This window comes from Serinicoccus sp. CUA-874 (genome assembly GCF_001942225.1).
Classification (GTDB): domain Bacteria; phylum Actinomycetota; class Actinomycetes; order Actinomycetales; family Dermatophilaceae; genus Ornithinicoccus; species Ornithinicoccus marinus.
In genome coordinates this window covers 113,736-464,901 of the sequence record NZ_MKJZ01000011.1, presented here as the reverse complement: position 1 = coordinate 464,901, position 351,166 = coordinate 113,736, and the positions used below count along the sequence as shown (strand labels likewise).

Here is a 351,166-nt window from a genome sequence, read left to right as displayed (position 1 = left end):
CTCCCGCAGCACACCACAACGCGGGAGCCAGCGGTGTGCCCAACCACAACCGTCACGAGATCGGATCCAGGCACAGCCAGGTTGACAGCGGGAGTCTGCGTGGTGCACCTGATCCGCGCCTCGATGCGGTTCGTCTCCTACGCCGACCGCAAGGCCGTCGCGGCGATGCTCAAGCCGATCTACACCGCTGCCGACGAGGACGCAGCCCTCATGGCCCTGGCCACGTTCGCCGACTCCAACCTGGGCAAGAAGTACCCCGCGGCCGTGGCGACCTGGGAGAACGCCTGGGACCGCTTCATCCCGTTCCTGGCCTTCGGGCCAGCGCTGCGCAAGGTCATCTACACCACCAACTCCATCGAGTCCCTGAACTACCAGCTGCGCAAGATCATCAAGAACCGCGGCCACTTCCCCAGCGACGACGCCGTCATCAAGCTCCTCTGGCTGTCCATCATGAACATCGAGGACAAACGCGCCCGAGAACGCGCCAAGCAGGCCACCAAGGGCTGAGGTGTGGGGGTCTCGACGGACAGTGGCCCGACAGGGAGAATGTCTCCCGGAAGGAAAGGGTCATCAATGGCAAAGTATCGGAAGTTCACCCCTGAGTACCGTGAGGAAGCGGTGAAGCAGGTCGTGGAGACGTCGACCCCGATCGCTGAGGCGTACTTCGTCTGCACGGCGTCGAGGGCGGCGACGGTGGAGGCGTCCCAGATGTGGCTGTCGGAGACGTCGATGACCACCCGGGCCGGGTCGCCCGCGTAGTCGAACTGGTAGACGAGATCGTTGCTCGTGGCGAAGAACAACTCACCGGAGACCGCGTAGGTGCGCACGTCGGGGGTCCCGTCGCCGTCGACATCGGCCTCGACGACGCGGTCGACCGAGGCGAAGTGGGCGACCCGGCGGGCGAAGAGGATGATCGCCGCGTTGACCCCGACGATGACGCCGTACGCGAGGTTGTGCGTGACGACCGTCACGACGACGGTGAGGATCATGACGAGGTTCTCGCTGTGCGGCATCCGGCGCAGCGTGGCGGGCCGGACGCTGTGCCAGTCGAAGGTCGCGACCGAGACCATGACCATCACCGCGACGAGGGCGGCCATGGGGATCATGCCCACGGCCGGGCCGGCACCGACGACGAGCGCGAGCAGGAAGACGCCGGCGAGGAAGGTCGAGATCCTGGTCCGCGCCCCGGCGACCTTGACGTTGATCATCGTCTGACCGATCATCGCGCAGCCGCCCATGCCGCCGAAGAACCCCGAGGCGAGGTTGGCGACGCCCAGACCCCAGCTCTCGCGGGTCTGTCGGAGTGGGTGTCGGTGACCCCGTCGACCAGCTTGGCGGTCATGAGGGACTCCAGGAGGCCGACGAGCGCCATGGCGAGGGCGTAGGGGGCGATGATCCGCAGGGTCTCCAGCGTCAGCGGCACGTCCGGGACGAGGAGCTCGGGCAGGGAGGTGGGCAGCTCCCCCTGGTCGGAGACGTCCGGCAGCTCCCACCCGGCCGCCCACGCCAGCGCGGTGATGGCGACGATCGCGACGAGCGGGGCGGGGACGACGGTGGTCAGTCGCGGGAGCCCGACCATGATGAGCAGGCCGAGCCCGACCATCGGGTAGACGAGCCACGGCACGTCGATGAGGTAGGGGATCTGCGCCATGAAGATGAGGATCGCCAGGGCGTTGACGAAGCCCACCATGACCATCCGGGGGATGAAGCGCATGAGCTTGGCGACCCCGAGGACCGCCAGCACGATCTGCAGCACCCCGGCCAGCAGCACAGTCGCGAGGAAGTAGTCGAGACCGTACTCCCTGGCCACCGGTGCGATGACCAGGGCCACCGCACCGGTCGCGGCGGTGATCATCGCGGGCCGGCCGCCGACGAAGGCCATCGTCACGGCCATGACGAAGCTGGAGAAGAGACCCACCCGCGGGTCGACCCCGGCGATGATGGAGAAGGAGATCGCCTCGGGGATGAGGGCGAGCGCGACGACGAGGCCGGCGAGGACCTCGGTGCGCAGGCGGCGCGGGTGGCGCAGTGCGGCGCGCGTCGAGGTCTCGCGCTCACCGGCCTCGGGCACGGCGGGGGTCTGGCGTCCCCCGGACGCCGGGGCGGTGGTCGGCTCGGTCATGGGGCTCCTCGGGCAGGCGGGGATCAGGTCAGGGATCGGGGGCGACGGCGGCGTCGGAGGCGTCCGTCAGGGCAGGGGCCGGGACGCGGGAGGGCGACGGGTGGTCACCGTCGCAGCACGGCCAACTCTACCGCAGCGTTAGACTCGGGCGTATGTCGTCCCCCCTCGCCTCGAGCGATGTCCCGGCGCTGGCCTCCCGCCGCCGCACCTTCGCCGTCATCTCCCACCCCGACGCCGGGAAGTCGACGCTCACCGAGGCGCTGGCGCTGCACGCGCAGGCCATCGCCCAGGCCGGAGCCGTGCACGGCAAGGGCGCACGCCGCGGCACGGTCTCCGACTGGCTGGAGATGGAGCAGGCGCGCGGCATCTCCATCACCTCCGCGGTGCTGCAGCTCACCGTCGACGACGTGGTCCTCAACCTGCTCGACACCCCCGGTCACGCCGACTTCTCCGAGGACACCTATCGGGTGCTCTCGGCGGTCGACTGCGCCGTCATGCTGCTGGATGCCGCCAAGGGGCTGGAGCCGCAGACGCTCAAGCTCTTCGAGGCGTGCCGGGTGCGCCGCACCCCGGTCATCACCGTCATCAACAAGTGGGACCGCCCCGGCCAGGAGCCGCTCGCGCTGCTCGACGAGATCCAGCAGCGCCTCGGCGTCACCCCGACCCCGCTGAACTGGCCCGTCGGCATCGCCGGCGACTTCCGCGGCGTGGTCGACGCCGCCACCGGTGGCATGACGCAGTTCACCCGCACCCCCGGTGGAGCGACGGTCGCCGGGCGCGAGGAGCTGGATGCAGGCGAGGCCGCGCGCCGCCACGGCCAGGACTGGCACGCGGCCACCGAGGAGCTGGAGCTGCTCACCGCCTCCGGTCAGGTCCACGACCAGGAGGAGTTCCTCGCCGCCCGGACCACCCCGGTCCTGTTCACCGCCGCCGTCATCAACTTCGGCGTGGCCGAGCTGCTGGAGGCGGTCACCCGCCTGGCGCCCCCGCCCGGGCCGTGGTCCGACGTGCAGGGCGTCGCCCAGCCGGTCGACGGGCCGTTGTCCGGTTTCGTCTTCAAGGTCCAGACCGGCATGGACCGCTCCCACCGGGACCGGATCGCCTTCATGCGCGTGTGCTCCGGCCGTTTCGAGCGAGGGATGGTGCTCACGCACGCCGGCACCGGGCGACCGTTCCAGACGAAGTATGCCCAGTCCGTCTTCGGCCGCGAGCGCGAGACGATCGACGAGGCCTACCCCGGCGACGTCGTCGGCCTGGTCAACGCCCATGCGCTGCACGTCGGTGACACCCTGCACGAGGGCAGGGCCGTGCACTACCCGCCGCTGCCGCGGTTCGCGCCCGAGCACTTCGCCGTCGTGCGGGCCCGGGAGACCGGGCGCTCCAAGCAGTTCCGGCGCGGGATCGACATGCTCGACCAGGAGGGCGTGGTGCAGGTGCTCGTCAGTGACCGCCGGGGCGCCCAGGCTCCCGTGCTCGCGGCCGTGGGACCCATGCAGTTCGAGGTCGCCACCCACCGGCTCGAGCACGAGTTCGGGGCCGAGGCGGTGCTCGAGCCGCTCGGCTACGGCATCGCCCGCCGGACCACCCCGAGCGCCATGCCCGTGGTGGACGGCAAGCACGGGGCTGAGGTGCTGCGCCGCACGGACGGCACCCTGGTCGCGCTCTTCACCGACCGGTGGCGCATGGGAACGGTGGAGTCAGAGCTGCCCAGGGGTAGCCTGCTGCCCATGTTCGGAGCCGACGGCATGGATGCCTCGTGACCGACGTGAGGGGGCCTCTCGTGCACATCGGCGACGTCGCCGAGCGCACCGGCCTCTCGCACCGGACCATCCGCTACTACGAGGAGATGGGGCTGGTCGAGCCGACCGACCGGACCGAGGGCGGCTTCCGGCTCTACGACGACGCCGCAGTCGAGCGGCTCCTGCTCATCAAGCCCATGAAGCCGCTGGGCTTCTCCATCGAGCAGATCCGCGACCTGCTCGGCGCCTTCGACACCCTCGCCGACCCCGCCAGCGGCGACCGGGACCGTGCCGCAGCGCATACCCTGGTGCACCAGACCCACGCCATCGCCGAGGGACGCATCGCTGAGCTCAAGGCCTCGACGGCCCGAGCGGAGGCGTTCACCCGTAGGCTCGGGCAGGTATGGCACGCTCCGGCGCCGCCCGCCCCAGCCACACCCCACCGAACCAAGGAGACCCGTTGAGCCACCCGCACCCCGAGCTGAAGGCACCGCCCTCGCTGCCCCGCAACGCCCTGAGGGTGGTGGCGCTCGGTGGCCTCGGCGAGGTCGGCCGCAACATGGCCGTGCTCGAGCACCGCGGCAAGCTGCTCATCATCGACTGCGGCGTCCTCTTCCCCGAGGAGCACCAGCCCGGGGTGGACGTCATCCTGCCCGACTTCTCCTTCCTGGCCGACCGGTGGCAGGACGTCGTCGGCGTCGTGCTCACCCACGGTCACGAGGACCACATCGGCGGCGTGCCCTACCTCCTGCGCGAGCGTGCGGACATCCCCGTCATCGGCTCCCGCCTGACGCTCGCCTTCATCAGCGCCAAGCTCAAGGAGCACCGGATCAAGCCGAAGACGACCCAGGTCGCCGAGGGCGACCGGCTCTCGCTGGGTCCCTTCGACTGCGAGTTCGTCGCCGTCAACCACTCGATCCCCGACGGCCTGGCCGTCATGGTGCGGACCTCCGCCGGGTCGGTGCTGCACACCGGCGACTTCAAGATGGACCAGTTCCCGCTCGATGACCGGATCACCGACCTGCGCGCCTTCGCCCGGCTGGGCGAGGAGGGGGTCGACCTCTTCATGGTGGACTCCACCAACGCCGAGGTCCCCGGCTTCACCACCGCCGAGAAGGACCTCGGCCCCGCGATCGACACCGTCTTCCGGACCGCCCCGGGGCGCATCGTGGTGTCGAGCTTCGCCAGCCACGTCCACCGCATCCAGCAGGTCCTCGACGCGGCCGCCACCCACAAGCGCAAGGTCGCCTTCGTCGGCCGCTCGATGGTGCGCAACATGAAGATCGCCCAGGACCTGGGCTACCTCAAGGTGCCGCGCGGTCTCGTCGTCGACGTCAAGGAGCTCGACAACCTGCCCCCCACCAAGGTCACGCTGGTCTGCACCGGCTCCCAGGGAGAGCCCATGGCGGCGCTGTCGCGGATGGCCAACCGCGACCACCAGATCCACGTGGGCGAGGGTGACACCGTGCTGCTCGCCAGCTCGCTCATCCCCGGCAACGAGAACGCCGTCTCCCGGATCATCAACGGCCTCACCCGGTGGGGCGCCAAGATCGTCCACCAGGGCAACGCCAAGGTCCACGTCTCCGGCCACGCCAGCGCCGGCGAGCTCGTCTACTGCTACAACATCATCAAGCCGCGCAACGTCATGCCGGTCCACGGCGAATGGCGCCACCTGCGGGCCAACGCCGACCTGGCCATCTCCACCGGGATGCACCCCGACAACGTCGTGGTCGTCGACGACGGCATGGTCGTCGACCTCGTCGACGGCCGGGTCAAGGTCACCGGCAAGGTCCGCGCCGGCTACGTCTACGTCTCGGCGGGCGCCGTCGGCGACGTCACCGAGGACGAGCTGCGCGACCGGCTCACCCTCAGCCAGCAGGGCACCGTCACCGTCGTCGCCCTCGTCGACGCCGAGACGGGAGCGCTGACCGAGCCCCCGGACTTCGTGGCCCGCGGCCTGGGCACCGACGAGAAGATGTTCGACGCCGCCATCCCGGCGATCGAGAAGGCCCTCGCCGAAGCCGCCAGCCAGGGCATCGGCGACCCCCACGAGCTCGAGCAGCGCATCGCCCGCGCGGTCTCGCGGTGGGCCTTCCGCAAGCACCGCCGCAACCCGCTGGTCGTGCCGGTCGTCATCGAGGCCTGATCGACGTCGCCGCCGGTGGTGCGCGGGCCCGATGGAGGGCACGCGCACCGCGGCGGGGTTGGTAGCCTGAGGCGCATGTCCCGCCCGACCGACCGCTGCCCCACCGTCAGCGGCCTGTCCAGGGCGGGTCTGCCATGAGCCTCCTGTGGACCCTGGTCATCTCCGCGGTGACGGTCCTCGCGACCTTTCCCCTGACGCGCTTCCTCGGCCGACACGCCGGGTGGCCGATCGCCGCGCTCTACCTCGCCGCGGCGGCCGCGTACTGGCCGGCCGCGACGCAGGTCATGGCGGGAGGCACCCCGACCTGGTCCATCCCCTGGGTGCCGACCCTCGGCCTGGAGCTGTCGCTGCGGGCCGACGGCCTCGGCACGATCTTCACCTTCATCGCCCTGGTCATCGGCGCGATCGTGCTCGCCTACTCCACGGCATACCTCAAGCCGGGGCGCAACCTCACCTTCTACTTCTACATGGCGATGTTCACCGTCTCCATGGTCGGGCTGGTGCTGGCGGACGACCTCATCCTGCTCTTCCTGTGCTGGGAGCTCACCAGCTCGCCAGCTTCTTCCTCATCGCCCGCTCGGGGTATGCCGGTGAGGCCGCCTCGCTGCGCACCCTGCTCATCACCTTCCTCGGGGGGCTCGGGCTGCTCGCCGCGGTCACGGCGATCGCCGTCCGCACCGGCACCACGACGCTGTCCGAGGCGCTCGCTCACGAGGTGTGGGACACCAGCCCGGGGTTCACCGCCACCATCGCCCTGCTGGTCATCCTCGCGGCCTTCACCAAGTCGGCGCAGTTCCCCTTCCACGTGTGGCTGCCCGACGCGATGGCGGCGGCGACGCCGGTCAGCGCCTACCTCCACGCCGCAGCCGTGGTCAAGGCCGGGATCTTCCTGCTCATGCGCTTCTCCCCGGCCTTCCACGACGTGCCGGTGTGGAACATCCTGCTCATCACCACCGGGCTGGTCACCTGTGGGATCGGCGGCTGGTTCGCCCTGCAGAAGACCGACCTCAAGAAGCTCATGGCCTACTCCACGGTCAGCCAGCTCGGGCTCATCGTCGCCACCATCGGCGTCGGCACGGAGTATGCCCTCGCCGCGGCGATGCTGCACGTCATCGCGCACGCGCTCTTCAAGTCCGGGCTCTTCATGATGGTCGGCGTCGTCGACCACGCGGCCGGCACCCGCGACGTGCGCCGCCTGCCCGTCCTCTCCAGCGCGATGCCGATCGCCTTCTGGGTCACCGTGCTCGGCTGCGCCTCGATGGCCGGGGTGCCCCCCATGCTGGGCTTCGTCTCCAAGGAGAGCATCCTCACCTCGATGCTCGAGTCGCCCTTCGGCGCGCTCGCCGCGTGGGCGGCCTTCCTCGGCGTGGCCCTCACCGCGGTGCTGACCTTCGCCTACTGCGCCAAGATCGTCTTCAACGGCTTCTACGACGGACGGGGCCAGGCCAAGTGGCCCGAGGACCGCCCGCTGCACACGACGCCGTGGGCGCTGGGCACCTTCGCCGCCCTGCCCATCGTGGCCGGCCTGCCGCTCGCGATCCTCGTCGGCATCTTCGACACCCCGGTCGGTCGGGCCACGGCGGCGATGCTCCCCGCCGGCGTCGAGGAGCCCCACCCGCACTTCGCGCTCTGGCACGGCGTCAACCTCGAGCTGGTCACCTCGCTGGCCATCATCGGCGTGGGCGTCTTCGTCATCCTGCGCCGCCGGTTCTTCTTCCCCGCCCGCGAGCACGACACCTTCTCCTTCGACGGTGCCGACGTCATCCGGGTCATCAACGACACCGCCGCCGACGTCGGCAAGGCCCTGGCCGCCCTGGTCCGCGCCGACAACCCCACGCGGCACGTGGCCGTGCAGTTCGTGGCCTTCGCCGCCCTCGTGCTCGGGGGCGTGGCCGCCCTCATCTCCGGCGACCACCTCCTTCCCGTCCAGGAGGGCCTGGTCAGCCCGATCGACGTCGTCGTGCTCGTCATCATCGCGGTGGCGGTCGGGGTGCTCGTGCGGGCCAACTCCCGGCTCGCCGCGGTTGTCGCCCTGTCGACGGTGGGCGCCGCGGTCACCGTCCAGATCTTCGCCCTCGGCGCGCCCGACGTCGGCATGACGCAGCTGCTCGTCGAGGCGCTCACCGTGCTCATGATCATGCTCGTCCTGCAGCGGCTGCCGCAGACCTTCGGCCGGGGCCCGCGCTGGGGCAACAAGGCGGCGCTCTCGCTCGCCCTCATCGGCGGCCTCTCGGCCGGCGTGGCCACCTGGGCGCTCACCGGTCGTCGCGACCGCAGCGAGATCGCGCTGTGGTACCTCACCGAGGGTCCGGTCGAGACCAGTGGCGACAACGTCGTCAACACCATCCTCGTGGAGTTCCGGGCCCTCGACACCTTCGGCGAGCTCACCGTGCTCGGCATGGCCGCGGTCGCCATGGTCGCGATCCTCTCAACGGTCCGCGACACCTACCTCGATCCGCCGCCGGAGCACGACCGCAACTACGTCGCCCCGCCCGAGGTGCCGCTGCGCGAGCGCGGCTCCACGGCATACCGCGCCGTGACCGAGTCCTGGGGCAACGCCGTCCCGATGCAGCTCATGGTGCGCGTCACCGCCCCGCTGCTCGCGGCGATCTCCGCGATCCTCTTCTTCCGCGGCCACAACTCCCCCGGCGGCGGCTTCATCGCCGCGCTCGTCGGCTCCGCGATCGTCGCCCTCATCTACCTCGCGACCTCCCGGGACCGCGCCGTCGGCCCGCCGCGGCTCCCGCTGCGCCTCGTCGCGCTGGGCGTGCTCATCGCCGTCGGCACCGGCATCTGGGGGATGCTCGGCCACGCCTCGTTCCTCGAGCCGCTGCACACCTACGTCTTCGACATCCGCCTGACCACCTCGATGGTCTTCGACCTCGGCGTCTACCTCGCGGTCCTCGGGCTGGTCATGGAGGCCTTCAACCTGCTCGGCGCCACCGGTGGCCGCGAGGGCACCCGCGAGCGCGCGGACGAGTCCGTCGAGGGCGAGATCAGCGGCCCCATGGACACCTCCCGCGGCGAGCGGTATGCCGAGGAGCGCCGCGGCATACCGGGTCGTGGCTCGACCTACCTCCAGCAGGACCTCCCGCCCCGACCCGGAGGTGGCACGCCGTGATCATCCCGCTGACCGTCGGCGTCCTCACCGCCGGAGCCATCTACCTCATGCTGCAGCGCGGCATGGTCCGGATCATCTTCGGCCTGTCGCTGCTGGCGCACGCCGCCAACCTGCTCATCCTGTCCGCCGGTGTCACCGCCTGGCGGGGGGAGCCGCTGCCCGGCCGCGCCGGCGTCGAGGACGCCGGTGACCCGTTGCCGCAGGCTTCGTGCTGACCGCCATCGTCATCGCGCTCGCCGTCACCGTGCTCATGCTCGCCATGGCCGTCATCGGGCACAACGACGACACCAAGCGGATGCCGGAGACCGGGGAGGCGCGCCGCCGATGATCATGACCGCCGCCCTCCTGCCGCTGCTCGCCGCGATCCCGATCGCGGCGGCCGCGGCCACCGTGCTCTGGCGCAACCCGGTCTGGCAGCGTGCCTGGCTGCTGGGCATACCCGTGCTCACCGGGCTGGCCGGGCTCGACCTGCTCGGCCAGCACCGGGACACCCCGGTGCTGGCCGAGAACGTCGGCGCCTTCGTGCCCGGGGTGGCGATCCCCTTCGTCTCGGACACCTTCAGCGCGCTCATGATCCTGGTGACCTCGTTCACCGTGCTCATGTGCCTGGTCTTCATGGTCATCACCCGCGAGGACCGCTACCGGCTGCTCACGCCGCTGGTACTGATGCTGATCGGTGGCGTCAACGGCGCCTTCCTCACCGGCGACCTGTTCAACCTCTTCGTCTTCGTCGAGGTCATGCTGCTGCCGAGCTACGCGCTCATCGCGATCACCGGCACGTGGCGGCGGCTCGGGGTGGGCCGGACCTTCGTCGTCGTCAACCTGCTGACCAGCACGATCCTGCTCATCGGGGTCGGCCTGGTCTACGCCACCGCCGAGACCGTCAACCTCGCGCTGCTCGTGGGCGCCGGCACCGACCCGCGCACCGCGCTGAGCTCGGGGGTGGTGCTGCTCGCGCTGGCGATCAAGGCCGCGCTCGTGCCGATGCACACCTGGTTGCCGCGCAGCTACCCCGCCACCTCGGCCGCGGTCATGGGGCTCTTCTCGGCGCTGCACACCAAGGTCGCGCTCTACGCGCTGTTCCGGATCACCTCCACGCTCTACGAGGGACGGCCGCCGTGGGCGCTGGTCCTGGCCGTCCTCGTCGGTCTCTCGATCGTCATCGCGTCCTACAGCACCTTGGGCGAGCGGGTCATGCGCCGGGCGCTGTCCTGGCAGCTGGTGGCCAGCACCGGTCACGCACTGCTGGGCCTGCTCCTCTTCACGCAGTTCTCACTCGGCGCCGGCATCTTCTACACGGTCCACAGCATCGTGACCATGGGGGCGCTGATCCTCGGTGCCGGGGCGATCGAGCAGGTCTACGGCTCGGGGCGCTACGAGCGGCTGTCCGGGATCATCCGGCGAGACCGCATGCTCACGATCGGGTATGCCCTCGCGCTCATGTCGATCGTCGGGCTGCCGCCCAGCGCGGGCTTCTTCGCCAAGGTCGTCCTGGTGCAGGCGTCGGCGCAGGCCGGCGGCGCCTGGCAGGCGGTCTTCGTCACGCTGATCTGCATCGGGGCGCTGGGATCCCTCGTGGCGATGCAGCGGTTGTGGGTCGGCGTCTTCTGGGGCCCGGACATGGAGGACTACCTCCCCGACTCCCCCGAGACGGGGCGCGGCCCGAAGACGAAGCTCACCGACGACGTGCGGGTCACTCCCCGGCTCATGGCACCGATGGCCGTGCTCGTGGTAACCCAGCTGGCGATGTTCGTCCTCGCCGGGCCGCTGATGGAGATCACGACGCGGGCCGCGACCGGCCTGGTGGACCTCGCCCCCTACGTCGAGGCGGTGCTCGGATGATCGTCAACCCGCTACGGGTCGTCGTCTACGGCGGCTGGCTCGCGTCCGAGGTGATCCGCGGCGCGCTGCGGATCGGCGTCGACGTGGTGACGCCGGGGCTGCGCATGTCCCCGGCCATCGTCGCGCTGCCGCTGCACTGCGAGACCGACCTGGAGATCAGCACCATGGCCTCCTCCATCACCATCACGCCGGGGACCATCACCGTCGGCATCGCCCCCCGGACGGGAGACTCCCCGCCGACGCTCTACGTGCACGCGCTCTACGGCACCGACCGCGAGGAGGTCGTCACCGAGCTGCGCGGCATGGAGCGTCGGCTGCTGACCGTGACTCGCGGGCCCCGCCGCAGCGAGCGCACGATGGAGGTGGAGCCTCGTGAGCCTCATCGTCTGGACGACTGTCGGCATCCTGCTGCTCGCGGCGGTGCTGGGGCTGGTCCGGGTCATGACCGCCCGCGACGACGCCTCGGTCGCGGCGGTCAGCGACCTGGTCTACTTCTGCGCGGTCGGGATCTTCCTCATGATCGGCATGGCCTCGGGGTCGGTCGTCCTGCTCGACGTCGCCTCGTTGGCGGCACTGGTCGGCATCCTCGCGACCGTCTCCCTGGCCCGCATCCTCACCAGGGGGCAGCGATGAACGTCGTCCTGCTCGTGGTCGTCGGCGTGCTGTGCATCGGCGGCGCGCTCTTCGTGCTGACCAGCGCGCTGGCGATGCTGCGGGCCCGCGACGGGCTGTCCCGGATCAACGTGCTCTCCGGCGCGACCGGCATGGGCATCCCGTGGATGGTGACCGGCGTCTACGTCCACCACGTCTGGACCCACGGCTTCGACGTCGTCGACCTGATCAAGCTCCTGGTGGCGATCGCCGGCTTCATCATCATGAGCTCGGTGGCCTCCAACGCGCTCGGCCGCGCCGCCTACCGCTCGGGCGCCCCGCTCGACCCGGCGACCGAGCCCAACGACCTCGCCTGAGGGTGCGCACCGCTGGCTCGGCCCACGTCCCGGCCGAGCGTCGTCCGTGGTTGCTCAGACGCCGCCGTGCAGCGCCGCGAGCTCGGCCTCCATGACCTGCTCGTCGTCCGCGTCCAGGCGCACGTGCGCGAGCAGCGTGTGCAGGACCCGCAGCGCGGACGCCGCCCGCTCCCCCCAGGAGGACAGGTAGCTGAACTGCCACCACCACATCGCCTCGGTGGGTCGGCCCGCCACGAAGTGCTCACGCCCGTGCGCGAGGTCCGCCGCTACGGCGACCAGGTCGTCGGTCAGCGACCCACGGGTGACCTCGCCGGTGAGCACCGGGTCCTCCAGGTCGCAGTAGTCGTCCAGCCCGCCGAGCAGGTCGTGCAGCTGCTCCCGGATGCGCTCCAGGTCGGCGTCCGGGCCCGCGTCCGGCTCGAAGCGTTCCCGCGGCACCACGTCGACCAGGGCACCCAGTCGGGCGCCGGCGGAGCAGAGCTGTCCCACGCTGAGCAGCAGCAACGGCAGCACCGTCCCGGCCTCGTCGCCGGAGGCGACCGTCTCCAGGCTGGTGAAGTAGGCCTCCACCTCGGCGTGCATGTCCTGCGCCGGCTGCGTCCAGTCCTCGTCGACCATGCACCCACCCTAGGGGTAGATGACCGCGGACCTCAGGACCAGACTCCACTCGACCTGCGCCGCCCCGTGCGCAGGCCCGGCGGCAGTGCTGGCTCAGCCCGCGGTCGAGGTGGGCGCGGAGATCATCCGGCGGCCCTCGAAGGCGCGGCCGAGGGTGACCTCGTCGGCATACTCCAGGTCGCCGCCCACCGGCAGGCCGGAGGCGAGCCGGCTGACCCGCACTCCCTCGTAGGGCTTGAGCAGCCGGGCGATGTAGGTGGCCGTGGCCTCCCCCTCGAGGTTGGGGTCGGTGGCGATGATGACCTCGGCGACCTCGCCGTCGGCCAGGCGCGCGACCAGCTCACGGACGCGCAGGTCCTCCGGCCCGACCCCGCCGATCGGGTTGATGGCCCCGCCGAGCACGTGGTAGCGGCCCCGGAACTCGCGGGTCCGCTCGATCGCCGCGACGTCCTGGCTCTGCTCCACGACGCAGATCATGCTCGGGTCACGCCGGTCGTCCAGGCAGATGCGGCACCGCTGCGCTTCGGCGACGTTGCCGCAGATCTCGCAGAAGCGCACCTTCTCCCGGATCTGCAGCAGTGCCTCGGCGAGCCGGGTGATGTCCTCCGGGTCGGCCCCCAGCAGGTGGAAGGCGATGCGCTGAGCACCCTTGGGACCGACGCCGGGCAGCCGGCCGAGCTCGTCGATCAGGTCCTGGACCACGCCTTCATACACAGCACGCCACTGTATGCCGTGCCACCGACACCCGCGCCCACGGCACGCCCGCCGCCCTGGCCGCCGTCGGGACGCGCTCAGGCGGGCAGGTCGCCGGAGCGCTGGGCGTACTCCCCGGCCCACTCCTGCCCGGACATGGCCAGGATGCGCTGCATGACCTCGTCGGTCAGCTCGCGCCGGGCGCGTCCCTGCGGCACGCCGTCGAAGCGTCCGGTGACCTCGATCGGGGTGCCGAACTCGACGCGCACCTTCGCCCGACGGGGGAGCCGGGAGCCGACTGGCTGGATGTCCTGCGTGCCTTGGAGCGCCACCGGCACGATCGGGCAACCTGCCTCGAGCGCCAGCCAGGCCACCCCCGTCTTGCCGCGGTAGAGGCGGCCGTCGCGCGACCGGGTACCCTCCGGGTAGATGCCGAAGCGCCCCCCTCGCGCAGGTGCGTCAGGGCCAGGTCCAGCGACTTCTGGGCGGCGCGGGTGTCGTCGCGGTCCACGGGGATCGAGCCGACGCCGGTGAACCACTCGCGGCTGATCCAGCCGCGCACGCCGGTCCCCGTGAAGTACTCCGACTTGGCCAGGAAGGCCACCTGCCGCGGCGAGGTGAGCGGGATGACCACGCTGTCGATGAAGGAGCGGTGGTTGCTCGCGAGGATCACCGGGCCCTGCATCGGGACGTGCTCCCGGCCGACCACCTCGGGCCGCCAGATCGCGGTGGCCAACGGCGTCACCACGGGGTGCAGCAGCTCGTAGATCATGGCCGGCTCGTCCTCACGCCACGGGGTCGTCGTTGATGGCGATGACAGTACCGCCCAGCACGCTCTCCACCACCGGCTGGCCCACGGCCCCGGAGGTCGCCAGGTCCTCGTCGTCGTCGCTCGGCGCATCCCCACCGGGTGCCCGGTCGCGTGCGGACGTCGGTTGGTCACGAGCGCCGAGGGTCGAGCGATCGGGGCCCGAGGAGTCGGGCCCGGAGGGATCAGGCCCGGAGAGCTCGGGAGCCGTGTCGTCGTCCGCGCCCGCCCGCTCGCCCGGGCCCGGCGACCCGCCGGTGGCCCAGTCAGGTGCCCCCTGCGTCCCGCGGGCCTGCTGCGACCACTCGGGCTGGTCGGCGGCCTGCGGACGGCCCCCTCCGGCGCCCAGCTGCTCGGCCAGAGCGGCGTCACCGGTCGACGCCTCTCCCGGTGACGCGGGAGGTCGGCCACCACGACCCCGGACCGGCGCCGCCCCGCTGTCCGACCGCTGGGTCGGGGTGGAGGACCGGTCGGCACGGGTGCGGATCCGGCCGCGCATGGGGGTGTCGGGTATGCCCTGGGGCACCGCCTCGGCGCTCGGGGCACCGCCGAGGTGTCCGGGGGTGGGTGCAGCGCCGTGCTCCGCCTCGCCGGCCCCGACCTCGTCCTCCGGCCCGTGGGGCGGTTCCTCGGGCGGAGGTCCCTCGTCCCCGGCCACGGTCGGCGACGCGACCTCCGGTGCGGGCTCCGCGCCGCCCCCCTCGCCCCCCTCGCGCCCAGCAGCGGGGCCACGGTCACCAGCGGGCCCGCTGCCCGGGCCTCCGGGACCGCTCGGGGGTCCGTCGCCCCCACCGAGCACGGTCGCCTCGATCCTCGTGTCGAGCGCCAGCGCGTCGAGCACGCCCTGCCGCAGCGCCTCCTCGTGGGAGGTGCCCATGAAGTGCCGGATCCAGCGCTCGTCCGGCATCCCGACGAGCAGCCGCTGCCCGTCGTAGTCGACGACCTGCATGGAGTCCAGCGCGCCGGCGGTGCGCCGGCTGATCTGCCGGACCGCCGCGATGATCTCGGGCCACTGCCGGCGCAGGGCCGCGGTGTCGAGGTGCCCGGGCTGCTGGGTCTCCGCCGGTCGCGGGGCCTGCGCAGGCCGCTCGCCGCGGTGGGAGCCGCCGGCGCCCCCGGAACGGTCCGGGCCCGGGACAGCACCCTCGGGCCGGGCGGGACCCGGCGCATCGCCCCCGGCGCCGAGCCGCCGCTCGATCCGCTCCAGCCGGGTGCCGTAGCCGTCCTCGCCCTGGGCGGCCGGCAGCAGCAGCCGGGCGGCGAGCAGTTCCAGCATGAGGCGGTAGGACACCGCGCCGGTCATCTCCGACAGGCCGCGGCTCACCAGGTCTGCCGCGCGCGAGAGCGCGGCCGTGCCGTGGGCCTGCGCCTGTCGCCGCATCCGCTCGACCTGGTCCTCGGGCAGCCCCGGGAGCAGGCCGCCGGAGCGCTCGCCCACCGCCGCCAGCACGATGAGGTCGCGGTAGCGCTCCAGCAGGTCCTCGACGAAACGTCGCGGGTCGTGCCCCGACTCCATGACCCCGTCGATCTGCCCGAAGACGGTCGCGGCGTCACCGGCAGCCACCGCCTCGACCACCGCGTCGAGCAGCTCCACGTCGGTGAAACCCAGCAGCGCGGCGGTCCGCTCGTAGGTGAGACCGCCCTCGCCGGCCCCGGAGATCAGCTGGTCCAGCACCGAGAGCGAGTCGCGCACCGACCCGCCGCCGGCGCGGGTGACGAAGGACAGCACCCCCGGCTCCAGCTCGACGCCCTCGGCCCGGCACAGCTGCTCGAGGTAGGCCGTCAGCCGTTGCGGCGGGACGAGGTGGAAGGGGTAGTGGTGGGTCCGGGAGCGGATGGTCGCCAGGACCTTCTCCGGCTCGGTGGTCGCGAAGATGAACTTCACGTGCGGCGGTGGCTCCTCGACGATCTTGAGCAGCGAGTTGAAGCCCTCCCGGCTCACCATGTGCGCCTCGTCGATGATGTAGATCTTGTAGCGCGCCGTCGCCGGGCCGAAGGCGGCCCGCTCGCGCAGCTCCCGGGTGTCGTCGACCCTCCCGTGGCTGGCCGCGTCGATCTCGATGACGTCGACCGAGCCGGCGCCGTCGCGCGCCAGCGCCACGCAGGACTCGCACTGCCCGCACGGCTCCGGGGTCGGCCCCTGCTCGCAGTTGAGGCACCGGGCGAGGATGCGGGCGCTGGTGGTCTTGCCGCAGCCTCGCGGCCCGGAGAAGAGGTAGGCGTGGTTGACCCGCTCCGCGCGCAGCGCCTGCATCAACGGCTCGGTGACGTGCTCCTGCCCGATGACGTCGGAGAAGGTCTCGGGCCGGTAGCGGCGGTAGAGGGCGGTGCTCACGACACCTGACCCTAACGGCCCCCACCGACGCCGGGGGCGGCCTCGTCCACAGGACGCAGGATGGCGCTGCGGTGCGCGGCACGGGTGAGCACGACGTAGAGCGCGCGGACCCCACCGGGGGACTCGGCGACGATGCCGTCCGGGTCCACCACCACCGTGGCGTCGTACTCCAGCCCCTTGGTGGACAGCGGGTCGACGAGCACGACCTGCTCGCCCGTCACCACCGGCTCCAGCCCTCCGTGCCAGGACCACGGGGCGATGACGGCGATCTGGCCCGGCACCTCGTCGCGCAGCTCGCGGACCGCGTCAGCGACGGCCCCGGGGATCGCGGCCGTCGGCAGCGAGAGCTCCTGCGGCTCGTGCCCGGTCTCGCGGACGGCCCGCGGGATGTCTGCCTCGGGGACGTGCTCGGTGATGACCCGGGCGGCCAGGTCGAAGATCTCCCGCGCGTTGCGGTAGTTGGTGTCCATGTGGAAGGCCTGCCGCGGCGCGGTGCCGAAGGCCTCCTCCCGCGCCTGCCCGGCCTCGCGCAGGTCGTCCCAGGAGGCCTGGGCCAGGTCACCGACGACCGTCCACGACGCCCACCGGCCGCGCCGGCCGAGCATCCGCCACTGCATCGGGGAGAGGTCCTGCGCCTCGTCCACCAGGACGTGGGCATACTCCTCGGCCTCCGCGGGGCGCCCGGCGAGCAACCGCTCCCGAGGGTCGGCCGACACCCGCGACCCCGCCCCGCCGCCGGACACGGCAGCGACGGACTCGCCGTCCGCGCCCACGCGCAGTGCGGAGACGCCGTACTGCGAGGCGTCGTCGAGCTCCTCGATCTCGAAGAACCCGCGGTCCTCGCTCGGCAGCTCGACCGGAGGGCCCAGCCGCGCGGCCAGGTCGTCGACGAGCGCCACGTCCGCGACGCTCCAGGTGCCGAGCTGCAGCGCCTCGCGGTAGGACGCCGCCAGGCCCGCGGCCTGCTGCGGCGACACGCCCCCGAGCCGCCCGACCAGCTCGTCGTCGGCGAGCCACAAGAGCATCTCGCGGGGGTCCACCGGTGCCCACCACTGCCGCATGAAGGCCTCGACGTCGCCGGAGTCGGTGAACCGGTCGACGAAGTCCTCCCGCTCCCCCTGGTCGACCTGTGCCCATGCCAGCTGGGCCAGCGCCTCGACGGCGGCGTCGTGACCGGCGTTGCGGTGGTGGTGCCGCAGCACCTGCGCGCGGGCGCGGTCCAGCGCCGGGGCGTCGAGCCGGATCGCGTGCCCGCCGACGAAGGTCCGCAGCTGGGTGGGCGCACCGGGGATGGGCTCGCGCACGAGGCGCGCGAGCAGCCGACGGATCCGCAGGCTGCCCTTGGTCGCCGCGACGTCGGGCGGGTCGAGCCGGGTGGCCGTGATCCCCGCCAGCACATCGCCCAGCGAGCGGAGCACGACCGAGTCCTCGCCGAGCGAGGGCAGGACCCGCTCGATGTATGCCGTGTAGGCCGCGGACGGTCCGACGACCAGCACACCGCCTCCCTCGAAGCGGCGCCGGTCGGAGTAGAGCAGGTAGGCGGCCCGGTGCAGGGCGACCACCGTCTTGCCGGTGCCGGGCCCACCGGTGATCTCGGTGACGCCACGGGCCGGGGCCCGGATCGCCTCGTCCTGGTGCTGCTGGATGGTCGCGACGATGTCGCGCATCCGCGAGCCGCGGCTGCGGGTCAGGGCGGCCATCAGGGCACCGTCGCCGACCACGACGACGTCGTCCGGCGGGTCGGCGACCATGAGGTCGTCTTCCACCCCGACCACCTGCTCGCCGCGGCACCGGAGCACCCGGCGGCGGAGCACGCCCTGCGGGTCGACCGGCGTGGCGCGGTAGAAGGGTGCGGCGGCCGGCGCACGCCAGTCCACGACCAGCGGCTCGTAGTCGTCGTCGCGGACGCCGAGGCGCCCGACGTAGCGGACCTCCCGGGTCGAGCCGTGCTCGTCGGCGACCTCGTGCTCCAGGTCGAGCCGGCCGAAGACCAGCCCCTCGTGCTGGTGCTCCAGCGAGGCCCGGCGCTTGCTCGCGGAGTAGACCAGCGCGTCCCGCTCGAACAGCCCCGCCAGCTCCTCCTCCCTCGGGTCCCCCGTCCCCCGACGGTCGGTCTGCCCCCGCGACATCCCCTCGGCGTGCACGAGCTCGACCCGCGCGGCTGCCTTGCCCAGCTCGTCGTAAACCCGGTCCACGTGCGCCTGCTCCGCGGCGATCTGCGCCGCGACCTCGCGGTCGGTCGACACCACGTCCGTCATCCGCCCACCTCATATCCGGTGCGTAGGCCCCGGGGCGGTCACGTCCGCCCCCGCAAAGACCGCAGTCTATCCCGCGGGTCCCTCAGACCCAGCCACGCCGCACGGCCTGCGCCCCCGCGTGGAAGCGGGTCGCGGCCCCGAGGTGCTCCATGATGTAGCGGACCCGGCGCTCCACCGTCCGCACCGAGATCCCGCGGCGGCGGGCGATCACCTGGTCCGAGGCGCCGCTGGCCAGCAGCGCGAGGATGGCCTGGTCCCGCTCGTCCAGCGGCGCCGAGGAGCCCCCGACCTCCTTGCGCTCGGCGGCCTCCTGCATCGGCCGCATCGGGGCGGCCAGGGTCCAGGTCCGCTCGATGAGGTTGGCCACGGCGGCCACGGGCGCCGCCAGCCGCGCCTCGAAGGACCCCACGCCGTCCGGCTCGAACCGGCTGATGTCGATGAGCGTCGCGTCGCTGTCGCACACCACCGCGCTCACCGGCACCCCGTTGCCGGTCCGCACCGCGGCACCCTCGCGCAGCGCGGCCTCCATGACGGCGACCGCGCTCGGCAGCTCCAGCAGCGAGGTGTCGAGGATCAGCCGTCGGTCGACCCCGTGGCGGACCGACAGCAAGGAGGGGTCCTCGGCGGCCCGCGCGAGCAGGGTGCGGCTCGCGACCGACCCGTCCACGGCCCACCACAGCCGGTCCGTGGTCGCGATGTGCATGGCGGTGATGCGGCCGATGATGTCGTCGACCCCGCCCAGCAGGTCCATCCCCGGCAACCGTCCGGTCGTGGCGTCCAGCGTCGACCGACGCCACGCCCGCTCCAGCTCGCCGGCGGTCGCCCGGGCCAGCCGCAGCCGGTGCTCGGTGACCTCGGCGTGCCGGGCGACCGCCTCCCGGGGCGGGATGACCACCCAGGTGTCGGGGTCGTCACCGGCGCGCAGGAAGCCGCGCGCCTCCAGCTCCGCCGTGGCATCGTCGATCTCGGCGTCGGTCAGTCCCTCGCCGCGGAAGAGCTCGCGCGTCGGGATGCCGAAGCGGACCGCGCGACGGAACACCCCGATGACGAACTCCTCGTAGGCCGAGCCGTGCAGCCGGGCGGGTGCAGAGGCATCCATGGCACCCATCATGACGGATCTCCGTCAATGGCAGCCCCCGACACCTCTGGGCGTGACATCGCCCCCGCGATATGTCACTGTTGAGCATGTCGGCTTCGGTCGACAGCAGGGAAGTGCGAGTCGCACGGGCAGCCCCCCATCAGTCCGTGCAGACCCTGCCCTGCAGGTGGTCCCCTGGGAGATACCCCCCCCTGCCTCTCAGGGGACCACCCCTGTCACCCCGCCGTGCGGCCCGGTCCCGGTCGGTCACCGTCGGCGGTGTGCACACCCCGTCCGACCGGTGGCCCCGGCCCCCGGACCCGCCCACTAGGCTGACATGCCGTGGTGGTCCTCGTCCTCGGCTCCGGTGCGCGCGAGCACGCGCTGGTCCGCTCCCTGACCCTCGATCCCTCGGTCGACCGCGTCGTGGCGCTGCCCGGCAACCCGGGGATCGCCGACCTCACCGGCTGTCTCCCCGGCGATCCGGCGGACCCCACCGCCGTCGTCGACGCGGCACGCTCCGAGGGTGCAGACCTCGTGGTCGTCGGTCCCGAGCGCCGCTGGTCGCCGGTGTCGCGACGCGCTCCGGGAGGCGGGCATACCGTGCTTCGGACCGTCGGCGCAGGCTGCCGCGCTCGAGGGGAGCAAGGCCTTCGCCAAGGAGGTCATGGCTGCGGCCGGCGTGCCGACCGCGGCCGCCCACGTCTGCACCACCGTGGACGAGGTGGAGCGCGCGCTGGACGCGACCGGCTCGCCCTACGTCGTCAAGGAGGACGGCCTGGCCGCCGGCAAGGGCGTCGTCGTGACGACCGACCGGGCACGGGCGAGGGAGCACGCCACCGCCTGCCTGGAGCGCGCGGACGCCGTCGTCGTCGAGGACTTCCTCGACGGTCCGGAGGTGTCGCTCTTCTGCCTCAGCGACGGTCGGACCGTCGTCGCGCTGGAGCCGGCCCAGGACTTCAAGCGGGCCGGTGCGGGGGACACCGGGCCCAACACCGGGGGGATGGGGGCCTACTCACCGCTCACCTGGGCACCGGCCGACCTCGTGCCGCAGGTCCTGGACACCGTCGCCCGCCCCACGGTCGCGGAGATGGCGCGGCGGGGCACCCCCTTCGTCGGGGTGCTCTACGTCGGTCTCGCGCTCACCGCGGACGGGCCGCGCGTCGTCGAGTTCAACGCGCGCTTCGGGGACCCCGAGACGCAGGTGGTGCTCGCCCGGTTGCGGACCCCGCTCGGCGTGGTGCTCCGGTCGGCGGCGGAGGGTGAGCTGTCCGGGTTGCCCGAGCTGGAGTGGTCGCCGCGCACGAGCGTCAACGTCGTGGTCGCGGCCGAGCACTACCCCGGCACGCCTGCGACGGGCGACACGATCGGCGGGATCGAGCAGGCCGAGCAGGTCGAGGACGTGCACGTGCTGCACGCCGGAACCCGCCGGGAGACGTCGACGGGCGACGAGGCCGGCGGGCTCGTCTCGTCCGGGGGGCGGGTGCTCAGCGTCGTCAGCCTGGCCGACGACCTGCCCGGGGCCCGCTCGCGCGCCTACGAGGCCGCCGGCCGGATCACGTTGCGCGGCAGTCATACCCGACCTGACATCGGGCTCGCCGCCGAGCGGGGCGAGGTCGTCGTCCCCGGGCAGGAGGCCTGAGGTGACGCTGTCGCTCGAGGGGCACGAGTTGCTCTACTCCGGCAAGGTGCGCGAGCTGTATGCCCCGCTGCACGCCGACGGCACCGTCGACGAGTCCCGGCTGCTGCTGGTGGCCTCGGACCGGGTCAGCGCCTACGACCACGTCCTCGACACCCCGATCCCGGACAAGGGCGCGGTCCTGACCCAGCTCTCGCTCTGGTGGTTCGACCAGCTCGCCGACCTCGCCCCGCACCACGTGGTGTCGACCGAGGTGCCGGACGAGGTCGCCGGGCGCGCGGTCTACGTGCGGCGCCTGAGGATGCTGCCGGTCGAGTGCGTCGCCCGCGCCTTCCTCACCGGTGGGGGTCTGGCGGAGTATGCCGCGACCGGCACCGTGTCCGGTGTCGAGCTGCCCCCGGGCCTGGTCGACGGGTCACGCCTGCCGGAGCCGGTCTTCACCCCGAGCACCAAGGCGCCGGTCGGCGAGCACGACGAGCCGATCAGCGTGGAGCGGGTCGCCGCGCTGGTGGGCCCGCGGCTGGCCGCGCGGGTGCGTGACCTGACGGTGGAAATCCTCGACCGGGGCAACGCGATCGCCGCCGACCGGGGCATCCTCATCGCCGACACCAAGGTCGAGTTCGGCGTGGACCCGGCCGACGTCCCGCAGGGTGCCGGCGGTGCGTCGGCGTGGGACGAGGTGGACGCCGACGCCGTGCAGGTCGTCCTCGCCGACGAGGTGCTCACCCCGGACTCCTCACGCTTCTGGCGCGCCGACGACTGGACGCCGGGCCGGACCCAGACGTCCTACGACAAGCAGGTCCTGCGCGACTGGCTGACCTCGCCGGCCAGCGGGTGGGACCGCGGGGGCGACACCGCTCCCCCTGCGCTGCCCGAGTCCGTCGTGGAGCTCACCCGGGCCCGCTACGTCGAGGCCTACGAGGCCCTCACCGGGCACCCCTTCACCCCCACCCGCTGACCCCGCCGACCCTTCCGGAGCCGCACCGCCATGGCCGACCACGTCCTCACCGTCCTGCCGGGCGGGTCCGCCCTCTCCGACTTCCGCGCCGCCGCCCTGCTGGCCCGGCTGCGGCGGGTCGCCCCGCAGGTCACCTCGGTCGCCGCCCGCCACCTGCACGTCGTCGCCACCGACCAGGAACCGGGCACCGAGGAGCTCGCCGACCTGCGCGCGATCCTCACCTACGGCGACCCGTGGCCGGGCGAGGAGGACGACGAAGACCGCGGGGACGAGGCCGGCGCCGCGGGCGGGCATACCGCGCGGGTGGTCGTCTCCCCCCGGCTGGGCACCATCTCGCCGTGGTCGAGCAAGGCCACCGACATCCTGCTCAACTGCGGCCTCGACGTGCAGCGGGTGGAGCGGGTGACCGAGCTCCGGCTCGAGGTCGGCGGCGGACCGCTCGACGAGGCCACCTGGAGCGCGTGCGCCGACCTGCTGCACGACCGCATGACCGAGTCGGCGCTCCCCGGGCGGGACGCCCTGACGCTGCTCTTCGCCGACCGGGTCGCCGAGCCGATGGAGCGGGTGGACATCCTCGGGCGCGGACGAGGCGCGCTGGAGGAGGCCGACGCGCGCTACGGGCTGGCGCTCTCGCCGGACGAGATCGACTACCTCGTCGAGGCCTTCACCGCGCTGCGCCGCAACCCGACCGACGTCGAGCTGACGATGTTCGCCCAGGCCAACTCCGAGCACTGCCGGCACAAGATCTTCAACGCCGACTTCGTCATCGACGGCGAGGCACAGGGGCAGAGCCTCTTCGGGATGATCCGGCACACCGAGCAGGTGGCGGGCGCGGGCACGGTCGTGGCCTACAAGGACAATGCCTCGGTCATGGCGGGAGGCCGGACGCAGCGCTTCGCCCCCAGGGACGGGCGCACCGGCCCGAGCCGGTATGCCCTGCGCGAGGACGACGTGCACGTGCTCATGAAGGTGGAGACGCACAACCACCCCACCGCGATCTCGCCGTTCCCGGGGGCCGCGACCGGCGCGGGCGGAGAGATCCGTGACGAGGGCGCCACCGGCCGGGGCAGCGCACCCAAGGCCGGGCTCGTGGGCTTCGCGGTGTCGAACCTGCGGCTGCCGGGCACGGACGAGCCGTGGGAGAGCGGTGGCGGGGCGAGCGGGCCCGACCACCTCGCGAGCCCGCTGGAGATCATGGTCGAGGCACCGCTGGGAGCGGCGGCCTTCAACAACGAGTTCGGCCGCCCGGGCCTCGGCGGGTTCTTCCGCGTCTACGAGCAGACCGTCGACGGCGTGCGGCGCGGCTTCCACAAGCCGATCATGAGCGCGGGCGGGCTCGGGACGATCAGCGCCGACCAGACGGAGAAGGTCCGCTTCCCCGCCGGCACGCTGCTCGTGCAGCTCGGCGGGCCGGGGATGCGGATCGGCATGGGCGGTGGGGCCGCCAGCTCGATGGCTGCAGGCGCCAACGCCGCCGACCTGGACTTCGACTCGGTGCAGCGCGGCAACCCCGAGATGCAGCGCCGCGCCCAGGAGGTCGTCAACCACTGCTGGGCGCAGGGTGCTCGCAACCCGGTGCTGGCGATCCACGACGTCGGCGCGGGCGGGCTGTCCAACGCCTTCCCCGAGCTGGTCGACGACGCCGGGCTGGGCGCCCGCTTCGACCTGGCGATGGTGCCGGTGGCCGAGTCCGGCCTCTCCCCCAAGGAGATCTGGTCCAACGAGAGCCAGGAGCGCTACGTCCTGGCGATCGCGCCGGGGTCGCTGGAGGAGTTCGCCGCGCTCTGCGCGCGCGAGCGCTGCCCGTATGCCGTCGTCGGCGTCGCGCAGGACGACAGCGAGCTGGTCGTCACCCAGGGCGAGGCAGATCCTGGCCGCGGCCCGATGGCGCCGAGTGGCCCGGTTGCGCCGGCCGTCGAGGGGGATCCCGGTGCCGGAGTGGGCCACTCGGCGGAGTCCGAGGCTGATCACCCGGTCGACATGCCGATGGAGGTGCTGCTCGGCAAGCCGCCCCGGATGACCCGCGACGTGGCGCGGGTGGTGCGGCGCGGGGACGACGTCGACCTCTCCCTCGAGGGCGACGCGCTGCGGGACGCGGCGTATGCCGTGCTGCGGCACCCGAGCGTGGCCTCCAAGCGCTTCCTCGTGACCATCGGCGACCGCACCGTCGGCGGGCTGAGCCACCGGGATCAGATGGTGGGGCCGTGGCAGGTGCCGGTCGCGGACGTCGCCGTGACGCTGACCGACCTGGCGGGCCTGGCCGGGCAGGCGATGGCCACCGGAGAGCGGATGCCGCTGGCGGCGGTGGATGCCCCTGCCTCGGGACGGATGGCGGTCGGCGAGGCGATGACCAACCTGCTCGCGGCCCCGGTCACGCCGCTGGAGGCAGGCGCTCCTCTCTCCGGGGTCAAGCTCTCCTGCAACTGGATGGCCGCCTGCGGCGAGCCCGGTGAGGACGCCGCGCTCTACGACACCGTGCGCGCCGTCGCGCTGGAGCTGTGCCCGGCGCTGGGGGTCTCGGTGCCGGTCGGCAAGGACTCGCTGTCGATGCGCGCCCGGTGGACCGACGGGGACGGGCAGGAGCAGGCCGTCGTGTCGCCGGTGTCGCTCGTCGTCTCCGCCTTCGCCTCGCTGCCCGACGTCCGCGGCACCCTCACCCCGCAGCTGCACGAGGGCTCCGAGCTGCTGCTCGTCGATCTCGGTGGCGGCCGGGACCGGCTCGGCGGCTCGATCCTGGCGCAGGTGCGGGGCGGCTTCGGGGGCACCGTCCCGGACCTGGACGACCCGGCGCGGATCACCGGGCTGGCTGCGGCGCTGATCGAGCTGCGGGCGCAGGGGCTGGTGACGGCCTACCACGACCGCTCCGACGGCGGGCTCTGGGCGACGCTGGTCGAGATGGCGATGGCCGGGGGTGTCGGTCTCGACATCGAGGTGCCCCACTCGGCCGACCCGACCGGTGACGGCACGGAGGACAAGCTGACGCCGGCCCTGGCCGCGCTCTTCGCCGAGGAGCTCGGCGTCGTCCTCGAGGTGCCGCAGGGGCGCCTGGAGGAGGCCGTCGCGGTGCTGCAGCCTCACGGCTTCCCCTCGGTCGTCAGCCTGGGGCGGGTCACCGGGGACCGCCGGGTGCGGGTGCGCGCGGGCGGGGGCGGCAGGTATGCCCTGGACGAGCCGCTGCGGGACCTCGCGCAGGCCTGGGACGAGGTCTCCTGGCGGATCGCCGCGCTGCGCGACAACCCGGCCTGCGCCGACGAGGAGCACGCCGCGGTCGGCGGGGACGCACCCGGGCTCGTCGTGAGCCCCAGCTTCGACCCGGCGCAGGACGTCAGCGCGCCCTACGTCTCGCGCGGCGCGCGGCCGCGGGTCGCGATTCTGCGCGAGCAGGGTGTCAACAGCCACGTCGAGACGGCCTTCGCCTTCGACCGAGCCGGGTTCGACACCTACGACGTCCACATGACCGACCTTCAGTCAGGGCGATTCGACCTCGCCGACGTGGTCGGGCTCGTGGCCGCCGGCGGCTTCTCCTACGGCGACACCCTGGGTGCGGGCGAGGGCTGGGCGCGCTCGGTGCTCTTCGACCCGCGGCTCACCGACGCCTTCGACACCTTCGTCGGGCGGCCGGACACCTTCGGCCTCGGCATCTGCAACGGCTGCCAGATGTTCGCCGCGCTCGCCGGGCACATCCCCGGTGCGCAGGCCTGGCCGCGCTTCGTGCGCAACGCCAGCGAGCAGTACGAGGCCCGGCTGTCCCAGGTGGAGGTCCTCGACGGCCCGTCGATCTTCTTCAGCGGTATGGCGGGGTCACGGCTGCCGGTGGCGGTGGCGCACGGCGAGGGGCGCGCCGACTTCTCCCGGCAGGGTGACCTCGACGCGGTCCGGGCCGGGCTGGCGGCCGTGCGCTACGTCGACGGCCACGGGGAGGTGGCGCGGGCATACCCCGCGAACCCGAACGGCTCCCCCGACGGCCTCACCGCGGTGACCACCCCGGACGGGCGGTTCACCGCGATGATGCCGCACCCGGAGCGGGTGCAGCGCAACGCGCAGCTGTCGTGGACGACCGGGACGGTCGAGGAGCCGAGCCCGTGGCTGCGGATGTTCCGCAACGCCCGGGTCTGGGTGGGGTGAGGCGGCTGCCCGTCACGTGCGCGTGCCGATGAGTCCGGGGCCTGGGGATGGTCCGAGTGGCATGAGGTTCATCCTGGTCCCCGGGGCGGGCGGGCAGGCCTGGGACTGGCACCGGCTGGTGCCGCTGCTCGGCGACGCGGTGGCGGTCCAGCTCCCGGCCGGTGACGACACGGCCGGGCTGGGCGAGTATGCCGATGCGATCGTCGCCGCCGCCGGCACCGACCCGGGGCCGGTCGTCGTGGTGGGTCACTCGATGGGCGGGCTGTCGGCACCGCTGGTGTGCGACCGGCTCGACGTGCGGCGGCTCGTGCTGCTCAACGCGATGATCCCGGCCCCGGGCGAGAGCGGCGGGCAGTGGTGGGAAGGCTCGGGGCACTCCCGCGTGGACATCGGGAAGCTGGACGAGGCCGAGCGGTACTTCCACGACCTGCCGCCGACGCTGCGGGCCGAGGCGCTCGTCCGGCCGGAGCCGGAGCAGAGCGAGACGCCCTTCGCCGAGCCGTGGCCGCTCGCGTCGTGGCCGGAGGTCGAGACGCAGGTGCTCGCCGGCGCCGAGGACCGGCTGTTCCCGGTCGACTTCCAGCGGCGGCTGGCGCGCGAGCGGCTGGGCCTGGAGGTGCAGGTGGTGCCGGGCGGGCACATGGCCGCCCTGAGCAGGCCGGAGGAGCTCGCCGCCGCCCTGCTCAACTGACCGCGGTGGGTTGTGTTGCCCTGGCAGCACATCCCCACCGCGGTGGCTCAGGGTCGCTGGGGCCACACATATCCACCGCGGTGGCTCAGGGTCGCCGGGGCAACGCATACCGACCGCGGTGGCTCAGGACTGCCGCGCCCAATCGTCCAGGGCCGCCTGCACGTCGGCGTCGCTCATGCCGACCTCGGTGCCCACGATCCACTGGTGCCCGAACGGGTCGCGGAAGCGTCCCTGCCGCGACCCGTACGGCTGGTCGTCGACCTCGAAGACCTGCTCCGCACCTCGCTCGAGCGCCCGCGCCATGATGGCGTCAGGGTCGTCGGTGAGGACGTCGAGGATCACGCCGGTCCCCGTCACCGACGCCTCGGGGGCAGGAGCCGCATCGACGCCGTCCGGGTCCTTGACCTGCACCTGCCCGCCACCGGGGAGCTCCAGCGCGGCGAAGACGACGGACTCTCCCATCGTGTGGCGGGTGAGCAGGCGCGCACCGAGCACCTCGGCGTAGAACGTCAGAGCCGCATCGGCGTCGTGGACGACGAGCTTGGGGGATACACGGATCTCGGTCATGGGTCCGAGTCTGCCCCCACCGTCCCCTCCTCCGCGTGGACGTTTCGGCGCTCCTGCGCCAGCCAGGTCGTCGGGGAGCAGCCGATCAGGTCGCGCCACTCCGCGTTGAGGTGGGCGAGATCGGCATACCCCGTCGCGTGCGCCAGGTCGGTCAGGTTCCCGTCAGCCCCGCCTCGCACCCGGGCCGCGGCATGCTCGAAGCGGGCGAGGCGGGCCAGGCGCTTCGGCCCGACCACGAGCTCGGCGCGCACCACCGTCCGCAGCTGACGGGGGCTGAGGTGCACGTGGCGGGCGACCTCGCCGATGCGGACCCGACCGTGCCGGCACCGGATGAGACGGACGGCGGCGACCACCTCCTACCTCGGCGGCGGGGCCGGCCGGGCGCGCGCCCAGGCGGCGAGCGTCGCCGCCTGCTCCGCCGTCCCTGCCGAGGCCAGGCGGTCGGCGAGGGCGCGCACCCCTCGCGGGAGCACCGCGTCGGCCTCGACGGTGGTATGCCCGTCCGCGCCGGGCGCGAGCTCGGCCGCGGGAATCCCGAGCAGCCCGCGCGCCGCGAGCGGGTCGAGGGCGAGGTGCACCCCGGACCATCGGCCCTGCTGCCGGGTCCAGGCGCCCTGCGTCTGCAGCCCGCCCACCAGCGAGGGCAGCGCCCGCCCCCCGGTCGGTGGGCCCGACGTGCCGCCTCCGACGAGGAACGGCTCTCCCGTCCCGATGATGAGGGTCAGGGCGTTCCCGGGGATCCCGCGGTGCCACGGGTCGCCCGACGGCTGCGGATCGTCGAAGGCGACGGCGGACAGCACCCCGCCCAAGGCCATGCCGGGCCAGGTGAGCGGTCGCGGCGCGCCGCGCGCCTCCTCCTGCGCTCCCACCCGGCCAGCGTGCCACGACGCGGGTGACGACGCCGGGCAGCGGTCCGGCCGGCCCCGCCTGTCGGTGCTCGGCGCTACGGTCTCGTCATGAGCACCGCGCGGACCCCGCAGACCGACCGCCCGACCTTCCCGGAGGGCTACGGCATCCCGGAGACCGCCGAGGGTCAGCTCGGCTGGGACGAGGTGGAGGCGCGGCTGCGGGAGGCGCAGCACTACTGGCTGGCCAGCGTGCGGCCCGACGGCCGTCCGCACTCGGTGCCCCGCTGGGGAGTCTGGCTGGACGGGAGGTTCTGGTACGACGGCGCCCCGACGACGAGGCATACCCGCAACGTCGAGGCCAACCCGGCGGTCACGCTGACGCTGGAGAGCGGCACGGAGGTGGTCATCGTCGAGGGCGAGTCGCACGCCGCCCGCGCGGAGGCCGACGAGTTGGGCAAGCGGCTGGCGCAGGCCTTCGAGAAGTATGCCGACTCCGGCTACTCCCCCGGGCCGGACTCCTGGTCGGGCGAGGACGGCGGAGGGCTGCGCGTGATCACCCCGCACCGGGCGCTCGCGTGGTTCTCCTTCCCGACCGACTGCACCCGTTTCACCTTCGGCGGCGACTGAGGTGGGCTGGCGCGAGGGTGGCAGCCCGGACCGCCCGGCGGTCTTCTTCGACGGCCCGGAGGACTTCCGCGCCTGGCTGGAGGAGCACCACGAGAGCGCCGACGAGCTCTGGATGGGCCTGCACAAGAGGCACGTCGAGCCACGCGGCCTCACCTGGGCCGAGGCGGTGCCGCAGGCCCTGTGCTTCGGCTGGATCGACTCGGTCAGCCAGCGGATCGACGACGACGCGCGGCGCCAGCGGTGGACCCCGCGCCGTCGGTGCAGCATCTGGAGCGCGGTCAACGTCGCCCACGTGGAGCGGCTGACCGCCGAAGGGCTCATGCGTCCGGCCGGGATCGCCGCCTACGAGGCGCGGACGCCCGAGCGCACCGCGATCTACTCCTTCGAGCGGGACGACCGACACCTCACCCCGGAGCAGGAGCAGGTGCTGCGCGCGGACCCGGCCGCGCTGGCCTTCTGGGAGGCCGCCGCGCCCAGCTACCGCAAGCAGGTCGCCACCTGGGTGACGGGCGCCAAGCGGGAGGCCACCCGCACCTCCCGGCTGCAGCAGCTGGTCGCGGACAGCGCGGCCGGTCGGCTCGTGCCGCCGCAGCGCTACGGCGACCCACCGGCGTGGCTGGCGCGCGCGGCACAGGCGGCGGCCGAGGCCGCCGGGCAGGCCGGCTCCGGGGCTACAGGAGCCAGCGCGGACGACACATGGGACAGCCCCGACGACGGGCCCGTGGGCGGCGATGACGGGCAGCCGCCGGGCACGGGGTCATGAGGGCCGACCGCTGGTCCCTGGCCGACGTGGCCCGGATGCGGCTGCTCTCGCAGCGGCTGGTCGACCCGCTGGCCTCGCCCACCGAGGTGGTGCGGCACCTGACCTGCACCCAGGGCCAGGACTACCCCGGCTCGTCGGTGTCGATCGCCCTGCGCACCACGTCCCGCCGGCTCCAGGACGTCCGCGACGCCTACGACTCGGGCACGATCGTGCGCAGCTGGCCGATGCGCGGGACGCTCTTCGTCGTGCCGGCCGAGGATCTCGGCTGGATGCTCGGGCTCACCTCGGAGCGGGTCCGGCGCGAGACGACCCGCCGCCGCGAGCAGCTCGGGCTGGACGACGCCACGCTGGCGCGCGCCGAGACGGTGGCGCTCGAGGCGCTGGGCGGCGAGGGCCTGACCCGCAGCGAGCTGCTCGGCATCTGGGAGGAGGCGGGCCACGCGACGGGCGAGGGTCGCGGCTACCACTCGATCTTCCACCTGGCCCTGAGCGGCCTGGTATGCCAGGGCCCGACCGAGGGCAGGGAGCAGCGCTTCGTCCGCACCGAGGAGTGGATCTCCGACCCGCGCCCCCTCGAGGGGGAGGAGGCGGTGCTCGAGTGGTTCACCCGGTATGCCCGCAGCCACGGCCCGGTCCCCGTCGCGGACTTCCTGTGGTGGACCAAGCTCCTCAAGCGCGACGTCGCGCCCGTGCTGGACGACGCGCGGCAGCAGCTCGAGGTCATCACCGTCGACGACGTCGAGCACTGGGTCGACCCGGCCGTCGTCGGGCGCTACGCGTCGCAGCGGCGCAGCACCGCGGCCCCGCTGCTGCTGCCCGGCTTCGACGAGCTCGTGCTCGGTTACGGCGACCGCGGAGCGGTGCTCAGCAAGGTCGAGGAGGCCGAGGTCGTCCCGGGTGGCAACGGCATCTTCCGCGCGACGGTGGTGCGTGCCGGCCGGGCCGTCGGCACCTGGAAGCGGCCCCGCCGGGCCGGCGACGTCGTCGACGTCACGCCCTTCGGCGCGGGCCTGCCCGGCCCGGTCGAGCGCGCCCTCCCCCGCCTCACCGCCGCCCTGCCCACCTGAGCCCGGGGCATACCTCTCCGGTCAGCTCAACCGGTCCGCGAGGATCGACACGCCCGGTCCCGACAGGTCGGGCAGGTAGGCCGCTCGTCCCGCCATGACCATGACGAGCGCCAGGGTCGAGCCGCGCACGAGCGGACCGTCACCGGCGGCGAAGGTGGTGTCGGTGGCCTCGAGCCGCAGACCCGTGGCGAGGGTCCGGCTGGGCACCGTGAAGTCGCGGCCGGCGAAGAACTCCGCCACCTGCGCGGCACGCCCCGGGTCGGGCTCGCTCGTGAGACCGAGCGGCTCGCGGATGTCCTGGCCGTGGACGATCACCTCACCGAGCCAGGCGGGGGTGTGGCCGGAGGCGGCGGTGGTGCTGTCGACGACCCGCCGGAACCCTGCCAGGGTCTCCTCCGCGGACGCACCGAGGTGCTCGGCGAGACGGCGCTGGTTGTGCAGGTCGAAGTCGAAGCGCGCCCCCAAGACGCTGGTGAGCCACCGGACCCTGCCGACGCTGGCCGCCGCGGTGAGGTGGGCCACCACCTCGCGCACGCTCCAGTGGCCGCACAGGCTGGGCGTCTCCCACTGCTCCGGCGCCAGGGTGGCGAGGTCATCGGCGAGCGCCGCACGCTCGGCGTGCACCGCGGCCCACAGCTCCGTCGTCGTCCAGCTGGTCACAGGCATACCTCTTCTCGTCCCGGGGTCGTCGGTGGTCGGACCCGAGCGGTGCGCTGAACTCATCGGAGCAGACCGTGCGGTCGGTCGACGCAGACCGCGCGGCCGGTCGCGGTGTCAGGCGTGCTCGGCGTCCTGCTCCTCGCGCAGCACGAGCCGCAGCCGCTCCAGATCACGGCGCATGGCGCGCTTCATACCCAGCGTCACCGCACCGGAGGCCAGCGTGGTCATCGCCGTGGGTCGACCGGCGTTGCGCAGGCTCATCCCGGTGCGCGGACGTCCCTCGACCTCCTCCTCGTCCCACCAGGTGTAGGTGGTCTCCATCGGGAAGGGTCCGTCGTCGGTACGCATCACCAGGCGCTCGTCCGGCACGAGGTCGACGATCTCGTAGGTGTAGGCGAGCCGCCGGCCGAGGAAGCGGGCGACGAAGTCGACCCGAGCACCTTCCTGGAGCACCGGGTCGCCCTCCCACTGCACGGACCGGATGTTGGCGTACCAGCGCATCGCCTGGTCCGGGTCGCCGGCGACGGCCGCCACGAGGGTGCGCGGCGCGTCGAAGGTGGTGGCGACCGTCACATCCATGGCCACAGGGTATGCCGTCAGGCCCGAGAGCGTCGCCGGTGCGCCCGGCCGTCGAGAGCGGTGGCGTCACTCCCGCTCAGGCCACAGCGGCCTCGTCGCGCCCGAGCAGGTCGTGGCGGACGATGACCTCATCGCGCCCCGGGCCGATGCCGATGACCGAGATCCGTGCGCCGATGAGCTCCTCGAGCCGCTCGACGTAACGCTGCGCGGCGAGCGGGAGGTCGGTGAAGCGGCGGGCACCGGTGATGTCCTCGGACCAGCCGGGCAAATCCTCGTAGACGGGCCGGGCGTGGTGGAAGTCCGACTGGTTGACGGGCATCTCGTCGAAGCGCTGGCCCTGCACGTCGTAGCCCACGCAGATCGGCACGGTGTCCAGGCCGGTGAGCACGTCGAGCTTGGTGAGCACCACGTCCGTCAGCCCGTTGACCCGCTGGGCGTAGCGGCCGATCACGACGTCCGCCCACCCGCACCGCCGCGGCCGCCCGGTCGTCGTGCCGTACTCCGCACCCACGTCGCGCAGGTGCTGCCCGTGCTCGTCCTCCAGCTCGGTGGGGAACGGGCCCTCCCCGACCCGGGTCGAGTAGGCCTTGAACACGCCGATGACCCGGTCGATGCGGGTCGGGGGCACCCCCGAGCCGGTGCACGCGCCGCCCGCGGTGGCGTTGGAGGACGTGACGAAGGGGTAGGTGCCGTGGTCGACGTCGAGCAGGGTCGCCTGCCCGGCCTCGAAGAGCACCGTCTTGCCGGCGTCCAGCGCCTGCCCCAGCTCGAGGACGGTGTCGGTGACCATCGGCCGGATGCGCTCGGCGTGCCGGAGCAGCTCCTCCATCACCTCGTCGACCTCGACGGCACGTCGGTTGTAGATCTTGAGCAGCAGCTGGTTCTTGACGTCCAGCGCCGCCTCGACCTTCTGCCGCAGGATCGACTCGTCGTAGAGGTCCTGGACCCGGATGCCCACTCGGCTCATCTTGTCGGCATACGTCGGGCCGATCCCGCGCCCGGTGGTGCCGATGCGCCGCTTGCCCAGGAAGCGCTCGTTGACCTTGTCCAGGACGCGGTTGTAGGGCGGGATGACGTGGGCGCTGGCGCTGATCCGCAGCAGCGAGGTGTCGATCCCGCGCGCCTCCAGCCCGTCCAGCTCCTCGATGAGCACGGCGAGATCGACGACGACGCCGTTGCCGATGACCGGGGTGCACCCGGGGGACAGGATGCCGCTCGGGAGCAGGTGCAGGGCGTACTTCTGGTCGCCGATGACGACGGTGTGACCAGCGTTGTTGCCCCCGTTGAACTTCACGACGTAGTCGATGTCCGAGCCGAGCAGGTCGGTCGCCTTGCCCTTCCCCTCGTCGCCCCACTGGGCGCCCACCAGGACGATGGCTGGCATGGTGTGGTGCCTTTCTCTCGCGGCAGGTGACCCCTCACTCTATCGACGCCGGGCACGGGTATGCCGACCGCGTCGCCCCCGCGTCACTCCACGAGTCCCCGGCGGCTCACGGCCAGCCCGAGCTGGAAGCGGGTGTCGACCCCGTGCTCGTCCATGAGCGCCGCGACCCGTCGCCGGACGGTGCGCAGCCCGAGCCCCATCTGCCGGGCGATGGCCTCGTCCTTGAAGCCGAGCGAGAGCAGCTCGAGCAGCTTGACGTCCTGCGCGGAGGCGTCCCGGGACATCAGCGGCTCGGCCCGCCGCCAGAGCTCGTCGAAGAGCGTCACGAAGCGTCGATGATGGCCGGCGGTCGCAGCAGGAGGAAGTCGGCGTCCTCGCCTTTCTCCTCCAGCAGCACGCCGGAGCGGCCGAAGATCGCGAACTCGACCCGGATGTTGTCGTCGGCCAGGTAGCGCTGCTGCTCCCCCGCGCCCGCCCGCCACTGCGCGAAGGGGTGCCACTCCGGGTCGGTGAGCACCGACAGCGGGAAGATCCCGCGCACGTCCCGGCCCCCGGTCGAGAGCCCGTCCCACTGGCTGCGGACGGCGTCCTCGTGCGCCGGGCCGGTCGCCATCTTGGCCGTGACCTGGCGGATCGACCCGCGGGAGGTGCGGATGAGGTGCTCGACGACGCCTGCTGCCTCCGTCGGCGCCACCTGCTCCCACGGCGGGACGCGCGGGCCGGAGAGCTGCAGCCCACGGCGGTAGTCCGACTCGAAGCTGTCCAACGACTCGCGCAGCCCCAGCAGCCGGCGACGCCGCTCGTCCAGCTCGGACTCCTCGGAGTCGAGCAGCCGCCCCACGCTCGCCCGCGGGTCGTCGACCTTGACGGTCCCCTCCGAGGTGCGGCGGGCCAGCCGCATCCGCTCCAGGTCGCGCATGACCTGCTCGGTCTGCCGCAGCCGCCAGCCCAGGGCCTCGGCGTGCTCGGCCATCGGCGCGGGGGCCGAGCGCAGCACGTGCCGGTAGAGCTGCTCGGCCGCCTCGGTCAGCCCTACGGACCCTGGTTGAGCATTCATCTATGGCAGGATAGGGCCACTGACACACTTATGTCAGTAACAAGTTGTCGGGCGTGGTTGTATGGGCTCGTCGGACCGCACGTCAGGGGACGCGATCGATCCGATCATGGGGAGCGAGCGGCACCCGGGGCGGTCACGGACCCGGGCGCCGCTCGCACATCGGCGGGCCGGTCCGGTGGCGCGACACGACCCTCGCGCCACCGGGCGGGGAGCTCACCAGGACTCAGAACCCCAGTTCACGGGCCCCGGACGCCGAGGAGGCGCGGAGGAACTCGGTGCAGCGGTGCTGCTCCTCGGTCTCCCCGATCCGACCGGCGGCGGTCGCCAGCGCCGCGAGCGCCCGCAGGAAGCCACGGTTCGGCTCGTGCTCCCACGGCACCGGTCCCTGCCCGCGCCAGCCGGCCCGGCGCAGCTGGTCCAGACCGCGGTGGTAACCAGTACGGGCATACGCGTAGGCCGCCACGTCGTCGTCCTCGTGCAGCGCGTCCTCGGCGAGCGTCGCCCACGCGAGGCAGGACGTCGGGTAAGCCGCCGCGACCGTGCGCGGGTCGCCTTCCTCCAGTCCCCTGGCGGCCGGGTCCTCGGGCAGCTCGGTGGGCGGGATGCCCAGCAGGTCCGAGGTGCCGGCGCTCACCGGTGGGTCCCGGCGGAGCGCAGGTTCTCGCAGGCCTCCACCACCCGCTCGGTCATCGCCGCCTCGGCGACCTTGCCCCAGGCGCGGGGGTCGTACTGCTTCTTGTTGCCGACCTCGCCGTCGATCTTCAGCACGCCGTCGTAGTTGCTGAACATGAAGCCGGCGACGGGACGGGTGTAGGCGTACTGGGTGTCGGTGTCGATGTTCATCTTCACCACGCCGTAGTCGACCGCGTCCGAGATCTCCTGCCGGGTCGACCCCGAGCCGCCGTGGAAGACCAGGTCGAAGGGCCGGCTGTCGGCGTCGCCGCCCAACGCCTGCGCGGCGGCCTCCTGCGCGGTCTGCAGGATCTCCGGGCGCAGCTTGACGTTGCCGGGCTTGTAGACGCCGTGGACGTTGCCGAAGGTGAGCGCGGTGAGGTAGCGGCCCTTGTCGCCGCTGCCCAGCGCGCGCACCGTGGCCACGGCGTCCTCGGGGGTGGTGTAGAGTTGGTCGTTGATCTCGTTGGCGACCCCGTCCTCCTCGCCGCCGACGACGCCGATCTCGACCTCGAGGATGATCCGGGCCGCCGCGCACTGCTCGAGCAACTCCTCGGCGATCTCGAGGTTCTCTTCCAGCGGGACCGCCGAGCCGTCCCACATGTGCGACTGGAAGTAGGGCAGACCCCCACCCTGCACCCGCTCGACCGAGGCCGCCAGCAGCGGTCGGACGAAGTCGTCGAGCTTGTCCTTCGGGCAGTGGTCGGTGTGCAGCGCGATGTTGACGTCGTACTTCTTGGCGACCTCGTGCGCGAAGGCGCTGAAGGCCATGGCGCCGGTCACCATCTCCTTGACCCCCTGGCCGGACCAGTACTCCGCACCGCCGGTGGAGACCTGGATGATGCCGTCCGAGCCGGCGTCGGCGAAGCCCTTGATCGCGGCGTTCAGCGTCTGGCTGCTGCTGACGTTGATGGCCGGGTAGGCGTAGCTGCCGGCCTTGGCCCGGTCGATCATGTCGGCGTAGACCTCGGGGGTGGCGATGGGCATGGTGTCCTCCTGGGGACGCGGATGACGTCAGGTCACCGCCCATGCTTCCACAGCGTCCGGGCCACGGGGGCCTCACCCGCGGCCCTTCGCCGGCCACTAGGGTTGCGGCATGACTGGCGCGTTCACCGACTACCCGACCACGCCGTCGATCTTCGACGAGACGATGACCACCGACGGGCAGGTGCGTCCGGGATACGACCAGATCACCACCCAGTTCGACACCTTCGGGCTGGAGGACGTCCGCAACCGGGGTGAGTACGTCAGCAAGAGCTACCACGACCAGGGCGTCACCTTCGACTACGAGGGCGAGGAGCGACCCTTCCCGCTCGACATCGTGCCGCGGGTCATCGACGCCGACACCTGGTCGCACGTCGAGGCCGGCGTGGCCCAGCGGGTCACCGCGCTGGAGGCCTTCCTGGCCGACATCTACGGCCCGATGCAGATCATCACCGACCGGGTGCTGCCTCGGCACATCGTCACCACCTCCAGCCACTACCACCGGGTGGCCTTCGACATCCAGCCGCTCAACGGCGTGCGGGTGCACGTCTCCGGGATCGACCTCATCCGGGACGGTGACGGGACCTTCCGGGTCCTCGAGGACAACGTGCGGATCCCCAGCGGGGTCTCCTACGTCCTCACCAACCGCCGGGCGATGACCTCCACTTTGCCCGAGGTCGTGGGGACCCACCGGATCCGGCCGGTGGCGGCATACCCGAGCAGGTTGCTGCGGGCGCTGCGGGCCGCGGCCCCCTCGGGGATCACCGACCCCGAGGTCGTCGTGCTCACCCCCGGCCCCTACAACTCGGCCTACTTCGAGCACTCGCTGCTGGCCCGGCTCATGGGCTGCCGGCTCGTCGAGGGCCGCGACCTGGTGACGCAGGGCGGCCGGGTGATGATGCGCACGACGCACGGGCTGCAGCCGGTGCACGTGATCTACCGCCGCGTCGACGACGACTTCCTGGACCCGGTCGCCTTCCGCAACGACTCCGTGCTCGGCTGCCCGGGGATCCTCAACGCCGCGCGCGCGGGCAACGTCACCATCGCCAACGCCGTCGGTAACGGGGTCGCGGACGACAAGCTGATGTACTCCTACGTGCCGGACATCATCCGCTACTACCTGGGCGAGGAGCCGATCCTGCCCAACGTCGACACCTGGCGCCTGGAGGAGCCCGCCCACCGCGAGGAGGTCATGGACCGCCTCGACGAGCTGGTGCTCAAGCCGGTCGACGGCTCCGGCGGCAAGGGCATCGTCATCGGGCCGCAGGCCAGCAAGGAGGAGCTGGACCGACTCCGGGCCACGGTGACCGCCTCGCCGCGCGGCTGGATCGCCCAGCCGGTGGTGCAGCTGTCCACCGTGCCGACCATGGTCGACGACGGGCTGCGTCCCCGGCACGTCGACCTGCGGCCGTTCGCGATCAACGATGGCGAGAAGGTCTGGGTCCTGCCCGGCGGCCTGACCCGGGTCGCGCTCGGGGAGGGCGAGCTCATCGTCAACTCCAGCCGGGGTGGCGGCTCCAAGGACACCTGGGTGCTCTCCGGCGACGGCCGCCGGACCCGGGTCGAGCCGCGCGCCCAGCGGCAGGTGCAGATCGGCACCGCGCCGCAGGTCGCGCTGAAACGCTCCGAGGCCGAGCCCGCGGAGCAGGAGCAGCAGCAACAACAGGCCGGACCCGAGCGGCAGGAGGCGGCACCATGCTGAGCCGGATCGCCGAGTCGCTCTTCTGGATCGGTCGCTACCTCGAGCGGGCCGAGGACACCTCTCGGCTGCTGGAGGTGCACCTCACCCTCCTGCTGGAGGACCCCGTCGTCGACGAGGAGGCCACCAGCGAGGTGCTGCTCCGGGTCATGGGCATCGACGGCGCCGCCAGCACCGACCACCAGACGGTGCTCCAGCTCCTCGGCTGGGACGAGACCTCGCTCACCTCGATGGTCGCCGCCTTCTACGGCGCCCGCGAGAGCGCCCGGCGCTCCCGGGAGACGGTCTCGCTGGAGATGTGGGAGGCCGTCAACACGACGTGGAACATGATGCGGGGCAACCGGCTGCAGCACGTGCCGGCGCACCGCGCCTGCCAGCTCGTCCGGGAGCGCTGCGCGGTCGTCGGGGGCATCGCGGACACGACGATGACCCACGACGAGGGCTGGCAGTACATGATGCTCGGCCGGCAGCTGGAGCGGGTGGACATGACGTCGCGGATCATCGAGTCCGCGGCATACAACGCCGACAGCCCGTATGCCTGGACCCAGACCCTGCGCGCATGCGGCGCGCACCATGCCTTCATCCGCACCTACCGGGGCGCGGCGACCGACGCGCAGGCGGCGGAGTTCCTGCTGCTCGACCGGCTCTTCCCGCGGTCGGTGCTGGTCTCGCTGCAGGCCGCCGAGGAGGCGCTCGCCTCGCTCGAGTCGGCCACCGGCGGCCGGCGCACCGGGATCACCGGTGAGGCGGTCAAGGCGCTGGGCCGGGCCCGGGCCGAGCTGGAGTTCGGATCACTGGAGGAGACGATGGCCCACCTGCCCGAGCGCATGAGCAGGCTGCAGCGCACCTGCAGCGCGGTCAACGACACGGTCTCGGACCACTACTTCGACGGTGCCGGTGCGTCCGTCTGGCGGGCGGGGGTGCGCTGATGCTGCTGCGGATCGTGCACCGGACCGGCTACGAGTACGCCGGCATGGCCTCCCACTCCTTCAACGAGGCGCGGATGTCGCCGCGCTCGACCCTGCACCAGGCGGTGCTGCACACCAAGGTCGACATCGCGCCGACGGCGTGGACCAACACCTACACCGACTACTGGGGCACCACGGTGACGCAGTTCGAGGTGCACGAGCCGCACCCGCGGCTCGCGGTGACCGCCTCGGCCACCGTCGACGTGCAGCGCCCGGAGGTCACCGGCGAGGGCCTGAGCTGGGAGGCCGTGCGCAGCTCGGAGGTCTTCGACGACCTCAGCGAGTACCTCCTGCAGTCACCGATGGTCGAGCCGCCGGAGGAGCTCAGGTCACGCGTCGAAGAGATCGCCGGACGCAGCGCCACCCCGAGCGAGTGCGCGCGCGAGGTCGTCGAGCTCGTGCACGACGAGATGGAGTACGTCTCCGGGTCGACCGGGGTGCACACCCGCGCGTCCGAGGCGTGGGCCAACCGCTCCGGCGTCTGCCAGGACATGTCGAACCTCACCATCGGCTGCCTGCGGTCCGTGGGGATCCCGGCTTGCTACGTCAGCGGCTACCTGCTCCCGGCGCGCGAGCCCGAGATCGGGACGCCGTACACCGGGGAGTCGCACGCCTGGGTGCGCTGGTGGGACGGCGAGTGGGTCGGGATGGACCCGACCAACGCCATCCAGCCCGGCGGCCGCCACGTGGAGGTCGCCCGCGGCCGGGAGTACGGCGACGTGCCCCCGCTGCGAGGCATCTACACCGGCACCAAGAGCAGCTCGATGTTCGTCGAGGTCGAGCTGACCGCCCTGCGACCCTGAGGCGAGCCGGTCAGGCGATGGACACCGTGCCGCGGTGGTCGTCGCCGGGCAGGTCTCCCTCGGCGGTCGCCGTGACCTGCAGGCCCTTGAAGGTCATCCCGCCGGAGTGCACGGTGAGGAAGGACGTCTCGCTGGCGTCGGCGCCGGCGCTGATCCGCACCAGCGAGGTGCGCGGCGCCAGCCGGGTCGGGTCCACGACGACCCACCGGTCGTCGACCGCCGCCTCGACGACGGCGTGGAAGTCCATCGGCGACAGCCCCGGGGCGTAGCAGGCGACGAGCCGGGCGGGTATGCCGCGGGCGCGCAGCAGCGCGAGCGTCAGGTGGGCGAAGTCCCGGCACACCCCCGTCCTGGACAGGTAGGTGTCGCTCGCGCCGTCGGTCACGGTCGAGGAGCCGATGACGTAGCGGAGGTGCTCGTGCACCCAGTCGGCGACGTCGAGGACGCCCTGCTCGCCGGCGACGTCTCCCACCTCGGCGCGGGCCACGGCCTCCAGCCGGTCCAGGTCGACGTAGCGGCTGGGCCGGACGTAGTGGATGCGGTCCAGCGGGGTGACCGGCGCCGCGGCACCCCCGTCGGTGACGGTCGCGGCGTAGCTGACGGCGAGCTCCCCGGGCGGGACGTCGCGGACGACGTGCCACCGGGTGCCGCTGGCCTCGTCGAGGACGTCCTGGACGTCGACCGGGTCACCGTCGAGGGTGGCGGTGAAGCGCTCCTGCTCGGTGGCGACGCCGTCGGCCACGGTCACGCCGAGGGTGGCCTCGACCGGGCTCGTGATGGCAGCGGTCAGGTCCGCGGAGAGGTGTCGTCGCATGCCCTCATGGTGTCAGGCGCCCGGCGTGCCGCAGCGCCCAGTGGTACATCACGATCGCTGCGGCCGCCCCGGCGTTGAGCGAGCGGGTGGATCCGTACTGGCTGATGGCGAGCACGTCCGCGCACCCGTCGACGGCCTCGGCGCTCAGGCCCGGCCCCTCCTGGCCGAAGAGGAGCACGCAGTCCCGCGGGAGGGCATACCCCTCGATCGGGATCGAACCGGGCACGTTGTCGATCCCGAGCACGGGCAGCTCGTGCTCCCGTGACCAGGCGAGGAGGTGCGCGACGTCGGGGTGGTGCTGCTCGTGCAGGTAGCGGTCGGTGACCATCGCCCCGCGCCGGTTCCACCTGCGTCGGCCCACGATGTGCGCCGCGGCGGCGTTGAAGGCGTTGGCGGTGCGGACGACCGACCCGATGTTGAAGTCGTGGCCCCAGTTCTCGATCGCCACGTGGAAGCCGTGCCGGCGGGTGTCGAGGTCGGCGACGACGGCGTCGTGCCGCCAGTAGCGATAGCGATCCATGACGTTGCGCCGGTCACCGGCGCTCAGGAGCTCGGGATCCAGGTGCTCCGGCAGGGCACCGTGCGCGTCCCGCGGCCACGGCCCGGACCACGGGCCGGCTCCGATGCTCTCCTCCTGCTCGGCGCTCACGCGCACGAGTGTGGCAGCAGGCTCGCCCGTCGTGATGGCCGACCTGCATGTTTCGCACTACGGTAGGGACCGGTCGCGGGCACCAGCCCGCACGCATACCCGAATGCGGCCTGCGGGCCGCCGGAACGGAGGGACCACGATGGACCCCACCACCTGGATCATGCTGATCCTGCTGCTGCTGCTCATCGGCGTCGTCGTCTTCTGGTTGCTGCGTCGCCCGGGGGACGACTCCGGCGCCGCGTTGGACGCCCGGGACGAGGGCGGTGTGGTCGGCAGCGAGGGGCGCGACGGCGTGACGCCCGGCGCGGACCCGACCACCTCGGGGTATGCCGGTGCGGACCCCGCCGCGCCCGAGCGAGCGGCGTCGACCGACCCGGCCGAGGGGACGCGGGCCGAGGAGGCGCCGGTCGAGCCGGCGCCGGGTCAGACGGGCCAGGCGCCCGACGGTGCGCCGGTGGGCGGGACCGAGAGCCACCAGCCGCACGCCGGTGACGATGAGCTGTCCGGGGCCGACGGCGAGGCGGCGGGGGTCGCCCCGACCGAGTCGCGCTACGACACGGCACCTGCGGCCGAGCAGGACCCGGGCCCCATGGGTGCGGACGACGCCGAGCACGACAGCGGGCACGTGGACGAGGACGACCCGGGCCGCTGGCGCGAGGCCGCGGCCATCGGTGCGACCGGCGCAGCCGGGGGCGCTGCCGTGGCCGGGGCGACCCAGGGCGACGGCACGGCCGACGACGGACTGCGTGACGACGAGGGCATGGCCCGCGACGAGGGCGCGCACCACTCCACGGGCGGGGCATACGCCGCCCCGACCGAGGAGGACGGCGTGTCCGCCCTCTCCGATGACGAGGTGAGTGCGGGGGCGAGCGAGGAGCCGCTGCACGCGCAGGAGCAGGCGCCGGCCGGTGAGCCGCTGACCGCCGACGAGGTGCTGGACGCCCAGGGCGGCGGAGCCGGCGAGGAGTACCCCGTCGGCGACCCGGCCACGACCTACCGCAGCGACGAGGGCGGCCAGGCGGTCGTCGTCGAGGAGGCCGGGGGGACCGACGCCGCGGCGACGGACCCCGCGACCTCCGGCACCACGCACGATGCCGGCGTCGTGCCGCCCGCGTCGACGGCGGGCACCGACGGGGGCGAGGACCGGTGGACCGAGGAGACCTCCGCCGGGATGGACTCTCGTCAGGACCAGTCCTGGACCGACCAGGGCACGGCCACGGGCACCGACCCGGTCGCCGACGACCACCCGGAGCAGAGCTGGACCGAGCAGGGCACGGCTGCCGGCGGGGCGTCGGTCACCGAGGACCAGCCCGGGCAGTCGTGGACCGACCAGGGCACGGCGACCGGGGACGAGACGCAGCAGGCGCAGTCCTGGGACGAGGGCACCTCCTCGACCACGGACCTGGGCCGTGGCGACGACGCCGCCACCGGCGAGGAGTCCTGGACCGACAAGGGCACTGCGGCCGGGGTCGCCCCCGCGCAGGAGGGCCACGACGAGACGTGGGCCGGCGAGGGCACCACCGCCGGCGCGGCACCCGTCACCGAGGACCGCGGCGACCAGACCTGGGACGAGCAGGCCCCGGCTGAGGAGCGGATGGATCAGGGCGCCGACGCCGGTGCCCCGGTCTTCGCGGAGTCGATCTACGGCGCCGGCTCCGCGGAGCCGCTGGAGGACGGCTCCGGACCCGCCGGCTGGGCCATCAAGGGCAACTCCGGCTCGATGCTCTTCCACACCCCGGAGTCGCCGAGCTACGACGGGGTGCGTGCCGAGGTGTGGTTCGAGAGCGAGGAGGCGGCCCGCGCCGCCGGCTTCGCGCACTGGGACCGCCGCCAGCGCTGACGGCATTCACCGAGCGGCCCATCTCGCAGGTCTCGCCCCCGCGAGCGCCCGCCGGAGTGGGCCGCTCGGCATGTCCGATCGTGGTGTCCGGTCGGGCGTCCGGTCGGTGTGGGCGGACCGCTAGTCGCCCAGGCCGAGATCGCCCAGCCGGTAGGCCGCCCGGTAGGTCAGGCCCTCGGCCTCGACCCGCTCGCGCGCGCCGCTGTCCCGGTCGACGATGACCGCGACCGCGACCACCTCGGCTCCGGCCTCCCGCACCGCCTGCACCGCGGTCAGCGGGGAGTTGCCGGTCGTCGACGTGTCCTCGACGACCACCACCCGACGCCCGGCGATCGAAGGACCCTCGATGCGCTGCTGCAGTCCGTGGGCCTTCTCGCTCTTGCGGACGACGAAGGCGTCGAGCGGGTGGCCGTCGCGACGGCCGGCGGCGTGGAGCATCGCCACCGCCACCGGGTCCGCCCCCATCGTCAGTCCCCCGACGGCGTCCACGTCCATGTCGTCGACGAGGTCGAGCATCACCTCGCCGACCAGCGGGGCCGCCTCACCGTGCAGCGTGATCCGCCGCAGGTCGACGTAGTAGTCCGCCTCCGCCCCCGACGACAGCGTGACCCGGCCGTGGACGACGGCGAGGTCGGTGATGAGCTCGAGCAGGCGGTCGCGCGCGGTGGTCATGCCAGCAGCGTAGGCGAGGGTGTGGTCCACCCTCCCGCACGGCGGCCCCGGCTCAGGGTCGGGTCGCCAGGACGACGAGCGCCGCGGTCCAGGCCAGCGGCGCCACCGCCGCCGGGTCGCCGTCGTGCAGGACCTTCTCCGGCAGGGCTCCGGCGTCGGTCCGGTGCTCGTCCAGCCAGTCCAGCCACTCCCGCGCCTCCTCGTCCCGTCCGGTATGCGCGGCCGCCACCGCCTGCAGGGCCGTCTCCGGCGTCCAGGACACCCCGTCGTTGCGCCACCCGGCGCCCGGTGCCAGCCCTCCGGCCGGGCGTCGCTGCGGCGCCTGCGAGCGCCGTCGGGCCAGCTCTGCCCCCGGGACGGCCTCGTCGACGAAGGGTGGCAGGAGGAAGGTGACCGCGGCATCGGGACGGCCCCCGAGGTGTCTGGGGAAGGACGGACCGAACTCGTCCACGATCCGCTCGCGCACCGCCGCGGCGGTCGGCGTCAGGGTGGCAGGGTCCACGCCCGCCGCCTGCCACTCGCGCTCCGCTACCGCGCCGCGGGCGTGCAGGTCGGCGGCCGCCTCGAGCCCCATGAGCGAGGTGGCCGCGATGCCGAGGGTGAGCTCCTCCTCGGGCCGCTCCCAGTAGTCCGGCGAGGGTCGGGGCAGCCCGGTCTGCGGGTCCAGCCGGTCCAGCAGCCGAGCGGTGGAGCGCGTGACCAGGGGCGCGAGCGATCGTGCCGGGTCGTCCTCGGGCATGGCACCCGGCATACCGGTGTCGATGACCTCCCGGGCCGCCCAGAGCGCCCACCCGGGGCCGTCCTCCTGCGCCGGCCGCTCGTCGGGGACCGAGCCGTCGCCGAGCGGGACGTAACGGGCCTGCAGGGAGCCGTCCGTGGCCTGCAGGTCCTGGAGCAGCAGGAGCACCGCGAGCGCGTCCTCCTCGTGACCGGACCGGGCCAGGGCGACGGCGGCGAAGGAGGCGTCCCGCGGCCACACGAACCGCCACGCCGGGGAGGCGCCGGCGAGCACCGCGCCCGGGGCGGCGCCCGTGGGCGCGGTGAGCAGGTGCAGGTCCTCCAGCGCGCTGCGCACGAGGTCACGGTGCGGCGCGGAGACGGACGGCTGCCACCCCGACGCGAGCCACGCCTGCCGCCCCGCAGCCCGGGCCGAGAGCACGGACACCTCGATCGGGCGGGTCTGCCCGTCCGTCGACAACGGCAGCCAGCCGTCCGCGGCCCTGCCGGGCGCGACCGCGACCAGCTCTCCCCAGGCGTCGCGGGTCACTCCGTCCTGGTGCAACGGCACCTGCCGGTGGCTGCCCTGCCAGACCAGCGCCCCTCCGCTGACGAGGGCGAGCACCAGGAGCCCGGCGAGCCGCCCCCGCCGTCTCATCCCGCCCGGCGCGGCGCGCGGCGTCGACTCGCGAGCGATCCCGCCACGGTGCGGGTGAGCCGGCGCGGAGCCAGGCGCAGCACGCCCACCAGCGCCTTGTAGGTGAGCGAGGGCACCGACACCACCCGCCCGGCGGCGACGTCGTCGAGGCTCTCCCGCACCACGTCGGCGGCCTCGAGCCACAGCGCGTCCGGGAGGCGGGACATGTTCATCTCGGCCCGCGCGTGGAACTCGGTGTGCACGAAGCCCGGGCACACCGCCGTGACGGTGACCCCGTGCGGGGCGAGCTCGGTGGCCAGTGCTTCGGAGAAGACCGTGACGTAGGCCTTGATCGCGGAGTAGTGGCCCATGACGGCGTAGGAGGCGACCGAGGAGACGTTGAGGATCGCGCCGCGCCCCCGGCTGCGCATGGCCCCGCCGGCGGCGTGCGAGAGCACCATGACCGCCCGCACCATGAGGTCCAGGGCCGCTTCCTCCTCGGCGAGGTCGCCCCTGACGAAGCCCCGCCGCGAGCCGAACCCGGCGTTGTTGACGAGCAGGTCGACCGGCTGTGCCCCCGTGCTGCCGACCCGCTCGGCGACGCGGGTCAGGTCGTCCCGGTCCGAGAGGTCGGCCGGCAACACCTCGACCGCCACGCGGTGCCGGGTGGCGAGCTCGGTCGCCAGCTCCTCCAGCCGGGCCCGGTCACGGGCCACGAGGACCAGGTCGTGCCCGCGCGTGGCGAGCTGGACGGCATACTCCCGACCCAGGCCGGACGAGGCCCCGGTCACCAGCGCTGTTCCCATGGCGCCCAGCGTAGGCGGACCCTCCGCGCCCGCGCTCAGAGGTGCTCGCGGAGCCAGTCCAGGTCGGCGTTGTGCTCCTGCGCCCCGCCCGGGGTCTCGATCACGACCGGCGCCCCGGCGGCGCGCACGACGTCGGCCAGCTCGTCCGGCGGGAGCTGACCGGCGCCCAGGTTGGCGTGCCGGTCCGCGCCCGACCCGGCGGCGTCCCGGGAGTCGTTGGCGTGCACCAGGTCGATCCGACCGGTGATCGCGCGCACCTGGTCCACGACGTCGTCCAGTGCGATGCCGCCGGCCCACGCGTGGCAGGTGTCGAGGCAGAAGCCCACCCGGTCGGAGCCCTCGGCCGCGCTGATGGCCTCCCAGACGCGGGCGATGCGGTCGAGGTGGCGGGCCATGGCGTTGTCTCCGCCCGCGGTGTTCTCGATGAGCACCGGGGTGTCCCCGATCGTCAGGGACTCGATGGCCTTGCGCCAGTTGTCGAAACCCTTCTCCGGGTCGTCGTCGGCACCGACGTGGCCACCGTGGACGATGAGGCCCTTGGCGCCGATGTCGGTCGCGGCGTCGAGGTGCTGCTGGAGCAGCTTGCGCGAGGGGATGCGGATGCGGTTGTTGAGCGTCGCGACGTTGGCGATGTAGGGCGCGTGGACGTAGAGGTCGACGCCCGCGTCCTGCGCCGCCGCGCGCAACGCCGGTGCCCCACCCTCGAAGCGGACCTCGGGCCCCTTGTAGCCCTGCGGGTCCCCGAGGAATAACTGCACGAGCGGCGCCTGCCGCGCCTGCGCCTCGGCGATCGGGGCGGTCTGCTCGACGTGTGCTCCCAGGCTCGGCGTGCTCATGCGCTCCATCGTAGGCACCGGCTCCGACACGCCTAGACTGGCGCCGTGGCCTCCTTCTGGTTCGACGTCCTCGTCCCCGGCCTTCCGCCGCAGGTGTGGGAGCGGTTGTGGGACCTGGAGCGGCACACCGCTGCCATCCCGCTCACGACGACGCTCGGTGGGCCCCTCGGTCCAGGCGCGGAGTTCGTCGCCCGCACCCGCCTCGGCCCGGTGCAGATCGACGACGAGATGGTGGTCCGCGAGTGGACACCGCACACCCACGCCGTCGTGGACAAGGTCGGCCGACCGCTGAGCGGGCAGATCGAGGTGACCCTGCGCGCCGCCGGGCCGGACACCCGGATCCGCTGGGAGCAGCAGTATGCCGTGACCGGGCTGCCCGACCGCCTCGCTGCGCTGGGGTCACCGGTGGTGCGTGCGGGGTACCTCCGCGCGGTGCGTCAGATCACGGCCCCCTGATCAGGAGGTGCGCTCCTCCTCGTCGTGCTCGTGCCCGTGGTCGCTCTCGTGGTCCTCGTCCGAGTGCTCGGTCTCGACATCACCCGAGACCCCGGACAGCTCGTTGGGCACGTGCGGCAGGGTCGCGGAGTCGATGACCTGCATGCTGTCGAGGTCGACGATGTGCAGGGCGCTGGAGGCAGGCTCGGTGACGAAGCCGAACTGGCCGTGGACGAACAACGTCGGCCGCGGCTCCTGCCACTCCGCCGGCTCCTCCCACGCCTGCACCACCGCGAGCTCGTCGGTGACCTCGCCGCTCTCAGGATCGATCACGTGCAGCTCGCCGTCGGTCCCGAGGACCAGCGCCTCCCCTTGCGGACCCCGCCCCAGGGAGCGGAAGGAGTATGACGTGCCGAGGTCGACCAGCTGCAGCTCGCCGGTCCGGGTGTCCGTGAGGCTGATCAGCTCGGGACGCTCCAGCTCGGCGTCCTCGTCCACCTTGTAGTCCCCGAGCACGACGTGGGACGCCTCGGTGCCGGCCACGTTGCCGACCCTGCCGTAGTCGTCGGGTGAGGCGACCTTGGTGAAGGAACCGTCGGCATACACCACTGGGCCGTCCTCGCAACCGAGCACGACCGCCTCCCCCTCGGCGACGGTCTCGCCGTGGACATTGGGGCACTCGTCGGTCGCCGCGATCTCCTGGCCGGCGGCGTCGACGACCCTGGCCCCGGTGCGCTCCTCCTCCGTGCCGACCGTCTCGAGCAGCGAGCCGTCCTCCAGCCGCACCGCGACGCCATGGTGCGGGTCGGCGACCTCGATCGACTCGGTGACTGGCAGCTCGGCAGCCTCGGCGTCCAGCTCGGCGGGGTCGAGGAGGTCGATGCGGCCGGCGCCGTCGAAGTAGAGAGCGGTGGTGCCGGCGTGCCGGACCACGTGGCCCGGGTGGGACCCCTCGGCGGCCAGGTCGGTGAGGTTGGGCTCCGTGGTGTAGCTGTGGTCGTGGTTGCCGTGCGGCTCGCTCCAGGTGCCCGCGTCGAGCAGCCGAAAGGCATCACCCTCGGTGAGGAACAGGTGGCGCCCGTCACCGGCGGGGTTGAGCCGGGTGAAGCCCTCCGCCGGCAGGTCGGCCTCGACCTCCAGCGACAGGGCATCCAGCACCAGGACCCCGCCGTCGTGGGTCACGGCCAACCGGGGCGTCGGGCCGGGCGCCTCGACGGTGGCACCCGCCGCGTCAGAGGTGCTCGTGGCCGTCTCGCCCTCGGGCTCCTCGGACGAGCGCTCCGTGCCGGAGGCGTCGGTCGGGCTCTCGGAGGAGGCGCCCGACCCTGGGGTCGTCGAGGCACAGCCGGCGACCAGCAGCGAGATGGCAGCGGTGGAGCAGAAGGTGATCGCCCGCTTATTCATATTGCGAATCATTATCATTCGCGCATCCGATGTCAACCCGCAAGGACATACCTGGTCGGGTGGGTGCTCACCCACCCCAGACCGAGGTGGCGCCGGTGTGCCCGGCCAGCGTCACCGTGACGACCGCCCAAACCGCAGCGGCAGCGGCGAGCACGCCCAGCACGGTGCCGACCCAGGCGGTCCACCTGGCCCGTCAGGCGCGCACGGCCCCAGGCCGAGGTCACCGCGGAGTGCAGCAGGCTGAGGACCGCCAGGACGATCCCGGCCAGCCCGGCGCGGACCCCCCCCCCCCCCCCACGCCCCGTGCTCCTGCAGGATCTGGCTGCTCCCTCGGTCCTGGAGCAGGCTGTCGCCCGAGCTCTGCGTCACCCTGACGACCACTGCTGCCACGACGGCGAGCACCGGCATACCCCAGCCGAGCCAGCGACGGAAGCGAGGGAGCACCACGGCCAGGATCTGGGCCCCGGCGCATACGCTGGTCCGGTGCGTATCGCGACGTGGAACTGCAACAGCATCCGGACCCGGGTGGACCGGGCGGTCGCCCTTCTCGAGCGGCACGAGATCGACGTGCTGGCGCTGCAGGAGACCAAGTGCCGGGACGACCAGTTCCCGCTGCTGCCGTTCGAGCAGGCGGGCTACGAGGTGGCGCACGTCGGGCTGAACCAGTGGAACGGTGTCGCCGTGGTCAGCCGGGTCGGGCTGGAGGAGGTCGAGGTCGGCTTCCCCGGGCAGCCGAGCTGGGGCTCCGGCGAGGCCGAGGCGGTGGTCGAGGCGCGGGCGCTCGGCGCGACCTGCGGCGGGGTTCGGGTCTGGAGCCTCTACGTCCCCAACGGGAGGTCGCTGGAGGACCCGCACCTGGACTACAAGCTGGCGTGGCTGGAGGCGCTGCGCGCCGCCGGGTCCGACTGGCTGACCGCCGATCCGGACGCGCGGATCGCGCTCGTGGGCGACTGGAACATCGCCCCCACCGACGAGGACGTCTGGTCGGTCGACTACTACGCCGGACGCACGCATACCAGCGAGGGTGAGCGCGACGCCTTCCGAGGTGTGGTGGAGGCGGGTTATGCCGACGTCACCCGGGAGCACACGCCAGGCCCCGAGACCTACACCTATTGGGACTACACCCAGCTGGCCTTCGCGAAGCGGCGGGGCATGCGGATCGACTTCTGCCTCGGGTCACCGGCGCTGGCGGCCCAGGTGGAGGGTGCCTTCATCGACCGGGACGAGCGCAAGGGCAAGGGCGCCTCGGACCACGCGCCCGTGGTCGTCGACCTGACAGCCGACTGAGGACACGGAGCGCAGCGCAGCGAGCACCGGCCCGGAGGGCGGCGCGGAAGGTCGACAGAAGGCCCGACCTGACAGCCGACTGAGGACACGGAGCGCAGCGCCCACGGGCCTTGGGGACGAACATCGGGATAGCACGACCTTCATCGGCGAACGTCCCGATGGAGCCTGTGCTATGCCGTGGTCGGTCCCTCAGCGACGGGCGTGGATCACCGCGAGCGGCAGCGTGAGCAACGAGATCCCGGCGACCAGGGCCATACCCCACCCGAAGCCAGCCCCCACGGCGACCGCACCGACGAGCAGGGCGCCACTGGCGGTGCCGGTGTCGAAACCGGCGTTCCAGACGGTGCTGGCCGTGCCCACCCGGCGCGGACCGGCCGCCGCGAACGCCTGGAGCATCGTGAGGTTCTGCAGCGCGCCGTAGCAGAGGCCCACGACCGCGCAGGTCAGGATCCACGCTGCGGCCTGACCGGTCGTGACCGGCTCACGCACCAGCCAGGCCATCACCGCGAAGACCACCGCCGTCAGCACGATGAACGGTGCCACGAGACGGTCCACGCCGACGCGGTCGGTGACCTCGCCGATCCGCCAGCGCGTGATCGCCGAGACGAGGCCCATGGCGAACAGGCCCGCCGCGGACAGCCAGGGCAGCGCGACCAGCTGCGGGGCGAAGGTGATGACGGCCCCACCGGCCAGGGTCACGGCCAGCAGGACGAACGTGGGTCGCAGCAGTGCGAGGTAGGTGCGCAGGGTCGCCGGCGGCTCGTCCACGTCGGGGTGCCGGGTGTCGTGGGTGGCCCGGGTCGGCAGGTGACGCGCGACCACGACGCAGGCCGGTATGCCCAGCAGCGGGATCGCGCCGACGGCGAAGACCGGCCAGTAGCCGAGGGTCTGCGCGGCCCAGCCGCCGAGCGGCATGAAGATGACGTTGGGGATCGACAGCGCTGCGGAGTATGCCCCGACCGCCGCACCCCGGCGCGCGGGCTCGACGAGGAGCACGGCGGCGGCGTTGGCGGCGACGGTGAGGATGCCGAAGCCGACGCCCCGCACGGCGGAGAGGGCGAGGGTCGGTGCCAGCGCGTCGGTGAGCCCGTGCAGCAGCGAGGGGACCCCGAGGAAGACCATGCCGAGGGACAACACCCACGCCCAGCCGATGCGGCTGATCGACCAGGGCACGGCGAACTGCGTGGCCACCGTCATGCCGAGCAGGACGAAGTTGACCAGCCCGGCGCCGGCGCTGTCGGCCCCGCCCGCCACGGCCCACAGCGGCGCCACCGGGAGGAGCGCGGCATACCCGGAGAAGCCGGTGAGCGCGACGATCCCGATCGCGACCATCCCCGGCGTCGACCAGACGGAGGTCCGTGGCGGTCGACCGTCGGGCCCTGAGGGCCCGGGCTCGGGGACGTGCGCGGTCACGCGCGCGCAGCCTTGGCGGCCGCCTTCTTCTCCTTCTTGTAGGCACGGACCTGCTGCAGGGAGTCGGCGCTCGTGACGTCGGCGATGGACATGTGGACACCGTCCTTGCCGTAGTCTCCGGCCGCCTCGCGCCAGCCGTTCGCGGTCAGGCCGCGCTGCTTGCCGAGCAGGGCGAGGAAGATCTTGGCCTTCTGGTCGCCGAAGCCGGGCAGCGCCTTGAGCCGCTTGAGGACCTCCTTGCCGTCCGGCTCGCCCTGGGACCAGATGGCGGCCGTGTCACCGTCGTAGTCCTGGACGACGGCGGCGGCGAGGTCGTGCACCCGCTGCCCCATCGACTTCGGGAAGCGGTGGACCGACGGTGGGGTGGCGCAGAGGGCGATGAACTCCTCCGGATCGGTCCCGGCGATCGCCGCGGGGTCGACCGACCCGAGGCGCTCGAGGATCTTGCGGGGGCCGTCGAAGGCGACCTCCATCGGGATCTGCTGGTCCAGCAGCATGCCGGTCAGCAGCGCGAAGGGGTGCTCGGTGAGGATGCGGTCGGCCTCGGCCTCGCCGACGAGGTGCAGGGTCTCGCTCATGGTCCCCAGGGTAGGGCGTGAGCGCGGGGCTACGGTGGCCGCATGGAGCCTGACGACCCGGTCGTGCGCGAGGCTGACCCGGAGGTGCAGGTGCGGGCCTTCATCGACCAGCACCGGCAGATGCTGCGCGCCTCGCTCGACGGTCTCACCGAGCAGGAGGCGCGGGCCGCGCTGGTGCCCTCGCTGACGACGTTGCTCGGGCTGGTGAAGCACGCGGCCTTCGTCGAGCGCGTGTGGTTCGGCGAGGCGGTGACCGGGAGCCCGCGGTCGGCGCTGGGGATCCCGGAGACGGTCGAAGAGTCGTTCGAGCTGACCAGTGAGGACACCATCGCGTCCGTCCTGGCCGAGCACGCCGCGGCCGTGGCGCGGTCACGCGCAGCCGTCGCGGGGATGAGCGGGGACGCCGTGCTGCCCGGGAACCGTCGTGGTCCGCTGCCGCTGCGGTGGGTGCACCTGCACGTCCTGCGCGAGCTGGCTCAACACTGCGGGCACGCGGACATCCTGCGCGAGCAGGTGCTGGCAGCTCGGGACTGACACCGGGCTCGGGCAGCCAGACGCGGTATACCCCGGTGAGATGTCTGCGCGGGCCGATGGTCCTGCCGGTGCTCGTGCCCGCGCGACCTAGGCTGGGCTGCATGACGCTCGAAGCAGCCGCCGACGGATCCGCGCTCGGCAACCCCGGACGGCCGGGTGGGGGTGGTACGTCGACGCGGACCGGTGGGCCAGCGGCGGCTGGGAGCGCGGCACCAACAACATGGGTGAGCTGACCGCGGTGCTCGACCTGCTGCAGCAGACCGAGGACCTGGAGGAGGATCTGCTCGTCTACTGCGACTCGCAGTACGCCATCAAGTCGATCACCCAGTGGATGCCGGGGTGGAAGCGCAAGGGCTGGCGCAAGGGGGACGGCAAGCCGGTGGCCAACGTCGAGATCATGAAGGCGCTCGACGCGGCGATGCGCCCCAACGTGCGCTTCCAGTGGGTCAAGGGGCACGCCGGCCACGGGCTCAACGAGGAGGCCGACCGCCTCGCCAACGCCGCGGCGCAGGCGTATGCCGCGGGCCGTGAGCCGGAGGCGGGTCCCGGTTTCGCCGGGGCGTCTCCTGGCAGGTCCGAGCACGCCTTCGAAGTCACCACCCGGCAGCCGGAGGCCGACCTCTTCTCGCTGTCCGAGGAAGTCAGCGACGAGGACCAGGTCGTCGCCCGGGAGCGCTCGCTGCTCAGCGACGAGCTGCGCGCCGACCCGGCCGGCGTCGCCGGGCTGCTGCACCCGTCGTGGCAGGAGGTCGGCCGGTCCGGGCGGCTGCGGACCCGTGAGCACATGCTGGCCGAGATCGCGCCGCTGGCGGAGCCGGTCGAGCTCGAGGTCGTCGACACCCAGCGGCTTGGCCCGGACCTCGTCCTGGTGCTGTGGCGGGGCTCCGGCGACGGCGGGAGCACGCTGCGCAGCTCGCTGTGGCAGCGCACCGGCCAGCAGTGGCGTCAGCGCTTCCACCAGGCGACGCCCGAGGGCTGAGCCCGCGCGGTCACGTCGCGAGCGGCGTCGCGGCCGTCAGGTCGGGTGCCCGAGATTGCCCGCACCCCGAGGGCGAGCGCGACGACGGCGGCGAGGGCGGCGGCATACCCGGCACCCGTGAGGACCGTCTGCACCTGCACCACGGCAGCGTCGAGCAGGGCGTCGGTGTCGGTGGGGTCCGCTAGCGTCCCGACCTCGAGGTGGAACCGACGCAGGCCGAGGGAGGTGAGCAGCGCCAGACCCACGACCATCCCGACCATGCGCGCCACGACGACGAGCGAGCTGACGGTGCCGTGACCGTCCTCGCGGGCGTCGGCGAGCGCCGCGTCGTTGACCGGTGCGATCGCCAGACCGACACCGAGCCCGGCGCCGACCAGCGCCAGCGTGGTGCTGACGACCTCGTCCAGCGAGGCCCGTTCCCAGCGCGCCATCGCGAAGATCGAGACCGCCGCGACCGCCAGCCCCGGGGCGGCGACCAGCCCCGGGCCGACGCGGCGCAGCAGCCAGCCCCCGAGCAGCGCACCGACGGGCACGGCGACGAGGAAGCGCACCAGCACCAGCGCCGCATCGGTCTCGTCGGTGCCCTGGGTGAGCCGGGACAGCAGCGGGACGTCGACGACGATCGCGACGATCGCCGCGCCGACGAGGAGGCTGACGACCAGCGCGGGCCAGACCCGGCGGCGGACGACGCCTCGGGGATCAGCGGGTTCGCGGCGAGCCGTTGCCGGAGCAGGAAGGCCACGGTCGAGGCGGCACCCAGCGGCAGCAGCCATACCCCCCAGGGGCCGAGCACCTCCTCCTCCGGGTTGGCCGTCGAGAAGGTCAGGACGAGCGACCCGAGGGCGATGGCCACGAGGGTGGCGCCGAGCAGGTCGGCGCGCAGCAGCAGCGGCAGCCAGCGAGACGCGGTGACGAGCACCAGGAGCAGCGTCGCCACGGCCGCGGCTGCACCGATCGGCGTCGCGACCCGGGAGGCCGAGGCGGTGTCGAAGGGCACGAAGGGCACACCCAGATCGATCGAGGTGGTCAGGGCCTCGGGCGCCCACAGGGTCAGCGTCCAGAGCACGGTCGCGAGCGCCGCCAGCAGGTATGCCGTCGCCCGCGCCAACCATCCGCGACGCCCGGTGGGTCCGTGGGCAACCATCCCCGACGCTCGGTGGGGCGTGGGGGAACCATTCGCGACGCCCGGTGGGCGCGTGGGGGGCGAGGGCCGGATGACGGCGACGCCGACCAAGGCCAGCAGCCCGAGCGCCACGTTGAGCCAGAAGATCTCCCGCCACCCGGCGACGGCGAGGACGAGCGCGCCCAGCAGCGGCCCGACGACCGAGCCCATCTCCTGCACCGCGCCGACGACGCCCAGCGGCATACCGCGCCGGCCGGGCGGCCAGAGGTCGGCCACCAGCGCGAGGGTCGCGGGCACCAGACCGCCCCCGCCGAGACCCTGGAGGAAGCGGCCCCCCACCATGACCGGCAGCTCGACCGCGGCCGCGGTCACGGCCGAGCCGATGACGAAGACCACCAGGCACCACAGCAGGATCCGGCGCCGGTCGACCAGGTCGGACACGCGGCCGATGAGCGGCAGGACGGCGATGTAGCCGAGCAGGAAGCCCGAGATGATCGGGGTCCCCCGCTGCAGCGACTCGATGCCGACCCCGACGCCGGCCATCATGTCCGTGAGCGCCAGGACGACGACGTAGGTGTCGGCCGCGGCGAGGGCCACCGCGAGCGCGGCGACCGTCAGCAGCGCCGGCGCCCCCCGAGCCGGACGACCAGCCGCAGCGCCTGCTGCGACCCCCTGATCCCCCGCCGGCACTAGGGCTCGGTGACCGTGACCGGCTCGCCGTACTGGTCGAGGGTCACGGTGTAGGTCGAGGTCGTCGGGGGGTAGAACGGACCGGTGATCTCGACGCTGCGGACCTGCCAGGACTCCTCCACCAACCCGTAGGTGACGTCGAAGGAGGACTCGGCGTCCCCGGCGTAGAGCAGGTCGGTGACGATCTCGCCGGGCAGCGTGCCCACGACCTGCTGCACCACCTCGGCCCCGGCCCGGGAGCGCTCGCCGAACTGAGGGTCGTCGGTCTGGGTGAGCAGCGACACCAGGCCGCTCTCCCGGTCGAAGAGCGTGGCCGGGTCGGGCACCCCCAGCTCCTCCGGGTCGGTGTTGACGTGCGCGGGCACGTAGGGCAGCTTCACGAAGAGCTGGCCGTCGAGCGCGACGGTCGGGATGTCGGCCTGGACCCCGGCCACGACCGCGGTGATCGTGCCGTCGAAGGCGGGCGGGTCCATCGTGCCGCTGCCGTCGGCGCTGATGATGTAGGAGCTCTCCTCCTCGGGCAGGTCGGCGCCGGCCATGGTCAGGTGGACCGAGCCGGCGTCGGTGAGGACCCCGTGCGCCTGCTCCAGCCGGTCCTGCGCCGTCGGGGGCGGCGCCGAGCTGGTCGCGCTGTCCTCGCCGTCGTCGTCCGAGCACCCCGCGAGCGCGACGAGGACGGCGAGGCCCATCACCCCGAGCATCCTCGAGCCGGGGGTATGCCGTGCGCCGAGAGACCTCATACCTCCAGTATCACGCAGCCGATCTCACACGGCCCGGCGCGACCCTCTCCACCACCGGAGATACCGAGTCCGCTCCAGAGGCGGACACGCGGAAGGTCCTGTCGGGAGTCTCAGCCGAAGCGGCCGGAGATGTAGTCCTCGGTCGCCTGCTGGCTGGGGTTGTTGAAGATGTTCTGGGTGGAGTCGTACTCCACGAGCTCGCCCGGCTTGCCGGTGGCCTCGAGGTTGAAGAAGCCGGTCTTGTCCGAGACGCGCGCCGCCTGCTGCATGTTGTGCGTGACGATGACGACGGTGTAGTCGACCTTGAGCTCGTTGATGAGGTCCTCGATCGCCAGCGTCGAGATGGGGTCCAGCGCCGAGCACGGCTCGTCCATGAGGATGACCTCGGGCTGGATCGCGATGGCGCGGGCGATGCACAGCCGCTGCTGCTGGCCGCCGGACAGGCCCGAGCCGGGCTTGTCGAGCCGGTCCTTGACCTCGTTCCACAGGTTGGCGCCGCGCAGCGCCTTCTCGGTGAGCTCGTCGGCGACCTTGCCCGAGATCCGCTTGCTGTTGAGCCGGACGCCCGCGAGGACGTTCTCCTTGATCGACATCGTCGGGAACGGGTTGGGTCGCTGGAAGACCATGCCGACCTGGCGGCGCACGTCGACCGGGTCGACGTTGCGGGCGTAGAGGTTCTGGCCGTCGATCGCGACCTCGCCCTCGACCCGGGCGCCGGGGATCACCTCGTGCATGCGGTTCAGCGTCCGCAGGAAGGTGGACTTGCCGCAGCCGGAGGGGCCGATGAAGGCGGTCACCGAGCGGGGCTCGATGGACATGGAGACATCCTTCACGGCGTGGAAGTCGCCGTAGTAGATGTCGAGGTCGGTGACGTCGATGCGCTTGGACATGGGTATGCAGTGTCTCCTGGAGGTCAGCGGCCGGTCTTCGGCGCGAACATCGTGGCGATGAGCCGGGCGAGCAGGTTGAGGGCGATGACGATGAGCACCAGCAGCAGCGCGGCGGCCCAGGCGCGCTCCAGGCTCGGCTCCCGCACGGCGGGGCTGAGCGGCTTGGTGAACATGAAGTAGGCGTAGACCGCGAGCGTGTTCATCGGTCCGTCGAAGGCGTTCCAGTTGAGGCCGCGGGCATACCCGATCGCGACGAGCAACGGCGCGGTCTCGCCGATGACCCGGGCGATGGCCAGCGTGACCCCCGAGGCCAGGCCGGAGGCGGCGGTGGGCAGCACGACCTTGGCGATGACCCGCCACTTGGGCACCCCGAGCGCCAGTGCCGCCTCGCGCAGCTCGTTGGGCACGATCCGCAGCATCTCCTCGCTGTTGCGCACCACGGTCGGGATCATCAGCACCGACAGGGCGACCGCACCAGCGAGCCCCATCTTGGCGTCGCGGATCCCGAAGATCTGGGTGAACAGCGCGAAGGCGAAGAGCCCGGCGACGATGGAGGGTATGCCGGTCATCACGTCGACGAGGAAGCGGATCCCGCGGCTGAGCTGGTTGCGGCCGCCGTACTCCACCAGGTAGATCGCGGTGAACATCCCGATCGGGACCGAGATGAGCGTCGCCAGACCGGTGATGAGGAGCGTGCCCATGATCGCGTGGTAGGCGCCGCCGACGAAGTCCGCCGAGCCGTCGGCGTACTGCTGGTCGTTGAGCCCGGTGACGCCGTTCATCGTCTGGTTGAGGAAGGCGAAGTCGAAGGCCCGGCCGGCCCCCTGGGCGATGACCGTCCAGAGCACCGAGACCAGCGGCACGATGGCGCAGACGAAGGCGAAGTAGACCAGCGAGCGCACCAGGTGGTCGATGGCCACCCGGGTGCCGCCGAGCTGCCGGTAGGTGGCGTAGATCGCGCCGAGGTAGGCCAGGAACGACAGCAGCAGCGCCGCGGCCACGTGCAGGTCGAGCAGCTGCCACAGCACGAGGGCGAGGACGACCGCGCCGGCGGCGATGATCATCGCCGGGCGGCGGCCCGCCGGCCGCACCGGCGAGGGGACGATGCCGCTCACGGCCTCCCGCTGGGTGGGACGCTGGTCGTTGCGCTGCGGCGACGGGGTCTGGGTCTGCGTGCTCATCAGTTGGCTCCCGAGAACTCGGCGCGGCGATCCACGATCCAGCGGGCGAAGAGGTTGACGCCGAGGGTGATGACGAAGAGGACCAGGCCGGCGGCGATCAGCTCGGAGAGCCGCAGGCCGGCGGCCTCGGGGAAGTTCAGGGCGATCTCGGCGGGGATGGTGGAGTTGCCGTTGCCGATGAAGTTCCACGTGAAGATGCCCGGCGCCAGGATGATGGCGACCGCCATCGTCTCCCCCAGGGCGCGCCCGAGGCCGAGCATCGTGCCGCCGATGACCCCGGGCATACCGAACGGGATGACCGCGGTGCGGATCATCTCCCACTGGGTGGCGCCAAGGGCCAGCGCGGCCTCCTCGTGCAGGCGCGGCGTCTGCAGGAAGACCTCGCGCGAGACCGAGGTGATGATCGGCAGGATCATCACCGCCAGCACGATGGAGGCGGTCAGCAGGGTGCGGCCGGTCGTGGACGAGTCGGCGAAGATCGGGATGAAGCCGAGGTAGCGCTCCAGCCACTCGAACAGCGGCACCAGGCGGGGCGCGAAGACCGCCATGCCCCACATGCCGAAGACGACCGAGGGCACCGCCGCGAGCAGGTCGATGACGAAGCCGATGCTCTTGCCCAGCCGTCGCGGCGCGTAGTGCGAGACGAACAGCGCGATGCCGACGGCGACCGGCGTCGCCAGCACCATCGCGATGAGCGAGGCGACGACGGTCCCGAAGACGAGGGGGGCGACGTAGCGCCAGAACCCGCGGCCACCGCTGATCTCGTCGGCCGGGGCGGTGAGGGCCGGCATGGCCTCCACCGCGAGGAAGACGGCGACGCCGGCCAGGATGAGCAGGATGACGACGGCGGAGCCGACGGAGGCGCCGGAGAAGAAGATGTCGCCCGGGCGCCGCACCGCCTTCGCCGGGCCGCGCTCACGCCGCGTGGGAGGGGCAGGGGCGTTCATGAGGTTCCTTCACGGTCGGACAGGGGGCAGGCACGCCCCGACCGGCGGTCGACTCCTCGGTCGACCGCCGGTCCGGGGTGGCACGTGGGCGGGACAGGTGTCAGCCGCCCTGGATCGTGTCGATGAGCTCCAGCGCGCTGGTGCGGGTGTCCTCGGAGATCGGGGCGGACCCGGCGGCGTCGGAGGCGGCCTGCTGGCCCTCCTCGGAGACGACGTAGGACAGGAAGTCCTTGACGAGGTTGGCCCGCTCCGGGTCGTCGTAGGAGGTGCAGGCGATGTGGTAGCTCACGAGGACGATCGGGTAGGTGCCCGACTCGGTGGTGTCACGGGCCAGCTCCAGGGCCATGTCGCCCTCGACGCCGGTGTCGGCCGGCTCGGAGGCGTCGACGACGTTGGCCGCGGCCTCCGGGGAGAAGGTGACGAACTCCTCGCCCACGCCGATGGCGGCGGACTGGCCGGTGACGACCGAGGCGTCGGCATACCCGATCGTGCCCTCGTTGTCGTTGATGACCTGGATGACGCCGGTGTTCTGCGCGGCGGCCTCGGCCGGGACCGGCCAGGCGTCGCTGGGCTCGTGCGGCCAGGAGTCGGGGGCGGCGGCGGTGAGGTACTCCATGAAGTTCTCGGTGGTGCCCGAGTCGTCGGAGCGGTGGACCACGGTGATCTCGGTGTCCGGGAGCTCGGCGTCCGGGTTGTCCTCGGCGATGGCCGCGTCGTCCCAGGTCGTGATGTCCTGGTTCATGATCTGCGCCAGGGTGTCGGGCGAGAGCTGCAGGCCGTCGACGCCGGGCAGGTTGTAGGCGACCGCGACCGGGGAGATGTAGACCGGGACGTGCATGGCGCCGCCATCACCGCAGGTGTCGGTCACCGCCTCGCGCTCCTCCTCGTCCAGGTAGGCGTCCGAGCCGATGAAGTCGGAGGCACCGGCGATGAGGTTCTCCCGGCCGGCGCCGGAGCCCACGGAGTTGTACTGCACCGTCACCTCGGGCTGGGTGCCCTGGTAGCCGGCGATCCAGGCGGTCATGGCCGCTTCCTGGGAGGACGCGCCCGAGCCGAGCACGTCGCCGGAGAGGGTCTCGCCGCCCTCCTCGGAGCCCTCGTCGGACCCCTCGTTGCTGGAGGTGGTGGGCGCGTCGTCGCCGCAGGCGGCGAGGGTGAGCGAGGCCGCCATCGCGATCGCGACGGTCGGGCCAAAGCGGTGGAGCTTCACGGGTTGAACCTCTCTGCACGTCTTCCAGGACAGCCGGACGCGCCAGTGAGACGGCGCCCGGTTCGTGGTGGCGGCGTCGCCAACCGAGGTCGAACCTAGGGAGCACACGTGACGTGCTCGGGCGTGAGAGGTGAATGCCGCGTGAACGACGGTCGAAGTTCCGCGGGTGGTATGCCCGGGGCCGCGGCGACCTGCCGCGACCCCGGGTGAGGGTCGTCCGCCCGCGCGTCAGCGCAGGACGAGGTCGCCACCGTCCGGATCGACGTCGACCACCACCGTCGCGCCGTCGCGGACGTCCCCGGCGAGCAGCGCCCGCGCCAGGCGGTCACCGATCTGGGTCTGCACCAGGCGGCGCAGCGGCCGGGCCCCGTAGGCGGGGTCGAAGCCACGCTCGGCCAGCCACCGGGAGGCCGCGTCGGTCACCTCGAGGGAGATCCGGCGACTCTCCAGCCGGCGGCTCAGCTCGGCCACCTGGAGCCCGACGATGGTGGCCAGCTCGTCCTGGCTGAGCGGGTCGAAGATCACGACCTCGTCGAGCCGGTTGAGGAACTCGGGCTTGAAGCTGGCGCGGACCGCGCTCATGACCTGCTCCCGCTTGGTGGCCTCGTCGGTGGTGGGGTCGATGAGGAACTGGCTGCCCAGGTTGGAGGTCATCACGAGGATGACGTTGCGGAAGTCGACGGTGCGCCCCTGGCCGTCGGTCAGCCGGCCGTCGTCGAGCACCTGCAGCAGGATGTCGAAGGTCTCCGGATGGGCCTTCTCCACCTCGTCCAGCAGCACGACCGAGTAGGGCCGGCGCCGGACGGCCTCGGTGAGCTGCCCGCCCTCGTCGTACCCGACATACCCGGGGGGTGCGCCGATGAGGCGCGCGACCGCGTGCCGCTCGGCATACTCCGACATGTCGATGCGGATCATCGCCCGCTCGTCGTCGAAGAGGAAGTCCGCCAGGCTCTTGGCGAGCTCGGTCTTGCCGACCCCGGTGGGGCCGAGGAAGAGGAAGGAGCCGGTCGGCCGGTCCGGGTCGGAGATGCCGGCGCGGGCGCGGCGGACCGCGTCGCTCACGGCGCGCACGGCGCGCCGCTGCCCGATGAGCCGCTGCCCGATGACGTCCTCCATCCGCAGCAGCTTCTCGGTCTCGCCCTCGAGCAGCCGCCCGGCGGGGATGCCGGTCCAGGCCGAGATGACGTCGGCGATGTCGTCGGCACCGACCTCGTCCTTGACCATCGGCGCGACCTCGGTGTCGGTGCTCAGCGCGGACTCCTCCTCCTGCGCAGCCACCAGCTCGGTCTCGGCCGCGGGGATCTCGCCGTAGAGCAGCCGGGAGGCGCCTTCGTAGTCGCCCTGCCGCTGCAGCCGCTCGGCCTGGGTGCGCAGGTCGTCGAGCCGCGCCTTGAGCTCGCCGACCCGGTTGAGCCCGCCCTTCTCCGACTCCCAGCGCGCGGTGAGCGCGGCCAGCTCCTCGCGGCGGTCGGCGAGGTCGGCGCGCAGCTTGGCCAGCCGGGCCTGCGAGGCCTCGTCGTCCTCGCGGGCGAGGTGCATCTCCTCCATCGTCAGCCGGTCGACCTGCCGCTGCAGCTGGTCGATCTCGACCGGGGAGGAGTCGATCTCCATGCGCAGCCGGCTGGCGGCCTCGTCGACGAGGTCGATGGCCTTGTCCGGCAGCTGGCGGCCGCTGATGTAGCGGTCGGAGAGGTCGGCGGCGGCGACGAGCGCGGAGTCCTCGATCGCGACCTTGTGGTGCGCCTCGTAGCGCTCCTTGAGGCCGCGCAGGATCGCCACGGTGTCCTCGACGCTGGGCTCGCCGACGAAGACCTGCTGGAAGCGGCGCTCCAGCGCGGGGTCCTTCTCGATGTTCTCGCGGTACTCGTCCAGGGTCGTCGCGCCGACCATGCGCAGCTCGCCCCGGGCGAGCAGCGGCTTGAGCATGTTGCCGGCGTCCATCGAGGAGTCGCCGCTGGCTCCGGCGCCGACGACGGTGTGCAGCTCGTCGATGAAGGTGATGACCTGGCCGTCGCTGCCGGTGATCTCGGCGAGGACCGCCTTGAGCCGCTCCTCGAACTCGCCGCGGTACTTCGCGCCCGCGACCATCGACCCCAGGTCGAGCGAGATCAGGGTCTTGTCGCGCAGCGACTCCGGCACGTCGCCGGCGACGATGCGCTGGGCCAGGCCCTCGACGACGGCGGTCTTGCCGACGCCGGGGTCTCCGATCAGGACCGGGTTGTTCTTCGTGCGGCGGGACAGCACCTGGACGACCCGGCGGATCTCGGAGTCACGGCCGATGACCGGGTCCAGCCTGCCCTCGCGGGCCAGCGCGGTGAGGTCGGTGCCGTACTTGCCCAGCGCGTCGAAGGTCGCCTCCGGCTCGGCGGAGTCCACCGGCTTGCCGCCGCGCAGCGCCGGGATCCGCTCCGCGATGGCCTCGGCGTCCAGGGCCGGGAAGGCCCCGGAGCGGGCGAGCGCGAGGAGCAGGTGGTCGGTGGAGACGAAGGAGTCCCCCATCGCCGACATGGCGTCCTGCGCGCCCTTGATGACGGCGTGCATGGCGCGGGACAGGCCGGGGTTGCCCATGCTGGACCCACTCGCGGTCGGCAGCCCGGCGAGGGCGGCCTGGGCCGCCTGGCGTGCGGTGTCCGGGCTGGAGCCGCTCGCCTCGAGCAGCGGCCCGGTCGTGGTGTCTCCCTGGTGGGTCAGCGCGGACAGCAGGTGCGCCGGCTCGACCTGCGCGTGGCCGGCCGCGGCGGCGTCGCGCACCGCGGTCGACAGGGCCTCCTGGGCCTTGGTGGTGAGGTTGAGATCCATGGGTATGCGGTGCTCCTCCCGGCCCTCGCTCGGGGCCGCTCGCGTCGGTCAGTTCACTATCATGTCCAACCTGACCAAAGTTGAGTCTATTCCGCTCAACCCTGAGAAGAGGTCCTCAGAGCCGCAGCAGGGCGAGCGAGAGGAGCATCACGGCCGCGCCCGCCACGAAACCGAGCACCAGGGCACGGCGAGACCCGGCATGCTTGCGTGCGGTGGGGAGCAGCTCGACGACGCTGACGGCGACCATCATCCCGGCCACCAGCGCCAGCGACAGGTCGATCCAGCCCTCCGGGAGCAGAGCCTGCAGGACGAGGTAGCCCAGCACCGCGCCCACCGGCTCGGCCAGGCCCGAGGCTGCCGCCCACGCCATGGCCCGGGCACGGCTGCCGGTCGCGGCGTAGATCGGGGCCGCGACGACCAGGCCCTCGGGGATGTTGTGGATGGCGATGGCCGCGGCGAGCACCACCCCCACCGTCGGGTCGTCCAGGGTGGCGACGAACGTCGCCAGGCCCTCGGGCAGGTTGTGCAGCCCGACGACGCCGGCGAGGAGCAGGCCGGTGCGGAGCAGGCCGACGTCGAGATCGCCGGACCGGATCCGCCGCAGGTCCTGCCCGCCACCGGCCTCGGCCGGGGTGAAGCGGTGCGGCATGAGGTGGCAGAAGAGGTGGACGACTGCGCCGCCGACGACCATCGCCCCGAGCACCGAGAGCAGGGCGGCCCGGGCACCGACGACCTCGGACAGCGCGCGCTGCGCCGAGGGTGCGATCTCGCCGACGGAGATGGTGATCATGACCCCGGCCGCGAAGCACAGCGCCGCCGCCATCACCCCGGGGCGCAGCGCGACGCGCCGCGTGCCCAGCCAGCCGCCGACGCAGGTCGACAGCCCGGCCAGGACGGTGACGGCGAGCGCCAGGGCCACGGCATACCTCCTCGGGACGGCCGTGCGAAGTATGCCGGATCGCGCCACCATGGCCGCATGGACATCTCGGCACAGCTCGGCGACATCACCCAGGTCGACGTGGACGCGGTGGTCAACGCGGCCAACTCCACCCTCATGGGCGGGGGCGGTGTCGACGGGGCGATCCACGCCGCCGCCGGGCCGGAGCTGCTCGAGGAGTGTCGCCGGGTGCGGGCCGCGCGCTGGCACGACGGGCTGCCCGTCGGCGAGGCGGTCGCGACCGGGGCCGGTCGCCTGCCGGCGCGGTGGGTGATCCACACGGTCGGCCCGAACCGGCACCGTGGCCAGACCGACCCCGAGCTGCTCGCGTCGTGCTTCCGCCGCAGCCTGGAGGTCGCGCAGGAGGTGGGTGCCACCTCGGTGGCCTTCCCGGCGATCAGCGCCGGGGTCTACGGCTGGGACCCGGGAGAGGTGGCGCAGATCGCGGTGGCGACGGTGCGGCGTACCGGGGAATCGGTGCCGGGGGTCGAGGAGGTGCGCTTCGTGCTCTTCGGCGAGGACGTGCTGGCCCGCTTCGAGCAGGCGCTGGCGTGAGCGCCGTCGGGCTGGGCCCGCGACGACGACCGGCTCGTGTGGGCGGTGGTCGACCGGGCCGGCGGCGGGGCTGCACCGGGTCGGGCTGGAGGTCTACGCCTTCAACCCGCGGGCACGGCGGGTCTACGAGAAGGTCGGCTTCGTGCTCGAGGGCACCCAGCGGGAGGCGTTGCGGTATGCCGACGGCTGGGTCGACTGCCACGTCATGGGGCTGCTGGCGAGCGACTGGGCCGCTCGCCCCGACCGAGGACCGACGTCGCCTAGCACCACCCTCATCGGGAAGTCTGCCGATGAGGGTTGTGCTGGGCCGTGATCACTCCCGAGGGGGTGGGGCGGATGTCCGGGCCAGCGTCTCGGGGGCGCGGAGCCAGACCAGCGCCCCCAGCAGGCTGACGGCGCCGGTCGTCGCCAGGGCCGTGCCGAAGCCGACGAGGTCGACGACCAGGCCAGTCAGGACGGGCCCCACGATCACCCCGACGTCGGTGGCCATCTGGTAGGTCGACAGCACCGTGCCGCCCTTGCGCTCCTGACCGACGATGTCGGCCAGCGCCGCCTGCTGCGCCGGGTTGACGAAGCCGGCTCCCACCCCGGAGACCAGGCTCAGCCCCAGCAGCACCGCCAGCGACGACGCCTGCCCCAGCCCGGGTAGCAGGCTCAGCCCGAGCATCCCGAGCGACACTGCAGAGGTGGTCATGCCCGCGATGATGAGCGGGCGACGACCGATCCGGTCGGCGAGCCGTCCGGTGACCTGCAGCGTGACGGCGGTGCCGAGGGCGGCGGTGGTCAACGTCGCGCCCGCCACCCAGGTCTCGTCGCGGACGGCGGCGGCGAGCAGCGGGATGACCGCCATCCGGACACCGAGGTTGGCCCACCCGTTGGCGACGCCGCACGCCAGCGCCGCCCGGTATGCCCGGTCCCCCAGCGCCTCCCGCACCGTCAGCACGGGGCGGTCGGCCTCCCCCGGCGGTGGGCGCAGCCGTGCGCCGCCCAGCCCGACGCCGACCACGAGAGCGGCGAGGACGAGGGCGACGGCATACACGACGAAGGGCACGCGCATCCCCCACCCGGCGATGAGGCCGCCGATGACCGGCCCCACCATGCTGCCGATGATGAAGGAGCTGCCCCACAGCGAGGACACCCGACCCCGGATCGACGGCGGCGCCAGCCGGACGACCAGCGCGATCGCCGAGATGGTGAACATGGTCGAGCCGAGGCCGCCGAGCCCGCGGAAGACGAGCAGCTGCCAGTAGGTCTGCGCGAAGGCCGTCGCCAAGGAGGAGACGGCGACGACGAGCAGCCCGGTGAGGTAGACCGGCCGCTCCCCCAGCCGCTGGACCAGCCGACCACCGGCGGGCGCGAAGACCAGGCGGCAGAAGGCGAAGGCGGAGACCACGATCGTCGCGGCGGTGGCGCCGACGTCGAAGGACCGGGCGAAGCCGGGGAGCACGGGCGAGACCAGCCCGAAGCCGACGGCGATGACGAAGGAGGCGCCGACGAGGATCCAGATCTCGGACGGGATGCGGACCCGCTCGTGCGTCGCGGCGCTCACCGGCGCCTCAGGTGCTCGCGGAGGTAGGGCAGGGCCACGTCCACGAGGCCGTGTCCGGCCGGCACGATGAGCTCCCGGTCCATGAGGCGGCCGCGGATGACTCCCCCGTGCTGCTTGCTGACGCCGAGCCGCTCCGCGACCTCCCCGGTCGACGAGGGACCGTCGTCGAGCGCCATCGCTTCCAGGTAGTCCAGCTGGCCCTGCGGGACCCCGCGCAGCGCCGGGGTGTGGACCAACCGGCTCATGCGGTCCACGACCACCGGCAGGGTGCCCTCCACGTCGCCGTGGGTGATGACCTCGGCGTCGCCCGCCGCGCGCCAGGCCTGGTATCCCACGAGCTGCAGGAGGTAGGGGTAGCCGTGGGCGATGGCACCGAGCCGCTCCGTCGCCTCCGCGCTGATCACCCGCCCGGCCGTGCGCACGGTCTGCACCGCGGCATCGCGCACCTCCTCCTCGCGCAGCGGCCCCAGGTCGACCCGCTCGGCCCGCCGCAGGAACGTCGAGCCGTGCTGGTCTAGCAGCGTCCCGATGCCCGAGGGCAGCCCCGCGCCGACGAAGGCGACCTCCCGCTCGTCCCGGACCAGGTGCTGGTAGGCCGAGGCCAGCCGGGCCACGTCCTCGATCGGCGCGGCCTGCACCTCGTCCAGCGTGAGGAGCACGCCGCTCCCGTGCGATTCGGCGATCTGCACGAGGCGAGCGAGCATGGTGCTCACGCTCTGGTCGACCGGGTAGGTGTCGGTGGTCTCCGTGGTCAGCGAGCCCACCGCGCTGATCCCACCCCCGGTGACCCGGCGCTGCTCCGCGGCAGGGTCGTGCTCGGCGAGCAGCGCCGGCAGCACGCTGCGCTCCAGCTCGACCAGCAGCCCCGGGCCTTCGGGGAGCCGGATGACGTGCCACCCTCGCGCTCGCGCGCGGTCCTCCAGCTCGTTGAGCACCACGGTCTTGCCCATCCCGCGGGGCCCGCTCAGCAGGACCGAGCGCATGGGCGACCCGGGGCCCTCGTCGAGGGCCGTGTCGAACTCCTCCACCAGGTCACCACGCCCGGCCAGCACCCGCGGGCTGGCTCCGAAGCTCGGTCGGAAGGGGTTGCCGCGACGCGGCATGCGTCTCACCTCTCGTCGGTCCTGCTGCTGTTTGATCTGTTGTACCACGCCGAGCCTGTTTTACCTGTTTTACTTGACGGATCTCGTGCTGACCCGTCGTCGACACCCAGGAGCTGGGCATACCGGGCGGGTTCGACGTTGCCGCCGGTGAGCACGACCCCGACACGCTCGCCAGGTCGCACCGGCACCGCCCCGCTGAGCAGACCCGCGAGCCCGAGCACCCCGGTCGGCTCGACGACCTGCTTGAGGGTGCCCGCCACGAGCCGCATCGCCTCGACCAGCTCGTCGTCGGTCGCGGTCACGACCTCCTCCACCCCGCCGCGCAGGATCGGGAAGGTCAGCTCGCCGAGGGCCTGCGTCTGCGCCCCGTCCGCGAGGGTGACGGGGGTGTCGATGCGCACGATCCGCCCCTGCGCGAGCGAGCACCGGGCGTCGTCGCCCGCCTCCGGCTCCACGCCGTAGATCCGCGCCCCCGGGGCCAGCTCGCGCGCCGCGAGGATCGTCCCCGAGAGCAGCCCGCCACCCCCGAGCGGGGTCACCAGCACGTCCACCGGGCCGACGTCCTCGAGCAGCTCCAGCGCCGCCGTGCCTTGGCCGGCGATGACGTGCGGGTGGTCGTAGGGCGGGACCACGGTCGCCCCACGCTCCGCAGCGATGGCAGCACCGGCGTGCGGTGGGCGACCCCGGCGAGGGTCGCGGCAGCAGCCCGGACGTCGGCGGAGGTGGGGAGCGCGGGCATACCCGCAGCGTGCGCCACGGCTGCACCGTTCGGCAAGCGGACCGTAAGGGACGGGCAACACCTCCGCGTCCGCGGCAGGGCCAGGGTCGGAGCATGAGACGCACCGCACTGACCACGACCCTCGCCACCGCTGCCACCGCCCTGGTGGTCAGCTCCTGCGGCACGACCGACGACGGGGGAGACGCGACCCCAGCGTCCTCCGCCGAGATGTCCGAGGAGATGACCTCCGAGGACTCCATGGACGAGGAGAGGTCCTCCGACGACTCGATGGACGAGGAGAGGTCCTCCGACGACTCGATGGACGACGACATGGCTTCCGAGGAGATGGACGACGACATGGGCTCCGAGGAGTCCATGGAGGACGAGTCGACCTCCGAGGAGATGGACGACGAGATGTCGGCGATGTCGGGCTACGTCGACCACGCCGACTACACCGCGGACCCGGGCGCTACGGCGGCGACGGTGCCCCCGTCGTGCTCTTCTTCCACGCGGACTGGTGCCCGGAGTGCCGCGCGACCGACGAGAGCCTGACCGCCGAGGGGGTCCCGGAGGACCTCACGGTCGTCAAGGTCGACTACGACGAGATGACCGACCTGCGTCAGGAGTACGGCGTGACCCAGCAGCACACCTTCGTGCAGGTCGACGGCGAGGGCGAGGCGATCCACACGTGGACCGGGTCACGCTCAGGTGAGGACATCCTGGCCGAGACGGAGGGCTGAGTGCTCGCCCTGCTCGGCGCGCTGGTCGCGGGCGTCCTCACGACGCTCGCGCCCTGCGTGCTGCCGCTGCTGCCGGTGATCGTCGGTGGTTCCCTGGGCGGTGGTGACCGCCCCCGCGCCGAGCAGACCCGCCGTGCCGTGGTCGTGGCGGCGTCGCTGGGTCTGTCGGTGGCGGCCTTCACCCTGGTGCTCAAGGGGACGACGGCGCTCATCGGGGTGCCGCCCGGCGTGTGGAGGTGGCTCTCGGGTGGACTGCTCATCGTGCTGGGGACCGTCATGGTGGTCCCGGTGCTCTGGGAGCGGGCGAGCGCCGCCCTCGCGCTGAGCTCCCGCAGCCACGCGGCCCTGCACGGGGCCAGGCGGCGGGACGGCGTGCTCGGCCAGGTGCTCACCGGCGCCGCGCTCGGGCCGGTCTTCTCCTCCTGCAGCCCGCTGTATGCCTACGTCGTGGTGACGGTGCTGCCGGCCCGCTTCGGCTACGGCCTGGCGCTGCTCGCCGCCTACTGCCTCGGGCTCGCCGGAACCCTGCTGGTCGTGGCGCTGGCGGGGCAGAGCGTGATCCGGCGGCTGGGCTGGGCGGCCGACCCGCGGGGGCGGCTGCAGCGGGCCCTGGGCGTCGTCTTCGTCCTCGTCGGCGTGGCCGTCGGGCTCGGGTGGGACCGCGAGCTGCAGGCCTGGGTGCTGGAGCACTCCCCGGTCGCGCCGTGGGAGCTGGACTCCGGCTTCATCCCGGAGGGCTGAGCGGGAGCCGGACGCTGACCCGGCACCCGCGACCGGCGTTGACGAGGTCCACGCTGCCGCCGGCGTCCTCGGCGAGGGCCCGGGCGATCGTGAGGCCGACCCCCGCCCCGGCCCTGCTGCTGCTCCCGCCGCCCGCGACGCCACCGCTGCCACCGCTGCCACCGCTGCCACCGCCGGAGCGTGCCGCGCTCCCGCGCCAGCCGGGCTCGAAGACCCGCTCCAGGTGTTCGGCCGGGAGCCCGCCGCAGCCATCCTCGACGGTGAGAGTGACCTCGCGGCCGTCGGCGTCTGCGCGCCCGGATCCGCGCGCCTCGGCCTCCACCGCGACCCGCACCTCGACCTCGCCACCGGCCGGCGTCTCACGGACCGCGTTGCTGACGACGTTGGCGGCGACCCGCTCCAGGTGCCCGGGGACCGCGAAGACCGGGGTGGGCTCCGGAGCACTCACCCCGTCGTGGGAGGGCATACCGAGCCGGACACCCGCCTCGGCCGCGACCGGCCGCTGCCCGCTGACCACGCCCTGCACCAGCTCGCCGAGGTCCACCCTGTCTCGCGCCCCACCGGCCGGCCCGCTGCGCAGCCGCGAGACCTCGAGGAGGTCCTCGACCATGCCGGTCATCCGGTCCGCCTCCGCCCGGATGCGCCGGTGGTAGTCGTCGGGATCGGGCGCGACCTGGTCCTCGAGCGCCTCGGCCATCACCCGGATCGAGGACAGCGGGGTGCGCAGGTCGTGCGAGGCCCAGGTCACCATCTCCTGGCGGCTGCGGGCCAGCTCGGCCTCGCGCCGCTCGTCCGCGAGCTGCCGGGCGGCCTCACGGTCCATCCGCTGCACGGCCCGGAAGAGCAGGATGCCGACGACCAGGGCGACCGGCGTCGCAGCAGCCAGGACCAGCGCCACCAACGTCGAGTCGTGCTCGGAGAGGAACATCGCCCGGCTGGTCACCCCTACCCCGGCGGCCACGCTCGCGACCCCGACCACGGGCCCCAGCAGGGTCGCCGCGGCGGGCGAGCGGCGGGCGACGAGCAGGGTGGCCGCGGCGCCGACCAGGCCGACGGCTCCCGCCGTCCCGGCCGCGAGCACGACGGCCTCGACCTCAGGTCGCACGCTGCTCCTCCTGCTCCCGGTCCCATCGGTAGCCCTGCCCCCACACCGTGCTGATCCGCCGCGGGGCCGCGGGGTCGTCCTCGACCTTCTCCCGCAGCCGGCGCACGTGGACGGTCACCGTCGACCGGTCGCCGACCTCCCAGCCCCACACCTCGCGCAGCAGGTCCTCCCGGGTCTGGACGACCCCGGGGTGGCTCATCAGGTGCACCAGCAGGTCGAACTCGCGGCCGGTCAGGGGCAGCTCGACGCCCCGCAGCGTGGCGCGGCGCGCGGCGCGGTCGACGGCCAGGGCGCCGTCGCGAACCGTCCCGACCGGCGGGTCTGACCCGGCGGACAGCCCGTGCGCCCGACGCAGCAGTGCCTGCACCCGCAGCACCAGCTCACGCGCGCTGAACGGCTTGGTGACGTAGTCGTCGGCCCCCACCTCGAGTCCGGCGATGCGGTCCTGCTCACCCGCGCGGGCCGTGAGCATGAGCACCGGGACCTGCGGATCGATCGCTCGGATCCGGCGCAGCACCTCGAAGCCGTCGATCCCGGGGATCATGAGATCGAGCACGACCAGGTCGGGCCGCACGTCCGGGAAGGCGCGCACCGCGACCAGCCCGTCCGCCGCCTCGTGCGTGGGCAGCCCGGCCCGGTGCAGGTAGGCACAGACGACCTCCCGCACCGTCGCCTCGTCCTCGACGACCAGCACCGTGCCCACACGGCGAGCGTATGCGCTCGCGCCGGCACGAGTCCTTACCGTTCGCTGACGCGGTTCGCGCGGCGGCTCGTCACACGTGGTCCCGAGCACCGTGTCGACGGGCCCGAACCGGTTGATCTGCGCCCGGCTCAGTGCTCGGCGTCGTGGACGAGCAGCGCGACCTGGACCCGGTTGGTCAGGCCCAGCTTGGCCAGGATGCTGGAGACGTGCGCCTTGACCGTCGGCACGCCGAGGTAGAGCTCGCGCGAGATGTCGGCGTTGGAGCCGCCCTGGGCCACCGCGCGGGCCACCTCGACCTCACGCTCGGTGAGCCGGTCGAGTTGCGCCCGGGCACGGTCACCCCGGTCGTCCGGGGCGGCGGTGCCGCCGCTGACCTCCCGGACCAGCAGGGCCGCCACCGACGGCGAGAGCGCATGGTCGCCGGAGGCGACCTCGTGCACCGCGGCGACGAGCCGCTCCGGCGGGGTGTCCTTCAGGACGAAGCCGCGTGCCCCGGCCCGCAGCGCCCCCAGCACCAGCTCGTCGGCGTCGAAGGTGGTCAGGACCAGGACCTTGGCCTCCGGCCACGTGGCGAGGACGTCACGGGTCGCGCTCAGCCCGTCCACCCGCGACATCCGGATGTCCATGAGGAGCACGTCGGGCCGGTGCCGGCCGACCAGCGCGACGGCCTGGTCGCCGTCCTCCCCCTCGGCGACGACGTCCACCCCGTCCGGGCCGCCGAGCAGCATCCGCAGCCCCGCCCGCACCAGCGGGTCGTCGTCGACGAGCACCACCCGGGTGCGCCTCCCCGCCGTCTCCGTCATCCCCGCCCCTCCTGCTGCCACGGGAGCCAGACTCGCACGACGAACTCGCCCGCCTCGACCCCGGCCTCGAAGCGGCCGTCGGCGAGGTGCACCCGCTCGGCCATGCCCGGCAGGCCCATCCCCGAGGACGGCGCCGAGCCGCCGGTCGGGCCGACCGCGTTGCGGACGACCACCTCGAGCCCGTCCTCCTCCGACCCGGCAACCCGGACCCGTGCGACGGAGTCGGGAGCATGCTTGCGGGCGTTGGTCAGCGCTTCCTGCACGACGCGGTAGGCGTGGCGTCCGACCCGGTCGGACAGGTGGACGGAGCGGGACCACAGGTCGGGGTCGGCCTCGAGCAGCACCTCCTGCCCGCTGCTCGTCGCCTCGGCCACGAGGGACGGCAGCGCCGTCAGGGTCGGCTGCGGCGCCTCGACCTGGCCGGTCTCGAGTGGGTCCGGATCCTCCTCGGCCCGCAGCACACCCAGGACGTCACGCAGCTCCTGCAGCGCCTGGTGCGCCCCGTCCCGGACGATCTCGGCGCTGGCCCGACGCTCCTGCTCGCTGAGGTCGGGCCGGTGCGCGAGAGCACCCGCATGCATCGCGACCAGCGACAACCGGTGACCCATGACGTCGTGCATCTCCCGCGCGATGCGGGCCCGCTCCGCCAGGCGGGCCTGCGACACCCGCGCGGCCTGCTCCCGCCGCGCGGTCTGTGCCTGCGAGCGCCAGCTCGCGATCAGCTGTCTGCGACCACCGATGTTCCACCCGATGAGCCCGACGATGCAGAAGACCAGCAGGACGACGAGGGTGTTGATGCCGACCTGCCACAGGGAGCCACCGTCGGCGTAGGCCGGGTCGTCGGGCAGCAACGTCGGCGCGACGAGCGTGTCGTAGGTCAGGCTGATGAGGGCGTTGAGCGCCAGGACGACCAGCAACGGGGGGAGCCGGCGACGGGTGGCCAACGACAGCACGGCGAGCAGGGCTGCCGGGGCGCCCCAGGAGGAGACCGCGCTGAGCAGCGTGACCACCACCGCGACGGTGGCCGGGCGGCGACGGCGGAAGGCCACGAGCAGCACGCAGAGCTGTCCGACCAGCAGGTCGAGCACGAGCAGCACGTCGACCGCTCCCGTCCGCTCCAGGTCGCCCTGGCCCGCGGGCGACAGCCCGAAGACGACGAGCCACAGCAGCCCACCGAGCAGCCAGACCGTGCCCAGCCGCCAGGCCTGCTGCCACGGACGCAGGTCGGGCGGGTCGACCGCGGGGTCCGACGGGTCGGCGTGGACCCGGTCGGAGGGCAGGCTGGGGGGCATACCTGTGACGATAGGCCGCGCCGCCGCACCGGGGCACCCGTCCACCGGCGGGACCACCCCCTACCTTGGTCGGAGACGGAGCCCGATCGGACGAGACCGTGGTCGTGCTCGACCGAGACCTGGGACCGATGCCCGCCCGTGCCACCGGACGGCAGGCTGGACGCATGATCCAGATCGAGAACCTCACCAAGCGCTACGGCAGCTTCACCGCCGTCGACGACGTCACCTTCACCGCGCGGCCTGGCCGCGTCACCGGCTTCCTCGGCCCCAACGGCGCCGGCAAGTCCACCGCGATGCGGATGATGTGCGGGCTCACCCCCGCCACCTCGGGCACCGCGCACATCCTGGGCCGCCCCTACCGGGCGCTGCCCAACCCCACGACGCACGTCGGCGTCATGATCGACGCCAGCGCGCAGCACGCCGGGCGGACCGGCCGCGAGGTGCTGACCCTCGCGGCGACCCTCGTGGGGGCCGGCCGCGGCAAGGTCGACGAGGTGCTGGACCGGGTCGGCCTGTCCAGCCGCGAGGCGGAGCGCCGCGTCGGCAACTACAGCCTGGGGATGCGCCAGCGTCTCGGCCTGGGGGCCGCGCTCGTCGGCGACCCGGGCGTGCTCATCCTTGACGAGCCCGCCAACGGCCTGGACCCGGGCGGCATCCACTGGATGCGCGAGCTGCTGCGCGGGTATGCCCGCGACGGCGGCACCGTGCTGCTCAGCTCGCACCTGCTGTCCGAGGTGGAGCAGGTCGCCGACGACCTCGTGCTCATCGGTCGCGGCCGGATCGTGGCGCAGGGCGCCAAGGACGAGCTGCTCGCCGAGGCCGGGGTGGTCGTGGACGCGACTGACCGGGCCGCGCTGCACGCGGCGCTCGAGCGGGCCGGCTTCGCGCCGGTCGCCCGCCCGCGCGGCGGCTTCACCGCGACCGCGCAGACCGCGCAGATCGGTGAGCTCGCGCTGGCCGAGGGGCTCGTCATCACCGACCTCGGCGCGGCCGGCGGCGGCCTGGAGGAGATGTTCCTCAGCCTCACCGCCGACGACGCCCGCGAGGTCGCGGCATGAGCACCTCGACCGGGCACTCAGCAACCACCAGCATCGAGGACGGGGACCAGACCATGACCACTTCCACGGCGACCGGCACGGCCGCGACCACCCACGACCCGACCGACGCCCGACCGGGCGGGGCCTCGGGGGCGAGCGGGACGGCACACCAGGGACCGGAGCCCACCGGACCCGGGCTCTCCTTCGCCCGGCTCTTCCAGGCCGAGCTGCGCAAGACCGTCGACACCCGCGCCGGGCGGTGGCTGCTCGTCGTCATCGTCGCGCTGACCGTGCTGGCGATGGGTCTGGTGATGTGGTTCGGGCGCGAGTCGGGCGCGGCCTACGCCACGCTGCTGGCGACCGCGGTGACGCCGCAGGCAGTGCTGCTGCCGGTGCTGGGCATCCTCACGGCGGCCTCGGAGTGGAGCCAGCGCACGGCGCTGGTGACCTTCACCCAGGAGCCGCGGCGCATGCGGGTCATGGTCGCCAAGGCGCTCGCGGCCGTCGCCCTCGGGCTGGTCGTCGTGGCGATCACCTTCGGGCTGGCCGCCCTGGCCCACGTCATCTCCGCGAGCATCGCCGGCGGCGACATCGACCTCGGCGTGCCGGGTCACGTCTACCTCGGCGCGTGGTGCTCCAGGTGATCTACGTGCTCATGGGTGTGGGCTTCGGGGCGCTCTTCCTCAACGTGCCGCTGGCCATCGCCGGGTTCTTCGTGCTGCCGGTCATCATGAACCTGCTGGCGGCGACGGTCACCTGGATCAGCGAGCGCGCGGCCTGGATCGACCAGACCATCGCGCAGATGCCGTTCATGGCGGTCGACGCCGCGCCCACGGGCGAGCAGTGGGCCCAGCTCGGTGTCACCTCGATCTGGTGGGTCCTCATCCCGCTGGCCGTGGGCCTGTGGCGGGTGGCGCGCCGCGAGGTGAAGTAGGCCGCCAGCATGTCCGCAGGCGTGACAGGCCCCGCCCACGGTACACGGGCGGGGCCTGTTGCTGCGCCTTTCACGCCGAGAGAGTGCCACGAGCGCAGGCGTGGTAAAGATTCCGTAAAATCCCCCACCCCGCCTGTTGACCCCGCCCCCCACATCATGTTCCGGTGGATGAGTCAGACAGCGATAGAAGATGGGGAATGAACACGCATACAGCAATCTGGCGCGGCGCCCTCGCAGGGGTTTGCACGGCAGCACTGGCCGCGGCACCCGCGACGGCCACCATGAGCGGCGATTCGCGCCATCAACCGAGTAATAGCAGCAGTGACACGGTAAGCCTTCCCAATGGTCACTCGATGACGGGGAACGTGTGGGTCCAGACGTTCTCAGACTCCGGAGGATGTGGTGACGACGCAACTTCCGCCATCGCAACTACCAACACGACCTGGATTCAGAACACCACGACGGCCACGGCCCATGGGGTTGGCGCTACCGTATCCGGATTGAGCGGGGGTGGCGCGGACAAGAGTCAATCAATCACCTGGCGCAACACTAACGCGTCAGGGTCCTATCTTTCCGGTCGTGTGTGCGCCAACTGGCTCACGTGGTATGTCTCGATGGACATGACGGGTGTCGCCTACTACTACGGCACTGTGCGAACGGTCGGAGTAAGTGTGTGACCGTCACTCGCCGCAGATGGGCGTCGAGCAGCGCCGCTGCTTGTGTGGCGGCGCTGCTCGCTTCCGGCTGCACGGGAACCGGCCGAACTGACGGCGCACCACGGCTGTACTCGAGTGAACTGGTAGCGGATGTGCGCGCCCTGCAAGACTCTGACACCGGCCTCATCCGTCGGACAACCTCCGACGCCGCTACGGAAGGTGGCGCAGGCGATCTGTACGCCACGGCTCACACGCACGAAATCGCCCGACTCTCTGGTGCGAACCCATCGCCGCTGAGCTCGAGAGACGTCGCCCAACTATGCGACGCCTCCCCGGTTGACCCCCTCATGAAAGCTGGGTTGGCATCTTGGGTGACAACCTCTCCGCTACCCGCACAGTGCCAAGCCTCGGAAGCCGACACCACTCCTCCACCTCTATCGGCGACCTCAGCCACAGAACGATGGCTCGCCGGCATGCAAGTGCTGACGACATCCGACATCGAAGCGCGGGAGACGTTGGAGGTAGACCCCATACTCCGCCATCTCGAAGAAGTCAGCAGCAGGGCCACACTAGCTCCCTACCAACGCTGGCAGGTCAGCCAAATTGTTACCTCACTTGGAGGCGAAGCAGACGAAGACCTTAGCCGAGCGGAGGAACGGCCTGATCTTCCAATCTCCCATCCTCGGCATCTCCTTGATTGGCGGGGCTACATCGCACTCAGCCCGGACTGTGATTGCGACCAAGCTGTCGAGGAGGCTATCAGCATTCTCGAGCAGTCTCCGGGTCTATTTTTGGCACACGAAGCGCTTGATCTTCTGGATACCGCAGGGGTTGCCCAAAGTACTGTCCAAGAGTACGCCACCGAGGTCCTGGATGACGCGGACGTGGATTGGTCCTCCGGCGGGGCGGTCCCACTCCCGACAGCACAAGTCGGGTCGATAGACGTCACGTATGCCGCGGCCCGCTTGCTCACCGCTGAGGATTTTTCCTCGCTCGTTGATGAGTCGATGTTGTCGACCCTGGACATGGCCCTGAATGAATCTGCGTCCCCCGATCTGTACACGCGTCTGGTCGTGGACGCCATCAGGACCGCTGGCGGCGAGGTTCCTCTGGTCAGCAATCCTGGAGAAAAGATCACCGCATGGTTCGATGAATCTCATTGCGAAACTCAACTTCGAGCGTGTCTTTCCATGGTCGATGTGGCCAATGCCCTTGGACGGGGACAAGCAGCCCACTTTACGTTGACGACCGACGCCCTGCCCTCGTCCACCGACGAAGCAACTGTGGCGGTGCTCGAAGCCTATGCCGTACCCGAGAACGTCGACGGCGTCGCAGAGGTCGATTCGGCCGGCCCTCGAGTGCGCGACAGGCTTGTGCAGATGGCCAGCGATCCCTCGGAGCCCTTGAACATCCAGGCTGCCGCCGCCATCGCCGGAGCCGGACTGGACCCGTCACCCGAAGAGTTTTCGAGGATAGAGGAAGCGGTGCTGTCGCGTTTAGGTTGCCCCGCAAGCCCGAGTCTGATGAGCGCGCCCGACGGCACCTGCAGCTGGGAGGCGTCGATCGACGCGCTCCGAGCTGGGGTGCCGCTGGGCGAGTGACCTACGCAGGACAGGAGACGCATTGATCGTCACGACCAAGAGTAGCGAGCCGTCGTCGTCAGCGTGTCGGGTGTGCGCGACCGACATCACTGTCACTTTTGCTGCGTCTGGTCAGCATCGGACCGTGTTGGACACGTTGACCGTGTGCGCCGGCGCTGGCGAGGCCGTGAGGTTGCAGGGGCCCTCCGGCAGCGGCAAGACAACTCTGCTCAATGTCATTGCCGGCCTCATCCAGCCGGACGACGGCGTCGTCCGGCTCCAGGGAACATCGCTCCACGAGCTGGACGAGGCTGCGCGGGCTGAGTTGCGCCGCCGCGACGTTGGACTCATCTACCAACAGCCCCACCTGATCGGTCACCTCACCGCCGCCGAGAACGTCGCTGTCGCCGCAGACAGGCGTGGGTCTGCGCTACAGGAACGCATCGCCGCGCTCCTCGACCGACTGGGACTACGAGCCGTCTCCGAACATCGGGCTGCCATGCTCTCGGGTGGAGAGCAGCAGCGGGTCGCCACGGCCCGGGCCCTGATCCGGGACCCTTCGATCATTCTTGCGGACGAACCCACGAGCAACGTCGACGCAAAGACAGCGGACCTGATGATCGAACTTCTGCAGGAGCACGTCGGGGGCGGCGCCAGCCTGCTCTTCGCCGCCCATCATGGACCCGTGCCACAGGCACATCGGGACGTGGAGGTCGGCAAGTGAGCCCCTGGACGTATGGATGGCTCTGCGGACGCCACTGGATGACACGACAACGCGCCTTGCTGCTCGGATTGTCCTGCTGCATCGGCATCGCCATCATGGTCGCCTCCATCGCAGCCTCCGCCGCCCGGGGGTATCTGCTGGACCTGGGCGATGACTCGGCTTCCGCCATCGTCGAAGTCTCCAGTGTCACTGTCTCCGGTGACGCTCGGCCACTCACCACCGAGACCGTGCGGGCCGCCGAGGCCGCTGATGACATCGAGTCCGTCATGCCGTGGGGTCAGGTCGGCTTTAGCATTCCAGCGGCAGAGGGAGCCCACCGATCGGTCTCCGGAATCGCCTTCTGGGCAACCCCTTACTACCCCCAGATCGCCGGCGACGCCTGGAAAGGAGCGGACGCCGGTCTCGGTGACGGTGAGGTGGTGATGCCTTCATCGGTGTCCGGGACCGACCTCAGCGAGCTGATCGGCAATGACGTGTCCGTCGAGGCGACGAGGCGGACGGGGCCGAACGAAGGCGAATCAGTCCAACGCACCTGGGAGGTGACAGGGGTTCATGATGGCGAATCGCTGTTCGACCAGGGCAACAACGTGGCGTACGTGTCCACCGGGACCTTCGAGGACTTGGTCGCACTGCAGGAAACCGGTGCCGATGATGCCCTGGACACACAATGGGACGTCATCTACCTTCAAGCGCAGTCCGTCGAGGACAGCATTGCAGTGGCTGAGCGTCTGCAGGACCAAGGCTACGCGGCCGAGAGCCTGGCCCAGCGTCTCCAGTCCTTGCCAGCACTGATCGATGCCCTCCGGATCGTGGGATGGCTCCTGCTCGCCGGGGTCGGGCTGTTGCTCACCGTCACCATGGGCGCAGTGGCGAGTTCCTGGTCGGCTAGTCGGCGCGAGGAAGTGGGGATGCTTCGAGCGACGGGATGGTCCACCGCGGAGCTGCGGTCCGCCCTGTTCGTGCAACTGGGGCTGATCGGGGCGCTGCTTGGCGGCCTGGGGGTGATCATCGGACTCGGTGGCGCCGGCATCGTCGGAGCGGTAGGGGCGGACCGGGTGCCCGGCCTGGGCGCCGCCGACGCGACGATCCCTGTCTGGTGGCCGGTGCTGGCCACCCCGGCAGTCGCCGGGGCGCTGGCCGTTCTCGGTGCGTGGCGTGGCGTCGCGACACTGATGAACGCCCCGAGCGCGGAACTTCTCAAAGGTCTCTGAAGCTCGTTCCCCAGCCGGTGTCGGCTCTGCGCCTCCGTCAAGTGGTCAACCCGGATGGCCGCCAGAGCGCCAGCGCCGTCGTGCCCGCGCGGCCGGGCGGCCGCTGGCCGGCGCGCACGGCGACGACCTCTCCCCCGAGGTCGGCGGCGAAGACCCGGCCGCCCTGCGCGGCGTGGTCCTGCAGCCGCTCGTTGTCCGCAAGGAGCTGGGCGACCCGGTCGCGCAGCGCCTCGACCTGCACCTCCAGCTCCATGATGCGCTGGATGCCGGCGAGGCTCACCCCCTCGGCGGAGAGCCGCTGCACCTCGCGCAGCCGGTCGACGTCCCGCGAGGAGTAGCGACGGCCCCCGCCCCGGGTGCGCGAGGGCGTGACCAGTCCGAGCCGGTCGTACTGCCGCAGCGTCTGGGCGTGCATCCCGGCCAGCTCGGCGGCGACCGAGATGACGTAGACGGGGGTGTCGCGGTCGACCACGGCTCAGCCCTGCGCCTGCCGGATCAGGTCAGCACGGGGGTCGCTGTCGCCCTCCTCGGCCCGCAGCGCCTCGACGGCCTGCCGGGCCTCGTCGGACAGCCGCTGCGGGACCATGACCTGCACCTTGGCGAGCAGGTCGCCGGTGACCTTCGTCGTCTGGATGCCGCGGCCCTTGACCCGCAGCACCCGCCCCGACGGCGTGCCGGGCGCGACCTTGACCTTGACGGTGCTGCCGTCGAGGGTCGGCACCCGCACGGTCGCCCCCAGCGCCGCCTCCGAGAAGGTGACGGGCAGGTCGACGGTGAGGTGGTCGCCGTCGCGGCCGAAGACGGGGTGCGGGGTGACGGTGACCTTGAGGTACATGTCACCGGGCTCGCCGCCCTGCATCGGCGCGGGCATGCCCTTGCCCTTGAGCCGGATCCGCTGGCCGTCCTTGACGCCGGCCGGGATCCGGGTGGTGATCCGCCCGCCGTCGGGCTTGGAGAGGGTGACGGTGTCGCCCATCGCCGCCGACCGGAAGTCGAGCGTGGTGGACGCCTCCACGTCCTGGCCCCGGGGCATACCCCCGCCACGTCCCTGACCGGTGAACCCACCGCCGCCGGGGAAGCCCTGCGCGCCGCCCGGGAAGCCTCCTGGGAAGCCCTGGCCGCCCTGCTGCTGGAAGCGCCCGCGCCACCGAAGGCACCGAGCAGGTCCTCCAGATCGATTCCGCCGGCACCGCCCTGGCCGAAGCGGACGTTCTGCGCGCCACCGGCACCGCCGAACATCTGCGCGAAGACGTCCTCGAAGCCGCCACCGGCTCCGCCCGGGCCGCCGGAGCCCGCGGTGAAGCGGGCCCCGCCGCCCATGGCGCGCACGGCGTCGTACTGCTTGCGCTGCTCGGCGTCGGAGAGCACCGCGTAGGCCTCACCGATGTCCTTGAACCGCTGCTCGGCAGCCGCGTCGCCCGGGTTGTTGTCCGGGTGGTGCTGCCGCGCCAGCTTGCGGTAGGTCTTCTTCAGCTCCTTGGCGTCGACGTCCTTGCTGACGCCGAGGATCGCGTAGAAGTCCTTCTCGAACCAGTCCTGGTTCACCATCGGTGCTCACCTCCTCCTTCGTGCCCGATGTTGCGTGGGTATGCCGGTCAGCTCGGGTCCGCGACGGCGACGCGCGCGGCGCGCACGACCTGCTCGCCGACCTTGAAGCCGGGCTGCATGACCTGCACGATCGTCATCTCGGTCGCGCCCTCGGGCAGATCGGCCTGATCGGCCGGCAGGTGCATCAGCGCCTCGTGGACGGTCGGGTCGAAGACGTCGCCGACCGCGCCGACCCGCTCGACGCCGAAGCGGCCCAGGGCCTGCTCCAGCTTGTCGGCGATCGCCGCGAACGGGCTGCCCTCGGCGATGTCGCCGTGCTCCCGGGCGGAGTGCACGTCGTCCAGCACCGGCAGCAGCGCCTCGACGACGGCGCCGGTCGCCCGGGCGCGGTCGGCCTCCCGCTCGCGCTGGGTGCGGTTGCGGAAGTTGACGAACTCCGCTTGCATCCGGCGCATCTCCTCCAGCCGCTCCGCGGCCAGGAGGGTGTCCGGGTGGGTGTCGCTCTCGGCGCCCTCAGCGGCGTCGGCGGTGGGGCCGGCCTCGGGGGCCTGGCCCTCCTCCGTCACCTGCTGCTCGGGCGCGCCCTGCTCGTCCTTCTCGTCGGTCACGGACCCTGCACCTTCCGTCGTCTGCCGCAGCTTGCCCGTCTCGGGGTCGATGCGGCGCTTGTCCCGGATGACCGGGCCCGCCCCGGGGCGCTCCTCGTCGGGAGCGCCCTCGGGGTGGGTGCCGTGTGGCTGGTCGGTCACTTGGTGTCCTCGTCGTCGTCGACGACCTCGGCGTCGACCACGTCCTCGTCGGAGCCCTGCTGGGCACCGGCGTCGGGGCCACCCTCGGCGCCGCCGGGGAAGCCGGCACCAGCACCGGCGTCACCCTGCGCACCCTCGGACTGCGCGGCATACATCGCCGAGCCCATCTTCTGGCTCTCGGTGGAGAGGGTCTCCATCTTGGCCTTGATGTCGTCCAGGCTGGCGCCGCTGTCCTCCTTGAGCGCGTCCTTGAGGTCGGTCAGCGCGGTGTCGACCGGGCCGCGGGTGTCCGCGGGCACCTGCTCGCCGGAGTCGGCGAGGAACTTCTCGGTCGAGTAGACCAGCTGCTCCGCCGTGTTGCGGGTCTCGGTCTCCTCGCGGCGAGCCTTGTCCTCCTCGGCGTGCGCCTCGGCGTCCTTGATCATCCGCTCGATCTCGTCCTTCGGCAGCGCAGAGCCACCGGAGATCGTCATCGACTGCTCCTTGCCGGTGCCGCGGTCCTTGGCGGACACGTGCACGATGCCGTTGGCGTCGATGTCGAAGGTGACCTCGATCTGCGGGACGCCGCGGGGGGCCGGGGCGATGCCGGTGAGCTCGAAGTTGCCGAGCAGCTTGTTGTGCGCGGCGATCTCCCGCTCACCCTGGTAGACCTGGATGCCCACCGACGGCTGGTTGTCGCTGGCCGTGGTGAAGACCTCGGAGCGCTTGGTCGGGATCGCCGTGTTGCGCTCGATGAGCCGCGTCATGATCCCGCCCTGGGTCTCGATGCCCAGGCTCAGCGGGGTGACGTCGATGAGGAGCACGTCCTTGCGGTCGCCCTTGAGGACACCGGCCTGCAGGGCGGCGCCGACGGCGACGACCTCGTCCGGGTTGACGCCCTTGTTGGGCTCCTTGCCACCGGTCATCTTCTTGACGACGTCGACGACGGCGGGCATACGGGTCGAGCCACCGACGAGGACGACGTGGTCGATCTGGTCGACCTTGATCCCGGCGTCCTGGATGACCTGCTCGAAGGGCTGCTTGACCCGGTCGAGGAGGTCGGAGGTCATCTGCTCGAACTGCGCGCGGGTGAGGGTCTCGTCCAGGTGGATGGGGCCGTTCTCACCCATGGAGAGGTACTGCAGGTTGATGGAGGTGCTCGAGCTCGAGCTCAGCTCCTTCTTGGCCTGCTCGGCCGCGTCCTTGAGCCGCTGCAGCGCGATCTTGTCGTTGCTGAGGTCGACGCCGGACTGGTTCTTCACCGTGGTGACCAGGTGGTCGATGATGCGCTGGTCCCAGTCGTCACCACCGAGCTTGTTGTCACCGTGCGTGGCCTTGACCTGGATGGTCGCGAAGCCGTCGTCGGCGTCCTTGCCCACCTCGAGGAGGGACACGTCGAAGGTGCCACCACCGAGGTCGAAGACGAGGATGAGCTCGTCCTCCTTGCCCTTGTCGAGGCCGTAGGCGAGCGCCGCTGCAGTCGGCTCGTTGACGATGCGCAGGACGTTGAGGCCCGCGATCTCACCGGCGTCCTTGGTGGCCTGCCGCTCGGCGTCGTCGAAGTAGGCCGGCACGGTGATGACCGCGTCGGTGACGTCCTCGCCGAGGTAGGACTCGGCGTCCCGCTTGAGCTTCATCAGCGTGCGGGCGCTGATCTCCTGCGGGGTGTACTTCTTGCCGTCGATCTCGGTGCTCCAGTCGGTGCCCATGTGGCGCTTGACGGAGCGGACGGTCCGGTCGACGTTGGTGACGGCCTGCCGCTTGGCGACCTCACCCACGAGCACCTCGCCGTTCTTGGCGAAGCTGACGACGGAGGGGGTGGTGCGCCCACCCTCGGCGTTGGCGATGATCTCGGGCTCGCCACCGGTCAGCACGGCGACGGCCGAGTTGGTGGTGCCGAGGTCGATTCCGACTGCACGTCCCATGAACTGCTCTCCTTGGTATGTCGTGGCGCACCTCGTGCGCCCGGGTTGACACGTCTGCACTCAACTCTGGTGAGTGGCCGGCGTGTTGTCAAGCCGAGGCTCAGTGAAGTTGAGTTCATTAGGCTCAACTGTGGTGTCGACCAGATTGTTCCCCGCCGAGCCGTGTGCCGTCGCGCTCGCACGTGTAGGTTCCGCCGTAACTTGTCGTTGTCCAGGCTTCTTGTCGTCGGCGTGTCGTTGTCCGGGGATCTTGTCGCGAGGTGGACCCTGGAGCCGTGGCCGGGAAGAAGCCGGGAAGGCTGGTCGAGGTCCGCTACACGTCCCGAGACGGCGAGGACGTCGTGACGACTTTGGATGCTGTCCGAGCGGACCTGGTGGTGCGCGGGCTCCCGGTTCGCCGGTTCGGGTCGTACGCGGGGATGGGTCACTACCCGGGCTGGTGGTGGGCGGCGACGATGGGTGACCTGGTCGGGTACGAGAGCCTGCTCGAACGGGACCGGCTCATGCTGGCTGACTTCGACCAGGACGTGGTCGCCGTAGCCAGTCAACCGTTCGGGCTCGCCGGTCGTGATGGCGACGTCGTGCGCCGACATGTCCCGGACTACCTGCTGCAACGACGTGATGGGTCGGTCGAGGTGGTCGACGTCAAGCCCGGACATCTGGTCGAGAAGCCAGAGGTCGCCGAAGTTCTCGGCTGGACGGGCCGGGTGCTTGCTGAGCGAGGGTGGCGCTACTCGGTGTGGTCCGGCACCGACTCGCGTCGGTTGACCAACGTCCGGTTCCTGGCTCAGGGGCGCCGGGCACACCTGGTGGACCCCGGAGCCACGATCCAGCTCCATCGCCACGGCGCCGTGGACCGGTCACTGGGCGAGTCGCTCAGGGCCGCGAGCCGCGCCACCGACTACACGGCGCACGCCCTGCGGGCAGCGATGGTTGGCCTCCTTTGGCACCAGGCGTGGGAGATCGACCTGGATGAGCCCCTCAACTCGGCGACGCGGATCGATCGCGTCCGGGAGGTGTCCCGAGGGTGACAGGGTCCGTGCTTGAGGTCCGGGTCGGCACTCGACTGTGGTTCGACGGCGAGTGCTGGGCCGTCTGCGAGGTCCGCGGCACGTCTGTGCGTCTGCAGGGAGACGGTGGACGGTATCGGACAGCTGCGGTGACGGACCTGCTCGAAGGTGCCTCCGGACTGGACCCCGACAGTCACGCCGTCGATGCAGTGCAGCGGGACCTCCTGTCAGCTATCGGCCTGGAGTCCTTGACCCTCAAGCAGCGCACCCGGTTGGAGGCGGAGGTGGAGATCTTCGCTGAGCTGCTCGCGGTTCGAGGAGCTGACGAGGCGCCCGCCCGGATGCGCTCAGCGGCCACGAAGCTGGGGTTGTCGCTGCGAACGGTGCAACGGCGCCTGCGCCGGTTCGACGAGCTGGGCCCGGCCGGGCTGATCGATGAGCGGCTCCTCAAGGACACCAGGCGCAGCGTCGATCCCCGCTGGGATGATGCGTGCACCGAGGTCCTCTCCCGCTATACCAACCGGTCCACACCCTCGCAGCAGACGGTCATCCGGGAGACGAATCGGGTGTTCCTGGAGTCGGTACCCGACGGCGTCGTGCCCACCCGGTCGGTGGCTTACGAGCGCGTTGTCGAGCTGGATGCCGGTCGGCACACGTTTGGTGATGCTCCGCGGCGTCGTTCGGTGGCCAAGCGCCCGCAGGGTGTCCTGGGGCAGCTGCGTCCGAACCGTCCGGGTGAGTACGTGCTGATGGACGGGTACAAGCTGGACGTGTTCGCGATGGAGCCGGTGACGATGCGGTGGGTGAACACCGAGCTGACGTTGGCGATGGACCTGTACGACCGCTCCGTGAAAGGCCTGCGTCTGCGCCCGGTCGCGGCGAAGTCGGCGGACGTGGCCAGCGTGCTGTTGCAGTGCTTGACCCCGCAGCAGTGGGGACGGAGACCCGACTCTCCGTCAGGGCCGTACGCCGGCGTCCCGGAGCACGTGGTCCTGGGGTCGGTCGGGGTGTTCCCGGACACCATCGTCATCGACCACGGCAAGGTGTACCTGTCCGAGCACACGATGGGGGTGTGCCGCCGGTTGGGGATCTCGGTGCAGCCGGCGATCCCGGACAAGCCGACCGACAAGCCGGCACTCGAGCGGTTCTTCAAGAGCCTGCGGCTGTCCCTGCTGGACAAGCTGTCCGGCTACAAGGGTCCCAACATCGCCTCCCGCGGCAAGGACGTCGAGCAGGGCGCGTTCTACTACGTCACCGAGCTGGAGGACCTGATCAGGGAGTGGGTCGGCGACGTCTATCACCTCCGCGCGCACCGGGGGCTGCGGGACCCGTTGCTGCCGAAGGTCGACCTGTCCCCGCAGGAGATGTTCAACCGGGGCATCGAGTTCTCCGGTCTGCTGCGGCTCCCGGCCGCCGAGGATCTGCGGTATGAGCTGATGGAGGTCCAGTGGCGCAAGATCCATCACTACGGGGTCGACATCGACGGGCGCCGGTACGACGGCCCGGGCCTGAACACCTACCGGGCCAGGAGATCGGACTACGGCGGCGCCCATGCCGGGAAGTGGCCGATCCTGGTCGATGTCGACGACGTGCGGGCCGTCTACTTCCAGGACCCGGCCGACAAGAGGTGGCACCGCCTGGAGTGGCGGCTCGCCACCGGGATCAACGCCCCGTTCAGCAAGGACGCAGCTGACTACACCCGCCGCATCAGCATCGCCGAGCACCGGCACGTCGACCCGCAGCAGGCCGTGGAAGACCTCCTGGTCCGGTGGGGCCGGGAGGAGGTGATGGGCCGCCGAGAACGCAACCTCGCGATCCGGCTGGCCACCCAGCCCAGCAGCCACGCATTCGATGACGACGAGGTGACCGACCGCGCCTCCCTGCCCGGGGTGATCGACCTGCTCACCGCCCGCCAGACCCGACAGGCAGCGCCGCCGCAGCACCCGGACGACCTGGACGTGTTCGAGCGGTACTACGCCGAGCACCCGGACAGCGAGGTGCTAGAGGTGTTCGACGAATGAGCAACCCCTGGGCCCAGTGGCTGACCCTGCACGACACCGCCCTGTTCCAGATGTCCCGCAAGACCGGGTGGGACGCGTTCGTGAACGCGGCTCCCCGGCCCGACTTCCCAACCTTGACCCTCACCGAGATGGCCGACCTGAGCCCGGAAGAGGCCGAGGACTACGGCGAGGCCCGGACCGTCTGGAACACCAACCCACCGACGGTACGCACCCAGCAGCTCGCCTCGGCCTACCAGGTGATCGATGAGGTGATGACCTCCAACCGTCGCGACGCGGACAAGCTGCGCGGGTCGGTGGTCATCGACGCCGAACCGTACCTGGGCAAGACCACGATCGCGACCAGGTACGCCCGCGACTTCCACCGGCGGATCTACCGCCGCTACGGGCACACCACGGCTGAGGGGAATCAGCGGCTGCCGGTGGCGTTCGTGCCGTTGAACGAGGGCATCACCCTCAAGGGCCTGAACCAGAAGCTGTTGGAGTTCTACGGCCACCCTGCGGCCCGTCGCGGCTCACGCACCGAGCTGACCGCTCTGGCCATCGACTGCGTCGCCAGCTGCGACACCCGCCTGATCGTCATCGACGAGCTGCACTTCGTCGACTTCGCCGGGCGCCACGGCACCGAGGTGTCCAACCACCTCAAGGGCCTGGCCAACGAGCTACCGGTCACGTTCATCTACGTCGGGGTCGGGCTGCGTGAGCGACGCTTCTTCGACGAGGGCCTGCACGGCGAGGAGACTGTCCTGGCTCAGACCAGCCGGCGGGCCACCCGCTGCCCCGTCGTCCCCTTCTCCACGGGCACCGACGCCGGTGCCCGTGCCTGGGCCACGCTCCTGGCCACCCTGGAACCGCACTACAAGCTGGCGCGGGCCCGCCCGGGGATGCTGACCGACCACGCCGACCTGCTGCACAAACGCACCCAGGGTCGTATCGGGTCGCTGGCGACCCTGCTCGAACGTGCCTGCGCACGAGCCATCACCACAGGGACCGAGGTGCTCGACGCCGACGTGCTGTCCTCGGTCCGGATCGACAATGCCGCCGAGCATCTCAGCCACAGCACCTGAACCCCTCCCCCACCCGGTCACCGTGCGTGCCCGGGCCAGACTGGTCCCCGGCGGGTACGACATCACCCGGCTCCCGCTGGCCGTGCCTCCGGCCGCCGGGGAGCAGCTGGCGTCGTGGCTGGCGCGGTTGGCCCACCGATACCGGCTGCCGGTCTCCGGTCTGCTGAGCGAGCTCGGCGTGCCGGTCGTGGCCGGCCCGGCCGCCCGCGTCGAGGCGCACCTGGCACCGCACGTCCAGTCCCTGGCCACCGCGGCGGGGCTCGACTCCCTCCCGCCGGGTACCGACGGCGGCGAAGGTGCGCTGCCCGCCCAGGTGGCCCGGTACCTCGGCGCCTATCACGGACGGGGCGAGGTCGCTCCCGACCGGACCCGTTTCTGCCCCTCCTGCCTCGCCGAGACCGGCGGCATCTGGCAGCAGGCCTGGGCGGCACCGCTGAACCTGGTCTGCACGACGCACCGACGGCTCCTGGTCCGCCGCTGCCCGGCGTGCCACCGCGCACGGTTCACCAGCTCGGCATGGATGACCCACGACACCGCCCCCTGGGTCTGCAGCGAACCCGCGCCCGGACAGCACACCCCACGGACCCGGTACCAGGTCTGCGGGCACGACCTGCGCGACGCCCCAGCCCCGCCGGTGAACCAGGACGTGGCGGCTGCGCACCTGTGGTTGCACGCGCTGGCCCGGCAAGCCGACAACGACCCGGCACACGTCACCGGGGCCTGCGGCCTCGAGGTCTCCCACGCGGACCTGTTCGACGCCGTGCTCGAGCTCGTCGTCGAACGACTCGGCGACGTCAAGCAGCTGACCCGACCAGGCCGCGCCGCCGGCGACCTGCTGGACGCGGTCCTGGCCGCACGAGAAGTGATCGCACAACCGGCCCCGACCGCCGCGGGAGAGGTCGCCGACCGGCACGGGCTGCTGCACCCGGCCGGCCCGGTCACCCCGATCGGCCCCGACCACGTCCTGACCAACGCCGGCGCAACCCTCTGCTGGCCGCGGTCCGCCTCACCTCCCTGAGCGAGCGACTACCCGCCAGCAGCCAACTGGTCTTCCGCACCGGCAGCGACCACCCGAGCTACCCCTGCCCTACCCAGCACGGTGCGCCCGCCTCGGCGCCGGGACAGGCCCGGCTGGCGTGGATCCCGCAGCTGCTCTGGCCCGGCACGCTCCACCCGTGGATCCGCGACAGCGACTACCGGGACCGCGCCGCCGCCAGCATGCTGCTGGCCAAGGTCGGCAGCACCCGACCCTGGCGACTGATCGCGATCGACCTCGGCCTACCGGCCTCGTTCGCCGTCCACCCCCCGAACCTGGTCCGACACCTGCGCCGCACCGGCGCCTGGCCATCCGTGCTGCGCCGCCTGGACGAGGTCGCGACCATCCTGGAGGCCACTCCCCCGCCGATCGACTACCAGAGCCGCCGGTGGATCGCCGCCGACCAGGACCTGCTCATCGCCGCGGTGAACCACACCCGCAGCCTCCTCGGCCCGTGCCACGGGTGGGTCAGCACCAGCGCCCTGGTCGAACTGTTCTGGTCCGTCTACACCGGCGGTGACCTGCGGCTGGCCGCCCCCACGGAAGGAACCCTGCTCAACCCCGACCTCTATCACCGCGATGACGAGGAGTGCGCCCACGTCGACCCGACCGCCGACCCCGTCCTGGCCCGATTCCTGGCCATGGTTGCCGCCGCAGTCGCCGAGGCGGCCGGCCACAACCCTGGCGAACCGTTGACGTGGCGACCTCCTTGAAGCAACCAGGCGCCGGGGCCGGCACGGACATCGGTACGAGAGGACACCGGGCCTGTGCCGGCGCTGCTGCCCCGGTCCGTGCACTGGGACCACTCCACGGCGATCAGCAGGACCGTCAGCATCCTCCTTGCCGAGGACGAGCTACCGGCGCAGGCGTTCTCACCGGCTGTTGCGGCTGTCCTGGACAGCACGTTCGGCATCACCAACCCCGACCTCCTGGGCCAGCTGCTCCCCACCGCGCGGGCCACCTACCAGGCGTTGCGCGGGCTCCCGCACGACAAGCACATCGTCGACCCGCTCGCCCGCCGACAGGTCCGCCACACCCTCGACCTCGACAGTGAGGACCTATCCAGGCGCGGTCACATCACCTGGGAACTGGACATGGGCCACCGGGCAGCAACCCGAGGCTGAGACCCGCGGCCGCACATCAGCCCGCGTGTGGTAGGTCCTTGAGGGGCGCCTGCAGGACGACGCCACCGTCCCGCGTGAGGGTCTGACGATAGACCCCGGTCGTCTCTTGACCGCTTTGCTCAAGGTTCGCATCGATCGCGATCCACGCATCACCGATGTCAACAGGCGGTGTGTCGAAACGGACAATGGCACCGCGGTCGGCTCCCTCGACCCGGACCACCTCGAGGCCTGGGACCTGTGCATCAGAGGTCGGAGCCCCAGCTGTGACGACGATGCTGTCCTCGGAGGTCCCGTCGTACGTGAGCACGACTTCGACGTCGGTGACGCCGTTCTTGGCCAGCTGGTCCCGTACTCGCGACAGCAGATCGGCGACCGCGTCACCGATCTCGGACTCATCACCGACAACAGCTTGCAGGGCTGCAAGCCGCAGGGCTGGGAGTGCGTCGAGCTTGAGGTTTTTCATAATCGTTCGGTGTCCTCTCTGGAGAGCGGTGAGGCGCTTTCGCACCTCCGTCAGACGCGCTGAGTCCTCGTCGATCCGGGCCACGAGTTCGTCCTCGCGAGCTCGGAGAAGTTCCTGCAGGCGCCGCTCTGAGAGCTGCCCACCGAGAAGATCACCGATCGCGTCAAGGCTGAAGCCGACGGCACGCAATGACGCGATCGCCCGAACCCGGCCAACTTGATTCCGCGCGTACCGGCGGTAACCGGTGAACTCGTCGACGGAGGCCGGCGCGAGCAGGCCCACCTCTTCCCAGTGCCGCAGCATCCGCCGGGATACCCCGGTCACGTGCGCCATATGTCCGATACTCAGCATGTCGACAGCCATCTGATGCCCTTCCACAGTGTCAAGGTCAACACATGTCCTGGGCACCCGTCCCGGAGCGCGCGGTCGGCATCACGTGGTTGCTATCCTCCCCACCATGTTCCGCTCCTGACGTCCCCTCTCATCCCCCACGTCATCGACCATTGGAACGGACCCCCCCATGCCTTCTGACCTGCTCAGCATCACCTTCCCTGCCGCCGGCGAGCCACCCTCCACGGACCCCGCCGGGCACCTCACCCCTCTCGATCAGTCCCAGCGTGAGGATCTGTCTCGGCTCTACCTGGCCAGCTACCCGCCCCAGGTGGGAGCCGCGGATCTGGACGACGCCCGACGCGAGATCGATGAGACCTTCACCGGCCAGTTCGGAACTCTGCGGTTTGATGCGAGCTGGCTCGCGCACGCTTGCGGCAGGCCGGCGGGCGCGATCCTGGTCGTCGAGCGTTCCATCTGGGACGACCACCTCGACGGGCCCTTCGTCATCGACCTGTTCGTGCATCCCGAAGCGCGGGGGCTTGGCCTGGGCCGGTCGCTGGGGCTGGCCGCGATGAAGTCCTGCTCGAGCGCTGGCGACCGGCAGCTGTCGCTGCGGGTCGGGGACGGCACTTCCGCGACCGCGCACGGCCTGTACGGCCGTCTCGGCTTCGTGGAACTCACCTAACTAGCGGAAGTCGTCCGGTGACCTGAACGTGGAGATGTCCGAGCTCGGCACGCACGGCTCCGCCAATCGACTGGCGAGGTCCTCTTCAGACAACCGCCGGGAAGGTGGCGGCACGTAGTCCGGGCTGTGCCAACCGCAGCGCATGCAGGCGCCTGACACTACGTGGTACGAGCCGCAGCTCTCGCATCGGATTTTGGTGCCGGCCGTGACGCGTAGACGCAAGGCGGTGACTATCGACAGGAAGTGGCTCACCGCCGCGACACCGATGTGCGCGTCGTAGGCGATCGCGTTCTTGGCGTGGGTGAGCCAGTTGACGTAGTCCCAGGTCTCCCGGGTCAGCTTGTTGGCATAGGAGCGCAGCTGCTTGTTTGAGGCCCCGTGGGCCAGGTGCGCGATCAGTAGGTTCGTCCAGCCCACGACGTCAGCTGCCTTGGGGGCGACATCGCCTTCCGGTAGCAGCGCCTCGTCGGCTACTTCGCCAGCGTAGGTGACCATCGCCTCGCGCAGTCGCACTCCGACTGCCTGAAAGTCCTCGGCCTCGCGGCCGCCGTCGAGGGACTCGACCGCCTGCTCCCACAGGCGCCACGCTTGCGGAAGTAGTCCCGCGGCGTCCTCAGTGATTGGGACTTCCTCTCGACTGGCGATGCGCACCATAAGCCCGACGTGGAAGGTCAAGGCGACGTCGCGGCTCTTGAAGTCCTCCTGCGAGTAGCAGTTGAGCGAGTTGTTGATCGCCCACCACCGGCTGTCCTTGCAGTGCACGTCCCAGATGTCGTGCAGCACTGAGCCGACCCGCTCGACCGCCACCTTCTCCAGGTGCACCACCGGGTCGTCACCCAGCTGAGCCGCGAAGTAGTCCAGGACCTGTTGCCGCTCGACCTTGGAGGCCTTCATCGCTCTGCCCGCTTCCCCTTGGTCACGCGGCCATTCTGACCCGGCGCTGGCGCACGTCGATGCTTCGGGTTCGCCGCCAAGCGATGCACCTCGGCGTCGGGTCGGCGAGTCGCGTCGAGCCAGTCTTCATCGGAGCTTCGCTCCACCGGAGATAATCGGCTCCACATCGCCCCACTGACGAGCGCGTGAAGGACCGAGTATGGACAAGCCTCTACTGAGCGAGCTGCGCACATGGCGGGGCTACTGGTGGCCACCTGGCGAGGAGGATAAGGCGATGCCGGGGACGCTGACCTACCGTCCCGACGAGGGACTGGTGCTCGACCTTATCGGCGGGTGGGACACCGAGATCAGGCAAGAAGTGAGGCCAGGGGTCTTCGCCGTTATGGAGGGCAGTCGCCGATGGCCTGTCTTGCACGGGCTGGCGGAGAACCGGGAAATCACGATTCTGGACTGCCTGGCACCCACACCATGTCTCGCAACTTCGGGCCGCCGGAAGAACAGACGATCCATGTCCTGACCGCCCTGGCCGGCGTCCACCTGGATACCTCCGATCAAGCGATCTTCACCGAGTGCCATGTCGCCGTGGAGGACCTCACCATGTGGTCGCAGTCTTCGGTCCTCAGCGGGTCCGTCGGCATCGAAGAGGGGCGGCCCAACGGGACCGGCAGTCTCGTCGCTGAGCCGGTGCAAGACCCGTCGGTCATCGTGAACGGGGTGGTGACCTCACTTGCGCATGAGCACACTCTGCCGTACTTCGAGCACACGCGAGACGGCACCCTGGGCAGGATGCGGGAGACCCGGTTCGTCCGCTTCCAGCCGCCCGAACCATGGTCGCTGGACACCGCCCAGGAGCACGCGAAGATGGTGCAGGATCTGCTGTCCCTCGCCCTGCATAGGCCGTGCGGGTTCCTGTGGATGCGACTCAGAATGCCGCCTGAGGAGCGCGACTATCCCGAGGGCTACCCGATCCGAGATCGGGAGATCGACCTCTACGCGCAGCACACCGTTTCCGCCGAGCCGTCCGCGAAGGCAGTGAAACATCACCGGGCCCTCTTCACCTGCGAGCACCTGCCGTTCGAAGAAGTTTGGCCCCGGTGGTGCGAGGTCCGCGAACGATGCCTCCGGGCCTCCAACATGATTCTCGGTCTGCGGTACGCACCCGCACGATTCATCGAAGGACGGCTTCTCACAGCGACCGGCGCGGCTGAGGTCCTGCATCGCGCCTTGAGGCAGGTCCAACCTCCCGTCCCTGCGGACGAGTTCTCAGCGATGCGTAAGGCTTTGCTGGAGCACACCCCCGATCAGCACCGAGCATGGGTCCAGGAGAAACTGCGCAACGAGGTGACGTTGAAGGAGCGGCTACGTGATTTGGCGGGGTTGCCGGACTCCGAGGCGATGGAGCGTCTTGTGCCCGACGTGGAGCGATGGGCGACCGTCACGACCCAAGCACGTAACGATCTGACTCACGAGGGGTACACGCGCCGTCAGAGCATTGATGAGGTGATCGCAGCCGTGAAGGTCACCAGCGCCGTAGTGGTGATGAACCTCCTTCAAGAGCTCGGCGTGCCGAGCGAGCGGCAGCAAGAGATCATCAGCGAACATCCCGAACTCCGCCAGACGGCGAAGCAGGCCAGCGACGACCTCGCCTCGAAGACAGCAGACGGAGAACCGACCTGACACGGCGGAGCCTTGGGAGACGACGGCTGCCTCGTCGGTTGACGAGGGATGCCGCAACAAGCGATCCAATCTGCCGCATCTGCGAAGAATCGAGTGAGTGCGTAATGCGGTTGCCCCGCGCAGGGGTGCTTTGCACACTGGCACCCCTGAACTCACGAGAAGGAGCCGCGTGACCTACGACGATCCACGCCTGGCAGTGGTGTACGACATCGACAATCCCGACGGCCCCGACCATAACTTCTTCCGACGGTTCGCAGACCACCTCGGCGCCAAGCGCATCGTCGATCTTGGTTACGGCACCGGCTTGCTCACCGTGACCTTGACCGCACCGGGTCGGACCGTAACGGGTATCGATCCCGCGGCAGCGATGCTCGATCGCGCGACCGCCCGGCCTGGGGGCGAGGCTGTGAACTGGGTGCTCGGCACGGGTGAGCAGATCGCGCCTCAATCGGCCGACCTAGTCCTCATGAGCGGGAATGTTGCCATGCACATCCTCGGCGACGACTGGCATACCACGCTGGCCGCGATCGCACGCGGACTGAGGCCCGGCGGCCGTCTGGTGTTCGAGTCACGTAATCCTCAGGCGCGCGCCTGGGAGACCTGGAATGAGCCAGTCGCGGAGCGAGACACACCCATAGGGTTGCTCCGGGAGTCCCTCACCACGGAACCACCGGTAGAGAATGGCATTGTCGTCATGCACTGTCACAACGAGTTCGTCGACACCGGCCACATTGCCGACGTTGAGCAAACACTCCAGTTCCGAACCCGGCAGCAGATTGTGGACGACCTGCTCGCCGCCGGTCTCGTAGCCCTCAACGTGTGGCGCGACTGGGCGCAGACGCCGTTCGTTGGCACCCAAGCAGAACAACTGATGGTGTTCGAGGCAGCCCCCGCCTGACTCAGCGCGGCAGGTGTCCATGGCCGTGGCAAAGTCCCCACTGGTGGCCACGTGAGGTCCCCGCTGGTGGCCAAGTAACAGTCCCCACCCTCTGCTCGTGTCGTCCATGAGCTGAGCCCCTGGACGGTGAACGGTGGCGGTGTCTAGCCAGTCACCGCACCGCCCAGGGAGCTCCATTGAAGAACATGAGGGAAGAGTTGGACATCATCACCGCCTACCAGAAGGTGGGCACCTACCGCGGGGCCGCCGACATCTGCGGCACCACGCACAAGACCGTCAAGCGGGTCGTGGAACGTCACACCGCCGGTCAGGGCCGCCCGGTCAGGGCGCCGCGGCCGGCGAACTACGAGGCCGTGCGCGCGCTCGTGGCCGGGGACGTGAAAGACACCCGGGGCCGGATCAGTGCCAAGCGGCTGCTGCCTAGGGCCCGCGCGGCGGGGTTCACGGGCTCGGCGCGCAACTTCCGCCGCCTCGTCGCCCAGGAGAAGACGCGGTACCGCAGCGAGCACGGACGCCGGCACCGGCCGGCGTCGTGGTCCCCGGGTGAGCACCTGGTCATCGACTGGGGCGTGATCGCCGGCGTGCACGTCTTCGCCGCGGTGCTGGCCTGGTCGCGGTTCCGGTTCGTCCGCCTCGCCGCCGACGAGAAGGCGGCCACGACGATGGCCATGCTGGCCGAGTGCTTCGAGGTCCTCGGCGGCACACCAAGAGTGGTGCTCGCCGACCGGATGGGCTGCCTGAAGGGTGGCGTGGTCGCCAACCGGGTCGTCCCCACGGCTGAGTACGTCCGCTTCGCCACGCACTACCGGTTCCGGCCCGACTTCTGCGAGGCGGCCGACCCGGAGTCCAAGGGCATCGTGGAGAACCTGGTCCGGTACGGCAAGGACGACCTGGCCCTGCCGCTGCTGCTCGAGCACGCCGCGCCGGTGGCCTGGCCGCCGGCGCCGCGCGGGTCCTGGCCGACCTCGGTGCCGCGAACGAGCGGGCAGCGGCATGGTGCCAGGAGGTCAACGCCGCGGTCCATTCCGAGACCTGCGCGGTCCCGTCCGACCGGTTGGCCACCGAGGTCGACCTGCTCACCGAGCTGCCCTCGCTGCGCCCGGTCATCGGCCCGGCGCCGGTCACCCGCAAGGTCGACAAGCTGTCCACGATCCGCCTCAGCTCGGCCCGGTACTCGGTTCCGACCGCGCTGATCGGCACCCAGGTGGGCGTGCTCGTCGATGGCACCCGGGTGCTCGTCCTGGACCCCGGCACCGGTGAGGTCCACGCCGAGCACCCCCTCGTGGCGCCCGGTGATGCCTCGGTCCTGGACGAGCACTACGGCGGTGCCCGCCCCGCGGCACCGGTGCGGGCGATCCGCCCGCGGTCCGCGGCGGAGAAAGAGTTCTGCGCGCTCGGTGAGGCCGCGCAGGCGTTCATCGCCGGTGCCGCCGGGGCCGGGCACACCCGCCTGGGTCCCGAGCTGGCCGAGCTCAACACCCTGACCGCCGCCCACGGCGAGGCCACGATGGTCGCCGCGCTCGAGCGAGCGACCGCGTTCGGGCGGTGGAAAGCGGCCGACGTCCGCTCGATCCTGGCCGCCGGCACCGGGCTCCCGACCCCGCGCCCGGCCGGGGACGCTCTCGTCCTCGACCTGCCCACGACTGCGGGACGGTCGCTGGCCGAGTACGCCCCGGCACCGAAGGCGGTGTCCTCGTGAGCGCCTCGACCGTGCCGGTGCTGGATGCGGACCTGACCGCGGGGCTGCGCCGGCTCAAGCTGGCCGCGATGCGACAGCTCGCCCCCGAGCTGCTCGTCACGGCCAAGACCCAACGGTGGTCGCCCGAGGAAGTGCTACGGGCACTGGTCGAGGCCGAGATCGCCGCCCGGGACGCCTCCAACGAGCGAGCACGCCTCAAGGCCGCGGCGTTCCCGGTGCTCAAGACGATCGAGGACTTCGACCTGGCCGCCTCCTCGATCCCGGCCCCGACCTGGGCGTACCTGACGTCCCTGGAGTGGGTCCGGGCCAGGGAGAACGTCGCGCTCATCGGGCCCGCCGGCACAGGGAAGTCGCACACCCTCATCGCCCTGGGTCACGCCGCCGTCCTCGCCGGCACCGGGTGCGGTACCTGACCGCGGCCGACCTGGTCGAGACGCTCTACCGCGCCCTGGCCGACAACACCGTCGGCAAGACCATCGAGACCCTGCTGCGCAACGACGTCGTCCTCGTCGACGAGATCGGCTTCGCGCCCCTGGACGACACCGGCGCCCAGCTGCTGTTCCGGTTCGTCGCCGCCGCCTACGAACGCCGATCCCTCGGCATCGCCTCCCACCACTCCTTCGAGGACTGGGGACGGTTCCTGCCCGAGCACACCACCGCAGTGTCCATGCTCGACCGCCTCCTGCACCACGCCACCACCGTGCTCACCAACGGCCAGTCCTACCGCATGCGCCAAGCACACGCACGCCGAGGAGGTGAGCTGCCCACCCCCTGATCAACCCGCAGAGGGTGGGGACTTCCACCTGGCCAAAACCGGGGACTTCCAACTGGCCGTTGACAGCAGGGAGCACGGGTGTCCTCACGACCCGCGCGGCAAGCCTCCGAATCTGGCGCCAAGCTGAGGATTCCGAACAAGTTGGTGAGACGGCGCCTCGCCCCAACAACTTGTCACGCCGCAGGTCAGCGACCCGCTGGCCCGACAGATCGGCCGCGAACCTACACTAGTTCTGTAGGTTCTCAGCCAAGTTGGCCATTTCTCACTTTGTTGTCAGTCGCGTGTCAGATTTCTCGCCCATCTGTCAGGCGGGCACGATGGCAGTGTGCGCGTGCGCGAGGTCGCCTTGCGGTACTGCAACGGCGCCGGTGACGAGGTCACGACGACGTGGCGGGAGGCGCGCGCCGAGCTGATCGTCGAGGGTCTTCCGGTCCGCATCCCGCCGTCCTACCGGGGACAGGGCAACTACCCGGGGCTGTTCTGGTCGGCAACGAACCAGAGGACCCTGGTCTACGAGAGTCTGCTCGAGCTGGACCGGCTGTGGTTGGCGGACTTCGACCTGACCGTCGTGGCCCTCGCGACCCAACCGTTCCAGATCACCGGCAGCGGCACCGGCCCCCAGCCTTCGCACGTGCCAGATGTCCTCCTGGTCCATGTCGACCGGACGGTCACCTTGGTCGACGTGAAACCGGCAGAGTTCCTGGACAAGTCCGCGGTGCGGGCCCAGTTCGACTGGACACGCGGGTTGTGTCGGGACAAGGGCTGGGGCTACGAGGTCTTCTCCGGCGGAGATCCAGTCGTGCTGCGCAACATCAAGACCCTGGCTGTCGGCCGTCGCCCCGAGCGACTACCCGCCGTCGTCCTCGACCAGGCACGGGCGGTTCTTGCCCCAGGGGACGTCACCCTGAGTGAGGCCGTCGCCCGCAAGCCGTCGATGTGCGACGACGCCTCATGGCGCGTGGCCGTCCTGGGGTGCCTGTGGCGTGGCGAGGCCTGGGCCAACCTGCAACAACCTCTGGGCGCTGAGACGCTGCTGACCTCCCCAGCGGAGGTGCCGGTGTGAGTACCGACAGCCTGGACGTGTCAATCGGTGCCCGACTCTGGTTCCAGGGAAGCGCCTGGACCGTGGTCGAGCACGACGGCGCCACCGTGCTGCTGCGCTCTGGCGACAGTCTCAGGAAGGTCCACGCACCGTCACTCGTCGGCCTCGCGCAGCCACTGGATGACCAGGTCGACGAGGGTCAGTCACAGACGGAACTCGATGCTGTCGTTCTCTCCGCCCTGAGTGCCGCCCAGCGCCGGGCGGTCGAGGCCGAGGCGCAAGTCTTCGACGACCTCGTTCTCGGGATGATCGAGGTCCCGCTTGAGGAGAGGTACCAACGGGCGGGTGAGCAGCTGAGGATCTCTGCGCGTACAGCACGGCGGCGGGCCGCCCGCTACGCGGACCGAGGCCTTGTCGGTCTGGTTGACGCACGCCTGCTCCAGACTTCCCGTCGATCGGTCGCCCAGGAATGGGACCAGGCGTGCCTGCAGGTGCTCGATTCGTTCAAGGATCTCTCCAACCCCACGATGAAGTCGGTGCTGCTCAAGACGAACGCGCTCTACCTTCAGGATCACCCTGGGGCAGCAGTTCCATCCCAGGCAGTGGCCTACCGCCGACTTCGAGAGCTCGACAAGGGCCATTACACGTTCGGGGCCGCCAAGCAACGTAGGTCGGTGGCCGAACGGCCGCAGGGCGTGCTGGGCAGGTTGCGGGCTGACCGGCCCGGCCAGTACGTCGTGCTGGACACGACTCGCCTGGACGTGTTCGCGATGGAGCCGGTGACCGGTCGGTGGGTCAACACCGAGCTGACGATCGCGAAGGACCTGTACTCCCGGTGCGTCCTCGGCCTGGCCTTGAGGGCTGTGTCGACCAAGGCGCAGGACGTGGCATCGGTGCTGTTCCAGGTGGTCACCCCGCAGCAGTGGGGACCGGACGTTGAGGGCGAGGTGCCGGCACCGTACGTCGGCGTCCCGGACCAGCTGATCACGATGACCACGGGTGCCCTGCCGGACACGATCGTGGTCGACCACGGCAAGGTCTACCTGTCCGGGCACACCAAGACCGTGTGTCACCGCCTGGGGATCAACATCCAGCCCGCGATCCCGCACAAGCCGACGGACAAGCCCACCATGGAACGATTCTTCCGGACGCTGCGACAGCAACTCCTGGAGCATCTACCCGCCTACAAGGGCCCTGATGTCTACTCACGTGGCAAGGACGTGGAGGCCGGGGCGTTCTACTACTGCGCGGTTCGGGGTGGTGAATGAGTACCTGAGCCACCTGCTGGACCGGAACTACTCGCGCTTGACGGTCCGGGCCTACGGGTATGACCTGCTCGCGTTCTGCCGGTGGCTGGACGCGCGCGGCGTCGTCCTCGAGCAGGTGAGCACCGACGTGCTGCTGGAGTACCTGCGAGCCTGCCGCGAGGCGAGCGTGCCGGGCAGGCCGGGGCCGAACGTGGTGTCGATGAGCGGACAACGCGTGGACCGGTACGCCGCCACGACGATCAACCGCCGGCTGGCGGCGATCTCGGGGTTGTTCGCCTTCGTCGGGCTGCGTTCACCGGAGGCGAAGAACCCTGTCCCCAAGGGGCGCGAGGCACGCTGGACGGTGGCCGGTGAGCGGTCCGGGATGCTGGCGCACACCACCCGACGGCGCCGGCAGCGTTCGGCGCTGAGGCTGCGCGAACCGACCCGGTTACCGACCGCGCTGACCGCCTCGGACGCCGCCACCCTGGTGGGCAGCCTCCGCACCTGGCGCGACCGGGCGATCGCCGGGCTGATGCTGTGGTGCGGGCTGCGCTCGTGCGAGGTCCTGGGCCTAGCGGTCACCGACGTCGACATCGGCGCCCGCTGGGTCACCGTCACCGGCAAGGGCGCCAAGCAGCGACGCGTCCCGTTGGATGCGGACGTCGCCTCGGTGATCGACGTGTACCTGCTGGCCGAGCGCCCGGAGTCGGACTGCGACCGGCTCTTCCTGGTGGCCAAAGGACCCAATCGCGGCCAGGGCCTGACCCCGGCCGGGTTACGCACGATCTTCCGCTACCACCGGGAGCTGACCGGCATCTGCGGCGGCCACCCGCACGCGCTGCGGCACACCTTCGGCACCGTCCTGGCAGGCGCCGGTGTCGACCTGGCGGTGATGCAGGCCCTGCTCGGGCACGCCCACGTCGACACCACCGCCCGCTACGTCCACCTGGCCCCGGCCCACGTGAAAGCCGAGTTCGATGCCGCACGCGAACGCCTACGGAACCAGCACCACTGACCCCGCCGCACGGGGCGGAGATCTGCTGGGCGCCTACCTGGACCGCCTGGCCGCGACCGGCCGCGGAAGCCCACCGTACGAGCGGGCCGCGCGCAGGTTCTTCCAGTCCTGGCCCGACCCGCAGGACTGGGCCGCCCTGCCTCTGGCCGACCGGCTCGCCGCTGACAGCGCCACCCGCCCGGTGATCACGTTCCTGATGCTGCACCGGGGGCTACGGCCAGGCTACGACTACCTGCTGGAACGCAAGTTCTCCTCGATCTGGCGCGAGCTCGTCGGCAGTCCTCTGCAGGATGAGGTCGACCGCTTCCTCACCGCCGCCGAGGAACTCGGCTTCTCCATGCGGGTGCGCCTGTCTACCGGCTCCCAGGTCCCGGCACGGCTGCTGATTCAGACTGGTCGCAGCATCGAGGCGTTGACTGTCGCCGACCTGGAGCAGTTCGCTGCCGCCTGCCAGGAGCGGGCTCGTCGCACCGGGACCAGCCACCGTCACTACCTGTCGGCCATCAGCAACACCCACCGGGTGCTGTACCACCTCGGCATCCTCGGCACCCTGCCTACCTGCGCCGGCCCGGTGCCGCTCCCTGAGCGGCTCGCGCCCGTGACTGCCTCGATCCGGGCCGAGATGATCGCTTACCTGGAACGCAAGAAGGCGACCTGCCAGGTCAAGACCGTCTCGGCGATGGCCACCCGGCTCAAGCACTTCGGCGTCTTCTTGACCACCATCGACCCCACCCTGGCCTCGGTCGGCGACCTGGACCGGCGCCGCCACATCGAACCCTGGCTCGCCTCGCTGACCGAGACGCTCAGCGACAAGGACGGGGCACCGATCAGCATCGGCGACCGGAACCGGCGCGTGCTGGCGGTGGCCACGTTCCTGACCGACATCACCGAGTGGGGCTGGGACGCCGCCCCGGCCCGCAAGGTCATCTTCCGCGACGACATCCCCAAGCTGCCCCAGCTGCTACCGCGGTACCTGCCCGTGGACGCCGACCGCGCCCTGACCCAGGCCCTGACCGACCAGCCCGGCAACGAGCTGGCCGCCCTGGCACTGCGCCTGCAACGCGCCTGCGGGCTGCGCATCGGCGAGCTGCTGGACCTGGAGTTGGACTGCGTGCACCAGATCGAGGGCAACGGCGCCTGGCTCAAGGTCCCGCTGGGCAAAATGGGCACCGAGCGGATGGTCCCCCTCGACATGGAGTCCCTCGACCTGGTCGACAAGATCACCGCGCTCCGCTCCCACGGTCGCCCCATGGCCCATCCGCGCTACCGACGACCGGCCCAGTTCCTGCTCACCCACCACGGGCGCAGGCTGGGCCAGCAAGCTCTGCGCGCCGAGCTCGACCACGCCGCCGAGGCCGCCGGCCTGGGCCACGTCACCTCCCACCAGCTGCGGCACACCTACGCCACCGCACTGGTCAACGCCGGCGTCTCCTTGCAGGCTCTGATGGCGCTGCTGGGCCACGCCAGCGCCGAGATGAGCCTGCGCTACGGGCGCCTGTTCGACTCCACCGTCCGCACCGAATACGAGCGCGCCCTGGAACTGGCCAAGCAGCAGCTCCCAGCACCGGCTCCGCTGACCGAACCCAGCACCTCGGGCCGCACCCAGCTCCCACTGGCCGACATCACCGGCGGTAAGGACTGGCGCGCCACACCGCTGCTGAAGTCGCGCATGGCCGGCGGGTTCTGCCTACGCGCACCGGCCCAGGGTGCCTGCGCCTACGCCAACATCTGCGAGCACTGCCCCTCCTACCGCGCCAACGCCTCTTCACTGCCGATCCTGGCAGCCCAACGCGTCGACGCCCAAGCCCTGGCCCGAGACGCCGAGGAACGAGGATGGATCAGTGAGGCCGAACGGCACCACAAGCTGATCGCGCGCCTCGACGCCCTGATCGCCGACACGGAAGCCAGCACCGGATGACCAACACCCACGTCCTGAACTCCGTCGAACGTGCCTGCGCCGAACTGGCCCGGGACGGCCGCCCCGTCACCTTCACTCAGGTCGCCGCCGTCACCGGGCTCGCCCGCTCCACGCTCTACCGCAACCGGGCCCTGCGCGCGGTCGTCGAGCACCATCAACGCAGCACCGACGGACCCCTGGCCCCGCTCACCGACCAGATCGCCACCCTACGCGCAACCGTGAACGCCCTCGCCGACCGCGTCCGTAGCCACGAAGAACAACTACGCCGACTCCAAAACCTGAACTGACCCCGTTATCCGGCCAACGCCTCCCCACGAGGCCGATTAGCCGGATAAGCGTACGACAACGCCCTGGCCGAGAGCACGATCGGCTCGTTCAAGACCGAGCAGATCAACCGTCACGGTCCGTGGCGGGACGTGAACCACGTCGAGGTCGCCACCTTCGAGTGGGTCGACTTCTTCAACACCCAGCGGCCGCACGAGTCCCTCGAGGACCTCACCCCGGCCGTCGTCGAGCAGATCCACTACGCTCACAGAACCCCCCTCGCCCAGGCTGGGTGAGACACACAACCGAGTCTCCGGACATCCCGGGGCGGCTCATCGCGGGAACCTACACCGCGCGCGGCGGCGCGCCCCACTCTCTTAGACCCAGTGGTGGTGCCGGGTGTTTGCTCCTGCGGCCACTTGATCTGAGTCAAGGAACGCGGGGCGGGTTCTGCGTACCGTGAAGTCAACACCCCGGAAAGGGTTTGAGGACGAGCGGAAGGAAACCATGATGAGCGTGACCACGAGCACCACCAAGACCATCCTGCGGGCCGAGGGCTTTTCCTGCCCCTCCTGCGTGGCCAAGATCGAGAGGCAGGTCGGCCGCATCAAGGGCGTGGAGTCGGTGAAGGTCCATTTCGCCTCGGCCCGGATCGAGGTCGTGCACGACCCGGCCAAGGCCAGCACCGACGACCTGGTCGCCGCGGTCGCCAAGGCCGGCTACACCGCCAAGCCCGCCGCCTTCTAGAGGTCGCCCCGAGCAGCCGGCCCCATCGCGTGATCCCCGGTTCGCCCCTACCTGTGGGTGGGCCCGGATCGCGGGGAGCGGCACACCCCCACCATATGTTCTTCGAGAGGAAAGACGCATGAACAAGGTCCAAGGCTGGCTGTATCGCCGCTGGGCCGTCCCGGTGGTCTCGGGTCTGCTGATCCTGGCCTCGTTCGCATCGAGCCGGATCTGGGAGAACCAGCTGTGGGGCGACATCCTGATGGTCGCTGCCGCGGTCATCGCCGGCACCCCCGTCGTCATCAAGGCCTGGAACGCGCTGACCGCCAAGGTCATCGGCATCGACCTGCTGGTCTCGGTCGCCGCCATCGGCGCGGTCATCATCGGCAACTACTGGGAGGCCGCCGCGGTGACCTTCCTGTTCGCCATCGGCCACGCCCTGGAGGACGCCACCCTGAACAGGACGCGGTCGGCGCTGGCCGAGCTGGTCGCGGTGGCCCCCGACGTGGCGATCGTGCTGCGCGACGGCGAGCAGGTCGAGGTCCCGGCCCACGAGGTCGCCCTGGGCGAGACCGTCCTGGACAAGAACGGCGCCAAGGTCCCGGTCGACGGCAAGGTCACCGGCGGCACCGGCGCGCTCGACGAGGCCTCGATCACCGGAGAGTCCATCCCGGTCGAGAAGATGACAGGCGACCAGGTGTTCGCCGGCACCATCTCCACCGGCGGCTTCCTGCAGGTCAAGGCGACCGGGGTCGGCGCCGACACCACCCTGGCCCGGATCATCCACCGGGTCGAGGAGGCTCAGGACGCCAAGGCGAAGACGCAGAAGTTCATGGACCGCTTCTCCGCCTGGTACACCCCGGCCATCATCGTGCTGGCGGTCGTGCTCGGTCTGGTCACCCAGGACGTGGTCCTGGCCCTGACCCTGCTGGTCATCGCCTGCCCCGGCGCCCTGGTCATCTCGATCCCGGTCTCGATCGTGGCCGGCATCGGCCGCGGCGCCAAGGACGGCATCCTGATCAAGGGCGGCGAGTTCCTGGAGACCTCCGCCAAGATCGATGCCGTCGCGCTGGACAAGACCGGCACCCTCACGCAGGGCCGACCGCGGCTGACCGACGTGATCGCCCTGTACCCCGACCTCGGTCCGGACCACCCGGTCATGGACGAGGACGAGGTGCTGCGCATGGCCGCCCGCGCCGAGGCCGGCTCGGAGCACCCGCTGGCCCGCCCCATCCTGGAGGCCGCCGCCGAGAAGGGCCTGCCGGTGCTGGGCCTGCCCTCCCACACCGAGCCGGTGCCCGGCAAGGGCATCATCGCCTCGCTCGACGGCCACCGGATCGCGGTCGGCAACCTCGCCCTGCTCCAGGCCGAGCAGGTCGAGGGCAGCGAGGACGAGAGCAAGGCCGCCGGGGTCGTGGCCGACCTGGCCGCGAAGGGCCGCACCCCGATGGTGGTCGCCTGCGACGGCCGCGCGATCGGCGTGGTCGCGGTCGCGGACAAGATCCGCGAGAACGCTCCGGAGATGGTGCGCCGGCTGCACGCCAGGGGCGTGAAGAAGGTCGTCATGCTCACCGGTGACATCGAGCCGGTCGCCCGGGCCGTCGGCGGGCAGGTCGGCATCGACGAGGTGCGCGCCGGGCTCCTGCCCGAGGACAAGCTGGAGGCCGTCGACGAGCTCCGCCAGCAGGGCTATACCGTGGCCATGGTCGGCGACGGCGTCAACGACGCCCCGGCCCTGGCCACCGCCGACATCGGCGTGGCCATGGGAGCCGCCGGCACCGGCGTGGCGATCGAGACGGCCGACATCGCCCTGATGAAGGACAACCTGCTCAAGCTGCCCGAGGCGCTCGGCCTGGCCAGGCGGACGGTCAACAACATGCGTCAGAACATCACGATCGCGCTGGTCACCGTCGTCGTGCTGATGCTCGGTGTCCTCTTCGGCGGCGTCACGATGGCCATCGGGATGCTCGTCCACGAGATCTCCGTGCTGGTCGTCATCGTCAACGCGATGCGGCTGCTGCGCCGGCGCGAGGACCGGCCCGCCAGGCAGGACAACGACAGCGGCCTGACCGCCACCGACGAGGCCCGGGTCGTCCAGCCTGCCTGACCCCACCAGTTGCCGCGCGGCGGCCTCCCGACCACCGGTGCGCCGCGCAGCCACCACATACCGACACAACGTCCGCAACGGACACGAAAGGAGCACCATGACTCAGGAGAACTTCTCCCTCGGTCAGAACATCGAGCACTTCACCATCGCCGACACCGCCAAGGAGAGCCCCGACTACCGCAGGGTCCTGTGGACCGGTGAGCACGCCCAGATCGTCATCATGACCATCCCACCGGGTGAGGAGATCGGCACCGAGGTGCACGAGCACGGCGACCAGATCCTGACCTTCATCAGCGGGACCGGGCACGCGGACCTGCAGGGCCACACCCACCCCGTCGAGGCCGGTGACCAGTGCGCCGTCCCGGCCGGAGCGGAGCACAACTTCCGCAACACCGGTGAGGAGCCGCTGGTGCTCTACACCGTCTACGCCCCGCCCGAGCACGCTCCGCAGGCTGCCTTCGCCACCAAGGAGGAGGCCGACCGGGCCCATGAGCAGGGCCACGACGAGCCCTCCGCGCGCTGAGCAGCGTCAACCGCCTTACCTCGAAGATTCGAAGATTCGCAGAATGGAGAGCAGAGTTGTCACGGGCGTACGTGTTCAACCAGTACGGCGGCCCCGAAGGTGAGGAGCTGATCGAGCGCCCTGTTCCCGAACCGGGGCCGGGCGAGATCCTCGTCGAGGTCCGCGCCGCCGGGGTGAACCCGGTGGACTGGAAGATCCGCGAGGGATACCTCGGGCGGGAGGCAGACCTGCCGGTCCCGATGGGCCGCGAGGTCGCCGGCGTGGTCGCCGCGCTCGGACCGGGAGTCGAGGCGTTTGCCGTGGGCGAGGAGGTTCTGGGCCCGGTGGCACCGGGACAGGGCGGGTTCGCAGACCATGCCCTGCTGCGGGCCGAGCAGGCCGTCGCCAAGCCGGACGAGATCTCGTTCGCCGTGGCAGCCACCATCCCGGTGGCGGGGACCACGGCATACGACCTCACCCACGAGATCGAGCTCGAGACCGGCCAGACCATGCTCGTCCTAGGTGCTGGTGGCGGCGTCGGCCACCTGGCCGCCGAGATCGGCCGGGTGCACAAGTTCCGGGTCATCGGGATCGCCTCGCAGGACAAGCGTGACCTCGTGGAGTCGACCGGGGCCACGTTCGTGGCCGCCGGCCACGGGGCACCGGCGGCCGTCCGCGAACTCGCCCCGCAGGGCGTCGACCTGGTCGTCGACCTCGTCGGGGGTCAGGCGCTGCGGGATGTCGCTCCGCTGGCCACGACACCGGACCGGATCGTCTCAGCCGCCGACCCCCGGACCGTGACCGAGCTGGGCGGGACGGGCCGCTCGCGTGACCCAGAGGCGTTCGAGAAGATCACCTCGGTGATCGGATACGAGGTGATTACCCGCGGATCAGCGGAGAGTACCCGTTGGACCAGGCCCGCCAGGCGCTAGCCGTCGTCGAGACGGGCCACGCTGTGGGCAAGACCGTCATCGTGCCCTGACCCCTCCCCTGGGGCTTTCCGTGGCGGCTCCGCCCGGGGGGGTCGCCAAGCAGTCTGCCGAGAAGCCGCGATCCGCTCGGCATGAGCGGGGTCGTCGCGGAGATCCTCCGCCCCTGGTGCGAGGTTGAGCCGGTACGCGACGTTTGGCGAGGGGGTGGAGTTCGAGATTGATGGGCCGATTATCTACAGTTGAGGCCGTGGAAAAGACCGGATCGAGCCAGGCCCTGTCGCGTGCGGTGTTCCTGGTCCCGGCCGGCATCGCCATGCTCGCAGGGGTCAACGCCGCGCTCACGCTCGTCGGCGTGGACGCCCCGGTCGAGGCGGCCCGGACGGGCGACCTGCACGGCATGCTCATGGTCGGCGGCTTCCTCGGGACCCTGATCGCGTTGGAGCGGGCCGTCGCGCTCCGCCATCGGCTCGGCTTCGCCGCACCGCTCCTGCTCGGCCTCGGCGGCATCGCGCTGCTCACCCCGCTGCCGATCATGGTCGGCAAGCTCCTCCTCTTCGATGGTGCGATCGCCTTCGCTGCTGTCTACGCCGCCCTGTTCCGCCGCAGCCACGACGACGTCGTCATCGTCGAGTTCCTCGGCGCCGTGTGCCTCGCCATCGGGGCGTTCCTCTGGCTACGGGTCGAGGTCCCGTGGCTGCTGGCGTGGCTCGTCGGCTTTGTCGTGTTGACGATCTGCGCCGAGCGGGTCGAGCTGGCCCGCCTGCACATGCCCCCCACCGGCGGGCGGACCCTCGTGCTGCATTCCGGTGCCCTGACCATCACCCTCTTGATGACCCTCCTGTGGCCGGATCTCGGCGCCCGCCTGACGGGCCTGGTCATCGTCTCCCTCGTGGTCTGGCTGGTGAGGCACGACGTCGCCCGCAAGACGATCCGAGCGAATGGGTTGCCCCGGTTCAGCGCGGCCTCCCTGCTGGCAGGCTACTTCTGGCTCTTTCTTGCCGCGATGACGTGGGTGATCGGCGGCGCCCAGCTCGGGGGCAACCTCTACGATCTCGTCGTCCACTCCACGATGCTCGGCTTCGCGATCTCGATGGTCATGGCCCACGCTCCAGTCATCCTGCCCGCGGTCCTGCGGCGACCGTTGCCCTATCGCCCGATCATGTGGGTCCCGTTGGTGCTCATGCACGTCGGCCTGCTCATCCGGATCCTCGCTGGCGACCTCGGTCAGCTGTACACGGTCTGGCAGGCGGGGTCGGTCATCAACATCGTCGCCCTGCTGCTGTTCTTCGTCGTCGCGTTCGGGTCGAGCCTGGCCGGGCCCGTCGCACGCAGGCCGCGCGCGAAGGCACCGGCCGGTCAGACCCACCCCCGCGGCGTACCCTCCTCCCCCTCCTCGAGCACCGCCGCACCCCATCGGAGTGTTTCGTGAGCACCGCCCGCGGCACGTGGTTCATGCGTGACCGTCCCGTCGCGATCTGGCTGTTCGTCGCGTTCCTCGTCGCGCTGGTCCACCCGTTCTTCGCGTCGTCGCGGTGGCTCGTGGTCCACCTCGTCGTCCTCGGCGTCGTGACCCACTCGGCCATGGTGTGGAGCGTCCACTTTACCGACGCGCTGCTCAAGACGAAGGCCGGCTTCGAGGAGCGCCGCTGGCAGACGGCACGGCTGAGCATCTTCCAGGTCGGGATCATCCTGGTGTTCATCGGGGTCCCGACGAACATCTGGCTCCTGACCCTCGCCGGGGGCACGGTCATCTCGGCCGCCATCGTGTGGCACGCGATCGCGCTCGGACGCCGGTTGCGGGCCGCGCTGCCGGGGCGCTTCCGGATCACCGTGCGCTACTACATCGTCGCGGCGCTGCTCCTGCCGGTCGGTGCGACGTTCGGCGTGCTGCTCGCCCGTGGCCTCGGCGACCCGTGGCACGGGCGACTCCTCGTCGCGCACAGCATGATCAACCTGCTGGGGTGGGTTGGGTTGACGGTGCTCGGCACCCTGGTCACCTTGTGGCCGACCATGCTCCGCACCCGGATGGCGCCCAACGCGGAGTCCACCTCGAAGCAGGCCCTGCCGGTCTTCATCCTCGCTCTCGTCCTCGTCGTCGTGGGGCCGCTCGTCGACCTCGCCGCCGTCGCGGCCGCGGGGATCGTCGCCTACCTCGTCGGGACCCTCTGGGTCTACCGGCCGATCGTCGCGGCCGCCCGGAACCGCCCGCCGAGCAGCTTCCCGGCCCTGTCCGCGGGCGCAGGGCTGTTCTGGCTCCCCATCGGCCTCGGGCTGATGGCGTGGTCGCTGCTGGAGCGGGGCTCCTGGGCCGACCTGTCGGACAGCTACGGCATCCTCACGACGATTTTCGTCGTGGGCTTCGCCCTGCAGATCGTCCTCGGTGCACTGTCCTACCTGCTGCCGGTCGCCATCGGTGGAGGACCCCACGTACTACGCCTCGGGATGCGGGAGATGGACCGCTGGGGGACGGCCCGGGTCGTCGTCGCCAACGTCGGGCTGGCCCTGGCCAGGCTGCCGGTGCCGAGCCTGGTCAGGGTCGTTCTGTCGGTGCTCGTCCTGGTCGCCCTCGGCCTGTCGATCCCCATCCTGCTGCGCGGAATCTACGCCGGGGTCAAGGGCAGGCGCGCTGCCGCGGAGCAGCCGCCCGCCCCCGACGGCACCCCGCCTCAGCCGGTCGCGCCGCTGGCCACGTCGTGGTCGCGCGCCGAGCTGGTCACCGGGCTGGCGATCACCGCCGTCGGCGCGACGATCGGGGTCGGTCTCGACCCCACCGCCACCCGGCTCACGCTCGCGTCGAGCAAGGACCAGAACCCTTCGGCGGTCACCCCGACCGGCCACACGACAACGGTGGAGGTCACCGCCAAGGACATGCGCTTCCACCCCGCCGAGGTGTCCGCGCCCCTCGGCGACAAGCTCATCATCGAGCTGAAGAACACCGATACCACCAACGTCCACGACATCGTCCTCGCCAACGGCGCATCGAGCGGACGCCTCTCGCCCGGCCAGAGGGCGACGGTCGACGTCGGCGTCGTCAGCGGCGACATCGACGGGTGGTGCTCCGTCGTCGGCCACCGCCAGATGGGCATGGTCTTCGCCGTCAAGGCCATCGGTGGGACCGGAGGCACTGCGAGCGTCCCGGCCAGCACCTCGCCGAGGATCGACTTCATGAAGAAGTGGGGGGCCGACTTCACCGGTATCGACCCCGTCCTGCCGCCCCTCACGGACGAGAAGGTCCACCACGTCACGCTCACGGTCGAGGACGTCAAGACAGAGGTCGCGCCCGAGGTCTTCCAGACCCGGTGGACCTACAACGGCGGGTCGGTCGCACCGGTCCTGCACGGCCGCGTCGGCGACACGTTCGTGGTCAAGCTCGTCAACAACGGCACCATGGCCCACTCCGTCGACTTCCACGCGAGCGAGATCTCACCCGACGTCCCGATGCGCGACATCGCGCCGGGGGAGAGCCTCGTCTACACCTTCACCGCAAAGCGCTCCGGCATCTGGATGTACCACTGCCTGACGGCACCGATGACGGCGCACATCGCAGCCGGGATGGCCGGGGCGGTCATCATCGACCCGCCCGACCTGCCCAAGGTCGACCGGTCCTACGTGATCACCCAGTCCGAGCTCTACCTCGGTGCGCAGAGCGGCCCGGTCGACGCCACCAAGGCGGCCGCGAACCAGGCCGATGCCGTGATGTTCAACGGCTCGTGGGCCAGTACGTCGACCGGCCACTCACGGCCAAGGTTGGTGAACGGGTCCGGTTCTGGGTCCTCGACATCGGGCCGAACCGACCACTGTCCTTCCACATCGTCGGGACCCAGTTTGACACCGTCTACAAGGAGGGCACCCACCTGCTCAAGAACGGCCGCGGCCCGCTCGACCCACCGGACTACCACTCCGCGGGCTCCCAGGCGCTCGGGCTACTACCCGCCCAGGGCGGCTTCGTCGAGACGACCTTCCCGGCGCCCGGGCATTACACGATCCTCAACCACATCGCCGCTGACGCCGAGACCGGCGCCCGCGGGATCATCACGGTCACCAAGTAGCGGGGCTACCGGCGCGCCGGATCGTGATCGGCGGCGCCGCGCTGCAGCTGGTCGCGAACGAACTGCTCGACCGGTCGGTCGGACTCGTCGGCGAGCCGCATGGGACCGGCAGGCTGCTGCGGACAAGCCGGTGGCTCACCGTCGGCGGCGCTGCGGCCCACCCCCGTCGCCGGGCCCTGGCGGCCGGTGGCCCTCGCGGCGAGGGACCGGCGTCAACGCCGGGTCGGTGCTGACCCGGGTTCGGGGTGTTCGAGGTCGGGATCGCCTCGGCGAAGCGGGTCGCGGTCCTCTGTGGGGCGGTTCACGATGCGGACCGACTCGCGGACGAGATCGACGCCGGCGCCGGCGCGAAGTGCGTCCAGCAGGTCGGATACGGCAGACTGGGAAGGGTCATCGGTGAGATCTCCTCTGGTGAGTACTTGGCGGTACACACCGAGGTTTCGCCGATGACCCCTCTACGTCAGGGAGCCACACCCACTCCCCAAAGCCCACCACTCCACGGGACTCTTACCTCGAAGGAGACGGTGACATGCAAGAGAGGGTGACATGAAATCTGAGTCCGGACAGGCGACTACAGCTGTAGGTTCTCGTGTGATCTGGCAGCAGGGCAGCCCGCTCACCTGCGCGCGGCGTCGTCGAGCAGTGCGCTCATCAATCTCCTCGGGTGCGTCGACGTCCGGCTACAGCGGCGGGGCAGTATCAGCGGGGCCGGTCAGATGGCCGCGATTGCGAGGACGGGGACCGTGCTTCCTTGGACCGCCTTTCGGCGACATTGCCGTCCAGCGCCTCCTTCACCGCTCCGTCGTGCTCAACCTCGACGGCGACTCCTACCGTTTCCGCGATCACCACGTCCGCCAAGGCACGCTGCGAGGCGCCACCCTCTACACTGACCACCGCCCAAGGTGAGGAAGTTTGGCAAGCATCCACGCGGAACTCTGAGGAGCCTCTTCGAGCGGACAGGGGGCCGGAAAGGGACCGACGAAGGAGATCAAGCATGAGCAAGCCGCAGGCCGGCAGTGTGGCAGCACCGGAAACGATTTCTACCGCCCGATGGCACGCGATGGGCGGCTTCGCGCTCGTGGGTCTCATCGCCGTCATCACGGGTGGGCTCGTGGCCGCGGCCACCGGCCCGACCGGTTTCACCGACGGTTCCTGGGTGGCGGCCTACTTGGTGCTCGTGGCTGGGGTGGCCCAGGTGGGCCTTGGTGTCGGGCAGGCGCTTCTTGCCGTCGTCCCACCATCCGGGAGGCGCCGTGGCTGGCAGCTCCTCGTCTACAACGTCGCCAACGCCGCGGTTCTTCTCGGCACCCTGACCGAGTCGGTGTCCGTGGTGGTCGCTGGTGGTGTGCTGTTGCTCCTGGCGCTCGCCCTGTTCCTGGCAGCGGCCCGCCACCCACGCACGCACTCCTGGCCTTTGGCGATCTACCGGATACTTCTGGCGATCCTCGGGGTCAGTGTTCCGGTGGGAATAGTGCTGTCAGCTCTGCCTCACAGCTGAGCCCTGCTCGACGGTGCGCTGGTGATGATGACACCGCGAGATCCGCCGGCGTACCGACGTCGTCGGCATCTTTCCCAATCGCAGGGTCCATCATCCACCTCGTCGGCGCCCGTTCTGGCCGAGCAGCACGGCGCCTGGGCGGCGCAAAACCGCTACATCGGGCTCGACGTCCTCACCCGCGGGCCGAACAGTCCTCGACGGGCTCCGTCACGTTGGTCAGGGTGCCGCGTGAGCCCCGAAACCACAACGGTGTCGCAAGTTAACGGGTAGGAGATGGAACTGATGCGGTGTCGAATCGATCACCGCAGCAGGCTCACGGGCGGACGAGTCACCCTTGCGCGCAGGGCCCCGTGCACCGATGCCGTGACCAGGTTCGGGTCACTCGAGGGGTGCGCCCGTGTCAGCCAGCCGGCGGGTAAGCCTCTCTTAGCGTAGGCGTCGCCGCGCGTGCCTCACTCCCGCCCGCGGGTCCAGGTGCGCGCCAGCAGGCCGAGCACACCGATGGCCCCGAGCGCCACGAGGGTCCAGGCCCACACGGGCAGCCCACCGCCGTCCGGCACCTCCTGCGAGTTCGTGGCGCCCTCTGACGCTTCGGATGCCGCGTCATCGCCCGCGGCTGCGGTCGGCTCGGCCTGGGTCGACGGCTCGGCCTCGGAGGTCGGCGCAGCCTCGGCCTCGGTCGACGGCTCAGCCTCGGCCGTCGCGTCTTCGGTGCTCTGCTCGACCGTGAAGCCCAACTCGCCTGAGATCGGGTGGCCGTCCTCACTGGTCACTCGCCAGACGACCGCGTAGTCCCCCGCAGGGAGGTCGTCCACGAGCTCCTGCTCCAGCTTCGTGCCGGTGACCTCAGGGCCGCCGTCGACCACGGACTGCCCATCCGGGCCGCTGACGGTGACCTGGGCGCCGAGGTCGGAGAGCCGACCGGAGAAGGTGAGCACCAGCTCCTCTGGTGCCTCGACCGTCGACCCATCGACCGGTTCGGTGGCCGTGAGCTCGTCGTGCGCGCTCGACGCCCCGACCGGCACGACGAGAAGGCAGGTGAGGAGGAGCGCGAGGAAGGGGGCACGCAGACGTAGCATGCTGGCAGCATACGTAGGAGCCGACGTATGCATGCAGGGCACAGCCCAACCGCACCGTCCCGCGCAGGAACCGCACCACGACCCGCGAGCCAAGGGCCGCGCACGGTCAACGGGCCGGCCCTGGACCATCGTCGCGGCACGGCGTGGCAGGCACACGACTCGGCGGCCCGGTCGGCTCCATGCTGCGCCCGAACCACTGACGGTCAAGGATAAAGTCGGACCGACCGCCGGGCACCGGTGAGCACCCGTACAGCCGTGTGACGGAGAGGTGAAAAGGCAGTGAGGACGACTCGCTCCCCAAGGTCGATCGACGAGGCCGACGACCCCAGGGCAGCCAGCCCGCGCGCCGCGCTCAGCACGGCACATGCACAGGCACATGCACGACGTTCAACCCACCACCGGGGGCTGCTGACACGGACCCAGAGCTCAAGGATCGCGCGCCGCTCCGTCCGAGCACCCACTGCTGCCAAGCCACCCACCTGCTTCGTGTACGCCACGCGAGCTTGCCCGACAGGGGTGGTCGGGTGACGCTCGTGCCGTGGGGCCGCGCGGCGGCCGTGCTCGCCGCCTGCACCATCGCCCTGGCCGGCTGCGGCAGCGAGGGCTCGACGATCAACGACCAGATGCGCCAGGGTGACCAGAAGGGCTACGTCGCGGGGGACGGCACCATTCAGGCGCTCGCGCCGAAGGAGCGCGAGACCGTGATCACGCTCGAGGGCACCACCCTGGAGGAGGAGGCGTGGTCCTCCCAGGACCACCTCGGCGAGGTCGTGGTGATCAACGTCTGGGGCTCGTGGTGCGGACCGTGCATCGAGGAGACGCCCGACCTGGAGAAGGTCGCCACCGAGTTCCGCGAGGCCGGTGAGCCGGTGCAGTTCATCGGGGTCAACAGCCGTGACTCGGTGCCCAGCGCGATCGCGTTCCAACAGAAGTACGACATCTCCTACCCCTCTCTCCAGGACGACGGCGGCCGCACGCGGACCCAGCTGCAGGGGCTGGCCGTCGCCACCCCCACGACGATGGTCCTGGACGGCCAGGGGCGCCTCGCCGCCCGGGTCAGCGGACCTGTCGAGGCCTCGACCTACGCGGCCTGGTCGAGGACGTGCTCGCCGAGGAAGGCACCCGGTGAGCGAGCTCGTCCTCTCCGGGCCCCTGCTCGGCGCGGCCCTCGTCGCCGCGCTCGGGGGCCTGGTCTCCTTCGCCTCACCCTGCGTGCTGCCCCTCGTCCCGGGGTTCCTCGGCTACGTCGGGGGTATGACGTCACCCGGCGGAGGCACCGCCTCGCGCCGTCGCCTCGTGCTCGGGGCGTTGCTCTTCGTGCTCGGCTTCACCGCCGTGTTCCTGGCGATGAGCGTGGTCATCTCCGGCATCGGGCTGGCACTGACCGAGCACCAGGGCACCCTCCTGCGGGTGGCCGGCGTCTTGGTGCTGGCGCTCGGACTGGTCATGCTGCTGCAGCCGACGGCCGAGTGGCGGGTCCGGTGGCGCCCGGCCGCGGGGATGGCGGGGGCACCGCTGCTCGGCGTCGCGTTCGGGCTGGGGTTCAGCGCCTGCACCGGGCCGGCGCTGGCGGCGATCCAGACGCTCGGGACGTCGATCCTGCCCGGTGACGACCAGGTCGGGCGCGCCTGGTGCTGGGCACCGCATACAGCCTGGGCCTGGGGGTGCCGTTCGTGCTCGTCGCCGCGGGTCTGGGCTGGGTCAGCCGCGCCTCGCGCTGGCTGCGCGACCACTACCTGCTCGTGCAGCGCGTCGGCGGCGGCCTGCTCGTCCTGCTGGGCCTGCTGATGCTGCTCGGCGTGTGGGCCGAGGCGGCCGCGTGGGTCCAGACCCGGCTGACGAGCAACTTCACGACGGTGATCTGACATGGCCACCACCGGGGAGGGCACCACCCGGAACGGGCCCAGAGACAAGGTCATCGCCGGTGTGCGCACGTCGCGGTCACCGGAACAGATCCAGCCGAGCTACCCCAAGGACCGCACCACGCTGGGCGGCCCCCGCCTCGGACCCGTCGGCTGGGCGCGCTGGACCTGGCGGCAGCTGACCAGCATGCGCACCGCGCTGGCCCTCCTCCTGCTCCTCGCCCTCGCGGCGATCCCCGGCTCGATCTTCCCGCAGCGCGGGGTCGACCCCGTCCGGGTGCGGCGCTACTTCGAGGAGAACCCCGGCGTCGCGCCGTGGCTGGACCGCATCGGGATGTTCGACGTCTACGCCTCGCCGTGGTTCGCCTCGATCTACCTGCTGCTGATGGTCAGCCTGGTGGGCTGCATTCTGCCGCGCTCGCGTCAGCACCTGGAGGCCATGCGCGCCCAGCCGCCCCGCACACCGGCCCGGCTGGGCCGGCTGCCCGCCCGCAGCACGGCGGTCCTCGACGCGGCGCCCGAGGCGGTGGTCGCCGCCGCGCGCGCCGAGCTGGGCGGCCGCCGCTACCGGCTGCGCACGGAGGAGGACGGGTCGCTGGTCGTCTCGGCGGAGAAGGGCTACCTCAAGGAGACCGGCAACCTGCTGTTCCACCTGGCGATCCTCGGCGTCATCGTCTCCGTCGCCGTGGGCCACCTGTTCGGCTGGCGCGGGGAGATCATCGTCAAGGAGGGGGAGACGGTCACCACGGGACCGAGCGCCTTCGACACCCTGAACCTGGGGCCGCTGGTCGACCCCGACGACATCCCGGTCTTCTCCCTGCGCCTGGACGACCTGGACGTGGAGTTCGAGTCCGAGGCCGAAGGCGCGCAGTTCGGCCAGCCCCGGCGCTTCGCCGGCACCGCCACGCTGCAGGCCGGTGACGGCCCGGCCCGGAGCACGGGGTTCGGTGTCAACGACCCGCTCCATATCGCCGGCACCTCGGCGTTCCTGCTCGGCAACGGCTACGCCCCCGTGGTCACCGTCCGCGATGCGGCGGGCCGGGTCCTCTTCCAGGACGCCGTGACCTTCCTGCCGCAGGACAACAACTACTCCTCCGAGGGAGCGATCAAGGTCCCCGGCGCCGACCCCGCGCTCGCCTTCGTCGGAGGCTTCCTGCCCACGCTGACCTTCGACCCGCAGATCGGGCCGACCTCCAGCTTCCCCGGCCTGGTCGACCCTGCCCTGGTGCTCGCGGTCTTCGAGGGCGACCTCTTCCCCGAGGGCCGGGCCCAGTCAGTCTTCTCGGTCGAGACCGACTCGATGGACCAGGTCCTGCAGGACGACGGCAGCCCCGCCAGCCTGCTCATCCGGCCCGGCGAGGAGCTAGAGCTGGCGGGTGACCGCGGCTCGATCGAGCTGGAGACCGTGATCCGCTGGGGCGGGCTGATGGTCCGGCACGACCCCGGCCGCATCCCCGCGCTCGTCTTCGCCGGCATGGCGCTGCTCGGCCTGGGGCTCATGCTCGGGGTGCGCCGCCGCCGCGTCTTCGTCCGGGTCACCCCGGTGCACGCGGCCGACCCGGCCGGAGACGGCGCGGGCCCCTCCGGTGATGGCCCGGACTCCTCCGGCGACGGCACGCGGCATACTGGAGTGACCGTCGCCGCCCTGCCCAAGGGCACCGACCCCGGACTGGACGAGCTCGTCGACCAGGTCCTCGAGCGGACCGTGACCGCCTCCGGCGGCCGCCGCGTGGTGAGCGGCCCCTGACCGCACGCCCTCAAGGGAGGTAGGACGGGTCCCCAGTAGCGGTGCCCCGCGGCAGGCCGCCGCTGCCACGCACCTTAACGGTCGACCCCGTTCCAGGGTTTCTCGCCCCACCGAGGACGCACCGTAAGAGGTACTGCGGCGCGGTGGCCGGCGACGAGTCACCGGATCACGCGCAGGGCCTGTCCGCCGAGTCGGATCTACCGGTCACAGACGGGGCCCCCTCGCTGCGCGTGATCCTCAGCGGGGCACGCCGGCGGTGGTCGGCTGAGCCCCGGCAGTGAGTCGCCGGACGCGACGGCGAACACGTCTCTTCAGAAACAGTGAGCGCCAGGGAGACGTCCCGGACGCCGGTAGAACTCGCTGGTGGTGAGCACCGACGTTCGCGGGTAATCGGCGCGGCTACCCCGGGGGTGGGTGACATGCGATCTTCGGGCGGGTCTGGCCGTTCCTCGGGCGCTCGCACGCCGGGAGGCGCCACGCCCGCACGCCGACGGGCGGCGTCGCGAGGGTGCAGGCAGGGGCGGCGGTCGAGGCCCGGCGCGCGCCCGGTCACACGGACCGGGTCGGCACGCCGACACCCATGTCCCCCGACCGGGGGCCACCCCTTCCCCTGGCGTACCTAGGATGATCGCATGGCGAACGAGGTGCCTTCCGGGTCGTCCCCCGCGGCGCCAAGGGCTGCGGGTGCCGGGGACCGGGCGCCGCTGGTCGGTTGGGCGGTGCCCGTCACAGCCACGCTCTGCGCTCTGGTGGTCGCGGTGCCGGTCGCCTCCTTCTCCGGCGCCGCCGCACCGCTGGCTCTCGGGGACGCCGGTCCCCTCGTGCGCTGGGGTCTGCCGATCGTCGGGACCGTGCACGACCTCGCGGCCTCGTTCACCATCGGGCTGCTGCTCGTCGCGGCCTTCCTCGCACGGGAAGGCACAACTACCAGGCGGCGAGAGACGGCCGCCCAGATGGCCTTCCTCTCCGCGGTCGTGTGGCTGGTCAGCGCGACCGTCGTGCTCTACCTCACCCTGGGTGAGCTGGCCGGCATCTCGCCCTCCTCCTCCGGCTACCTCTCCGAGCTCATCGGCAACGCCTGGTCGCTCGAACTGCTCCGTCTTCACCTGGGCGTCGTCCTGCTCGTCGTGCCCGTGGTAGCCCTGACCGCGTACGTGCGGTCGCGGGCCGCGTTGGGCTGGACCTTCGTGCTGGCGCTGCTGGCTCTCGTGCCGCTGGCCTTCGCCGGTCACTCCGCCGGGGCGATCGGCCACCGGACGGCCGTGGCCGCCCTCACCCTGCACCTGGTCGGACTGACGGTCTGGGTCGGTGGGCTCATGGCGATCGCCGCGCTGCTACCCGTGCTCGGTCCCGCGCTGGCCGACACCGTGCGGCGCTTCTCCACGGTGGCCACCTGGTGCTACGTCCTGATTGCTGTGTCCGGCGTCCTCTTCGCCACCGTCACGGTCGGCTCCCTGAAGAACCTCGCCACGCCGTACGGCGTGCTCCTGCTCGTAAAGGTGGCGCTGCTGGTGGTCCTCGGTGTCGCGGGCTACGCCCAACGCAGCACCGTCGTCGCCCGGGGTGTGGACTCGGCGAGGCGGTTCGGGCGGGTCGCGGCCGGCGAGATCGTGCTCATGGCCGCCGCCGTCGCACTGGGGGTCGTGCTGGGGCGCACGCCCACCCCGGTGCCCGAGCCCGTCGAGCTCACACCCGTGCTCGACCTCACCGGCTGGCCGCTGCCGGAGCCGTTCACGTGGTCGCGGCTCGTCCTCACCTGGCGCACCGACTGGCTGTTCGCGCTCCTCGCCGTGACCGCCATCGGGCTCTACGTCGCCGGTTTCGTCCGGCTCCGCCGCCGTGGCGACCGGTGGCCGGTCCACAAGCTGTACCTCTGGGTGCTCGGATGGGTGGTGTTCATGTGGCTCACCAGCGGCGGGCCGGGCGTGTACGGGCGGGTGATGTTCTCGATGCACGCGGCCGCGCACATGGGCCTGATGACAGTCGTGCCGGTCCTGCTGGTGCCGGCGAGCGCGATCACGCTCGCCCTGCGGGCCCTGCCGTCGCGCCAGGACCGGACCTTGGGTCCGCGTGAGCTGCTGCTCGCCCTGACCCAGTCGCGGTGGGCGGCGCTCTTCGCCAGCCCGGTGGTGGCCGCACTGCTGCTTCTCGGCAGCCTGGCCATCTTCTATGGGACCCCTTTGCTGGCGTGGGCCCTGACCACTCACGTCGGGCGCGTCCTCATGGTCGCGCAGTTCTCCATTGTGGGCTACTTGTTCGTCTGGGCTTTCGTGGGCACCGACCCCGGGCCACGCATGTGGTCCGCTCCTGTGAGGTCCATGGTGCTGGGCGCCACGCTCGCCGGTCAGGCCTTCTTGGCCCTCGCCGTCATGCGGACGGACTCTCTGCTGGCGTCAGAGTTCTACACGACCATCGAGGTGCCCTGGGTGTCCGACCTGCAGGCCGACCAGCAGTTCGGCGGCATGGTGGCCCTGGGTACCGGCTACTTGCCGGTCGTCGCCCTCCTGCTGATGGTGGTCCTCGGGGTGTACACGCGCGCCGGGCGCCAGGCCGAACCGGGCAGGCACGGGTGAGTGGAGGCAGCCGACGCGCGGGAGCGACGTAGCTGGCCGGGGATGCGGTGATGGATGCTTGGCGGGGACTGCGGTGCGGGGCGCAGGTACTCGAACGCCTGTGGGGCGGGTGCAGGCACACAGCCCTGCCCGAGCGGCCCTGATGTCGAGGATACCCGGGCGGTGAGGCCGCAGCCTCGCTGAGACGGTACGACGGGCATTAGCGCTGCATTAGCGCAGCACCAAGTCTGCTGCTCGAGAGGGAGGTCCCGCGCGCTGGCTCACCCCGGAGTCCGTCCGCCGCGCCGGGATGCCCCAGTCACCGGTCGAGCATGAGGATCAGGATCGGGACAAAGTACCCTGCCGCCAGCAGGGCCACGACCACCAGCAGCAGGCGGGCTGCCCAGGACCGGCCGGCCGGTCGGTCACGCTTGCGCCTCACCACGTCCCCGCCGACGTCCGGGGATCGGAAAGGGCCACTTGCGGCGTCGCGATCTTGGTCATCTGCTCTCTTCCCTAGCGCACTGTCCGTGACGGCGAAGTATCCACGCTCGGGCGCGCCCAGCACCGGCTGGCCACCGCAGCAGGGTCGTCTCACGCCTGTTCATCGACCGCCTGCTGTCGGAGGGACAGACCGTTCGGCGACCCTCATCTCGGCCGCCTCGCTCGGACCAGCCACCCGGTCCCGCCGACGACGGACAGCCATCCTCACCATGCCCAGGACCACGACGCCCGCGGCGGCGGGCACCACCCAGGGACCCGTGCGGACGGCGAGGGTCTGCTCGGTGCGCAGCGGCAGCTGCCCGAGCAGGGTGGCTTGCGTGTATGGGTCGCTGCGTGCGTGGACGACACCGTCGGGGGTGATGAGCCCGGAGACACCGACGTTGCTGACGTGCGCGACGGACCGGCCGTACTCGACGGCCCGCACCCGCGAGACCGCCAGGTGCTGCACGGACTGGTCGCTCTCTCCGAACCAGGCGTTGCTGGTGGGCACCACGAGCAGCTGCGCGCCACCGGTGACGAGGTCGCGCACGGCGCGGTCGACGACGACCTCGAAGCAGATGGCCAGGCCAAGGTTCACGGTCCGGCCCGTGGCGAGCGGGACCGGCATCAGGCCGGGGCGGTCGCCGGCGTTGAGGTCGACGATCCGGTCCACCCACGGGCTGAGATACCTCAACAGCGGTCGCAGCGGCATGACCTCGCCAAAAGGTGCCAGGTAGACCTTGCTGTACGTCTGGTCGAGCCCGTGCCCGGGCAGGTAGCTGAACACCATGTTGAAGGCAGGACCGGCCCCGCCCTGCCGGGACAGGCCCCCGAGCAGCATTGGTGCCCCGACGGCCTCGACCGCCCCCATGATCCGGTCGGTGGCTGCCTGCCCGGCACGCGGGTCGAGCGGGTCCAGGTCGGTTGCGCCCTCGGGCCACACCACCAGGTCCGGAGGCGTGCCACCGGCGGCGACCTCGTCCGCCAGCGCGTGGGTGGCGTCGGCGTACCGGTCCAGCATCACCCCCGGCTCGGCCGTCAGCGTCCGGGAGAAGCCGTCGGGCAGGTCACCCTGGACCGCCGCCACGGTCACGGCCTCGCCCGCCGTCGGACGAGGCACCAGCACCGGACCGGCCACCAGGACGGCGGCACCAGCCAGGGCCACGGCGGCCCGCCGCGGCTGGGCCCCACCCGGCGCCATCAAGCGCTGCACGGCCACGGCGAGGAGCCCACCGGCGAGGGCCACCAAGAACCCCAGCCCGGGGACCGCGAGCAGGCTGACCGCGCCCAGCATCGGCGAGTCGGCCTGGCTGAAACCGAGCCGAGCCCAGGGAAAGCCGCCGAACGGGGTGACCGAGCGCGCCCACTCCATCAGCACCCACGCGGCCGCACCGATCACCGGGCGAACCCTGCCGCCGCGCTGCAGCAACGCCAGCACGGCACCGAGAGCCGCCGGGTAGAGGGCCGAGGCCACGCTCATGCCAAGCCACGCCGGGATACCGGCGTAGGTGCCGGCCCAGGTGAACATCGGCGTGAACCAGGCCAGCCCGAGCAGCACACCCGACAGCGCACCGGCCCACCACGTGGCGCCGGCAGTGGCCAGTGCCAACGCAGCACAACCGACGACCGCCAGCCACCACACGTCGTGCCCCGGGAACGCCAGCCACAGGCAGACCCCACCCAGCAGCCCGAGCAGCTGACGGGCACCGAGCACCCGCGGGACGGTGCGCAGACCCGTCCGGACCGGACGGGCCAGCCTATGCATGCGCGGCGTGCTCCCGTGCGGCGTGGCCCGGTGGCTCGAGCTGGAAGGTCGAGTGCTCGATACTGACCTCGAAGTGGGCGGCGACGCAGTCCTGGAGCTGGGCGAGCATCTCGGCGGCGTGACCGTCGGTGAAGCACTCCTCGTCCAGGACGACGTGCGCGGACAGCACGGGCAGGCCGGTGGCGATGGTGGAGGCGTGCAGGTCGTGGATGTCTTGGACGTGCGGCAGGGCGAGGACGTGGGCGCGGACGTCGTCCAGGTCGAGTCCCTTGGGGGTGGACTCCAGCAGGATGTGCCCAGCCTCGCGCAGGATGATGATCGCGCGTGGGATGATGAGGGCGGCGATGAGCATGCCGGCGATGGAATCGATGCGGACCCACCCGGTGGTGGCGATGACGATGGCGCTGACGATGACGGCGACAGACCCGAGGGCGTCGTTGACGACCTCGAGGAACGCCGCGCGCATGTTCAGGTTGGCGGTCCGCCCGGTGCTGAGGACCAGCATGGAGGCGATGTTGGCGGCCAGGCCGACGATGCCGAAGACCAGCAGGCCGGTGGAGCTGACCTCGTGCGGTTCGTAGAGCCGCCGCACGCCCTCGACGAAGGCGTAGATCCCGACACCCAGGAGCACGGTGGCCTGCGCGCCGGCGGCGAGGACCTCGGCGCGGCGGAATCCCCAGGTCCGCTCGGCGGTCGGTGGGCGCAGCGCCAGTGACGCGGCGACCAGCGCCATGAGCAGCCCGGCGGCGTCGGTGAGCATGTGTCCGGCGTCGACCAGCAGGGCCAGGGAGCCTGTCCACAGCGCCCCGATGACCTCGGCGACGAGGATGGTGGTGGTGATGGCGAACGCTATGGCGAGGCGGCTCCGGTGAGTGGTTGCGGCGCCGTGGTCGTGACCCGCGCTCATACGTGAGCTCCTTCTGGCCGGGCGCGTTCAAGGGCGGTGCTCGGGGTGGGTAGGTGCCTGGAGCGTCCGGCACGGACGCCGTTGGCGATGACGACGACTTCGGCCAGCTCGTGGATGAGCACGACGGCCGCCAGGCCCAGGACCCCCAGCAGGGCCAGCGGGATGAGGACCGCGATGAGGGCCAGGGAGAGCACGACGTTCTGCACCATGATGGCCCGGGTGCGGCGGGCGTGGTCGAACGCGAACGGCAGCAGCCGCAGGTCATCGCCCATGAGGGCGACGTCGGCGGTCTCGATGGCGACATCGGTGCCCATGGCGCCCATCGCGACGCCGACGTCGGCGGTGGCCAGCGCGGGTGCGTCGTTGACGCCGTCGCCGACCATCGCGGTGGGTCCGTGGGCGCGCAGCCGGGTGACCACCGTGGACTTGTCCTCGGGACGCAGGTCTGAATACACCTGATCGATGCCTGCCTGTGCGGCCAGGGCCTGGGCGGTGACCTGGTTGTCGCCGGTGAGCATGGCCACGGTGTAGCCCTGCTCCCGGAAACGGGCGATGACCTCGCTCGCCTCGGGGCGCAGCTCGTCCCGGACCGCGATGGCGCCGACCGGGTGGCCGTCGACCTCGATCACGACCGCGGTCGCGCCGGCCTGCTGCATACCGGCCACCGCCGAGGAGAGGGCGCCAGGCTCGACCCAGGTGGGCTTGCCGAGGCGGACCCGCGCGCCGTCGACGGTGCCGACCAGCCCGGCGCCGACGACCGCATCCACGTCCTCGGCGGCGGGCACCTCGTGGCTGGCGGCCAGGATGGCCGCGGCGAGCGGGTGCTCGCTGCGGGCCTCCAGCGCGGCCGCCCACGCCAGCACCTGGCCTCGGTCGTGGCCGGGCGCGGTGGCGACGTCGATCACGGCCGGCCGGTTGCGGGTCAGCGTGCCGGTCTTGTCCAGGGCGACGGTGCGCACCTTGCCCAGGGCCTCCATCGCGGCGCCACCCTTGACCAGGATCCCACGGCGGCTGGCCGCGCCGATCGAGGCGACCGCGGTGACCGGCACCGAGATCGCCAGGGCGCACGGTGAGGCCGCCACGACCATGACCAGGGCTCGGTGGACCCAGACCGAGGGGTCACCCAGCAGGGCCCCGAGCAGGACCGTCAAGACGGCGGCGACGAGGATGCCGGGCACCAGCGGGCTGGCGATCCGGTCGGCCAGCCGTTGGGTGGCGCCGCGGCGGGACTGCTCGGCCTCCACCACGTGCACGATGCGGGCCAGGGAGTTGTCCTGCGCGGTGGAGGTGACCGCCACCTCCAGGGCGCCGGTGCCGTTGATCGACCCGGCGAAGACGTCCTGGCCGGGCCCGGTCTCCACCGGCATGGACTCGCCGGTGATCGCCGAGGTGTCCAGGCTGCTGCGGCCGGTCCGCACCCTCCCGTCGGTCGCCAGCCGCTCCCCGGGCCGGACCACCATGACGTCCCCGACCACCAGCTGCCCAGGGTCGACCACGAGCTCGCGGCCGGCGCGCAGTACGGTCGCCTCCTTGGGCACCAGGTCGAGCAGCGCCCGCAGGCCGTGCCGGGTCCGGGCCAGGGAGTACTCCTCCAGGCCCTCGCTGAGGGAGAACAGGAACGCCAGCGCGGCGGCCTCCTCCACCTGCCCGAGCAGGGTGGCGCCGACGGCGCCGATGGTCATCAGCAGGCCGACGCCGAGCTTGCCGCGCGCCAGCCGCCGCAGCGCACCCGGGACGAAGGTGGACCCGCCCACCAGCAGCGCTGCCGCGGCCAGTACCAGCTCGGCGGTCTCCCACCCCGCGAGCCCGGCGAGGAGCCCACCACCCAGCAGGGCACCGGAGAGCAGACCCAGCTGCACCTCGCGCACCTGCCAGAGCCGGGTGACCGGTTCTTCGACCTCACCGCCACCGGTGGGAGGCGGCGGGGTGATCTCGCACCCGCACGCGTCCACGAGGATCTCCCGCTCCGGGGTCTCCTGGCCGCTCACGCGCCCGCCTCCTGCCCCGTGTGGGTGCGCAGCTGGTCCGGGGCGGGGTTGCCCTCGGTCCCGACGCCGTAGTTCGGGCACAGGGCCACCGCGTACCCAGAGGAGGCGAGCAGCCGCTCCGCGGCGTCGAGCACGCCGAGCAGCTCCGGTGCACTGGTCAGCGAGAGCATCGAGGCCCGACCCTGCGGCCGGGACGCGACCAGGCCGCAGTCGCGCAGGCACGCCAGGTGCGCGCTCACCGTCGACTGCGCCAGCCCCAGGTGCTCGGTGAGGTCCCGGACGCGGTGCTCGCCCAGGGTCAGGTGCTGCAGGATCGCCAACCGGGACGGGTCCGACAAACCGTGGAACAGCGCCGCGGCGACGTCCAGACCGTCTGTCGACCAGTCCGCAGACTCGCTCGTGCTCCGTGGTGCCATCGTCATACGACGATGATAGCGCATGGCGGGGGCGTCTTCGCACCCTGGGCACACTCCTACACCAGGGTGACCCAGTAGTCCCAGAACCGGACGGCGATCAGACCGGCGACCACGAGAGCCCAGGCGACGACGAGGCTGCTGGCGTATGTCCCGACCCAGCGGGGCAGCGCACCGGTGCGGGACCAGCGGGCCAGCACCGCGACAAGGGCAGTGACCGTGACGACCCAGACGACCATGCAGTACGGGCACAACGCCCCGATGCGGTAGAGGCTCTGGAAGATGAGCCAGTGCACGAACACCGTGCCCAGGCCCGTGCCCACGGTCAGTCCGCCCCAGTACCAGGACGGCAGCCGGGCGCCACTGAGCACCGTGACGGCGACCGTGACCAGGGCGGCGAAGCCGGCCACGCCCAGGATCGGGTTGGGGAACCCGAGCAGCTCGGCCTGCGGGGTGCTCATGACCGACCCGCAGCTCAGCAGCGGGCTGATGCTGCAGCTGGGCACGTACGCGGGGTCTGCGACCAGCCGGATCTTCTCGACCAGCAGCACGAATGCCGCCGACAGGCCGATCCACCCGCAGACCAGCAGGACCCAGCCGGTCGTCGGCGAGGCTCGCTTCTCCGACTGGGGGGACGCGTCCGACACCGGCCGCGACTCAGTCGTTGACGGCTGCATCGATCTGGGCAAGGAAGTCCTCGGCCGAGGTCACCTGCACCGGCTCTCCGTCCAGGAAGAACGTCGGCGTGCCCTGCACCCCCAGCGCCAAACCGTCCTGCCGGTCCCGCTCAACGCGCTGCTGCGTGGCCGGGTCGCGACCGCGGCGTCATAGGCGTCCATGTCCAACCCCAGCTCCTGCGCGAACTCCCGGAACAGCGGCGCCTTCGACTCCTGCTGCTCGCCCCACTCGGTCTGGGTCTGGTACATCCGCGTGTACATGTCCTCGAACCTGCCCTGCTGGGCCGCGGCCTCCACCGCCACCGCCGCCGTCATCGAGTTCGCGTGCCCGTCGATCGGGAAGTAGCGCACCACGAACGTCAGCTCTCCGGCGTACTGCTCCCGCACCTGCTCCACCAGCGGATAGCCGCCAGGCACGCCTCGCACTCGAAGTCCAAAAACTCCACCAGCACCGGCGCCCCCTCCCCCGCGTCGTCCAGCACGTGGCTGTCCTCGCGCGCCACCGGCACGGACGAACTCGCCCCTGCCGCGTCAGTGACCCCCGGGGCCGACGCCGGGCGGGTCAGCTGCACGGCGATGGCCACCACCGCGGCGAAGACGCCGATCAGCAGGAGGGACAGGATCACGTTACGCCGCAAGAGGGCACTCCTTCATCAGGCACGGACAATCGTCAAGTCAAGCCGCGGAGACGCTCCGGTCCCGCCCCGGATGGTAAAGCCCGACCCTGAGAACCCTCCGCCGGGGAAACAGGACGCCTCATACCGACCCCCGCGGTCGGGGACGGTCACAGGCCGAAGGCGCCCCCTTCCGAGGAGTCTCGCCACGCGCGAGGCCGAAGAGGACGAGTGAACAGAACGTGTTTCCAGCGTCGAAGTACCACCACGGCCGGCCTGCGGGGGGTGACGGGTACCTCGTCGCCACCTTCATCCCCCATGACGCTCGGCGGCGTCATGATGGCCAAGCCGGGCCGGTACGTCGAGGACACGCGTCACACTGCACCCCCGAGATCGACGTCGTAGCCGAGAGCGGCGCCGCGCCAGCTCAACCCCTCGGGCAGGTCCGATGCGACGCCCCCACCTACCCGTGGTCAGCCAGGGTGGCTCGGAGGCCTTCGTCATCGGTCTGTACTCCATCCACTTGATCACGCTGCCATTCTGGCCCGGTATCCGCCTGCCCCCTTGAGGATTCCGACACGTTGGTGAGACGGCCCGCGTCTCACCAACGTGTCACTGCGCAGGTCAAACGGCTGCTTGTCCGACAGGTGCAGCGAACCTACATCTCTTCTCTCTGCTCAAGGTGTGGGGTGTCTCATCTAACGTGTCGGTTTCTCAGGCAGAGGGAACGCGTCGGTGCGCACCCTGGAGAGGTGACTCAAGTCCTATCGTGAGGCCGGACCAGCGGGACTGGTGGCTGCCAGGCTTCTCCGAGACCGTCCTGGCTCCGTTGATCCTCGTGGGACGTGGCGTGCCTGGCAGTGCTGCGGGGACTTCGTCTCTTCGTCGATTCGTCGGCTGACTTCGTCGACACCGGCGACAGCCGCACGCCCAGGACGCACCCGGGTGACCAGGTCCTGGACGACGGTCAGCTCCACCGGCACCCACCGCAGGGTGACCAGCTACATCGCGAACACGTCCAGCGGGGTGGTGTCGAGCACCACGTACTCACCCGGCCGGTCGCCCGCAACTGCCCGTACGGCCACCGGGACGGTTCGCCACCGAGCGGCGAGCCTTGCCCGGCCCGAACGCATGCCGTCCTTTCGACAACTCGCTCAGGCGCCGGTAGGCGGTCGCTCGCGACGGCATCGGGACGACCCCAAGCACGTGCTCCTCGTCCACCCGCTGACGGACTCGGTCGATCACGACGTTCATCGTCGGCTATGGCCAACGTGCTCTACCAGTGCGTCACACCGCAACCCACCGGCGCCGAGGACGGCTGGTGGCCCTTCCACGGCGTCCCGGCCCCACACCAAAGCCTTCGCGCCGCTGGAGTGGGAGCACGCACCCGGGGGGGACCAGCCGTTCTCCAAGGACGCCTCGGAGTACACCAAGAAGCTCGCACTGCGCGAGAACCGGCACGTCGACCCGCTGACCGTGGTCCAGGGCCCGCTGGGCGCCTGGTCGAAGCAGGCAGTCACCATCCCGGCGGGACAAGTCTCTCGCGCTCAAGTTGGCCACCACCCGCAGCCACGGCACCGGCACTCCACCGCAAAGTCAGCCCCTCTCGACGGGCGAGGACGGACAACCGACGTCGCCGGCGGAGCAGGTGGCTTCCCTGCCGGGCGTGGTCGATCTACTCGCCGAACGCTCCAGACAGCAACCGCTGGAGGTGGTCGACGACGTGCACGACGTCTTCGCCCGCTACTACGAGCATCCGGACGCCGACGGGCTGGAGGTGTTCGACGAATGAAGACCAACCCTTGGCGGCCTGGCTGGGCGAGCACGACACCGCCGGCTACCGGCTGTCCCGCAAGGCCGGGTGGGACAGCTTCGTCAACGCGGCCCCGCGCCCGAGGTTCGAGGTCCTCACCCGGGACCTGGGTCTGAGCTACTCACCCGCGAGGTATGGTTTAACGACGTCTCGTAGTACGCACGGTCCCGTGGGAGGGTTTTGATGGACGCACTCGACCTGGCGCGGTGGCAGTTCGGCATCACCACCGTCTACCACTTCTTCTTCGTCCCGATCACCATCGGGCTGAGCCTGCTGGTCGCGATCATGCAGACCCAGTGGATGCGCACACGCAACCCGCAGTGGCTGCGGCTGACCAAGTTCTTCGGCAAGCTGTTCACCATCAACTTCGCCCTCGGCCTGGTCACCGGCATCGTGCAGGAGTTCCAGTTCGGGATGAACTGGTCCGACTACTCCCGCTTCGTCGGCGACATCTTCGGGGCGCCGCTGGCGATCGAGGCACTGCTGGCCTTCTTCCTGGAATCGACCTTCCTGGGCCTGTGGATCTTCGGCTGGGGCCGGATCCCGGAGAAGTTGCACACCGCCTGCATGTGGCTGATCCACCTGGGCACCGTGCTGTCGGCCTACTTCATCCTGGCCGCCAACTCCTTCATGCAGAACCCGGTCGGCTATTGGATCAACCCCGAGACCGGCCGCGCGGAGCTGACCGACTTCCTGGCGGTGCTGACCAACAAGGTCCAGCTGGTCGCCTTCCCGCACGTGCTCACCGCGGCCTACATGACCGGTGGCGCCTTCGTGCTCGCGTTCGCCGTGTGGCACCTGTGGCGCACCCGCACCCCTCAGAGCGACAAGCCGATGTACCGCAAGGCCGCCAAGCTCGGTGCCTGGACCCTGGTCATCGCCGGCGTCGGCGTGATCGTCTCCGGCGACGTGCAGGGCAAGGTGATGAGCGAGGTGCAGCCGATGAAGATGGCCGCGGCCGAGGCGCTCTACGAGGACTACCCCGAGGGTGAGGGCGCGCCGTTCTCGATCATCACCGTCGGCTCTCTCGATGGCACCGAGGAGGTCTGGGCGCTGACCGTGCCCAAGCTGCTGTCCTACCTGTCCACCGGTGATCTGGAGGGAGCGGTCGAGGGTGTTAACGGCATCCAGGAGCGCTACGTGCAGACCTACGCCGGCAACGACCTGACCGAGGTCGAGGACTACCGGCCGCTGATGCCGGTCACCTACTGGTCGTTCCGGCTGATGATGGGCCTGGGCTTCCTCGGCATGGGCATCGGGATGGCGGTCCTGTGGCGCCTGCGCGGCAAGGGCGACGCCGACGGCGAGACCCGGATGGAGGGCAGCCGGTGGTGGGGCTGGGCCGCGGCCACGGTGCTCTTCATGCCGTTGTTCGCCAACAGCTTCGGCTGGATCTTCACCGAGATGGGCCGCCAGCCCTGGGTCGTGATGGGCCTGATGACCACCCAGACGGCGGTCTCCCCCAGCGTGGGGGCGGGCACGGTCGCCCTGTCGATGGTCGTCTACACGGCGCTCTACGGTGTGCTGGCGGTGCTCATGGTCGGGCTGAGCCTGCGCTACGGCCGCGCCGGGGCCGAGGTGGTGCCCGAGGACGCCTCCTACGACCCGAAGGGCCGCACCGACGACGACGCGTTCGTCTTCACCTACTGACCCCGACACGGCATACCCGGACACCATCGAAAGATAGAAGTGACCATGGAACTGACCACGATCTGGTTCATCCTCATCGCCGTACTGTGGATCGGCTACTTCGTGCTGGAGGGCTTCGACTTCGGCGTCGGCGCGCTGCTGCCGGTCCTCGGTCGGGAGAACCCGGACGACCCGGACCAGGAGTCCGGCGAGACCCGCAGGCGGCAGATGCTGTCCTCGATCGGTCCGTTCTGGGACGGCAACGAGGTCTGGCTGATCACGGCCGGCGGCGCGACCTTCGCGGCGTTCCCGCACTGGTACGCCACCCTCTTCTCCGGCTTCTACATCCCGCTGTTGCTCGTCCTGGTGGCCCTCATCGTGCGCGGGGTCGCGCTGGAGTACCGCGGCAAGGTCGACTCGGCCCGCTGGCGTCGACGGATGGACGCCATGATCATCTTCGGCTCGGTCGTCCCGGCGCTGCTGTGGGGCGTGGCGTTCACCAACATCGTCCGTGGCGTGCCGATCGACGCCTCGATGGAGTACGTCGGCGGCTTCTGGGGCCTGCTCAACCCGGTCGCGCTGCTGGGCGGCCTGGTCACCCTCACTCTCTTCGTCACGCACGGGGCGCTGTTCATCGGTCTCAAGACCGACGGGCAGCTGCGGTATGACGCCCGCGTCCTGGGCATCAGGGTGGGCGTGATCTCGGCCGTGCTCGCGGTGGTCTGGCTGGCCGTCATCCACCTGGAGAGGGGGGCCGTCGTCTCCTGGGCGCTGGCCGCGGTCGCCGTCGTCGCCCTGCTGCTGGCGCTGGGCAGCGCCCGCCAGGGTCGCGAGGGCTGGGCCTTCTCCGGCACCTTCGTGACGATCCTGCTCGCCGTCGGCTCGCTGTTCGTCGCGCTCTACCCCGACGTCATGCCGTCCACGCTGAACCCGGAATGGTCGCTCACGGTGGAGAACGCCGCCTCCAGCCAGAAGACGCTGGGCATCATGACCGTGGTCGCGCTGATCTTCACCCCGATCGTGCTGCTCTACCAGTCGTGGACCTACTGGGCCTTCCGCAGGCGGGTCAAGGGCCACCACATCCCGACCTCCGTGCACCACGCGGCCGTGACCGGCGAGACCACCGGCCTCGACGACCGGGCCGAGCCCGCCGGCAGCACCCCCTGACCGGACCTGTCGACCGTGCGTCCCTTCGACCCCGCCCTCCTGCGAGCCCTGCCCGCCACCCGCGGGCCGGTGGCGCTGCTCTCGCTGGTCGGTGTCGTCTCCGGCGCGGTGGCGATCGCCCAGGCGGTGGCGCTGGCCTGGGCCGTGCACCGGGTCGTCACCGGCGGCGACCTGACGGGACCGCTGACCTGGCTGGTGCTGCTCCTCGCCGCCCGCGGCGTCCTGGCCGGGCTCACCGAGCACGTCGCCCGCGTCGCCGGCCTGCGGGTCGCGGCCGTGCTGCGGCTGGCCGTGCTGCGGCGCTGGCTGCGTCGGCCGGAGGAGACCCGGCCGCCGGCGGAGGTCGGGGTCACCCGGGCGACCGAGGGGGTCTCGGCCGTCGAGCCGTATGTCGCCCGCTACCTGCCCGCCCTGGTCACCGGCGCGGTGGTGCCCGTGCTGGCGGTGCTCACCCTGGCCGTGATCGACGTGTGGAGCGCCCTCATCGTGGTGCTGACGGTCCCGCTGCTCCCGCTCTTCGCGGCGCTCATCGGCCAGCACACCCAGGACCAGACCGAGCGCCGGTGGGAAGCCATGGCGCTGCTCGCCGGCCACTTTCTCGACGTGGTCCGCGGCCTGCCGACGCTGGTCGGATACGGCCGCGCCTGGGCCCAGGTCGACGTCGTGCGCGAGGTCGGGGACCGGCACCGCAGGGCCACCGTCCAGACGCTGCGCACCGCCTTCCTGACGACCGCCGCGCTGGAGCTGCTGGCCACCATCTCCGTCGCGCTGGTCGCGGTCGCGGTCGGACTGCGGCTGGCCTTCGGGCAGCTGGACCTGCTCACCGGCTTCGCCGCGATCCTGCTGGCCCCGGAGGCCTACTGGCCGATCCGCCGGGTCGGCGCCGAGTTCCACAACGCCGCCGACGGCGCCGAGACCCTGGAGAAGCTGCGCGCCGAGGGGGTGCTGGATGAGCAGGGCGAGGAGGGCACCACCGGAGCAGGGCCGGCCGCGGCGGCCGCGACCAGGTCCGGACCGGACGGGGTCGCCGCCGACCGCACCGCCCTCAGACCCGACCAGGTCGGCCTCGCCGGCGTCTCCTACGCCCATCCGGGCCGCAGGCGCAGCATCGTCGACGTGAGCCTGACCAGCCTCGCGGACCCGGGGCTGACCGCGCTGACCGGCCCCTCCGGCGCGGGCAAGACCACCGTGCTCGAGCTGCTGGCGGGCTTGCGCACCCCCGACGCCGGGCAGGTCGTCGCACCGCGGGCCCACCTCGCCGCCCAGCGCCCGGTCATCCTGCCCGGCACGGTGCGGGACAACCTGGCCCTGGTGGACGAAGGCCTGACCGGCCCGCAGATGGTCGCGGCGTTGGACCGGGTGGGGCTGTGGGACGCCCTGGCCGGGCGCGAGGGGCTGGACACCGTGCTCGGGGACGACGGCTTCGGCCTGTCTGCCGGGCAGCGCTCGCGCCTCGCGCTGGCCCGGGCCGCGCTCAGCGGCGCGCCCCTGGTGCTGCTGGACGAACCGACCGCCAACGTCGCGATCACCTCCCTGCCCGCGCTGCACACCGTCATCACCGCCCTGGCCCGAACCCGCCGGGTGGTCGTCGTCACCCACGACCCCGACCTCGCCGCCCTGGCCGACGACCGGTGGCGGGTCGAGCCCGCACCCGCGCCCGCACGGCACCGTCCGCCCGCTCCGCTCCACGCGCGCGTCCCCACCACCGGCGCAGGTGTGACCACCGCGCACCGTGACCGCGCCGGGGGGATGGGCAACGCCAGGGAGAAGGACGACAGCGACGGGACGGCCGGCCCCGGGGACGGAGCCCACCCCGAGCCCGGTGTCGTCGCCCCGATCGAGACGCCTCGGGGTCGGCACGGCCTCGTCCTCGCCTGCCTCATCGGCGGCGCCTCCGTCGCCTGCGGCGTGGCCCTCACCGCCACCTCCGGGTGGCTGATCGTGCAGGCCTCCACGCAGCCGGTGATCCTGACCCTGCTGGTGGCGATCGTCGGAGTGCGGGCGTTCGGCATCTTCCGGCCGGTGTTCCGCTACGCCGAGCGAGTGGTCTCCCACGACGTCGCGCTGGAGGAGCTGGCCGACCGGAGGGCGGACGTCTTCGCCCGGCTCATCCCGCTGACCCCGGCCCGGCTCGGCCGACGCAGCCGCGGTGAGGTGCTGACCACCGTCGTGCGCGACCTCGACGACGTCGTCGACGAGCGGGTCCGCGTCACCGTCCCCGCGTGGTCTGCGGTCCTGGCCACCGTCGTCGGCGTGGTCCTCGCCGGCTGGCACGTGCCCGCCGCCGGCCTCGCCCTGGCCGCGGGTGCGCTGCTGGTGCTGGCGGTCAGCGCCGCCGGGTACGTGCTCGAGCACTCGGCCCAGGGCCAGGCGGTGCGCAGCCGCGGACAGGTGCAACACCTGACGACCGCGCTGACCTCGCGGCTGCTGGCGGTGCAGGCCGTCACCGGCGTCGACGCCGACCCCCGGCCCCTGGTGCGGCCGGTGGCCGAGGCGGAGGAGGCACAGCAGGCTCTCGAGACCCGGTTGATCCGCGCCCGGGCGCTGACCATCCTCGGCCTCTGGCTGGTCGTCGCCGCGACCACCGCGGTCGTGGCCCAGCTGACCTGGTCGGCCCACACCGCCGGCCTGCTCTCCGCACCCTACGCCGCGATGGTCGCGCTGATCCCCCTCGCCCTGGCCGACCCCTGGACCGACTCCGCCGACATCGCCGGGGCCCGCGCCCGGGCGCGGGCCGCCGCGGCCCGGCTCGCCCGGGTGCTGGACCAGGGGCCCGCGGTCGCGACCGGCGGCGCGCAGGACGAGGACCAGACCGGCCGCGCACCAATCACCCACCTGGCCCTGAACAGGGCCGGCGCGAGCTGGACGGCCAGCCCCGCCCGGGCAGGGGCGGGGGGCGAGGGCCCGCCGCATACCTCCCTCGACCTGCCACCGCTCGACCTGGACCTGCCGCCGGGCACCCGTGTGGCGCTCACCGGGCCCAACGGCACCGGCAAGTCGACCGCGCTCGCGCTGCTGGCGCGGCACCTGGACCCCGCGACGGGCAGCTGCACCGCCGACGGCCAGGACGTGCGCGACCTGCCGCTCGGCCAGGTGCGCGGCGCGATCGCCGTGGTCGACGACGAGCCGCACGCCTTCCTGGGCTCGGTGCGGGCCAACCTCGTCCTGGCCGCGCCGGAGGCGAGCGACGATGAGTTGCTCGCCGCGTTGGACGCGGTGGACCTGGGGCACTGGTACGACACCCTGTCCGACGGCCTGGACACCCGGCTGTCCGGCCTGTCCGGCGGCGAGCGCGCCCGGCTGTCCCTCGCCCGTGCCCTGGTCTCGGCCCGTCCGGTCGTCCTCCTCGACGAGCCCACCGCGCACCTCGACGACGCCACCGCCGAGCGGGCCCTGGCCGGCCTGCTCGCCTCCCGCCCGGCGGACGACGGCGTCGTCGTGATGGTCAGCCACCGGCCCGGGAGCGGCGCCGGCTGGGTCACCGAGCAGGTGCACCTCGGAAAGGCTCGATCAGCGCAGGTGGCCAGGATCGGCTAGGCATGTCCCTGGTCGTCGCGGTCGTGCTCCTCGCCCCGGCAGGGCCGGCGTTCTGGCACTTCCTGCGGTAGCGCGATCGGTGGCCTCGGTATGGGGCTGGTCGTCGGCCCGCTGACCGAGACGGCCCTCTCCCGGGTGTCGCGCAACCACGCCTCCGAAGCCTCCGGGGTGTCAAACAGCGTTGGTCAGTTCTCCGCCAGCCGCGGATTCGCCACCGTGGGGAGCACGTACTTCGCCATCGTGGCCAGCGCGGCCAAGCCCTCCGACCCCCCTCTACAACAGCGGCCTGAGCGTCGCTCTAACCGTCGGGATTGCTGTCGCTCTGCTCGCCGCCGTTGTTGCCATCCGCCTGCCCCAGCACCACATCATCCCGGCGAACCAGCCCATGGACATTGACGTGGATCGATGACCGGGCCCCTGTTCCAGCGACGATCCTCATGTGGGACGGCCACTGTCGATGGTGCCATCCTGTACATCGACGTCGTCGGTACCGTAGCGACGGGCGTGCACGCCGGCGGGCGGACGACGCATGCTCACCCAAGTTGGAGCGACCCAGGCTGGCTCCAGTGCTCTGCCGTCCGGCGATGCTGGCCGGCGGAGCCAAGCCACGGGATGGGCTCACCATGAGGATTCGGACAAGTTGGTGAGACGGTCGGCGTCCCGACAATCTGTCCCATCGCAGGTCAACGGCTCGCGGCGATGACAATCCGCGCGAGAACCTACAGCACGCACGGGAGAACATCCAAAAGTAGTGCAGCGATGCGACTAAACGCAGCGTAACAAGGCGACTGAGAGTAGTGTAGTGCCCGTGGATTACCAACGCAGAGCGATGGACGATGAGCTGGATCGACTCCTGCCGCTCTCTCCTGCCATCGCCCTCGAGGGCGCCAAGGGCGTCGGGAAGACCGACACCGCGCGGCGGCGCGCACGCACCACCTACCTCCTCGACGACCCCGACGACCTCGCGGCGTTTCAGGCTGATCCGCGGGCCATTCGAGACACGGCCACCCCGGTCCTTCTCGACGAATGGCAGCGGCACCCAGCCAGCTGGGACGTAGTGCGACGATGGGTCGACGCGGGCGCCGAGCCAGGTTCTGCCCTGCTGACGGGGGGCGCCGGGCTGAGGTCTGGCGTGGACACGCATTCGGGCGCAGGGAGGATCCTGACGCGCCGGATGCGACCCATGGCACTGTTCGAGCGAGGGGCCACGCGGTGGAGCGTCAGCCTGTCAGGGCTGCTCACGGGCTCGAGCGACGTGTCGGGCAGTACCACGTTCCGAGCTGGCGACTACCTCGCTCAGATCACCGAGAGTGGCTTCCCAGGCATCCGAGCGGCCGCTCCCGACGTGCAGCGGGACCTCCTCGACGCCTATGTAGCGGCCATCATCGACCGCGACCTGGCGGAGAGCGGGGTGCAGGTGCGTCGCAAGGAGACGCTGCGTCGCTGGCTCACCGCCTACGCTGCAGCGTCGTCGAGCACCACGGCATACTCCAAGATCCTCGACGCCTCGACCGCTGGTGACGGCTCGCAACCGGCCAAGACCACCACGATCACCTATCGAGACCACCTCACGGGAATCTTCGTGCTGGACCCGGTCCCGGGCTGGAGCCCCTCGGCCGACCCGTTCGCGCCGCTCCAGGTCGGCCCGAAGCATCAGCTCGTCGATCCGGCGCTCGCCGCTCGCATGTTGGGACACACCGCCGCCTCGCTGCAGGGAACTCGGGGACGGGCTCTGACGGGGCCGCTCTTTGAGTCTCTGGCCACTCTGTCCGTGCGAGTGGCTGCAGAGCGGGCGCGCGCCGCGTGGGACACCTTCGCACCCGTCAGGGTGATCGCGAGGTCGACCTCGTGGTCGAGGGCCCCGAGGGCCAGGTCCTGGGAGTCGAGGTCAAGTGGTCTCGCGAGGTGGGTGATGCCGATGTCAAGCACCTGCACTGGTTGCGCGACAAGATGGGGGCCGACTGCGTGGACACGCTAGTGCTCTCGACCGGCAGTCGCGCGTATCGGCGGCGTGACGGTGTGGCCGTCGTCCCGCTCGCGCTGCTCGGGGCCTGAACCCTCCTGGCGACGACAGACCAGCAAGTTCGCGATGGTGGGTCCTTTGACGCGTCCAGCGGTTTCGGAGTGGTCCGCGGCTGGCTCCCACCCCGCCGGGTCTGGTGCACTGGCATCCGTGTCACCGCGCGACAAGGAGACCCTCATGAAGTTGATCTGGACCGCCGTGTTCACGGCTTTGGCCGCGGCCGGGCTGGCCAAGCATCGACAGGTATGCCGAGCCAGGCCCGAGCTGCGGGTTGCCGCGGCATACAGCCCGAACCCCCTCTCCGACCGCAGCCTGCCACTCATCAAGGCCGGTCTGGCCCGGTTGCCGCAGGCCGAGGACGCCAGCCGCACGCAAGTCTCGGTGCCGTCGCCGGACGGGCCGGTGACGGCCTTCACCTACGCCCCGGCGTCGGGCGAGCCCCACAGTGCGCTGCTCTGGATCCACGGCGGCGGAAGGGTCTCGCCGCCGAGCTCGCGCAGCGCGCGCACGACGAGGGGCTCCAGGTGGACTTGCAGCTGCTCCTCTACCCGATGCTCGACGACCGCACCCTGAGTCACGGGCCCCAGGACCGTGGTCGCCTCGTGTGGACACCGGGCGCGAACCGCGCCGCATGGTCCGCCTACCTCAGCCACCCCGCGGGGCAGGACGAGCAGCGCCCGTATGCCGTCGGCGCCCGTCGCGACGACCTCACCGGACTGGCGCCGGCGTGGATCGGCGTCGGTGACCTCGACCTTTTTTACGACGAGGACGTCGACTACGCCCGGCGGCTCGAGGCGGCCGGGGTCGCGGTCGAGCTGCACGTCGAGGAGGGGATGTACCACGGCGCCGATGCGCTCCCGGGCACGGCAGACGCACCCTCGATGGTCGCCCTCCGGGGCCGGATGGCCGAGGCAGTCAGAGCCGCGATGCAGCGGGAGCCCCTCGATCGGTCGTGACCGGCATCCCCTCGAAGGTGAACCTCTGCACGATGCGGTCCTCGGTGATCTGGTGGAAGCACCCGCGGAACCAGTACTCCTCACCACCGCGGCGGGCGACGTAGCGTTCCCACGACACGATGGCGACGATCTCTACCGTCGGCACGACCAGGCGACGTGGGTCACGCCGCAGCAACGACTCCCCTACGCACAGGCACTGGGGAACGAGCTCGGGCTACCCACGACCTTCGCGTGACGACGTGCAACCCAATTTGCACACAAAGCATCAACTGCCATGATGCTATGCTGTCAATCATGCGGACGACGGTCACGCTCGACGCCGATGTCGAGCACATCATCAGGCGCCGGATGCAGGAGAAGGGCGTCTCCTTCAAGCGCGCGCTCAACGGCGCCATCCGTGACGGCGCACAGGACCGGCCGACGCGGCGCCACGAGACGCCGACGTTCGATATGGGCGTACCCACGGTGGATGTGACGAAGGCTCTACGCCTGTCCGGCGAGCTCGAGGACGAGTCGCTCCTCGGGCGTCTACGACGTGGAGCATGAAACTCGTCGATGCCGACGTGCTCCTGCACGCCGTCAACAGCGCGTCCCCCGACCATGCCGTCGCCAAGCGGTGGCTGGACGACTCGCTCAGCGGCAAGGACACGGTGGGCCTGGCGTGGGCAGCACTGCTCGCGGTCGTGCGACTGGCCACCCGCCCGGGGCTCTTCGCCCGGCCCCTGACCACCGACGAGGTTCTCGGCGTGGTCCGCGGCTGGCTGACCGCCCCCTCGGCCATCGTCCTCCACCCGGGCGAGCGTCACCTCGACCTCCTCGGTGAGCTGCTGTTCTCCGCCGGCACCGCGGGCAACCTCACCAGCGACGCACACCTCGCCGCTCTGGCGCTGGAGCACCACGCCACCGTCGTCACCTTCGACGCGGACTTCGACCGCTTCCCGGGGCTGACCTGGATGCGGCCCGCCTGACGTCCGGTATCGCCCTCCCCGCTCCTCTTTGACCGAAGCAGCAGCGACTCCTGCGCGCGACGACGACCTCCGGCTGGAGCCGGTCAAGCGGGACTTGCCGCAGCCCCGCGCTCAAGATCGCGCTCGAAGCGGCGCAGCGTCGGGTGGGGCGGAAATTCCGTGCGCGACGTGCTGTCGGTCGGCACCCACCCGTGGCGGCGGTAGAACCTCACGGCGCGCTCGTTCTCGTCGAGACCCGCAACCAGGCGGTGGCGCGTCCCTGGGCGCGCAGGTGGTCGAGTACCTCGTCGTGGGCTCGCGGTGCCAGTCCTGAGCCCCAGGTATGCAGCGCCGTCCCGAAGTGGAGGAACTCATCATCGCAGGTGGCCGCGAAACCAGCCAGCTGACCTTCCTCCCGTGGGGGGCGATGGTCCAGGGCTATGACGGCAATGTGCCTTCAGCAGCGGCGACGCTGCGGTGGCTCGAGCAGCACTACCGCCCCGATCCGGCGATCAGCCGGGAGATCGTGGCGCTTCTCCAGAGCGGGGAGGGTGTCGCATCATGATGCTAGCCTTGCCGCATGAGGACGACGATCACGCTGAGTGATGATGTCGCCGCCGAGGTCGAGCGCCTCCGGCGCGAGCGTGGGATGGGCCCGAGCGAGGCGGTCAACTCCCTTGCCCGTCGTGGCATGGCCACGTCCGACCCGCCGCCCTCTCCCTACGAGCACCACTCGACAAAGCTCGGCCTCAAGGTGGACGTCCGCAACATCGGCGAGGTCCTCGACCTGCTCGACGAGTCGCCGTGATCGTCGACGCCAACATCCTGCTCTACGCCATCGACGAGGACAGCCCCTACTGGGAGCGCGCCTCGACCTGGCTCACGGATGCCCTCTCGGGACACGAACGCATCGGCCTTCCGTGGCAGACCATCGGCGCGTTCCTGCGGATCGCCACCCATCCGCGCATCGCCCAGCACCCTCTCTCGGCTACCGCCGCGCAGGAGTATGTCGACCGCTGGCTCGCTGCCGCGACGGTCTGGGTGCCGCCCGCCACCGGACGCACCGCCGCGGCATACGCAGAGATCACCGAGCGGCACCACGTCACCGGCAACCTCGTCCCGGACGCCCAGCTCGCAGCGCTCGCGCTCGAGTTCGGCGTCGCCGTGGTCTCGGCCGATTCGGACTTCGCGCGCTTTCCCGAGGTCCGGTGGGTCAACCCGCTGGCCTGACCCGCGCCTCCCTGGCCGCTCCCCCGGGTCCGTGGCGCGCTTCGCCGGACCATCACGCCGGGCGGCGCCACTCGACCGTCTCGCGCATGGCCTCGCCCCCGAGCCGGGCGGCCATGCCGTGCGAGCCACGGTTGGTGGTGTCCGTCTCGGTCCGCAGGTGCGTGATGCCTCGGCTCTCCAAGGTCCGAGCCACGTCCTGGACGAGCGCGAGCGCCAGGCGGGTCCGCCGCCAGGGTCGCGTCACGCCGAGGCAGCCGAGACGCGGCTCCGGTGAGCGACTCCATACCCTGATGAGACCGGCCAGACCGCACGAACCAGGGTGCTGGGCCACGCGATAGAGCGCCGTGTCGAACCCCGGATCGTCCAGCGTGGCCGCGAACTCCTCGGCGCTCGCGGTCCACGACTCGGTGCCCGGTATGTCGTGCCGGATCCGGTTGTCGAGCGCCGCGGCCTCCGCGAGATCGACCTCGGTGACGGGCAGGAGGCGGTGCTCGGTGTGCACCCGGGGCAGTGCGCGCAGCCGAGCGAGCGAGAGGCGCCAGACGACCTCTTGACGGATCGGCTCGAAGCCGGCATCGCTGAGCGTTGCGGCAGTTTCCGGGTCGAGGTTCGCGGGGCACGACGCCAGGAGCGGTCCGTGGAGCTCGACGGTCGTGCGGTGCAGCAGCCGACGCCAGACCGACGGGCCCGCGTCCGGCAGGCGCAGTGACCAGGCCCCGTCCGGGCGCAGCATCGCGCGCAGGACAGCCCCGTCCTCCGTGGACCAGGTGCGCGACGCCTCCGCCATCCCTCGATCCTGGCGACAGGAGTCTGGTGACGCCATCAGTTTCCGCTGGCGGACAAGACGCAGGTGCTGAATCAGCCAGACGCCGGCCGTGTGGACGAGATCGAGAGCCCGGTAGCTACAGGTTCGCTACGATAACGCTATGAGCACAGAGATCCGCCAGTCCGACCTGCGCAACGACAATGCCGTCATCATGCGTCGTGTGGCGGCTGGCGAGTCCTTCGTGGTGACGGTCAACGGTCGGGCGGTCGCCGACGTCGTCCCCCACCAGCGCGACACGGGCCGGCGTGCCTTCGTGCCTGCCGCCGACGCCCTCGACGCACTGGCCTGCACGCCGCTCAGCAGAGACGACGCCCGCCGCTGGCTCGCGGACATCCGCCAGGACGACGACACTCCCCGCGACCCCTGGGCGCGCCAGAGCAGCGGCGCATGAGCACCACCGTTCGGCGTGCCATGCTCGACACCTCGGCCATCATCGAGCCGCCTTCCGCCTCGCAGTTGCGCGACCACGCCGACGAGCTCGCGGTGCCGATCATCGCCATCGGGGAGCTGCACTACGGCATCACGGCCACCGACGACCTGGTGGAGCAGACCCGGCGGCGCCAGCGCATCCGCAGCATCCTCGAGGTCTTCGACGTGCTCCCCTTCGACCTGCTCGCGGCGGAGTACTACGAAGCCCTGGCCACCCTGGTCCGCGAGCATGGCCGCAACCCCCGTCCGCGGCGGATGGACCTGCAGATCGCGGCCACGGCGGTGCGGCACGACCTACCGCTGCTGACGCGGAACCCCGACGACTTCTCCGGCCTGGAGGGTGCCCTCGACCTGGTGGCGTTGACACCCAGCGCCTGAGTGGCCCCTGCGGCTCATCGGACGAGGGGGTATGCCGGCGGTCGCCGCCGCGATCGACCGCTGCGGTCAGCTCGGGTCGAACTCGGAGAGCAGATCGGGTCCACCGTCGAGAGCCAGCGCCTCGGTCACCAGCGCGAGGTGCGGGGCCTGCCGACCGGGGCCGACCGTGATCGCGGTGACGTCGGGATGAGCCAGCTGCCAGGCCAGCGCCAGTGCACCGGGTGACGCCCCACGCCGCCGACCCAGGCCGATCAGTAGCGCCACCACAGCCTCCGACTGCGGCGTGAGCTCGTCGGCGAAGTCGGGTTGGTCGGACAGGCGGCTGTGCTCCGGACGCACTCCACCGGCGTACTTGCCGGTGAGGATGCCTGTCACCGACGGCGAGTGCGACGTGTAGGTCAGTCCGCGCTCCGCCGCCAGATCCAGCACCTCCTCCTGGGCCTGGATCTCCAGCAGGTTGAAGGGGTTCTGGACGACCTCGTATCCCCTGATCCCCAGCCGGTCCGCCGCGTCGAGCGCCCGCGTGAGCTGATCAGCGGTGACGTTGCTGGCGCCGAGGAGCTCGCACCGGCCCGCCTCCCGCTGCTCCTCCAACGCCTCCAGGGTGTCCTCGACCGGCGTCGGGTCGCCAGTGCCGTCCGGGCGCATCTCGTGGTCGTCCGGGGCGTGGGTGTAGAGGATCGCGACCTGCTCGACGCCTAACCGCTGGAGGCAGCCGGTCAGCATCGGCCCGATCCAGTCCCGGTCGAAGGGGGCCGGTCGATGGTCCAGCCACGGCGGCGCGACCTTCGTGGCGACGGACACCCGACTCGTGACCTCCACCGGACGAGCCCGGAGCCAGCGTCCGATGATCGCCTCGCTGGAGCCTGCGGCATACCGTGCGGCGGTATCGACCACCGTGATGCCGCACGCGACTGCCTCATCGAGGATGGCGCAGGCCGTGGCCTCGTCGTGGCCTGTGCCGATCTGGCTGAGGTCACCGCCATCGCCTCCGACGTTGCCGGCCCCGAGCACCACCGGCCCGAATCTCCACGCAGTCACCAGGGACTCCTTCGTCAGGGTGGCCGAGAGCATGGCGAAGGACCTGGATTTCGTCAACAGCGCCCGCGGTGCGCCCCGAGTGAGACTCCATCGACGCGGCGGTCGCGCCCGCCATCCACGGTCTGGTGCCGGTGGTGACGTGGGGTGAGCGCAGTCGAGCGGCGAAGCGCGTGTTGATCGAGGAAGTCCCCAGGGTCAGGCCGCACGCTGGTGGTATGACCTCGGACGCCGAAGCGGCAGCGGACACCGCCGCAGCGGCCGTCGTCTCGTGGCGACCCGACGCCTACGACGACTTCGCCGCCAGCTACGAGGCGGAGAACGTCGCCAGCCTGCTCAACGCCTTCTACGCTCGCCCCGCCATGGTCGACCTCGCGGGCGACGTCGACGGGCGCCGGATCCTGGACGCCGGGTGCGGGGCGGGGCCGCTGACCGCGCTGCTGCGCGATCGGGGAGCCCGCATGACCGGGCTCGACGGCAGCCCGGCCATGATCGACCTGGCCCGGAAGCGCCTGGGCGACGACGTGCCGCTGCACGTCCACGACCTGGCCCAACCCCTGCCCTTCGCCGCCGACTCCTTCGACGACGTGGTGTCCTCGCTGGTGCTGCACTATCTCGAAGACTGGGACGCGCCGCTCGCCGAGATCCGTCGGGTGCTCCGGCCGGGGGGCCGCTTCATCCTGGCGGTGAACCACCCCTTCGTGCGCACCTTCACCCACCCGGACGAGGACTACTTCGCGACGCGGCAGTACTCCGACGAGTTCGACTTCGACGGTCGGCCCGCAACGTTGACGATGTGGCACCGCCCCGTGCACGCGATCTTCAACGCCTTCACCCGCGCCGGGTTCGGCATCGAGATGGTCGACGAGCCGCCGCCCTCCCCGCAGACCCCGACCGAGCTCCTGCCGCCGCGCATCGCGAGCGGCGAGCGGACGGCATTCCTCTGCTTCCTCTTCGTCGTGCTGCGAGCGCCCTGACATGCGGTGGCTCCAGCGCGATGTGCCCGCCGCCCGGATAGAGCTCGACGACCTGCCGGAAGACCTCCGCACCCTGCTGGAGGCGACCGTGGCAGGTGAGGAGGTCACCCTCACCCGCGGCGGCGAGCCGATCGGCACGCTCTCCTTCACCTCGCGGGTGCTGCAGGGCGCGATCCTCCACGCAGAGGACGAGGACGACGAGGACGAGCCGGCCACACCGCATACCGAGGGCGTCACCGTGGTCGCGACCGCGATGCGGCTGTCGAAGGCGGTGCGGGCGCGCCTCTCGGAGGAGTTCGGTGACGACTACCTCGTCATCGACATGAAGCAGGCCCCGCGGACTGCCGACGTGCTGCTGGTGCCGCCGGTCAGTACGCAACTCATGGGCAGTCTGCGCGCAATGTTCCCGGACGCGCGCGTCGTGGTGACCGAGATCGAGGACGAGGAGCTCGGCGTCAGCTATGGAGGGCAGGTCGGCCGGATGCTCGACGCCGGCGCCTCCGCCTACCTGCCGTCCCGGCCGATCGCGCAGGTCGCGGCGGGTGTGCGGCACCACCTGGCTCAGACCGAGGGGGCGGCGCTGGAGGGCAGCGGTGGCGCTGCGCCAGCCGCGTTGGAGGCTGCGCCCGAGGTCGGGACCGACGCCTGAGTGGCCCTCGGGTCGCCCGGCGTGCACAAGGGCACACGTGCCGATCCTGACCTGCGGGTTCACGCGTTGCCGCTGCGTTGTGCACGCCGGTCGGTACTCCGGGTGGGTCCGGAACAAGGGGGTCAGCGACGGCGGGGCTCGCCGGCGTAGGTCCCGAAGCTCCACTGGTTGCCCTCGGGATCGCGCACCAGCACCTCGCGGCTGCCGTAGGACTGCTCCACCGGAGCGTCCGGCACGTCGACACCCGCTCCGCGCGCCCGCGCCAAGACGGCATCGACGTCCGCGGTCACGACATACGCCGCCGTGGTGCCTAGGGTCTGGGAGAAGGGAGCGTCGGGGCGGTGCTGACCGAGCATCACACCTCCGCCCTCGGGCCAGTCGAGCTGCGCGTGCTGCAGGACGCCGTCGTCGTCTGTGTAGGCGACGGTCTCCTCGAACCCGAGGGCGACGAGGAAGTCGATGACGGCGCGCGGATCGCGCGCCTGGAAGGCGGGCCAGACGGTCGGCGGGTGCGTGCTGGGATCGGGCGCGGCGTCGGTCATGGCACCGATGCTGGCGCGCGGAGCGCCTCGCCGGCTTGGACGTTCGGGAACTCCTCGGCGAGCCAGGCCGTTGGGCTCAGACCCGCGAACTCGCCGAAGTCGCGGACCAGGTGGGCGTGGTCGTAGTAGCCGTGGTCGACGGCGAGCCCCGCGAGATCGAGCGAGCGACCGGGCACGGACGCGCACGCCCGGGTCGCCAGGGCCCGCCGCGCCGCGTCGAAGCGCACCAGTCGCGCCGCCGTCCGCACCGTCACCCCGAGCTCGGCGGCGAAGAGCGTGCTGAGCCGGCGACGCCCCAGGCCCACGTGCCGGGCCACGTCGTCGACCCGGACGGCCCCCCGCCGGGCACGCACCATCCGCCATGCCTCGGCCACCTCCGGGCGCAGCCTGCGCCGTCGCCGACCGCGAGCCGCCCGAGCAGGAAGTCGGTCACCAGCCCGTAGCGGGTCTGCCAGTCCTCCGTCGCGGCCAGCCGCTCCGAGAGCCGCCGCAGGGCATCCCCCAGCAGGTCGGCGGCGTCCCAGTGATCCACCGGCAGCCCCGCCGCCGGAGCGCCGAAGAGGGCACGCGCCCCCAGCGGCGACACGGCGAGCTGGATCCCCTCCCACGTCTCCGCTTGCAGCACGAGGGCGCTGCGCACGTGGAGCCCGCTCAGCACGACCGCCTGCTCGTCGACCGAGCCGGCGTCGAGCGCCTCCCACGAGGTGGCGGTGCGCAGCGGGGCGCCGATCGCCAGCACCATGGTGAGGGTGTCGGAGGGCAGGCCGCGATGGACACCGGGGCGCATCCCCTCGGCCCGATAGCCGACCATCTCCCGCACGTGCCGACGCAGCGGCGGCGGCAGCACGGCGGGCGGCGGCGAGGTCCACACGACCATCGCCCCATCGTAGGTCGGCTCGGTCTACCCCCTCAGCAGCTGCGCCGCCCGCTCGCCGATCACGACGCTGGGCGCGTGCGTGTGCCCGCGGATGATCTCCGGCATCACCGAGGCGTCGGCGACGAGCAGCCGCTCGACACCGCGCACCCGCAGCTCGGGGTCGACCACTGACGCGGCATCGGTGCCCATCCGTGCGGTCGACGTGGGGTGATAGAGCGTGTGCGCGTGCTGCTCCAACGCCACGACGGCCCGCTCCTCGGCGCTGAGCCGCTCGCCACCCACCGGGCGGACGTAGGACCCACCGGTCACGTCGCGCAGCGCAGGTGAGGCAAGGATCCGCTCGGCGATCGCCAGCCCGGCGAGCATGGTCGCGCGGTCGGCCCCCTCGGGGTCGCTGAGGTAGCGCGGGTCGATGCGCGGGTGCTCGAGCGGGTCCGCCGAGGCGAGGCTGATCGTGCCGCGGCTGCGCGGCTGAAGCAGGATCGGGCCGAGCGTCAGGCCGTGCTCCGGTATGCCGTGGAGCCCCTCGTCGGCATACGCCACCGGCGCCCAGATCAGCTCCAGGTCCGGCTCGTCCAGCTCCGGCCGGGAGCGCACGAAACCGTAGGCCTCGGCGATGTTGGAGGTCAGCATCCCGCGGCGCCGCAGCAGATATCGGGCCAGGTTGGCCGTCGACGTCGCGGACGCGAGCGTGTCCGCCGAGGTGCGCGCGATGAGCCCGCTGACCAGGTGGTCGCGCAGGTTCTTGCCGACCTCGGGGGCGTCGACGAGCACCGGGATGCCGTGCTGCTGCAGCTCGGCGCCGGCGCGATCCCCGAGAGCATGAGCAGCTGCGGCGTGTTGACCGCGCCGCCGCAGAGCACGACCGCCTGCCGTGCCGAGACCTTCCGCGTGACCCCGCCGACGGCATACTCCACGCCGGTCGCGACCCGCCCCTCGAAGAGCACCCGCGTCACGTGCGCGCGGGTGCGCACCTGGAGGTTCGGGCGCCCGGCCGCGGGTCGCAGGTATGCCTGTGCGGTGCTCGAGCGCGCGCCGCGCCGCTGCGTCACGCGGGTCTGGGTGAAGCCGTCGGGCGCTGCGGCGTTGGCCTCCTCGACCGCGAACCCGGCCTCGCCGGCGGCCTGCAGGAAGCGACGGGTGAGCGGACTCGGGTCGCGCTGCTCCTCGACCGAGACGAGCGTGCCCTGGAGCAGCGGCGCGACCTCGTCCGGTCCCCATGTCGGCCCGGCGAGCTCGGCCCACCGGTCGTAGTCAGCGGCGAAGCCCGGCACCCACATCATCGCGTTGAGCGAGGACGAGCCGCCCAGCACCTTGCCGCGCGGCCAGTAGATCGAGCGGCCAGCGAGCCCCGGCTGCGGCGTGGTGCGGTAGTTCCAGTCGGCCGTGGACTCGAAGAGCCGCGAGAAGGCCGCGGGGATGCGGACGTTCGGCGAGATGTCGCGCCCACCGGCTTCCAGCAGCAGCACCCGCCGCGAACCGTCCTCGGTCAGACGGTGCGCCACGACGGCGCCCGCCGACCCGGCACCCACCACGACGACGTCATAGGTCTCGTCGCCCGGGGTGCCCACGCGCCTCACGGTAGCCGGGGCTCGTCCCGGTCGTGCACCCGTGTGGATGTAATCTGTATGCATGGCATCCACCCTGCTGCAGATCCGCGGTGTCGATCCCACGACGCGCGACGAGCTGGCCGCCCGCGCGGCCCGGCGCGGCCAGAGCCTGACGGCATACCTGCGCGACCTCCTCCAGCGCGAGGTCGCCACCCCTGACCTCGCAGAGGTCCTGGCCAGGGTGGACGCGCGGTCGGAGTCGAGCGCCGTGTCGGCCGTCGACATCATCCGCGCCGACCGCGACTCCCGATGATCGTCGTCGACGCCTCGGTGGTCGTCGACGCCCTCACCCAGCGCGAGCTGGCTCCTCTCCGGTCCCAGCTCGCCTCGGAGGTGCTCCACGCACCCGACCTCGTCGACCACGAGGTCGTCAGCGCGCTTCGCGGCCTGACCCTCGGCGGGCACCTGAGCGTCCACCGCGCGCAGGACGCTCTCGCCGACTTCGACGACCTCGCCCTGCGCCGACACCCCAGCACAGCCGCCCTTCGTGCCCACGTCTGGACGCTCTGCGACAACCTGGCCAGCTACGACGCCGCGTACGTCGCCGTCGCCGCCGCGCTCGGGTGCCCGCTGTGGACCCGTGACCGTGGGCTCGCGGCGAGCGCTCGTCGGCACGTGACCGTCACGCTAGTGTGAGCCGGCCGAGGCGCCTGTCCCGGCGACACTCCGGCCCACGACGGCTCCAGCGTTCACGTGAACGCTGGAGCCGGTCCCGACTGGCGCGGCGTCGGCACACCCAGGGGTATGCCCGTTGCTCAGTCGCCGATCGTGATGCCGCCGGTGTCTTGGAAGCGGCAGCCCATGTTGACGAAGACGCCCTCGCCGAGGACGAGGTTCTTGCCGAACTCGCCGTAGAACGGTGGGAAGACGGTCACCGAGGAGGGCACCTCCCGCCCGGTGAGCTCGCCGAGCAGCGCCCGGACCTGCTCCGGCGGGTGGTATGCCCCGTTCAGCTCGGCCACGACGCGCAGCGCTCCTGGCTCGCCCCGTGCATGAAGGCGTGCGCGTCCGAGCCCGCCTCGATCAGCTGACCGGCGGCGACGTGCTGCAGGAATTCCGCCGGGTGACTACCTCACCTCGTGCCACGACCCCGCGTCGTCGGAATTCTGTGACCACCGCCACAATCCCTCTCGACAAGCACTGACCTGCGAAGTTCGCTATCGTAGGAACGCCAGGATGCCCAGGGGAGCGCATCAGGGAAATCACAGGGAATCCAACTACCGTGGGGTAAAGAATGCTGACCTTTCGTCGTCTGACCAGTCTGCCGGTGCTCATCGGCATGCTGGTGCTGGTGACGGCTCTGGTCGCCGGCCCGCTGCGCGAGTTCGACCGCTCCCTGCACGGCTTCTGGTCCGACGAGCTCACGCCGCGCTGGACCGACTTCCTCGACCAGGTCCCCAACGCCGTCGCAGGACAGGCGGTCTGCCTGCCGATCCTGCTGGCGGTCGCCTTCACGCTGGCCTGGAAGCACCGCACCTGGCGCCCGATCCTCATCGCCGGCGCGGTCGAGGCCGGGTTCTACGGCGTGGTCGGCGGCCTCAAGATCGTCCTCGCGCGCACCTCCCCCAAGGCCGACGACGTCTCCGGCCGCTTCTTCAACGGGGGTGCCGCCGAGCACGGCTGGTACGGCATGACCTACCCCTCCGGCCACGCCGCCGAGGCGATCCTCATCTACGGCGCCGCGGCCTACCTCATCGTCATCTACTCCCACCCGGACTCCCGCGTCAGGCGGCGGCTCGGCTGGGTGCTGGCGCTCATCACGGTCAACGCGGTCGCCGTCGCCTACTACCTCGGCTACCACTGGCCCTCCGACCTCATCGGCGGCATGCTCACCGGCGCATCGTGCTCCGCGCCGTCATCGACGCCGACCAGTGGCTGCTGCGTCGCCGCACCCGCGTCCTGTGGGAGCGCGTCCTGCGCAGCCGGGAGGCGGCGGTGCGCCCGCGGCCGGTCTCGGTCACCCGACCGGCCCCGGCACCGCGTCCGGTCCGCCCCCGCACCCCGGTCGGCGCCGGTCAGCGGCAGCACGACCGCGAGCCCGAGCTCGTCCCCTAGCCTGACCTGGTGACCTCCGCCGACACCGACGCGCTCGTCGTCGGCGGTGGACAGGCGGCGCTCGCCGCGTCCTTCTACCTCCGGCGCCGCGGGGTGCAGCACGTGCTGCTCGACGCGGCGGACGAGCCGGGCGGCGCGTGGCGGCATACCTGGCCCTCGCTGCGGCTCTTCTCCCCCGCCGCCTACTCCTCCCTCCCCGGGTGGCGCATGCCCGCGGTCGAGGGCGCCGACAACCCCGACGCGAGCCACGTCGTGGACTACCTCACCCGCTACGAGGAGCGCTACGACGTGCCCGTGCGCCGACCCGTCCGCGTGCTCGACGTGCGGCGCCGTGGCGGCGCCTTCGAGGTGGCCACCGATTCCGGCACCTGGCGGGCGCGCGCGGTGATCGGCGCGACGGGCACGTGGTCGCGGCCGTTCGTCCCGTCGGTCCCGGGGCTCGCCGAGTTCGGTGGTCGACAGGTGCACAGCGCACGGTATGCCGGTCCCCGCGCCTTCGCGGGTCGACGGGTGCTCGTCGTCGGCGGGGCCAACTCAGGCGCGCAGATCGCCGCCGACCTCCTCCCGGTCGCCGAGGTGACGTGGGCGACGCTGGGCGAGCCGCGCTACCTGCCCGACCACGTCGATGGGCGCGAGCTCTTCCGCGTCGCGAGCGCCCGGCTGCGCGGCGAGGGCGAGGGGGTCGGTGGGCTGGGCGACATCGTGGCGGTGCCGCCGGTGCGGGCGGCGCGCGACGCAGGCGGCCTCGTGGCGACGCCGATGGTGCGGCGCCTCACCCGGGACGGGGCCGTCGGTGCGGACGGGGTCGAGCGGCCCCTGGACGCGGTCGTGTGGTGCACCGGCTTCCGGCCCGAGCTGTCCTGGCTCTCCGGGCTAGAACTGCCGCGCCGCGACGGGCAGGTCCTGACCGACGGCACGCCCGCCGTGCCGGGGGTGCCTGGGCTGTTCCTCCTCGGCTACGGCGACTGGTGCGGCCCGGCCTCGGCGACCCTCATCGGCGTGGGTCAGTGGGCGCGGCGGGTCGCCGAGCAGGTCACAGCTGCTTGACGACCCGGGCGGGGTTGCCGAGGGCGACCACGTCGGCGGGGAGGTCCTTGGTGACGACGGCCCCGGCGCCGACGACGGTGTTGTCGCCGATCGTGACGCCCGGGCAGACGATGACCCCGCCACCCAGCCAGACGTTGTCGCCGAGGGTGATCGGCTCGGCGGCCTCGAGCTTGTCGCGGCGCGGCTCGGGCTCGACCGGGTGCGTCGGGGTGAGCAGCTGCACGTTGGGTCCGATCTGGCAGTCGGCACCGATGGTGATGGGCGCGACGTCGAGCAGCACCAGCCCGTAGTTGGCGAAGGTCCGTGGCCCCACCCGGGTGTGGACGCCGTAGTCGCAGTAGACCGGCGGCTTGAGGTAGGCGTCCTCGCCCAGCTCGCCGAGCAGCTCCTCGAGCACCTCGCGGGCGGTGTCCGGCTCCTCGGCCGTGCGCCGGGCATACTCCGCCTGCAGCCGCAGCGCCCGCTGCGCGATCTGCGCGCTCTCCGGATCGTCGGCGATGTAGAGGTCCCCGGCGAGCATGCGCTCGCGGTTGGTGCGGTTGTCCCCGGCGAAGTAGTCCTTCATGGCGCCGACGCTACCGGCCAGGGACCCTGTCCCGCGGCCCCTCCCGGAACCGACGTCCACGACCCGGAGACCGGGCATACCCTGCTGTTCATCGAGGTGGGTGACGCTCGCCGACCCCGAGGGCAACCAGTGCTGCGTGCTGTCCTCCCGGGCGGAGCTGGCAGCCCGCGGCTGATGAACGCGGCTTCCACTGATCGCTGAGAGCCGCTATCATCGGTCATCTCCGATGAAAGGATGCGGCCATGGGGTGGCTCGCGCTGGGGTTGTTCGTGCTGTATGCCGGGATCGGCTTCGGCTGGCGCAGCTGGGTGCAGTGGCGGCGCACCGGCGACCACGGACTGCGGGGGTTCAGCGGCCGGGCGTTGTCGGTGGAGTGGTGGGCCGGGATGAGCTTCGGGCTCGCCACGCTGCTCGTCGCCCTCGGCCCGGTCGACGCGATCGCGGGCTGGACGCCGATCGTCACGCTGGAGCGGCCGTGGGTCGCCGCGCTCGGCACCGCGCTGACGCTGGCGGGGATCGCCGGGACCGTGTGGACGCAGCTGGCGATGGGGGCGAGTTGGCGGGTCGGCGTCGACGACTCCGAGCGCACCGCACTCGTGACCTCCGGGCCGTTCGGGCTCGCCCGCAATCCGATCTTCACGATGATGGTGCTCACCGTCGGCGGGTTGTTCCTCATGGTCCCCACCCTCACCTCGCTGCTGGGTCTGGTCCTCTTCGTCGTCGCGGTCCAGCTCCAGGTGCGGGTCGTCGAGGAGCCCTACCTGCGGCGCACGCACGGTCAGGGGTATGCCGACTACCTCGCCTCGGTGGGTCGCTTCGTGCCGGGCCTGGGGGTCGACCGGCTGGGATCCGGAGAGCACGCGGGGTCGGTGCGATGAGCGCGGCGCTGGCCTCGGACCGCGCGGCAGAGCGCGAGGCGGCTGTGCGTGGCGCGGAGCGTGACGCGGCGACGCGGGCGGCGGGGCGTGAGGCCGCGGTCCGTGCCGCGGCGCTCTTCCACGGGCTGAGCGACCCCTCGCGGGTGGCGATCCTGCGGCACCTGCTGCTCCGCGAGCACAACGTGCGGGAGCTGACCGAGCACCTCGACCTGGCCCAGTCCACGGTGTCCGGGCACCTCGCCTGCCTGCGCGGCTGCGGGCTGGTGTCCGCCCGGAGCGTGGGCCGGTCGACGATGCTCAGCGTGGCCGATCCGGCCCTGGTCACCTCGCTCCTCGCCGCCACCGAGGAGCTGCTCGCCGCCACCGGCGACGCCGTCGTGCTGTGCCCCGCGAGCGGACCGGGGGTGCGGCGATGACGTCGGTCGAGCTAGTGACGCCCGGCGCGGCGGGCCGCCGCCGGACCCTGCAGCGGCGGGCGAGGCTGCTCGCGCTGGCCTCGGTGGTCTACAACGTGCTCGAGGCGGTCGTCGCGATCGCGGCGGGTCTGGTCGCCGGGTCCGTGGCGCTCGTCGGCTTCGGCCTGGACTCCGTGGTCGAGGTGAGCAGCGGGCTCATCGTGCTCTGGCAGTTCAGCCACCGCCTGCCCGAGCAGCGGGAGAAGCAGGCGCTGCGGATGATGGCGATCGCCTTCTTCGCCCTGGCCACCCTCGTCTCGGTGGAGTCGGTGCGGGCGCTGGTCTCGGGGCGCGAGGCGGAGACCTCCATGGTGGGGATCGGGCTCGCCGTCGCCTCCCTCGTCGTCATGCCGGTCCTGTCCTGGGCGCAGCGACGGACCGGCCGGGCCCTGGGCTCCAACGCTGTGGTCGCGGACGGCACGCAGACGCTGCTGTGCACCTACCTGTCCGCGGTGCTGCTCGTCGGCCTCCTGCTCAACGCGACGCTCGGCTGGTCCTGGGCCGACCCGCTGGCCGGGCTGGTCATCGCCGGCATCGCGCTGCGCGAGGGCGTGCTGGCCTGGCAGGGCAAGGGGTGCTGCGCGCCCCCCGGCGGCGGGTGCGGCTGCACCGGCGGCACCTGCTGCTGCTGATCAGGCGCCGAGGTCGCGACGGCGTCGCCGCAGGGTGCGCACGCGGTCGCTGCGGCGGCGCGGGTCCAGACCGATCGCTGCGCCCTCCACGTCCTCGACCACCTGCGCCGTGACCCTGAGCACCTGGTCGAGAGCGCTGGTCGCGGCGCGGGTCGACAGCCCGACGCGTCGGCGAGCTCGAGGAAGGCCCTGCGGGTGAGGTTCTCCCGGCGCCCGGCCAGGGGCAGCGCCGCGGTCGGGTCGCCGTAGGGCACCGTGCTGGGCACGTCGTAGACCGGGGCGACCCGCCACTCGCCGTCACGCTGCAGGACGGACAGGTTCTTGGCGTGCAGGTCACCGTTGCCGGTGGCCCAGGCCGTGGTCCGAGCCCCGGCGCCCGAGCCCCTAGGCTGACCTGCGTGACCGAGCAGCAGCGGCGTCTGGTGGGCGACACCGCCCTGGTCTTCGAGGGCGGAGGGATGCGGGCGTCATACACCTCGGGGGTGGTCGTGACCCTGCTCGAGGCTGGGATCGACCTGGGCTGGGTGGGTGGGATCTCGGCGGGGGCGAGCAACACCTGCAACACGCTGTCGCGTGACGCCTGGCGTGCCCGGCACAGCTTCACCGACTTCGCGGCCGACCCGCGCTTCGGCGACTGGCGCAGCTTCGCGCGGGGTCGTGGGTGGTTCGACGCGGAGTACATCTACGAGCAGACCGCCCTCCCGCACCAGGCGCTGCCCTTCGACTTCGCGACCTTCGCCGCGCACCCGGCGCAGCGGCGGATCGGCGCTTTCGACGCGGTCAGCGGGGAGCAGGTCTACTGGGGCCGCGACGACCTCGCGACGATGCGCGACCTCATGGTGCGGGTGCGGGCGTCCTCGACGATGCCGGTGGTCATGCCGCCGGTGACGATCGACGGGAGGGTCTACGTCGACGGCGCGCTCGGCCCGTCCGGAGGCATCCCGCTGGACGCGGCGCGGGCCGACGGCTTCGAGAAGTTCCTCGTCGTGCTGACGCAGGAGCGCGGCTACCGCAAGACGCCGCAGCGCGGGCTGGGCTACCTCCGGCGGCACTTCCGCCGCTACCCCGCGGTGCCGGAGGCGATGGCGCTGCGGGCGGAGCGCTACAACGCGGTGCGGGAGGAGCTGTGGGAGCTCGAGGCGAGCGGGGCGGCATACCTCTTCGTGCCGGAGCGTATGCCCGTCGGCAACGGCGAGCGCGACGTCACCAAGCTGCGCGCGAGCTACCACGCCGGGCTCGCGCAGGCCCGCCGCGAGCTTCCCGCCATCCGCGACTTCCTCGGGATCTGAGGACCCTCAGGCGTCCAGGAAGTCGCGCAGCAGGTCCACCAGGGCAGCGGGGGCGTCCTCGTTGAGGGCGTGGCCGGCGCCCTCGACGATCCGCAGCCGCGCCCCAGGTATGCCGTCGGCCAGCGCCCGCGCGCCCGGCTGGTTGGCCTTGTCCTTGGCACCGACGAGCACCAGCGTGGGTGCCTGCACCTTGGGGAGCGCGTCGGTCAGGTCGGCAGAGCGGGCCACCTCCAGCGCCTGCAGCAGCCGTTCCTTGGAGACCCCGGCGTCGGCCAGGCGGGACGCGGGCACGAGCCTGAGCGCGGCGCCCTGCGCCCGCATGAGCATCCGCGGCGGGCGGACCTGCCCGGCGATGAGCACGAGCCGCCGCACCCGCTCGGGGAAGTCCGCCGCGAGCCGGGTCGCGACCATCGCGCCGTAGGACAGCCCGCACAGGTCGACCCCCTGCATCCCCTCGAGCATGAGCTGCTGGTCCAGCGCCGCGGCCGCGTCGTCGGGCGGCATCACCCGCTGCTCGGTCGGGCGCAGCCCGGGGACCCACGGGGTGAGCAGCCGCCGGCTGCCGTAGAGCGCGACGACGACGTCCTCCCAGGCCATCGGCGCCTGGCCGACGCCGTGCAGCAGGACGAGCGGGGCGGGGTCGCCCCCGGCGTCGGTCTCCGGGACGGCCTCGGTCATCGCTCGTCCGCCGCGGCGTCGTCCCTCGCGGCCTGCGCCGCGGCGGCGTCACCGGCGGCCCGCTCCTCCGGGGTCTGGTCGGCCACCTCGTCGGCGTGCCGGTCCCGCGCCTCGGTGTCGTCCTGCGCCGTCTCCCCCTGCTCCTGCGAGCCCGCACCGTCGTCGCCCGTCCCGTGCGGGTCGCTGACGCAGAACTCGTTGCCCGCCGGGTCGACCATCACCGTCCAGCCGAAGTCGTCCACGTCGTGGGTCCGCACGACGTCGCCGCCGAGCTCCACGAGCCGGGCGACCTCGGGGGCGCGGTCGCCGCCGGAGAGGTCGAGGTGCAGCCGGTTCTTGCCGGGCATGACCTCCTCGACCCGCTGCAGCCCCACCGCCGGCTCGCCGCGCAGGATGACGAAGTCGCCCCAGTCGACGGCCACCTCGGTCTGCAGCGCCTGGGTCCAGAACTCCACCATCGGCTCCAGGTCGACGCAGTCGATGGTCACCATGTTGACGCTCAGCATGCGCCCCATCGTGTCAGGTCTGTCCCGGCCCCCGAGGGCTGCCCGCGCCTCGGCGCTCGGAATGCCTCGGCATACCTCCCGGTTGACGCCCACGACAGCGCAACCCGACGAAAGGACCCATCGTGCCCACTCGCACCGCACGCACCGCCTGGACCGGCTCCCTGCAGGACGGCAACGGCACGGTCGAGCTGGCCAGCTCGAAGGCCGGCAGCTACGACGTGTCCTTCCCGAAGCGCTCGGCCGAGGACGCCGGCGGCGCCACCTCCCCCGAGGAGCTCATCGCCGCGGCCCACTCCTCCTGCTACGCCATGCAGCTCTCGGCTTTCGTCGCCGAGGCCGGCGGCACCCCGCAGGCGCTCGACGTCTCCGCTGACGTCTCCCTCGGCGAGGACCCGGCCGGTGGCTTCAAGCTCACCGGCATCACGCTCACCGTCCGCGGCGAGGTGGACGGGCTCGACGAGGCCGCCTTCGTGCAGGCCGCCGAGAAGGCCAAGGAGCAGTGCCCGGTCAGCAAGGCCCTCACCGGCGTCGACATCACCCTGGACGCCGCCCTGAAGTCCTGAGCCGCTCCGCCCTCACCCGCCCCCACCCACCGGCCAGACCTTCCGTCCGGTCGGTGGGGGCGGGGTCTGGGATGCTGCGGGGTATGCCGACCCACCAGCGCAGCGAGCACGTCACCGTCGATCGTGGGGCCGACGGCGTCGCGCACGTCCGGCTGGCCCGCCCGGACAAGCTCAACGCCCTCACCCTGGGCATGCTCGACGACCTCGTCCGCACCGCCCGCAGCCTGGGCAGGGACCACGCCGTCCGCGCGGTCGTCCTCTCCGGCGAGGCCCGGCCTTCTGCGCCGGCCTCGACCTGCGGGCCGCGCTGACGGACCCGGTCGGCATCGGCACCCGCTTCGTCCCCCGGCCGTGGCGCGGCACCAACGTCTTCCAGGAGGCGTGCTGGGCCTGGCGCCGGCTGCCCGTGCCGGTCGTCGCCGCGGTCCACGGGCACTGCCTCGGCGCAGGCATCCAGCTCGCGCTCGGCGCCGACCTGCGCACCTCGACTCCTGACGCGTCCTGGTCGGTCCGCGAGGTGCGCTGGGGGCTGGTGCCCGACATGACCGGCATCCGCTCGCTCGCCGAGCTCGTCGGCGTCGACGTCGCCAAAGAGCTCACCCTCAGCGGCCGGCTCGTCCCCGGCAGCGAGGCCCACGAGCTGGGTCTGGTCACCCGCACCGGCACCGACCCGGTCGCCGAGGCCCGCACCCTGCTCGAGCCCATGCTCGCCCACGACCCCACCGCCCTGGCCCGCGCCAAGCGGCTCTTCACCACCTCCTGGCACACCTCCCCACGGGTCACCTTCGCCCGCGAGCGCCGCGCCCAGCTCGGGCTGCTCGCCCGCCTCACGCGCGACCGCAGCGGCCTCCCCGGCGGCACCCGGCCCACGACCAGCGGCGAGGGTGCCGGTCGAGGTGCGGCCGGGCATACCCCCTGACAGGCTGTGGCGACCATGAGCGAGGCGAACCAGCGCGACTCCCGGCACGAGGACACCGAGGAGCTCGACGACGTCGGCGTCCTGCCGAGGACCCGCAGCATCACCCGGTGGGACCGGTTCTGGCGGCCGTTCTGGATGCTGCCGACGGTCATCGTCGTGCTCGCCACGGTGACCGGCGCGCTGCTGCCGGAGTGGGAGAAGACCTTCGACGAGCACCTGCCGTTCGTCTTCCAGGGCGGCCCGGGCGGCGCGCGCGACATGCTCGGCAACATCGCCGGGGCGATGATCTCGGTGACCGGCCTCGTCTTCTCGATCACGATGGTCGTGGTGCAGCTCGCGAGCAGCCAGTTCAGCCCGCGCGTGCTCAGCGACTTCCTCTCCAGCCGGATCACGCAGGCCACGCTGGGCATCTTCGCCGCGACCTTCACGTATGCCCTCACCGTGCTCCGGTCGGTGCGCGGCGACACGGGCGACATCACCGCCTTCGTGCCGCAGATCTCGATCACGCTCGGCTTCCTGCTGGTGCTGGCGAGCGTGGCGATGTTCCTCGCGTTCATCCACCACATCACCACCTCGATCCAGGTCTCCTCGATCGTGTCCCACCTCGGGGAGTCGACGATGGCGATCGCCGACCGCTACTTCCCTCGCTCGGACGACCCGACCGCGCAGCGCCGCGACGCGCGGTGGGACGAGCCGGAGCAGCAGGCGCCGCTGACCGTGGAGTCGCAGGAGCACGGCTACGTCGTCGAGATCGACCACCGTTCGCTCGTGAGCTGGGCGACCGAGCGCGACGCCGTCGTGCAGGTGCTCACCCCGGTCGGGCGCTACGTCACCGAGGGCGCGCCGGCGCTGCGCGTCTGGGGCCTCGACGTGCCCGGCGCCCCGGTCACCGTCGCCGAGCACCGCGACGACCAGGAGGAGCTCGAGTCCGAGCTCGACCTCGCGACGCTGCGCCGGGCGGTCGCCGTGGAGCAGGACCGCGCCTTCAACCAGGACCCGGCGGTCGGCATGCGCAAGCTCGTCGACATCGCCGAGCGGGCGCTGAGCCCGGGCATCAACGACCCGACGACCGCGAGCCAGGTCATGGACGAGATCCACCGGATCCTGCGGCGGGTGGTCACGCGGCGCGACCTGCCCCGGGCGGTTCGCCACGACGGAATCGTCCGGCTCGTTCACACCCCGCAGCGGGTGGAGGAGCTCATCGACCTCGCGCTCGAGGAGGTCCTGCACTACGCGGAGAACTCACTGCAGGTGCCGCGGCAGGTCCTCTTCATCATCGAGCGGCTGCGGCCGGTCGCGCTGCCGGAGTATGCCGAGGCGCTCGACCACTGGGAGCGCGTCGCCGAGCAGATCGTCGAGCGGGCGCGCGCCGACGACGAGGCCGCGCCGACGGAGCAGCGCGCGTGAGCCTGCCGGAGATCACCTGGAAAGGCGTCGCCGTCGCGGCGGCGGTGCTCGTCGGGTCGGTGCTGCTGGGCCAGGTGGTGCGGATGGCCTTTGGCCGGGCGCTGCGCTGGCGGGGCCGCAGCGAGGAGTCGGCGCAGGTCTTCGGGCGGCTGCTCGGCTGGGTCGTCGTGGCGCTCGGGATCGGGATCGCGCTGACCGTGCTCTTCCCCAGCGTGCGGCCGGTCAACATCCTCGGCGGTGTCGGGATCGTCTCGATCGCGGCGGGCATCGCCTTCCAGACGGTGCTGGGCAACCTCTTCGCCGGCATCGTCATCCTGGCGCGCGACCGGATCCAGGTCGGCGACCAGATCGCGCTGCTGGAGCAGGCGGGCACGGTCGTCGAGATGAGGCTGAGCTCGACCTCGGTGCGGACCTTCGACGGGCGGCTCGTGCTGGTTCCCAACGGGGTGCTCCACAGCAACCTGGTCACGGTGCAGACCGGCTACGAGCACGTGCGCAGCTCGATCACCATCGAGCTCGCGGACGACGACGACCTCGCCAGCGCGCAGGACCTGGCGGTCGGCACGATGCGCGCGCTGCCGCAGGTGCTCGACGAGCCCTCCCCGGAGGCCTTCTTCACCGCCGTCGGCACCAAGGCGGTGGTGCTCGAGCTGCGCTTCTGGTCCGGCGCCCGGCAGCTCGAGACCAAGGAGGCCACCGACGCGGTGATCCAGGCCGTGCTCGGGGCCTTCGCCGACGCGGGCATCGAGACGACCTCCGACGCGGTGACGGTCGACGCCGGGCCGCGGCTGCAGCGGACGCTGCGCGAGACCTTCGGCGAGCAGGGGCCGGCCTGACCGGCGCGGTCGGGCTGGCGAGCCCCCGGCATACCCTGACCGGCATGGACGGTCGGATCGAGGTCTGGGGAGCGCGGCTGCACAACCTGCGCGACGTCGACGTCAGCCTCCCCCGCGGCGCGCTCGTCGCGGTGACCGGGGTGAGCGGGTCGGGCAAGTCGAGCCTGGCCTTCGGCACGATCCACGGGGAGTCGCAGCGGCGCTACCTCGACTCGGTCGCGCCGTATGCCCGTCGCCTGCTGCACGGTGCGCTCGACCCGCAGGTTCGCGACGTGGGCGGGCTGCCGCCGACGGTCGCGCTGGAGCAGGGCCGTGGGGCGGGCGGTGCGCGGTCGAGCGTGGGCACGGTGACCACGACCGGGGCGACGCTGCGCATGCTGCTGAGCCGGTGCGGGGCATACCCCGAGGGCGCGGAGCGGCTCGACTCCGACCACTTCTCGGCGAACACGGCACAGGGTGCGTGCCCGCGCTGCGGCGGGCTGGGGGTGGAGCACGAGCCGACCGAGGCCTCGATGGTGCCGGACGACTCGCTCTCGATCGCGGAGGGCGCGATCGCGGCGTGGCCGGGGGCGTGGCTGGGCAAGAACTACCGCGACATCGTCGCCACGCTCGGGCACGACATCGACGCGCCGTGGCGCGAGCTGCCCGCGGCAACGCGGGAGTGGATCCTCTTCACCGACGAGCAGCCGGTGGTCACGGTGGTGCCGGTGCGCGACGCGGAGCGGATCAACCGGCCCTACCAGGGCACGTTCTCCTCGGCGGCGCGCTATGTCCGGCGCACCCTCGCGGAGACGAAGAGCGCGACGTCGCGGCGGCGGATGCTGCGCTTCGTCGAGACGCGGCCGTGCCCGGAGTGCGGTGGGCGGCGGCTGCGGCCGGACGCGCTGGCGGTGACGTGGCAGGGGCTGGCGATCGACGAGGCGGCGGCGCTGCCGGTGGACGCGCTGGTGACGGTGCTGCGGGAGCGGCGCGGGGAGCTCGGGGGCGGGTCGGGTATGCCTGCCGCCGAGTCGGGTCCGGCGTCACCTCGGTCTGACGACGCGCTGGCGCAGGCGGAGTCGGTGCTGGTGGAGGACCTGCTGGGGCGGTTGGAGCTGCTGCTCGACCTGGGGCTGGGGCACCTGTCGCTGGACCGGCCGGCGGCCGGGGTGTCCTCGGGCGAGCTGCAGCGGCTGCGGCTGGCGACGGCGCTGCGGTCGGGGCTCTTCGGCGTGGTCTACGTGCTCGACGAGCCGTCGGCCGGGCTGCACCCGCGCGACGTCGACCAGCTCATGCGGCTGCTGCGCGCGCTGGTCGCGGCGGGCAACACGGTCGTGGTGGTGGAGCACGACATGGCCGTGGTGCGGCAGTGCGACTGGGTGGTCGACGTCGGGCCGGGCGCCGGGCGCGACGGCGGAGAGGTGCTGTGGTCCGGGCCGGTCGAGGGGTTGGCCGGGGTGGAGGAGTCGCGACGGCGGCGTACCTGGACGAGCCGGTGCACGCCGGTGAGGTGCTGGGCGAGGGCGCGGCGGCTGGTGGGTGGGAGCCGTCGGGGACGTTGGAGCTGCGCGGGTTGCGGCGGCATACCGTGCGGGGCGTCGACCTCGACCTGCCGTTGGGGGTCGTGACCGTGGTGACGGGGGTGTCCGGGTCAGGGAAGACGAGCCTGCTCGACGCGATCCACGACGTGGTCGGCGCGCAGCTCGCGCGGGTGGAGGACCTCGAGGACGCCGAGGCCGACGGGGAGTCGACTGACGACGATGTGGGTGGGGACGAGGAATCGGGGTCGGGCGGGTCCGTCCGCGCCCAGGGTCGCGGTGCGCCGCGGCGGGTCGTGCGGATCACGCAGAAGCCGATCGGCCGGTCGCCGAGGTCGACGCTGGCGACCTACACCGGGCTGTGGGACGCGGTGCGCAAGACGTTCGCGGCGACACCGGAGGCGAAGGAGCGCGGCTTCACCGCCTCCCGGTTCAGCTTCAACACGAAGGTCGGCCAGTGCCCGACGTGCGGGGGCGAGGGGGCGGTGGCGGTCGAGCTGCTCTTCCTGCCCGGGACGTATGCCCCGTGCCCGACCTGCCACGGCGACCGGTTCGGGCCGGAGACGCTCGAGGTGCGGTGGCGGGGGCACACCGTCGCGGACCTGCTGCGCATGAGCGTGCGCGAGGCGCGGGACGCGCTGGCGGAGGTGCCGGCGGCCGCCCGAGCGCTCGGTGCCCTGAACGCACTGGGGCTGGGCTACCTGCAGCTCGGGCAGTCGGCGACCGAGCTCTCCGGCGGCGAGGCGCAGCGGATCAAACTGGCCACCGAGCTGCAGAAGCAGCGCCGCAGCGCCACGCTCTACCTCTTCGACGAGCCGACCACCGGCCTGCATCCCGCCGACGTGCACCGGCTCCTGGCGCAGCTGCACGCGCTGGCCGACCAAGGGCATACCGTCGTGGTGGCGGAGCACGACCCGGTGGCTGTGGCGACAGCAGACGTAGTGGTCGAGCTGGGGCCGGGTGCTGGGGATGAAGGCGGCCGAATCGTGGCGGTCCGTGGGCGGACGTGACATCACTGTCATGCCGAGTTGCGGATGCCCGAGCAGCCTCATCACACTGCCGATCGCGCTGGCAGAAGCGCACAAGTCACGCCACAGGAACGGAAAGCCTGAGGGCTCAAGAGCGGCCAGTGCTACCTGCGAGCTAGCTACAACTACAGCCACTGGCTTGCGGTCGTCGCGTGTCTGTCGTGCGAACCCGGCAGCGTACACCAGAATGGTTCTGTGGACATCGAGCAGTTGGCTGTGAATCAAATCAGCGATCTCATCTCTAGATGCCCAAGACTTCGCTGCTACATCACGGTAAACGACAAGACACCGTTCACGGACGGGCATATCGACCTCTATCGTGACCCAGCGCGCGTGTCGAAAGATGAGTTTCTGGGGCGAGTCTCGGTCCAAGTTAAGGGACGGACTCCTTTTCCGCGGAACCGTGCTCGGCCGTCTATCCCAATTCCCCGCAAGGATCTCAATGGCTATCTCCGCGATCGAGGCGTCCTATATTTCGTCGTATATGTAGATCAGTCCACGGGGGATCGAGCGCCATATTACGTAAACTTGAGCCCCTTCAAGATTGAGGCACTCCTTGGTAAGGCGAAGCCCACAACCCAGAAGATCTCCGCTCGGCTGACACCCTTACCATCCACTCCCCACGAGCTCGAGAGCCTCCTGCGGTTCTCATTGATGACCAGTCGAGAGGACGCCTCTGCTCGCGCCTCAGAATCTGCTTGGGCGAACATGGATTCCATCACGCTACACGCTCCACAACCGCTAGATCTGAGTAGACCTATAACTCTAAACCGAACAGAACTCGACTTCAGTATATTCGTGCGCACTGGTGATGGAATGGAACTGCCGGCCGCAGGTGTCTTGTTCATCTCTCCCCAAGAATATGTGGGCGCCGCCACGGATTTCGCGGTCCGAGCGGGTGAATTCGAGTACAAGAACCCGATCCGACGGAAAGTGGATGACAATTCAGTAGCACTCATGTTAAGTGAGGGTCTGCAGATCACGCTGCGAGACCCCAAGGTTGATAAGGGTGGCGCAACAATTTCGCTTCAGGTGCAAGACAACTTAGGTGCGCGACTCCGAGACGTCGGATTTTTTCTGTCTTGCATGGATCTCAACGGTTTCGAGGTCGACGGCACGACCGCTGAGTTCGCCTCCATTCCACAATACGATGTCGACGAACTGCGTGGTCACTTCCGCTTCCTCACTCAGGTCGCCGAACTATTTCGATGCCTCGGCGCAGATCCAGACCTAATCGATCTCCAGTCAGTCAGCTCTCGACAACTGGATCAACTGCAGGTGCTGCACGCGGCTCTGGTCCACGGCAAGGAGGTTGAGCAGGATCTCGAAAAACCGGGCCGCGTCCTCCAACCCGTGGGCGACTGGGTCTTCGAGTTGTTGTGTGTTCCTGGGGGTAAGACAGGTAGATGTAAGGTGCTAGATCTTCTTGGCCCTGACCCCAAATACCAGTTCTCGCAACAACTCGGCGGCGCTGGATCTGAATTCGTACGTATCACACCTTACGAGATTATTTACGCGTCCCGTCTTCCCCGCGTCTTAAACCTCCATCTCGACAACCTCGTGGCGTCATTCAAAGATTTGTCAGACTATCCTGAGGCCGCCTCAAGGGCGGCGAGCCAAGTGTTACGACTGATTACAGCTGCGGACGAGCTCGAAGTTCGACGCGTAGAATTCCTGACGGCCGCACATGAACTTAATGATTGGTTAATGGTCGAGGATGTAGATTCACCGACACATATGATCAACCAGTGGCAAATTCTTGCACGCCTAGGGTTACTAACCGATGCGCATCGCCGGGAAATTCGTGAACTGAGACGCCGGGCTGGCGCCGGTGACATCCCAACGGACCCAAAGGACGAACAGGGGAGCTCCGAGGATTGGGCCCTGCTCATAGAGGTGTCGTGCGCCATCCTGCTCGCCGACGAAGATGAAGTGACGTTTCTTGTTTCGAGAGTAAAATTGGAGCGTCGAGAACTGTTGACGAAGTGGCCCATCTGGACGTTGTACGAGAGGGGCGCTGATGACCTCTCGTCAGGGGCTCGCAGTCCTGACCAGGTATGGCGGGAGAAGATCCTGAAGGCGGTTCCAGAGGGCGAGAGGCGAAGCGAGCAGTAGAAAGTGGTTGGTGCCTGACTCAAAAGTTCAGGGCGGCTACGCCGTCCCGTCCCGCTCCCATCCGGACATGCCGCGTGGAGGACGGCTACGCTCGTCCGACTTTGCCGCGAGTGGGGCGTCCGGGCGTACTGAACGCCGGCCCAAATCAGAACCCGCCTCCCACCCTGCTCTCGAACTCGTTTCCGCAGTCCGAGCACCGCACGAAGTGACGCACGATGTCCCCAGCCGGCGAGGGGACGTAGTGGATCTCATCTGCCGCGCGCTCGACCGCTAGGGATCCGCACCGTGGACAAGGATCGTAACCAGCGACCGCGCGACTTCGCTGCGATTGCTGATGCTGACGCAGAAGCGCTACGGCCAGCCCTAGGCTGACGACACAGCTGACCGCGAAATAGAGCCGATAGGAACTCCACGCCAGCCCAACGATGGACACCATGGATGTCAGTAGCAGAGCCAGCAATTTTATCCTGCGTCCCGTCACCCTGCACTCCTTCCACGGCGTAGGCACTCATCTGTCGTTGATCGAGCGATTGACTGATCAAGCCTCGGCGTCTAGGAGCGACGGGCTGGGCATGGCAGCCCCATCCGTTCAACACGATGCAGCGGCGACTCGCCTTCCGGGTCCGTGTTCAGCTGACCGCTACCCAGACCCTCCGTGCTGGCGGCCAGGCCGGGAACAGCGCTAGTCGTGGAGGACTCGCTAGGAACTCGCCTGCGCACCCCGCCTGACCCGCATTAGATTGCCGATCGCCAGTGCCAAGAACAAGACGCCGAGCGCGACCCACAACCACCGCAACGAGGAGCCGGACACGAGTCCGGCTCCCACAAGGCAGGCGCCCAACACGATATTAAGCACGGCAACCACTGAGACCATGCGGCGGCGCTGCTCGTCCATGCGGGCCACAGTAGCCCCGGAGCGTTTCGGGGCACTGCCCACCTGCGCGATTATCGTCAGCGCACTCTTCTGCCGCTGGTCGCTCGGCGGGTGAGGTGGGGACCCAAATCTTGGTGCGCTGTTAGGGACGTAGCCGCCTTCCGCTGCACTGTCGTTACATGTAACGTGGTAGGCATGACGGTGAAGCATCGAGTCAGCGAGTACCGGCGCAGGATGCGCGCACGCGGACTTCGACCCGTGCAGATCTGGGTGCCGGACGTGCGTAGCGAGCGCTTCGCACAGGAGGCCGAACGTCAGGCGGCCCTGGTCGCCAGGGCGGACGAGCAGTCCGATGACCAGGGGTTCGTCGAAGCCGTCACCGCCCCCTGGGACGAGGAGTGAGGCGCGGCGAGCTGTGGACCGTCGCCGGGGGTGTCTACGCCTCCAAGCCGAGGCCCGCACTGATCGTGCAGGACGACCTCTTCGAGGGCACTGCCTCGGTGACCGTGGCGCCCCTGACGACGACGCTGATAGATGCCCCTCTGCTTCGCGTACGCGTCGCCGCCGATGATCTCACCGGCCTGCAGCACGACAGCCAGGTCATGATCGACAAGGTCACCACAGTCCGCCGCGAGAACGTCGGTACCCGCATTGGCCGCCTGGCGCCCGAAAGTCTCCTGGAGGTCGAACGCGCCCTCATGGCTTTCCTCGGCCTGGCTAGGTAGCGGACGAGAGACCACTGCGGACATCCGCATCTGGCACCCCTCTGTGTCAAGACGCCGCTGGGAGGGTGGTTCTAGGCTTGGTGGTGGCGGGTCCGGGAAGTGGCTTGTCCGAAGAGCCGGCATCGGGTTGTGAGCCGGTCGCGCTGGAGTCAGAGTCGTTACCCAGTTGCCCTCCCGGGCCCGTCGTCGCACGTCGGGCGAGGTCGTCGAGCATCGCCTTGTAGACCAGGTCGGACAGGCGCCGTTTGAGGCAGCGCATCGCTTCCATCGGCGTTTTGCCGGCGGCGACCTTTCGGTCGTAGTAGGCACGGCCCTCGGTCGCGTGCCGCAGCTGTACGACGGCCATGATGTGCAGCACCCGGTTGATCTGCCGGTTCCCCTTGCGGGAGAGCCGGTGGTGGGTGTGGTCCCCGGAAGAGGCGTCGACCGGGGCGGTGCCGGTCCAGGACGCGAAGTGGTTGCGGTCGGGGAAGCGGGTGATGTCGACGACCTCGACCAGCAGCCGCGCGGCGCCGGAGGGTCCGATGCCGTGCAGGTCGATCAGGCCGGTCCCGGTGGCTTTGACCAGGGACTTCAGCTCCTTGTCCGCGGCCTTGGTGCGCGCGTAGATCTTGGTCAGGTCCTCGACCAGCTCGGCCGCGTGGGCCTTGCGCACCTTGCCCGCCGGTGTGGTCGGGCGGACCTTCTTGAGCAGCTCCTTGGCCTGGGCCGCGGACAGGGACCGCTTGGCCCCGCCGGGGATGAGCTCGAGGAGAAGCTTGTGCAGCTGGCACACCTTGCGGGTGTGCTCGGCCCCCAGGGAGGCGCGCCGGTCCACGCACATGCGCAGCACCTCCAACTGCTCGTCGTCGACGACTGGGCGCAGCCCGGACATGCGGACTCCGACCAGGGCGATGGAGTGGGCGTCGGTGGCGTCGGTCTTGCGGCCCTGGCCGGTGGCGAAGACCCGCACTCGCGCGGACATCTTCGCCGGCACGTCGACCACGTCCTCGCCGTCGGCGACGAGCCGGGAGGCCACGTGCTTGCCGATCCCGGCGCAGCCCTCGACCGCCCAGAGACGCTGCGGCCACTGCCGCGCGTAGCCCAGCAGCTGGGCGTACCCGTCAGCGTCGGTGGTGAACCGGCCGCCACCGACGACCTGCTCGTGGCTGGTCATGACCTCGATCGTGACGGTGCGCTTGTGCGGGTCCATCCCGATCACGACCCGGGTACCTTGCTCGTCCATGTTGTGCTCCCTTGCTCGGACAACGGTGATGTCGAGCTGGGAGGGCACCGCTACGTACGGCTGGGCAAACCCCTCTCGAGCCTCTCCCGGCCCTGGCGGTGACCGGGGCGACGCAGGCCAAATGTGAGCCTCACGCCGACGGCGTGGGCAGCCGCACTGAGAGCGGCCACCCCGGTCACCTGAGACCGAGCCTGGCCGGGCCCGATCCTGACGTCAATGAAACACGTAGCCGCGCTCAGGACGTCTGCGTCGTCCGCTCGGCAATACTCATGTCTATGTCTGGCCTCGAGGACGCCCTGGTTGAGCTCGCACGAAGCAACTACCAGGGGGCGGTCTTCCTCCTCGCGTACGGCACGACCTGGCTGGTCTTCGCCGTCATGTGGCGCGCCACCGAGCCCAAGTGGGCAGTGACGGCCACCTTGTTCCAAGGGATGGTCGCCCTACCCGTGGCACTCGGCATGTCGGCGTGGCTAGGGATGTTCGAGGCCAGACCAGGCGGCGAGCTCATCAGCCAGCTAGGGATCCTGATCTCTGTTTCTCAACTCCTCGTCCTGCCGCTCTTGATCGTGCTGACGGTGCGAGGCCGCTACACCCTGGTTCCGCTCCTCTTCTCCCTCGCAGGAGCAGTGCACTTCGTGCCTTACGCATGGCTGTACCAGAGCCTCCTCTACATACTGCTACCCATCGTTCTCGCGCTCGGCCTCGCCGCCATCTACGGCACCGACCGCGCCACGGCAGACGGAGACGACATGGACGCTGCCGGTGCGGGGAGGGTATGCGCACTCACCGGGGTGGCATTGCTCCTCACCGGAGGGGTCGCTATCGCGGCACCTATCTAGTGGTCATCGATGCGCCCGCATCCGCCAGGCGGCTCGCTCATCACCTCTGCGCCGTCGGTGGCCGGGTCTAGTCTCGGCAGATGGTGACCTGGCAGCGCACGATCGACTCGAACGACCCTGCCCGGATGGCGCGGTTCTGGGCCCCGCCGCTGGGCTACGTGCCCGAGCCACCGCCGAGCGGCTTCGACTCCTGGCTCGCCTACTACCAGTCTGCGGTGCCCGAGGAGAACCTCAGCGGCAACCCCGACGACTACATCGACAGGATCATCGACCCTCATGGCGAGGGACCGAAGATCTGGTTCCAGCCCGTGCCGGAGAAGAAGACCGTCAAGACCCGGTTCCACTTCGACATCTACGTGGCCGATCACACCGCCTCGATGGATGAGATCGTCGCGACAGTCGATGCCAAGGTGGCCGAGCTGGTCAGTCTCGGCGCCACAGTCGCTCATGTGAACCGCGTCGACACCGAGACTCTGCAACGGTATGCCGTCATGATGCGCGACGCAGTGGGCAACGAGTTCTGCGTGGCGTGACGCGCCACGTGCACCGCGGAGCGTGCTCACTGTTTGGAAGTGATATCCAGAAGGTCCGCGGGTGAGCAGTCCAGCGCGTCACAGATGAGGGTGAGGCTGCTGAACCGCACCGCCTTGGCTCTGCCGTTCTTGAGGATGGAGAGGTTGGCCAACGTGATACCCGTCGCCTGCGAGAGCTGGGTCAACGTCATACCCCGATCGACGAGGACTTCGCCGAGCCGGGACACGATGCGATGCTCCTCAGACGAGCCCATCCATCTCCTTCTCCAGGCGTGCCCCTCGGTCGAACGCAGAGGCCAACGCTCCAGCGACGACGGCCGCGATGACCAGGCTGAGCGAGACAGAGGGGAGATCGGTCCCTACGGCGAGCATGTGCCACCGCTCGTCCGGGGGCTCCCAGCTCACGACGCCGGAGATGGTCGCAACGTCGACGAGGACGCGCAGAACGGCCAGCGCGAGAACGACGACAGCGATCGTGCGGAGCCGGCGAGCGATGTCAGGGGCAAAGGGAGCACCCTCCATCGCGCGCTGCGCCACCAGACGGGCTGCGCGCAGCACCATGACGAACATGACGGTGAAGAGGACGATCGACACCGAACCGAGCGCCCGCAACCACACCGGGAGCAGGCGGATGTCCCCCGTCGCTGGCTCACCCTCGGCGGCCGTGTACTCCAGCTGGAGCACCTGAGGCAGCGCCGTCGCATCCACCCACGCGTCGTCCCACCACCACATCGGCACGACTCCGGTCAGGATCGCGAACAGGCGCACGAGGCAGAGCACCACGGCGCCCCAGATGAGCACGTCCAGAACCCGTGTGGTCAAGCCCGCCCGTGAGGGTCGTACCTTCGTCGTCGTGTGACCCACTGCCCACGCCTCCCTTATCGAGATTCGATGTATCGAAGAACGATAAGACAAGGAGCGCGGGCCCGTCGACAGGCCTGCCCCGCGGCCGGTGCGCCTGAGTCAGGCCTCTGGTTGCGGATCGGGCAGGACGTCGCGCCACGAGTGCTGCGGTGCGTATCCGAGGAGCTCACGGGCCTTGCCGATGGAGTAGAAGGTCTCGTCCGGGCCCATCTCACGCTTCAGTTCGACCCCGTCATAGAAGCGGTCCCGGACCTCCTGGGTGGTCAGAGCGACGGACATATCCGCGTTGGCGACGTTGAAGACCTCGTAGCCGAGCCCATCGACCTCCAGACACCGCTGCACCATCTGGCTGAGGTCGCGGGTGTCGATGTAGGCGAAGACGTTGCGGCGCCTCAGCGACGGATCGGCCAGGAAGTCCGGGAACAACTCGGCATACTCGTCCGGCTCGATGACGTTGTTGATCCGCAGGCCGTACACGTCGGCGCCGCTGCGGGCCTGGAAGGAGCGCGCCGTCACCTCGTTGGCCACCTTGGACATGGCGTAGGAGTCCTCCGGCACCGTCGGGTGGTCCTCGTCGACGGGCACGTACTGCGGTCGCCGCTCGCCCTGAGCGAAGCAGATCCCGTAGGTCGTCTCCGAGGAGGCGAACACGATCTTGCGGACACCCAGCCGCGTCGCGGCCTCCAGCACGTTGTATGTGCTCAGCACGTTCGTCGCGTAGGTGCGCGCGTCGGAGGCGATGAGGATCGCCGGCAGCGCCGCGAAGTGCACCACGGCGTCGTAGGCAGGCTTCTCCGCGAGTTTCAGCTCCTCCATCCTCGCCAGCCCGGCCAACGCCGAGTAGGTCTCGCCGGCGTCCGTGAGGTCGACCCTCAGGTCGGCCACGTCCGGATGCTCCAAGGGGACGAGGTCGGCGTTGGTGACCTGATGGCCCTGCTCGGCCAGGTAGGTCGCGACGTGCTTGCCGGCCTTGCCGCTTCCACCGGTGAAGAAGATGCGCATGACGCGATTACACCACCCCCCGGTTCTCCTCATTGGGCAGACCGCTACTGCCACTTGGCCGGGTGTTTAGTTGCCCAAGGACGGTCGGTCTGAATGACGGGATCACTGTCGATGCGCCCGTGTGCCACAGATCGTCAGACGGCGCGCACGTCGACCAGGTCCTCCAGCCCGCCGAAATCGTCCGGGTTGCGCGTGTAGAGCGTCGCGTCATGTGCGTGAGCGGTGGCGGCGATCAACAGGTCCATGGTGCGTCGTCGGGGCTGACGGCCTGCTTCCACGACCGCAGCCGCGAGGCGACCGTAGCTGGCCGCCACCGCCTCATCCACAGGGAGCGGATCGAACCGGTGTTGGAGGATGCTCAGTCGCCGCAGGCGTTCGGCGCGGACCTCGGCTGACTTGGCCACGAGGACGCCGAAGTGCAACTCCGCCAAGGTGACCGCGCTGATGGCCAGGACGCCAGGTATGGGCTTGAGCACCTCGCCGATCACGACGCTTGTGTCGAGCACGCCCCGGGCATCGGACGTCTGCGCCGTCACTGCCCTGCCCACGGGTCGCGCACAGCGTCCTCGAGCAACTCCCGGTCAGCTGTCCACTCGGCATCAGAAGGGCCAGCGAACAAGTCAGCGACGTCGTCCCATCGGTGCCACCGGGTCTGTCGAGCGGGCACGAGTCGGGCGCTGGGTCGACCAGAGACGGTGATCTCGATCTCCTCGCCACGCTCCACACGTCGCAGCAGACCGGAGGCGTCCTGCCTCAGCTCACGAAGTCCTACCGTCTCCATGAGCCCAGAGTAGCGCTTGTGCTACTCCTGTGGAAGGCCCACGTCACGGCGACGAAGAGCGGCCATCGGGCGTCCCCTGGCACCACCCAGGCGAGCACGAGCAAGGCAGCCGACGGCTCGGCCCAAGTCTCAGGCGGGGAAGGCCCCGCTGGAGAGGTAGCGGTCGCCGCGGTCGCAGACCACGAACGTTCTTTGCAGCCTTGCACCCGCAGGCGCCTCGCCATGAGTGCACCGATCGGGCATCCTTGGAGGAATGGTGTCGATCAACATCCTCGGCTACCCCAGCAGCGCCGCTGCGTACTGTGTCGGCGTCGAGGACGCGCCGGCCGCTCTGCGCGAGGCCGGCCTGGTGGCCGCGCTGGAGTCCGCAGGGCACCAGGTCGACGACCTGGGTGACCTCCCGGTCCACCTGTGGAAGCCGGACCAGGAGCGCCCGCGGGCCCAGAACCTCGACGAGGAAGTCGAGGCCCTCCGCGCGCTGGCCGACACAGCCGCGCCGTTCGTCGCGACTGACTCTCGCCTGCTCGTGCTCGGCGGGAGCTGCACGGTTGCGCTCGGGCTGTGCGCCGCCGTGGCCGATGCCGGTATCGAGCCGCACCTCGTCTACGTGGACCGTCACCTGGACCTCAACACGCCCGACTCGACCGCCGAGGGGTCGCTCAGCTGGATGGGTATGGCGCATGCGCTCGGCCTACCCGGCGCCGAGGAGTCCCTGGTCCGGCTGACCGACCGGTCCCCACTCCTGGCCCCGGGTCACCTGAGCCTCGGGGTCGAGCCCACCGTCGAGGCCACCGGGTGGGAACGCGACCAGGTCGACCACCTGGGGATCGCTGTGACCACCCAGGCAGAGCTGGTCGCAGATCCTGCGGCCGCTGGGCTCGCCTCGCGAGGCGCTCTGCCTGACGGGCCGTTCGTGGTCCACGTCGATGTCGACGTGCTGGACTTCCTCGACGCCCCGCTGGCCGAGAACGTCAACGGGCGCAACTCGGGCCCGACCGTGAGCCAGCTGGGTCAGGCCCTGGCCGCGCTGTCGCGTGAGCCGGGACTCATCGGTATGTCGGTCGGACAGCTCGTGCCCGCGCACGCCTCGGCCGACCCCACCTCCCTCGGCCGGTTCGTGGATGCGCTCGCTCAGGCGGGAAAGACCCCGCTGGAGAGGTAGCGGTCGCCGCGGTCGCAGACCACGAAGACGATCGTCGCCCCCTCGACCTCCTCGGCCACCTGCAGGGCGGCCCAGCACGCACCACCTGCGGAGATGCCGCCGAAGATGCCCTCCTCGCGGGCCATCCGCCGGGCCGTCTCCTCGGCGTCGGGCTGAGCGACCTCCACGGTCCGGTCCACCGCCGAGGGGTCGAAGATCCTCGGCACGTACTCCGGCGGCCAGGCGCGGATCCCGGGGATCCGCGAGCCCTCCGCGGGCTGCGCTCCGACGATCTGGACCCCGGGGTCGCGCGACTTGAGGAAGCGCGAGACCCCGGTGATCGTGCCGGTGGTGCCCATCGCGGACACGAAGTGCGTGATCCGTCCGTCGGTCTGGCGCCACAGCTCCGGGCCGGTGCCGTCCTCGTGGGCGCGAGGGTTGTCCGGGTTGCCGAACTGGTCCAGGACCCGGCCCCTCCCCTCCTGCTCCATGCGCGTCACGACGTCGCGGGCCTCTTCCATGCCGCCGTCCGCCGGGGTGAGCACGAGCTCGGCCCCGTATGCCTTCATCGTCTGGATCCGCTCGGTCGAGGCGTCCTCGGGCATGACGATGACCAACGGGTAGCCGCTGATCGCGGCCGCCATCGCCAGGCCGATCCCAGTGTTGCCGGACGTCGCCTCCAGCAGGGTGTCGCCGGGCGAGATCTCCCCCCGCGCCTCGGCGCCCCGGATCATGCTGATCGCCGGCCGGTCCTTCACCGAGCCGGCCGGGTTGTTGCCCTCGAGCTTGGCGAGCAGCACGTTGCCGCGGCGTTCGTTGTCCGGCCCCGGAAGGCGCTGCAGCCGCACCAGCGGGGTGCCGCCGATGGTGTCCTCCATCGTGGGGTAGGGCCTGGGGTCGCTCATCCGCCGGAGTCTACGGCGGCGGTCACCGAGGACCCGCCGCCGGCCGGGCTGCGGGCCGGACCCCGCTATACCGAGAGCGCCTCGACCTTCTTGGTCACCCGCCCGCCCTCGTTGCGCAGGAAGACGATGTGGCCAAAGTCGAGCTGCGACCAGCCGTCGGTGTCCTCGGTGAGCGCCTCGGAGGCGAAGATCACACCGGTCGCCTCGTCCTCGGCGCACTGCTCGAAGGCATACGTGCTCGTGTCCTCCTCGAACTTGCGCCCCATGAGGAAGTAGAGCGGCTCCAGCAGCATCGAGAGGCTGTGGTCGTCGGTGCCCGGCTCCGACTTGCGCAGCTCCCGCCAGTCGCCGGTCGGGTCGGTCTCCCCCTGCAGCCCGAGGCCGGCGTTGACGCCGATGATGCGGTCCTGGGACACCAGCGCCAGCTTGAGCTTGGTCAGGCCCGGCAGCTCGAGCTTCTCCATCGCGGCGGCGATGAGACGGATCATCTCCTCGACCGCGCGCTGCACCTGCTCGTCGCTGTCGCCCTCGAGCAGCGAGAGCAGCAGCACGTAGATGAACTCGGTGTCCGTCGAGCCCGCCATCTGCTTGAGGTATTCGTCCTTGCAGTGCTGCAGCAGCTCACGCTGCAGGATCTGCCAGCCCGGCAGGTAGCCGTTCTGCGCGACGATCCAACGTGTCCCCTCGAAGGAGAACGGGTGACAGTTCTCGTCGGCCAGCACGACCTTCGCGTCGTAGGCGGCGGCGCGCACGTGGGCCAGCATCGTGCTGGCACGCAGGCTCGGGACGATGCGCTCCAGGTTGTCGTCGTAGAACGCGGCCATCGGCCGGCGGTAGATGAAGGGCTTCTCCGGGTGTGCCAGGTGCTCGCCCCACGCGCCGAACCCCCAGCCGGCCAGCTGCAGCTCCGGGTGGCTCTCCGGGTCGAGGGCCTGGTTGACCAGGCTGTTCTCCGGGGTGAGCAGCAGGTTCTCCAGCGGGGTCTCCGGCCCGATGAACGCGAGCACTCGGCACATACGCTTCCTCCACAGATGACCTGGACGTCGGTGATCGGTCGTCAGCCTAGGCGGACGACCGCGTCGGTGGACCCTCGGTCCGCCTCCTGCGTGGCGGATCGGCGATGATCGGAGGGACAACGACCGTCGACGAGGAGAACACCGATGACCGTCGCCTCCGACCTGGCCGAGGTGCTCGGCGACCGGCTCAGCCGCGACCCGGAGGAGCTGGAGCGCTACGCCGGCGACAGCTCGCGGGCGCAGCCCGAGGGTATGCCCGTGGCCGTCGTCCACGCCGAGAGCACCGCGGACGTCTCGGCGACCCTGGCCTGGGCAGACGCGAACGGGGTCCGGGTGTCGGTGCGCGGCGCCGGCACGGGCCTGTCCGGTGGTGCCGTCGCCTATGCCGGCGGGCTGGTGCTGTCGCTGGCGCGGATGAACCGGATCCGCCGCATCGACGAGGTCAACCGGCTCGCCGACGTCGAGGCGGGCGTGGTCACCTCCGACCTGGACACCGCCGCGAAGGAGCACGGCCTGTTCTTCCCGCCCGACCCCGCCAGCGTCCGCACCTGCACCATCGGCGGCAACATCGCCACCAACGCCGGCGGGCTGCGGTGCGTCGCGCACGGGGTGACCGCCGACTCGGTCGCCGCGCTGGAGGTGGTGCTCGCCGACGGGCGCGTGCTGCAGACCGGCGCGCGCACCCGCAAGAACGTCGCCGGGCTCGACCTGACCAGTCTCTTCACCGGCTCCGAGGGCACTCTCGGGGTCATCACCGCCGCCACCGTGCGGCTCAAGCCGATGCCGGAGGGCGACCCCTGCACCTTCCGGGTTTCCTTCGACCGGATGACCGACGCGGGCCGCGCCGTCACCGCGATCGCCGCGCTGGCGACCCCGCCCGAGGTGCTCGAGCTGATCGACGCCCCCAGCGTGGAGATCATCGAGTCCTACCAGCCCAGCGGGCTCACCGTGCCCGGCGCCGCGATCCTCGTCGGGCAGACCGTGGGTCCGGGGGCTCAGGCGCAGGCCGAGGACATCGTCGAGGTATGCCGCCGGCACGGCGCGACCGACAGCGAGATCGCCGAGTCCGAGGAGCTGATCGAGGCCCGGCGGCTGTCCAACCCGGCGCTGACCGCGCGCGGGCTCCGGGTCTCCTGCGACGTCGGCGTCCCGCTGAGCGAGCTGGCCGCGGTCTTCGCGGGCATCGAGGAGATCGCCCGCGACCACGGGCGCGTGGTGTCGACGGTCGCACACGCCGGCGACGGCAACCTCCACCCCAGCGTGCAGGCCGACGACACCCCCGAGGACCACGCCGCCGCCGAAGCCGTCATCCACGACATCACCCGGCTCGCGCTGTCGCTCGGCGGCACCGTCACCGGCGAGCACGGGATCGGCTCGCTCAAGCTGCACGAGCTGTCGTGGCAGCTCGACGACACCGCCCGACAGGTGCAGGCCGCGATCAAGGACGCCCTGGACCCGCAGGGCATCCTGACGCCCGGGCGGGGCTTCTGAGGCGGGCTCCGACGGGTATGCCTCGGTGCCTCAGATCCGGCGGGCGCCCCCGAAGCGGGTGATGAAGCCAGGGTGGTCGAAGGGCATCGCGAGGACCGAGTCGGGTGGCCGTGCGGCGAGGTCGGGGAAGCCGGCGCCGGCGAGCAGGTCGTCGTCGAGGTCGAGCAGCTCGGCCTGCGCCAGCGGCCACGGCGGGTGCTCGTTGGCGGTCCAGATCGTGCGGCCGAGGCGGCGCTCGTGGAAGCCCCACCGGGCCGTGAGGAAGCGGGACAGCGCGGTGTCGACCAACTCCTCACCGATCGCGACGCGGATGCGGGTACTGGTACGACGTGCGCTCGACCGGCGCCCCACGCCGCGGCGACGCGAGCGGAACTCGCGCACCCGCGCGGTCGGGTCCTCGTGCATACCGATCTGGGACCAGCGGTAGGGCAGCCCGAAGAGGACGTGCGCGGCCAGGACGGGGAGCGCGTGCTCGGCCTCCAGGGTCTGAAAGACGACGCCGCGGCGGCCCTGGGCGTCGGTGCCGTAGGTGCGGACGTTGATCTCGTGGAAGGTGCCGAGGTAGGGGAATGGGCGCGAACGGCAGGAAGCGGAACTCCGTTGGCGTGAAGGGCACCAGGGCGACCCACGCCGACCCGTCGAGGACGTCCGGCTCGACGCCCTCGGGCATGAGCGGGCGGACGCGCTCGGGGTCCACCCGCCAGTGCACGAAGACCGCGCGGCTCCAGCGCTGGGCGAGCGCGGCGCGACCGGTGAGCGCCGGCGCGTGCGGCGCAAGCTCCCCGGCCTTGCCCTTTGTCATACCCACCAGTGTGACCGCCGTCGGCGCCTCAGGCTGGTCGAGAAAGCTCGTGCTCGACGGCACGGCGGATCCAGGCTGAGACCGAACGGTCGTCGGATTCGGCCGCGCGCTTCACCTCCTCGAGCAGGTCAGCGGGGAAGCGCACGGGCACCGGCGCACTCAGAGGGCGCTTGCGGCGCTGTGGCGGGCCCTGGGGCTCTTGATTCTCCGGCTCGGCGTAGAACGCATGCTCCTGCTCGGGACTCATCCTGTCGTTCTGGTCAGTGTTCATCTCGGTCCCTTCGGTAGGTCGCGGCGAGGCCCGAAGTCGCCTCGTAGCAGCCGATCGGTCGACACGCGCGCGCATCGCCCGATCGGGAGGGCGCCAATGGCACGACGAGCACTCGCCCGTCGACCTCGGCGATCATCAGCCAATGGGCCGGCGGCTTGGCCGGATAGAACAGCGGATCGGCGTCCCACACGTCGATCACGTCGTCCAATCCCAGATGCGGATGCTTGAACAGGTGAGCGGCCTGCTGGTCGACCTCGAAGGGCGCGTCCTCATCCAGCGCTTCGAGATCGAGCGGCTCGCACACCCATGAATCGTATGACAAACGAATACGAACGTGCTCGATCTGCATTGCCGATGTGCCAAGTCATCGACCTTCGAGCGCCGTCGGCGCGAGTCAGAGCACAGATCAGTTCTGGGCGCGTTGCGTGTCCACGGAGCCGCCCGGTGACGCTCACCGCACCCGAGGCACCATGGAGGTATGCCCATTGCGATCCTGGCCGGGGGCAGCCGGGGCGACTACCAGCCCGTCCTCGCGGTGGCCCGGGAGCTGCAGGCGCGCGGGCACGACGTCGGGGTCACGGCGTCGAGCGACTTCGCCCCCACCCTCCGCGACGACGGGCTGGCCGTCGAGGAGATCCGCGTCGACGCCATGCGGATCTACCGCGAGGGCACCGTCGCCGAGCGCATGGCCGGCGCGAGCATCGGGCGCCAGGTCGGCGCGCTGCGCCACCAGGCCGAGGCGATGGCACCCGAGCTCGCTCGCGCCCTCGTCGACCTCTGGCCGCGCTACGACGCCATCGTCTCCACCGCCCTGACGTTCCCCTGGGCCGGGCAGCTCTCCGCGCATGACCCGCGCCCGCAGGTGCTCATGCTCTTCGTCCCCGCCCTGCCGTCGGTCTGGGGCGACGCCAGCATGTTCGCCACCCGCGCGGGCCGCTCCCCGCGCAACCTCCTCGACGGCCTGCGCGCGCTCGGCCCCGGCATGGCGATGGGCTCCCCCGTCGCCGATGCGCTCGCCGGCCACGGCATCCCGCGCGGCTCGGGGGTGCGGGCGGCACGGCATACCCTCACCGTCCCCGCCTTCATCGCGCACTCACCGCAGCTCATCGCGCCGCGCCGGGTCAGCGGCCGCCGCATCGTGCTGACCGGCTATCCCTTCCGCGACTCGCCCCCGGGCACGACCCTCGACGCCGACCTCGAGCGCTTCCTCGCAGCGGGTCCGCCGCCGGTCTACGCCGGCTTCGGCAGCCAGAGCCTGCGCCAGACGCAGGAGGCTCTGCGGCACACGATCGAGGGCGCGCTCGCCGCCGGGCACCGCGTGGTCGCGCTGCGCGGCACCGGGCTCGAGGAGAGGTATGACGAGCGCGTCACCTTCGTCGACGGTGCGCCGCACGACCTGCTCTTCCCCCGGATGTCCGCGATCGCCCACCACGGCGGCGCCGGCACCACCGCAGAGGCGACGCGCTCGGGCGTACCGCAGGTCGTCGTGCCCTTCGCGCTGGACCAGCCGTTCTTCGCCCGGCGGGCGCACGAGATCGGCGTGGCCGCGGCTCCGGTGCCGGTGGGGCGCACCTCCGTCGACACCCTGCGCGGTGCCTTCCGTGCGGTCGGCGACAGCGGGACACGACGCCAGGCGGCGCTGATCGGGGCACGCGTCCGGGCCGAGCGCGGCCCGCAGGCGGCGGCCGACCGGATCGAGGCGACCCTGCTCAGGCCTCGCCGAGCACAGTGACGAGCCGGTCCACCATCCGCCGCGCCTGCTGCTCATATCGGAGTCCGAGGTTATCAGGGACAGTACGGCGAGCCGATGGCTCATGACACGAGCTAGTCGCAACTCATCTAAGCGGGCGAAGTCGACGCAAGCCAAGGTGTGATTGACACCGGGCGTGGTGAGCGCTCTTTCAGGGGGTGTAACGCGAGCACTGGCGAGGTGCTCACGCTGATGTTAGCGTGACCTGCCTACGCTATTTACCGAAATGCAAGGGGATGCCATGAGCAGGCGATTGGGCGTTGTGATCGCGCTGCCGCTATTTGCAGTGTCAGGCCTCGCAGGGCCAGCGGTGTCGGCCGCGGAGGGCAATACTACGGAGAACATCGAAACGGTAATCTCGACCGAAGAAGTGACGGAGAAGGTCCATCATGAAGAGATACGGTGAGTATGTTACCTTTACCGACATTAAGACTACTTCTCTGCTGACGGGGACAGACGATGTCAGCACGACCACAGCGAACACTTCGTCTGGGTGTCGTGTCACCGAGTGGGCGGGAGATCCTCAAATGGTGCGCGGTAGTTCCGCTCCTGACACGAAGTATGTTGCCGCTAGTGGTTACAAGACCTTATCTCCTGCGTGTAACCGTAATGACATATCTAAGTCTTTAAAGGAGTGTAGGTGGGGCGGTTGTTCCTACCACACCACAAGAGATGACGACTCGGGTGACGTCTATCCCGGCGGAACGAAGTGGCCTGACGTCTCCTACACATGTTGGGATTTACGTGAATACTACGCGCTCAGCGGGCTGTACCAATATGGAAGTAGCGATCGAGTTAGGTTGTGCGGATGAGCGCCACCGTTCGATCTGACACTCAAGAGCAGATAACCGGTCGCGGCCTGGGTGCAGGAATGCAGGTCTTCGTTGGCCTAAGTGTCATCATCGCCGTAGGGGCGGCTGAGCACCTATACAAATGGGCGAACGTGGATGGCCGCCCATCTTTGGTTGCTCTGGCTGGCGGTTTGTCTCTAGGTGCCTTGTTGTGCGGCATCGTCGGTTTGTCAAGTACGCGGCTAGCGGGACCTTTCCTGTGGTCTTTAGTGGCTGGATTGGGTTTGGTCATTGTGTGGGGTGTCATAGCTACGCAAGGCAGCGTCATTCCCCCATCTGACATTCCAATGCGACCCATCTTCCCCGAACTAGTTATAGCCATGGCGTGGAATTTCGCCACCTGGTGTACCTTCGGTGCGGCTCTTGGTTCACTCATCAGGGTCCGAACCCTACGGCAGCGGAAGGGAACCACAGGCTGATCTGGACTTTCGCCCACGTCGTGCGAGGACCAGTGCTCGCTGAGCGCGGCTAGCACCCGGCCGCCGGCCCCGCGGACTGGCGAGGGCCGCCGATGTAGGTGGACGTCCAGCGGTGCCCGGTGAGCGACTCTGTGGGGCGGCGCGTTGTTGCCCCGGTCGTGGCCCGGACCGCGCTGCGGTTCGGGCTCGTTCTCGCCCGCGCAGCCCATCAGCCGCGCAGGAGAGCAGGGTGAGAGCCGGATGAGGGGACGGTGAGAGGGGCCCGCGCGAGCGCATACCCTGGGGCGGTGAGCACCCACATCGCCGCCGAGCCCGGCCAGATCGCCCCCCGTGTCCTCCTGCCCGGCGACCCGCTGCGCGCCCGCTGGATCGCCGAGAACTTCCTGGACGACCCCGTCTGCTACACCGAGGTGCGCGGCATGCTCGGCTTCACCGGCACCTACCGCGGCGAGCAGGTCTCGGTGCAGGGCACCGGCATGGGGCAGCCGTCGGCCTCGATCTACGTCAACGAGCTGATCAGCGAGTATGCCGTGCAGCAGCTCATCCGCGTCGGCTCCTGCGGGGCGCTCACCGAGCGGCTGAAGGTCCGCGACGTCGTGCTCGCGCAGGCCGCGGCGACCGACAGCTCGATGAACACCATCCGCTTCGGCGGCTACCACTACCCCGCGACGGCCGACTTCGGGCTGCTGCGCGCGGCGGTCGAGGCTGCCGAGGCGGCGGACGCGCCGCACCTGGTCGGGACGGTCTTCTCCTCCGACAGCTTCTACCACTCGCGCCCCGAGCTGACCCAGAAGGTCGTGGAGTACGGCGTCGTCGCGGTCGAGATGGAGGCCGCCGAGATCTACACCCTCGCCGCGCAGCACGGCCGGCAGGCGCTCGCGGTCTGCACCGTGTCCGACCACATCGTCACCGGCGAGGAGACGAGCGCCCAGGAGCGCGAGCAGACCTTCGGCGACATGATCACGATCGCCCTCGACGCCGCGCTGGCCACGCCGCTGCCGACCGCGTCCTGACCGGCCGCGCGGTGTGCGGCCGGTCGGCCCTCAGGCCTGGAGGAAGGCGCGGACGTCGTCGACGAAGCGCTCCGGCTGCTCCAGGTGCGGACTGTGGCCGCAGCCCTCGTAGACCACCTCGGTGAACTGGCCGGCCGCCTGCAGCACCGCCCGCATCTGGCTCACCATCGGCTGGGTCGGGCAGACCTCCTCGCCGGGGTAGCCCGGGACCGCGCCGAGCTTGCCGAGCTGGGCCAGGTCGAACATCGAGGTGTCGGACACGATCTGGTCGGCGTCGCCGCGGATCCACAGCACCGGCGGCGCCGGGTCGAGGTCGGCGAAGCCGGACTGGTCGAGGTACTTCGGCGACAACGCGTTGTTCATCCCCGTCGTCCCCGGCGCCACGCCCGGCCAGTTGTCGCTGGTCGCGGTGCCGCCCGGGTAGACGTCGTCGCCCACCGTCGTCTTCAGCATCGCGTCGAGGTATGCCTCCTCCACCTCGGGCGCGAAGGTGAAGCCGGGCGCGACATAGAACGAACGCAGCGTCGTGCGCGGGCTCGTCGGCTCCTCGCCGCGGTCCCCCGCCGCGAGCGCCGCGCAGAACTGCGGGTTGGCGGTGCCGCCGCCGCTCCCGGCGAAGTCGTCGGCGACCGGGCGACCGTCCTCGCCGGTGCTGCCGCCGAAGCCGAACGGGCTGCCCGGCGCCTCCAGCACCAGCCGCCGCACCCGGCCCGGGTGGTCCATCGCCAGCTGGAGCGCGACGTTGCCGCCCGCCGACCAGCCGAGCACGTCCACCGATCCCTCCACGCCCAGCGCGTCGAGGACCGCCGCGACGTCGTCGGACAGGTCCGCCATGCCCCGGGTGGCGTCGATCGTGGCCCGGGCGGAGTCGCCATACCCGCGGAAGTCGGGCGCGAGCACGTGGAAGTCGGCGGCGAGCTCCTCGATGAGCACGTCGAAGAAGGCCGACGACGACACGTTGCCGTGGATGAGCACGACGGTCGGCGAGCCGGGGTCACCGGCCTCGCGGACGGCGGTGGTGGTGCGGGCGGTCTGGACGTCACGGAGTCTCATGACGGCATCCTGCCAGCCTCACTCCTGCGTCGGTATGCCGTCCTCCAGCACCAGCCCGGCCGCCTCGCCGGACCCGATCGAGGCCAGGTGGCGGGCGACGTAGGGCGCGACGCGGCCCTCGAGGTGCCGCGGCTCGACCCAGTGCAAAGCCCGCAGCTCGGTGCGCTGCAGCACCGCCTCGTCGGTCACGCCGGGCCGGACGCCGAGGTCGAAGACCAGCAGCAGCGCGTCGGTCCACTGCTTGTAGCGCGGCAGCCAGTTGACCGCGAGCAGGTCACCGACCGGGAGCTCCAGCCCCAGCTCCTCACGGATCTCCCGGGCCAGGGTGGCGCGCGGCGACTCGTCAGGATCGACCACTCCGCCGGGCAGGTCCCAGTCCTGCTTGTAGGTCAGCTCGCACAGCAGCACCCGCCCCGCGTCGTCGCGCAGCAGCCCCTGGGCGATGAGCCGCTTGCGCGGGAGGGTGGCGTCGAGCATGCCGAGGAAGGCGCCCGGCTCGCCGGGTGCGGGATCGTCCGCGAGCCGCGCCAGCCGCAGCAGGTCGACGGGTATGCCCTCGGCCGTGCTCCCGCGCCCACGGCTGATCCCCTCGGGTCGCAGCCCGGCCCGCTGCAGCACCCGCCGCGTGTCGGCGTCGTCGGTGCGCACCTCGGCCTCCACCCGTTGGCGCCCCGCGGCGAAGGCCTCCTCGACCAGCCGGCCCACCGCGGCCACCGCGGTCTCGGGGTCCCGGCCGCGCAGCCCGGACAGGCCCGCCAGCGCGACCACCCCGTCGGCCACGGCCCGCAGCCGGGTCGCGGCGGGCTCGGCCTCCTCGTGCGGGGCGTCCGGGGCCGCCGGTGCACCACCGTCAGGTGCGGCGGGCGGGTCATCGGGTGCGGGCATACCCTCGGGCCTCAGACGTGGCGCCGGCTGGTGATGACCCGGAACCGGTTGGCGACGAAGGCGGCATCCGCGTAGGCGGCATTGGCCGCGGGGTTGGCGCCGGTGCCGTGGAAGTCGGAGAAGGCGGCCGTCTGGTTGACGAAGATCTGGCCGGTGAGGTTCTCCGACAGCGCCACCCCGGCGTCCGCGGCGGCCTCCCGCGCGTCGTCCAGGACCTCTTCGTCGGTGGCATACACCGCCGCGGTCATGCCGCCGTGCTCGGCGACGGTCCGCGAGAAGCGGCGCAGCGAGTCGGCGGTGTCCTCGGTACGGACGACGAAGGCGACCGGGCCGAAGCACTCCTGGGTGTATGCCTCGTCGTTGGTCGCGTCGACCCCCACCAGGGCCGGGGTGCGCACCACGCGTCGGGGTAGGTCGGGTGGGCGACCGCGCGGCTGTCGAGGACGACGTCGCCGCCGAGGCGGTCGGCCAGGGCGGGGATGTCGGTCGCGCGGCCGCGGACGTCGTCGTTGACCGTGGCGCCAAGGATCTCGACCGCCTTGGCGTCGTCAGCGGTGAAGCGGCTGATGGCCTGGCCGAGCTTGTCGGCGAACTCCCCCGCGGACAGGTCGCCCTCGTCGGTGCGGACGGTCGGCGGGACGTAGACGTTCTGCGGGGCAGTGCACATCTGCCCGGAGTAGAGCGAGAAGGAGAAGGCGAGGTTGCCAAGCATGCCCTTGAGGTCGTCGGTGGAGTCGACGACGACGGTGTTGAGGCCGGCCTTCTCGGTGTAGACGAGCTTGCCCGCGCCCGCCGCCTCGGTCTCCAGCCAGTGGCCGAAACCGGGGCCGCCGGTGTAGTCGATGATCTTGACCGCGTCGTGCAGGGCGAGGTCCTTGGCGAGCGTGCCGCCGTCGTCCTCGGCCGCGAGCTGCACCAGGGCCGAGTCGAAGCCGGCCTCGGCGAGCGTCTCGCGGGCGATCTGGGTGGTCAGCGCGAGCGGCAGGACGGCGCGCGGGTGCGGCTTGATGACGACCGGGTTGCCGGTGGCGAGGCTGGCGAAGATGCCGGGGTAGGCGTTCCACGTCGGGAAGGTGTTGCAGCCGATGACCAGCGCCACGCCGCGCGGCACCACGCGGTAGTCCTTCTGCATGCGGATCGGGTCGCCCTTGGCCGGCTTCTCCCAGGTCACCGAGCCGGGGACGCGCCGCTGCTCCTCGAGCGCGACGACGACCGCCTCGAGCGCGCGGTCCTGCGCGTGCGGGCCGCCGGCCTGGAAGGACATGACGAAGGGCTGCCCCGAGGTGTGCATGACCGCGTGCGCCATCTCGTGGCTGCGGGCGTTGATCCGCTCGATGACCTCGGTGAGCACCGCGGCGCGGACCTCGGCGCCGGCGTCGCGCCAGGCGGGCATCGCCTCCTGGGCCGCGGTCATCGCGGCCTCGACGTCGAGCTCGGGGTAGCGCACCCCGAGGGTCGGGCCGTAGGGGCTCTTCTCCGAGCCGACGCTGCGGCCGGTCGTGGGCTGCTCTGCGAGCCCGTCGAAGTCCTTGTTGAGCGTCTCCTGGTGGGCGAGCTGGCCGCGCTCGGAGGAGCCCTCGCCGTAGACGCGGGGGCTCGGCGACTCGGGGTAGCGGCTGTAGTAGCTGCGCTCCCGCAGCGCCTGCGTCGCCGCCTCCAGGGTCTCGCGGTGGGTGTCCAGCAGGGGGTGCGTCGTCGCGGTCGTGGCCATGAGCCTCAGGGTAACGACGCCCGCGCGGGCCTGCCCAGCGGCATACCTGGGCGGTTGCGTCCCGTGGAAGTCGCGAAGGGTGCCGACTCCCACGGGACGCTAACCGGCCCACCCGCCGCGTCGGAGCGCCGAGGCGATCTGGTCGAGGAAGACCGCGGGGTCCAGCCGCCAGCCGAGGACCGGGATCTGCAGCGAGACGAGGTCGCGCTGGTCGATGGCGAGGGCGTTGCCGCGCACGGCGTCGTCGACCCCGTGCAGACCCCACTGGTGGTGGGCGCCCTGGATCTCGCCGTGCACGCCGTAGTCGTCCCAGAAGAGGTCGAGATAGACCCGCCCCGCGCCGACGGTCCGGGTGCTCTGCCGGCTCGGAGCAGGTATGCCGTGGGCCCGGCACGCCGCGACGACGTCCAGCTCGTTGATCGAGTGGGAGCCGTCGCAGACGTCGCGGATCACGGCACCGAGCAGCTGCCGTCGGGCGCAGCGTCGCGTCCCGCCCCAGCGGTCCATCAGCGCGCTGGTCGACACGAGGCGCTGCTGCACCGTCATCGCCACCAGCGTCGCGGCGGCCCGGTCCGTGCGCTCCCACTGCGCGGCGCGCAGGAGCGCCACGTCGGTCTTGGTCCGCCGCAGCCCGACGGGGATCGCCGGCCCGAGGTCACGCAGGACGTGGTGCCGGACGCCGGGCAACGAGCGGACGGTGGCGTTGCGCGGGACCGAGACGTCGATGGGCGAGGCCTCCCAGTGCTTCAGCCCGGAGACGACCAGGGAGGTCGCGCCGTCCAGCACCGCACGAGGGCCGGACTCCCACAACGCCCACCAGAAGAGCCCTTCGCCTCGCGGCTCGGTGCCCGCGATGCACAGGGTGTGGCAGCCGGCGCGGTGCCACACCCCGCGATCGACCTCGGCCCGGATGTCCTCGTCGGTCAGTCCCTCGGCGATCAGGTCCGCGCGTCGGACGACGCCGGAGTGGCGGTCCGCCAGCAGGCGTGCGACCTCGTGGCGCCAGGCACGTCGGCGGGCCGCAGCGCTCGGCGCTCGTGCCATGCCTCCCCCTGCCCGCACCTGCCCCCCGGCTCGTGCGTCGTCCCCCAGCCTGACAGAGGTGGACCTCCCGTGGCCCCGGTCGTCCACAGCCCCACGACGTCCCGTGGGAGTCGGGAAGGGTCCCGACTCCCACGGGACCGTCGTGACCCGGTGAGGGAGCTCAGCTCCTGCCGTCGGCGAAGGCCAGCAGGTCGCGGACGACCTGCTCCGGCTCCTCGAGCGCAGGCCAGTGACCGCCCTCCGGGTAGAGGGTGAAGCGCTCCACGGCGAAGCATCGCTCACACAGCTCACGCGGCGGCATCATCAGGTCGCCGCCGAAGAGGGCGAAGGCGGTCGGCACCTCGACCTTGGCGGGTGTCCACGCCTCGCCACCGGCCGAGCCACTCCAGGCGGACTGCTCCGCCGAGCCCGCGCCGTCACCGGCCGGCTCCTCCCAGGCGTCCGCATGCCAGTTCGCCTCGGGCTCGGAGTAGAGCGATTGAACGAACCGGCCGTCCTCACCCGGCCGGCTGCCGAAGGAGTCGAGGTCGGCGGCGAGGATCCAGGCCGGGCTCGTCCCGGCGACCGCGCGCACCCCCCCGGGTCATGTGCGCCTGGTCGCTGTAGCCCGCCTCCACCGCGGCCTCGGCGAGGGTCCGACCTGCGTGCAGGAGCCGGTATGCAGCACGCGCCCGCGCCAGCTGCTGCAGCTGTTTCGGGCCCATCCCCGCCACCACGCTGGACCGGCGCCGCAGCTGCCGGTCGGAGTAGGCCGGGGCGTCCCCGGCGAGCGCGGCCGCGATGGCCTCGTCGGTCACGAGCACGCCCCGCCGGTGCAGCAGGGTGACCATCTCCTCCAGGGCGCGGGTGTCGGCATACCCCGGGACGGCAGTCGGACCCCACCGATCTCGACGAACGCGCCGTCGCACGGCAGGTCGCGCATCTCGCCGAGCAGCGACAGCTTCGGGACGTGCCGGAGGAAGACGTGCGCGGGCAGCTCGACGCCCCAGCCGCGCTCCCCTGCGCGCAGGTCGAGGGTCCGCGGCTGCGTGCTGGGCCCGATGAGGGTGGCGACGACGTCGGTATGCCCGTGGCGTCGGCTGAACGCGATGCCCCAGAACTCGTTCGCCGCGTCGGTCTAGGTAGTCCTCCTCCACCTCGACCCACCACAGGACGGAGACCAGCGGCGAGGCGGACTCGGTGAAGGTGTAGGCCACGGTGGTGACGCTAGCGCGCTGGGCCTGAGCCGAGGGGCGAGCGTCGTCGCTGTGGCTCCCCGCGCGAGCGTCCCGTGGAAGTCGGCAACGGTCACGACTTCCACGGGACGCTCTGGAGCGGGCCTCTCAGGCGACCGGCTGCTGCAGGTCCACCGACCAGCCGGCGCCGTCGCCGTCGAAGGGCGTGACGTCATACACCTCTCGGCAGGTGCCGTGCGGGGTGAGGCCGCGGTCTCGACCTCGGCGACGAGCCCCTGCCAGGCCTGCTGGATGCCGGATAGGTCACCGCCGGTGTAGCGGACGGTCAGCGCCCTTGGCTGGGCCTCGACCGTCGCCCGCTCCAGGTCGTCGGGGACGGGCGCGGGGGGCTCGCTCAGCGGCCGAACAGGCGGGCGAAGAACCCCTTGCGCGCAGGCTCGGAGGTGCGGTCACCGGCCTCGTGGGTCGCTCGCCGACGCTCGGGTATGCCTCCGTTCCCGGCGCGGCGACGCCGGGCTCCACCTCCGGGCCCTCGTCGAACATCATCTCGGTCCCGAAGACCCCTTCACCCTCGAGGACCTCCCAGTCCTCCTCCACGAAGCGTCCCAGATCTCGACCCCGGTGACGTCACCCACGAGCTCCAGCACCGTGTCCTCGGTGAGCAGCTCGACGCCGTCCTCCGCGGGCAGCGCCGCCCCCTCGTCGACCTCGCGCTGGCCCGCGGAGTCCACGACGTGCCGGCGCGCCCCGTCCGGCTCGCAGACGGCGAAGGAGTAGGTGTCGCTCGTGCTGCCGAGGAGCGCGGCTACGACCCGCCGGCCCAGCGTGCGCGCGAGCATCTCATCCTCGGTGGCGAGCAGCATCATCCCGCCGACGAGGACGAGCCAGTCACCGACCCGGCGGGCGACCACCATCTCCGGGTCGGGCGAGATGCTCGCCTCGTCCCCGCTCGTCCGGGCCCCGGTCGGCCGCAGCCCCACCGCCGCGAGGTCCTCGACCGCCGCGCCCTCGACATACACCAGCCCCATGTTCATTCCCATGACGCCAGTATGCCGACGCGGCGCCCCCGGGCGCCGTCGTCCACAGGCGGACCGCTCGTGCCATGGTGGACCCATGCCAGAGTCGCCGACGCCGCCGCACGCCCTGCTCAGCCCTCCGGACCAGGCCGCGGTCGCCGTCATCGGGGCCGGGGCGATGGGCGCCGGGATCGCGCAGGTCGCGGCGCAGGCCGGCCACCCCGTGATCCTCGTGGACGCGCAGCCGGAGGCGGCCGAGCGCGCGGTGGCAGGGTTGCGGGCGACCTTCGACAAGCTCGTCGCCAGGGACAAGGTCACCCGGGAGGACGCGGACGCCACCTTGGGGCGGGTCACGCCGCACACCACCGCCGACATGAGGACCATCCCGGCGGTGGCGCTCGTGATCGAGGCCGTGGTCGAGCACCTGGACGTCAAGCGGGCGATCTTCCGCCAGCTGGAGAGCGCGCAGCCGAGCACGACGGTCCTGGCGACCAACACCTCCTCGCTGTCGATCGACGACATCGTCGGGGAGGCCGGCTCCGGGCACGACGCGGCGCTGCACGGCGGCACCTCGCCTGCCATGGCCCACCCGGAGCGGGTCCTCGGCCTGCACTTCTTCAACCCGCCGCCACTGATGAGGCTCGTCGAGGTCATCACGGGCGACGACTCGGGGGCCGACGTCCTCGACGCCGCCTCGGAGCTGGTGCGCCGCTGGGGCAAGACGCCGGTGCGGTGCACCTCGACGCCGGGGTTCATCGTCAACCGCGTCGCCCGCCCGTTCTACGGCGAGGCCCAGCGCATGGTCGCCGACGGGCTCGTGGACCCGGCGACGGTCGATCTGGTGCTGCGCGGCGCCGGCTTCCGGATGGGGCCGTTCGAGCTGACCGACCTCATCGGGCAGGACGTCAACCTCGCCGTCGGCGAGTCCGTGTGGTGGCAGACCGGCGAGGACCCGCGCTACGCTCCGACCGACTGGCAGCGCGAGCTCGTGCGCGAGGGCAGGCTCGGCCGCAAGACCGGGCGCGGCGTCTTCGAGTACGACGACGGCCGGCCGGTCGACGCCGAGCCCGACGCGGCGCTCGCCGAGCAGCTGGTGGGCGGCCCGGTGCAGACCGACCCGGTCGCGCGCACCCTTGCCATGCTCGTCAACGAGGGCGTCGACCTCGTCCATCGGGGCGAGGCGAGCGCGAGGACGTCGACACCGCCATGACCCTCGGCACCAACTACCCCCACGGCCCGTTCGCCTGGCTGGAGCAGATCGGCACCGACACCGTCCGCCGGCAGCTCGCTGAGCTCGACGAGCTCTATCCCGGCGGCCGCTACCGACCGAGCGAGGCACTGTGACCGACACCGATCTCAGCCACGTCCACCGCATGTGGGACCAGGACAAGGCCTCCGCCGCGCTCGGCATCGAGCTCGTCGACGTCGAGGTCGAGACCACCGAGGGAGGCCGTCGCCTGGGTCGGGCCCGCACCCGCATGCGGATCGTCGACACGATGGTCAACGGCCACGACATCGCCCACGGGGGCTACGTCTTCACCCTGGCCGACTCCACCTTCGCGCTCGCCTGCAACGCGACCGGCCGCACGACCGTCGCGGCCAGCTGCGACATCACCTATCTCCTCCCCTCCCGTCTCGACGACGAACTGATCGCCACCGCCACCGAACGCGTCACCTACGGCCGCAGCGGGATCACGGACGTCACGGTATGCCGGGCCACCGACAATGCCGTCGTCGCCGAGTTCCGCGGCCACTCCCGGGCGGTCCGCCCGTCGTCGGGCGAGCGCTGAGGGCATCCCGGCGGACGGCATACCCCCACCACGAGCGACGCCCGGTCGAGGTGAGGACAACCACAGGTGGCGCCCGGTCGAGGCCAGGGGCAACCATTCGCGGCGCTCGGTGGAGAGACGGGGCTCGGACGGGCACGGAGGCCGGGGGCGAGGGCATACCCTGGCGGGCACCGGCGACGAAGGAGACGCGAGCGCATGACCCTGCCCGAGATCGACGAGCGCCCCGACCTGCACGACGAGGCCGAGACCTGGTCGGTCGACCAGCTGCGCGCCACCCAGCTGGAGCGGCTGCAGGCCTGCGTGCGCCGCGCGTACGACGGGGTGGAGCACTACCGCCGCCAGCTCGACGAGAGCGAGGTGCACCCCGACGACATCACGAGCCTCGACGATGTGCGGCGGCTGCCGTTCACGACCAAGGCCGACCTGCGCGACAACTACCCGTTCGGCCTGCTCGCCGTCCCACGCGAGCAGTGCGTCCGGGTCCACGCGAGCTCGGGGACGACGGGGCGACCGACCGTGGTGGGTTACACCCAGGGCGACGTCGACACCTGGGCCACCCTCGTCGCCCGCTCCCTGCGCGCCGCCGGCACCCGCCCGGGCGACATGGTGCACGTCGCCTACGGCTACGGCCTCTTCACCGGCGGGCTGGGCGCGCACTACGGCGCCGAACGGCTCGGCTGCACCGTCGTCCCGATGAGCGGTGGGCAGACGGACAAGCAGATCCAGCTCATCACCGACTTCGGGCCGCGCGTCATCATGGTGACGCCGTCCTACTTCCTCTCCCTCGTCGATGCGATGACCGAGCAGGGCATCGACCCGGCCGAGACCTCGCTGCAGATCGGCGTCTTCGGGGCCGAGCCCTGGACCGAGGCGATGCGTGGCGAGATCGAGCAGCGCTGCCGGATGCACGCGACGGACATCTTCGGGCTGTCCGAGATGATGGGCCCGGGCGTGGCCCAGGAGTGCGTCGAGACCAAGGACGGCCTCACGCTGTGGGAGGACCACTTCTACCCCGAGGTCATCGACCCGATCACCGAGGAGCCGCTGCCCGACGGCGAGGAGGGCGAGCTGGTGCTCACCGCGATGACGCGAGAGGCGATGCCGGTGCTGCGCTACCGCACGCGCGACCTCACCCGGTTGCTCCCCGGCACCGCCCGGCCCGGTATGCGCCGGCTCGCCAAGATCACCGGCCGCAGCGACGACCTCATGATCGTCCGCGGCGTCAACGTCTTCCCTACCCAGATCGAGGAGCTCGTGCTGGCGACCCCAGGGCTGACGCCGCACTTCCAGTGCGTGCTGACCAGGCCGGGACGGATGGACCAGCTGACGATCAACGTCGAGGGCGAGCCGGGCCTGGGCAGCGAGGACCGCGAGCGGCTGGCCGGTGAGCTGGGCAAGCAGGTCAAGGACCGGATCGGCACCAGCGCGCAGGTGGTGGTGCTCGCGGAGGGCGGTGTGGAGCGCTCGGTCGGCAAGGCGCGGCGGATCGTGGACCAGCGGGAGCGCTGATCGCGCGCCCGGAGGTGAGAGACCGCATACCGTGCGGTCGGTCGGCACACAGCGCGCGCGGCCGGTCCTCGCAGAGTCTGCCGTCGGTGTATGCACAGCGCGCTGCTGGTCGATGCACCGCGCGTGGCCGGTCACGAATGGGCCACGATCCGGGGACTGACGCCAGGGAAGGCATGGGCAGCGTCAGGGCCTGCGCCTAGGGTCCATGGCTATGAGGTGGGCGAGCTTCGCGACGGCGCGGGCCCGGGCGTCGTCCGGGCTGCTCCCCACGCTGCTCGCGCTGGTCGTCGTGACGACGGCGATCATCGCGGGGACGGTCGGCTACTCCGCGGCCGCCGCGAGCACGGCAGCCCGCGCCGCACTCACCCAGGGGGAGCCCACCGAGACCGGAGTCCAGGTCCAGACCCGCCTCGCCGAGGACCCCCAGAGGCAGGACGAGCTCGCGCGGTCGACGATCGCCGACGCCTTCGCCCCTGCGCCGGTGAGCATCGGCCGGCTCGTGGTGAGCGAGCCCCGCCCCACGCAGCACGACGGTTCCTCGCTCGAGGGCGAGCTCGTCGTGACCGGCGGCCCGGAGCTCGCGCCGGGCGACGCGCCGACCGACCTCGTGACGGTCGTCGACGGCACCTGGCCCGCTGAGGGCGCCGGGGACGGGAGCACCGACGCGCCATCCCCCGGTGCCCTGCACGTCGGCGCTGCCCAGGCCTGGGGCCTCGAGGTCGGCGACGTCCTTGTCGTGGCCGACCGGGCGGTCGAGATCACCGCGACCTGGCAGCCGGTGGACGCCCAGGACGCCTTCTGGTTCGGCGACGAGCTGGTCCGCACCGGCGTCGCGGACGAGGAGTCGACCCTCGGGCCGGTGGTGGTCGACGAGGAGCTCGCGCGGCAGGTCGGTGCGCCCTTCGTCCGCTGGCCTGTCCGACCCGACGCGGACGCGGTCACCCCCGACGACCTGCGGGTCCTCGCCACCGGGGCGGAGACGCTGCGGGCCGAGCTGCGCGAGGTCGAGGGCCTCACCGTGCGTGGCGTCCAGGTCCAGGGCGACCTCGCCCCCACCGCCGGGCAGGCCGCGACCAATCTCGCCACCGCCCGCGCCCTCGGCGTCGTCCCGCTGTCGGTCCTCGTCCTCGTCACCGGCCTGGCCGTGGTGCAGCTCTCCCGGTTGCTCGCGACGACTCGGGAGCCGCAGGCCCAGCTGCTCGTCGCGCGGGGTGCGACCCGCGGCCAGCTGCTGCTCAGCACCCTGGCCGAGTCGCTGGCGGTGACCGTGCTCGGCGCGGTGGCCGGCACCCTGCTCGCCCGGCTCGTCCTGCTCCTCGTCCCCGGCAGCGAGGGAGCGACCACCCGCGTCGTGCTGGCCGGGGCGCTCACCCTGCTCGGCGTGGCGCTCGCCCTGACGGCGATCGCCTGGCTGCAGGCCCGGCGCCTCGCCGGCGGCCAGGCGGTCGCCGACCGGTCCGGGCGGGCCCGCGCTGCGACCGCCCTCGCGTCGCTGGTCCTCGTGCTGGGCGCCGCCGGACTGAGCTGGTGGCAGCTGCGGCGGGCCGGGTCACCGCTCACCCGCGGCCCGGACGGGAAGCTCGGCACCGATCTCGTCGCGGGAGCCGCACCGGCGCTGCTGCTCGCCGCCGCCGCCGTCGTCGCGGTGGCCCTCCTGGGACCGCTCAGCCGCGCGGTCGAGCTGCTCACCCGCCGAACGCGCACCACCGCCGCGCACCTCTCGTCGGCGCAGGTCAGCAGACGGCTGCAGGTGTATGCCGTCCCGGTCGTCCTCACCGTCCTCGCCGTGGGCTCCACGACCCTGGCGGCGCTCTACTCCGGCACCAGCGCGCAACTGCGCGACGACCTGGCCGCCGTCGGCGAGGGCGCGCCGCTGCGGGCGGACGTCGTGCGCCCGCCCGCCACCGTGGAGCCGGGCGTCGCGCCGGCCCCGCCGCCGGACCTCGCCGAGCTGCCAGAGATCGGTGCCGCCGCGCTCGTGTGGTCCGAGCCGGACGCCCGGGTGGGCGACGTCCCCGTGCCGCTCACGCTGGCCCAGACCGGCGCCGACGGTGGGCTGGCGGAGGTCGCGAACGTGCCCCAGGGCATACCGGGCGGGCTGGTGCCCACCGGCCTGGACGCGGTGCTCGACGCCGACGGCGACGCGCCCGCCCAGCAGGCGATCACCGTGCCCGACGAGGCGACCGAGGTGACGATCGACGTGCAGGCCGAGCGGGGCGTGGACCGGTGGGAGCTGGCCCGGCTGGACGGGATTGCCGAGACCGAGCGGGAGATCGCCGACGAGCTCGCGGAGGCCGCGGCGGAGTCGCCGGGGGATGAGCCGGCACCGGAGGGTGAGCAACCACCGACCGGCGCCTCCGAGGAGCTGATCGTCGAGCGGCTGGACAGCGAGGTCGCCTCCGCCGCGGCACCTCTCGAGATCGTCCTCACCGTGCTCGTCGAGGACGTCCGGACCGGGCTGACCAGCACCGTCACCGCGGGGACGATCGAGCTGCCCGGTCCGAGGCTCACCTACGACCCCGCCACCCTCGGCGACTTCGCCGCCGAGCCCACGAGCACCGCCACGAGCCTCGGCCTCGCCCTCCCCGAGGGCCGCCAGCACCGGCTGCGCACCGTGACCTTCGAGCTCCCCGACACCCTGCCGCCGGAGGTGCCCCTCGACTTCCTCTACAGCATCAGCTCCACCACCCTCGACCTCGACCTGTCGATGCGCGCCGGGGACGTCGACCTGCTCGAGGACACCGGTGGGTGGGCCAGCACCGACGCCCTCACCGCCGAGCAGGCGCGCCGCTGGTCGCGGAGGCGGCGGACGTCGAGGAGGCCACCTTCGAGACCACGGTCCAGGTGGAGGAGGGCTACGTGGGCGACGAGGGCCCCTTCGTGCAGACCCGCACCGACAGCAACGAACCGTTCGTCCCCACCTGGCTCGACACGTCGAGCTCTCCCTGGCACCTGGAGGTGCCGGACACCCGGATCGGCGGCACCGATCTCGTCGTCGCGCCCGGCGCCGCACCGCTGGACCTCACGGGATCGCCGCCCGGTGCACCCTCGGGCTCCGGGACGGAGGACGCGTCCGGCTCGGCGGCGGTCCCGGTCGCCCTCACCCGGCAGGCAGCGGCCGCAGCCGACCTGGCCGCCGGCGACCCGATCACGCTGAGCCTGGTCGGGACGACCGTGCCCGCCCGGGTCGCAGCGGTCGTCACCGCCCTGCCCGGCCAGCAGGGCGAGACCGCCGCCCTCGCCGACTCCCGCGTCGCCTCGCTCGTCCTCGCCGGGCAGCGCCGCAGCCTGACCTGGCCGACCCAGGTCTGGGCCACGCCCGCCGCCGGCACGCAGGAGGCGGTGGACTCCCTCACCGCCCGCGACGACCTGCGCGCGGTGACCGGGCCGGGGACCGTGTCCGTCACCGACGCCACGAGCGCCGCGCGCCTGGTCTTCTGGGTCGCCTCCGCCGGGGCCGTGCTCCTCGCGCTCACCGGGATCGCGGCGGTGGCGGCGACCCTGCTCTCGTCGCGCCGCGCCGAGGTCGCGGTGCTGCGCGCCCTCGGTATGCCGCCCGCCGCGCAATCGCGCTCGCGGGCGATGGAGCTGGTCGGGGTGGTCGCGGCGGCGATCGCCGTCGGTCTGGTCGCCGGCTGGCTCGTCGGCCAGGCCGTCGTCCCCGAGCTCGCCTCCTCGACCACCCAGCCCGGGCGGCTGCGGCTTCCAGCCGCGCTCCGGCTGGAGGCGGTGCCGTGGGCGGCGGTGCTCGGCGTCGCCGCGGTCGGGTCCGGCCTGCTGGCGCTGCTGCTCGGCTCCCGGGTCCGTGCCCAGGCGCTGGACCGAACCTACCGGGAGGAGATCCGGTGAACCCGCGGCACGGCATACCTCGCCGCACCGGTGCCGTCGGGCTGGCGCGGCGCCAGTTCGCCGCGGACCCGTGGGTCTCGCTCGGGCTCGCGCTGCTCGTCGGGACGGTCGCGCTGCTGCTGACCGCGGTGCCGCGGGGGCTGGTCGACATCCAGTCGCGGCAGCTGGTGCAGGAAATCGGCGGGTTGTCGGCGGCGCAGCGTGACCTGCGGGGCGACTGGCAGCGCACGGTCGTCTACGGCTCGACCGAGGACCTGACCGGCGACCCCGCCGCCGACGGCTGGGCACCGCTGGTCGAGGGCGCCGAGCGGATCCGCGCCGGGCAGCCCGAGCCGCTGCGCAGCACGCTCGGCCCGGCGCAGTTCCTCGTCCGGCTCACCGAGGACGTGGGGTATGCCCCGCCCGTCGAGTCGGGTTACTACGCCGCCAGCCTCAGCCTGGCCGTCGACCCCGACCTGACCGAGCACGTCGAGCTCGTGAGCGGAGACTGGCCCGAGCTCGTCGTCGACACCCCCGACCTCGGCATACCCGGGCCGCAGACCGAGCCGGAGGAGGGGGCACCGGAGGAAGAGCCGGACGACGCGGAGCCGGTGCCCGTGCTGCTGCTCGACGACGCCGCGGACGAGCTTCTGCTCGAGGTGGGCGAGGAGGTGCAGGGTCTGGTCGTGGCCGGCACCTACACCCCGACGAACCCCGACGACCCGCGCTGGCAGCACGTCGACAACGGCGCCACCATGGGCACGCTCTACGACCCCAACCGCGGCGAGAGCGCCTACGCCACGGCCTTCCTCGCGCCGGACAACCGCGGCAGCATCGGCCCACCCGCCTCGACCCGGATGCGGATGTGGTTCCCCGTCCTGCCCGCGGCGATCACCGGCAGCACCGGGCAGGTCGAGACCCTGCAGGCCCAGGTCAACGGCTTCCTCGCCGAGCAGCACGTCGTGGCGACCGCGGACCAGATGCTCGACACCCAGGCGGCGCAGGTGCCGCTGTTCACCACCGACCTCACCGAGGCCCTGGGCCGCATCGTCAGCCAGCAGCGCGCGACCGCCTCGCTCCTGGCCGTCGTGGCGGCAGGCCCGTTGGGGGTGGCGCTGGCGGTGGCGGCGCTGGGGGCGCGACTGGTCGTGCACCGGCGGCGGCAGAGCCTGGCGATGACGCTCGCGCGGGGCGCCTCGCCCGCCCAGCTACGACGGGTCATCGCGGGCGAAGGGCTGCTGCTCGGCGTGCCGGCCGCGGCGCTCGGCCACCTGGTCGCCTCGGTCCTGGTGCCCGGCCCGACCACGTGGTGGCAGTGGGCCGTCACCGCCGCCGTGGCGCTGGTGCCGCCGGTCGCGCTGGCGGCCTCCGTGGACGACGCGTCGCTGCAGCAGCGTCGCAGCGACCTGTCCCCCCGCAGCGCCAACCGGTGGCGCTGGGTGGTCGAGCTCGCCGTCGTGGCGCTGGCCGGGGTGGCCACCTGGCGGCTGCTGGACCGCGGCGCCCGCGGCGACGACGCCGGCCGCAGCGGCATCGACCTCCTCGCCGCGGGCACCCCGGTGCTGATCGCGCTGGCGGCCTGCGTCCTCACGCTGCGCCTCTACCCCCTCCCGTTGCGCGCGCTCGCCGCCTCGCTGCGCCGACGCCCGGCGCTCACCCCGTTCCTCGGGGCCTCGCGGGCGCTGCGCGACCCGGCGGGCGGGCTCGTGCCCGCGCTCGCCGTCGTGCTGGGCACGGCGATCGCGCTGGTCAGCGCTGTGCTGCTCTCGACCGTCACCCGCGGCGCGGAGGTCGCGGCCTGGGAGGCGAACGGCGCCGCGGTGCGCCTCAACGGTCCGCTGCTCAGCGACGAGCTGCGGGCGGAGATCCAGCAGATCGAGGGTGTCGCCGCCGTCGGCGGCATCGGCGACACCGGCGCGACCCGCGACTTGGTGGTCGACGGCGAGCGGGAGGCGATCCGGGTCTGGGTCGCCGAGCCCGAGGTCGAGGAGGTGTATGCCCGCTCCGCACCTGTGCCCGGTCTGCCTCCGGACTTCTGGCGGGATGAGGGCATACCCGCTGTCGTCACGCTGCTCGGGGCGGACGACGTGGTGCCCGAGGGCGCGACCGACGTGCAGGTGTCGCGGCTGGGGGACGCCGAGGTCGTGGGGCACCGCGACCAGGTGCCCGGGGTCCTCGTCACCGGTTCGGGCGTCCTGGTCGACGGCGAGCGCTGGGAGGAGGCCGGCGGCAGCATGCCGGACGTCAGGAGCACCCTCGTCGCGGTCTCGGACGACGCCTCGCCCACGGAGGTCGCCGATGCGGTGACCGACCTCGTCGGCACCGGCGGCGTGGTCACGACGGTCACCACCCGGCTCGAAGCCTTCGAGGAGGCGCCGGTGACGGCCGGTCTGCGGCAGCTCTTCGTCGGTGCCACCGTCGTCTCGGGGCTGCTCACCGTGCTCGCCGTGGTCGTGGTGCAGCTCATGGGGTCGACGGCGCGCACCGCGCTGATCGCGACGCTGCGGACCCTCGGCCTCGGGGCCCGGCAGACCCGGGCGCTGACCGCCTGGGAGCTGGCCCCGCTGCTCGTCACGTCGCTGCTCGTCGGGACGCTCCTCGGGCTGGGGGTGCCCTGGGTGCTGCTCCGGGGGCTCGACCTCACCGGGCTCACCGGCGGTAGCGCCCAGCCCGCCCTGTCCCTGGACCTGCCGCTGCTGGGCGCCGTCCTCGGCGCGGTGGTCCTCACTGTCCTGATCGCCGTCACCGTCAGCGCCTGGATCGCCGGGCGCACCAACCTCGCGCAGGCGCTGCGCGTCGGGGAGGACCGATGAAGACCGAACACACCGCCCGGACCGGGCTCGCCACGTCCCGGGAGCACCGGGGCGCGGACATCTGGTGCGAAGACCTGGTGCGCATCTACTCCACCGAGGGCGTCGAGGTGCAGGCGCTGCAGGGGCTCAACCTCGTCGTCGACCCCGGCGATGTGGTCGCGCTCGTCGGCGCCAGCGGCTCCGGGAAGTCCACCCTGCTCGGCATCCTGTCCGGCCTCGACCGGCCCACCGGCGGCCGGGCGCGGGTCGCGGGGGTCGACCTGCTGTCGATGAACCGTGCGCAGCGGGTGGACTACCAGCGGCACACCGTCGGCTTCGTCTGGCAGCAGACGTCGCGCAACCTCCTGCCCTTCCTCACCGCGGCGGAGAACGTCGCGCTGCCCATGGTGATCTCGGGCAGGAAGGAGCGCGGGCAGCGGGTCGAGGAGCTGCTCGGCCTCCTCGGGGTCGGCGACTGCGCCGCCCGTCGCCCGGCCGAGCTGTCCGGCGGGCAGCAGCAGCGCGTCGCCATCGCGACCGCGCTGGCCAACTCCCCCGCCGTGCTCCTGGCGGACGAGCCGACCGGTGAGCTCGACGACGCCGCCTCCGCCCAGGTGCTCGAGGCGATGCGCGCCTCCGCCGGCGAGCTCGGCACGACGGTGCTCGTCGTGACCCACGACCCGACGGTGTCCGACCACGTGCGGCGCACGGTCGCGATCCGCGACGGGCGGACCTCCACCGAAGTGCTGCGGTATGTCGTGACCGACGAGTCAGGCGAGCAGCGGCAGGTGGCCAAGGAGTACACCGTCATCGACCGGGCCGGGCGCATCCAGCTCCCGCGGGCGCACGTCGAGGAGCTGGGGCTGCGCGACCGGGTGCGGCTCGAGGCCGAGCCCAGCCATGTGCAGGTGTGGCCGGACGACGAGGAGCACACGGGCGAGCGTCGGGGCAGATCGGACCGGACACCCCTTGCGTCCGACCATGCACCGCACGCGACGCGCCCGACACCTCAGGAGGAGCGATGAGCGAGCAGACGGCATACCAGGAGCGAGCGGCAGACAGCCCAGGCGCGGTGGTCCTCACCGGGAGCGACCTGCACCGCACCTTCGGCAGCGGCGCGACGGAGGTCCATGCCCTCGCCGGGGTCGACCTCGAGGTGCCCGCGGGGCGGCTGACCGTGGTGCGCGGGCCCTCGGGCTCCGGCAAGACGACGCTGCTCAACCTGCTCGGTGGCCTCGACCGCCCGAGCCAGGGGCAGGTGGTGCTCGACGACGGGCGGGTGCTCTCCGAGCTGCCGGAGAAGGACGTGCTCGCGGTGCGCCGTGACCGGATCGGCTACGTCTTCCAGAGCTTCGGCCTGGTGCCGGTGCTGTCGGCCGCGGAGAACGTCGAGGTGCCGCTGCGGCTGCAGAAGACCCCCGTCACCGAGCGCTCCCGCCGCGTCGAGGAGGCGCTGGAGCTCGTCGGGCTGGCGCGGCACAGCCGGCAGCGGCCCTACGAGCTCTCCGGTGGGCAGCAGCAGCGTGTCGGCATCGCCCGGGCGCTGGTCAGCGACCCCGACATCCTCATCGCCGACGAGCCGACCGGGCAGCTGGACTCCGAGACCGGCGCGATGATCATGGACCTGCTCGTCCGGCTCACCCACGAGCGGCGCATCGCCTCGGTGGTCTCCACCCACGACCCGATCCTCATGGGCCGGGCCGACCAGGTGATCGAGCTGCACGACGGTCGGCGGGTCCGAGACGACCGCCGGTCGACCGGCGAATCGTCGCCGGGGCGGCACGTCCACGGTCAGCAACGCGGAGCCACCGGCGCCTGACCGGCGAATCGTCGCCGGGGCGGCACGTTCCCGGTCAGCCTGCCTCCGTTCCTGCGGTCGACGGCGCCCCGGACCCGAACTACGGTCGTGGCCACAGGCGATGCAGGAGCCGGGGCGAGGAGTGATCGTGCAGGGACAGGAGCAACCGTTGGACCAGCCGCAGGGCGAGGGTCTTCTCGGACGACCGTTGGGCGGGTCGACCGGTCGAACGTCCGGGACCGTACTCCCGGCGACCGACCGGCGCAGGGCAGAGGAGACACCATGAGCTGGGCACCGCCGCCACCGGACCGCGACCGCGAGCGCGACCACCTCACCGGCCCCACCGACGCCGCGCCGTGGAGCACTCCCCCGATCCCGGCCTGGTCGCCGACGTCGGCCTACGGCCAGCCCGAGGACACGCCGCCCACCCGGCCGGCACCGCCGCCGCAGCTGCGCTACGCCGACTGGGGTGAGCGGGTCGCCGCGACGCTGCTCGACTGGTGCCTCCTCTTCGGGGTCCTCGTCGTCCTGGGTGTGGTCGGCGGCATCGTCGAGCCGCTCGAGGACCTCGCCGGGTTCGCCTGGCTCGCCTCGCTCGGCTACCTCGCCTGGCTCAACGGCGCGAAGGGGCAGTCGCCCGGCAAGGCGCTGCTCGGCCTCAAGGTCGTCCGCGAGGCCGACGGGTCGCCGCTGGGCGGCTTCGTGGGCCTCGTGCGCGGCGGGCTCCTGGGCCTGCTCAGCCTCTTCACCGTCGGCATCTTCTTCCTCGTCAGCGTGCTGTGGCCGTTCCGCGACCCGAAGCAGCGCGCGGTGCACGACCTCGTCGTGAGCGCCGTGGCGGTCTCCGGCTACCCGAAGGCCCCGGTCAGTCCGCGCCTGCTCAAGCCCTGACCCCGGCGTCCGGGCGGTCGCGCGCCCGGGATCTGACAGCATGAGCGGTATGCGCGTCCTCGTCACCGGCGGTGCCGGATACATCGGGTCCCACACCGTCATCGCCCTGGCCAGGGCCGGGCACGAGGTCGTCGTCGTCGACGACTTCTCCAACAGCAAGCCCTCGGTGACCCCGCGCCTGGAGGAGCTGGCGGGCATACCCGTCCCGGTGCACGCCTTCGACCTCGCCGACGGCGACAAGCTCGACTCGCTGCTCGGGCAGGAGTCCTTCGACGCAGTGATCCACTTCGCGGCGTTCAAGGCGGTCGGCGAGTCGGTGGAGAAGCCGATCGACTACTACCGCAACAACATCGGCGCGACGCTGCGGCTCGTGGAGGCGATGGTCACCCGGGACGTGCCCTACCTCGTCTTCTCCTCCAGCGCCACGGTCTACGGCGAGGACGCGCCGGTGCCGATGACCGAGGGGCTGCCGACGTCGGCGACCAACCCCTACGGCTGGACCAAGGTCATGAACGAGCAGATCCTGCGCGACGTGACCCACGCCTACCCGCAGCTCAAGGTCGCGCTGCTGCGCTACTTCAACCCGGTCGGTGCACACCCCTCGGGGCGCATCGGCGAGGACCCGTCCGACATCCCCAACAACCTCATGCCCTTCATCGCCCAGGTCGCTGTCGGGCGGCGGGAGAAGCTCTCCGTCTTCGGCGACGACTACCCGACGGTCGACGGGACCGGCGTGCGCGACTACATCCACGTCGAGGACCTCGCCGAGGGGCACGTCGCGGCGCTGGAGTGGATCAGCACGCACGAGCGGCCGCTGTCGGTGTGGAACCTCGGCACCGGGCGCGGCACCTCGGTGCTCGAGCTGGTGTCGGCCTTCGAGCGCGCCAGCGGCCAGGAGATCCCCTACGAGATCGTGGCGCGGCGCGCCGGTGACATCGCCAGCTCGTATGCCGACCCCTCGCTCGCCCAGGCCGAGTTGGGCTGGCGGGCGAGCCGGTCGGTCGAGGACATGTGCGCCGACACCTGGCGGTGGCAACAGGCGAACCCGCAGGGCTACCCGGACTGAGGGCATACCGGTGCGGTCCGAGCACGCGTCCGGTGCAGCCTGAGCACGCGTCCGGTGCAGGAACGAGGGGTGGCGTCCAGGTTCGGGGCGTATCCTCGCGGACATGCCCCTTCGCAGCGCCTCCCTCGGTGACCTCGAGCGGGTGGTCATGGAGATCCTCTGGTCGGAGGGTCCGGACCTGTCCGTCCGGGATGTCATCGACCACCTGGCGCGGCGCGAGCACGACAAGGAGCTGGCCTACACCACTGTCATGACGGTGCTGGACCGGTTGGCCAAGAAGGGCGTAGCCGACCGCACCCGGGACGGGCGGGCCTGGCGCTACTCCGCCGCAGCCAGCCGGGAGGAGCTGGCGGCGACCGCGCTGCGCTCGGCCCTGGACACGGTGCAGGCCGACCGCACCGCGGCGATGCTGCACTTCCTCGACGACGCCAGCCCGGGCGAGCTCGACGACCTGCGCGCCGCCCTGGCCGAGGTCGAGCGCCGCCGCGCCTGACCGTACCCCGCCGTGACCGGCCCGCTGCTCACCGCGTCGGTCGTCCTCGCGGCGCTCGCGCTCGTCCTGCTCGCCCCGCGGGTGCTGCCCGCATGGACCGCCCTGCGCTCCATGCCGGGACCTGCCCTGCTGCTGTGGCAGTCGGTGAGCCTGGCCGGGGTGCTGTGCGCCCTGCTCGCCGCCCCGGTCGCGGTCCTCACCACCGGCCTGTCCCAGCCGCTGCTCCTCGGCCTCGCCCTGTCGCTCTCCGGTGTCATGCTCGTCCGGTTGCTCCTCTCGGGACACCGGGTCGGCACCGACCTGCGGCGCCGCCGTGCCCGACACCGCGAGCTGGTGGACCTCGTCGGAGAGCACCTCGCGGGCGACCCGGCCCGCGCCGCCTCCGGCATCGCCCGACCCGACGTCACCGTCCTGGCCCAGGGCAACCCCAGCGCCTACTGCCTCCCGGGCCGCGGCGACCGCATCGTCCTCACCAGCGCCGCCCTCGATCGGCTCGGGGAAGCCGAGCTGCGCGCCGTCCTGGCGCACGAGCAGGGGCACCTCGACGCACGCCACGACCTGCTGCTGGAGCTGTTCACCGTGCTGCACGAGGCGGTGCCCGAGCCGCTCCGGGTGCCCGCCGCCCTGGCCGAGGTGCATCTGCTGGCGGAGGCTCTGGCGGACCGGATCGCCGAGCAGCGCACCGGCCCGACCGACCTCGCCCGCGCGCTGGTCGCCATGGCCGCGACCGGCACGCCGGAGGTGACCGCTCGGGTTCGTCTGCTGGCGCACCCGCCGGCGCCCTGGCACACCCGCGTCGCCGTGACCCTCCTGGCGCTGGTGACGCTGGCGCTGCCCGCCGCCGTCGTGGGGTTTCTCACGTTCAGCTGAGCCGACCCCAGGGAGGTCGACCGGGACGACGCACCGTATGCTTTACGACGTCACGTAGTTCTCCCTCCCACCCCCAGAGGCTCCCGTGGAAGCACTCGATCTCGCCCGCTGGCAGTTCGGCATCACGACCGTCTACCACTACTTCTTCGTGCCGATCACGATCGGGCTGTCCCTGCTCGTCGCCATCATGCAGACGCAGTGGATGCGCACCCGCGACCCGCGGTGGCTGCGGCTGACGAAGTTCTACGGCAAGCTCTTCACCATCAACTTCGCGCTGGGCCTGGTCACCGGCATCGTCCAGGAGTTCCAGTTCGGGATGAACTGGTCGGACTACTCGCGCTTCGTCGGTGACATCTTCGGCGCCCCGCTCGCCATCGAGGCGCTGCTGGCCTTCTTCCTCGAGTCGACCTTCCTCGGCCTGTGGATCTTCGGGTGGGGCCGGATCCCGGAGAAGCTGCACGCCGCCGCGATCTGGCTGGTGCACATCGGGACGCTGCTGTCGGCCTACTTCATCCTGGCGGCCAACTCCTTCATGCAGAACCCGGTCGGCTACGAGCTCAACCCGGAGACCGGACGGGCCGAGCTCACCGACTTCCTGGCCGTGCTCAACAACCCGGTGCAGCTCGTCGCCTACCCGCACGTCGTCACCGCCGCCTACATGACCGGCGGCGGCTTCGTCCTCACCTTCGCGATGTGGCACCTGGCCCGGCAGGCGACCCCGGCGACGGACAAGCCGATGTACCGCAAGGCCGCCAAGCTCGGTGCGGTCACCGTCCTCGTCGCCTCGCTCGGCGTCATCGTCACCGGTGACGTGCAGGGCAAGGTGATGACCGAGGTGCAGCCCATGAAGATGGCCGCCGCCGAGGCGCTCTACGAGGACGTGCCCGAGGGTGAGGGCGCCCCCTTCTCGATCATCACCGTCGGCACCCTCGACGGCAGCGAGGAGGTCTGGGCGCTGACGGTGCCGAAGCTGCTGTCCTACCTGGCCACCGGCAGCCTCGAGGGCGCCGTCGAGGGCATCGACAACATCCAGGACCGCTACGAGCTCACCTACGCCGGGTCCGAGCTGACCGCCGCCGAGGACTACCGCCCGGTCATCCCGGTCACCTACTGGAGCTTCCGGCTCATGATGGGCCTGGGCTTCGCCGCCATGGCGATCGCCGCCGCCGTCCTGTGGGTGCTGCGCGGCCGGGGCAGCGAGACCGAGGAGACCCGGATGAGCCACCCGCTGTGGGCCTGGGCCGGGCTCGCGGTGCTGCTGCTGCCGCTGCTCGCCAACACCTTCGGGTGGGTGTTCACCGAGATGGGCCGCCAGCCCTGGCTGGTCATGGGCCTCATGACGACGCAGACTGGCGTCTCCCCGGGCACCACCGCGGGCGAGGTGCTGACCTCGATGACCGTCTTCACCCTCCTCTACGGCGCGCTCGCCGTCGTCGAGGTCGGCCTGCTGCTCCGCTACGGACGGGCCGGCGCCGAGCAGGTCCCCGAGGACGCGTCCTACGACCCCCGCACCCGCGACGACGACGACGCCTACGTCTTCACCTACTGAGTCAGGACGGACATCATGGAGCTCAGCACGATCTGGTTCATCCTCATCGCCGTCCTGTGGATCGGCTACTTCTGCCTCGAGGGCTTCGACTACGGCGTCGGCATGCTGCTGCCCGTCCTCGGCCGCGACGAGCCCGGGGCCGATGTGGCGCCCGCCGACGGTGTGACCGCGCATACCGGCGAGACGCGCAAGCGGCAGATGCTCTCGGCGATCGGCCCCTTCTGGGACGGCAACGAGGTGTGGCTGCTGACGGCCGGCGGCGCGATCTTCGCCGCCTTCCCCCACTGGTACGCCACCCTCTTCTCCGGGTTCTACCTCCCGCTGCTGCTCATCCTCGTGGGCCTCATCCTGCGCGGCATCGGGCTGGAGTACCGCGGCAAGGTCGACTCGGCCGCATGGCGCGCGCGGATGGACACGATGGTCGTCGTGGGGTCCTTCGTCCCCGCGCTGCTGTGGGGTGTCGCCTTCACCAACATCGTGCTCGGGGTGCCGATCGACGCCGAGATGGAGTATGTCGGCGGCTTCTGGAACCTCCTCGGACCGGTCGCGCTGCTCGGCGGGCTCACCACGCTCACCCTCTTCCTCACCCACGGCGCACTCTTCGTCGCGCTCAAGACCGACGGGCAGCTGCGCCACGACGCCCGCGCCCTGGCGATCCGGCTCGGTCTGGTCGCCGCGGTGCTGGCCGTGGCCTGGCTCGCGATCCTGCAGGCACGCAGCGGATCGGGTCTGTCATGGGCGGTCACCGGCATCGCCGCGGCCAGCCTCGTCGGGGGCCTACTGATGGCCGGCCGCGGTCGGGAGGGATGGGCCTTCACCGGCACCTTCGCCGCGATCGGGCTGGCCACCGCCTCGCTCTTCCTGGCGCTCTTCCCCGACGTGATGCCCTCCAGCCTGGACCCGGCGTGGTCGCTGACCACGCAGAACGCCAGCTCGAGCCAGAAGACGCTGGGCATCATGACCGTCGTCGCGCTGGTCTTCACCCCCATCATGCTGATCTACACCTCCTGGAGCTACTGGACCTTCCGCAAGCGGGTCTCGGGGCACCACATCCCGACGCAGGTGCACCACGCCGCCGTCGTGGAGGGCGACCAGGTCGGGGCGGGCCGCTGACGTGAGGCAGCGACGGCGGGCGTGGAGCCCCGTGCCCGCGCGCCCGCACGACCAGCGACACTGAGCCGGTGCGACCCTTCGACCCCGACCTGCTGCGGGCCCTCCCGGCGACCCGCGGCCCGGTGGCCTCGCTGTCCGTCGTCGGCGTCCTCTCGGGGGTCGTCGCGATCGCGCAGGCGGTGACCCTCGCCCTCGTCGTCGGCGCGGTGGTGCGGGGCGAGCGCGAGGAACTCACGGCATACCTCGGCTGGCTGGTCGCGCTGCTGGTGACGCGCGGGCTGCTCGCCGGCGCGGGCGAGCTGGTCGCCCGGCGCGCCGGGCTGCGCGTGGTCGGGATCGTGCGGGAGGCGCTGCTGCGGCACTGGCTGGCGCGGCCGGTGGAGGGGCGGCCGGGCACCGAGGTCGCGCTCACCCGCGCCACCGACGGGGTCTCCGCCCTCGAGCCGTATGTCGCCCGCTACCTCCCCGCGCTCGTCACCGCGGCCGTGGTGCCGGCGCTGGCGCTGGTCGCCCTCGTGGTGGTGGACCCGTGGAGCGCGCTCATCGTCGTGCTGACGCTGCCGCTGCTGCCGGTCTTCGCGGCGCTCATCGGCATGCATACGCGTGACGAGACGGCGCGGCGGTGGGGCGCGATGGAGCTGCTGGCCGGGCACTTCCTCGACGTGATGCGGGGCCTGCCGACGCTGGTGGCCTACGGGCGGGCGCGAGCGCAGGTGGACGTGGTGCGCGAGGTCGGGGAGCGGCACCGGCGGGCGAGCGTCGCCACGCTGCGGACGGCCTTCCTGTCGACGGCCGCGCTGGAGCTGCTGGCGACGATCTCGGTCGCGATGGTGGCAGTGGCGGTCGGGCTCCGGCTGGCGCACGGGGGGATGGACCTCGTCGTCGGGCTCACCGCGATCCTGCTGGCGCCCGAGGCGTACTGGCCGGTCCGCCGGGTCGCGCCGAGTTCCACAACGCCGCCGACGGGGCGCAGGTGCTGCAGGAGCTGGCCGACGACGGGGTGCTGGGGGAGGCCCGTCGTGCCCGTGGTGCCCGTCCGGCGACACCGGCCGGGCGGCCCATCGGGCTCGCCGAGGTCTCCTACGCCCACCCCGGCCGGGTCCGCACCCTGGACGGGCTGACCCTCACGACGTCGTCCGGGCCCGGCCTGACCGTGCTGACCGGGCCCAGCGGGGCCGGCAAGACGACGGTGCTGGAGCTGCTCGCGGGGCTGCGCACCCCCGCGTCCGGGACGGTCAGCGCCCCCGCGGCCCACCTGGCGACCCAGCGGCCGCTGCTGCTGCCGGGCACCGTGCGCGACAACCTCGCGACCGCCGCCCCGGACGCGACCGACGCCGCGATGACCGCGGCGCTGACCGAGGTCGGGCTGTGGGCGCAGCTGGCTGACCGGCACGGGCTGGACACCCGGCTCGGGGACGACGGGTTCGGCCTGTCGGCCGGTCAGCGGGCCCGGCTCGCCCTCGCCCGCGCCACCCTCTCCCCGGCGCCGCTGCTCCTGCTGGACGAGCCGACGGCCAACGTGGCGGTGGACGGCATACCCGTCCTGCACCAGGTCATCACCGGGCTCGCCCACACGCGTCGGCTCGTCGTCGTGACCCACGACTGCTACCTGGCCGCGCTCGCGGACGACCGGTGGCGCCTCGACGCCGCCGCTGCGGACCCGGCTCCGCAGGCCGGCCGTCCGACCGACCCGGCCGCGGCACCCCACCCGACCGGGGCTGACCAGGAGCCAGCCGACGGTCGCCGCCCCGGTGAGGTCGCGCCCCTGCGCACCCCGCGCGGTCGCCGCGGGCTGGCGCTGGCCTGCCTGCTGGGCGGTGCGTCGGTCGGCTGCGGGGTGGCGCTGACCGCGACCTCGGGGTGGCTCATCGTGCAGGCCTCGACCATGCCCGTCGTGCTGACCCTGCTCGTGGCGATCGTCGGGGTACGGGCGTTCGGCATCTTCCGGCCGGTGTTCCGCTACGCCGAGCGCGTGGTCAGCCACGACGTGGCCCTCGACGACCTGTCCCGGCGGCGGGCCGACCTCTACGCCGCTCTCATCCCGCTCACCCCCGCCCGGCTGGGGCGACGCAGCCGCGGACAGGTGCTCACCGCCGCCGCCCGGGACCTCGAGGACGTCGTCGACGAGCACGTGCGGGTGAGCGTGCCCGCCTGGTCCACCCTCCTCGCCACCCTCGTCGGGGCGGCCATCGCGGGCTGGCACCTGCCGATCGCGGGTCTCGTCGTGGCCGCCGGTGGTCTCCTCGTCGCCCTCCTCACCGTCCTCGGGTATGCCGTGGAGCGCCCCGCGCAGGACGCCGCCGTGGCGCAGCGCGGCGAGGTCCGGGACCGGGTCACCGCCCTGGTCGCGAACCTGCTCGCGGTCCAGGCCGTCGCCGGGACCGTGGGCGGGCATCGGGAGCTGGTCGCCCCGGTGCTGCAGGCGGAGGCGGCGCAGCGGCGCAGCGAGGCCCGGCTCACCCGGGCCCGGGCGGCCGGGCTCGCCGCCACGTGGGTGGTCGTGGCCGTCACCGCGACGCTCGTGGGCCTGCTCGCCTGGGGGGCGCGGGCGGAGGGGACGCTGAGCGGGCCCTACGCCGCGCTCGTGGCGCTGGTGCCGCTCGCGCTGGCCGACGCCTGGGCCGGCCTGCCCGAGGTGGCGGGCGCCCGGGCCCGCGCCCGGTCGGCGGCGGCACGCCTCGAGGCGCTCGTCGGTCAGGAGCCGGCCGTCGCCGGCCGGGGCACCACCCCGGTGCCACCCGCACCGCCCGTGCTGGAGTTGCGCGGGGCCTCGGCCCGGTGGGCGCCCCGGGCGGACGGTGCGGCCGGAGCGGCCGGGGACGGGGCGACCGGTGCCAGGCCCCCCGCCGGGTCCACGCTCCCCGACCTGCACCTGCTGGACCTCGTCGTGGAGCCGGGCGACCGCATCCGCCTCAGCGGACCCAACGGTGCCGGCAAGTCGACCGCCCTCGCCGTGCTGGCGCGCCACCTCGACCCGAGCGGCGGGGACTACCTGCTGGCCGGCGCGGACGCGGACACGGGCCAAGGGTGCCGGTGCGGTTCGGACGTGCGTGCCCTGGACCTGGAGCAGACCCGAGCGCTGCTGGCCGTCGTCGACGACGAGCCGCACGCCTTCGCCGGGTCGGTGCGCGCCAACCTCGCCCTGGCGGCGCCGGGCGCACCGACGAGCAGCTGCTGGCCGCCGTCGTGGCGGTCGACCTGGGTGGCTGGTTCGGCACACTGCCGCACGGTCTCGACACCCCGCTGACAGGGTTGTCCGGCGGTGAGCGCAGCCGGCTCGCGCTGGCCCGGGCGCTGCTCTCGGAGCGGCCGGTTGTGCTGCTCGACGAGCCGACGGCCCACCTCGACGACGCGACGGCGCAGCGGGCCCTGGGCGGCCTGTTGGACAGGGTGGGCGGTGGCCGGGCGGTCGTGCTCGTCAGCCACACCGCGCCGGTGACCGGACGCTGGACCGAGCACCGGGTCGGCCGGAGTGCCGCAGACGCAGCGGACGGCCGAGCGGTCCCGCAGCACATCGGCTAGGTTGCCGGTCATGGACACCTCGGCCATCGTCTGGATCGTCGTCATCGCCGTCGTCGTGGTGGCGGCGCTGGCCGCCTGGGCGGTCGTCGCGCGCAACAAGCGGCTGGCGGCCGCCCGCGAGGAGGCGGCCGGACTCCGCGAGAAGGCGCAGTCCGGCGAGTCCTACGCCCAGAGCGCCGAGGAGCGCGCCAAGGAGCTGCAGGGCAAGGCGCGCGAGGCCCAGCAGCACGCCGACAAGCTGCACCAGGAGGCTGAGGAGGCCACCCGCATCGCTCGCGAGCACCGCGACCGCGTCACCGGCGACTACGTGAGCGCCGACGAGATCGACCCGGACGCCAAGAAGCGCTGACCGCGGCGCCGGCAGCTCAGGACGCGTCGCCCACCGGGAGCCCGGTGTCCCGCACCAAGTAGAGCCACGGGAAGGCCCGCGCCCCCACCTGCCACCCCTCGGTGAGGTAGTGCCGGACGGGCCGGGTCCAGATCACCCGCCGGTGCTCCCACCGCGTGCCGGTCCGCACCATCCGGTGCCGGAACATCCCGGCCTCGACGGTGTGCCACCCCAGCTCGCCCGCGAGCTCCAGCTCGCCCATCTCGTCCACGGCGGTGACCGGGCCCAACCACCGCTGGTCCGCTCCATCGTCGTCCTCCTCCCCCGGCCCGGCGGACTCGCCGAACCGCTGCTGCGCACCCTGCCGGGACAGACCCAGCTCCGCCCCGAGCCGCGCCCAGCTCACGCCCGCACCGCGGGCCGAGCCGACCGCCTGCCGCAGCAACGCCGCCGTGCCCTCGTGGGCCTCGGCGCACCGCCGCACCAGCCGGAGGTGCTCCTCCGTCTCCAGCGTGCCACCGGCCACCGACACCTCTCCCCCGTCGCCGACGATCACCCTCCCCAGGGCGACGACGAGGTCCTCGTCCTCCTCCCGCGGCGCGCCCTGCGCCGGACCAGTCATCGCCCGTCCCGGCTCGGCAGCCAGTGCTGCTCCTCGTCGCCGTCACGACGGCGCCCCGGCCACCGCCCGCTCCCGACGAGGAAGGCGCCGAGGACCATGAGCGCCATGGTCGCGCCCTGGAAGAAGCCGTGCCAGAAGCCGCCGTCGATCAGCCGGGAGACGTAGTAGCTCACGAAGCCCGCGAGGATCACCGCCACCCCCGAGGTCATCCGGAAGGTGCGCATACGGTCCTGTGGTGTCGTCATGATGTCAACATAGTCTTGACGCCAAAGCCAGTCAACCCGAAGTTGACACCGACGATGCTTGGGCCGTCGCCACTGCCTGCCACAATGCCGGTATGCCGCTCCCCGCTGCCCGCACGCCGCTCGCCGAGCTCGCCCCCAGCATCGCCCTGGGTGCCCTGGACGGGAGGTACCGCGGCGCGGTCGCGCCGCTCGTGGACCACCTCTCCGAGGCGGCGCTGAACCGGGCGCGGCTGCACGTCGAGGTGGAGTGGCTGCTGCACCTCGTCGGGCACGACGTGGTGCCCGCGCCCCCGGCCTCTCGGCGCAGGAGCAGGAGGCCCTGCGGGCCCTGGTGGTCGACTTCGACGCCGACTCGATCGCTGAGCTGAAGGTCATCGAGGCCGAGACGGTGCACGACGTGAAGGCCATCGAGTACTTCCTGCGCGGTCGGCTCGTCGACCTACTGACCGGGTCGGACGCCGAGAGCGAGGGCGGGGGCGCGAGGGGACCTCCCGGGCCGAGGCGCTGGGGCAGCTCATCCACTTCGCCTGCACCAGCGAGGACATCAACAACACGTCGTACGCGCTCATGGTGCAGGGCGCGGTGCAGGAGGTCTGGCTGCCGCGGGCTCGCGCCCTGGTTGACCAGCTGTCGGCCATGGCGCACGAGCTCGCCGAGGTCCCGCTGCTCGCGCACACGCACGGGCAGCCGGCCACGCCGACGACGATGGGCAAGGAGCTGGCGGTGCTGGCGCACCGGCTGACGCGACAGCTGCGCCGGGTCGAGGGGGTGGCATACCTGGGCAAGCTCAACGGGGCCACCGGCACCTACGGGGCGCACGTCGAGGCGGTCCCGGGCGCGGACTGGCAGCAGATCAGCCGTTCCTTCGTCGAGCACCTCGGGCTGGAGTGGAACCCGCTCACCACCCAGATCGAGAGCCACGACTGGCAGGCCGAGCTCTACGCCGACGTCGCGCGCTTCCACCGCATCCTGCACAACCTGGCGACGGACATGTGGACCTACATCTCCCTGGGGTACTTCGCGCAGGTCCGCGGGCAAGGCACCGTGGGCTCGAGCACGATGCCGCACAAGGTCAACCCGATCCGCTTCGAGAACGCCGAGGCCAACCTGGAGGTCAGCAACGCGCTGCTCGACGTGCTCGCCACGACGCTGGTGACCAGCCGGCTGCAGCGCGACCTCACCGACTCCTCGATGCAGCGCAACATCGGCTCCGCCCTCGGGCACGGCCTCCTCGCGCTGGACAATGTGAGCCGCGGCCTGTCCGGGCTGGACGCCGTCCCGGAGGCCATGGCCGCCGACCTCGACCGCAACTGGGAGGTGCTCGCCGAGCCGATCCAGTCGGTCATGCGGGCGCTGGCCGCGCGGGGCGTGGAGGGGATGAGCAACCCCTACGAGCGGCTCAAGGAGCTGACCCGCGGGCGGCGGATCGGGCAGGCCGAGCTCGTGGACTTCGTCCGCGGCCTGGGGCTGCCGGAGGACGAGGAGGAGCGGCTGGTCGCGCTCACCCCGGCGACCTACGTCGGCCTGGCCCCCGAGCTCGTCGCCCACCTGGACCAGCGGTGATCATCCTCCCCGCCGAGCGCGCCGAGGACGCGCGCGCCCACTTCGCGCAGGCAGGGTATGCCGTCGCCGAGGTGACCACCCCGCGCGGCGGCGGTCTGCGCGAGACGCAGGCGCAGGTCGCCCAGGCGCTGCGGCTGCCGCCGACCGCGGCCACCAACCTCGACGCTCTCGCCGACGCGCTGCGCGACCTCGGGGAGGTCTGGGACGGGCAGGAGGTGGCCCTGCTCTGGGCGGACGCCGGTGCCCTCGCCGAGCGGGACGGGCGCGCCTGGTGGATCCTCTCGGAGATCCTCGACGACGCCGAGTCGCTGGCCGTGGTCGCCCTGGGGGCGCGCCGGGCCGAGGACGGGGAGCAGCCGTGAGGCTGTCGCGCCCCGTCGCCGCCGTGCTGCTCGTGCTCTGCGCCGTGCTCGTGCTCGTGCTGGCGCTCGGGCAGGGCGGCTGGACCGGCGACGAGGAGCCGTCCGAGGCGACCAACGCAGCGGCGAGGCCGACCGCGACGACGCCCGAGCCCACGTCCGACGGGCCCACGTCGGACGAGCCCACCCAGGAGGAGACCCCGGCGGGCGCAGCGGAGGGCGAGCCGGTCGGGACCGACACCCGCGACTGGGACGACGTCGACGCCTGCGCCGACGGCATACTCCCGGCCGAGCTGGACCCGGTCGTCGACGACATCGAGGCGGGCGGCCCCTACGACTACGGCAAGGACGGCTCGACCTTCCAGAACCGGGAGGGCTACCTGCCGGACGAGTCGTTCGACTACTACCAGGAGTTCACCGTCGAGACGCCCGGCCTCGGACACCGCGGTGCCAAACGCGTGGTGACCGGGGGCGGCGAGGTCGACCCCGAGGTCTGGTACTACACCGAGGACCACTACGCGAGCTTCTGCGAGTTCGCGCCGGTCGGCTGACGTCGAGAGGGAGCAGATGATGTCTCCGCACGTGGTGTCCGTGAGCCGGGACGAGCAGCACCGCTTCAGCAAGGTCCCGGTGGACAGCATCTGCGTCGTCGCCGGGCTCGGTGTCGTCGGTGACGCCCACGCCGGCGCCTGGTGCAGCACCGGTCCCGGGTGCGGCGCGACCCTAACCAGCCCAACCTGCGCCAGGTGCACCTCGTCCACGCGGAGCTCTTCGCCGAGGCGGAGGAGCAGGGGTATGCCCTCGCCCCCGGCGACCTGGGCGAGAACGTGCTCACCCGGGGTGTGGACCTGCTCGGGCTCCCGACGGATACCGTCCTGCACCTCGGGGACGCATCGTTGCGGCTCACCGGCCTGCGCAACCCGTGCGCCCAGATCAACGCCTTCCGCCCGGGGCTGCTCGAGGTCGTCCTGGCGAAGGAGGACGGCACGCCGCAGGGCGATCCAGCCCCGTCGACGGGCTCACCCACCGCGCGGGACGTCCGCGTGGTCCGCAAGGCCGGCGTCATGGCCGTCGTCGAGCGCGGCGGGGAGATCCGCCCGGGGCAGGACATCGAGGTCACGCTCCCGCCCGGACCGCACCGGCCGCTCGAGCCCGTCTGATCCGACGCTCCGCTACGCGACCGAGTGGCCCACGTGGGCGCGCCGGCGGCCCGGATCCGACCGCATACCTAAGCCACTGGGCGCGACCGTTGGCAGCCGCCGCCCGCGGAGCGCGTGCACCACCCGGGCCCGGCGTCGGGGACACTGGAGGCAGACCACTTCACCCCGTCACTCCAGGAGCCCACCGTGACCGAAGGAACCGTCCGCTGGTTCGACACCGACCGAGGCTTCGGCTTCATCGCCCTCGGCGAGGGGGCGGACGACCTGTATGTCCACGCCTCCGAGATCCTCAGCAGCGACGCGACCAAGGTGCTCCGGGAGGGACAGGTGGTCGAGTTCGAGATCGGTGAGGGGGACCGCGGCCCACAGGCACGCGCCGTCCGGGTCACGGCCGACCGGTCCGCCGACGCACCGCTGGGCGTGCTCGGCACCGTGTCCTGGTACGAGCCGTCCAAGGGCTACGGCTTCATCACCCCTGACGGCGGGGGTGACGAGATCTTCCTGCACAGCACGGCCATCGTCGGCGACGGCGTCGTCTCCGAGGGCCAGCGGGTGGCCTTCCTCGTCGTCGACGGGCAGAAGGGACCGCAGGCCGACCACCTGCTCCCGCTCGGCGCGGAGGCAGGGCAGGGCGCCGCGACATCCGACGGCGCGGACGGCACGGTGTCGTGGTTCGACGAGGACAAGGGCTTCGGCTTCATCGCCGCGGACTCCGGCGGCCCCGACGTCTTCGTCCACGCCCGGGCGCTGCCCGACGACCTCCCCGTGCTGGACGAGGGCGACCGGGTGATGTTCGACGTCGTCGAGAGCGAGCGGGGACCGCAGGCCCGCGACGTCCGGCTCGCGGGCGGCTCGTCCCGCGGACGCCGCCCTGCGCCGGCCGCGAGCCGCCCCAGGTCGGGTCGTCGCGACGCCCCCGGTGGCGCACCGCAGCGCGACGCTCGCGGCCCGGGCCGGGGCGACGCCCGTGGGGCCGCAGCCCGTGGCGGGCAGGGGGTCGTCGCCCGCTACGACGCCGAGCGGGGCTTCGGCTTCATCACCCCTGACGCGGGAGGGGCCGATCTCTTCGTCCACGTGTCGGTGCTGCGTGACGACGAGGGGCTCCTCCCGGGTGACCGGGTGCGCTACCAGGTGCGCCAGAGCGACCGCGGACCGCAGGCCGACCGGGTCGAGCGGATCTGAGCGCTCGCCCGTCGACCTAGAGCCGGTGGAGAGTCACCTCGTCGAGCGCCCCGTCGGCGACGGTGCAGGTCATGTAGGTGCAGTGCGGCTGACGCCGGCGGTCGGTCGGTGAGCCGGGGTTGAGCAACCGCAGCCCGTCGTGCTCGGTGTCCCAGGGGATGTGGCTGTGCCCGAAGACGAGGACGTCCAGGTCCGGGTATGCCGCGCGCATCCGCTCCTGCCGCCGCTCCTTGGAGCCGGTCTCGTGCACGACGCCCCACCGGAGACCGCCGATCTCGGTCCGCGCCACCTCGGGCAGCCGACGTCGCAGCTCCGGCCCGTCGTTGTTGCCCCACACCGCGACCAGACGGGACGAGCGCTGCTCGAGGGTGTCCAGCAGGTCGGGGGTGACCCAGTCCCCGGCGTGGACCACGACGTCGGCCTCCGCTACGCGGTCCCACACCGGCGCCGGCAGGTCCTTCGCCCGCTTCGGCACATGGGTGTCGGCCAGGAGGAGCAGACGCACCCCAGCTCTCACCCCACCTCGGGGGTGTCGGTGCTCCCCTGGTCATGGATCTGCGTGGCCATCTGGTCCAGGTCGCGCTCGTCGACCTCGACCTCGGCCTGGGCCATGCCCTCCTCCAGGTCCTCCCGGATCGTCTCGGGCTCCGCGCCCTCGTCCCAACTCTCCACCCGGTCGACCACGTGCTCGGCGGCCTCCTGCCGGGCGTCGGACTCCTCGGACCCTGACGTGCTGCTCTGCTCGCTCATCCCGTCACGGTAGCCACCGCCCGCCCGCGCCGCCTGCCGGACGGGCCGGCCCTCGCCTACCGTCGTCGTCGGACGGCTGCACCAAGGGTTGGCAAGAATACCCATAGGGGGTATGCTGTTGCCGTGGCTGTGAACGGATACACCGGGTCCAAGGACGACTACCTCAAGCGCCTGCGCCGGATCGAGGGGCAGGTGCGGGGCATCGCCCGCATGGTCGAGGAGGACACCTACTGCATCGACGTGCTGACCCAGGTCAGCGCGGCCACCAAGGCGCTGCAGTCGGTCAGCCTCGGGCTGCTCGAGGACCACATCGCGCACTGCGTCGTCGACGCCGCCGCGGAGTCCGAGGACGCCAAGGACGAGAAGGTCCGCGAGGCCTCGGCGGCCATCGCACGGCTCGTCCGCAGCTGACACCAGCCGGCGCCCAGCCCGGCGGCCTACGGTGCCGCCGACGCAGCCACCGGCATACCCCACCATCGCGAAGGAGCACCCCATGACCGATACTCCCGTCTCCAACCAGACCACCAAGCTCGTCGTCTCCGGCATGACCTGCGGCCACTGCGTCGCCTCGGTGACCGAGGAGCTCACCGAGGTCGACGGCGTCCTCGACGTGCGCGTCGACGACCTCGTCAAGGGCGGCGACACCGACGTCTTCGTCACCTCCGACGGGCCGCTCGATCTCGAGGCCGCCCGCGCGGCCGTCGAGGAGGCCGGCTACACCGCCCAGGCCTGAGGGCAGGCAACCATTCGCGACGCCCGGTCAGGGAGATGCAGGAGAGACCTGAGATGAGCACCACCACCGACGCCCCCGGCGAGACGCAGCACGTCGACCTCGCGATCAGCGGGATGACCTGCGCGTCGTGCTCGGCGCGGATCGAGCGCAAGCTCAACAAGGTCGACGGCGTCCAGGCCAGCGTCAACCTCGCCACCGAGAAGGCGAGCGTCACCTTCCCGTCCGCCCTCTCCGTCACCGACATCGTGGGCGTCGTCGAGAAGACAGGGTATGGCGCCACTCCCCTCGTCGAGGACGCCACCGGCCCGGGTCGGGCGCCGGCGATGACCCACGACGTGGTCCGACAGGGCTCGCTGCGGCTGCGGATGGTCGTCGCGGCCGCGCTCGCCCTCGTCGTGGCGGTGCTGCACATGGTGCCGCCGGTCCGGGAGGCCGCCGGCACGGCCGGGCACTGGGCGCAGTTCCTCCTGACCCTGCCGGTCTACCTCTGGGCCGCGTGGCCCTTCCACCGCGCCGCGGCGATCAACGCCCGCCACGGCGCCTCGACGATGGACACCCTCGTCTCCGTCGGCACGACGGCCGCGATGGGCTGGTCGGTGGTCGCGCTGTTCACCGGCTTCACCCACGACCTCTACTTCGAGGTCGTCGCCGTGGTCACGGCCTTCCTGCTCATCGGCCGCTACATCGAGGCGCGGGCCAAGGCGCAGGGGCGCTCGGCCCTCACCTCGCTCATGGAGCTCGGCGCCAAGGACGTGGCGGTGCTGCGCCAGGACGCCGGCACGGGCGCGATGGCGACCAGCGAGCACCGCGTCCCGATCGAGGAGCTCGTCGTCGGCGACCGCTTCGTCGTGCGCCCGGGCGAGAAGGTCGCCACCGACGGCGTCATCCTCTCCGGCCGCTCCACCATCGACGCCTCGATGGTCACCGGCGAGTCGATGCCGGTGGAGGTGGGACCGCAGGACCAGGTCACCGGCGCGACGGTCAACGGTCACGGCCGGCTCATCGTCCGGGCCAGCCGGGTCGGGTCGGAGACCACCCTGGCGCGGATCACCGACCTCGTGGAGCAGGCGCAGACCGGCAAGGCGCCGGTGCAGCGGCTGGCGGACCGAATCTCGGCGGTCTTCGTGCCCGCCGTGCTCGTCATCGCCGCGGTGACGCTGCTGCTGTGGCTCGCCACCGGGCAGGGGTTCACCCAGGGCCTGGCCGCCGCCGTGGCGGTGCTCATCATCGCCTGCCCGTGCGCGCTGGGCCTGGCGACGCCGACCGCGCTGCTCACCGGGACCGGGCGCGGGGCGCAGCTCGGCATCCTCATCAAGGGCCCGCAGATCCTGGAGTCCACCCGTCGCGTCGACACCGTCGTGCTCGACAAGACCGGGACCCTGACCACGGGCCACCCGGTCCTGACCGACGTCGTCACCGCTGGGTCCCTCCCGGAGCACGCGACCCTCAAGGCCGCCGCGAGCGTCGAGGCCGGCAGCGAGCACCCGGTGGCCGCGGCGATCGTCGCCGGCGCCCGCGAGCGCGGGGTCACCCTCGTCACCGCCGAGGACTTCACCAACCTGCCCGGCGAGGGCGTCCGTGCCACGCTCAAGGACACCGTCGTGACGGTGGGGCGTGCGAGCCTCTTCGAGGTCGTCCCCGAGGTGCTCGTCGAGGCGATGGAGCGCGCCGACGGCACGGCCGTGCTCGTCGGCTGGGACGGCACGGCCCGAGCCCTCATCACGGTCGCCGACACCGCCCGCGAGTCCTCCCCGCAGGCGGTGCAGCGGCTGCGCGACCTGGGCCTCACGCCATACCTGCTCACGGGTGACAACCCGCGCACCGCCGCCGCCGTCGCCGAACAGGTGGGCATCGACCCGGCGAACGTCACCGCCGAGGTGCTGCCGCAGGACAAGTTCGCCCACGTCCGGACGCTGCAGGAGCAGGGTCGCGTCGTGGCCATGGTCGGTGACGGCGTCAACGACGCGGCGGCGCTGGCGCAGGCCGACCTGGGCATGGCGATGGGCTCGGGCACCGACGTCGCCGCCGAGTCCGCCGACATCGTCCTCATGCGCGCGGACGTCGACACCGTCGCCGACGCCATCGGCCTGTCCCGGCAGACCCTGACGGTCATCAAGCAGAACCTCGTGTGGGCCTTCGGCTACAACACGCTGGCCATCCCGCTCGCGGCCTTCGGCCTGCTGACCCCGGTGATCGCCGGTGGCGCGATGGCGCTGTCCTCGGTGCTGGTCGTGCTCAACAGCCTGCGGCTGCGGGGCTTCGGACGCGCCTGAGGGCACGGTGGTGCCTGAGCGTGTGTCACATCCGTCGTCCTGACGACGCCTGCGACACACGCTCCTGCACAGGTATGCGTGGCGGCAGGCCGTGGGGCCGCAGCAGCCGGGAGGTCAGATGGTGACGCTGCCCTGCGGCGTGGAGAAGGTGACCTCGGTGAGGCACGGGCAGTCGTCGTCCTCGAGGAAGCCGAACTCGATGTCGCTCTCGAACTCGCCCTGCGGCGCGTCGGCGAGCCCGAGCCAGTCGCGGACCTCGGGCACGTCGCCGCCGACGGTCAGGCCGGTCAGGCGGGTCGTGCTCTCCTCCAGCCGGGAGGGGTGGTGCTCCGGCGCCGACTCCCAGCGCACGAAGAACGGCCGGTTGCCGTTGTCGATGACGTTGAGCACCCCGATCTGACGCCACTGCAGCTCGACGCCCTCCGGCGTGTGCCGGTGCCCCTCCACCGACGGCCGACCGAGCCGCTCCTCGACCACGGAGAGGTCCTCGACCGCGACCACCCACGCCATCCAGCCGCCGCCGTTCTCGGAGCGGGCACGCACGGCCTGCCCGAAGGGTGCCTTGTCGGAGGCAGGGTGGTCGAGCACCTCGACGACCTCGACGTAGCGCTCGTCGGCGAGCGGGATGACCACGTTGCGGGTGCCGAACCGCGGGTGCACCCCGCCGTCGTGCGGGCTGACCCCGAGCTGCTCCGCCAGGCGCTCCGCCGTGGCCTGCAGTCCCTCCGGTCCAGCCGCATAACTCACGTGGTCGATCCGCATGACCCTCATCGTGGCACACGCCTGATCCCCGGCTGTCAGCGCCTCAGCCCCGCTGCCGGACCGCCTCGTAGACGAGGATCGCCGCGGAGGTGGCGACGTTGAGCGAGTTCGCGCGCCCCACCATCGGGATCCGCACCCGGTATGCCGCGCGCCGCAGCACCTCGTCGGTGAGCCCGGTCTGCTCCGTCCCCACGGCGATCGCCACCGGCCCGCGGTAGTCGACCTCGGTGTGCGCCAGGTCGGCCTCCGGTGTCGCCGCGACGACCGGTATGCCGTGGCCCTCCAACCAGTCCAGCGTCGCCGTGGTCCCGTCCGCGGCGACCGGGACCGAGAAGACGGTGCCCTTGGAGGCGCGCACGGTGTTGGGGTTGCCCCAGTCGGTCACCGGGTCGGCCGCGAGGACCGCGTCCACCCCGGCGGCGTCAGCGGTGCGCAGCATGGCGCCGAGGTTGCCGGGCTTCTCGATGCCCTCGCCGACGAGCACGAGCGCGTCCGGGGGCAGCGTCAGGTCCCCGGGTCCGCCCCACGAGGCCTGCACGACCGCGAGCACCCCGTCAGGGCCCTCGCGGTAGGCCGTCTTCTCGAAGGCGGCGCGCGTGGCGTGGACGACCTCGGTCGGCCCGCCGGCCACCCGGTCGGTCAGCGCCGCCACCGCACCGGGGGGTGCGAGCTCGGGGCACAGCAGGAGCAGCTCCGGCACCACGCCCGCGTCCAGCGCCAGGCTCAGCTCGTCGTGACCCTCGACGAGGGTGCGCCGCTCCCGGTCCCGCACCCGGCGCCGCCGCAGCCCGGCAACCGCCTTGAGCCGCGCGTTGGCCGGCGAGGTGATGAGGAGCGGATCGCTCACGCGAGCTCGTCCAGCACCTCGGCGAGCGCGTCGGCGAGGCCGTCCTCCTCCACGGCGCCGGTGGTGCGGTCGGCGATCCGCAGGACCTCCTCGGGCGCCTGGCCCATGGCATACCCGACAGCCGCCCAGTGCAGCATCTCGAGGTCGTTGCGCTGGTCCCCCACCGCGACGGTGCGGTGCGGCTCGACCCCGAGGCGGCGCCGCACCTGCTCCAGCGCGGAGGCCTTGGACACGCCCTCGGGCGCGAGGTCGAGCCAGGCGCTGTAGCCGACGGCGTAGGACACCCCGTGCAGCCCGATCCGCTCCACGAGGGAGGTGAAGTCCTCCGTGGTGAGGTTGGGCTCGCGGAAGGTCACCCGGGTCGCGGGCCGCGCGGTGAGCTCCTCCACCGGCACCTCGATCTCCTCGCCCCACAGCTCGCCCTCGGGGAAGGGGGTGCTCACCTTGAAGCCCACCCCAATCTCCTCGACCGCGATCAGCGCGGTGGGGAGGTGGGTGCGGATGAGGGCGATGGCCGGGGCCGGGTCGAAGGTGACCTGGTCGACGATCTCGAAGCCCTCGGCCTGCTCCGGTGCGACCGCCACGGTCACCGCGCCGTTGGAGCAGACCGCGGGGCGCTCCGGCGTCATGAGCCGCAGCGCCTCCATGACCGGCAGGGTCGAGATGACCGACCGCCCGGTGGCGATCACGACGGTCACGTGCGGCAGGTCGTCCAGCGCGCGGACCGCCTCGGTGACCCGGGGCGAGAGACGCCCGTCGTGATGCACGATCGTGCCGTCGACGTCGAGCGCGACGAGCAGCGGCGACGAGGAGGGATCGGTGGGGGCGGCGTGCTCGTTCCTGCTGGTCACGCCGCCAGCGTAGCGATGCCCTCAGTCCTGGAGCGACATCGCCTTGCGCCAGGACAGGCTGCCGGAGGTGTGCAGCAGCGCCCGCTCGTAGAGCCGCGCCCCCAGCGCGATGGTCACCCCGCAGAAGGCGAGGGCCAGGAGCAGCGCGAGGGCCGGCTCCCACAGCGCGGTGTCACCCTCGATGATCCGGACCGGCATGACGAAGGTCGAGGCGACCGGGACGAAGGAGAAGATCTGCTGCCAACGCCCGTCCAGGTTGATCCCGACGATGAAGAGCACGACGAGCACCATCGTCAGCGGCATCGTCGTCTGCTGCAGGTCCTCGGTCCGCGACGCCAGCGCACCGGCCGCCGCCCAGACGCAGGCCAGCGCGAGGAAGCCGACGAGGAAGAACGGGAGGTACCACAGGATGGCCTGGGTGAGTCCGGGCAGCGCGACGTCGAGGTCGACGAAGGTCAGCCCGACGAGGCTGACGGCGGTGATGAGCGCGAGCTGCCCGAAGGCCAGCACCGTGTTGCCCAGCACCTTGCCCATGAGCAGCTGCCGGGTGGGGATCTTGGCGGCGAGGATCTCGATGATGCGGGACTGCTTCTCCTCGACCACGCTGTTGGCGATCTGCATGCCGAACATCAGGGCGGCGAAGTAGAACAGCATGGCGAAGGCGAAGCCGAGGACGTAGGCCAGCGGGCCGCTCATCGCCCCCTCGTCCTCCTCCGCGAGGTCGACCTGGGCGAGCTCGCTGCCGGAGGTCAGGTCGGCCACCGAGGTGCCGGCCGCCTCGGCATTGGTCGCCAGGGCCGTGGTGCGGACCGCCTCGGTCAGCGCGCCGTCGAGCTGTGTCGGCGCGCCGCCCTCGTGCAGCAGCTCCCAGGCTCCGGGCTCGCCGACCAGTGCCGCGTCGGCGTCGCCCTCCTGCACGGTGGTCTCCGCGGCGGCGCGGTCTGCCACCTCGACCAGGGTGATCTCGGCCTCCTCGTCGGTGGCCTGCAGCGACTGCTCTGCCTGGGCGACGACACCGGAGGCCGCGTCGTCGGTCACCGCGACGTCGTAGGAGGCGGAGCCTCCGCCGATGAGCGCGGGCACGAACATCGCCGCGAGCAGCAGCACGAGCGTGAGGCCGGTGCCGATGAGGAAGTTCTTGTCGGTCAGCTTGACCCGGATCTCGCGTGCCGCGACCAGGGTCCAGGGTGCGGTCGTGGTGCTCATGCGACGGCCACCTCTCGGTAGATCTCGGACAGGGTGGGGCGGATGCGGCTGAACTCGCGGACGGTGCCGCGACCCACCGCGTCGGCGAGCAGCCGCTCGGCCGCCTGCTCGTCCTGCGGCTGGACCAGCACGCTCGGCCCGTCGAGGTCGATGACCTCGACCCCGGGCATACCCCGCACCCAGCCGGTGTCACCGGCCATGGTGAGGCGGTAGCGCAGCGGGGCGCTGGCACGCAGCTGCTCCGAGCTGCCCTCGGCGACGACCTTGCCGCCGTGCAGCACGACGATGGAGTCGCACAGCCGGTCCACGAGGTCGAGCTGGTGGGAGGAGAAGAGCACGGGGACACCGGAGGACGTGTGCTCGCGCAGCAGCTCGCTCATCTGGTCGACCGCGGCCGGGTCGAGCCCGCTGAACGGCTCGTCGAGCACGAGCAGCTTGGGGTCGCCGAGGACCGAGGCGATGATCTGCGCCCGCTGCTGGTTGCCGAGCGAGAGCTCCTCCACCTTGCTCTTCAGCCGCTCGCCCAGGCCGAAGCGTGTGAGCAGGTCCTGCGAGCGGTCGCGCGCCTGGTCGGCGCTCATGCCGTGCAGCTGCCCGAGGTAGGTGAGCTGGGCGAGGACCGGCTGCTTGGGGTAGAGCCCGCGCTCCTCGGGCATGTAGCCGAAGCGCACCCGGTCATCGCGGGTCAGCGGCGAGCCGTCCCAGCGCACCTCCCCGGCGCTCGGGGCGAGCACGCCCATGACCATGCGCATCGTCGTCGTCTTGCCGGCGCCGTTGCCGCCGACGAAGCCGACCATGCGGCCCTGCGGCACGGTGAAGCTGACCTCGTCCACGGCGAGGTGGTCGCCGTAGGCCCGGGTCAGGCTGTCGAGTTCCAGCACCTCGTGTCCTCTCGAAGGGGTGGGCCGGCTCCCGCGTGCGCGGGCCGGTCGGTATGCCTCCACGCTAGGCGGCGAGGCGGTCCCCGGCATCAGCCGAGCCGCCGATTGTCGCCTCATCCTCAGGGCGGAGGAGGTCAGCCTGCGGGGTCCGTCCCTGCCTCGCCCGGCCGCACGAGCCCGGCCTCATAGGCGGCGATGACCGCCTGCACCCGGTCGCGCACGACGAGCTTGGCCAGGACGTTGGAGACGTGGGTCTTCACGGTCGCCTCGCTGACGAAGGCCTCGGCGGCGATCTCGGCGTTCGACAGGCCGCGGGCCATCATCCGCAGCACCTCCCGCTCCCGACCGGTCAGCTCGGGCAGGGCCTCGCCGTCGGCCGGCGTGGGGTCGAGCGCCGCCGGTGGGCCGTCACCGGTCGCCATCCGGCTGATGACGCGCATCGTCACCTCGGGGGCGAGCAGGGCGTGCCCCTCGGCCGCGGCCCGGACCGCGTCGACGAGGTCGTCCGCCTCGGCGTTCTTGAGCAGGAAACCGCTGGCGCCCGCCTCCAGCGCGTCGAAGAGGTAGTCGTCGCGGTCGAAGGTGGTGAGGATGACGACCTTGACCTCCGGATGCTCGGCCACGATGCGCCGCGTCGCCTCGATGCCGTCCAGCACCGGCATCTGCACGTCCATGAGCACGACGTCCGGCCGGTAGGCGGCCACCGACGCGACGGCCTCCAGCCCGTTGCCGGCCCGGCCGACCACCTCGACGTCAGGCTCGGTGGACAGGATCATCGAGAAGCCCTGCAGGAGCAGCGGCTGGTCGTCGACGAGAAGGACCCGCAGCCGGGTGCCGGTCACCGGGGCGTCCCCGCGGAGGTGTCGACGGGGGCGGTGCGGTCGGCGGTGCCTGCCTGGGCAGGGGTGCCTGCGGGGGTAACGGTGCCTGCGGGGGCAGCGGTGCCCGCGGAGACCAGGCGGGAGCCTGGGCCGCGCCCGTCCAGCGGCAGCCACACCCGCACCCGCCAGCCCTGGCCGCCGGCCCGGGGCCCCGCCTCGACCCCACCACCCAGTAAGGCGGCCCGCTCGCGCATCCCCTGCAGCCCGAGCCCGGTGCCGGACGTGCCGACCCGGGGGGACCCGTCGTCGACGACCTCCACCTCGACGGTCTGGGCGTCCTCGTCGACCCGGACGGTGGCGCGGGCGGTCCGGGCCGTGGAGTGACGGCGCACGTTGGCCAGCGCCTCCTGCACGATCCGGTAGGCGGACAGCTGCAGCGGCGGCGGGACCCGGCCGGCCGCGCCCGGTGCCGACTCGACCACCTGGCCGCTGACCTGGCACAGCGGGGTGCTGGCCTGGTCGACGAGGTCGGGCAGGGTCGCCAGCGTCGGCTGCGGTGCCCGGTCGGCGCCCTCCTGGGCAGCGGCGCCCGTCCCGGCGCCGGCGTCACCGTCAGCGACCCGCAGCGTGCCCAGGAGGTCCCGCATCTGGCCCACCCCGTCGCGGGCGGCCCGCTCGATCGCGGTGAGCGAGTCCCGCGCGGCCTCGGGGTCGCGCTCCATGACCCGCCGGGCGGCGGCTGCCTGCACCCCCATGACCGAGACGTGGTGGGCGACGACGTCGTGCAGCTCGCGCGCGATCCGCAGCCGCTCGGCCACCACCGCCTGGTCGGTCAGCTGAGCTGTCTGGGCCCGGATGGTGGCTGCCTGCTCCTCCACCTGGGCCTGCCGCATCGCCCCGCGCCAGGCACCTGGCCCAGCCCGATGGCGAAGCCGAAGAAGATGGTGTTGCCGAGGACGGAGAAGAGCACCACTGCGAGCACGGTCGGCAGCGGCCCCACCTGCTCCACGTCCGACTCCCCCAGGTGGCGGCGGATGTCCTCGATGCCCGAGCCGAGGGCATACGTCCACGCGAAGAGCAGGACCAGCAGCACGAGGACGACGGCCACCGCGCCGGCGAGGGCCCGCCGGTTCCGCGCCCAGGCCATCCCGGAGAAGATGAGCAGGAAGTAGGCCATCTGGGTGGGCAGCTGCGACATCGTCATGGGCATGACCAGGGACATGACGATCATGTGGGTGCCCGCCGCGAGCGTGACGAGCACCGGCAGCCGGCGCCGCACGACGACCATGGCGCAGAGGGTGAGGATGCCGGCGTACTGCCACACCGGCCCGTAGCGCTCGTCCTGCAGCAGCCCCATCGACCGGGTGAGCTCCTGGGACGCCACGATCGTCAGCAGCGCCACCAGCGCCCACCGGACGTCGGTGCGCAGCTCGCCGGGGCCGGGGGCCGGGCGCACCCAGCGCTCGTCGACCCCGAACCAGACCTCCACCGCCCGGATCACGGCCGTCCCGTCCCTCGCTCACGCGTCACCACGGCACCAGCCTAGGCAGGCGCGGCGCTGCCGCGCCTCCGCCAAACGGCGGAGATCCCGGCCGGGCCCAGGCCGAGGTCACCCGCGCGGGGTGAGCGACTCCATACCGCCGAGGAAGGGGCGCAGCGCCTCGGGCACCCGGACGCTGCCGTCGGCCTGCTGGTGGTTCTCCAGCAGCGCGACGATCGGCCGGGTGCTCGTGGCGACCGTGCCGTTGAGGGTGGCGACGGCGCGGGTGCCCGAGCCGTGCGGGTCTCGCTCCCGTATGCCGAGGCGCCGGGCCTGGAAGGTCGTGCAGTTGGAGGTCGAGGTGAGCTCGCGGTACTTCCCCTGCGTCGGCACCCAGGCCTCGCAGTCGAACTTGCGGGCCGCCGGCCCGCCGAGGTCGCCCGCGGCGACGTCGATCACCCGGTAGGGCAGCTCGAGGGCGTCCAGCAGGCGCCGCTCGATCCGGAGCAGGTTCTCGTGCTCGGCGACGGCGTCCTCGACCCGGCAGTAGACGAACATCTCGGTCTTGGTGAACTGGTGCACCCGGAAGATGCCCTTGGTGTCCTTGCCGTAGGACCCGGCCTCGCGGCGGTAGCAGGTGGAGGTCGCGGCATACCGCAGCGGTCCGTCAGAGAGGTCGAGGATCTCGTCGGCGTGCAGCCCGGCGAGCGCCACCTCCGAGGTGCCGATGAGGTAGAGGTCGTCGGCCTCGAGGCGGTAGACCTCGTCGGCGTGGGCGTCGAGGAAGCCGGCGCCGGCCATCGTCTCCGGACGGACGAGGTTGGGGACGATCGCGGGGGTGAAGCCCTCCTCCTGCGCGACCTGCTGGGCCAGGCCCATGAGCGCCTGCTCCAGCCGCGCCCCGTCGCCGAGAAGATAGTAGAACCGAGCGCCGGAGACCTTCGCCCCCCGGGCCATGTCGATGGCCCCGAGGGCCTCGCCGAGCGCGAGGTGGTCGCGGGGCTCGAAGCCCTCGGCCGCGAAGTCGCGCGGGGTGCCGACCTGCTCGAGCGTGACGAAGTCGTCCTCGCCACCGACGGGCACCCCGTCCATGACGACGTTGCCGATGCGGCGCATACCCTCCTCGCGCGCGGTGGCCGCCTCCTGCGCCTGCGCGTCCAGCGACTTCACCCGGGCGGCCAGGTCCTTGACCTGCGCGAGCAGCGACTGCTTCTCCGCGCCCTGGGCCTGCGCGACCTTCTTGCCGAGGCTTCTGCTCGGCGCGGGCGGTCTCGAACTCGGCGAGCGCCCGGCGGTGCGTCTCGTCCGCGGACAGCACCTGGTCCACCACGGACGAGTCCTCGCCCCGAGCCTGCTGGCTGGTGCGGACACGGTCGGGGTCGGCGCGCAGGTCGCGGATGTCGATCATGCGGCAAAGCCTAATGGCGCGCGGTTACCCTCGGCCCATGGTTTCTTCGCGCCGCGCTGCGGTCATCGTGAACCCGACGAAGTTCGGGGACGTCGAGGCCGTCCGCGGCCGGGTGACGCGGGTCTGCGAGCGACTGGGATGGGACGAGCCGCTGTGGCTGGAGACCACGGCCGAGGATCCCGGGGTGGGGCAGACGCAGGAGGCGCTGGAGGCCGGCGTCGACGTCGTGTGCCCGCTCGGGGGCGACGGCACGGTGCGCACCGTCGGGTCCGGGCTCGCCGGGACGGGGACGGCGATGGGCCTGCTGCCCGGTGGCACCGGCAACCTGCTGGCGCGCAACCTCGACCTGCCCGTCGACTCCGTGGAGGAGGCGCTCGAGGCGGCCCTCAACGGCACGAGCACCCCCATCGACACCTGCCGGCTCGAGCTCATCCGGCCCACCTCGGCCCAGCTCGCCGACCGGCTGGAGGACGAGGACGACCCCGCGCGCAACGTCGACTTCGACGACGCCGTGGACCAGCGCGACGACGAGGACGTGCGCGAGGAGCACCGCTTCCTGGTCATGGCCGGGCTGGGCTTCGACGCCGAGGTGATGGCCTCGGTGCCGGAGAAGCTCAAGGCGCGGGTGGGCTGGATGGCCTACCTCGTGGCAGGACTGCGGCACCTCAAGGGCCCGCAGTTCACCATCGACCTGCGGCTCGACGGCGCCGACCCCACGCACCGTCGCGTGCGCTCGGTCATGGTGGGCAACGTCGGCAAGCTGCAGGGTGGGATGGAGCTGCTGCCGGACGCCATCGCCGACGACGGGACCATCGACGCGGTGCTCCTGTCCCCCGAGGGCATCGTGGGCTGGGCCGCGACGATCGCCCAGCTCAGCACCCGGCGCAAGATCGGCCACAAGCGGGTGGACCACTTCCAGGGCCAGGAGGTCCGGATCGTCTCGGACAAGCCGGTCGAGCTGGAGATCGACGGGGACCCGCTGGGCTCGGCCCTGGCGGTCCGGGTCCAGATCGACCCGGGCAGCCTGCTCGTGCACCTGCCGAGCTCCTCCCGGGCCGTGCTCCACCGCCCCTCCTGACCTCCCCTTCGCCTTTCCCCCGACCGAACACCCCTCCGGTCCGCCCCTCGCCCCGGCCCGACACCCCTGGTGTCCGGTCGATCCCCCGACCGGACACCCTTCCGGTCCGACGCGTCAGTCGTCCCGGCCGGTGCGGGCGGCGTCGAGCGCCTGGCGCTCCTCCGGGGTCAGCACGATCTCGGAGTCGCCGCCGACGATGCCCTTGGCGTAGGTCCGGCTCTCGCCGCGAGCATGGATCGAGCTGATGACCATGCCGTCGCCGGTGTCGTCGACGACGGCGGCGGAGAAGCTCATCCTCCCGCCCATGTCGCCGAAGGCGTCGTAGCGGACCACGGCCACGTGTCGCAGCGCCTGCGCGAGGTCGCCGCGCAGCGTCGTGAGCTCGGCCTCGAGCGCCTCGATCCGCTCCCGCTCCGGCGTGGTCGGCGCGCCGGCCTCCACCAGCTGCGTCAGCCGGCGGTCCACCACGCGCAGCCGCCGCCAGGCGATCGCCGCGACCAGCAGGGCGAGCACGGCGACCCCACCGGCGATCCAGGCGAGCAGCTCGAGGTCCACGCGCTCAGGGTATGCGCTCCCCCACCTCCGCGACGCCGGGCATACCGAGCACTCTGGTCACCCGACCCGCACCTCGAGCACGCCTGTGCAGCAGCGTGCGTCACAGGCGTGCCCCCGAGCACGCGTGGGACGCACGGGGACGCACCACAGGAGGCACACGCGTACGTCCGCGCAGGTCATCGCTCGTGCAGGCCGTCGTGCGACCATGCACCCGGAGGTGAGGCATGGGACGGCGAGCCCTGGGGTGGACCCTCGTCCTCACCGTGCTCGGCTCCTGGTGCCTGGCGGCGCTGGCCGTGGTGGCGGGGGTCGCCCCGGCCCAGGCGCCCGGGACCCGTCCGCTGCCGGAAGCGAGCGGCGGACCGGTGGTGCTCGTGGGCATCCCCGGCCTGACCTGGGACCTCGTCGGCGACTCCACGCCGACGCTGCACCGGCTCGCGGAGCAGGGCGGGTCGGCCGCGCTGGTGCTCCGCGGCCCGGACGAGGTCACGTGCACCGCCGACGCCTGGCTCACCGTGGGGGTCGGGACCCGCACCGATCGCGAGGCGCTCGGCTGCGGAGTCGACGCCACACCGGTGTGGGACGGCGCGGGGGCCCGCGAGCCGGATCTCTCCGCGCTGACCGCGCCGGCGCGCGCGGCGGGCACGTGCGTCACCACGCACGGCCTCACCGCAGAGCCCGGGCCCGGAGGTCCACCGGTGCTGGACACCGACACCGCCGGACTGCTCGCCCGCCCCGCGCTCGACCCCGACTGCCGGATCCAGCTCGTCGCGGCCACGGCGGTCTACGAGAGCGACCGGTCGGAGATGCTGGCCGACCTCGACGCCGCGCTGGCCGATCTCGTCGACGAGGTCGAGCGGCGAGACGGCATCCTCGTCGTCAGCGGCATGGGCCAGACCGCGACGGACGCGCGTGCCCAGACACTGATCGTCGCGCCCACCTCCGACGGAGCCACCCCGTCCTTGCTCACCTCGGGCTCCGCCCGTCAGGCCGGCCTGGTGCAACTCGTCGACCTCACGCCGACGCTGCTGCAGCTGGCCGGCTTCGAGCCCGGCACCGACGACCTCCCCGGCGCGCAGGTGGCCGAGGTCCAGCGGCAGGACGATGAGCCCGCCACCGCTGCCGCAGACCTCGCCGACGCCGTCAGCGACGCCCATCGGCTCGCGCCCTGGACCCTCGGCGCCCTGGCTGTGATCCTGCTCCCGCTCGTGGCCCTCGGCGCGGCCGTCCGGCGGTGGGGACCCGACCACGCGCCCGGCCTGCTCACCGGCAGCGCCTGGTGGTCATGGCCCTGCCGGCAGGCACCTTCCTGGCCGGTCTCGCCCCGTGGTGGCGGGCCGAGCAGCCGTGGCCCACGCTCGTCGCCCTCGTCCTCGGCGCCGCCAGCCTCCTCGCGCTGCTCGCCCGAGGTGTGCCGGGCGCCCAGAGATCCCCGCTGGCTCCGCCCGCCGTGGTCGCCACCCTCACCCTCGTCGTCCTGGGGATCGACACGCTGTGGTCCTCCCGCCTCGGGCTCGTCGGTGTCCTGGGGCTGCAACCGGTGACCGCCGGCCGGTTCTACGGCCAGGGCAACGTCGGCTACGGCATCCTGCTCGGCTCGGTGCTCGTCCTCATGGCGGCAACGCTCACCTGGCTGACGCGCCGTGGGGCGGCGCTCGCAGTGGCGCTGCTCGGGGGCGGCGCGCTCGTCCTGGGTGCCGCCCCGCAGGCCGGTGCCGACTTCGGCAGCGTGCCGGCCACCGCGGTCGTCACCGGGCTGGTGCTCCTGGCCGCCCTCGGGGTCCGGTGGACCCCGCGCTCGCTCCTGCTGGTAGCCGGTGGGGCCGCCGTGCTGGCGGCGCTGGCGATGGTCCTGGACTGGCTGCGCGGGCCGGAGCGCCGCACGCACCTCGGCGCCTTCGTGCAGGCCGTCCTCGACGGTCAGGCCTGGGGCATCGTCACCCGCAAGCTGGAGCAGAGCGTCGGCATCCTGGTCAGCTATCCGCTGTCCTGGCTCGCGGTCCTCGCGCTGGTCGGGCTGGCGGTCCTGCTGGTGCACCGGCCGGCGTGGTCCCTCCCGTTGTGGACGCACGCCGGGGTGGCCCCGGTCGCCGCCGCAGCGGTGGTGGGTATGACCGTGGCCTGGGTGCTCAACGACTCCGGGATCGCGGCGGTCGCCCTCTGCCTCGCCGTGCTCCTGCCCGCGGGCGCGGTGGTCCTCGCGCTCAGCCCTGAGGTGGCTGGCGGCGGCGCCACTCCGCACGAGCCCGGTCCAGCAGCGGACGACCGTGCCGCTGCACCTGGTCGCTGACCTGCTCGGCCGCCCGCCTGGCCGCCGGGACACCCTTCTCGCGTGCCGTCTGCGCCAGGCGCGACCCCTGCTCCCGCACGATGCGGCTGCCCTCGAGCCCGCCGTCGCGCACCTTGTCCGGCACGCCGGAGCGCTCGGCCAGCGCGAGCGAGACGTCGGCGAGCTGGCGGGCCCGGTGCATCTGCGAGGCCATGTCGCGGCCCGTGGCGCGGTGCCGCACCTCGCAGGGCACCTCCAGCACCCGGCCTCCCGCCCGGACGACGTCGACCGTGAGACCGACCTCGACTCCCCAGCCGCGGGCGAGCGGCGTGGCATCGATGAGTGCCTCGCGGGTGATGCACCGCTGGCCGGACAGAGGTTGCGAAGGCTCCCAGCCGGTGAGCCTGGCGATGCCCGCGGCGGCGGTGCGGACGACCAGCCCCAGCCCTGCCGCCCCCTGCTGAGGCGGCAGCACGGCGATCGTCATGTCGGCCTGCCCGGTGATCACCGGCGTGATGATCGGTCCGAGGCCGGCCGCCGACCCCTCGAGGTCGCGTCGACGAAGAGCAGCGGGGCGCCGGGCATGAGCTCGTGCGCCCGCGCCGCCCCGGTGGTGAGCGCCGCCGCCTTGCCCCGGTTGCGCTCGTGCCGGACCACCTCGACGCCGCCGGCCCACTCCGCGACGTGCGCCGTCTGGTCCACGGACCCGTCGTCCACGACGACGATCGCGCCGACCGCGGGGAGCTGCCGCAGCCCGGCGATCGTCGCCCCGACGCGCGCCTCCTCGTCCTTGGCCGGGACCACGGCGACGACCTGTCGCTGCAGCACGCCCTCCAGGGGCCCCTCCACGCTGCTCATCCCGTCTCCTGTCCTCGCCCTCGACCCCGCGTCAGCGCAGGGTGACCTGCCGGGAGACCAGCGCGCTGCGGGCCCGGCGCTCGGCGTCGGTGAGCGGCTCGTCCTGCGCCAGCGCCGCGTCATACCTGCTCTGCAGCGCGGCGAGCGCCTCCGCGTGGTCCTCCGCAGCGCTGTCCGCGGGCACCTCGAGCACCGGGACGAGCACCCCGCAGGCCCGGAAGGCGCCGATGAGGTCGGTGCCCTCACCGAGCGTGTGCTCGCCCGCCGCCTGCAGCCGGGCGAGCGCCTGCAGCGCGGTGTCCTCGTCCTGGCCCAGGATCCAGCGGATGTAGGAGCGGCCGGACATGTGGCACCAGTAGGCCGTCCGGGCGCCCTCGACCCGCGTCATGGGGACGGCGGTCTCGTTCATCTGCTCCAGGGCGGCGGTCATCTCCTCGGTCGCGTCCTCGCCGAGCCAGAAGCCGAAGTCGTCGTGGACCTGCACGTCCAGCTCCTGCCCCTCGGGCAGCACGTCCTGGAGCCGGGGGGTGTCGGCCGTCGCGGGACGCACCGAGTTGACCGAGGTGCCGGGCTCGCTGGCGAGCGCGGTGAGCGCCGACGCCACGATGTCGCGGGAGGCGTCGCCGCTGGAGGTCCGGGACTGCAGCGCCACCAGAACCTCGCCGGAGTCGCGGTGGATCGCGGGCATCGCCGCCGGCAGCACGGTCACCAGGGTGACCGGGTGCTCCCCGGCCTTCACCTCGGTCCCGGCGACGGTGGTGCCTTCGGGCACGCTCAGCGTGACCTCGGCGGAGGCGGCGGGCAGGATCTCGCGCATGGCCACCCACTCGCTCTCGCCCGCGAGCCCGTCGAAGGGGCGCGCGACGAAGGGTGCGGGACGCGCCTTCGGGGCGCTCTGACCGGACTGGCGCTTCTTGCGTGATGCCTTACCCATAGCCGGGGAGTCTACGTGCGCCGTGAGAGCCTCGACGCATGCGCGACGACGACGTCTCCCTGTCCTGGCAGCCGGCTCCCGGTCGCGGCGAGGAGGTCCTGTATGCCCTCGACGGGCCGCTCGGCCGGGTCCGGCTCAACCGGCCGCGCGCGATCAACGCGCTCGACCGGGCCAGCATCGACTCGCTGCTGCAGCAGCTGCGGGACTGGGCGCAGGACGAGCAGGTGGCCGCTGTCGTGATCGACGGCGCCGGCGAGCGCGGGCTGTGCGCCGGGGGTGACGTGCGCGCGCTGCGCGAGGCGGTCCTGGGCGGTCGTGAGCAGGAGGCGGTCGACTACTGGGAGGCGGAGTATGCCGTCGACGCCCTCGTCGCGTCCTACCCCAAGCCCTACGTCGCCTGGATGGACGGCATCGTCATGGGCGGCGGGGTCGGCGTCTCGGCGCACGGCTCGGTCCGGCTCGTGACGGAGCGGACCCAGCTGGCCATGCCGGAGACGATCATCGGCTTCTTCCCCGACGTGGCCGGGCTGCACCCGCTCTCCCGCGCGCCCGGGGAGACCGGGACGCACGTCGCGCTGACCGGTGCGCCGGTCGGTGGGGCCGACGCCGTGCTCCTCGGGATGGCCGACGCCCTCGTGCCGTCCGCGGCGAAGGCGGACCTGCTCGCCGCGCTGCGCGAGGACCCCACGCTCGACGCCCAGGCTCTCGCCGCGGCCGTCGACGCCAGCCACGACAGCAGCCCGGACTCCCCGACCGGACACCCCTCCCGTCCGGACCCCACCTCCTGGTTGGAGCAGCAGCGCGGCTGGATCGACCCCTGCTACGCCGGTGAGGACGCCGCCGCGATCCTCCGGCGGCTGCGCGAGCGGACCGAGCCGGAGGCGCAGGGGGCGGCAGAGCAGGTCGCCGCGCGGTCACCGCACTCGGTAGCGGTGGCCCTGGAGGCCCTGCGCCGCGCCGCGACGATGAGCGTCGAGGAGGTGCTCGAGCAGGATCTGCGGCTCGGGCCGGTCTTCGCGACCCACCCCGACTTCGCCGAGGGCGTCCGTGCCCAGCTCGTCGACAGGGACCGGCAGCCGCGCTGGCAGCACGCCTCGGTCGCCGACGTGCCGCGCGAGGAGGTGCTGGCCGCCTTCGGCGACCGCCCCTGACCCGCCCGGCCGGTCGGGGGGAGCGCGTCCAGCCGCGCCCGCTAGGGTCGGCGGGTGTCGTTCCTGACCCACCTCGCCCACCTCTCCGCGAGCTCGGCCGGCGAGGACTCGCCGCTGCGGTGGGAGGACCTCGGGCTGACCCAGGGCATCGACCTGGGCTTCTTCACGCTGCGCTACTACGCGCTCGCGTATGTCGTCGGCATCCTGCTCGGCTACTGGCACTTCAACCGCATGTCCAAGGCCCCGGGCAGCCCGATCACGCCGCGTCAGGTCGACGACCTCATGATCGGTGTGATCTTCGGCATCATCATCGGCGGGCGCCTCGGCTACGCGACCTTCTACAACCCCTCGCTGTGGACCTCGTGGGAGATCCTCATGCCCTGGAACGGCGGCATGAGCTTCCACGGCGGTCTCATCGGTGTCCTCGTGGCGATGGCGTGGTTCTGCTGGCGGCAGAAGCTGCCGCCGCTGCGGGTCACCGACTACATCGCGGTCAACGTGCCGATCGGCATGATGCTGGGCCGCATCGCGAACTTCGTCAACGGCGAGCTCTGGGGCCGCCCCAGCGACGTGCCCTGGGCCATGGTCTTCCCGGGCGCCGGCGAGGAGCCGCGGCACCCCAGCCAGCTCTACGAGGCGGCGCTCGAGGGCGCGCTGCTCATCGTCGTGCTCTTCTGGCTCTTCTGGCGGACCCGCGCCCGGTGGCGGCCCGGGCTGCTCGCCGGGGTCTTCGCGATCGGCATCGGCCTGGCGCGCTTCGTCGTGGAGTTCTTCCGCGAGCCGGACGCCCAGCTCTCCGAGTTCGCCGCCGCCACCGGTCTCAACATGGGCCAGTGGCTGACCATCCCGCTGCTCGTCGCCGGTCTCGTGCTCGTCGTGCGCGCGCTGCGGCGGCCGGAGGTGGAGCAGGTCACGGTCCCGTAAGAGTCGTCACCCTTCACGACTGCCACGGGACGCTCTGCTCGGCACAACCCCTCAGTCCCGCTCGCGCCGCGCTGCCAGCGCGCGGCGGGCCTCCTCGATCTCCTCCCACGGCACCAGCTCGGTGCCACGCTCCATCGTCTCCTCCGGGCCCTTGCCCGCGAGCACGACGGTGTCGTCGGCGCCGGCCTCGCGTACGGCATACCGGATGGCGTCGGTGCGGTCGCCGATCGAGACGAAGTTGCCCCGCCCCGCCTCGCGCGCGCCGCGCTCCATCTCGTCCAGGATGTCCTGCAACGGCGTGGTGCGGTGGTCCTCCTCGGTGAAGACCACGCGGTCGGCGTGCCCGGTCGCGACCCGCCCCAGCGGTGCCCGCTTGGAGGGGTCCCGCGGCCCGCCCGCCGATCCGAGCACGACCCAGAGCGCTCCCTGCGTCGTCACCCGCACGGTCGCCAGCGCCTTCTCCAGGCTCGGTGGGGTATGCGCGAAGTCGACGATGACGCGCGGCTCGCCGTCGCGGCGCTCGACCATCTCCATCCGCCCCGCGACCCCGCCGAAGCTCGACAGCCCCGCGACCAGCTCCTCGAGCCCGACCCCCGTCGCCGCGACCCCGGCCATCGCGGCGAGCGCGTTGGCGACGTTGAAGCGCCCGATCATCGGCAGCCGGGCCGCCGCGCTGCCCTGCGGCGCGTGCACCGTGAAGGTGATCGCGTCCGGTCCCTCCTCGACGTCGGTCGCCCGCCAGTCCGCCTCTCCCCCCTCCGCGGAGTAGGTGGTGACCGTGCCCCCGTCGGCGGTCGCGAGCGGCACGAGCTGGTCGAACCACGGGGTGTCGTCGACGTTGAGCACGCTGTGCCTCGCGCGCTGCACCAGCCGCGCCTTGTCCGCGAAGTACTGCTCCATCGAGCCGTGGAAGTCGAGGTGCTCGCCGGTGAGGTTGGTCCACACGGCGACGTCGTAGTCGACCCCGCGCACCCGGTCGAGCGCGAGCGCGTGGCTGGAGGACTCGACGACCGCGTCGCTCGCCCCCGCCTGCACCATGTCGCGCAGGATCTGCTGGACCTGCGGCGCCTCGGGCGTGGTGAAGTGCGAGGGCGGCTGGCGCAGCACGCCGTCGGGCAGCTCGTAGCCGATCGTGGACAGCAGCCCGGTCGGCCGGCCGCACGCGCGCAGCAGGTGCAGCGCCAGGCAGGAGGTCGTCGTCTTGCCGTCGGTCCCGGTCACGCCGATGACGCTCAGCGCGTCGCTGGGGCGACCGGCGATCGCCGTGGCGGCATCGGCCAGCGCCGGTCGCACCGCCTCGACGCGCAGGTAGGGCACCGGGCAGGTGGCGCCCTCGGGCAGACCCTCGCCGATGACGGCCACCGCACCGCGCGCGACGCGTCGGCGATGAAGGTATGCCCGTCGAAGCGGGCGCCGCGCACCGCGACGAAGGCGTCGCCGGGGCGGATCCAGTCGGCCTGGTGGCTGACGCCGGTCACCTCGATGTCGCCGAGGTCGCGGTCGCTGGGGCGGTCAACGGCACGGTCGCCGTGGCCGTCGGAGTCGCGGTCGTCGGGGCCGCCACGGCCCGCCCGGTGGTCGGCGCCGAGGGTCGCGGCGAGGTCGCTCAGTCGCATGGCGTCACAGTATGCGCCCGGCCCAGGGACGACCGGCGCACCCGCCGCCGGTGCGTCGGGGCGTCGGGGCGTCGGTGGTCAGGGGCGGACGAGCCAGACCGGCTGGTAGGTGGAGAGGTAGAGCGAGCCGTCGGGCTGCAGGCTCGGCGGGTAGCCGTTGAGCGCGTCGATCGAGGCCTCCACCGGCAGACCCTGCTCGCGCAGCCACCAGCCCGGCACGCTGCGACCCTCGGCAGTGAGGTTGTAGAGCCCGACCATCGGCCCGACCGGGTGCCGGCGCAGGACGACGAAGACCGCCGGGTCCGGCGCCGCGACCACGGTGGCCCCGACGCTGGCGTGCAGGTGCGGCAGCGCGGCGCGGGCGGTGGCCAGGTGGCGCAGACCGGCGAGGACCCGGCCCTCGGGGGACTCCGGGTCGGCGTGCGCCGCGGCGAGCCGGGCCGGGTCGAGCCGCGGCCGGTGCACCCAGCGGTTGTCGTCGGCGTGCTCGGTGACCGCCGCCCAGTCCGCGTCGTTGAGGGTCGCGATCTCGTCGCCGGACCAGATGACCGGCAGGCCGCCGAAGCCGTAGACGATGGCGTAGCCGAGCAGCAGCCGGGCCACCGCGTGGTCGACCGCCACCTGGGCCTCCTCGATCGCCTCCTGCCCGACCGCCTCCTGCTGGCGGGCCAGCGCCTGCTCCAGCCCGGCGAGGCTCGCGGCGGCACCGGAGATGCGCTTGTCCCCGGTCGCGGGGTTGTGCTGGAAGACCAGCCCGTCCGACCACGACCCCTCGAAGTCGCCGGAGTAGTAGTCCGACAGGAACGTCCGGTGGCCGTGCCCGTCGGCCATGACCGAGCGCGCGTCGTCGTCGTCGATCGCCCACCCGATGTCGTCGTGGCATCGCAGGTAGGTGATCCAGGCCGTGCTGGCCGGGACGACCGGGAAACGGCCGAGCGCGTGCGTGGCCAGCCGCGCGTCCGCGCTCGCCAGCATCGACCAGATCTGCACCATGAGGCTGTTGTGGTAGGCGAGGTCGGACACCTTGCCGTGGTGCCGCCCCTGGCCGAGGTAGTGCACGACCTCGTTGGGCCCGACGATCGCCTCGGCCTTGAAGATGAGCGCCGGGGTGGCGATCCGCGCGAGCGATCGCAGCGCCTGGGTCAGCTGGTGCACCTCCGGCTCGTTCTGGCAGGAGGTCCCCATCCGCTTCCAGATGAAGGCGATCGCGTCCAGGCGCAGGATCTCCACGCCATGGTTGGCGAGGAAGAGGATGACCTCGGCCACCTCGGCGAAGACGTCGGGGTTGTCCCACGCGAGGTCCCACTGGTAGCTGTTGAAGGTGGTCCACACCCACCCGTCCAGCTCCTCGTCGAAGGTGAAGTTGCCGGGCGCGAAGTCGGGGAAGACCTCGGGCAGGGTGCGCTCGTAGGCGTCCGGGACCTCGCGGTCGGGGTAGACGTGGAAGTAGCGCCGGTAGCGCTCGTCCCCCGCGCGGGCGGCGCGGGCCCACTCGTGCTCGGCGGCGACGTGGTTGAGCACGAGGTCGAGGCACAGGCTGATCCCCCGCGACCGCAGCTCGGTCGTCAGCCGGCGCAGGTCGGCCATCGTGCCCAGGTCGGAGCGGATCGCGCGGTAGTCGGCGACCGCGTAACCGCCGTCGTTGGGCGCCGGGCGGGGCTGCAGCAGCGGCATGAGGTGCAGGTAGCCGACGCCGAGGTCGCGCAGGTGGTCGGCCAGCCCTCCCAGCGCGGACAGCGTCCCTCCGGGGTGAGGCGCTCGGCATACCCGGCGTAGCCGACCAGGTCCGGGCGCTGGAACCAGTCGGGCTCCAGCGAGCGACGCTCGTCGAGCAGGTGCAGGTCGTCCTCCCGCTCGAGGTATGCCCTCGCCGCCAGCTCGAGGGCACGCGCGGCGAGCGCGGGCGGGTCGGGGTAGGGCGCCAGGCCGGCCACGAGCTCGTCGAGCCGGCGGGCGACGCGCAGCGCGAAGGTCGTGCGGCGGTGCTCGGGCAGCGGCGCGAGAATCGCCTCGAGCCGGGAGCGGGCACCTGCCGGGAGTGCCACGGGCCAGGGGAGTTCCTGTGTCACGGACTCATCCCACCACACGACGAGGGCGGGGCTGGCGTGCGCCACCCCCGCCCTCGTCGTGCATCCGGTCAGCCCTTGACGGCGCCGCTCGTCATCCCACGCACCAGGAAGTTCTGGAGCAGGAAGAAGACGATCATCGGCAGCACCATCGAGATGAAGGCGCCCGCGGTCAGGAGCTCGGCGCCCTGACCCTGGGTGCCCAGCAGCTGCTGCAGCTTGACGATCACCGTGGTGTTGTCGTTGGAGAGGAACAGCTTGGCGATGAGCAGGTCGTTCCACACCCAGAGGAACTGCAGGGTGGCGAAGGCCGCCATCGCCGGCATGGCCATCGGGGCGACGAGCTTCCAGAAGATCTGGAAGTTGGAGCACCCGTCGATCCGCGCCGACTCGACCACGCTGAACGGCAGCGAGGACATGTAGTTGCGCAGCACGTAGATGCACAACGGCATACCGAAGCCGGTGTGCAGCAGCCAGACCGCGAGGTACTGTCCCGCGATGCCGATGCCGTTGGGGCCGAACAGGTTGAGCAACGGCTGGAAAGCCACGTGGATCGGCACCACCATCACCGCGACGATGATGATGAACAGCGTCTCCTTGAAACGGAACTGCAGGAAGGTGAACGCGTAGGCCGCGAAGGCGGCGAACATGATCGGGATGATCGTCGCCGGGACGGCGACGACGATCCCGTTGAGGAAGGCGTTGCCCATGTCGGCCTGCTGGAAGACCTGGACGTAGTTGTCCAGCGTCCAGGAGGTCCCGAACGGGTTGATGATCGCCGACCACCAGCCGCTGCTCTGCGCGTCGTCCCGGCTGCGGAAGCTGGTGACGAGCAGACCGAGCGTGGGCAGCGTCCACAGGATCGCCAGCACCAGCATGGTCACCATCGAGAACGGGCTGCGCTGGCGCCCGTCCTTGAGTCGTCCGGCGCTCATCGCATGGCCTCCTGCTTGCGGAAGTCCCTGACCTGGTAGATCAGGATCGGAATGATCGCGACGAGCAGCACGACGATGAGGGCGGTCGCGCGGCCGGCGTCACGGTTGGTGAACATCTCCCGGAAGAACATGTTGGCGATGACGTCGGTGTCGTTGCGCCCGTTGGTGAGCACGTAGACGATGTCGAAGACCTTCATCACCAGGATGAGCACGGTGATGAAGACGGTGACGATCGTGCCCCAGATCTGCGGGATGACGACCTGCCAGAAGATCTGCCACTCCGAGGCGCCGTCGATCCGGGCGGCCTCGATGGTGTCCTCCGGCACGCCCTTGATCGCCGAGCTCAGCAGCACCATCGCGAAGCCGGTCTGCAGCCAGATGAGGATGACCATGAGCAGCAGGCTGTTGAGCCGGGCGGTGTCGATGTCGAGCCAGCTCTGCGGCTCTCCGCCGAACCAGTTGACCCAGATCGCGTTGAGCGCCGCGGTCTGCGGCGAGCCGGGCGGGTTGTAGCCGTAGACCGTGGTGAGCCAGATCGCCGAGGCCGCGACGAAGCTGATCGCCATCGGCATGAAGATGAAGCTCTTGGACCACTTCTCGCTCCCTGCCGAGAGCTTGTCGGCGAGCACCGCGACCACGACGCCGAGCGCCACGGTGATGGCGGGCACGATCGCGATCCACAACAGGTTGTTGAACATCGCCGACCAGAAGTCGCTGCTCCGGAACAGGCTGGCGAAGTTGGCCCAGATCGGGTCGACGTAGGCGGTCGACGTGCGGTTGGCGAAGCTGTAGTGGATCGTCTGCAGCGTCGGGAAGAGCAGCATCAGCCCGATGAGGGAGAAGCCGGGCAGCAGGAAGGCGTACGGCATCACGCCGTGCTCCAGCCGCCGCGGCAACGCCTCGATCGTCATGTTGAGGAACCAGAAGAGGCCGGCCGCGCCACCGACCCCGACCACCAGGCCCAGCACACCCATGAGGATCTTGCTGTCGAAGAACCACTGGGGGTAGTAGGCGAAGGCGAGGAACAGGTTGAGCATCAGCCAGATGGTGACGGCGATCCCGACGACACCGATGAGCAGCTTGACCGGCTGCAGCCCGGCGTCCGCGGGGCCGACCGCCTCCGGCACCCCGCCGGTGTCCGGAGCCTCTGGCACCTCCTCCCCGACGGGAGGGGTCGACGAGGTGGTGCTCACTGGTCCTCGCCCTCCTCGTCCATCGGCTCGTCGGACTGCGGCCAGCCGTTCTCGATCTCGTCGGCCATCTCCTGGGCGGAGGCCGAACCGCTCTGGAAGTCGACCATGCCGGTCCAGAACGAGCCGGAGCCGACCTCACGCGGCATGACGTCGGAGCCGTCGTAGCGGAAGACGTCGGAGGTGTATCCCATCTCGGCGATCTGACGGGTGGTGTCGTCGGGGTAGAGCGAGGCGTCGAAGGAGGTGTGCGGGCTCAGCCAGCCGCCCGCCTGCGCCCAGGGACCGCCGAACTGGTCGGAGGCCAGGAACTCCATCACGGCCGCCGTGTCGGTGTCGTAGGTGAAGGCCGCGGCGAGGTCACCGCCACCCAGGATGGGCTGGCCGTCGAAGCCGTCCGCCGCGGGCGGGAAGGTGAAGATGCCCACCTCCTCGTCGAGGTTCTGCTGCACGTCCTCGGGGAAGAAGCCGGTGGCGAAGTTGCCCTGCCGCATGAGGTAGCAGCCGGGGTCCTCGTCGAAGGCCGGGGTCATCGCGTCGGCGAAGGGGGTGTTGAGGATGCCGCGCGACCCACCGAGCACGTCGTCGTCCGTGGCCAGCTCGCCATAGGCCTGCACCGCCTCGACGACCCGCTCGTCGTTGAACGGCATGCGGTGGTAGATCCAGTCGTCGTAGACGTCCGGCCCGTGCAGCCGGAGCATGTACTCCTCCACCCAGTCGGTGCCGACCCAACCGGTGGACTGGTCGGACTGCCAGCCGATGCACCAGGGCGGCGTGTCGGTGTCCTCCTGGATCTGGGCGGCGAGCTCGTCGAGCTCCTCGAGGGTCGCGGGTTCGGCGTCCCAGCCGTTCTCCTCGAAGGCCTGCTTGGGGTACCAGACGATCGACTTGACCGCCATGCGCATCGGCGCGGCGTAGACCCGGCCGTCGTAGCGCGCCGAGTCGAGGAAGCCGTTGACCAGGGTGGACTCGATCTCGTCGTAGTCGAGCATGGAGTCGATCGGCACCAGGAGGCCTCGCTCGGCGAGGCTCAGCACGCCACCGGGCTGCGGGAAGAGCCCGATGTCGGGCAGGTCGCCGGCGTCGGCACGGACCTGGATGGTGTTGGTGAAGTCCTGGTCCGAGACGTACTGGACGTCGATCCCGGACTCCTCCTCGAACTCGGCCAGGGAGGCGTTGAACTGCTCCTCCTCGCCACCACCGAAGGCACCCAGGATGCTGACGACCCCGTCACCCTCCTCCGGTTCGGCCCCTACGCCGCCGAACCCACCGCCGGTCGCGGCCTCGGGGTTCTGCAGGCACCCGGTGAGGGTCAGCGCTGCGGCCGCCGTCACGGCCGGCACCGTGGCACGTCGCCACCTCGTCGTCGCCACCATTGGCTCCCTTTCTGCTCCGTCCGTGCTCACGCGACCACCTCAGGGCAGGGGCTCGCCACACGCACAACTCCTGGGAACCTAACCCACACGCGCCCCGTGCGACACGCTTTCAGGTCACGCTTTGGTCACGGAACAGACCACGTCGCCGGCCCTGCGTGACGTGCACCTGACGTTACGTCAACGCACCGAGCGAGCGCAGCGTCTGCCGCACCACCGGACCCAGCTCCGCGTGGTCGACCGCTCGCCCGTCGTGGGTCCACGAGATGACCCGCTGGAGCGGGGACATACCCCGGCAGCGCGTGCACACGAGCACCCTCGTGGGGCGCCGGTGCCGGTGCACGACGTGCCCGGCCGCGCACCGCCCCTGCCACCGGCCGGCGACGGCCGGCCCGTCCGGCGCGGCGTAGCAGCGCTCACCGCTCGAGCCGATCGCCCGCGCCCGGGCCCGCCACACCGCGTCGTGCCCGTGGCCGGGCCCCACCAGGGCGTGCGCGATCTCGTGCAGCAGCGTCTCCCGCACCTGCGCCGGCTCGTGCGCCGCGGTGACGTGCCTGCTCAGCGTGATGCGCCGGTCCTGCCAGTGGCACGCCCCCGCCCGGACCTTCGCCCGGTCCAGACCGAAGCTCCACCCGCGCAGCCCGTGCTCCCCCATCAACCTCCGGGCCAACCGGCCCGCCTCCTCCAGATCCATACCGCACATCCTAGAAAGCAGCGCCGACAGACCTGCGGCGTTATCGTCGTGGGTGTGAATCTCGAGAAAGTCGTGTTCGGTTTCTTCGTGCTGCTCGCCGCCACCCTGAACTTCGGCTACGTCCTCGGCGACATCGACAACCCCAAGTTGCACAACGTCTACGAGTTGTATGCCGCCGTGGTCGTCAACATCATCGCCACGATCCTCAAGTTCGGTGACCGCACCCAGATCGGCGCGGTGCACCTCGCGACCTCGCTGGTGGCGAGCATCCAGCTCATCGTCGCCGCCCTCGTCTGGATCTGGGCCCGGCACGTCGACCCCGGCGGCCTCACCGGCCAGCACATGAGCAGCGTGGTCTCCATCGCGGCCGGTGCCTTCCTGGCCAACGTGGTCTCGATCATCCTGCTCGTCGTCGAGACCGTCTCCTACCGCCGCCGCTGACCGGCATACCCGGCGCCCATGGCCAACCTCCTGCAGCTCCTCGGTCGCGGCAAGCCCGCGCGCCCGCGCCCGGACTCGTTGCGCCGCTACCGCGTCGACGTGCCGGCCGAGCTGCCGACCACCGACGCCGTCTTCATGGTGCTGCGGCGGATGCGGGCGCCGCTGGTCGTGCTCGTCAGCGTCTTCGCGATCATGACCTTCGGGCTGAGCACCATGCCGGGGACGGAGGAGAACCCGGACCGGCTGACCGTCTTCGACAGCTTCTACGTCATCAGCTACACCGGGCTGACCATCGGCTACGGCGAGGTGCCGCACGAGTTCAGCTACGCCCAGCGGCTCTGGGTGACGCTGACGATCTATGCGGCCGTCGTCGCCTGGTCCTACAGCATCGGCGCCCTGCTCTCGCTGTCGCAGGAGCAGACGTTCCGTCAGGCGCTGCGGCTGCAGCGCTTCGGTCGCAAGGTGCGCAGCATCCAGACACCGTTCGTGCTCATCGTCGGCTACGGCCAGGCCGGTGAGGCGGTCTGCCGCGCGCTGGAGGACCAGGGGCGCGACTTCGTGGTGCTCGACGAGAACCCGGACCGCATCCAGCAGCTCGCGCTGGACGGCTACTCCAGCGACCACCCCGGCTTCGCCGCGAGCGGGCGCGACCCGCGCATGCTGGGCATCGCGGGGCTGGCGCACGACCACTGCGAAGCCGTGCTGGCGCTCACCGACAGCGACGAGACCAACCTGTCGGTGGTCATGTCGGTCAACCTGCTGCGCCCCGAGCTCATGGTCATCGCCCGCTGCAGCGACCGCGAGCACGCCCAGCAGATGCACGACTTCGCGGCCGACGTCATCATCAACCCGTTCGACCGCTACGGCGCCTATCTCGTGATGGCGCTGCGCCGTCCGGCCGGCTTCCGGCTGGCGTCCTGGCTGATGAGCAAGCGCGGCTCGGTCCTGCCGCACCGGCTGCACCACCTGACCGAGGGGCAGTGGGTCGTGTGCGCCGACGGCACCTTCGGCTTCGAGGTCACCCGGGACCTCGAGAGCGCGGGGCTGGACGTCATCCTGCTCGACCCCGCCGACGGACGGCCGGACGTCTCCGACGCGGTCGGCTTCATCGCCGGTGCCGAGTCCGACATCGTCAACATGGCCAACGCGGCGCACGCGCGGATCGAGAACGACCAGCTCTTCATCGCCGTCCGGCAGAACTCCGCGACCAACGCCGCCCCGTTGCAGGCCTTCGACGCCGACTCGGTCTTCATCCCCACCGAGCTGCTGGCGCGCGAGGCGGTCGCCCGGATCACCTCCCCGAACTACTGGAGCTTCATCGACCACGTGCTGCACGAGGACGACGAGTGGGACCGTCGGGTGATGGACGAGATCGTCGCGGTCGTCGGCGACGAGACGCCGATCTCCACCCGGCTCGACCTCGACTTCACGGGCGCACCGGCGGTCGTCCGCTGGCTCACCGAGCACGAGCTCACCCTCGGGGACCTCGTCCGCGACCCGGACGAGCGCGACGTCCGGCTCGCCGTCTACCCCGCGGTGCTCGTCCGCGCCGGCCGCCGGATCTTCACCCCGGGCATGGATCAGACTCTCAAGGAGGGCGACACACTGCTCCTCCTCGGCCGCGAGGTGGACCTGGCGGTCATCCGCTCCACGATCTTCCACGACGCCGCGGTGGAGTATGTCGCGACCGGTCGCGAGGTCGCGACCTCCTGGTTCATGCGGCGGGTCCAGAAGCTGGCGGGCCGCCCCAAGGACCCGGCGCCCCGCGCCCCGGTGCCCCCGCCCGACGACGAGGGCTGAGGGCCCGGCCAGGCACACCTGGTCGACCGGGCTCAGCGGCTGCGCACCTCGACGATGTGCCCGACCACCTTCGGCACCCAGCCGCTCTCCCGCCGCATCCAGCGCACCGCCACGAGGTTGGCCGGCACGACCACGAAGTCGCCCGCGCAGACGGCCAGGTCGGTGCCGAAGACGTCGGTCACCACCTCCCAGGCCAGGTCGGTCCGGCGGTGCAGGTGCTCGCCCACGGCCATGGCATACCGCTCGACGATCTGGTCGTGGCCCCCGTCGCGCCGCTGCACCCAGGCCGCGAGCGCGCGGTCGAGACCGGCCCCGACGGAGGTGAGGTCGTCGACGTCCACCCCCTCGGCCTCCACCGCGGCGACGCCGGCGTCGATCCGTGCCCGCTCCGCCTCGTCGATACGGCGCGACTCCGGCGTGAGGGGGATCTCCTCGACGCTGCTCTCCCCCGGGTCCGGCAGTGCGCGCACCCGCGGCTCGTCCTGACCCGCCCGGGAGCGGCCGAACAGCTCGCGGACCCGGCCCAGCCGACCCACGCCACGGCCCTCTCGCTCACCCATTCGTGCAGCGTAGTGGCTGCCCGGCGGCCGACGTCATACCCATGACCGGGGAGCGGCCGAAGTGGATCTGCCGCGAGTGGCTGCAGGAGGTGACCGCCGCCGTCGCCGAGGACCCGCCGGACCTCGTCGTCACCGCGCAGGTGCCGATCCCGCGGCTGTGGATCGAGGACGCGGTGGTGCCCTCGGCGCAGGTGACCGAGCCCATGGCGGCGGGGATGGTGCGGGCCTGGGACGGGCTCGGCGTGGGCGGGTCCGGACTGGCGACGATCCGGCCGACCCCGCGCTTCGACGTCGACGTGCCCGAGTGCGTCGCCGAGCAGCCCAGACAGGTCGACCGCTGCGGCCGCACCGCCGCGCAGGCCCTGGCAGCGGTGTCGGCCCCGGTCGACCGGGCGCTCACCGGCGCACCGCAGGTGCTCGCGGTCGACCTGGGCGACCGGCTCTGCCCGGGGGGGTGGTGCCCGGCGGTCGACGACGGGGTGCTCGTCTGGACCGACACCAACCACCTGAGCCGCACCCGGTCCCTGGAGCTGGCCGCACCGCTCGGCGAGGCGCTCTCCGCAGCCCTGACGGACCGCCGCTGAGCCGTGCGTCGGTTGGGCAGCGGCCCGTCCGCCGCCCTATGGTCGGGGGTATGCCTGCACCGACCGAGTCCGTCTGGGACTATCCGCGACCGCCCGCGCTCGACACGAGCGGCGGGGAGCACGTCGTGATCCGGGTCGGTGGGCAGACGATCGCCGAGACCGTCGCGGCGATCCGGGTGCTGGAGACCTCGCACCCGCCGACCTACTACCTCCCGCTCGGGGCCTTCGTCACCGGGACGCTGCAGCCGGCGCGGGACAACCGGCGCACGACCTGCGAGTTCAAGGGGTCAGCCACCTACTTCGACCTGGTCGTCGACGGGCAGCGGCTGAGCCGGGCGGCCTGGACCTACCCCGACCCGGCGCCGGGCTTCGAGGAGATCGCCGACTACGCCGCGGTCACCCCGGGGCTCGTGGACGGCGCGACGTCCCCCGACGACGGCTGCTTCGTCGACGGGGAGCGCGTGGTGCCGCAGGAGGGCGACTTCTACGGCGGCTGGATCACCTCGCGGGTGCAGGGTCCGTTCAAGGGCGGCGCCGGCACGCAGGGCTGGTGAGACCCCCGCGGTGACCCCGCGTGGGCGTGGGAGACAATGACTCCCCGCCCCGGCCCTCCCCTGTCATCCGTGGTCGAGGCGGCTTCCTGCCGTCCACGACGGACGGCGTCCCACCCGATCCAGGAGGATTCCACCGATGCGACGTGCCCTGACCGTGGCCACCGTGATGAGCCTGGCGGTCCTCACCGCCTGCTCGGCCGACGACGAGAGCACCACCCCGAGCCAGACCCAGGAGGGCACGACCGCCAGCGAGGAGGCCGCGCCGGAGCGCGAGGTCGCCGACGACCCCGTCTGTCAGGACTTCCTCGCCGGTCAGGGCACCCCGCTGGACGAGCGGGCGGCCACCCAGCTGGAGGTCGTCGCCGCGGGCGACGACCTCGACCCGGTCTCCTTCTCCGAGGTGACCCTGCTCTCCGGGCGGCTGTCGACGCTCGCGGAGCGCGCCGACGGCGACCACGCCGCGCTGCTCGAGCGGATCGACGCCCCGCTCGTCGAGGTCAACGACGCCGTCGTCGAGGCGGGCACCCGCACCGAGGACGTCATCGACATCCCCGACGTCGACACCACGGACGCGCAGGCCGCGCTCGAGGAGCTCGTGAGCACCTGCAGCGCCTGAGGCGACCCGGGTATGCCGGTGGCCCGGCCCCGCGATCCACGCGCGAGAGCACGTGGACGGCGGTGCCGGGCCACTCAGCTGTCCCGCCGCTGCGGCGGGGAGGGCGGTCAGCCGAGGTGCAGGACCTGGCCCTCGAGGATGAGGTCGGGGTCGGCGATGTCGTTGGCGGAGACCAGCGCGTCGATCGAGACGCCGTGCGCGGCCGCGATCTTCGCCAGGGTGTCGCCCCGCTCGACCGTGTAGCTGCCGGCGCCCGTGGCGGCACCGCCGGCGGGGACGAGCATGACGTCACCGGCGTAGATCAGCGCCCCGCCGTGCGGCAGGTCATTGATGCCGACGAGCTCGAGCACGGTCGTGCCGTGGTCGGCGGCGATGGTGCCGGTGGTCTCGCCGCGCTCGATGACGTGCTCGCTCAGGGCGACGGCCTGCGCCGGGGCGGCCGGCTGGGCCTGCTGCGGCGCGGCCTGCTGGGTCTGCTGCTGCGGCGCAACGGCTCCGGCTGCGCGGCTGCGCCGGGGCCGGCTCGGGCTCGGCCGCTGCTGCGGCGCGGCTCGGGCTGCGCCGGGGCGGGCTCGGGCTCGGCGGGGGCCGAGCCGCCCGCGGTGAGGCCGGCCTCGACCGAGCACACCGGCCAGGCTCCGGGGCCCTGACCGGCCAGGACGTTCTCGGCGATGGCGATCTGCTGCTCGCGGCTGGCGAGGTCGGCGCGCGCGGCATACTGCGTGCCGCCGAAGCCCTCCCAGGTGCTCTGGGCGAACTGCAGGCCGCCGTAGTAGCCGTTGCCGGTGTTGATGCTCCAGTTGCCGCCGGACTCGCACTGGGCGACGGCGTCCCAGGTGGCGCCGCTGGCGGCCTGGGCCGAGCCGGCGGAGACGGTGCCGGCGAGCGCGGCCAGGCCGGTCACGGCGACGGCGGCGCCGAGGCGGCGCGGACGAGTGGCACGGTGCTGCATGGGGTGAAACCTCACAGGGTGGACTACAGGGGACACGGGTCGCAGGCTCCCCCGCGACCGCTCACCACCGTGCGACAGAAGTCTGGACGCCGCACCCACGTCACGGTCAGACTCCGGTCAGGAACGCCCTCGGCACCGCGTTGACCAGCGGGGTCGCACGCCCACGTGAGACTCCTCACGTCCGGGTCGTCGAGCAACTAGCATCGACGCACGGGACGTCGTCGAACGACCCGGAGGTCACGCATGGCTGAGGTACTGCTCTTCCACCACATCCGGGGCCCGACGCCCGGCGTGCACGCCTTCGCCGACGATCTGCGGGGCGCCGGGCACACCGTGCACACACCGGATCTCTTCGAGGGGCGCACCTTCGAGCGCATCGAGGAGGGCTTCGCCTTCGCGCAGGAGACCGGCTTCGGCGTGCTCCGCGAGCGCTGGCCGGAGGGTGTGCCGGTCCAGATCCACGGCATGGAGGGCGACGAGTTCTTCGACGAGGACCTTCCTTCGGCACGCGAGCTCGCCGGGTCCACGCCGGTGGCGGAGCTCTTCGTCTACCCGGGGGACGCGCACCTCTTCACCGACAGCTCGCTGGCGGCCTACGACGCAGCGGCGTCAGCGCTGCTGCTGGACCGGGTGCAGCAGTTCCTCACCACTGTCTGAGCGCACGCCCCGGACCGGGTCGACGACACGGGATGCCGTGACCGACCGCCGCTGCGGCATGCTGGGCGCGTGCGCTCCTTCGAGGATCTCGTGGCCGAGGCCGTGGCCGCCGACGTGACCGGCTGGGGCTTCGGCTGGCTCGAGGGCCGCGCGAGCGAGGAACGCCCGCCCTGGGGGTTCGCCCGGCTCCTCGCCGGTCGCCTGGCCACCGTGGACCGCGCCCTGGACATCGACACCGGTGGTGGCGAGGTCGTCGACGAGGCACCGGAGCTGCCCGCCGACATGGTGGTGACGGAGAGCTGGCCGCCCAATGCCGAGCGTGCGCGGGCCACCTTGCAGCCGCGAGGGGTACGGGTGGTCGAGACCGAGCCGGGGGCGCCGCTGCCCCTGGACTCCGCGTGGTTCGACCTGGTCAGCTCGCGCCATCCGGTGAGCCCGGACTGGCCCGAGATCCACCGGGTCCTGCGGCCGGGCGGCGAGTACCTCGCCCAGCACGTGGGGCCTGCCTCGGCGTTCGAGCTCATCGAGTTCTTCCTCGGACCGCTCCCGGAGTCACGCCAGGGGCGTGACCCGGTCCACGAGGTCGCCGATGCCGAGCAGGCCGGGCTGCGCGTCGATGACCTTCGCACCGCCCGCTGCCGGATGGTGTTCCACGACATCGGCGCGGTGGTGTGGGTCCTGCGCAAGTGCGTCTGGTGGGTGCCGGACTTCGACGTCGAGCGGTATGCCGAGCCGCTGCGCCGTCTGGACGCACAGCTGCGGCGGGGCGAGCCCTTCGTCGCCCACTCCACCCGCCACCTCATCAGCGCACGCCGACCCGCGGTTGCGGGCTGACGTCCCTGCGACACGCCTACCGAGAACGGCTGCAGCGTTCACGTGAACGCTGCAGCCGGTAGTGTTCGGCGCGTCGAAGGCACGGCCGCCCAGCACTCTCAGGTGTGCTCGCGCAGGTACCTCCCGAAGTGCGGCACGGTGAAGGCGATGCGACCCCGCTCGCCGGAGTAGATCAGCCCCTTCTTGAGCAGCGCGTCCCGGGCGGGTGAGAGCGACTGCGGCTTGCGGCCCAGGTGGGTGGCGATGTCGGAGGTCGCGACCGACTCGATGTCGTCCAGCTCCTCGCCCGAGTCCGCCCGCTCGGCGGCGAGGTCGGCCATCGCCCGGAGGTACTCCCGCTCCCCCGGCGTGGCCCGCTCGTAGCGGCTCCCGAAGAAGCCGACCGCCAGCTCGGCCTCCGCCTCGGGCCCGGCGACCCGGACGTCCTCGGCGCTGATCGGCGACTCCGGCGCCAGGTCCCACACCTCCTTGCCGTAGGCTGCAGGAAGTAGGGGTAGCCGCCGGTCGCGGCATACATCGCCTCCAGCGCCTCGATGGACCACGCGGCGTCCTCGTCCTCCGCCGGCAGCTGCAGCGCCCGCTCGGCCTGCTCGCGCGAGAGCCGGTCGATGCGGGTGTAGCGGAAGAGCCGCTCGGAGTAGGACTTGCTCGCGGAGAGCACCGCGGGCAGGTGCGGCAGCCCGGCGCCGACGACGATCACCGGCAGCGCAGACTGGCTCAGCTCGTGACACGCCGCGCAGATCGCCGAGACGTCCTCGGGCTGCAGGTCCTGCATCTCGTCGATGAAGACGGCGACTCCCTTGCCGACGTCGGCCGCGAGCCCGCCCACGTCGGAGAAGAGCTCGACCAGGTCGATCTCGATGTCGCCGGAGTCGGCCCGTCCGGTGACGGCGGGAGCGTCGATGCCCGGGTTCCACCGGTCCCGCAGCTTGGCGCCCGGCTGGTCCTTCTGCGCGAACGCCTTGATGACGCCCAGCACGTGGTCCACCTCGTCGCCCTGCGGGTGCCCCAGCTCGCGCACCGCGACGTGCAGCGCGGCGGCCATGGGGCGGCGCATCCCCTGCTCCGGCCGCGCCTCGTACTTCCCCGTCCCCCACCGGCCGCGCACCGCGGTGCCCCGCAACGCGTTGAGCAGAACCGTCTTGCCGACGCCGCGCAGGCCGGTGAGCACCATCGAGCGCTCAGGGCGACCGCGGGCGATGCGCTCCAGCACGACGCCGAAGCGGTCGAGCTGCTCGTCGCGGCCGGCGAGCTCGGGCGGGCGCTGGCCCGCCCCAGGGGCATATGGGTTTCGGATCGGATCCACGACGGCACCGTATGCGCTTCTCTAGCGGATCCGGCAGAGACACGCAGACGAGGGCATCGTCACCGTCCCGACCCCGTGCTGACCCCGAGACACAGCGAGGACCGGGGAGCATTGCGCTCCCCGGCCCTGGCTGTCGACGAAGACGTCAGATGCGGTCCGACTCGCCGGTGGCGGCGGCCAGGTTGTTGTGCTGTGTCTTGACGTCTTCCTTGGCCTCGATGAGCGCGTCGACGAGCTTCGGGGTCAGCGTCGGCTTGAAGGTGCCCCACGCCTCCAGGAACTTCTCCGAGTTGGCGCCGGTCCAGACCGTGCCGTCCAGCGACTTGGTGATGTCGTCGGAGACGCGCTGGATGTCCAGCGCCGAGGTGTCGAGCGTCTTGTGCAGGTCTCGCAGCGTAGCGAGTTCACCATCAACGGACATGATGTTTCTCCCCTTCTGGGTTCCGGTGCTTGGTTACGACCGCCCCCCTGTTTCACCCTCGGTGTGCGATCTGCCGCCCACATTATGCAGACCGACGACGTGGTGTCCAGCGCGAGGCAGACCGCTTCCAGCCAAGCGGCAGATCGGCATCAACCTGCCACACTCAGCCGGGCCAGATCACCTGCACGCGCTCTGGCTGCCCGGCCACGATGCGGTCGCCCCCACCTGGCGGCAAGGACTGCCCGAAGGCCGAGCGGTTGAGCCGGGCACCGAAGAGGTCGGCGTCCGCGCTCGACTGGGGGTTGAGCAAGATGCCGTTGCCGGACTTCTTCAGCAGCGCCGGGGGGCCGCGGTCGCGAAGACGCGCACGATGTCTCCAGCCTGCGGGGTGTCCGAGGGGCGTCCGCTCGACGCGACGACGACGCCCACCTGCTGCGCGCCCGCCGGCGCCAGCTCGGACGCGGTGAACATCTGTCCGGAGACCAGGCTCCCGGCCGGGATCGAGGTCACCGCCTGCGCGCCCACGAACTCGTCCACCGAGGAGGCGCTCACGACCTCGGTGCCCTCCTCGAAGGCGATCTCGGCGACGGTGAAGTCCTCCGCGGTGACCTGCTGACCCTGGCGGATGGTGTCCTGGGCCACCAGCACCTGCACCCGGTTGCCGGTCCGGTAGACCAGGAGCGCACTTCCCAGGGCGCCGACCAGCACGAGCAGCAGCGCGAGCAGGGCCAGGGCCGGGCGCTTGTCCCTGGTGCGGGAGGGCAGGCGCGACTCGGTGGCACCCGTGGAGGCGGTCGTCTTGCGGTGTTGTCCCCTTCCGGCACAGACCGGAGCATTCGATGGATGGGTGGCGATCACCGACGGCGGTGCTCAGCCGTCGCCCACTGTAACCCCCGCGCTGGCTACCGCCCTAGCTACCGGCATACCGCATCGGTGTCATAGTGAGGGCATGAGCGACATCCCGAGCATCGCCGTGACCGACCTCCCCGACGACGCCGTCGTCGTCGACGTCCGGGAGCCGGACGAGTGGGCCGCGGGCCACGCCCCCGGCGCGGTCCACCTGCCCCTGGGCGACCTCCCCGCCCGGATCGACGAGCTGCCCGAGACGCAGACCTCGCTGCCGGTGGTCTGCCGCAGCGGCGGCCGGTCCGGCCGTGCCGTCCAGTGGCTGGTCCAGCAGGGCTTCGACGTGGTCAACGTGGACGGAGGCATGCAGGCCTGGGACCGGGCCGGCAAGACCCTGGTCGGCGGCGCCGACGGCCGTGAGCCGACCGTCGCCTGAGGATGCCTGACGCCCTGATCCAGCCGCTCACCGTGGGCTCGCGGGTCGTGGTGCGCCACCTGCTCGAGGACGGGGCGCGGGCCACGGACACCGTCGGTGTGCTGGTCGAGCGTGGCCCGCAGCACCTCCGCGTCCGCTCCGACCGCGGGGAGGAGTCGATCCGCGTTGACGCGGTGGTGGCCGCCAAGGAGGTTCCCGCGCGGGTCTGGCGGCTCGCGTCCTTCCTGCGACGGGCGCGGATCGCGGTCCTGGACCTGGACGGCGTGCTGCGGGACTTCGACGCGAGCGGGGAGCGCACGCGCAACGAGCGCGAGCTGGGGCTGCCTCGCGAGGGTCTGCCGGAGCTGGCCTTCTCCCTGCCGCAGGCCGGACAGATGGTGGTCGGCAAGACGACGTACGCCGCGTGGGTCCGGGCCCTGACCGCCCGGCTGCTCGAGCTGGGCCACCCCGAGCCGCTCGTCGCGCAGGTCGTGCAGGGGTGGCAGCGCGATCGCGGCACCCCCGTCGCCGCGACCGTGGAGCTCGTCGACGACTTGCGGGCGAAGGGCACACCGGTCTTCGTCTTCACCAACGGGACGGACCGGGTGCCGGCGGAGCTCGAGCAGATCGGGTTGGGGCGGCTCGTCCCCTCCCTGCTCAACACCCATGACCTGGGTGCCGCCAAGCCGGATCCGCAGGCGTATGCCGCCGCGCACGTCGAGATCTCGCGTCGCCTCGGGCGGGAGGTCTCCCCGGCCGAGGTGCGATTCACCGACGACCGGCCGGCGAACGTCGAGGCGGCACGGGCGTTCGGCTGGCAGGCCCAGGTCTTCCGCCGTCCGGCCTGATCCTGAGCCCGGTGGTGCGCGACTGCAGCGGATAGGTCACTCCACACGGGGATGAGACGACATACCCGATGCCGTAGCGCGGTGCAGTCGTGCCCTGCCCGGACGAGCGCCTCAGCGCAGCAGCCGCGACATGCGGCGGTCCGCGAGCGGCTTGCCGCCCGTCTGGCAGGTGGGGCAGTACTGCAGCGAGGAGTCGGCGAAGGACACCTCGCGCACCGTGTCGCCGCACACCGGGCAGGCCTCGCCGGTGCGTCCGTGGACATTCATGCCCGCCCGCTTGGCGTCCTTGAGCTGGGCCGCCGGCTTGCCCTCGGCGGCGAGGACCGCCGCCTCCAGCGTGGTGCGCAGCGCGGTGTAGAGACCCCTCACCTGCTCCGCCGTGAGGCCCGCCGCGAGCGCGAAGGGCGAGAGCCGCGCGGCGTGCAGGATCTCGTCGGAGTAGGCGTTGCCCACCCCGGCGAGGACCGACTGGTCCCGGAGCAGACCCTTGATCTGGGTCCGCCGGCCCTCCAGCAGCGCCGCGAAGGCCGCCTCGTCGAAGCCGTCGGCGAGCGGGTCCGGGCCGAGCGAGGCCACCCCTGGCACGTCGGCGGGGTCCCGGACGACATACGCCGCCAGGCCCTTCTTGGTCCCCGCCTCGGTGAGGTCGAAGCCCGCACCGTCGTCCAGGCGGACCCGCAGCGCGATGGGGCTGCGGCCAGGGCGGACCTGGGTGCGCGGCATCTCGTCGTACCACCGCAGCCAGCCCGCCCGGGCCAGGTGGAACACGAGGTGGGTCCCGTCCACGTCCACGTCGACGAACTTGCCGTGCCGGCCCACCCCGTCCACCGGGCGCCCACGAGCGCGGTCGGGGGCGGGTCGAAGGTCTTGAGCACCGCGATCGAGCCCAGCTCGACATCCGTGACGACCCGCCCGGTCAGCCGGTCGGCGAGGAAGTCGGTCAAGGCCTGGACCTCGGGCAGCTCGGGCATCAGCCCTGCCTCCGGGCCCGGGCCCCCACGAGCAGCTGGTGCAGGCCGAAGCCGTTCGCCGCCTTGAGCATCGGCACCTGGACCCGCTTGCCGAGCAGCTCGTCGGTCGCCACCGGCAGACCGCTGGACAGGACCTGCTCGGCCGGGGTCAGCTCGCGCAGGCAGATCGCCTCGACGGCCTCCGGGTGCTCCTGCGCGAACTCGCCGTAGATGACCGGGTCGTGCTGGCCGTCGTCACCGACGAGGATCCAGCGCACGTCGGGAAACTCCTCGCGGAGCCGCCGCAGCTCGAGCTCCTTGTGCTCCTGCCCGGAGCGGAACCACCCGGTGTTGGTCGGCCCCCAGTCGGTGAGCAGCATCGGTCCGACCGGGAAGTCGTGCCGCCGCAGGAAGCGGGTCAGCGCCGGCGCGGTGTTCCACGCCCCGGTCGAGAGGTAGAGGACCGGCATACCGGGGGTCTCGGCGAGGAGCGCGCGGTACATCGAGCTCATCCCGGGAACCGCCTGGCGGACCTGCTCGGACCGCACGAAGGTGTTCCAGCCCGCGATGAGGATGCGTGGCAGGTGGGTGACCATGACGGTGTCGTCGATGTCGCTGACCAGCCCCACACCGACCCCCGGGTCCACGACGAGCACCGAGACGGTGAGCGAGTCGCCGTTGGTGATCTCCAGGTGCGCCTCCTGCCAGCCGGGCTCCAGCCCGTGCCCCGTCAGCTCGACCTCGACATACCCGCCGCGGTCGGTCCGGGTGGTGACCTCAGCCTCCCCCAACCGCACGCGCACGGGGACGTCCATCGCGGGCGCGGTGAGGAACAACCGCCACCCCCGCTGGGCGATGTCGAGCAGCGAGTCCTGGGCGTGGGTGAGGGCGGTGCGGGCCTCCTCCGGCTCGTGCCGGGACAGCAGCACCCGGGCGAACAGACGGGCCCGGTCCGGGCTGCCGTAGCCGGTGTAGCCGAAGACCCGTTCGTGCCAGCCTCGACGGCGCAACAGTGAGTCCAGACGGCGCCGGACCGAGTCCTCGACCAGGGCGGCGATGTGGGGACGCGCCATGGGCACACCCTATCCGCCGAGCCGCGACCACGCCGCGGCCAGCAGCAGCACCGCGGCCAGGACGCTCCCTGCGCGCTCCAGCACCCGGGAGTGACCGGCCAGGAAGTTCTGCCACCCAGGGGCACCCAGCGCGATCCACACCAGGACGGCCCACGACCGGGAGAACCCGAAGGCCGCACCGAGGACGAGCGCGACCCACCACGGCGGCACGACGAGCAGCACGAAGAGGGCCGCGAGGTAGGACGCCGCCGAGGGCACCAGGGTCCGCCAGCCGCAGCCGTACTCCAGCCCGAAACGGAACCCGCCCCGCGCGATGCCCCGCCCGAAGACCTCCTGCGGGATGAGCGCCGAGCGCTGCGGCAGCGGGAGCACCGGCGCGAGGACGTCGAGCACCGTCACCGCCAGCACGGCGACGACGAGCAGGACGAGCCGCACCGTCTCCGGGACCGGGCTCAGCAGACCGGCCAGCACCCCGAGTGCGGCGCCCGTGGCGGCACCACCGAGGGTCGTGCCCACGGCGAAGGCTCCCCACAGGAGCAGTTGAACATGTCGGCCCCGGACCGAGGCCACCAGCGCCCACGCGCTGTTGACGCCTCAGGTGCTGCCGGACAGCGCCAGCCCCGCCACGACGACGGCGAAGAGCGCCGGCACCAGCCAGACCGCCCCGGCAGCGGGCAGCAGGGCGGCGGACACGGCCAGCCCGGCGGCGCCGGTCAGCAGCAGCAGCGGGAGCGGGTCGGCCAGCCACCGCCGCCACACCGGTATGCCGGTGGCCGCGTCGGCGACGACCGGCAGGTCGGGGTCCTCTAGATCGCCCACGGACAGATCGTCGCCATGCAGGAGCCGGAGCCGGAGCAGGTCCAGCCGTCCGAGCAGCGCCAGGTGCGGCCGTCGCTGAACTTCCAGTTCCAGGAGTCGTAGACGCCGCCCCAGCAGTCGTCGGGACGGTGCACGTAGTAGCGGTCGATGCCCGGGCCGTTCTTGTGCCAGGCGACGACGTTGCCCGCGCCGGAGCGGTAGCGCCAGCAGCAGGCCTGGCTGGTGCACATCGGCGAGGGACCGCACTGGATGCCGTTCTCGGTGTGGTCGCGGGCATACGTGGCGCAGGGGCCGGTCGAGGTGTCGGTGTAGTCGAGGAAGTAGGCCGCCTGCGCCTTCACCCTGGTGCCCCCCTGTTGACCAGGGCCAGCGAGCCCACACCCACCGCCGTCCCGGCGCCCAGCACCCGGGCGATGAACCCGCGGCGGCTGGGGCGCTCCCGCAGCCGGTCCCGCAGCCGCCCGGTGTCGGCCTCCGGCAGGTCGTCGAATCGCCTCATGAGCTGCGCTCCTCCCTCATCGGCAGCGGGGTACGGGCCTGGCGGAGCCAGCGCCGAGGTCGGTGTCCTCGTCCGGCAGCAGCGCGGCACGCAGCGTGCCGTCGTCGTCCACGAGCGCCAGGTAGGGCGTGGCGGGGACCGCGAGCCGGTCCATGACGGACCGGCCCTGCGGCAGGCAGGTGAGGCGCGCGGCGCCCTCGGCATCGGCGAGCGCGGGCTCGCAGGAACCTGCGGAGACGAGGGCGAGCGCGAGGTGACCCGCCCGCACAGCGGGATCGGCGGCCAGACCGCGCAGGGTGAGCGAGCAGGAGCTGCAGCCCGGGGAGACGAAGGCCAGGACAGTACGCTCGGCGCCGGGGTCGAGCAGCCGCCCGCCCACGTCCTGGGGGATCCGGAAGCCCACGAGCTCGCGGGTGGTCCGCGCGCCGCCCCCGCCGGAGGGACGCGGCGCGGATCCGCCCTCCAGCTGACGAGTGAGCAGGTTGACCTGGCGCAGCAGGCCCGCCAGACCCAGGGCCAGCAGGGCGATCGCGACGAAGGCGAGCACGAGCGCGGAGGCGGTGAAGCTCATCGGGCCACCCCTGACAGCGTGGTGAGCTGCTCGGGGACCGCCCGGGCCGCGGGCAGCGCGGCGGTCGCGACGGCGAGAGCCGTGCCCGCCAGGACCGCGACGGCCACCTGGGCGACGACGGGCGCTCCCGGGACCGCCTGCCACCCGGTGACCGGGGCCAGGACGACCACCGCCGCGAGGCCGGTGAGCACCGCAGCGCGCGCGACCGCCCAGTGGGTCACCGGGGTGCTGCCCAGGCCGCACCCGCAGGGCACCGGGGCGCCCTCGACCCGCCGGTGGACGAGCTGGAGGTAGACCGCGAAGGCCAGGCACAGGACGGCTGCGCCGAGCCCGAGGAGACGTGCCGGTGCCGAGGGCAGCAGACCGGTGGCGGCGAGCAGCATCCCGAGGCCCAGCACGACCTCCACGGCGCGAGCGCGCGGGCGACCACCGGGGTGACCCCCGCGGGCAGCAGCCCGTGACCCCGCAGCGCCCGCGTCGTCTCCAGCGGTGCCCGGACGTGGCCGACGCCGGCCGCGAGGAGGACGAGGCCGACAGCCAGGGCCCCGGCGCTGCCGAGGAGGCTCACCGGACCAGCTCCACGACCACCTCGGACAGCGAGGCGACGACGGCGTCGACGCTCTCCTCGCTGCCGGGCATGCCGTAGCTCACGAAGTCCTGGCTCTCCAGGACGGCATACGCGTGCCGCTCGGTGTCCGAGGAGCGCGAGAGCTGCCCGCCACGCACCGCTGCGCCGCCGGAGCGGCCGTCCTGCAGCTGCCCAGTGCGCGCCCGACGGACGTCGAGCAGGTAGCCGAAGCTGCTGCCGTCGTCCCCACCCCCGGGCGTGGAGCCCTGGTCGAGCTCGACGACCTGCGCGACGGTCTGGGTGCGGTAGGGCGACCAGCTGGTGCGGCCGGACGGTGTGAGGACCGGCCCGATCGGGTCGGCCTGCACGTCGACGTCGGCGAGGAAGCCGGTGAGCGTCTCGACGTCCATGACGGGCACCGTGAAGCCGTAGAGCTGGTGGTCGCCGACCGCGACCGCCCAGCCGAAGCCCTGCTGCGGATCGCCGCCGAAGCGGCCGTAGCGCAGCACCTGTCCGCCTCGCAGGCCGACCTCACGCTCCAGCGTGGTGCCGGTGACCTCGAGGTAGAACGCCAGGTCGACCTCGCGACCCGAGGTGACCTCGAGCTGACCCTCGCCCTCGAGGGCCAGCACCCCCAGCGAGGTCCCGCCGGGCAGACCGATGGCGTCCGGCACCTCGATCCGGACCGCGTCCCCGGACAGCAACCGGTGTGTCGTCTCCATGCTCGCTCCCTCCCTCACCCGACGTGGGCGCCGACCTGATCCATGACCACCGAGCTCAGCGCGACCTGCCCGCCGAGCAGCACGCCGCGCAGCGGGTCCAGCGCCTGCAGCGCCGCGCGACCGTCCGAGACGAGCTGGCCCTGCCGGGTCAGCACCACGGGCACGCCCTGGCTGCCGGCCCGCGCCGCGCCCACCAGCGCGTCGGGGAAGGCGGTCCCGGTGGCGACGTAGGCCCGCGCCGGGCGCGGTCGAACTCCTGGGCGATCCGCGAGGCCACGGCATACCGGTTCGCGCCGGTGATCCGCGACACGGAGCCGGAGGTATGCCGGCGCAGCTGGCTGACGACGGTGTCGGAGACCGCGGCGGGGCCCCCGACGACGACGATGCGACCGGGGTCGAGCCGGGCGATCTGCTCCTCCACGGACGGGTGGAGCCCGGCCTCGGGGTGAGCAGCACCGGCGCACCCTGGTCGCCGGCGAGTGCCCCGATGGCGAGCGCGTCGGGGAAGTCGGCCCCGCTGGCGACGTAGAGGACCGAGCCGCCGGGCGTGTAGCTGCGCGCCACCCCGGCGGACACGTCGTAGCGGGTCCGGCCGGTGATGCGGGTCGTGGAGTCGGCGTAGGCGCCGGCCTGCCGCGCGACCGTGCTGCTGACCGCCCCGGTGCCACCGAGGACGACCAGCCGATCCGGCGAGAGGCGCCGCAGCTGGGTCGCCGTCGCGACGGGAGATGGTCGGAACGGGTGAGCAGGACCGGCGCGTCCAGCTGCCCGGCCAGGGCCGAGGCGCCGATCGCGTCCGGGAAGTTCTCCCCGGTGGCCAGGTAGGCGGTCCGGACCCCCGCCGGGTAGGTGGCCGCGACCCGGGCCGCCGAGTCGTAGCGGTCCGACCCGGCGATCCGGGACACCGGGGCGTCGCGACAGGTGTAGATCTGCACGTTGTCGACGTCCCACCAGGTGCTCGCCCCGGACCTGCTGCGGTGCTCGAACCACGCGCCGAGGTGGCCGTTCTCGTCGTCGGTCGCGGCCGTGACGTCGTAGACGCGGCCACCCCACGACCTGCCGGCGTAGACCCGCAGGTCCACCGAGTTCATCTGGGCCCGGGTGTAGCCCGAGTTGCCCTGGGTGCTGCGGGTGGAGAACCCGAGCATGGTCCGCCGGTCGACGGAGACCTTCACGTAGGGCAGGAACATGTGGTCGCTGGTGTCACCGGAGGACACCGAGGCGCGGGCGGCGGACCCGTCACGCGAGGAGACCAGCGACCACCCGTTGTTGAAGCGGGACTGCGGCACGCCACGGTCCATGGAATGACTGTCGACGCTCACCCGGCGGGTCATCCCCTCCGGACAGGGCGCCGGCCCCAGGCCGCTCCAGTCCACGGCGGTGCGCGTCGCCGCCTGGGTCTCGTCCACGTCCGGCTCCTGCGGGCTGGCCACCGAGACCGTGCCCAGCCCCAGAGCGCCGAGCACGGCGAGCACCACGCCCGCCGTCCCCACCTGCCGGATCCGCCTCATCGCTGCACCCCTCGGTCGATCGTCCTGCCGACACTACGACGCGGCAGCGGGACCGCCGCGTTGCCTCGCCGGAGCAGAAAGTTCTCGAGCAGAGCGGACGCGTGCAACTCAGCGGGTCGCGCCGGACATGGCGGCCTCGTGCCGCGCCTGCTCCTCCCGGGCGCGCTCCTGCCGCTCGCGCTCCTCGCGCGCCTCCTGCTCGGCCTTCTCCTGACGCTCGCGCTCCTTCTCCTCCTGCTCCTCACGCTCGCGTGCCTTCGCCTCACGCTCACGCTGCTGCTCCAGACCTGGGGCGCCGGCGATGCGCTCCTCCTCGACGGCGACCTGCTCGATCGCGACCCAGGTCGCACCGTCGACGGCACCCGTCGGCTCCAACCCGGCCGCCTCCTGCACCTGCGCGACGGCCTCGGCGGTGATCGGGCCGTAGCTGCCGTCGGCCTCGACGCCCAGCAGCTCCTGGACCAACGCGACCGCGCCGCCGGCATACGGGCTGTCGGCCCGGCCCTCCACAGCGGCCCGAGCGGCGAGCTCGCCGTCGGGGTCGGCCCCGACGTCGCGGCTGCCCTCGGCCAGCTCGATGTCCCGCAGGGCCATCGTCGGGTGCACCGCGCGCTCCAGGAAGACCCAGGTCAACGGGGTGACGGCGGCCGGTTCGTCGCCGCGCCGGCGGGCCTGCTCGGCGAGCACCGGGATGCTGTCCTCGAACTCGGCGAGCGCCTCGGCCGTCTTCGGGCCGAAGTCGCCGTCCGGCTCGGCGCCGAGGGCCTCCTGGACCGCGACGACGGCCTCGCCGGTGTCGCCCTGCGTCAGCGTGGTCCGCTTGTAGGGGGTGAAGACCGACACCTGCCAGTCCTGCGGCACGACCGCCTGCGCGGAGGCGGGCAGGTCCTCGAGCTCGACGCCCTGGGCGGCGGCGTAGGTCGTGGCGTCGGCGACCCCGGTCTCGGGCACGCCGTGCTCGGACTGCCAGTCGAGCAGCGCGGCGCGGGTGGCGTCGTCCAGCACGCCCGTCGCCTCGAGCCCGAGGACCGTCTGCAGCATCGAGACGCCCGGTCCTGACCCACCGGGACGCACCGTGGCGAGCTCGGACGTGGGCGCTGCCACCGGGGGGTCGCTGCACGCCTCGAGGCGGGGGAAGGTGTGGACGGCGGCATACTGGCCGGAGACCGCCGCGCACGGCCCGAGGTCGGGCTCGGTCACGGCCACGCCGGTCCACCACGAGGTCCGCATCATCGCGCCGTCCCAGGTGAACGACACGTGGACGTGGTCGGTGTGCGGGCTGGGGCCGACGTAGTGCCGCCAGGCGTTGTCGTCCTTCATGTAGACGAGGCCGTTCCAGATGACGTACTCGATGCCGAAGCGACGCATCATCTCGCCGTCGTTCTCGGTGAGCCAGGCCACCGCCGCGTCACCGATGCGGCGCTCCTGCGGGTCGTAGGCGTTGAGCGTCCAGTCCAGGGCACGCCCGTCGTGGTGCTGGCTCATGTAGTCGATGCAGGTGCGCGCGCCGCTCCAGGCGCCGCGCCCGTAGGTCTGCGTGAGCAGCATCGCGAAGGCGGTGACGCCGGGCCGGTCCTGCGGGTCGCAGGACACCTGGTCCTGGTAGCCGGTGTCCTCGTCGAACTCAGTCGGCAGCTCCTCGTTCTGCGGCGGCTCGGGCACGGGGTATGCCGGGTCGGCCGGCAGCGGGGCGAAGGTCGCGGGCCCGGCGGGGGTTCCGCCGTGGCTGAACCCGGTGCCCCCCGGCGCGGGTGCGGGGGTGGTGCCGGCCCCGCCGTCGCCACCGGTCTGGTCCTGGCCGCCGGAGTCCCCGGCCTGACCGCCCGCAGGGTCGGAGGGCTGGGTCCCGGCGCGGCCGGGTCGACGCCCTGGTCCTCACCGTCGGCCAGCGCGGCGATCTGACCACCCGAGAGGACGAGCCCCCCGGTCAGCAGCGAGGCCGCCAGAAGTCGTGCTCCGCCGCGTCGTCGTGATCCCCCAGTGCGTGCCACCATCCGCCTGACAACCCCTTGTTCGTGCGGCGCTGCTGCGCCGGTGTGACCTGCCGACCCGCGAACGCCCCGGGGACGCCGCGCAGCGCCGAGCGACACCTCGGTGTGGTCTCTCGACGCTGGTGAGAAGCGTACGTCCTTCACGCGCGGCGCGATAGCCCCACCTGCGACTTCTTGACCAAGCCGTCACCTGGAGGATCACACTTGCCTCATCAGTCAGATCCGTCACCGAGCTGCCCGCTCCCGGTCCCCAGTCGTTCACCGCGGCGTGGTCCGTTCGTCGGGTGGGGCCGCTGGGGTATGGACTACGTTGCTGTCCAGGTGCTCAAGGCCGAGCCCTGAATCCCCCGTGAGGAGATCCGAACGCATGTCCCCCCGAAACCCCTCCGCACGCCGCGGCCTGGTGGCCGTCGGCGCCGCGATCGCCCTGGTGGGCAGCGGAGCCGCGGTCGCGTCCAGCGCGCCCGGCTCGCCCCTGCCGGGCGCACCGCTGCCGGCCGCCCCCGAGATCGAGGACCCGACGCAGGCGCAGCGCATCGCGGGCACCGACCGCTACGGCACGGCCGCCGAGATCGCGCGCGCCTTCCCCGCCGAAGCCACCGACACCGTCGTGGTCGCCTCCGGGCAGACCTTCCCCGACGCCCTGAGCGCCCAGCTCTCCTCCGCCGACGGCCTGCCCGGCCTCGACGTCGAAGGAGCCGGGCTGCCGGTCCCGATGCTCCTCACCAAGCAGGACCTGCTGCCCTCGGCCACCGCCGACGCGCTCGAGGACCTGGCGCCGAGCACCATCGTCATCGTCGGCGGTGAGGGCGCCGTGTCCGAGACGGTCGCGGAGGAGCTCGCGGGCTTCGGCGCCGAGGTCGAGCGGCTCGCCGGCGAGGACCGCTACGACACCAGCGCCGAGATCGCGGGCATGTTCCCGACCGGGCTGCCCGTCCTCTACCTCGCGACCGGCACCGACTACCCGGACGCCCTCACCGGTGGCGCCCGCGCCGGCCGTGACGGCGTGCCGATGCTGCTCACCGACCCGGCCGAGCTCCAGGACAGCACCGCCGAGGTGATCGAGACCCTGCAGCCCGCCTCGGTGGTCGTGCTCGGTGGCTCCGGCGCCGTGTCCGACGACGTCGTCGAGGCGGTCGCCGAGATCGTCCCGGACACCACCCGGCTCTTCGGCAAGGACCGCTACGGCACCGCCGTGGCGCTGGCGTCCTCCTACGAGTACGACTCGGTCGCCTACCTGGCCAGCGGCCAGGACTTCCCCGACGCCCTCACCGGCGGGGCCTTCGCGGCCTTCCACGAGGGCCCCCTGCTGCTCAGCAAGGCAGACGGGGTGCCGACGGTGACCGCGGCCGCCCTGGACCGGCTCTCCCCGCAGGGCCTGGTGCTCTTCGGCGGCGAGGTCGCGCTGCAGGAGGAGGAGGTCGAGGACGCGCTCAACGCGACGCTCCCCGTCTGGGTCGACGAGCTCGTGGTCCAGATGCTCTCCTTCAACGACTACCACGGCCACATCGAGGAGGAGGACGGCACGCTGGACGAGGAGCAGGACCCCGACCAGAACCTCGTCGGCGGAGCGGTCAACCTCGGCTCCACGCTGCAGGCGCTGCGCACGCGCTCCTTCGAGGAGCAGACGGTGACGGTCGCCGCGGGCGACCTCATCGGAGGCTCCACCTTCGTCTCCGGCCTCTTCCAGGACGAGCCGTCGGTCGAGACCCTCGAGGTCGCCGGGCTGGACATCTCCGGCGTCGGCAACCACGAGTTCGACGAGGGCGTCGAGGAGCTGCTGCGTATGCAGGACGGCGGCTGCCACCCCGAGCGCGGCTGCTTCGAGGAGGAGCCCTACGACGGTGCCGACTTCCAGTGGCTGGCGGCCAACGTCGTCGACACCGAGTCCGGTGAGCCGATCCTCCCGGCCACCGAGGTGCGGACCGTCGACGGTGTCGACGTCGGCTTCATCGGTATGACCCTCGAGGAGACCCCGACCCTGGTCAGCCCCGGTGGCGTGTCCACCGTCGACTTCCTCGACGAGGTCGAGACCGCCAACGCCCAAGCCGCGCAACTGCGCGAGGACGGTGTCGAGTCGATCGTCGTGCTGCTGCACGAGGGCGGCTACCAGACCGGTCTCTACGACGCCTGCGAGGGCGTCTCCGGCCCGGTCGTGGAGATCGCGGAGAACCTGGACCCGGCGATCGACGCCGTGGTCACCGGGCACACCCACCAGCCCTACGTCTGCAGCATCCCCGATCCGGACGGCGACCCCCGCCTCGTGACCAGCGCGAACCAGTATGGCCGCGTGGTGACCGAGACGGCGCTGACCATCTCCCGGGAGAGCGGCGACGTGACCCGGGACCGGGCCGACGCCGACAACCACCTCGTGCTGCAGTCCATCGCGGACGACCCGGAGATGACCTCGGTCGTCGAGAAGTGGGTCGCCCGGGCCGAGGTGCTCGCCGGCGAGGTCGTCGGCACGGTCGCCGAGGACATCACCGGCGACGCCGGTGGTGACCGCGGCGTCGAGACGCCGATGGCCGACCTGGTGGCCGACTCCATCCTCTTCGGCACCGACGGTGACGACGAGGGTGGTGCGCAGATCTCGTTCATGAACGTCGGCGGCGTGCGCGCCAGTCTGCTCGTGGACCAGATCAGCAACGAGGAGGCGGCCGGTGAGGTCACCTACCAGGAGGCCTACAACGTCATGCCGTTCGGCAACATCCTGGTGTCGATCGACATGACCGGAGAGCAGGTGAAGGCGGTCCTGGAGCAGCAGTACGACCCGGAGCGAGGCCGTCCGTACCTCGCGCTGGGCGTCTCCGAGGGCTTCACCTACACCTGGGACGACAGCCAGCCGCAGGGCAGCAAGGTGAGCGACATGCAGCTCGACGGCGTACCGCTGGAGATGGATCAGACCTACCGGGTCTCGACCCTGAACTTCCTGCAGCAGGGCGGTGACAGCTTCACCGCCTTCACCGAGGGCACCAACCTCGTCGGTGGTCCCGAGGACCTGGCCAACCTGGTCGACTACCTCCGGGCGAACCCCGACCTGTCTGCCCCCGAGGACCGCGTCAGCGGCCTCTGAGGCGCACCAGACGACGGGCCGCCACCCCGGGTTCACCCCCGGGGTGGCGGCCCGTCGGCGTCGGCGCGGTGGCTGTCTCTATCACCCCGCTCGGCCCGCGGGCGCTAGGCTGCCTGTCCAAGGACCGTCCCAGCTTTGTCCGATGACGTCAGGAGGCGCCCGGTGCCGGGGGTGCGCTACACCGTGAAGCAGGTCGCCGAGGCGACCGGCATCCCCGCGGCGACGCTGCGCGCCTGGGAGCGTCGCTACGGCGTCGTGGAGCCGCAGCGCTCCTCATCGCAGTACCGCCTCTACGACGAGGAGGACGTCCGGCGGTTGACGCACATGGCCGAGCTGGTCCGGCACGGCACACCCGCCTCCCTGGCCGCCACCCAGGTGCGCAGCGCCGACGCGGAGCGCGCACCGACCGAGGCCGAGCGTCGGACCGGGCTCGGTCCACCGGTGGCCGACCTCATCCGGGCGGCGCAGCGGTACGACGACACCGCGGTCAGCCAGGTGCTGGACCGGGCCCTCGCGGGGGTCTCCTTCGAGCAGGCGCTCGAGGGCTGGCTCATGCCGGCGTTGACCGAGCTGGGCCGCGCCTGGGAGCGCGGTGAGCTGGACGTCTCGGGGGAGCACTTCGTCTCCGCTGCGGTCCACCGACGGCTGGCCTCGGCCTTCGACGCCGCCGGCCCCAACTCCGGAGCTCCGGTCGCCCTCGTCGGACTGCCACCGGGTGCGCTCCACCTGTTCGGCACGATGGGCTTCGCCGTCTGCCTGCGGCGTCAGGGGATCGACGTCCGCTTCCTCGGGGCGGACGTGCCGCACGAGAGCTGGGAGCACTCGGTCGACGCGCTGCGACCGGGCGGCGTGGTCATCAGCGTGCCGATGCCCCGGGACACCGCGCCGGCGGCACGGCTGGTCGACTCACTGCACGCCGCCCACCCGCAGCTGCCGCTGTGGGTGGGCGGGCACGGTGCCGCGACCGAACGGCTGCGCGGTTCGCGCCGCCTGCCCGACTCGGTCGTCGAGGCAGCGCGCACCGTCGCCCGCAGGCTGCACCAGGGCTGACGCGGCTCAGAGCTCGTCGTCGACGAACTCCTGCGCGACCTCCTGCGGGTCGGCGCCGTCGGACAGCTCGACCATCATCTCGGTCAGCCGCTCGGTCGTGAGCGCGTCGGACACCTCGTTGAGCGCCTCCTCCACGTCGTCGCTGACGGCATCGGCACTGATGAGGGGCACGACGTTCTGCGCTGCGAAGAGCGACTCGGGGTCCTCCAGCACGACGAAGTCGTTGGCCTCCACGGCCGGGTCCGTGGTGAAGATGTTGGCGACGTCCACCTGGCCGCCCGCCAGCGACTCCACGGTCAGGGTCGAGCCCGCGGACAGCGAGCGGAACGAGGCGAACTCCAGGCCGTAGGTCTCCGCCAGCCCGTCGACGCCGTTGGGCCGGGTCTCGAACTCCGGCGGCCCGCCGAGGGTGAGGTCACCGGCATGCGGCTCCAGGTCACCGATCGCGGTGAGGTCGAGCTCTTCGGCGGTCTCCTGCGTGACGACCAGGGAGTCCTTGTTCTCCGCGTCGCTGATCTCGAGCACCTGCAACCCCTCGGGGAGGTTCTCCTGCAGGTCCGCCAGCACGTCCTCGGAGGAGGTGACGGTGATCTCGGAGTTGAAGTAGGTGGCCAGGCCACCGGTGTACTCCGGGATCACGTCGATCGAGCCGTCCTCGATCGCGGCGACATAGGTCTCCCGGCTGCCGATGTTGAGCTGGGTGTCGACCTCGACGTCGTACTCCTCGAGCGCGGCGGCGTAGATCTCGGCGAGCAGCTCATTCTCGGGGAAGTTGGCCGAGCCGACGGTGATAGCCCCGCCCGATCCGCCCTCGGACTCTCCTCCGCCCTCGGCCATGGGGTCATCCCCGCCACCGCAGGCGGCGAGGGCGAGGGTCGTGCCGAGGGCAAGGGTGAGCGCTGCGTTGCGTCGCATGTGGGTTGTCCTCCCAGTGGGGTTCGGTGTGGCTGTCAACGTCGGTGTGTCGCGGGGTATGCCGCGGGGCTGGTCACGATCAGGTCACGGGAGCGCGCGTCGGGTGACGTCATCGGGCCTCGTCCCTGCTCACGGGTCAGTGCTCCCGAGCGGCGACGAGGCCGGGGGAGACGACGAACCGCTGGATCCCGGCCATGGCCAGGTCGACCAGCAGGGCCAGGACGCGACCGCGATCGCCCCACCGGCCATCACCTCGTACTGCCGCGAGGCCTGGCCGTCGATGAGGTAGCGGCCCAGCCCGCCGATGCCCACGACCGCGGCGATGGTCGCCGTCGCGATGATCTGCAGCATCGCCGAGCGCAGCCCGGAGAGGACCAGCGGCAGCGCGGCCGGCACCTCCACCTGCCAGAGCACCTGCGAGCCGGTCATGCCCACGCCGCGGGCGGCGTCCCGGGCCGCCGGGTCCACGGACTCGACACCGGCATACGTCCCGGAGAGCACGGGCGGGATGGCGAGCAGCACCAGCACCAGCACCACCGGGAGCTCGAAGGCGAGGTCGCCGCTCAGCCGGGGCAGCAGCAGCAGCACACCGACGAAGAGGACACCCAGGCTGGGAATGGCGCGGAAGGCGCCGGCGAGGTTGATCGCCAACCAGCGACCCTTGCCGGTGTGCCCGATGTAGAGCCCCACGGGGACAGCCACGAGCGCGGCCAGCGCCAGGGCGATGAGCGAGATCCGCAGGTGGGTCACGCTCTGGGCCAGGATCCCCCCGGACCCGGTCCAGGTCTCGGGGTCGGTCAGCCACTGCCAGGTGAGCGAGATCATCGGGCCGCCCCCGCCCGCATCCAGGGTGTCAGCGCCCGGGACAGCAGCGCGATCCCTGCGTCCAGCGCGATCGCCAGCACCATGCAGGTGACGATGCCGACGAGGATCGGACCCATGTCGTTGCGGTTGAAGCCCTCGGTGAAGAGCTGACCGAGCTGGCTCACCCCGATGAGCGCCGCGACCGAGACGATCGACACGTTGCTCACCGCGGCCACACGCAGCCCCGCGGTGATGACGGGGACCGCGAGGGGCAGGTCCACGACGACGGTGCGGCGCAGCTCGCCGTAGCCCATCGCTGTCGCCGCCTGCCGGGTCGCCCCCGGCACGGAGCCGAGGCCGTCGGCGACGGTCCGGGTCAGCAGGGCGATGGTGTAGAGCGTCATCGCCACGAGCACGTTGGCGTCGTCGAGGATCTGGGTCCCGAGGAGCAGCGGCAGCAGGATGAAGAGCGCGAGCGAGGGGATGGTGTAGAGCAGGCTGGTCCCGGCGATCATGGGCGGCGCGAGCCAGCGGTAGCGGGTGGCCAGCCAGCCCAGCGGAAGGCTGATGAGCAGCCCGAGCAGCAACGGCACCCCTGCGAGGTAGAGGTGGCGGAGCAGGAGGTCACCGATCGTGGACCAGGCGACACCGCCGATCACGCGTGCTCCTCCTGCGGGTCGGTCGCCTGCACGTGCTCGCCCTGAGGCTCACCGTCCGGCTGCGCCACCGGGTCACCTGTGGGTCGCTCGGCGCGCTCCCGCTCGAGGGCCGTGATGACCTCGCGGGGCTCGACCGTGCCTACCACCCGGCCCTGCTCGACGACGACGCCCCGCCCGGACGGGGCGGACAGCGCGGCGTCCAGAAAGACCCGGGCGCTGTCGCCCACCTCGGCGAGGGAACCCATCCGGTGCAGCTCCTCCTCTCCCACCGGGCCGCCGCTGGTGTGCCGGTCGACCCAGCCCAGCGGCTCCCCCTCCTCGCTCACGGCGAGCACCCAGCCGCTCCCGGCGGGCACGTCCTGGCCGAGGGTGACCGTCTGCTCCGCCTAGGGCTCGACCACGGCGTCGGTGAAGCCGAGCTTGCGGTAGCCGCGGTCCTTGCCGACAAAGCTGGCGACGAAGTCGTCGGCGGGCTCGCGCAGCAGCTCACCCGGGCTTGCGAGCTGGGCGAGCCGACCACCCTGGCGCAGCACGGCGACGTGGTCGCCGAGCCCGATGGCCTCGTCGATGTCGTGGGTGACGAGCACCACGGTGATGCCGAGCTCGCGCTGCAGCCGCTTGACCTCGGCCTGCAGGTCCATCCGCACGAGCGGGTCGACCGCGCTGAACGGCTCGTCCATGAGCACGACCTCGGGGTCGCTGGCCAGGGCTCGGGCCACGCCCACGCGCTGCTGCTGACCCCCGGAGAGCTGCGCGGGATAGCGCTCGGCCTGGTCCGCGGTGAGCCCGACCTTCTCGATCGCCTCCATCGCGGCGTTGCGCGCCCGACCGGTGTCCCACCCGATGAGCTTCGGGACGGTCATGACGTTCTTGAGCACCGTGCGGTGCGGGAACAGCCCGGCGTGCTGGATGACGTAGCCGATCGAGCGGCGCAGCTGCGCCGGTTTGCGCTCCGCGATGTCCTGGTCGTCGATGAGGATGCGTCCCTCGGTCGGCTCCACCATCCGGTTGATCATCCGCAGACTGGTGGTCTTGCCACAGCCGGAGGGCCCGACGAAGACGGTGATCCCGCCCTGCGGGACCTCCAACGTCAGGTCGTCCACGGCCGTCACACCGTCGGCATACCTCTTGGTCACGCCCTCGAAGCGGATCATGCACCGACCCTACGGGGCACCACCGACGGCGGCATGTCCAAGCGCGGTGCGGCCTGTCGGGCTCCCCACCACGATCCCCGTGCTCGGTCTCGGTCGGCAGGTACCGCCCGGCCCAGGTCGCGTAGGCCTGCGCGTCCTCGAGGCAGACGTGCACCACCGGGTGGTGGGCGAGGCCCTCCAGGTCGGTGCCGGGACCCCGCGGGTGCCGCCAGCTGGCGCCGGGCACCCACCGCCACCACAGGTCCCAACGGTGTAGCGGCACCGGGCCCGCGGTCGGGGTGAAGACGAGCGAGCCGGGCACCAGCACGGAGGGGTCGACACCCGGGGGCAGCGTCGCGGGATCCGGCGCACGCTCGGCCGTGGTGCGGTATGCCGTCTCCCGGACGAAGGCGGCGAACTGTGCGTTGGTGACCGGGTGCCGCTCCATCGCGAACGGCCCGACGCGCACCTCACGCGTCGGCCCCTCCTCGGGGTAGCCGGGCCGAGCGCCCAGCACGAACTCGCCGCCCGGCAGCGGGACGAGCTCGGTCAGGTCGGCCATGGTGCCGCCGATGCTAGGGCCTCCGGGCCCGGCTGCGGGCCGGCCCGGCCTCAGTCGCCCTCGACCGCCCGCCGCACCGCCTCCCGGTAGGGCGTGGCCCCGCCGGCCGGACGACCGACCAGCTGGGCGAGGTCGTCCTCCTGGCACACCACCTCGTGCACGAGCGAGCCCACGAGCGGCTTGGCGACCCCGGCGTCGACCGGCGTCACCAGCCCCACCCAGTGCGAGGCCAGCCAGGGGGTCAGGACCGGCAGGGTCACGATGAGCCGGTGGGACAGGCCGGTCTCCATCGCGAAGCCCTGCATCATCTGCTTGTAGGTCAGGACGTCCGGGCCGCCGATGTCGAAGGTGCGGTTGACGTCGGCGGGCAGGTCCGCGGCCGCCACGAGGTAGTGCAGCACGTCGTCGATGCCGATGGGCTGGATGCGGTTTTTCAACCACTTCGGGGCCACCATGACCGGCAGCCGCTTGGTCAGGTGGCGCAGCATCTCGAAGCTCGCCGAGCCCGAACCGATGACAGTGGCCGCCTGCAGCACCGCCGTGGGGACGCCCGAGGCCATGAGGATCTCGCCCACCTCCACGCGGGAGGCCAGGTGCTTGGAGAGCTTCTCGTCCGGGATGTCAGGGTGCAGCCCGGACAGGTAGACGATCCGGCTCACCCCGGCGTCCCGCGCCGCGCGGCCGAACTCGCGGGCCAGCCGCCGGTCCCGCGCGACGAAGTCACCGGAGCCGTCCATCGAGTGGATGAAGTAGTAGGCGAGGTCGGCCCCGGCGAGCGCCTGCTCGAGGTCGGCGCGCTCGGTGGCGTCGCCCTCGCTCACCTCCACCCGGTCGGCCCACTCCCGCGGCAGCTTGTCGGCGGAGCGGGTGAGCACCCGGACGGTATGTCCCCGCTCCAGCAGCAGCGGGACCAGGAGCCCGCCGATGTAGCCGGTGGCGCCGGTGACCAGGGCCCGCCCACGCGGGTCGTGGCCGTCGGCGGGACCGGGTGTGTCGGTGGTGTCGGTCATGGTTCAGCTCACGATCTCGAGGAGGGGAGGGAGGAGGAGGAGCATGCCGGCCGACCACGTGATGTGGGTGATGGCCGGGCCCAGGATGCCGCCGGTCACCCGGCGCTGCAGCCCGCAGACCAGACCGATGAGGACGGCGGCGAAGACGAGGAGGGGCACGCCGGACCCGACGGTGACCAGGGCGTAGAGCGCCGTGGTCGCAAGCACCGTCCACCGCTGCGGGATCGCGGCGTAGAGCGCGCCGCGGAAGAAGATCTCCTCGGCGATGCCGTTCATCACCGTGATGACCAGGACGACGGGGACCGAGGCGAAGCGGACGTGGTCGAGCAGGTCGTTGACCGGCCCGGCCAGCCAAGGGATCCGACCCACGACGAGGGCACCGGCGAGGAAGACGGCGAGCAGCAGCAGGCCGAGGGCGAGGGACTGGACGACGGGTCGGGCATACTCACCGGCGCGGGTATGCCCCTGGCCGAGGTAGAGCCGCCCGGACAGGAACGCCCCGCCGACCCAGACCGCGGCCAGCGCCGTCGTCCAGACGTAGAACGACGGGTCGCCCGGCGGCAGCCGCAGCGACCACCACAGCATCACCGCTCCCACGACGAGCGTCACCGCCGAGACCAGCCGGCGGCGGCGCAGCACGTGCTCCTCGTCCCGGTGGTCACGCGGCACGGGCGTCACCAGCGCCGCTCGCAGGAACGAGCGCAGCTCCGAGACCGGGTTCACACCCTTCACCGTCCTACCTGCGCGCTCACGGCGCATCCTGAACCGGCAGCGACCGGGCCGCGCACCGGCCGGTCGAGGACGACCTGGTCGACGTCGATGGTCCCGGATGCGCTACGACGTCCTGGACGAAGCCATCGACGCCCAGATCTCTGATCACCAGGACCGCGGCGACGACGTCGATCTTCCGGGGTCGTTGCGCCGGGCTGGATGCCCTCAATTCGCCGACGTGGTTCTGGAACGCCGCCGCCTCATGGCCCTGCGTCGTGCCTGACTCACTCACCATCGACTCTCACCGCGCACGGTCGGGCATGTGCTGTGCGGCGGCCCGCAGTCCGAGAAAGGCGACCGCCACCGCGGTGAGCGCCGCGGCGATCCCGACCACCTCGGAGCGGAGGTCGCCGGTGAGACGGCCGGCCGCGACCCAGGCCGTCCCCCACACGACCGCAGCGGTGAGGCCGAGCTGGAAGAGCCGCTGGTCGGTGCGGCTCAGCAGCCAGAGAGCCAGGACCACGACGACGGCCAGCACCCCGACGGTGATCCAGGTGGAGACCGCGCTGTCCGCGTCCACGCCGAGACCCACCAGCCAGGACGCGATGTTGGCGCAGGTGGCCACGCAGATCCAGCCCAGGTAGAGCCCGAAGGTGGCGGAGACCCACACGTCGGCGCCCAGCCCCTGGCGCGGCAGCCCGCTGGTGGCCCGGAGCACGAGCCCGAGCGAGACCACGATGCCGAGCATGACCACGACCGAGAGCCAGACCCACCCGGCGAAGACGACCAGGAGCCACAGGCCGTTCAGCGCGATGGCCGCCGCCGCGGGCAGGCGGGTGGCGCGGGCCCAGCGCGAGTCGGCGACGCGGGGCAGCCACTGCCACACGACGTACCCCGCCAGACCGAGGTAGATCACCGACCAGATCGAGAAGGCGGGACCCTGGGGGGCGATGAGGGTGGCGCTGTCGGAGAAGAGCCCGCCGCCCTGCGACTCCACCCCGCCGCCGGCGACCACACCGGTCCCGACGAGCGTGCCGCCGATCCAGAGGACGGCCGCGAGGGTGACGACCACCTGCTGCGCGCGCACCGTCATCGGCGCCTCCCACGGACCACCGCGGTGGCGAGCGCTGCCGCCGCGCTGCTGGCCAGGGCCCCCCAGGCGAGGTCGAGCGGCACCACGTCGGCGGGGAAACCGTCGATGACGGCCAGGCTCGTCAGGTCGTAGGCGGCGTAGGCCACGAGACCCAGGGCCGCTCCCTGGCCCGCGGCGCGGCCGATGCTGCCCGCGGCGACCCCGGGAGCGGTGGCGAAGTGGGTGAGCCCGACCGTGTAGATCCCGTAGAACGCCGCGGCCGCGGGGATGTTGACCGGGTCGGCCATGAGCGAGCCGAAGCTGGAGGCGTACTTGTCCTTGGCCAGCACGCCGAGCCACAGCGCGTCGAGGGCGCCGAAGGCCACACCGGTCGCCGCCAACGAGGCCAGCCAGCGGCCGGCCCCGAGGCGGGGTGAGGTGCGGGCATCGCTCACGGCAGCTCCACGACGGTCGGCCCGGCATCCTCCTGGTCGCCCTTGCCGGTGACCATCTTCAGCGTGTCGACGGCTGTGCCGATGAGCGAGTCGCCGCCCCAGTACATGACGGTGTCGCCGTTGACCTTGAGCACCACGTTGTCCGGGTTCTCCGGGCCGCCTTCCATGAAGCGTCGGCACCCTTGGACCAGAGCTGCTGCACCAGGGCGCGGTCGTCGACCACGGTGGCGGTGCCGGCGAGCGACACCCACGCCTTCCTCGAGGAGTAGGCGACGTTGACGTGGGCGTTGGCCCGCACGTCGTCCGCCACGGCGCTGCTCGAGCGCACGAGGAAAAGGACGTCGCCGTCCTCCTCGTGCACCTGCGTGGACAGCGGGCGGCTGGTGAGCCGGCCGTCCGGCGAGCTGGAGTCGACCGTGGTGAGCATGGCGATGTCCATGCTGGACATCACCTCGTGGGCCTTCGCGACGGCGTCGGGGTCGGAGGTGACGGTCACCGGGTCGGCGGGGCTGGAGTCGTGGTGCTCGGTCATGCCTGGTCCTCTCGGAGGGTGGTGTGTCGAAGGTTGTGCACAACGTTTGCGGAGTTGAGGGACACGGGTGCGTCGTTTCCTGCCGAGGCCTGCCGCAGCTCACCGCGCACCAGGCTCTCCCCACCGTGGGTGGGGTCGCCGTCCAGGCGCTCGCGGGAGATGTCCACCACGGGGTACTCGGACAGCTCCACGCCGTCCGGCAGGCTGAACTCCGCCTGGGTGCCGGAGATGACCCCGATCGTCACCATGCCGCTGGTGTCGGGCCGCAGCAGCCAGACCTCGAGGTAGCCGTCCCCGGCGTCGGGTCGCTCGGCGAGCTCGACGCGCAGCCGTCGCCCACCGTCGACGTTCAGGACCTCGGCGCTGCCCTCGACGCTCTGCCCGGCGTCCGGCAGGTCGGCCAGGTCGGCGTCCGCCACGACGACGCCCGGGTCGTCGGTCACGTCACCCAGCACGGCCGTGCCCAGCCAGGCCACGAGCGCACCGACGGCGGCGGCAGCAAGCAGCGGCCAGCGGGCGGGGCGGGCCCGGTGCGCGCGGCGCTCCCGCCTGGCCTGGGACGGCGGCGGGGACGCCGTGCCAGACGAGCGGGACGGCGGCGGCGAGGTCTCGGAGGAGTCTGTCCGGACCTCGGCCCGGATGCGGTCCCAGGTGGCGGGTGAAGGGGTGCTGTCCAGCGCGCCGGCGCGCCGGAGCAGCGCCTCGGCACGCTCGTGGCGTGCGGCCTCAGAGCGGTCCGCGTTCATCCTTCACCTCCGAGAAGTGTTCGGAGCCGAGCCAGGGTTCGGTTCGTATGCGTCTTGACCGTGCCCAGCGGAAGGTCCAGACGCTCGGCGATCTCCCGCTGGGTGAGGTCCTCCACGTAGGCGAGCAGGATGATCCGCCGCTGCGGGTCGCCGATGCGCTCCAGCTCCTCGTAGATCGTGAGCAGGTCGGCGCTGTCCGCCTGGGACCAGCCGTCGCTGTCGACCCCCTCGTCGGGAGACGGCTCCGCGACCGGGTGCCGTCGGCGCGTCCGGAGGTGGTCGGCGATCCGCCTGCGGGTGATCCCCACCAGCCAGGCCCCCAGCGGGCCGGCCTGCGGGTCGTAGGTGGCGCGTCCACGCCAGGCGGAGACGAACACCGCCTGGGTGACGTCGTCGGCGTCGTCCGGTCCGACCGCCCGTCGGGAGAGTCCGTGCACCAGACCTGACCAGCGGCGGTAGGCGCGCTCGAGCGCGTCCTGCTCGCCCTGGACCCAGTCGGCGGCGATTCCCTCGTCATCGTCGGCACCGCCACTCATGCCGCAACCCTAGGCGACCCCACGCGCCCAGGCAGCCCCGTGTAACTAGGGTCGGCGGCATGCCGACCCCGGTGGCCCCACGCCTGCACGACCTTCTCGCCCCGTGGGCAGGAGGTCCCCTGCCCGTCCATCTGACCGCCTGGGACGGCTCCGCCGCCGGCGCCGACCCCGCGCAGGCCCCCACCGTCCGGCTCACCTCGCCGCAGGCGCTGCGCCGTCTGCTGTGGTCCCCCGGTTAGCTCGGAGCGGCGCAGGCCTTCGTGCCCGGTGAGGTCGAGGTCAACGGAGACCTCGGGTCCGCTCTCGCGCAGGTGCGGGAGGAGCTGGCGCGCCGCGCTCCCAGCCCGGCGCCGGCGACCGGGCCCGGGCCGTCGCCGGGCTCGGGCTGCTCGCCCGGGAGCTGGACCTGCTCGGAGCCCGACCGGCACCGCCGGCCTCGCAGGCGGTGGTCCGCGGCCGGCTGCACAGCCTGGGGCGCGACCGGGCCGCCATCAGCCACCACTACGACCTGTCCAACGACTTCTACGAGCTCATCCTCGACGCGCAGATGGCCTACTCCTGCGCCTACGTCACCCAGCCGGGAGCCGACCTGACCACCGGGCGGGAGAGCGCGGCATACCCCCTGGAGCAGGCGCAGTTCGACAAGCTCGAGCTGGTCAGCACCAAGCTGGGCCTGGACGACCGCCCGGACCAGCGCGTCGTCGACGTCGGGTGCGGTTGGGGCTCCCTGACCCTGCACGCCGCGCGCGAGCACGGCGCCCGCGTGGTGGCGGTGACGATCAGCCGGGAGCAGCAGGCCTTCGTGCAACGACGGGCGCAGGAGCAGGGCGTGGCCGACCGGGTCGACGTGCGGCTCCAGGACTACCGCGAGGTGCCGGAGACCGACTTCGACGCGGTCGCCTCCCTCGAGATGAGCGAGCACGTCGGCGACAAGAACTACCGCGCCTACGCCGCCACGCTGCACCGGCTGGCGGCCCCGGGGGCGCACGTCCTGGTGCAGCAGATGAGCCGCCCGGGCAAGCACCCCGGCGGAGGCCCCTTCATCGAGTCCTTCATCGCCCCCGACATGTCCATGCGGCCGGTCGGCGCCACCATCGCCCTCCTCGAGCGGGCCGGGCTGGAGCTGCGCGGCGTGCAGGCGTTGCGAGAGCACTACGCGTGGACGATCCGCTCCTGGGAGGAGCGGCTGCGGCAGCGGCGTGCCGACGTGGTCGCGCTGGTCGGCGAGGAGGTCACCCGGGTCTGGGAGCTCTACCCCGCTGCTGGGGCGTGGACCTTCGCCGCCGGGCGGATGGGCGTCGACCAGCTCCTGCTGCGCCGGCCCTCCTGAGAGTGAGGGAGCGCCGTCACCCGACGGGTGTCGCGGTGAGACGAGGTTGTCACGGTAGCTCCCTGCGCGCTCCGACCAGGGGCCGGTGCAGGTGACGAGCTGCAGCAGGGGCGGACCGTCGCGGTCGAAGAGATCATCGACGGGCAGCTCCTTCTTGTCGGTGGTGCGGCGGGCGGTGACGGTGTAGTCGATGCGCGAGCCGTCCTCGTGCTCGACGACGACCCGCATGTCCTCCTGCGCCCCGGTCAGCGCCATGAAAGCACCGGGGCCCTGCCGGTCGTCGACGTGGCCCGCGAGGACGGCGGACCCCGTGTCGTCACCCGGCGAGGGACCGAAGCGGTACCAGCCCGCCCGGTCGGCGTCCTCCGGGACCTCCATGAGGCCGTCATCCGTGACGCCGACGGCGTCCAGCGGCACGTCCAGCCCGAGGTCGGGGACGAGGAGCCGGACGGGCGGGGACGTCGCGGCGTTGGGCTCGTCGGGGATCGAGGCGTCCCTGGTGCCCGGTCGCTGCTCCACGACCGCGCCACCGTCCTGCGGGGGCGCCGCGGTGGGGACAGGGTCCACCGCGGCGCCTGCTGCCTCCGACCCACCCGCCGGTGAGGGGGCCGCAGGGGTGGGCGACCCGAAGTCGGCGGCAGCGGGGAGCGGATCGCGCTGCAAGCCCCAGAGGGCGAGTGCGACGACCGCGAGACTGCTGAGCAGGGCCACCGCCGCGACCGGCGAGAACCGGCCGCGGCGGGGCTGGGTCCGGGGCAAGGGTCAGGCGACCTCGCGACGGACCAGGCGGCTGCCGGCGAGCACCGCACCGGCAGCGCCGGCCATGAGGAGCACCGCGAGGACCGGCCCCGAGGTGGCCAGGCCACCCTGGCCCGAGGGGACGCCGCCCGGGTCACCGTGCAGGCCGTCGATGGTCTGCACCGCGAGGTCGAGCGTGCCGTCCTCGGCGGAGCCCCACGCGTAGACGATGGTGTTGGTGCCCTCGGCGAGGTCGAGGTCGGCCGGGCCGATCACGACGTCCTCGGTGCCCGCGAGCACCACGTCGGCCGACACCATGGCGGCCTCGAGGTTGAGGATCCCCTCGTTGGGGTTGGTGAGCCCCTCCACCACGGGGCTGCCCCCGGCGCGCACGTCGACCGCCGGGGCCGCTGCCGCGTGCCGGACGGTCAGCCGGGCCTGGCCGGCGTCGAGCGCGGAGGTGTCGTTGGCGAAGGCGGACAGCGTCGGGGTGCCGTCCTCCATCAGGTGCGCGGCGAGGGTGACGTTGGCGCCTCCCGGCACCTCGACGCCCTCGGCGGAGATGGCCGGCTCGGCCGACTCGGGGTCGTCGCCGTCGGCATACACCTCGATGTCGTAGCTGCCCTCGGGGAGCATCATCGGGTCGGTCAGCGTGCCGGGCTCGAAGTCGGGGACGGTCTCCTCACCGTTGACGTAGACGTCGACGGTGAGACCGGGGACACCGTGCAGGACCGAGACCGTGGCCTCGTGGTTGTCGGCCATCGCCGGACCGGCGAGGGCGACCGTGCTGGCGCCGGCCAGCAGGGCGACGGCGCTCGTGGCTGTGATCTTCCGCATGAGGGGTGCTCCTTCATCGCAGCTGGGGTGGACTGGTTCCACCCTCACTCACCATTACGAGCCGACAACCCCAGGCGGATTCATCCTTTGTCAAAAGTTTTTGTCGAGTATGTCTCACCCACTTCCCCTTGTGCCGCGCGGTTCGAAGGAGGAGACTGCCCTACATAGGACAAGGGTTGGACACACCGGTCCGGCCCTGACGAGCACCAGGAGGGTGACGATGAGCGAGCACCAGGGACAGATGACCGGCACGGACGGGCAGCAGGTGTCGTGGACCGACCTCGGCAAGGAGATGTGGAACTACCTCACCGGCCAGGGCGCGGCGATCAACTACACCTTCCAGGACATGGCCGTGGAGGTGCCGCGCGACACCGGCGCGGACGCACCGCGCGCGACGTGGAAGCTGGACGGCACGCTGCGGATCACCACCGAGGACCGCGAGCACGGCGCGAGCTGAGCGCGGGATGACGCAGCAGCTGCACATCGACGCCGACCTGCGGCTGACGATCACGGTCCCGTCGAAGGGGGACGGGTCGGACGAGCAGGTGACGGCGACCGTCCGGGGCTCGGGCACGCAGATCGAGGTCCAGCTCGACCAGCTCGGCGGCATCCCGCTCGGCCTGGGGCGTCGCGCTGCCTCGGACCTCGTCTCCGACGTCGGGAGCGCGGCCGCGGACGCGGGCCTGACCATCTCGGTGGCCGGTCCCGACGGGCCGGTGCTCGCCCTGGGTCAGGTGCGCTCGCGCTTCCTCGACCGGGTCGTGACCGGGTCGCGTCATGTCGAGGTGCGCGACCGGCGTGGTGCGCTGCGCATGTTGCGGGACGCCCGGGGGGGCGGTCCCTCGCTGGCCGAGCTGGCGCCGCCGGCGACCCCGTGGCCGATCGTCCCGACGGGCGCCCGTCCGCGGCGGCGCCGGGTCACGACGACCCACGACCCGCTGGGCGGCGGCAACCCGCGGCTCGTCTATTACCCCGCTCCCGGTCCGGAGCAGGGGGCGCCGCGGCTGGTGGCACCGCTGCGCCGCGGGACGACCACCATCGGCTCCGAGGAGGAGTGCGACATCGTCGTCCCCGGGCTCGATCCGCAGCACGCCGAGATCCGGCGCGACCCGACCACCGACGAGTACCTCCTGCACGCCTCGCCGGGCAGCTACGCCGGGGTCGGTGGGCAGCCCGCCGACGCCGACGGGACCGTGCTGCGCACCGGGGCGACGGTGGTCTGTGGTGACCAGACCTTCGTCTACCAGCGCGAGGAGTATGCCGACCACGGGCGACCCTACGGCGGTCGCGAGGGCGGCGAGTTCAGCCGCCAGCGACCGCAGCGCCCACCGCGGCACTACCAGCGCTGAGGCGCAGACCTGGCCGTCGAGGACGGCTGCGACAGACCCCACCGGGCGTCGCGGACCCAGAGCGCGGGGCTCGTGTCCGCGACGTCCGGTGGTCAGACCGAGAAGCCGCGCAGCAGTGCGGCGGTGCCCTCGAGGTGGTCGCGCATGGCTTCCTCCGCCGGCCCCGGCGCGCCCCCGAGCACCGCCGCGACCACGGCCTCGTGCTGCCGGGTCGAGTGCGCGAGGTTGGGCGGGATGAGCGGGATGCGGTCGAGCATGGCATTCGTCCGGTCGCGCACGTCGGCCACGACGCCCGCCAGGCTGGGCGATCCGCTCAGCTCGGCGAGCACGAGGTGCAGCCGGGCGTCGAACGGGCGGTACTGCTCCACCCCCGCTGCCGCGCAGTCTTGCGAGGCCTGACGCAGCCGCCCCTGCTCCGCCGGTGACAGCTCGCGGACGGCCGCGAGCGCCGCGGCAGCCGGCTCGACGATCCTCCGCAGCGTCAGCACGTCCTCCACCTGCGCCGCCACCAGGCCGCCCTCGGCCCCGCTCGCCGGCACCGGTCCCGAGACGTAGGTGCCGCCGTAGCGGCCCCGGCGCACGCTGACGTAGCCCGCCGCGCGCAGCTCGCCGATGACCTCCCGCAGCGTCGTCCGGGAGACCTGGAGCGAGGTCGCCAGCTCACGCTCCGGGGGCAGCTTGGACCCGGGCGGGAAGGTCCCGAGGCGCAGCAGGCGCAGCACCCGCTCCATCGTCTCCTCGAAGGCGTTGCCGCGCCGGACCGGCACCACCCGTGGATCGCGACCCTCCTGCATACCCGACACCGTAGGCCCTGGTCGGGCCTTGACGGCTTCCGGCAATAGCGCCAGACTCGCCCCTGACGCTCAATGGACCAATAGTGATCCATTGACGAGGAAGGGACGACATGGCGCGCAGGGTCGACTACCAGCAGGTCGCGGACGACTACCACCAGCACCGACAGCTCAAGAAGGGCGCCGCGGGGTGGGTGCTGCTCGCCGGGCTCGGCGTCAGCTACGTCATCTCCGGCGACTTCGCGGGCTGGAACTTCGGTCTCGACGAGGGTGGCTGGGGAGGTCTGCTCATCGCCACCGTGCTCATGGCGGTCATGTACACCTGCATGGTGCTCGGCCTGGCCGAGATGTCCTCCACCCTCCCGACCGCCGGGGCGGGCTACGGTTTCGCCCGCCGGGCGCTGGGTCCGCTGGGCGGCTACGCGACCGGGGTCGCGGTGCTCATCGAGTATGCCGTCGCCCCCGCCGCGATCGCGGTCTTCATCGGCGGCTACGTCGAGGCGCTCGGCCTGTTCGGGCTGACGAACTCGTGGCCGGTCTACCTCGTCGCCTACCTCGTCTTCATCGGCCTGCACATCTGGGGCGTCGGCGAGGCGCTCAAGGTGATGTTCGCGATCACCGCCGTCGCGTCGTGGCTCTCGTCGCCACCGTCGTCGGGCTGGTGCCGTACTTCGACCCCGCGAACCTCACCGACATCGCGGTCAGCGACGCCGCGGGCGCCAGCGACCTGCTGCCCTACGGCTTCGCGGGAGCAGTCGCGGCGCTGGTCTACGGCATCTGGTTCTTCCTCGCCGTCGAGGGCGTGCCGCTGGCTGCCGAGGAGACCGCCGACCCCAAGCGCGACATGCCGCGCGGCATCATCGTCGCGATGGGCGTGCTGCTCGTCTTCGCCGCGCTCATGCTGCTGCTCGTCCCCGGCTCGGCCGGCGCCGAGACCGTCCGCACCTCCGACAACCCCCTGCCCGAGGCGCTGCGCGCGGCCCGCGGCGACGACGACTGGATCGCGGGCTTCGTCAACTACGCCGGCCTGGCCGGCCTGATCGCCAGCTTCTTCTCGATCATCTACGCCTACTCCCGGCAGCTGTTCGCGCTGTCGCGGGCCGGCTACCTGCCACGCTTCCTGTCCCTGACCGGCTCCCGGCAGACGCCGTGGGTGGCGCTCGTCGTCCCCGGCACGATCGGCTTCCTGCTGGCGGCGCTCACCCAGAACGGCGCGCTGCTCATCAACATCGCCGTCTTCGGTGCCACCGTGTCCTACGTCCTGCTCAACCTCTCCCACATCGTGCTGCGCCGTCGCGAGCCCGACCTGGAGCGCGGCTACCGCACGCCCGGCGGGGTCGTCACGACGGGCATCGCGCTCGTGCTCAGCGTCGTGGCGGTCATCGCCACGTTCTTCGTCGACACGACCGCCGCCTGGATCACCGCGGGTGTCTTCGGTGCCTTCGTCGCCTACTTCTGGTTCTACAGCCGTCACCACCTGGTCTCCTCCGCCCCGGAGGAGGAGTTCGACCAGCTCACCGAGGCAGAAGGGGGCCTGCGATGACCCACCCGCGCAGCGAGCGGATGCTCACCGTCGACCAGCTCCGGGCGGGGGTGGCCGACGCCAGCATCGAGACCGTCGTCGTCGCCTTCACCGACATGCAGGGCCGGCTGCAGGGCAAGTACCTCCACGCCGCCTACTTCGTCGAGCACGCGCTCGGGCACGGCGTCGAGGGGTGCAACTACCTGCTCGCCGTGGACACCGAGATGAACACCGTCGACGGCTACGCCATCTCCTCCTGGGAGGCGGGCTACGGCGACATGGAGTTCACCCTGGACCTGGACACGATCCGCTGGGTCCCGTGGCTGGAGCGCACGGTGATGATCCAGTGCGACCTGGCGCTCACCGACGGCACCCCGGTGCCGATGTCGCCGCGCGCCATGCTCGCCTCGCAGGTCGAGCGGGCGGCGGGGCACGGCTGGTCCGCGGTCGCCGGCACCGAGCTGGAGTTCGTCGTCTACCGCGACTCTTTCGAGGAGGCCTGGACCAAGGGGTATACCGGTCTCACCCCCGCGAACCAGTACAACGTGGACTACTCGATCGTGGGCTCGGGCCGGGTCGAGCCGCTGCTGCGCCGGATCCGGTCGGACATGTGGACGGCCGGCATGACGGTGGAGTCGGCCAAGGGCGAGTGCAATCTCGGCCAGCACGAGATCGGCTTCCTCTTCGACGACGTCGTGACCACCTGCGACAACCACAGCGTCTACAAGACCGGCGCGAAGATGATCGCGGCCGACATGGGCCAGTCGCTGACCTTCATGGCCAAGCCCAACGAGCGAGAGGGCAACTCCTGTCACATCCACCTGTCGCTGCGCGGCCTGGACGGGTCGACGATCTTCTGGGAGGACGGCGGACGCACCGCGCTCTACGACCACTTCATCGCCGGGGTGCTGGCGACGATGCGCGAGTTCACCCTCTTCTACGCTCCCAACATCAACTCTTACAAGCGCTTCGCGCAGGGCTCTTTCGCCCCGACCGCCGTCGCCTGGGGCCAGGACAACCGGACCTGCTCGGTGCGCACCGTCGGGGAGGGCTCGTCGGCGCGGATGGAGAACCGGGTGCCCGGCGGTGACTGCAACCCCTACCTCGCGGTGGCCGCGATGATGGCCGGTGGCCTGCACGGCATCGAGCAGGAGCTCGAGCTGGAACCCATGATGACCGGCAACGCCTACGAGTCCGACGCCCCGCTGGTGCCGCACACCCTGCGCGAGGCCCGGGATCTCTTCGCGGCCTCCGAGGTCGCGCGGCAGGCCTTCGGGGAGGACGTCGTGGACCACTACGTCAACATGGCGGACGTGGAGATCACCGCCTTCGACGCGGCCGTGACCGACTGGGAGCTGAGGCGGGGGTTCGAGCGTCTGTGAGCCGACCGCGGATCGGGCTGACCACCTACTACAAGGAGGCGGCCTGGGGAGTCTGGCGACGGGAGGCAGCCGTCGTGCCCGGCGTCTACGTCGAGGCAGTCGCCGCGGCAGGAGGGGCGCCACTGCTGCTGCCACCGGTGGGGCTGGACCCCGCCGTCCTCGACGTCCTGGACGCCCTCGTGCTCGTCGGGGGGGCGGACGTCGACGCGGCGCAGTATGCCGCCGCCCCCCACCCGAGCACCGCGCCGGAGCCGGTGCGCGACGCCCCGGAGCTGGCGCTGGCCCGGGCGGCGCTGGAGCGCGAGGTCCCGCTGCTGGCGATCTGCCGCGGGGTGCAGGTGCTCAACGTCGCCCTGGGCGGCACGCTGGAGCAGCACCTGCCCGACCGGCTGGGGCACACGGCATACCAGCCGAGCCCGGGGGTCTTCGGCGAGGTGACCTTCCGCACCGAGCCGGGGTCACGGATCGCTGCGGTGCTCGGGGCGGAGGCCGCCTCGCCGTGCTACCACCACCAGGGCATCGACCGGGTCGCCGACGGGCTGGTCGTCACCGCCCGATCCGCGGACGGCGTGGTCCAGGCGCTCGAGCCGGCGGACCACGCGGGGTGGGCGATCGGCGTGCAGTTCCACCCGGAGGAGAACCCCGCCGACCGGCGGCTCTTCCACGCACTGGTCCACCAGGCCGCCACAGGAGAGGAGAGACCGACCGGATGAGCACCACCACCCCCAGCACCACCGACGTCATCAACCCGGCGACCGAGGAGGTCATCACCACCCTCGAGCTCGCGACGTGGCGCAGACCGACCGCGCGATCGAGACCGCCCAGCGGGCCTTCCAGGGCTGGCGCGAAGTCTCCCCCGCCGACCGTGCGCGACTGCTGCGGCGCTTCGCGGCGGTGGTCGACGAGCACGTCGAGGAGCTGGCGCAGCTCGAGGTCGCGAATGCCGGGCACACGATCGGCAACGCCCGCTGGGAGGCGGGCAACGTCCGGGACGTCCTCAACTACTACGCCGGTGCGCCGGAGCGGCCCGGTGGCGAGACGATCCCGGTCGACGGGGGCGTCGCGATGACCTTCGCCGAGCCGCTGGGCGTGGTGGGTGTCATCGTCCCGTGGAACTTCCCGATGCCCATCGCCGGGTGGGCGATCGGCCCGGCGCTGGCGGCCGGCAACACCGTCGTGCTCAAGCCGGCCGAGCTGACCCCGCTGACCGCGCTGCGGCTGGCCGACCTGGCGCTGGAGGCAGGGATCCCCGAGGGGGTGCTGCAGGTCGTTCCTGGCGCCGGGTCGGTCGTCGGCGAGCGCCTCGTCACCCACCCGCTGGTGCGCAAGGTGGTCTTCACCGGCTCCACCGCGGTCGGCAAGCGGGTGATGGCCAGGTGCGCCGACCAGGTCAAGCGGGTGACCCTCGAGCTCGGCGGCAAGAACGCCAGCATCGTCTTCGCCGACGCCGACCTCGACGCGGCGGCTGCGGCGGCCCCGGGCGGGGCCTTCGACAACGCGGGGCAGGACTGCTGCGCCCGGTCCCGGCTGCTGGTGCAGTCGGACGTGCTCGACGCCTTCCTGGAGCGGCTGGAGCCGGTGGTGCGCGGCTTCGTGTGCGGCGACCCGGCCGAGGAGAGCAGCGGTATGGGGCCGCTGATCTCCGCGGCGCAGCGAGACGTGGTGGCGGGCTACGTCGCCGACGCGGAGGTGCTCCTCGCCGGTGACGCCCCGCAGGGACCCGGCTACTGGCACCCGGCGACGGTGCTGCATACCCGAACGGAGCAGGACCCGGCCTTCACCGACGAGATCTTCGGGCCGGTGATCTCGGTGCTGCCGTTCCGCGACGAGGCGGACGCGCTACGGATCGCCAACGACACGGCCTACGGGCTGTCCGGGTCGATCTGGACCCGCGACGTGGGCCGGGCGCTGCGGGTGGCGCGGCGGCTGGAGGCGGGCAACCTCGCCGTCAACAGCCACAGCTCGGTGCGCTACAACACCCCCTTCGGCGGGTTCAAGCAGTCCGGCCTCGGGCGCGAGCTCGGGCCGCACGCGCTGGACGCCTTCTCCGAGACCAAGACCATCTTCATCGCCACCGGCGAGTGACCCGAGAGGACTGACGTGACCACAGGCAGCGCACCGAGGACGGACCTCACCCAGCGGCTCGCGGGACGGGTCGCCGTCGTGACCGGGGCGGCGAGCGGCATCGGGCTGGCCAGCGCCCGCCGGCTCGCCGCGGAAGGAGCCACGGTCGTGCTCGCGGACATCTGCGAGGACGCCGCGGGGAGCGCGCTCGCGGAGGAGCTGGACGGGATGTTCGTGCCCACCGACGTCACCGACCCCGACCAGGTGGAGCGGCTCTTCGCCACGGCGAGGCAGACCTACGGCAGCGTGGACGTCGCCTTCAACAACGCCGGGATCTCCCCGCCGGACGACGACTCCATCCTGGAGACCGGGCTGGAGGCGTGGCGCCGGGTGCAGGAGGTCAACCTCACCAGCGTCTACCTCTGCTGCAAGGCGGCGCTGCCGCACATGATCGAGCAGGGCCGCGGCTCGATCATCAACACCGCGTCCTTTGTGGCGGTCATGGGCGCGGCGACCTCGCAGATCTCCTACTCGGCGTCCAAGGGCGGGGTGCTGTCCATGACGCGCGAGCTGGGGGTGCAGTTCGCGCGGCAGGGGATCCGGGTCAACGCCCTGTGCCCCGGGCCGGTGAACACGCCGCTGCTGCAGGAGCTCTTCGCCTCCGACCCGGAGCGGGCGCAGCGGCGCCTGGTGCACGTGCCGATGGGGCGTTTCGGTGAGCCGGAGGAGATGGCCGCGGCGGTGGCCTTCCTGGCCAGCGACGACAGCTCGTTCATGACGGCGGCGGAGTTCCTCGTCGACGGTGGGATCAGCTCGGCCTACGTCACTCCGCTGGACGGCTGACCTCGTCGCCGCAGGCCGACGACCGCTGTCTCACGGCCTCCCGGTCTCCCGGTCTGACGGCGCTCCGCACCGGCTGCGCCTCCTGGGCCAGACTCCTACCCGGATCACCCGAGGGCGCGGCGGGCCCCGGCTCCGTAGGGTCAGGTCATGGCTGAGGGTCACGCCGTCCACGGGATGGCCGGGCGGGTGCGTCGGCTGCGGGGACAGCCGGGCCGCTCCAGCGGGCCCGTCACCGAGGACTTCGACCCTGGCCTGCTGGACGGTCTCGTCGTCGCCGACGCCGAGGCCCACGGCAAGCACCTGCTGGTGCACGTCGAGGGCACCGCGTGGTCCGGGCACTTCCACCTGGGCATGCACGGGGCTGTGTCCGTGCGCCGCCACCGGCGTGCGCTGGGCGAGGACGGGCTGCCGCGCACCGATCCGCCGGTCCCGGCCGGGCTGGCCTGGCGCTTCCTCACCGCGACCTACCTGCTCCAGATCACCCGGCCGACGATCTGCGAGCTGCTCGATCCCGCGGGTGTCTCCACCCTGCACCAGCGGCTCGGCCCGGACCCGCTCCGGGACGACGCCGACCCCGAGGTGGCGGTCGCGCGGCTGCACCGGTCGCGCCGCGCGATCGGGCTGCTGCTGCTCGACCAGTCCGTCGTGTCCGGGATCGGCAACGTCTATCGCGCCGAGCTGCTCTGGCGGGCGCGGATCGACCCCCACTCTCCGGGCAGCGCCATCCCGGTGGACGCGCTGCGCGCACTCTGGCAGGACGCGATCGACCTCATGACCGTCGGGCTGGGGGCCGGGTGGATCGTCACCCACCCGGATCAGCTCGTCGCCGCACGGGACCTGCTGGTCCGGGAGGAGCCGGTCCCGCGCTGGCGCAAGAACTACGCGGTCTACCTGCGCCGCGGCCGACCGTGCCCGCGCTGCGGCGCTGCGGTCGAGGCCGAACGGATGGGCCTGCAGACGGCCTACTGGTGCCCCGGCTGCCAGGTGCTCCACCGCTGACGGCCGCATCGGGGAGTCCTCAGAACGGCGGCGCGTCGCCCTCGGGCGGGGTGTCGACCTCGTCACGGAGAGAGCCGTCTCGATCAGTGTCGCTGTCCTCGTCGAGACCCAGCACCCGGTCCACGGTCGGGGTGCCCGGGTCCGCGCCGCTGCGGCGCTGCCCCGAGGAGGTCGTCCGGGTGGCCCACATCCAGCCGGCGAGCGGGCCGCCGTGCTCGCCGGAGCCCGGATGGTCGTCACGATCCTCGAGGAAGGCGCCGGGACCACGGTGGGCGAGGGCCGCGTAGAAGGCCCGGGCGAGCAGGTCGCGTCGATCCTCCAGGTCGGCGCGCTCCCCGGGAGGCTCTCCGACGAGGGCGGGGTCGAGCGGCGCGAGGCGGTCCACCGCCGCCAGCAGCTCCTCGTGCCGAGAGGCCGGCGATCCCACTCCACCACGGCCGGACCGGTCAGCACCGGCGCGCGGGTCACCCGCCGTGCCGTCCCCCGTGGCTGCGCCGATGCCCCGCGCCTGCCCGGATCTGAAGCTTCCGCCCTGAGCCGACTCGGATCCGGACCCGTCGCCCACGGCTGCGTCGGCTGGGCGTGCTCCACGTGACTGCTGGGCGTACTGACGGTAGTCGTGGACCCTGGTCGTCTCGACCTGACCGAGCAGCGAGATCCACGTCAGGTCCCGCACGTCGTTGATCTCGCTGAACGCCCACCCGCGGGTCTTGAGCTCGTGCGGCCGCTTCGCGAGCGCCACGAGGTTGGTCTCCGCGGTCGCCCCGCCGGTGCTGTCCTCGGACCAGGGCTGCACATGGTCCAGCTCGCAGACCGCCCCCGGTTGTCGAGAGCCCGGGGACCGCGAGTGCAGGTCGGCGGCCAGCACCTGGCGCCGCATCGCCGCGTCCGGCCGGTAGGAGGCCGTGCTCCGCTCGACCAGCCGACCGTCGGCCGGGTCGATCAGGAGCCGGGACAGAGTCGTCCCCGGGGTCAGCGCGAGCTCACGCAGGTGCCCCGGCGCCACGTAGGCAGGTTGGCGACCGAGGAGCATCCCGACCTCGCCACCCCCGACCTGACCGGTGCCTCGTCGATCCCCACCGGGGGCCCGTCGGGTCACGTCCTCAACCGCGCCTGCGGGGGTGTGACTCGAGGGACCCGGGCGGCCAGCAGCGCCTCGGCTGTCCGATGGGCTGACCCGGCTGCTTGCATCTCGATCTCCATCTCGACGCCTGCACCCGGTGCAGGCAGCCTGCCCCGCCAGGGCGCCCCAGGGCACCACGACCTGGAGCTCGACCGCCGGCATACCGGTGACGGCCCGGGCGATCGAGGCGCGGTCTGGCGTCACGAGGTGGTCCTCGTCGTCCGGCTGGCCGTCGTCTCCGCGTTCGGGCTCGGGCACCTGGCCGTGGACGAGCAGAGTCGCGGCGACGTCGGCCCGCAGCTGGTCCAGCGTGCGTGGATCGCCCTGCTTGCGCAGCAGTCGCGCGGCCCGCTCGATCCGGGTGTGCGCCGCGACGATCGACACCACCGAGCTGGTCACCGACAGCGTGGCCGTCCCGTCGTCGTCGACCTGCACGCTGGCTCGGCGGGCACGGTAGGCGGCGCGCCGCCGCTCTCGCTCGGCCACGACGTCCTCGCCCTCGGCCCGCCGCGCCTCACGCTCCAGCGCGGCCACGTAGTCCGCCGCGTGCCAGGGACGCTCGCGCACCGCACCATCGGCGTCGAGGCGTTCGGAGACCACCGTCTCCGGGTCGTCGCCGAAGAGCCCCTCGACCACGAGCCCGGCGCCCTCCGCGGGCAGGCTGCCGCACCGCCGCCAGAAGGAGCGCACCATCGGCCAGGTCACCTCTCCCCGGTCCAGGCCCCCAGCACCGCCGAGCGCACCCCGGCCGGGGCACAGGCGAGGGCCACGAGGTGTCTCGCTTCCGTCACCCCCATCCCGAGCTTGAGCTCCACCTCGGCGCAGGCGGCCCGCTTGGTCTCGGTGCGCCACTTCGCCCGCTGCCCCTGCGTCAGCTCCTCGACGCTGGTGAACCCTTTCTGCGCCAGCACCGCCGCCCCGGTGACCGCCACGACCAGCCGGGCTGCCTCGACGAGCCTCGCGTCGAGGCCCGCCCGCGCCGCGGCGATCGTGCCGAGCGCGTCCAGCGCAGCGGACTCCGGCGTCGCCCGCTGCTCCATCGCCGCTGTCGCCATGCCCTGCCTCCCCCTGGAGATCCGGCGCCAGGATCCGGTGCCGTCCACCCATCATACTCGAACATGTGTTCGAGTGCAAGGCTCATCCACACCCCAGCAGACGGGACTCCTGTGACCCAGCACGCACCCCGGCACCTCGACGCCGTCGCGACCGCGCGCGGCTACGCCGACGGCTCGCTCGCCCCTGCCGAGGTCGTCGCCGAGATCCAGTCGGTCATCGACGCGCGGGAGCCCGAGCTCAACGCGCTGGCCTTCCGCGACGACGTCGCGGACACGCTGCACCAGGCGCGCGCGTCGGCGCACCGCTGGGAGCAAGGGCGACCGCTGAGCCCCGTCGACGGGCTGACGGTGACCCTCAAGGAGAACGTCGCCCGCGCCGGCGTGCCGATGACGATGGGCTGCGCGGGCGTCCAGCCGGTCGTGCCCGAGGTCGACTCCCCCGTCGCCCGACGCTGCCGCGAGGCCGGTCTCGTCGTGCTCGGCTCCACGGTCATGCCCGACTGGGGCATGCTCTCCTCCGGCGTGTCCAGCCGCCACGGCATCACCCGCTCGCCGCTGGACCCGGCCTGGACCACGGGCGGCTCCAGCTCCGGCGCCGGCGCCGCGGCGGCAGGCGGCTACGGACCGCTCCACGTCGGCACCGACATCGGTGGCTCGATCCGGCTGCCGGGCACCTGGCTGGGTCTGGCCACGCTGAAGCCGAGCGCGGGGCGCATACCCCTGCACGCGCCGTATCTCGGCCGCGTCGCCGGGCCGATGGCCCGCACCGCCGCCGACTGCGCCCTGCTCATGTCGGTGCTCGCCGGACCGGACCCGGTGGACTGGACCTCGCTGCCCGACCAACGGATCGACTGGACCGACCTCGACCTCGATCTCACCGGGATGCGGGTCGGCCTGTGGACCGAGGCGGGGTATGGCGTCGAGCCGGACCCCGACGTCGTCGCCGCGGTCGAGGCCGCCGCGGCGGAGCTCGAGCGCACCGGCGCGCGGGTCGAGCCGGTCGGACCCTGGCTCACGCAGGACCTGCTCGACGGGATCGACCGGTTCTGGCAGGCCCGTTCGTGGGCCGACTACTCCCGGCTCGCGCCGGAGCAGCAGGCCCGGGTGCTCCCCTACATCACCGAGTGGGTGTCCCGAGCAGCCGACCTCACCGGCACCGAGGTGATGGACGCCTACCACGCCTTCGGGCAGGTCCAGGCGCGCACGAGCGCGGCGTGGGCCGCCGCCGGCGACCCCGAGGTGCTCCTCTCCCCCGTCGCCCCGGGAGTCGCCTTCCCGGCCGTGCAGCCCATGCCCTACCCGGACGACGGGCGCGGCCTGTGGCACATCAACTTCACGATGCCGTGGAACATGACCGGCCAGCCCGCCGGGACCGTCGACGCGGGCCGGACCGCCGACGGCCGGCCGATCGGGGTGCAGGTGGTCGGGCGCCCCTTCGACGACCGCGGGGTGCTGCGCGTCCTGCACGCGCTGGAGCGTCGCTGACGCGGCCCGGAGACGGTCCTCGCCACAACAGGACGTCCGCCCTTCCTGGTCCTAGGGTGAAGAGCATGTCCACCTCAGCCGATGTCGTCGTCGTCGGGGCCGGGCTGGCCGGCCTCACCTGTGCCCGCACCCTGCAGGATGAGGGCGTCGAGGTGCGGGTCCTGGAGGCCGCCGACGCCGTCGGTGGTCGCGTGCGCACCGACGAGGTGGACGGCTTCCTGCTCGATCGCGGCTTCCAGCTGCTCAACCCGGCCTACCCCATGGTCCAGGCGCACGTCGACGTGGCGGCCCTCGGGCTGCAGCCCTTCCGCGCCGGCCTCGCCGCGCGGTCGGACCGCACCGACACCCTCCTGGTCATGGCCGACCCCCGGCGCGAGCCCCAGCTCATCGGCCAGACCATGCGCTCGGGCAAGCTGCACCCCTCCAGCCTGGCCTCCCTGGCCCGCTGGGCGGCTCCTGCGATGCGCGCCGAGTGGGCCCTGGCGAGCGGGCAGGACGACGTGTCGCGCCGCGAGTCGATGGACGCGGCCGGTCTGCACGGGCCGCTGCGCCGGGTGGTCGACACCTTCCTCAGCGGGGTGCTGCTGGAGGACGACGGCAGCACCTCCACCGCCTTCACCCATCTGCTGAGCCGCATGTTCGCGCTCGGTCGTCCGGCACTGCCGGAGCGCGGGATGCAGGCGCTCCCCGAGCAGCTCGCCGCCGGGCTGCGCACGCCGGTCGAGCTCGGCACCGAGGTCACCTCGGTCGGACCACGCAGCGTGCGCACCGCCGGCGGGGAGGAGATCTCGGCCGAGCTCGTCGTCGTCGCCACGGGCGCCGAGGCGGCCGCCGAGCTCACCGGGCATACCGCACCGGAGGCCAAGGGGGTCACCACCCACTGGTATGCCGTGCCCGAGGCACCCATGGACCAGGCGCTGCTCGTCATCGACCAGCGCGAGGCGCGCGGGCCGGTCATCAACACCGCGGTGATGAGCAACGCCGCACCCTCCTACGCCCCGCCCGGTCGTCACCTCGTGCAGGCCAGCAGCCTGCTACGTCCGGGCCAGGAGCCGGTGTCCGACCAGACGGTCCTCACCCAGGTCGGCGGCATCTACGGCGTCCCGACCGGGGACTGGGAGCTGCTGCGGCGCGACGACATCCGGTATGCCCTGCCGGCCCAGCCGGCGCCGCTGCAGGAGCGCACGGCGCTAGAGGTCGAGCCGGGCCTCATCCTGGCCGGGGACCACGTGGACACCGGGTCCATCCAGGGCGCCATGGTGAGCGGGCAGCGGGCCGCCGAGGGCTACCTGCAGCGCCGCTCCGCCTGATCCTGCCCGCAGATCCGGGTTGGTGCTGTTCCGGTGGTCGCGTCGCCGGGGGCGGACGGTGCCAAGAAGGTGTGGGGGTCGCTGTTCGGATGAGCATCGAGGACCTCACCTTCTCCTGGCCACTGCTGCTGCTGGCGCTCGGGCTGCTGGCCATCGGTCTCCACGCCTGGTCGGGTCGGATCCGCGCCGTCCTGCTGCGGTCCTGGCCCAGCCAGACCCTGCACCTCGCCCCGCTCTACCTCGGCGCCGCCCTGCTCCTGACCCAGCTCGCGGCCCTCGCCCCGCTCGCGCTCGGTGCCGTGCTCCTCGTCCTGGCGCTGGTGTCCTTCGCCCTGGGCGTCCTGGCGGTGCTCTGGCTCCCCCGACCGCTGACACCCCGGTGGCTGCAGGAGGCCCCTCGATGGAAGGACCCGGTATGACGCCGCCCGACCTAGACATCCACGTCGAGCCGCCGCCCGGCTGGGCACAGATCCAGCAGGAGCCGGACGACGACGGATCCGTGCTCCTGGCCATCGCCCCGCAGAGCTGGGCCGAGGAACTGGGTCTGCGGCCCAACCTCGTGATCGGCCTGGGCGCACCGACGCAGGAGAGCGTCCGGGCGGTCGCCACGCAGACCGCCGCCACCCTGCTCGCCATGGGGCCCGGGCACCGGATGATCGCCTGGGACCTGTGGCAGGACGACGCCGGTCGCCGGTTGCTGTCGACCTGGCCCAGCGGTGATGCCCTGGTCTGCACGACGACGTGGCTGCGACTGGAGGGAGACCGGCCGCTGTCCCTCACCGCCACGGTCGACTCCGACCGCTACCTCCGGGTCATGCCGCTGATCTCCGCCTGCGTCGACAGCCTGCGCGTGCAGCGCCCTCCGTCCCCGGAGGCCAAGAATGCCTGAACCGCGACTCGACGACTTCTGGCGTGCCAGGGGAGAGGCCCTGGAGGACCTGTCCCGGCTGCACGGCTCGCAGCACTGGGAGCCGGACGGGGTGCGGCTGTCCCGCGACGCCTTCGTCGCCCTGGCCCAGGTCGGCCGCCGGCGGGTCGGGGCGGCGCGCGTCAAGGACGAGGCAGCCGCGACCGAGCTGGAGTCCGTCGGGCTGGTGGACGGAGCAGGGCGGCTGACCGACGACGGCATGACCACCCATGCGGTGCTGAGCACCGCTGACAGGCGTATCCGGGTGGAGAGCACCGCGTCCGGCGTGCCCGGCACCTACGAGGCCGCACGGCGCCAGGGAGCGGTCGTGGTCTGGGCCACGGATTCCCCGGCGTCGTGGGACGGGCGGACGACGCTGGGGCGCGACCGGCTGGCCTCGGCGACGTCCGGGACGCTGCTCTGGTTGCCCACGATGCAGCTGCAGACGGACCTGGCGGCCTGGCTGCAGGTCGGACCCTCCTGGCCGATGGACCTGCCCCCCGACGCGATCGCGACCGACCTGGTCACCGCCCGGATGGACGACCCCCGTGCCCCGGCACCAGACGGCGCCGGCGAGTTCCTACGTGAGGTGTGGGCCCAGCCATGGTTCACCTGGACCATCACCACGGACACCGAGCACCGGCTCGCCGGCATCCACGCCGGCCGGCACGGTCATCTCCGGCTCCAGGACCACGGCAGCTCCTTGGTGACCCTCGGCGCCCTCCCGTCCGAGGCCTTCTTCTCCATCCTCGTCGGGATGAGCCTGCTGTGACCACACCGGAGGAGAAGCGCAGGCGCGCAGGCTGATGCGTGAGGTGGCCGGCACGAGCACCACCAAGGGTGGGTTGCTGGACGACGACCTCGACACGCTGCTGCAGCGCTACCCGGAGTCACCCGACGGTGTGTGGTGGGGCAGCGCCGCGACGGACTTCTACGACGGGGTCCGCGACGTGCGGCGCGAGGTCCGCACGCTGCGGGACGACGTCCTCGACCACGCAGAGCGGTGCCGCACCCGGGCACGGGAGCTGGAGGACGAGGCGGACGCACAGGAAGCGGCTCAGTCGGCTGACTGAGCGCGTCCCGCCGCGGGAGAGCCGCGGAGCCGGCGTCAGGCGTCGCGCAGCTCTCGCTTGAGGATCTTGCCGGTCGCGCCCTTGGGCAGCTCCTCGATCGTCGTGACCGTGCGGGGGTACTTGTAGGGCGCCACCTGGCTCTTGACGTGCTCGATCAGCTCGGCCTCGGTCGCCTCGGCGTCCGGCGCCAGCACGACGTAGGCGGCGACCTCCTCACCGAGCTCCTCGTGCGGGATGCCGATGACCGCCGCCTCGGCGACCGCCGGGTGCTCGTAGAGCAGCTCCTCGATCTCGCGCGGGTAGATGTTGAGCCCGCCGCGGATGATCATGTCCTTCTTGCGGTCGACGATGAAGAAGAAGCCGTCCTCGTCGACGCGGGCGAGGTCGCCGGAGTGGAACCAGCCGTCGGCGTCGATGGCCTCGGCCGTGGCGTCCGGCCGGTTCCAGTAGCCCTTCATGATGTTCTCGCCACGGATGCAGATCTCCCCCACCGCGTCGGGGTCGCCCGAAGCGGCCACCCCGACGTCCGCCCCGTCCGGCCCGGCGAGCTTCATCTCCACCCCACGGATCGGTATACCGATCGAGCCCGCCTTGCGCTCGCGGTCCGGGTGGTTGAAGGAGGCGACCGGTGAGGTCTCGGACAGGCCGTATCCCTCGAGGATGGTGGCGTCGAAGGTCTCCTCGAACTTCTTCATCACCTCCAGCGGCAGGCTGGCGCCGCCGGAGATCGCGGTGCGCAGCGTCGTGAGGTCCGGGGCCGTGTCGGCGGCGGCCGCGGCGGCGAGCATCGCGCCGTACATCGTCGGGACGCCCTCGAAGACGGTGACCTTGTCCCGGGCGATGACCTCCAGCGCCTTGGCCGGGTCGAAGCGCGGGATCATCGTCAGCGCCGCGCCGGCGTGGAAGGCGGTGTTCATGCCGCAGGTCATGCCGAAGACGTGGAAGAGCGGCAGGCAGCCCATGACGACGTCGTCACCGTCGAGGTGGATGAGCGTCTCGGTGGTCGCGAGCTGGTTGGTCTGGAGGTTGTCGCACGTGAGCTCGGCGCCCTTGGGACGCCCCGTGGTGCCGGAGGTGTAGAGGATCACGGCGGTGTCGCCGCCGTCGCGGGGGACGATCTGCTCCACCGGATCCACCGCCTCCTCGCCGTCCACGTAGCGGCTCAGCCCCTCCGGGCCGACGGTGAGCAACCGGGTGCCCGTCGCCTCGGCCGCCGCGGTGGCGTCCTCGCCCGGCATGGCCGCGAGCAGCGCTGCACCGGAGTCCTCGAGGTAGAACTGGATCTCCCGCTTCTTGAAGAGCGGGTTCATCGGCACCACGACCCCGCCGAGCCGGAGCGTCGCGTAGTAGAGGATCGGGAAGGCGGGGACGTTGGGCAGCATCAGCGCCACCCGGTCACCCTCGCCCACGCCCTGCGCCCGCAACCATCCCGCCAGCCGCCCGGCGGACTCCTCGACGTCGGCATACGTGAGGACTGTGTCGTCGAGGATCACCGCCCGCGCGTCGGGGTGGGCCTGCGCCGTGGCGGCGAGGTTGTGGGCGAGGTTGGCGCTGGTCATCGGTGACCCTCCCTGCGAGCGGTATGCGTGTCCCGATCCTGCCAAAGGTCGGCACCCACCGCTAGGCTGCGCCCGCGGGAGGGAGGACCGTGCCACAGATCGACATCGCCGCCACGAAGGCGGCCGCGAAGGATCTGAGCGAGGGCGGCGACGCGCTGGACGGCGCCGCCGGCTCCGTCGCCGTCGCCGACCTCACGGGTCAGCTGCGCGGGTCGTCCACGGCCGGGGTGCTCGCCGACCTGCAGACCACCGGGCGCCTGCGGTTGTCGGACGCCGCACGGGAGCTCGGGACGCTGGCCGAGGGCATGACGACCTTGGCCGACAACACCGGCGACGCCACGGGTGAGCGATGAGCCTCGACATCCCCGACTGGATGGTCAGCGACGACGGTCCCGTCCGGACCGCCGCACGGGGCCTGCGCGATGCGGCCGACGTCGTCGACGACGAGCGCGCTGGACCAGCACACGCCGACGCTGCGCGACATCCAGCGGGACTGGGACGCCCTCCACGCCGACCGGCCACGCACCGAGGTGCGTGGCGACGTGGGCGAGGACGTGAGCGTCATCGACTGGGCCGAGGTGCGACGTCGGGAGGACGCCCTGCGTGACCGCACCGAGCACCCGAAGGAGATGCTGCGCACCGCCGACCGGGGCTGTCGGGACACCCTCGCGCAGGTCCGGTCCTCGCTGGCCGGTCTGCAGCCCGGCTCCTCCACCGCCAGCTTCACCCGGTCGCAGGCACCCGAGGGGGCGTGGCAGGTCTTCCGGGATCACGGCCTGGCCAACACGCGCGCCGACGAGGCCCTGCTCGCCCGGATCGCGCAGGCGGAGGACCCCAACGCCGTGCGCGCCCTGCTGGACGAGCTCGACCAGGAGCGGCTGGCCGGCTTCCTGCAGCGCAACCCGCACGTGATGGCGGCGCTCGCCACGGACTACGAGCCGCGCAACGCCGACGACGCCGTGCTCTCCGGGCTCTGGAACGCCATCGGTGAGCTCGAGAACGGTCAGGTGACCGACCCCCGCGCGATCGCGGACATCCGCGACTACTGGGCCGGGCTCACCCCGCAGGAGCAGCAGCGCATGCGGCTGCTCTACCCGACCCTGATCGGCAGCCTCGACGGCATACCGGTGGAGCACCGAGCGGCCGCCAACCGGTTGCTCGTCGAGAGCGCGATCGACATCGAGCAGCAGCGGCTGGCGATCCTGCAGGCGATGCCGGACAACGCCGCCACCCGCGAGGACGTGCTGCAGACCGTGCCAGGGTGGTACCCGGACTGGGTCGCCGAGAAGATCGTGGACGGCCTCATGCACGACAAGGCGCAGAGGCTGCTCCACGACTTCCGGCTGCGGGACCAAGAGGTGGAGCGGTCCCGGAAGCGGCTGGCGTTCTACAACAACCTCCTCGCGCCGAAGTCCGGGCTGCGTTTCTCCGATGTCACGGACGACTCTGGGCTCGTGCTGTCCGGCGACCACCGCGCGATCCTCCTCTTCGATCCACGGGGAGACGGACGGTATGCCGAGTGGCAGGGCGAGTTCGACACCGAGAACGTCGGGATCTTCGTACCGGGAACGACGACGGACATGGCCAACATCGCCAAGTACCGCGACAACATGGCGAAGGTCGCACGACGTGGGACGAGCACCATCACCTGGATGGGCATCGACCTGCCCAACTCGGTGGCCTCTGACGCGACGCAGACGCGCTACTCCGAGGATGGTGGTCAGGCGCTGCTCCGCTTCGTGGAAGGGCTAGGCATGCCCGAGCGGGCCATCACAGCGGTGGGCCACTCGGCGGGGGGTGGCATCGTCGGCTTCGCCGACGTCTACGGCATGGACGTCGACCGCACTCTCCTCATCGCGCCCTCGGGATCGGGGCTGGGGCTGCACCGCCCTCTGCCCTGGCCGCTCGACCCGTGGGGCGCGAAGCCGAGCACCCCTGAGTCTTACCCGGCGCACACCTGGGACGATGAGGCCCGCGACGTGCAGCGGTTCACCATGACCGCCCCGGGCGACACCGTCCGCCTTGCGCAGGAGTCCGAGAACGTCCGCTGGTGGGTGGGCCTGCCGGAGGACTGGGGGCACGGCAACGACCCGATCGACACCGACCAGTTCACCCGTCTGGAGACGGGACGGTGGCTCGAGCCCCCTCCCACGCTCCGACTACCGGAGGGGATCGAGGTCGGTGACCGGCTCGAAGGGGCGGACGCCCACACTTGGGTCGTGACCCGCTTCACAGATTCCTGGACCAACCTCGTCGGGGTGATGACTGGGGGTGAGGTCATCCCCTACCGCGAGGACGGAGACTGGATCAACCCGGACAACCTCTACGACGACCCCGGCTACCCTGGCACCGACCCAGTGCCCATCGACGATCTGGAGTCTCCGTGGGAGCAGAGCCAGCCCGAGATCATGGCCCCGGGCCCTGTCGACGGGAGCTTCGGCAGCGGTGGCGGCTCGACGTGAGGCGGGCGGGCACCGGATTGGCCCTCGTGGCAACCATGCTCACGGGGTGTGCGGTCGATCGCGGCGACGATCCCTCCACCTCCTCGTCAGCCCCCACGACAGAAGGAACCACCATGAGCGGAACCGCCGAGGATGCCGCACGCGCGCAGCAACCCCCGGTGCGGGAGATCCTGCAGGCTTTGTGGGACCAGTTCGACCTGCCGAACAAGCCCGGCCTCGACGAGCACAAGGATCCAGGTGGCCTCCGCGCTTGTCTCTTCACTGCGTCTTCCGACAGCACGTCATGGGCTGAGACAGCACGACTTCGGGTATCTGAGGTCAAGGACCCGGCACTCGAGGCGCGGCAGGCTCAGCTCGCCCGCGACTGGTTGGAGGAGAATGGGTGGGAGGAACTCGACAACCCCGCACCTGAGGGAGACCTGGTGAGCTACCACCGGAACGCCGAAGGGTTCACCGTCACTCTCACTCCGTGGGGAGATGCCCGTGTGCAGGTGGACGTGCAGTCGCCCTGCTTCGACGAACAGGGTCGTCAGGTGGGATGACGCTGCCTGAGTGGTCGCGATGCACGAGAATCCATCCACCTGTCGGTCACACCGGGGTGCCGCGCAGGTTGGTGCACTGGCGCTCACCGCTCTCGGTGGCTGTTCGCTGCTGGCCGAGGACGATACCCGCATCACCACCCCCGGTGGCGCCGTGGTGACGGCCCGCGCCGCCGAGGCAGCGGCGGGGGAGCAGCAGCCCCGCGTGCGGGAGATCCTGCAGGATCTGTGGGACCAGTTCGACCTGCCGAACTCGGTCGCCTCCGAGGCCACCCAGACCCGCTACTCCGAGGACGGCGGGCAAGCGTCGCTGCGCTTCGTCGAGGGCCTGGGCATGTCGGAACGGACGGTGACAGCGGTCGGCCACTCCGCCGGCGGTGGCATCGTCGGTTTCGCCGACGTCTACGGCATCGATGTCGATCGCACCCTGCTCGTCGCCCCCTCCGGCTCCGGGCTGGGGCTGCACCGGCCGCTGCCCTGGCCGCTCGACCCGTGGGGCGCGCAGCCGTCGACTCCCGACGAGTACCCACCGCAGACCTGGGACGGCCACGACCGGGACGTCCAGCGCTTCACCCAGACCGCGCCCGGCGACAGCATCGCCGTGGCCCAGGCCTCGGAGGACGTGCGCTGGTGGGTGGGTCTGCCCGAGGACTGGGGGCACGGCGACAACCCGAACTCCTCGGACCAGTTCATCCGTCTCGAGACGGGCCGGTGGACCGAGGGTGCGGATGCCGGTCAGCGGCTGGAGGGTCGCGAGTCGCACAGACACGTGGTCAAGCCCGGGACCGTTGCCTGGGCCAACACGGTGGGCATCATCACCGGCGGCGACGTCATTCCGTACCGCGAGGACGGCGACTGGATCGGCCCCGACAACGTCTACGACGACCCGGACTACCCTGGCACCCACCCCGTGCCCATCGACGATCTGGAGTCCCCGTGGGAGCAGTCCCAGCCCGAGATCATGGCACCCGGTCCGCTCGACGGCAGCTTCGGGCAGGGAGGCGAGCCCGCGTGAGGCTCCTGACCTCTGCACTCGCGCTCGCCGCGGTGGCACTGGCCGGATGTCAGACCATCGACGGTGCGACGAGCCCCGAGGGATCCACGACGACGGAGGGAACGAGCGTGAGCCGACGCGCCGACGAGGCAGCGGCGCGGGAGCAGCAACCCCGCGTACGCGAGATTCTGCGGGACCTGTGGGACCAGTTCGACCTCGAGGACAAGCCACCGCTGGAGGACAAGCCCGGGGAGGGAGACCTTGTGGCCTGCTCCTTCGACACGACCGCTCAGAGCAGCTCCTGGGCCGAGACTGCCCGGTTGCGCGTCGCGGAGGAGGAGAACCCCGAGCTCGAGGCCGAGCAGGCAGAGCTCGTGCGTGCCTGGCTGGACGACAACGGCTGGGAACGCATCGACAACCCCGCCCCCGAGTCGAGCCCGGTCACCTACCACCGCAACGACGACGGCTTCACGGTCACCGTGGCACCCCAGCTCGACGCCCGCGTCATCCTGGATGTGGAGTCGCCGTGCTTCGACGACCAGGGCCCACAGGTGGGATGAGGCCGGCCGGAGCGGGGTGCTCCGCGAGGGCACCATCACCTCGGTCACGCCGGGGTGCCGCGCTGGTCGGTGCACTGGCGCTCACCGCTCTCGGTGGCTGTTCGCTGCTGGCCGAGGACGATACCCGCATCACCACCCCCGGCGGCGTGGTGACGGCCCGCGCCGCCGAGGCAGCGGCGGGGGAGCAGCAGCCCCGCGTGCGGGAGATCCTGCAGGATCTGTGGGACCAGTTCGACCTGCCGGACAAACCGAAGCTCGAGGAGCAGATGGCGCCGGGTGGTCTCAGGGCCCGCACCTTCGACACGATGTCCGAGATCTCGGCCTGGGCCGAGACGATCACGCCCTGGATGGATGCACGAGTTCAGGTGGACGTCCGGTCTCCCTGCTTCGACGACCAGGGACGGCGGGTCTCCTGAGCCACCCTGGTCATGCTCGGCGGGGCACGAGCGACCACCCGCGGCGCCCGCCGGCGGTGGTCAGCGCAACGAGTCCACCGTGTCGATCTCCTCGACCGGCTTGTCGTCGCGGTAGCGCAGCACCCGGGCGAAGCGCAGCGCGACGCCACCGGGATAGCGTCGCGACGTCTGCACCGCGTCGTAGGCGATCTCGACGACCTGCTCGGGCCTGACGTGCACCACGTGCCCCTCGCGCGAGGTCTCCAGCCCCAGGAACCGCTCGGTCTGCCAGGCCAGCAGCTCGTCGGTCATGCCCTTGAAGGTCTTGCCCACCATGACGAGCTCGCCGTCGGCGCCGCGCGCCGCCAGGTGGATGTTGGACAACCAGCCCTCCCGCCGGCCGCTGCCCCACTCGACCCCGGTGACGACCAGATCGGCGGTGCGCCTCGGCTTGACCTTGACCCAGCCCGCGCCCCGGCGCCCCGCCGCGTAGGCGCCTGGGGGTCCTTGACCACGACGCCCTCGTGCCCCTGCGCCACCACCCGGTCGAAGAAGTCCTGCGCCGCGCCGACGTCGCCGGTGCTCAGCCGCTCCACCACGAGGTCGGGGGCGAGATCGGACAGCGCCGCCCAGCGCTCGCGCGCCGGCTCGTCGACGAGGTCCCGGCCGTCGAGGTGCAGCAGGTCGAAGAGGTAGGTCGTCACCGGGGTCGTGCGCGCGAGCTCGGCCGGGTCGGTGCGGGAGGCGGTGCGGGCCCCGGTGACCTGGAACGGCTCGGGGCGACCCTCGGCGTCGAGCGCGATCACCTCGCCGTCCAGCACCGCCGAGCGGGCCGGGAGCGCCTCGACCGCCGCGACGACCTCGGGCAGCCGGTCGGTGATCTCCTCCAGGCTCCGGGTGAACAGCCGGACGGTCGCGCCGCCGTCGCCGCGCTCGCCCTCCCGGTCGAGATGGGCCTGCAGCCGTATGCCGTCGAGCTTGAGGTCCAGCGCCACCTCGCGCGAGCCGTCCACCGCGGAGGCGATGTCCGGCTCGGAGCCGGCGAGCATGGGCCGCAGCGGTCGACCCACCTCGAGCCGCACCTGCTCCAGCGCAGCCGCGCCACCGGCCAGCGCGGCCCGCGCCACGGGCCCGGGGAAGCCGGCGAGCATGACCGCCCGCCGCACCAGCGGCTCCGGCACGTCGGCGGCCTGCGCGACGGCCGGGAGCAGCACCCCGTCGCCGGCACCCTGGCGCAACTCCCCGGTGAGGAGCCCGACGAGCCACTGCTGCTGCTGTGCGGTGGCCCGACCGAGCAGGTCGGCCAGCGCGGTCGCCCGGGCCGCGGTCGACCCGGCTCCGGACAGCGCCTTGAGCTCGCTCAGCGCATCGTCCACCTCCAGCACGGACAGCGTCGCCTCGTCCGCCGGCGCGGGCCGGTCGCGCAGGCTGCGCCACCCCACCCCGACGGTGCGCTGCGGGAGGGTCCCGGCGAGGTAGTCCGCCACGACCTCGACCTCGCGCTCGTCACCGCCCTGGGCTGCCTCGGCCAGGGCCTCGGCGAGCAGGGCGGTCTTCGCGGTGCGCGACCCCGTCGCCGCCACCGCCGCGGACGTCTCGGTCACCCGGGCCAGCTGCATACCGGCAGTCTGACGCACACCGGTGACAGACGTCGCGGTCGGCAGCCCGGCACGCGGCCCGCCGAGATTTGACCAACTCCTTACCTGGCTTATACCCACCCTTTGCCGATCCGGGCCTAGCGTGGGTGATGTCGATCGACGTGGGGCGTTGCTCTGGTGACGCACCTGCTGCGATCGGCCGGACACGTCCACGACGATGTGGACCGGACGCGGGCTTCACCCCCTGCGCGTCCGCCCCGGTCCCAGACCGTCGGGGTGGGTGATGTGTCCGTCGAGGAGGGCGCGTCGGCTGTCACGGGACCGACGCGCCCTCCCTCATTCCCCCTGACGCCACCACCGCCGAGCCACGTCCGGGATGCACTGTCCGCGCTCGCACGGGGGCTAACCCCCCACCGGATCGGGGGAGCACACCCTCCCCGACGGGCCGCGTCCTGACTACGTTGGGGTGGTATGAGCGCAGACACCGCCCACCCGGACGGGCCCCCGGACCTCGAGCCGGTCGGCATGGCCCGCCTCGTGCGCAGCCCGGGGGACGATCCGAGGGTCGCACCCGTCGAGGACACGCCGGCCACGGCACCCGTGCTCCCCCGCGCCCGAGAGGGCGGACCGGTCGGCTGGGTGCTCGAGGCCTGGTGGACCATCTGCTACGTCGTCACCGGCCTGTTCACCGCGGTCTTCGCGCTCACCCTGGCCGGCGTCGCCATCGGCGGCTTCGCCGCGCTCCTCGGCATGGGCGCCGGGGTGCTCATCCTCGTCCCCGCGATCTGGGGCTCCTTCGCCCTGTCCCGGCTGGAGCGGCACCGCATCGCCGCCTTCCTGGGGGTCGACATCGGCGAGCGGGGCCCGTCGACCGCCCCCGCCTGGCGCCGCGTGCTCGGCCTGGACGAGGCCCGGCTCCGGGCCCTCGGGTGGGCCGGGCTGCACGGTCTGTGGGGGCTCATCTCCAGCTCGCTGGGGCTCGTGCTCCTCGTCAACGGGGTGCTCCTGGCGACGATGCCGTTGTGGGCGTGGCTCGGCGACGGCGTCTCGATCATGGGCCTGCTCCGGGTCGGCTCGACCTTGGAGCTGACGGTGGCCTGGCTCGTCGGGGTCGCGCTCGTCCTGGGTATGCCGTGGATCGCGCGGGGCCTGGCCAGCGTCGACGTCGTGCTGGCCCGCTGGCTCATCGGCGAGGACGCGCAGGCGCGGCTGCGCGAGATGAGCGAGCGCGTCGACACCCTGACGACCACCCGTGAGGACACCCTCGACTCGGTCGAGGCGGAGCGCCGGCGGATCGAGCGCGACCTGCACGACGGGCCCCAGCAGCGCCTGGTCTCCATCGCCATGAGCCTGGGTCTGGCCCGGGACGCGCTGGATCGCGACAGCGACGGCGCCGACCCGGAAGCGGCCCGACGGGTGCGCGAGCTGCTCGACGAGGCGCACTCCTCCAGCAAGGACGCCATCACCGAGATGCGGCAGGTCGCACGCGGCATCGTGCCGCCGATCCTCACCGACCGCGGGCTGGACGCCGCCGTGTCGGCCCTGGCGGCCCGGAGCCCGGTGCCGGTCGCGGTCAGCAGCCGGCTGCCGGCCGGCCGGCTCGACCCGACGGTCGAGGCCATCGCCTACTTCTCGGTCTCGGAGGCCCTGACCAACATCGCCAAGCACGCGCGGGCGGACCGGGCCACCGTCGAGCTGGGCACCGCCCGCGGCCTCACCGGCGACCTGCTGGCCATCACCGTGACCGATGATGGGGACGGAGGTGCCGTCGTCGGCGGCGGCAGCGGCCTCACCGGTCTGCGGCAACGCGTCGGCGCGGTGGACGGGCAGCTCCACGTGCACTCGCCCGTGGGCTCCGGGACCACGGTCGCCATCACCCTCCCCCTGCGCGAGAGGACCACCCGATGAGCACCAGCACCGAGCGCGCCTCCGACACCCCCCTGCGGGTCGTCCTCGCCGAGGACTCGGTGCTCCTGCGCGACGGCATCGTGCGCCTGCTGACCGCCACCGGCTTCGAAGTCGTCGACGCCTGCCCGGACGCCAAGAGCTTCCTCACCGCCGTCCGCGAGCACCGGCCCGACCTCGTGGTCGTCGACGTGCGGATGCCCCCGACCTTCACCGCCGAGGGCCTCATGGCGGCGCTGGAGGTGCGCTCCGAGCTGCCCGATGTGGCCGTCGTCGTGCTGAGCCAGTACGTCGAGGAGCGCTACGCCACCGAGCTGCTGGCCGGTCGCCCGCGCGGGGTGGGCTACCTGCTCAAGGACCGGGTCGCCGACACCAGCGACTTCGTCGCCGCCCTGCACACCGTGGCCGCCGGCGGCACCGCGCTCGACCCGGAGGTCGTCTCCCAGCTGATGTCCCGCGCCCGCAACATCGACCCGTTGGAGCGGCTCACCGCGCGCGAGCGCGACGTCATGCGGCTCATGGCGCAGGGCCGCACCAACAGCGCGATCAGCCGCGAGCTGTTCATCGGCGAGGGCGCGGTGGAGAAGAACGTCTCCTCGATCTTCGGCAAGCTCGACCTCCCGCCGACCGACGACGACCACCGCCGCGTGCTCGCCGTGCTCCAGTGGCTCGAGCACGGGGAGGACGCGGGGTGACCGGGCAGCAGCCGGCCCGCACGTCGGCACGAGGCATCCGCACCGGCCGCGGCGGCTACACCGGCCTGCGGGTCGTGGGCGGCGTCGTCACCGCCGTGCTGGTCGGGGGCGCGACGGTCAGCTCGGTGCCGAGCATGCTCCGTCAGTCCGACACCGCTGCGCTGACCCTGCCGCACGGCCTGGACCGCGTGATCATCCAGTCGCCCCGCGGTGACGTCGACGTGCGGGAGGCGCGCGAGGGCGAGCAGGCCCGGGTCGAGGCCGACCTCCACTGGTCCCTCGCCAAGCCCGAGCTCGGCCTGCTCCGGGACTCCCCGGACGACGGGTCGGTCGTGGTGCAGGCTCCGTGCAGCGGCGGCAACCTGGGGCAGTGCGCGGCCGGCTTCTCGGTCACCGTCCCGCCCGGCACCGACGTCGAGGTGACCGGCGGCTTCGGCGACATCGACGTCACCACCACCGGCGCCGTGTCGGCGAGCGGCACCGGCGGAGACATGACGATCAACGGCGAGCCGTCCCGGGTCGAGCTGGACTCCACGATGGGGGACGTCACGATCGAGGGCCTCGGCGAGCCGCCGGAGCTCGTCCGGGTGACCAGCACCATGGGCGATGTCACGGTGACCCTGCCCGGAGAGGTGTCCTACGCCGTGACCACGAGCACCGACATGGGCGCCGACCCCCGGGTCACGGTCGACCGCGCCAGCGACTCCCCCTACGTCGTGGACCTCGAGACGACGATGGGCAGCATCGAGGTCCTCACCCCGGAGTCGGCGAGCTCCGGCTGATCGGGCGGGATCGCCCGTACCCGGGTGCTCGGAAGCGCAACACGTGACGCATGGGGCTGTTGGGGCTGGCGCGGGGAGGCTAGGCTCAGGGTCGTCACCACCCTGCCCAGGGCTCACCGTCAACGGAGACCGTCATGAACTCGCTCGTGCTTGCCCTCGTCGGGGTCGCGATGATCCTCGCGGGCTACTTCCTCTACTCACGCTTCCTGGCGAGCAAGATCTACGCCCTGGACGACTCGCGCGCCACCCCGGCGCACGAGCTCGAGGACGGGGTCGACTACGTCCCGACCAACAGGTACGTCCTGTGGGGCCACCACTTCACCTCGGTCGCGGGCGCGGCCCCGATCGTGGGCCCGGCGGTCGCGGTCATCTGGGGCTGGCTGCCTGCCTTCCTCTGGGTGACCATCGGTACCGTCTTCTTCGCCGGGATGCACGACCTCGGCGCGCTGTGGGCCTCGGTCCGCAACAAGGGCCAGTCAATCGGTGCGCTGTCCGGCCGCTACATCGGTGCTCGGGGCCGCAACCTCTTCCTCGTCGTCATCTTCCTGCTCCTGCTCATGGTCAACGCCGCCTTCGCGGTGGTCATCGCCAGGCTCCTCATCTCCACCCCCACCGCCGTCATCCCGACCTGGGGCGCGCTGCTGGTGGCCCTCCTCGTGGGCCAGGCGATCTACCGCCTGCGGTGGAGCCTGCCGGTCGTCTCCGTCGTCGGCGTGGTCGCGCTCTACACCCTCATCTGGATCGGCGACCAGGTCCCGCTGGCGCTCCCCGAGACGGTACTGGGGCTGCCCACCATGGCGGTGTGGATCATCCTGCTCTTCGTGTATGCCGGCATCGCCTCGATGCTGCCGGTGTGGGTCCTGCTCCAGCCGCGTGACTACATCAATGGCCTGCAGCTGTTCATCGCCCTGGGCATCCTCTACGGCTCGGTGCTGCTGGCCCGCCCCGGGCTCGTGGCCCCGGCCGTCAACCAGGACGTGCCCGAGGGCACCCCGTCGCTGGTGCCGCTGCTCTTCGTCACCATCGCGTGCGGCGCGATCTCCGGCTTCCACGGCATGGTCAGCTCGGGCACCAGCTCCAAACAGCTGGACAAGGAGAGTGACGCCCGTTTCGTCGGATACTTCGGTGCCGTCGGGGAGGGGCTGCTCGCGCTCGGCGCGATCATCGCCACCACGGCCGGCTTCCGGACGCTCGCCGACTGGGAGGGCGTCTACCAGGCCTTCAACGACGGCGGGGTCGCCGCCTTCGTCGAGGGTGGTGGCGCCATCGTCAACGCCGGGCTGGGCCTGCCCACCTCGCTCGCCGCGACGGTCATGGCGACCACCGCGATCCTCTTCGCCGCCACGACCATGGACACCGGGGTCCGGCTGCAGCGCTTCGTGGTGCAGGAGATCGGCGAGATCGCGGGGGTGCGCCTGGGCAAGCTGGTCGCCACCGTCATCGCCGTCGGCATCGCCCTGGCGCTCACCTTCGGCGCCGGCGCCGACGGTTCGGGCGGCATGCTCATCTGGCCGCTCTTCGGCACGACCAACCAGCTCATGGCCGCGCTCACGCTGTCGATCATCGCCATCATGCTGCTGCGCCGGGGACGGACGCCGCTGCCCGCGCTGATCCCCCTCGCCTTCGTCGGGCTCATGACGATCTACGCGCTCTTCATCCAGCTCGGCACCTTCTGGGAGGCGCAGAACTGGGTTGCTGCTCGGGCTCGACGTCGTCATCCTCGTGGCTGCCCTGTGGGTCCTCGTCGAGGCGATCGGCGCGATGCGCAAGGCCAAGGACTACCGCGGCGACGACGACGCGGAGCTCGCCGAGCTCTCCGCCGCCGAGGTCACCGGCCGGTCCGCGCCGGCGGACGACGCCCCCGAGCACCGTCGGGACTGAGGACGCCGAGGAGGAGCAGGCATACCCTGGATCGATGAGCGACACCTCGGCCCCGGGTCGGCGGCTGCGCGCCGCAGCCGGGGTCGTGCGCGACATCCTCGTCGGCCCGTATGCCCGGACCTTCGCGCGGGCCCGGCGCGACGAGGACGACCTCTTCATGGTCATCGTCATGGCCGAGGCGCTCGGCGTCCCCAACCCGGCGAGCTACTACACCGTCGAGCTGCTGCCGGTCGTCTACGACCAGGTGCACGACTGGCACCGGCGGATGGGCCTGGACCGCAGCCCGCTGGAGCACGTCTCGTGCTGCTGAGGACGGACCCGCGGTGCTGAGTCGGCTGGCCGCGAGCCGCGAGGTTCTCTTCGTCGGTGGCAAGGGTGGTGTCGGCAAGACCGCCGTCGCCTCGGCGCTCGCTCTCGCGCTGGCCCGGGCGGGCCGTCAGGTGCTCCTGGTGTCCACCGACCCGGCGCACAACCTCGGCCACCTGTGGGAGCGTCGCGTCGGGGACGAGCCCACCGAGCTGGCGCCGCTGCTGCGCGGCCTCGAGATCGACCCGGCACGCACCACCGACGAGCACCTCGCGGCGGTCCGCTCGACGATGGAGCGACTCATGCCCGAGCACCTTCAGGGTGAGGTCCGACGTCACCTGGAGCTCGCCCGGGACGCGCCGGGCACGCACGAGGCCGCCGTGCTGGAGCGCATCGCCGAGGTGGTGGAGCAGCGCCACCCGGACGAGCTCGTGATCTTCGACACCGCCCCCTCGGGCCACACCTCCCGCCTCGTCGCGCTGCCCGAGCTCATGCAGGCGTGGACCGGCGGCTGGTGCGGCGGCAGCAGCGCTCGGCCCGCTTCGGGGAGGCCCTGCGGGGCCTGCAGTCACGTGGGTCGCGCGACGCCGGCGACCGGGCTGCCGCGGACGTGGTGGGCAGCTCGGCGCCGGTCGACCGACGAGGACGGCGCGACGCCGAGATCCGGCGGATCCTGGACCGCCGGCAGAGCCGGTTCACCGCGCTGCGCACGCTGCTGCAGGACGACACCCGCAGCTCCTTCGTCATCGTGCTCGCGGCCGAGCGGCTGCCGGTCCTGGAGTCCGTGGACCTGCACGGGCAGCTCGCCCGCGCCGGTATGGCCGTCGGTGCCCTGGTCGTCAACAAGCGCTCCCCCGCCGACGCCGGTCCGCTGCTGGCCGATCGTCGTGAGGTGGAGCAACGCTACGTCGACCAGGTGCGCTCGGAGCTGCCCGGCCTGCCCCTCGTCGAGGTGCCGCTGCTCCCGGGGGAGCTCGTCGGGGAGCAGGCGCTGCTGCGGGTCGCGCGGGACCTCGGCTAGACGCGAGAGGCCCCCGGCACGCGATGCGCGCCGGGGGACTTCGTCGATGCTCCGTCAGGCCAGGGGCCTCACGGGTAGACGACCTCCTCGAGGGTCTCCTGGATCCCGAGGCTGACCGCGCCGTAGCCGCCGACGATGTGCACGAGCTGGGCCCGCATCTGCGTCATCGCGTCCACCGTGTCACCGGGCAGGGCATCGGTCCGGGTGAGCAGCACCGCCATGTTGTTCATCGCCGCCACCGGGGCCGCCGCGAGGGCGTCCGGGAACTCCGCGCCGGTCGCCAGGAAGGCGCCGGGCCCGGGGTCGGGAAGAACTCTGCCGCGACCGAGGCCGCGGTGCCGTAGCGGTTGGTGCCGCCGAGACGGACGACCTCACCGGCGCTGGCGCCGGCCGCCGTCGCGACCTCGTCGGACACCGCACCGTCGCCACCGATGACGTAGACCGTCTCCGGCGACAGGCGGGACAGCTCCGCGGACGTCGCGCTCGGCAGCAGGTCGGGGCGCGTCAGCAGCACCGCCGCGTCCTCCATACCGGCCGCCGCGGCCGCCGCGAGCGCGTCCGGGTAGTCCTTGCCGCTGGCGAGGAAGACGATGTCGGCGTCCTCCGCGTGCGACTGACTGACCTGGACCGCGGTCTCGTAGCGGTTCGCCCCGGCGAGCCGCTCGGTGTCGGCATACTCGCCCAGCGCGCTCACCACGCCGTCCTCGACCGCGCCGTCGCCACCGAGGACGACGATGCTGTCCGGGTCGAGCTGCTGCAACGCCATCCGCGTCGCAGGGGGCAGCTCGTCCGGGCGTGTCAGCAGGACCGGCGCCTCGACCGAGCCTGCCAGGGCACCGCCGGCGAGCGCGTCGGGGAAGGCGCGACCGCTGGCGACGTAGACCGTCTCGGAGCCCTGGGGGAAGGCCTCGACCGCCAGCTCGGAGGCGGTGGAGTACCGGTCCTGACCCAGCGTGCGCTCGACGCCCGGACGGTCCTCGTTGCCGTAGTCGGAGCCCTCGAAGGCGATACCGAAGACGGGGCTGTCCCACGTCTCGGTCTGCGCCTCGCGGTCGTCGTTCCACGCCGAGGCCTTCGTGACCGTCAGCTCGAGGATGTAGTCGCCGTCCGGCACCCGGACCTTCGCGCCGTTCTCGTCGATCATCATGCCGTCCCACGGGTATGCCGTGAAGCCGTTCCGGCTGGCGGACCGGGCGAGGTAGTCGAGCTCGGCGACGGTGCCCAGGGACTCACCCTTGCTGCCGTCGTCCTCGGCCGCGAAGACCTCCCACTCCATGCGCCGCGCCTGGTGCTCGAAGTGCACGAGGACCTGCGGGGCGTCGTCCTGCTCCATGGAGAAGGTCGTGCCCTCCCCGACCAGGTCGTAGCTGCCCTCCGGGTCGACGCAGTCGTAGCCCTGCCAGATCGTGCAGGTGTTGACCACCCCGAGGGCCGGCAGCTCGACGGTGACGTCGCCCTCCGCGTCGACCATGTCGGCGAGCACCTCGGTCTCCTGCAGGTCGGCCGCGTGACCGCCGTAGGCGACCGAGTAGCTGTCGGCCTCCTCGCCCTCACCGGTGCTGAAGGTGACGTAGCCGCCGAAGATCGGACCCATCTCGCCGTCGATCGACGGCGACGTGATGGTCACGGGGACCTCCACGCTGGCGCCTGCGGGCACCACCACGCTCGGCGCGACGGCGACGTCGGCCGGGGCCAGGTAGTAGCCGAAGTCGTTCGCCGTGCCGGAGGTCGCCACGGCCGGGGTGTGCTCCACCGCGTAGACCTGCTCGGCGTCGCTGGTGTTGGTCAGCGTCACCGTCTGGGTGCTGGTCTCGCCGGCGAGCTGCTGGCCCAGCTGGACCAGACCGGGCTCGATCGTCGCCTGGGCGAGGATCGAGTCGTCGACCTGGATCATGCCGGCGCCCTGCCGGTGCACGAGCTCCAGGCCGGCCGCCGGCGCGATGTTCAGCGGCAGCTGCATCGAGCTGTTCTGCAGCTTGAGCTTGGCCTCCTCGACGCCGAGGTCCGGGTCCGCCTCGAGCATGAGGGCGGCCGCCCCCGCGACGTGGGGGGACGCCATCGAGGTGCCGGACAGGGTGGCGTAGGGCTGGGCCTCCAGCGGGTAGGTGGAGTAGATCTGGCCACCCGGGGCGGACAGGTCCGGCTTGACGGTGGTGTCCGCCATCGTGCCGATGGAGCTGAACGAGCTGATGAGCCCACCGGTCGGGTTCGGCACCGAGGTCGAGCCCTCGGTCCAGGTGACGACGTGGCCCTCGGTCGCGAGAGCGTCGGCGGCCAGCCGCTCACCGTCGGCCTGGGTCACCATCACGACGGGGACCTCGATGTCTTCCTCACCGGCGAGGCTGGGGTTGATGCTGCCACCGACGTTGTTGTAGAGCATGACACCGGTCGCGCCGGCCTCCTGGCCGTTGAGCGCCTTCTCGTAGAAGCTGCAGCTGCCGCGCTGGATCATCACCCAGTTGCCCTCGATGACGGCCTGCTCCTCCGCGCTGAAGGGGTCGGTGCCGCAGGCCTGGGCCTCGGTCGTGCCGGGCGCGTGGACGGCCACGACGGTGTCCTCACCGGAGGTCGGCGGCTCGGGGGCCGGCGAGCCGACGGTGTAGGGGACCTCGTTGTCCTCCTCGTCGAGGAAGAAGTTGGCCTCGTAGGACGTGTTGTCCACCGAGCCGACACCGATGGTGTCCTCGCCGACGCCGGGGGCGCCGATCGAGTGCAGGCCGCTGGCACCGGAGTTGCCGATGGAGGCGACGACGACGACACCCTCGCGGGCGAGCGCGTCGGTGGCCTGGGCGGTCGGGTACTCCTTCCACGCGGAGAAGGCCGAGCCGATGGACAGGTTGACGACGTCCATCTCGTCGGTGAGCGTCTGCTCCATCGCGTGCAGCATGATGTCGGCGTCGGTCGAGCCGTCACAACCGAAGACGCGGTAGGCGCCCAGCGTCACACCGGGGGCGACACCGGTCACCTCGCCGTCGGCACCGGTGATGCCGGCGACGTGGGTGCCGTGGCCCTGGCAGTCGTCAGGGTCCGCGTCCGGGAACGGCGTGGGCTGGTAAGCGTCGCCAGCGCCGGGGTCGGCGTTGTAGTCGTCGCCGACGAAGTCGTGACCGAAGGCGACCCGCTCAGTCGGGAAGGTGGTGCTCCCGGGGCTGCCGTTGCCGCCGAAGTCAGGGTGGTCGTAGTCGATGCCGGTGTCGATGATGCCGACCTTGACGCCGGTGCCGTCGTAGCCGAGCTCGCTCTGCACGATGTCGGCGCCGGTCATCGAGATGGCGGTGAACAGCTCGGGGTCGATCTGGGTGTCCTCCGGCCTCTCGGGGGCGTCGATGACCTCGACCGGGAAGATCGCCTCGACCGCGTCGGAGGCGGCCAGCTCGAGCAGCGACTCCTCGTCGGCCTTGACCGACAGGCCGTTCCACAGGGTGCCGAACTCCGAGCGCACCTCCAGCTCCACGCCGGTGGCGTCCACGTCCGCGAGGAAGCGGTCGCGCTGGGACTCGATCGAGGCCAGCGAACCGCCGGCGCTCGTGCTGGGTCCAGCGAGCTGGACGAAGTAGGAGTCGGGCACCAGCTCTGCGCCGGTGACTCCGTCGTCCTGGATCTTGCTCTCCGGCGCCGGGGAACCCGGTGCGACGAATGCGTCGTCGTCCGCCGCCGCCGACAGCGGCGCCAGCACGGCACCGGTCAGCGACAGGACGGCGATCGCGGAGAGAGCGCGGCGGGGACGTCCCCCAGGCCTGGCACTGCTCACGAATGATCTCCTTCGATGATTTCGGCCGCACGGGGCACGTGGGCCGCCTTCGACCCTACGGGCCGCCCCGCCGCGCGCGCCCGGGTCGACGTCACGATCGGATCACGATCGGGTCACGGAGTCGGGTTACCCGACCCCACGTAAACTGCGCTTGACCTGCGCTGACGTTCTTGACCATGGCTCGTGACGCCTCGGCCGGAGGATCACGCCGCGCCAGGGTGCACAATCAGGTGGTGCTCCTTCGACTCCTGCGACGACAGCTGCGTCCCTACGCTCGGCTGGTCGTCGCCGTCCTGCTCCTGCAGCTCCTCGCCACGGCGGCCAGCCTCTACCTGCCGAGCCTCAACGCCGCCATCATCGACCAGGGGATCGTGCAGACGGACCTGCCCTACATCTGGCGCGTCGGAGCCTCATGCTCGGCGTCAGCGCGGTCCAGGCCATGGCCCAGATCGGGGCCACGTGGGCCGCCGCCCGGACCGCCATGGGTGTCGGTCGGGACGTCCGGGCCGGGCTGGTCGAGCACGTCCTGGGCTTCTCCTCCCGCGAGCTCGGCGAGTTCGGGGCCCCGTCACTCATCACCCGGAGCACCAACGACGTGCAGCAGGTGCAGCAGGTGACCTTCATGACCCTGGTCATGCTCGTGGCAGCGCCGATCACCGCCGTCGGTGGGGTGGTCATGGCGATCCGGCAGGACGTCGGCCTGTCCCCGCTCATCGCCGTGGCGGTCGCGATCCTGCTCCTCGGCATGGGCCTGGTCATCGCCCGGATGGTGCCGCTGTTCCGCGCCAACCAACGTCAGCTCGACGCGGTGAACCGGGTGATGCGCGAGCAGATCACCGGTATACGCGTGATCCGCGCCTTCACCCGGGAGCCGCAGGAGCGGGACCGTTTCGCCCGCACCAACGCCGAGCTGACGGGCATCGGGCTGCAGCTGGGCGACCTCATGGCGCTGATGTTCCCCTTCGTCATGCTGGTGATGAACCTGTCCAGCGTCGGCGTGATCTGGTTCGGCGCCCAGCGGGTGGAGGCCGGCGCCATGGAGGTGGGGGCACTGACCGCCTACATCAGCTATCTCATCCAGATCCTCATGTCCATCATGATGGCGACGATGGTCGCGACGATGATCCCGCGCGCCACCGTGTCGGCCGAGCGCATCGAGGCCGTGCTCGGCACCGCCACCAGCCTGGTCTCCCCGACCGAGCCGCGCAGCCCCGGCGGCGGGGTCCGCGGCGAGGTCACGCTGCGGGACGTCAGCTACTCCTACCCGGGTGCGGAGGCGCCGGTGCTGTGCGACATCGACCTCGTCGCCCGTCCCGGCACCACCACGGCGATCGTGGGAGCGACCGGCTCGGGCAAGACGACGCTGCTGCGGCTCGTGCCGCGGCTCGCGGACGTCAGCGGCGGCGTCGTCCTCATCGACGGCATCGACGTCCGGGACCTGGCGCCCGAGGAGCTGTGGTCGATGGTCGGGCTCGTCCCGCAGCGGCCCTACCTCTTCTCCGGCACCGTGGCCAGCAACCTGCGCTTCGGTCGGCCCGAGGCCACCGACGCCGAGCTGTGGGACGCCCTCCGGGTGGCCCAGGCCGACGACTTCGTCGCGGCGACCGAGCTGGGGCTGGACCACCCCATCGCCCAAGGAGGCGGCAACGTCTCCGGCGGGCAGCGGCAGCGGCTCTGCATCGCCCGGGCGCTCGTCGCCAGGCCCCGTGTCTACCTCTTCGACGACTCCTTCTCGGCCCTGGACGTCGCGACCGACGCCAGGTTGCGGCAGGCGCTGCGACCGTGGACCCGCGAGGCGACGGTCGTCGTCGTGGCCCAGCGCGTCTCGACGATCATCGACGCGACCAGATCGTCGTGCTCGACCAGGGTCGGATCGTCGGCGTGGGCACACATACCGGGCTCCTCGAGAGCTGCTCGACCTACGCGGAGATCGCCCGCTCGCAGGAGCAGGGAGCGGCCGCATGACCGCGCGCTCCGTCGACCGCGGCAGCGCCCCCGCGCCGCGTCGTGGGCCTGGTGGCCCGCACGGGGCGGCCGTGCCCGTCGAGCGTGCCAGCGACTTCGCCGCGTCAGCCCGACGGCTGGCGGGCCGGCTCGCGCCCTACCGCGTGCTCATCGGGCTGTCCGTCCTGCTCACGCTCGTCGCCGTCGTCCTCAGCGTCCTGGGGCCGCGCGTGCTCGGACGGGCGACCGACTACGTCTTCGCCGGCTTCCTCGCGCCCGGCTCCCAGCCGGGGCGGACGTGGCGGAGGTGGTGGCCGGGCTGCGTGCCGACGGGCAGGACACCCAGGCGGACCTGGTCGAGGGGACGCCGTTCCTCGTGCCGGGGCAGGGCATCGACTTCGGCGCGGTGGGTCGCACGGTCGCGGTGGTGGTCGCGCTCTACCTCACCTCCGCCCTCCTCATGTGGATCTCGACCCGGTTGGTCAACCGGATCTCGATGCGGACCGTGCGGGATCTGCGCGCCGACGCCGAGGAGCAGCTGCACGAGCTCCCCCTGGCCTACTTCGACGCGCAGCCCCGGGGCGAGATCCTCTCCCGCGTCACCAACGACCTGGACAACCTCCAGCAGACGCTGCAGCAGACCTTCGGGCAGCTGCTCAACGCCCTGGTGACGGTGGTGGCCATCCTCGCCATGATGCTGTGGGTCTCCCCGACGCTCACCCTCATCGCGGTCCTGACGATCCCGCTGTCGGTCGTGGTCACCGTCCTGATCGCCCGGCAGAGCCAGAAGCTGTTCAAGGCCCAGTGGGCGCACACCGGCACGCTCAACGGGCAGATCGAGGAGGCGTTCACCGGGCACGAGCTGGTGACGGTCTTCGGTCGACGCGAGCAGGTCACCGGCCGGGCGCGGGAGATCAACGACCAGCTCTACGACGTGACCTGGCGGGCGCAGTTCATGAGCGGCGTGATCATGCCGGCCATGTTCCTCATCGGCAACCTCGGCTACGTCCTGGTGGCCGTCGTCGGGGCGCTCCGGGTCACCTCGGGGACCCTCTCGCTCGGCAGCGTGCAGGCCTTCATCCAGTACTCCCGCCAGTTCACCCAGCCGGTGACCCAGGTGGCCTCGATGGCCAACCTGCTCCAGTCCGGCGTGGCCTCGGCGGAGCGTACCTTCGAGCTCCTCGACGCGCAGCGACAGGTGCCCGAGACCCCCGACCCGGCATCCCCTCCGCAGGACCGCGGTGGGCGCATCGCCTTCGAGGACGTGAGCTTCTCCTACGGGTCGGAGCCGCTCATCGAGGACCTGTCGCTCGTCGCCGAGCCGGGGCAGACCGTGGCCATCGTGGGACCCACCGGCGCGGGTAAGACCACGCTGGTCAACCTGGTGCTGCGCTTCTACGAGCTGGACGCCGGACGCATCACCCTCGACGGGCAGGACATCACGACCATGACGCGGGCCGACCTGCGCTCCCGGGTCGGGATGGTCCTCCAGGACACCTGGCTCTTCGAGGGCAGCATCCGCGACAACATCGCCTACGGCCGACCGGGGGCGAAGGAGGAAGAGATCCGCGCGGCCGCCGAAGCGGCCTTCGTCGACCGCTTCGTGCAGCACCTGCCCGACGGTTACGACACCGTGCTCGACGACGATGCCGCAGCCGTGTCGGTCGGCGAGAAGCAGCTCATCACCATCGCGCGGGCCGTCCTCTCCCAGCCCTCGCTGCTCATCCTCGACGAGGCCACCAGCTCGGTCGACACCCGCACCGAGCTGCTCATCCAGGAGGCCATGGCGCGGCTACGAGCGCGCCGCACCAGCTTCGTCATCGCGCACCGGCTCTCGACGATCCGTGACGCCGACCTCATCCTCGTGATGGAGTCGGGCCAGATCGTGGAGCAGGGCACCCATGAGGAGCTGGTGGACGCGGGCGGGCCCTACGCCCGGCTGCACGCGGCCCAGTTCAGCGGGGCCGCGGTGGCGGGTGAGGACCTGGACGTCAGCCCTGCGAGCCCATGAGCTCCTCGATCGGGACCGCGTCCTGCGGGGCCTCGACCTGCGGCGCGTCGTTCCAGTCGCGGATGTTCATCTCGAGGTCGTCGCCGGCTTCGGCGCCCTCGGCGATGACGACGCGGAGCAGGTTGTCCTCCCCGTCGGCGGACACCCAGATCTCGGCCTCGTCGTTCTCGACGACGTAGTGGTAGGCCTCCATCCCGTCGACCTCGCCCATCTCGGCGGTCGAGGTCTGCAGGTCGTTGGCGTCCGTCGGGACCTCCCCGAAGAACTCCTCCCACAGGGTCGACAGCGAGAAGCTGTCACCGATTCCCATCTCCGGCGGTGCCTCGATCCACTGCCCGGCCAGGGTGCCCGCCTGGGCCTCGCCACCGGCCATCATCCAGAAGGACTCGTCACCGTTGAGGTAGTAGGTCTCCTCCACGGCGATGATCGACACCTCGCCGCCGTCGATGGTGGCCTCCACCTGGAAGTTGGAGTCGTCGAGCTGCCCGGTGAGGGTGGCGTCGATCGTCATCTCCCCGTCGGAGCCCGCGATGGTCGTCGTCATCGACTCGGCCGAGTTGGCGTTGTCGATGACGGTCGGCCACAGCTCCTCCAGCGGCGGCACGCCGGAGGCCTCGCCGCCGGACTCCTCGCTCGTCTCCTCCGGCGAGCTCTCCTGCGTCGTCTCCTCGGTGGCGGACTCCTCCTCCGAGGACCCGGTCTCCTGCGCGCTGCTCTCCTGCGCCGACTCCGTCTCGGTGGCAGCCGGCTCGTCCCCACCACCGAAGGCGGTCAGGCCGCCGACCAGGAGGCCGGAGAGCGCGAGCGTGGTGATGTGGCGGTGCCTGGACATGATGGTGCTCCCTCTCGTCGATGATCCGCGCCCTTGCCCCACTCGGCCGTGACCCGGCGGACGGACCCCTCGTGCTCGTCCGTGGCGCACCGCCACCCTACAGGGATCGACCGCCGGCCCCGGGCCCTCGCGCCTCACATTGCCCGGGCCAGGCTCCGTCGCAGCAGGAGCGTGGCCAGGCTGAGCACGAGCAGGGCCATGGCGACCAGGACGCCCAGCTCGAGGAGGACGTCCGCCACGGCCGCCCCGCGCCGCTGGATGTCGGCGAGCGCGTCGTAGGCCCACGCGTGCGGGGTGAGGTGCGCCAGCGCGCGCAACCGGTCGGGGTAGAGCTCGAGGGGCACCATGCACCCACCGATCGCGCCGATCACCAGCCCGGCACCGACCGACAGCCCGCTGGCCGCACCCTCGGAGTCGACCAGGACGCCGATGACGAGGGCCACCCCCGCGGCGACCACGGCGAAGACGAGCATGACCAGCAGGGCGGACCAGAGGTGTCCCCAGTCCACGCCGAAGAGGAGCGAGCTGGCGACCATGATGTAGCCGCCCTGCGTCAGCGCGATCGCCACCCGCCCGAGGGCCAGGCCGGCGACCACCTCCGTCCCGGTCAGCGGAGCGCTCATCGTGCGGCGGACGACGCCGTCGCGTCGCGCCTTGATGAGGGTGGCCGACGCGCTGAGCGTGCTGAGGAAGACGAAGAGCAGCAGCTGTCCCGCCGCCCCGGTGCCGAAGCGTCCCGCTCCGGCGAACTCCTGGGCCCGCGGGTCCTCCGGCTCCTGCACCAGCAGCCGCGGCGCCGGCAGTGCCTGGGTCGCGACCTGCAGCGCCTCCTGAGCCGCGTCGCGTTCGGCGACCCGGGAGACGAGGGCGACCTGGGCCGCCTCGACCGCCACCGTCTCCGCCTGGGTGCGCACCACCTCGGCGACGGCCGGGGCCGCGGACGACGTGCCCTGCACGATCTCCAGGGACATCGGCTCTCCCCGGTCGTAGGCCTCGGCCGCCGCGGCCGGGACGAGCACACCGACCTCGACGTCACCGGCCGCCACCTGCTGCCGCAGCTGCGCGCCGTCGTCCAGCAGCGTGACCTCGAGGTCGGCCTCCTCCCACCGGTCGACCAGGGCCGCGCGGGCGGGGGTGTCCCCGGCGTGCACCGCGACCGCCCCGCCACGGCTCTCGCCGCCGAACTGCCAGCCGATGACGGCCACCATCGCGAGCGGGAAGATGAAGACGAAGAAGAGGTTGGAGCGGTCGGCGAAGAACCGCCGGAGCTCGACGGCCGCAATCGTGAGCACCCTCATACCAGCTCCCTCCGTCCGGGCAGGACCCGTGCGAGCAGCAGCATCACCACGGTGAACACGAGCAGCGTGAGCAGGGTGGGCCCGAGCGCCGTCACCCCACCGCCGCCGGCCGTGATTCCCAGACCCCGCCCCAGCGCGGCTACCGGGTTGAGCTGGAGCAGCTGCCCGAGGGTGCCGGTCGAGGGCACCCGGAAGAAGGCGCCACCGCTCATCCCCAGCGTGATCGCGACGATGGTCTGCGCGATCCCGGCCTGCTCCGCGGTGCGGGCGACCCGGACGACGACGAAGCTGATCGAGGTGGCGGCGGCCACCACCGCCGCCACGAGCACGGCCACGACGGGCGGTGAGCCGAGGTCCACGTCGTCGAGGAGCAGCGACCCGGCCGTGAGGAGGGCGAGCGTGGCGACCACCCCGAGCACCCAGCTCGACAACCCCTTGGAGAGCGGCACCCACCAGCGGGGTATCGGCGTCGAGAGGACACGCGCCAGCGTCCCCCACTCCCGCTCCACGACGATCCCGAGCACGCCGAAGCCGACGGTGAAGAGCAGGAAGAAGCCGGCCTGCCCCGCCACGATCGAGCCTCCCGGGCTGAGCTGCTCGGCGGCCGTGCGGCCGGGGGTCCAGACCACCGCGGGACCGCTCGTGCCCCGCAGCTCGCCCGCCAGACGCTCCGGGTCGACCCCGAGCTCGTCCGCGGCCCGCGCCGACCGGGCGGTGGCGGTGAGCTGGTCCAGCACCCCGTCGACGACGCTGGTGATAACGTCTGCCTCGAGGCCGGCGCCCGACGGCCGGTGCACCACCACCTCCGGCGCCCGACCCTCCTGGAGGGACCGGCCGAAGCCGTCCGGCAGGACGACGGCCGCACCCGCGTGCCCGTCGGCCACGAGCTCGGTGGCCTCCTCGGGGCCGACGTCACGCACCGTCACCTCCAGCTGCTCGGGGTCGATCCCCTCCAGCGTCCTGGGGACGACCGCGGCCAGGTCGTCACCGGCGGGCGCGCTGACCGCCACCGTGACGGGGTCGAGGTCGTCGGCGAGCGGGGTGAAGATCAGGGAGAACACCCACATGAGGGCCAGCGGGACCGCCAGACCGAAGATGAAGAAGGACTTGTCGAGCACCTGCTGCCGCAGGTCGCTCGCGACCATGACGAGGAGTCGGCGCATGGTCAGTCCCGCAGGGCCTTGCCGGTGAGGTGGAGGAAGACCGACTCGAGGTCGGGACGGGTGATCTCGACGTCGGACAGCGTCATCCCCGCCTCGCTCCCCGCGGCCACGATGTCGCTGATCGACCCCGGCTCCCGCCGCACCACGAGACGCAGCGCGGTGGGGCTCTCGTGCACCTGGTCGACGACGGGCAGCGAGGCGAGCGCGAGCGCGGCCTCCCCGAGCTGCCCGCTCCCGGTCAAGATCACCGTGTCGGTTCCGCCGACCAGGTCGACCAGCTCCTGCCGCGTGCCCTCGGCCCGCACCGCACCGTCGTCGACGATCGCGATCCGGTCGCAGAGCCGCTCTGCCTCCTCCATGTAGTGCGTCGTGTACAGGACTGCCATCCCCGCGGTGGACAGCTGCTCCACGGAGGTGAGGATCGCGTGCCGCGACTGCGGGTCGACGCCCACGGTCGGCTCGTCCAGCACGAGCAGCGCCGGCTCGTGCAGGAGCCCGACGGCGATGTTGAGCCGGCGCTTCATGCCCCCGGAGAAGGTCTTGCTCGGCCCCCGCGAGCGGTCGCCGAGACCCACCACCTCCAGGACGTGGGCCACGCGCTCCTTGAGGCGGGCGCCGGACAACCCCTGGAGCCGACCGAAGTAGAGCAGGTTGTCGCGCGCGGACAGCTCGGGATAGATCGCCAGGTCCTGGGGCACCAACCCGATGCTCCGCTTGGCCCGGATGGGGTGCCCGCCCATGCTCACGCCGGCCACCTCGACCGAACCCGCGTCCGGGACGAGGAGCCCGACGATCATCGAGATGGTGGTCGTCTTGCCGGCGCCGTTCGGGCCGAGCAGCCCCAAGGTCTCACCGGGCCTGATGTCGAGGCTGATGTCGTCGACCGCGACGTGCGTGCCGAAGCAGCGTCGCAGGCCGGTCACGCGGAGCACGGGATCGATCATGGCGCCACGCTAGGGCGCGACCCTCCGGAGGCGCCATGACATCTGTCCCCTGCTGGTCAGGACCTACCCTCACCTACGCTGGTGCTGTGGACCGCCTCAACGACCCGCCCTCGCCCAGCGTCACCGGCAGCCCGACGTCACCGCAGGAGGATGAGGTCGACCAGCTCGACGAGGCCTTCGACCGGGCGGCCCCGCGCTACGACCTGCTGACCCGGCTCAACCCGGGCTACCACCGTGCCCTACGGCTCGCGGCCCGTGGGCTCGTCTCGCGGCTCGAGGTCCCCGGCACCACGCTCAGCAGCGCCGACCAGGCGCCCCTGACCCTGTGGGACCTCGGCTGCGGCTCGGGCCTGTCCACGCAGGCCCTCCTTCGCTCCACCGGCCCGCAGGTCAGGATCGTCGGGCTGGACGCCTCGGCTGGCATGCTGCGGCAGGCGCGGGAGAAGGACTGGCCCGCCGGGGTGAGTTTCGTGCACGCCACCGCGCAGCAGCTGCCCGCCATCGCCGCCCAGGAGCTAGGTCGCCCGGCGGACGGCGCCTTCGCGGCATACCTCCTGCGCAACGTGCCCGAGGAGCAGCGGGACGCGGTGCTGCGCTCGGTCCTGGAGCAGGTGCGTCCCGGCGGATGGGTCGCGCTCCAGGACTACCACGTGGCCGGGGACGCCCGGGCCGAACGCACCTGGACCGCTGTCTGCCGAGGGGCGGTGACGCCGCTCGCGACCGTGACACGTGGTCATCCGGCCATCTACCGCTACCTGTGGCGCAGCGTGCTCGACAACGACAGCACCGCCGTCCTGGAGGACCGGGTCCGGCGCGCGGGCTTCGTGGACCTGTCCTGGAGCACGGCCGGTGGCTGGCAGCGCGGGATCCTGCACACCCTGCTGGCCCGTCGCCCGCAGCAGGAGGGAGGGCTCTCGTGAGCGGCACGCGCCCGGGCCTCGTGCCGGGACGGGACCGCCGCGCTCAGCTGCACCGCGCCGCCCCGGGTGCGGCCCGGCTGACGACGGACCAGGACGTGGTCGTCGTGGGCGGCGGCATCGCCGGGATCGCCGCCGCCGTGACGCTCGTCGAGCGCGGCGCGCGGGTCACCCTGGTCGAGGCGCAGGAGAGCCTCGGCGGACGGGTCAGGTCCTGGCCGGTGGGCGGCGGGCGCACCATGTCGCGCGGCTTCCACGCCTTCTTCCGGCAGTACTACACCCTGCGGGCGCTGCTGCGGCGGGTCGACCCGCGGGGTGAGCGGCTCGTGCCCGTACCCGACTACCCGCTGCGCCGCGGCGACGGGCTCACCGACAGCTTCGCCGCCCTGCCGGCCTCACCCCCCGCCAACCTGGCGGCCTTCGTGCTGCGCAGCCCCACCTTCCCCGTCACCGGGCTCGCCGACGTGCACCTGCCGAGCGCGCTGGAGCTCATCAGCACGTCCTACCCGGAGAGCCACGAGCGCTACGACGGTGAGTCCGCGGCCGACTTCCTGGACCGGCTGCGCTTCCCGGAGGGCGCCCGCCACCTCGCGCTGGAGGTCTTCGCGCGGTCCTTCTTCGCCCACCCCTCGGAGTTCGGCGCCGGCGAGCTCGTCGGGATGTTCCACACCTACTTCACCGGCTCCTCCGAGGGCCTGATCTTCGACGTGCCCGACGACGACTACGACACCGCCCTCTGGGCCCCCCTGCGCCGCTACCTCGAGCAGCACGGTGCGCAGGTGCGGACCGGCGAGCGGGTGGAGGCGCTGGAGCAGCGGCCGGAAGGCGGCTGGGACGTCGAGGTGGCGGGCGAGCGGCATACCGCCGACGCGGTCGTGCTCGCGACCGACCCCCGCGCGACCCGGCACCTGGTGCAGCCGTGGGCCGCGTCGGCGGCGACGACGGACGAGGCGACCCGTTCCTGGCACGAGCGCGTCGCGGCCGGGCGCAACGCGCCACCCTTCGCCGTGCTGCGGCTGTGGCTGGACCGCCCGGTCGAGGCCGGTCGCGAGGCCTTCCTCGGGACCAGCGGCTACGACCTGCTGGACAACATCACGGTCCTGGAGCGTTTCGAGCGCGGCGCGGAGGTCTGGGCGCAGGAGCACGCCGGCTCGGTCGTGGAGCTGCACGGGTATGCCGTCGACCCGGCACGGGACGAGGGTGTCGCCGGGCAGGGACGCTGCGGGCTGGACGAGCAGGCCGTCCGGGAGCGGCTGGTCAGCTCCCTGCACCAGGTCTACCCCGAGACCGCGGACGCGGTCGTGCTGCACGAGGAGCTCCTGGTCGAGGACGACTGCGGGCTGGTCGGCACCGGGCCGTGGCGGGACCGGCTCACGGTGGACACCCCCTACCCCGGGCTCGTGCTCGCCGGTGACGGCCTGCGCACCGCGTGGCCCATCGCCCTCATGGAGCGCGCGGCGGTCACCGGGGTGCTGGCGGCGAACGAGCTGCTCTCCGGGTGGGGCGTCCGGGGCGAGGACCTCTGGACCGTGCCGCTCCAGGGACTGCTGAGACGCCGGCCGGGCCGGACGGTGGCGTGAGGTGAGCCCGGGGCCGGACGCCCGCCGGGCGCAGCGGCCCGACGAGGCCACCCGCCCGCGGGTCGAGCGGGTCGACGCCGGCGGACAGCAGGGTGTCAGCACCGTCTGGCGGCTGCGCGCGCTGGGGCCGGCCCGCCAGCTGCTGCGGGCACGCCACCGCACCACGCAGGCGGGCTTCACGGCCGAGGCGATCCCGCGCGGCCGCCTGGAGCACCACCCGATCCTCGTCTCCGACGGGCCGCAGCACGACGAGCAACGCCGCAAGGTCGCCCGGTTCCTGGCCCCTGCGGTGGTCGCCGACCGCTACGGCGCCACGATGGCCCGGTGCGCCGACCGGCTCGTGGCGACCTTCCTCGAGGAGGGTCGGGTGCGGCTGGACGAGGCCGCACTGCACTACACCGTCGAGGTGACGGCCGAGCTGGTCGGCCTGACCGAGTCCCCGGTCCCCGCGATGTCACGCCGCCTGGTGAGCTTCTTCAACCAGCCGCCCTTCGACATCACCCGGGCCGACCTGGGCCGCTCCCGCCGGGACTGGGCCCGGGCCGCGCGCAACGGGTTGTGGCCCGTGCTGCGCTTCTGGTGGTCCGACGTGCGGCCGGCCGTGCGGTCCCGGCGCCGCACCCCCCGGACCGACATCGTCAGCCACCTGCTGGCGGAGGGCTACAGCCCCGCCAGCATCCTCGTGGAGTGCGTCACCTACGGGACGGCGGGGATGGTCACCACGCGGGAGTTCATCGTCATGGCCGCCTGGCACCTGCTGGAGGACCCCGACCTGCTGGAGACCTATCTCGCCGCCGACCAGCCCGCCCGGCTCGAGATGCTCGAGGAGATCATCCGGCTGGAGCCGGTGGTGGGCCACCTCTACCGCCGGGTGCAGCAGCCGGTCGAGATCCGTGACGGGGACGACACCTGGACGATCCCGGCCGGCGACCTCGTCGACGTCTGCGTCCGCGCCACCAACACCGACGAAGAGGCCGTCGGTGCGGCACCGATGGGCCTGTGCCCGGGCCGGGCGATGCCCCGCGGCACGGGCGGGTCGGGACTGGCCTTCGGTGACGGCGAGCACAAGTGCCCTGGTCAGCCGCTGGCCCTGCTCGAGACGGACGCGCTGCTGGTGCGGCTCCTGGCGCACCGGCCCCGCATCGCGCAGCAGCCCGAGCTCGGCTGGGACCACCTCATCGAGGGCTACTGGCTGCGCGGGCTCGACCTGTCGACCGGGTCGGCCTCAGCGTCCGGCAGCGAGTGACGATACGTCCAGGAGGTGAGCGCGGTCGCCACCATGGCGATGAGCACCCCCAGGAAGATGTGCGCCGAGGCGGCCCCGGCACGTCCCAGCGTGACCTGCACGATCACCGCGAGCGCCAGGAGCAGGGCGAGGGAGAGGTTGACCGGACCGGCTGACCGCCGCAGCACCAGGTAGCCGACCGCCGTCCCCACCACGACGCCTGCGGTCACCCAGGCCCCGACGCGGTGGTAAGCGACGTACTGACCCTGCCCGCCGAGGAAGGCCGCTGCCCAGCCGGCCTGGGCGACGACGGCGCTCAGCGCCAGCGTCGCGAGCGTGCGCAGCACGACGAGGTGCGGGTGCGGCATCCCTGCGGGCAGGCGCAGCGCCATCCGGCTCACGCCCCCACCGGGCCGGGGAGGCGGTGCAGCGGACCGCGGGCCAGCACGTCTGTCAGGATCGCCACCTTCGTCCGCCGGGGCACCCGGCGGCGCGCGGTGAAGACGTCGTAGTCGGCCGCCTCGATCCGGTCCAGGATGAGGGAGTACATCCGCAGCGCGGTGGCCACGCACCGGGCGCCCCGGGGCGGCAGCATGGCGACGCCGCGGGAGGCGTCGGCGTAGAGCTCCCGGTTGCGGGCGATCTGCTCGGCCATCATCGCCCGCCAGGCCGGCGTCACGGCTCGCTGGTGCGGGTCGGCGCCGTGCCGCGCGAGATCGTCCTGGGGGAGGTAGACCCTCCCGCGGTCGAGGTCCTCGCCGACGTCGCGCAGGAAGTTGGTGAGCTGGAAGGCGAGCCCCAGGGAGCGCGCGGGGGCCTTCGCCGCCGGGGTGGTGGGCTCGAGGACCGGCAGCATCATCTCGCCGATGACCGCGGCCGAGCCCTCCATGTAGCCGTCCCGCAGCTCCTCCCAGCTGGCCCACGTCTCGCGGGTGAGGTCGAGCTCCATCGCCCGGAAGAAACGGTCGAAGCACTCGGGGTCGGTGCCGCGCCGGCGCAGGCTGTCCACCACGGCCGCCATCACCGGGTCGCTCGATCCCCCCTGCGCCAGCGCCGAGGTGAACAGCTCCTCGAAGCGGCGCAGCCTGACCCCCGGGTCGGGGTCGGGTGGCACCGGGACCCGGACCGTCTCGGGCTCGTCGACGATGTCGTCGGCCAGCCGGCACAGGGCATACACGGCGTAGACGTCGACGCGTTGCCCGGTCGGCAGCAGGCGGGCACCCCAGTAGTAGGTCGTGCCGTGTCGACGGGTGAGCCGCTCGCACTCCGCGTAGCCCTCCGCCAGGACCGGGTCCGCAGCCTCCGTGCCCCGTCGCGCCATGTCCTCAGCCTACCGGCGGATAGGCTCGGGGACGGAGGTGAGGCGGTGCACGACGTCGCGATCGTCGGCCTGGGGCCGGCCGGGCGCGCGCTCGCGTCCCACTGCGTGGACCGGGGGCTGGACGTGCTGGCGGTCGACCCCCGCCCCGATGCGGTGTGGCGTCCGACCTACGGCGTCTGGGAGGACGAGCTGAGCCACCTCCCCCCGGCGGTCGTCCGGCACCGCGTCGCGCAGCCCGAGCTGCGCAGCCGGGGCCGGCACCGGTTGGACCGGGCCTACGTGGTGCTGGACAACGCCGAGCTGCAGCGGACCCTGCCGCTGGAAGGAGCCACCGTCGAGCGGGCCCGTCTGACGGATGTGGAGATGACGGGTCTGCGCGGGCGGGCCCGGGTGGTGGTCGACGCCCGGGGCGCTCGGCCCGCGGGTCACGTGCCGGACGACCCCGCCGCCGCGCAGACGGCCTACGGCGTCGTGGTCCCGAGTGAGGTGGCCGTCCCGGCCCTGGACGGGGCCGAGGCGCTGCTCATGGACTGGCGCACCGACTGGTCGCCCCACCCCCGCCCCGGCGGGTCCCGACCTTCCTCTACGCCATCCCGCTCGGGCCGCAGGAGGTGCTGCTGGAGGAGACCTGCCTGGCGGCAGCACCCGGTATGCCCGTCGCCCAGCTCCGGGACCGGCTGCAGCACCGGCTGCGGGCCCGGGGCGTCGCGATGGACGCGCTGGACGAACCGCGGAGCCGCGAGGTGGTGCGTATCCCGATGCGCGGCCGTGACGCGCCAGCCCCCGAGGGCACGGTGGCCCTGGGCGTGGCGGGACGCGGGGGGCACCCGGTCACCGGCTACTCGGTCGCGTCCTCGCTGGCCCGCGCCCGCACCCTCGCCACGCAGCTCGCCGCCGGGGAGCGACCGCACCAGGTCGACGTGGCCGGGCCGGCCGACGTGGTGCGCGAGCTCGGGTTGCGGGCACTGCTGCGGCTGGACACCGCCGGCACGCTCGAGCTCTTCGAGGCCTTCGGCCGGCTCGAGCCGCACCGGCAGCGCGCCTTCATGTCCCGCACCAGCGGTGCCCCGGAGCTGCTGGGCGCCATGTGGCAGATGTTCTCCGCGATGCCCGGGCACGGCCGCGTCGAGCTGGTGCGCGCCACCTTCGGCGCACCGTGGGAGGGCCTGCGCCTCGGCCGGTGACGACTGCTGTCAGCCGACGAGTTGACGCACCCGCTCGGCCGCGAGCCGGCCGGAGGGCAGCACCATCGGCACCCCGACACCGGGCACCGTGCCGGAGCCGGCGAAGACGAGGCCGGGCACCCGCCGATCGATGTTGTTCGGCCGGAACGGTCCGGTCTGCGGGAAGGTGTGGGCCAGCGCGAATGGCGTGCCGGCGGCCATGCCTTGCGCCTGCCAGTCCGCCGGGGTGACGAGCTGCTCGGTGACGACACCGGTGGGGTAGCCCGCCTCGTCGAGGAAGGTCAGCAGCCGCTCGCGCATCATGTCGCGGGTCGACTCCCGCTCCCAGTCGACCGAGCCGACCTCGAGGTTGGGCGTCGGCTCCAGGACGTAGAGCGTGCTGTGGCCCTCCGGGGCGGCCTCCTCGTCGTCGAGCGAGTGCACGGTCACCAGCCGGGAGGGGTCGCCCATGAGGGTGCCCCGCTTCAGCAGGTCGTCGAAGGCGCCGGACCACTCGTGCCCGAAGTGGATGTTGTGGTGCCCCTTGCCCTCGGGCACGCCCTCGACCCCGACGTGCCACACCACGCAGGAGGGCGAGTAGCGCCCGCCCAGCAGCCCGCTCACGGCACGCGGTGGGCGCACGTCCGGGAGCCACCAGCGGTAGACGCTGGGCAGGTCCACGGTGGCCACCACCGCGTCGGCGGCGACGTGCTGGCCGTCGTCGGTGGCCACGCCGCGCACCCGACCCGCCGAGTCGCGCAGCAGCGAGGTCACCGAGGTGCCGTAGCGGAACTGCGCACCGGCGTCGGCCGCGGCCCCGGCGAGCGCGTCGGGGACCGCGCGCATCCCGCCGCGCGGGAAGAAGACGCCCTCGATGGAGTCCATGTAGGTGATGACCGCGTAGATCGACAGCGCGTCGTCCGGGGCGAGCCCGGCATACATCGCCTGGAAGGAGAAGAGCCGGTGCAGCCGCTCGTCGGAGAAGCGGCGGCGGATCATCGGGCCGAGCCGGCCGAAGCCACCCATGCCCAGCAGCTGCGCGGCGGCGCGGGGGCGGGCCAGCAGGTCGGTGGGGCGGTCGAAGTTGCGGTCGATGAAGTGCGGCATCTCGGCGAGGTAGAGCCGGCGCAGCCAGCCGACGAACTCGTCGAAGGCCGCGGCGTCGACGCTGCCACACTCGCGGTGGATCTCCTCGCGCATCCCGGCGTGGCCGTGGCGGACGTCGAGCGTGGACCCGTCGGCGAAGAAGCCGCGGTATGCCGGGTCCAGGAGCCTCAGCTCCAGCCGCTCCGCGAGGCTCGACCCGGCGGCACGCAGGGGTCGGTCGATGAGGTCCGGCATCGTCAGCACGGTCGGCCCGGTGTCGAAGGTGAAGCCGTCCTGGGTGAGCCGGCCGGCCCGCCCGCCCGGGACGTCCTCGCGCTCGACGACGGTGACCCGGTGCCCGTCCCCGACCAGGTGGCAGGCGGCGGCCAGACCGGCGAGGCCTGCCCCGACGATGACGACGTGACTCATGCGTCCCTCCAGGCGATCGCGCGGGCCTCGTCGCGCAGACCGGCGATGCCCTCCTCGGTGAGCAGGCCCGGCCGGAGCGCCGCCTCGGCGGCCTCGACCTCCTCGCGGATCCTCGTCTCCAGGTCCTGCCGGACGCCGGCCGACTCCAGGGCGTCCTGCAGCACCGCGACGTCCTCGGCGCGGGCCTGGTCGGTGCCGACCCGGGCCATCGCGTCGGCCGCCGCACCGGTCAGCCGCTCCGACCCCAGCACCCAGATGAGCGTGGTCTTGCCCTCGCGCAGGTCGTCGCCGCTGGGCTTGCCCGTCCGCTCCGGCTCGCCCCACACCCCGAGGATGTCGTCGCGCCAGGCGAAGGCGCGGCCCAGGTGCCGACCGTAGGCCGAGAGCGCCTCGCGCTGCTCCCCGTCGGCGACGGCGGCCAGCGAGCCGAGCTGCAGCGGTCGCTCGATGGTGTAGGCGCCGGACTTCAGGGCCGCGACGGCCTCGGCGTGGGCCAGGTCCCGCCGGCCCGCCGCGGAGCCGGTCAGGTCGCCGCGCTGCCCGGCGATGAGCTCCAGGTTCAGCTCGTACCAGTAGTCGCGCATCGTGCTCGGGAGGGGGTTCACGAGGCGGTCGGCCAGGGAGTGCGCAAGGTCACCGAGGAGGATCGCGATGTTCTCGCCGAACCGCTCCGCGCGCCCCTGACCACCGCCCTGCCGGTGCCTCTTCGCCGCCACGACGTGGGCGGCAGGCGCGCCCCGCCGGGTGGACGACTGGTCCATGACGTCGTCGTGGATGAGCGCGAAGGCGTGGAGCATCTCCAGGGCGGCGGCCGCCCGCACGAGGTCGTCGTGGCAGCGGGAGCCGAGGCGCCCCCCGGCGGCGACGAAGCCCCAGTGGCCCATGCGCGGCCGCAGCCGCTTGCCGCCGTGGGTGAGCACGGCGCGCAGCCAGCTCGGCAGGTCACCCGGCTCGTCGGCGATCAGGTCGACCGGCCCGCTCGGGGCGAGGGTCGACCACATCTGGTCGGTCCAGGAGCACTCGTCCCCGATGAGCGCCTCGACCCGGTCGAGGGTGCCGCGCGCTTCCGCGCCACCCGTGGCCCGAGCATCCGTCGAGGAGCCCGGTCGCAGCGGCAGCCGGAGCCGCTCGGACTCCAGCAGGGGCACCTGCTCGGCCGCCCACGGGCTGTAGACCCCGGGGAGGGCGCGCACGCCCGCGACCAGGTCGTCCCACTCGACCCAGAGGTGCTCGGCCACCTCCGCCGGGTCCGGGAGGAGCTCGCCGCTCACCCGTCCGGCGAAGACCGGGCAGACCTCGTTCTCGACGATGCCGCTCGCGTCCGTCGCGCGGTAGGCGAACGTGGGCAGGGCGAGCTGGAGGTCGGTGACGTCGACGCCCAGCTCCTCCTGCAGCCGCCGGCGCACCGCGGCCCCGTCGGGCTCGTCCGGCCGGGGGTGGCCGCAGCAGGCGTTGGTCCAGACGCCCGGCCAGGTCCGCTTGGACAGCGCCCGCCGGGTGAGCAGCACCCGCCCCCGCTCGTCGAAGAGGTAGAGCGAGAAGGCGCGGTGCCGTGGGGTCGTCGCGGTATGCACGTCCTGCCGCGGGGCCGTGCCGAGGGCGCGGCCGTCCTCGTCCACGAGCACGACCAGGTCCTGGACCACGTCGGTCATCTGAGCTCCCTTGCGGTCGGTGAATCCCAGAGGACAAGCGTAGGCGGCGCCTCCTCCGGGCGCGCGTCGCGGGTCCTCAGCAGGCTCACAGCCCGGGCACGGGTGGGTGCTACGAGGCGTCCCTAGCGTGGACGCCACCCCACACCGAGGAGAGCGCCGTGACCCCCAGGACCCAGCCACGCACCTACGAGGGGCGCGCCCTGCCCCGCCCCGACGACGACCTCGAGGACCAGGGCCTGGCCTTCGACGTCGGCACGCTGCTCAGCCGCCGCCGGGCGCTGGGCCTGCTCGGGCTCGGTGCGGCCGGCACGCTGGCCGCCTGCGCCCCGGCGGGCACCGGCTCGACCGCGGCCTCCTCGAGCGCCACCTCGGAGGCCGCGGCGGCCACCTCCGCCGCCACCGGGGACGACGCGGCCGCGACCAGCACCGCCGACCTCACCGAGATCCCCGACGAGACCGCGGGTCCCTACCCCGGCGACGGCTCCAACGGCGCCGACGTGCTCGAACAGAGCGGCGTCGTCCGCTCCGACCTGACCAGCAGCTTCGGCGACTCCGCCGGGGGCACGGCCACGGGCATACCCATGACGCTGGAGCTGACCCTGCTCGACATCGCCGCCGGCGGCGGCCCCATGACCGGCGCCGCGGTCTACGTCTGGCACTGCACCGACAGCGGGCTCTACTCGATGTATTCCTCCGGCGTGGAGGACGAGAACTTCCTGCGCGGTGTGCAGGTCACCGACGACGCGGGTGTGGTGACCTTCACCAGCATCGTGCCCGGGTGCTACGCCGGCCGGTGGCCGCATATCCACGTCGAGGTCTATCCGGACGAGGCGAGCATCGTCGACTCCACGACCAACATCTGCACCTCGCAGGTGGCGCTGCCCCAGGGCATGTCGGAGGCGGTCTACGCGACCAGCGGCTACGACGGGTCGACCGAGAACCTCGGGCAGCTCACCCTGGCCAGCGACAACGTCTTCGGCGACGACGGGGGCGTGCACCAGCTCGCCACGGTCTCCGGCGACACGGACGCGGGGTATGTCGTGCGCCTCACCGTCCCCATCGACACGACCACTGCCGCGAGCAGTGGGGAGATGGGCGGCGGTGGCGGCCAGGGCGGCGAGCCGCCCGAGCCCCCGGCGGGGGGCTGAGCCCCAGGAGACTGAGCCCGCCCCGCTGGCTCAGCGCTGCGGAAGCTCCCGCTTCTGCGCCCCGACGTACTCGCTCAGCGGGCGGATGAGGGCGTTGGCGCCCTGCTGCTCGCGGATGTGCGCCGTCCACCCGGTGATCCGGGCCATGACGAACAGCGGCGTGAACATCGGGATGTCGAAGCCCATGAGGTGGTAGGTCGGCCCCGCCGGGTAGTCGAGGTTGGGGTGGATGTTCTTGCGCTCGAGCATGGCGTCCTTGAGCCGGTCATAGGTCGCCAGCAGGCCCGGGTGGTCCTCGCCGGCGAAGGTGCGCAGCGCGGCGTCCATCGTCGGCACCCGCGAGTCACCGGTCTTGTAGACCCGGTGGCCGAAGCCCATGATCTTGCGCTTCTCCGCCAGCGCGGTGTCCAGCCACGCCTCGGCGTTGTCGGCGTCGCCGACCTCGGCGAGCATGTGCATGACCGCCTCGTTGGCGCCGCCGTGCAACGGACCCTTGAGCGCGCCGATGGCCGCGGTGACGGCGCTGTAGACGTCGGAGAGGGTCGAGGTGACGACCCGCGCGGTGAACGTCGAGGCGTTGAAGGAGTGCTCGGCATACAGCGTCATCGAGGTCTCGAAGGCGGTGACCGTGGCCTCGTCGGGGGCCTCGCCGAAGGTCATCGCCAGGAAGTTCTCCGAGTAGCCCAGCGACGGGTCGGGCGCGATCGGCTCCTGGCCCCGGCGGCGGCGCTGCTCGATCGCGACGATGGTGGGGAGCTGGGCGAAGAGCGCCACGGACACCGCCAGGGTGTCCTCCGGGTCGTCGGACTCCGAGCGCGGGTCACGCGCCCCGAGCCAGCTCACGGCCGTGCGCACCGTGTCCATCGGATGGCAGTCCTCGGGGAGCCCGCGCAGGACCTCGACCAGCTCGTCCGGGACGGCGCGCAGGCCGCGCTCGGTCTCCGTGAAGGTGGCCAGCTCGTCCTCGGTCGGCAGCTCGCCGTGCCACAGCAGCCAGGCCACCTCCTCGAAGGAGCACTGCGCCGCGAGGTCCTGCACCGGGTAGCCGCGGTAGATGAGGGTGCTGGTCTCCGCGTCGACCTTGGAGACGGAGGTCTCGTCGACGACGACGCCGGCGAGGCCGCGGTGGATGGTGGTCTCGGTCATGGTGGGTCCTTCCTCACTGCTCGCCGGGGACGGCGAAGTCGAAGATGTCGGCGTCGAAGCTGCTGTAGTCGGCATACCGCAGCACCTCGTAGAGGCGCGCGCGGGTCTGCATCTGCGGGACGAGGTCGCTCTGGGTGCCCTCGTGCGCGATCGTGGCGAGCGAGGCCTCGATCGCCCCCATCGCCAGGCGCTGCAGGGTCACCGGGTAGATGACCATGGACACGCCGGCGTCCGCGAGCTGGGTCGTGGTGAACAGCTCGCTCTGCCCGAACTCGGTCATGTTGGCCAGGATGGGCACGTCGAGGGCCTGCGCGAAGGCCTCGAACTCCGAGAGGTCCTTGAGGGCCTCGGGGAAGATGAGGTCGGCCCCGGCGTCGGCGTAGGCCCTCGCCCGATCCAGCGCGGCGTCGAAGCCCTCGACCGCGCGGGCGTCGGTGCGGGCGCACAGGACGAACTCCGGGTCGGTGCGCGCCACCACGGCGGCCCGGACGCGCCGCAGCATCTCCTCGGTGCTCACGACCTGCTTGCCGTCGAGGTGGCCGCAGCGCTTGGGGTTGACCTGGTCCTCCAGGTGCGCCCCGGCCAGGCCCGCGCGCTCCAGGCCGGTGATGGTGCGGGCGACGTTGCTGGGCTCGCCGAAGCCGGTGTCGGCGTCGATCATGGCCGGCAGCGAGGTCATGCCCGCGATCTCCTGGCCGCGGTCGATCACCTCGCTGGCCGTGGTCAGCCCGATGTCGGGCAGCCCGCGCTCGGCCGCGAGGACCGAGCCAGAGATGTAGACGCCCTCGAAGCCGGCCTGCTCGATGAGCGGCACGGACAGCGGCGTGAACGCGCCGACATACCGCTGGATCCGCCCGGAGGAGAGACCGGCACGGAAGGCCTGGCGGCGCCGGGTCGGGGCGAGCACGCCCTCGGTGGCCTGGTCGCCGCTCACCGGAAGATCCCCTGCGGCCCGACCTCGAGGGTGAGGGCGTCGGCGACGACGTTGAGCTCATGCAGCCGCCCCGCGGGCAGGTCCGCCAGCCCGGAGACGACCTCGAGGAAGCGGTCCTGCTCGGCCTTGCTGGCCACGCCCTCGGCGAGGGTGCGGAACTTCGCGACGTACTGGTCCCGGGCGAAGGGCCGTGCCCCCGCCGGGTGCGCGTCCGCGACCGCGAGCTCGTCGGCGACGACCGTGCCGTCCTGGAGCGTGATCTCGACCCGACCGCCGAAGGCCGGCTCGGCCGCGTGGTAGGCCTCGGTCCAGCGGGGGTCCTCCACCGTGCTGATCTTGTGCCATAGCTCGACGGTCGAGGGCCGGCCGGCGCGCTCGGGGGTGTAGGAGTCGACGTGGTGCCAGGTCCCGTCCTCGAGGGCCACCGCGAAGATGTACATGATCGAGTGGTCCAGGGTCTCCCGCGACGCCTTCGGGTCCATCTTCTGCGGGTCGTTGGCGCCGGTGCCGATGACGTAGTGCGTGTGGTGGCTGGTCTGGATGAGGACCGACTCGACCTGCGACAGGTCCGGCACCTGCTCGCGCAGCCGCACCGCGAGGTCGATGAGCGCCTGGCTCTGGTACTCCGCGGAGTACTCCTTGGTGTAGGTCCGCAGGATCGCCCGCTTGGGCTCGCCCGGGCCGGGCAGCGGCACCTGGTAGTGCGCCTCCTTGCCGTCCAGCATCCAGGCGATGACGCCGTCCTCGCCCTCGTAGATCGGCGCCGGCGCACCCTCACCCCGCACCGCCCGGTCGAAGGCCTCGATCGCGGCCTTGCCGGCGTAGGCCGGGGCATACGCCTTCCAGCTGGAGATCTCGCCCTTGCGCGACTGCCGGGTCGCGGTCGTCGTGTGCAACGCCTGGCCGATCGCCTGGTAGGTCACCTCGGTCGGCGCCCCGAGCAGGGTCCCGAGGCCGGCCGCTGCGGACGGGCCGAGGTGGGCGACGTGGTCGATCTTGTGCGCGTGCAAGCTGATCGCACGGACCAGGTCGACCTGGATCTCGTATCCGGTCGCGAGCGCCCGCAGCAGGCTCGCACCGTCGGCGCGACGTGCTGGGCTACCGCCAGGATCGGCGGGATGTTGTCGCCGGGATGGGAGTACTCCGCGGCGAGGAAGGTGTCGTGGTAGTCCAGCTCGCGGACCGCGGTGCCGTTGGCCCAGGCCGCCCACTCCGGGGAGACCCGCGCCTCCGGGTCCCCGAAGATCGCCGCACCCTGCGCGCCGTCGGCAGGGGTGTGCCGGTGGGCGAGCGCCTGGTCTCGCGCCACGACCGCGGGGCGCCGGTTGACCGAGGCGAGCGCGACCGAGGCGTTGTCGATGACCCGGTTGATCACCATGTCGGCGACCTCGGCCTCCACGGCGACCGGGTCGGCGGCGACCTCCGCGATCTTCCAGGCGAGCTGGTCCTCGCGGGCCAGCTCGTCGGCGCTGGGGTGGACGCGCACGTCGTGCGTGATCATCGGGTCTCCTCCGTGGGGCTGGACGTCGGTGTCGGACCGGGCGCGGCGCGGGCGTGCGACCACACGGCCGGTGGATCGGTCCCCAGGCTAGCCACCCGCAGTCGGTGCCGTGGGGTCAAGGCAGCAGGACGGCCGGCGCGGCACCGACCTCGACGGGGGCCGTCCGCCGGGCGTGGGGGAGAATGAGCCGGTGGAGATCGCCATCCTGCTCGTGCTGCTCGCGGTCGTCGTGATCGCGGGCGAGGCGTTGTCCGAGCGCCTGGGCGCCCCGGCGCCGCTGCTGCTGACCGTCGTCGGGATCGCGCTGTCCTTCGTGCCGGGGGTGCCGGAGATCCCCCTCGAGCCTGAGATCGTGCTCATCGGGCTGCTGCCGCCGCTGCTCTACACCGCCTCGCTGTCGACCTCGCTGGTCGACATGAAGGCCAACCTTCGACCGATCATGCTGCTCTCGGTCGCCGCCGTGCTGGTGACGATGGTGGCGGTCGCCGTCGTCGTCCGGGCGCTGCTGCCGGACGTCGGCTGGCCGGTCGCGCTCGCGATCGGCGCGGTCGTCGCGCCCCCCGACGCCGTGGCGGCGACCGCCGTGGGCCGACGGATCGGCCTGCCCCGCCGGGTCGTCTCGGTGCTCGAGGGCGAGTCGCTGCTCAACGACGCGACCGCCCTCGTGGCCCTGCGCACCTCGATCGCCGCGATGGCCGGAGGCGTGAGCGCCGGCGGGGTCGCCGGCGACTTCCTGCTGGCGGCCGGGGGCGGCGTGCTCGTCGGGCTGCTCGTCTACTGGGTCGTCGCCTGGGTGCGGCGACGGCTGCACGACCCGCTGCTCGACACGGCGGTCTCCTTCGTCACCCCGTTCGCGGCCTACCTGCTGGCCGAGGAGATCCACGCCTCCGGCGTCATCGGCGTCGTCGTCGCCGGGCTGCTGCTGAGCCACCGGTCCTCGACCCTGCAGAGCGCGCAGGGGCGCATCACCGAGAGCACGACCTGGCGCACCATCTCCTTCCTGCTGGAGAACGTCGTCTTCCTCCTCATCGGGCTCCAGGCGCGGTGGATCGTGGAGGACCTCTCGGGCAGCGACCTGTCCGTCGGGACGATCGTCCTCGTGCCGGTCGCGGTGCTCGCCACGGTCATCGCGGTGCGGCTCGCCTGGGTGCACCTCACCCGGCCGCTGCTGGGCAGCCGGCTCGGGGACCGGCACGAGCCCGCCGGCGCGGCACAGACCACGCTCATCGGCTGGGCCGGTATGCGTGGCGTCGTCACCTTGGCGGCGGCCTTCATCCTCCCCGTCGACACGCCCTATCGCGACCTGCTGCTGCTCGTCGCCCTCACCGTGGTGGCGGGCACGCTGCTGCTGCAGGGGCTGACCCTGCCGGCCCTGACCCGCCTGCTCGGGGTGCGCCCGCCGGACCCGGCCGACGATGCCCTGGCCCGGGCCACGCTGCTGCAGCAGGCGGCGACCGCCGGGCTGGCGCGGCTGGAGGAGCTGGAGACGACGGACACCGTGGAGGTGGCCCGCACGATCCGCCAGCGCCTGGACCAACGCACCTTCGCGGCCTGGGAGCAGCTCTCGACGACCGAGGGTCGGCAGACGCCCTCGGACGCCTACGCCGCGCTGCGCCGGGCGATGATCGAGGCCGAGCGCGAGCGCATCCTGCACATCCGCGCCAAGGGGAAGGTCCCCTCGCCCGTGGTGCGTCAGGTGCTGGGCATGCTCGACCTGGAGGAGTCGATGATCGACTCCTCGGCCAGCGCCCGGGAGGACATCCGGGCCACCGGCAGCGACGGGCACCTGCAGTGTCCCGAGCTGCGGGCCTACCCGATCGGACCGGCCGCCCCGGAGCCGCGCTGCGAGCTCTGCGCACAGGAGGGGCTGGAGGTCGTGGCCCTGCGCCAGTGCCGGGAGTGCGGCCACGTCGGCTGCTGCGACAGCTCCGCCGGCCAGCACGCCAGCGCCCACTTCCACGAGACCGGGCACCCGGTCATGCAGTCCGCCGAGCCGGGCGAGAGCTGGCGCTGGTGCTACGTGCACCACCTCGCGACCTGACTAGTCTGGCCGGGTGACCCACACTCCCTCCATCGTCGTGCTCTCGGAGAGCCACCTCGACACGCTGCTGTCGCAGTTCGCGCGCTACAGCGGCGAGTACGCCGTCATCCCCACCAGCACCCCGCTCGCCGCGAAGCAGCTGCTCGGCACGATGGTGGCCGACGGCATACCGGTGGCGCTGCTCGTCGTCGACCACCCGGTCTCCGGGGTCGAGACCGAGCACGTGCTGGCCAAGCTGCGCCTCCTGGTGCCCACCGCGCGGCGGATGGCGGTCTCGCACTGGGACCACTTCCGGCAGGGCGCGGTGGAGATGCGGACGCCGGTCGCCAACGGGGCCATCGACGCCTTCATGCTGCTGCCGCGGGGCAAGCGGGACGAGGAGTTCCACGTCGCCGTCGGCGAGCTGCTCAACGACTGGAACGCCACGGTCGCGACGCCCGAGGTGGAGTCGACGCAGATCATCACCCCCGAGCGGGACGCGCTCACCAACCAGCTGCTGGAGTACCTCACCCGGGTCGGGGCACCGACCGGGGTGCACGCGCCGGACAGCGAGGTCGGGCAGCAGGTGCTCGCCCGGATGGAGGCCGACGGGACCCCGGCGTGGCCCGTCGTCGCGACCTTCGACCAGGTCGGCCCGGTCTCCTCCGTCCGCGACATGGCGACCCGGCTCTACGGCCGCCCCGACGAGATCGAGCAGGACCAGGTCGCCGATGTCGTGGTCGTGGGCGCCGGACCCGCCGGGCTCGCGGCGGCGGTCTACGCCTCCAGCGAGGGGCTGCGGACCGTGGTGCTGGAGTCCGAGGCCATCGGCGGCCAGGCGGGGACGAGCTCGATGATCCGCAACTACCTCGGCTTCCCCCGGGGCATCTCCGGTATGCGCCTCGGGCAGCGCGCGCGGCTGCAGGCGATCCGCTTCGGCACGCAGTTCTACACCGGGTGGCCGGCCGTCGAGCTGGTGCCGGGCGCCGACGGGGCGCCGCACCGGGTGGTCACCGAGGGCGGCGACGTCCTCGCGCGGGCCGTCGTCATCGCGACCGGGGTGGAGTACCGCCGCCTCGGCATCGAGTCGCTGGAGGAGCTCGTCGGTCGCGGGGTCCACTACGGGGCGGCCATGGCGGCCGCCCGCGAGATGGAAGGCCGGGACGTCGTGGTCGTGGGCGGCGGCAACTCGGCCGGCCAGGCGGCCGTGCACCTGGCCCGCTTCGCCCGGTCGGTGAGCGTCGTGGTCCGGCGCGACGACCTCAGCTCGACGATGTCGGCATACCTGACCCAGGAGCTGGACGCGAACCCCCGGATCACTGTCTACGGCCGGGCACAGGTCGTCGACGGAGGGGGTGATGACCGGTTGGAGTGGCTGGAGCTCGAGCACACGGACACAGAGCACCGCCAGCGGATCGAGGTCGGCGGGCTCTTCCTGCTCATCGGCGCCGAGCCGCACTGCGACTGGCTGCCGCCGGAGCTGGCCCTCGACGAGCGCGGCTTCGTGCTCACCGGGCGACAGGTGCCGCAGGAGCAGTGGCTCGAGGACCTGCCGCCGGCGCCGCAGACCACCAGCGTGCCCGGGATCTTCGCCGCCGGGGACGTCCGGGCCGGCAGCATGAAGCGGGTCGCCTCCGCCACCGGCGAAGGCGCCTCGGTCGTCTCGCTGGTCCACGGTTACCTGGACGAGCAGCGGCGCTGAGGCACGCCGTCGTCCGGGGTGCTCGACCACCGCGCCCGCCAGGATGATGACCGACGTCCGTCGCCGTCGCCGTCGTCGCCACGGCCGCGCTCGCGCTGGCGGCTGGCGGCCTGGCGCTCAGCCGAGAGGCCGGGCGTAGTCGACCACGACCGGAGCGTGGTCGCTGAGCCGGACCCCCCGGTGCTCCCGGTCGACGACCGCCGAGACGGCGCGGCGCGCCAGGCCGGGCGTCGCGAGCTGGTGGTCGATCCGCCACCCGGCGTCCCGGGCATACGCCTGCCCGAGCCAGGACCACCAGGTGTAGGGCCCCTCGACGCCCGGGTGCAGGCGGCGGACGACGTCGACGAGGGTGCGCGGCGAGAGCTGGGCGTCCAGCCACGCCCGCTCCTGCGGGAGGAAGCCCTCGGACTGCTGGTTGCGGCGCCAGGAGGCCACGTCGAGCCGGGTGTGCGCGAGGTTGAGGTCGCCGGTGAGCAGGAACTCCCGGCCGCGGGCGCGGGCCGCCCGGCGCGAGCGCGAGAGCTGCCGGGCGAAGGCGTCGAGGAAGTGCATCTTGCGGGCATACCTCGCGCCGCCGTCGGGCTCGTCCCGCATCCTCCCCGGCTGCTGCAGCTCGGCGGGCAGGCCTCCCTTGGGCAGGTAGAGACTGGCCACCGTCACCGCCGCGTCGGCCAGGTCGACGTCGACCTCGACGTAGCGGCCCTCGCCGGCATACCGGGAGATCCCGCGCGCGAGGGTGCCGGGTGCGTCGGCGGCGACGAGGCCGGTATGTCGCTCGCCGGGTGCGCGCAGGAGCACCTCGGCTCCCCAGGTGCGGACCGCGGCGGGGCGGCTGCGGGTGAGGACGGCGACCCCGTTGCGCCCGGGGATCGACCCCGGGTCGTAGGCGACGTGGTAGCCGCCGAAGGCGTCCTCGGGCAGGTCCTCGACCCGGCACCGGACCTCCTGCAGCGTCACCACGTCGCAGTCGCGCTGCGCCAACCAGTCGCCGAACCCGCGCCGCCGCGCGGCCCGGATGCCGTTGACGTTGACCGAGGCGACGCGGAGCACCCCGCGATGCTACGGGCCGGCCGCGCGGTCTGCGCCGACCGGCCGCACGGTTTGCGTCCGTCGACCTGCGGGCGCACCGTAGTCCTATGAGCGAACACCCCCACGAGGACGAGAGCGGCATCCGCGACTACACCCCCGAGCAGGAGGCGGAGGCCGAGGTCAACCTCGACGAGCCGGACGCCACCGCGGACGTCGCCTGGAGCCCGCCGGACCGCCGACCGGTGAGCTCGGAGTTCGCCGACGACGACCGCGCCGAGGAGACCATCGACCAGCGGATCGCCCAGGAGCTGCCGGAGGAGGGCACCTCCTACGGCCGCCCCGAGACCGGGGGTGAGGACACCGCCCGGGAGCCGCAGACCGAGCTAATTGGGGGCGAGGACCCGGACGCCATCCCCGCCGACCAGGACGTGCTCGGCGGACCTGCCGAGATGCCGACGACGCACCCCGAGGACTCGGCCGGCGAGCCGGCCGAGGAGGCGGCGCTGCAGGTCCGCGAGGGCGAGTGGGACGACGAGCGGCCCTGATCCGGTATGCCGCGCGGCCGGTCCATGCAGACCGCACGACCGGTCGGTCGTGGTGTCAGCAGGTGGCGAGCAGCATCGGCACCAGGGCATCGTTGAGGTCGTAGAGCGCGTCCTGCGCGAGCGTCTGGTCCCGCCCGGTCACGCCGAGCGAGAACTGGCGCGCGCCGTCCCGTGAGGTGAAGGTCAGGCTGAGGCTGCCCAGCGACGCGCCGTCGTGGCCGTGGAGGAACGCGCCGGGTCGGCACGGGTCAGGGATGGAGTACATCCCCAACCCGTAGTTCATGATGGTGTCCGAGGACGGCGTGACCATCGCCTCGACGCTCTCCTGGGAGAGCAGCTCACCGGACATCAGGGAGCCGGTCAGGTCCTGCAGGTCCTCGACCGTGGCGACAGCGGCACCCGAGGCGCGGAAGACGTCCGGGTCGAAGGTCTCCAGCCCGATCCACCCCCGTCCGTCGACGAACATCGCCTCGTGCAGGGCGGCGCCCTGCATCCCCGGCTCGTCCGGGTAGCGCGTCTGGCCCATGCCCGCGGGCCGACGGATCCGCTCGGTGATGAGGGTCCCGACGTCGCTGCCGGTCGCCTCCTCCAGGAGCATCCCGAGCGTGACGTAGCCGGCGTTGGAGTAGAGGAACCCCTCCCCCGGCTCCAGCTCCCACTCGAGCGCGTTGACCGCGGCGATGTGCTCGGCGTCGGTGTAGTCCCGGCTCACCGCCGCGACGAAGGCGTCCCAGTCCTCGGGGTCGTCCCCCAGGTACGGCGCGATGAGCTCGCCGGTGCCCCGGGGCATACCCGAGGTATGGCTCAGCAGGTGCCGGATCGTGACCTCGGGGTGGTCCGGGAAGAGGCCGGGGATCACCTCCTCCACCGGGGTGTCGAGGGTCCAGGTGCCCGCCTCCACCTCCTGCATGACGAGGGTCGCGACGAGCATCTTGGTGTTGCTCGCCACGCGCAGCGGGCTGCGGTCGAGCGCCGGTGCGGTGCCGTCCAGGCTTCGCGTCCCGGCCGAGCCGGACCAGCGCAGCGTCGGGGTGTCCACCCGTGCGGTGACCCCGATGGCGCCGTCGGCCACGAGCTGCTCCAGCCCGGCGTCCAGGTCGGGGCGCAGGGAGCGGGGCAGCCGGTCGGTGCCAGGCAGCCCCTGCGTCGCCGGCAGGTCTGCCGCCGTGGACCGCTGGGCCTGCGCCGCTGCCTCGCGGATCGACCGGCGCAGCTCGTCCTCGGGCTCGACCGTCATCGGCGCCGGCAGGGCGTCGGGCTGCGGCTGCTCCTGCGTGCCCGGCACGGCTCCCGCCGTGGCGGGGACGGCCGCCAGGGCCAGGGCGGCGATGCTGGTGGTGATGGTGCGTCGGTGCATGGTGTCCCTCCCAGAGATGGCTGAACCGATACCTCCCACCCTGCCCCCACCCGGGGCGACGCGCCTCCGCCCGTGGCAGGAGATCACTCCTCCCACGGACGGAGATCGCGGCGGTCAGCGGGCGCCCACCCACTCCTGCAGGTGCTCGGCGGTCAGGGTCGACCCGTCCTGCACCATCTGGGCCGGGGTGCCCTCGAAGACGACCTCACCACCGTCGTGCCCCGCCCCGGGACCGATGTCGATGACGTGGTCGGCGTTGGCCACGACGGCGAGGTTGTGCTCGATGACGACCAGGCTGTGCCCCTGGTCCACGAGGGTGTGCAGCATCTGGACCAGACGCTCGGTGTCCGCCAGGTGCAGTCCCGCGGTCGGCTCGTCGAGGACGATCGTGGTGCCCTTGCCCCCCAGCTGGGAGGCGAGCTTGAGCCGCTGCCGCTCGCCGCCGGACAAGGTCGTCAGCGGCTGACCGAGGCGCAGGTAGCCCAGGCCGACGTCGACCAGCCGCGCCAGGATGCCCTGCGCCTTGCCCGAGGTGAAGACCTCCGCGGCCTGCGCGATCGAGAGGTCGAAGACCTCGGCGATGGTGAGCCCGTGCAGGGTGTGCTCGAGCACGTCCTCGCGGAAGCGTCGACCGCCGCACGTCTCGCACTGCGACGGGCCGCCGACGAGCATGCCCTGCTCGGGGTAGATGACGCCCTGGCCGTTGCACGCCGGGCAGGCCCCCTCGGAGTTGGGTGAGAAGAGCGCGGCCTTGACGCCGTTCTCCTTCGCGAAGGCCGTGCGGATCGGGTCGAGCAGCCCGGAGTAGGTCGCCGGGTTGGGGCGGCGCGAACCGCGGATCGGCGACTGGTCGACGATGAGCACGTCCTCACGTCCGCTGAGCGAGCCGTGGACCAGCGAGCTCTTGCCGGACCCTGCGACACCGGTCACCGCGACGAGCACGCCGGTCGGGACGTCGACGTCGACGTGCTTGAGGTTGTGCGTCGCGGCGCCGCGGATCTGGATCGCCCCGGTCGCGGACCGCAGCTCCTCCGGGTCGCGCAGCGGCATACGGTGGTCGAGGTAGTGCCCGGTGACCGTGTCGGAGGTCCGCAGCCCTGCGACGTCGCCCTCGAAGGTGATCGAGCCGCCGTCGTTGCCGGCGCCCGGGCCGATGTCGATGACGTGGTCGGCGGCCTCGATGACCTCGGGCTTGTGCTCGACCACGAGGATCGTGTTGCCCTTGTCGCGCAAGGACTCCAGCAGCGCGATCATCCGACGGATGTCGTGCGGGTGGAGACCGACGGTCGGCTCGTCGAAGACGTAGGTGACGTCGGTGAGCGCGCTGCCCAGCTGCCGGATCATCTTGACCCGCTGCGCCTCACCGCCGGACAGGGTCCCGGCCTCCCGGTCGAGCGAGAGGTAGCCCAGCCCGATCTCGGTGAACGAGTCGAGCATCGCCGCGAGGTTGCTGACCAGGGGCGCGACCGAGGTGTCCGGTATGCCGCGCACCCACTCGGCGAGATCGCTCACCTGCATCGCGGTGCACTCGGGGATGGTCGTGCCGGCCACCGTGGCCGTGCGCGCCGCCTCGTTGAGCCGGGTGCCGCCGCACTCGGTGCACGGACCGGTGGTGGCGACCCGCTCCTTGAAGTCGATCATGTGCTTCTGCTTCGGCTCCTTGTCGCCGAAGAGCGTGCGCCGGATCCGCACGACCAGGCCCTCGTAGGTGAGGTTGATCCCGGCGAACTTCACCTTGGTGGGCTCCTGGTACATCAGCCAGTGCCACTCCCGCTCGGAGTAGTCCCCCAGGACCTTGTCCATGTCGAGCTTGCCGTCGGCGGCCGCCCCCTCGTCGCCGTACATCTTCCAGCCCCAGGTGCCCACGCCGTAGCCGGGCACGAGGATCGCACCGTCGTTGAGCGAGAGGGACCGGTCGACGACGACGTCCTCGTCGATCGCGGCCTGCTGCCCCAGCCCCTCGCACACCGGGCACATGCCGCCGATGAACTCGAAGGTCGCGACCTCTCCCTTGGGCGGCTTGCCGTCCTTCTCGACGACGAGCCGGCCGCTGCCGCTGGCCGAGGCCTGGTTGAAGGAGAAGGCCGAGCTCGGGCCGACGTGCGGCTCGGAGAGCCGGCTGAAGAGGATCCGGAGCAGGGCGTAGGTGTCCGTCGCGGTGCCCACGGTCGACCGGGCGTTGGCACCGAGTCGTTCCTGGTCGACCACGATGGCCGCCGAGAGCCCGTCCAGCTCCTCCACCTCGGGGCGGCTCGTGACCGGCATGAAGGACTGCAGGAAGGCGGAGTAGGTCTCGTTGATCAGGCGCTGGCTCTCCGCGGCGACGGTCCCGAAGACCAGGCTCGACTTGCCCGAGCCGGAGACGCCGGAGAACACGGTCATCCGACGCTTGGGGATGTCGACGTCGACGTCGTGGAGGTTGTTGACCCGGGCGCCACGGACCCTGATGACGTCGTGACTGTCAGCAGGATGCATGCGCTGATCGTGCCACGCACTCGCGACCGGAGGGGCCTGATCTCTGGACGCACCGGGCGTCCGGTCCGGACGCCGCGGTTCCGGGACTCCCTGAGCCGCCGGTGACCAGTCCGTATCCGAGTGGTGCCGCCCCGCTCTGAGAGGGTGAGCACAGGCATACCCGCCGCGAACCCGCAGGAGGCGCACCGATGAACGCCGACGAGCTGTCCGTCGCGACCTTCAACCTCTACAACCTCAACCTGCCTGGCGGCCCGATGTACCAGGACGCCGACGGCTGGAGCACCGAGGAGTATGCCGCCAAGGTCGCCTGGTCGGCGCGCCTGCTGCGCGAGCTGGCACCCGGCGTCCTGGGGGTGCAGGAGCTGTGGCACGCCGACGCGCTGGCCGAGGTGGTCACCCAGGCCGGGATGGACGAGGACTACGAGCTGCTCGCCGCACCCGCGACCGGTGCCAGGATCGTGTGCGGGGCGCTGGTGCGGCGGGACCTGCTCGTCCCGGACTCGGCGCGGTGGATCGAGGACTTCCCCGACGACCTGCGGCTGACCTCCTCCGGTGAGGACCCGCAGACCCCGGAGATCGACGTGGGCATCCGTGGCTTCTCCCGCCCGGTGCTCCGGTTCGAGATCGCCCCGCGCGAGGACGAGCCGCCGACCGCGGTCTACGTCTGCCACTTCAAGTCCAAGGCGCCGACCCAGATCTGGCGGGAGGGGTGGTACAACGCCGACCGCGACCGCTACAAGCCGCACACCACGGCCATCGGGGCGGCGCTGTCCACCATCCGGCGGACCGCCGAGGCGGCCGCGCTACGGGTGATCCTCACCACGGAGACCAAGGGCACGGTGACGCCGGTCATCGTGCTCGGCGACGTCAACGACGGGCAGCACTCCAACACCCTCAACATCCTCACCGAGCAGCCCCGCTACCTCGTGGGCGAGTCACGTGGCGGGGGCGACATCGCTCTCTACACGGCGCAGACGCTGCAGCAGTACCGCGACACCCGCGACGTCTACTACACGCACGTCTACCAGGACCTGCGCGAGTCGCTGGACCACGTCCTCGTCTCCGAGCAGTTCTACGACCACTCCTACCGGCGGCGCTGGCTCTTCGACGGGCTCGTGATCTACAACGACCACCTCAACACCGAGGACCACAAGACCGACGGGACCGCGGACCACGGCATCGTGCTCGTGCGCTTCACCCACGACCCGGCCTGACCTGGGGGTATGCGCGGGGCTTGCCTTGCGCTAAAGGGGTGAGGTTATCCTTACCTCATGACGAGCACCCCACCGGTCGTCGGGCCGCAGCTTGACCCCCGCGCCGCGACGACCCGGTCGACGGCCGCGCGGCTGCTCGACGGCGCTGGTCGCGCCACGGTCGTGGCCTACCGCGAGGACGCGGGACGACCGCATCAGGTGCTCGCGCACGGACTCACCCCGGCCGACGTCCTGGCCGTCGCGCTCCCCACCGCCTGCCTGGCGGAGGGCGAGGGCTGCCACGAGGTCCGGCTGCGGATCGACCAGCACGGCGCCGATCCTCGGCTGCGGGTCTCGACGGCCAGCGTGCACGCCCTCGCGCACCTGCGGCTCGTGGAGGACGTGGAGCTCGGCCGGTTGGCCGCCCTGGGGCTCCTCCCGACCGAGGTCGGGTGGGCCGCCGAGGCCGGGGCCCGGGTCGCGCTGCTCGCGCTGGACCGCGTGCTCCTGCACGACCAGGGAGGGGTGACCCCCCTGGCGTTCGCCGAGCTGGTCTGCTCGGACCGCTTCCCGCACCGGTCGCAGGAATGGCTCTGCCACGAGATCGCCCAGGCGGTCGACGACCCCGCGGCCGTCGTGGCGCAGGTCTGCGCCGGCGACCGGGCCGGGGTCGTCGGCCAGGGACACCCCACCCCGGCGTCGGTGCGACCCTATGTCGGCCAGACGGTGCTGGCCGACGTCGACGGGACCGGCTGCACGTGGCTACGCATCGACGCCGACCGGACCCGGACGGTCTTCGTGCCCTTCGACGCACCGGTCCGCGACCTCGATCAGCTCGAGGCCGCGGTGACCGGTCTGGGTCAGCCGGCGGTGTAGCTCAGGCAGTTGGCGGTGTCCCCGCCGACGGTAATGGCCTCGGCCGTGCACATGAGGTCCTTGTTGTGCGCGCACTCCAGTCGCTGGCAGGCACCCACGTGCCCCTCGGCGACGGGGAGGCCCCCGCGCACGTCCAGCTCGACGAAGGTGCCGCACGAGGGGCCGCCGGAGTCACCGGCGATGGTGACGGCCTCGGCGCTGCACCCACCGTTGTTGTAGGCGCACGCGGTCGCGGCGCACGAGGTGATTGCGGTCATGGTGGCCATGGTTCTGGTCCTTTCTCGTCGGTCAAGGAAGTGTTTCCGACACCATCACGGTAGGGCTGTCGGGACGCGGCCCACAAGGACATCGCACCTGATCGGACAAAGGGGAAAAGGGCATTCTCCTTTGACGCCGAGGCGCCGCGCAGGTGCGGCTGCGGACATTTCGGATGATTTCGCTGACGCATTCATGCACCTTCCCGATGAGGGCGTGCTCAGGGCGAGCGCCGGAGCGGGCAAGATGGGGTCATGAGCTACGACATCACCCTGTGCCCACGGGATGCGGGGCAGAGCTGGGAGGACGCGCTCGCCGCCGCAGACGCCGAGGACTCCGGCAGGGAGGCCGACGAGCAGGCGCTCACCGAGGGCGTGGAGACGTTCCGCCGGATCGAGACCCGGCTGCGCGAGGTGCTCAGCGGCGAGCTCGAGACCTGGGTGGCCGAGGAGACCGGCGGCGACGTCTACGGCGAGCTGACGGCGCCCCGGACCGGCATCCAGGTGGAGCTCTTCGACGGCTCCGCGGCGGTGAGCCTGGGTGAGCGGGAGGCCGGCGAGGAGCCCTCCGAGGACTCGGGCCCCGATCGTGCACAGGTGCTCGAGGAGGCTCGTCGCGCCGTGGGGATCGTCGCCGCGGAGACCGGCTACCAACCCTTCGACCACCAGACCGAGGAGCCCTTCGACGGGACCTTCCGCGAGGGGGCGCCTGGCGCGGAGCCTGCCGAGGCACGGCAGGTCAGACCGGGATCGCCCGGCCCTCGGCGGCCGAGATCGCGCGGCGGGACCCCGCCAGCCTGCGCCGCCGTGGCTGGGTCTACCTCGTGCTCGGCGTGGCCATCACCGTCTTCGCCGCCAACCGGCTCGCCTCCGGGGAGCGCGGGGTGCTGACGATCATGCTGCTCGTGATCGGGATCCTCGACCTGCTCGGTGGGCTGTTCCTGCTGTCCGTCGGCCGCCGCGCCGCCGAGGACGAGCGCACCCGGCTCGGTGGCCCGGAGGAGTCGGGGTCGGGTCCGGACGCGGCAGGGACCACCCCGGGCTGAGGACGCCGACCCGCCGGCAGCGGGCTTCAGCCCCACCCCGAGAGGTCGTCCGGGACGTCGACGGCATACCGGCGCAGCAGCTCCAGCGGCACCAGCTCGAGCACCTGCTCATGGGTGCTGGCGAGCACCACCGGGGCCGCCCGTCCCTCCTCGTGGGACTGCAGCCAGCGCAGCGCCACCACGCACCAGCGGTCCCCCGGCGTCAGGCCGGGGAATCCCCAACTCGGACGCGGTGTGAGCAGGTCGTTGCCGACCGAGAACTGGTGTGCCAGGAACTCCTCGGTCACCACGGCGCAGATCCCGTGCACGCCGACGTCCTGCGGGGTGACCTCGCAGCACCCGGACCGGGTGAAGCCCGTCACCGGGTCGGTGCCGCACTCCCGCAGCGGGGTGCCCAGGACGTTGCGCATGCCGCCAGCATTTCACGTCGACGACCGGGCGACCGGCAAAGGACGGCCCCGGCGAGAGATCCCCGGTCGGTGTCCGCACCGAATCACCCGGGTGTCCGGCGAATGACCGCCCCGGCGGGATTTCCCCGGTCGACCGGCCTCTCAGCCCTGCTCCACCCGGGCGTCGAGGGCCTGCAACTGCGCCAGCCCGGCCCGCACGACCCGCTCGTCCCCGCTGCGCAGCTTGGCGACGGCGCTGCGCACCTCGCCCGGCCGCAGCCCCGCCTTCTTCGCCTGCCGCAGGTGCGCCCTGCTGTCCAGCCTCAGCTCCAGCACCGCCCGCGCCTGCTCCCGCACGTCGGGCGGCGGTGCAGGCGTGGCCTGCTGCGTCGCCATCTGGGCGGCCGGCATCGTCGACCCGACGAGGGCCGGGGCGACGGCGGCGGCATAGGCCTGGTTGCCCGGACGGTTGGGGTGGAAGGACTCGTCGATCGGGAAGGACAGGTTGTTGATCCAGGGCTGCGTGTCGCAGACGGCGTGGCCGGCGAAGTCGTCCCGCACCTCGACGTAGGTGAAGCCGGAGGCGGTGGAGCGGTCGGCGATCATCTCGTCGAGCTCGGCGGTGCCGTCGTTGAGCCGGGCCATCTCGCCGCGCGAGAAGAAGGTCAGCCAGCTGCAGTCCCGGCCGTTGAAGAGGTACGGGTAGCCGGCGACGGCGACCGTGGCGTCCGGAGCCCGGTCGTCGATGGCGCCGTAGACCTCGTCCAGCCGACCGGGCAGCTCGGTCCGCAGGACGACGAGCGCGTCGTCGATCTCCCCGTCGCAGTCGCTGATCCACCCGGGCAGGGCGCACTCGGTGAGCACGTCGGCGAAGCGACGTCGTTGCCGCCGATCGTCACGGAGACCTGGCCGGTCCCCGGGCCCAGCGTGTCGAGCTGGTCGGCGAGCACATCGGCCGTCTCCGCCCCGGAGCACGCCTGGTAGTCCAGGTCCAGGCCCTTCGCCCGGGCGACGAGCTCGGGATATCCCCGCGGCGAGCGGTAGCACGAGTCCGTGCGGTCGAAGGTGCCCGTCCCCGCCGAGAAGCTGTCGCCGAGGGCGACGTAGGCCGAGCTGGCGGCCGAGGACGGGGTGACCGCGAGGGTGGCGCCCATCGCGAGAGCGCTGGCGGTGGCGAGAAGGGTCCGTGTCGTCGTTGACATGGGCCCAGCCAAGCACAGCCGGCCGCTCAGTGCGGCGCAGCGCTCACCAGCAGCGATGTGGTCGCCAGGGATGACGACGGCCCGCGGCGTCGCCCACAGCGCCTCGTCGACGGCGTCCGGGCCACGCGACCGCGCGTCGAGACCACCCCTCGCCACACCTCCCGTGGGTTGAGCGCCGACCTCGACCCGCACCATACTCAGCAGGGACCGTGACGAGAAGGGTGAGGACCATGCCGATCCACGGATCGCTGTTCGAGGAGTTCAAGGAGACCGAGGCTCGGGACCAGTTCACCCGCCAGAGCAGCAAGATGCTCAAGGTGCGGATGGACTACGGGCCGGTCATGGCGAGGACCGGCTCGATGGTGGCCTACCAGGGCGACATCCGCTTCGCCAACAAGGGTTCCGGCGGGCTGAGCAAGATGATGAAGTCCTCGCTCACCGGCGAGGGCGTCCCGGTCATGGAGTGCAGCGGACAGGGGGAGCTCTTCCTTGCCGACGACGCGGCGGACATCCAGGTGCTCTACCTGGAGGACGACATGGTGTCGGTCAACGGCGCCAACGTGCTCGCCTTCTCCTCCTCGATCGACTGGGACATCCACCGGGTGTCGGCCCGTGGCGGGATGATGGCCGGTGGGCTGTTCAACGTCTCGCTGCGCGGCAGCGGGTATGTCGCGATCACCACCAAGGGCGAGCCGATCGCGCTGGACGTCTCGACACCGACCTTCGCCGACGCGCAGGCGGTGGTGCTCTGGACCCAGGCGGTCCGGATGCAGATCCGCACCGACACCGGCGGGATCGGCTCGATGCTGCGCGGGGGGACGGGTGAGATGGTGCAGATGGCCTTCTCCGGCCAGGGGCACGTGCTCGTGCAGCCCGCGGAGAATGCCGCGAACACCGGCTCCGGGGAGCGTCGCAGCAGCGGGCTCAGCGACTTCCTCAGCTGAGGCCCGGACCGGCCCCTCCGGCGGCGACAGCGCGGTCGATCACGACGTCTTGACTTCTCTCACCCGCACGCTAGAGAGGTGTATACCTCGTCATCGACCGGTCCGCAGATCCGCGAAGCGCACCCGCGCGTCCTCGGTGTAGAGCCCGATCGCGCCCTCGGTGTAGGGCCGCTCGGTGTCGGTCACCTCGGCGAGCTGCTCCCCGTCGACGGAGACGGACATCACACCGTCGGCCTGCTCCACCTCGACCCGGTAGTCGGCGCCGATCGGGAACCGGGGCTCGGTGCCGCTGGCGAGGAAGCGCTGGTTGCCCGGGTAAGCCGGGTCCTGCTTGCTCACCTCCCAACCGTTCGGCTTGAGCACCACGGCGTAGAAGTGCTCGGGATCCTGGTAGTTCCACAGGACCCAGGCCACCTCCCACGGGCTGGGCTCCCCCTCGCGCACCTGCTCCTGCGTGCTCGCCGTGATCGCGAGGTCCGTCCCGACGGGGTGGGCCTGTGTCGTCACGACCAGGCCGCCGTGCGTGACGTCGGCGGAGGCGGCGTGACGCGGCTCGAGCAGCACCCCGTCGCCGTCGGGGCGGACGACGCCGTGCCCGTCGAAGACCACGCGCCACCCGTCGTGCTCGCTCCCCTCCTCCCACGCCTGCCCGGAGGCGCAGCCGGCGAGCAGCAGCAGCACCAGGACCCCCGGGAGGCCTCGGCGCAGGCTCACGACGTCGACCCGCCGGTATGCCCGGCCGCCACCGGCTCCTGCTCCGCGCCGGTCAGCCGCTCGGTCTTCGCCCACCCGGTGCGGCCGCGCAGGGTGCGCCCGACGGCGCGCCAGCCGGGGGAGAGCACTCCGTCTCGGCCCTGGCGGAGGACTACGACATGAGCTTCGCCGCCGTCCAGAAGCATGTCGCCGTGCTGGAGCGCGCCGGCCTGCTCACCAAACGTCGCAGCGGCCGGCAGCAGCTCGCCAGCAGCGACGTGGAGGCCGTGCGCTCGGTCTCCTCGATGCTCGCCGAGCTTGAGACCCTCTGGCGCGGTCGCATCGACCGCATCGACACCTTCCTCAAGGACTGACATGCCCGTCACCGACGTCACCACCGACACCGAGACCCGGACCGTCACCATCACCGCGGAGTTCGCCGCACCGGTCGAGCGCGTCTGGCAGCTGTATGCCGACCCGCGCCGGTTGGAGCAGGTCTTCGGCCCGCCGACCTATCCCGCGACCTTCGTCGAGCACGAGCTGCGGCCGGGACCACGACGAAGTACTACATGACGAGCCCGGAGGGCGAGCGGTTCGGCGGCATGTGGGAGCTGACCGAGGTCGAGCAGCCCCGCCGCTTCGCCTTCGAGGACCGCTTCGCGGACGCGCAGAGCTGGCAGCCCGCCGAGGGCCGCCCTGGTGGTCCCAGGCGGGGCACCTCGTGCTCGACGTGGTCGGGATGCTGCCCCTCGTGGGGGAGCCCGCCGACCTCCTCAACGGGCTCTGGTACACGGCGGAGGGCAACTACGTCGACGCCGGCTTGTCCGCCGCCGGCGCGGTGCCGGTCGTCGGCTGGTTCTCCGTCGGAGGGAAGTGGGTCAAGCGCGCCCTCACGGTGGACGAGCTCGCGACGATCGAGCGGCTCGCCGACAACGGCACCGACATGTCCCGCCTGCTGCCCGGCGGCAGGCTGCCCACCTCGGCCGACGAGCTCGCGGACCCGGCGAACTACGGGCGGGACAACTTCCTCACGCCGGCCGAGCTGCGCCGCTTCGAGGACCGCCCGTGGCTGCAGAACATGGTGGCCGGCAACCGCTTCGACACCTACATGGCGCCCACCTACCAGCACAACCAGGTCTACCTGCAGGCACCGGGCGGGTCGGGCTACGTGCGGCTGGACAGCTATGTGCCGGGCGATCTGATCGTCTCCCGCAAGCTCACCCAGCTCGGGAGCATCGAGACCAGGCAGGCCCGCGCCTACATCGACGAGCTGGTGACCAAGTACCCGGACGGCGCGACGGTCGCCGACGTGCCCTCGACGCGGGCGTCCGGCCTAGCGGGTCAGAGGCTGGACGGTGAAATGGTGCTGCAGGTGCCACCACAGGCCGGAGGAACGATCCCGGACGAGGTCGCGGAGTACGCCTTCGAGAACAACGTCCGTATCGTCGACGTCAACGGCTTCGACTACACCGCCCACCTCTACCCCTGAGAAGAGAGCGATGACGTACCGCTACGGACGTGACTGGCATCCGGTCCTGCGCAAGCCGATCCAGGAGATCACGCAGGCCCAGGCCCGAACACGCTTCAGGGACGGCCCC

At 72.1% G+C, this 351,166-nt stretch carries 341 protein-coding genes and 39 pseudogenes (1 of these 380 running past the window's edge); 201 read left to right on the top strand and 179 right to left on the bottom strand.

Features of this window, described 5'->3' with window-relative positions; genetic code table 11:
- Positions 1-84: 84 nt before the first annotated feature.
- Positions 85-501: pseudogene (locus tag BJF80_RS05935) on the top strand (transposase); the annotation flags it as partial.
- A 152-nt stretch (positions 502-653) separates the two neighbouring features.
- Here the strand turns inward: BJF80_RS05935 and BJF80_RS05930 are convergent.
- Positions 654-2,122 (bottom strand): annotated as a pseudogene (locus BJF80_RS05930) (SulP family inorganic anion transporter); the annotation flags it as partial.
- Between the two features lie 152 nt (positions 2,123-2,274).
- On the opposite strand from BJF80_RS05930, the gene BJF80_RS05925 reads away from it, so the two are divergent.
- Genes BJF80_RS05925 through BJF80_RS05915 form a run of 3 tightly spaced genes read left to right on the top strand, consistent with a single transcriptional unit; the run spans position 2,275 to position 6,007 of the window.
- Positions 2,275-3,882 (top strand): peptide chain release factor 3, encoded by a 1,608-nt coding sequence (locus BJF80_RS05925; protein ID WP_075812138.1) that lies wholly within the window; start codon positions 2,275-2,277, stop codon positions 3,880-3,882.
- Positions 3,879-4,325, top strand: coding sequence for a MerR family transcriptional regulator (locus BJF80_RS05920; RefSeq protein ID WP_075812136.1), 447 nt, complete (start codon positions 3,879-3,881; stop codon positions 4,323-4,325). The genes BJF80_RS05925 and BJF80_RS05920 overlap by 4 nt, the downstream gene beginning before the upstream one ends.
- The gene (locus BJF80_RS05915) at positions 4,322-6,007 is read left to right on the top strand and encodes a ribonuclease J (protein WP_010148264.1); all 1,686 of its coding nucleotides are present in this window, start codon (positions 4,322-4,324) and stop codon (positions 6,005-6,007) included. The genes BJF80_RS05920 and BJF80_RS05915 overlap by 4 nt, the downstream gene beginning before the upstream one ends.
- A 238-nt stretch (positions 6,008-6,245) precedes the next feature.
- On the opposite strand, the gene BJF80_RS19840 is transcribed toward BJF80_RS05915, so the two are convergent.
- Positions 6,246-6,404 (bottom strand): hypothetical protein, encoded by a 159-nt coding sequence (locus BJF80_RS19840; protein WP_237767446.1) that lies wholly within the window; start codon positions 6,402-6,404, stop codon positions 6,246-6,248.
- A gap of 135 nt (positions 6,405-6,539) precedes the next feature.
- On the opposite strand from BJF80_RS19840, the gene mbhE reads away from it, so the two are divergent.
- From mbhE to BJF80_RS05885, 6 genes and pseudogenes are all read left to right on the top strand, one after another.
- Entirely contained in the window at positions 6,540-9,128 is a 2,589-nt protein-coding gene (gene mbhE / locus BJF80_RS05910; protein WP_237767445.1) for a hydrogen gas-evolving membrane-bound hydrogenase subunit E, read from the top strand.
- Positions 9,125-9,343, top strand: a complete 219-nt coding sequence (locus tag BJF80_RS05905) for an NADH-quinone oxidoreductase subunit K (protein ID WP_414899281.1) — start codon at positions 9,125-9,127, stop codon at positions 9,341-9,343. The genes mbhE and BJF80_RS05905 overlap by 4 nt, the downstream gene beginning before the upstream one ends.
- A 115-nt stretch (positions 9,344-9,458) precedes the next feature.
- Complete coding sequence (locus BJF80_RS05900; RefSeq protein ID WP_075812207.1) at positions 9,459-10,970, top strand: proton-conducting transporter transmembrane domain-containing protein; 1,512 nt, start codon at positions 9,459-9,461, stop codon at positions 10,968-10,970.
- A pseudogene (locus tag BJF80_RS05895) lies at positions 10,967-11,233 on the top strand (Na+/H+ antiporter subunit E); the annotation flags it as partial. The gene BJF80_RS05900 and the pseudogene BJF80_RS05895, both read left to right, overlap by 4 nt.
- 109 nt (positions 11,234-11,342) lie before the next feature.
- The gene (locus BJF80_RS05890; RefSeq protein ID WP_075812205.1) at positions 11,343-11,603 is read left to right on the top strand and encodes a monovalent cation/H+ antiporter complex subunit F; all 261 of its coding nucleotides are present in this window, start codon (positions 11,343-11,345) and stop codon (positions 11,601-11,603) included.
- The gene (locus BJF80_RS05885; RefSeq protein ID WP_022925412.1) at positions 11,600-11,938 is read left to right on the top strand and encodes a cation:proton antiporter; all 339 of its coding nucleotides are present in this window, start codon (positions 11,600-11,602) and stop codon (positions 11,936-11,938) included. The genes BJF80_RS05890 and BJF80_RS05885 overlap by 4 nt, the downstream gene beginning before the upstream one ends.
- Before the next feature lie 54 nt (positions 11,939-11,992).
- On the opposite strand, the gene BJF80_RS05880 is transcribed toward BJF80_RS05885, so the two are convergent.
- From BJF80_RS05880 to BJF80_RS05855, 7 genes and pseudogenes are all read right to left on the bottom strand, one after another.
- The gene (locus BJF80_RS05880) at positions 11,993-12,556 is read right to left on the bottom strand and encodes a DUF5063 domain-containing protein (protein WP_075812134.1); all 564 of its coding nucleotides are present in this window, start codon (positions 12,554-12,556) and stop codon (positions 11,993-11,995) included.
- Between the two features lie 93 nt (positions 12,557-12,649).
- The gene (gene recR / locus BJF80_RS05875; protein WP_075812132.1) at positions 12,650-13,270 is read right to left on the bottom strand and encodes a recombination mediator RecR; all 621 of its coding nucleotides are present in this window, start codon (positions 13,268-13,270) and stop codon (positions 12,650-12,652) included.
- Positions 13,271-13,347: 77 nt separating this feature from the next.
- The gene (locus BJF80_RS21080; RefSeq protein ID WP_321166350.1) at positions 13,348-13,623 is read right to left on the bottom strand and encodes a lysophospholipid acyltransferase family protein; all 276 of its coding nucleotides are present in this window, start codon (positions 13,621-13,623) and stop codon (positions 13,348-13,350) included.
- 9 nt (positions 13,624-13,632) lie between these two features.
- A pseudogene (locus tag BJF80_RS21075) lies at positions 13,633-13,934 on the bottom strand (lysophospholipid acyltransferase family protein); the annotation flags it as partial.
- A 100-nt stretch (positions 13,935-14,034) separates the two neighbouring features.
- A complete protein-coding gene (locus tag BJF80_RS18275; RefSeq protein WP_075812130.1) occupies positions 14,035-16,392 on the bottom strand; it encodes a DNA polymerase III subunit gamma and tau in 2,358 nt (785 codons plus the stop codon).
- A gap of 11 nt (positions 16,393-16,403) precedes the next feature.
- A complete protein-coding gene (locus BJF80_RS05860; protein ID WP_075812128.1) occupies positions 16,404-18,650 on the bottom strand; it encodes a HelD family protein in 2,247 nt (748 codons plus the stop codon).
- An 82-nt stretch (positions 18,651-18,732) separates the two neighbouring features.
- On the bottom strand, positions 18,733-19,749 hold the full coding sequence (locus tag BJF80_RS05855) for a helix-turn-helix transcriptional regulator (RefSeq protein WP_143553989.1): 1,017 nt from the start codon (positions 19,747-19,749) through the stop codon (positions 18,733-18,735).
- 321 nt (positions 19,750-20,070) lie between these two features.
- Here BJF80_RS05855 and purD point away from each other — a divergent pair.
- From purD to BJF80_RS05835, 4 genes and pseudogenes are all read left to right on the top strand, one after another.
- Positions 20,071-21,370, top strand: a pseudogene (gene purD, locus BJF80_RS05850) (phosphoribosylamine--glycine ligase).
- Between the two features lies 1 nt (position 21,371).
- Positions 21,372-22,325: a phosphoribosylaminoimidazolesuccinocarboxamide synthase gene (locus BJF80_RS05845; protein WP_075812124.1), complete on the top strand. Its 954-nt coding sequence runs from the start codon at positions 21,372-21,374 to the stop codon at positions 22,323-22,325.
- Positions 22,326-22,355: 30 nt separating this feature from the next.
- Entirely contained in the window at positions 22,356-26,450 is a 4,095-nt protein-coding gene (purL, locus tag BJF80_RS05840; RefSeq protein ID WP_075812122.1) for a phosphoribosylformylglycinamidine synthase, read from the top strand.
- Between the two features lie 61 nt (positions 26,451-26,511).
- The gene (locus BJF80_RS05835; RefSeq protein ID WP_075812120.1) at positions 26,512-27,141 is read left to right on the top strand and encodes an alpha/beta fold hydrolase; all 630 of its coding nucleotides are present in this window, start codon (positions 26,512-26,514) and stop codon (positions 27,139-27,141) included.
- A gap of 123 nt (positions 27,142-27,264) precedes the next feature.
- On the opposite strand, the gene BJF80_RS05830 is transcribed toward BJF80_RS05835, so the two are convergent.
- From BJF80_RS05830 to BJF80_RS05820, 3 genes are read right to left on the bottom strand one after another with little or no spacing between them, the layout of a single operon-like run.
- Entirely contained in the window at positions 27,265-27,708 is a 444-nt protein-coding gene (locus BJF80_RS05830) for a VOC family protein (protein ID WP_075812118.1), read from the bottom strand.
- On the bottom strand, positions 27,705-28,061 hold the full coding sequence (locus tag BJF80_RS05825; protein WP_075812117.1) for a helix-turn-helix domain-containing protein: 357 nt from the start codon (positions 28,059-28,061) through the stop codon (positions 27,705-27,707). Before BJF80_RS05825 ends, BJF80_RS05830 begins: the two co-directional genes overlap by 4 nt.
- A 3-nt stretch (positions 28,062-28,064) precedes the next feature.
- Positions 28,065-28,577, bottom strand: a complete 513-nt coding sequence (locus tag BJF80_RS05820) for a hypothetical protein (RefSeq protein WP_075812116.1) — start codon at positions 28,575-28,577, stop codon at positions 28,065-28,067.
- A gap of 87 nt (positions 28,578-28,664) precedes the next feature.
- On the opposite strand from BJF80_RS05820, the gene BJF80_RS05815 reads away from it, so the two are divergent.
- From BJF80_RS05815 to BJF80_RS05805, 3 genes are read left to right on the top strand one after another with little or no spacing between them, the layout of a single operon-like run.
- Entirely contained in the window at positions 28,665-29,183 is a 519-nt protein-coding gene (locus tag BJF80_RS05815) for a pyridoxamine 5'-phosphate oxidase family protein (RefSeq protein ID WP_075812109.1), read from the top strand.
- Position 29,184: 1 nt separating this feature from the next.
- The gene (locus BJF80_RS05810) at positions 29,185-29,946 is read left to right on the top strand and encodes a YdeI/OmpD-associated family protein (protein ID WP_187344343.1); all 762 of its coding nucleotides are present in this window, start codon (positions 29,185-29,187) and stop codon (positions 29,944-29,946) included.
- Positions 29,943-31,013, top strand: a complete 1,071-nt coding sequence (locus tag BJF80_RS05805; RefSeq protein WP_083673474.1) for a winged helix DNA-binding domain-containing protein — start codon at positions 29,943-29,945, stop codon at positions 31,011-31,013. Before BJF80_RS05810 ends, BJF80_RS05805 begins: the two co-directional genes overlap by 4 nt.
- Before the next feature lie 21 nt (positions 31,014-31,034).
- Here BJF80_RS05805 and BJF80_RS05800 read toward each other — a convergent pair whose 3' ends face one another.
- From BJF80_RS05800 to fbaA, 7 genes are all read right to left on the bottom strand, one after another.
- Entirely contained in the window at positions 31,035-31,679 is a 645-nt protein-coding gene (locus BJF80_RS05800; protein ID WP_075812107.1) for a maleylpyruvate isomerase family mycothiol-dependent enzyme, read from the bottom strand.
- A gap of 108 nt (positions 31,680-31,787) precedes the next feature.
- Complete coding sequence (locus tag BJF80_RS05795) at positions 31,788-32,252, bottom strand: SRPBCC family protein (RefSeq protein WP_075812105.1); 465 nt, start codon at positions 32,250-32,252, stop codon at positions 31,788-31,790.
- Between the two features lie 76 nt (positions 32,253-32,328).
- Entirely contained in the window at positions 32,329-33,636 is a 1,308-nt protein-coding gene (locus tag BJF80_RS05790) for an adenylosuccinate synthase (protein ID WP_075812103.1), read from the bottom strand.
- Between the two features lie 83 nt (positions 33,637-33,719).
- Positions 33,720-33,962 (bottom strand): helix-turn-helix domain-containing protein, encoded by a 243-nt coding sequence (locus BJF80_RS05785; protein ID WP_075812101.1) that lies wholly within the window; start codon positions 33,960-33,962, stop codon positions 33,720-33,722.
- Positions 33,959-34,693: a hypothetical protein gene (locus BJF80_RS05780; protein WP_143553988.1), complete on the bottom strand. Its 735-nt coding sequence runs from the start codon at positions 34,691-34,693 to the stop codon at positions 33,959-33,961. Before BJF80_RS05780 ends, BJF80_RS05785 begins: the two co-directional genes overlap by 4 nt.
- A 223-nt stretch (positions 34,694-34,916) precedes the next feature.
- Entirely contained in the window at positions 34,917-35,327 is a 411-nt protein-coding gene (locus BJF80_RS05775; RefSeq protein WP_075812097.1) for a DUF3151 domain-containing protein, read from the bottom strand.
- Positions 35,324-36,352: a class II fructose-bisphosphate aldolase gene (gene fbaA / locus BJF80_RS05770; RefSeq protein ID WP_075812095.1), complete on the bottom strand. Its 1,029-nt coding sequence runs from the start codon at positions 36,350-36,352 to the stop codon at positions 35,324-35,326. Before fbaA ends, BJF80_RS05775 begins: the two co-directional genes overlap by 4 nt.
- A gap of 109 nt (positions 36,353-36,461) precedes the next feature.
- Between fbaA and BJF80_RS05765 the strand changes: the two genes are divergently transcribed.
- From BJF80_RS05765 to BJF80_RS05755, 3 genes are read left to right on the top strand one after another with little or no spacing between them, the layout of a single operon-like run.
- On the top strand, positions 36,462-38,051 hold the full coding sequence (locus BJF80_RS05765; protein ID WP_075812093.1) for a circularly permuted type 2 ATP-grasp protein: 1,590 nt from the start codon (positions 36,462-36,464) through the stop codon (positions 38,049-38,051).
- A complete protein-coding gene (locus BJF80_RS05760) occupies positions 38,045-38,977 on the top strand; it encodes an alpha-E domain-containing protein (protein WP_022925389.1) in 933 nt (310 codons plus the stop codon). The genes BJF80_RS05765 and BJF80_RS05760 overlap by 7 nt, the downstream gene beginning before the upstream one ends.
- On the top strand, positions 38,977-39,819 hold the full coding sequence (locus BJF80_RS05755; RefSeq protein ID WP_022925388.1) for a transglutaminase family protein: 843 nt from the start codon (positions 38,977-38,979) through the stop codon (positions 39,817-39,819). Before BJF80_RS05760 ends, BJF80_RS05755 begins: the two co-directional genes overlap by 1 nt.
- A gap of 10 nt (positions 39,820-39,829) precedes the next feature.
- On the opposite strand, the gene BJF80_RS05750 is transcribed toward BJF80_RS05755, so the two are convergent.
- Positions 39,830-40,633, bottom strand: coding sequence for a transglutaminase-like domain-containing protein (locus BJF80_RS05750; RefSeq protein ID WP_075812091.1), 804 nt, complete (start codon positions 40,631-40,633; stop codon positions 39,830-39,832).
- 4 nt (positions 40,634-40,637) lie between these two features.
- Positions 40,638-41,282 (bottom strand): TrmH family RNA methyltransferase, encoded by a 645-nt coding sequence (locus tag BJF80_RS05745; protein WP_075812201.1) that lies wholly within the window; start codon positions 41,280-41,282, stop codon positions 40,638-40,640.
- A 139-nt stretch (positions 41,283-41,421) separates the two neighbouring features.
- Here BJF80_RS05745 and BJF80_RS18745 point away from each other — a divergent pair, with 139 nt between their 5' ends.
- A complete protein-coding gene (locus tag BJF80_RS18745) occupies positions 41,422-43,122 on the top strand; it encodes a sunset domain-containing protein (RefSeq protein WP_075812089.1) in 1,701 nt (566 codons plus the stop codon).
- 120 nt (positions 43,123-43,242) lie between these two features.
- Here the strand turns inward: BJF80_RS18745 and pyrE are convergent, their stop codons facing one another.
- Genes pyrE through BJF80_RS05720 form a run of 4 tightly spaced genes read right to left on the bottom strand, consistent with a single transcriptional unit; the run spans position 43,243 to position 46,790 of the window.
- Positions 43,243-43,794: an orotate phosphoribosyltransferase gene (gene pyrE, locus BJF80_RS05735; protein ID WP_075812087.1), complete on the bottom strand. Its 552-nt coding sequence runs from the start codon at positions 43,792-43,794 to the stop codon at positions 43,243-43,245.
- 52 nt (positions 43,795-43,846) lie between these two features.
- Positions 43,847-45,169 carry a glycoside hydrolase family 15 protein gene (locus BJF80_RS05730; protein WP_075812085.1) on the bottom strand — a complete coding sequence of 441 codons (1,323 nt, stop codon included), beginning with the start codon at positions 45,167-45,169 and terminating at the stop codon, positions 43,847-43,849.
- Positions 45,166-45,954, bottom strand: coding sequence for an SDR family NAD(P)-dependent oxidoreductase (locus tag BJF80_RS05725; protein ID WP_075812083.1), 789 nt, complete (start codon positions 45,952-45,954; stop codon positions 45,166-45,168). Before BJF80_RS05725 ends, BJF80_RS05730 begins: the two co-directional genes overlap by 4 nt.
- A gap of 35 nt (positions 45,955-45,989) precedes the next feature.
- Positions 45,990-46,790: a deoxyribonuclease IV gene (locus BJF80_RS05720; RefSeq protein ID WP_083673484.1), complete on the bottom strand. Its 801-nt coding sequence runs from the start codon at positions 46,788-46,790 to the stop codon at positions 45,990-45,992.
- Positions 46,791-46,835: 45 nt separating this feature from the next.
- On the opposite strand from BJF80_RS05720, the gene BJF80_RS05715 reads away from it, so the two are divergent.
- On the top strand, positions 46,836-47,246 hold the full coding sequence (locus BJF80_RS05715) for a hypothetical protein (protein WP_075812081.1): 411 nt from the start codon (positions 46,836-46,838) through the stop codon (positions 47,244-47,246).
- Here BJF80_RS05715 and aztD read toward each other — a convergent pair whose 3' ends face one another.
- Positions 47,247-48,629 (bottom strand): zinc metallochaperone AztD, encoded by a 1,383-nt coding sequence (aztD, locus tag BJF80_RS05710; RefSeq protein ID WP_075812079.1) that lies wholly within the window; start codon positions 48,627-48,629, stop codon positions 47,247-47,249.
- 483 nt (positions 48,630-49,112) lie between these two features.
- Here aztD and BJF80_RS05705 point away from each other — a divergent pair, with 483 nt between their 5' ends.
- Positions 49,113-49,916 (top strand): exodeoxyribonuclease III, encoded by an 804-nt coding sequence (locus BJF80_RS05705; protein WP_075812077.1) that lies wholly within the window; start codon positions 49,113-49,115, stop codon positions 49,914-49,916.
- 189 nt (positions 49,917-50,105) lie between these two features.
- On the opposite strand, the gene BJF80_RS05700 is transcribed toward BJF80_RS05705, so the two are convergent.
- Entirely contained in the window at positions 50,106-51,248 is a 1,143-nt protein-coding gene (locus tag BJF80_RS05700; protein WP_075812075.1) for an MFS transporter, read from the bottom strand.
- 77 nt (positions 51,249-51,325) lie between these two features.
- Positions 51,326-51,907 (bottom strand): HhH-GPD-type base excision DNA repair protein, encoded by a 582-nt coding sequence (locus tag BJF80_RS05695; protein WP_022925377.1) that lies wholly within the window; start codon positions 51,905-51,907, stop codon positions 51,326-51,328.
- A gap of 42 nt (positions 51,908-51,949) precedes the next feature.
- Between BJF80_RS05695 and BJF80_RS05690 the strand changes: the two genes are divergently transcribed.
- Positions 51,950-52,441, top strand: a complete 492-nt coding sequence (locus BJF80_RS05690) for a DinB family protein (RefSeq protein WP_075812073.1) — start codon at positions 51,950-51,952, stop codon at positions 52,439-52,441.
- A gap of 97 nt (positions 52,442-52,538) precedes the next feature.
- On the top strand, positions 52,539-53,420 hold the full coding sequence (locus BJF80_RS05685) for an RNase H family protein (RefSeq protein WP_321166348.1): 882 nt from the start codon (positions 52,539-52,541) through the stop codon (positions 53,418-53,420).
- Here BJF80_RS05685 and BJF80_RS19835 read toward each other — a convergent pair.
- The 10 genes and pseudogenes from BJF80_RS19835 to BJF80_RS05640 form a co-directional block, all read right to left on the bottom strand.
- Complete coding sequence (locus tag BJF80_RS19835; protein WP_237767452.1) at positions 53,387-53,671, bottom strand: hypothetical protein; 285 nt, start codon at positions 53,669-53,671, stop codon at positions 53,387-53,389. The genes BJF80_RS05685 and BJF80_RS19835 overlap by 34 nt on opposite strands.
- A gap of 48 nt (positions 53,672-53,719) precedes the next feature.
- Positions 53,720-54,193 (bottom strand): annotated as a pseudogene (locus BJF80_RS19830) (MFS transporter); the annotation flags it as partial.
- 398 nt (positions 54,194-54,591) lie between these two features.
- Positions 54,592-55,089 (bottom strand): annotated as a pseudogene (locus BJF80_RS19825) (MFS transporter); the annotation flags it as partial.
- A 143-nt stretch (positions 55,090-55,232) separates the two neighbouring features.
- Positions 55,233-55,973 carry an LppX_LprAFG lipoprotein gene (locus tag BJF80_RS05670; RefSeq protein WP_083673472.1) on the bottom strand — a complete coding sequence of 247 codons (741 nt, stop codon included), beginning with the start codon at positions 55,971-55,973 and terminating at the stop codon, positions 55,233-55,235.
- A 110-nt stretch (positions 55,974-56,083) separates the two neighbouring features.
- Complete coding sequence (gene pstB, locus BJF80_RS05665; RefSeq protein WP_022925373.1) at positions 56,084-56,863, bottom strand: phosphate ABC transporter ATP-binding protein PstB; 780 nt, start codon at positions 56,861-56,863, stop codon at positions 56,084-56,086.
- 23 nt (positions 56,864-56,886) lie between these two features.
- On the bottom strand, positions 56,887-58,044 hold the full coding sequence (gene pstA / locus BJF80_RS05660; protein ID WP_075812069.1) for a phosphate ABC transporter permease PstA: 1,158 nt from the start codon (positions 58,042-58,044) through the stop codon (positions 56,887-56,889).
- On the bottom strand, positions 58,044-58,991 hold the full coding sequence (pstC, locus tag BJF80_RS05655) for a phosphate ABC transporter permease subunit PstC (RefSeq protein ID WP_075812067.1): 948 nt from the start codon (positions 58,989-58,991) through the stop codon (positions 58,044-58,046). Before pstC ends, pstA begins: the two co-directional genes overlap by 1 nt.
- A 100-nt stretch (positions 58,992-59,091) precedes the next feature.
- Positions 59,092-60,201, bottom strand: coding sequence for a phosphate ABC transporter substrate-binding protein PstS (gene pstS / locus BJF80_RS05650; protein ID WP_075812065.1), 1,110 nt, complete (start codon positions 60,199-60,201; stop codon positions 59,092-59,094).
- Positions 60,202-60,429: 228 nt separating this feature from the next.
- The gene (clpB, locus tag BJF80_RS05645) at positions 60,430-63,000 is read right to left on the bottom strand and encodes an ATP-dependent chaperone ClpB (RefSeq protein WP_075812063.1); all 2,571 of its coding nucleotides are present in this window, start codon (positions 62,998-63,000) and stop codon (positions 60,430-60,432) included.
- A gap of 115 nt (positions 63,001-63,115) precedes the next feature.
- Positions 63,116-63,970 (bottom strand): ZIP family metal transporter, encoded by an 855-nt coding sequence (locus tag BJF80_RS05640; RefSeq protein ID WP_075812061.1) that lies wholly within the window; start codon positions 63,968-63,970, stop codon positions 63,116-63,118.
- 6 nt (positions 63,971-63,976) lie between these two features.
- Here BJF80_RS05640 and BJF80_RS05635 point away from each other — a divergent pair, with 6 nt between their 5' ends.
- Together BJF80_RS05635 and BJF80_RS05630 are read left to right on the top strand one after the other, a co-directional pair.
- A complete protein-coding gene (locus BJF80_RS05635; RefSeq protein WP_075812059.1) occupies positions 63,977-64,492 on the top strand; it encodes an O-acetyl-ADP-ribose deacetylase in 516 nt (171 codons plus the stop codon).
- Positions 64,493-64,634: 142 nt separating this feature from the next.
- Positions 64,635-64,805 (top strand): hypothetical protein, encoded by a 171-nt coding sequence (locus tag BJF80_RS05630; protein ID WP_414899279.1) that lies wholly within the window; start codon positions 64,635-64,637, stop codon positions 64,803-64,805.
- Here the strand turns inward: BJF80_RS05630 and BJF80_RS05625 are convergent, their stop codons facing one another.
- From BJF80_RS05625 to BJF80_RS05615, 3 genes are read right to left on the bottom strand one after another with little or no spacing between them, the layout of a single operon-like run.
- On the bottom strand, positions 64,806-66,041 hold the full coding sequence (locus tag BJF80_RS05625) for an MFS transporter (RefSeq protein WP_075812057.1): 1,236 nt from the start codon (positions 66,039-66,041) through the stop codon (positions 64,806-64,808). It abuts the gene before it with no gap.
- Positions 66,038-67,144, bottom strand: a complete 1,107-nt coding sequence (locus tag BJF80_RS05620; protein ID WP_075812055.1) for an ATP-binding protein — start codon at positions 67,142-67,144, stop codon at positions 66,038-66,040. Before BJF80_RS05620 ends, BJF80_RS05625 begins: the two co-directional genes overlap by 4 nt.
- Positions 67,145-67,149: 5 nt before the next feature.
- Entirely contained in the window at positions 67,150-67,944 is a 795-nt protein-coding gene (locus BJF80_RS05615) for a pyridoxal-phosphate dependent enzyme (RefSeq protein ID WP_269087370.1), read from the bottom strand.
- A 32-nt stretch (positions 67,945-67,976) separates the two neighbouring features.
- On the opposite strand from BJF80_RS05615, the gene BJF80_RS05610 reads away from it, so the two are divergent.
- Genes BJF80_RS05610 through BJF80_RS05600 form a run of 3 tightly spaced genes read left to right on the top strand, consistent with a single transcriptional unit; the run spans position 67,977 to position 69,343 of the window.
- On the top strand, positions 67,977-68,414 hold the full coding sequence (locus BJF80_RS05610) for a hypothetical protein (RefSeq protein WP_075812053.1): 438 nt from the start codon (positions 67,977-67,979) through the stop codon (positions 68,412-68,414).
- Positions 68,357-68,602, top strand: coding sequence for a thioredoxin family protein (locus tag BJF80_RS05605; protein WP_075812051.1), 246 nt, complete (start codon positions 68,357-68,359; stop codon positions 68,600-68,602). The genes BJF80_RS05610 and BJF80_RS05605 overlap by 58 nt, the downstream gene beginning before the upstream one ends.
- Positions 68,603-69,343, top strand: a complete 741-nt coding sequence (locus tag BJF80_RS05600; protein WP_075812049.1) for a cytochrome c biogenesis CcdA family protein — start codon at positions 68,603-68,605, stop codon at positions 69,341-69,343.
- Here BJF80_RS05600 and BJF80_RS05595 read toward each other — a convergent pair.
- The 4 genes from BJF80_RS05595 to BJF80_RS05580 all read right to left on the bottom strand — a co-directional run bounded on the left by BJF80_RS05595 (position 69,327) and on the right by BJF80_RS05580 (position 73,246).
- Entirely contained in the window at positions 69,327-70,448 is a 1,122-nt protein-coding gene (locus BJF80_RS05595) for a sensor histidine kinase (protein WP_075812047.1), read from the bottom strand. The genes BJF80_RS05600 and BJF80_RS05595 overlap by 17 nt on opposite strands.
- Positions 70,438-71,151 (bottom strand): response regulator transcription factor, encoded by a 714-nt coding sequence (locus tag BJF80_RS05590; RefSeq protein WP_075812045.1) that lies wholly within the window; start codon positions 71,149-71,151, stop codon positions 70,438-70,440. Before BJF80_RS05590 ends, BJF80_RS05595 begins: the two co-directional genes overlap by 11 nt.
- A 128-nt stretch (positions 71,152-71,279) precedes the next feature.
- Positions 71,280-71,954, bottom strand: a complete 675-nt coding sequence (locus BJF80_RS05585) for a response regulator (RefSeq protein WP_075812043.1) — start codon at positions 71,952-71,954, stop codon at positions 71,280-71,282.
- The gene (locus tag BJF80_RS05580; protein ID WP_083673471.1) at positions 71,951-73,246 is read right to left on the bottom strand and encodes a sensor histidine kinase; all 1,296 of its coding nucleotides are present in this window, start codon (positions 73,244-73,246) and stop codon (positions 71,951-71,953) included. Before BJF80_RS05580 ends, BJF80_RS05585 begins: the two co-directional genes overlap by 4 nt.
- A 164-nt stretch (positions 73,247-73,410) precedes the next feature.
- Between BJF80_RS05580 and BJF80_RS05575 the strand changes: the two genes are divergently transcribed.
- From BJF80_RS05575 to BJF80_RS05555, 6 genes are all read left to right on the top strand, one after another.
- Positions 73,411-74,304, top strand: coding sequence for an ABC transporter ATP-binding protein (locus BJF80_RS05575; protein ID WP_075812195.1), 894 nt, complete (start codon positions 73,411-73,413; stop codon positions 74,302-74,304).
- The gene (locus BJF80_RS05570) at positions 74,301-74,927 is read left to right on the top strand and encodes a hypothetical protein (protein ID WP_237767443.1); all 627 of its coding nucleotides are present in this window, start codon (positions 74,301-74,303) and stop codon (positions 74,925-74,927) included. Before BJF80_RS05575 ends, BJF80_RS05570 begins: the two co-directional genes overlap by 4 nt.
- On the top strand, positions 74,912-75,217 hold the full coding sequence (locus tag BJF80_RS19820; protein ID WP_237767442.1) for a hypothetical protein: 306 nt from the start codon (positions 74,912-74,914) through the stop codon (positions 75,215-75,217). The genes BJF80_RS05570 and BJF80_RS19820 overlap by 16 nt, the downstream gene beginning before the upstream one ends.
- A 1,129-nt stretch (positions 75,218-76,346) precedes the next feature.
- Positions 76,347-77,474 (top strand): hypothetical protein, encoded by a 1,128-nt coding sequence (locus BJF80_RS05565; protein ID WP_075812041.1) that lies wholly within the window; start codon positions 76,347-76,349, stop codon positions 77,472-77,474.
- A gap of 124 nt (positions 77,475-77,598) precedes the next feature.
- The gene (locus BJF80_RS05560; protein ID WP_158068483.1) at positions 77,599-78,177 is read left to right on the top strand and encodes an ABC transporter ATP-binding protein; all 579 of its coding nucleotides are present in this window, start codon (positions 77,599-77,601) and stop codon (positions 78,175-78,177) included.
- Positions 78,174-79,388 (top strand): ABC transporter permease, encoded by a 1,215-nt coding sequence (locus tag BJF80_RS05555; RefSeq protein ID WP_158068482.1) that lies wholly within the window; start codon positions 78,174-78,176, stop codon positions 79,386-79,388. The genes BJF80_RS05560 and BJF80_RS05555 overlap by 4 nt, the downstream gene beginning before the upstream one ends.
- Before the next feature lie 37 nt (positions 79,389-79,425).
- Here the strand turns inward: BJF80_RS05555 and BJF80_RS05550 are convergent, their stop codons facing one another.
- From BJF80_RS05550 to dnaK, 4 genes and pseudogenes are all read right to left on the bottom strand, one after another.
- A complete protein-coding gene (locus BJF80_RS05550; protein ID WP_075812037.1) occupies positions 79,426-79,860 on the bottom strand; it encodes a heat shock protein transcriptional repressor HspR in 435 nt (144 codons plus the stop codon).
- Positions 79,861-79,863: 3 nt separating this feature from the next.
- Positions 79,864-80,936: pseudogene (locus tag BJF80_RS05545) on the bottom strand (DnaJ C-terminal domain-containing protein).
- A gap of 47 nt (positions 80,937-80,983) precedes the next feature.
- On the bottom strand, positions 80,984-81,685 hold the full coding sequence (locus BJF80_RS05540) for a nucleotide exchange factor GrpE (RefSeq protein ID WP_075812035.1): 702 nt from the start codon (positions 81,683-81,685) through the stop codon (positions 80,984-80,986).
- Complete coding sequence (gene dnaK, locus BJF80_RS05535; protein WP_022925353.1) at positions 81,682-83,589, bottom strand: molecular chaperone DnaK; 1,908 nt, start codon at positions 83,587-83,589, stop codon at positions 81,682-81,684. The genes BJF80_RS05540 and dnaK overlap by 4 nt, the downstream gene beginning before the upstream one ends.
- A gap of 275 nt (positions 83,590-83,864) precedes the next feature.
- Between dnaK and BJF80_RS05530 the strand changes: the two genes are divergently transcribed.
- The 6 genes from BJF80_RS05530 (at position 83,865) to BJF80_RS05510 (ending at position 89,844) form a co-directional block, all read left to right on the top strand.
- Entirely contained in the window at positions 83,865-84,620 is a 756-nt protein-coding gene (locus BJF80_RS05530; RefSeq protein ID WP_075812033.1) for a TnsA-like heteromeric transposase endonuclease subunit, read from the top strand.
- A gap of 128 nt (positions 84,621-84,748) precedes the next feature.
- Positions 84,749-86,620, top strand: coding sequence for a TnsB C-terminal domain-containing protein (locus tag BJF80_RS05525; RefSeq protein ID WP_237767441.1), 1,872 nt, complete (start codon positions 84,749-84,751; stop codon positions 86,618-86,620).
- Positions 86,617-87,684 carry a TniB family NTP-binding protein gene (locus BJF80_RS05520; protein WP_075812029.1) on the top strand — a complete coding sequence of 356 codons (1,068 nt, stop codon included), beginning with the start codon at positions 86,617-86,619 and terminating at the stop codon, positions 87,682-87,684. Before BJF80_RS05525 ends, BJF80_RS05520 begins: the two co-directional genes overlap by 4 nt.
- 22 nt (positions 87,685-87,706) lie before the next feature.
- Positions 87,707-88,702: a TniQ family protein gene (locus BJF80_RS19815; RefSeq protein ID WP_237767440.1), complete on the top strand. Its 996-nt coding sequence runs from the start codon at positions 87,707-87,709 to the stop codon at positions 88,700-88,702.
- Between the two features lie 200 nt (positions 88,703-88,902).
- Positions 88,903-89,433 carry a hypothetical protein gene (locus tag BJF80_RS19810; RefSeq protein WP_237767439.1) on the top strand — a complete coding sequence of 177 codons (531 nt, stop codon included), beginning with the start codon at positions 88,903-88,905 and terminating at the stop codon, positions 89,431-89,433.
- Positions 89,434-89,487: 54 nt separating this feature from the next.
- Positions 89,488-89,844: a hypothetical protein gene (locus BJF80_RS05510; protein ID WP_237767438.1), complete on the top strand. Its 357-nt coding sequence runs from the start codon at positions 89,488-89,490 to the stop codon at positions 89,842-89,844.
- Between the two features lie 16 nt (positions 89,845-89,860).
- Here the strand turns inward: BJF80_RS05510 and BJF80_RS05505 are convergent, their stop codons facing one another.
- Positions 89,861-90,670, bottom strand: coding sequence for a MerR family transcriptional regulator (locus tag BJF80_RS05505; RefSeq protein WP_075812027.1), 810 nt, complete (start codon positions 90,668-90,670; stop codon positions 89,861-89,863).
- 157 nt (positions 90,671-90,827) lie between these two features.
- On the opposite strand from BJF80_RS05505, the gene BJF80_RS05500 reads away from it, so the two are divergent.
- Positions 90,828-91,325 carry a GNAT family N-acetyltransferase gene (locus BJF80_RS05500; RefSeq protein WP_075812025.1) on the top strand — a complete coding sequence of 166 codons (498 nt, stop codon included), beginning with the start codon at positions 90,828-90,830 and terminating at the stop codon, positions 91,323-91,325.
- Here the strand turns inward: BJF80_RS05500 and BJF80_RS05495 are convergent, their stop codons facing one another.
- The gene (locus tag BJF80_RS05495; RefSeq protein WP_075812023.1) at positions 91,326-92,219 is read right to left on the bottom strand and encodes a hypothetical protein; all 894 of its coding nucleotides are present in this window, start codon (positions 92,217-92,219) and stop codon (positions 91,326-91,328) included.
- Positions 92,220-92,418: 199 nt separating this feature from the next.
- Here BJF80_RS05495 and BJF80_RS21500 point away from each other — a divergent pair, with 199 nt between their 5' ends.
- From BJF80_RS21500 to BJF80_RS05405, 19 genes and pseudogenes are all read left to right on the top strand, one after another.
- Positions 92,419-92,736: an ApeA N-terminal domain 1-containing protein gene (locus tag BJF80_RS21500; RefSeq protein ID WP_158068481.1), complete on the top strand. Its 318-nt coding sequence runs from the start codon at positions 92,419-92,421 to the stop codon at positions 92,734-92,736.
- Entirely contained in the window at positions 92,688-93,896 is a 1,209-nt protein-coding gene (locus BJF80_RS05490; protein ID WP_083673468.1) for an ApeA N-terminal domain 1-containing protein, read from the top strand. The genes BJF80_RS21500 and BJF80_RS05490 overlap by 49 nt, the downstream gene beginning before the upstream one ends.
- Positions 93,897-94,065: 169 nt before the next feature.
- Positions 94,066-94,794, top strand: coding sequence for a class I SAM-dependent methyltransferase (locus BJF80_RS05485; protein ID WP_158068480.1), 729 nt, complete (start codon positions 94,066-94,068; stop codon positions 94,792-94,794).
- A gap of 176 nt (positions 94,795-94,970) precedes the next feature.
- Positions 94,971-96,493: pseudogene (istA, locus tag BJF80_RS05480) on the top strand (IS21 family transposase).
- A gap of 68 nt (positions 96,494-96,561) precedes the next feature.
- Positions 96,562-97,268, top strand: a pseudogene (gene istB / locus BJF80_RS21495) (IS21-like element helper ATPase IstB).
- Positions 97,269-97,599: 331 nt separating this feature from the next.
- Positions 97,600-98,331, top strand: a complete 732-nt coding sequence (locus BJF80_RS05470; protein WP_158068479.1) for a TnsA-like heteromeric transposase endonuclease subunit — start codon at positions 97,600-97,602, stop codon at positions 98,329-98,331.
- Positions 98,328-99,578: a TnsB C-terminal domain-containing protein gene (locus BJF80_RS05465; RefSeq protein WP_075812017.1), complete on the top strand. Its 1,251-nt coding sequence runs from the start codon at positions 98,328-98,330 to the stop codon at positions 99,576-99,578. Before BJF80_RS05470 ends, BJF80_RS05465 begins: the two co-directional genes overlap by 4 nt.
- Complete coding sequence (locus BJF80_RS05460; RefSeq protein ID WP_237767437.1) at positions 99,571-100,575, top strand: tyrosine-type recombinase/integrase; 1,005 nt, start codon at positions 99,571-99,573, stop codon at positions 100,573-100,575. Before BJF80_RS05465 ends, BJF80_RS05460 begins: the two co-directional genes overlap by 8 nt.
- Entirely contained in the window at positions 100,538-102,493 is a 1,956-nt protein-coding gene (locus BJF80_RS05455; protein ID WP_083673467.1) for a site-specific integrase, read from the top strand. The genes BJF80_RS05460 and BJF80_RS05455 overlap by 38 nt, the downstream gene beginning before the upstream one ends.
- Entirely contained in the window at positions 102,490-102,780 is a 291-nt protein-coding gene (locus BJF80_RS05450; protein ID WP_075812013.1) for a DUF6262 family protein, read from the top strand. Before BJF80_RS05455 ends, BJF80_RS05450 begins: the two co-directional genes overlap by 4 nt.
- 48 nt (positions 102,781-102,828) lie before the next feature.
- Positions 102,829-103,053: pseudogene (locus BJF80_RS05445) on the top strand (integrase core domain-containing protein); the annotation flags it as partial.
- 214 nt (positions 103,054-103,267) lie between these two features.
- A complete protein-coding gene (locus tag BJF80_RS05440) occupies positions 103,268-103,504 on the top strand; it encodes a heavy-metal-associated domain-containing protein (protein ID WP_414899278.1) in 237 nt (78 codons plus the stop codon).
- Positions 103,505-103,622: 118 nt separating this feature from the next.
- On the top strand, positions 103,623-105,590 hold the full coding sequence (locus BJF80_RS05435) for a heavy metal translocating P-type ATPase (protein WP_075812009.1): 1,968 nt from the start codon (positions 103,623-103,625) through the stop codon (positions 105,588-105,590).
- Positions 105,591-105,687: 97 nt separating this feature from the next.
- Positions 105,688-106,113: a cupin domain-containing protein gene (locus BJF80_RS05430; RefSeq protein WP_075812007.1), complete on the top strand. Its 426-nt coding sequence runs from the start codon at positions 105,688-105,690 to the stop codon at positions 106,111-106,113.
- A 56-nt stretch (positions 106,114-106,169) separates the two neighbouring features.
- Positions 106,170-107,024, top strand: coding sequence for an NADP-dependent oxidoreductase (locus tag BJF80_RS05425; RefSeq protein ID WP_321166342.1), 855 nt, complete (start codon positions 106,170-106,172; stop codon positions 107,022-107,024).
- Positions 107,000-107,074, top strand: a complete 75-nt coding sequence (locus BJF80_RS21060; protein ID WP_321166347.1) for a hypothetical protein — start codon at positions 107,000-107,002, stop codon at positions 107,072-107,074. Before BJF80_RS05425 ends, BJF80_RS21060 begins: the two co-directional genes overlap by 25 nt.
- 197 nt (positions 107,075-107,271) lie before the next feature.
- Positions 107,272-108,453 carry a DUF8744 domain-containing protein gene (locus BJF80_RS05420; RefSeq protein WP_237767436.1) on the top strand — a complete coding sequence of 394 codons (1,182 nt, stop codon included), beginning with the start codon at positions 107,272-107,274 and terminating at the stop codon, positions 108,451-108,453.
- Positions 108,450-111,473, top strand: a complete 3,024-nt coding sequence (locus BJF80_RS17580) for a multicopper oxidase domain-containing protein (protein WP_237767435.1) — start codon at positions 108,450-108,452, stop codon at positions 111,471-111,473. The genes BJF80_RS05420 and BJF80_RS17580 overlap by 4 nt, the downstream gene beginning before the upstream one ends.
- Positions 111,474-112,067: 594 nt before the next feature.
- Complete coding sequence (locus BJF80_RS05405) at positions 112,068-112,571, top strand: hypothetical protein (protein WP_202817142.1); 504 nt, start codon at positions 112,068-112,070, stop codon at positions 112,569-112,571.
- 452 nt (positions 112,572-113,023) lie between these two features.
- On the opposite strand, the gene BJF80_RS18730 is transcribed toward BJF80_RS05405, so the two are convergent.
- Positions 113,024-113,650, bottom strand: coding sequence for a copper resistance CopC family protein (locus BJF80_RS18730; RefSeq protein ID WP_075812001.1), 627 nt, complete (start codon positions 113,648-113,650; stop codon positions 113,024-113,026).
- A 623-nt stretch (positions 113,651-114,273) separates the two neighbouring features.
- Between BJF80_RS18730 and BJF80_RS05395 the strand changes: the two are divergent.
- The 5 genes and pseudogenes from BJF80_RS05395 to BJF80_RS05380 all read left to right on the top strand — a co-directional run.
- A pseudogene (locus BJF80_RS05395) lies at positions 114,274-114,663 on the top strand (TlpA disulfide reductase family protein); the annotation flags it as partial.
- 112 nt (positions 114,664-114,775) lie between these two features.
- Positions 114,776-115,438: a cytochrome c biogenesis CcdA family protein gene (locus tag BJF80_RS21760; RefSeq protein WP_446740568.1), complete on the top strand. Its 663-nt coding sequence runs from the start codon at positions 114,776-114,778 to the stop codon at positions 115,436-115,438.
- Positions 115,393-115,515, top strand: coding sequence for a hypothetical protein (locus tag BJF80_RS21045; protein ID WP_321166349.1), 123 nt, complete (start codon positions 115,393-115,395; stop codon positions 115,513-115,515). Before BJF80_RS21760 ends, BJF80_RS21045 begins: the two co-directional genes overlap by 46 nt.
- A 1-nt stretch (position 115,516) precedes the next feature.
- The gene (resB, locus tag BJF80_RS05385; protein WP_237767434.1) at positions 115,517-117,259 is read left to right on the top strand and encodes a cytochrome c biogenesis protein ResB; all 1,743 of its coding nucleotides are present in this window, start codon (positions 115,517-115,519) and stop codon (positions 117,257-117,259) included.
- A 632-nt stretch (positions 117,260-117,891) separates the two neighbouring features.
- Positions 117,892-119,832 (top strand): bifunctional copper resistance protein CopD/cytochrome c oxidase assembly protein, encoded by a 1,941-nt coding sequence (locus BJF80_RS05380; protein WP_083673466.1) that lies wholly within the window; start codon positions 117,892-117,894, stop codon positions 119,830-119,832.
- A gap of 298 nt (positions 119,833-120,130) precedes the next feature.
- On the opposite strand, the gene BJF80_RS20695 is transcribed toward BJF80_RS05380, so the two are convergent.
- From BJF80_RS20695 to BJF80_RS05350, 7 genes and pseudogenes are all read right to left on the bottom strand, one after another.
- Positions 120,131-120,253, bottom strand: coding sequence for a hypothetical protein (locus tag BJF80_RS20695; protein ID WP_269087347.1), 123 nt, complete (start codon positions 120,251-120,253; stop codon positions 120,131-120,133).
- Between the two features lie 162 nt (positions 120,254-120,415).
- Entirely contained in the window at positions 120,416-122,008 is a 1,593-nt protein-coding gene (gene lnt / locus BJF80_RS05375) for an apolipoprotein N-acyltransferase (RefSeq protein WP_237767433.1), read from the bottom strand.
- 43 nt (positions 122,009-122,051) lie between these two features.
- A complete protein-coding gene (locus BJF80_RS05370) occupies positions 122,052-122,966 on the bottom strand; it encodes a cation diffusion facilitator family transporter (RefSeq protein ID WP_075811999.1) in 915 nt (304 codons plus the stop codon).
- Positions 122,963-124,954 (bottom strand): heavy metal translocating P-type ATPase, encoded by a 1,992-nt coding sequence (locus BJF80_RS05365; protein WP_075811997.1) that lies wholly within the window; start codon positions 124,952-124,954, stop codon positions 122,963-122,965. The genes BJF80_RS05370 and BJF80_RS05365 overlap by 4 nt, the downstream gene beginning before the upstream one ends.
- Positions 124,951-125,376: an ArsR/SmtB family transcription factor gene (locus BJF80_RS05360; protein ID WP_075811995.1), complete on the bottom strand. Its 426-nt coding sequence runs from the start codon at positions 125,374-125,376 to the stop codon at positions 124,951-124,953. Before BJF80_RS05360 ends, BJF80_RS05365 begins: the two co-directional genes overlap by 4 nt.
- Positions 125,377-125,426: 50 nt before the next feature.
- A complete protein-coding gene (locus tag BJF80_RS05355; protein ID WP_075811993.1) occupies positions 125,427-126,044 on the bottom strand; it encodes a vitamin K epoxide reductase family protein in 618 nt (205 codons plus the stop codon).
- Positions 126,025-126,682: pseudogene (locus tag BJF80_RS05350) on the bottom strand (DsbA family protein). Before BJF80_RS05350 ends, BJF80_RS05355 begins: the two are co-directional and overlap by 20 nt.
- 1,528 nt (positions 126,683-128,210) lie before the next feature.
- Between BJF80_RS05350 and BJF80_RS18250 the strand changes: the two are divergent.
- The 8 genes and pseudogenes from BJF80_RS18250 to BJF80_RS19800 all read left to right on the top strand — a co-directional run bounded on the left by BJF80_RS18250 (position 128,211) and on the right by BJF80_RS19800 (position 137,783).
- Positions 128,211-128,450, top strand: a complete 240-nt coding sequence (locus tag BJF80_RS18250; RefSeq protein WP_143553984.1) for a hypothetical protein — start codon at positions 128,211-128,213, stop codon at positions 128,448-128,450.
- Positions 128,451-128,654: 204 nt separating this feature from the next.
- The gene (locus BJF80_RS05340; protein WP_075811991.1) at positions 128,655-130,121 is read left to right on the top strand and encodes a cytochrome ubiquinol oxidase subunit I; all 1,467 of its coding nucleotides are present in this window, start codon (positions 128,655-128,657) and stop codon (positions 130,119-130,121) included.
- Positions 130,122-130,166: 45 nt separating this feature from the next.
- Entirely contained in the window at positions 130,167-131,267 is a 1,101-nt protein-coding gene (cydB, locus tag BJF80_RS05335) for a cytochrome d ubiquinol oxidase subunit II (protein ID WP_075811989.1), read from the top strand.
- 15 nt (positions 131,268-131,282) lie between these two features.
- Entirely contained in the window at positions 131,283-134,804 is a 3,522-nt protein-coding gene (cydC, locus tag BJF80_RS05330; RefSeq protein ID WP_075811987.1) for a thiol reductant ABC exporter subunit CydC, read from the top strand.
- Positions 134,805-135,633: 829 nt separating this feature from the next.
- Positions 135,634-136,446 (top strand): annotated as a pseudogene (locus BJF80_RS05325) (ATP-binding protein); the annotation flags it as partial.
- A 161-nt stretch (positions 136,447-136,607) separates the two neighbouring features.
- Positions 136,608-136,859, top strand: coding sequence for a DUF4143 domain-containing protein (locus BJF80_RS21755; protein WP_527251115.1), 252 nt, complete (start codon positions 136,608-136,610; stop codon positions 136,857-136,859).
- Positions 136,860-137,004: 145 nt separating this feature from the next.
- Entirely contained in the window at positions 137,005-137,400 is a 396-nt protein-coding gene (locus BJF80_RS19805) for a hypothetical protein (protein WP_237767430.1), read from the top strand.
- Entirely contained in the window at positions 137,352-137,783 is a 432-nt protein-coding gene (locus tag BJF80_RS19800; RefSeq protein WP_237767429.1) for an alpha/beta hydrolase fold domain-containing protein, read from the top strand. Before BJF80_RS19805 ends, BJF80_RS19800 begins: the two co-directional genes overlap by 49 nt.
- On the opposite strand, the gene BJF80_RS19190 is transcribed toward BJF80_RS19800, so the two are convergent.
- Positions 137,743-137,928 carry an SRPBCC family protein gene (locus BJF80_RS19190; RefSeq protein ID WP_202817141.1) on the bottom strand — a complete coding sequence of 62 codons (186 nt, stop codon included), beginning with the start codon at positions 137,926-137,928 and terminating at the stop codon, positions 137,743-137,745. The two genes, BJF80_RS19800 and BJF80_RS19190, sit on opposite strands and share 41 nt — an antisense overlap.
- A 149-nt stretch (positions 137,929-138,077) precedes the next feature.
- On the opposite strand from BJF80_RS19190, the gene BJF80_RS05310 reads away from it, so the two are divergent.
- The 5 genes from BJF80_RS05310 to BJF80_RS05290 all read left to right on the top strand — a co-directional run bounded on the left by BJF80_RS05310 (position 138,078) and on the right by BJF80_RS05290 (position 139,960).
- Complete coding sequence (locus BJF80_RS05310) at positions 138,078-138,329, top strand: antitoxin (protein ID WP_075812181.1); 252 nt, start codon at positions 138,078-138,080, stop codon at positions 138,327-138,329.
- Positions 138,326-138,751: a TA system VapC family ribonuclease toxin gene (locus BJF80_RS05305; RefSeq protein ID WP_075811983.1), complete on the top strand. Its 426-nt coding sequence runs from the start codon at positions 138,326-138,328 to the stop codon at positions 138,749-138,751. Before BJF80_RS05310 ends, BJF80_RS05305 begins: the two co-directional genes overlap by 4 nt.
- Before the next feature lie 322 nt (positions 138,752-139,073).
- Positions 139,074-139,295: a hypothetical protein gene (locus tag BJF80_RS05300; RefSeq protein WP_075811981.1), complete on the top strand. Its 222-nt coding sequence runs from the start codon at positions 139,074-139,076 to the stop codon at positions 139,293-139,295.
- Between the two features lie 15 nt (positions 139,296-139,310).
- Complete coding sequence (locus BJF80_RS05295) at positions 139,311-139,538, top strand: ribbon-helix-helix protein, CopG family (protein WP_075811979.1); 228 nt, start codon at positions 139,311-139,313, stop codon at positions 139,536-139,538.
- On the top strand, positions 139,535-139,960 hold the full coding sequence (locus BJF80_RS05290; RefSeq protein WP_075811977.1) for a TA system VapC family ribonuclease toxin: 426 nt from the start codon (positions 139,535-139,537) through the stop codon (positions 139,958-139,960). The genes BJF80_RS05295 and BJF80_RS05290 overlap by 4 nt, the downstream gene beginning before the upstream one ends.
- Positions 139,961-140,012: 52 nt before the next feature.
- Here BJF80_RS05290 and BJF80_RS05285 read toward each other — a convergent pair whose 3' ends face one another.
- Positions 140,013-140,747, bottom strand: a complete 735-nt coding sequence (locus BJF80_RS05285; RefSeq protein WP_075811975.1) for a GNAT family N-acetyltransferase — start codon at positions 140,745-140,747, stop codon at positions 140,013-140,015.
- A gap of 139 nt (positions 140,748-140,886) precedes the next feature.
- Here BJF80_RS05285 and BJF80_RS05280 point away from each other — a divergent pair, with 139 nt between their 5' ends.
- Together BJF80_RS05280 and BJF80_RS05275 are read left to right on the top strand one after the other, a co-directional pair.
- Positions 140,887-141,177, top strand: a complete 291-nt coding sequence (locus tag BJF80_RS05280; RefSeq protein WP_075811973.1) for a type II toxin-antitoxin system Phd/YefM family antitoxin — start codon at positions 140,887-140,889, stop codon at positions 141,175-141,177.
- Entirely contained in the window at positions 141,174-141,593 is a 420-nt protein-coding gene (locus tag BJF80_RS05275; RefSeq protein ID WP_202817140.1) for a type II toxin-antitoxin system VapC family toxin, read from the top strand. Before BJF80_RS05280 ends, BJF80_RS05275 begins: the two co-directional genes overlap by 4 nt.
- A gap of 66 nt (positions 141,594-141,659) precedes the next feature.
- Here the strand turns inward: BJF80_RS05275 and BJF80_RS05270 are convergent, their stop codons facing one another.
- A complete protein-coding gene (locus tag BJF80_RS05270; protein WP_158068477.1) occupies positions 141,660-142,634 on the bottom strand; it encodes an aldo/keto reductase in 975 nt (324 codons plus the stop codon).
- Between the two features lie 215 nt (positions 142,635-142,849).
- On the opposite strand from BJF80_RS05270, the gene BJF80_RS05265 reads away from it, so the two are divergent.
- Complete coding sequence (locus BJF80_RS05265) at positions 142,850-143,608, top strand: class I SAM-dependent methyltransferase (RefSeq protein ID WP_075811967.1); 759 nt, start codon at positions 142,850-142,852, stop codon at positions 143,606-143,608.
- A 1-nt stretch (position 143,609) separates the two neighbouring features.
- Positions 143,610-144,257: a hypothetical protein gene (locus BJF80_RS05260; protein ID WP_075811965.1), complete on the top strand. Its 648-nt coding sequence runs from the start codon at positions 143,610-143,612 to the stop codon at positions 144,255-144,257.
- A 122-nt stretch (positions 144,258-144,379) separates the two neighbouring features.
- Here BJF80_RS05260 and BJF80_RS05255 read toward each other — a convergent pair whose 3' ends face one another.
- The 5 genes from BJF80_RS05255 to BJF80_RS19790 are packed head-to-tail and all read right to left on the bottom strand — an operon-like array spanning position 144,380 to position 147,247.
- Positions 144,380-144,799 (bottom strand): VOC family protein, encoded by a 420-nt coding sequence (locus tag BJF80_RS05255; RefSeq protein WP_075811963.1) that lies wholly within the window; start codon positions 144,797-144,799, stop codon positions 144,380-144,382.
- A complete protein-coding gene (locus tag BJF80_RS17570) occupies positions 144,796-145,116 on the bottom strand; it encodes a helix-turn-helix domain-containing protein (RefSeq protein WP_158068476.1) in 321 nt (106 codons plus the stop codon). The genes BJF80_RS05255 and BJF80_RS17570 overlap by 4 nt, the downstream gene beginning before the upstream one ends.
- Positions 145,050-145,676: a hypothetical protein gene (locus BJF80_RS05250; protein WP_083673464.1), complete on the bottom strand. Its 627-nt coding sequence runs from the start codon at positions 145,674-145,676 to the stop codon at positions 145,050-145,052. Before BJF80_RS05250 ends, BJF80_RS17570 begins: the two co-directional genes overlap by 67 nt.
- Before the next feature lie 24 nt (positions 145,677-145,700).
- A complete protein-coding gene (locus BJF80_RS19795; RefSeq protein ID WP_237767428.1) occupies positions 145,701-146,309 on the bottom strand; it encodes a GMC family oxidoreductase in 609 nt (202 codons plus the stop codon).
- Positions 146,303-147,247, bottom strand: coding sequence for a GMC family oxidoreductase (locus BJF80_RS19790; RefSeq protein WP_237767427.1), 945 nt, complete (start codon positions 147,245-147,247; stop codon positions 146,303-146,305). Before BJF80_RS19790 ends, BJF80_RS19795 begins: the two co-directional genes overlap by 7 nt.
- 61 nt (positions 147,248-147,308) lie before the next feature.
- On the opposite strand from BJF80_RS19790, the gene BJF80_RS05240 reads away from it, so the two are divergent.
- Complete coding sequence (locus tag BJF80_RS05240; RefSeq protein ID WP_075811961.1) at positions 147,309-147,539, top strand: FitA-like ribbon-helix-helix domain-containing protein; 231 nt, start codon at positions 147,309-147,311, stop codon at positions 147,537-147,539.
- Complete coding sequence (locus BJF80_RS05235) at positions 147,536-147,922, top strand: type II toxin-antitoxin system VapC family toxin (RefSeq protein WP_075811959.1); 387 nt, start codon at positions 147,536-147,538, stop codon at positions 147,920-147,922. The genes BJF80_RS05240 and BJF80_RS05235 overlap by 4 nt, the downstream gene beginning before the upstream one ends.
- Before the next feature lie 119 nt (positions 147,923-148,041).
- Here BJF80_RS05235 and BJF80_RS05230 read toward each other — a convergent pair whose 3' ends face one another.
- Positions 148,042-148,248 carry an LbetaH domain-containing protein gene (locus tag BJF80_RS05230; protein WP_075811957.1) on the bottom strand — a complete coding sequence of 69 codons (207 nt, stop codon included), beginning with the start codon at positions 148,246-148,248 and terminating at the stop codon, positions 148,042-148,044.
- 272 nt (positions 148,249-148,520) lie between these two features.
- Between BJF80_RS05230 and BJF80_RS05225 the strand changes: the two genes are divergently transcribed.
- Both BJF80_RS05225 and BJF80_RS05220 read left to right on the top strand, forming a co-directional pair.
- Positions 148,521-149,354 carry a phosphatase PAP2 family protein gene (locus tag BJF80_RS05225; RefSeq protein ID WP_075811955.1) on the top strand — a complete coding sequence of 278 codons (834 nt, stop codon included), beginning with the start codon at positions 148,521-148,523 and terminating at the stop codon, positions 149,352-149,354.
- Positions 149,351-150,388 carry an ArsO family NAD(P)H-dependent flavin-containing monooxygenase gene (locus tag BJF80_RS05220; RefSeq protein WP_083673463.1) on the top strand — a complete coding sequence of 346 codons (1,038 nt, stop codon included), beginning with the start codon at positions 149,351-149,353 and terminating at the stop codon, positions 150,386-150,388. The genes BJF80_RS05225 and BJF80_RS05220 overlap by 4 nt, the downstream gene beginning before the upstream one ends.
- Here BJF80_RS05220 and BJF80_RS05215 read toward each other — a convergent pair.
- The gene (locus tag BJF80_RS05215) at positions 150,375-150,953 is read right to left on the bottom strand and encodes a sugar O-acetyltransferase (RefSeq protein WP_075811951.1); all 579 of its coding nucleotides are present in this window, start codon (positions 150,951-150,953) and stop codon (positions 150,375-150,377) included. The two genes, BJF80_RS05220 and BJF80_RS05215, sit on opposite strands and share 14 nt — an antisense overlap.
- Positions 150,954-151,195: 242 nt before the next feature.
- Between BJF80_RS05215 and BJF80_RS05210 the strand changes: the two genes are divergently transcribed.
- Genes BJF80_RS05210 through BJF80_RS05200 form a run of 3 tightly spaced genes read left to right on the top strand, consistent with a single transcriptional unit; the run spans position 151,196 to position 152,918 of the window.
- Complete coding sequence (locus tag BJF80_RS05210) at positions 151,196-151,831, top strand: methyltransferase family protein (RefSeq protein ID WP_075811949.1); 636 nt, start codon at positions 151,196-151,198, stop codon at positions 151,829-151,831.
- On the top strand, positions 151,828-152,247 hold the full coding sequence (locus BJF80_RS05205; protein WP_083673462.1) for an ArsR/SmtB family transcription factor: 420 nt from the start codon (positions 151,828-151,830) through the stop codon (positions 152,245-152,247). The genes BJF80_RS05210 and BJF80_RS05205 overlap by 4 nt, the downstream gene beginning before the upstream one ends.
- A complete protein-coding gene (locus tag BJF80_RS05200) occupies positions 152,244-152,918 on the top strand; it encodes a cation diffusion facilitator family transporter (RefSeq protein ID WP_075812177.1) in 675 nt (224 codons plus the stop codon). The genes BJF80_RS05205 and BJF80_RS05200 overlap by 4 nt, the downstream gene beginning before the upstream one ends.
- On the opposite strand, the gene BJF80_RS20690 is transcribed toward BJF80_RS05200, so the two are convergent.
- Positions 152,919-153,041, bottom strand: a complete 123-nt coding sequence (locus BJF80_RS20690) for a hypothetical protein (RefSeq protein WP_269087369.1) — start codon at positions 153,039-153,041, stop codon at positions 152,919-152,921.
- 35 nt (positions 153,042-153,076) lie between these two features.
- Positions 153,077-153,328, bottom strand: a pseudogene (locus BJF80_RS20685) (HipA domain-containing protein); the annotation flags it as partial.
- On the opposite strand from BJF80_RS20685, the gene BJF80_RS05190 reads away from it, so the two are divergent.
- Entirely contained in the window at positions 153,317-154,207 is an 891-nt protein-coding gene (locus BJF80_RS05190) for a patatin-like phospholipase family protein (protein WP_075811945.1), read from the top strand. The pseudogene BJF80_RS20685 and the gene BJF80_RS05190 overlap by 12 nt on opposite strands.
- Positions 154,208-154,213: 6 nt before the next feature.
- Here the strand turns inward: BJF80_RS05190 and BJF80_RS05185 are convergent, their stop codons facing one another.
- Complete coding sequence (locus tag BJF80_RS05185; RefSeq protein WP_075811943.1) at positions 154,214-154,885, bottom strand: alpha/beta fold hydrolase; 672 nt, start codon at positions 154,883-154,885, stop codon at positions 154,214-154,216.
- A complete protein-coding gene (locus BJF80_RS18245) occupies positions 154,882-155,391 on the bottom strand; it encodes a VOC family protein (RefSeq protein WP_075811941.1) in 510 nt (169 codons plus the stop codon). The genes BJF80_RS05185 and BJF80_RS18245 overlap by 4 nt, the downstream gene beginning before the upstream one ends.
- A 122-nt stretch (positions 155,392-155,513) precedes the next feature.
- Here BJF80_RS18245 and BJF80_RS05175 point away from each other — a divergent pair, with 122 nt between their 5' ends.
- From BJF80_RS05175 to BJF80_RS05135, 9 genes are all read left to right on the top strand, one after another.
- On the top strand, positions 155,514-155,954 hold the full coding sequence (locus BJF80_RS05175; RefSeq protein ID WP_075811939.1) for an OsmC family peroxiredoxin: 441 nt from the start codon (positions 155,514-155,516) through the stop codon (positions 155,952-155,954).
- 83 nt (positions 155,955-156,037) lie between these two features.
- Positions 156,038-156,265: an enoyl-CoA hydratase-related protein gene (locus BJF80_RS20680; protein ID WP_075811937.1), complete on the top strand. Its 228-nt coding sequence runs from the start codon at positions 156,038-156,040 to the stop codon at positions 156,263-156,265.
- Entirely contained in the window at positions 156,250-156,873 is a 624-nt protein-coding gene (locus BJF80_RS17555) for an enoyl-CoA hydratase-related protein (RefSeq protein WP_321166346.1), read from the top strand. Before BJF80_RS20680 ends, BJF80_RS17555 begins: the two co-directional genes overlap by 16 nt.
- Positions 156,874-156,888: 15 nt before the next feature.
- On the top strand, positions 156,889-158,280 hold the full coding sequence (locus tag BJF80_RS05160) for a DUF2254 domain-containing protein (protein ID WP_143553983.1): 1,392 nt from the start codon (positions 156,889-156,891) through the stop codon (positions 158,278-158,280).
- Complete coding sequence (locus BJF80_RS05155; protein WP_075811931.1) at positions 158,277-159,116, top strand: mechanosensitive ion channel family protein; 840 nt, start codon at positions 158,277-158,279, stop codon at positions 159,114-159,116. Before BJF80_RS05160 ends, BJF80_RS05155 begins: the two co-directional genes overlap by 4 nt.
- A gap of 44 nt (positions 159,117-159,160) precedes the next feature.
- Positions 159,161-160,723, top strand: coding sequence for an AAA family ATPase (locus tag BJF80_RS21750; protein WP_269087368.1), 1,563 nt, complete (start codon positions 159,161-159,163; stop codon positions 160,721-160,723).
- A 1,133-nt stretch (positions 160,724-161,856) separates the two neighbouring features.
- Positions 161,857-163,776, top strand: coding sequence for a hypothetical protein (locus BJF80_RS18240; protein WP_143553982.1), 1,920 nt, complete (start codon positions 161,857-161,859; stop codon positions 163,774-163,776).
- A 1,069-nt stretch (positions 163,777-164,845) separates the two neighbouring features.
- Positions 164,846-165,052, top strand: coding sequence for an antitoxin MazE-like protein (locus tag BJF80_RS05140; protein ID WP_075811911.1), 207 nt, complete (start codon positions 164,846-164,848; stop codon positions 165,050-165,052).
- Positions 165,049-165,375, top strand: coding sequence for a type II toxin-antitoxin system PemK/MazF family toxin (locus tag BJF80_RS05135; protein WP_075811909.1), 327 nt, complete (start codon positions 165,049-165,051; stop codon positions 165,373-165,375). The genes BJF80_RS05140 and BJF80_RS05135 overlap by 4 nt, the downstream gene beginning before the upstream one ends.
- A 46-nt stretch (positions 165,376-165,421) precedes the next feature.
- On the opposite strand, the gene BJF80_RS05130 is transcribed toward BJF80_RS05135, so the two are convergent.
- Positions 165,422-166,600 (bottom strand): IS110 family RNA-guided transposase, encoded by a 1,179-nt coding sequence (locus BJF80_RS05130; RefSeq protein ID WP_075811869.1) that lies wholly within the window; start codon positions 166,598-166,600, stop codon positions 165,422-165,424.
- A gap of 275 nt (positions 166,601-166,875) precedes the next feature.
- Here BJF80_RS05130 and BJF80_RS05125 point away from each other — a divergent pair, with 275 nt between their 5' ends.
- Positions 166,876-167,439, top strand: a complete 564-nt coding sequence (locus tag BJF80_RS05125) for a DUF7010 family protein (RefSeq protein ID WP_075811867.1) — start codon at positions 166,876-166,878, stop codon at positions 167,437-167,439.
- 80 nt (positions 167,440-167,519) lie between these two features.
- Positions 167,520-167,972 (top strand): VOC family protein, encoded by a 453-nt coding sequence (locus BJF80_RS05120; RefSeq protein WP_075811865.1) that lies wholly within the window; start codon positions 167,520-167,522, stop codon positions 167,970-167,972.
- 26 nt (positions 167,973-167,998) lie between these two features.
- Here the strand turns inward: BJF80_RS05120 and BJF80_RS05115 are convergent, their stop codons facing one another.
- The 5 genes from BJF80_RS05115 to BJF80_RS05095 all read right to left on the bottom strand — a co-directional run bounded on the left by BJF80_RS05115 (position 167,999) and on the right by BJF80_RS05095 (position 170,619).
- Entirely contained in the window at positions 167,999-168,226 is a 228-nt protein-coding gene (locus BJF80_RS05115; protein WP_075811863.1) for a helix-turn-helix domain-containing protein, read from the bottom strand.
- Positions 168,213-168,794, bottom strand: a complete 582-nt coding sequence (locus tag BJF80_RS05110) for a DUF2975 domain-containing protein (RefSeq protein ID WP_143456410.1) — start codon at positions 168,792-168,794, stop codon at positions 168,213-168,215. Before BJF80_RS05110 ends, BJF80_RS05115 begins: the two co-directional genes overlap by 14 nt.
- Positions 168,795-168,935: 141 nt before the next feature.
- Positions 168,936-169,838, bottom strand: coding sequence for an NAD-dependent epimerase/dehydratase family protein (locus BJF80_RS05105; protein WP_075811859.1), 903 nt, complete (start codon positions 169,836-169,838; stop codon positions 168,936-168,938).
- 134 nt (positions 169,839-169,972) lie between these two features.
- Entirely contained in the window at positions 169,973-170,374 is a 402-nt protein-coding gene (locus BJF80_RS05100; protein ID WP_075811857.1) for a type II toxin-antitoxin system VapC family toxin, read from the bottom strand.
- Entirely contained in the window at positions 170,371-170,619 is a 249-nt protein-coding gene (locus tag BJF80_RS05095) for a type II toxin-antitoxin system Phd/YefM family antitoxin (protein ID WP_075811816.1), read from the bottom strand. The genes BJF80_RS05100 and BJF80_RS05095 overlap by 4 nt, the downstream gene beginning before the upstream one ends.
- 253 nt (positions 170,620-170,872) lie before the next feature.
- Here BJF80_RS05095 and BJF80_RS05090 point away from each other — a divergent pair, with 253 nt between their 5' ends.
- Entirely contained in the window at positions 170,873-171,781 is a 909-nt protein-coding gene (locus tag BJF80_RS05090; RefSeq protein ID WP_237767426.1) for an arginase family protein, read from the top strand.
- On the opposite strand, the gene cysM is transcribed toward BJF80_RS05090, so the two are convergent.
- Together cysM and BJF80_RS05080 are read right to left on the bottom strand one after the other, a co-directional pair.
- Complete coding sequence (cysM, locus tag BJF80_RS05085) at positions 171,751-172,665, bottom strand: cysteine synthase CysM (RefSeq protein WP_075811814.1); 915 nt, start codon at positions 172,663-172,665, stop codon at positions 171,751-171,753. The two genes, BJF80_RS05090 and cysM, sit on opposite strands and share 31 nt — an antisense overlap.
- 65 nt (positions 172,666-172,730) lie before the next feature.
- Positions 172,731-173,681, bottom strand: a complete 951-nt coding sequence (locus BJF80_RS05080; protein WP_075811812.1) for a class II glutamine amidotransferase — start codon at positions 173,679-173,681, stop codon at positions 172,731-172,733.
- A gap of 144 nt (positions 173,682-173,825) precedes the next feature.
- Here BJF80_RS05080 and BJF80_RS05075 point away from each other — a divergent pair, with 144 nt between their 5' ends.
- The gene (locus BJF80_RS05075; protein WP_075811810.1) at positions 173,826-175,172 is read left to right on the top strand and encodes an FAD-binding oxidoreductase; all 1,347 of its coding nucleotides are present in this window, start codon (positions 173,826-173,828) and stop codon (positions 175,170-175,172) included.
- 30 nt (positions 175,173-175,202) lie between these two features.
- Here the strand turns inward: BJF80_RS05075 and BJF80_RS05070 are convergent, their stop codons facing one another.
- The 4 genes and pseudogenes from BJF80_RS05070 to BJF80_RS05060 form a co-directional block, all read right to left on the bottom strand.
- Positions 175,203-175,715 carry a DUF2071 domain-containing protein gene (locus BJF80_RS05070; RefSeq protein ID WP_269087374.1) on the bottom strand — a complete coding sequence of 171 codons (513 nt, stop codon included), beginning with the start codon at positions 175,713-175,715 and terminating at the stop codon, positions 175,203-175,205.
- Between the two features lie 94 nt (positions 175,716-175,809).
- Positions 175,810-175,974 (bottom strand): annotated as a pseudogene (locus BJF80_RS20670) (DUF2071 domain-containing protein); the annotation flags it as partial.
- Positions 175,975-176,002: 28 nt separating this feature from the next.
- Positions 176,003-176,245: a YlcI/YnfO family protein gene (locus BJF80_RS05065; RefSeq protein WP_075811808.1), complete on the bottom strand. Its 243-nt coding sequence runs from the start codon at positions 176,243-176,245 to the stop codon at positions 176,003-176,005.
- Entirely contained in the window at positions 176,235-176,549 is a 315-nt protein-coding gene (locus BJF80_RS05060) for a hypothetical protein (protein ID WP_202817139.1), read from the bottom strand. The genes BJF80_RS05065 and BJF80_RS05060 overlap by 11 nt, the downstream gene beginning before the upstream one ends.
- A 174-nt stretch (positions 176,550-176,723) precedes the next feature.
- Between BJF80_RS05060 and BJF80_RS21040 the strand changes: the two genes are divergently transcribed.
- Positions 176,724-177,977 (top strand): glycosyltransferase, encoded by a 1,254-nt coding sequence (locus tag BJF80_RS21040; protein WP_075811804.1) that lies wholly within the window; start codon positions 176,724-176,726, stop codon positions 177,975-177,977.
- Positions 177,978-179,552: 1,575 nt separating this feature from the next.
- Positions 179,553-180,278 carry a purine-nucleoside phosphorylase gene (gene deoD, locus BJF80_RS05050; RefSeq protein WP_075811802.1) on the top strand — a complete coding sequence of 242 codons (726 nt, stop codon included), beginning with the start codon at positions 179,553-179,555 and terminating at the stop codon, positions 180,276-180,278.
- A 30-nt stretch (positions 180,279-180,308) separates the two neighbouring features.
- Here deoD and BJF80_RS05045 read toward each other — a convergent pair whose 3' ends face one another.
- The 8 genes from BJF80_RS05045 to BJF80_RS05015 form a co-directional block, all read right to left on the bottom strand.
- Entirely contained in the window at positions 180,309-181,331 is a 1,023-nt protein-coding gene (locus BJF80_RS05045; RefSeq protein WP_075811800.1) for an alpha/beta fold hydrolase, read from the bottom strand.
- Between the two features lie 18 nt (positions 181,332-181,349).
- The gene (locus tag BJF80_RS19765; RefSeq protein WP_237767425.1) at positions 181,350-182,216 is read right to left on the bottom strand and encodes an NUDIX hydrolase; all 867 of its coding nucleotides are present in this window, start codon (positions 182,214-182,216) and stop codon (positions 181,350-181,352) included.
- Positions 182,217-182,227: 11 nt separating this feature from the next.
- Complete coding sequence (locus BJF80_RS19760; RefSeq protein WP_237767424.1) at positions 182,228-182,464, bottom strand: hypothetical protein; 237 nt, start codon at positions 182,462-182,464, stop codon at positions 182,228-182,230.
- A complete protein-coding gene (locus tag BJF80_RS05035; protein ID WP_237767423.1) occupies positions 182,461-183,927 on the bottom strand; it encodes an aldehyde dehydrogenase family protein in 1,467 nt (488 codons plus the stop codon). Before BJF80_RS05035 ends, BJF80_RS19760 begins: the two co-directional genes overlap by 4 nt.
- A 99-nt stretch (positions 183,928-184,026) precedes the next feature.
- Positions 184,027-184,971 (bottom strand): type IV toxin-antitoxin system AbiEi family antitoxin domain-containing protein, encoded by a 945-nt coding sequence (locus BJF80_RS05030; RefSeq protein WP_075811798.1) that lies wholly within the window; start codon positions 184,969-184,971, stop codon positions 184,027-184,029.
- Positions 184,972-185,131: 160 nt separating this feature from the next.
- A complete protein-coding gene (locus BJF80_RS05025) occupies positions 185,132-185,545 on the bottom strand; it encodes an alpha/beta fold hydrolase (protein WP_075811796.1) in 414 nt (137 codons plus the stop codon).
- A complete protein-coding gene (locus tag BJF80_RS05020; protein WP_143553981.1) occupies positions 185,469-185,879 on the bottom strand; it encodes a helix-turn-helix domain-containing protein in 411 nt (136 codons plus the stop codon). The genes BJF80_RS05025 and BJF80_RS05020 overlap by 77 nt, the downstream gene beginning before the upstream one ends.
- Positions 185,880-186,688: 809 nt before the next feature.
- Entirely contained in the window at positions 186,689-187,186 is a 498-nt protein-coding gene (locus tag BJF80_RS05015) for a hypothetical protein (RefSeq protein ID WP_143553980.1), read from the bottom strand.
- A gap of 73 nt (positions 187,187-187,259) precedes the next feature.
- Here BJF80_RS05015 and BJF80_RS05010 point away from each other — a divergent pair, with 73 nt between their 5' ends.
- The 19 genes from BJF80_RS05010 (at position 187,260) to BJF80_RS04930 (ending at position 208,732) form a co-directional block, all read left to right on the top strand.
- Complete coding sequence (locus BJF80_RS05010; RefSeq protein WP_237767422.1) at positions 187,260-188,372, top strand: 3-hydroxyacyl-CoA dehydrogenase NAD-binding domain-containing protein; 1,113 nt, start codon at positions 187,260-187,262, stop codon at positions 188,370-188,372.
- Positions 188,369-188,506 carry a 3-hydroxyacyl-CoA dehydrogenase family protein gene (locus BJF80_RS19755; protein WP_237767421.1) on the top strand — a complete coding sequence of 46 codons (138 nt, stop codon included), beginning with the start codon at positions 188,369-188,371 and terminating at the stop codon, positions 188,504-188,506. Before BJF80_RS05010 ends, BJF80_RS19755 begins: the two co-directional genes overlap by 4 nt.
- Positions 188,503-188,952: a hotdog fold thioesterase gene (locus BJF80_RS05005; RefSeq protein ID WP_202817138.1), complete on the top strand. Its 450-nt coding sequence runs from the start codon at positions 188,503-188,505 to the stop codon at positions 188,950-188,952. Before BJF80_RS19755 ends, BJF80_RS05005 begins: the two co-directional genes overlap by 4 nt.
- Positions 188,953-189,147: 195 nt before the next feature.
- A complete protein-coding gene (gene paaK, locus BJF80_RS05000; RefSeq protein WP_075811790.1) occupies positions 189,148-190,461 on the top strand; it encodes a phenylacetate--CoA ligase PaaK in 1,314 nt (437 codons plus the stop codon).
- Positions 190,462-190,672: 211 nt separating this feature from the next.
- The gene (locus BJF80_RS18725) at positions 190,673-193,618 is read left to right on the top strand and encodes an FtsX-like permease family protein (protein ID WP_158068474.1); all 2,946 of its coding nucleotides are present in this window, start codon (positions 190,673-190,675) and stop codon (positions 193,616-193,618) included.
- Between the two features lie 17 nt (positions 193,619-193,635).
- A complete protein-coding gene (locus tag BJF80_RS21035; protein ID WP_321166345.1) occupies positions 193,636-194,310 on the top strand; it encodes an FtsX-like permease family protein in 675 nt (224 codons plus the stop codon).
- Positions 194,307-197,102, top strand: coding sequence for an FtsX-like permease family protein (locus BJF80_RS04990; RefSeq protein WP_075811786.1), 2,796 nt, complete (start codon positions 194,307-194,309; stop codon positions 197,100-197,102). Before BJF80_RS21035 ends, BJF80_RS04990 begins: the two co-directional genes overlap by 4 nt.
- The gene (locus tag BJF80_RS04985) at positions 197,099-198,106 is read left to right on the top strand and encodes an ABC transporter ATP-binding protein (protein ID WP_083673459.1); all 1,008 of its coding nucleotides are present in this window, start codon (positions 197,099-197,101) and stop codon (positions 198,104-198,106) included. Before BJF80_RS04990 ends, BJF80_RS04985 begins: the two co-directional genes overlap by 4 nt.
- Positions 198,103-198,900, top strand: coding sequence for an ABC transporter ATP-binding protein (locus BJF80_RS04980; RefSeq protein ID WP_083673458.1), 798 nt, complete (start codon positions 198,103-198,105; stop codon positions 198,898-198,900). Before BJF80_RS04985 ends, BJF80_RS04980 begins: the two co-directional genes overlap by 4 nt.
- A gap of 261 nt (positions 198,901-199,161) precedes the next feature.
- A complete protein-coding gene (locus BJF80_RS04975; protein ID WP_075811784.1) occupies positions 199,162-199,770 on the top strand; it encodes an RDD family protein in 609 nt (202 codons plus the stop codon).
- 49 nt (positions 199,771-199,819) lie between these two features.
- Positions 199,820-200,836, top strand: coding sequence for a UDP-glucose 4-epimerase GalE (gene galE, locus BJF80_RS04970; protein ID WP_075811782.1), 1,017 nt, complete (start codon positions 199,820-199,822; stop codon positions 200,834-200,836).
- A 103-nt stretch (positions 200,837-200,939) separates the two neighbouring features.
- Positions 200,940-201,329: a BlaI/MecI/CopY family transcriptional regulator gene (locus BJF80_RS04965; protein ID WP_022923264.1), complete on the top strand. Its 390-nt coding sequence runs from the start codon at positions 200,940-200,942 to the stop codon at positions 201,327-201,329.
- Positions 201,330-201,341: 12 nt separating this feature from the next.
- Entirely contained in the window at positions 201,342-202,199 is an 858-nt protein-coding gene (locus tag BJF80_RS04960) for a M56 family metallopeptidase (RefSeq protein WP_237767420.1), read from the top strand.
- 85 nt (positions 202,200-202,284) lie between these two features.
- Entirely contained in the window at positions 202,285-203,748 is a 1,464-nt protein-coding gene (locus BJF80_RS04955) for a cytochrome ubiquinol oxidase subunit I (RefSeq protein WP_075811780.1), read from the top strand.
- A gap of 15 nt (positions 203,749-203,763) precedes the next feature.
- Positions 203,764-204,861: a cytochrome d ubiquinol oxidase subunit II gene (gene cydB, locus BJF80_RS04950; protein ID WP_075811778.1), complete on the top strand. Its 1,098-nt coding sequence runs from the start codon at positions 203,764-203,766 to the stop codon at positions 204,859-204,861.
- A 68-nt stretch (positions 204,862-204,929) separates the two neighbouring features.
- Positions 204,930-205,982: an ABC transporter transmembrane domain-containing protein gene (locus BJF80_RS04945; protein ID WP_075811776.1), complete on the top strand. Its 1,053-nt coding sequence runs from the start codon at positions 204,930-204,932 to the stop codon at positions 205,980-205,982.
- A gap of 32 nt (positions 205,983-206,014) precedes the next feature.
- On the top strand, positions 206,015-208,108 hold the full coding sequence (locus BJF80_RS19750) for an ABC transporter ATP-binding protein/permease (protein WP_269087373.1): 2,094 nt from the start codon (positions 206,015-206,017) through the stop codon (positions 208,106-208,108).
- Positions 208,048-208,383 (top strand): ATP-binding cassette domain-containing protein, encoded by a 336-nt coding sequence (locus BJF80_RS21030; RefSeq protein WP_075811772.1) that lies wholly within the window; start codon positions 208,048-208,050, stop codon positions 208,381-208,383. The genes BJF80_RS19750 and BJF80_RS21030 overlap by 61 nt, the downstream gene beginning before the upstream one ends.
- A gap of 10 nt (positions 208,384-208,393) precedes the next feature.
- Positions 208,394-208,732 (top strand): hypothetical protein, encoded by a 339-nt coding sequence (locus BJF80_RS04930; protein ID WP_075811770.1) that lies wholly within the window; start codon positions 208,394-208,396, stop codon positions 208,730-208,732.
- A 16-nt stretch (positions 208,733-208,748) separates the two neighbouring features.
- Here the strand turns inward: BJF80_RS04930 and BJF80_RS04925 are convergent, their stop codons facing one another.
- The gene (locus tag BJF80_RS04925; protein WP_022923270.1) at positions 208,749-209,333 is read right to left on the bottom strand and encodes a hypothetical protein; all 585 of its coding nucleotides are present in this window, start codon (positions 209,331-209,333) and stop codon (positions 208,749-208,751) included.
- Complete coding sequence (locus BJF80_RS04920) at positions 209,330-209,578, bottom strand: hypothetical protein (protein WP_143553979.1); 249 nt, start codon at positions 209,576-209,578, stop codon at positions 209,330-209,332. The genes BJF80_RS04925 and BJF80_RS04920 overlap by 4 nt, the downstream gene beginning before the upstream one ends.
- Positions 209,579-209,670: 92 nt before the next feature.
- On the opposite strand from BJF80_RS04920, the pseudogene purB reads away from it, so the two are divergent.
- From purB to BJF80_RS21025, 5 genes and pseudogenes are all read left to right on the top strand, one after another.
- Positions 209,671-211,141 (top strand): annotated as a pseudogene (gene purB, locus BJF80_RS04915) (adenylosuccinate lyase).
- On the top strand, positions 211,138-211,503 hold the full coding sequence (locus tag BJF80_RS04910) for a barstar family protein (RefSeq protein ID WP_075811766.1): 366 nt from the start codon (positions 211,138-211,140) through the stop codon (positions 211,501-211,503). The pseudogene purB and the gene BJF80_RS04910 overlap by 4 nt, the downstream one beginning before the upstream one ends.
- Entirely contained in the window at positions 211,500-212,051 is a 552-nt protein-coding gene (locus BJF80_RS04905; RefSeq protein ID WP_075811764.1) for a guanyl-specific ribonuclease, read from the top strand. The genes BJF80_RS04910 and BJF80_RS04905 overlap by 4 nt, the downstream gene beginning before the upstream one ends.
- Before the next feature lie 16 nt (positions 212,052-212,067).
- Positions 212,068-212,660 (top strand): annotated as a pseudogene (locus BJF80_RS04900) (MOSC domain-containing protein).
- 186 nt (positions 212,661-212,846) lie between these two features.
- Positions 212,847-213,842 carry a cold shock domain-containing protein gene (locus BJF80_RS21025; protein ID WP_075811762.1) on the top strand — a complete coding sequence of 332 codons (996 nt, stop codon included), beginning with the start codon at positions 212,847-212,849 and terminating at the stop codon, positions 213,840-213,842.
- Between the two features lie 16 nt (positions 213,843-213,858).
- On the opposite strand, the gene BJF80_RS04890 is transcribed toward BJF80_RS21025, so the two are convergent.
- Positions 213,859-214,347 (bottom strand): metallophosphoesterase family protein, encoded by a 489-nt coding sequence (locus tag BJF80_RS04890; protein WP_075811760.1) that lies wholly within the window; start codon positions 214,345-214,347, stop codon positions 213,859-213,861.
- Positions 214,348-214,355: 8 nt separating this feature from the next.
- The gene (locus BJF80_RS18235; RefSeq protein ID WP_075811758.1) at positions 214,356-214,592 is read right to left on the bottom strand and encodes a hypothetical protein; all 237 of its coding nucleotides are present in this window, start codon (positions 214,590-214,592) and stop codon (positions 214,356-214,358) included.
- A 129-nt stretch (positions 214,593-214,721) separates the two neighbouring features.
- Between BJF80_RS18235 and BJF80_RS04880 the strand changes: the two genes are divergently transcribed.
- The 3 genes from BJF80_RS04880 to BJF80_RS04870 all read left to right on the top strand — a co-directional run bounded on the left by BJF80_RS04880 (position 214,722) and on the right by BJF80_RS04870 (position 217,598).
- Positions 214,722-215,003 (top strand): metal-sensitive transcriptional regulator, encoded by a 282-nt coding sequence (locus BJF80_RS04880; RefSeq protein ID WP_022923277.1) that lies wholly within the window; start codon positions 214,722-214,724, stop codon positions 215,001-215,003.
- A gap of 82 nt (positions 215,004-215,085) precedes the next feature.
- Positions 215,086-215,325, top strand: coding sequence for a heavy-metal-associated domain-containing protein (locus BJF80_RS04875; RefSeq protein ID WP_022923278.1), 240 nt, complete (start codon positions 215,086-215,088; stop codon positions 215,323-215,325).
- A 53-nt stretch (positions 215,326-215,378) separates the two neighbouring features.
- Complete coding sequence (locus BJF80_RS04870; RefSeq protein ID WP_075811756.1) at positions 215,379-217,598, top strand: heavy metal translocating P-type ATPase; 2,220 nt, start codon at positions 215,379-215,381, stop codon at positions 217,596-217,598.
- Between the two features lie 114 nt (positions 217,599-217,712).
- Here the strand turns inward: BJF80_RS04870 and BJF80_RS04865 are convergent, their stop codons facing one another.
- The 9 genes and pseudogenes from BJF80_RS04865 to serS all read right to left on the bottom strand — a co-directional run bounded on the left by BJF80_RS04865 (position 217,713) and on the right by serS (position 225,854).
- Positions 217,713-218,360: a VOC family protein gene (locus BJF80_RS04865; RefSeq protein ID WP_075811754.1), complete on the bottom strand. Its 648-nt coding sequence runs from the start codon at positions 218,358-218,360 to the stop codon at positions 217,713-217,715.
- Positions 218,361-218,403: 43 nt separating this feature from the next.
- Complete coding sequence (locus BJF80_RS04860) at positions 218,404-219,207, bottom strand: RNA methyltransferase (RefSeq protein ID WP_075811752.1); 804 nt, start codon at positions 219,205-219,207, stop codon at positions 218,404-218,406.
- A complete protein-coding gene (locus BJF80_RS04855) occupies positions 219,204-220,058 on the bottom strand; it encodes an HAD family hydrolase (protein ID WP_075811750.1) in 855 nt (284 codons plus the stop codon). Before BJF80_RS04855 ends, BJF80_RS04860 begins: the two co-directional genes overlap by 4 nt.
- Before the next feature lie 21 nt (positions 220,059-220,079).
- Complete coding sequence (locus BJF80_RS04850; protein ID WP_075811748.1) at positions 220,080-221,264, bottom strand: ABC transporter permease; 1,185 nt, start codon at positions 221,262-221,264, stop codon at positions 220,080-220,082.
- On the bottom strand, positions 221,261-222,145 hold the full coding sequence (locus tag BJF80_RS04845; RefSeq protein ID WP_075811746.1) for an ABC transporter ATP-binding protein: 885 nt from the start codon (positions 222,143-222,145) through the stop codon (positions 221,261-221,263). Before BJF80_RS04845 ends, BJF80_RS04850 begins: the two co-directional genes overlap by 4 nt.
- 134 nt (positions 222,146-222,279) lie before the next feature.
- A complete protein-coding gene (locus tag BJF80_RS04840; RefSeq protein ID WP_075811744.1) occupies positions 222,280-222,987 on the bottom strand; it encodes a response regulator transcription factor in 708 nt (235 codons plus the stop codon).
- A complete protein-coding gene (locus tag BJF80_RS04835) occupies positions 222,984-223,859 on the bottom strand; it encodes a sensor histidine kinase (RefSeq protein WP_075811742.1) in 876 nt (291 codons plus the stop codon). Before BJF80_RS04835 ends, BJF80_RS04840 begins: the two co-directional genes overlap by 4 nt.
- Complete coding sequence (locus BJF80_RS04830; RefSeq protein ID WP_075811740.1) at positions 223,799-224,467, bottom strand: hypothetical protein; 669 nt, start codon at positions 224,465-224,467, stop codon at positions 223,799-223,801. The genes BJF80_RS04835 and BJF80_RS04830 overlap by 61 nt, the downstream gene beginning before the upstream one ends.
- A gap of 108 nt (positions 224,468-224,575) precedes the next feature.
- Positions 224,576-225,854: pseudogene (gene serS, locus BJF80_RS04825) on the bottom strand (serine--tRNA ligase).
- Positions 225,855-225,891: 37 nt separating this feature from the next.
- Here serS and BJF80_RS04820 point away from each other — a divergent pair.
- A complete protein-coding gene (locus BJF80_RS04820; RefSeq protein ID WP_075811738.1) occupies positions 225,892-226,932 on the top strand; it encodes a diacylglycerol/lipid kinase family protein in 1,041 nt (346 codons plus the stop codon).
- Positions 226,933-227,046: 114 nt separating this feature from the next.
- Here the strand turns inward: BJF80_RS04820 and BJF80_RS04815 are convergent, their stop codons facing one another.
- Entirely contained in the window at positions 227,047-227,487 is a 441-nt protein-coding gene (locus BJF80_RS04815; protein WP_022923291.1) for a DUF4446 family protein, read from the bottom strand.
- Between the two features lie 224 nt (positions 227,488-227,711).
- Here BJF80_RS04815 and BJF80_RS04810 point away from each other — a divergent pair, with 224 nt between their 5' ends.
- Positions 227,712-229,031 (top strand): hypothetical protein, encoded by a 1,320-nt coding sequence (locus BJF80_RS04810; RefSeq protein WP_075811736.1) that lies wholly within the window; start codon positions 227,712-227,714, stop codon positions 229,029-229,031.
- Positions 228,938-229,777, top strand: coding sequence for a hypothetical protein (locus BJF80_RS04805; RefSeq protein ID WP_075811734.1), 840 nt, complete (start codon positions 228,938-228,940; stop codon positions 229,775-229,777). Before BJF80_RS04810 ends, BJF80_RS04805 begins: the two co-directional genes overlap by 94 nt.
- Here the strand turns inward: BJF80_RS04805 and BJF80_RS19725 are convergent.
- The 3 genes from BJF80_RS19725 to BJF80_RS04790 are packed head-to-tail and all read right to left on the bottom strand — an operon-like array spanning position 229,692 to position 231,548.
- Positions 229,692-230,264, bottom strand: a complete 573-nt coding sequence (locus BJF80_RS19725; protein WP_075811732.1) for a glycosyltransferase family protein — start codon at positions 230,262-230,264, stop codon at positions 229,692-229,694. The two genes, BJF80_RS04805 and BJF80_RS19725, sit on opposite strands and share 86 nt — an antisense overlap.
- On the bottom strand, positions 230,261-230,614 hold the full coding sequence (locus tag BJF80_RS19720) for a glycosyltransferase family 2 protein (protein ID WP_075811730.1): 354 nt from the start codon (positions 230,612-230,614) through the stop codon (positions 230,261-230,263). The genes BJF80_RS19725 and BJF80_RS19720 overlap by 4 nt, the downstream gene beginning before the upstream one ends.
- Before the next feature lie 31 nt (positions 230,615-230,645).
- A complete protein-coding gene (locus BJF80_RS04790) occupies positions 230,646-231,548 on the bottom strand; it encodes a DUF5926 family protein (protein WP_075811728.1) in 903 nt (300 codons plus the stop codon).
- Between the two features lie 38 nt (positions 231,549-231,586).
- Here BJF80_RS04790 and BJF80_RS04785 point away from each other — a divergent pair, with 38 nt between their 5' ends.
- Positions 231,587-232,699 carry a 3-hydroxyisobutyryl-CoA hydrolase gene (locus BJF80_RS04785; RefSeq protein ID WP_075811726.1) on the top strand — a complete coding sequence of 371 codons (1,113 nt, stop codon included), beginning with the start codon at positions 231,587-231,589 and terminating at the stop codon, positions 232,697-232,699.
- A gap of 54 nt (positions 232,700-232,753) precedes the next feature.
- Positions 232,754-233,623 carry a prolipoprotein diacylglyceryl transferase gene (gene lgt / locus BJF80_RS04780; protein ID WP_075811724.1) on the top strand — a complete coding sequence of 290 codons (870 nt, stop codon included), beginning with the start codon at positions 232,754-232,756 and terminating at the stop codon, positions 233,621-233,623.
- A 51-nt stretch (positions 233,624-233,674) separates the two neighbouring features.
- On the opposite strand, the gene BJF80_RS04775 is transcribed toward lgt, so the two are convergent.
- The 8 genes from BJF80_RS04775 to BJF80_RS04750 form a co-directional block, all read right to left on the bottom strand.
- Positions 233,675-234,964, bottom strand: coding sequence for a Mur ligase family protein (locus BJF80_RS04775; RefSeq protein WP_237767449.1), 1,290 nt, complete (start codon positions 234,962-234,964; stop codon positions 233,675-233,677).
- A complete protein-coding gene (locus BJF80_RS19715; protein WP_237767419.1) occupies positions 234,856-235,239 on the bottom strand; it encodes a Mur ligase domain-containing protein in 384 nt (127 codons plus the stop codon). The genes BJF80_RS04775 and BJF80_RS19715 overlap by 109 nt, the downstream gene beginning before the upstream one ends.
- A gap of 78 nt (positions 235,240-235,317) precedes the next feature.
- Positions 235,318-236,913, bottom strand: coding sequence for an alpha-amylase family glycosyl hydrolase (locus tag BJF80_RS04770; RefSeq protein ID WP_237767418.1), 1,596 nt, complete (start codon positions 236,911-236,913; stop codon positions 235,318-235,320).
- Positions 236,805-237,308: a hypothetical protein gene (locus BJF80_RS19710; protein WP_237767417.1), complete on the bottom strand. Its 504-nt coding sequence runs from the start codon at positions 237,306-237,308 to the stop codon at positions 236,805-236,807. The genes BJF80_RS04770 and BJF80_RS19710 overlap by 109 nt, the downstream gene beginning before the upstream one ends.
- A gap of 68 nt (positions 237,309-237,376) precedes the next feature.
- Positions 237,377-238,240: a carbohydrate ABC transporter permease gene (locus tag BJF80_RS04765; RefSeq protein ID WP_022923299.1), complete on the bottom strand. Its 864-nt coding sequence runs from the start codon at positions 238,238-238,240 to the stop codon at positions 237,377-237,379.
- Positions 238,237-239,433 carry a carbohydrate ABC transporter permease gene (locus tag BJF80_RS04760; protein ID WP_075811722.1) on the bottom strand — a complete coding sequence of 399 codons (1,197 nt, stop codon included), beginning with the start codon at positions 239,431-239,433 and terminating at the stop codon, positions 238,237-238,239. Before BJF80_RS04760 ends, BJF80_RS04765 begins: the two co-directional genes overlap by 4 nt.
- Positions 239,430-240,764, bottom strand: coding sequence for an ABC transporter substrate-binding protein (locus BJF80_RS04755; protein ID WP_075866787.1), 1,335 nt, complete (start codon positions 240,762-240,764; stop codon positions 239,430-239,432). The genes BJF80_RS04760 and BJF80_RS04755 overlap by 4 nt, the downstream gene beginning before the upstream one ends.
- Before the next feature lie 214 nt (positions 240,765-240,978).
- The gene (locus tag BJF80_RS04750; RefSeq protein WP_075811718.1) at positions 240,979-241,497 is read right to left on the bottom strand and encodes a SprT-like domain-containing protein; all 519 of its coding nucleotides are present in this window, start codon (positions 241,495-241,497) and stop codon (positions 240,979-240,981) included.
- A gap of 54 nt (positions 241,498-241,551) precedes the next feature.
- Between BJF80_RS04750 and BJF80_RS04745 the strand changes: the two genes are divergently transcribed.
- Both BJF80_RS04745 and BJF80_RS04740 read left to right on the top strand, forming a co-directional pair.
- Positions 241,552-241,938: a DUF6394 family protein gene (locus BJF80_RS04745; protein ID WP_022923303.1), complete on the top strand. Its 387-nt coding sequence runs from the start codon at positions 241,552-241,554 to the stop codon at positions 241,936-241,938.
- 18 nt (positions 241,939-241,956) lie between these two features.
- Positions 241,957-243,738: a potassium channel protein gene (locus BJF80_RS04740; RefSeq protein ID WP_083673456.1), complete on the top strand. Its 1,782-nt coding sequence runs from the start codon at positions 241,957-241,959 to the stop codon at positions 243,736-243,738.
- Between the two features lie 32 nt (positions 243,739-243,770).
- Here BJF80_RS04740 and BJF80_RS04735 read toward each other — a convergent pair whose 3' ends face one another.
- Positions 243,771-244,298, bottom strand: coding sequence for a DUF3806 domain-containing protein (locus BJF80_RS04735; protein WP_075811716.1), 528 nt, complete (start codon positions 244,296-244,298; stop codon positions 243,771-243,773).
- On the opposite strand from BJF80_RS04735, the gene BJF80_RS04730 reads away from it, so the two are divergent.
- From BJF80_RS04730 to BJF80_RS18720, 3 genes are all read left to right on the top strand, one after another.
- Positions 244,199-244,882: an SGNH hydrolase domain-containing protein gene (locus BJF80_RS04730; protein ID WP_321166340.1), complete on the top strand. Its 684-nt coding sequence runs from the start codon at positions 244,199-244,201 to the stop codon at positions 244,880-244,882. The two genes, BJF80_RS04735 and BJF80_RS04730, sit on opposite strands and share 100 nt — an antisense overlap.
- Positions 244,883-244,932: 50 nt before the next feature.
- Positions 244,933-245,436, top strand: a complete 504-nt coding sequence (locus BJF80_RS04725) for a DUF427 domain-containing protein (protein ID WP_075811712.1) — start codon at positions 244,933-244,935, stop codon at positions 245,434-245,436.
- Between the two features lie 136 nt (positions 245,437-245,572).
- Positions 245,573-246,052 carry a hypothetical protein gene (locus BJF80_RS18720; protein WP_075811710.1) on the top strand — a complete coding sequence of 160 codons (480 nt, stop codon included), beginning with the start codon at positions 245,573-245,575 and terminating at the stop codon, positions 246,050-246,052.
- Between the two features lie 107 nt (positions 246,053-246,159).
- Here the strand turns inward: BJF80_RS18720 and BJF80_RS19705 are convergent, their stop codons facing one another.
- Positions 246,160-246,402, bottom strand: coding sequence for a LysM peptidoglycan-binding domain-containing protein (locus BJF80_RS19705; protein WP_237767416.1), 243 nt, complete (start codon positions 246,400-246,402; stop codon positions 246,160-246,162).
- A 62-nt stretch (positions 246,403-246,464) separates the two neighbouring features.
- Entirely contained in the window at positions 246,465-247,004 is a 540-nt protein-coding gene (locus BJF80_RS21020; protein WP_143553978.1) for a transglycosylase family protein, read from the bottom strand.
- A 243-nt stretch (positions 247,005-247,247) separates the two neighbouring features.
- On the opposite strand from BJF80_RS21020, the gene BJF80_RS04705 reads away from it, so the two are divergent.
- Positions 247,248-247,661: a dienelactone hydrolase family protein gene (locus BJF80_RS04705; RefSeq protein WP_075811706.1), complete on the top strand. Its 414-nt coding sequence runs from the start codon at positions 247,248-247,250 to the stop codon at positions 247,659-247,661.
- A 69-nt stretch (positions 247,662-247,730) separates the two neighbouring features.
- The gene (locus BJF80_RS04700) at positions 247,731-248,495 is read left to right on the top strand and encodes a class I SAM-dependent methyltransferase (RefSeq protein ID WP_075811704.1); all 765 of its coding nucleotides are present in this window, start codon (positions 247,731-247,733) and stop codon (positions 248,493-248,495) included.
- A 98-nt stretch (positions 248,496-248,593) separates the two neighbouring features.
- Here the strand turns inward: BJF80_RS04700 and BJF80_RS04695 are convergent.
- From BJF80_RS04695 to BJF80_RS04685, 4 genes and pseudogenes are all read right to left on the bottom strand, one after another.
- Positions 248,594-249,801 (bottom strand): annotated as a pseudogene (locus BJF80_RS04695) (DUF8462 domain-containing protein).
- A gap of 145 nt (positions 249,802-249,946) precedes the next feature.
- Entirely contained in the window at positions 249,947-250,222 is a 276-nt protein-coding gene (locus BJF80_RS04690) for a WXG100 family type VII secretion target (protein WP_075811702.1), read from the bottom strand.
- A gap of 163 nt (positions 250,223-250,385) precedes the next feature.
- Positions 250,386-250,532 (bottom strand): hypothetical protein, encoded by a 147-nt coding sequence (locus BJF80_RS18715; protein ID WP_158068473.1) that lies wholly within the window; start codon positions 250,530-250,532, stop codon positions 250,386-250,388.
- A 20-nt stretch (positions 250,533-250,552) separates the two neighbouring features.
- The gene (locus BJF80_RS04685) at positions 250,553-251,080 is read right to left on the bottom strand and encodes an SAF domain-containing protein (protein WP_075811700.1); all 528 of its coding nucleotides are present in this window, start codon (positions 251,078-251,080) and stop codon (positions 250,553-250,555) included.
- Between the two features lie 91 nt (positions 251,081-251,171).
- Between BJF80_RS04685 and BJF80_RS04680 the strand changes: the two genes are divergently transcribed.
- Positions 251,172-251,504, top strand: coding sequence for a rhodanese-like domain-containing protein (locus BJF80_RS04680; RefSeq protein WP_022923327.1), 333 nt, complete (start codon positions 251,172-251,174; stop codon positions 251,502-251,504).
- 2 nt (positions 251,505-251,506) lie between these two features.
- Positions 251,507-252,331 (top strand): HAD family hydrolase, encoded by an 825-nt coding sequence (locus BJF80_RS04675; RefSeq protein WP_075811698.1) that lies wholly within the window; start codon positions 251,507-251,509, stop codon positions 252,329-252,331.
- Between the two features lie 111 nt (positions 252,332-252,442).
- Here BJF80_RS04675 and BJF80_RS04670 read toward each other — a convergent pair.
- The 8 genes and pseudogenes from BJF80_RS04670 to BJF80_RS04640 all read right to left on the bottom strand — a co-directional run.
- Positions 252,443-253,302 (bottom strand): annotated as a pseudogene (locus BJF80_RS04670) (Fpg/Nei family DNA glycosylase).
- Positions 253,302-254,354, bottom strand: coding sequence for an App1 family protein phosphatidate phosphatase (locus BJF80_RS04665; protein WP_075811696.1), 1,053 nt, complete (start codon positions 254,352-254,354; stop codon positions 253,302-253,304). The pseudogene BJF80_RS04670 and the gene BJF80_RS04665 overlap by 1 nt, the downstream one beginning before the upstream one ends.
- Positions 254,355-254,363: 9 nt before the next feature.
- Positions 254,364-254,870 carry a hypothetical protein gene (locus BJF80_RS04660; protein WP_075811694.1) on the bottom strand — a complete coding sequence of 169 codons (507 nt, stop codon included), beginning with the start codon at positions 254,868-254,870 and terminating at the stop codon, positions 254,364-254,366.
- 78 nt (positions 254,871-254,948) lie between these two features.
- Positions 254,949-255,173 (bottom strand): hypothetical protein, encoded by a 225-nt coding sequence (locus BJF80_RS04655; protein ID WP_022923332.1) that lies wholly within the window; start codon positions 255,171-255,173, stop codon positions 254,949-254,951.
- Complete coding sequence (locus BJF80_RS04650) at positions 255,161-255,514, bottom strand: hypothetical protein (RefSeq protein WP_075811692.1); 354 nt, start codon at positions 255,512-255,514, stop codon at positions 255,161-255,163. The genes BJF80_RS04655 and BJF80_RS04650 overlap by 13 nt, the downstream gene beginning before the upstream one ends.
- Positions 255,511-255,672: a twin-arginine translocation signal domain-containing protein gene (locus BJF80_RS18220; RefSeq protein WP_143553977.1), complete on the bottom strand. Its 162-nt coding sequence runs from the start codon at positions 255,670-255,672 to the stop codon at positions 255,511-255,513. Before BJF80_RS18220 ends, BJF80_RS04650 begins: the two co-directional genes overlap by 4 nt.
- Positions 255,673-255,688: 16 nt before the next feature.
- Complete coding sequence (locus BJF80_RS04645; RefSeq protein ID WP_075811691.1) at positions 255,689-256,243, bottom strand: hypothetical protein; 555 nt, start codon at positions 256,241-256,243, stop codon at positions 255,689-255,691.
- Positions 256,240-256,653, bottom strand: a pseudogene (locus BJF80_RS04640) (MauE/DoxX family redox-associated membrane protein); the annotation flags it as partial. The gene BJF80_RS04645 and the pseudogene BJF80_RS04640, both read right to left, overlap by 4 nt.
- A gap of 47 nt (positions 256,654-256,700) precedes the next feature.
- On the opposite strand from BJF80_RS04640, the gene BJF80_RS21485 reads away from it, so the two are divergent.
- Complete coding sequence (locus BJF80_RS21485; RefSeq protein WP_143553976.1) at positions 256,701-256,889, top strand: hypothetical protein; 189 nt, start codon at positions 256,701-256,703, stop codon at positions 256,887-256,889.
- Here BJF80_RS21485 and BJF80_RS19020 read toward each other — a convergent pair.
- The 5 genes and pseudogenes from BJF80_RS19020 to BJF80_RS04625 form a co-directional block, all read right to left on the bottom strand.
- Positions 256,808-257,533, bottom strand: coding sequence for a hypothetical protein (locus tag BJF80_RS19020; RefSeq protein WP_187344344.1), 726 nt, complete (start codon positions 257,531-257,533; stop codon positions 256,808-256,810). The two genes, BJF80_RS21485 and BJF80_RS19020, sit on opposite strands and share 82 nt — an antisense overlap.
- A gap of 14 nt (positions 257,534-257,547) precedes the next feature.
- Positions 257,548-257,748 (bottom strand): annotated as a pseudogene (locus BJF80_RS21480) (cell wall-binding repeat-containing protein); the annotation flags it as partial.
- A 280-nt stretch (positions 257,749-258,028) separates the two neighbouring features.
- A pseudogene (locus BJF80_RS21475) lies at positions 258,029-258,097 on the bottom strand (hypothetical protein); the annotation flags it as partial.
- A 179-nt stretch (positions 258,098-258,276) separates the two neighbouring features.
- Positions 258,277-258,624 (bottom strand): annotated as a pseudogene (locus tag BJF80_RS21470) (cell wall-binding repeat-containing protein); the annotation flags it as partial.
- Positions 258,625-259,152: 528 nt separating this feature from the next.
- Positions 259,153-260,706, bottom strand: a complete 1,554-nt coding sequence (locus BJF80_RS04625; RefSeq protein WP_075811683.1) for a peptidoglycan-binding domain-containing protein — start codon at positions 260,704-260,706, stop codon at positions 259,153-259,155.
- A gap of 696 nt (positions 260,707-261,402) precedes the next feature.
- Here BJF80_RS04625 and BJF80_RS17530 point away from each other — a divergent pair.
- Both BJF80_RS17530 and BJF80_RS04590 read left to right on the top strand, forming a co-directional pair.
- The gene (locus BJF80_RS17530) at positions 261,403-264,108 is read left to right on the top strand and encodes a cell wall-binding repeat-containing protein (RefSeq protein WP_083673455.1); all 2,706 of its coding nucleotides are present in this window, start codon (positions 261,403-261,405) and stop codon (positions 264,106-264,108) included.
- A 135-nt stretch (positions 264,109-264,243) separates the two neighbouring features.
- Complete coding sequence (locus tag BJF80_RS04590) at positions 264,244-265,158, top strand: MerR family transcriptional regulator (protein WP_083673454.1); 915 nt, start codon at positions 264,244-264,246, stop codon at positions 265,156-265,158.
- 6 nt (positions 265,159-265,164) lie between these two features.
- On the opposite strand, the gene BJF80_RS04585 is transcribed toward BJF80_RS04590, so the two are convergent.
- The 7 genes and pseudogenes from BJF80_RS04585 to BJF80_RS04555 form a co-directional block, all read right to left on the bottom strand.
- The gene (locus BJF80_RS04585; protein WP_075811679.1) at positions 265,165-266,073 is read right to left on the bottom strand and encodes an ABC transporter substrate-binding protein; all 909 of its coding nucleotides are present in this window, start codon (positions 266,071-266,073) and stop codon (positions 265,165-265,167) included.
- Between the two features lie 129 nt (positions 266,074-266,202).
- On the bottom strand, positions 266,203-266,898 hold the full coding sequence (locus tag BJF80_RS04580; protein WP_237767415.1) for an ABC transporter permease: 696 nt from the start codon (positions 266,896-266,898) through the stop codon (positions 266,203-266,205).
- Positions 266,895-267,536: an ABC transporter permease gene (locus BJF80_RS04575; protein WP_075811677.1), complete on the bottom strand. Its 642-nt coding sequence runs from the start codon at positions 267,534-267,536 to the stop codon at positions 266,895-266,897. Before BJF80_RS04575 ends, BJF80_RS04580 begins: the two co-directional genes overlap by 4 nt.
- Positions 267,533-268,690: pseudogene (locus tag BJF80_RS04570) on the bottom strand (ABC transporter ATP-binding protein). The gene BJF80_RS04575 and the pseudogene BJF80_RS04570 overlap by 4 nt, the downstream one beginning before the upstream one ends.
- A gap of 91 nt (positions 268,691-268,781) precedes the next feature.
- Positions 268,782-269,231, bottom strand: a pseudogene (locus BJF80_RS04565) (formylglycine-generating enzyme family protein); the annotation flags it as partial.
- 50 nt (positions 269,232-269,281) lie between these two features.
- Entirely contained in the window at positions 269,282-270,241 is a 960-nt protein-coding gene (locus tag BJF80_RS04560) for an NAD(P)H-binding protein (RefSeq protein WP_022923343.1), read from the bottom strand.
- A gap of 3 nt (positions 270,242-270,244) precedes the next feature.
- On the bottom strand, positions 270,245-270,964 hold the full coding sequence (locus BJF80_RS04555; RefSeq protein ID WP_028130723.1) for a CPBP family intramembrane glutamic endopeptidase: 720 nt from the start codon (positions 270,962-270,964) through the stop codon (positions 270,245-270,247).
- Between the two features lie 106 nt (positions 270,965-271,070).
- Here BJF80_RS04555 and BJF80_RS18710 point away from each other — a divergent pair, with 106 nt between their 5' ends.
- Entirely contained in the window at positions 271,071-271,235 is a 165-nt protein-coding gene (locus tag BJF80_RS18710) for a hypothetical protein (RefSeq protein ID WP_158068472.1), read from the top strand.
- 18 nt (positions 271,236-271,253) lie between these two features.
- Here BJF80_RS18710 and BJF80_RS04550 read toward each other — a convergent pair whose 3' ends face one another.
- The 5 genes from BJF80_RS04550 to BJF80_RS04530 are packed head-to-tail and all read right to left on the bottom strand — an operon-like array spanning position 271,254 to position 274,293.
- On the bottom strand, positions 271,254-272,045 hold the full coding sequence (locus tag BJF80_RS04550; RefSeq protein ID WP_075811673.1) for a TspO-related membrane protein: 792 nt from the start codon (positions 272,043-272,045) through the stop codon (positions 271,254-271,256).
- On the bottom strand, positions 272,042-272,479 hold the full coding sequence (locus tag BJF80_RS18210) for a DUF2177 family protein (RefSeq protein WP_202817136.1): 438 nt from the start codon (positions 272,477-272,479) through the stop codon (positions 272,042-272,044). The genes BJF80_RS04550 and BJF80_RS18210 overlap by 4 nt, the downstream gene beginning before the upstream one ends.
- Positions 272,480-272,537: 58 nt before the next feature.
- On the bottom strand, positions 272,538-273,011 hold the full coding sequence (locus BJF80_RS04540; RefSeq protein WP_075811671.1) for a pyridoxamine 5'-phosphate oxidase family protein: 474 nt from the start codon (positions 273,009-273,011) through the stop codon (positions 272,538-272,540).
- Positions 273,008-273,757, bottom strand: coding sequence for an anti-sigma factor (locus BJF80_RS04535; protein ID WP_075811669.1), 750 nt, complete (start codon positions 273,755-273,757; stop codon positions 273,008-273,010). Before BJF80_RS04535 ends, BJF80_RS04540 begins: the two co-directional genes overlap by 4 nt.
- Positions 273,754-274,293, bottom strand: coding sequence for an RNA polymerase sigma factor (locus tag BJF80_RS04530; RefSeq protein ID WP_075811667.1), 540 nt, complete (start codon positions 274,291-274,293; stop codon positions 273,754-273,756). The genes BJF80_RS04535 and BJF80_RS04530 overlap by 4 nt, the downstream gene beginning before the upstream one ends.
- Positions 274,294-274,352: 59 nt before the next feature.
- Here BJF80_RS04530 and BJF80_RS19695 point away from each other — a divergent pair, with 59 nt between their 5' ends.
- Complete coding sequence (locus BJF80_RS19695) at positions 274,353-274,532, top strand: hypothetical protein (protein WP_237767414.1); 180 nt, start codon at positions 274,353-274,355, stop codon at positions 274,530-274,532.
- Positions 274,533-274,738: 206 nt separating this feature from the next.
- Positions 274,739-275,623, top strand: coding sequence for an SAM-dependent methyltransferase (locus tag BJF80_RS04525; RefSeq protein ID WP_237767413.1), 885 nt, complete (start codon positions 274,739-274,741; stop codon positions 275,621-275,623).
- Between the two features lie 51 nt (positions 275,624-275,674).
- Here the strand turns inward: BJF80_RS04525 and BJF80_RS21465 are convergent.
- A pseudogene (locus tag BJF80_RS21465) lies at positions 275,675-276,142 on the bottom strand (class F sortase); the annotation flags it as partial.
- A 243-nt stretch (positions 276,143-276,385) separates the two neighbouring features.
- Positions 276,386-277,198, bottom strand: coding sequence for a DUF4397 domain-containing protein (locus tag BJF80_RS04515; RefSeq protein WP_075811665.1), 813 nt, complete (start codon positions 277,196-277,198; stop codon positions 276,386-276,388).
- A 220-nt stretch (positions 277,199-277,418) separates the two neighbouring features.
- Between BJF80_RS04515 and BJF80_RS04510 the strand changes: the two genes are divergently transcribed.
- Positions 277,419-277,655 carry a hypothetical protein gene (locus BJF80_RS04510; RefSeq protein WP_022923353.1) on the top strand — a complete coding sequence of 79 codons (237 nt, stop codon included), beginning with the start codon at positions 277,419-277,421 and terminating at the stop codon, positions 277,653-277,655.
- A gap of 7 nt (positions 277,656-277,662) precedes the next feature.
- On the top strand, positions 277,663-278,547 hold the full coding sequence (locus BJF80_RS04505; RefSeq protein ID WP_083673452.1) for an FHA domain-containing protein: 885 nt from the start codon (positions 277,663-277,665) through the stop codon (positions 278,545-278,547).
- A gap of 92 nt (positions 278,548-278,639) precedes the next feature.
- On the opposite strand, the gene BJF80_RS04500 is transcribed toward BJF80_RS04505, so the two are convergent.
- Entirely contained in the window at positions 278,640-279,341 is a 702-nt protein-coding gene (locus tag BJF80_RS04500; RefSeq protein ID WP_075811663.1) for a FadR/GntR family transcriptional regulator, read from the bottom strand.
- A gap of 110 nt (positions 279,342-279,451) precedes the next feature.
- Here BJF80_RS04500 and eat point away from each other — a divergent pair.
- From eat to BJF80_RS04470, 6 genes and pseudogenes are all read left to right on the top strand, one after another.
- Positions 279,452-280,881 (top strand): annotated as a pseudogene (eat, locus tag BJF80_RS04495) (ethanolamine permease).
- The gene (locus tag BJF80_RS04490) at positions 280,878-282,242 is read left to right on the top strand and encodes a glutamine synthetase family protein (protein ID WP_022923357.1); all 1,365 of its coding nucleotides are present in this window, start codon (positions 280,878-280,880) and stop codon (positions 282,240-282,242) included. Before eat ends, BJF80_RS04490 begins: the two are co-directional and overlap by 4 nt.
- Positions 282,239-282,955 carry a gamma-glutamyl-gamma-aminobutyrate hydrolase family protein gene (locus BJF80_RS04485; protein ID WP_075811661.1) on the top strand — a complete coding sequence of 239 codons (717 nt, stop codon included), beginning with the start codon at positions 282,239-282,241 and terminating at the stop codon, positions 282,953-282,955. The genes BJF80_RS04490 and BJF80_RS04485 overlap by 4 nt, the downstream gene beginning before the upstream one ends.
- Positions 282,952-284,327, top strand: a pseudogene (locus tag BJF80_RS04480) (aldehyde dehydrogenase family protein). The gene BJF80_RS04485 and the pseudogene BJF80_RS04480 overlap by 4 nt, the downstream one beginning before the upstream one ends.
- Before the next feature lie 15 nt (positions 284,328-284,342).
- On the top strand, positions 284,343-285,149 hold the full coding sequence (locus BJF80_RS04475) for a 3-oxoacyl-ACP reductase (RefSeq protein WP_075811659.1): 807 nt from the start codon (positions 284,343-284,345) through the stop codon (positions 285,147-285,149).
- 147 nt (positions 285,150-285,296) lie between these two features.
- A complete protein-coding gene (locus tag BJF80_RS04470; protein WP_075811657.1) occupies positions 285,297-286,148 on the top strand; it encodes an Fpg/Nei family DNA glycosylase in 852 nt (283 codons plus the stop codon).
- A gap of 19 nt (positions 286,149-286,167) precedes the next feature.
- Here BJF80_RS04470 and BJF80_RS04465 read toward each other — a convergent pair whose 3' ends face one another.
- Together BJF80_RS04465 and BJF80_RS04460 are read right to left on the bottom strand one after the other, a co-directional pair.
- The gene (locus tag BJF80_RS04465; protein ID WP_143553975.1) at positions 286,168-287,964 is read right to left on the bottom strand and encodes an HNH endonuclease; all 1,797 of its coding nucleotides are present in this window, start codon (positions 287,962-287,964) and stop codon (positions 286,168-286,170) included.
- Between the two features lie 8 nt (positions 287,965-287,972).
- Positions 287,973-288,326 carry a hypothetical protein gene (locus tag BJF80_RS04460; protein ID WP_143553974.1) on the bottom strand — a complete coding sequence of 118 codons (354 nt, stop codon included), beginning with the start codon at positions 288,324-288,326 and terminating at the stop codon, positions 287,973-287,975.
- A 111-nt stretch (positions 288,327-288,437) separates the two neighbouring features.
- On the opposite strand from BJF80_RS04460, the gene BJF80_RS04455 reads away from it, so the two are divergent.
- The 6 genes from BJF80_RS04455 (at position 288,438) to BJF80_RS04430 (ending at position 293,101) form a co-directional block, all read left to right on the top strand.
- Positions 288,438-289,811, top strand: a complete 1,374-nt coding sequence (locus BJF80_RS04455; protein WP_075811651.1) for an amidase — start codon at positions 288,438-288,440, stop codon at positions 289,809-289,811.
- Positions 289,812-289,876: 65 nt separating this feature from the next.
- The gene (locus BJF80_RS04450; protein WP_075811649.1) at positions 289,877-291,121 is read left to right on the top strand and encodes an NAD(P)/FAD-dependent oxidoreductase; all 1,245 of its coding nucleotides are present in this window, start codon (positions 289,877-289,879) and stop codon (positions 291,119-291,121) included.
- An 89-nt stretch (positions 291,122-291,210) separates the two neighbouring features.
- The gene (locus BJF80_RS18205; protein WP_075811647.1) at positions 291,211-291,540 is read left to right on the top strand and encodes a hypothetical protein; all 330 of its coding nucleotides are present in this window, start codon (positions 291,211-291,213) and stop codon (positions 291,538-291,540) included.
- Complete coding sequence (locus BJF80_RS18200) at positions 291,537-292,010, top strand: hypothetical protein (protein WP_022923367.1); 474 nt, start codon at positions 291,537-291,539, stop codon at positions 292,008-292,010. The genes BJF80_RS18205 and BJF80_RS18200 overlap by 4 nt, the downstream gene beginning before the upstream one ends.
- Positions 292,003-292,800 carry a hypothetical protein gene (locus BJF80_RS04435; protein WP_075811644.1) on the top strand — a complete coding sequence of 266 codons (798 nt, stop codon included), beginning with the start codon at positions 292,003-292,005 and terminating at the stop codon, positions 292,798-292,800. Before BJF80_RS18200 ends, BJF80_RS04435 begins: the two co-directional genes overlap by 8 nt.
- A 34-nt stretch (positions 292,801-292,834) precedes the next feature.
- Positions 292,835-293,101, top strand: coding sequence for a hypothetical protein (locus BJF80_RS04430; protein WP_075811642.1), 267 nt, complete (start codon positions 292,835-292,837; stop codon positions 293,099-293,101).
- A 35-nt stretch (positions 293,102-293,136) separates the two neighbouring features.
- Here the strand turns inward: BJF80_RS04430 and BJF80_RS04425 are convergent, their stop codons facing one another.
- The gene (locus BJF80_RS04425) at positions 293,137-294,660 is read right to left on the bottom strand and encodes a long-chain-fatty-acid--CoA ligase (RefSeq protein WP_075811640.1); all 1,524 of its coding nucleotides are present in this window, start codon (positions 294,658-294,660) and stop codon (positions 293,137-293,139) included.
- Between the two features lie 89 nt (positions 294,661-294,749).
- On the opposite strand from BJF80_RS04425, the gene BJF80_RS04420 reads away from it, so the two are divergent.
- The 6 genes from BJF80_RS04420 (at position 294,750) to BJF80_RS18195 (ending at position 299,631) form a co-directional block, all read left to right on the top strand.
- Positions 294,750-295,013, top strand: a complete 264-nt coding sequence (locus BJF80_RS04420; protein ID WP_075811638.1) for a hypothetical protein — start codon at positions 294,750-294,752, stop codon at positions 295,011-295,013.
- A 69-nt stretch (positions 295,014-295,082) separates the two neighbouring features.
- Positions 295,083-297,122, top strand: a complete 2,040-nt coding sequence (locus tag BJF80_RS04415; protein ID WP_075811636.1) for an alpha/beta hydrolase — start codon at positions 295,083-295,085, stop codon at positions 297,120-297,122.
- A 113-nt stretch (positions 297,123-297,235) separates the two neighbouring features.
- A complete protein-coding gene (locus BJF80_RS04410) occupies positions 297,236-297,664 on the top strand; it encodes a hypothetical protein (RefSeq protein WP_075811634.1) in 429 nt (142 codons plus the stop codon).
- A 19-nt stretch (positions 297,665-297,683) separates the two neighbouring features.
- Entirely contained in the window at positions 297,684-298,676 is a 993-nt protein-coding gene (locus tag BJF80_RS04405; RefSeq protein WP_143553973.1) for an alpha/beta hydrolase, read from the top strand.
- 107 nt (positions 298,677-298,783) lie between these two features.
- A complete protein-coding gene (locus BJF80_RS04400) occupies positions 298,784-299,215 on the top strand; it encodes a hypothetical protein (protein WP_143456610.1) in 432 nt (143 codons plus the stop codon).
- The gene (locus BJF80_RS18195) at positions 299,212-299,631 is read left to right on the top strand and encodes a hypothetical protein (protein WP_143553972.1); all 420 of its coding nucleotides are present in this window, start codon (positions 299,212-299,214) and stop codon (positions 299,629-299,631) included. Before BJF80_RS04400 ends, BJF80_RS18195 begins: the two co-directional genes overlap by 4 nt.
- 60 nt (positions 299,632-299,691) lie before the next feature.
- Here BJF80_RS18195 and BJF80_RS04390 read toward each other — a convergent pair.
- A pseudogene (locus BJF80_RS04390) lies at positions 299,692-301,229 on the bottom strand (ATP-dependent DNA ligase).
- 450 nt (positions 301,230-301,679) lie between these two features.
- Here BJF80_RS04390 and BJF80_RS04385 point away from each other — a divergent pair.
- The 7 genes and pseudogenes from BJF80_RS04385 to BJF80_RS21010 all read left to right on the top strand — a co-directional run bounded on the left by BJF80_RS04385 (position 301,680) and on the right by BJF80_RS21010 (position 307,798).
- The gene (locus BJF80_RS04385) at positions 301,680-303,116 is read left to right on the top strand and encodes a sensor histidine kinase (RefSeq protein ID WP_083673449.1); all 1,437 of its coding nucleotides are present in this window, start codon (positions 301,680-301,682) and stop codon (positions 303,114-303,116) included.
- The gene (locus BJF80_RS04380; protein WP_083673448.1) at positions 303,113-303,808 is read left to right on the top strand and encodes a response regulator transcription factor; all 696 of its coding nucleotides are present in this window, start codon (positions 303,113-303,115) and stop codon (positions 303,806-303,808) included. Before BJF80_RS04385 ends, BJF80_RS04380 begins: the two co-directional genes overlap by 4 nt.
- On the top strand, positions 303,805-304,590 hold the full coding sequence (locus tag BJF80_RS04375; protein ID WP_075811626.1) for a DUF4097 family beta strand repeat-containing protein: 786 nt from the start codon (positions 303,805-303,807) through the stop codon (positions 304,588-304,590). Before BJF80_RS04380 ends, BJF80_RS04375 begins: the two co-directional genes overlap by 4 nt.
- 134 nt (positions 304,591-304,724) lie before the next feature.
- Positions 304,725-306,471: pseudogene (locus BJF80_RS04370) on the top strand (carbon starvation CstA family protein).
- Positions 306,472-306,505: 34 nt separating this feature from the next.
- Positions 306,506-306,781, top strand: coding sequence for a cory-CC-star protein (locus tag BJF80_RS04365; protein WP_075811624.1), 276 nt, complete (start codon positions 306,506-306,508; stop codon positions 306,779-306,781).
- A gap of 13 nt (positions 306,782-306,794) precedes the next feature.
- Positions 306,795-307,220 (top strand): annotated as a pseudogene (locus BJF80_RS21015) (ArsA family ATPase); the annotation flags it as partial.
- A 56-nt stretch (positions 307,221-307,276) separates the two neighbouring features.
- Complete coding sequence (locus tag BJF80_RS21010) at positions 307,277-307,798, top strand: ArsA family ATPase (RefSeq protein WP_321166339.1); 522 nt, start codon at positions 307,277-307,279, stop codon at positions 307,796-307,798.
- A gap of 68 nt (positions 307,799-307,866) precedes the next feature.
- On the opposite strand, the gene BJF80_RS04355 is transcribed toward BJF80_RS21010, so the two are convergent.
- Together BJF80_RS04355 and BJF80_RS20660 are read right to left on the bottom strand one after the other, a co-directional pair.
- Positions 307,867-308,028, bottom strand: coding sequence for a hypothetical protein (locus BJF80_RS04355; protein WP_083653104.1), 162 nt, complete (start codon positions 308,026-308,028; stop codon positions 307,867-307,869).
- Positions 308,025-311,549 carry a S8 family serine peptidase gene (locus BJF80_RS20660; RefSeq protein ID WP_075811622.1) on the bottom strand — a complete coding sequence of 1,175 codons (3,525 nt, stop codon included), beginning with the start codon at positions 311,547-311,549 and terminating at the stop codon, positions 308,025-308,027. Before BJF80_RS20660 ends, BJF80_RS04355 begins: the two co-directional genes overlap by 4 nt.
- A gap of 233 nt (positions 311,550-311,782) precedes the next feature.
- Here BJF80_RS20660 and BJF80_RS04345 point away from each other — a divergent pair.
- Both BJF80_RS04345 and BJF80_RS04340 read left to right on the top strand, forming a co-directional pair.
- Positions 311,783-313,514 (top strand): annotated as a pseudogene (locus tag BJF80_RS04345) (ABC transporter ATP-binding protein).
- A pseudogene (locus BJF80_RS04340) lies at positions 313,511-315,504 on the top strand (ABC transporter ATP-binding protein). The pseudogenes BJF80_RS04345 and BJF80_RS04340 overlap by 4 nt, the downstream one beginning before the upstream one ends.
- Here the strand turns inward: BJF80_RS04340 and BJF80_RS04335 are convergent.
- The 4 genes and pseudogenes from BJF80_RS04335 to BJF80_RS04320 form a co-directional block, all read right to left on the bottom strand.
- Positions 315,485-316,336 carry a LolA-like protein gene (locus BJF80_RS04335; protein ID WP_075811620.1) on the bottom strand — a complete coding sequence of 284 codons (852 nt, stop codon included), beginning with the start codon at positions 316,334-316,336 and terminating at the stop codon, positions 315,485-315,487. The pseudogene BJF80_RS04340 and the gene BJF80_RS04335 sit on opposite strands and share 20 nt — an antisense overlap.
- A gap of 134 nt (positions 316,337-316,470) precedes the next feature.
- Positions 316,471-317,634: an ABC transporter permease gene (locus BJF80_RS04330; protein ID WP_075811618.1), complete on the bottom strand. Its 1,164-nt coding sequence runs from the start codon at positions 317,632-317,634 to the stop codon at positions 316,471-316,473.
- On the bottom strand, positions 317,631-318,797 hold the full coding sequence (locus BJF80_RS04325; RefSeq protein ID WP_083673446.1) for an ABC transporter permease: 1,167 nt from the start codon (positions 318,795-318,797) through the stop codon (positions 317,631-317,633). Before BJF80_RS04325 ends, BJF80_RS04330 begins: the two co-directional genes overlap by 4 nt.
- A gap of 2 nt (positions 318,798-318,799) precedes the next feature.
- A pseudogene (locus BJF80_RS04320) lies at positions 318,800-319,687 on the bottom strand (ATP-binding cassette domain-containing protein); the annotation flags it as partial.
- A gap of 140 nt (positions 319,688-319,827) precedes the next feature.
- Between BJF80_RS04320 and BJF80_RS04315 the strand changes: the two are divergent.
- Genes BJF80_RS04315 through BJF80_RS04305 form a run of 3 tightly spaced genes read left to right on the top strand, consistent with a single transcriptional unit; the run spans position 319,828 to position 323,484 of the window.
- A complete protein-coding gene (locus BJF80_RS04315) occupies positions 319,828-320,661 on the top strand; it encodes a methyltransferase domain-containing protein (RefSeq protein WP_075811614.1) in 834 nt (277 codons plus the stop codon).
- Positions 320,658-322,238: an FAD-dependent oxidoreductase gene (locus tag BJF80_RS04310; protein ID WP_075811612.1), complete on the top strand. Its 1,581-nt coding sequence runs from the start codon at positions 320,658-320,660 to the stop codon at positions 322,236-322,238. The genes BJF80_RS04315 and BJF80_RS04310 overlap by 4 nt, the downstream gene beginning before the upstream one ends.
- Position 322,239: 1 nt before the next feature.
- Positions 322,240-323,484, top strand: coding sequence for a cytochrome P450 (locus BJF80_RS04305; RefSeq protein ID WP_075811610.1), 1,245 nt, complete (start codon positions 322,240-322,242; stop codon positions 323,482-323,484).
- Here BJF80_RS04305 and BJF80_RS04300 read toward each other — a convergent pair.
- Both BJF80_RS04300 and BJF80_RS04295 read right to left on the bottom strand, forming a co-directional pair.
- On the bottom strand, positions 323,424-323,855 hold the full coding sequence (locus BJF80_RS04300) for a hypothetical protein (RefSeq protein WP_075811608.1): 432 nt from the start codon (positions 323,853-323,855) through the stop codon (positions 323,424-323,426). The two genes, BJF80_RS04305 and BJF80_RS04300, sit on opposite strands and share 61 nt — an antisense overlap.
- A gap of 5 nt (positions 323,856-323,860) precedes the next feature.
- Entirely contained in the window at positions 323,861-324,784 is a 924-nt protein-coding gene (locus BJF80_RS04295; protein ID WP_075811606.1) for a phytoene/squalene synthase family protein, read from the bottom strand.
- Here BJF80_RS04295 and BJF80_RS21460 point away from each other — a divergent pair.
- A pseudogene (locus BJF80_RS21460) lies at positions 324,704-325,315 on the top strand (lycopene cyclase family protein); the annotation flags it as partial. The gene BJF80_RS04295 and the pseudogene BJF80_RS21460 overlap by 81 nt on opposite strands.
- Positions 325,315-325,968: a lycopene cyclase family protein gene (locus BJF80_RS20655; RefSeq protein WP_083673445.1), complete on the top strand. Its 654-nt coding sequence runs from the start codon at positions 325,315-325,317 to the stop codon at positions 325,966-325,968. The pseudogene BJF80_RS21460 and the gene BJF80_RS20655, both read left to right, overlap by 1 nt.
- Positions 325,969-325,977: 9 nt before the next feature.
- Here BJF80_RS20655 and crtI read toward each other — a convergent pair whose 3' ends face one another.
- The gene (crtI, locus tag BJF80_RS04285; RefSeq protein WP_075811604.1) at positions 325,978-327,462 is read right to left on the bottom strand and encodes a phytoene desaturase family protein; all 1,485 of its coding nucleotides are present in this window, start codon (positions 327,460-327,462) and stop codon (positions 325,978-325,980) included.
- A complete protein-coding gene (idi, locus tag BJF80_RS04280) occupies positions 327,459-329,114 on the bottom strand; it encodes an isopentenyl-diphosphate Delta-isomerase (RefSeq protein WP_075811602.1) in 1,656 nt (551 codons plus the stop codon). The genes crtI and idi overlap by 4 nt, the downstream gene beginning before the upstream one ends.
- Before the next feature lie 158 nt (positions 329,115-329,272).
- Here idi and BJF80_RS04275 point away from each other — a divergent pair, with 158 nt between their 5' ends.
- On the top strand, positions 329,273-330,262 hold the full coding sequence (locus tag BJF80_RS04275) for a dioxygenase family protein (RefSeq protein WP_075811600.1): 990 nt from the start codon (positions 329,273-329,275) through the stop codon (positions 330,260-330,262).
- A 30-nt stretch (positions 330,263-330,292) separates the two neighbouring features.
- Here the strand turns inward: BJF80_RS04275 and BJF80_RS04270 are convergent, their stop codons facing one another.
- The 3 genes and pseudogenes from BJF80_RS04270 to BJF80_RS04260 form a co-directional block, all read right to left on the bottom strand.
- A complete protein-coding gene (locus BJF80_RS04270) occupies positions 330,293-331,408 on the bottom strand; it encodes a bifunctional 2-methylcitrate synthase/citrate synthase (protein WP_075811598.1) in 1,116 nt (371 codons plus the stop codon).
- A 13-nt stretch (positions 331,409-331,421) separates the two neighbouring features.
- The gene (gene prpB / locus BJF80_RS04265) at positions 331,422-332,342 is read right to left on the bottom strand and encodes a methylisocitrate lyase (protein WP_083653096.1); all 921 of its coding nucleotides are present in this window, start codon (positions 332,340-332,342) and stop codon (positions 331,422-331,424) included.
- Positions 332,339-333,843: pseudogene (locus tag BJF80_RS04260) on the bottom strand (MmgE/PrpD family protein). Before BJF80_RS04260 ends, prpB begins: the two are co-directional and overlap by 4 nt.
- Before the next feature lie 109 nt (positions 333,844-333,952).
- Between BJF80_RS04260 and BJF80_RS04255 the strand changes: the two are divergent.
- Positions 333,953-335,884 (top strand): Na+/H+ antiporter, encoded by a 1,932-nt coding sequence (locus BJF80_RS04255; RefSeq protein WP_321166338.1) that lies wholly within the window; start codon positions 333,953-333,955, stop codon positions 335,882-335,884.
- Positions 335,885-335,897: 13 nt separating this feature from the next.
- Positions 335,898-337,565 carry an NAD(P)/FAD-dependent oxidoreductase gene (locus tag BJF80_RS04250; RefSeq protein WP_075811596.1) on the top strand — a complete coding sequence of 556 codons (1,668 nt, stop codon included), beginning with the start codon at positions 335,898-335,900 and terminating at the stop codon, positions 337,563-337,565.
- Between the two features lie 117 nt (positions 337,566-337,682).
- Here the strand turns inward: BJF80_RS04250 and BJF80_RS04245 are convergent, their stop codons facing one another.
- Positions 337,683-338,615 carry an exodeoxyribonuclease III gene (locus BJF80_RS04245; RefSeq protein ID WP_075811594.1) on the bottom strand — a complete coding sequence of 311 codons (933 nt, stop codon included), beginning with the start codon at positions 338,613-338,615 and terminating at the stop codon, positions 337,683-337,685.
- An 86-nt stretch (positions 338,616-338,701) separates the two neighbouring features.
- Here BJF80_RS04245 and BJF80_RS04240 point away from each other — a divergent pair, with 86 nt between their 5' ends.
- On the top strand, positions 338,702-339,139 hold the full coding sequence (locus BJF80_RS04240; protein ID WP_075811592.1) for a hypothetical protein: 438 nt from the start codon (positions 338,702-338,704) through the stop codon (positions 339,137-339,139).
- A gap of 55 nt (positions 339,140-339,194) precedes the next feature.
- On the opposite strand, the gene BJF80_RS04235 is transcribed toward BJF80_RS04240, so the two are convergent.
- Positions 339,195-340,496, bottom strand: a complete 1,302-nt coding sequence (locus tag BJF80_RS04235; RefSeq protein ID WP_075811590.1) for a serine hydrolase domain-containing protein — start codon at positions 340,494-340,496, stop codon at positions 339,195-339,197.
- Between the two features lie 114 nt (positions 340,497-340,610).
- Positions 340,611-342,971: an excinuclease ABC subunit UvrA gene (locus tag BJF80_RS04230; RefSeq protein ID WP_075811588.1), complete on the bottom strand. Its 2,361-nt coding sequence runs from the start codon at positions 342,969-342,971 to the stop codon at positions 340,611-340,613.
- Positions 342,972-343,159: 188 nt separating this feature from the next.
- On the opposite strand from BJF80_RS04230, the gene BJF80_RS04225 reads away from it, so the two are divergent.
- Together BJF80_RS04225 and BJF80_RS04220 are read left to right on the top strand one after the other, a co-directional pair.
- Positions 343,160-344,185: an endonuclease/exonuclease/phosphatase family protein gene (locus BJF80_RS04225; protein WP_075811586.1), complete on the top strand. Its 1,026-nt coding sequence runs from the start codon at positions 343,160-343,162 to the stop codon at positions 344,183-344,185.
- 57 nt (positions 344,186-344,242) lie between these two features.
- Complete coding sequence (locus tag BJF80_RS04220) at positions 344,243-345,040, top strand: hypothetical protein (protein WP_075811584.1); 798 nt, start codon at positions 344,243-344,245, stop codon at positions 345,038-345,040.
- Here BJF80_RS04220 and BJF80_RS04215 read toward each other — a convergent pair.
- Positions 345,025-345,306 (bottom strand): DUF1540 domain-containing protein, encoded by a 282-nt coding sequence (locus tag BJF80_RS04215; protein WP_075811582.1) that lies wholly within the window; start codon positions 345,304-345,306, stop codon positions 345,025-345,027. The two genes, BJF80_RS04220 and BJF80_RS04215, sit on opposite strands and share 16 nt — an antisense overlap.
- A gap of 243 nt (positions 345,307-345,549) precedes the next feature.
- Between BJF80_RS04215 and BJF80_RS04210 the strand changes: the two genes are divergently transcribed.
- Both BJF80_RS04210 and BJF80_RS04205 read left to right on the top strand, forming a co-directional pair.
- Positions 345,550-346,185: a hypothetical protein gene (locus BJF80_RS04210; protein ID WP_075811580.1), complete on the top strand. Its 636-nt coding sequence runs from the start codon at positions 345,550-345,552 to the stop codon at positions 346,183-346,185.
- Positions 346,179-346,340, top strand: a complete 162-nt coding sequence (locus BJF80_RS04205; RefSeq protein ID WP_158068470.1) for a hypothetical protein — start codon at positions 346,179-346,181, stop codon at positions 346,338-346,340. Before BJF80_RS04210 ends, BJF80_RS04205 begins: the two co-directional genes overlap by 7 nt.
- Positions 346,341-346,366: 26 nt before the next feature.
- Here BJF80_RS04205 and BJF80_RS04200 read toward each other — a convergent pair whose 3' ends face one another.
- The 3 genes and pseudogenes from BJF80_RS04200 to BJF80_RS19675 all read right to left on the bottom strand — a co-directional run.
- Positions 346,367-346,750: a DUF2237 family protein gene (locus BJF80_RS04200; protein WP_022923415.1), complete on the bottom strand. Its 384-nt coding sequence runs from the start codon at positions 346,748-346,750 to the stop codon at positions 346,367-346,369.
- A gap of 141 nt (positions 346,751-346,891) precedes the next feature.
- Positions 346,892-347,593: an SGNH/GDSL hydrolase family protein gene (locus tag BJF80_RS19680; RefSeq protein WP_237767412.1), complete on the bottom strand. Its 702-nt coding sequence runs from the start codon at positions 347,591-347,593 to the stop codon at positions 346,892-346,894.
- A gap of 53 nt (positions 347,594-347,646) precedes the next feature.
- Positions 347,647-347,883, bottom strand: a pseudogene (locus tag BJF80_RS19675) (SGNH/GDSL hydrolase family protein); the annotation flags it as partial.
- Positions 347,884-348,161: 278 nt separating this feature from the next.
- On the opposite strand from BJF80_RS19675, the gene BJF80_RS04190 reads away from it, so the two are divergent.
- Positions 348,162-348,875: an AIM24 family protein gene (locus tag BJF80_RS04190; RefSeq protein WP_075811574.1), complete on the top strand. Its 714-nt coding sequence runs from the start codon at positions 348,162-348,164 to the stop codon at positions 348,873-348,875.
- A gap of 90 nt (positions 348,876-348,965) precedes the next feature.
- Here BJF80_RS04190 and BJF80_RS04185 read toward each other — a convergent pair whose 3' ends face one another.
- Positions 348,966-349,589, bottom strand: a complete 624-nt coding sequence (locus tag BJF80_RS04185) for a calcium-binding protein (protein WP_143553967.1) — start codon at positions 349,587-349,589, stop codon at positions 348,966-348,968.
- The gene (locus BJF80_RS20650) at positions 349,586-349,717 is read right to left on the bottom strand and encodes a hypothetical protein (protein ID WP_269087376.1); all 132 of its coding nucleotides are present in this window, start codon (positions 349,715-349,717) and stop codon (positions 349,586-349,588) included. Before BJF80_RS20650 ends, BJF80_RS04185 begins: the two co-directional genes overlap by 4 nt.
- Before the next feature lie 30 nt (positions 349,718-349,747).
- On the opposite strand from BJF80_RS20650, the gene BJF80_RS04180 reads away from it, so the two are divergent.
- From BJF80_RS04180 to BJF80_RS04165, 4 genes are all read left to right on the top strand, one after another.
- On the top strand, positions 349,748-349,942 hold the full coding sequence (locus tag BJF80_RS04180) for a transcriptional regulator (protein WP_202817135.1): 195 nt from the start codon (positions 349,748-349,750) through the stop codon (positions 349,940-349,942).
- A gap of 1 nt (position 349,943) precedes the next feature.
- Entirely contained in the window at positions 349,944-350,141 is a 198-nt protein-coding gene (locus tag BJF80_RS04175; protein ID WP_075811572.1) for an SRPBCC family protein, read from the top strand.
- Between the two features lie 166 nt (positions 350,142-350,307).
- Complete coding sequence (locus tag BJF80_RS04170; RefSeq protein ID WP_143553965.1) at positions 350,308-351,057, top strand: hypothetical protein; 750 nt, start codon at positions 350,308-350,310, stop codon at positions 351,055-351,057.
- A 10-nt stretch (positions 351,058-351,067) separates the two neighbouring features.
- A protein-coding gene (locus BJF80_RS04165) for a hypothetical protein (RefSeq protein ID WP_075811568.1) crosses the window boundary here: on the top strand, positions 351,068-351,166 show its 5' end (the start). Its footprint extends 426 nt past the window's final position; only the first 99 of its 525 coding nucleotides appear in the window; the start codon lies at positions 351,068-351,070; its stop codon lies beyond the right edge, outside the window.

What these genes read in the sequence shown, in the direction of transcription:
- BJF80_RS05925 (WP_075812138.1), top strand. Translation starts at nt 2,275, where the DNA reads ATGTCGTCCCCCCTCGCCTCGAGCGATGTCCCGGCGCTGGCCTCCCGC.
- BJF80_RS19840 (WP_237767446.1), bottom strand. Translation starts at nt 6,404, where the DNA reads ATGACCAGGGCGATGAAGGTGAAGATCGTGCCGAGGCCGTCGGCCCGC.
- BJF80_RS05900 (WP_075812207.1), top strand. Translation starts at nt 9,459, where the DNA reads ATGACCGCCGCCCTCCTGCCGCTGCTCGCCGCGATCCCGATCGCGGCG.
- BJF80_RS05885 (WP_022925412.1), top strand. Translation starts at nt 11,600, where the DNA reads ATGAACGTCGTCCTGCTCGTGGTCGTCGGCGTGCTGTGCATCGGCGGC.
- BJF80_RS05880 (WP_075812134.1), bottom strand. Translation starts at nt 12,556, where the DNA reads ATGGTCGACGAGGACTGGACGCAGCCGGCGCAGGACATGCACGCCGAG.
- BJF80_RS05860 (WP_075812128.1), bottom strand. Translation starts at nt 18,650, where the DNA reads ATGACGGACGTGGTGTCGACCGACCGCGAGGTCGCGGCGCAGATCGCC.
- BJF80_RS05855 (WP_143553989.1), bottom strand. Translation starts at nt 19,749, where the DNA reads ATGGATGCCTCTGCACCCGCCCGGCTGCACGGCTCGGCCTACGAGGAG.
- purL (WP_075812122.1), top strand. Translation starts at nt 22,356, where the DNA reads ATGGCCGACCACGTCCTCACCGTCCTGCCGGGCGGGTCCGCCCTCTCC.
- BJF80_RS05835 (WP_075812120.1), top strand. Translation starts at nt 26,512, where the DNA reads ATGAGGTTCATCCTGGTCCCCGGGGCGGGCGGGCAGGCCTGGGACTGG.
- BJF80_RS05830 (WP_075812118.1), bottom strand. Translation starts at nt 27,708, where the DNA reads ATGACCGAGATCCGTGTATCCCCCAAGCTCGTCGTCCACGACGCCGAT.
- BJF80_RS05815 (WP_075812109.1), top strand. Translation starts at nt 28,665, where the DNA reads ATGAGCACCGCGCGGACCCCGCAGACCGACCGCCCGACCTTCCCGGAG.
- BJF80_RS05805 (WP_083673474.1), top strand. Translation starts at nt 29,943, where the DNA reads ATGAGGGCCGACCGCTGGTCCCTGGCCGACGTGGCCCGGATGCGGCTG.
- BJF80_RS05800 (WP_075812107.1), bottom strand. Translation starts at nt 31,679, where the DNA reads ATGCCTGTGACCAGCTGGACGACGACGGAGCTGTGGGCCGCGGTGCAC.
- BJF80_RS05795 (WP_075812105.1), bottom strand. Translation starts at nt 32,252, where the DNA reads ATGGATGTGACGGTCGCCACCACCTTCGACGCGCCGCGCACCCTCGTG.
- BJF80_RS05790 (WP_075812103.1), bottom strand. Translation starts at nt 33,636, where the DNA reads ATGCCAGCCATCGTCCTGGTGGGCGCCCAGTGGGGCGACGAGGGGAAG.
- BJF80_RS05780 (WP_143553988.1), bottom strand. Translation starts at nt 34,693, where the DNA reads ATGAATGCTCAACCAGGGTCCGTAGGGCTGACCGAGGCGGCCGAGCAG.
- fbaA (WP_075812095.1), bottom strand. Translation starts at nt 36,352, where the DNA reads ATGCCCATCGCCACCCCCGAGGTCTACGCCGACATGATCGACCGGGCC.
- BJF80_RS05765 (WP_075812093.1), top strand. Translation starts at nt 36,462, where the DNA reads ATGACTGGCGCGTTCACCGACTACCCGACCACGCCGTCGATCTTCGAC.
- BJF80_RS05760 (WP_022925389.1), top strand. Translation starts at nt 38,045, where the DNA reads ATGCTGAGCCGGATCGCCGAGTCGCTCTTCTGGATCGGTCGCTACCTC.
- BJF80_RS05755 (WP_022925388.1), top strand. Translation starts at nt 38,977, where the DNA reads ATGCTGCTGCGGATCGTGCACCGGACCGGCTACGAGTACGCCGGCATG.
- BJF80_RS05750 (WP_075812091.1), bottom strand. Translation starts at nt 40,633, where the DNA reads ATGCGACGACACCTCTCCGCGGACCTGACCGCTGCCATCACGAGCCCG.
- BJF80_RS18745 (WP_075812089.1), top strand. Translation starts at nt 41,422, where the DNA reads ATGGACCCCACCACCTGGATCATGCTGATCCTGCTGCTGCTGCTCATC.
- pyrE (WP_075812087.1), bottom strand. Translation starts at nt 43,794, where the DNA reads ATGACCACCGCGCGCGACCGCCTGCTCGAGCTCATCACCGACCTCGCC.
- BJF80_RS05730 (WP_075812085.1), bottom strand. Translation starts at nt 45,169, where the DNA reads ATGAGACGGCGGGGGCGGCTCGCCGGGCTCCTGGTGCTCGCCCTCGTC.
- BJF80_RS05725 (WP_075812083.1), bottom strand. Translation starts at nt 45,954, where the DNA reads ATGGGAACAGCGCTGGTGACCGGGGCCTCGTCCGGCCTGGGTCGGGAG.
- BJF80_RS05720 (WP_083673484.1), bottom strand. Translation starts at nt 46,790, where the DNA reads ATGAGCACGCCGAGCCTGGGAGCACACGTCGAGCAGACCGCCCCGATC.
- aztD (WP_075812079.1), bottom strand. Translation starts at nt 48,629, where the DNA reads ATGAATAAGCGGGCGATCACCTTCTGCTCCACCGCTGCCATCTCGCTG.
- BJF80_RS05700 (WP_075812075.1), bottom strand. Translation starts at nt 51,248, where the DNA reads ATGGTCGCGATCGGGATCGTCGCGCTCACCGGCTTCTCCGGGTATGCC.
- BJF80_RS05695 (WP_022925377.1), bottom strand. Translation starts at nt 51,907, where the DNA reads ATGAGCGAGACCCTGCACCTCGTCGGCGAGGCCGAGGCCGACCGCATC.
- BJF80_RS05690 (WP_075812073.1), top strand. Translation starts at nt 51,950, where the DNA reads ATGGAGCCTGACGACCCGGTCGTGCGCGAGGCTGACCCGGAGGTGCAG.
- BJF80_RS19835 (WP_237767452.1), bottom strand. Translation starts at nt 53,671, where the DNA reads ATGGTCGTGGGTCTGGCGCTGCTCACCTCCCTCGGCCTGCGTCGGTTC.
- BJF80_RS05670 (WP_083673472.1), bottom strand. Translation starts at nt 55,973, where the DNA reads ATGAGGTCTCTCGGCGCACGGCATACCCCCGGCTCGAGGATGCTCGGG.
- pstB (WP_022925373.1), bottom strand. Translation starts at nt 56,863, where the DNA reads ATGTCCAAGCGCATCGACGTCACCGACCTCGACATCTACTACGGCGAC.
- pstA (WP_075812069.1), bottom strand. Translation starts at nt 58,044, where the DNA reads ATGAGCACGCAGACCCAGACCCCGTCGCCGCAGCGCAACGACCAGCGT.
- pstC (WP_075812067.1), bottom strand. Translation starts at nt 58,991, where the DNA reads ATGAACGCCCCTGCCCCTCCCACGCGGCGTGAGCGCGGCCCGGCGAAG.
- clpB (WP_075812063.1), bottom strand. Translation starts at nt 63,000, where the DNA reads ATGGATCTCAACCTCACCACCAAGGCCCAGGAGGCCCTGTCGACCGCG.
- BJF80_RS05640 (WP_075812061.1), bottom strand. Translation starts at nt 63,970, where the DNA reads ATGGTGGCGCGATCCGGCATACTTCGCACGGCCGTCCCGAGGAGGTAT.
- BJF80_RS05635 (WP_075812059.1), top strand. Translation starts at nt 63,977, where the DNA reads ATGGACATCTCGGCACAGCTCGGCGACATCACCCAGGTCGACGTGGAC.
- BJF80_RS05620 (WP_075812055.1), bottom strand. Translation starts at nt 67,144, where the DNA reads ATGCCGCGTCGCGGCAACCCCTTCCGACCGAGCTTCGGAGCCAGCCCG.
- BJF80_RS05610 (WP_075812053.1), top strand. Translation starts at nt 67,977, where the DNA reads ATGAGACGCACCGCACTGACCACGACCCTCGCCACCGCTGCCACCGCC.
- BJF80_RS05585 (WP_075812043.1), bottom strand. Translation starts at nt 71,954, where the DNA reads ATGACGGAGACGGCGGGGAGGCGCACCCGGGTGGTGCTCGTCGACGAC.
- BJF80_RS05580 (WP_083673471.1), bottom strand. Translation starts at nt 73,246, where the DNA reads ATGCCCCCCAGCCTGCCCTCCGACCGGGTCCACGCCGACCCGTCGGAC.
- BJF80_RS05575 (WP_075812195.1), top strand. Translation starts at nt 73,411, where the DNA reads ATGATCCAGATCGAGAACCTCACCAAGCGCTACGGCAGCTTCACCGCC.
- BJF80_RS05570 (WP_237767443.1), top strand. Translation starts at nt 74,301, where the DNA reads ATGAGCACCTCGACCGGGCACTCAGCAACCACCAGCATCGAGGACGGG.
- BJF80_RS05565 (WP_075812041.1), top strand. Translation starts at nt 76,347, where the DNA reads ATGCAAGTGCTGACGACATCCGACATCGAAGCGCGGGAGACGTTGGAG.
- dnaK (WP_022925353.1), bottom strand. Translation starts at nt 83,589, where the DNA reads ATGGGACGTGCAGTCGGAATCGACCTCGGCACCACCAACTCGGCCGTC.
- BJF80_RS05520 (WP_075812029.1), top strand. Translation starts at nt 86,617, where the DNA reads ATGAGCAACCCCTGGGCCCAGTGGCTGACCCTGCACGACACCGCCCTG.
- BJF80_RS19810 (WP_237767439.1), top strand. Translation starts at nt 88,903, where the DNA reads ATGCTGCTGGCCAAGGTCGGCAGCACCCGACCCTGGCGACTGATCGCG.
- BJF80_RS05505 (WP_075812027.1), bottom strand. Translation starts at nt 90,670, where the DNA reads ATGGCTGTCGACATGCTGAGTATCGGACATATGGCGCACGTGACCGGG.
- BJF80_RS05500 (WP_075812025.1), top strand. Translation starts at nt 90,828, where the DNA reads ATGCCTTCTGACCTGCTCAGCATCACCTTCCCTGCCGCCGGCGAGCCA.
- BJF80_RS05495 (WP_075812023.1), bottom strand. Translation starts at nt 92,219, where the DNA reads ATGAAGGCCTCCAAGGTCGAGCGGCAACAGGTCCTGGACTACTTCGCG.
- BJF80_RS21500 (WP_158068481.1), top strand. Translation starts at nt 92,419, where the DNA reads ATGGACAAGCCTCTACTGAGCGAGCTGCGCACATGGCGGGGCTACTGG.
- BJF80_RS05490 (WP_083673468.1), top strand. Translation starts at nt 92,688, where the DNA reads ATGTCTCGCAACTTCGGGCCGCCGGAAGAACAGACGATCCATGTCCTG.
- BJF80_RS05455 (WP_083673467.1), top strand. Translation starts at nt 100,538, where the DNA reads ATGCCGCACGCGAACGCCTACGGAACCAGCACCACTGACCCCGCCGCA.
- BJF80_RS05450 (WP_075812013.1), top strand. Translation starts at nt 102,490, where the DNA reads ATGACCAACACCCACGTCCTGAACTCCGTCGAACGTGCCTGCGCCGAA.
- BJF80_RS05440 (WP_414899278.1), top strand. Translation starts at nt 103,268, where the DNA reads ATGAGCGTGACCACGAGCACCACCAAGACCATCCTGCGGGCCGAGGGC.
- BJF80_RS05435 (WP_075812009.1), top strand. Translation starts at nt 103,623, where the DNA reads ATGAACAAGGTCCAAGGCTGGCTGTATCGCCGCTGGGCCGTCCCGGTG.
- BJF80_RS05430 (WP_075812007.1), top strand. Translation starts at nt 105,688, where the DNA reads ATGACTCAGGAGAACTTCTCCCTCGGTCAGAACATCGAGCACTTCACC.
- BJF80_RS05405 (WP_202817142.1), top strand. Translation starts at nt 112,068, where the DNA reads ATGAGCAAGCCGCAGGCCGGCAGTGTGGCAGCACCGGAAACGATTTCT.
- BJF80_RS18730 (WP_075812001.1), bottom strand. Translation starts at nt 113,650, where the DNA reads ATGCTACGTCTGCGTGCCCCCTTCCTCGCGCTCCTCCTCACCTGCCTT.
- resB (WP_237767434.1), top strand. Translation starts at nt 115,517, where the DNA reads ATGGCCACCACCGGGGAGGGCACCACCCGGAACGGGCCCAGAGACAAG.
- BJF80_RS05380 (WP_083673466.1), top strand. Translation starts at nt 117,892, where the DNA reads ATGGCGAACGAGGTGCCTTCCGGGTCGTCCCCCGCGGCGCCAAGGGCT.
- BJF80_RS05370 (WP_075811999.1), bottom strand. Translation starts at nt 122,966, where the DNA reads ATGAGCGCGGGTCACGACCACGGCGCCGCAACCACTCACCGGAGCCGC.
- BJF80_RS05360 (WP_075811995.1), bottom strand. Translation starts at nt 125,376, where the DNA reads ATGACGATGGCACCACGGAGCACGAGCGAGTCTGCGGACTGGTCGACA.
- BJF80_RS05355 (WP_075811993.1), bottom strand. Translation starts at nt 126,044, where the DNA reads ATGCAGCCGTCAACGACTGAGTCGCGGCCGGTGTCGGACGCGTCCCCC.
- BJF80_RS05340 (WP_075811991.1), top strand. Translation starts at nt 128,655, where the DNA reads ATGGACGCACTCGACCTGGCGCGGTGGCAGTTCGGCATCACCACCGTC.
- cydB (WP_075811989.1), top strand. Translation starts at nt 130,167, where the DNA reads ATGGAACTGACCACGATCTGGTTCATCCTCATCGCCGTACTGTGGATC.
- BJF80_RS19805 (WP_237767430.1), top strand. Translation starts at nt 137,005, where the DNA reads ATGAAGTTGATCTGGACCGCCGTGTTCACGGCTTTGGCCGCGGCCGGG.
- BJF80_RS05310 (WP_075812181.1), top strand. Translation starts at nt 138,078, where the DNA reads ATGCGGACGACGGTCACGCTCGACGCCGATGTCGAGCACATCATCAGG.
- BJF80_RS05305 (WP_075811983.1), top strand. Translation starts at nt 138,326, where the DNA reads ATGAAACTCGTCGATGCCGACGTGCTCCTGCACGCCGTCAACAGCGCG.
- BJF80_RS05300 (WP_075811981.1), top strand. Translation starts at nt 139,074, where the DNA reads ATGCAGCGCCGTCCCGAAGTGGAGGAACTCATCATCGCAGGTGGCCGC.
- BJF80_RS05295 (WP_075811979.1), top strand. Translation starts at nt 139,311, where the DNA reads ATGAGGACGACGATCACGCTGAGTGATGATGTCGCCGCCGAGGTCGAG.
- BJF80_RS05285 (WP_075811975.1), bottom strand. Translation starts at nt 140,747, where the DNA reads ATGGCGGAGGCGTCGCGCACCTGGTCCACGGAGGACGGGGCTGTCCTG.
- BJF80_RS05280 (WP_075811973.1), top strand. Translation starts at nt 140,887, where the DNA reads ATGAGCACAGAGATCCGCCAGTCCGACCTGCGCAACGACAATGCCGTC.
- BJF80_RS05275 (WP_202817140.1), top strand. Translation starts at nt 141,174, where the DNA reads ATGAGCACCACCGTTCGGCGTGCCATGCTCGACACCTCGGCCATCATC.
- BJF80_RS05265 (WP_075811967.1), top strand. Translation starts at nt 142,850, where the DNA reads ATGACCTCGGACGCCGAAGCGGCAGCGGACACCGCCGCAGCGGCCGTC.
- BJF80_RS05260 (WP_075811965.1), top strand. Translation starts at nt 143,610, where the DNA reads ATGCGGTGGCTCCAGCGCGATGTGCCCGCCGCCCGGATAGAGCTCGAC.
- BJF80_RS05255 (WP_075811963.1), bottom strand. Translation starts at nt 144,799, where the DNA reads ATGACCGACGCCGCGCCCGATCCCAGCACGCACCCGCCGACCGTCTGG.
- BJF80_RS05250 (WP_083673464.1), bottom strand. Translation starts at nt 145,676, where the DNA reads ATGGTCGTGTGGACCTCGCCGCCGCCCGCCGTGCTGCCGCCGCCGCTG.
- BJF80_RS19795 (WP_237767428.1), bottom strand. Translation starts at nt 146,309, where the DNA reads ATGCTGACCTCCAACATCGCCGAGGCCTACGGTTTCGTGCGCTCCCGG.
- BJF80_RS05240 (WP_075811961.1), top strand. Translation starts at nt 147,309, where the DNA reads ATGGCATCCACCCTGCTGCAGATCCGCGGTGTCGATCCCACGACGCGC.
- BJF80_RS05235 (WP_075811959.1), top strand. Translation starts at nt 147,536, where the DNA reads ATGATCGTCGTCGACGCCTCGGTGGTCGTCGACGCCCTCACCCAGCGC.
- BJF80_RS05225 (WP_075811955.1), top strand. Translation starts at nt 148,521, where the DNA reads ATGCTGACCTTTCGTCGTCTGACCAGTCTGCCGGTGCTCATCGGCATG.
- BJF80_RS05215 (WP_075811951.1), bottom strand. Translation starts at nt 150,953, where the DNA reads ATGAAGGACTACTTCGCCGGGGACAACCGCACCAACCGCGAGCGCATG.
- BJF80_RS05210 (WP_075811949.1), top strand. Translation starts at nt 151,196, where the DNA reads ATGGGGTGGCTCGCGCTGGGGTTGTTCGTGCTGTATGCCGGGATCGGC.
- BJF80_RS05205 (WP_083673462.1), top strand. Translation starts at nt 151,828, where the DNA reads ATGAGCGCGGCGCTGGCCTCGGACCGCGCGGCAGAGCGCGAGGCGGCT.
- BJF80_RS05200 (WP_075812177.1), top strand. Translation starts at nt 152,244, where the DNA reads ATGACGTCGGTCGAGCTAGTGACGCCCGGCGCGGCGGGCCGCCGCCGG.
- BJF80_RS05185 (WP_075811943.1), bottom strand. Translation starts at nt 154,885, where the DNA reads ATGACCGAGGCCGTCCCGGAGACCGACGCCGGGGGCGACCCCGCCCCG.
- BJF80_RS18245 (WP_075811941.1), bottom strand. Translation starts at nt 155,391, where the DNA reads ATGCTGAGCGTCAACATGGTGACCATCGACTGCGTCGACCTGGAGCCG.
- BJF80_RS20680 (WP_075811937.1), top strand. Translation starts at nt 156,038, where the DNA reads ATGCCGACCCACCAGCGCAGCGAGCACGTCACCGTCGATCGTGGGGCC.
- BJF80_RS05160 (WP_143553983.1), top strand. Translation starts at nt 156,889, where the DNA reads ATGAGCGAGGCGAACCAGCGCGACTCCCGGCACGAGGACACCGAGGAG.
- BJF80_RS21750 (WP_269087368.1), top strand. Translation starts at nt 159,161, where the DNA reads ATGGACGGTCGGATCGAGGTCTGGGGAGCGCGGCTGCACAACCTGCGC.
- BJF80_RS05140 (WP_075811911.1), top strand. Translation starts at nt 164,846, where the DNA reads ATGACGGTGAAGCATCGAGTCAGCGAGTACCGGCGCAGGATGCGCGCA.
- BJF80_RS05130 (WP_075811869.1), bottom strand. Translation starts at nt 166,600, where the DNA reads ATGGACGAGCAAGGTACCCGGGTCGTGATCGGGATGGACCCGCACAAG.
- BJF80_RS05125 (WP_075811867.1), top strand. Translation starts at nt 166,876, where the DNA reads ATGTCTGGCCTCGAGGACGCCCTGGTTGAGCTCGCACGAAGCAACTAC.
- BJF80_RS05120 (WP_075811865.1), top strand. Translation starts at nt 167,520, where the DNA reads ATGGTGACCTGGCAGCGCACGATCGACTCGAACGACCCTGCCCGGATG.
- BJF80_RS05115 (WP_075811863.1), bottom strand. Translation starts at nt 168,226, where the DNA reads ATGGGCTCGTCTGAGGAGCATCGCATCGTGTCCCGGCTCGGCGAAGTC.
- BJF80_RS05105 (WP_075811859.1), bottom strand. Translation starts at nt 169,838, where the DNA reads ATGCGCATCTTCTTCACCGGTGGAAGCGGCAAGGCCGGCAAGCACGTC.
- BJF80_RS05095 (WP_075811816.1), bottom strand. Translation starts at nt 170,619, where the DNA reads ATGGAGACGGTAGGACTTCGTGAGCTGAGGCAGGACGCCTCCGGTCTG.
- BJF80_RS05090 (WP_237767426.1), top strand. Translation starts at nt 170,873, where the DNA reads ATGGTGTCGATCAACATCCTCGGCTACCCCAGCAGCGCCGCTGCGTAC.
- cysM (WP_075811814.1), bottom strand. Translation starts at nt 172,665, where the DNA reads ATGAGCGACCCCAGGCCCTACCCCACGATGGAGGACACCATCGGCGGC.
- BJF80_RS05080 (WP_075811812.1), bottom strand. Translation starts at nt 173,681, where the DNA reads ATGTGCCGAGTGCTCGCGTTCATCGGGCCGGAGACCCCGCTGGAGAAC.
- BJF80_RS05075 (WP_075811810.1), top strand. Translation starts at nt 173,826, where the DNA reads ATGACCGTCGCCTCCGACCTGGCCGAGGTGCTCGGCGACCGGCTCAGC.
- BJF80_RS05065 (WP_075811808.1), bottom strand. Translation starts at nt 176,245, where the DNA reads ATGAACACTGACCAGAACGACAGGATGAGTCCCGAGCAGGAGCATGCG.
- BJF80_RS21040 (WP_075811804.1), top strand. Translation starts at nt 176,724, where the DNA reads ATGCCCATTGCGATCCTGGCCGGGGGCAGCCGGGGCGACTACCAGCCC.
- BJF80_RS05045 (WP_075811800.1), bottom strand. Translation starts at nt 181,331, where the DNA reads ATGAGACTCCGTGACGTCCAGACCGCCCGCACCACCACCGCCGTCCGC.
- BJF80_RS19765 (WP_237767425.1), bottom strand. Translation starts at nt 182,216, where the DNA reads ATGCCCGCACCCGATGACCCGCCCGCCGCACCTGACGGTGGTGCACCG.
- BJF80_RS19760 (WP_237767424.1), bottom strand. Translation starts at nt 182,464, where the DNA reads ATGACCGCGGCGGTGTATGCCACCGACGAAGAGGTCCTGGACGACGCG.
- BJF80_RS05035 (WP_237767423.1), bottom strand. Translation starts at nt 183,927, where the DNA reads ATGGCCACGACCGCGACGACGCACCCCCTGCTGGACACCCACCGCGAG.
- BJF80_RS05030 (WP_075811798.1), bottom strand. Translation starts at nt 184,971, where the DNA reads ATGGCACGAGCGCCGAGCGCTGCGGCCCGCCGACGTGCCTGGCGCCAC.
- BJF80_RS05015 (WP_143553980.1), bottom strand. Translation starts at nt 187,186, where the DNA reads ATGGGAATGAACATGGGGCTGGTGTATGTCGAGGGCGCGGCGGTCGAG.
- BJF80_RS05010 (WP_237767422.1), top strand. Translation starts at nt 187,260, where the DNA reads ATGCCAGAGTCGCCGACGCCGCCGCACGCCCTGCTCAGCCCTCCGGAC.
- BJF80_RS19755 (WP_237767421.1), top strand. Translation starts at nt 188,369, where the DNA reads ATGACCCTCGGCACCAACTACCCCCACGGCCCGTTCGCCTGGCTGGAG.
- paaK (WP_075811790.1), top strand. Translation starts at nt 189,148, where the DNA reads ATGACCCTGCCCGAGATCGACGAGCGCCCCGACCTGCACGACGAGGCC.
- BJF80_RS18725 (WP_158068474.1), top strand. Translation starts at nt 190,673, where the DNA reads ATGAGGTGGGCGAGCTTCGCGACGGCGCGGGCCCGGGCGTCGTCCGGG.
- BJF80_RS04985 (WP_083673459.1), top strand. Translation starts at nt 197,099, where the DNA reads ATGAAGACCGAACACACCGCCCGGACCGGGCTCGCCACGTCCCGGGAG.
- BJF80_RS04980 (WP_083673458.1), top strand. Translation starts at nt 198,103, where the DNA reads ATGAGCGAGCAGACGGCATACCAGGAGCGAGCGGCAGACAGCCCAGGC.
- BJF80_RS04975 (WP_075811784.1), top strand. Translation starts at nt 199,162, where the DNA reads ATGAGCTGGGCACCGCCGCCACCGGACCGCGACCGCGAGCGCGACCAC.
- galE (WP_075811782.1), top strand. Translation starts at nt 199,820, where the DNA reads ATGCGCGTCCTCGTCACCGGCGGTGCCGGATACATCGGGTCCCACACC.
- BJF80_RS04965 (WP_022923264.1), top strand. Translation starts at nt 200,940, where the DNA reads ATGCCCCTTCGCAGCGCCTCCCTCGGTGACCTCGAGCGGGTGGTCATG.
- cydB (WP_075811778.1), top strand. Translation starts at nt 203,764, where the DNA reads ATGGAGCTCAGCACGATCTGGTTCATCCTCATCGCCGTCCTGTGGATC.
- BJF80_RS04930 (WP_075811770.1), top strand. Translation starts at nt 208,394, where the DNA reads ATGGACACCTCGGCCATCGTCTGGATCGTCGTCATCGCCGTCGTCGTG.
- BJF80_RS04925 (WP_022923270.1), bottom strand. Translation starts at nt 209,333, where the DNA reads ATGACTGGTCCGGCGCAGGGCGCGCCGCGGGAGGAGGACGAGGACCTC.
- BJF80_RS04920 (WP_143553979.1), bottom strand. Translation starts at nt 209,578, where the DNA reads ATGACGACACCACAGGACCGTATGCGCACCTTCCGGATGACCTCGGGG.
- BJF80_RS18235 (WP_075811758.1), bottom strand. Translation starts at nt 214,592, where the DNA reads ATGAGCGAGCAGAGCAGCACGTCAGGGTCCGAGGAGTCCGACGCCCGG.
- BJF80_RS04875 (WP_022923278.1), top strand. Translation starts at nt 215,086, where the DNA reads ATGACCGATACTCCCGTCTCCAACCAGACCACCAAGCTCGTCGTCTCC.
- BJF80_RS04870 (WP_075811756.1), top strand. Translation starts at nt 215,379, where the DNA reads ATGAGCACCACCACCGACGCCCCCGGCGAGACGCAGCACGTCGACCTC.
- BJF80_RS04865 (WP_075811754.1), bottom strand. Translation starts at nt 218,360, where the DNA reads ATGCGGATCGACCACGTGAGTTATGCGGCTGGACCGGAGGGACTGCAG.
- BJF80_RS04850 (WP_075811748.1), bottom strand. Translation starts at nt 221,264, where the DNA reads ATGAGCACCACGACCGCACCCTGGACCCTGGTCGCGGCACGCGAGATC.
- BJF80_RS04835 (WP_075811742.1), bottom strand. Translation starts at nt 223,859, where the DNA reads ATGCGGCAGGCCCAGGTGGAGGAGCAGGCAGCCACCATCCGGGCCCAG.
- BJF80_RS04820 (WP_075811738.1), top strand. Translation starts at nt 225,892, where the DNA reads ATGGTTTCTTCGCGCCGCGCTGCGGTCATCGTGAACCCGACGAAGTTC.
- BJF80_RS04810 (WP_075811736.1), top strand. Translation starts at nt 227,712, where the DNA reads ATGGGACGGCGAGCCCTGGGGTGGACCCTCGTCCTCACCGTGCTCGGC.
- BJF80_RS19720 (WP_075811730.1), bottom strand. Translation starts at nt 230,614, where the DNA reads ATGAGCAGCGTGGAGGGGCCCCTGGAGGGCGTGCTGCAGCGACAGGTC.
- BJF80_RS04790 (WP_075811728.1), bottom strand. Translation starts at nt 231,548, where the DNA reads ATGGGTAAGGCATCACGCAAGAAGCGCCAGTCCGGTCAGAGCGCCCCG.
- BJF80_RS04785 (WP_075811726.1), top strand. Translation starts at nt 231,587, where the DNA reads ATGCGCGACGACGACGTCTCCCTGTCCTGGCAGCCGGCTCCCGGTCGC.
- BJF80_RS19715 (WP_237767419.1), bottom strand. Translation starts at nt 235,239, where the DNA reads ATGCGACTGAGCGACCTCGCCGCGACCCTCGGCGCCGACCACCGGGCG.
- BJF80_RS04770 (WP_237767418.1), bottom strand. Translation starts at nt 236,913, where the DNA reads ATGCCGCTGCTGCAGCCCCGCCCGGCGCCCAACGACGGCGGTTACGCG.
- BJF80_RS04765 (WP_022923299.1), bottom strand. Translation starts at nt 238,240, where the DNA reads ATGAGCGCCGGACGACTCAAGGACGGGCGCCAGCGCAGCCCGTTCTCG.
- BJF80_RS04750 (WP_075811718.1), bottom strand. Translation starts at nt 241,497, where the DNA reads ATGGATCTGGAGGAGGCGGGCCGGTTGGCCCGGAGGTTGATGGGGGAG.
- BJF80_RS04740 (WP_083673456.1), top strand. Translation starts at nt 241,957, where the DNA reads ATGGCCAACCTCCTGCAGCTCCTCGGTCGCGGCAAGCCCGCGCGCCCG.
- BJF80_RS04735 (WP_075811716.1), bottom strand. Translation starts at nt 244,298, where the DNA reads ATGGGTGAGCGAGAGGGCCGTGGCGTGGGTCGGCTGGGCCGGGTCCGC.
- BJF80_RS04725 (WP_075811712.1), top strand. Translation starts at nt 244,933, where the DNA reads ATGCCTGCACCGACCGAGTCCGTCTGGGACTATCCGCGACCGCCCGCG.
- BJF80_RS18720 (WP_075811710.1), top strand. Translation starts at nt 245,573, where the DNA reads ATGCGACGTGCCCTGACCGTGGCCACCGTGATGAGCCTGGCGGTCCTC.
- BJF80_RS21020 (WP_143553978.1), bottom strand. Translation starts at nt 247,004, where the DNA reads ATGCAGCACCGTGCCACTCGTCCGCGCCGCCTCGGCGCCGCCGTCGCC.
- BJF80_RS04705 (WP_075811706.1), top strand. Translation starts at nt 247,248, where the DNA reads ATGGCTGAGGTACTGCTCTTCCACCACATCCGGGGCCCGACGCCCGGC.
- BJF80_RS04690 (WP_075811702.1), bottom strand. Translation starts at nt 250,222, where the DNA reads ATGTCCGTTGATGGTGAACTCGCTACGCTGCGAGACCTGCACAAGACG.
- BJF80_RS04680 (WP_022923327.1), top strand. Translation starts at nt 251,172, where the DNA reads ATGAGCGACATCCCGAGCATCGCCGTGACCGACCTCCCCGACGACGCC.
- BJF80_RS04675 (WP_075811698.1), top strand. Translation starts at nt 251,507, where the DNA reads ATGCCTGACGCCCTGATCCAGCCGCTCACCGTGGGCTCGCGGGTCGTG.
- BJF80_RS04665 (WP_075811696.1), bottom strand. Translation starts at nt 254,354, where the DNA reads ATGGCGCGTCCCCACATCGCCGCCCTGGTCGAGGACTCGGTCCGGCGC.
- BJF80_RS18220 (WP_143553977.1), bottom strand. Translation starts at nt 255,672, where the DNA reads ATGAGGCGATTCGACGACCTGCCGGAGGCCGACACCGGGCGGCTGCGG.
- BJF80_RS04645 (WP_075811691.1), bottom strand. Translation starts at nt 256,243, where the DNA reads ATGAGCTTCACCGCCTCCGCGCTCGTGCTCGCCTTCGTCGCGATCGCC.
- BJF80_RS19020 (WP_187344344.1), bottom strand. Translation starts at nt 257,533, where the DNA reads ATGGAGACGACACACCGGTTGCTGTCCGGGGACGCGGTCCGGATCGAG.
- BJF80_RS17530 (WP_083673455.1), top strand. Translation starts at nt 261,403, where the DNA reads ATGTCCCCCCGAAACCCCTCCGCACGCCGCGGCCTGGTGGCCGTCGGC.
- BJF80_RS04585 (WP_075811679.1), bottom strand. Translation starts at nt 266,073, where the DNA reads ATGCGACGCAACGCAGCGCTCACCCTTGCCCTCGGCACGACCCTCGCC.
- BJF80_RS04580 (WP_237767415.1), bottom strand. Translation starts at nt 266,898, where the DNA reads ATGATCTCGCTCACCTGGCAGTGGCTGACCGACCCCGAGACCTGGACC.
- BJF80_RS04560 (WP_022923343.1), bottom strand. Translation starts at nt 270,241, where the DNA reads ATGACCGACACCACCGACACACCCGGTCCCGCCGACGGCCACGACCCG.
- BJF80_RS18710 (WP_158068472.1), top strand. Translation starts at nt 271,071, where the DNA reads ATGCGCTACGACGTCCTGGACGAAGCCATCGACGCCCAGATCTCTGAT.
- BJF80_RS04550 (WP_075811673.1), bottom strand. Translation starts at nt 272,045, where the DNA reads ATGACGGTGCGCGCGCAGCAGGTGGTCGTCACCCTCGCGGCCGTCCTC.
- BJF80_RS04540 (WP_075811671.1), bottom strand. Translation starts at nt 273,011, where the DNA reads ATGACCGAGCACCACGACTCCAGCCCCGCCGACCCGGTGACCGTCACC.
- BJF80_RS04535 (WP_075811669.1), bottom strand. Translation starts at nt 273,757, where the DNA reads ATGAACGCGGACCGCTCTGAGGCCGCACGCCACGAGCGTGCCGAGGCG.
- BJF80_RS04530 (WP_075811667.1), bottom strand. Translation starts at nt 274,293, where the DNA reads ATGAGTGGCGGTGCCGACGATGACGAGGGAATCGCCGCCGACTGGGTC.
- BJF80_RS19695 (WP_237767414.1), top strand. Translation starts at nt 274,353, where the DNA reads ATGCCGACCCCGGTGGCCCCACGCCTGCACGACCTTCTCGCCCCGTGG.
- BJF80_RS04515 (WP_075811665.1), bottom strand. Translation starts at nt 277,198, where the DNA reads ATGCGGAAGATCACAGCCACGAGCGCCGTCGCCCTGCTGGCCGGCGCC.
- BJF80_RS04510 (WP_022923353.1), top strand. Translation starts at nt 277,419, where the DNA reads ATGAGCGAGCACCAGGGACAGATGACCGGCACGGACGGGCAGCAGGTG.
- BJF80_RS04505 (WP_083673452.1), top strand. Translation starts at nt 277,663, where the DNA reads ATGACGCAGCAGCTGCACATCGACGCCGACCTGCGGCTGACGATCACG.
- BJF80_RS04500 (WP_075811663.1), bottom strand. Translation starts at nt 279,341, where the DNA reads ATGCAGGAGGGTCGCGATCCACGGGTGGTGCCGGTCCGGCGCGGCAAC.
- BJF80_RS04490 (WP_022923357.1), top strand. Translation starts at nt 280,878, where the DNA reads ATGACCCACCCGCGCAGCGAGCGGATGCTCACCGTCGACCAGCTCCGG.
- BJF80_RS04470 (WP_075811657.1), top strand. Translation starts at nt 285,297, where the DNA reads ATGGCTGAGGGTCACGCCGTCCACGGGATGGCCGGGCGGGTGCGTCGG.
- BJF80_RS04465 (WP_143553975.1), bottom strand. Translation starts at nt 287,964, where the DNA reads ATGGTGCGCTCCTTCTGGCGGCGGTGCGGCAGCCTGCCCGCGGAGGGC.
- BJF80_RS04460 (WP_143553974.1), bottom strand. Translation starts at nt 288,326, where the DNA reads ATGGCGACAGCGGCGATGGAGCAGCGGGCGACGCCGGAGTCCGCTGCG.
- BJF80_RS04450 (WP_075811649.1), top strand. Translation starts at nt 289,877, where the DNA reads ATGTCCACCTCAGCCGATGTCGTCGTCGTCGGGGCCGGGCTGGCCGGC.
- BJF80_RS18205 (WP_075811647.1), top strand. Translation starts at nt 291,211, where the DNA reads ATGAGCATCGAGGACCTCACCTTCTCCTGGCCACTGCTGCTGCTGGCG.
- BJF80_RS18200 (WP_022923367.1), top strand. Translation starts at nt 291,537, where the DNA reads ATGACGCCGCCCGACCTAGACATCCACGTCGAGCCGCCGCCCGGCTGG.
- BJF80_RS04435 (WP_075811644.1), top strand. Translation starts at nt 292,003, where the DNA reads ATGCCTGAACCGCGACTCGACGACTTCTGGCGTGCCAGGGGAGAGGCC.
- BJF80_RS04430 (WP_075811642.1), top strand. Translation starts at nt 292,835, where the DNA reads ATGCGTGAGGTGGCCGGCACGAGCACCACCAAGGGTGGGTTGCTGGAC.
- BJF80_RS04425 (WP_075811640.1), bottom strand. Translation starts at nt 294,660, where the DNA reads ATGACCAGCGCCAACCTCGCCCACAACCTCGCCGCCACGGCGCAGGCC.
- BJF80_RS04415 (WP_075811636.1), top strand. Translation starts at nt 295,083, where the DNA reads ATGCGGCCGACGTCGTCGACGACGAGCGCGCTGGACCAGCACACGCCG.
- BJF80_RS04410 (WP_075811634.1), top strand. Translation starts at nt 297,236, where the DNA reads ATGAGCGGAACCGCCGAGGATGCCGCACGCGCGCAGCAACCCCCGGTG.
- BJF80_RS04405 (WP_143553973.1), top strand. Translation starts at nt 297,684, where the DNA reads ATGCACGAGAATCCATCCACCTGTCGGTCACACCGGGGTGCCGCGCAG.
- BJF80_RS18195 (WP_143553972.1), top strand. Translation starts at nt 299,212, where the DNA reads ATGAGGCCGGCCGGAGCGGGGTGCTCCGCGAGGGCACCATCACCTCGG.
- BJF80_RS04385 (WP_083673449.1), top strand. Translation starts at nt 301,680, where the DNA reads ATGAGCGCAGACACCGCCCACCCGGACGGGCCCCCGGACCTCGAGCCG.
- BJF80_RS04380 (WP_083673448.1), top strand. Translation starts at nt 303,113, where the DNA reads ATGAGCACCAGCACCGAGCGCGCCTCCGACACCCCCCTGCGGGTCGTC.
- BJF80_RS04365 (WP_075811624.1), top strand. Translation starts at nt 306,506, where the DNA reads ATGAGCGACACCTCGGCCCCGGGTCGGCGGCTGCGCGCCGCAGCCGGG.
- BJF80_RS04355 (WP_083653104.1), bottom strand. Translation starts at nt 308,028, where the DNA reads ATGAACAACATGGCGGTGCTGCTCACCCGGACCGATGCCCTGCCCGGT.
- BJF80_RS04335 (WP_075811620.1), bottom strand. Translation starts at nt 316,336, where the DNA reads ATGTCCAGGCACCGCCACATCACCACGCTCGCGCTCTCCGGCCTCCTG.
- BJF80_RS04330 (WP_075811618.1), bottom strand. Translation starts at nt 317,634, where the DNA reads ATGAGGGTGCTCACGATTGCGGCCGTCGAGCTCCGGCGGTTCTTCGCC.
- BJF80_RS04325 (WP_083673446.1), bottom strand. Translation starts at nt 318,797, where the DNA reads ATGCGCCGACTCCTCGTCATGGTCGCGAGCGACCTGCGGCAGCAGGTG.
- BJF80_RS04300 (WP_075811608.1), bottom strand. Translation starts at nt 323,855, where the DNA reads ATGGCGCTGCGCCTGCCCGCAGGGATGCCGCACCCGCACCTCGTCGTG.
- BJF80_RS04295 (WP_075811606.1), bottom strand. Translation starts at nt 324,784, where the DNA reads ATGGCGCGACGGGGCACGGAGGCTGCGGACCCGGTCCTGGCGGAGGGC.
- crtI (WP_075811604.1), bottom strand. Translation starts at nt 327,462, where the DNA reads ATGAGTCACGTCGTCATCGTCGGGGCAGGCCTCGCCGGTCTGGCCGCC.
- idi (WP_075811602.1), bottom strand. Translation starts at nt 329,114, where the DNA reads ATGACCGACGTGGTCCAGGACCTGGTCGTGCTCGTGGACGAGGACGGC.
- BJF80_RS04270 (WP_075811598.1), bottom strand. Translation starts at nt 331,408, where the DNA reads ATGACCGAGACCACCATCCACCGCGGCCTCGCCGGCGTCGTCGTCGAC.
- BJF80_RS04240 (WP_075811592.1), top strand. Translation starts at nt 338,702, where the DNA reads ATGAGCGAACACCCCCACGAGGACGAGAGCGGCATCCGCGACTACACC.
- BJF80_RS04235 (WP_075811590.1), bottom strand. Translation starts at nt 340,496, where the DNA reads ATGCACCGACGCACCATCACCACCAGCATCGCCGCCCTGGCCCTGGCG.
- BJF80_RS04230 (WP_075811588.1), bottom strand. Translation starts at nt 342,971, where the DNA reads ATGCATCCTGCTGACAGTCACGACGTCATCAGGGTCCGTGGCGCCCGG.
- BJF80_RS04225 (WP_075811586.1), top strand. Translation starts at nt 343,160, where the DNA reads ATGAACGCCGACGAGCTGTCCGTCGCGACCTTCAACCTCTACAACCTC.
- BJF80_RS04220 (WP_075811584.1), top strand. Translation starts at nt 344,243, where the DNA reads ATGACGAGCACCCCACCGGTCGTCGGGCCGCAGCTTGACCCCCGCGCC.
- BJF80_RS04215 (WP_075811582.1), bottom strand. Translation starts at nt 345,306, where the DNA reads ATGGCCACCATGACCGCAATCACCTCGTGCGCCGCGACCGCGTGCGCC.
- BJF80_RS04210 (WP_075811580.1), top strand. Translation starts at nt 345,550, where the DNA reads ATGAGCTACGACATCACCCTGTGCCCACGGGATGCGGGGCAGAGCTGG.
- BJF80_RS04200 (WP_022923415.1), bottom strand. Translation starts at nt 346,750, where the DNA reads ATGCGCAACGTCCTGGGCACCCCGCTGCGGGAGTGCGGCACCGACCCG.
- BJF80_RS04190 (WP_075811574.1), top strand. Translation starts at nt 348,162, where the DNA reads ATGCCGATCCACGGATCGCTGTTCGAGGAGTTCAAGGAGACCGAGGCT.
- BJF80_RS04180 (WP_202817135.1), top strand. Translation starts at nt 349,748, where the DNA reads ATGAGCTTCGCCGCCGTCCAGAAGCATGTCGCCGTGCTGGAGCGCGCC.
- BJF80_RS04175 (WP_075811572.1), top strand. Translation starts at nt 349,944, where the DNA reads ATGCCCGTCACCGACGTCACCACCGACACCGAGACCCGGACCGTCACC.
- BJF80_RS04170 (WP_143553965.1), top strand. Translation starts at nt 350,308, where the DNA reads ATGCTGCCCCTCGTGGGGGAGCCCGCCGACCTCCTCAACGGGCTCTGG.